The organism is Gammaproteobacteria bacterium (assembly GCA_015709615.1).
Classification (GTDB): Bacteria; Pseudomonadota; Gammaproteobacteria; order Burkholderiales; family Nitrosomonadaceae; genus Nitrosomonas.
Genome location: CP054179.1, coordinates 345,030 through 806,402, shown reverse-complemented (window position 1 = coordinate 806,402; position 461,373 = coordinate 345,030). Strand labels below are relative to the sequence as shown.

Annotated in this window: 413 protein-coding genes, 5 tRNA genes, 1 other RNA gene, 12 pseudogenes, 1 riboswitch and 1 other annotated feature (2 of these 433 running past the window's edge); of the genes and pseudogenes, 239 read left to right on the top strand and 192 right to left on the bottom strand. The window is 49.9% G+C overall.

Annotated elements, in window-relative coordinates; translation table 11 throughout:
- The 6 genes from HRU77_03890 to HRU77_03865 form a co-directional block, all read left to right on the top strand.
- Positions 1-931, top strand: partial view of a restriction endonuclease subunit S gene (locus tag HRU77_03890; GenBank protein ID QOJ19911.1) — the 3' portion only. 77 nt of this gene lie to the left of the window's left edge; only the last 931 of its 1,008 coding nucleotides appear in the window; the start codon falls outside the window, past its left edge; the stop codon is at positions 929-931.
- A gap of 116 nt (positions 932-1,047) precedes the next feature.
- On the top strand, positions 1,048-2,574 hold the full coding sequence (locus HRU77_03885) for an IS21 family transposase (GenBank protein ID QOJ19910.1): 1,527 nt from the start codon (positions 1,048-1,050) through the stop codon (positions 2,572-2,574).
- Entirely contained in the window at positions 2,567-3,388 is an 822-nt protein-coding gene (locus HRU77_03880) for an ATP-binding protein (GenBank protein ID QOJ19909.1), read from the top strand. The genes HRU77_03885 and HRU77_03880 overlap by 8 nt, the downstream gene beginning before the upstream one ends.
- 276 nt (positions 3,389-3,664) lie before the next feature.
- A complete protein-coding gene (locus HRU77_03875) occupies positions 3,665-5,191 on the top strand; it encodes an IS21 family transposase (GenBank protein QOJ19908.1) in 1,527 nt (508 codons plus the stop codon).
- On the top strand, positions 5,184-6,005 hold the full coding sequence (locus tag HRU77_03870) for an ATP-binding protein (protein QOJ19907.1): 822 nt from the start codon (positions 5,184-5,186) through the stop codon (positions 6,003-6,005). Before HRU77_03875 ends, HRU77_03870 begins: the two co-directional genes overlap by 8 nt.
- A gap of 154 nt (positions 6,006-6,159) precedes the next feature.
- Positions 6,160-8,760: a hypothetical protein gene (locus HRU77_03865; GenBank protein ID QOJ19906.1), complete on the top strand. Its 2,601-nt coding sequence runs from the start codon at positions 6,160-6,162 to the stop codon at positions 8,758-8,760.
- 573 nt (positions 8,761-9,333) lie between these two features.
- Here the strand turns inward: HRU77_03865 and HRU77_03860 are convergent.
- The 4 genes from HRU77_03860 to lpxK form a co-directional block, all read right to left on the bottom strand.
- A complete protein-coding gene (locus HRU77_03860; GenBank protein ID QOJ19905.1) occupies positions 9,334-10,497 on the bottom strand; it encodes an integrase arm-type DNA-binding domain-containing protein in 1,164 nt (387 codons plus the stop codon).
- Between the two features lie 135 nt (positions 10,498-10,632).
- Positions 10,633-10,725: transfer RNA gene (locus tag HRU77_03855), tRNA-Ser, on the bottom strand.
- 49 nt (positions 10,726-10,774) lie between these two features.
- Positions 10,775-12,004 carry an aspartate kinase gene (locus HRU77_03850; GenBank protein QOJ19904.1) on the bottom strand — a complete coding sequence of 410 codons (1,230 nt, stop codon included), beginning with the start codon at positions 12,002-12,004 and terminating at the stop codon, positions 10,775-10,777.
- Positions 12,005-12,414: 410 nt separating this feature from the next.
- Positions 12,415-13,434, bottom strand: a complete 1,020-nt coding sequence (gene lpxK / locus HRU77_03845) for a tetraacyldisaccharide 4'-kinase (protein ID QOJ19903.1) — start codon at positions 13,432-13,434, stop codon at positions 12,415-12,417.
- 221 nt (positions 13,435-13,655) lie between these two features.
- Between lpxK and HRU77_03840 the strand changes: the two genes are divergently transcribed.
- The gene (locus tag HRU77_03840; GenBank protein QOJ19902.1) at positions 13,656-14,564 is read left to right on the top strand and encodes an alpha/beta hydrolase; all 909 of its coding nucleotides are present in this window, start codon (positions 13,656-13,658) and stop codon (positions 14,562-14,564) included.
- Here the strand turns inward: HRU77_03840 and HRU77_03835 are convergent.
- Positions 14,533-14,757 carry a hypothetical protein gene (locus HRU77_03835; GenBank protein ID QOJ19901.1) on the bottom strand — a complete coding sequence of 75 codons (225 nt, stop codon included), beginning with the start codon at positions 14,755-14,757 and terminating at the stop codon, positions 14,533-14,535. The genes HRU77_03840 and HRU77_03835 overlap by 32 nt on opposite strands.
- Positions 14,758-15,060: 303 nt before the next feature.
- Between HRU77_03835 and moeB the strand changes: the two genes are divergently transcribed.
- The 7 genes from moeB to HRU77_03800 all read left to right on the top strand — a co-directional run bounded on the left by moeB (position 15,061) and on the right by HRU77_03800 (position 23,148).
- Positions 15,061-16,233, top strand: a complete 1,173-nt coding sequence (moeB, locus tag HRU77_03830; GenBank protein QOJ19900.1) for a molybdopterin-synthase adenylyltransferase MoeB — start codon at positions 15,061-15,063, stop codon at positions 16,231-16,233.
- A 62-nt stretch (positions 16,234-16,295) separates the two neighbouring features.
- On the top strand, positions 16,296-16,739 hold the full coding sequence (locus HRU77_03825; protein QOJ19899.1) for a M67 family metallopeptidase: 444 nt from the start codon (positions 16,296-16,298) through the stop codon (positions 16,737-16,739).
- Between the two features lie 72 nt (positions 16,740-16,811).
- Positions 16,812-17,084: a MoaD family protein gene (locus HRU77_03820; protein ID QOJ19898.1), complete on the top strand. Its 273-nt coding sequence runs from the start codon at positions 16,812-16,814 to the stop codon at positions 17,082-17,084.
- Between the two features lie 39 nt (positions 17,085-17,123).
- Positions 17,124-19,007, top strand: coding sequence for a CoA transferase (locus HRU77_03815; protein QOJ19897.1), 1,884 nt, complete (start codon positions 17,124-17,126; stop codon positions 19,005-19,007).
- Positions 19,004-20,686, top strand: coding sequence for an acyl--CoA ligase (locus HRU77_03810; protein ID QOJ19896.1), 1,683 nt, complete (start codon positions 19,004-19,006; stop codon positions 20,684-20,686). The genes HRU77_03815 and HRU77_03810 overlap by 4 nt, the downstream gene beginning before the upstream one ends.
- The gene (locus HRU77_03805) at positions 20,686-21,888 is read left to right on the top strand and encodes an acyl-CoA dehydrogenase family protein (protein QOJ19895.1); all 1,203 of its coding nucleotides are present in this window, start codon (positions 20,686-20,688) and stop codon (positions 21,886-21,888) included. Before HRU77_03810 ends, HRU77_03805 begins: the two co-directional genes overlap by 1 nt.
- A 57-nt stretch (positions 21,889-21,945) precedes the next feature.
- On the top strand, positions 21,946-23,148 hold the full coding sequence (locus HRU77_03800; GenBank protein ID QOJ19894.1) for an MFS transporter: 1,203 nt from the start codon (positions 21,946-21,948) through the stop codon (positions 23,146-23,148).
- A gap of 26 nt (positions 23,149-23,174) precedes the next feature.
- Here the strand turns inward: HRU77_03800 and HRU77_03795 are convergent, their stop codons facing one another.
- The gene (locus HRU77_03795) at positions 23,175-23,957 is read right to left on the bottom strand and encodes an alpha/beta hydrolase (protein QOJ19893.1); all 783 of its coding nucleotides are present in this window, start codon (positions 23,955-23,957) and stop codon (positions 23,175-23,177) included.
- Positions 23,958-24,011: 54 nt separating this feature from the next.
- Here HRU77_03795 and HRU77_03790 point away from each other — a divergent pair, with 54 nt between their 5' ends.
- The 5 genes from HRU77_03790 to HRU77_03770 all read left to right on the top strand — a co-directional run bounded on the left by HRU77_03790 (position 24,012) and on the right by HRU77_03770 (position 30,736).
- Complete coding sequence (locus tag HRU77_03790; protein ID QOJ19892.1) at positions 24,012-25,601, top strand: alginate export family protein; 1,590 nt, start codon at positions 24,012-24,014, stop codon at positions 25,599-25,601.
- 11 nt (positions 25,602-25,612) lie between these two features.
- The gene (locus tag HRU77_03785) at positions 25,613-26,734 is read left to right on the top strand and encodes a glucuronyl hydrolase (protein QOJ19891.1); all 1,122 of its coding nucleotides are present in this window, start codon (positions 25,613-25,615) and stop codon (positions 26,732-26,734) included.
- 32 nt (positions 26,735-26,766) lie between these two features.
- Positions 26,767-28,041, top strand: coding sequence for an amidohydrolase family protein (locus tag HRU77_03780; GenBank protein QOJ19890.1), 1,275 nt, complete (start codon positions 26,767-26,769; stop codon positions 28,039-28,041).
- Between the two features lie 250 nt (positions 28,042-28,291).
- On the top strand, positions 28,292-29,077 hold the full coding sequence (locus HRU77_03775) for a PEP-CTERM sorting domain-containing protein (protein QOJ19889.1): 786 nt from the start codon (positions 28,292-28,294) through the stop codon (positions 29,075-29,077).
- 129 nt (positions 29,078-29,206) lie between these two features.
- Entirely contained in the window at positions 29,207-30,736 is a 1,530-nt protein-coding gene (locus HRU77_03770) for an amidohydrolase family protein (GenBank protein ID QOJ19888.1), read from the top strand.
- Positions 30,737-30,885: 149 nt separating this feature from the next.
- Here HRU77_03770 and HRU77_03765 read toward each other — a convergent pair whose 3' ends face one another.
- Together HRU77_03765 and HRU77_03760 are read right to left on the bottom strand one after the other, a co-directional pair.
- On the bottom strand, positions 30,886-32,586 hold the full coding sequence (locus HRU77_03765) for an alginate export family protein (GenBank protein QOJ19887.1): 1,701 nt from the start codon (positions 32,584-32,586) through the stop codon (positions 30,886-30,888).
- Positions 32,587-32,952: 366 nt separating this feature from the next.
- Positions 32,953-33,813 carry a radical SAM protein gene (locus tag HRU77_03760; GenBank protein QOJ19886.1) on the bottom strand — a complete coding sequence of 287 codons (861 nt, stop codon included), beginning with the start codon at positions 33,811-33,813 and terminating at the stop codon, positions 32,953-32,955.
- Between the two features lie 44 nt (positions 33,814-33,857).
- Here HRU77_03760 and queD point away from each other — a divergent pair, with 44 nt between their 5' ends.
- Genes queD through ald form a run of 5 tightly spaced genes read left to right on the top strand, consistent with a single transcriptional unit; the run spans position 33,858 to position 37,661 of the window.
- Positions 33,858-34,307 carry a 6-carboxytetrahydropterin synthase QueD gene (queD, locus tag HRU77_03755; protein ID QOJ19885.1) on the top strand — a complete coding sequence of 150 codons (450 nt, stop codon included), beginning with the start codon at positions 33,858-33,860 and terminating at the stop codon, positions 34,305-34,307.
- Between the two features lie 20 nt (positions 34,308-34,327).
- Positions 34,328-35,110, top strand: a complete 783-nt coding sequence (locus HRU77_03750; GenBank protein ID QOJ19884.1) for a TatD family hydrolase — start codon at positions 34,328-34,330, stop codon at positions 35,108-35,110.
- Entirely contained in the window at positions 35,094-35,747 is a 654-nt protein-coding gene (locus HRU77_03745; protein QOJ19883.1) for an ankyrin repeat domain-containing protein, read from the top strand. The genes HRU77_03750 and HRU77_03745 overlap by 17 nt, the downstream gene beginning before the upstream one ends.
- A 36-nt stretch (positions 35,748-35,783) precedes the next feature.
- Positions 35,784-36,524: an SDR family oxidoreductase gene (locus HRU77_03740; GenBank protein ID QOJ19882.1), complete on the top strand. Its 741-nt coding sequence runs from the start codon at positions 35,784-35,786 to the stop codon at positions 36,522-36,524.
- A 21-nt stretch (positions 36,525-36,545) separates the two neighbouring features.
- Positions 36,546-37,661 carry an alanine dehydrogenase gene (ald, locus tag HRU77_03735; protein QOJ19881.1) on the top strand — a complete coding sequence of 372 codons (1,116 nt, stop codon included), beginning with the start codon at positions 36,546-36,548 and terminating at the stop codon, positions 37,659-37,661.
- 5 nt (positions 37,662-37,666) lie between these two features.
- Here the strand turns inward: ald and HRU77_03730 are convergent, their stop codons facing one another.
- The 10 genes and pseudogenes from HRU77_03730 to HRU77_03685 all read right to left on the bottom strand — a co-directional run bounded on the left by HRU77_03730 (position 37,667) and on the right by HRU77_03685 (position 49,900).
- Positions 37,667-38,020 carry a type II toxin-antitoxin system PemK/MazF family toxin gene (locus HRU77_03730; protein ID QOJ19880.1) on the bottom strand — a complete coding sequence of 118 codons (354 nt, stop codon included), beginning with the start codon at positions 38,018-38,020 and terminating at the stop codon, positions 37,667-37,669.
- Positions 37,995-38,228 (bottom strand): AbrB/MazE/SpoVT family DNA-binding domain-containing protein, encoded by a 234-nt coding sequence (locus HRU77_03725; GenBank protein QOJ19879.1) that lies wholly within the window; start codon positions 38,226-38,228, stop codon positions 37,995-37,997. The genes HRU77_03730 and HRU77_03725 overlap by 26 nt, the downstream gene beginning before the upstream one ends.
- A gap of 38 nt (positions 38,229-38,266) precedes the next feature.
- Positions 38,267-39,484: a CHAT domain-containing protein gene (locus HRU77_03720; GenBank protein ID QOJ19878.1), complete on the bottom strand. Its 1,218-nt coding sequence runs from the start codon at positions 39,482-39,484 to the stop codon at positions 38,267-38,269.
- A 105-nt stretch (positions 39,485-39,589) separates the two neighbouring features.
- Positions 39,590-40,456 (bottom strand): YicC family protein, encoded by an 867-nt coding sequence (locus HRU77_03715; GenBank protein QOJ19877.1) that lies wholly within the window; start codon positions 40,454-40,456, stop codon positions 39,590-39,592.
- A pseudogene (locus HRU77_03710) lies at positions 40,453-41,448 on the bottom strand (hypothetical protein). Before HRU77_03710 ends, HRU77_03715 begins: the two are co-directional and overlap by 4 nt.
- 77 nt (positions 41,449-41,525) lie before the next feature.
- Complete coding sequence (locus tag HRU77_03705; GenBank protein ID QOJ19876.1) at positions 41,526-43,136, bottom strand: peptide chain release factor 3; 1,611 nt, start codon at positions 43,134-43,136, stop codon at positions 41,526-41,528.
- A complete protein-coding gene (locus tag HRU77_03700) occupies positions 43,126-45,198 on the bottom strand; it encodes an ABC transporter ATP-binding protein (protein QOJ19875.1) in 2,073 nt (690 codons plus the stop codon). Before HRU77_03700 ends, HRU77_03705 begins: the two co-directional genes overlap by 11 nt.
- The gene (locus HRU77_03695) at positions 45,195-46,706 is read right to left on the bottom strand and encodes an ABC transporter permease (GenBank protein QOJ19874.1); all 1,512 of its coding nucleotides are present in this window, start codon (positions 46,704-46,706) and stop codon (positions 45,195-45,197) included. The genes HRU77_03700 and HRU77_03695 overlap by 4 nt, the downstream gene beginning before the upstream one ends.
- Before the next feature lie 255 nt (positions 46,707-46,961).
- Positions 46,962-47,981 (bottom strand): PstS family phosphate ABC transporter substrate-binding protein, encoded by a 1,020-nt coding sequence (locus HRU77_03690; protein ID QOJ19873.1) that lies wholly within the window; start codon positions 47,979-47,981, stop codon positions 46,962-46,964.
- A gap of 197 nt (positions 47,982-48,178) precedes the next feature.
- Positions 48,179-49,900 carry a porin gene (locus tag HRU77_03685; GenBank protein QOJ19872.1) on the bottom strand — a complete coding sequence of 574 codons (1,722 nt, stop codon included), beginning with the start codon at positions 49,898-49,900 and terminating at the stop codon, positions 48,179-48,181.
- Positions 49,901-50,268: 368 nt separating this feature from the next.
- Here HRU77_03685 and HRU77_03680 point away from each other — a divergent pair, with 368 nt between their 5' ends.
- From HRU77_03680 to hslU, 8 genes are all read left to right on the top strand, one after another.
- Positions 50,269-51,078, top strand: a complete 810-nt coding sequence (locus HRU77_03680; protein ID QOJ19871.1) for a methane monooxygenase/ammonia monooxygenase subunit C — start codon at positions 50,269-50,271, stop codon at positions 51,076-51,078.
- 150 nt (positions 51,079-51,228) lie between these two features.
- Positions 51,229-51,684, top strand: coding sequence for a hypothetical protein (locus HRU77_03675; protein ID QOJ19870.1), 456 nt, complete (start codon positions 51,229-51,231; stop codon positions 51,682-51,684).
- Between the two features lie 294 nt (positions 51,685-51,978).
- A complete protein-coding gene (locus HRU77_03670) occupies positions 51,979-52,500 on the top strand; it encodes a GNAT family N-acetyltransferase (protein ID QOJ19869.1) in 522 nt (173 codons plus the stop codon).
- Between the two features lie 3 nt (positions 52,501-52,503).
- On the top strand, positions 52,504-53,331 hold the full coding sequence (dapF, locus tag HRU77_03665) for a diaminopimelate epimerase (protein QOJ19868.1): 828 nt from the start codon (positions 52,504-52,506) through the stop codon (positions 53,329-53,331).
- Between the two features lie 17 nt (positions 53,332-53,348).
- On the top strand, positions 53,349-54,056 hold the full coding sequence (locus HRU77_03660) for a DUF484 family protein (GenBank protein QOJ19867.1): 708 nt from the start codon (positions 53,349-53,351) through the stop codon (positions 54,054-54,056).
- The gene (xerC, locus tag HRU77_03655; protein QOJ19866.1) at positions 54,040-54,933 is read left to right on the top strand and encodes a tyrosine recombinase XerC; all 894 of its coding nucleotides are present in this window, start codon (positions 54,040-54,042) and stop codon (positions 54,931-54,933) included. The genes HRU77_03660 and xerC overlap by 17 nt, the downstream gene beginning before the upstream one ends.
- Before the next feature lie 68 nt (positions 54,934-55,001).
- Positions 55,002-55,523 (top strand): ATP-dependent protease subunit HslV, encoded by a 522-nt coding sequence (gene hslV / locus HRU77_03650; protein QOJ19865.1) that lies wholly within the window; start codon positions 55,002-55,004, stop codon positions 55,521-55,523.
- Positions 55,524-55,614: 91 nt separating this feature from the next.
- Entirely contained in the window at positions 55,615-56,946 is a 1,332-nt protein-coding gene (gene hslU / locus HRU77_03645) for an ATP-dependent protease ATPase subunit HslU (GenBank protein QOJ19864.1), read from the top strand.
- A gap of 9 nt (positions 56,947-56,955) precedes the next feature.
- On the opposite strand, the gene HRU77_03640 is transcribed toward hslU, so the two are convergent.
- Positions 56,956-57,084, bottom strand: coding sequence for a PEP-CTERM sorting domain-containing protein (locus tag HRU77_03640; protein QOJ22056.1), 129 nt, complete (start codon positions 57,082-57,084; stop codon positions 56,956-56,958).
- 800 nt (positions 57,085-57,884) lie between these two features.
- Here HRU77_03640 and HRU77_03635 point away from each other — a divergent pair.
- The 3 genes from HRU77_03635 to nudB all read left to right on the top strand — a co-directional run bounded on the left by HRU77_03635 (position 57,885) and on the right by nudB (position 60,540).
- Entirely contained in the window at positions 57,885-58,190 is a 306-nt protein-coding gene (locus tag HRU77_03635) for a zinc ribbon domain-containing protein (GenBank protein QOJ19863.1), read from the top strand.
- Positions 58,191-58,290: 100 nt separating this feature from the next.
- Entirely contained in the window at positions 58,291-60,072 is a 1,782-nt protein-coding gene (gene aspS / locus HRU77_03630; GenBank protein QOJ19862.1) for an aspartate--tRNA ligase, read from the top strand.
- A gap of 24 nt (positions 60,073-60,096) precedes the next feature.
- On the top strand, positions 60,097-60,540 hold the full coding sequence (gene nudB / locus HRU77_03625; protein QOJ19861.1) for a dihydroneopterin triphosphate diphosphatase: 444 nt from the start codon (positions 60,097-60,099) through the stop codon (positions 60,538-60,540).
- A 9-nt stretch (positions 60,541-60,549) separates the two neighbouring features.
- Here the strand turns inward: nudB and HRU77_03620 are convergent, their stop codons facing one another.
- The 8 genes from HRU77_03620 to HRU77_03585 form a co-directional block, all read right to left on the bottom strand.
- Positions 60,550-61,818 carry a SulP family inorganic anion transporter gene (locus HRU77_03620; protein QOJ19860.1) on the bottom strand — a complete coding sequence of 423 codons (1,269 nt, stop codon included), beginning with the start codon at positions 61,816-61,818 and terminating at the stop codon, positions 60,550-60,552.
- 302 nt (positions 61,819-62,120) lie between these two features.
- A complete protein-coding gene (locus tag HRU77_03615; GenBank protein ID QOJ19859.1) occupies positions 62,121-62,354 on the bottom strand; it encodes a hypothetical protein in 234 nt (77 codons plus the stop codon).
- A gap of 314 nt (positions 62,355-62,668) precedes the next feature.
- Positions 62,669-63,721 carry a hypothetical protein gene (locus HRU77_03610; GenBank protein ID QOJ19858.1) on the bottom strand — a complete coding sequence of 351 codons (1,053 nt, stop codon included), beginning with the start codon at positions 63,719-63,721 and terminating at the stop codon, positions 62,669-62,671.
- A gap of 43 nt (positions 63,722-63,764) precedes the next feature.
- On the bottom strand, positions 63,765-65,270 hold the full coding sequence (locus HRU77_03605) for an NADH-quinone oxidoreductase subunit M (protein QOJ19857.1): 1,506 nt from the start codon (positions 65,268-65,270) through the stop codon (positions 63,765-63,767).
- A gap of 1 nt (position 65,271) precedes the next feature.
- Positions 65,272-66,861 (bottom strand): NADH:quinone oxidoreductase, encoded by a 1,590-nt coding sequence (locus HRU77_03600; protein ID QOJ19856.1) that lies wholly within the window; start codon positions 66,859-66,861, stop codon positions 65,272-65,274.
- A 7-nt stretch (positions 66,862-66,868) separates the two neighbouring features.
- On the bottom strand, positions 66,869-68,437 hold the full coding sequence (locus HRU77_03595; protein ID QOJ19855.1) for a hypothetical protein: 1,569 nt from the start codon (positions 68,435-68,437) through the stop codon (positions 66,869-66,871).
- A 1-nt stretch (position 68,438) separates the two neighbouring features.
- A complete protein-coding gene (locus HRU77_03590) occupies positions 68,439-71,711 on the bottom strand; it encodes a DUF2309 domain-containing protein (protein QOJ19854.1) in 3,273 nt (1,090 codons plus the stop codon).
- A 10-nt stretch (positions 71,712-71,721) separates the two neighbouring features.
- The gene (locus HRU77_03585) at positions 71,722-73,194 is read right to left on the bottom strand and encodes an NADH-quinone oxidoreductase subunit M (protein QOJ19853.1); all 1,473 of its coding nucleotides are present in this window, start codon (positions 73,192-73,194) and stop codon (positions 71,722-71,724) included.
- A gap of 685 nt (positions 73,195-73,879) precedes the next feature.
- On the opposite strand from HRU77_03585, the gene HRU77_03580 reads away from it, so the two are divergent.
- Positions 73,880-74,146, top strand: coding sequence for a hypothetical protein (locus HRU77_03580; protein QOJ19852.1), 267 nt, complete (start codon positions 73,880-73,882; stop codon positions 74,144-74,146).
- A gap of 237 nt (positions 74,147-74,383) precedes the next feature.
- Here HRU77_03580 and HRU77_03575 read toward each other — a convergent pair whose 3' ends face one another.
- Positions 74,384-75,544 (bottom strand): class I SAM-dependent RNA methyltransferase, encoded by a 1,161-nt coding sequence (locus HRU77_03575; protein ID QOJ19851.1) that lies wholly within the window; start codon positions 75,542-75,544, stop codon positions 74,384-74,386.
- 33 nt (positions 75,545-75,577) lie between these two features.
- On the opposite strand from HRU77_03575, the gene HRU77_03570 reads away from it, so the two are divergent.
- The 9 genes and pseudogenes from HRU77_03570 (at position 75,578) to HRU77_03530 (ending at position 82,472) form a co-directional block, all read left to right on the top strand.
- Positions 75,578-75,778, top strand: coding sequence for a hypothetical protein (locus HRU77_03570; protein QOJ19850.1), 201 nt, complete (start codon positions 75,578-75,580; stop codon positions 75,776-75,778).
- Entirely contained in the window at positions 75,771-77,201 is a 1,431-nt protein-coding gene (gene nhaC, locus HRU77_03565; protein QOJ19849.1) for a Na+/H+ antiporter NhaC, read from the top strand. The genes HRU77_03570 and nhaC overlap by 8 nt, the downstream gene beginning before the upstream one ends.
- 9 nt (positions 77,202-77,210) lie before the next feature.
- Complete coding sequence (locus HRU77_03560) at positions 77,211-77,585, top strand: lysophosphatidic acid receptor (GenBank protein QOJ19848.1); 375 nt, start codon at positions 77,211-77,213, stop codon at positions 77,583-77,585.
- Positions 77,586-78,074: 489 nt separating this feature from the next.
- The gene (locus tag HRU77_03555; protein ID QOJ19847.1) at positions 78,075-78,695 is read left to right on the top strand and encodes a PEP-CTERM sorting domain-containing protein; all 621 of its coding nucleotides are present in this window, start codon (positions 78,075-78,077) and stop codon (positions 78,693-78,695) included.
- 225 nt (positions 78,696-78,920) lie between these two features.
- Entirely contained in the window at positions 78,921-79,868 is a 948-nt protein-coding gene (locus HRU77_03550) for a response regulator transcription factor (GenBank protein QOJ19846.1), read from the top strand.
- Positions 79,858-80,019 carry a hypothetical protein gene (locus HRU77_03545; protein ID QOJ19845.1) on the top strand — a complete coding sequence of 54 codons (162 nt, stop codon included), beginning with the start codon at positions 79,858-79,860 and terminating at the stop codon, positions 80,017-80,019. The genes HRU77_03550 and HRU77_03545 overlap by 11 nt, the downstream gene beginning before the upstream one ends.
- Positions 80,020-80,776: 757 nt before the next feature.
- Positions 80,777-80,872: pseudogene (locus HRU77_03540) on the top strand (PEP-CTERM sorting domain-containing protein).
- 754 nt (positions 80,873-81,626) lie between these two features.
- On the top strand, positions 81,627-82,193 hold the full coding sequence (locus HRU77_03535; protein ID QOJ19844.1) for a DUF2780 domain-containing protein: 567 nt from the start codon (positions 81,627-81,629) through the stop codon (positions 82,191-82,193).
- Positions 82,194-82,310: 117 nt separating this feature from the next.
- A complete protein-coding gene (locus HRU77_03530) occupies positions 82,311-82,472 on the top strand; it encodes a hypothetical protein (GenBank protein ID QOJ19843.1) in 162 nt (53 codons plus the stop codon).
- A gap of 35 nt (positions 82,473-82,507) precedes the next feature.
- Here HRU77_03530 and HRU77_03525 read toward each other — a convergent pair whose 3' ends face one another.
- The 7 genes from HRU77_03525 to smc all read right to left on the bottom strand — a co-directional run bounded on the left by HRU77_03525 (position 82,508) and on the right by smc (position 89,361).
- On the bottom strand, positions 82,508-83,149 hold the full coding sequence (locus HRU77_03525; protein ID QOJ19842.1) for an HAD-IA family hydrolase: 642 nt from the start codon (positions 83,147-83,149) through the stop codon (positions 82,508-82,510).
- An 81-nt stretch (positions 83,150-83,230) separates the two neighbouring features.
- Positions 83,231-83,407: non-coding RNA, 6S RNA (gene ssrS / locus HRU77_03520), on the bottom strand.
- Between the two features lie 18 nt (positions 83,408-83,425).
- Positions 83,426-83,734 (bottom strand): cell division protein ZapA, encoded by a 309-nt coding sequence (locus tag HRU77_03515; protein ID QOJ19841.1) that lies wholly within the window; start codon positions 83,732-83,734, stop codon positions 83,426-83,428.
- The gene (locus HRU77_03510; GenBank protein ID QOJ19840.1) at positions 83,727-83,924 is read right to left on the bottom strand and encodes a hypothetical protein; all 198 of its coding nucleotides are present in this window, start codon (positions 83,922-83,924) and stop codon (positions 83,727-83,729) included. Before HRU77_03510 ends, HRU77_03515 begins: the two co-directional genes overlap by 8 nt.
- A gap of 135 nt (positions 83,925-84,059) precedes the next feature.
- The gene (locus HRU77_03505; protein ID QOJ19839.1) at positions 84,060-84,305 is read right to left on the bottom strand and encodes a CDGSH iron-sulfur domain-containing protein; all 246 of its coding nucleotides are present in this window, start codon (positions 84,303-84,305) and stop codon (positions 84,060-84,062) included.
- 236 nt (positions 84,306-84,541) lie between these two features.
- Complete coding sequence (locus HRU77_03500; GenBank protein QOJ19838.1) at positions 84,542-85,729, bottom strand: cell division protein ZipA C-terminal FtsZ-binding domain-containing protein; 1,188 nt, start codon at positions 85,727-85,729, stop codon at positions 84,542-84,544.
- An 86-nt stretch (positions 85,730-85,815) separates the two neighbouring features.
- On the bottom strand, positions 85,816-89,361 hold the full coding sequence (gene smc / locus HRU77_03495) for a chromosome segregation protein SMC (protein ID QOJ19837.1): 3,546 nt from the start codon (positions 89,359-89,361) through the stop codon (positions 85,816-85,818).
- Positions 89,362-89,459: 98 nt separating this feature from the next.
- Between smc and queF the strand changes: the two genes are divergently transcribed.
- Both queF and HRU77_03485 read left to right on the top strand, forming a co-directional pair.
- Entirely contained in the window at positions 89,460-89,879 is a 420-nt protein-coding gene (gene queF / locus HRU77_03490; GenBank protein QOJ19836.1) for an NADPH-dependent 7-cyano-7-deazaguanine reductase QueF, read from the top strand.
- A 154-nt stretch (positions 89,880-90,033) separates the two neighbouring features.
- Entirely contained in the window at positions 90,034-91,323 is a 1,290-nt protein-coding gene (locus HRU77_03485; GenBank protein QOJ19835.1) for a transglycosylase SLT domain-containing protein, read from the top strand.
- An 86-nt stretch (positions 91,324-91,409) separates the two neighbouring features.
- On the opposite strand, the gene HRU77_03480 is transcribed toward HRU77_03485, so the two are convergent.
- Positions 91,410-92,867 (bottom strand): leucyl aminopeptidase family protein, encoded by a 1,458-nt coding sequence (locus HRU77_03480; GenBank protein ID QOJ19834.1) that lies wholly within the window; start codon positions 92,865-92,867, stop codon positions 91,410-91,412.
- Positions 92,868-93,035: 168 nt separating this feature from the next.
- On the opposite strand from HRU77_03480, the gene HRU77_03475 reads away from it, so the two are divergent.
- Together HRU77_03475 and HRU77_03470 are read left to right on the top strand one after the other, a co-directional pair.
- Complete coding sequence (locus tag HRU77_03475) at positions 93,036-93,830, top strand: thymidylate synthase (protein ID QOJ19833.1); 795 nt, start codon at positions 93,036-93,038, stop codon at positions 93,828-93,830.
- Positions 93,827-94,345 carry a dihydrofolate reductase gene (locus HRU77_03470; GenBank protein ID QOJ19832.1) on the top strand — a complete coding sequence of 173 codons (519 nt, stop codon included), beginning with the start codon at positions 93,827-93,829 and terminating at the stop codon, positions 94,343-94,345. Before HRU77_03475 ends, HRU77_03470 begins: the two co-directional genes overlap by 4 nt.
- A 110-nt stretch (positions 94,346-94,455) precedes the next feature.
- Here HRU77_03470 and HRU77_03465 read toward each other — a convergent pair whose 3' ends face one another.
- The 4 genes from HRU77_03465 to apbC all read right to left on the bottom strand — a co-directional run bounded on the left by HRU77_03465 (position 94,456) and on the right by apbC (position 98,944).
- Positions 94,456-95,631, bottom strand: coding sequence for a type III PLP-dependent enzyme (locus tag HRU77_03465; GenBank protein ID QOJ19831.1), 1,176 nt, complete (start codon positions 95,629-95,631; stop codon positions 94,456-94,458).
- 352 nt (positions 95,632-95,983) lie between these two features.
- The gene (locus tag HRU77_03460; protein QOJ19830.1) at positions 95,984-97,240 is read right to left on the bottom strand and encodes a TIGR03790 family protein; all 1,257 of its coding nucleotides are present in this window, start codon (positions 97,238-97,240) and stop codon (positions 95,984-95,986) included.
- Positions 97,241-97,275: 35 nt separating this feature from the next.
- Entirely contained in the window at positions 97,276-97,842 is a 567-nt protein-coding gene (locus HRU77_03455) for a dCTP deaminase (GenBank protein QOJ19829.1), read from the bottom strand.
- Positions 97,843-97,855: 13 nt separating this feature from the next.
- Positions 97,856-98,944 (bottom strand): iron-sulfur cluster carrier protein ApbC, encoded by a 1,089-nt coding sequence (gene apbC / locus HRU77_03450; GenBank protein QOJ19828.1) that lies wholly within the window; start codon positions 98,942-98,944, stop codon positions 97,856-97,858.
- A gap of 124 nt (positions 98,945-99,068) precedes the next feature.
- On the opposite strand from apbC, the gene metG reads away from it, so the two are divergent.
- From metG to HRU77_03430, 4 genes are all read left to right on the top strand, one after another.
- Positions 99,069-101,174: a methionine--tRNA ligase gene (gene metG, locus HRU77_03445; protein QOJ19827.1), complete on the top strand. Its 2,106-nt coding sequence runs from the start codon at positions 99,069-99,071 to the stop codon at positions 101,172-101,174.
- A gap of 7 nt (positions 101,175-101,181) precedes the next feature.
- The gene (locus tag HRU77_03440) at positions 101,182-101,562 is read left to right on the top strand and encodes a DUF4440 domain-containing protein (GenBank protein QOJ19826.1); all 381 of its coding nucleotides are present in this window, start codon (positions 101,182-101,184) and stop codon (positions 101,560-101,562) included.
- Positions 101,559-102,326 (top strand): YggS family pyridoxal phosphate-dependent enzyme, encoded by a 768-nt coding sequence (locus HRU77_03435; GenBank protein QOJ19825.1) that lies wholly within the window; start codon positions 101,559-101,561, stop codon positions 102,324-102,326. The genes HRU77_03440 and HRU77_03435 overlap by 4 nt, the downstream gene beginning before the upstream one ends.
- A 371-nt stretch (positions 102,327-102,697) precedes the next feature.
- A complete protein-coding gene (locus HRU77_03430; protein ID QOJ19824.1) occupies positions 102,698-103,309 on the top strand; it encodes an FRG domain-containing protein in 612 nt (203 codons plus the stop codon).
- A 156-nt stretch (positions 103,310-103,465) separates the two neighbouring features.
- Here HRU77_03430 and HRU77_03425 read toward each other — a convergent pair whose 3' ends face one another.
- Complete coding sequence (locus tag HRU77_03425) at positions 103,466-103,738, bottom strand: hypothetical protein (protein QOJ19823.1); 273 nt, start codon at positions 103,736-103,738, stop codon at positions 103,466-103,468.
- A gap of 722 nt (positions 103,739-104,460) precedes the next feature.
- Between HRU77_03425 and HRU77_03420 the strand changes: the two genes are divergently transcribed.
- Positions 104,461-105,075 (top strand): PEP-CTERM sorting domain-containing protein, encoded by a 615-nt coding sequence (locus HRU77_03420; protein QOJ19822.1) that lies wholly within the window; start codon positions 104,461-104,463, stop codon positions 105,073-105,075.
- Between the two features lie 80 nt (positions 105,076-105,155).
- Here HRU77_03420 and HRU77_03415 read toward each other — a convergent pair whose 3' ends face one another.
- Positions 105,156-105,677 (bottom strand): DUF3617 domain-containing protein, encoded by a 522-nt coding sequence (locus HRU77_03415; protein QOJ19821.1) that lies wholly within the window; start codon positions 105,675-105,677, stop codon positions 105,156-105,158.
- Between the two features lie 746 nt (positions 105,678-106,423).
- Here HRU77_03415 and HRU77_03410 point away from each other — a divergent pair.
- From HRU77_03410 to HRU77_03400, 3 genes are all read left to right on the top strand, one after another.
- The gene (locus HRU77_03410) at positions 106,424-107,590 is read left to right on the top strand and encodes a PEP-CTERM sorting domain-containing protein (GenBank protein QOJ19820.1); all 1,167 of its coding nucleotides are present in this window, start codon (positions 106,424-106,426) and stop codon (positions 107,588-107,590) included.
- A 540-nt stretch (positions 107,591-108,130) separates the two neighbouring features.
- Positions 108,131-108,568 (top strand): hypothetical protein, encoded by a 438-nt coding sequence (locus HRU77_03405; GenBank protein QOJ19819.1) that lies wholly within the window; start codon positions 108,131-108,133, stop codon positions 108,566-108,568.
- 9 nt (positions 108,569-108,577) lie between these two features.
- A complete protein-coding gene (locus HRU77_03400) occupies positions 108,578-115,912 on the top strand; it encodes a putative Ig domain-containing protein (GenBank protein QOJ19818.1) in 7,335 nt (2,444 codons plus the stop codon).
- Positions 115,913-115,932: 20 nt separating this feature from the next.
- Here HRU77_03400 and HRU77_03395 read toward each other — a convergent pair whose 3' ends face one another.
- Complete coding sequence (locus HRU77_03395; GenBank protein ID QOJ19817.1) at positions 115,933-116,865, bottom strand: LysR family transcriptional regulator; 933 nt, start codon at positions 116,863-116,865, stop codon at positions 115,933-115,935.
- A gap of 130 nt (positions 116,866-116,995) precedes the next feature.
- Here HRU77_03395 and HRU77_03390 point away from each other — a divergent pair, with 130 nt between their 5' ends.
- The 5 genes from HRU77_03390 to HRU77_03370 all read left to right on the top strand — a co-directional run bounded on the left by HRU77_03390 (position 116,996) and on the right by HRU77_03370 (position 120,933).
- Positions 116,996-117,871 carry a pirin family protein gene (locus tag HRU77_03390; protein ID QOJ19816.1) on the top strand — a complete coding sequence of 292 codons (876 nt, stop codon included), beginning with the start codon at positions 116,996-116,998 and terminating at the stop codon, positions 117,869-117,871.
- Positions 117,872-117,891: 20 nt separating this feature from the next.
- Positions 117,892-118,269 carry a DoxX family protein gene (locus tag HRU77_03385; GenBank protein ID QOJ19815.1) on the top strand — a complete coding sequence of 126 codons (378 nt, stop codon included), beginning with the start codon at positions 117,892-117,894 and terminating at the stop codon, positions 118,267-118,269.
- A 174-nt stretch (positions 118,270-118,443) separates the two neighbouring features.
- Positions 118,444-118,821, top strand: coding sequence for a succinate dehydrogenase, cytochrome b556 subunit (gene sdhC / locus HRU77_03380; GenBank protein QOJ19814.1), 378 nt, complete (start codon positions 118,444-118,446; stop codon positions 118,819-118,821).
- Positions 118,815-119,168, top strand: a complete 354-nt coding sequence (gene sdhD / locus HRU77_03375) for a succinate dehydrogenase, hydrophobic membrane anchor protein (GenBank protein ID QOJ19813.1) — start codon at positions 118,815-118,817, stop codon at positions 119,166-119,168. Before sdhC ends, sdhD begins: the two co-directional genes overlap by 7 nt.
- Position 119,169: 1 nt before the next feature.
- Positions 119,170-120,933 carry a succinate dehydrogenase flavoprotein subunit gene (locus tag HRU77_03370; GenBank protein ID QOJ19812.1) on the top strand — a complete coding sequence of 588 codons (1,764 nt, stop codon included), beginning with the start codon at positions 119,170-119,172 and terminating at the stop codon, positions 120,931-120,933.
- A gap of 16 nt (positions 120,934-120,949) precedes the next feature.
- On the opposite strand, the gene HRU77_03365 is transcribed toward HRU77_03370, so the two are convergent.
- Positions 120,950-121,786 (bottom strand): thermonuclease family protein, encoded by an 837-nt coding sequence (locus HRU77_03365; GenBank protein QOJ22055.1) that lies wholly within the window; start codon positions 121,784-121,786, stop codon positions 120,950-120,952.
- Between the two features lie 362 nt (positions 121,787-122,148).
- On the opposite strand from HRU77_03365, the gene HRU77_03360 reads away from it, so the two are divergent.
- From HRU77_03360 to djlA, 9 genes are all read left to right on the top strand, one after another.
- A complete protein-coding gene (locus HRU77_03360) occupies positions 122,149-122,961 on the top strand; it encodes an ABC transporter ATP-binding protein (GenBank protein ID QOJ19811.1) in 813 nt (270 codons plus the stop codon).
- Positions 122,954-123,751 carry a lipid asymmetry maintenance ABC transporter permease subunit MlaE gene (gene mlaE, locus HRU77_03355; GenBank protein QOJ19810.1) on the top strand — a complete coding sequence of 266 codons (798 nt, stop codon included), beginning with the start codon at positions 122,954-122,956 and terminating at the stop codon, positions 123,749-123,751. Before HRU77_03360 ends, mlaE begins: the two co-directional genes overlap by 8 nt.
- Positions 123,751-124,221, top strand: coding sequence for an outer membrane lipid asymmetry maintenance protein MlaD (mlaD, locus tag HRU77_03350; protein QOJ19809.1), 471 nt, complete (start codon positions 123,751-123,753; stop codon positions 124,219-124,221). The genes mlaE and mlaD overlap by 1 nt, the downstream gene beginning before the upstream one ends.
- 77 nt (positions 124,222-124,298) lie before the next feature.
- Entirely contained in the window at positions 124,299-124,919 is a 621-nt protein-coding gene (locus tag HRU77_03345) for an ABC transporter substrate-binding protein (protein ID QOJ19808.1), read from the top strand.
- Positions 124,920-124,925: 6 nt separating this feature from the next.
- Positions 124,926-125,264, top strand: a complete 339-nt coding sequence (locus HRU77_03340) for an STAS domain-containing protein (protein ID QOJ19807.1) — start codon at positions 124,926-124,928, stop codon at positions 125,262-125,264.
- A 44-nt stretch (positions 125,265-125,308) separates the two neighbouring features.
- Positions 125,309-126,226, top strand: coding sequence for an ABC transporter ATP-binding protein (locus tag HRU77_03335; GenBank protein QOJ19806.1), 918 nt, complete (start codon positions 125,309-125,311; stop codon positions 126,224-126,226).
- Positions 126,223-126,978 (top strand): ABC transporter permease, encoded by a 756-nt coding sequence (locus HRU77_03330; GenBank protein ID QOJ19805.1) that lies wholly within the window; start codon positions 126,223-126,225, stop codon positions 126,976-126,978. The genes HRU77_03335 and HRU77_03330 overlap by 4 nt, the downstream gene beginning before the upstream one ends.
- Before the next feature lie 46 nt (positions 126,979-127,024).
- Positions 127,025-127,267 (top strand): BolA/IbaG family iron-sulfur metabolism protein, encoded by a 243-nt coding sequence (locus tag HRU77_03325; GenBank protein ID QOJ19804.1) that lies wholly within the window; start codon positions 127,025-127,027, stop codon positions 127,265-127,267.
- Between the two features lie 44 nt (positions 127,268-127,311).
- Positions 127,312-128,088 (top strand): co-chaperone DjlA, encoded by a 777-nt coding sequence (gene djlA / locus HRU77_03320; protein QOJ19803.1) that lies wholly within the window; start codon positions 127,312-127,314, stop codon positions 128,086-128,088.
- Positions 128,089-128,739: 651 nt separating this feature from the next.
- On the opposite strand, the gene HRU77_03315 is transcribed toward djlA, so the two are convergent.
- The 5 genes and pseudogenes from HRU77_03315 to HRU77_03295 form a co-directional block, all read right to left on the bottom strand.
- Positions 128,740-129,189 carry a hypothetical protein gene (locus tag HRU77_03315; GenBank protein QOJ19802.1) on the bottom strand — a complete coding sequence of 150 codons (450 nt, stop codon included), beginning with the start codon at positions 129,187-129,189 and terminating at the stop codon, positions 128,740-128,742.
- 149 nt (positions 129,190-129,338) lie between these two features.
- Positions 129,339-129,587: a DUF2442 domain-containing protein gene (locus tag HRU77_03310; GenBank protein QOJ19801.1), complete on the bottom strand. Its 249-nt coding sequence runs from the start codon at positions 129,585-129,587 to the stop codon at positions 129,339-129,341.
- Positions 129,588-129,591: 4 nt separating this feature from the next.
- Positions 129,592-129,841, bottom strand: a pseudogene (locus tag HRU77_03305) (DUF4160 domain-containing protein).
- A 127-nt stretch (positions 129,842-129,968) separates the two neighbouring features.
- A complete protein-coding gene (locus HRU77_03300; protein QOJ19800.1) occupies positions 129,969-130,400 on the bottom strand; it encodes a hypothetical protein in 432 nt (143 codons plus the stop codon).
- A gap of 89 nt (positions 130,401-130,489) precedes the next feature.
- Positions 130,490-130,969, bottom strand: a complete 480-nt coding sequence (locus HRU77_03295) for a GNAT family N-acetyltransferase (GenBank protein ID QOJ19799.1) — start codon at positions 130,967-130,969, stop codon at positions 130,490-130,492.
- Between the two features lie 222 nt (positions 130,970-131,191).
- Between HRU77_03295 and hrpA the strand changes: the two genes are divergently transcribed.
- The gene (gene hrpA, locus HRU77_03290) at positions 131,192-134,953 is read left to right on the top strand and encodes an ATP-dependent RNA helicase HrpA (GenBank protein QOJ19798.1); all 3,762 of its coding nucleotides are present in this window, start codon (positions 131,192-131,194) and stop codon (positions 134,951-134,953) included.
- A 48-nt stretch (positions 134,954-135,001) separates the two neighbouring features.
- Here the strand turns inward: hrpA and HRU77_03285 are convergent.
- A pseudogene (locus tag HRU77_03285) lies at positions 135,002-135,100 on the bottom strand (PEP-CTERM sorting domain-containing protein).
- 796 nt (positions 135,101-135,896) lie between these two features.
- Entirely contained in the window at positions 135,897-136,619 is a 723-nt protein-coding gene (locus HRU77_03280; protein QOJ19797.1) for a glutathione S-transferase family protein, read from the bottom strand.
- 136 nt (positions 136,620-136,755) lie between these two features.
- On the opposite strand from HRU77_03280, the gene HRU77_03275 reads away from it, so the two are divergent.
- On the top strand, positions 136,756-137,145 hold the full coding sequence (locus tag HRU77_03275) for a helix-turn-helix transcriptional regulator (protein ID QOJ19796.1): 390 nt from the start codon (positions 136,756-136,758) through the stop codon (positions 137,143-137,145).
- 66 nt (positions 137,146-137,211) lie between these two features.
- Here the strand turns inward: HRU77_03275 and HRU77_03270 are convergent, their stop codons facing one another.
- The 4 genes from HRU77_03270 to HRU77_03255 all read right to left on the bottom strand — a co-directional run bounded on the left by HRU77_03270 (position 137,212) and on the right by HRU77_03255 (position 142,026).
- Positions 137,212-138,588: an ammonium transporter gene (locus tag HRU77_03270; protein ID QOJ19795.1), complete on the bottom strand. Its 1,377-nt coding sequence runs from the start codon at positions 138,586-138,588 to the stop codon at positions 137,212-137,214.
- Positions 138,589-138,976: 388 nt separating this feature from the next.
- Positions 138,977-139,495: a CNP1-like family protein gene (locus tag HRU77_03265; GenBank protein ID QOJ19794.1), complete on the bottom strand. Its 519-nt coding sequence runs from the start codon at positions 139,493-139,495 to the stop codon at positions 138,977-138,979.
- Positions 139,492-141,492 carry a DUF3501 family protein gene (locus HRU77_03260; GenBank protein QOJ19793.1) on the bottom strand — a complete coding sequence of 667 codons (2,001 nt, stop codon included), beginning with the start codon at positions 141,490-141,492 and terminating at the stop codon, positions 139,492-139,494. Before HRU77_03260 ends, HRU77_03265 begins: the two co-directional genes overlap by 4 nt.
- A 114-nt stretch (positions 141,493-141,606) precedes the next feature.
- Positions 141,607-142,026: a rubrerythrin gene (locus HRU77_03255; GenBank protein ID QOJ19792.1), complete on the bottom strand. Its 420-nt coding sequence runs from the start codon at positions 142,024-142,026 to the stop codon at positions 141,607-141,609.
- 348 nt (positions 142,027-142,374) lie between these two features.
- Here HRU77_03255 and HRU77_03250 point away from each other — a divergent pair, with 348 nt between their 5' ends.
- The 16 genes from HRU77_03250 (at position 142,375) to HRU77_03175 (ending at position 160,740) form a co-directional block, all read left to right on the top strand.
- Complete coding sequence (locus HRU77_03250) at positions 142,375-143,520, top strand: MFS transporter (GenBank protein QOJ19791.1); 1,146 nt, start codon at positions 142,375-142,377, stop codon at positions 143,518-143,520.
- Between the two features lie 82 nt (positions 143,521-143,602).
- Positions 143,603-145,015 (top strand): 3-isopropylmalate dehydratase large subunit, encoded by a 1,413-nt coding sequence (leuC, locus tag HRU77_03245; protein ID QOJ19790.1) that lies wholly within the window; start codon positions 143,603-143,605, stop codon positions 145,013-145,015.
- Between the two features lie 33 nt (positions 145,016-145,048).
- On the top strand, positions 145,049-145,687 hold the full coding sequence (gene leuD, locus HRU77_03240; GenBank protein ID QOJ19789.1) for a 3-isopropylmalate dehydratase small subunit: 639 nt from the start codon (positions 145,049-145,051) through the stop codon (positions 145,685-145,687).
- A 23-nt stretch (positions 145,688-145,710) separates the two neighbouring features.
- Positions 145,711-146,772: a 3-isopropylmalate dehydrogenase gene (gene leuB / locus HRU77_03235; protein ID QOJ22054.1), complete on the top strand. Its 1,062-nt coding sequence runs from the start codon at positions 145,711-145,713 to the stop codon at positions 146,770-146,772.
- A 65-nt stretch (positions 146,773-146,837) separates the two neighbouring features.
- Positions 146,838-147,950 carry an aspartate-semialdehyde dehydrogenase gene (asd, locus tag HRU77_03230; protein QOJ19788.1) on the top strand — a complete coding sequence of 371 codons (1,113 nt, stop codon included), beginning with the start codon at positions 146,838-146,840 and terminating at the stop codon, positions 147,948-147,950.
- A gap of 202 nt (positions 147,951-148,152) precedes the next feature.
- Positions 148,153-150,630: a LysM peptidoglycan-binding domain-containing protein gene (locus tag HRU77_03225; protein ID QOJ22053.1), complete on the top strand. Its 2,478-nt coding sequence runs from the start codon at positions 148,153-148,155 to the stop codon at positions 150,628-150,630.
- A 60-nt stretch (positions 150,631-150,690) separates the two neighbouring features.
- Positions 150,691-151,488 carry a tRNA pseudouridine(38-40) synthase TruA gene (truA, locus tag HRU77_03220; GenBank protein ID QOJ22052.1) on the top strand — a complete coding sequence of 266 codons (798 nt, stop codon included), beginning with the start codon at positions 150,691-150,693 and terminating at the stop codon, positions 151,486-151,488.
- A 29-nt stretch (positions 151,489-151,517) separates the two neighbouring features.
- Positions 151,518-152,135: a phosphoribosylanthranilate isomerase gene (locus HRU77_03215; GenBank protein QOJ19787.1), complete on the top strand. Its 618-nt coding sequence runs from the start codon at positions 151,518-151,520 to the stop codon at positions 152,133-152,135.
- Positions 152,132-153,331 carry a tryptophan synthase subunit beta gene (gene trpB, locus HRU77_03210; protein ID QOJ19786.1) on the top strand — a complete coding sequence of 400 codons (1,200 nt, stop codon included), beginning with the start codon at positions 152,132-152,134 and terminating at the stop codon, positions 153,329-153,331. Before HRU77_03215 ends, trpB begins: the two co-directional genes overlap by 4 nt.
- Positions 153,332-153,449: 118 nt before the next feature.
- Positions 153,450-154,262 (top strand): tryptophan synthase subunit alpha, encoded by an 813-nt coding sequence (locus tag HRU77_03205; protein ID QOJ22051.1) that lies wholly within the window; start codon positions 153,450-153,452, stop codon positions 154,260-154,262.
- Between the two features lie 33 nt (positions 154,263-154,295).
- Positions 154,296-155,165 (top strand): acetyl-CoA carboxylase carboxyltransferase subunit beta, encoded by an 870-nt coding sequence (locus HRU77_03200; GenBank protein QOJ19785.1) that lies wholly within the window; start codon positions 154,296-154,298, stop codon positions 155,163-155,165.
- 27 nt (positions 155,166-155,192) lie between these two features.
- Complete coding sequence (gene folC, locus HRU77_03195; protein ID QOJ19784.1) at positions 155,193-156,485, top strand: bifunctional tetrahydrofolate synthase/dihydrofolate synthase; 1,293 nt, start codon at positions 155,193-155,195, stop codon at positions 156,483-156,485.
- Between the two features lie 16 nt (positions 156,486-156,501).
- Positions 156,502-157,242, top strand: a complete 741-nt coding sequence (locus HRU77_03190) for an SPOR domain-containing protein (GenBank protein QOJ19783.1) — start codon at positions 156,502-156,504, stop codon at positions 157,240-157,242.
- A 65-nt stretch (positions 157,243-157,307) separates the two neighbouring features.
- A complete protein-coding gene (locus tag HRU77_03185; protein ID QOJ19782.1) occupies positions 157,308-157,814 on the top strand; it encodes a CvpA family protein in 507 nt (168 codons plus the stop codon).
- Positions 157,815-157,925: 111 nt separating this feature from the next.
- A complete protein-coding gene (gene purF, locus HRU77_03180; GenBank protein QOJ19781.1) occupies positions 157,926-159,446 on the top strand; it encodes an amidophosphoribosyltransferase in 1,521 nt (506 codons plus the stop codon).
- 118 nt (positions 159,447-159,564) lie between these two features.
- Entirely contained in the window at positions 159,565-160,740 is a 1,176-nt protein-coding gene (locus HRU77_03175; GenBank protein ID QOJ19780.1) for an O-succinylhomoserine sulfhydrylase, read from the top strand.
- 49 nt (positions 160,741-160,789) lie between these two features.
- Here the strand turns inward: HRU77_03175 and HRU77_03170 are convergent, their stop codons facing one another.
- Positions 160,790-161,281 carry a peptidyl-prolyl cis-trans isomerase gene (locus HRU77_03170; GenBank protein QOJ19779.1) on the bottom strand — a complete coding sequence of 164 codons (492 nt, stop codon included), beginning with the start codon at positions 161,279-161,281 and terminating at the stop codon, positions 160,790-160,792.
- Positions 161,282-161,325: 44 nt separating this feature from the next.
- Positions 161,326-161,895, bottom strand: coding sequence for a peptidyl-prolyl cis-trans isomerase (locus HRU77_03165; protein QOJ19778.1), 570 nt, complete (start codon positions 161,893-161,895; stop codon positions 161,326-161,328).
- 144 nt (positions 161,896-162,039) lie between these two features.
- Between HRU77_03165 and HRU77_03160 the strand changes: the two genes are divergently transcribed.
- Positions 162,040-163,425: a cysteine--tRNA ligase gene (locus HRU77_03160; protein QOJ19777.1), complete on the top strand. Its 1,386-nt coding sequence runs from the start codon at positions 162,040-162,042 to the stop codon at positions 163,423-163,425.
- 18 nt (positions 163,426-163,443) lie between these two features.
- Here the strand turns inward: HRU77_03160 and HRU77_03155 are convergent, their stop codons facing one another.
- The 4 genes from HRU77_03155 to HRU77_03140 all read right to left on the bottom strand — a co-directional run bounded on the left by HRU77_03155 (position 163,444) and on the right by HRU77_03140 (position 168,075).
- The gene (locus HRU77_03155) at positions 163,444-164,196 is read right to left on the bottom strand and encodes a class I SAM-dependent methyltransferase (protein ID QOJ19776.1); all 753 of its coding nucleotides are present in this window, start codon (positions 164,194-164,196) and stop codon (positions 163,444-163,446) included.
- A gap of 18 nt (positions 164,197-164,214) precedes the next feature.
- The gene (gene motB / locus HRU77_03150) at positions 164,215-165,126 is read right to left on the bottom strand and encodes a flagellar motor protein MotB (protein QOJ19775.1); all 912 of its coding nucleotides are present in this window, start codon (positions 165,124-165,126) and stop codon (positions 164,215-164,217) included.
- Positions 165,127-165,167: 41 nt separating this feature from the next.
- Positions 165,168-166,028, bottom strand: a complete 861-nt coding sequence (gene motA / locus HRU77_03145; GenBank protein ID QOJ19774.1) for a flagellar motor stator protein MotA — start codon at positions 166,026-166,028, stop codon at positions 165,168-165,170.
- Between the two features lie 235 nt (positions 166,029-166,263).
- The gene (locus HRU77_03140; protein ID QOJ19773.1) at positions 166,264-168,075 is read right to left on the bottom strand and encodes an ABC transporter ATP-binding protein/permease; all 1,812 of its coding nucleotides are present in this window, start codon (positions 168,073-168,075) and stop codon (positions 166,264-166,266) included.
- Between the two features lie 180 nt (positions 168,076-168,255).
- On the opposite strand from HRU77_03140, the gene HRU77_03135 reads away from it, so the two are divergent.
- Positions 168,256-168,660 carry a hypothetical protein gene (locus HRU77_03135; GenBank protein ID QOJ19772.1) on the top strand — a complete coding sequence of 135 codons (405 nt, stop codon included), beginning with the start codon at positions 168,256-168,258 and terminating at the stop codon, positions 168,658-168,660.
- Here HRU77_03135 and HRU77_03130 read toward each other — a convergent pair.
- From HRU77_03130 to HRU77_03120, 3 genes are read right to left on the bottom strand one after another with little or no spacing between them, the layout of a single operon-like run.
- Positions 168,657-168,962: a hypothetical protein gene (locus tag HRU77_03130; protein QOJ19771.1), complete on the bottom strand. Its 306-nt coding sequence runs from the start codon at positions 168,960-168,962 to the stop codon at positions 168,657-168,659. The two genes, HRU77_03135 and HRU77_03130, sit on opposite strands and share 4 nt — an antisense overlap.
- A 52-nt stretch (positions 168,963-169,014) precedes the next feature.
- On the bottom strand, positions 169,015-170,727 hold the full coding sequence (locus tag HRU77_03125) for a Kef family K(+) transporter (GenBank protein QOJ19770.1): 1,713 nt from the start codon (positions 170,725-170,727) through the stop codon (positions 169,015-169,017).
- A gap of 35 nt (positions 170,728-170,762) precedes the next feature.
- Positions 170,763-172,661, bottom strand: a complete 1,899-nt coding sequence (locus tag HRU77_03120) for a hypothetical protein (GenBank protein QOJ19769.1) — start codon at positions 172,659-172,661, stop codon at positions 170,763-170,765.
- 234 nt (positions 172,662-172,895) lie between these two features.
- Between HRU77_03120 and HRU77_03115 the strand changes: the two genes are divergently transcribed.
- The 7 genes from HRU77_03115 (at position 172,896) to HRU77_03085 (ending at position 178,521) form a co-directional block, all read left to right on the top strand.
- Positions 172,896-173,081, top strand: a complete 186-nt coding sequence (locus HRU77_03115) for a hypothetical protein (GenBank protein QOJ19768.1) — start codon at positions 172,896-172,898, stop codon at positions 173,079-173,081.
- Positions 173,078-173,653 carry a nucleoside deaminase gene (locus HRU77_03110; protein ID QOJ19767.1) on the top strand — a complete coding sequence of 192 codons (576 nt, stop codon included), beginning with the start codon at positions 173,078-173,080 and terminating at the stop codon, positions 173,651-173,653. Before HRU77_03115 ends, HRU77_03110 begins: the two co-directional genes overlap by 4 nt.
- A gap of 520 nt (positions 173,654-174,173) precedes the next feature.
- The gene (locus tag HRU77_03105; protein ID QOJ19766.1) at positions 174,174-175,271 is read left to right on the top strand and encodes a hypothetical protein; all 1,098 of its coding nucleotides are present in this window, start codon (positions 174,174-174,176) and stop codon (positions 175,269-175,271) included.
- Positions 175,272-175,276: 5 nt separating this feature from the next.
- The gene (locus tag HRU77_03100; GenBank protein ID QOJ19765.1) at positions 175,277-175,729 is read left to right on the top strand and encodes a GNAT family N-acetyltransferase; all 453 of its coding nucleotides are present in this window, start codon (positions 175,277-175,279) and stop codon (positions 175,727-175,729) included.
- Between the two features lie 72 nt (positions 175,730-175,801).
- Positions 175,802-176,641: a diaminopimelate epimerase gene (gene dapF / locus HRU77_03095; protein ID QOJ19764.1), complete on the top strand. Its 840-nt coding sequence runs from the start codon at positions 175,802-175,804 to the stop codon at positions 176,639-176,641.
- Between the two features lie 33 nt (positions 176,642-176,674).
- Entirely contained in the window at positions 176,675-176,974 is a 300-nt protein-coding gene (locus HRU77_03090) for a hypothetical protein (protein ID QOJ19763.1), read from the top strand.
- A 425-nt stretch (positions 176,975-177,399) separates the two neighbouring features.
- Positions 177,400-178,521, top strand: a complete 1,122-nt coding sequence (locus HRU77_03085; protein ID QOJ19762.1) for a TIGR03118 family protein — start codon at positions 177,400-177,402, stop codon at positions 178,519-178,521.
- A gap of 900 nt (positions 178,522-179,421) precedes the next feature.
- Here HRU77_03085 and HRU77_03080 read toward each other — a convergent pair.
- Positions 179,422-180,015, bottom strand: a complete 594-nt coding sequence (locus HRU77_03080) for a CDP-alcohol phosphatidyltransferase family protein (protein QOJ19761.1) — start codon at positions 180,013-180,015, stop codon at positions 179,422-179,424.
- A 22-nt stretch (positions 180,016-180,037) separates the two neighbouring features.
- Positions 180,038-180,526 (bottom strand): CDP-archaeol synthase, encoded by a 489-nt coding sequence (locus tag HRU77_03075; protein QOJ19760.1) that lies wholly within the window; start codon positions 180,524-180,526, stop codon positions 180,038-180,040.
- 82 nt (positions 180,527-180,608) lie between these two features.
- On the opposite strand from HRU77_03075, the gene HRU77_03070 reads away from it, so the two are divergent.
- Positions 180,609-181,370, top strand: coding sequence for an endonuclease/exonuclease/phosphatase family protein (locus HRU77_03070; protein ID QOJ22050.1), 762 nt, complete (start codon positions 180,609-180,611; stop codon positions 181,368-181,370).
- Positions 181,371-181,566: 196 nt separating this feature from the next.
- On the opposite strand, the gene lon is transcribed toward HRU77_03070, so the two are convergent.
- The 10 genes from lon to HRU77_03020 all read right to left on the bottom strand — a co-directional run bounded on the left by lon (position 181,567) and on the right by HRU77_03020 (position 193,573).
- Entirely contained in the window at positions 181,567-183,978 is a 2,412-nt protein-coding gene (gene lon, locus HRU77_03065) for an endopeptidase La (protein QOJ19759.1), read from the bottom strand.
- Positions 183,979-184,153: 175 nt separating this feature from the next.
- On the bottom strand, positions 184,154-185,431 hold the full coding sequence (gene clpX, locus HRU77_03060; protein QOJ19758.1) for an ATP-dependent Clp protease ATP-binding subunit ClpX: 1,278 nt from the start codon (positions 185,429-185,431) through the stop codon (positions 184,154-184,156).
- Between the two features lie 62 nt (positions 185,432-185,493).
- A complete protein-coding gene (gene clpP / locus HRU77_03055; GenBank protein ID QOJ19757.1) occupies positions 185,494-186,135 on the bottom strand; it encodes an ATP-dependent Clp endopeptidase proteolytic subunit ClpP in 642 nt (213 codons plus the stop codon).
- Position 186,136: 1 nt separating this feature from the next.
- Complete coding sequence (locus tag HRU77_03050) at positions 186,137-187,441, bottom strand: trigger factor (GenBank protein ID QOJ19756.1); 1,305 nt, start codon at positions 187,439-187,441, stop codon at positions 186,137-186,139.
- 99 nt (positions 187,442-187,540) lie between these two features.
- Positions 187,541-187,625: transfer RNA gene (locus tag HRU77_03045), tRNA-Leu, on the bottom strand.
- A gap of 72 nt (positions 187,626-187,697) precedes the next feature.
- Positions 187,698-188,444 (bottom strand): YciK family oxidoreductase, encoded by a 747-nt coding sequence (locus HRU77_03040; GenBank protein QOJ19755.1) that lies wholly within the window; start codon positions 188,442-188,444, stop codon positions 187,698-187,700.
- 161 nt (positions 188,445-188,605) lie between these two features.
- Positions 188,606-190,255, bottom strand: a complete 1,650-nt coding sequence (gene groL / locus HRU77_03035; protein QOJ19754.1) for a chaperonin GroEL — start codon at positions 190,253-190,255, stop codon at positions 188,606-188,608.
- Between the two features lie 64 nt (positions 190,256-190,319).
- Entirely contained in the window at positions 190,320-190,610 is a 291-nt protein-coding gene (gene groES, locus HRU77_03030) for a co-chaperone GroES (GenBank protein ID QOJ19753.1), read from the bottom strand.
- A gap of 852 nt (positions 190,611-191,462) precedes the next feature.
- Positions 191,463-192,080 (bottom strand): response regulator transcription factor, encoded by a 618-nt coding sequence (locus tag HRU77_03025; GenBank protein QOJ19752.1) that lies wholly within the window; start codon positions 192,078-192,080, stop codon positions 191,463-191,465.
- Positions 192,077-193,573: a PAS domain S-box protein gene (locus HRU77_03020; GenBank protein ID QOJ19751.1), complete on the bottom strand. Its 1,497-nt coding sequence runs from the start codon at positions 193,571-193,573 to the stop codon at positions 192,077-192,079. The genes HRU77_03025 and HRU77_03020 overlap by 4 nt, the downstream gene beginning before the upstream one ends.
- A gap of 589 nt (positions 193,574-194,162) precedes the next feature.
- Between HRU77_03020 and HRU77_03015 the strand changes: the two genes are divergently transcribed.
- The 3 genes from HRU77_03015 (at position 194,163) to HRU77_03005 (ending at position 197,456) form a co-directional block, all read left to right on the top strand.
- Positions 194,163-195,158, top strand: coding sequence for a sodium-dependent bicarbonate transport family permease (locus HRU77_03015; protein ID QOJ19750.1), 996 nt, complete (start codon positions 194,163-194,165; stop codon positions 195,156-195,158).
- Between the two features lie 74 nt (positions 195,159-195,232).
- Positions 195,233-195,532, top strand: coding sequence for a transcriptional regulator (locus HRU77_03010; GenBank protein QOJ22049.1), 300 nt, complete (start codon positions 195,233-195,235; stop codon positions 195,530-195,532).
- Between the two features lie 430 nt (positions 195,533-195,962).
- Entirely contained in the window at positions 195,963-197,456 is a 1,494-nt protein-coding gene (locus HRU77_03005; GenBank protein ID QOJ19749.1) for an alginate export family protein, read from the top strand.
- 146 nt (positions 197,457-197,602) lie between these two features.
- Here the strand turns inward: HRU77_03005 and HRU77_03000 are convergent, their stop codons facing one another.
- A complete protein-coding gene (locus HRU77_03000) occupies positions 197,603-197,887 on the bottom strand; it encodes a protease inhibitor I42 family protein (GenBank protein QOJ19748.1) in 285 nt (94 codons plus the stop codon).
- Positions 197,888-198,065: 178 nt separating this feature from the next.
- A complete protein-coding gene (locus tag HRU77_02995; protein ID QOJ19747.1) occupies positions 198,066-198,878 on the bottom strand; it encodes a C1 family peptidase in 813 nt (270 codons plus the stop codon).
- Between the two features lie 414 nt (positions 198,879-199,292).
- On the opposite strand from HRU77_02995, the gene HRU77_02990 reads away from it, so the two are divergent.
- Positions 199,293-199,565 (top strand): TMEM165/GDT1 family protein, encoded by a 273-nt coding sequence (locus HRU77_02990; GenBank protein QOJ19746.1) that lies wholly within the window; start codon positions 199,293-199,295, stop codon positions 199,563-199,565.
- Positions 199,566-199,747: 182 nt separating this feature from the next.
- Here HRU77_02990 and HRU77_02985 read toward each other — a convergent pair whose 3' ends face one another.
- The 10 genes from HRU77_02985 to rplU form a co-directional block, all read right to left on the bottom strand.
- On the bottom strand, positions 199,748-201,088 hold the full coding sequence (locus HRU77_02985) for a GHKL domain-containing protein (GenBank protein ID QOJ22048.1): 1,341 nt from the start codon (positions 201,086-201,088) through the stop codon (positions 199,748-199,750).
- Positions 201,085-201,771 (bottom strand): response regulator transcription factor, encoded by a 687-nt coding sequence (locus HRU77_02980; GenBank protein ID QOJ19745.1) that lies wholly within the window; start codon positions 201,769-201,771, stop codon positions 201,085-201,087. The genes HRU77_02985 and HRU77_02980 overlap by 4 nt, the downstream gene beginning before the upstream one ends.
- A 57-nt stretch (positions 201,772-201,828) precedes the next feature.
- The gene (locus HRU77_02975) at positions 201,829-202,131 is read right to left on the bottom strand and encodes a PepSY domain-containing protein (protein ID QOJ19744.1); all 303 of its coding nucleotides are present in this window, start codon (positions 202,129-202,131) and stop codon (positions 201,829-201,831) included.
- 81 nt (positions 202,132-202,212) lie between these two features.
- Entirely contained in the window at positions 202,213-202,542 is a 330-nt protein-coding gene (locus HRU77_02970) for a hypothetical protein (protein ID QOJ19743.1), read from the bottom strand.
- Positions 202,543-202,704: 162 nt separating this feature from the next.
- A complete protein-coding gene (locus HRU77_02965; GenBank protein ID QOJ19742.1) occupies positions 202,705-204,060 on the bottom strand; it encodes a porin in 1,356 nt (451 codons plus the stop codon).
- A 188-nt stretch (positions 204,061-204,248) separates the two neighbouring features.
- Positions 204,249-205,358, bottom strand: a complete 1,110-nt coding sequence (locus HRU77_02960) for a DUF1624 domain-containing protein (GenBank protein QOJ19741.1) — start codon at positions 205,356-205,358, stop codon at positions 204,249-204,251.
- A 20-nt stretch (positions 205,359-205,378) separates the two neighbouring features.
- Positions 205,379-206,497, bottom strand: a complete 1,119-nt coding sequence (locus HRU77_02955; GenBank protein QOJ22047.1) for a glutamate 5-kinase — start codon at positions 206,495-206,497, stop codon at positions 205,379-205,381.
- Positions 206,482-207,546, bottom strand: coding sequence for a GTPase ObgE (gene obgE, locus HRU77_02950; GenBank protein QOJ19740.1), 1,065 nt, complete (start codon positions 207,544-207,546; stop codon positions 206,482-206,484). The genes HRU77_02955 and obgE overlap by 16 nt, the downstream gene beginning before the upstream one ends.
- A 111-nt stretch (positions 207,547-207,657) precedes the next feature.
- The gene (rpmA, locus tag HRU77_02945) at positions 207,658-207,915 is read right to left on the bottom strand and encodes a 50S ribosomal protein L27 (protein QOJ19739.1); all 258 of its coding nucleotides are present in this window, start codon (positions 207,913-207,915) and stop codon (positions 207,658-207,660) included.
- A 10-nt stretch (positions 207,916-207,925) separates the two neighbouring features.
- Positions 207,926-208,237: a 50S ribosomal protein L21 gene (rplU, locus tag HRU77_02940; GenBank protein QOJ19738.1), complete on the bottom strand. Its 312-nt coding sequence runs from the start codon at positions 208,235-208,237 to the stop codon at positions 207,926-207,928.
- Between the two features lie 148 nt (positions 208,238-208,385).
- On the opposite strand from rplU, the gene ispB reads away from it, so the two are divergent.
- The 4 genes from ispB (at position 208,386) to HRU77_02920 (ending at position 214,141) form a co-directional block, all read left to right on the top strand.
- Positions 208,386-209,354, top strand: coding sequence for an octaprenyl diphosphate synthase (gene ispB, locus HRU77_02935; GenBank protein QOJ19737.1), 969 nt, complete (start codon positions 208,386-208,388; stop codon positions 209,352-209,354).
- A 622-nt stretch (positions 209,355-209,976) separates the two neighbouring features.
- Positions 209,977-211,629: a two-component sensor histidine kinase gene (locus HRU77_02930; protein QOJ19736.1), complete on the top strand. Its 1,653-nt coding sequence runs from the start codon at positions 209,977-209,979 to the stop codon at positions 211,627-211,629.
- Positions 211,620-213,032 carry a sigma-54-dependent Fis family transcriptional regulator gene (locus HRU77_02925; GenBank protein QOJ19735.1) on the top strand — a complete coding sequence of 471 codons (1,413 nt, stop codon included), beginning with the start codon at positions 211,620-211,622 and terminating at the stop codon, positions 213,030-213,032. Before HRU77_02930 ends, HRU77_02925 begins: the two co-directional genes overlap by 10 nt.
- Before the next feature lie 632 nt (positions 213,033-213,664).
- Positions 213,665-214,141, top strand: coding sequence for a hypothetical protein (locus tag HRU77_02920; protein ID QOJ19734.1), 477 nt, complete (start codon positions 213,665-213,667; stop codon positions 214,139-214,141).
- A 98-nt stretch (positions 214,142-214,239) separates the two neighbouring features.
- Here HRU77_02920 and HRU77_02915 read toward each other — a convergent pair whose 3' ends face one another.
- The 3 genes from HRU77_02915 to HRU77_02905 all read right to left on the bottom strand — a co-directional run bounded on the left by HRU77_02915 (position 214,240) and on the right by HRU77_02905 (position 221,462).
- A complete protein-coding gene (locus HRU77_02915) occupies positions 214,240-215,622 on the bottom strand; it encodes a porin (protein QOJ19733.1) in 1,383 nt (460 codons plus the stop codon).
- Positions 215,623-215,856: 234 nt separating this feature from the next.
- Complete coding sequence (locus HRU77_02910; GenBank protein ID QOJ19732.1) at positions 215,857-219,702, bottom strand: translocation/assembly module TamB domain-containing protein; 3,846 nt, start codon at positions 219,700-219,702, stop codon at positions 215,857-215,859.
- A gap of 17 nt (positions 219,703-219,719) precedes the next feature.
- Positions 219,720-221,462 carry an outer membrane protein assembly factor gene (locus HRU77_02905; protein ID QOJ22046.1) on the bottom strand — a complete coding sequence of 581 codons (1,743 nt, stop codon included), beginning with the start codon at positions 221,460-221,462 and terminating at the stop codon, positions 219,720-219,722.
- A gap of 405 nt (positions 221,463-221,867) precedes the next feature.
- On the opposite strand from HRU77_02905, the gene HRU77_02900 reads away from it, so the two are divergent.
- The 3 genes and pseudogenes from HRU77_02900 (at position 221,868) to HRU77_02890 (ending at position 224,738) form a co-directional block, all read left to right on the top strand.
- Positions 221,868-222,536, top strand: a complete 669-nt coding sequence (locus HRU77_02900; GenBank protein QOJ19731.1) for a PEP-CTERM sorting domain-containing protein — start codon at positions 221,868-221,870, stop codon at positions 222,534-222,536.
- 489 nt (positions 222,537-223,025) lie between these two features.
- Positions 223,026-223,862 carry a hypothetical protein gene (locus HRU77_02895; protein QOJ19730.1) on the top strand — a complete coding sequence of 279 codons (837 nt, stop codon included), beginning with the start codon at positions 223,026-223,028 and terminating at the stop codon, positions 223,860-223,862.
- Positions 223,863-223,893: 31 nt separating this feature from the next.
- Positions 223,894-224,738: pseudogene (locus tag HRU77_02890) on the top strand (restriction endonuclease).
- Between the two features lie 219 nt (positions 224,739-224,957).
- On the opposite strand, the gene HRU77_02885 reads toward HRU77_02890, so the two are convergent.
- A complete protein-coding gene (locus tag HRU77_02885) occupies positions 224,958-225,404 on the bottom strand; it encodes a phosphate-starvation-inducible PsiE family protein (protein QOJ19729.1) in 447 nt (148 codons plus the stop codon).
- Positions 225,405-225,633: 229 nt separating this feature from the next.
- Between HRU77_02885 and HRU77_02880 the strand changes: the two genes are divergently transcribed.
- The 9 genes from HRU77_02880 (at position 225,634) to HRU77_02840 (ending at position 236,304) form a co-directional block, all read left to right on the top strand.
- Positions 225,634-226,428: a DUF3450 family protein gene (locus HRU77_02880; GenBank protein QOJ22045.1), complete on the top strand. Its 795-nt coding sequence runs from the start codon at positions 225,634-225,636 to the stop codon at positions 226,426-226,428.
- Positions 226,425-227,915, top strand: coding sequence for a MotA/TolQ/ExbB proton channel family protein (locus HRU77_02875; protein ID QOJ19728.1), 1,491 nt, complete (start codon positions 226,425-226,427; stop codon positions 227,913-227,915). Before HRU77_02880 ends, HRU77_02875 begins: the two co-directional genes overlap by 4 nt.
- Before the next feature lies 1 nt (position 227,916).
- On the top strand, positions 227,917-228,549 hold the full coding sequence (locus HRU77_02870) for a MotA/TolQ/ExbB proton channel family protein (protein ID QOJ22044.1): 633 nt from the start codon (positions 227,917-227,919) through the stop codon (positions 228,547-228,549).
- A complete protein-coding gene (locus HRU77_02865; GenBank protein QOJ22043.1) occupies positions 228,539-228,943 on the top strand; it encodes a biopolymer transporter ExbD in 405 nt (134 codons plus the stop codon). The genes HRU77_02870 and HRU77_02865 overlap by 11 nt, the downstream gene beginning before the upstream one ends.
- A 20-nt stretch (positions 228,944-228,963) precedes the next feature.
- Entirely contained in the window at positions 228,964-229,584 is a 621-nt protein-coding gene (locus HRU77_02860; GenBank protein QOJ22042.1) for an energy transducer TonB, read from the top strand.
- 8 nt (positions 229,585-229,592) lie between these two features.
- Complete coding sequence (locus HRU77_02855; protein QOJ19727.1) at positions 229,593-230,765, top strand: hypothetical protein; 1,173 nt, start codon at positions 229,593-229,595, stop codon at positions 230,763-230,765.
- 151 nt (positions 230,766-230,916) lie between these two features.
- A complete protein-coding gene (locus HRU77_02850; GenBank protein ID QOJ19726.1) occupies positions 230,917-234,117 on the top strand; it encodes a TonB-dependent receptor in 3,201 nt (1,066 codons plus the stop codon).
- Positions 234,118-234,263: 146 nt separating this feature from the next.
- Positions 234,264-234,551 (top strand): hypothetical protein, encoded by a 288-nt coding sequence (locus HRU77_02845; GenBank protein QOJ19725.1) that lies wholly within the window; start codon positions 234,264-234,266, stop codon positions 234,549-234,551.
- A gap of 154 nt (positions 234,552-234,705) precedes the next feature.
- Complete coding sequence (locus tag HRU77_02840; protein ID QOJ22041.1) at positions 234,706-236,304, top strand: hypothetical protein; 1,599 nt, start codon at positions 234,706-234,708, stop codon at positions 236,302-236,304.
- Between the two features lie 57 nt (positions 236,305-236,361).
- Here HRU77_02840 and HRU77_02835 read toward each other — a convergent pair whose 3' ends face one another.
- On the bottom strand, positions 236,362-237,174 hold the full coding sequence (locus HRU77_02835) for a transposase family protein (protein ID QOJ19724.1): 813 nt from the start codon (positions 237,172-237,174) through the stop codon (positions 236,362-236,364).
- Positions 237,175-237,273: 99 nt separating this feature from the next.
- Between HRU77_02835 and pstC the strand changes: the two genes are divergently transcribed.
- The 6 genes and pseudogenes from pstC (at position 237,274) to HRU77_02805 (ending at position 242,045) form a co-directional block, all read left to right on the top strand.
- Positions 237,274-238,236 (top strand): phosphate ABC transporter permease subunit PstC, encoded by a 963-nt coding sequence (pstC, locus tag HRU77_02830; protein ID QOJ19723.1) that lies wholly within the window; start codon positions 237,274-237,276, stop codon positions 238,234-238,236.
- 9 nt (positions 238,237-238,245) lie between these two features.
- A complete protein-coding gene (pstA, locus tag HRU77_02825; protein ID QOJ19722.1) occupies positions 238,246-238,926 on the top strand; it encodes a phosphate ABC transporter permease PstA in 681 nt (226 codons plus the stop codon).
- A gap of 42 nt (positions 238,927-238,968) precedes the next feature.
- The gene (locus HRU77_02820; protein QOJ19721.1) at positions 238,969-239,781 is read left to right on the top strand and encodes a transposase family protein; all 813 of its coding nucleotides are present in this window, start codon (positions 238,969-238,971) and stop codon (positions 239,779-239,781) included.
- Positions 239,781-239,963 (top strand): annotated as a pseudogene (locus tag HRU77_02815) (phosphate ABC transporter permease PtsA). Before HRU77_02820 ends, HRU77_02815 begins: the two are co-directional and overlap by 1 nt.
- 13 nt (positions 239,964-239,976) lie before the next feature.
- Positions 239,977-240,756 (top strand): phosphate ABC transporter ATP-binding protein PstB, encoded by a 780-nt coding sequence (pstB, locus tag HRU77_02810; protein ID QOJ19720.1) that lies wholly within the window; start codon positions 239,977-239,979, stop codon positions 240,754-240,756.
- A gap of 58 nt (positions 240,757-240,814) precedes the next feature.
- Positions 240,815-242,045: pseudogene (locus tag HRU77_02805) on the top strand (IS3 family transposase).
- Positions 241,094-241,210: a sequence feature (AL1L pseudoknot), on the top strand. It overlaps the preceding pseudogene by 117 nt.
- 212 nt (positions 242,046-242,257) lie before the next feature.
- Here the strand turns inward: HRU77_02805 and HRU77_02800 are convergent.
- Positions 242,258-242,581, bottom strand: a complete 324-nt coding sequence (locus tag HRU77_02800; protein QOJ19719.1) for a hypothetical protein — start codon at positions 242,579-242,581, stop codon at positions 242,258-242,260.
- A gap of 318 nt (positions 242,582-242,899) precedes the next feature.
- Here HRU77_02800 and HRU77_02795 point away from each other — a divergent pair, with 318 nt between their 5' ends.
- The 13 genes from HRU77_02795 (at position 242,900) to HRU77_02735 (ending at position 251,112) form a co-directional block, all read left to right on the top strand.
- Positions 242,900-244,201 carry an integrase family protein gene (locus HRU77_02795; GenBank protein QOJ19718.1) on the top strand — a complete coding sequence of 434 codons (1,302 nt, stop codon included), beginning with the start codon at positions 242,900-242,902 and terminating at the stop codon, positions 244,199-244,201.
- A gap of 53 nt (positions 244,202-244,254) precedes the next feature.
- Positions 244,255-244,527 carry a BrnT family toxin gene (locus HRU77_02790; protein QOJ19717.1) on the top strand — a complete coding sequence of 91 codons (273 nt, stop codon included), beginning with the start codon at positions 244,255-244,257 and terminating at the stop codon, positions 244,525-244,527.
- Positions 244,508-244,771, top strand: a complete 264-nt coding sequence (locus HRU77_02785; GenBank protein QOJ19716.1) for a BrnA antitoxin family protein — start codon at positions 244,508-244,510, stop codon at positions 244,769-244,771. Before HRU77_02790 ends, HRU77_02785 begins: the two co-directional genes overlap by 20 nt.
- A 105-nt stretch (positions 244,772-244,876) precedes the next feature.
- Positions 244,877-245,128 carry a hypothetical protein gene (locus tag HRU77_02780; GenBank protein ID QOJ19715.1) on the top strand — a complete coding sequence of 84 codons (252 nt, stop codon included), beginning with the start codon at positions 244,877-244,879 and terminating at the stop codon, positions 245,126-245,128.
- Between the two features lie 85 nt (positions 245,129-245,213).
- Positions 245,214-246,101: a DUF2285 domain-containing protein gene (locus HRU77_02775; GenBank protein ID QOJ19714.1), complete on the top strand. Its 888-nt coding sequence runs from the start codon at positions 245,214-245,216 to the stop codon at positions 246,099-246,101.
- A gap of 93 nt (positions 246,102-246,194) precedes the next feature.
- Positions 246,195-246,410 (top strand): DNA-binding protein, encoded by a 216-nt coding sequence (locus HRU77_02770; protein ID QOJ19713.1) that lies wholly within the window; start codon positions 246,195-246,197, stop codon positions 246,408-246,410.
- A 218-nt stretch (positions 246,411-246,628) separates the two neighbouring features.
- Entirely contained in the window at positions 246,629-246,844 is a 216-nt protein-coding gene (locus HRU77_02765; GenBank protein ID QOJ19712.1) for a hypothetical protein, read from the top strand.
- Positions 246,841-247,404, top strand: coding sequence for a hypothetical protein (locus HRU77_02760; GenBank protein ID QOJ19711.1), 564 nt, complete (start codon positions 246,841-246,843; stop codon positions 247,402-247,404). The genes HRU77_02765 and HRU77_02760 overlap by 4 nt, the downstream gene beginning before the upstream one ends.
- A gap of 70 nt (positions 247,405-247,474) precedes the next feature.
- Entirely contained in the window at positions 247,475-247,939 is a 465-nt protein-coding gene (locus HRU77_02755; GenBank protein QOJ19710.1) for a hypothetical protein, read from the top strand.
- The gene (locus HRU77_02750) at positions 247,936-249,399 is read left to right on the top strand and encodes a DUF3987 domain-containing protein (protein QOJ19709.1); all 1,464 of its coding nucleotides are present in this window, start codon (positions 247,936-247,938) and stop codon (positions 249,397-249,399) included. Before HRU77_02755 ends, HRU77_02750 begins: the two co-directional genes overlap by 4 nt.
- A gap of 48 nt (positions 249,400-249,447) precedes the next feature.
- Positions 249,448-249,831: a hypothetical protein gene (locus HRU77_02745; GenBank protein QOJ19708.1), complete on the top strand. Its 384-nt coding sequence runs from the start codon at positions 249,448-249,450 to the stop codon at positions 249,829-249,831.
- Between the two features lie 23 nt (positions 249,832-249,854).
- Positions 249,855-250,322, top strand: a complete 468-nt coding sequence (locus HRU77_02740; GenBank protein QOJ19707.1) for a hypothetical protein — start codon at positions 249,855-249,857, stop codon at positions 250,320-250,322.
- Between the two features lie 205 nt (positions 250,323-250,527).
- Positions 250,528-251,112, top strand: a complete 585-nt coding sequence (locus tag HRU77_02735) for a hypothetical protein (protein QOJ19706.1) — start codon at positions 250,528-250,530, stop codon at positions 251,110-251,112.
- A gap of 154 nt (positions 251,113-251,266) precedes the next feature.
- Here HRU77_02735 and HRU77_02730 read toward each other — a convergent pair.
- The 3 genes from HRU77_02730 to aroC all read right to left on the bottom strand — a co-directional run bounded on the left by HRU77_02730 (position 251,267) and on the right by aroC (position 252,892).
- Positions 251,267-251,342, bottom strand: a tRNA-Phe gene (locus tag HRU77_02730).
- Positions 251,343-251,411: 69 nt separating this feature from the next.
- Positions 251,412-251,488, bottom strand: a tRNA-Arg gene (locus tag HRU77_02725).
- 234 nt (positions 251,489-251,722) lie between these two features.
- On the bottom strand, positions 251,723-252,892 hold the full coding sequence (gene aroC, locus HRU77_02720) for a chorismate synthase (GenBank protein QOJ19705.1): 1,170 nt from the start codon (positions 252,890-252,892) through the stop codon (positions 251,723-251,725).
- Positions 252,893-253,117: 225 nt separating this feature from the next.
- Here aroC and hemF point away from each other — a divergent pair, with 225 nt between their 5' ends.
- Both hemF and HRU77_02710 read left to right on the top strand, forming a co-directional pair.
- Positions 253,118-254,014 carry an oxygen-dependent coproporphyrinogen oxidase gene (hemF, locus tag HRU77_02715; GenBank protein ID QOJ19704.1) on the top strand — a complete coding sequence of 299 codons (897 nt, stop codon included), beginning with the start codon at positions 253,118-253,120 and terminating at the stop codon, positions 254,012-254,014.
- Between the two features lie 13 nt (positions 254,015-254,027).
- Positions 254,028-255,263, top strand: a complete 1,236-nt coding sequence (locus HRU77_02710) for a dicarboxylate/amino acid:cation symporter (GenBank protein ID QOJ22040.1) — start codon at positions 254,028-254,030, stop codon at positions 255,261-255,263.
- Between the two features lie 22 nt (positions 255,264-255,285).
- Here HRU77_02710 and HRU77_02705 read toward each other — a convergent pair whose 3' ends face one another.
- Entirely contained in the window at positions 255,286-256,434 is a 1,149-nt protein-coding gene (locus tag HRU77_02705) for an HD domain-containing protein (GenBank protein ID QOJ19703.1), read from the bottom strand.
- A 364-nt stretch (positions 256,435-256,798) separates the two neighbouring features.
- On the opposite strand from HRU77_02705, the gene HRU77_02700 reads away from it, so the two are divergent.
- The 4 genes from HRU77_02700 to HRU77_02685 all read left to right on the top strand — a co-directional run bounded on the left by HRU77_02700 (position 256,799) and on the right by HRU77_02685 (position 258,760).
- Complete coding sequence (locus tag HRU77_02700) at positions 256,799-257,659, top strand: serine protein kinase RIO (protein QOJ19702.1); 861 nt, start codon at positions 256,799-256,801, stop codon at positions 257,657-257,659.
- A gap of 90 nt (positions 257,660-257,749) precedes the next feature.
- A tRNA-Met gene (locus tag HRU77_02695) sits at positions 257,750-257,826 on the top strand.
- 129 nt (positions 257,827-257,955) lie between these two features.
- A complete protein-coding gene (locus tag HRU77_02690) occupies positions 257,956-258,351 on the top strand; it encodes a glutamyl-tRNA amidotransferase (protein ID QOJ19701.1) in 396 nt (131 codons plus the stop codon).
- Between the two features lie 295 nt (positions 258,352-258,646).
- Entirely contained in the window at positions 258,647-258,760 is a 114-nt protein-coding gene (locus tag HRU77_02685; protein ID QOJ19700.1) for a transposase, read from the top strand.
- A 424-nt stretch (positions 258,761-259,184) separates the two neighbouring features.
- Here the strand turns inward: HRU77_02685 and HRU77_02680 are convergent.
- The 3 genes and pseudogenes from HRU77_02680 to HRU77_02670 all read right to left on the bottom strand — a co-directional run bounded on the left by HRU77_02680 (position 259,185) and on the right by HRU77_02670 (position 261,061).
- Positions 259,185-259,997, bottom strand: a pseudogene (locus HRU77_02680) (transposase family protein).
- Positions 259,998-260,029: 32 nt separating this feature from the next.
- On the bottom strand, positions 260,030-260,608 hold the full coding sequence (locus tag HRU77_02675) for a hypothetical protein (protein ID QOJ19699.1): 579 nt from the start codon (positions 260,606-260,608) through the stop codon (positions 260,030-260,032).
- A 369-nt stretch (positions 260,609-260,977) separates the two neighbouring features.
- Positions 260,978-261,061: pseudogene (locus tag HRU77_02670) on the bottom strand (PEP-CTERM sorting domain-containing protein).
- 84 nt (positions 261,062-261,145) lie between these two features.
- Here HRU77_02670 and HRU77_02665 point away from each other — a divergent pair.
- A pseudogene (locus HRU77_02665) lies at positions 261,146-262,210 on the top strand (IS3 family transposase).
- A gap of 39 nt (positions 262,211-262,249) precedes the next feature.
- Here the strand turns inward: HRU77_02665 and HRU77_02660 are convergent.
- A pseudogene (locus HRU77_02660) lies at positions 262,250-262,754 on the bottom strand (IS5 family transposase).
- Positions 262,755-263,238: 484 nt separating this feature from the next.
- Here HRU77_02660 and HRU77_02655 point away from each other — a divergent pair.
- A complete protein-coding gene (locus tag HRU77_02655; protein QOJ19698.1) occupies positions 263,239-263,619 on the top strand; it encodes a hypothetical protein in 381 nt (126 codons plus the stop codon).
- A 150-nt stretch (positions 263,620-263,769) separates the two neighbouring features.
- Positions 263,770-264,345: a PEP-CTERM sorting domain-containing protein gene (locus tag HRU77_02650; protein QOJ19697.1), complete on the top strand. Its 576-nt coding sequence runs from the start codon at positions 263,770-263,772 to the stop codon at positions 264,343-264,345.
- A 203-nt stretch (positions 264,346-264,548) separates the two neighbouring features.
- Here the strand turns inward: HRU77_02650 and HRU77_02645 are convergent, their stop codons facing one another.
- The 4 genes from HRU77_02645 to HRU77_02630 form a co-directional block, all read right to left on the bottom strand.
- The gene (locus HRU77_02645; protein QOJ19696.1) at positions 264,549-267,320 is read right to left on the bottom strand and encodes a valine--tRNA ligase; all 2,772 of its coding nucleotides are present in this window, start codon (positions 267,318-267,320) and stop codon (positions 264,549-264,551) included.
- An 81-nt stretch (positions 267,321-267,401) separates the two neighbouring features.
- Complete coding sequence (locus tag HRU77_02640; GenBank protein QOJ19695.1) at positions 267,402-267,749, bottom strand: hypothetical protein; 348 nt, start codon at positions 267,747-267,749, stop codon at positions 267,402-267,404.
- Between the two features lie 32 nt (positions 267,750-267,781).
- Positions 267,782-268,207 (bottom strand): DNA polymerase III subunit chi, encoded by a 426-nt coding sequence (locus HRU77_02635; protein QOJ19694.1) that lies wholly within the window; start codon positions 268,205-268,207, stop codon positions 267,782-267,784.
- Between the two features lie 121 nt (positions 268,208-268,328).
- On the bottom strand, positions 268,329-269,825 hold the full coding sequence (locus tag HRU77_02630) for a leucyl aminopeptidase (GenBank protein QOJ19693.1): 1,497 nt from the start codon (positions 269,823-269,825) through the stop codon (positions 268,329-268,331).
- Between the two features lie 316 nt (positions 269,826-270,141).
- On the opposite strand from HRU77_02630, the gene HRU77_02625 reads away from it, so the two are divergent.
- Entirely contained in the window at positions 270,142-271,608 is a 1,467-nt protein-coding gene (locus HRU77_02625; GenBank protein ID QOJ19692.1) for a GGDEF domain-containing protein, read from the top strand.
- 48 nt (positions 271,609-271,656) lie between these two features.
- Positions 271,657-272,487 (top strand): phosphoserine phosphatase SerB, encoded by an 831-nt coding sequence (serB, locus tag HRU77_02620; GenBank protein QOJ19691.1) that lies wholly within the window; start codon positions 271,657-271,659, stop codon positions 272,485-272,487.
- 25 nt (positions 272,488-272,512) lie between these two features.
- Here the strand turns inward: serB and HRU77_02615 are convergent, their stop codons facing one another.
- On the bottom strand, positions 272,513-274,123 hold the full coding sequence (locus tag HRU77_02615) for an NAD-dependent malic enzyme (GenBank protein ID QOJ19690.1): 1,611 nt from the start codon (positions 274,121-274,123) through the stop codon (positions 272,513-272,515).
- 223 nt (positions 274,124-274,346) lie between these two features.
- Here HRU77_02615 and HRU77_02610 point away from each other — a divergent pair, with 223 nt between their 5' ends.
- Entirely contained in the window at positions 274,347-274,772 is a 426-nt protein-coding gene (locus HRU77_02610) for a group III truncated hemoglobin (protein ID QOJ19689.1), read from the top strand.
- A 62-nt stretch (positions 274,773-274,834) separates the two neighbouring features.
- A complete protein-coding gene (locus tag HRU77_02605; protein ID QOJ22039.1) occupies positions 274,835-276,457 on the top strand; it encodes a diguanylate cyclase in 1,623 nt (540 codons plus the stop codon).
- Between the two features lie 152 nt (positions 276,458-276,609).
- Here HRU77_02605 and HRU77_02600 read toward each other — a convergent pair whose 3' ends face one another.
- Entirely contained in the window at positions 276,610-277,437 is an 828-nt protein-coding gene (locus HRU77_02600) for an SH3 domain-containing protein (protein ID QOJ19688.1), read from the bottom strand.
- Between the two features lie 333 nt (positions 277,438-277,770).
- On the opposite strand from HRU77_02600, the gene HRU77_02595 reads away from it, so the two are divergent.
- From HRU77_02595 to HRU77_02580, 4 genes are all read left to right on the top strand, one after another.
- Positions 277,771-278,211, top strand: coding sequence for a universal stress protein (locus tag HRU77_02595; protein ID QOJ19687.1), 441 nt, complete (start codon positions 277,771-277,773; stop codon positions 278,209-278,211).
- Between the two features lie 64 nt (positions 278,212-278,275).
- On the top strand, positions 278,276-279,046 hold the full coding sequence (locus tag HRU77_02590) for a DUF4126 family protein (GenBank protein QOJ19686.1): 771 nt from the start codon (positions 278,276-278,278) through the stop codon (positions 279,044-279,046).
- Positions 279,047-279,101: 55 nt separating this feature from the next.
- Positions 279,102-280,238 (top strand): elongation factor P maturation arginine rhamnosyltransferase EarP, encoded by a 1,137-nt coding sequence (gene earP, locus HRU77_02585; GenBank protein ID QOJ19685.1) that lies wholly within the window; start codon positions 279,102-279,104, stop codon positions 280,236-280,238.
- An 81-nt stretch (positions 280,239-280,319) separates the two neighbouring features.
- The gene (locus tag HRU77_02580) at positions 280,320-280,883 is read left to right on the top strand and encodes an elongation factor P (protein QOJ19684.1); all 564 of its coding nucleotides are present in this window, start codon (positions 280,320-280,322) and stop codon (positions 280,881-280,883) included.
- Between the two features lie 191 nt (positions 280,884-281,074).
- Here the strand turns inward: HRU77_02580 and HRU77_02575 are convergent, their stop codons facing one another.
- From HRU77_02575 to iscR, 8 genes are all read right to left on the bottom strand, one after another.
- Positions 281,075-281,635 (bottom strand): NifU family protein, encoded by a 561-nt coding sequence (locus tag HRU77_02575; GenBank protein QOJ19683.1) that lies wholly within the window; start codon positions 281,633-281,635, stop codon positions 281,075-281,077.
- A 115-nt stretch (positions 281,636-281,750) separates the two neighbouring features.
- Positions 281,751-282,230 carry an SUF system NifU family Fe-S cluster assembly protein gene (locus tag HRU77_02570; protein QOJ19682.1) on the bottom strand — a complete coding sequence of 160 codons (480 nt, stop codon included), beginning with the start codon at positions 282,228-282,230 and terminating at the stop codon, positions 281,751-281,753.
- A complete protein-coding gene (locus HRU77_02565; protein ID QOJ19681.1) occupies positions 282,230-283,489 on the bottom strand; it encodes a cysteine desulfurase in 1,260 nt (419 codons plus the stop codon). Before HRU77_02565 ends, HRU77_02570 begins: the two co-directional genes overlap by 1 nt.
- Before the next feature lie 2 nt (positions 283,490-283,491).
- Positions 283,492-284,790: a Fe-S cluster assembly protein SufD gene (gene sufD / locus HRU77_02560; GenBank protein QOJ22038.1), complete on the bottom strand. Its 1,299-nt coding sequence runs from the start codon at positions 284,788-284,790 to the stop codon at positions 283,492-283,494.
- Entirely contained in the window at positions 284,790-285,584 is a 795-nt protein-coding gene (sufC, locus tag HRU77_02555; GenBank protein ID QOJ19680.1) for a Fe-S cluster assembly ATPase SufC, read from the bottom strand. The genes sufD and sufC overlap by 1 nt, the downstream gene beginning before the upstream one ends.
- Positions 285,581-287,017: a Fe-S cluster assembly protein SufB gene (gene sufB, locus HRU77_02550; GenBank protein ID QOJ19679.1), complete on the bottom strand. Its 1,437-nt coding sequence runs from the start codon at positions 287,015-287,017 to the stop codon at positions 285,581-285,583. The genes sufC and sufB overlap by 4 nt, the downstream gene beginning before the upstream one ends.
- 115 nt (positions 287,018-287,132) lie before the next feature.
- Positions 287,133-287,477 carry an iron-sulfur cluster assembly accessory protein gene (locus HRU77_02545; GenBank protein QOJ19678.1) on the bottom strand — a complete coding sequence of 115 codons (345 nt, stop codon included), beginning with the start codon at positions 287,475-287,477 and terminating at the stop codon, positions 287,133-287,135.
- A gap of 193 nt (positions 287,478-287,670) precedes the next feature.
- Positions 287,671-288,132 (bottom strand): Fe-S cluster assembly transcriptional regulator IscR, encoded by a 462-nt coding sequence (gene iscR / locus HRU77_02540; protein QOJ19677.1) that lies wholly within the window; start codon positions 288,130-288,132, stop codon positions 287,671-287,673.
- A gap of 386 nt (positions 288,133-288,518) precedes the next feature.
- On the opposite strand from iscR, the gene HRU77_02535 reads away from it, so the two are divergent.
- The gene (locus tag HRU77_02535; GenBank protein QOJ19676.1) at positions 288,519-288,911 is read left to right on the top strand and encodes a hypothetical protein; all 393 of its coding nucleotides are present in this window, start codon (positions 288,519-288,521) and stop codon (positions 288,909-288,911) included.
- A gap of 114 nt (positions 288,912-289,025) precedes the next feature.
- Here HRU77_02535 and HRU77_02530 read toward each other — a convergent pair whose 3' ends face one another.
- Positions 289,026-290,465, bottom strand: coding sequence for an undecaprenyl-phosphate glucose phosphotransferase (locus tag HRU77_02530; GenBank protein QOJ19675.1), 1,440 nt, complete (start codon positions 290,463-290,465; stop codon positions 289,026-289,028).
- Positions 290,462-291,760 carry a hypothetical protein gene (locus HRU77_02525; GenBank protein ID QOJ19674.1) on the bottom strand — a complete coding sequence of 433 codons (1,299 nt, stop codon included), beginning with the start codon at positions 291,758-291,760 and terminating at the stop codon, positions 290,462-290,464. The genes HRU77_02530 and HRU77_02525 overlap by 4 nt, the downstream gene beginning before the upstream one ends.
- Positions 291,761-292,160: 400 nt before the next feature.
- On the opposite strand from HRU77_02525, the gene HRU77_02520 reads away from it, so the two are divergent.
- Complete coding sequence (locus HRU77_02520; protein ID QOJ19673.1) at positions 292,161-295,916, top strand: response regulator; 3,756 nt, start codon at positions 292,161-292,163, stop codon at positions 295,914-295,916.
- 12 nt (positions 295,917-295,928) lie between these two features.
- Here the strand turns inward: HRU77_02520 and HRU77_02515 are convergent, their stop codons facing one another.
- From HRU77_02515 to HRU77_02505, 3 genes are all read right to left on the bottom strand, one after another.
- Positions 295,929-297,161: an EAL domain-containing protein gene (locus HRU77_02515; protein ID QOJ19672.1), complete on the bottom strand. Its 1,233-nt coding sequence runs from the start codon at positions 297,159-297,161 to the stop codon at positions 295,929-295,931.
- A 132-nt stretch (positions 297,162-297,293) separates the two neighbouring features.
- Positions 297,294-297,863: a hypothetical protein gene (locus tag HRU77_02510; protein ID QOJ19671.1), complete on the bottom strand. Its 570-nt coding sequence runs from the start codon at positions 297,861-297,863 to the stop codon at positions 297,294-297,296.
- Between the two features lie 9 nt (positions 297,864-297,872).
- Complete coding sequence (locus HRU77_02505) at positions 297,873-298,217, bottom strand: hypothetical protein (GenBank protein QOJ19670.1); 345 nt, start codon at positions 298,215-298,217, stop codon at positions 297,873-297,875.
- A gap of 181 nt (positions 298,218-298,398) precedes the next feature.
- On the opposite strand from HRU77_02505, the gene HRU77_02500 reads away from it, so the two are divergent.
- Positions 298,399-298,848 (top strand): DUF1810 domain-containing protein, encoded by a 450-nt coding sequence (locus HRU77_02500; protein QOJ22037.1) that lies wholly within the window; start codon positions 298,399-298,401, stop codon positions 298,846-298,848.
- Between the two features lie 51 nt (positions 298,849-298,899).
- Here the strand turns inward: HRU77_02500 and HRU77_02495 are convergent, their stop codons facing one another.
- The gene (locus HRU77_02495; protein ID QOJ19669.1) at positions 298,900-300,447 is read right to left on the bottom strand and encodes an NAD(P)H-hydrate dehydratase; all 1,548 of its coding nucleotides are present in this window, start codon (positions 300,445-300,447) and stop codon (positions 298,900-298,902) included.
- A gap of 88 nt (positions 300,448-300,535) precedes the next feature.
- Here HRU77_02495 and purL point away from each other — a divergent pair, with 88 nt between their 5' ends.
- The 3 genes from purL to HRU77_02480 are packed head-to-tail and all read left to right on the top strand — an operon-like array spanning position 300,536 to position 307,851.
- Positions 300,536-304,519, top strand: a complete 3,984-nt coding sequence (gene purL, locus HRU77_02490) for a phosphoribosylformylglycinamidine synthase (protein QOJ19668.1) — start codon at positions 300,536-300,538, stop codon at positions 304,517-304,519.
- Between the two features lie 41 nt (positions 304,520-304,560).
- Entirely contained in the window at positions 304,561-305,790 is a 1,230-nt protein-coding gene (locus tag HRU77_02485; protein QOJ19667.1) for a ChaN family lipoprotein, read from the top strand.
- 21 nt (positions 305,791-305,811) lie between these two features.
- On the top strand, positions 305,812-307,851 hold the full coding sequence (locus HRU77_02480) for a M1 family peptidase (GenBank protein ID QOJ19666.1): 2,040 nt from the start codon (positions 305,812-305,814) through the stop codon (positions 307,849-307,851).
- A 108-nt stretch (positions 307,852-307,959) separates the two neighbouring features.
- Here HRU77_02480 and HRU77_02475 read toward each other — a convergent pair whose 3' ends face one another.
- The 3 genes from HRU77_02475 to HRU77_02465 form a co-directional block, all read right to left on the bottom strand.
- Positions 307,960-308,382 (bottom strand): PIN domain-containing protein, encoded by a 423-nt coding sequence (locus tag HRU77_02475; protein ID QOJ19665.1) that lies wholly within the window; start codon positions 308,380-308,382, stop codon positions 307,960-307,962.
- Complete coding sequence (locus tag HRU77_02470; protein ID QOJ19664.1) at positions 308,372-308,596, bottom strand: hypothetical protein; 225 nt, start codon at positions 308,594-308,596, stop codon at positions 308,372-308,374. The genes HRU77_02475 and HRU77_02470 overlap by 11 nt, the downstream gene beginning before the upstream one ends.
- A gap of 174 nt (positions 308,597-308,770) precedes the next feature.
- Positions 308,771-310,375, bottom strand: a complete 1,605-nt coding sequence (locus HRU77_02465) for an ABC-F family ATPase (protein ID QOJ19663.1) — start codon at positions 310,373-310,375, stop codon at positions 308,771-308,773.
- Positions 310,376-310,713: 338 nt separating this feature from the next.
- Here HRU77_02465 and HRU77_02460 point away from each other — a divergent pair, with 338 nt between their 5' ends.
- The 3 genes from HRU77_02460 (at position 310,714) to HRU77_02450 (ending at position 311,981) form a co-directional block, all read left to right on the top strand.
- Entirely contained in the window at positions 310,714-311,205 is a 492-nt protein-coding gene (locus tag HRU77_02460) for a hypothetical protein (protein QOJ19662.1), read from the top strand.
- Positions 311,181-311,366 carry a hypothetical protein gene (locus HRU77_02455; GenBank protein ID QOJ19661.1) on the top strand — a complete coding sequence of 62 codons (186 nt, stop codon included), beginning with the start codon at positions 311,181-311,183 and terminating at the stop codon, positions 311,364-311,366. The genes HRU77_02460 and HRU77_02455 overlap by 25 nt, the downstream gene beginning before the upstream one ends.
- A 129-nt stretch (positions 311,367-311,495) precedes the next feature.
- Positions 311,496-311,981 carry a VOC family protein gene (locus HRU77_02450; GenBank protein ID QOJ19660.1) on the top strand — a complete coding sequence of 162 codons (486 nt, stop codon included), beginning with the start codon at positions 311,496-311,498 and terminating at the stop codon, positions 311,979-311,981.
- Between the two features lie 131 nt (positions 311,982-312,112).
- Here the strand turns inward: HRU77_02450 and HRU77_02445 are convergent, their stop codons facing one another.
- The 5 genes from HRU77_02445 to HRU77_02425 all read right to left on the bottom strand — a co-directional run bounded on the left by HRU77_02445 (position 312,113) and on the right by HRU77_02425 (position 318,141).
- On the bottom strand, positions 312,113-312,730 hold the full coding sequence (locus HRU77_02445; GenBank protein ID QOJ19659.1) for a glutathione S-transferase family protein: 618 nt from the start codon (positions 312,728-312,730) through the stop codon (positions 312,113-312,115).
- A gap of 196 nt (positions 312,731-312,926) precedes the next feature.
- A complete protein-coding gene (locus HRU77_02440; protein ID QOJ19658.1) occupies positions 312,927-313,739 on the bottom strand; it encodes a transposase family protein in 813 nt (270 codons plus the stop codon).
- A gap of 210 nt (positions 313,740-313,949) precedes the next feature.
- Positions 313,950-316,148 carry an endonuclease/exonuclease/phosphatase family protein gene (locus HRU77_02435; protein ID QOJ19657.1) on the bottom strand — a complete coding sequence of 733 codons (2,199 nt, stop codon included), beginning with the start codon at positions 316,146-316,148 and terminating at the stop codon, positions 313,950-313,952.
- 52 nt (positions 316,149-316,200) lie between these two features.
- Positions 316,201-316,947: a hypothetical protein gene (locus HRU77_02430; protein QOJ19656.1), complete on the bottom strand. Its 747-nt coding sequence runs from the start codon at positions 316,945-316,947 to the stop codon at positions 316,201-316,203.
- A 228-nt stretch (positions 316,948-317,175) separates the two neighbouring features.
- A complete protein-coding gene (locus HRU77_02425) occupies positions 317,176-318,141 on the bottom strand; it encodes a methyltransferase domain-containing protein (protein ID QOJ19655.1) in 966 nt (321 codons plus the stop codon).
- A gap of 618 nt (positions 318,142-318,759) precedes the next feature.
- On the opposite strand from HRU77_02425, the gene flhD reads away from it, so the two are divergent.
- Entirely contained in the window at positions 318,760-319,077 is a 318-nt protein-coding gene (flhD, locus tag HRU77_02420) for a flagellar transcriptional regulator FlhD (protein ID QOJ19654.1), read from the top strand.
- Positions 319,078-319,109: 32 nt separating this feature from the next.
- Positions 319,110-319,646 (top strand): flagellar transcriptional regulator FlhC, encoded by a 537-nt coding sequence (gene flhC, locus HRU77_02415; protein QOJ19653.1) that lies wholly within the window; start codon positions 319,110-319,112, stop codon positions 319,644-319,646.
- A gap of 40 nt (positions 319,647-319,686) precedes the next feature.
- Here the strand turns inward: flhC and HRU77_02410 are convergent, their stop codons facing one another.
- Positions 319,687-320,880 (bottom strand): pyridoxal phosphate-dependent aminotransferase, encoded by a 1,194-nt coding sequence (locus HRU77_02410; GenBank protein ID QOJ19652.1) that lies wholly within the window; start codon positions 320,878-320,880, stop codon positions 319,687-319,689.
- Positions 320,881-320,958: 78 nt separating this feature from the next.
- On the opposite strand from HRU77_02410, the gene uvrB reads away from it, so the two are divergent.
- Entirely contained in the window at positions 320,959-322,989 is a 2,031-nt protein-coding gene (uvrB, locus tag HRU77_02405) for an excinuclease ABC subunit UvrB (protein ID QOJ19651.1), read from the top strand.
- Positions 322,990-322,993: 4 nt separating this feature from the next.
- Here the strand turns inward: uvrB and HRU77_02400 are convergent, their stop codons facing one another.
- From HRU77_02400 to HRU77_02375, 6 genes are all read right to left on the bottom strand, one after another.
- Positions 322,994-323,353 carry a hypothetical protein gene (locus tag HRU77_02400; protein ID QOJ19650.1) on the bottom strand — a complete coding sequence of 120 codons (360 nt, stop codon included), beginning with the start codon at positions 323,351-323,353 and terminating at the stop codon, positions 322,994-322,996.
- Between the two features lie 50 nt (positions 323,354-323,403).
- A complete protein-coding gene (locus tag HRU77_02395) occupies positions 323,404-324,225 on the bottom strand; it encodes an RNA methyltransferase (GenBank protein QOJ19649.1) in 822 nt (273 codons plus the stop codon).
- Positions 324,226-324,274: 49 nt separating this feature from the next.
- Entirely contained in the window at positions 324,275-325,576 is a 1,302-nt protein-coding gene (gene hisD / locus HRU77_02390; GenBank protein ID QOJ22036.1) for a histidinol dehydrogenase, read from the bottom strand.
- 43 nt (positions 325,577-325,619) lie between these two features.
- The gene (locus HRU77_02385) at positions 325,620-326,264 is read right to left on the bottom strand and encodes an ATP phosphoribosyltransferase (protein ID QOJ19648.1); all 645 of its coding nucleotides are present in this window, start codon (positions 326,262-326,264) and stop codon (positions 325,620-325,622) included.
- Between the two features lie 10 nt (positions 326,265-326,274).
- Positions 326,275-326,916 (bottom strand): superoxide dismutase, encoded by a 642-nt coding sequence (locus tag HRU77_02380; GenBank protein ID QOJ19647.1) that lies wholly within the window; start codon positions 326,914-326,916, stop codon positions 326,275-326,277.
- A 66-nt stretch (positions 326,917-326,982) separates the two neighbouring features.
- Positions 326,983-327,414, bottom strand: coding sequence for a biopolymer transporter ExbD (locus HRU77_02375; protein ID QOJ19646.1), 432 nt, complete (start codon positions 327,412-327,414; stop codon positions 326,983-326,985).
- Positions 327,415-327,648: 234 nt separating this feature from the next.
- On the opposite strand from HRU77_02375, the gene purE reads away from it, so the two are divergent.
- The 11 genes from purE (at position 327,649) to HRU77_02320 (ending at position 335,542) form a co-directional block, all read left to right on the top strand.
- Positions 327,649-328,137, top strand: a complete 489-nt coding sequence (gene purE / locus HRU77_02370; GenBank protein QOJ19645.1) for a 5-(carboxyamino)imidazole ribonucleotide mutase — start codon at positions 327,649-327,651, stop codon at positions 328,135-328,137.
- Entirely contained in the window at positions 328,137-329,270 is a 1,134-nt protein-coding gene (locus HRU77_02365) for a 5-(carboxyamino)imidazole ribonucleotide synthase (GenBank protein ID QOJ19644.1), read from the top strand. Before purE ends, HRU77_02365 begins: the two co-directional genes overlap by 1 nt.
- A gap of 10 nt (positions 329,271-329,280) precedes the next feature.
- Positions 329,281-330,168 carry a phosphoribosylaminoimidazolesuccinocarboxamide synthase gene (locus HRU77_02360; GenBank protein QOJ19643.1) on the top strand — a complete coding sequence of 296 codons (888 nt, stop codon included), beginning with the start codon at positions 329,281-329,283 and terminating at the stop codon, positions 330,166-330,168.
- A gap of 117 nt (positions 330,169-330,285) precedes the next feature.
- Positions 330,286-331,041: a hypothetical protein gene (locus HRU77_02355; protein ID QOJ19642.1), complete on the top strand. Its 756-nt coding sequence runs from the start codon at positions 330,286-330,288 to the stop codon at positions 331,039-331,041.
- A 73-nt stretch (positions 331,042-331,114) separates the two neighbouring features.
- Complete coding sequence (locus tag HRU77_02350; GenBank protein QOJ19641.1) at positions 331,115-331,798, top strand: hypothetical protein; 684 nt, start codon at positions 331,115-331,117, stop codon at positions 331,796-331,798.
- 18 nt (positions 331,799-331,816) lie between these two features.
- Positions 331,817-332,191: a hypothetical protein gene (locus tag HRU77_02345; GenBank protein ID QOJ19640.1), complete on the top strand. Its 375-nt coding sequence runs from the start codon at positions 331,817-331,819 to the stop codon at positions 332,189-332,191.
- A 54-nt stretch (positions 332,192-332,245) separates the two neighbouring features.
- Entirely contained in the window at positions 332,246-332,716 is a 471-nt protein-coding gene (locus HRU77_02340; protein QOJ19639.1) for a hypothetical protein, read from the top strand.
- A 389-nt stretch (positions 332,717-333,105) separates the two neighbouring features.
- Complete coding sequence (locus HRU77_02335; GenBank protein ID QOJ19638.1) at positions 333,106-333,951, top strand: carotenoid biosynthesis protein; 846 nt, start codon at positions 333,106-333,108, stop codon at positions 333,949-333,951.
- A gap of 116 nt (positions 333,952-334,067) precedes the next feature.
- Positions 334,068-334,601, top strand: a complete 534-nt coding sequence (gene ppa, locus HRU77_02330) for an inorganic diphosphatase (GenBank protein ID QOJ19637.1) — start codon at positions 334,068-334,070, stop codon at positions 334,599-334,601.
- 110 nt (positions 334,602-334,711) lie between these two features.
- Entirely contained in the window at positions 334,712-335,173 is a 462-nt protein-coding gene (locus tag HRU77_02325) for a hypothetical protein (GenBank protein QOJ19636.1), read from the top strand.
- A 39-nt stretch (positions 335,174-335,212) separates the two neighbouring features.
- Entirely contained in the window at positions 335,213-335,542 is a 330-nt protein-coding gene (locus HRU77_02320; protein ID QOJ22035.1) for a hypothetical protein, read from the top strand.
- 155 nt (positions 335,543-335,697) lie between these two features.
- Here HRU77_02320 and HRU77_02315 read toward each other — a convergent pair whose 3' ends face one another.
- On the bottom strand, positions 335,698-337,101 hold the full coding sequence (locus HRU77_02315; GenBank protein ID QOJ19635.1) for a DUF839 domain-containing protein: 1,404 nt from the start codon (positions 337,099-337,101) through the stop codon (positions 335,698-335,700).
- 48 nt (positions 337,102-337,149) lie between these two features.
- A riboswitch (cyclic di-GMP riboswitch) is annotated at positions 337,150-337,250 on the bottom strand.
- Positions 337,251-337,398: 148 nt separating this feature from the next.
- Between HRU77_02315 and HRU77_02310 the strand changes: the two genes are divergently transcribed.
- Positions 337,399-338,076 (top strand): IS1595 family transposase, encoded by a 678-nt coding sequence (locus HRU77_02310; GenBank protein ID QOJ19634.1) that lies wholly within the window; start codon positions 337,399-337,401, stop codon positions 338,074-338,076.
- A gap of 33 nt (positions 338,077-338,109) precedes the next feature.
- Positions 338,110-338,559, top strand: coding sequence for a hypothetical protein (locus HRU77_02305; protein ID QOJ19633.1), 450 nt, complete (start codon positions 338,110-338,112; stop codon positions 338,557-338,559).
- 71 nt (positions 338,560-338,630) lie between these two features.
- Here the strand turns inward: HRU77_02305 and HRU77_02300 are convergent, their stop codons facing one another.
- The 3 genes from HRU77_02300 to HRU77_02290 all read right to left on the bottom strand — a co-directional run bounded on the left by HRU77_02300 (position 338,631) and on the right by HRU77_02290 (position 340,390).
- The gene (locus HRU77_02300; GenBank protein ID QOJ19632.1) at positions 338,631-338,993 is read right to left on the bottom strand and encodes an exosortase system-associated protein, TIGR04073 family; all 363 of its coding nucleotides are present in this window, start codon (positions 338,991-338,993) and stop codon (positions 338,631-338,633) included.
- A 58-nt stretch (positions 338,994-339,051) separates the two neighbouring features.
- On the bottom strand, positions 339,052-339,570 hold the full coding sequence (locus HRU77_02295; GenBank protein ID QOJ19631.1) for a hypothetical protein: 519 nt from the start codon (positions 339,568-339,570) through the stop codon (positions 339,052-339,054).
- Between the two features lie 280 nt (positions 339,571-339,850).
- A complete protein-coding gene (locus HRU77_02290) occupies positions 339,851-340,390 on the bottom strand; it encodes a hypothetical protein (protein QOJ22034.1) in 540 nt (179 codons plus the stop codon).
- Positions 340,391-340,588: 198 nt separating this feature from the next.
- On the opposite strand from HRU77_02290, the gene HRU77_02285 reads away from it, so the two are divergent.
- Both HRU77_02285 and HRU77_02280 read left to right on the top strand, forming a co-directional pair.
- Entirely contained in the window at positions 340,589-341,458 is an 870-nt protein-coding gene (locus HRU77_02285) for a phosphoribulokinase (GenBank protein ID QOJ19630.1), read from the top strand.
- Positions 341,459-341,606: 148 nt separating this feature from the next.
- Positions 341,607-343,802 (top strand): UvrD-helicase domain-containing protein, encoded by a 2,196-nt coding sequence (locus HRU77_02280; GenBank protein QOJ19629.1) that lies wholly within the window; start codon positions 341,607-341,609, stop codon positions 343,800-343,802.
- 26 nt (positions 343,803-343,828) lie between these two features.
- Here HRU77_02280 and HRU77_02275 read toward each other — a convergent pair whose 3' ends face one another.
- From HRU77_02275 to HRU77_02260, 4 genes are all read right to left on the bottom strand, one after another.
- A complete protein-coding gene (locus HRU77_02275; protein QOJ19628.1) occupies positions 343,829-344,803 on the bottom strand; it encodes a hypothetical protein in 975 nt (324 codons plus the stop codon).
- Between the two features lie 45 nt (positions 344,804-344,848).
- Positions 344,849-345,799 (bottom strand): homoserine kinase, encoded by a 951-nt coding sequence (locus HRU77_02270; protein QOJ19627.1) that lies wholly within the window; start codon positions 345,797-345,799, stop codon positions 344,849-344,851.
- Positions 345,800-345,877: 78 nt separating this feature from the next.
- Positions 345,878-346,285 (bottom strand): DUF2782 domain-containing protein, encoded by a 408-nt coding sequence (locus HRU77_02265; GenBank protein ID QOJ19626.1) that lies wholly within the window; start codon positions 346,283-346,285, stop codon positions 345,878-345,880.
- 56 nt (positions 346,286-346,341) lie between these two features.
- The gene (locus HRU77_02260) at positions 346,342-347,061 is read right to left on the bottom strand and encodes a TIGR00730 family Rossman fold protein (protein ID QOJ19625.1); all 720 of its coding nucleotides are present in this window, start codon (positions 347,059-347,061) and stop codon (positions 346,342-346,344) included.
- Between the two features lie 15 nt (positions 347,062-347,076).
- Here HRU77_02260 and polA point away from each other — a divergent pair, with 15 nt between their 5' ends.
- Positions 347,077-349,818 (top strand): DNA polymerase I, encoded by a 2,742-nt coding sequence (gene polA / locus HRU77_02255; protein ID QOJ19624.1) that lies wholly within the window; start codon positions 347,077-347,079, stop codon positions 349,816-349,818.
- A 29-nt stretch (positions 349,819-349,847) separates the two neighbouring features.
- Here the strand turns inward: polA and HRU77_02250 are convergent, their stop codons facing one another.
- The gene (locus HRU77_02250; protein ID QOJ19623.1) at positions 349,848-352,382 is read right to left on the bottom strand and encodes an Rne/Rng family ribonuclease; all 2,535 of its coding nucleotides are present in this window, start codon (positions 352,380-352,382) and stop codon (positions 349,848-349,850) included.
- A 464-nt stretch (positions 352,383-352,846) separates the two neighbouring features.
- On the opposite strand from HRU77_02250, the gene HRU77_02245 reads away from it, so the two are divergent.
- Positions 352,847-353,827 (top strand): RluA family pseudouridine synthase, encoded by a 981-nt coding sequence (locus HRU77_02245; GenBank protein QOJ19622.1) that lies wholly within the window; start codon positions 352,847-352,849, stop codon positions 353,825-353,827.
- Positions 353,828-353,845: 18 nt separating this feature from the next.
- Here the strand turns inward: HRU77_02245 and HRU77_02240 are convergent, their stop codons facing one another.
- Positions 353,846-354,484 carry an arylesterase gene (locus HRU77_02240; protein ID QOJ19621.1) on the bottom strand — a complete coding sequence of 213 codons (639 nt, stop codon included), beginning with the start codon at positions 354,482-354,484 and terminating at the stop codon, positions 353,846-353,848.
- Between HRU77_02240 and HRU77_02235 the strand changes: the two genes are divergently transcribed.
- The 5 genes from HRU77_02235 to HRU77_02215 all read left to right on the top strand — a co-directional run bounded on the left by HRU77_02235 (position 354,483) and on the right by HRU77_02215 (position 360,228).
- Entirely contained in the window at positions 354,483-355,169 is a 687-nt protein-coding gene (locus tag HRU77_02235) for an ABC transporter ATP-binding protein (protein ID QOJ19620.1), read from the top strand. The genes HRU77_02240 and HRU77_02235 overlap by 2 nt on opposite strands.
- A 60-nt stretch (positions 355,170-355,229) precedes the next feature.
- Positions 355,230-357,740, top strand: coding sequence for an ABC transporter permease (locus tag HRU77_02230; protein ID QOJ19619.1), 2,511 nt, complete (start codon positions 355,230-355,232; stop codon positions 357,738-357,740).
- 4 nt (positions 357,741-357,744) lie between these two features.
- Positions 357,745-358,935: an oxygen-independent coproporphyrinogen III oxidase-like protein gene (locus HRU77_02225; GenBank protein QOJ19618.1), complete on the top strand. Its 1,191-nt coding sequence runs from the start codon at positions 357,745-357,747 to the stop codon at positions 358,933-358,935.
- Positions 358,936-359,008: 73 nt separating this feature from the next.
- Positions 359,009-359,806 (top strand): formate/nitrite transporter family protein, encoded by a 798-nt coding sequence (locus HRU77_02220; GenBank protein QOJ19617.1) that lies wholly within the window; start codon positions 359,009-359,011, stop codon positions 359,804-359,806.
- A 32-nt stretch (positions 359,807-359,838) separates the two neighbouring features.
- Positions 359,839-360,228 (top strand): hemerythrin domain-containing protein, encoded by a 390-nt coding sequence (locus HRU77_02215; protein ID QOJ19616.1) that lies wholly within the window; start codon positions 359,839-359,841, stop codon positions 360,226-360,228.
- 130 nt (positions 360,229-360,358) lie between these two features.
- On the opposite strand, the pseudogene HRU77_02210 reads toward HRU77_02215, so the two are convergent.
- Together HRU77_02210 and HRU77_02205 are read right to left on the bottom strand one after the other, a co-directional pair.
- Positions 360,359-360,454, bottom strand: a pseudogene (locus HRU77_02210) (PEP-CTERM sorting domain-containing protein).
- A gap of 741 nt (positions 360,455-361,195) precedes the next feature.
- Positions 361,196-362,008: a transposase family protein gene (locus tag HRU77_02205; GenBank protein QOJ19615.1), complete on the bottom strand. Its 813-nt coding sequence runs from the start codon at positions 362,006-362,008 to the stop codon at positions 361,196-361,198.
- A gap of 508 nt (positions 362,009-362,516) precedes the next feature.
- On the opposite strand from HRU77_02205, the gene HRU77_02200 reads away from it, so the two are divergent.
- Entirely contained in the window at positions 362,517-362,849 is a 333-nt protein-coding gene (locus HRU77_02200; protein ID QOJ19614.1) for a hypothetical protein, read from the top strand.
- A 17-nt stretch (positions 362,850-362,866) separates the two neighbouring features.
- Here HRU77_02200 and HRU77_02195 read toward each other — a convergent pair whose 3' ends face one another.
- Positions 362,867-364,390, bottom strand: coding sequence for a peptide MFS transporter (locus tag HRU77_02195; protein QOJ19613.1), 1,524 nt, complete (start codon positions 364,388-364,390; stop codon positions 362,867-362,869).
- A 153-nt stretch (positions 364,391-364,543) separates the two neighbouring features.
- Here HRU77_02195 and HRU77_02190 point away from each other — a divergent pair, with 153 nt between their 5' ends.
- Positions 364,544-365,356 (top strand): transposase family protein, encoded by an 813-nt coding sequence (locus tag HRU77_02190; GenBank protein QOJ19612.1) that lies wholly within the window; start codon positions 364,544-364,546, stop codon positions 365,354-365,356.
- Between the two features lie 162 nt (positions 365,357-365,518).
- Here HRU77_02190 and HRU77_02185 read toward each other — a convergent pair whose 3' ends face one another.
- Positions 365,519-368,038, bottom strand: coding sequence for an EAL domain-containing protein (locus tag HRU77_02185; GenBank protein QOJ19611.1), 2,520 nt, complete (start codon positions 368,036-368,038; stop codon positions 365,519-365,521).
- Positions 368,039-368,446: 408 nt separating this feature from the next.
- Here HRU77_02185 and HRU77_02180 point away from each other — a divergent pair, with 408 nt between their 5' ends.
- On the top strand, positions 368,447-369,733 hold the full coding sequence (locus HRU77_02180) for an outer membrane protein transport protein (GenBank protein ID QOJ19610.1): 1,287 nt from the start codon (positions 368,447-368,449) through the stop codon (positions 369,731-369,733).
- Positions 369,734-369,850: 117 nt separating this feature from the next.
- Positions 369,851-371,686 (top strand): ATP-dependent metallopeptidase FtsH/Yme1/Tma family protein, encoded by a 1,836-nt coding sequence (locus HRU77_02175; protein ID QOJ19609.1) that lies wholly within the window; start codon positions 369,851-369,853, stop codon positions 371,684-371,686.
- 56 nt (positions 371,687-371,742) lie between these two features.
- On the opposite strand, the gene HRU77_02170 is transcribed toward HRU77_02175, so the two are convergent.
- The 3 genes from HRU77_02170 to HRU77_02160 form a co-directional block, all read right to left on the bottom strand.
- Complete coding sequence (locus HRU77_02170) at positions 371,743-372,747, bottom strand: NAD(+)/NADH kinase (GenBank protein QOJ19608.1); 1,005 nt, start codon at positions 372,745-372,747, stop codon at positions 371,743-371,745.
- A 27-nt stretch (positions 372,748-372,774) separates the two neighbouring features.
- On the bottom strand, positions 372,775-373,818 hold the full coding sequence (locus HRU77_02165; protein ID QOJ19607.1) for a glycosyltransferase: 1,044 nt from the start codon (positions 373,816-373,818) through the stop codon (positions 372,775-372,777).
- A gap of 167 nt (positions 373,819-373,985) precedes the next feature.
- A complete protein-coding gene (locus HRU77_02160) occupies positions 373,986-375,257 on the bottom strand; it encodes a GNAT family N-acetyltransferase (protein QOJ19606.1) in 1,272 nt (423 codons plus the stop codon).
- A 160-nt stretch (positions 375,258-375,417) separates the two neighbouring features.
- Between HRU77_02160 and HRU77_02155 the strand changes: the two genes are divergently transcribed.
- Positions 375,418-376,230: a transposase family protein gene (locus HRU77_02155; protein ID QOJ19605.1), complete on the top strand. Its 813-nt coding sequence runs from the start codon at positions 375,418-375,420 to the stop codon at positions 376,228-376,230.
- A gap of 84 nt (positions 376,231-376,314) precedes the next feature.
- Here the strand turns inward: HRU77_02155 and HRU77_02150 are convergent, their stop codons facing one another.
- Together HRU77_02150 and HRU77_02145 are read right to left on the bottom strand one after the other, a co-directional pair.
- The gene (locus HRU77_02150; protein QOJ22033.1) at positions 376,315-377,181 is read right to left on the bottom strand and encodes a patatin-like phospholipase family protein; all 867 of its coding nucleotides are present in this window, start codon (positions 377,179-377,181) and stop codon (positions 376,315-376,317) included.
- A gap of 66 nt (positions 377,182-377,247) precedes the next feature.
- Positions 377,248-378,057, bottom strand: coding sequence for a UDP-2,3-diacylglucosamine diphosphatase (locus tag HRU77_02145; GenBank protein ID QOJ19604.1), 810 nt, complete (start codon positions 378,055-378,057; stop codon positions 377,248-377,250).
- 202 nt (positions 378,058-378,259) lie between these two features.
- Here HRU77_02145 and HRU77_02140 point away from each other — a divergent pair, with 202 nt between their 5' ends.
- The 5 genes from HRU77_02140 (at position 378,260) to HRU77_02120 (ending at position 382,647) form a co-directional block, all read left to right on the top strand.
- Positions 378,260-379,288, top strand: a complete 1,029-nt coding sequence (locus tag HRU77_02140) for a zinc carboxypeptidase (GenBank protein QOJ19603.1) — start codon at positions 378,260-378,262, stop codon at positions 379,286-379,288.
- Positions 379,285-380,028, top strand: coding sequence for an alpha/beta hydrolase (locus HRU77_02135; protein QOJ19602.1), 744 nt, complete (start codon positions 379,285-379,287; stop codon positions 380,026-380,028). Before HRU77_02140 ends, HRU77_02135 begins: the two co-directional genes overlap by 4 nt.
- A gap of 87 nt (positions 380,029-380,115) precedes the next feature.
- The gene (locus HRU77_02130; GenBank protein QOJ19601.1) at positions 380,116-380,307 is read left to right on the top strand and encodes a type II toxin-antitoxin system VapB family antitoxin; all 192 of its coding nucleotides are present in this window, start codon (positions 380,116-380,118) and stop codon (positions 380,305-380,307) included.
- Positions 380,307-380,696, top strand: coding sequence for a PIN domain nuclease (locus HRU77_02125; protein QOJ22032.1), 390 nt, complete (start codon positions 380,307-380,309; stop codon positions 380,694-380,696). Before HRU77_02130 ends, HRU77_02125 begins: the two co-directional genes overlap by 1 nt.
- A 193-nt stretch (positions 380,697-380,889) precedes the next feature.
- The gene (locus HRU77_02120) at positions 380,890-382,647 is read left to right on the top strand and encodes a lysophospholipid acyltransferase family protein (GenBank protein QOJ19600.1); all 1,758 of its coding nucleotides are present in this window, start codon (positions 380,890-380,892) and stop codon (positions 382,645-382,647) included.
- A gap of 20 nt (positions 382,648-382,667) precedes the next feature.
- Here HRU77_02120 and HRU77_02115 read toward each other — a convergent pair whose 3' ends face one another.
- Entirely contained in the window at positions 382,668-383,948 is a 1,281-nt protein-coding gene (locus HRU77_02115) for a diguanylate cyclase (protein ID QOJ19599.1), read from the bottom strand.
- Positions 383,949-384,231: 283 nt separating this feature from the next.
- Between HRU77_02115 and HRU77_02110 the strand changes: the two genes are divergently transcribed.
- The gene (locus tag HRU77_02110; GenBank protein ID QOJ19598.1) at positions 384,232-384,576 is read left to right on the top strand and encodes an exosortase system-associated protein, TIGR04073 family; all 345 of its coding nucleotides are present in this window, start codon (positions 384,232-384,234) and stop codon (positions 384,574-384,576) included.
- A 111-nt stretch (positions 384,577-384,687) separates the two neighbouring features.
- Here HRU77_02110 and htpX read toward each other — a convergent pair whose 3' ends face one another.
- The 5 genes from htpX to HRU77_02085 all read right to left on the bottom strand — a co-directional run bounded on the left by htpX (position 384,688) and on the right by HRU77_02085 (position 390,025).
- Positions 384,688-385,569: a protease HtpX gene (htpX, locus tag HRU77_02105; protein ID QOJ19597.1), complete on the bottom strand. Its 882-nt coding sequence runs from the start codon at positions 385,567-385,569 to the stop codon at positions 384,688-384,690.
- A gap of 181 nt (positions 385,570-385,750) precedes the next feature.
- Complete coding sequence (gene ftsB, locus HRU77_02100; GenBank protein QOJ19596.1) at positions 385,751-386,044, bottom strand: cell division protein FtsB; 294 nt, start codon at positions 386,042-386,044, stop codon at positions 385,751-385,753.
- Positions 386,044-387,327, bottom strand: a complete 1,284-nt coding sequence (gene eno, locus HRU77_02095; GenBank protein QOJ19595.1) for a phosphopyruvate hydratase — start codon at positions 387,325-387,327, stop codon at positions 386,044-386,046. Before eno ends, ftsB begins: the two co-directional genes overlap by 1 nt.
- A gap of 67 nt (positions 387,328-387,394) precedes the next feature.
- Complete coding sequence (locus HRU77_02090) at positions 387,395-389,074, bottom strand: CTP synthase (protein ID QOJ19594.1); 1,680 nt, start codon at positions 389,072-389,074, stop codon at positions 387,395-387,397.
- Between the two features lie 66 nt (positions 389,075-389,140).
- Positions 389,141-390,025, bottom strand: coding sequence for a fructosamine kinase family protein (locus HRU77_02085; protein ID QOJ19593.1), 885 nt, complete (start codon positions 390,023-390,025; stop codon positions 389,141-389,143).
- A gap of 509 nt (positions 390,026-390,534) precedes the next feature.
- Between HRU77_02085 and HRU77_02080 the strand changes: the two genes are divergently transcribed.
- Positions 390,535-391,734: a DUF4157 domain-containing protein gene (locus HRU77_02080; protein ID QOJ22031.1), complete on the top strand. Its 1,200-nt coding sequence runs from the start codon at positions 390,535-390,537 to the stop codon at positions 391,732-391,734.
- 239 nt (positions 391,735-391,973) lie between these two features.
- Here the strand turns inward: HRU77_02080 and argH are convergent, their stop codons facing one another.
- A complete protein-coding gene (gene argH, locus HRU77_02075) occupies positions 391,974-393,377 on the bottom strand; it encodes an argininosuccinate lyase (GenBank protein ID QOJ19592.1) in 1,404 nt (467 codons plus the stop codon).
- Positions 393,378-393,601: 224 nt separating this feature from the next.
- On the opposite strand from argH, the gene HRU77_02070 reads away from it, so the two are divergent.
- A complete protein-coding gene (locus tag HRU77_02070; protein ID QOJ19591.1) occupies positions 393,602-394,216 on the top strand; it encodes a hypothetical protein in 615 nt (204 codons plus the stop codon).
- 68 nt (positions 394,217-394,284) lie between these two features.
- Here HRU77_02070 and murA read toward each other — a convergent pair whose 3' ends face one another.
- Positions 394,285-395,538: a UDP-N-acetylglucosamine 1-carboxyvinyltransferase gene (murA, locus tag HRU77_02065; protein QOJ19590.1), complete on the bottom strand. Its 1,254-nt coding sequence runs from the start codon at positions 395,536-395,538 to the stop codon at positions 394,285-394,287.
- A gap of 210 nt (positions 395,539-395,748) precedes the next feature.
- Between murA and HRU77_02060 the strand changes: the two genes are divergently transcribed.
- The 11 genes from HRU77_02060 (at position 395,749) to rsmA (ending at position 408,056) form a co-directional block, all read left to right on the top strand.
- Positions 395,749-396,141, top strand: coding sequence for a RidA family protein (locus HRU77_02060; protein QOJ19589.1), 393 nt, complete (start codon positions 395,749-395,751; stop codon positions 396,139-396,141).
- A 36-nt stretch (positions 396,142-396,177) separates the two neighbouring features.
- The gene (gene recG, locus HRU77_02055; protein ID QOJ19588.1) at positions 396,178-398,211 is read left to right on the top strand and encodes an ATP-dependent DNA helicase RecG; all 2,034 of its coding nucleotides are present in this window, start codon (positions 396,178-396,180) and stop codon (positions 398,209-398,211) included.
- 56 nt (positions 398,212-398,267) lie between these two features.
- Complete coding sequence (locus HRU77_02050; protein ID QOJ19587.1) at positions 398,268-399,173, top strand: hypothetical protein; 906 nt, start codon at positions 398,268-398,270, stop codon at positions 399,171-399,173.
- 145 nt (positions 399,174-399,318) lie between these two features.
- Positions 399,319-399,861 (top strand): chorismate lyase, encoded by a 543-nt coding sequence (locus tag HRU77_02045; protein QOJ19586.1) that lies wholly within the window; start codon positions 399,319-399,321, stop codon positions 399,859-399,861.
- Complete coding sequence (gene ubiA / locus HRU77_02040) at positions 399,858-400,727, top strand: 4-hydroxybenzoate octaprenyltransferase (protein ID QOJ19585.1); 870 nt, start codon at positions 399,858-399,860, stop codon at positions 400,725-400,727. The genes HRU77_02045 and ubiA overlap by 4 nt, the downstream gene beginning before the upstream one ends.
- 9 nt (positions 400,728-400,736) lie before the next feature.
- Positions 400,737-402,200, top strand: coding sequence for a 4-hydroxy-3-polyprenylbenzoate decarboxylase (gene ubiD, locus HRU77_02035; GenBank protein ID QOJ19584.1), 1,464 nt, complete (start codon positions 400,737-400,739; stop codon positions 402,198-402,200).
- A 4-nt stretch (positions 402,201-402,204) separates the two neighbouring features.
- Positions 402,205-402,552 (top strand): DMT family protein, encoded by a 348-nt coding sequence (locus HRU77_02030; protein ID QOJ19583.1) that lies wholly within the window; start codon positions 402,205-402,207, stop codon positions 402,550-402,552.
- 141 nt (positions 402,553-402,693) lie between these two features.
- On the top strand, positions 402,694-404,901 hold the full coding sequence (locus tag HRU77_02025) for an LPS-assembly protein LptD (GenBank protein QOJ22030.1): 2,208 nt from the start codon (positions 402,694-402,696) through the stop codon (positions 404,899-404,901).
- A 45-nt stretch (positions 404,902-404,946) separates the two neighbouring features.
- Positions 404,947-406,278, top strand: a complete 1,332-nt coding sequence (locus HRU77_02020; protein QOJ19582.1) for a peptidylprolyl isomerase — start codon at positions 404,947-404,949, stop codon at positions 406,276-406,278.
- Positions 406,268-407,278: a 4-hydroxythreonine-4-phosphate dehydrogenase PdxA gene (pdxA, locus tag HRU77_02015; GenBank protein QOJ19581.1), complete on the top strand. Its 1,011-nt coding sequence runs from the start codon at positions 406,268-406,270 to the stop codon at positions 407,276-407,278. The genes HRU77_02020 and pdxA overlap by 11 nt, the downstream gene beginning before the upstream one ends.
- The gene (gene rsmA / locus HRU77_02010; GenBank protein QOJ19580.1) at positions 407,268-408,056 is read left to right on the top strand and encodes a 16S rRNA (adenine(1518)-N(6)/adenine(1519)-N(6))-dimethyltransferase RsmA; all 789 of its coding nucleotides are present in this window, start codon (positions 407,268-407,270) and stop codon (positions 408,054-408,056) included. The genes pdxA and rsmA overlap by 11 nt, the downstream gene beginning before the upstream one ends.
- 31 nt (positions 408,057-408,087) lie before the next feature.
- Here rsmA and HRU77_02005 read toward each other — a convergent pair whose 3' ends face one another.
- The 3 genes from HRU77_02005 to HRU77_01995 are packed head-to-tail and all read right to left on the bottom strand — an operon-like array spanning position 408,088 to position 410,112.
- Positions 408,088-408,588, bottom strand: coding sequence for a TPM domain-containing protein (locus tag HRU77_02005; protein QOJ19579.1), 501 nt, complete (start codon positions 408,586-408,588; stop codon positions 408,088-408,090).
- Positions 408,589-409,497, bottom strand: coding sequence for a YgcG family protein (locus HRU77_02000; protein ID QOJ19578.1), 909 nt, complete (start codon positions 409,495-409,497; stop codon positions 408,589-408,591).
- Between the two features lie 6 nt (positions 409,498-409,503).
- Positions 409,504-410,112: a LemA family protein gene (locus HRU77_01995; GenBank protein QOJ19577.1), complete on the bottom strand. Its 609-nt coding sequence runs from the start codon at positions 410,110-410,112 to the stop codon at positions 409,504-409,506.
- 206 nt (positions 410,113-410,318) lie between these two features.
- On the opposite strand from HRU77_01995, the gene HRU77_01990 reads away from it, so the two are divergent.
- Entirely contained in the window at positions 410,319-410,708 is a 390-nt protein-coding gene (locus tag HRU77_01990) for a PEP-CTERM sorting domain-containing protein (GenBank protein ID QOJ19576.1), read from the top strand.
- 83 nt (positions 410,709-410,791) lie between these two features.
- On the opposite strand, the gene HRU77_01985 is transcribed toward HRU77_01990, so the two are convergent.
- On the bottom strand, positions 410,792-412,021 hold the full coding sequence (locus tag HRU77_01985; protein ID QOJ19575.1) for an AAA family ATPase: 1,230 nt from the start codon (positions 412,019-412,021) through the stop codon (positions 410,792-410,794).
- Positions 412,021-412,725 (bottom strand): OmpA family protein, encoded by a 705-nt coding sequence (locus HRU77_01980; GenBank protein QOJ19574.1) that lies wholly within the window; start codon positions 412,723-412,725, stop codon positions 412,021-412,023. The genes HRU77_01985 and HRU77_01980 overlap by 1 nt, the downstream gene beginning before the upstream one ends.
- 440 nt (positions 412,726-413,165) lie before the next feature.
- On the opposite strand from HRU77_01980, the gene HRU77_01975 reads away from it, so the two are divergent.
- The 5 genes from HRU77_01975 to dapD all read left to right on the top strand — a co-directional run bounded on the left by HRU77_01975 (position 413,166) and on the right by dapD (position 420,639).
- Positions 413,166-415,415, top strand: coding sequence for a hypothetical protein (locus tag HRU77_01975; protein ID QOJ19573.1), 2,250 nt, complete (start codon positions 413,166-413,168; stop codon positions 415,413-415,415).
- A 160-nt stretch (positions 415,416-415,575) separates the two neighbouring features.
- Complete coding sequence (locus tag HRU77_01970; protein ID QOJ19572.1) at positions 415,576-416,475, top strand: SPFH domain-containing protein; 900 nt, start codon at positions 415,576-415,578, stop codon at positions 416,473-416,475.
- A 273-nt stretch (positions 416,476-416,748) separates the two neighbouring features.
- Positions 416,749-418,032, top strand: coding sequence for a hypothetical protein (locus HRU77_01965; GenBank protein ID QOJ19571.1), 1,284 nt, complete (start codon positions 416,749-416,751; stop codon positions 418,030-418,032).
- Between the two features lie 547 nt (positions 418,033-418,579).
- Complete coding sequence (locus HRU77_01960) at positions 418,580-419,776, top strand: succinyldiaminopimelate transaminase (GenBank protein ID QOJ19570.1); 1,197 nt, start codon at positions 418,580-418,582, stop codon at positions 419,774-419,776.
- A 38-nt stretch (positions 419,777-419,814) separates the two neighbouring features.
- Entirely contained in the window at positions 419,815-420,639 is an 825-nt protein-coding gene (gene dapD / locus HRU77_01955) for a 2,3,4,5-tetrahydropyridine-2,6-dicarboxylate N-succinyltransferase (protein ID QOJ19569.1), read from the top strand.
- A gap of 60 nt (positions 420,640-420,699) precedes the next feature.
- On the opposite strand, the gene HRU77_01950 is transcribed toward dapD, so the two are convergent.
- Together HRU77_01950 and miaA are read right to left on the bottom strand one after the other, a co-directional pair.
- Positions 420,700-421,029 carry a BON domain-containing protein gene (locus HRU77_01950; protein ID QOJ19568.1) on the bottom strand — a complete coding sequence of 110 codons (330 nt, stop codon included), beginning with the start codon at positions 421,027-421,029 and terminating at the stop codon, positions 420,700-420,702.
- A gap of 177 nt (positions 421,030-421,206) precedes the next feature.
- Positions 421,207-422,166, bottom strand: a complete 960-nt coding sequence (miaA, locus tag HRU77_01945) for a tRNA (adenosine(37)-N6)-dimethylallyltransferase MiaA (GenBank protein ID QOJ19567.1) — start codon at positions 422,164-422,166, stop codon at positions 421,207-421,209.
- 171 nt (positions 422,167-422,337) lie between these two features.
- On the opposite strand from miaA, the gene HRU77_01940 reads away from it, so the two are divergent.
- The 6 genes from HRU77_01940 to HRU77_01915 all read left to right on the top strand — a co-directional run bounded on the left by HRU77_01940 (position 422,338) and on the right by HRU77_01915 (position 427,767).
- Positions 422,338-422,532: a twin transmembrane helix small protein gene (locus tag HRU77_01940; protein QOJ22029.1), complete on the top strand. Its 195-nt coding sequence runs from the start codon at positions 422,338-422,340 to the stop codon at positions 422,530-422,532.
- Between the two features lie 45 nt (positions 422,533-422,577).
- Positions 422,578-423,789, top strand: a complete 1,212-nt coding sequence (locus HRU77_01935; protein ID QOJ22028.1) for an NAD(P)/FAD-dependent oxidoreductase — start codon at positions 422,578-422,580, stop codon at positions 423,787-423,789.
- Between the two features lie 429 nt (positions 423,790-424,218).
- Positions 424,219-425,025: a methane monooxygenase/ammonia monooxygenase subunit C gene (locus HRU77_01930; protein QOJ19566.1), complete on the top strand. Its 807-nt coding sequence runs from the start codon at positions 424,219-424,221 to the stop codon at positions 425,023-425,025.
- Between the two features lie 167 nt (positions 425,026-425,192).
- On the top strand, positions 425,193-426,017 hold the full coding sequence (locus HRU77_01925) for a methane monooxygenase/ammonia monooxygenase subunit A (protein QOJ19565.1): 825 nt from the start codon (positions 425,193-425,195) through the stop codon (positions 426,015-426,017).
- Positions 426,017-427,279 carry a methane monooxygenase/ammonia monooxygenase subunit B gene (locus tag HRU77_01920; GenBank protein ID QOJ19564.1) on the top strand — a complete coding sequence of 421 codons (1,263 nt, stop codon included), beginning with the start codon at positions 426,017-426,019 and terminating at the stop codon, positions 427,277-427,279. The genes HRU77_01925 and HRU77_01920 overlap by 1 nt, the downstream gene beginning before the upstream one ends.
- A 107-nt stretch (positions 427,280-427,386) precedes the next feature.
- Positions 427,387-427,767 carry a sulfurtransferase gene (locus HRU77_01915; GenBank protein ID QOJ19563.1) on the top strand — a complete coding sequence of 127 codons (381 nt, stop codon included), beginning with the start codon at positions 427,387-427,389 and terminating at the stop codon, positions 427,765-427,767.
- Between the two features lie 113 nt (positions 427,768-427,880).
- Here HRU77_01915 and HRU77_01910 read toward each other — a convergent pair whose 3' ends face one another.
- From HRU77_01910 to HRU77_01900, 3 genes are all read right to left on the bottom strand, one after another.
- Positions 427,881-429,443, bottom strand: coding sequence for an APC family permease (locus HRU77_01910; protein QOJ19562.1), 1,563 nt, complete (start codon positions 429,441-429,443; stop codon positions 427,881-427,883).
- Between the two features lie 216 nt (positions 429,444-429,659).
- Entirely contained in the window at positions 429,660-431,477 is a 1,818-nt protein-coding gene (locus HRU77_01905; protein ID QOJ19561.1) for an Ig-like domain-containing protein, read from the bottom strand.
- Positions 431,478-431,708: 231 nt separating this feature from the next.
- Positions 431,709-433,247 (bottom strand): M10 family metallopeptidase C-terminal domain-containing protein, encoded by a 1,539-nt coding sequence (locus tag HRU77_01900; protein QOJ19560.1) that lies wholly within the window; start codon positions 433,245-433,247, stop codon positions 431,709-431,711.
- Positions 433,248-433,529: 282 nt separating this feature from the next.
- On the opposite strand from HRU77_01900, the gene HRU77_01895 reads away from it, so the two are divergent.
- Positions 433,530-434,885, top strand: a complete 1,356-nt coding sequence (locus HRU77_01895; GenBank protein ID QOJ19559.1) for a cytochrome C — start codon at positions 433,530-433,532, stop codon at positions 434,883-434,885.
- A gap of 140 nt (positions 434,886-435,025) precedes the next feature.
- Here the strand turns inward: HRU77_01895 and HRU77_01890 are convergent, their stop codons facing one another.
- The 10 genes from HRU77_01890 to tsaE form a co-directional block, all read right to left on the bottom strand.
- Entirely contained in the window at positions 435,026-436,018 is a 993-nt protein-coding gene (locus HRU77_01890; protein QOJ19558.1) for an NAD-dependent epimerase/dehydratase family protein, read from the bottom strand.
- A 63-nt stretch (positions 436,019-436,081) separates the two neighbouring features.
- The gene (locus HRU77_01885) at positions 436,082-437,140 is read right to left on the bottom strand and encodes a phytoene/squalene synthase family protein (protein ID QOJ19557.1); all 1,059 of its coding nucleotides are present in this window, start codon (positions 437,138-437,140) and stop codon (positions 436,082-436,084) included.
- Between the two features lie 63 nt (positions 437,141-437,203).
- Positions 437,204-438,460: a diaminopimelate decarboxylase gene (gene lysA / locus HRU77_01880; GenBank protein QOJ19556.1), complete on the bottom strand. Its 1,257-nt coding sequence runs from the start codon at positions 438,458-438,460 to the stop codon at positions 437,204-437,206.
- Entirely contained in the window at positions 438,457-438,582 is a 126-nt protein-coding gene (locus HRU77_01875; protein QOJ19555.1) for a lipoprotein, read from the bottom strand. Before HRU77_01875 ends, lysA begins: the two co-directional genes overlap by 4 nt.
- Before the next feature lie 85 nt (positions 438,583-438,667).
- Positions 438,668-439,297: a membrane integrity-associated transporter subunit PqiC gene (locus HRU77_01870; protein QOJ19554.1), complete on the bottom strand. Its 630-nt coding sequence runs from the start codon at positions 439,295-439,297 to the stop codon at positions 438,668-438,670.
- The gene (locus tag HRU77_01865) at positions 439,294-440,193 is read right to left on the bottom strand and encodes an MCE family protein (protein QOJ19553.1); all 900 of its coding nucleotides are present in this window, start codon (positions 440,191-440,193) and stop codon (positions 439,294-439,296) included. Before HRU77_01865 ends, HRU77_01870 begins: the two co-directional genes overlap by 4 nt.
- Positions 440,166-440,975 (bottom strand): ATP-binding cassette domain-containing protein, encoded by an 810-nt coding sequence (locus tag HRU77_01860; GenBank protein QOJ19552.1) that lies wholly within the window; start codon positions 440,973-440,975, stop codon positions 440,166-440,168. Before HRU77_01860 ends, HRU77_01865 begins: the two co-directional genes overlap by 28 nt.
- Before the next feature lie 2 nt (positions 440,976-440,977).
- Complete coding sequence (locus HRU77_01855; protein ID QOJ22027.1) at positions 440,978-442,090, bottom strand: ABC transporter permease; 1,113 nt, start codon at positions 442,088-442,090, stop codon at positions 440,978-440,980.
- A gap of 241 nt (positions 442,091-442,331) precedes the next feature.
- The gene (locus HRU77_01850) at positions 442,332-443,804 is read right to left on the bottom strand and encodes an N-acetylmuramoyl-L-alanine amidase (protein QOJ19551.1); all 1,473 of its coding nucleotides are present in this window, start codon (positions 443,802-443,804) and stop codon (positions 442,332-442,334) included.
- Positions 443,771-444,265: a tRNA (adenosine(37)-N6)-threonylcarbamoyltransferase complex ATPase subunit type 1 TsaE gene (gene tsaE, locus HRU77_01845; GenBank protein ID QOJ22026.1), complete on the bottom strand. Its 495-nt coding sequence runs from the start codon at positions 444,263-444,265 to the stop codon at positions 443,771-443,773. Before tsaE ends, HRU77_01850 begins: the two co-directional genes overlap by 34 nt.
- A gap of 3 nt (positions 444,266-444,268) precedes the next feature.
- Here tsaE and queG point away from each other — a divergent pair, with 3 nt between their 5' ends.
- Together queG and purT are read left to right on the top strand one after the other, a co-directional pair.
- On the top strand, positions 444,269-445,381 hold the full coding sequence (gene queG, locus HRU77_01840; GenBank protein QOJ19550.1) for a tRNA epoxyqueuosine(34) reductase QueG: 1,113 nt from the start codon (positions 444,269-444,271) through the stop codon (positions 445,379-445,381).
- Complete coding sequence (gene purT / locus HRU77_01835; GenBank protein ID QOJ19549.1) at positions 445,378-446,589, top strand: formate-dependent phosphoribosylglycinamide formyltransferase; 1,212 nt, start codon at positions 445,378-445,380, stop codon at positions 446,587-446,589. The genes queG and purT overlap by 4 nt, the downstream gene beginning before the upstream one ends.
- Before the next feature lie 12 nt (positions 446,590-446,601).
- On the opposite strand, the gene HRU77_01830 is transcribed toward purT, so the two are convergent.
- On the bottom strand, positions 446,602-447,279 hold the full coding sequence (locus HRU77_01830; protein QOJ19548.1) for an IS1595 family transposase: 678 nt from the start codon (positions 447,277-447,279) through the stop codon (positions 446,602-446,604).
- A gap of 141 nt (positions 447,280-447,420) precedes the next feature.
- On the opposite strand from HRU77_01830, the gene HRU77_01825 reads away from it, so the two are divergent.
- From HRU77_01825 to HRU77_01810, 4 genes are all read left to right on the top strand, one after another.
- Positions 447,421-447,903, top strand: a complete 483-nt coding sequence (locus tag HRU77_01825) for a hypothetical protein (protein ID QOJ19547.1) — start codon at positions 447,421-447,423, stop codon at positions 447,901-447,903.
- 87 nt (positions 447,904-447,990) lie between these two features.
- Positions 447,991-448,899, top strand: a complete 909-nt coding sequence (locus tag HRU77_01820) for a D-hexose-6-phosphate mutarotase (protein ID QOJ19546.1) — start codon at positions 447,991-447,993, stop codon at positions 448,897-448,899.
- A 74-nt stretch (positions 448,900-448,973) separates the two neighbouring features.
- Positions 448,974-449,858, top strand: a complete 885-nt coding sequence (locus tag HRU77_01815; protein ID QOJ19545.1) for a GIY-YIG nuclease family protein — start codon at positions 448,974-448,976, stop codon at positions 449,856-449,858.
- A gap of 377 nt (positions 449,859-450,235) precedes the next feature.
- Complete coding sequence (locus tag HRU77_01810) at positions 450,236-451,606, top strand: SLC13/DASS family transporter (protein QOJ19544.1); 1,371 nt, start codon at positions 450,236-450,238, stop codon at positions 451,604-451,606.
- On the opposite strand, the gene ampD is transcribed toward HRU77_01810, so the two are convergent.
- The gene (gene ampD / locus HRU77_01805; protein QOJ19543.1) at positions 451,575-452,150 is read right to left on the bottom strand and encodes a 1,6-anhydro-N-acetylmuramyl-L-alanine amidase AmpD; all 576 of its coding nucleotides are present in this window, start codon (positions 452,148-452,150) and stop codon (positions 451,575-451,577) included. The two genes, HRU77_01810 and ampD, sit on opposite strands and share 32 nt — an antisense overlap.
- 69 nt (positions 452,151-452,219) lie before the next feature.
- On the opposite strand from ampD, the gene HRU77_01800 reads away from it, so the two are divergent.
- Together HRU77_01800 and holB are read left to right on the top strand one after the other, a co-directional pair.
- A complete protein-coding gene (locus HRU77_01800) occupies positions 452,220-452,846 on the top strand; it encodes a dTMP kinase (GenBank protein ID QOJ19542.1) in 627 nt (208 codons plus the stop codon).
- On the top strand, positions 452,839-453,876 hold the full coding sequence (gene holB / locus HRU77_01795) for a DNA polymerase III subunit delta' (protein QOJ19541.1): 1,038 nt from the start codon (positions 452,839-452,841) through the stop codon (positions 453,874-453,876). The genes HRU77_01800 and holB overlap by 8 nt, the downstream gene beginning before the upstream one ends.
- Here the strand turns inward: holB and HRU77_01790 are convergent, their stop codons facing one another.
- The gene (locus HRU77_01790) at positions 453,877-454,398 is read right to left on the bottom strand and encodes a heme-binding protein (GenBank protein ID QOJ19540.1); all 522 of its coding nucleotides are present in this window, start codon (positions 454,396-454,398) and stop codon (positions 453,877-453,879) included.
- Between the two features lie 80 nt (positions 454,399-454,478).
- On the opposite strand from HRU77_01790, the gene HRU77_01785 reads away from it, so the two are divergent.
- The gene (locus tag HRU77_01785; GenBank protein QOJ19539.1) at positions 454,479-455,195 is read left to right on the top strand and encodes a dienelactone hydrolase family protein; all 717 of its coding nucleotides are present in this window, start codon (positions 454,479-454,481) and stop codon (positions 455,193-455,195) included.
- Positions 455,196-455,232: 37 nt separating this feature from the next.
- Here the strand turns inward: HRU77_01785 and HRU77_01780 are convergent, their stop codons facing one another.
- The 3 genes from HRU77_01780 to HRU77_01770 all read right to left on the bottom strand — a co-directional run bounded on the left by HRU77_01780 (position 455,233) and on the right by HRU77_01770 (position 458,127).
- Positions 455,233-456,417: an iron-containing alcohol dehydrogenase gene (locus HRU77_01780; GenBank protein ID QOJ19538.1), complete on the bottom strand. Its 1,185-nt coding sequence runs from the start codon at positions 456,415-456,417 to the stop codon at positions 455,233-455,235.
- The gene (locus HRU77_01775; protein QOJ19537.1) at positions 456,414-456,719 is read right to left on the bottom strand and encodes an antibiotic biosynthesis monooxygenase; all 306 of its coding nucleotides are present in this window, start codon (positions 456,717-456,719) and stop codon (positions 456,414-456,416) included. The genes HRU77_01780 and HRU77_01775 overlap by 4 nt, the downstream gene beginning before the upstream one ends.
- 139 nt (positions 456,720-456,858) lie before the next feature.
- Positions 456,859-458,127 (bottom strand): folate/biopterin family MFS transporter, encoded by a 1,269-nt coding sequence (locus HRU77_01770; protein QOJ19536.1) that lies wholly within the window; start codon positions 458,125-458,127, stop codon positions 456,859-456,861.
- Positions 458,128-458,334: 207 nt separating this feature from the next.
- Between HRU77_01770 and HRU77_01765 the strand changes: the two genes are divergently transcribed.
- The 4 genes from HRU77_01765 (at position 458,335) to HRU77_01750 (ending at position 460,049) form a co-directional block, all read left to right on the top strand.
- Positions 458,335-458,718, top strand: coding sequence for an exosortase system-associated protein, TIGR04073 family (locus HRU77_01765; GenBank protein ID QOJ19535.1), 384 nt, complete (start codon positions 458,335-458,337; stop codon positions 458,716-458,718).
- A gap of 107 nt (positions 458,719-458,825) precedes the next feature.
- Complete coding sequence (locus HRU77_01760) at positions 458,826-459,245, top strand: hypothetical protein (protein ID QOJ19534.1); 420 nt, start codon at positions 458,826-458,828, stop codon at positions 459,243-459,245.
- Between the two features lie 16 nt (positions 459,246-459,261).
- Positions 459,262-459,807 (top strand): hypothetical protein, encoded by a 546-nt coding sequence (locus tag HRU77_01755; protein ID QOJ19533.1) that lies wholly within the window; start codon positions 459,262-459,264, stop codon positions 459,805-459,807.
- A gap of 56 nt (positions 459,808-459,863) precedes the next feature.
- A complete protein-coding gene (locus HRU77_01750; protein ID QOJ19532.1) occupies positions 459,864-460,049 on the top strand; it encodes a DUF3330 domain-containing protein in 186 nt (61 codons plus the stop codon).
- Positions 460,050-460,381: 332 nt separating this feature from the next.
- Here the strand turns inward: HRU77_01750 and HRU77_01745 are convergent, their stop codons facing one another.
- Positions 460,382-460,765, bottom strand: coding sequence for a VOC family protein (locus tag HRU77_01745; GenBank protein ID QOJ19531.1), 384 nt, complete (start codon positions 460,763-460,765; stop codon positions 460,382-460,384).
- Between the two features lie 35 nt (positions 460,766-460,800).
- Positions 460,801-461,373, bottom strand: partial view of a YdiU family protein gene (locus tag HRU77_01740; GenBank protein ID QOJ19530.1) — the end only. Its footprint extends 924 nt past the window's final position; only the last 573 of its 1,497 coding nucleotides appear in the window; its start codon lies off the right edge, out of view; its stop codon occupies positions 460,801-460,803.

Genomic DNA, 461,373 nt, shown 5'->3' with positions numbered 1-461,373 from the left:
TGCTCCTCATCTATATGGGGGAAAATACCCGTTTGTCCAAACTGCAGACATAAAGGCCGCTAACTTATATCTTACTAGCTACACTCAGACTTATAGCGAAGCAGGCTTGGCACAAAGCAAGTTATGGGAGCCTGGGACACTATGCATTACGATCGCTGCAAACATTGCCGATACAGCTATCTTGGGAATTCCTGCATGTTTCCCAGACAGTGTAATAGGTTTTACCCCCTACGAGGGTAAATCAGATGCACGTTATATTAAATATTACTTTGATATTTTTCAGAAAACGTTCCAGCAAATTTCTCAGGGCGCGACTCAGGATAATCTAAGTGCAGAAAAACTGTTGAGCATGAAAATTCCTGCTCCTCCTCTGCCAACTCAACAAAAAATCGCAAGTATTTTATCCGCATACGACGATCTAATCGAAAACAACCTAAAACGGATCAAGCTACTCGAAGAAATGACGCAGATTACCTATGAAGAGTGGTTTGTGCGTATGCGTTTTCCTGGTTATGAATCAGTTTCAATCAATCTAAGCAATGGTCTCCCTGAAGGATGGGAATTATTGCCATTTGAAGATTTAGTAGATTTCAAAGAAGGGCCAGGATTGCGTAATTGGCAATATCGAAATGAGGGTATCCCTTTTTTAAATATCAGAGTTATTAAGGATGGGGATGTTGATTTACAAAAAGTACAATACCTTCATCCTGAAGAAGTTCATGCCAAGTATCAACACTTTCTTTTGCAGGAAAATGATCATGTAATATCCACATCTGGAACTTTGGGTAGGTTAACGACTATTCGAAAATGCCACTTACCTTTATGTTTGAATACTTCTCTTATAAGAATGAGGAAGAAAAATGAGAGATATGGTACTTGGCTAATCAAGCACATGCTATCTAGCGGTTTTTTTCAAAATAAATGTAAATAGCGGAGTAAAAATGTACCACTGAGGCGCACTGAATTTCGCGGGAATCTCGGAATAAAAGTGTACCAGTCTGAAGCCTGTAAGCTGATGCGATTAGCATCAAGTGAAAGGCGATGAGGATGTATACAGTGGAACTATATGTAAAGATTCGACGTGCGGTGATGGTAGAAGGCAGAAGCGAGCGCGAAGTTGCGCGTTATTTTGGAATTCACCGCAAGACTGTGAAGAAGATGTGTCAATACGCTGCACCGCCGGGTTATCGGCGCAAGCGCGAACCCGTATCTCCCAAGCTTGCTCCTTTCACTGGCATCATTGATGCTATTTTGGAAGCTGACAAACAAGTGCATGTTAAGCAGCGCCATACTGCGATACGGATATTGGAGCGGTTGCGTGAAGAACACGGCTTTACTGGTGGTTATACCATCGTACGTAACTATGTTAACAAGGCTGCAATTCGGCAGAAGGAAATGTTCATGCCGTTAGTGCACTTGCCTGGCCATGCCCAGGTAGACTTTGGTGAAGCCGATGGCTATATTGGTGGCAAACTGGTTCGATTCCATTATTTCTGCCTTGATATGCCGCATTCGGATGGTTGCTTTGTCAAAGCCTATCCAACTGAAGATACCGAATCCTTTCTGGATGGGCATGTTGCTGCCTTTGCATTTTTGGGTGGGATACCGCAATCGATCCTGTACGACAACACCAAGATTGCGGTGGCCAAGATACTGGGCGATGGCAAACGCCAGCGTACCAAGGCATTCAGCGAGCTGCAGAGCCACTATCTGTTTGAAGACAAGTTTGGGCGACCGGCCAAAGGCAACGACAAGGGGAAAGTTGAGGGCATGGTTGGTTACAGTCGCCGCCACTTCATGGTGCCGCTACCCATTGCTGCTGATTTTAATGCCCTGAATGCAAAATTGTTGGATGGGTGCATCAAGCGCCAACAGGCCAAGTTGCGGGGTCAAACTGAAACCATCGCTGAGCGCATGAAACGCGATACGGCTGCATTGATGGCTTTACCTGCAGTTGCTTTTGATGCCTGCCATAAGATTTCCACGCGTGTATCTTCATTATCGCTCGTGCGTTATCGAAGCAACGATTACTCGGTGCCTACTCAATACGGTCACTGGGAGGTACTGGTGAAGGGCTATGTGGATCGCGTAGAGATTTGCCTGGGCACAGATACGATTGCACGTCATGCGCGCAGCTACGGTCGGGAAGAATTCATATACAACCCCTTGCACTACCTGGCATTGTTAGAGCAGAAACCGCGTGCGCTCGATCAAGCGGCACCCTTGCAAGATTGGGTACTACCTGAAGTATTCGATCGGCTGCGTCGCGTGTTGGAAGTCCGCATGGAACGCCGTGGCCGCAAGGAATATATCCAGATTTTGCGGTTGCTGGAGAATTTTAGCCTAGCGCAAGTTGAGCAGGCAATCAAACAAGCGATGGGGTTCGGTACAATTGGTTTTGATGCCATCAAGCATTTGATTCTGTGCGCGATAGAGCAACGACCTGCCAAGCTCGATTTGATGCTCTATCCCTATTTACCCCGTGCCAGCGTGAAATCCACTGAACCACGATCGTATTTAAGCTTGCTGCAAGGATTCAAGTCAAGCCAATCTACGGAGGTGCGTTATGACTGATACCTCTATTCCCACCACGGTCGCGCCGCAAGTCTTGCTGATCAATCACTTCAAGACCCTAAAGTTACCAACCTTTGCACGTGAATATGAAAAGGTGGGACTCGAATGCGCACGTGAGGATGTTGATTATGCACGCTATTTATTGCGACTATGCGAACTGGAATGCATTGATCGTGAACGGCGGAATACCGAGCGGCGCATACGTCAGGCGAAATTCCCAGTAATTAAAAGCCTGGATACGTTCGACTTTGCTGCAATACCTGGACTGAATAAATCATTGATACTGGAGTTGATGCGCTGTGAATGGATCGATAAGCGCGAGAACATCATTGCGTTGGGCCCATCAGGCGTTGGCAAGACTCATATCGCATTGGCTTTAGGGCTGGCTGCCTGCCAAAAAGGCATGAGCGTTTTATTCACGACAGCTGCAGCGCTGGTGCATGAGTTAATGGAGGCGCGCGATGAAAAGCGATTACGTACCTTGCAAAAGCAATTGACCAACGTCAAATTGCTGATCATCGACGAACTGGGTTATGTGCCATTTACTGCAATTGGTTCAGAGCTCTTATTCGAAGTATTCAGCCGTCGATATGAACATGGATCCACTTTAGTCACATCGAATTTACCATTTGATGAGTGGACCAGTGTGTTGGGATCAGAACGATTGACCGGTGCGCTGTTGGATCGCTTAACCCATCATGTTCATATTCTGGAAATGAATGGAGAATCGTATCGCCTGGCCGCAAGCAAGAAACGGCAAAAGCAGACAGTACAAACCAAGCCTATAGAAAAGGAGGATGCCAGACCAATATAAAAGATTTTAGGGGAAACACTGCGCCTTTACTGAAACCCAAGAAATAAAAAATCAGAGGCGCAAAACCAGAGGTTAAATCCCTCTTTTTATTAACCTAACTGGTACACTCTTCGCGCGCTATTTGGTACCCTTTTACTCCGCCATTGACATATGTAAATAGCGGAGTAAAAATGTACCACTGAGGCGCACTGAATTTCGCGGGAATCTCGGAATAAAAGTGTACCAGTCTGAAGCCTGTAAGCTGATGCGATTAGCATCAAGTGAAAGGCGATGAGGATGTATACAGTGGAACTATATGTAAAGATTCGACGTGCGGTGATGGTAGAAGGCAGAAGCGAGCGCGAAGTTGCGCGTTATTTTGGAATTCACCGCAAGACTGTGAAGAAGATGTGTCAATACGCTGCACCGCCGGGTTATCGGCGCAAGCGCGAACCCGTATCTCCCAAGCTTGCTCCTTTCACTGGCATCATTGATGCTATTTTGGAAGCTGACAAACAAGTGCATGTTAAGCAGCGCCATACTGCGATACGGATATTGGAGCGGTTGCGTGAAGAACACGGCTTTACTGGTGGTTATACCATCGTACGTAACTATGTTAACAAGGCTGCAATTCGGCAGAAGGAAATGTTCATGCCGTTAGTGCACTTGCCTGGCCATGCCCAGGTAGACTTTGGTGAAGCCGATGGCTATATTGGTGGCAAACTGGTTCGATTCCATTATTTCTGCCTTGATATGCCGCATTCGGATGGTTGCTTTGTCAAAGCCTATCCAACTGAAGATACCGAATCCTTTCTGGATGGGCATGTTGCTGCCTTTGCATTTTTGGGTGGGATACCGCAATCGATCCTGTACGACAACACCAAGATTGCGGTGGCCAAGATACTGGGCGATGGCAAACGCCAGCGTACCAAGGCATTCAGCGAGCTGCAGAGCCACTATCTGTTTGAAGACAAGTTTGGGCGACCGGCCAAAGGCAACGACAAGGGGAAAGTTGAGGGCATGGTTGGTTACAGTCGCCGCCACTTCATGGTGCCGCTACCCATTGCTGCTGATTTTAATGCCCTGAATGCAAAATTGTTGGATGGGTGCATCAAGCGCCAACAGGCCAAGTTGCGGGGTCAAACTGAAACCATCGCTGAGCGCATGAAACGCGATACGGCTGCATTGATGGCTTTACCTGCAGTTGCTTTTGATGCCTGCCATAAGATTTCCACGCGTGTATCTTCATTATCGCTCGTGCGTTATCGAAGCAACGATTACTCGGTGCCTACTCAATACGGTCACTGGGAGGTACTGGTGAAGGGCTATGTGGATCGCGTAGAGATTTGCCTGGGCACAGATACGATTGCACGTCATGCGCGCAGCTACGGTCGGGAAGAATTCATATACAACCCCTTGCACTACCTGGCATTGTTAGAGCAGAAACCGCGTGCGCTCGATCAAGCGGCACCCTTGCAAGATTGGGTACTACCTGAAGTATTCGATCGGCTGCGTCGCGTGTTGGAAGTCCGCATGGAACGCCGTGGCCGCAAGGAATATATCCAGATTTTGCGGTTGCTGGAGAATTTTAGCCTAGCGCAAGTTGAGCAGGCAATCAAACAAGCGATGGGGTTCGGTACAATTGGTTTTGATGCCATCAAGCATTTGATTCTGTGCGCGATAGAGCAACGACCTGCCAAGCTCGATTTGATGCTCTATCCCTATTTACCCCGTGCCAGCGTGAAATCCACTGAACCACGATCGTATTTAAGCTTGCTGCAAGGATTCAAGTCAAGCCAATCTACGGAGGTGCGTTATGACTGATACCTCTATTCCCACCACGGTCGCGCCGCAAGTCTTGCTGATCAATCACTTCAAGACCCTAAAGTTACCAACCTTTGCACGTGAATATGAAAAGGTGGGACTCGAATGCGCACGTGAGGATGTTGATTATGCACGCTATTTATTGCGACTATGCGAACTGGAATGCATTGATCGTGAACGGCGGAATACCGAGCGGCGCATACGTCAGGCGAAATTCCCAGTAATTAAAAGCCTGGATACGTTCGACTTTGCTGCAATACCTGGACTGAATAAATCATTGATACTGGAGTTGATGCGCTGTGAATGGATCGATAAGCGCGAGAACATCATTGCGTTGGGCCCATCAGGCGTTGGCAAGACTCATATCGCATTGGCTTTAGGGCTGGCTGCCTGCCAAAAAGGCATGAGCGTTTTATTCACGACAGCTGCAGCGCTGGTGCATGAGTTAATGGAGGCGCGCGATGAAAAGCGATTACGTACCTTGCAAAAGCAATTGACCAACGTCAAATTGCTGATCATCGACGAACTGGGTTATGTGCCATTTACTGCAATTGGTTCAGAGCTCTTATTCGAAGTATTCAGCCGTCGATATGAACATGGATCCACTTTAGTCACATCGAATTTACCATTTGATGAGTGGACCAGTGTGTTGGGATCAGAACGATTGACCGGTGCGCTGTTGGATCGCTTAACCCATCATGTTCATATTCTGGAAATGAATGGAGAATCGTATCGCCTGGCCGCAAGCAAGAAACGGCAAAAGCAGACAGTACAAACCAAGCCTATAGAAAAGGAGGATGCCAGACCAATATAAAAGATTTTAGGGGAAACACTGCGCCTTTACTGAAACCCAAGAAATAAAAAATCAGAGGCGCAAAACCAGAGGTTAAATCCCTCTTTTTATTAACCTAACTGGTACACTCTTCGCGCGCTATTTGGTACCCTTTTACTCCGCCATTGACATATTTTTGGATTACTTCGGACAGCTGAAACAACTTGCAAAAAATCCAACAGCAGATAATTGTAAGGTGGTTCTGCAAGAGATACCAAATAATCGTCACTTAAGAGATCATTTTTTTAAGGAGATCGAAAACTTTTCTGCTTGGTTGCCCATGCTAAAAAGTAAAAATGTTTTTGAAGATGTACCATACAAATATGCTAGCGATGACGGTTACGTGATTACTCAACCATGGCCACCGTTAGATTTTTTGATCCGCATTGTTGAAGAAAGTAATGATTATAAAACCTTAAAGCAAGTTGCTGATATTGCATTCTGTATTCCAGAAACTAAGAATGCGCGAGTAAATATTGATTTATTGGATCTTGCTGCAAAGTTACCAGCTCAACTATCTTCAGAATTGATGCCTCGCATTATGTCTGCCTTAAATAGCGAAGGACTATACCTAATGGGGGATATGATTTCTGGTTTACTCATAAAATTCAATGAGGCTGGCTTTAAGGAAAATCTATTAGAAATCTCTGAAAAAGTGATATTTGATGAAAAATTTAATCCTTATTTTAAAGATACATATATTGGAAACAATACAGATTTTTACTTTTATGACAGCCTATTAACTGTATTAAGTGGTTTTAACCATAAAGATATTCTTCGATTATTACATGATAGAGCGCTTGAGGGACTTTCGCTTACATACGAAGATAATCATCACGAGAAATATAATACTATGTATTGGACACATGTTTTTGACGATGAAGTCGAAAATGATGGCCTTGCTCTAATGTATGTTTCTAAACTCTTCCTTTCGATCAAAAATTTAATGTCATCGAGTAATGCAACATTAGAAGAGATTGTGATAATGCTTTCTGAAGGTAACAAGGAGAAAAACTGGCATATCATTGATGCGTTAATACTTAAAATCTTAGAAACATATGATGAACAGCAAACTTATGATAGTTACAGAATTGATTTACATAACAAGTTAGCTGATTATGAAGAAAATAGACGCAATAGAGGAGAGTCACAAGCAATAAGATCTAACCATGTTAGTCCCTACTCAGAAGAAGAGCTTTCTTCTTTGACTGCTATTGATGTTTTAGAAAGACTTCGGAAATATGAAGGTCCTGTCGTCGATGATTATTTTAATGAATCGCCATCCAGGATAGGTTTAAGGCAATGTGTAGAGCGTCAAATCAAGCAAAGACCTAAAGAGTTTGTTGAATGTTTAGAAGTTTTCATGAAGCTAGAAAATGATGATTGCGCAAATCTTATATGCTCTTTTACCCAAGCAGATTTTGTTTCAGATACTGTGTTTGAAAAAGCTTATTTAGCTTTAATAAATGAGTTTATTGAAAACAGGTATGATTTTTCTTCAGAACAAAACCGACGCAATTTTTCACAGAGTGTTTGTAGAATATTCAGAAAAATATATAGTTCTCCTGATTGTTATTTAAGATTAAATGGCTTTGCTTTCAAAGCGCTAGATAAAATTATTAACGATAAATCAATTAGTTCTGCAATACTTTCCTCAACAAGAGTAAACAGATTCCACGAATTAGCTCTGCATGCTCTTAATACTCCATTTGTAGAGGCTTTTGGCTGTTTTTTAGACTGTTATTTAACCCCGGATACAAAATGGAAAGATATTCGGTCGCGTGAAGATATAGATGCTTTCAAGTCGTATATCCTGAGTTCTGTACGTGTGAATGCAAGTGCCTCATTTTGTTTTAAACTTGGACAGAAAATATACCTTCTCCATGCACTGGATGAAAAATGGTTCGTTTGCAATCTTAAAAATATTGTGCTGAATAATTATCCTAATGAACTTTGGGAAGCCTTTATAGCTGGCGTGATGGAACAACGTTTTATTTGCAACGATTTTCTTGATGATATATATCGAAATGCAATTCGGCATGTCAGCACTGAGGAATATTTATCCAATCCTTACGAACGAGATGATTTTTCAATTGAAAAAGGAATAGCAAAACATATTAGTTTCTTTTACTGCCAGTTAGATGAGCAAAATTGCAAAGCGGATAGTCTTACTAATTTTATTTTTGTTCATGGATCCTTACCATTGAAACGCGCGTTCTTAAGCAAAGCGGATTATCAGCTTAAAAAAGACGATTGTCCTGTTAATGCGTTTTATAAAATTAAGGAGCTGATAGATTGGAGATACGAGGAGCTTGGAAAAACAAATTTTGCTTCCGATAGAACCTCTGAGCTTACTGGTTTCTTTGTTCTTTTCCCTTCTTTAGTAAAATTCGATCCTGAATGGTCTCTAAGGTATCTGTGCGAATTCATGACGTTATTTGAGCTAAACGATCAATCCTCTTATCAATTTTCAATTATAGATAGTCTTGTCGGACAAGCGGAAAGATTTCCATTTTTAACTGCGCAATCCTTATTATCTTTGGTAAAGCATAGCAAGAAGAATTTGCATTATTTTAGTAGGTTAAAAATGCTAATTGAGGCTCTTCATCATCATGGCAGAGACGATACTCATAGCATTTTGAAAGAAGTTGTATCGCGACTTTCATCAAAAGGTATCTGCCCCGAATTAACAGAGTTGTTTTCCGGGGCTCGGCTGACCATCTCTGGTCAGCCATAATGAAGTAATTTTTTTTAAAAAACGCCTACAAAATAGAAACCCTAAATATTTTAGGGTAAATTAAATTCATTATTACTGCATGATAAGAGATTACTTTCGATAATTTTGTTTTATTTGTTATGTTAGCAAAACTCAATAATCTTTATTGGCACATTCGATACACGCGTAATAAATCCATTAAGCGATGAAGTTCTCATTGATATTACGCAAGATACTGCTGACAAAAAAATAAAAAGCTTGAAAGGGCGCGCTAACCGATTCCTAACGCGAATTTCTTTGTCCTGGTTGCTTCATATTGTTGAACGTTATTTCCTGCCGACCCATAAACCACTTTCATCAAAGCATAGTGATTTTGAGTATCCAGCTGCATTCCACAGCGCATCAAACGCTGGCCGTACTGCTTTATGGTATTGATTAATATCCCCATATTCTTCTAAAATACATACCTGTATCCCAGAAAAGAAATATTGAGCGCACAAAATTATCTGAAATACTTTAGGCACATGCCCCAATTTTTTCTACATAAACCAGCCTTGACATAGAACCAGCTTTTTCAACAGGTCGTCTGAATTACTACAGTTTATCGATATATTCTCCCCACTTCGTCATTAACTCACGTCGTTTTTCAAATAAATCACTTCTTCGGTAAGCAGCTTCTGTTTGGTTCTCGATCACATGAGCTAATGCCGCTTCGCAAACTTCCCGTGAAAAATTGGTTTTGTCGCCACACCAATCACGAAATGAACTTCGTAGGCCATGTATGGTAGCTTCAGGGTAAGAAACGCTTTTGAGCATTTTACTAATGGCCACGTCGCTGAGTTTCCGGCCAAACACATGATCATCATTCCCTGATTTATATTTTTCCAATAAAGTCACTATTTCCAGGCACTCACGGCTTAACGGCACACGGTGCATTCGACCCGATTTCATTCGGTTGGCTGGAATTGTCCATGTTTTTGTGGTCTTATCGATTTCACCCCAAGTCATGCCGCGTGCTTCTGAACTTCTGCAAGCAGTCAGAGCTATCCATCTAACGCAATAAGCGCTCATGCTGGTTTCGTCTTTTGCACGCAATGCTTCCATGACTTCAATCAACTTGCCATAGGGAATCGCATTAAAATGAACGACAGGAGTTACTTTCTTCGGTGCTGGAAATATGTGGTCTAAACAACCTTTCCATCGAGCGGGGTTGCTCTTATCTATATTTTCATGAAGAAAAGCGTAATCCAGCACTACTTCTATTCGCTGTCTTACCCTTGATGCGGTTTCCGTCTTATCTTTCCAGATTGGGTTAAGCACGGCTTTAACATCATCCACGCCAATATTTATGATGGATTTATCGCCAATGAATGGAAACGCATATTGCATAAGCGTGTTTCTCCATTGGGCCTCGTGCTTGCTGTTCCGCCATCCAGTTTTTTTATGTTCTATGCATTCGAGCGCATAGTCAGCGAAGGTCTTGCTAGGCTTTTCTATTCGCAATACTTCTTTAGGAGATTGGCCATTTGCGATTGCGCGCCGCATGTTACCGGCGATTTCACGGGCCTCAGCTAGCGTTCTATCCGTTGTTGAGCCTAATCCAAGCTCGATAGCTCGGCCATTTTGCTTATATCGGAATACCCAACTGCGAGAACCGGAATCTCTTACCCGTAAAAGCAGATTATCACCGTCCGAGTGAGTGCCGGGTGGGAGAGAATTGATTTGTACTGCTTTTAGTCTTTTGACTTCCTTTGCCATCTCGTCTTGCCATCCGTCTTTCCCGAAAAGTTGGATGACATTATATTCCGCGAGCTTCCTTTGGACAAACTTCTAAGTGAATCTATTGATTTATTGTATTATTTGTACTGTTTTGGATTTCTTTGGACTATTGATTGGCGGAGAGAGAGGGATTCGAACCCTCGATAAGCTTTTTGAGCCTATACTCCCTTAGCAGGGGAGCGCCTTCGACCACTCGGCCATCTCTCCGTAAATTACTGCAATATGACTGTTTTATTGAAAGTTGATGCTATCTTTTTTAGAGTGCTTGCTCAAGGTCAAACGCTTTATGAAGCACTCTGACCGCTAATTCCATATATTTTTCATCGACGACAACCGACACCTTGATTTCGGAGGTGGCAATCATTTGGATGTTAATACCTTCTTCGGCCAATACGCGGAACATTTTACTGGCGATGCCTGCGTGCGAGCGCATGCCGACACCCACAACCGATACTTTTGCGATTCTATCACCTCCAAGCACATCGCGTGCGCCAATGTGGGGTTGGATCTTCTCTTTCAGAATGTTCATCGTATTTTTGAATTCATTGCGATGAACGGTAAATGAAAAATCTGTTAAGCCGTCGTGTCCTACATTCTGAATGATCATATCCACATCGATATTGGCATCGGCTACTGGGCCAAGGATTTGATAGGCAATACCAGGATGATCGGGAACACCCAGCACGGTAATTTTCGCTTCATCACGGTTGAATGCGATACCGGAAATAACGGCTTGTTCCATATTTTCATCTTCCTCAAAAGTAATTAAGGTGCCTTGACCTTCTTCTTCAAAGCTCGATAAGACTCTCAGCTTAACTTTGTATTTCCCGGCAAATTCCACCGACCGCAATTGCAATACCTTTGAGCCCAAGCTGGCCATCTCCAGCATTTCCTCAAAGGTAATTGTGTTTAACCTTCTGGCTTCGGCGACAACGCGAGGATCCGTAGTATAAATTCCATCCACATCCGTATAGATCTGACATTCATCCGCTTTTAGGGCTGCTGCCAATGCAACACCCGTAGTATCCGATCCGCCGCGGCCGAGCGTTGTGATGTTTCCCTTTTCGTCGGCGCCTTGAAATCCGGCGACAACAACGACATAACCGGCATCCAGATCTGCACGGATTTTCGCTTCGTCTATACTGAGGATACGGGCTTTGGTATGCGTGCTGTCAGTCAGAATTCTAACTTGCGGCCCGGTATAGCTTTTTGCTTTGACATTTAATTCCATCAAGGCCATCGCCAATAGTGCGATGGATACTTGTTCGCCGGTCGAAATCATGACATCCAATTCGCGAGGATTGGGGTTCTCTTGAACCTCGTGAGCCAGAGCAATCAATCGGTTCGTTTCGCCACTCATAGCTGAAACGACAACGACAATCTGATGTCCTTGCGAATGAAATTTCGCTACCCGGCGTGCAACGTTTTTTATCCGCTCAGTGCTGCCAACCGATGTGCCGCCATATTTTTGTACGTAAAAAGCCACGAATTAATGACCCGCTAAATTTCAGAATTGGAAAACCGCGTAATTCTACACACTTCGTTTATAGAAAACCAGATTAAGCCGTTTCAGAAAATCGTAAACTGCCTCCCATTTCTAGTTGCGTGCTTGCATGACTACTCTCATTCACAAGAATTTTTACGATTTCTGAGTGTGGATTGATTTTTTGATAATCCTTCCAGAATGTTAAGGATTCCGGAAAGATAAATGGAATAGCTAAAACACGCTCAACTATGATTCAGGCTTGTTAGCTGGATTGCAAAGGAGAACCCGCCTCACGAGTTGATAGCACTGAAATTTACTGATTGATTCAGCTCATTTCAACGAGCGCGCATTGTAAATGAAAATGACATTTTGTCAAGATTAATCAGTATTTTCCGGTGCGATGCGTGATTTTACATCGCCGGGTTATTTTTCAGTCTGTTTAATAAAATCGCTTGCAATTCGCTATTGATCCAAGCTTTGTTCGGTATAGCCCAGAGCCTGCTGTGCGCGAACGCTCTACACTGTAGCGCATTTTCTTCTGGCATGAGGACGATGGCAGTTTCGGCAAAATCAATTTCTTTCTGCACGAAGCGATGATTTTCCGCATACGAGTGCAGTTCGGCATCAAGGCCAATTTTTTGCATAAGATCAAAGAGCCATTGGGCATTATCGGAATCGGTAACGATATGGATCGGCTTATTTCTAAAATCGGAAACGGTTTTATGCGTTTCCGGATGAAGCAGATTATAGGCCGTTTCGTTGATCAACTTCATATTATAAGTTTTGCCTAATTTGCTTGGATTAACATAATGATTCTGCGTGTTACTCGTTACGATAATGCGGTTTTCTGATAAATCGCTCAGAGCTGCGCGCAAAGGACCGGCAGGTAGCAGTAGTCCATTACCGAAGCTTTGCTCGCTACAATCGACCACAATGAGTTCGATATCACGTTCCAGGCGGAAATATTGCAGACCGTCATTGCAGATGATGATATTGCAGTCAGGATGCGCAGTCAGAAGCGCTTGAGCAACGGCGGCTCTGTCGTTTCCAATCCAGACGGGGCATGATTCTCCGCATGAATGCGCCAGCAAAATTGCTCTGCTGTCGCTAACTTGATCCTTGCCGCCGCTCAGAGTCACCGCTACCGGCGGTCCGGAATTTTCCGCATGACCGCGTGTGATGATTCCGGGGCGAAAACCTTGCGTCAGTAACAAATCGACCAGCCAGAGCAGCAGCGGAGTTTTGCCTCCGTCGCTGATACTGACACTGTCGACAACGATCAGAGGCACCGGCAGTTTGATCGAAGGAAAAATATCCAGCCAGTAACATAATTTTTTTAATAAAGTGAAAAAGCGATACAAAACGCTCAACGGCCACAACAGAATGTGCAGCGGGGTAATGCGATGCCAATAAAGCTCTGACAGTTTCATATTTTGCTTTTGTGCGGAATTTCGATAGGGTGGAAATAGTACATGCGATTACAATTGCTATCCAGAGGCTGCCGGAGGAAATGAAATTTATGCCTGATTCATATTCGCTCCTTATGATTTGTGCGAGTATCCGGCATAATCTCAATATTCTCAATTTATTTAATCTTCCGTATTCATCGCGCCACGGCTGCACGCATAATTGAAAAAGAGCAAGAAGAATCATGAAAATACCTGTAAATCGATTGCTTGTTCCCACGCTGTCGGGAGACGGCGAGCCTAAAAAGCCGCATCAAATCGCTTATACCGATTGGGGGGATCCGCAAAATCCGCATGTCGTGGTCTGTGTTCACGGCTTGACGCGTAATTGCCGCGATTTTGATTATCTGGCGCAAACGCTACAAGCGGATTGCCGGGTGATTTGCGTCGATGTCGTCGGGCGCGGTCAAAGCGATTGGCTCGAGCACGCGCACGATTACGACTATTACCCGTTATATCTGTCCGATGCGATATCGCTGGTGGCACATATCCAATCGCAATACGAAAAAAAAATCACCTTGGATTGGGTCGGTATTTCCATGGGGGGATTGATCGGTATGATCCTGGCGATACAACCCAATCAGCCGGTAGCGATCAATAAACTGGTTTTGAGCGATATCGGCCCGCTCATTCCAGCCGTGGCGTTGCGCAGAATCGCCGATTATGTCGGCAAAGATCCGCGTTTCGGCAGTTTTGAAGAATTCAAGCAGTATATGAAAGCGATTTCCATATCATTCGGCCCGTTGTCGGAAGCGCAATGGCATCACATGGCAATTCATACCGCCCGGGAATATCCCGACGGTACTTACGGTTTCCGCTACGACCCGAGGATTGCCGTCAGCTTCCAAGAGCATGAAATCACCGATATCGATTTGTGGGCGCAGTGGGATCAGTTGAAAGTGCCGACTTTGGTTCTGCGCGGCACGGAATCGGATATTTTGTCAGCGGAAACGGCTACGCAAATGCAATTGCGCGGCGCAAAAGCCCAAGTCGTCGAATTGCCTGGCATCGGCCATGCGCCTATGTTAATGGATGACCATCAAATAAAAATTGTGCGCGATTTTATCTTGGGTGAGCGCAACAATTTGTCTTGAGCACGCGGCTTGCGAGCATTTCGAACCAAATTTCCACGCAGCATGACTGCACATAGAAGTTTTTCACGGCTTTCTTAAGTTTTTTGCCGCATGTTTTACGAACCCGCGGTTTATAGTCCGGTACTTTCTCCCTCTTCTCCCTCTTCTCCCTCTTCTCCCTCTTCTCCCTCTTCTCCCTCTTCTCACTATTCATAAGCTTATTCTCAGCGAGTAATAAGCTTCTATTTACTAAAAATAAATTCCGTTTCCACTGCGCATGAATTACGTCCGGGCGTGAGCGAATCAAGCCTGCGGCAAATTGCCGCGCGGCGTTTTGTCACATTCCCAACGGCATAGGTTTACTTTAAATTCCGCGAAAACCGATTGCTGTGAATGATTCCGGAGCGATTGGCGTGCAACTGTAAGGCGCCGGCTTTTCGGGTTGAGTACCGGGAGAGTGAATCAGCCATACGATCAATCGGAATAAACCAACACCAAATGAGAACAGGGAGTTTGCATGCGTTTACCACCGTTAGTTAATCCCGTGGAAGAATTGAGTAAAGATGAAATCTCACGCTACAGCCGTCATTTACTGATACCTGAAGTCGGTTTGGAAGGTCAACGCCGGCTCAAAAGCAGCAAAGTTCTGGTGATCGGCGCCGGCGGTTTGGGGTCTCCGGTGCTGCTGTATCTAGCTGCGGCCGGCGTCGGCACGCTGGGCATCATCGATTTCGATGTGGTCGACGAATCCAATCTGCAGCGCCAAATCATTCATGGCCAATCCGATATCGGCAGGCCAAAACCGGAAAGCGCGCGCGATGCGATCAATGAACTGAATCCGTACATCAAAGTCCGCCTGCATCGCGAACGGCTTGAAGTTGCCAATGCGCCCGGCATTATTTCGACGTACGACTTAATTGTCGACGGCACCGACAATTTCGCGACGCGCTATCTGGTCAACGATGCCTGCGTGCTGGCGGGAAAACCTTACGTATGGGGCTCCATTTTCCGCTTCGAAGGGCAGGTTTCCGTGTTCTGGGAAAATGCACCCGGCGGCAAGGGGCTGAATTACCGCGATTTGTATCCCGAACCGCCGCCGGCGGAAATGGCACCGTCATGCGCCGAAGGCGGCGTGCTGGGAATTCTGTGCGCATCCATCGGCGCGATGATGGCGACCGAGGCGATCAAACTCATCACCGGCATCGGCGAAACCATGCTCGGGCGGCTGGCCGTTTACGATGCGCTGGATATGAGCTACCGCTTCATTCCTCTGCGCCGCGCGCCAAGCAGGACTTTGATCAACGGATTGATCGATTATCAACAATTTTGCAGTCCGAATCGCCCGGCAGCCGCGCCTGCAAATGCGGTACCGGTGATCAGCGCGCGCGAACTGAAGGAAATCAAAGAAAACGGCGCGGATGTGCAGCTTATCGATGTGCGCGGCATCGAAGAGTGGAACATCGTGCACATCGAGGGCGCCAAGCATATTCCGAAAAACCAAATGATGTCGGAAGAAGTTCTGGCAGCAATGAACAAAGAGGATTTCATTGTGCTGCATTGCAAAATGGGGATGCGCTCGCGCGATGTGTTGATTGAGATGCAAAAACACGGCTTCACCAACGTCAAAAGCCTGGACGGCGGGATTCTCGCGTGGATCAAGGAAGTCGATCAATCGCTGCCGACTTACTAGGTTCCGGACCAGTAATGACTGGTAACAATCGATAGATTTTAAATTTTCAGGAGACAGGAATTATGCTGACAATCCATTCCAAGCTGGTTAGTGCCATGATCACGCAAGCACTCAATGATCACCCCATTGAAACCTGCGGCATTATTGCGGGCCCTGCGGGATCCAATTTGCCGTTGCGTTTGATTCCGATGCGCAATGCCGCGCAAGAGGAGAATTTTTTTATGTTCGATCCGCAGCAGCAGCTGCAAGTCTGGAAAGAGATGAGCGCGCGGCGCGAAGAACCGGTCGTCATTTATCACTCGCATACCAACAGCCAAGCATACCCAAGCCGCAGCGACGTTGAACTGGCCACCGAACCGCAAGCGCATTACGTCATTATTCCGACCTACCACTTGTACAACGAAGAAATCCGCAGCTTCCGCATCGTCGATCAGATGGTTATTGAGGAAAGGGTGCGAATCGTCCAGCAATATCAACCCGAACTCGAATTGCAAATGGTGGCTTGACGCTTGGTTGTTTTTAGAAAGCCCCTCTGATTTTTTACCGCAACCATAATTTTCCAGGAAGGTTCAGCTCGTATGCCTATTACAGTCGTTATCCCAACCATATTAAGACCGCTCACGAATCAGCAGAAACACATCAGCCTGGAGGGCAGCCAAGTTTCCGAGATCATCGATCATATGGAACAGCAATATCCGGGGATCAAGGAAAAACTCGTGACTGGCGGCAACGCTCACCGTTTCATCAACATTTATGTCAACGACAACGACATCCGCTTTCAGGATGGCTTGGCAACCAGCTTGCGCGACGGCGATGTTTTGACGATTCTGCCAGCGGTCGCGGGAGGTTAAACGGATTGGACTTCACCTGTACCTACGCGAACGATAATCATGAATAACGCATTGCGCGATTGCACCATCGCGGGACCGTTCGAGAATGCCGCCGCGCCTTTCGCCGCAACGGCATTCTCGCTGTTTTACCAAGCCAGCGCATTAGGGTTGAAGGTTACGGATAGCGGTGATCAAATTGCCGGTGAGGGGCTTTCCTTCGCCTTCAAGACACCGCATAGCAAGCCGGTTAATTGTGTAATAACCGGCTGGAGCGATTGCATGCAACCGGATGCGGTATCTGAAAACATCATCCAAGCGGCTTGCGGTTTGATGTCGGTGCACGGGCGCTCGGGCGGAACAATCCAATCGCTCGGACTGCACTATGTTTCAACTGTTACAGCGGCGCTGGCATTGCAGGGCGGTATCGCCGCAACCCTCGGCCAGTTGCGCGGCCTGGCGCTATCGGATAGCCATATTTCCATGGCGGCAGCGGCTTTGCTCAGTACCTCACAATATATTGCAGACGCGACAGTCGCCGCCGCATCGGAAAATTTACCGCCGGTTGCGGGTTATTTCACAGCACCGCCGTTCGTGTCCGCCGATGGTGTGGTATTTGAACTCGAAACACTGAACGCGGATCCGTGGTTAAGGTTCTGGATGCAACTGGGTATCGGCGCCGCCTTGGCGGGCAAGGGCTGGACGGCATTCTTGCTGCGTTACGCCAAGGCCGTGGCGCCTATTCCGGCCGAGCTCGTCAGCGCGCTTGCTAAATTAACTTATCTGGAGATTACAGAATTATGCGCCGACACCGGCATGTCGATATGTCGCGTGCGTATGCTGGCGGAACGGGTGGATGACGAACATTTCAAATCCGAGTGGTTGAAAGGTCCGTGGACATTCGATTTCGCCACGCCTCACCCGGCTAGGCCGTTAAAACCGGCCAGCGATTCACTGCCGTTGAGCGGACTCACCGTGATCGAATCCTGCCGCCGCATTCAAGGCCCGCTAGCCGGGCATTTGCTGGCGTTACTGGGGGCTGACGTTATTCGTATCGAACCGCCGGGCGGCGATCCGCTGCGCGGCATGCCGCCGGTATCGGAAGGTTGCTCGGTGCGATTCGACGCGCTCAACCGGCTTAAAATTATCCGCGAAATCGATATCAAATCTCCCGGCGGACAAGAAGAAATCACCGAATTGGCAAGGCATGCCGATGTGTTTCTGCACAATTGGGCGCCCAACAAAGCGGCGCAGCTGAATCTGAATTATGACGACTTGATCCGTGTGAACCCGGCGCTGGTGTATGCCTACGCAGCCGGTTGGTCGGCATATGACGGAGGCGCGTACGCACAATCACCCGCGATGCCGGGAACGGATTTTATGGTGCAAGCCTATTCCGGTGTTGCGCAAAAAATTTCCCGGGCTTGCGGCACGCGCGGCGGAACGTTGTTTACCGTCCTGGATGTGCTGGGCGGCATCATCGCAGCGCAGGGCATTACCGCCGCTTTGCTCAATCGTCAGTTGAACTGCGCCGGAGCGCGAGTGACTTCGTCGTTATTGAGCGCGGCGACATTGCTATGCAGCGATGATTTTCAAAACCGACATCGGTTCTTCGAAGCTACGGTGCCTGCCAAAAGCCTGCTGAATCAAGTTTTCGAGACGGGACAAGGAAAAATTGCGATTGAATGCTGCGACAACGATACCCTGCAACGCCTGGTGCAGACATTGGGCCTGCCCGCTGACAGCCGCCATAAATATTTGCAGCAGCTGGGCGGACTCTTGCTGAGCAAGACGGCAACCGAATGGGTGGCGATTTTGCAGCAAGCCGCTGTTCCGGCAGCAGTGGTTGCCGAGAAACTAAACATCCTGCAACGCGATTCCCGCCTGAAGCCGCATTTGCAACCGGGATCGTATACCAAAGTTACTTCGCCCTGGAGCTTTCAATGAATCAAGCCGGCATTATCGATTTGGTACCTGCTGAGGTGCGCGCGCAATGGATACGGAACGGAGCCTATCCAAACAAATCCTTGTTCACCCTGTTTTGTGAGCAAGCCCGGAAAAATCCGGACAAAGCGGCAGTCGTTTCGCTCGATCACACGATAACGTATGGTGAATTGCAGCACAAAATCGCCTGTCTGGCTGCCAGCTTGCGGGATTTGGGCGTTGTCGCCGGGGACGTTATCGCCTATCAATTGACCAATAGCTGGTATCACTGCGCGATCGATTTGGCCGCAGCGGCCCTGGGCGCGGTCGTTGCGCCTTTCCCTCCCGGCCGCGGCCGCCTGGATATTCAATCGTTACTGCGCCGCTGCGATGCGCGCGTCATCATGGTCGAACCTAAATTCGTGCAACAGGATTTGTGCGAGTTGATCGAGTCGCTCAGGCCTTCGTTATTGTCGCTGCGGATTCTGGTGGTCGACGGCGAAGCACGCGCAGGCTGGCACACGCTGGATGCTTTGTGGCGATCCCGGCCGGTTGCCTTGGACCGGCTGCCGGCGGTCGATCCCGATTCACCGGTACGGTTTCTGATTTCCTCGGGCACCGAATCTGATCCCAAATGGATTGCGTATTCCCACAATGCCTTGGCAGGCGGGCGCGGACGCTTTTTGCAGCGTATCCATGCGCCGGGTAGAGACTTTCGCGGGCTTTACCTGATGCCGCTGGGAACGGCTTTCGGATCGACCGCGACATTCGGTGTTCTGTCCTGGCTGGGGGGAACCGTGCTGATGCTGCCGCAATTCGATGTCGCCGCCGCTATCCGTGCGATGGCACAACTCAAACCGACGCATATTTTCGGCGTGCCGACCATGTTTCAGCGCATCGCGGCGGATCCGGCGTTAATCGCTACCGATACTTCCAGCTTGATTGCCATCGTCAGCGGCGGAGCGAAAATCGATGAAGCATCGATCCGCCGTTGCACCGAAACGTTCCGGTGCGGTTTTATCAGCTTGTACGGCTCGGCGGACGGGGTGAATTGCCACACCATGCTGGACGACAGCGTGGAGACGATTCTGCGCAAAACAGGCCGGCCCAATCCCGATGTCTGTTCGATCAGAATCGTCGACGATCAGAAACGCGAAGTCGCGCAAGGCCGTATCGGAGAAATCGCTGCGCGCGGACCGATCACGCCGATGCAGTACGTCAATAACCCCGAGCTGGATGCGTTGTACCGCGACGCGGACGGCTGGGTATACACCGGCGACCTTGGATTTATCGATGATCAAGGCTATCTGGTGCTGACCGGACGGAAAAAGGAAATCATCATCCGCGGTGGCGTCAACATCAGTCCGGCGCAGATCGAGGAAATCGCCGCATCGCATCCGGCGGTGGTCAGCGCGGCTTGCATACCGGTCGCGGATGAAGATTTAGGACATCGCATTTGCCTGTGCCTGGTTATGCACCAAGGCGCCGAACGGCCGTCGTTAGCGCAATTTACCCGTTTCTTGCTTGATCAAGGACTGGAAAAAAACAAATTGCCCGAGTATTTGCGTTATTTAAGGCAACTGCCGCTCAGTCCTGCGGGAAAAGTCGATAAAAAACGCCTGATCACCGAGCTGGAAAATACGCAGTTCAAGAGCAATGCCGCTGTGATCAGCAAGGCGGATTTTTCGCAGAGGGCGCACTGATGTTACCGGCGTTCAGCACAACAACCCATACGGAAACAGCCAAGCGATTGGCGCGTGAAGTCAACACCTTTGTCGATGCGGAGATCATCCCGAACGAGCTGTTGCTGGCGCAGCAAGGGGAGCAATCGCTGCGGCTGCAATCCGGTTTGGCGCATAAAGCCCGTCAGGCCGGCTTGTGCGGTTTGTTTTATCCGTTATCGCACGGCGGTAAAATCGCCTCGCTGGAAGATTATTTGCTGGTGGCCGAACAGGAAGGACGGACCGAGTTTTCACAAGCCATTTTTGCCAGCCACACCGCGCTTGACGCGCACATGCTGTTGAAGTTCGGCAACGAAGCGATCCATGAACAATTTCTGCAACCGCTGGTGAGCGGGGATGCGCTGCCCTGTTACGGCATGACCGAGCCCGGTCATAGCGGTTCGATCCCGAGCCTGATCACCACCACGGCGTATTTGTCCAACGGCCACTGGCATATCGACGGCAGGAAATGGTTTATTTCCAATGCCAACCGCGCCACTTTCATGACCGTTCTGGCGCGCACGGCCGGTAAAGAAACCGCGCTTAATCAGGCGCTGTCGATGATCATCGTGCCGACCGGTACACCGGGTTTTAAGATCGAGCGTCAACTCACGATGATGGGGCACTCGTACGGTCAAGGGGAAGTTTCCTTGACCGCGGTGCAAGTACCCGAACATTATCTGATCGGCACGTGTGGCGGCGGGCTGGATTTGATGAATAAACGGCTCGGCCTAGGCCGGTTGTTGCGCGCCATGAACTGGATAGGTCTGGCGCAGCGCTGCATGGATTTAATGGGCGCGCGCATTCATTCCAGCCGCGGAAAATTCAGCCGCCTGGCGGAGAAACAACTGGTGCGCCAGCATATCTTTAATACCTATCAGGCCATTGCCGGTGCGCGCGAACTGATTCGCATCGCAGCGCGCGGCGTAGACGCGCAAAATCCCGACGAAATCGCGATTAATGTCGCCAAAATGGCCGCTTCGCATGCGCTGTGCATCGCTTCCGATTGCGCGATGCAGCTTTATGGCGCCGAAGGTCTCAGTGACCTGACGCCACTTTATGGCATTAATCGTATCGCGCGCACTTCACGCATTCTGGACGGCAATGACGAATCGTTGATCAGTTCGGTCGGGCGGCGTCTGATCAGTCATTATCAGCACCACGCGGTGTACTCGTTCGATTGATGATTTCCTGTCCCAATGCACTTAGCGCAATGAAAAACATTCCGCGGGATTTCTCTCATGTCAGTTGATTCCAGCCGGTTACCGCGCGCGATGATGACCAACGGCTTGTTGCAAGTGGTTCTGATTTTCGCCATGACATTGCCGATGCTCATTTTGTATGCCACCAGCACACTGGGGCCGTTGCTGAGTGAGGATTTGCATTTCGAACCGACCGCCATCGGTTATCTGGTCATGAGTTCGTTCGGCTTGGCGGCTGTTTTATCGCTGTGGGCGGGCGCGATCGTCGATTACGTCGGTGCGCGCAACGCCTTATTGGTGCTGTTTGGCGCGATTGCAGCGGCCTTTACGCTGATTGCGGCGGCGCAAGTATTTTGGAGTCTGATTGCAGCCACCGCGATTTGCGGTATCGCGCAAGCATTGGCGAATCCGGCAACTAATTTACTGATTGCGCAACAAATCCGGCCTGAGCAGAGGGCCAGGGTAGTGGGATTGAAGCAATCCGGCGTGCAGTTGGCCGCGTTGTTTGCCGGATTGGTATTACCGGCTGTCGCATTCCAATACGGTTGGCGTACCGCATTCGGTGTTATTGCGCCGGCCGCGATGGTATTCGGTCTTGCGGCGCTGTTCGTCACCCCCGGGCAACATGTCAGAAGCAACAAACAACTTACTTACGCGCGCCCGAATGCATTGCTGTCGTGGTTGATGGCGGTGCAATTCAGCGTCGGCTTGGCGCTTTCCGCGTTTGTCACATTTTTGCCAACTTTTGCCACGCAGCAAGACATGCCGCTGGCGCAGGCGGATATGCTCATCGCTTTGTTCGGCATTACCGGGATGTTGTCCCGAATCGTCCTGACGCCGCTGGGTGCGAAACTCAGCGATGAATCGTATTTGCTGCTTGCCCTCATTGCCGTTGCCGCTGCCGCAATCGTACTGACGATGCAAGCCGGTCCCGAGAGCCACTGGCGGCTATGGGCCGGAGTTGCCGGGATGGGATTGTCCGCGGTGGCAACCAACGCCATTGCGATGAGCATGTTGATCAGGGATTCCGCTTTCGGGCTGGTGACGACGGCATCCAGCTATGTTTCGTTTGCTTTCTTTTCCGGTTTTGCGCTCGGTCCGCCGCTCTTCGGTTTGTTATCCAGTCAATCGGGCAGCTCATCGCTCGGTTGGAGCGCACTGATCGGTTTATTGTGCCTGGCTTGCGTCATGACGCTGCGGCTGGCGTCGGCACGTAAGCGCCGTGCGCAAGCATCGATCTAGAAACAAAGGTGAGGCTCAATTACCGGTTATTGCGTAAGAAATTCCAAGACATGCTGAACAAACAAATCAGGCGCGGTTCTCATCGCGCTGTGCTGCTGACCGGGAAGAATGCCGATCCGGTTATCGGGCAGACTCTGCTGCAATTTCTCCGCGGTTGCATAGCGGCGCGGGTGGCTATTGCCGCCGACCATCAGCAACACCGGGTTTTGCAACGCTTGAAAGCGCTGCGCGGCGAAAGCGTACCGGTCGATGCTTTGCAGCTCGCGCAAGATGGTGTGCGCGGCGGCGAGCCGGATGGGCCAGCTCGATCCGGTCCGCAATGCGGCCAGCTCATGATCCGGTGTTTTCAGCAGATCGCGAAAAAACAGCAGCAGGGATTCCTCGCGATCGCCTTGGTCGAGCAGAGTTTGCAGGCGTGTTTCCAGTTCCGCCGACCAGCCGCTGCCGGCGAGCGAAATCGAGGGTTCGTACAAAATGAGTTTATTGATGTTGGTAGTCAGAAGCGAAGCTTCCAACGCACAAAGGCCGCCAAACGAATGACCGAGAAGATGGACGTTGCTGCCGAGGGCATTCACTACCGCGGCGATATCCTCGCTTTCCCGTTCCAGCGCGTAGCGGGCGGTATCGCCGCTATGGCCGCGGCCGCGCCGGTCCATGGTCCACACGGTGAAGTGCTGTTGCAGTCCGGCAAGCACCGGTGTCCAGGTGGAGTGGTCGCCGCTCGTGCCGTGCACTAGCAACAGCGGCGTTCCACTACCGTGCCGCCAGCATGCGATCGGCGCGCCGTCGCGGGAAGTAATGAATTCCATGTGTATTGAATTTTGAAATTAAAAAGTAGTGTAGAGAATAATTTAAGCGGGACTATGTTATTAAAGCAAGCGATTTTCCAGCAGCAGTCAAACTGCGCATTGTTTACAGCTGCGCTATGGCAGCGTCATGATTCGTGCGGTGCAATGGCGCGCATTATGGCAGCCGGCCTGAAGGTTTTGTTTTTTTATTGCATCGTGGCGGCATTGTTATCCGCGGATAGCCTCTTTGCGGCCAGCGCGGAGAAACCGCTCGGTCAGATCAATCAATACTTGCGCATCAATGGCGAATTTCTGAGCAGTTATGAATCCTGGAATTATTTCCGCCCGGAATCTGCAGTTAACAATACCTACGATTTGTGGATATTGCGCTCGCGGCTCGGTTTAATGCTTTCCAGCGCTTTTGCGGACGGTTTTGCGCAAGCGCAATACAGCGGTTTGTATGGACTCCCCGATGACGCGGTTTCATCTTCGAACGGCGCGTTAGGACTTGGTGCGGCATATTTTCTGGCGAATCAAACCACCGACGCGAGCAACATTTTTCTGAAACAGGGCTACATTAATTTCAAGTTCGGCGCATGGGGGTTGCCGGGGGCTTCGATAAAAACCGGCCGTTTCGAGCTGATCGAAGGCATGGAATACAGCTCGGGTGTGGAGAAATTCGATGCGATCAAAAGAAGGCGTATCGCCGAGCGGCTCGTCGGCGGGTTTAACGCCATTTATGTCGGGCGCAGCTTCGATGGTTTCTCGGCGGGCTATGATCAGCCTGGCTACAACCTGACCGTCAGCGGCGTTCGCCCGACGCAGGGTAATCTCACCGTGCAAGGGCAAAAAGAAATCGGCGACATCAATATGTTGTACGCCGCGTTGACCAGTAAAAAAGACAGCGTGCTGCCCGGCACCGAGGGTCGTTTGTTTTATTTGTATTACGACGATCAGCGCGATGCGCGGGTGATCGACAACCGCCCGTTATCCGCCCGGCCGCTGTTGAATGATGAGAAACTCAGCATTCATACCATCGGCGCGCATGTGTTGTCGTTGCAACAATTCGAATCCGGCAGTCTCGATGCCTTATTGATGGGTGCGTATCAGTTCGGCGATTGGACCAATCTAACGCACCAAGCCTGGTCTATTGGTGCGGAAGCCGGCTATCAGTGGCACAAGCTGCCGCTCAAACCGTGGTTGCGCGCTGTGTATTACCGCAGCTCGGGCGACGATAATGCGCGCGACGGCCGCCATCAGACATTTTTCTCGGCGGTGCCGAGCGGGCGTTTGTACGCCAAGTTTCCATTCTTCAATCAGATGAACATTCAGGATATGTTTCTTGAAATCATCGTATCGCCCGCAGCCAAGACACAAGTCAACATTAATCTGCATCAGTTATCGCTGGCCAATGCCAACGATCTGCTCTACGGCGGGCTTGGCGCGGCGTTGAAATCGGGCGCCTTCGGTTATTCGGGAAATTCCGCTCACGGTCATGGCGATATCGGTCAATTGGTCGATATCGCCTTCACGCATCACTACAGCAAACACTTGACCTGGCGGCTTTATTTCGGCCATGCCTTCGGCGGTAGCGCGATGAAAAGCATTTTTCCGGGCAAAAGCGACGCCAGCAGTTTTTTGATCGATTTTAATCTGGTTTTTTGAGAGAGATAGATATGTCCCTAACGCTAACCGCTGATGATCAGCTATTAAGTACCAGCGAAATGATCGGTGCGCTGGAATCGATGTTCCGCCGCATGGAAATGATCGATAATTTTTGCGCGCATGATTTTCCACTTTATTCTTTAAGGGATACCAATACCTGGATGATTTCCTCCGGCGGCTCCTGGACAGGGGGATTCTGGGGAGCGTGCTGGTGGTTGCGGGCAAAAATGACCGAATCGGCCGACGATCAACGCAAAGCGGCCGCGATCTGCCGGCGGCTGGCGGCAAAAATTCCTGCCGATTCCGGCTACCGCAGTTTGATTTTCTGGTATGGCGCAGCCTTAGGGGACATCTGGTTTCATGACACGCAAGCGCATGCACTGGCACAGGAATCGATTGCCGCGCTGGCGTGTAGTTTTAACCCCAAGTTGAACTGTATCCCGCTCGGTACGGCAATGGGCGGTCTTGCCAAAGGCGATCAATCGGTTTCTGTCGATAATTTTGCCGCTTTGATCCAATTACTGTGCAGTAGCGAACAGAATCTTCATCACTACATCGCGCAGCATCACGCGGAAACGACATTGACCGCATGCCGCCGCAGCAACGGCGCATTTCATGCGAGCGCGTATTTCGATGAGCGTGGATTTTTACCGGAAGATCAAGCCGGCATATGGTCACGCGGCCAGGCTTGGGCAATGCTGGGACTAAGTCGGGCAGCGCTGCGCTGGGGAGAACCTTATTTAAGTCATGCGAAAGCCGCGTGCGAGTACTGGCAAAGCTCCCGTCCGGATTATTTGCCGCTCAACCGCTTGGATCAGTTGGAACAGCTCGAAGATCCGTCGGCGGCGGTGATTGCATCGCTGGCGATGCTGTCTCTGGCGCGTTTGCTGCCCGATGAAAATGAATGGCGCATGCATGCGCACCGCCAGATTAGCGCGGTCATCCGCAGCTGCTATTTCACCGGATTCATGACAGATTCGGATCATAAAAACGGATCCGCCAGCGTGTTTTGGGGGTGCTGCTATAAAACCGGACAAAACCGGGAAGAATTGGTCGAGTCGGTATGGGGTAATTTCTTTTTGATGGCTGCGCTTGCCGCGCTGACTGGTTTTGTCGATCCCCTTCATTGTTAACCGGAATACTATCGAATTATTAAGGAAAGTAAATGTGGTCACGAATCTCTGCCGGTAAATATTTTGATTGCTTACATTACACGCGTTATCTTTTTGCTGTAGTGCTGATGTTTTTTCTTTCCCTTGTACACGCGCTGGCGCAAGAACCGGTTTCTTCAGCGTTACTGCTGCATGCCGCGCGAGTTTTCGACGGGAATGAGATGCGCAACGGACTGTCGGTGCTGGTAAAAAACGGGCGGATTGCTGAGATTAAGCCGCGTGCGTCCTTTAAGGCTGATGATGAAATGAAAATTATCGATCTGGGCGATGCCACGTTGTTGCCGGGTTTTATCGAGTTGCATGCGCATTTGTCTTATCAGAAAGTGCCGGCGGATACTGTCTTGAAGCACGGGATTACCACCATCCGCGATTTGGGCGGACCGGTGCATCAGCCCTATGGCGGAGAAGGCGGTTTGCGCGTGCTGACTTCAGGCCCGATTATTACCGCGCCGCACGGTTATCCGATTGTTAATCTGGGTGCCGAGAATATTGCAATCGCTGTTACCGGTGAGGAAGAAGCGCGCGCGGCTGTGCGCCGTCTGATCGATCAAGGCGCAGTTGTTATCAAGATCGCACTCGAACCCGGCGGCGAAACAGGGGCGCCTTGGTCGTCGCACCATGGTCATGCGCACCACGGTTCGGCGCACGCCGATCCACACCCTGCTCATACAGCTTCCCATTCACCGGCGGCATGGCCGATGTTGCCGGAAGCTACCGTTAAAGCCATCGTCGATGAAGCGCACCGGCATCGGCGCAAGGTATCCGCGCATGTGGCCGAGACGGCCGGTGTGCGTATTGCATTGAACGCCGGAGTCGACGAATGGGCGCATATGCCGTGCGACTTGATTCCCGAATCGTTGTTGAAACAGGCTAAAGCGCAGAATATAACCATCGTCGGCACACTCGATACATTGTCGAAATGCGCCGGGATTGCGCGCAATGCCGCTATCTGGGCGGAACTTGGCGGCGAACTGTTATACGGCGCGGAAATTGCCCATCCCGACATACCCTGGGGGATCGATGCTCAGGAGCTGATGCATCTGATGCACATGGCGAAAATGAAACTGCCGGATGCTTTGCGCGCTGCGACAGCAAAAGCCGGTCAGCATTTGGGGTTGCCGCTGCTCGGCACAATCCAGCCCGGTGCGCCAGCCGATTTGATCGCCATACAAGGCAACCCGGCACAGCACTTGAAACGTTTGGAGTATCCCGGTCTCGTGATTTCCGGCGGCCGGATTATCGTCAACCATTTTATTTTTCCAGATTAGTACAGTGTTTTAGCTTAACGCGTGTAAGTTTTTTACATATTCCGTTTTTTATCATCAACAGTGTTTTTTTCCGTTCTCGCGGAGGAGCCTTTTTGTCTCCAAAATTCAACATAACTCATTGTAGATGCGACAATTTACCGCATTGACCCATCACCGCGATTGATCAATACTGCCGATACGTTGGCCGACGTCGGGGGCGCGAAATTCTCGCCTATTAATAATTGAATACTTAATACTCATAGGGTCGTTTATGAAAAAAACAGTAATAAAAAATACGCTGAAATATGCATTGTTGCTTGCCGGTATGGCATCGCTGCCGGCAATGGCGCACATCGGTTACGGCGGTCGTGATTTCGGATCTTTTGCCGGAATTGCCGGAGAATCGCAAACCCGCTCGGGTCAATCGGTTACCGGTAACTTCGGCTGGGTCGATGGTACCGATGCGGATTGGGGTGATTCCCACAGATTGCGCGCATACCGATTCCATCTGGACAATGATGCCGACGTGAAAATTTCATTCCATGATCAAGTTTTTGGTACCGCGCTGGGCGGCATTAATCCCGGTTTTTCACTTTACAGCGGATTAGCGCATCTAGCGCCATTCAAAGCCGATCATGATGGTGCAGCTGGTTCTATCGCCATTCGCGATGCGGTGGGTGGTGTCGGTTTGACGGAAGGTTCTTTTCGCACGTTGACCAATTGGAGTATCACCAACGACGACAATGATCCAGCCAGTGTCTTCACGTATATCGGTTCTGCTTACGACGGCAGCGTCGACTACGGTAGCGGTGTCATTCCCGGCGGTGATGGTTTGGCGGATCACCAGGTTGCCAAAGTCTTTCATTTAACCGCAGGCGACTACTCGATATTTGTCGGCGGCACCGATTACGCCAGTCAGAGCGTGCTGCCATTACCTTTGTACGGTGTGGAAGGCATGGTGTCAGTGGTGCCGGAGCCGGAGACTTATGCCATGTTGCTGGCAGGTTTAGGGCTACTGGGCGCTAGCACAATGCGCCGTCGCGGCCGTCATTTGTAAGCAGCCGGTTTTATAGCCAGCTTGCTCCCGGCTATTCGTACCGCACAGCCTTGTATCATGCCAATTCTACCTCCTGGCCTGATACAAGGCTGTTGTGTGTTCTGAATCAACTTCATCCATTCCAAAAAAATGATAAATATAAATTCCAGTTTTAACAGTAAGAGCTTAATTGCGCTGATTCTTTGCCAAATCGTCAGTTTCAACGCATTCAGTCATGACGGAGAAGATCACGGCGGCCCGGAGACGCTGGTGCCCGGTCTGCCGGAATGCCAAATACTGGCGGCCGCCCGGCTGTTCGATGGCATCAATTTTCCGCAAGACAATATGGCGGTACTGATCGAAGGCGATAAAATCAAGCAAGTGGGCGCTTTGACCGAACTCAGCGGATCGTGCGCCAATCAGATCAATTTGGGCGATGCGACCATTTTGCCCGGATTTATTGAGTCGCATGCGCACATTAACTTTCAGAGTGTTAGCAAAAATGCCGTGCTGGAACACGGTATAACGACCGTGCAAGATACCGGTGGTGTATTGCAGGCTCAGGAAGGCGGTCAAGGGACGCTGCGGTTGATGACCGTTGGTCCCATTATCCAAGCAGTCGGGGGTTATCCGCTGAATGTATTTGGCGGGGGCGATGGCGGTTATGACAAAATCGGCATTCAGGTCGCTTCAACAACTGAGGCTGAGAAGGTTGTCACCGATCTGGTTGCCGGCGGAGCAACTGCAATCAAAATGGCGCTGGAGCCGGGCGGCGAAACCGGCGCACCTTGGATGCAACCGCACGATGGCCTGGTACCGGTTACTCCCTGGCCGATGTTGTCGCAAGACATAGCCAATGCCATTGTGGCCAAGGCGCATGCTTTGGGTAAGCGTGTGCTGGTACATGCGGGTGAGAATACCGGTTTTGAACGAGCGCTGAATGCCGGCATCGATGAATTCGCGCATATTCCTTGCAGCGAAATTAGTGAAGAGTTATTACAACGCGCCGTGGATCAAGGCATTACTTTTGTGACCACCATCGATACGCTGGCATCTTGTGTGAATACTGCTACCGGCAAAGGTATTCACTCCAATACCATGAGCTTGGCAAGTAAGGGAGCGAAATTTATTTATGGTTCCGAAATCGGCCATGACAATGTGCCTTGGGGAATTAACGGCGAAGAGTTACATATGATATTGCATCTGACCAGCGGGGAATCGATCGATTTTAGCGATGTGGTCAATGTCATCAAAGCCGCGACATCAAAAGCGGGCGAACATCTGGGCTTGGCGCCATTGGGCACGCTGATGCCGGGCGCTCCGGCCGATGTGATTGCAGTCAAAGGTAATCCATTCCAGAAATTCAAGCTTCTGGAATATCCGCAATTGGTCATTTCCGGCGGACGCACGATCGTCAATAAATTTATCAATCAATCATCAGCCGCCAGTATTGATTGTTTTCTTACTTGGGCGGAAGGGAAGTATCCCGAGTTGTTGTCGCCGGCAGGTGCTGCAACTGTAGTTTCCGGTCTTTACAGCTATCGCTATTATTCGAAAAACCAAATTTATGTGGGTGTTGCCGCAACGGATAATCATGTTTATTTCATGAAGCAAGCCGATGGATTATTGCAGGATGAAGGTCCGTTGGCGAATTGGTTACCGGTTTCTGGGTGTCAATAAACTATGATATTTACCGGGCGCTAAGAAAGTTCTGAAGCATATTGCGCCTGGCCGTCGTTCGTTACCTGCTCCCTTATAAATCTGGATCTCAAAACAAAAACGGCAACCCGAAGGTTGCCGTTTTTGTTTGTTCTTTATGCTAAGAAAACTTAGAAGCGGAAATTATATTGAACATAGAAAAGATCGGCATTGATTCCCGGTCTTTGTTTTTGCAGAAATTCGCCGCTGAATAATTTCGAGTATCCAATCAAGACGTCTTGGTGACGATCTAAGTGGAAGTTGGCACGGAAATCCATCTCATCGCCAACGTGACTGCCGGATTGACCGGTGATGTCGCGCATGGTCGCTACGCCACCCGCGTTGTATAAGTAGTCGCGCGTATTTGCCAAATAGAACCGGTGGTACTGAGAAATAAATGTGAACCACGGCATCGGATGCAGCGTGAACTGAGCGTTGAAATCGTGAATATTTTGCCGTCCTACACGATCGATGAACCCCATGTAGTAGTGACCGAACGGAAATAATTGATTGAAGGTATTGCTTCTGCCGTCTTTAGAATTACTGTCGCCCGATGCGAAGTCATAGCGTATCCAGCCTTGCGGATTCATCGGCAGCGGCAGACGATAGCCCACCCCGGTTGCCACGGCAAAAGCGGAAACATCCTGGTTAGAGCGCTGACCGAACTGATACATACCTTCAAATTCATACAGCAAGTTATCAAAATTCCCGGCCAGGCGGCCACCGAGCGTATGCGTATCGGCGTTACCTTGCAGAATATTTCCAGCCAATAAATTTGCAGCGGAAACTGAGCGATCATTAATTAAACTTAGGAAATAGAGATCAATAATGTGCCCGGGTTTTGGTTTGTTCGTAGCCCACAAGCCGAAAAAGTTTTGCTGGGTATCCCAGTTATCAAACTTATTAACCTCGGTAATCATCGGACGAACCCAGAATGCATCCAAATCCCATTCTGCAGTACGCCAGAAAGTTTTGACACCTTGGAATGTTCTGCGCGTGTTGACCCAATCCAGCGTGGAAATCAATCTTTGCGACCCGTACATTAACTCTTGACGGCCGAAACGGATATAAACGGGGCCGTTATTTACGCTAGCCAACTTGACATCGGCAAACAAATTGAGCATGTCAGTGTGATTCTGATCTGTTACGAGTGGCGGCAAATCGGACCCTTGAATGCGTGAATCCAAGAATTCAGCGAACAACCGCACATTATCGCGATACCACAAATCGGCATGAAATCTCGTACGGAACAAGTGGAAGCTATTATCGGTACCAGCGGCATTCAAACGGCTATCCGTTTCTTTCACATAGCGATACCAGAAACTGCCACCGAACGATAATAACCAATCGTCCGCGAAACGGATTCTTTTTACCGGATCGAAAATATTTTTTTCGTGCCCCGGCGTATCCAGATAACGAAAATCGATGTCAAATGAAGGCGTCGTCAAAAGCGCAAAGGGGGCGTATGGAGCTACTGGGGGTTTTTCCCGCTTGTTATTGGTTACCAGATCCAGCAATGAATAATAGCCCGATCCGGTTGGCGGCAGCAGGAATAAACCTGGGCGCGACGCTGCGGTAACTGGCGGCACCTTGGATTTATCAAATTTGCCATCAGCAGCTTTGGGCGCTTCGGCGGTTTTAGGCGCCTCAGCAGCTTTCGGTGCAGGTGCATTCGCCGCCGCAGGAGGGTTTGCATGAACCTGCAACGCCATTCCCGTTCCCAACAAGCCGACGCAGAGTTTTACCAACCACCGCCGCCCTTTTCCCGGTTGAACGGGTTTACGCTCACTCGGGGAGAACGCTGAGAAAATGAAGGATCTCGAGTTATTCATTAATAAGCTCCGTCGTTAATAATCCAGGTTTGTGATCAACCGGAATCGGTTGATTGATATCAGAAAATTGCGGGCATTATACCCTATACCATGGGTTTTTTTAGCGCAACCGTATCGGCAATGGTACAAATTTAGAGTCGCATTATAAATTGTGATGGTTCATCCGAAAGTGTGAAAAAGCGCGTTAAAACAAGGTTTTTCAGCGCTTAATCAGCAAATCTATCTTCTTTTCTTAATTTTTTGGTGAAATTAAGATTAAATAACTAATTGATTTTATAATGATTTATGGGGTTCGATTGTGTTGTAAATCAACAACGTAGATACAATGCAACACCTATAACAGGTGTCCGGGATAATTCGGCGGTGTTATGAGCTTATTCTGACGGCATACCCGGCGCGTTTGATTTGCTCGCCAAAATTGGTTAACCAAGCAGTATCGATTTTTGCAAGCCGTTCCGCTTCCGGTTGCAACGATGGCCGCGCGATGCCATATAACAAAACACCTTGGATTCGAATCTGTTCGCTGCTTAATTGTTGCAGAAAATTCAAATACGCGCTGACTTCTTCCGGAGACGGCGGCTCGTTATCCAGTTGAAAAATGCACGTCTGTAGCCAAGTGGGGCAAAGTGCCGATGCAATCGCTAAATGCTCGCGTATTTTCTTCAAACTGATCGACGTATTATTAATCCGCTGCCTTTCCTTTGTTGAAGCGCGGTCGAATTTGAACCAGATCTCACCATTCAATTCACCCATCCGTTTCAGACCGGCTTGCACGGCAGGCCGATGAATTAAGCTGCCGTTGGTGATAAGCACGATTTTTAAATCCGCTGGTAATGCGAAGTCTTTCTTGATCTGGCCGATCAGTTCGATCACTTGATCGAACTCTTTTGCGCTGGTGGGTTCGCCGTTACCGGATAAAGCGATATCGTGAATTTTCCGCATCTCCGGCGGCACATGCTGTTGCAGGTAATCGCCTGCGGTCAGTTGGTGCAGAAAAGAGCGCAGCTCGGTTTCCAGCCGGTTCAGATCGATGCGCGGCGCGGAGCCGCGTTTCAGTTCCGGCACCTGGCAATAAACGCAGCGCCAGTTGCAAGCATTGTTCGGATTCAGATTAATGCCGATCGACACGCCCCCGGCGCGGCGCGAAATGACCGGATACACATATGTAAGTCCGGCGCTGTCGCGGCTGTGATCCGTCGTTTTCAATAGTTTAGAATTTGCTCGCAATGTTACAATTCCCTATATTCATTTCGCGCTTTTAAATTGTACGTATGTTCATCACTCGCAGGCTGGAATTCGATGCCGGTCACCGCATTTCAACGCATAACAGTCAATGCCGCCATTTACACGGTCATCGCTACTGTATCGAAATTACATTGTCCGGCCGCATTATCGCTGACGAAGGCGTAGCGCAGCAAGGCATGGTTATGGATTACTCCGAAGTCAAACGCATCGCCAAATCGGTACTGGTCGATCAGTGGGATCACGCATTCTTAGTGTATTCCGGCGATACGAAAGTTTTGCAATTTTTGCAATCGATCGCAGACCATAAAACGGTTGTGCTGGATGTGCAGCCGACAGCGGAAAATCTGGCGCAGATTGCATTTGAAATTCTGGATGACGCTTATCAGGATAGTTATGGCAATCATCTGCAACTTGAGCAGGTGCGTTTATACGAGACACCGAATTGTTGGGCCGATGCGGTGCGCGGCTCGTTATAATTTTTAGAGAAAACTGATTTATGTTCATCGACTCCCATTGTCACCTCGACTTTCCCGATCTGGCCAAGGATCTGGATCAATTATTACTGAACATGCAGCACAATCAGGTCACGCACGCGCTCTGCGTCAGCGTCGATTTGCCGCATTTTCCCCGGGTGCGGGCCTTGGCGGAAGCGCATGACAATTTGTTTGCTTCCGTCGGTGTTCATCCGGATTATGAAGATCAGATCGAACCGCAAGCCGAACAAATCGCCGCGCTGGCCGATCATCCCAAGGTCATCGCCATCGGTGAAACCGGCCTGGATTATTTCCGCCTGCAAGGCGACTTGGAATGGCAGCGCGATCGCTTCCGCCAGCATATCCGCGCTGCGCGGAAAGCGAACAAACCGTTGATCATCCACACCCGTTCGGCCGCTGAGGATACGCTGCGGATCATGCGGGAAGAGGGTGCCGACCGGGTGGGTGGCGTGATGCATTGTTTTACCGAGAGCTGGGAAGTAGCGCAGCAAGCGATCGCCATGAATTTTTATATTTCCTTTTCCGGTATCGTAACCTTCAAGAACGCCGTGGCGTTAAAAGAAGTTGCCAAGAATATTCAGTTGGATAGAATGCTGATAGAAACCGATTCGCCTTATCTGGCGCCGGTGCCGTTTCGCGGCAAGCAAAATCAGCCGGCGTTCGTGCGGCATGTGGCGGAAGAAATCGCGCGTCTGCGCGATGCGAGTCTGGAAGACATCGCCGTTGCAACCACGGATAATTTTTTTAATTTATTTAAACTATCGCGCCATGGTGTACTTGCTTAAATCATACCGGTTATCGTTTTGCGCTACAGCGCTTTTGGCGTGCCTATCGTTTCAAGTTTCCGCCGGTGTTCAGGAAGATTTTATCTGGGCGGTGGAAAAAGGCAATTTATCCGATGTTTCCGGATTGCTGCAGAAAGGTGCTAACCCGGATACGCCGAACCGGGAGGGCTATACACCGCTGATGATCGCCGCCAAGGAAAAAAATCTGAAAATGGCGCAATTGCTGATCGAAGCCGGTGCGCAATTGGATAACCGCAACCGCTATGGCGAGACAGCGATCATGCTGGCCAGCTACCACGGATTTACCGATCTGGTGCGGCTGCTCTACATCAAAGGCGCCGAAATCAATCACAAGGGCTGGAATCCGCTGATTTACGCCGCATTCGGCGGACATCTGGATACCCTGCAAATGCTGCTCTCCGGTGGCGCTGACATCAATTCACTGACCGACAACGGTTCGACCGCGCTGATGATGGCGGTCAGGGGAAACCATCTGGATGCGGTTTCTTTGTTAATCAACAATGGTGCCGATCCGTCGATCAAAAATGAGCACGGCGACAATGCCCTGACTTGGGCGGAAAAATACAATCATCCGGACATCGCGCAGTTTCTTAAAAATCGTGGAACAGCGAAATAAATTGAACGTTAGTATAGCCCGGCTGGAAATTTGACCATGCAGCCGCTGCAAGGAAAAGTGGCTCTGGTAACCGGATCGGCGCGAGGAATCGGCGCCGAGATCGCGCTGACGTTAGCCAAAGCGGGCGCTAAAGTCGTTGTCAATTATGTGAAAGACAAGGCGGCTGCGGACAAAATCAGTGCGGCGATTATCGAATCAGGCGGCGAATGCCTAGCGGTGCAAGCCGATGTCAGCGATCCGATTGCGGTGCGACAGCTCTTCATAGCGGCAATCGAACATTTCCAGCACATCGACATTCTCGTCAATAACGCCGGAGTCCTGGTATTTAAGGAAATCGCCGAAATCAGCGACGACGAATTCGATCGCATCGTCGATATCAATTTCAAGAGCATTTTTTATACATTGCGCGAAGCCGCGGTAAAACTGGCGGATCATGGCCGTATCGTAACTATATCCAGCACGGTGACGCGTCTGATGTTGCCGAAGTACGGCGCATACGCCGCGACCAAAGCAGCCGTTGAACAATTGACGCGGATTTTTGCGCGCGAAGCGGGAAAGCGCGGCATCACCGCGAATATCGTTTCGCCCGGTCCGGTCGATACGGAGTTGTTCCGCAGCGGTAAAACGGCGGCGGATATCGAACGTATGGCGGCAATGGCCGCATTGGGACGGATCGGTGAAGCGGACGACATCGCGCAAGTGGTATTGTTTTTGGTCAGCGACGAAGCGCGCTGGATTACGGGGCAGAATATTGGTGTCAACGGTGGAATTATTTAACGAATCAGGAAAGGAAAACAAATGCGTATCGGCGTGCCTAAGGAAATCAAAACTCATGAATCCCGTGTCGGACTGACGCCGGCGGCGGTACGCGAACTGGCTGCCAGCGGCCATCATGTCATGGTGCAGAAGAACGCCGGACTGCAAATCGGTTTGAGCGATGAAAAATACCGCAACGCGGGTGCTGAAATCGTGGAGACGCCGCAGGAGATTTACGCCAAGGCCGATCTGATCGTCAAGGTCAAGGAGCCGCAAGCATCCGAATTGCCGTTGCTGCGCGAAGGTCAGGTGCTGTTCACCTATCTGCACCTCGCGCCCGATCCGGTGCAAACCAAAGGCCTACTCGATTCCGGCTGCATTGCCATTGCTTATGAAACGGTCACCGACAGTTTCGGCGGCTTGCCGCTGCTCGCACCGATGAGCGAAGTGGCTGGCCGCATGGCGATTCAGGCGGGCGCGCATGCGCTGGAACTCGATCAAGGCGGGCGTGGCGTACTGCTCGGTGGTGTTTCCGGCGTCCCCGCGGCGCGTGTCGTGATTTTAGGCGGTGGCGTGGTCGGCACCAATGCCGCTCGCATCGCGATGGGCGTGGAAGCGCATGTCACCGTGCTCGACAAATCGATCCATCGCTTGCAGCAACTCGATTTTCAGTATGGTTCGAGAATCAATACGGTGTTTTCCACGGTGGATGTCGTCGAAGAATATGTTTCAGCCGCCGACTTGGTTATCGGCGCAGTGCTGGTGCCGGGTGGCGCAGCACCCAAACTGGTCAGCCGTGAATTGGTCAGCCGCATGAACCGCGGCGCGGTGCTGGTCGACGTCGCCATCGACCAAGGCGGCTGTTTCGAAACCTCCGAACCGACCACGCTGGCCAATCCCATTTTCACCGTCGATGGCGTGGTGCATTACTGCGTTTCCAACATGCCCGGCGCAGTCGCACGAACCTCTACTTTCGCACTCAATAACGCGACGCTGCCGTTCGTCTTGGCGCTGGCCAATAAGGGCCATCGCAAAGCACTGACGGACGACGTGCATTTACGCAACGGGCTGAATGTTTATCAGGGGCGATTGACGTATGAAGCGGTGGCGCGGGATTTGGGGTTGAGTTATACGCCTGCGGTGGACGTGCTGGCGTAATTCAATTAATCAGCAGTGAGTGCGGTGAAGTTTTTGTTAAAAATGGTTTTGTCTCGATCTGACAAATGACCTAATGTGCAAATGATCAGGCGGTGATCCAAGGTAAAAAGCTTTAACCGGATGATCGATGCCACCGGTAAACCTGCGCTATTCAAATCAGCGATGGATGTATCTAACGGCCAAGGAGCGTGCTGAGCTGAAGTGATCATGGCCATCACACTATGGCCAATACAGTCATTGAATGATGTTGCTGAAGAGATAATCAGCGCAGGTCGGCTCTTGCTGGCCTGCTGATCGGTGAATGGAAAAGGAACTTTGACAACATCGTAGCGATTATAGATTACGGTAGGCTTCGTCATCTTCGGTACTGTTCCATTCCGATAAAACATCGTTTAATGCAGCCAAGTAACTCACATCTAGTGACTCTTCCACTCGATGTACCGATATTTTGCCGTTTTCCAGCACCTCCCACGCAAGCGTATCTCCTGCTTTGAGCTGTAATCGTTTACGCACTTCGGCAGGTACCGTGATTTGGCCTTTTGGACTTAGTTTAGCAAGTTGAGACATTCGCAGTTCCCTTCTTAAAGAAATTCTTATAACTTAGGTCATGGATTATCGCTTGAGTTTTCATCAGATGGAAAGTAAATCCATGTTTGTGACAAAATTTTTGTAATTAATGGCATGTCTGTTTGTTTTGTAACCTGTCTTATTTCAAGTGTAATTTTGTGATTATTACCATCAGAAAGAGTATCAATTAGCTCCTTACCAACTTCAGATTGTCGTTCCACATATCCGTGGAGTGATTGACGATCTTGAGTGCAAAGGCTGATTGATTGAAAGTACTGCTCTTGGTTGCGAAAATCAAAATTGTAGTAGGTATCAAGCTCAGCCTCGACTCGTGCTATCACTGGTTTTTTTGAACCTAAAGCAAGGTATGTTTTTATGGGAATACTCCAAAGACCAACACTGGCTTCCCATTCAATCAATATACTTCTACCTCTGATACGGATATACATAAATCGGATTTCTGTGTTTGCTACTTCGATACACCAAATTTCATTAGAAATTTGTTTCATGTTTATAACATGTACTTTTTCAATATTCCGATGCATTCGCTCACCATAATATTTTTCGATAATGGGGCGTAAACGTTCACCTGTTGTTGTAAAGATGGCACGATCATAAAATGGTGTATTGAAGTACGAATAGAGAATTCTTTCAATTTCTGGGATGTGAGCGGAATAAGAAAGCACTTTAGGTGCAAAATGTGAACCGGTCATAAAAACAGGAACATCAGCATCGGGCATTTTGTTGAGATCAAGAGCTGTGCAACCCAAATCAAAAGCTGTGCGAAAGTCAGTGCCAGCAAATACTGCATCATAAAAAGCTACAGCAAATTTGGAAGCGGAGTCGTCATCTACTGCAGCACTCATTCCAACAACATAATCAATCTCTTTTTGGATTTCTTCAGCTTGGATTTTCGAATAGCATGCATTGAGAACTACACACTTTAATTCATCTTTAAAATGATGAAATAACTTTGCTAATGGTGAAGCATCTATAGAATTGGTGTAGCCATTGAGATCTTCGAAGCACAAACCACCGGATCCTCCACCATGCCCGGAAAAATGCACCACTGTAGGGTGAAAATCTAGTAAGGCCCTTCGAAAATCGTCAACAGTGACCGCTTCGTTACTTTCAATAATCCAGTTTTCACGGTTGCGTGATCGTTGTAATGCTTGGCGAATATCACGGAATTCTGCACCAAGCCTAAGTCGATCCTGATCAAGCGGACTAGCAGAAACAATTAGAAGAGTGGGCATATGAAAAGGCAGGGAGATTGATTAATAAAATAATGCCTTACTAACTAAGATAGTGGTGGTAAATATCTGATCCATAACTCGTACGCTTCTTAAAACGAAATTTCATCACTCAATATTCTGCACCTGCTCACGCATCTGCTCGATAATCACCTTCAACTCCATCGAAATCCGCGTAATTTCCAAATCGACGGATTTTGAGCCGATGGTGTTGGCTTCGCGGTGCAGTTCCTGCATCATGAAATCGAGTTGTTTGCCGACGGCGCCACCTTTGTTGATGATGCGTTCGACTTCGTCGATGTGCGCTTGCAAGCGCGAGAGTTCTTCATCGACGTCGATTTTGCTGGCGAATAGGGTGATTTCCTGGTGGATGCGTTCGTTTTCTTGTGTGCCAAGAATTTCTTCTAAACGAGTGCGCAGTTTTTCCTCGAAGGCGGCGATCAATGCCGGGATGCGCGGGGCAGCGGATTGCAGTAATTGGCGCATTTGCTTGATGCGTTCCAGCAAAACGGATTTCAGTTTGTCGCCTTCGCGTATTCGTGCAGCTTTTAAGTCATTCAATGCGGTTTGTAGCAAGGTCATGCCGATTTCATCGGATTCCTCGCCGGGTGCCACGTCACTTCCCAGCATGCCGGGCCATTTCAGGATTTCCGCCACTGTTAACGAAGGTGCGGCGGGGTGGCATGTTTTGACGGCTTGTTCGAGTTGCAGCAATTTATCCAGCAAAGCCTGATCGAGCTGCTGAGAATTTTCCGTGTTCGCCGATGGGGAAAAATTCAGGCGGCATTCGACTTTGCCGCGGCTGAGTTGCTTTGTCAGCAGTTCGCGCATAGCTGGTTCCAGCTTGCGAAAATCATCCGGCAGACGGAACTGGATGTCGAGATAGCGGTTATTGACCGAACGGATTTCCAGGTTAAACGATCCGTAGGGCATTTCCTGCGTAGCAGCGGCGTAGCCGGTCATACTGAAAATCATGATGTCTTTGTTTTTAGAGAGTAAAATGGAAAATAACGGGATAAGCTGAGCAAGTTGTCGTCGCAGACCGCTGGCGCAGGTTTGCGGTCGAGCAAGCCGGTGACGGTAAAAGGTATGTCTTTATTTTCCGGATCAAACACGATTTGACTGGCGTCGATGTATTTGTAGTCGCCCGGTGCATTCAAGCGCCATAAATTGGGGATATTGGGGTAGGGTTGGTGCAGGCAATAGGCTGCGGTGTCGCCGTGAACGACCAGAACCGGTTTTTTGAATTGCCCGGCCTTGTCTTTGATCAGATCGCGCAGCAAGCGGAACCCATCGCAATCGGTGCGGTTGCTTGTGTTGCAAGCGGGTTTGTCGTAATCGAAATCGAACATATCCGCCTGGAAAGCGATCACCACCGCTTGTGCCGATTCTGCCGTAACGAAGCGTTGTTGCAGCCATTCGGCGTTCATTTGATCGCGACGATCGGCTTCGTTTAAGGCATCGTCGACATTGCTGCGCAGAATTTCCTTGCGGCCGTTATTCGTGCCGGGGATGTGCAACGTGGCGAAAGCGACGGAGCCGATATCCCATCGCGCATTCTCGATAAAGCCTTGCTGCCGGATAAGACCCGGGATATCGCGCGTCAGTTGCTGCCGGTCCTGCCGAAAAAACAGTTGGCGCAGATAATCGAGGCGTTCCAGCTCGTCATATCGCGTTGAAGTATTAAACCGATCGCAATCCGTCCAGTCGTTGTCGCCGGGGGTGTAGACTGTTTTGTGCGGATTGAGGCGCGCAATTTGGCGGTACTGATCTTGAAAAAGATCGTCGTTGCATGCTAACCGGCCTCTCTTGAAATCACCCAGATGGATCAGCACCGGCGGATTCAAGTCGTGAATGGCTTGGGCGATTGCACCGTGGGGTTGCTCCAGCAACGCATATTCGGCATCGCTGTATGGCATGTCACCCAGCACCACAAACCGGACGGTTTTTTCAGCGGCGGAAGATGTCGTCCCGTCCGCCGGTGCGGACGCGGCAAAAATCAGCATGAAGAGGAAAAAGCATGCCTTCGCCGTCATGCTGCGGATCATGCCGTCATGTGGTTCTGAAAAACCAAACCGGCGTGTTCGCGCAGTTTATGGAAGCGGATGGCGGGCCAGTTTTCTTGCGCGACACTCAACTCCGCACCGAACGAGGCCAGAAAAGTCGGCGCGTCGACAGCATCATACGCAATGCGGTGCGCATTGGCTTCGATAAAGCGCTGCAATTCACGTGGATCATCGCTGGTAATCCAGCGTGCCAATTGGTATTTGGCCGAGGTAATGCGTGCCGCTACACCGTATTCATGTTGCAAGCGGTGCGCGACCACTTCAAATTGCAGCGTGCCGACAGCGCCGAGCAACAGCATATTGCCCAAATGCGGACGGAATACTTGAATCGCGCCTTCCTCACCGAGTTGCGCCAGTCCCAACTTCAATTGCTTGCTGCGCAGCGGGTCGGCGATTTCCACGGTGCGGAAAATTTCCGGTGCGAAAAAAGGCAATCCGGTGAATTGCAGCACCTCGCCTTCGGTCAGGGTGTCGCCCAGTTGCAGGGTGCCATGATTCGGTATGCCGATGATGTCTCCGGGGTAGGCTTCTTCCAGAATGTCGCGGCGTTGCGATAAAAAAGACACGACCGTGCTGGTGCGGATGTCCTTGCCGTTGCGCGCCACTTTCAGGTTCATGCCGCGCTTGAATTGTCCGGAACAAACGCGCACGAACGCAATGCGGTCGCGGTGCGCCAGATTCATATTGGCCTGGATTTTGAATACCATGCCGGAAAATTTCTTCTCATCCGGCTGCACTTCGCGTTGAATGGCGTTGCGCGATTCGGGCGGCGGCGCCAGATCGACCAGCGCGTCGAGAATTTCCCGCACGCCGAAATTATTGATCGCCGAGCCGAAGAAAACCGGGGTTTGTTGGCCGGCCAAGAATGCTTCATGGTCGAAAGCCGGTGATGCGCCCCGGATCAAGTCGATTTCCTGCAACGCGGTGGTCAGTTCCGCGCCGAAACGTTGCTGCAACTGTGCATCGTCGAAACGCGCGATCACTTCGTTTTCAGTGTCGACGCGATCCGATCCCGGCTGGAAGACGCGCATGCCGTTGTTTTGCAGGTCGCATACGCCGTGGAAATGCTTTCCCATGCCGACCGGCCAGGTGAATGGAATAGTCGTCATGCCGAGCGTGCGTTCGATTTCGTCGATCAAATCCAGCGGTTCGCGCACTTCACGATCCATTTTATTGACGAAAGTGACGATCGGTGTGTTACGCGCGCGGCACACTTCCAACAGACGCAGCGTTTGCGCTTCGACACCGTTGGCCGCGTCGATCACCATCAATGCGGCATCGACGGCGGTCAGTACGCGGTAGGTATCTTCGGAAAAATCCTGGTGACCCGGCGTGTCGAGCAAATTGATGACGCAATCGCGGTATTCCATTTGCATGACCGAGCTGGCAACCGAAATGCCGCGCTGCTTTTCGATCTCCATCCAATCGGAGGTGGCATGGCGGCTGGCTTTACGCGCTTTGACGCTACCGGCGATATGAATCGCACCGGCGTACATCAACAGTTTTTCGGTCAGCGTTGTTTTACCCGCATCCGGGTGGGAAATAATGGCGAATGTGCGGCGCCGCGCCACTTCTTGGTTAATGCTCATAATCGGTATGACGGTGTTCCTGTGAGTGAAGATAACAATGGGTGGTGTGAGTCGTGCTGAATCGGCTGACCGGCGGATACGATGTGCGGCATACCGGCATGGCATGCGCGCAACGCGGATGGAAATGACAGCCTGCGGGCGGTGTCGCCGGTGACGGCAGATCGCCTGTCAATGGAATGATAGGCCGCCCGGGATCCGCTTCAATCCGCGGCACCGACGACAATAACGCTTGCGTATACGGGTGCTTGGGGTTGTTCATCACTTCATCAATGCGCCCCTGTTCGACAATGCGCCCCAGATACATCACCGCCACTTCATCCGCCAGATATTCAACAACCGCGATATTGTGGGTAATAAACAAAAATGCAAGTCCTAAATTATTTTGCAGCGATTTGAGCAGATTCAGAATCTGTGCTTGCACCGATACATCCAGCGCGCTGGTCGGTTCATCGCAAATCAGCAATTCGGGGTTGACCGCCAAGGCACGGGCAATCGCGATGCGCTGCCGCTGTCCGCCGGAGAATTCGTGCGGAAAGCGCCATTTTACTTCAGTTGGCAGACCGACGCGCTGTAATAATGCATCGATTGCCTGCTCGCGCTCGTTTGCGGATAGCGGTGTGTTAACACCATGCCCGTGCGTGTTGCCGGTATTCAATGCATTCATCCCTTCTTGCAGGATTTCAACGATGCGCATGCGTGGGTTCAAAGAGGAGTAGGGGTCCTGGAAAATGATTTGAAACTGTGAACGTAACGGTTGCAATTGGTTCCGCTTTAATCCGGTCAATTCCTGTTCCTTAAAACGCACACTGCCGTGCGTCGGTTGAATCAATTGCAAAATACTTTTTCCGATCGTGGTTTTGCCGCAACCGGATTCGCCTACCAGTGCCAACGTTTTGCCTGCATAAATCTTCAACGATACGCCATCGACCGCTTTGACATGACCAATAGTGCGTTGGAACAAACCCTTACGAATCGGGAAATGCACTTTCAGGTCAGACACCTGCAACAGTGGATTATCCGTTGCCGCCGGGACCGGTTGCGCAACTTGGGCAGTTTCCTGCGCTGCGGTGCCGGTACCAACGGCTGTTTGGTTTGCATGATCGCTGAATAAATGGCAACGAACCTGATGCCGATCGGAAACCACGCGCCATTGCGGAGCGGTATGACGGCACTGTTCGATGGCCTGGTTGCAGCGCTCGACGAAACGGCAGCCGCTAAACTGTTGCGCAAGTGACGGCACGTTGCCTTGAATGACAGTTAGGGCTTGGTTGCGTTTTTGTTTTCCCGGCAATGCGGCGAACAATTGCTGTGAATAAGGGTGTTGCGGGCCTTGAAAGAACTTATCCCGTGGCGCCAGCTCGATGATTTCCCCCGCGTACATGACAGCGACCTGTTGTGCCATTTCGGCCACTACACCCAGATCGTGCGTGATGAGCAGGATCGCCATGCCTTTCTGTTGCTGGATACACCGCATCAGATCGAGCACTTGTGCCTGGATGGTAACGTCCAATGCGGTGGTCGGCTCATCGGCAATCAGCAATTGCGGTTCAGCGGCGAGTGCCATTGCGATCATGACGCGCTGTTTCATGCCGCCGGAGAACTGAAACGGGTATTCGTGCATGCGGCGCGGCGCATCGGGTATGCCGACTTGCTCTAGCAGCCCTTGAATGCGTCCTTGTACAGCTTCGCGCGGCAAATTCAGGTGCTGCTTCAGCACTTCTTCGATTTGTTGCGCGATGGTCATAACCGGATTAAGACTCAGCATCGGTTCTTGAAAAATCATGCCGATGTGCTTGCCGCGGATTTTGCGCATTTCGCTTTCGGATAATTGCAACAAATCGGCACCGTCGAGCCGGATTTGACCGGCAACGATTTCACCGGCATCCGGCAGCAGGCGCATGATCGACAGCGCAGTCATCGACTTGCCGCAGCCGGATTCACCCAGCAAGGCAAATGTTTCCCCGGGCGAGATCGTCAGCGTCAAGCCGTCGACGGCGCGCACTGGGGTAGCGCCGGTGTGCAGCACGGTTTCGAGATTTTCGATTTCAAGCAGTGCTTTCATGTGCGGGGAGAGGATTTTGCCGGTGCAGTTGTTTCAGACGTATTGTCTTGCGCAGCGTGCGTTTTTTTGCCAAAACGCGGAAAAACGGTTTGCTGGCGCAATGTCCGGGTGCGCGGATCGAGGGCATTCTGCACCGCATCGGCAAACAAGTTGGCGCTCAACACCAGCGTGAACATAAAAACGAACGCTGCCAGCAAAGCCCACCAAACCATCGGTTCGCGCGCCATTTCCAGCCGCGCCGCGTTGATCATGGTACCGAAGCTGATCATGGAAGGATCGACACCGACGCCGACGTACGACAACACTGCTTCGGCCAGAACCAAGCCGCTGAAGTCCATCACTGTGGCGATCAGCACAATATGCATCACGTTCGGCAGAATATGGCGGCTGATGATGCGCCAGTGCGAAACGCCGAATGCATGCGCCGCCTGGATATATTCCAGTTCACGCAATTTCATTGCTTCCCCGCGCAGCAACCGGCATAAGCTGGTCCAGCTGGTAATACCGAGAATTATGCAGAGAAACAGCAAACGCAAATCCGCGCGCGACGCCACAGTATCGAACATATCCGGATGGGTTTCGATGTAAACCTGCATCATCAGTACCGCAGCGGCGATCAACAGGACGCTTGGAATGGAATTCAACGTGGTGTAGATATACTGAATGACATCGTCGACCCAGCTGCGGAAGTAGCCGGCCGTGATGCCCAGCAGCAAGGCGAACGGCAGCATGATCAGCGTGGTCAGGGTGCCGATGACCAGCGCAACGCGGATGCTTTTCAACGATTGATACAGAATATCCTGGCCTACTTTGTCGGTGCCAAGCACATGATAGTGTCCCGCCAGGGCAGTGATGCCGCCGATGATCAGCAGCAGAATGAGCAGTGTGATCAGGATGGCATGCCACGGTATTTCGGTGTTGCGGCGCCAAACGGCCGTCAGGCACTGCATAAAATTCTGTTGCTTGCGGCGGGATAACAGCAAGATTAAACCAAGGGACAATGCGCACCAGATGGAAAAACCGTAAAGCAAGCCCTTGATTGCACGTTCTGCGATGTCCGTCATGCGGTCATTTTCCGGATCCTGCAAGTGCGCGCCGCCAAATGCTAGCCGGGCAAAGGTGCGTATTTGACTACCGTCCGGTTGCTCGATGGTTTCCTTGGCATACAAATGCGCGGCCAGCGGCGCGGAGTACGTTTTCTCAACTTGCGTGCGCAACGGTGTTGCCAGCAGATCGAACATGCTCAGCACTTCAACGCTGTAAACCGTTTCACCCTGATTGTTCTTGTGATCCAGCGCCGGGCGGAAATGCACCGTATCCAATAGCCCGACAACCAGAAAGAACAGCAGCACGGTGAGCGCCGCCATGCCGCTGGCACTGTGACCTACGCGCTGCCATTGCGCAAGCAGATGTTCGCGGCGGCGTATATAGCCGATGATGAGAAGTACAATCGCAACGAGTAAATAAATAAGCGCATCGGTCCACAGAATGATTGGATTGAAAGGCATGATCGGGTATGGCTGATTCTGTGGGATCGATGGCGGAGGGGTTACATAGGATGTTTCATATCATAAATGAATGTGGTGGCTTTTTGAAAATTTATCGCTCAGCAATGTATAAGATTTTGCGGTAGAGAAGTGCGCATTGTGCCGGTACTGGTAACGGAACGCTGCCCTGACCACGGATTAAAACTGAAAGAAGCGGTAGTTCCAAACGTCTTCGTGAGAGACGCTTGGAACTTCAATAGAATCGGAATTGCTTCCTTAAAAATGTTCGAATTCCGTGCGCCCCTCGCTGCGCAGCAATTCATCGATCGTAAGACCCACGGCAGGCTTGCCGCTGAAAACCGAACCCACGCGTTTTTTATTGAAATGATCGAGCATGATGGAATAGGCTCTCGGCGGCAGCGGGAAGAATTTGGCTTCTTTAACCAGAAGAATCGCGTTCTTCATATAGAATTCCACGAATCCATTGATTTCCGGTCTTTCAGCCGCTTTGGCATTGACATAGATGAATATCGGACGCGATAGCGGCTGATAGCTGCCGTTTTCCACCGTTTCGACGGAAGGAAACACTGCGCCATTGCCATTATCGATGGCAACAGCAGTAATTCTGCTTTGATTTTCGTTGTAGTAACCGAAGCCGAGGAACGCTAGGCTGTTTTTGCTGCCTGCCACGCTGTCGATCAATGTGGCGTTGTTTTCCAGTTGTGTAAAGTCTTGCCGGCTGGATTTGGATTTGCCGACGATGGCTTCGGTAAAGTAATCGTAAGTGCCCGAATCGGCGTGACTACCCAAGAGTTGGATGGCTTCATCAGGCCATGCCGGATTGATTTGATTCCAGCGGGTGATTCTGCCTTGCGCTGCCGGTTCCCAGATTTTCTTCAATTGCGTTACCGTCATCTTCGTGCTCCAGGTGTTTTCTGGATTGACCGCCACCGTCAAGGCATCGAATGCGACCGGTATCTCGACAAATTGCACATGGGCTTTTTTGCAATCCTTCATTTCACTTTTAAAGATCGGACGGGAAGCATTGACGATATCGATTTCGCCGCGGCAAAACTTCTTGAATCCGCCCCCACTGCCGGAAACATCGACCGTGATATTAACCGCGTTCTTTCTCGCTGCTTGAAACTGGCTGGCTGCACTGTGTGTGATCGGGTACACCGTGCTGGAACCGTCAATTTTAATGACCGCTTGCGCATTTGCGATAGCGCTGGTGAAAACCGATGCGCTCAATATTATTGTTGCACCGAGTAATTTAAAGCTCTGTGATTGCGACATTTCAACCTCCAAAAATGGTTTGAGACGGCTGCGGCATGTGTTGTGGAAACAATCGATCTGCTGTGTATCGAATCATACGATATGTTTTTTATGCATGACAGTGCCGCGTCAAGGAAAGATTCGATCGCCGGGAATTCCTGAAATCATGCGGAATTCCCGGCTAACGCACACCGCTATTTGCGGATTTTTTCGTCACATTAGAAATCAACGGTGAGTTGAGTCAGGAATGCGCTGATACTGCCATTATCCCATCCATGCGTACGTGCGCCAGCGCTGCCCGAGTAACCATTGGTATTAGTGGTTGGTGTTTGTGCTGTATCGATATTGAGCATATGAACGATGTTCGTTTGGAATTTAACATTCGAGTGGGGATACCAGTTCAGACCCATTCTGACCATATCAGCCTGACCGCCCTTGATAACACCGGAATTCATATCGATGTAATCATAACCGAATGCAACTTCCCAAGCACCCCAGCCTGATCCGTTCCATTGATACGGTTTTTTAGGTTTGATGCGGTTTGCTGCGCCGTTCCGGACGTGATAGGCCTTGGATTCGCCGGTCAGGAAATAACTGATAAAGCCATAGTAACCGGTCAGATGCTCGCCGTTATAACCGACACCATTGATGTTGGTACGCAAAAACTCGGCTTGTGCGGAGAAAGGGCCATAGACGAACCAGCCTTCCGCGCCATATCGATCATAACTGGTGACTTGACGGCGATTCGGGTCCGTAAGCGTGCCGTTACTTAAATTGCCGGTGTTTAGTACGTTCGAGCGATCTACGTTGGTGCCGGGAAATGCAACGAATGACATTCCGCCGCCGCCGCCATTGCTTCCTTCACCAACCATCGTGCCATCAGCCCGATACTGGGTATTGACCGTTGTGTGTCCGGCGGAGATACCGACATGCAGGAACTTGGTTTCATCTTCCATCCACGGTCTGCCGGATATACGCCCAATGCCTTGCCAGCCGGTATCGCCGGAGCCGTTATTACGACTCTGATTGCCGTTGGCGTTAACGGAAGTGGCAGCAGCCGACCAAGCGCCGATAGGTTCCGTTTGAAATGCCAATCCGGTCTGGAAGCGCGGCACGGCATAATTGACACCGATACCGGTTTTATAGGTGTTTGGATTATCGACAAAGGAGTTGACCGACATATGGCGCTCGATAAACGTCAGAAAGCGGTTACTGGCGGCTTCTTCCAAGCTGAACGGCTCCTTGAAAGAACCGATTTTGTAGGACAATGCATTGGTATGATTCAACCGTACGAAAGCATCGGTAATTCCGGAACCAACCGTGCCGTTGCCGCGGCTGAAGTCGTATTCGAATTTGTAATCCCAGATTTTGAAAAATGTACCTTCGACACCAAGACGTGCGCGGCGGATATTTGCGCCACTATTTAGCTCATTAGGTAGATTTGTGCCAGTGGCAGGGGCTGCATCATTGATAAAATTGTATTCCGCGGCAGGTTGTATACGACCATTTATCGACATTGAAAAATTACCGTCTTTAGTTGACCAATGCAATCCACGATCATCAAATGTACCATGTATTTTTTCCACTTCCTTGACACGTTCTTCAAGTACTGAAACTTGATTCTTGAGCTGTTCTTTATCAGCTTTTTCCCGCAGTCTTACCAGACGATCGCCTGTTGGTTTATGTTCCGCTTCCGCTGTCCGGTCCTCTTGGGCCGGCGTTGGTGCAGGAGCAGCCAATACTTTTTTGGAAGCTTCTGTTTTCGCCGATGTTTTCTCTGATTTCTCGTAAGTTCCCATATGAACCCGTCCAGGACCGGGTTCGGCAAAAATTTGCTTGGTTTTTGTATCGACATATAAATCGAGCGCATAGGCATTGGATAAGAGGCCTAAATTGATTAACGCTGTGGTTGCCAGGGTGAGTCTGAATAATTTTTTCATCTGTCGTTGATCCAGGGTTGAAAAAGTGAGTCATATAAGGTGGCAACCGTTATATAGAAACAATGTTACAGTTTTGTGACAGTTACATTTTTCTTACATCCGTGTGACAGAATCAATGATTCGAGATGGCAGTATCGATGAATTAACTACTTGAAAGTAAGATTGTTAGTTCTTAAAATAGGAATTGCATTGAACGTATATAAGAAAAATTAAGTTACGCAATGCAAGTTTTGAGCTTCATGATCGGATGGGAACTTTGATTGAAGAGGAACCTGTCTAATGGAGGTGTTTAATGGAAAGATGATTTTTCATGTTAAACACCAAATTCTATTAACTAACTCATTATTATTTAATAGGAGGAAAATAAAATGGCAACAACTTATGGCACTACGAGTAGTGCATCAAGTGCTGACTATGATATGTCGCTGTGGTATGACTCGAAATACTACAAACTGGGCATGTTGACCATGCTGCTGGTTGCGATATTTTGGATCTGGTACCAAAGAACCTTTGCTTATTCACATGGCATGGACTCGATGGAACCGGAATTTGACAAGGTATGGATGGGACTGTGGCGCGTTCACATGACCCTGATGCCGCTGTTTGCGTTGGTAACCTGGGGCTGGATTTTGAAAACCCGTGACACCAAGGAACAACTGGACAATCTCGATCCGAAACTGGAAGTGAAACGTTACTTCTACTGGATGATGTGGCTGGGTGTTTATTTGTTTGGTGTTTACTGGGGCGGTAGCTTCTTCACCGAGCAAGACGCATCTTGGCACCAAGTGATCATTCGTGACACCAGTTTCACGCCAAGTCACGTGGTGGTGTTCTACGGCTCATTCCCGATGTACATCGTGTGTGGCGTAGCATCCTACCTGTACGCGATGACCCGTTTGCCACTGTACAGCCGCGGCACATCGTTTCCGCTGGTTATGGCGATTGCCGGCCCGCTGATGATTCTGCCGAACGTTGGTTTGAACGAATGGGGTCACGCATTCTGGTTCATGGAAGAACTGTTTAGCGCGCCACTGCACTGGGGCTTTGTAATTCTGGGCTGGGCAGGTTTATTCTCGGGCGGTATTGCAGCACAAATCATCACCCGTTACTCGAACCTGACCGACGTGATCTGGAATGGTCAAAGCAAAGAGATTCTGAACAACAGAATCGTACCTTGATCCTTTCTTTGTAGCGTATCACTATGGCCTGCCGTCTGTGTTAAGCAAACGGCAGGCTGTCTACAAAACCTGCCAGTTCATTTTTCACCATCAAACGGTTATTCGCACAAGTTTGAATAACTTTATCCCATATATCCGGTTTCATTCGCCATGGAAGATCTCGTTACAACTATCCAGCAATGGATACCGGTCGATGTACTGGTCCGATTGACGGTGATTTCGATCATCAGCTTTATCGGTTCATTGATCGCGATCCCGTGGATCCTGATTCGCTTACCGGATGATTATTTTGATGTGCGCGTTCCGCGTCACTGGATGAAAGATCATCATCCCGTTTTGCGTATCGCCGGTCATATTGTCAAAAACGTAATCGGTGCTGTATTTCTGATTGTCGGTTTTTTAATGCTTTTTTTGCCGGGGCAGGGATTATTGACCATGCTGATCGGCATTTCCTTCATGGATTTTCCTCATAAACGCAGGCTGGAAGCCAGAATTGTCGGGCAACCTGCATTGCTTAACGTTATCAATGCGATGCGCCGTAAATTCGACCGGCTTCCGCTGAAGCTCGCACCAAACCCGGATGAAAATAACTCAATTGCAAGCTGAAGTTATCTGATTCAAGGAATCGCTTCATCCCAAAGCGCCGGTGGTTTATGGTTTTGGCTGATCTTGTTTATTTTCGCCTGATCCAGCGTGCTCGTTTCATTGTGGAGAACGTGGCGCGTTTTACTTTACACAAAATTACGCGGCGGTTTTGCATTCGCGTAATACAATGAGTGCTTCGTGCGCTTTATAAAGTGATGGCTGGAATCGGACAAAGGGATTCAATGATCGAAAGAAATAGTGCCAGTAATTTGCGCCGGTATATGCCGCCATTATCACCCTGCGGCGCCGGTTGATATGCGCCCCAGCATTTTGCCTGTGGCGCCTGCTGATGCGCACATCGTCGCAACATTGGCCGAGACGATCTGGCGGCGTCACTATATGGACATTATTTCGGCAGCACAGATCGAATATATGCTGCGGCAGCGTTACCGGCCGGAATTGATCGGACAGCAGTTGCTGAATCCGGATGTTTGGTGGCGCAAGCTGGTTTTGAATGACGCGATCATCGGTTTCTCATGTTGCATGCGCACACCCAATCCGGCTGAGCTTAAAATAGATAAGCTCTATATTCACCCGGACCATCAGCGCAGAGGGTACGGCGCTCTGCTGGTTGCGGATGCGATTCGGATCCTGCGGGAGAATAACCTGCAATCACTGATTTTGACCGTCAACAAAAATAACCGCTGCGCGATTTCGGCTTACCGGCATTATGGATTTGCCATTACAGGTGATAGTATTGCCGACATCGGCAATGGTTTTGTTATGGACGATTATTTGATGACGCTGGAAAAATTAAACCGCTTGGTGGCGGATTGATCTATGAAACTGAAATTCACCAAAATGCAGGGCTTGGGTAACGATTTTGTCGTGCTGGACGGTATCCATCAAGCCATAACGCTGGATCGTCAGCAGCTCCGTAAACTGGCCGACCGCCATTTCGGTATCGGGTGCGATCAGATTTTGCTGGTTGAAAAAGCCGAGGGTCAGGCCGATTTCCGTTACCGCATTTTCAATGCCGATGGCGGGGAAGTCGAACAATGCGGCAACGGTGCACGTTGTTTTGTGCGCTATGTGCACGATCACGGATTGACGCAAAAAAATGAAATCCGCATCGAAACGCTCAGCGGCGTAATATCGCCAAAATTGGAAGTCAATGGAAATGTGACGGTCAACATGGGAAAACCCATTTTTGAACCGGGCGAAATTCCTTTTGTTGCTGAAAAACGCGAGCTGACTTACCAGCTAGAATTACCAGATCAGCCGGTGACCATCAGTGCTTTATCGATGGGTAATCCGCATGCCGTGCGGGTCGTGCCGGATGTAGACAATGCACCTGTCGAAACGGAGGGTGCGTTGATCGAATCTCATCCGCGCTTTCCCAAAAGGGTGAACGTCGGTTATTTGCAGGTGATCGATCGCGCTCATATCAAATTGCGCGTTTTTGAGCGCGGCGCCGGTGAGACGCTGGCGTGCGGCACGGGTGCCTGTGCGGCGGTGGTTGCGGGCATCAGCCTGGGATTATTGGATCATCAAGTCAAAGTCAGCACGCGCGGCGGCGAATTGACGATCAGCTGGCAAGGGAACGATGAACCGGTTTGGATGACCGGCCCTGCGGTGACGGTATTTGAAGGTGAAATTAATTTGTAACCAATTGAGGAATCACGATGAAACCGGAAGAAGTCGCGCAATTTTTACAGCAGCATCCGCAATTCTTCAATGAATATGCTGATTTGCTGGCGGATATTCAAATTTCCCATCCGCAGGATGATAAGGTCATTTCGCTGAATGAGCGGCAAGTCATTTCATTGCGGGAACGAAATCGCGTGTTGCAGGATAAATTGCTGGAGTTGATCAGCTTTGGTGAAGAAAACGATGCCATCGGCGAGAAAATGCACCGGCTGGCAATCGCGCTACTTGCCGTTTCCAGTCTGGATGAGCTTTTTAATGCGTTGTACTTCAGTTTGAAGGAAGATTTCGCTGTTCCGCTGGTGGCGCTGCGTCTTTGGAATATTGCCGGCAGTGCCGGGTCGCATGCGGAATTTACGCCGATCAGCGACGATGTGCGCACAATTGCGGAAAGCTTACCGCAGCCGTATTGCGGTAATCATGTCGCGGATGAAATCAAGCAATGGTTCGGCGAAGGCGCCGAGCATCTGCACTCATTCGCAATGATTCCGTTGAATGCCGCGCAAACCATCGGTTTGCTCGTTCTCGGCAGTCCCGATGCCGAACGGTTTTACCCGGAAATGGGTACATTGCATTTGAAAAGGCTGGGAGAATTGGTATGCACGACGATAACCCGTTACGACCAAGCAGAAGCCGTTAGCGCGCTGGAACGCCAAGATCATGCACCCCATGAGCAGCAAACCTGAGTCGCTGGCTGCCGCATTTATCCGTCATCTCACGCATGAGCGGTGCCTGTCGCCGCTGACCGCCAAAAGTTACACTCGGGATATTCACATCCTGTTGCAGTTACTTCGTAAAGACGATTTGCAATTGGTGCAGCCGCTGCATATTCGCCAGGTCATGGCGCAACTGCATGGCAAAGGGTTGCTGGGCAGAAGCATCGCGCGCATGTTATCGGCCTGGCGCAGCTTCTACCGCTATTTGATCCGTGATCACGGCTACCGGCACAATCCCTGCAATGGATTGCGGGTTCCCAGATCACCGAAAAAACTGCCCGACGCGCTTTCTCCGGATGCAACCGTACAGCTGCTGACATTCCCGGCGGATCATATCTTGACGGTACGCGATAGCGCAATGTTCGAGTTATTCTACTCCTCCGGCCTGAGACTGGCGGAATTGGCGCAACTTAATCCGGCCTCCATAGATTTTGCCGAAGGAACGGTTAAAGTGCGCGGTAAAGGTGGCAAGGAACGGATTGTGCCTGTTGGCGGTTGTGCGTTGCAGGCGTTAAACGCATGGCTTGTGCGGCGCGCTCAGATCGTCAAATCGGGGGTGACCGCGCTTTTCTTGTCGCAGCACGGTGATGCAATCAGTGTGCGCACCATCGCTCATCGTTTGAAAGGCAGAGCCCGGCAGCAAGGCATTCATCAAAATGTGCATCCGCATATCTTGCGGCACTCCTTTGCTTCCCATTTGCTGCAATCCAGCGGCGATTTGCGCGCTGTGCAGGAAATGCTGGGGCACGCGCATATTATGTCCACGCAAGTGTATACCCATTTGGATTTTCAGCATCTGACCAAGATTTACGATGCCGCGCATCCGCGCGCAAAAAAGCGGGATTGATCTTTCTGCCGGAATCGGTGTTGTCTTATACGTTATAATGCAATTTTGTAACGGATTGAACGAATTTCATGACCACAATAGTTTCAGTAAGGCGCGGTAGTCTGGTGGCGCTGGGCGGAGATGGACAGGTAACGTTAGGCGCGGTAGTCGCCAAATCCAGCGCGCGTAAAGTGCGCAGGCTTTATCATGACAAAATTCTGGCCGGATTTGCCGGTGGCACTGCAGATGCCTTTACGTTGTTTGAGCGATTCGAGGGCAAACTGGAAGCGCATCATGGCCATATCATGCGCGCCGCGGTCGAGTTGGCGAAGGATTGGCGCACCGATCGGATTTTACGCCGGTTAGAGGCCATGCTGGTTGTTGCCAACGAAGATGCCACGTTGATCATCACCGGTGCAGGCGATATTATCGAACCGGAATTGGGTATCGCTGCGATTGGCAGCGGCGGCTCGTATGCGTTGGCGGCGGCGCGCGCGCTGTTGGAAAATACCGATTTGCCGCCGCAGGATATCGTGAAGAAAGCGCTTACCATCGCGGGCGATATCTGCATCTATACCAACCAGGATCACATTATCGAAACCATCGGCTGAGGATTTACGATTGCCTAGATTGCTCGGAATCCATGTTTGACCGGTAAGTAAAAACTCTACTGAATCATATTTATCACAGAATCTAAAAACCATGTCGCAAATGACTCCGCAGGAAATTGTCCATGAGCTGGACAAACACATTATTGGTCAGGATGCAGCCAAGCGCGCTGTGGCCATCGCCCTGAGAAACCGCTGGCGCCGGCAGCAGATTGCCGAGCCGTTGCGCCAGGAAATCACGCCGAAAAACATTCTCATGATCGGCCCGACGGGGGTCGGTAAAACCGAGATCGCGCGGCGTCTGGCAAAGCTTGCGAATGCACCCTTCATCAAGATTGAGGCGACCAAATTTACCGAGGTAGGGTACGTCGGGCGCGATGTCGATTCGATCATCCGAGATCTGGCGGAAACCGCAATCAAAGAATCGCGCGAAAATGAAACCCGGAAAAAACAGCCATTGGCGGAAGACCGGGCGGAAGATCGCATTCTCGACGCTTTATTGCCGGTCGCCAGGGATTTTGGTGTTCATTCAGGCATGGAAGACCAGGACAACGCGACACGGCAAAAATTTCGCAAGAAATTGCGCGAAGGTGAGTTGGACGACAAAGAAATTGAAATCGAAGTGGCCGCATCGCGCACCAGTATGGAGATTTTCGCGCCGCCGGGGATGGAAGACCTGACGTCGCAAATTCAAGGCATGTTTCAAAATATGACTGGAGAGCGCAAGAAAACCCGCAAGCTGACAATACGCGAGGCGAGAAAAATCCTGCTCGAAGAAGAAGCGGCGAAAATGGTGAACGACGAAGAATTGAAGCTGACGGCGATCCAAAATGTGGAGCAGAACGGTATTGTATTTCTCGATGAAATAGACAAAATCGCCAGCCGCTCGGGACACGCCGGCGGAGACGTTTCACGCCAGGGGGTGCAGCGCGATCTGCTGCCACTGGTTGAAGGCACGACGGTTTCAACCAAATACGGCATGATCAAAACCGACCATATTCTGTTTGTCGCCAGCGGCGCCTTTCATATGTCCAAGCCTTCTGACCTGATTCCCGAATTGCAAGGACGTTTTCCCATCCGCGTTGAACTGGCCAGTCTGAGCGTCAGTGATTTTGAGCAGATATTGACGAATACCGATGCCTGCCTGACCCGGCAATACGAAGCACTGCTGGCGACGGAAGGGGTTACATTGCAGTTTGGTGGCGATGCGATCAAACGCTTGGCCGAAATTGCCTATTCCGTGAACAGCAAGACGGAAAATATCGGCGCCCGGCGGTTGCATACGGTGATGGAAAAATTGCTGGAAGATGTTTCGTACGATGCGCCGAAACACAGCGGCAAGACGCTCGTGATCGATGCGGTGTATGTGGACGAGCGTCTTAAAGACCTGTCGCAAAGCGAAGATCTGGCGCGTTACGTACTGTAATCGCTATCCTTATCGCGTTTTTCTGCGGCGGCGGGTAATCAAACCGAACATTCCAAGTCCGGCCAGCAGCATGGCGTAGTTCTCGGGTTCGGGAACCGCTGCCAGGAGATTGACATTATCCAGTGCGATGACTTCCATGACCGGTGTAAAGTGCTCGGCGTTGATCCAAAGCGCATTCAGGTTGGAGAGAACGGCGAGTAATTGCGCATCGGTCGCGAACGCCCCGGAAAAAGTATCCGTAACCCGCCAACCACCGGCAACGAGTGCGGCATCGAAATGCGTCCAGGTGGCCGGCAAACTGTTGGTGATTTCGTAAACCAGCGTCAATCCGGCGCCTTTCAATACAATTTCGGCTTCATTGGCGTAACTTGTGCCGGCTACCACGTAGCGGCTATCGAATTGCAGGTTGCCGCCAAAAGCAGCGCTTTGATCGCCGAGGAATTTGCCCGGAGCGCTGAAATATGTCCATTGCGAATCAGGATCGGTGAGTGTAATGGAGCCCGCAGGCACACCATCCGCACTGTGCGTGGGCGCTAAACCGCTGGCGATCACCGACCAGGAGGGTGAGCCGTCCGTTGTCAGTCCAGTCCAACCATCGGCATCACTGTCAAACGTGCTGGATGCGAGTGAGCTGGCGGCAGTCGCGGAATCACTCAGAATGGCCAAGCAGCAGACAATAAATAGGGAAGTGCGCATCATGAATATTCTCCTTGGCTAGGATTGAAACGGTTAGTGTCGTAATTTGTTGTGACTATAGTTTGGATTCTCTTGTTTTGTCAAATAGATAAAACCGAAATTGCAGAATTAACCTGAAAAGCTGTTTCCGTGCTGCTTGATATTCCCGGAGTATGGAAGCAGAGACGGCATGGATGCCTATCCAACAAGGGCGGTTAAGGTATAATACCCGGTTTCTCAATACTGGATTGTTGGAGGTCTCAATGCCTATCTATGAATATCTTTGCAATTCATGCGGCGCCGAGAAAGAGCATTTGCAAAAAATCAGCGATGCGCCCATCGCGGCTTGCCCGGTTTGCGGCAGCAGCAACTATGTGAAGCGCATTTCCGCGGCTGGGTTTCAATTAAAAGGCAGCGGTTGGTATGTCACTGACTTTAAGAATAACAAGACACAGCGCACGGAAACCAAAACGAGCACAAAAGAAAATGCGCAACCTGCGGCATCCGCCGCTACGGAATCACCGGCAACGAAGGAAAGCAATTCCGCGCCTGCTGCGGCCGTCGATTAATCAACTTGCGGTTGAGCAAATGTAAATACTCGATTTGCGCCGGTTACCGGTAATAGCGAAGCAACATCATCCATTTCACCACTGACTACTGAATAGAATTATGCGTACAAACTACTGTGGCGCCATTAATGCCGGATATCTCGATCAAACGGTTACACTTTTTGGCTGGGTGCATCGGCGCAGGGATCATGGCGGGGTGATTTTCATCGATTTGCGTGATCGCGAGGGCCTGGTGCAGATCGTCTGCGATCCCGACAATGTTGCGACATTTCAGATCGCGGAAAAAATTCGCAATGAATATGTGCTGAAAATTACCGGTAAGGTGAGAAAGCGCCCCGAAGGAACGGTCAATACATCATTGGTCAGCGGTGAAATTGAGATTCTGGTGGCGACTATCGAAGTATTGAATCCGTCGCTGACGCCGCCGTTCCTGATGGACGATGACAATATCAGCGAAGCGGTGCGGTTGGAACATCGCTATCTGGACTTACGCCGGCCGGTGATGCAATCGAATCTACGCCTGCGCCACAAAGTGGCGATGGCGGTGCGCGTGTTTCTCGATCAGCACGGTTTTCTCGATATTGAAACGCCGATGCTAACCAAATCCACACCGGAAGGCGCGCGGGATTATCTGGTGCCGTCGCGGGTCAATGCCGGTCATTTTTTTGCGTTGCCGCAATCGCCGCAATTATTCAAGCAGCTTCTGATGGTGTCCGGATTCGACCGCTACTATCAAATCACACGCTGTTTTCGCGATGAGGATTTACGCGCCGACCGGCAACCGGAATTCACGCAAATCGACATTGAAACGTCTTTTCTGTCCGCCGATGAGATCATGTCGCTGATGGAGGAAATGATCCGTGGTTTGTTTAAATCCGTGAGCAATGTGGATTTGCCCGATCCGTTTCCGCGCCTGACTTATGCCGATGCCATGCACAAATACGGTTCGGATAAACCCGATTTGAGGGTACCGCTGGAATTCACCGAATTGACCGATCTGATGAAAGACGTGCCGTTCAAGGTTTTTCGTGAAGCAGCGGAAAAACCGGATGGCCGTGTGGCGGCGTTATGCATACCGAAGGGTGGTGAATTGACGCGCAAGGAAATCGATGATTACACCAGTTTTGTCGCCATTTACGGCGCTAAGGGCTTGGCATATATCAAAGTCAATAATCTGGCTGATGGTGTGGAAGGGTTGCAATCACCGATTCTGAAATTCCTGCCGGAAGAAACGATTAAAACGATTCTTGCCCGCACCAACGCGAAGAACGGGGATTTGATTTTCTTTGGTGCGGACAAAGCGAAAATTGTCAACGAATCGCTCGGTGCGTTGCGTATCAAAATTGGGCATCAGCACGGGCATGCTGAATCCGGCTGGAAACCGTTATGGGTGGTGGACTTCCCGATGTTTGAACGGGATGAGGAAGAAAATCGCTGGCAAGCACTGCATCATCCATTTACATCCCCGGCCGACGGGCACGAAGATTTGCTCGAAACCGACCCGGGTAAGGCGCTTTCCAAGGCCTACGACATGGTGCTGAATGGCTCAGAAATCGGCGGCGGATCGGTGCGGATTCATCGTCAGGATGTGCAATCGAAGGTTTTTCGCGCGTTGAATATTTCCGAACAAGAAGCGCAGGAAAAATTCGGCTTCTTGCTGGAAGCGCTGCAATACGGTGCGCCGCCGCACGGCGGTATTGCATTCGGCTTGGATCGTATTTTGACGATGATGACCGGCTCGGAATCGATTCGCGACGTGATCGCGTTTCCTAAAACACAGCGCGCGCAATGCTTGCTTACGCATGCGCCCAGCACCGTGGACGAAAAACAGTTAAGGGAACTCAGCATCCGCCTGCGGCAGATCGAAACCAAGCCCAATTAACCGGTGTAACCGGTGGATGTTCTAATGTACAAAATACCGGTTTCTGTATTGGTGGTCATTTACACCGCGGATTTGCAGGTTTTGTTGTTGGAACGCGCCGATCACCCAGGCTACTGGCAATCGGTCACGGGCAGTCAGGATCCTGGAGAAACATTGCAGCAAACCGCCGTGCGCGAGGTTGCCGAAGAAACCGGTTTGGATGCCGCCGACTATGAGTTGACCGACTGGTGCATTGAAAACCGCTATGAAATTTACGAAGAATGGCGCTGGCGCTACGGGCCCGATGTCCGGTTCAATACCGAGCATGTCTTCGGTTTATGCCTGCCTGAGAAAGTCCCTATCAGAATTGCCGCCAGAGAGCATCTGAGCTCTATTTGGTTGCCGTGGCGGCAAGCGGCTGAAAAGGTTTTTTCCAGCAGCAATGCGGAAGCCATTCTTAAATTACCTATCTATAATCAATCCGAATAACGATAATCTCTAGTTCACGCCGCCTTTATCGGTGAAGCGCTCAAGGTATTTTTTGATGACTTCTTTGATTCTGGTGTCATGAGCCCGGTGCAGCACGGCCAGATGAATCATGCTATGCAGTAACAAGGCCAGCAGCAGGCCCTCAAAAATACCGAGCCGGTAAACCAATAGCGCGCAGATGACCGCCAATAACAGCGGATATTGTCCCCGGTGCGCGACATGTAATAATCCCAAGATCATTTTCCAGCCAGTGAACATCATAATGACCGCCAAGGAAAATTTAGGTATATATTCAAGATATTGGGTATTAAATACAAAGAACAGAACAACCAGTCCGATCACCAGCACCGAGAATTTAGTATAAGCCCCGGCGAGTTTATTGGTGGTGCTTTTGGCCAGACCATCCAGATTGGTCATGCCGCCAAATAGGCTGGATGCCATATTGGCGATCCAGATTGCCAACAAACTGTTATTGGTATTGCACTTACGTTGCAACGGGTCGATTTTCTGGATGGCCGCATTGCTCATGACTTGCTCAATGACATCAATAATAGCCAGCATGGCGGCAAAGCCAAATACGTATAACCAAGTTAACGGGTGATCAAAGTGCGGTAATGGCAGCGATAGCACGATCGGCACATCCTCGACATGCAGCATCGGCATCGTAACGAATTGCGCCAGCAATATGCCGGCAATCATCAGAAAGAAATAGGGAATTGCGGGTTGCGTGGTCTGGAATTTTGCGAATAAGTACAGGAAGGCGGCAAGCCCTGCGAGTGAGAGCAGAGCCATCTGAATCCGGGCGCCGTTCCAAAATGCTTCTGTTACCATGCTTTCCGGAATTTCGTACGTCATGGTGAGAAAATTGAGGACGATTTTCAGACCGACGCCCGCCAGCAATCCTTCGACCAAATATTCGGGAACAGCCAATAATATGTATTTCTGCAGATCGAATTTCCAGACGACGGCTTGCATAAAGGCGGTTAGAAAAATGACAAACGCCATGTTCTCCATGCCGAAGTTTGCCACACCCAGGGCAAGTACAGGTGCAAGTCCTGCGGCAACTCCGGGGGCGCCGATGTAATTTCCTGGCCGGAACCAGGCATTGATCCAACCGATGAAACAAGCGCAAGCTACCGTGGCCAACGCAACCTTGATCGGATATTCGGACATCAGCGCAATTCCGGCGGACAATGGAATCGCCATTGCGCCGGTAATTACCCCGGCTTGCAGATCACGTGTGAGAAATTTTGCTTGAAAAGCTGCGGAATTGTGCATGTATTATTAGATCGGATAATAATTAATCTTGGAATTATAGTCTCGTATCGGCTTCTGCCAATCGATATGCCAGTATCAGTACGATATGCCGAGGTGTTCTATCAGTGTTTGGATGATAAATGTTTGATTGACCGGGAATGCTGTCAGGCAGCAATCATTTTCATCTAATTGGGGTATAAGTGAAAATACTGCAGGAATTTTCTCCTGCAGTATTTTTGCTTGGAAATTTTGCTGCTGTGTCGTGAATTTTCATGATCTTACAATGTTATACGAGATATTTTTTATGCAATTCATAAGCTGCTTTAGACTTGTCTTTGCGCTTCGTCGTCATTGCACAGTGTATCTGCCTCTCCGCTTGCTTGTGCTGATACCTCGGACTCAATCCTTTCTGGTTCTATTTCATGTGCATCATGTATTGCTGAGTCACTATCGACCTGATCATTATCATCATCTCTTCCTATGTCGTTTTCGCTTGCTTTATGCTCTTCATCGTTTTTAGAACTGAAAAGACTTGTAAACCAATCAAATAAACCCATAGCACTTCTCCTTATTTTGGAATAGCGATAAATAGATAAATCTAAGGGATACATCTACACAATGCCGATTCCCATTATCGATGCGATTGCGTCATCGTGGTGAAAGTAATTGCCTCCTGAAATTGATTAGTGACCGGATTGGAGCCGCTACATAAAAGAAATGGTCAATACGGTATTAGTGATAGAGCTAATATGTAATGACCATTTTGCTATAAAAGTGCTCATATTTTTTGTTGTGCAAAAAAACAGCAAGCCGATTGAAAATGATGGCATTCAAAAAGCATGCGCTGAGAATTATCCATTTATCTGCTAGTTTATCCCACTCTCTCAATCACCTCGAGTTTTCTGGTATTCAAGTTATTACAGGCTGTCAGTATTTGCAAATGAGGTGCTAGATCCGGAACCTTATCTTTGATGATGTTGAGTGCGAATTTGCTGAGAAACATCGCTTTTTCTTTCGCCAAGAGATATTCTGGGCCGGCCTCATCGCGATACACACCGGAAGTCAACAGTACCACTCCATCAGCATCAATCCGGCCTTCATCAATATTATTCTTGAGAAGCTTAGCTGCGGTTTCAATCGCAACGGAAAGATTCGGATCAAAAGGACCTACGATAAATGCGGTATTAATCACATGCAACCAATCAAACCCGCGTCCCACACCGATGACCCACTCTTTGTGCTCAGATTCCTCAATAGGGCGATTCATTGCCCGAATCTCGGCGATGTGTTTAATATTTCCTCGCACCAACGGCATCAAGTCCCGGATAATGCGTTCGGGCATCGTGGGATAAAGCGACCGGAGCATTTCTTCAAGTTCGAGTTGGGACGATTCTTTTGCATTGGCTAAGTCGATTGAGCGGCCGTCTTCACCATGAAGAATCAAAGCATCCAAATCGGTTTCGATACCGCAGACGATGGGCACTACCGCGCCATTTTTACCATATACCGATTGAAATTGATTTTTTAGTTTAATGGCCGCAGCTTTTGCAGCTTCCGTATCATAATGAAATCCACGGCAACCGCGATGCGTATCGCCACGTGCAAAATGATAGGTGACAAAAATTAGACAATGTCTGCCGCGGCTGATGGAATAATCAACCCAATTATCGATAGCTGCTTGAAAGAATGGCCAACCCAAATCAAAAATACCGCCCAGATTGCGGAATGGTTGAATAATTCCAAGAGCGGTTTGTGTCATAACTGGTAAGTGCAATCGGCCATCCATACATTTTAGTGCGGCTATCTCGGTTGGATGTTCTCCTCGGTATCTGCGACGTTCTGTGGCCAAATCCATGAAAGCTTGCGAATGTTTTGTATTTAAATCGAGTAAATAGTCGATTCCTGTATTCGAATTTTTCATCATTCCCCTAAAAAAATTTAGCATATTATGAAATATGAGTTTAAAACTAATGAGTTGTTAAGGTTAATCGAGAAAGCCATTCTTCCGAAGCAACTTGATTTATATTGAGAATGTAATCTGGATAAAAACCTAGAGCTAATATTAGCAGCGCCGGAATGAGTAGTAAAATCATTTCGCGCGATTGTAGATCAACTACTTGTTTCACATCATCATGAATGATTGGCCCCAAGAAAGTCCGGCGCGTATAGGAAAGCATATAGGCAGCGCTAAGTATTGCACCGGACAATGCGGCAACACCCAAAACGGAATGCGCGCTGATGGCGCCGAGGATCATCAGTAACTCAGCCGGGAAGCCGCTGGTGCCGGGTACCCCGATACTGGCTAAGGCAAATAGAAAATAGAAAGTCGTCAATTTTGGCATCACTTTAGCTAATCCGCCTAAGTGAATCGCTTCGGTACTGCCCAATCTATGCTGTATAAAACCGGCAATCAACATCAGAGAGCTGGCCACGAGTGTAAAGTTCAGCAGTTGAAAAATCGCACCTTGGAATCCTTGTATGTTAAGCGAGGCAACGCCAACCATGACCAGCCCGACGTGACTGACGCTGGCATATGCAAGCAAGCGCCGTAAGTTGGTTTGCTGCAGCGCGATCAAAGCACCATAGATTAGCGTAAAAGCGCCAATCACACTCAAAATCCAGCTGTAGTCCATTGCAGCGATAGGGGCTAACGGCATCGCAAACCGTAAAATGCCATAAATACCCAATTTCAACCCCACGAGAATAGCGACGACGTGTGTTGGACCTTCGGCTGCGACTGTGGGTAACCAGGTGTGCAACGGAACAAGTGGCGATTTCACGGCGAAACCGAATAGCAACAAGAGAAAGACGAGCTCCTGCAACTCGCGTGGTAATGCGGTCTCAAGTAAAACGGGTAAACTGAAGGATAAATCCGTAGGGATTTGCCCGCCGGATTGTATCGCATGATTTGTCGCTAATACGATGATCGCCAACAACAAGGTGACGCCGCCGGACAACATGAACAATGTATATTTCATTGCTGCGCTGCGCCGCTGCGAACCGATACCCCACAAACCGATCAAGAAAAAGAACGGGGGTAACGTAAGCTCCCAGAACAGGAAAAATAACACCGTATCCAATGCGCAGAATATGCCGATACTGACGCCTTCGAGCGCCAGTAACAAAGAAAAATGAAAACGCGAGGTATGGGAGATCGTATTCCACGATGCCAGCATCGTGATGATGGTCAACAGTGCTGTCAGCGGAAGAAATAAGACTGAAATGCCATCGACGCCAATCAGATATTCAATATTCAAAATCGGAATCCACGCGCGACGTTCAACAAGCTGAAATTCGCTCTTACTGGCGTCAAATAAAATAACGACGCAAATAGTCAGAAGGAGCGATAGTACGGCAATAAAAAAAGCAACCTGTTTCGAGACATCGATGTTTCGTATCGATCCGGCCAATGCTGCGCCTAAAAGCGGAACAATGATCGTAAGGCTCAGCAGCGGGAAGTCAGCTTCAATCATTCTAATTATCCTTTGTAATCATAGAGTGCGGTGCCAGCAGTTTATCGGTGTGAAGCGCATCTGTATTGTTATGGGAGTTGTTGTCGGTAGAGTGAAGATTTTGATCGATGATAAGCAACCATGGCGAAGTATTAATTCCAGTTGCAAGGAGCAAGCCGCAAATGGCGATGGTAATAATCCACTCATTCCGGGGGGATGGCGAAGAACTGGCTTGATGTGTATTTACAAAAGGCCCTTGGAAGCGTTTTGGTGACGCAATGAATATTTGCTGAAAGGCGCGTAACAGCAATCCAACCGTCAAAACGTTACCAAATAAAAGGGCAATGGCGATGAGCCATCCCTGACCTTGGATGGTGCCATCGATTAATAGATGAATGCCGTCAAAACCTGGGGTTCCGGGCATACCCATTGTGCTCAGGGCGCAAATCACAAATAGCACCGCAATTGCTGCATTGGTGTCAAACATGCCACCTAAACGCGGAATGAATGCCGTATGCGTGCGTTTGTATATCATACCGAGACTCAGCAATATACCGGCTGTCGCCATACCAAACGATATGGCCAAGACGATGCCGCCTTCCATGCCGTGCGTGCTGAAATCAAATAAGCCAACGGTAATTAAGCCGGTTTGACTGATAATGGCAAAGGCGATTAACCGGCGGAAATTGATTTGCATAAACGCCAGCAATGCGCCATAGAAAATTCCGATCAACCCCAGCATCGTTACAAACCATGACCATTCCGCAGCGACTTCGGGAAGTAGGGGGATTAAATAACGAATAATGGCATAAACACCAAGTTTCAGACTAACCAGAAAAATTCCGACACTTGCGATGGTTCCATGTTCAGCCACTACCGGCAACCAGGCGTGAAACGGGAATAATGGCATACGGATGGCGAAACCGAATAACAGCAGGAAAAAAATCAAGGTAGCATATTCATTGCTGACATTGCTTTCTTTCAGCACGAGCCAATCGAACGATAAAACGTCGGTCGTCAACATAATGCCAAAGCCGAGCATCAAGAAACCGGCTAATACCATTAACAATCCGCTGCTAAAGTGCTGCAGTACCAATGCAACAACCCATCGCCGATTCTGACTCGATCCGGACCGTAATGTCATTAAGACAATCGGAATCATCTCGAGAAAACACCATAACCAGAATTGCATGGCATTCAGTGCCGAGAATGCGCCGATCAGAATGGCTTCGTATCCGAGTAAAGAAGCGATATGAGTACGGTCCGATACATGCCGCGCAGTGAGGGTGTAGATAAGCGTGAGCAGCGCTAACGTGGCCGTCAGCAGTATGAACAAAATATTCGTACCATCTACACCTACAGTATAGGTCACACCTAGACCTTGATAGCGCTCATAGAGCTGTATGCCTGCGAGATCGGTATTAAACGCGGATAATAAATATACGCTGAGCAGGAATGTCGATATCGTTCCGGCGAAACCGAGACGCAAGGCGGCAGCCGGTGAAGATGTCAAGATTACCGCGATCATCACCGTCAGGGGAATGAGCGTCAGTATCGATAAAATTGGAAAAGAAGCTGTTTCCGACCAATAAGTAATATGTGTAATATCCATCGAAACCTCAAATTGAAGCAGCAATCATTAAGACAATGAATACAAACAGGACCAGGTATCGCGGTTTGAGAATGTGTTGCTCAAAAGTATTCGCGATCTGTCCAAGCTTTCTTCCGATATCAACGGTATCCATACCAATACCGCGCAAAACCAGACGATCTTCAAACCAGCTCATGATGTTCGCGATCCATTCAAAAAATTTACCGACCACGCCGCTGCCTCTGACAAATTCAATGTGAATGCCGTCACGAATATTCTTATCCATGTTCTTTTCCAGTTGTGTCAGCGACGAGATGGTGTAGTTTGAGGAGACAGGAGCGCCCATCGCACGATCGATGATATTTTTATCAAACCGGTCCAAATCATGCCCGAGACCGTAGATAGGTTTTACCAAAGTTCTATCCGCTATGGGATCAAGCCAGAAACGTTGCAGTGATGCGATATACAGCCAGCGCTTATTGGCGATTCCGGATGCCACTGGTTTCATCGGATTGCCATAGGCATAACGTAATAGGGAAGGGGCTGTTAATACTTGATAATTTCGCACAATGGCATGCGCGCACAAATGCCAGCTCGCCAATTCCCAAAACCCCAGGCCGCATTCCAGGAACATCAGGCCAAGCTGCCCCGATATGGCAAAGCATAGCGAGCTTTTAGTATCCGTTTGCGTCAATCCGACGATAAAGCTGTAAACTGCCGTGAAAAAACCGATGGCTACCAATACAGCCATCGTCAGCGGCGCAAGCTCAATAATCGGCCGCAACAAAATGACCAAAAAGATACCTGCATGGATCATCACAGCACCATAGAATACCGAACTTGACGGTGTGGGTCCTTCCATTGCTCTTGCCAGCCACGGGGTAAAGGGCAATTGCGCTGACTTGGCGACAGCCGCGACAACAAAACATAAGCTGATCACCGTGGCGGTCGGGGTGGATAGACTTGCGGCGATTTCATTCAACGAGATCCAACTGGTGGTTCCGGCATAGTAAAAAGAAAGCGCTATGCCTAAAATAAAACCGGCATCTCCAATCCGGTTAGTGACGAAAACCCGGGTGGCGTTAATGGTCGCAGTCGGCCGGTCATAAGCAAAAGCTATCAATAAATAAGAGCACAATCCGGCAATTTCCCAGCCGATAAATGTGCTGATTGCATTGCCCGAGAGTATCAGCAACAGCATTGCTGAAGAGAATAAGCACAAAACAAAGAAAAACCGGTGGAAGCCGGGTTCTGCGTGAATATAATTCGTTGAGAAGCGTGTGATGATGACCAAAATAATCGAAAATAGAGCGGCTGCAATGACGCTGAAACCTGAGGTGATGAAATTAAACTCGACAACCAGATTCCCGCTATTCAGCCATTTTCCCAGTGCGGTATGACTGGAGTTGATTCCCAATAAATCGCAAGCGAGTAAACCGAGCGCGATCAAGCATGACAAGGTAATGGCACTTTTCGCCGCTTTTGCACTGACAGGCTCGTCTTTCTTCCCGTTGATGCGATTAAACAAAACACCGAAACCGATGAATGCAGCCGCAAGGAATGGCAATAATGGTATTAAAAAAACCAACTGATCCATATTAAGCTCCTGTCACATGAGGTTGCTTGATTAGAACAGGCGGTAAAGGCACATTGATGTTCTGATAATAGGCAGTGGATGATTCATATTCAGGCACCTGTTTCTTTTCCGCTTGCCAAGGAACAAACCCTACGCCGCGTTCAAATACCGAGATTTCAGCCGTATCAGGATCGATCGCGCTGAGTAGGATCCAGCCACCGCCTACAAGCTCGCGGATACTGGCTTGACGTTCATAAATCTGGCCCAGGATTTCGGTTTTTGCTTCAACCAGAACCTGCAATCGCAGCGGTTCATGAATTTCGATCATCTGCTTGGTCAAACCGGTTCGCAGATCGCTGCTGGTTCCTTCCAGCACACCGAACATGCCGGTGATGTTATGCGTGACTTTTGAACCGGAGCCGAAATGATCGTTGTTCACCGTGGAAAAGTAGTATTCGAGATTGATACCGGCTCCTACCGGACCGACGGCCAGCAATAGGTTTTCCAGCAGCTTGCCATCGGCGTCCTGTGTCGGGTCGTAAGAAATGAGGAAGACACGCCGGTCCAAAAACGTTCCTTGCGAAATGGAGCGCCGTCCAATGATGGCCGCAGCTATCGTCGCATGGTTGAATTCCGGGAATGCTTGAGAAAAATCGTTTGCGCGCAGAGTTACATGTTCTTTCCCGGCTTCAAGCGTGCGCGGATTATTAGCCGAGACGAATCGCCGGCAGCGCTCGTGTGCCGAAGCTTTACTTGCTTTGATCAAATCATTTCTGAATGCTTCGAAAGCAGGCAGTGCGCTTTGTGGAATATCCTCGAGGTCATACCAATAGTATTCGTCGCTGCAGGTGTCGTGTTCAGCACCGACAAACCAGGTATCGTCGGGAACGTGAACACCCCGTTCCGCGAGTAATTTTCTGACTTCCGGGCGATTCGCCATGGCGGCAAAAAGACGGGCATTCGGTCCGCCGCGTTTGCCGCTGCAAGCGCCGCAGTTGTAACCAAATTCATGCGGATTATTGAGATTGGTCGAGCCGTGCCCGGCCAAGCAAACAATCGGGGCGAAGCCGTACGATAAACCGGTTGTGCGCATGAAAACCGCTAACCGGTCAGCTTGTTCGGTATCGGTAAAACCCAGCCGCGGCTGGTCCGGTGTCGCGGGTACATCCGAAGCAGGCGCTTTGAACATCAATTCGGTGGGGACTTTTTTCTCGATGTTTTGACGCAGCGAAGTATTGAGTGCGAGGAAGTATTTAGGTAAAAATACTCTGCCCAATAAACCGGCAAACACGATCGGTGCTAACGCATCAATGATCGCATGCGAAAAAATAAGGCTGCGCCGCAGCGACTGATTCATCAAATAAGCAAGCTTTCTATGGAAGCGATACCCTTTGGCGTGTTCTTGCAGTATCGGTTCCGCGCCTTTTCTCGGTACTTCATTGACATCATTGGCCGGTCGCACGACCACAGGGCATTGCATATTAGTTTCAATGTCGTCAATCCCTTTATAATTCATGGGTACACCAAAGAATCCTGCTGCACCGATCGTTTCGATGGCAGGATTGATTTCTTCCAGTTGACGGCGCAGGCTTTCTTCGCGGTCATCCATGCAGGTAACGATCTGCGCTTGCGGCCGCTGCGCGCGTTTGGCCCAGCGTCCCCGGTTGATATTGGCGCGTAAAACTTGAAAGAAATCTTCGCGATAGTGATATTCGTAAGCGTATAGCCAAATTTTGCTTCGTTCCGGTGCGGTAAAGTCGTCGAGTACATTGAGCAACTGCAACAAATCGCTTTTTTGCATGCTCTGAATATCCGCAGCGGTCAGTCCCAAATGCTGGCATAAGCGGAAAAGCCGCCAACCGCTATTAAAAGCAGCATGCTCAAAATCTTTTTTTACTAAGGGACTGAATTGCCAGGTCCATGTCAGATCGGCCAAAGACTGCCACTCCTCCCGTCTTTCACGTTCGGAGCCGGTGCGCATAATCAGGTCTTTGGCGATAGTGGCCAGATATTCCGGTAAATCTCCGCCATAGAGTTGTTTCCGGACCATAAACTCGGACAAGTTTCTGCGAAAATAATATTCGATCGTTCCCAGCTTGGCTTCTATTTTCCACGTATCTTTACAAGCCTGATTGAGCCACAATCTGTCCAGTGTCAGGCGGATAGCCAGATAATCGGCCATATGCAGTGCTGCATCATTTTCCGTATGGTAGTCAGGATTATGCTGGCGCCAGTTGATCATTCCCGACCAACCCGGCAACTCAAGCGCCAGCTGCTGAATATAACCTTCCCATTTATCTTGTGGAATCTCCATGTTGGTTAATTGCAGAATAATGCAATCGACCGGATCTTCCGGTGTTTCATCGACGATGTTTTGCCAGTCAGGTAAATCGTGCAGAAAAGGATTCACGTCGAAATGCGCTGTCGAACGCCAAGCTGCATAAAGTCCCAATTTGCTGCGGCCGGGCAATTGCCATGCCGCAACGCCTTCATCGAGTACCGATGCGCAGACTCGTATAATCTGCGGCCTAATGGAATAAAGAATATCGATACCGCTTAACGCCATGACAAAACTGCGCAATGTAATTTTGTTGCCGATTTGCGCAAGCATTTCATCAAGTTCGGTTTCGGCATCCATTCTCATTTTCTGATGTACTGGAATGCCTTTGCCATTGGCTAGGTTCTTTTTGATTTTTTCCAGCCATTCTTTGGCTTGTTCCTCTGAGAGATCCAGCATGTTTTCCGGATGCAAATCGGTCAACTCAATGTTGAGTTTATTGAGAATACTTTCCCAAAGTTGTTTAACGACAACGCTTTGGTCGGCAATACAAGCGAGCATCCGTGCACGGGCTTCTTTTGAAACATCCGGCTGGATGGTATGGAGGACATTCAATTCCTCTATCTGCCAGTTCAATTGGCTGATCGACAAAGGCGGCAATTCATGCAGTAGTGCAATTTGATAGATATCAAGGCGCTTGATGGTCAGATCGTTTGCTTGAAATACAGTCTGCCCGGATTGCAAGTGTTTGGCATGCTCGAGTGCGGCTGAGAGATCCGCATCCGTAATCCTGCCTTGCTGATATAACTCCCGGTTCCTTGAGTCCGGCAAATAACCGTAAACACCGGTCAATTCCTCGTAAGCCGCTAAACCTTCTTCGAACGGCAAGTGCTGAAAGCCATGAATGGTGTTGTGGTGCACAAACTTATGCAGCGGGCGTTGTCCTGGAAGGATATGATCCAAGTGATCAATGGTTTCAAGAATGTGGTGACGCAAATCGTGAGATTCAGAAGTCATTTTAGTTATCCTATTGAATACTTTGCATGATGGTGCCGTTCATTTGATTCATGGTCGCTATTGAGAGATCAATCAACGGTGCCGGCCATAAACCAAACAGCACGATTAATACAACCAGAAATCCGGCCGCGATGAGTTCGTATATCTTCAAATCTTCGATGTTACGCATCTGGGGTTTCACCGGACCGGTAAACAGCATACCGATAGTCCGCATGGCATAGGCTGTTCCGATCATAATGCTCACACCCAGCAGAATCATGAGATTGCCCCATTGCTGGAAGCCGCCGACGATCGCATGCAGTTCTGCGATAAATCCGACAGTGCCGGGTAATCCCATGGCGGCAAACAAAGTAATGGTCATAAAGAAGGCAAAACGCGGCATGACTCTGACCAGGGAGCTGTAATCCAGAATATTCCGGGTATGCGTACGTTCATACAACAAACCGACCAACAGGAACATCGCACCGGCAACCAAACCGTGCGCTGTCATTTGCAAGACCGCGCCGATCAAACCGGTTTTATTCATCGTGGCAATATCCAGAAGGATAATGCCCATATGGCTGACCGATGAGTAAGCAACCATGGCTTTCATGTCGGTTTGCCGCCAAGCCAGAACACCGCCATAGATCATTCCGATCAATGCCAGCGCGATTAATAGCGTCTGTAACATTTGCGTGGCTTCCGGCAGCATGACAATCACGCGAATCATGCCGTAGGCGCCCATTTTGAGAAGAATGCCGGATAGCAATATACTGACCGGGCTTGGTGCTTGCACATGCGCTAATGGAAGCCAACCATGCAGTGGAAAAATCGGCATCTTGACACCGAAGCCGATGAGAAAACCGATGAGAACCCAGATTTGTTCGTCTCTTGGCATGTTCTGTGCGGCAATAGACATCGCAGACATCAAAGTACCGCCATGCTCTGGCATATATTGACTAATGGCGATCAAGCTGATGAGCATGAAAATCGAACCGCCCATCGTATAGAGCACGAAATTCAAACTGGCTACATGACGGCGTGTGCCTCCCCAGCGATCGATGAGTAGGAACAACGGCGCCAAGGTCAATTCCCAGAAAATATAGAACAATGACCAGTCTTGTGATAGAAAGACGCCCAGCATCCCTAATTCCAACAGCAGGATACTGACATAATAACTTTTGATGTTGTGCGCTATGTTGAACGAAGCAAGCAAAGCGATCAAAGTTAACAAGGCCGCCAATACCACCATGGGTAGTGACAATCCATCAACCCCCAGGGCGAGAGCAGTATTGAGTTTAGGATTAAAAACAAAATACTCATAGAACTGTATTTGGCCATTGGACCGATCGTAACTAAAAATCAGCCAAAGACTTAGAAGAAACACTAAGATTGCGATCAGATTAGCGGTGAAGCGGATTTGGCTTGTGTTCTTGCTTGGAATTAATGCGAGTATCAGAATACCTAATACTGGTGTTAGAAGTAATGTACTGAGTATCCCCATCGAATCATTTATCCTTTATGTTCTTATTGAAAATAATTTCTACATTATTTTGAAGATTTTAGCTTCAAATCCACATGTGCGCCAATATTCGGTCAAAAAGTAGAAAACTGTTTTCACATTACGAATTCTGATATGCCATGATCAGAAACTACTAAATCCCTTCTGCTGTAAGGGTAAATTAACATAATGAATGTGAATAAAAAGTGAAATGGGTGTGAATTAAAAGTGAAGGCCGCGAAGGATTAAAAATTCCTCCAGATCGCTCATTTAGTTTGCTGCTGTTAGGATTGACGCCGATTGAGTAGGTCTTGGGTCGAATAGAATTTTTCTGTCTTTTTCTTTGATTCAGAAATGAATATCCGGGATATTCTTCATAAAAAGTGCAGACAAAAATAGAAAAAACCAAATGCTGCTGATGTTCTCCGTGCTTATATTTTAATGATTGATGCCTTAATCCGAAATTGATGAGATAGCATCGATCGGGTGTTTGGCTATTATCTGAATTACGACTAAGCAAGTTATTGTGTATAAAATTTAATTGGTGAAAAAATTTTAGTTGGAAATGAAAATAATTTGTGAATATTTTGTGATCTTGGTATAAAATTTATGTGAAGTTTGTCGATTTTAAGGTTCTGAATCTTTCAGAATAATCAAATTTCAATAAATTCTTCTTAGAGGAGGCTTTATGAAAACAAGCCAATTTCTTTTAGTAATTACAATAAAAATTTGTTTTATTTTATTTGGCATTATTCCTTTAATCAGCATCGCCTTATTCGGTACTATGCCAACTTTGTCGCAAATTGATTCGGTTATAAATTGGATTGGATTGAGTGTAGTTAATGTCGCCGTTCTTTTAGGTGCTATTACTTTTTTGGGTTATCTTGTTGTCGCAAGATCGCATGTAATGTCCAAAAACAAAGCGCGATTTTCTTCGGTAAAAATTACTGCTTGAATCTGCTTTAAGTCATAAAAGAGGAGTCAATGTAAGTAAGCATTGATTCCTTTATTTATAATCAGTGTTCTCTTCAATTACTATTTTCGGTTAAGGAAACGCTGATTATTTGACAGCACGAGCGAATCACTTCGTTGCACGGTACTCGCTCCCTCGCCTATCTTGTTGATATGTCTCGGTTGCTGTGTTCCATGCGCCTCGTGCTTCATCTCGTTCGCCGAATTAATCAGCGCCTCCTTAAGTAGTCTTTTTAAATTCTGCTAATACTTCAATATGTGGTGTGTGCGGAAACAGATCAACCAGTTGAATGTCGTTGATCGTCCAGCCGTTTTGGTGAAAAAACCAGGAATCGCGAGCGAATGTCTCCGGATTACAGGAAATATAGAGAATCGTCCGCAAAGCGGCGAAGCTGGAAAAAAATCCCTGATGCTTTTTTAACCCGGCGCGCGGCGGATCGAGCACCAAGGTTTCTGCATCGTGCGCATGTTTTTGTAGCTTTTTCCAAACCAGCGGATTGAAGAGATCGGTGGCATGCACGGTCACTTTATCCAGATTCTTGGCTTGCAACGTTTGAACCGCTTGATCATCGGATTCGTAAGCGATCACTTCGGTGCAGTTCGATGCCGCGATGATGGGGGTGAAATTTCCCGAACCGCTGAATAATTCCACCACTTTGCCCAACTGCGGATTGTGTGCCAGTTTTTCTTTCAACCACGCGCGCATCCGGTCGTTTTGTTGCGGATTGCCTTGTTTGAAAGGACGTTTCCGGTTCGCGCGGATTTCCTCGGGTTGCGTATCGTCATCCAGTTCTATCGATGACCATTTATCATCGGCTGAAGCTTGCCATGCTGGGTTAGGCAACTGCTGCATAGCGATTTTTAACAGCTTCCGGCAGGCGTCATTGAGTACGATGCAATCGCTAATCGGTGTGATTTGATATGAATTTTCCGATACGAAGCCAAGCCGCTCGCCGTCCGTTTTCAGCTGGCAGCGATTGCGGTAGCCGTAGAGTTGCGGAGAAGGGTGGACAGGGCCGATGTCGAGCCGATTCGTGTCAAATCCGGCTCTTTGCAGGGCATAAACAAAGCGCTTTCGTTTTTGTTCAAGCTGACTTGTATAATCGGCAATCATCCACGGACAACCGGTGCAGGCTTGTTCCGCCAAACTAATATCGGCATGAGGACAGGGCGGTGTTTGCCGCTGTATCGAGGGTTGTATCAGGCGAATCAGTTTTGCAAAGGCGAATTTTTTGTTATTGAGCGGTTTGTCGATGACTTCGAATTCTCCCGCATCGCCGGGCCAGGTACCGTAGACAAAATAAGACAGGTTATTCTGCGCGTTTTTGACAACGCCCAGACCTTTTTGCGATAAATGCGTAATAGTGCCGGTAAATTTCATTATCAATAATCTTGAGCAATAAAGGAAAATCGGATGACTAAACCGTATGAAAATTTCAAAAAAGGCCTCGAGTTTCTGAAAAGGGAATTGACGCCGTCGCAATATCGGGCGATGCAGTACATCGGTATCAGGCCGCCCTCAAGTTTATCAGAAGAAAAGCTAGGCAAGCCGCTGACTATGGTGAGCTGCTCCTCTTGTTTTTACCTGAAGCAGGAGCGGGTCAATAATGACTGACAACGCTTCATCGGTGGAAGAACTGCACACGACGCAGCGACCGCCATCTCTATGGCAAGCGTCGATTTGTTTTTCCGGGGTTTTTTTGCTGATTGCGCTGGGTATGTTTGCATTCGCAGTCAGTATTCACGCCGTTATCTTTCTGGCATTAATCTGGATTTGTCTGCAAGCGCGCTGGTTGGGTTATTCCTTTACCGACATCCGGCGCATGATGGATGATGGAATTATCAAGGCGCTGCCGGCGATTTATATTTTTCTGCTGATTGGTATGGTCATTGCCAGTTTCATGCAGAGCGGTACGATTGCCAGCTTGTTGTATTACGGCCTGGATTGGCTCAGTCCGGGCGCCTTTCTGGCGGCTGGATTGCTGCTGTGCAGTTTCATGTCGGTTGCTACTGGTACTTCCTGGGGTACGGTAGGGACGATCGGTGTGGTTCTGATCGGTATCGGTGATGCGATGGGTATTCCGCTACCGCTGGTAGCCGGGATGATCGTCTCGGGCGCTACTTTCGGCGATAAATTGTCACCGATTTCCGACACCACCAATTTGGCGGCCATGAGCGCCGGAACGAGTCTGTACCGGCATATCGGTTCCATGCTGTACACCACTATTCCCACCTTGCTGATTGTCCTGGCGATTTTTGTCGTCTGGGGAATACATTATGGCGACAATGCCTTGCCGAGAGCGCATATCGATGAAATCCGCATAGCCCTGGCGGGCGCTTACCACTTGAATCTATGGATAACTTTGTTGCCGTTGCTGCTGATGTTTGGGTTAAGTATCAAACGCTATGACGCGGAAGTCAGCATGACGTGCAGTATCGTGCTGGCCATGCTGATTGCCGTTCTATATCAAGAAAAGAGCAGCATCGATGTTATTAATACGCTGTGGCTGAATTCGCCCGGTACTACGGGAATTGCCAATATCGACGATTTGCTCGGACGCGGCGGACTTTACAGTATGGCATGGACGCTGCTGCTATCCATTATGGCATTGGCGCTGGGTGGCATCATGCACCACGCCGGATTTCTGCAAGTACTTCTGGCGCATGTCATTGCGCGCATCCGGCGAGTGAGTATGCTGATCGCCACCACCATTTTGTCCGGCTTGATCGGTAATATCGCAATGGGTGAGGCATATATCTCGATTATTCTGAATTGCCAACTTTTCAAAGGCGCTTATCAGGAGAGAAGAGTGGATCGCGCAGTACTGTCGCGCTCGGTGGAAGAGGGTTCCACTTTGACCACGGGGCTTATTCCATGGACAACGGCTGGCACTTTTTATGTCGCAACCTTGGGCATTCCGACATTGGATTATGCGCCTTATGCGTTGTTGAACTTGTTGAATCCTTTAGTTTCTATTGCCATGGCCGTACTTGGAATCGGACTACTGCAAGAGAACAAGGCAGCACAAACTCACTGAGGAGTAGCAATGAAAACAGAGTCGAATCAACGCAGTAACTGGAAAGAAATGCTCATTATTCTGCTCGCCTTGGTAGGAGGCTTTTTATTGTCATTTCTGGGGTTCGGGTTGCTCTGGAGCGGTATTTCTTGGCCCATGCAGCTGATCATGACTTTGCCCTTTTTCCTTTTGTCGTATGGTTTGTATCGTTGGAGCGGCAACGCAACCCTATCCTGCGTTTTTATAACCATTGGTGCTGCGCCGCTGGGTCTGTTGATCACGCGGTTCCGCGATACCAACGATTCGCACTTGCTGCCGATTTTGATCGTGAGCGGTTGGATAATCGGCATACTTGCCGGTTTCTATTTTGGAAAGCTATCGCAAAAGCCGCAAAGGAAGATCTGAAGAGGGTAGCGAGCGACGGTCAGGCAAGGGGAAATCAGGCGAGAAAGCGCAGTTTACTAGGTGTAAATGAACATTTTGAGTCTGATTTCAACACAGCATGACCGAGCATAGTAGTTTTTCAGAGCTTCCCTAACCGATTCATCGGAAAATACCGCTTCCTCCTGAAAATACAATTTCTCACAGTATTATTCAAAAAACTTACGATCGCATCACAGCACTCTAGTTTTCCTCTATTTATCCGAGTGAAATCCTATCCTTGCACGAAATTGGCCACTTTTTGTTCTTCAGATTAAATCAATCAAATCCATGACATTCCCGGGATAGGCTGCCTAGCGATACTAGTCAAAAGCAACTAGCAACCTATTATTAAATAAGGATTAACTTCCTATGGTTAAAAATCTGCCCGCCGTCTAACATGCAATCGTTGTGAATTCACTAGTGGAAATGATGTGAATTAATTCTATTCGATCAATAATTCTGGGGGTAAAAATGAATATCCGGTTTTATATCCAACACACCGTGATTGCGGCAATGCTCATGATCATGGGCGGTACTACGCATGCGGGTCTTACATTTGTCGTTACCGATGCGGCAACCCGAACCGAAGCTTTTAACATCGCCGGTTTTCCTGTGCTGCCGGTTGGTTCGGCAGTAAGTCTTGGGCATCTGGACTTCACGGGCCCGGGATCGCAAAAGGTTACTTACACTTATCTTGGCCAGGAATCCGGATTCATCGATAAATTCTATAACACTTTGAATGGCACCAAGCTGCTTGAATCCGATCCTGTCGGAACCTCGATCAGCTCGGTCGTCAGTACGGTTGGACCGCTGAGCTTTAAGTTTGAAGGTGATGTCGGTAAGTTTGCCGTCAACGGCGGTCATTGGGATAAAGGCACATCGATTGGATTAATTGGAACGCATATGCTGATCGGATCGACCACATATGCGTATGTGCTGGGATATAACGATAGCGCGGGAGCGAAGCATCTAGGCGATTGGGATGATTTTGTAATCGGCGTGAGCGCGGTGCCGGAGCCTGAAACCTATGCCATGTTACTCATAGGATTTGGCTTGATTGGCTTTTCAATCAGTAAGCAAAAGCAACGATAAATATTACTTTTCGATTTCAATAATCGATTGATAACTGAGCATTCCTGTCTTTATAGAGGGGATTATAGTTAGTCGATTTTGACTAAATTGATTTGCTATAGCCGCCGGCGGGATAAAATGAATGAAACTCCGAAAGAAAAAGTTATTGGATTTGATGCGAAGAAGCTGCAAGAAACGCAGTGCCAAATGGAATGATTATTTTAAGACAATAACGGAAATACGAAATTGAAATCACCTATCGATATTCAATACTTAGCGAATTCGGAGCCGCAAGCGCAAGATTATGCCGATTCTGTTTCTTCCGAACGGCGCTTGCATGATCGGCGGCAGCGCCAGTACGATCGGCGCGATTCACCGGTTTTACGTGGACGAGCGCGCTACGATCGGCGCCGGAATGACCGGCGTAATTTACCGATGCTACAAGGTCAATTGCCCTATCTTCGTGCGGAGCTGGCAAAAACGCGGTTAACCCTTGAGTCTTCAATCGCAGAGCATGATAGCGGCATGCTGCATCTGTGGGTTATTACAGAGCATGCGGACTTAAATAATCAATTTTGCCATTATCCGGATATATTGCCTCATATCCGTATCAATCAATCCAATTTCAAAGAAATAGCGGTCAGCGACGATAAATTCGATGAAATATGTCCGGATCTCATATTGATCGATATGAGACTATCGGTGGATCGTGTCATCGAACAGCTGCGCATTATCCGGAAGAAGATGCCGGCAGTTAAAATAATTTTGCTCTATGAGCGGGATTTGCCGGAACTTATCAGCGAAATTATCGAATACCGCATATCCGGTTTTTTGCAGATTGGAGTCGATTACAAGATATTTGAAAAAGCGATCCATGTGGTTGCGCTCAGGGGCGAGCTGTGGTTTCCGCATCGCTTAATCCGTAAGATATTTGACACGCTGTCCAGCTGGCAGAATCCTTCGCATGCTTTTCCTCCACGCGATGTCGTACTTACCAGGTGCGAACAGGAAATTATAAAGCTGGTAACAAAAGGATTGACCAACAAACAGATCGCGCAACAGCTCGCTGTCAGTCCGGAAACGGTCAAAAAGCACTTAAAATCAATTTTCATAAAAACCGGGGTCCGCAATCGCAGCCAATTGGTATTTGGTTATTTCTCTGGGAGAAATGATTTTAAACAGAATGACCTGTGATTTTGTTGATGATGGTACCCGTTCAGGGAATATGAATTTTGCTGAAAATGTAGGATTATTAAAATGTGAGGGAAGTGCTCCTGAAGATAATACTAATAATAATTTAGGAGCATTATTCAAATTTCTGAAATTGCTCTCACCGGCGTTATAAATTTAATTTTTATCTGATAAAAGTTTGATAAAGTGTAACAAATTTATTAGATAAGTGCTTTGTGTAGAATTCAGACAAGATAAAGTGAATCAGTTCAATCGAGACTCGTTTTTTCCGTTTCGATGTTATTTTTGATGTTATCAATAAAAGGGAGTATAGAATGAAAAAGAAATTAGCAATTATGACGGCCTCGTTACTGGGTATCGTTACAGCGCCTGCATTCGCAAATGTTGGTGATACTGCAACGTTTAAATTCGATTTACCCGCGACTTCTTCTTTCAGTTCGGGCTACCCAGTTGTTGCTGATCTTAAAATAACAGAAACTGCACTTGGTGTTGTCACTTTTGAATTAACACCGAATTGGTCATCTCCTGGTTTTCACCCTGACTCAAGAGTAGAACGTCTTGACTTTGTTTACCAAGGCCCGGCACTCACTTCCATAAATTTTTCACAACCTGTTATACATGGCGCTGATATTAAAACATATAGCTATCAGACTAATCCAAATAATATGGACGCCGCTTACAAATCGGATGATCAGCACATAGTGATAGATTGGTATGACAAGAATGACACTAACAGGTTCGATAATGATTATACAAATTCGATTTGGACAATATCGGGTACAGGTGTTGATATAACGGACTTTACTGGAACAAAAGCTACAGCTTCTTCTGGCATGCCAACACCGATTTTCGGCATTATATCGGTGGCTCCCTATTCATTAACCGATCCGCATCCAACCCCTTCAAACTGGGTTTCAGCTGTTCCAGAACCAGAAACCTATGCGATGCTATTGATCGGACTCGGTTTGATCGGTTTCACATTGCGGAATCAAAAGAGTCAAGCATAACCAATAAAGATAAGAAACCTGTTTCTTTTTTTCTCGCACTTGCGGGAAGAAGAAACACCTGAGAGAGATTTAATTATTCCGGAATTAAATCTCTCTTTTTTATTTGTCGCACACTGCTTTTACCCGCTGCACAGTGATATTTCAGCTTCGGTGCTATTCCAGTGCATATCGATTTATCCGGCGCACTTAGATTGACAAGCATTGAGTTCCCGGTTTTGGCGAACTCAATAGAAACGATCCCGGTTGATCAAGATTGGTTAGGAAATGCTCTGTTTGGATAAGTCTGATCTACCCGGATTTCCGATTTGGCAGGTAATTCTGTCATTCTGCAGGGAACACCAATCATGCCACACTTTTCGGGCTTCTTCGACATTACTGAATGTCCAAAGCACGACACCATCTTCCGTCATCAAAGTTGCCATTTTGTTCGGCCATTCTTTTATCAAGCAATACATTGTTTTCCTCTTCTTTTGTACTTATCGTAAGGAAGAATAATCAAACAATATGAAATTTTAATGACTAAATGATGAAAAATTTGTGACAGCATATAGTCATGCACACAAAAGGCACCCGCTGTATCAGCATGACTCGGTACATGATTTACTTTAAATGCATGAGGTCGGAATTTGATCAAAATTAATTCATCGTTAAGGTTGGCGGCTATCATGCGATTATCTGATGTTGAATAAGTATACACATCATGTATCATGAAAATTGCTAACGATAGCGTGTAGGTATTCAATAAGGAGTGACCATGAAAAATAGCAACTACTTTCAATTAAGTGCTTTAGTAATTTTGACGGCAATCACCGGTTGTGCAACTAATTCGGGTGGTAGTAACCCCATTGCTGCGGTTAACCAAGGTTTATCAACAGTTGAGGGAGCGGCGCAAAGCAGCAAGCAAATTCTTAATGCGGGTACAGCCGCCGCCGCTAATCCGGAAGGGGTTGCTCAGATCGGTTTGGTGGATATTTTGAGTCATCGGCTTGGCGTATCCCAGCAACAAGCTCTAGGGGGGGCCGGAGCGATATTTCAAATGGCGCAAGGCAGTATGAATCCGCAAGCCTTCTCGACATTATCCCGGTCTGTTCCGGGGATGAGCACCATGCTCGGCGCGGCACCGTCAATGTCTAATTTATCCTCCTTAGCGGGTGGTAATAGCACACTCAGTAATGCGGCTGCACTTGCGGCATCATTTAAACAATTGAATCTTTCCCCCGATATGGTCGGGCAGTTTATTCCTATTATCACAAATTATGTGAGTAAAACTAGCGGACAAGCAACCGCTAATTTATTTCAGTCGGCATTGACCTCACGCTAGATAGGATTTTTCGCCGGATTCAAAAAATCAATGAGCGCAAGCCAATAGTAGCGGTTGGTTTGTGCTCTGTCTGTGTTAAAACTACAGTAGGTGTTGTGAGGCTCAAAGTTTTGGAGAATGCCTTGGACAGAATATCATTATCCACCGGCGATGCAAAACTTGTCGCTTACCGTGAGGTTAAAAGCAATTGCAATCGCTAATGCTTTGCTTGCCAAGGGTATGGACGAGGGCCGGGCTATCCGCATTGCAATTGCACAAGCTAAAAAATGGGCTCATTAAGTAATGATGAGCTTGTTAGTTTATATTATTAGCAATTATTGCTGATCGGTGGTAAGGATTCTTGCAAGCCAGGCCTCGAAAGCCTGATGATGATTCAAGTCGTATTGCCAGCATTGAAATCCGAATTCTTGACCGGCGGTGATATTTTGCGGCTGATCATCAATATAAATCGTTGCGGTTGGATCGAGCAGATATTTGTCAATTGTGTATTGATAGATAGCTGGTTCCGGTTTCAGGATACCGATCTCAAATGACAATATTTTGTGCTTAAAATAAGAAAATTCGGGATAGTTTGTAAATATCCAGGGGCAGTGAATTGCATTAATATTCGATATCAGAATTAAAGGGTGATTATTGTTGGCAAGCTTACGAACACATCGCCACATCAGCTCATTCACGGTAAAAATTTGCCGCCAGGTTTGATAAAACTGCTCTGGTGTGGCTTCACTCTCCAAGGTTCTCAGTGCCCAGTCGGCAAAGTTAGCGGGGCTGGTTTGTCCGCATTCCAGTACATCTTTGTATTGCAACACCTGTTTAATTCGTTCGTTCGGTTTGTCAATCTCTCTGGGAATTAATCGCATAAGCGATGATTCAAAATCAAAATCCAGTAAAACACGACCAATATCGAATAAAAATGTTTTTGTGGGGGATGATGAAACTGGGCTTTCTTGTTGCATGCAGAATTTGTGCGACTATGAGAAACAGGGAAGCAAAACTAAAAAGGACAAGAATGTGCTGTAACAATTCTTGTCCTGGAATAGCTCCCCACATATGCCGTCAGACCATCATCTTGAACCATAAGGTCCAAGGCGGTTGTTTCATGGATACATCAGGCACATCCTAGAAGGCGTGCACAACAGTATCACTTAAATCCACAACCATTTTCTAACAATTGGTTCAAAGAATATAAGTCTTAACAAACACCGCAGGGATTAACCTTATTTTCAGCACTTCTAATTTCCTTCATGAACGAGTGCTTCATCAACTTTCTTTCTTAATGAGACAATTCTACGCCGAAATTCATTGATGTCAAAGCCAGCTCCATCTCGTAACGCTCGCAACACCAGTAATTCATGCGCAATTCGTAGTGCCGCAATTAATGCAATGCGGTCAGAATCAACAACTTTTCCTTCCACTCTAATTTCTTGAATTTTTTTATCAAGATAAGCTGCGGCCAGCAGAATTTCTTCACGCTCGTCATCTGGACAGGCAATACAAAAGTCTCGCCCCATGATACTGATATTTAGCGGCTCGTTATTCATGATCGGGAATATTTAGCAGAAGCGATTCAAGCCGATCCGCAGCAACATGTATTTTCTCATTCAACTTTTCGCAACATGCATGTGAATCTGCAAGTTCTTTGCGCAATTTTTTATTTTCAGTATTTGTATCCTGATACAGGCGTACAAGCAGAAAAACTTTTTTTTCTAGGGATTTCAGTTCTGTTTCCATGGAAGCACTAATTTATAAAATCTATCAAAAGGTTAATAGGTAACCAAATCTTAAATTCTTCTATTCGTGCCCCAGTATCTGCTACTGAAATAATGATTATTGTTATTTTATAAGGTTGGATGCTGTGAGAGGTACTTACAGTTTGAGGTGAGTGCCATCGCAAAAGGGTGTATTTCCGGTTTTCTTGCAAGTACATAACCAGGCTGTTTTACTCTCATCCACACTAAATTTTTTGGGTGTAAATTCTGTATTTTTGTGCGAACCATCACAAAAAGGCTGTGATTTGCTACGGCCGCATGTGCACCAATAATAGTCTTTTCCCGATTCAAGTTTAACTTCAATGGGTTTAAACGATTGTTTTATTTCCGAGGAATTATTCATTGTTATCTCTTTATAAATAGTTATTTGATGATCATCTGATTGTTTCTTTATGCAGCAAAGAAGTTTTTGTTTATCAAATCAATTTTTGATCATCATTATAGCTAGTATCTTACAATTCTTGCTTAACAATATCTGCTAACCGCTTATTGTAAATGCTATTTATTGGAATGACCGGCGGCATTGATAGCGATTACGGATGCTCAATCAGGTAACTTTAATTTTTTATTAAAATTTATTTACACAAACAAACGTAAAGCGCTCGGACTGCCGGCATTAATATGATTTTTTTTCATCGAAGCTTGAATTTCGAGAAGTTGTTGCTTGCTTCTTTGAATTCCGCTATCGCTGAGCGGAACGCGATTATCGTCGACCATGATTCCTCCAAGCGTATTGGAGAAGATCTTTGCCAGATGCGTCATCTGATCGAACACTCTTTCACCATGTGCGACTCTTGGCACATCGAGTAAGAAAGTTACGCCATGCGTTGTCAACGATTTTATGTTCTCGGGTAAGAACGGAGACGATTCATAATTGCCCAGCGTGAACAATACGTTATTGTTATCGTCGCGATACTTGAACAAACCTTCCGGTTCCAGCTTAAATCCGGAAGCTTCAGCTAATGCGCGGATTTTGGTGCCGACAAAAGCGCCATTGTCTTTGCTGATGATGTTGATACCAATCATGACATCCACTTCAGCGCAGAATTTATCGAGCATGACCGCTTTTTCATGGGTGCTGACAATATCGGGACACTCCGCTGTTGCGTGAGTTTGTGAAGCAAAATCAAGCACCAAGTCGCGGAATTTGGATAAATTGACTTCACTGATGGCGCCAGCTCGATCGGCAAGCTGCAAACAGCCTTTTAAATGACTGTAGCCATCGCTATCCACGTTGGATTCATTGGTAATTTCTTCCCACGGTTCATTTTTATCTTGCTGACCAAGCCAGTAAACCGGCTTGCCGAAATCAAATTTTCTTTGCAGCAACTTGGCAATATGAGTATTGGGAATAACGGATTCGGAGCGGATATTGACGATGTAGTTGGTATTGCTGTCGTAATCCAATAATGGTGAAGCGGCTGATGACGTCGACACGGTGCTTGCGGGAATATTGACGGCAGCTTGAACAGGAGGGGGCGCTGCCGGCGCTCTTTTCGGCTCGTTAACAGGCGTGTCGGCTGCGGTAAAAGCATCAAAAGGCATATCGGCCGATGCTTTATTGAATTTTGGCTCAATGCGCTGAAAAGGTTCTTCGGAGATCGGGTCATCCAGCAGAATATCATCATGTTTATGATCAAATGCTGCTTGTACTTTGCGCCGGTAGCGCAATTGTTGCACCCAGTTGAAGACAACGACACCGGCAATCACGATGATGCCGATGATGATCAAGCTTATCTGCAAGTCACTCATACTCAATATCTCCATATTATCTCCTTGCTATTTCGCGAAATTGCCAGTGCACACGCCGCAGAAATCAAATTATGTCAGTTTTATTCAGCTAATCACAGCCATCAAATCGCGGACTGTTTTTCACGTTTCCCCATTTTAATAGCAGCCGCGAGGTCGACGGCCACTATTCTTGATACTCCTTGTTCCTGCATTGTAACTCCAATTAATCGCTGCGCCATTTCCATCGTAATTTTATTATGGCTGATGAATAGAAATTGGGTTTGTTTTGACATACTTTTCACCAGCTCGCAGAAGCGGTTGGTATTACTGTCATCGAGCGGTGCATCGACTTCATCCAGCAAACAGAAAGGTGCCGGATTGAGCCGGAAGAGCGAGAAAATTAATGCCAAAGCCGTCAGCGCTTTTTCCCCGCCGGATAGCAGTTGAATGGAGCTATTTTTTTTTCCGGGCGGCTGCGCTGTCAGTAATAAACCGGCATCGGTGATGTTATCGTCGCAAAATTCGAGTCGGGCTTTTCCGCCGGCGAATATGACCGGAAAAATCTCGCTCAAATAAATATTCACTTGCGTAAATGTTTCTTGCAGGCGTATTTCCGTTTCCCGGTCGATTTGTTGGATGGCGCTCTCGAGTGTCGCGATTGCGGCATTTAAATCCTGTAATTGCGCCAGCAAACCGGATTCTCTGTCACGAGCGGCGTCAAGTTCTTGCAATGCTGCAAGATTGACGGATCCTAGCGCAGTAATTTCCGCATTTAGTTTTTGCATCTCCGATTGCAATGCGCTGGCGCTCTTTTTTGCCGGGTGACGCAATAGCGTTTCCACATCGACATTCGCTTCACTGATCAATGCATCAAGCTGCGCAATTGTCATACTCGCCGCTTGCTCTTTGAGCCTGGCTTGGTTGATTGCTTCGCGCAAGAAATGCGATTGCTGCTCTGCCGCCAGCCGGGTGCTTTCAATTTCCCGCAAGTTGCGCGCAGTATCAGCAACCGCCTGCCGTGCTTGCAGTGCTGTTTGTTCAACCGATTTGCGTTGTACCCGGGCGACTTCCAATCGTTCAATCACCGGCGCGGTATTTAAGCTGCATATTTCACTGAGTAAATGGGTATGGTTTTGTGTCAAATCTTGCAGCTCTTCGTCTATCGATTGAATTCTCAGTTCAATCTCACTGATTTTATGCTGGCAGGTTTGCGCATGAAAAGCGGCTTCCTGCATGGCCTTAGCTGCTTGCTGTATGTTTTGCCGCTGCTTGGCAAGAAGTTGATCGGCGGTTTCCCAAGCAAACTGTATGTGCTGGGTTTGTTCCTTGACTGCGGCAATTTTCTGCTGGTTTTCTTCTAAGTTTGCATGCGCGGATGCTTGCGAGGATTTTTCATGATCCAACGCTTGCCGGATTTCGGCCAGCTCAGCACTGATCTGAAAATTGCGTTGCGTTGCTCGTTCGTTGGCTTGTGACAGTTTTACCGTTTCCAATTGCAGTGCATGCCGCTGTTGTTGCAGTTGCTTGCTGTTTTCGCTGACGATGCCGATGGCATGCTTTAGTTCGGCGCACTGTTGTTCGGCTTTTGCCAGTAATTCACGTTGTGTCAGCACTGAAGATTCAAGCTGACCGGCTTCTTTCCGCAGTTGAGTAAGTTCTTGCTGTCTTGACAGAACACCGTGCAATTGCGAGTCTGGCGCATAAAAAGTGATGCTTGCGGAGGTTATGATATGTCCTTCGCGGGTGACGAGCATGCCGCCGGAATTCAACAGGGCTCTGTTATCGAGACCTTCAGCAATATCGTGCACGATGTAGACATTGTTTAACCAGTGGTTGAGCACGGATTGAATTCCAGATTGATCGACCGTGACATGGGCTAGTAATTTTTCACAGGTAATGTGATCCTCCACGGAGGCTGGTTGATCGTTGGAAAGTATCGATCCAGATTGTTCGAAAATAGCCCATTTTCCCGGTGGCGCTTCGTCAATCCAATCGCGGATACTATCCAATTGCGCCAGTTCGATGCTGTTGAGCCGTTCGCGCAGAATCGCTTCCAATGCATTTTCCCATTCCGGACGGATTTGGATTTTCTGCCACAAACGCGGCAGTGCGTCTAATTGGCGCGCGCGCAGCCAGGTATTTAAATGTTGATTGGTTTCCAATTTTTGCTGCAGATTTTGCAACGCGGCGTAGCGTGCAGTCGTCTGGGACAATGCATGCTGCAATTCTTGCAACTTGCTCGCAGTTTGTTGCCTCGTGGCGGTTACTGCCGATAATTGGTTCTCGAGGATTTGTTGTTTTTGCTGCGCTTCTTGCAGAGTATGTTCAGTCCGACTTGTCTTGTGTTGCAATTCGGCCATCTGATCTGGATCGATAATTATGAATTCTTTTTGTTCTTGCATTAAACGTGCAGAGCGCGCTTCGAGCTGCTGAATATTTTTGGTGGCATGCAACAAATGATTATCTTCAAGCCGGCTGGCTTGTTCGATGATCAGCAAATCACGCCTGGATTGGTTTAATTCTTCCTGGCATGCAAGAAAATTGGCTTCGATGGTCGGAAGTTTATTATTCTCTTCATGGTGTTTCTGAATACTTTCTTGTTGCGCCGAGTCTGCTTGTGTTTTTTCCCGGTGCCAATGCGCCAGATTCTCCAGTTTAATTTCTTTTAACTGCTGGCTTTTTTGTTGTTGATTCTCGATTTGCTGGATTTGCTGCTGCAAACGCTCCCGTGTGTTTTTCAGATGACTGATTTCTTGTTCCAAGTGTCCAATTTCGGCGTCGGCGGTATAGAGCTGCCCTTGTATCTGAAGCAGCTGGTCATTAACGGCATATTCTTTTGTGCGGGCTTCTTCATAATCTTTTTCCGCCTGATGCAAGGTAGCCAGTGAGATTTCCAGCTCGTTTTCACGGGTCTGAATTTCTTGATTCGTCTGTTCCTGTTGCTTCAAGGCTTCGGCTCTACGCAACAGCCATAACTGGGATTGCGCATGGTGCAGATTCTCTTGCAAGTGATTAAATTGCTGCGCGGTTTTTGCCTGAATCTCCAAATGTTGCAATTGCGTTGCCAATTCCTGGCGAATATCTTCCAAGCGGGTGAGATTTTTCCGTGATTCTGCGAGCCGTGAGGAAGTTTCCTGTCTTCTCTCGCGATATTGGGAAATACCTGCCGCTTCCTCCAGGAAGCTTCTCAATTCATGCGGCTTGGCTTCAATGATCCGGGAAATCATGCCTTGCTCGATAATGGCGTAACCACGTCCGCCGACACCCGTTCCCAGGAAAAGATCGGCGATATCGCGCCGCCGCACTTGCAGATTGTTGATGTAATAACTCGACACGCCGTCGCGCCGAAGCACGCGTTTAATGGCAATCTCAGCGTAACTGGCCCATTGCCCAGTTATTTTTTTTAAGTGATTGTCAAAAACGATTTCGACACTGGCGCGTCCGACAGCTTTGCGGTTATCCGATCCGGAAAAAATAACATCCTGCATCGAATCGCCTCGAAGCGCGGAGGCCTTCGACTCTCCCAGAACCCAGCGGACGGCGTCGATGATGTTTGATTTGCCGCAACCGTTCGGACCGACGATGCCGACCAGATCTTGGGAAATGGGAACTGCGGTGGGATCGACAAATGATTTGAAGCCGGCAAGCTTGATGTGAGCTAAGCGCAATTTTTTGTTTATCGGGTAAGGCAGTTATAATAACGAGACAAGCGCGTGTAGCGCTTTTTACCATTGTAACCGAATTACTTTATACATGAGCATGAAGAATGGCCAGTAAACCAGAAAAGACACTTGAAACTTTCCCGAATCCAATGACCAGCCGGGATTACCATATCCACATGGAAATTCCCGAATTCACTTGTTTGTGCCCGAAAACAGGACAACCGGATTTCGCCACTTTGATTCTGGATTATGTACCGGATAAGAAATGTATTGAACTGAAAAGCTTGAAACTTTATATCTGGTCGTATCGTGATGAGGGCGTATTTCATGAGGCGGTAACCAACAAAATTCTCGATGACCTCGTTGCCGTTTTGAAGCCTCGATATCTTCGGATAATCGCGCGGTTTTACGTGCGTGGCGGCATTTTCACCAATGTAATCGTTGATCACCGGAAAAAAGGGTGGCAGCCAAAACCAATGGTTTTGCTCCAGGAATTCAATACACAATCGAATATTCGAGGATAATATTTTCTAATTTTTTTAAATACTGTATTTAGTGTATTAATAATAAAGAATATTTATCAATATGGAGTGTGTTTTCATGTAAAAAACAGTTTGCAAATGCCAAAAATTTATATATCCTGTTAGCCGATATGGATATAAAAAATAATATATGTAAATGATTATAAAAAGAAATGGCCTTTTTATTTTACTAATATCACTATTTTTCGGGACTTGTTCATTAATATCGCTGAATGCATTTGCAGACAAATTAGTTCAAGACAGAATACAGTCTCATGCAAATTTATGGAGCCGTTTACAAAGCGGCTTTGCCTTAGCGCTGCCACCCGATAGTAAAATAATTCGCAAAATAGGGACGTCTTATACGCATAATCCGCAATTGTTTGAGCGCATTATCGCAAACAGTGAGCGGTACTTGTTTCATGTCGTGGAGGAAGTCGAGCGCCGCGGCATGCCGATGGAAATCGCATTGATGCCCGTCATTGAAAGCGCATACAATCCGCTAATCAAATCCAACAGCCAAGCAGCAGGATTGTGGCAATTTCAACCGGAAACAGCTAGAACATTTGGGTTGGCGCAAAATGTATGGCACGATGACCGGCGCGATATTATCGCTTCTACTCAAGCCGCGCTGGATTACCTGCAATATCTGCATCAGAAGTTCGATAATTGGAAGCTGGCGATTGCAGCTTATAATTTAGGCGAGGGTGCTGTCAGCAAAGCGCTATCCAGGAACATGCATAAAGGCCGGTCCGGTAATTTTTACGATTTGAATCTTCCCAGTGACGCTAAGCACTATGTGTATAAGCTATTGGCAGTCAAAGATATCATCGTTAATACTAAAAAATATGGCATTCAAATTCGACCGATAGCGAACCGGCCGTATTTTGATACGATCAAGATACACGAGCACATCGATATCCCTCTCGTCACCCGCCTAGCCAATATCTCTGAAACCGAATTCAATGCATTAAATCCCGCCTACAATCGTTACGTGATAAAAGTACTGGATGAGCCTCGTACTTTGTTGCTACCGAAGAAGAATAAAGATATTTTTCTGAAGAATCTTGAGACCTATCAAGATCCTAGAATCTCATGGCAAATTTATCACGTGAAGAAAGGGGAAAATATTAATGAAATTGCAACACGTCATCACACCACAGTAAAACAACTGCAAACCATCAATGGTATTGGTCGCAATAAAAATCTTACCCTCGGACAGAAAATATTGGTTCCCCACATTGTATCGGAGCGTCAGGAAGATAGTATTGCACTAGAGAAAAAACAATTGCAGAACTACCATTCGAATGTTTATATCGTAAAAAAAGGGGATACTCTTTATGAAATTGCAAAACGGTATGGTACGACAATCAATCAAATCAAGCTTTGGAATAATAACGACGAGAATCTATCCATTGGTCAAAAGCTGGTTATTATGAAAAGCTGATCACGCAGAGCAATTTCAACTTGCGGTTTCTCGTGGTGTTGCCGCGAGGTTGCTTGTTAAATCAATTTTTTCTCTGGATGAAACAATCAAATTTTCTTCAAAAACTCAATCGCCCAACCGATTCCGAATCCGGTGATCTCGCTGTCCACAGCACCCAAACCGTCTTTATGGCTGCTGGCGGATAAATCCATGTGCAGCCATGGCGTGTCATTTACAAAGCGCTGCAGAAAAAGGGCCGCCAATATATGATCGAATTCCCCGCCTAATTCGCACTGTTTAATATCGGCAATCGAGCTTTCGAGGCTTTCCTCGTAATCGGAATCCATCGGGAAGGCACAGACGCGCTCACCGCTCTCTTTTCCTGCAGAAATGGCTTTTTGCAATAGTTCATCACGGTTGCTGAATATCCCGCTATAGCGCGACCCGAGAGCGGTTTTCATGCTGCCTGTCAAGGTGGCGAAATCGATGATCAAGTCGGGTTTCGATTTACTCGCCAACGTCAGCGTGTCGGCCAAAACCATGCGTCCTTCGGCATCGGTATGGACAATCTCAATAGACAAACCGCTAAGTGCGATAATGATGTCGTTCTGTTTATAGGCGCTCGGACTGATATGGTTTTGCGCGATTGCAAGCCAGCAGTCAATATTAATTGGAATCTCGGCGCGTGTTGCTGCCAGCAAAATGCCCAATGCGACGGCGGAGCCGTTCATATCCTCATGCATTCCCTGCATATATCGGGCGGGTTTTAAATTATGACCGCCGGTGTCGAAGCAAATGCCTTTTCCTACAATCGCGATGGCTTTGCTTTGAGAGCTTTGCTTGCGCTGATACTGCAGATGAACGATGGCGGCATCTTCCGTATCGCTGCCTTGCGCAACCGCCACAAAAGCACCCGCGCCGATTTCTCTCAGCGTGTTCAAATCGTATTCTTGATACTTCCAGCCCTCGCTATCGGCTAGTTTCTTGATTTGCTGGCGGTAGGTAGCGGGCGTCAACTCGTTGGCCGGCAATGCCGTCAGACCGCGTGCGAGTAAATTACCTTCCGCGCAGGCACGCTGCAAGGTGAAGTTGCCGGCATCTTTGTAGCCATATAAAAAAATTTTTGCCAATGGCTTTCTGACCGGTTTATTTTTGCGAACCGGCAGCACTGCGCCATTGACCAAGCAGATATAAACAGCTAGTTCGGAAAAACTTTTTCTTTGTTGCGTCGAGCCATACACGGCGATATGTAATTCAGCCGGTCCTTCTGTGAGAAGTAGTTTGACGGCTTTGCGCAGAGCGGTTTGCTGCTCGAATACTGTACGGTCCGTGTCGATCATTACCCAGGCGCACAATTCTCCATCCGGCAGGTTAGCATTGACTGGCGTGGCGATCAGATCGGTCAATGCCATTTCGCGCCGCACAAGCAGTTTGTTCAGTGATTCCTCACCGGGAATTTCAAATTTTTTGGGGAGCTTTTCTAACTTCGGGAGAACTACAAGAATGTGCGATGCTTTAACGGATTGATCGATAGATGATGTGTTTTGCAAAAGGGATGCCAGCATTGAAAGCTTTCCTGTTGAATAGTATTGCTTGAATGACAATATCGTGTGTCATTGCATACAGAATGATTGTTGTAATATTGTTATTATATACGTCTTATATGCTTTATGGCTGGTAAAGCCTTTCAATAAACGGATTTATTCTGATTTTACCGGGGAGCTTAAATAGAGATGCGCCAATATCTCGAATTAATGCAGCATGTCATGGAGCACGGTCATCGCAAACCGGACCGGACGGGTACAGGCACGCTATCGGTGTTCGGTTATCAAATGCGTTTTAATCTGGTGGATGGTTTTCCTTTGGTGACAACGAAAAAATGCCATTTGAAGTCGATCATTCATGAACTGCTGTGGTTTTTGCGCGGTGATACCAATATCGAGTATTTGCATCATCAGGGCGTAACGATCTGGGACGAATGGGCGGATGCGCAGGGTGATCTTGGTCCGATATACGGTCATCAATGGCGCTCGTGGGCAACTGCGGACGGTCATCATATTGATCAGCTACAGCAAGTGATCGAACAGATAAAACACACCCCCGATTCGCGGCGCATGATTGTTTCTTCTTGGAATGTCGGCGATTTGCATAAAATGCGGTTGCCGCCGTGCCATGCTTTTTTTCAGTTTTATGTCGCGGATAACCGGTTGTCGTGCCAGCTCTATCAGCGCAGCGCGGATATTTTTCTCGGTGTACCGTTCAATATCGCATCGTATGCCTTGCTTACCCTGATGGTTGCGCAAGTGTGCAACCTGGAAGCGGGGGATTTTGTGCATACCTTGGGTGACGCGCATCTCTATCTGAATCATTTGGAGCAAGCTCGGGAACAACTGTCGCGCATACCCAGGCCGCTGCCCGTGATGAAATTGAATCCCGGTATCGGGGAGATCCTGGATTTTAAATATGAAGATTTTATTCTGGAAAATTATGATCCGTATCCCGCGATTAAGGCGCCGGTAGCCGTATGACACCCTTACATTTATCCATTCTCGTGGCAATGGCGAAAAACCGAGTGATCGGCCGTAACAACCGTTTGCCGTGGCATTTACCGGCTGATTTGAAGCATTTCAAATTCCTGACGATGGGGCAAACCATTGTGATGGGCAGAAAAACTTATGAATCCATCGGCAAACCGCTGCCCGGAAGAGCCAATGTCATCATTACCCGCCAGGCGGATTACGAAGTGCCCGGGGCGATGGTTGTTCATTCGCTTGAAGATGCGCTGCTGATATGCGAGGAAACCAGTACCGGTCATAGCGAGAATTTCATCATTGGCGGTGAGAAATTGTACCGGCAAGCGCTTAAGATATGTCAACGCATGTATATTACCGAGATTCAGCGGAATTTTGACGGCGATGTTTTTTTCCCGGAATTTGATCGCAGCGAATGGGAAGAAACGCAGCGCGACAAGCATATTGGGGAAAGCGAGGACAGCTTTGAATATCACTTTGTCGTGCTGGAGCGTAAATCAAGCACGGTATGACTATAATTTCGCGGATTGCGGGGTGTTAAAAACAGAAATGGTGAAGTGATTGCAACCACTTCACCATTTTTCCGGTTGGTAATTATTCAAAGCATGCTCATGCTGAGAACTCAAATCACTTTCACATCGGGTAATGGGAAACCGTTGAAATTGCTGGCGTAAGCCGTCGTATAGGCACCTGCGTTAGGTATGTAAATGAAATCGCCTTCCTGAATATCGTTAGGCAGCATCAAGTCGTGCGTCAGAATGTCGACCGAATCACAGGTTGGACCGGCAACCGACCAAGGGATGTTGTTACCTTTCCGGTCAGTGAGAATTTCGTAACGCAATCCCTCGGTCATTTCGATAACGCCGCCAAACATACCGGCATCCCAGTACATCCACCGTTTGCCATTGCGCGTTGCCGTACCCACCACGCGGCAAACGAAATAAGCAGAATCCGATACCAGGTAACGGCCGGGTTCCGCCATAATGCGGATACTGTCCGGCAAATCGGCGATGGCTTCGTTGATCACCTCGGCGATGATTTCGATGGAAGGGATCGGTTTGACGTGACGAACCGGATAACCGCCGCCGATATTCAGTAAACGGGGCGTCAAGCCGACCAGTTGCATTTCTGCGAAGACCTTTTTTGCACGCTCAATGCCTACACGCCAATTCTGCGGGTTACGGCATTGCGAACCAACGTGGAAAGTAACGCCGGCCAGATCCGCTTTGAGTTTTGCGGCTTCCTGAATGATTTCATTGATGTCGGCAAGGTGGGTGCCGAATTTGCCGGCCAGTGGCCAGTCGCTGCCGATATTAGGAGTGTCGATGCGCAGATACATCTTCGCATCCGGCTTTACGCTGAAGATTTTGCGCATTTCTTCAACGCTATCCATCACGTACCATTCAACGCCTTTGGCGGCGGCATACTCCAGATACGCTCTGGATTTCATCGGATTGCTGTAGAAAATTTCAGCGGCAGGTACGCCTAACTCGAGTAACACATCAAGTTCGGCAATCGAAGCAATTTCAAAACCAGCGCCTTCTTCGATTAGAGTTTTTAGCACACGCACATCAGGATTGGCTTTAACTGCGTAATGCGGATGAACTCGCGGCATCGCAGCCTTAAAGCGGCGCGTTTTATTTCGGATGATATTGCTATCAACCAGCAAAAAAGGTCGTCGATAGCCTTCTTTTAAGGCATTTCGAACGTGTTCAAAATTCAGACTGATTTCAGGATGGGTATCAAACAGAACTTCAGATTGATCGACTTTCTGAAGTGTGGATGAGAGTTTGGACATGCGTTTGCTCCTTTAAGAATCGCTACGTTTCAGGAATGTGGATATTGACTAAATCGGCTGGAGCAAAAAAGTTCTTGGCGCTTCTCATGATGACCTCCTTATCGGTAAGTTGGCTGGTTTAAATTTGCACGCATTATAGTCTGCATTCCGGGTAAATCAAGTATTTTTTCTTTCTGAATATTTATATTAATAAACAATAATTTGTGTGTGTATGATTCCTGTTGCATTTGACGGGTATTTCTTTAAAAAGTTTAGGGAATTTTCGTGATTTGTTGCACGGTGCTGCACAACATCAGAGCATGCAGAAACAGTGTATGCGCAAATGCCCAGTTGACGGATTAGGATTAATCGGTCAATGCCACTGTAATTTCAAATAACCATCTGTTTTTTCATTAAACCGGAAGTGAAACCGATTCAGTCCGCGGCGAATTGCTTGCGGTTGTGAGGCCAGTTTGAACGGTCCGGCGGCGGAAACTGATTTTTCTATTCGTAATCGCCCGGAGCGGGGTGAGAAAATCTTTAATTCAAATCGTCCTGGGCTAACTTCCCGTAACAATGGCGCAAATGGTTTGGCCAGCGGTTCGCCGATGAATATTCCCTGTCCCGGCCAGGCGACACTTTTCCAATAAGCTTCAATCGCACTGGCCCCTACTGCGTAGTGAAACATGGCGACCGCAGGCGTTGGAAATTTTTGCGGAAAACTGCAAGGTTCGACCACAGTGCCGTAACTCGCGGTAGCGCCTGCTTCCAGCCAACGCAAACTGCTCATTTGTGAAGAATCGGTCAGCATGCCACCTGCCGAAGTCAAGTGGTCCGCCAGAGCGCCTGGGGCGAATCTGAGTGTTTCCAGCTTGGGCACATTAACTAACCCGGTAAAATAAAAAAGCACATCCCGTCGTTCCGAGATGAAGTCGGCTTCCAGTATCTGCACAGGGAAAACACCGGAAAATTCTTTTGCGGTCTTTGCAAAAACCGCTGCGCGCGTGTTGCGCGCTTTGTCCGAGGTACTCAACAGATAAGCCTGATCTTTGGGAAAAGTGTGATCGGATGCAATACCTCGATCTATCAAGTTCTTGACTTGTGCAAACGTTGTGCCGGCCAGCATCATCGCAGGGCGTGCCTTGTAGTCGTCAAAAGGATGAGGGCCGGATGCGTTGAAATAAGGACTGGGTGCTGTCGGTTCGCATTTGTCGGAACAGTATTTTTTGTCGAAACCGAATGCCAATGCGGAAGTCAGCGACATGCAATCCACCCGGTACGGTGCCGTCCATGCGACGGCGAAAGCCTGTACATGCTCTGGCGTCAGTTGATCGATTTTAGCCTTTAACTCAATGAACTCGTCAGAGCTCAGGGTGCTGCGGTTGGGAGGGAACTTCAGGTGGATGACATTGGCTTTGGGTATTTGCCGCGCGCGTTGATAGTAATCGCCTATCTGCCGGGACAGGGGATCATCGTCATTGACGATGACGGCGATATCTTCCGGCATCAGACCCGTTTGCGGCAGAGAAATGTGCGGGTGTATGCCTGCCGGCAGCGCCGCGGAAAATAGCATCAGCGCCACAGCAGCAGACAACCATTTCAGTAACTTCGAACATATTGGAATCGGCATTACCCACTCTCCACATCGTTATTTTTCCTGCAACTTCAAATTTTCGGCAAGGTTACGCCATGCTGACCCTGATATTTTCCGCCCCGGTCTTTGTACGATGTTTCGCAAACTTCATCCGATTCGAAGAAAATTACTTGCGCCACGCCTTCGTTGGCATAAATTTTGGCGGGTAGCGGTGTTGTATTGGAAAACTCTAGTGTGACAAAACCTTCCCATTCCGGTTCAAACGGCGTGACGTTGACGATGATGCCGCAGCGCGCGTAGGTCGATTTGCCCAGGCAAATCGTCAGCACGTTGCGCGGAATGCGGAAATACTCGACGGTGCGCGCCAGCGCGAACGAATTGGGCGGGATGATGCACACGTCGCTTTTAACATCGATGAACGAATTGGAGTCAAAATTTTTCGGATCGACGATGGTGGAGTTGATATTGGTGAATAACTTGAATTCATCCGAACAGCGGATATCGTAACCGTAACTCGACGTGCCGTACGATACGATACGCTGATTATCCTTGCGGCGGATCTGGTCGGGCTCGAATGGTTCGATCATGCCGTGTTCCAGCGCCATGCGGCGTATCCATTTATCTGATTTAATCGACATCCTTCAGGTTTTCCTAGTCATTGTCCATTACGATTTTGGCGAACAGCTCGGAGTGATCTTCGGCGGATTCCGCAATCTTGACGGCCACCCGCCGCGCGATCAGTTTATAAATTTCCGCGATTTTACCGTCCGGTTCCGCAACCACGCTGGGTTTTCCGGCGTCGGTATGTTCGCGGATTTTGATATCGAGCGGCAGCGCCCCCAGCAATTCGACGTTATAGTCCTTGCACATTTTTTCACCGCCGCCGGTACCGAAAATCGGCTCGGTATGGCCGCAGTTGGAGCACGTATGGGTGCTCATGTTTTCCACGATGCCCAGAATCGGGATGCCGACTTTCTCAAACATTTTGAGACCTTTGCGCGCATCGAGCAGGGCGATGTCTTGCGGCGTGGTGACAATGACGGCACCAGTGACCGGAATCTTTTGCGCCAATGTCAATTGAATGTCGCCGGTACCGGGGGGTAAATCCACTACCAGATAATCCAGATCCTTCCAATTGGTGTCGTTCAGCAATTGTTGCAAGGCCTGCGTCACCATCGGACCGCGCCACACCATTGGCGTTTCAACGTCAACCAGCATGCCGATCGATATTGCTTGAATACCGTGCGCGCGCATCGGTTCCATCGATTTGCCGTCGAGCGACTCGGGGTGACCGGTGATGCCGAGCATTTGCGGTTGCGACGGGCCGTAAATATCGGCGTCCAGAATACCGACGGCAGCGCCTTCCGCCGCCAATGCCAGCGCCAGATTGACCGCGGTCGCCGATTTGCCGACGCCGCCCTTGCCGGATGCTACGGCGATGATGTTTTTAACGCCGGGAATCAGCTTGACGCCGCGCTGTACGCCGTGCGGAATGATTTTGCTGCTAACCGTCACTTGAACAGTGCCGATACCGGGTATCGATTTCAGCGCATCTTTCACTTGTTTTTGCACATTATCCTTGACGCTATTGGCCGGATAACCGAGTTCGATACCGACTGTTACATCGTTACCGGTAATTTGAATCGCGCCGACCGATTTTTCGGTTACATAGTCTTTGTTGGTGGTCGGGTCGATGGTTTGTTTCAATGCGGATTGAATCTGTTGTTCGAAAATGGTCACTACGAGGCTCCTTTTTACTACCGCCGGGCGGCTCACAATTGAATTCGGAAATGGTAACAAATATCGGGAATGCACACACAGTTTGTTACAATTAGGGTTTATTTAATCCGGTGCATTAGAGCCCATGAGCAAGCGAAAAATTCTGGTGACTTCCGCACTGCCTTACGCCAACGGCAGTATCCATTTAGGTCATTTGGTGGAATATATTCAGACGGACATCTGGGTGCGTTTCCAGAAAATGCGCGGACATACGGTGCATTATGTGTGCGCCGACGATACTCATGGTACGCCGATCATGCTGCGCGCGGAGAAAGAGGGCATCACACCGGAAGCGCTGATTGCGCGTGTGCATGCGGAACACTTCGGCGATTTTACCGGCTTTCACATTCAGTTCGATAATTATTACAGCACGCACTCCCCGGAAACGCGGCATTTCTCGGAAGATATCTACGGTAAACTCAAAAGTGCGGGATTGATCGCGGTACGCGGCATCGAACAATTGTACGATCCGGTCAAGAACATGTTCTTGCCGGATCGTTTCGTCAAAGGCGAATGCCCGAAATGCGGCGCCAAGGATCAATACGGCGATTCCTGCGAAATGTGTGGTGCGGCATACGCGCCGACCGAATTGAAGAATCCGTATTCGGCGGTATCCGGCGCGAAACCAATCAGCAAATCGTCCGAGCATTATTTCTTCAGCCTATCCGATGCGCGTTGCGCCGATTTTTTGCGGCAATGGGCGTGCGACGGCGATCACTTGCAACCGGAAGCCGCCAACAAAATGCGCGAATGGGTCGGCGAAGCCGGGGAAAACAAATTGTCCGACTGGGATATTTCGCGCGATGCGCCGTATTTCGGCTTCGAGATTCCCGGTGCGCCGGGGAAATATTTCTACGTCTGGCTCGACGCGCCGATCGGCTACATGGGCAGCTTCAAGAATCTGTGCGAGCGCGAAAAAATCCAATTCGACGACTACTGGCAGCCTCAATCCGACGCAGAACTGTATCACTTCATAGGCAAGGATATTTTGTACTTCCATGCGCTGTTCTGGCCGGCGATGCTGAAAAACGCCGGGTACCGCATGCCGACCAAGATTTTCGCGCATGGTTTTCTGACTGTGAACGGCGAAAAAATGAGCAAATCGCGCGGCACGTTCATTACCGCTGAGAGCTATTTGAAGCAAGGCTTGAATCCCGAATGGCTGCGCTATTACTACGCCGCCAAGCTGAACAGCACACTGGAAGACATCGACTTGAACCTGGACGACTTTGTCGCGCGCGTCAATTCCGATCTGGTCGGTAAATTCATCAACATCGCCAGCCGCTGCGCCGGTTTCATCACTAAGCGTTTTGACGGTAAGCTGGTGGCAGGTGATCAATACCGGGCATTGCAAACGATGGTCGACGAGCATTTCGCGAGCTGGCGCCCCGATGGCATTGAGCAAGCGTTTGAAGCGCGCGAATTTTCCACTGCAATCCGCCAGATCATGAAATTCGCCGACGAAGCCAACGAAATGATCCACAGCCTGGCGCCGTGGGAAATCGCCAAGAGCCCGGATCGCAGTGACGATTTGCACCGCGCTTGCAGTCTTGGCATTCAATTGTTTTATCTGCTGGCGTGCTATTTGAAACCGATTCTGCCTGGAACGGTGCAACAGATCGAAGCGTTTCTTAATTGCGAACCGTTGACATGGCCGCAATTGCGCGCCGATCAGCCGGTTTCCGGTTTGCTGCTGCCCGGTGGGCATGCCATCAACGCGTACCAGCATCTGATGACGCGCATCGACAACAAACAAATCGACGCGCTGATCGCTGCCAACACGCATAGCCTGACCGCTCCGCCGTCGCAATCACCGGCCCGGCACGCGGAAAAACAGCAGCACGCCGTTGCACCGATTGCCGAAACCATTTCCATCGACGATTTCAGCAAAATCGACCTGCGCATCGCCAAAATCGTCAACGCCGAGCATGTACCAGGCGCGGAGAAACTGTTGAAACTGACACTCGACATCGGTAGCGAGCAGCGCACGGTATTTGCCGGCATCAAATCCGCGTACGACCCGGAGCAACTGAAAGGGCGCTTGACCGTGATGGTCGCCAACCTCGCGCCGCGGCAAATGAAATTCGGCTTGTCGGAAGGCATGGTACTCGCTGCCGGTGGCGGCAACCCGGGCGAATTGTTCATTTTGTCGCCGGATTCTGGTGCGCAGCCGGGCATGCGGGTCAAATAATCCAAAAATGGAAGTCAATGCACTGACCGGAATCATCCAGCGCTTGGAACTCGACTTGCTGCAAAGCGATCTGACTGCGCATCCCGGGTTGATCGATGAATTGCTGGCGCAAGATTTTGAGGAAATCGACAATCAGGGACAACTGCATAGCCGAAGCGATGTAATCGAATGGCTCAAACGCAAAGACCCGGATCTGCATTGGGCATTCCGGGATTTTCGCGTCAAGATATTGACCAACGATTGCGTGCTGGCGATTTACTCGCTGCAAAAACCGCAGCAATCCAGCGCACCGGGATCGATCCGCACGTCGCTGTGGCAGCGCCAGGATAACCACTGGAAAATGGTATTTCATCAAGCAACGAAAATAACAGGAACATCCGCATCATGAACCAGGAGACCGCCGTGGAACTCAACGCCGAACAACAACTGAACGACATCAAAAACAACCTCGCCACCGTCAAGCAGCGCATCATCGATGCGTGCAAGAAAGCCGGGCGCGACCCCGCCAGCGTGCGGCTGTTGCCCGTAACCAAAACCGTATCCGCGGAGCGGCTGCGCATCGCCTATGCTGCTGGTGTTCATGAAATGGGCGAAAACAAAATCCAGGAAGCACGTGAAAAATCCGAAGTGCTGGCCGATTTGGGCATCAAATGGGCGATCATCGGCCACCTGCAAACCAACAAAGCCAAATACCTGGCGCGTTTCGCCAACGAATTCCAGGCGCTCGACAGCCTCAAAGTCGCCGAGGAACTCGACAAACGCCTGCAAAACGAAGGCCGCGCCATCGACGTGTTCGTGCAAGTCAACAGCTCCGGCGAAGAAAGCAAATTCGGCCTGCCACCCGAAGCCGTGCGCGATTTCGTACAACACTTGCCGCAATTCTCGTCGCTACGCATCAAAGGTTTAATGACCCTCGCTATCTTCTCCCCCGACCACGACCGCGTGCGCGAATGCTTCGTCAGAATGCGCAATATCCAAGCCATGCTGCGCCAGGAAGCTCCCGCCGGATTATCGTTCGACGAACTGTCGATGGGCATGTCGGGTGATTACGAACTGGCGATCGAAGAAGGCGCCACCGTCGTGCGCGTCGGCCAGGCGATCTTCGGCAAACGGCCGCTGCCGGATAGTCATTATTGGCCGGGATTGGGGTGATGAGGTTGTTAGATTCTTGATGATTGGGTGTTAGCCCTAGTGATTTATGGATTTAACAAGATTTCTGATATTGAAAACTAAATTGACATAGTATCTTAGAGACAAGGATATAACATGACACTTCCTGGTTTGTATTTCATTGCAGACGTATTATTTTGCTTCTTTCCAGAAGTTCAATTTAATTAGATCAATACAAGACACGGCATGACACGTTCTGCTAGATGGTCAACATCAGATGTTGTCGACGGAACAATGGAGGTCACACTCACTTCATGGAAATACTTTTATGATTACGTACGACAAGAGATGCTCGATTTCTCGCACTACATCTGGCGTGGACAGCGCGTTCTGAGTGGAAACTTGAATCAAGCTTGGATCGTCAGTTGCGCGGGAAAAGCGGTAAGAAAGCAAAAGCTCTGAATCATCTGGATCGTTTCAAACAGTCTGTTCGCGGCCGACGTGGCCCAAGTCCGGCCAAATTGGATAACGATAACGAATGGTGGGCTCTCGGTCAACATCATGGGCTTGCCACTCCTCTTCTTGATTGGACTGAATCTCCCTTTGCCGCTCTCTATTTTGCGTTCGAGAAACCGACAAGGCCGCCTGGCGGAAAGCGTTGCGTGTGGGCGCTAGGATCGGTAACAAAGAAAAATAGTGAGATCCAAAAGACCCACGATCTCAGTGAATTTGTGCCAATCCTTGAGTATATTAGACCATTGCAGGACGAAAACGCCAGACTGGTTGCACAGGCGGGCCTATTTACTCGTGCTCCGCTCGGGGAATCTGTAGATTCCTGGGTTAAGAAAAGCTATGCAGGCGAAAAGAGTGGAGCAACACTTATCAAGATCATGATTCCTGAGCGTGGCAGGACCGAGTGTCTTCGTACCTTGAATACAATGAACATCAATCACCTTAGCCTTTTTCCAGATATTTATGGCGCCAGCCTTCATTGCAACAAAAGCTTACAGATCGACAAGTATTGACTTAATCTATCTTCTGGAACCCAAGGGACGTAACCTTGGATCGCACGAAATAAAACCAATAATTCTATGGCTCTAGACTAGCACGGTAGATTGGGCTGCCAAAGAAAGCCCAACATTAACCGGTGATCATCGGGATTGGTTGGATAAAAAATCAATTCATCCAGTATTCCCCGCGCGAGCGAAGTGGAAAAATGCGCCGACCGTCAGGGAATTGATCGCGATGGCGATGATGTTCCAGACAATGACCGGCATGGAATCGATCAAGACGCCGTAATAAACCCAGACAATCTGGAACACGCCCATGATGCCGGCCATGGTTGGATTCATGCCTTGAGCGCTTTTCCGTTTGAGCATTGCATACAAATCCGGGGCGGCGGCGAAAGTGGTACCGAACCCGGCGATGAATCCGATGATTTCATGTCCTTCCATCCAAATCTCCTGGTATTTTTTGTTCGTATCTCGCGAATCGGAAGCGCGGCAGGTTACGAGGTTGGGCTGCCGGAGAAAGGCCAACGTCACTCTGAATGAAGTTTCGTTTATAGCGAACGGCATCGATAAACGTTGGGCTTCCTTTGTCAGCCCAACCCGCAATGAATTCTCATCGCCTATCAATAGCCGCCTGATTTGATCATATCGTCGAGAATCCATATGAATAATTTGAAAAAGATATTTAAAACGATAATAAACAGTACGAGTTCGAGGATGATTTTCATGGGGCTAGTGATGGGTGAGTTGTTCAAATATTGCATCTAGTTTAGGTTGTCACCGCATATTTCAAGCATTTCTATCAGTTTAATTGAGTGGAAAAGATTACTTTGATTTCAATTTCGTTTCTGGAAAATTATTTCAAATGAAATCGCAAAGCTACCTCGAATTTCTACCAAGTATAGCGTTCATCCGGATATTCCGGAAATAGGGGGAAAACCCCCTTTTATTTTCATAATTGAACGCATATATTAGGTTAATAATCTTAACTATGAGCTTGAGAAATCATTACAAATGTACCAAGTAAAATGATAGGAATGTCCTAGCGAAAAGGGAATGATTGCTCATGGTTTTGGCAGAATGGCCGGCCTATACTGTATTTCGAGGAAAAATCGTGTAATACGATGTTTCAGCGCGTGGCAAGCGTTAATTTTGGGAGTTGGAGAATGAAACAAATTCTGGTGGTTGCATTACTGTTGATCAGCTCGCATGCATCCGCGCTGTCCACGAAGTGGATACCGTTGGTGACCACGGAGAAAAACGGCAATCCGGTGAATGTCGAGGGTCATGCCGTTCTTGAATACCGGAATGCCGGGAAAGGCGGAATCGACTGGACTGTTACTGGCGATGGGCCGACGGGAGGGCGAGGAATCAAGGAACTGTGGTTGTTTGATGATTCAGCCGCAGGCATACCCGGAACGAGTCAAGCCACTACTTCATTTTCGGTGACGAGCAATAGCGTCGGTTTTGTCATGGCCGGAGACCACAACGACGGTTTCGCGCAGTTTTTTGTCGACAACATTGATGTCGGCACCTACGATATGTATCGTGGAGGTAATAGAATTCTGGTGGTGGAGGGATTGGATCCCATCGCACATTCTTTAAAAATTGTGCAACTCGGTTTGCATAATTCCCATTCGACCAAAGGTGACGTCGCTGTTTTTGGCGGTGCGGCGTTTAATGTGCTCGTGAGTCCGGTTCCGGAACCGGAAGCCTATGCGATGTTGCTGGTCGGTTTGGCGTTACTGGGTTTTACTGGGCGTCGAAAAGTAAACGTTTAACCAGCATCCAATTTGGGATTTGTCAGCTAATCCCAACTTACGCTACAAAAAGTTTCTCGCTCCGTTTTTTTCTCCACACTTCATGGCATAGGATTTACCGCGGTACAGCGCTCTCCGATCCAACGGGCATCGGTTTGTGCCGCCGCATGAACCGGTGTGCCGCTAACCGTGCTATCGAATTCGGTGCTTCCAGAGAAGTTTTCCGGATCGGTAAAAGTCCCCTGTGCAAAACCGGTTCCTTCAAAATGCTGATTTGAGCATACGAGATCCAGTTGGTAGCTGTTGCCTTTGCGGATGGCATTTTGCACTGTGCAGCCGGAGCGGTTTTCATAAAAATACGCAGGAATTTCTTGTTTCGCCATTTCCGCGGTAATGCAGATTTTCGATGTGGCCGCCCCATTTTCTATTTTGGGCAGTTTAAGACCATAACGGCGCGCGAGATCGCTGAGTTGTTGCATATGTTCCGAAGGAATGTGCGGCACCAACGCCAGCAGATCGGAGCGCGTGGTGATTTCCCATAATCCAGGACGGATATGCTGGTGCGCCATGCCGGAGGGGATAAGCAACAGAGTAAGCAGAATTGATATGAGAATTTTATGCATGGAATTTTTATAGGACATTTCGCATTCAGGCTCGACATTCAACTGTAAAGTAAAAGCAGCAAATTTAGCCCTTTTACTAGTGTAGCGGATTAGCGGAAAAATCACTGGGAATTTCTTTGCGCGAATCTGCGGGCAAATACAGACGTTGTTCGGCGTTTCCCCAGCGTAATTAACACGCGGCAGAAATAAGGAGAATGCTTATTTTCCCGTTCTGCGGCATCCAGTAAGATTGTGCATCCCGGTTAAATAGTGTTAGGACACTCTGAAAAAGGTAGCGAGCAGCAGTCAGGCAAGGTGAAACAGGGTGAAAAAGCGCAGTTCAGTTTACAAAGAGGTAAATGAGCATTCTGAACCTGATTTCAACACTGCATGACCGAGCATAGTAATTTCTCGAGATTTTCTAAGGAATTTCATATTGGATGATTTGTATGTAAGAAAGCAAGCATAATCAAATGTTATTTATTCTGAGTAATGAAGATTGAAGTTTTATCCAATTGAATTGATCAAAAAAGTTGCGAAGTAATCTGAGGAATAGTGGGTGAAATCGGGTGCTATTCTGTTTTGCTATTCGGGGCCGCAGACATTACTATTCCTGAGGACTGTAGTCCTCAAAGTTAATGGGAATGATCATTAAAAGGATCATCTGCGATCTCGATATGGATTGTAGGAAAAAGTTGACTTGCCAATTGATTTTGATGCCGCAATCTAGTTGCGGATCAATACATCCACTCTAAAGGGGAACAATAATGAGCAATAATTTTTCGCGATTTAAACACACTGCAGTTTTTCTCATGGGAACCGCAGTAATTTCGCTCCCATCAATTGCAACCGCAAGCTGGTCAATTATCGGTTTAGGGACTCTCGGCGGAACTTACAGTACCGCGCAAGCTATTAACGACTCCGGGCAAGTGGTAGGTAACGGCAACGGAGTCGATCGCGCCTTCATAACCGGCCCCAATGGGATCGGTATGAGCTATCTGGATACCTTGGGCGGAAACAGGAGTTATGCCTCCGATATCAACAATGCCGGGCGTGTGGCGGGCTACTCTGTTACCGCCGATGGCTTCATGCATGCTTTCATTACCGGTGCAAACGGTGCGGGAATGACGGATTTAGGCACTTTGGGCGGAAATTACAGCATTGCATACGGCATTAACAATGCGGGACAGGTAGTGGGAGTTTCTTCGACAGCGGGGAATGCCGCTTATCATGCATTCATTACCGGTGCAAATGGCGTGGGAATGACCGATTTAGGTGTCCTGGGGGGAGATTACAGTACTGCTTATAGTATTAACGATGCCGGGCAAGTAGCTGGAGTTTCTTCCATTCCCGGTTCTGCCAGCCAGCATGCCTTCATCACCGGTCCAAACGGCCTGGGAATGACCGATTTGGGTACCTTGAGCAGCACGACTCACAGTATCGCCAGAGACATCAACAATTCAGGGCAGGTTGCGGGATTTTCCGGATTTTATGACGACTTTATTGGTTTTTATTCAGCGCAAGCATTTGCCACGGGTGCGAATGGCGCGGGCATGACCGGTCTAAGCGCGCTTATCGACAGCCGCGCCGACGGCATCAATGATCTTGGTCAGATGATAGGGGGAATCAATAATTTCTGTGACTTCTGCGATCACAGTTCTTTTCTCTATAGCGATGGCGTAATAACCGACCTCTCATTACTTGAGCCGGTCGTTGCAGCCGGCTGGAGTGAACTTTCGGCCGTTGGTATCAATAATCATGGACAAATCGTCGGCTGGGGGCATCTGGAAAGTTCACCTGGCGGAGGATCGCGGGCATTCTTGCTTTCCCCTATCGTTGCAGTTCCTGAACCCACGACCTACGGCATGTTGCTGGCTGGTTTAGGGTTGTTATTTACCGTTTTGCCGCATAAGAAACTGGTAAATCCCGCCTGAGTTTGCGCCTGCAATGATGCAACCCGGTTTCAGTGCCAGGACTTCGGGTTGTCTGAAAAAATAACCTCCAAACTGGAAATGAGATGCCGCGCATCGTCAGCATAACTGCCAAACCTGAAACCGGAATGCGCAGCGGGCTGCGTGCAGTTTGTCCTTATCCGTTCCAAGCATAACTATCAACCAACCAAACCTGGGTTGCCGGTATCGGCTATGTGCCGATGAAGAAAGGGTTTGGTTATCTCGTTGCCAGCACCAAGCAGTGGATTGATATTCACGCAGAGTGTTCAACTGACGTCCTTACAATGTCATGAATGCGGCGATACAAACCCACGATTGCTCGGAATCGTGGATACCGGCCAAGGTGCTCAATCAACCAGCACTGATCGAAGTGGTAACGGTATTGCTTATGTTTCGCATTATCGAAAAACACTCGTCTGCAATAAAGACTCTGTGAGAAATGACCGTTATTTCCCAAAATTCACTGCGGTATGGGTGGATCTTTGCGGTAGCGCTTAACGCATACCAATGGAGGCTTGCTATATGAAAAAAGTCGTTTTGCTCCTGATTGCTGCATTGATCGTTTATGCCGCTTTTTTTACGGAAAAAGACCGGCTGGATAGAGAAGTTAAACGGCTTTGCGCGATTGATGGGGGTATCAGGGTGTATGAGACGGTGAAGTTGCCGGCTGAGAGATTTGATCGGTATGGGCAGATATCAATCCCGTACAAGAAGAATGTGAAAGCTGGAGATGAGTATTACTACGAATCATCCACGATTTATCTGATCAGAGGAAATCCAGAAATGTGGCGGAGCCACTATGGAGTGTATCGAGTATACGACAGCAAATTCCTCGGTGAATCGGTCGGCTATGCAAGAGTTGGTGGTGATATGCCAGGTCCGTGGCATTCATCATCTTACAGTTGTCCTGACAAAGTAGATATTACTGATTTACAGAAACAAATCTTTATAGAAAACTGATAGGAAAAGATGATGAGTCAATTTGCCGAGTATTTCAAACAAGCTGAATTAGCACTTGCATCATATGCACAGAATTTAATTTCCGGCGATCCATCTGAATTCGAATTAAAAAAAGCGGAATTATCTGCTAATCAAGCTCGCGCTTTTACCGAAACTTATCATGTCGTTGCTCAACATACCGATGTCACCGGCCTTTCTGCAACGGTATTTAGCGATAAAATTTCTGGAGAAACATTTCTCGCCATACGTGGTACAGAAGGAGGTGATTTAAGGGATCTATTGACGGATCTGATTAATATCACCTGGTTAGGCGATACAACGCTGCAACCGCAATATGTCAGTCTCAAGTTTAAAGTTGCCGAATGGATTGAGAATGGAATACTTCCGCAAAGTTTTACCGTCACAGGCCACAGTTTGGGTGGTTTTCTGGCGGCGGGGCTGGTTGCGGAGCCCGTGTTTGCCGATCATATTTCGCATGCGTACCTATTTAACGCTCCGGGCGTGGGTGGTTTTACCGGTTCCCATGCAGCGGCTTATGCGATTCTGGATTTTCTTGGCGTTGCATCCACATACGACCAATCCAAGATTAGTAATATAGAAGCGGCAACCGGTATTAGTCCGATTTCAGGCTTAGGTTTCGATGTTGCTCCCGCAATTGACGTCATCGTTGAAGATCAAATGGCTTCGGATATCAGCGATCCTCCCGGTGCGCGAAATCACAGCCAGCAAGTGCTGACCGATGCTTTAGCCGTCTATTCCGTGTATTCCGAATTGGCGTCCGATTTGAACCAGGAACAGCTCAACAAACTGATCGACGCCTTCGGCTCGACCAAGGACATTGGAGGATCGAACAGTAAAACGCTGGAATGCGCTCTCGATGCCTTGCGGATCATTTTACTGAATCCCGAGAATGGAAAAATTGCGCTTAGTGAAAGCCAGAAGACTGAAACGGGTAATCGCGACAAGTTTTATGAAAATCTCTATGGATTGCAAAATAGTGAGCAATTCAAGGATTCGGCGGGCAAAACTCAGTTGACGCTGTTATCCGATTTGTCCCCCGGTGCGATTATCGGAAAAATCGAAAGCACTGATCAGGACGGCCTGGCAACCCGCTTTGCATTGCTTGCGCTGAATCCTTTTGTACTGGAAGGAGAAAAGATTGATTACGGTGCTTTCAACGCCAACGGTGAACTGGATCTCTTCAACCCGGATGGCGGCGCGGGCACGCTGACTTCTTCGTATCTGGTCGATCGCATGACGATGTTGACACGAAAAAATTGGTTCAATATCGAAGACAAGAATCCGCTGGATTCCACCGCTTCATTCAGTTCTAGCAATCATAGCTATCAAAATATCAATGATTATTTTGAAGATGCAGCCTCGGGGTACAAGATTTCGCAAGGCGCACTGTCAGGCAACACGCCGCGTTATTTTTTCGGCGGTGAGAACCCGGATAATCCTGCCGCTTCCGCTGTTGAAGATCATTTATACGGCGGCGGGGGAGATGACATGCTGAAAGGGCTGGAAGGCAATGATTACTTGGAAGGCGGCGCGGGTTCGGATACTTATATCGTCAATCCTGGAGACGGTATGGATACGGTACTGGATATCGATGGGATCGGGGCCATTCAATTCGGCGCTGTGATCGCACAAGGTAGAAGCGGTGTGACCGACGGTAAGGATTGGATAAAAATCGGCGATACCTGGATGGATCAGAGAAACGATTTGGTTTATCTCCTTGCCGCTCAGGATAATGGCAGCAATGACTTGTTCGTCAGTTTTACCGGGGCTGCCGGTAGCGCCAGGGTGCGGATAAAAAATTGGAGCGATGGCAAGCTGGGGATTACCCTGGGCGATAATGCGCCTACCGATGCGCCGGTATTGGATCGAATCATCGTAGGTGATTTGAAACCGGAAAAGCCCATTGATTATGACGAGCTAGGTAATATTGTCGTCGGCGCGGAACAAGAAGCGGACCGTGAGGATTTTTTGTATGGCAGCGATGAGAACGATCATATTCGCAGTCTCGGTGGTAATGACGAGGTTGACGGCAAGGACGGCAGGGATCGTATCGAGGGTGGAGCGGATGAGGATATTTTGTCCGGTGGTAAGGGTGACGACGTGATACTGGGCGGCGCCGATAGCGACATTATCCAAGGGCAATTGAACAACGACAGGATTTACGCTGACACTGAGTATACCCTGGATGCCGCATATACGCTGAGCAACACGCAAACCGGAAGCGGCGAAAGAGGCGATCTGCTCGATGGCGGCGCAGGTGATGATACGCTCATCGGCAATGATGGTAATGACATCCTGATGGGCGGTACGGGCAAAGATATTTTGCTCGGGCTGGGTGGAGACGACATGATTGAGGGCGATCTCAACGTCGAGTCTTTTGATAGAGATTGGAAAGTCGATCGTTCAACCAGCAGCAAGGATAATGTTAACACCTACAACCGTAAGTTTAACTTCGGTGCATCATCCTCGGAGGCCGCCATGACAGTTGGCGGCGATGATGTTATCGCGAGCGGTTCCGGTAAAGACTGGATCTTTGCGGGAGGCGGTAACGATTCTGTTGATGGCGGCGCCGATAGCGACGTGGTTTTTGGCGAAGCGGGCAGCGATACTATCCTTGGGCAGGATGGTGATGACGTGTTGGTAGGAGATAATAATCAGTCAAGATTGGATGCATCTTTGCATGGCAACGATTATTTAAGCGGCGGTAACGGCAATGATGAGCTGACAGGGGGTGGAGGTTCCGATTATCTTGCCGGCGGCGCGGGCATCGATGTGCTTGTCGGCGACGACAAAGGAATCTCGTTGCCCTATCAGGGCGACGACTTTCTGGATGGCGGCGCGGACGCTGATCGGCTTATTGGCGGAGGCGGCAAGGATACGTTGACCGGTGGAGCTGGAAACGATGAGTTGTACGGCGGAGCAGGTGACGATACCTATCTCGACGTAGAAGAAGGCGATTCGATCAACGATCTGGAAGGAAACAATATCATTATGCTGGCCGATGCCGGTAGTAGCGGTATGCCAATGGGCGCAGTGGCCAAGTTGACCGGTGAATCGCAAGGCTCAACGGCAAATTCTAGCGCACCGACATCGAATACACCGTTAGGTGCGACATGGCTGGGTGATTCCGGTGTTTTGCGCGTTTTCCTGGCAAATGGCGGAGCGCTGGATCTACGGAATGCGCTTTATGGCATGGCTGCACAAATTCAATTTGATCACGGCAACAATTCAATCAACCTGGAGACTTGGGTCAGCGAGAACTTACACAAGGCGGTTGTGCTGAATTTGTCGTCCATTACGGTTGATTCCGGACAACCGATCGTACAAGCCTATGGCGGTGCGGGCGCGGATTTCATCCAGGGCGGCATCAACAACGATACTCTCAAAGGTTACGGCGGTGACGATTTCCTGTTAGGCGACGCCGGCGATGATCTGATTGCCGGTGGAACGGGGAATGATGCGCTATTCGGCCAGGTTGGCAAGGATACGTTGCAAGGCGGCGCCGGTGCCGATCGCTATACCGGAGGTGGTGGCGCCGATATTTATACTTTCAATCGCGGCGACGGTGCCGACACGATTACAGCGGCGGCCAGCGAAGACGCAGCCGGTGATGAAGTTCAACTAGGTGCCGGTATCGCCCCAAGCGATCTGCGTTTCTTTGCATTGGCGGACGGCAGCTTGCTGATGCGTATTGGAGATACGCAAGACAGCATGCTTTTTGAAGACTGGTTTAACCAAGGACCGAATATTTCAGCGCTGCGGTTCAATGATCATTCGTTGCTGAATGCCGGTGAGATCACTGGGCTTGCCGAGAGCATTCTTGGCGGAACATCGGGCGATGATAGCTTGCTGGGCACGATCGCTGATGATCGCATGGAAGGTAATGCAGGCAACGATACTCTCGACGGTAGCGCAGGTGACGACATACTCATCGGTGGCGAGGGCACCGATACTTATCTTTTCGGTTGGATGTCGGCGGGAAACGACGTGGCGGTGGAAGTGGCGGACGGCATGAGCATCATAGCGCTGACGGAAGGTGCGGCACTGACCGATCTGCGGCACGATCGGACAGGTAATGATTTGATCCTGACATTACATGGCGGCGGCCCCATGTTGACGTTGCAGGATTATTTCGTGTCGCCGCATATTTGGACGATCCGTCAGGAAAACGGCGCGGCAATCAATGTTGCCGACTGGCTTGCGACATCTGATTCCGATACCGATATTGCGCAATTGCAAGCGGATTTTCTAGGTACTGCACGTGCAGAATGGATCAATGATTTACTGGGTAACCGCTACGGTGCGAATTTTGGTTCTTATACGCGGATAGACGATGCAACTTACCGAACGGAATCGGTGACTGCTTCTGAAACAGAAATCGTGCTGCAACATTTTGTATTGGTGGATACCGCCGCCGATACCGCCATCATCCGGCGGCAATTCGATAGTTCTGAGGGTTCCAGAACGACGGTTGATCTGATCGATGCAGTGCTTCCTGACACCCCGGAGACGAGTTCGTCATCCGAGCGGCACTTTATTCCGATTGCCGAATGGCTGCGGCTGCTCGAAGAGCTGGATGCGACAGGTATGAGCACCGATGATCTGTTACCTGTCTATGAAAACGGTGCAATTATCGGTTTTATCACCGGTGGTCAAGTTTTAACGTCACCATTTCCCAGCGGGCTTCAGAACTATTGGCAAACCACCACGACCATCAATATGCAGGTCGAGCGCATTCAAGGCGGCGACGGCGATAATGTCATCGTAGGGTACAAACACGGTAACGGTTATCAATACAACGATGGGCATGGGCAAAGCGATGTTGCCTCAGCCAGTGAGATTTCGCTGATTGACGGTGGCGGCGGGGATGATACGCTTTATGCATCAGGAAAAATCGCACTGAATAATGAAGTGTATTACTTCACCGATATCGCACCGAATATCGGCGGATTTCTTTATGGAAACACGGGGAATGATGCGCTGTCCGGTAACCATGCCCGGGATATATTGATCGGCGGTGACGGAAATGATTTTCTCGATGGTAAGTTCAGTCAGGATACCTATGTCATGCTGGCCGGAGAAACCGGTTTCGATACGATTTGGGATACAGGAACGCAGCTGTGGCAGATTGAAAGCAATGGCGGCAGAGAAGGTGTAGGCTTACATTTGAATTACACCCTGGAAGCAAAACCGGTTGCACAGGATGTATTACGCTTGGCAGGGATCGATCCGGGCGAAATCACCATCATATCGGGGCAACGGGCGGTTGAGGGGGTGCGTGCCGTCCGCTACGGCGGTGATGATCCGAGCGCTGTTGAGGTGCTCTACAGCCAAACCATGCACGCTACGATCGCTTTGTCATGGGCGGGCGGCGGTGTTGAAATCGTACTGCCGAATTCGACCGATCTACCCGGCATGGGATTGGAACGCATACAGTTTGGCGATGGGTCGGTATTACCCGTGGCGGATCTGATCGCGCTGACTGGTCCCGCGTTCTCGATTGATCCGCAGGAAATGGACAACCACATCGTGGGCAACGACGAGAATGACGTAATTTATGGCGAAGGCGGCAACGATACGTTGGCAGGTGGTGATGGTGACGATATTCTCAATGGTGGCGCAGGTAACGATCTTCTCTCGGGTGGAGCAGGTAATGACACCTATTTGTTCGGCAGAGGTTCCGGTCAGGATACGATCGACAGTGGTGACACGACTGCCGGCAAGATCGATACGGTGTTGTTTGCTAATGGTATTACACCGGATCAAGTGCGCGTCAGTCGTTCCGGCGATGACTTGATACTGGCTCTGATAGGCACTGCGGATACCCTTGCAATCCATAATTACCTGGAAAATGAAGGCATTAATCCATTTGCTGTCGAGCAGATCCTGTTTAATGAAGATGGTGTCGTTTGGGATCCGGCAACGATTAAAACAAAACTGGAAAGCAACCGAGCACCCGAATTATCAATTGCGCTTCCCGATCAGAAAGCAATTAAGGGAAATGTTTTCAGTTACACCGTGGCTCCGGATGCCTTTGCCGATCCGGACGACGGCGACTTGCTCACTTTCAGCGCGGTGTTGGCTGATGGCAATCCTTTGCCGTCATGGCTCGATTTTGATCCGGAGACACTGACATTCAGCGGTACGCCGGATTCTACCGGTTTATTGAGCGTGCAGATAAACGCAAAAGATACCGGTAATCTGATCGCTGCGGATATTTTTACTATCGATATCGGTGACTTGGGTATGACGAGCAACGGCACATCAGGTGCCGACACGTTGATTGGGGGTAGCGGCAACGAAATCCTCAACGGTTTGGGCGGTAACGATAGTTTGATTGGCGGTGCCGGTAATGACCGTCTTAATGGCGGTGCGGGTAACGACAGTATGACGGGTGGAGCGGGCGACGATGTCTATACCGTCAATAGCGTATTGGATGCCGTGCTGGAAAACTTCGATGAAGGCATTGATACCGTTCGACCTTCCATTACCTATACGCTGAGCGCCAATGTGGAAAATCTTCGCCTTATCGGTACCGGTGTGATCGACGGAACGGGTAATGAACTCGATAATGAATTGACCGGTAATAGCACCGGCAATAGGCTTATCGGTATGTCGGGTAACGACAAGCTGGATGGCAAAGAAGGGAACGACGTGCTGATCGGCGGCAGCGGCGACGATGTGTATGTAGTCGACAACGTGGGCGATTCGGTTATCGAATTCAGCGCTGAAGGAACCGATAGAGTGAGATCGAGCGTCACTTTCTCGTTAAGTGCAAACGTCGAAAATCTTGTTTTAACCGGTAGTGTGGCGATCGATGGCACCGGTAACGAACTGAACAATCAGCTAACCGGTAACAGTGCCGGGAACATACTGCAAGGTGGAGCTGGTAATGACCGCCTCAATGGCAAAGAAGGCAATGATACGTTGATAGGCGGGAGCGGTAACGATGTTTATATTTTTGGCCGGAATTATGGTGCCGATACGCTGATCGACAGTGATGCGACGCTGGGAAATACCGATACCGTACGATTCCTGCCCGGTATCAACGCTGCTCAGCTATGGTTTCAGCGTGCTGGCGATGACCTGGAAGTCAGTATCATAGGAACCATGGATAAAGTCGTGATCAACGGCTGGTATCTCGGATCGGCCAATCACATCGAGCGGTTCAGGACTTCCGATGGTTTGACGTTGCATGATCGGCAGGTGGATGATCTGGTCAATGCGACGGCCGGTTATGCGCCGCCTGGAGTTGGTGAATTCCTGCTGCCGCCCGATTACGCAGCGATTCTGGATCCGATTATTACCTCCCACTGGGCTTGATGTATTCAAGCCGCCGCCAATTAAGAAATACGTTGTGCGTTTTGCAAACACGAATCCCAATAGGGCACTCCTTCAAACCGCTGGCTCAGAAAATCGACAAATGCCCGGACACGTTGCGAGAGGTGGCGGGTTTGCGGGTAAATGGCGTAAGCGGCCAGTTGTGTGTAGCGGTATCCGGTTAATACCGGTACCAATGCGCCGCGTTCGATTTCCCGGTAAACGATGAAGGCAGGCAACAATACGATGCCCAAGCCGTCGGCGGCGGCGTCACGAAGAAATTCACCGTTGCTGGCTTTAAGATAGGGAACGATCCGGGTTTTGATCAATTGCCCCGTGGCGTCATGGACATTCCAGCTGTCGCTGTTACTGATCAGATTGTAGACCAGGCAGTGATGCCGAACGAGTTGTTCCGGTGCTTGCGGCGTGCCCATGCGTTCGAGATAGGCCGGGCTGGCGCACATGATGGCCTGAATCGGTGCGAGACGGCGCGCGATCAGGCTGGAATCGGGCAAGCTGGCGATGCGGATGGCGAGATCGAAACCTTCCGCCAGCAAGTCGACTTGCCGGTCGTTGAAATCCAGATCGAATTCGATATCCGGGTGGGTTTGCAGAAATGCGGTGATGGCGGGGCCCAGATGCATCAAGCCGAAACTGAGCGGCACCGCCACTTTCAAATTACCTTTTAAAGCGCCATGAAATTGCGATGTGGCGTGTTCGGCTTCGAGGATATCGGCAAGGATGCGCACCGATTGCTGATAAAAAGCGCGCCCGCTATCGGTGAGATTCATTTGCCGCGTGGTGCGGTGAAATAATTCCACGCCCAGGTGTTCTTCGAGTTCCTTCAAACGCCGGCTGACGACGGATTTGGCCACGCCCATGCGATCCGCAGCCGCGCTGATGCTGCCTGCTTCCACGACGCGCACAAATGCATTCATATTTTCAAATCGATCCATAGAATCCTCTCATTGTTGCGTATATCGGAACAGTTATTTCTATAAAATGCTGTTTATTCTGATTATAACAACGATGATAATGCTTCCGGTAAGCAGAACCTATCGACGCAATACTGAAAAGGAGAAGACGATGGATACCTTAACGAACACTGTACGAATAATTCCCGCCACGGCTGTGCCCGAAGGCGCCGGCGTGATTGTGCATCGCACGATCGGCACACCGGTGCTGCGCAATTACGATCCTTTCCTAATGTTGGATCATATCGGCAGCGATAATCCGGATGATTATATTGCCGGTTTTCCGCCGCACCCGCACCGCGGGTTCATCACCTTCACGCACATGCTGGACGGCCATATGCAGCACCGGGACAGTATGGGCAACACCGGTGATCTCGGACCGGGTTCGGCGCAGTGGATGAAAGCGGCTAGCGGAGTCATTCATTCCGAAATGCCGAAACAGGAAAATGGTCTGTTGCGCGGATTTCAATTGTGGATCAACCTGCCGGCGGTCAACAAAATGGATCATCCGGAATATCAGGAATTTCCCGCAGAAGCTTTTCCGCAGGTGGAGACCGCGGACTACCGGTTGAAGGTATTGATCGGCCGTTTTGGCGAGGCCGTTGCGCCGATCCAGGATGACTTGACGCAGGTGACGTATTTCGATGTGCAGTTGCAGCCCGGGCGGCGATTTCAGCACCGGCTGCCGGCTCAGAACACGAGCTTCGTTTATGTGTTCGAAGGAAACGGACAGTTCAACGGCCAAGACGTCGCGCGTCATTCCTTAGTTGCGGTTGATGCTGACGGTGATGCTTTCGATTTTATCGCGGGAAAAGAGGGGGCGCGTTTTATCGTGGTCAGCGGTAAACCGCTGCACGAACCGATCGTGCAGCATGGCCCGTTTGTCATGAATACCCGGGAACAAATCGATCAGGCGCTGAAGGATTTTCAGTCCAATCAATTTGTGCGCGACCGGGCGTGGATCAAACGGAATCAACCCAGTCATTAATTCATTCTAAGGAGACTCAAATGGAAAAAATCAGTCAATTCGTGGCGCGGCTATTTCTGGCGCAAATGTTCTTGCTCTCGGGCATTTTTAAAATCGGCGGTTATGCAGGCACGCAAGGTTATATGGAAGCAATGGGCGTACCGGGCATGCTGCTGCCATTGGTGATCGCACTGGAGATCGGCGGTGGTCTGGCGATCATTGCCGGATGGCAAACCCGGCTGGTATCCATTGTGCTTGCGGCGTTCACGCTGGCCGCGGCGGCAATTTTTCATAACAATCTTGCCGATCAGACGCAAATGATCATGTTCATGAAGAATATTGCTATTGCGGGCGGTTTCATTCTGCTGGCGGTGCATGGTGCGGGCGGTTACAGCTGGGATAATCGTACCAAGTCTTGATGACATCACGGATTATCCGCGGCGCTTGTCAGCCCGGCTGCATGCAGCCGGGTTTTTCATGGGTTATTACTTGTATCGTGCCGCATAACCGACTAAACTTGGCTGCGATGAGCGGTTCAGCCGGATTTTGGCGACAGAATTTTCTATTTTAGAATCTCCCGCAGGGAAGCGAAATTGCACAGTAAACGCCCCAAGCATCTGAATCTTTTAAAAATCACGCAACCGCTACCGGCGGTGGTGTCTATCCTGCACCGCATCAGCGGCGCCCTTTTGTTTTTCCCCGGTATTCCCTTATTGCTCTACAGTCTGCATATGCTGCTGCAATCGCCACAGGATTTTGAGGCGCTGCAAAATTGTTTGCGCGATCCGCTGGCTAAAGCCGCATTGCTGCTGGCATTGTGGTTCTTTTTGCACCATCTATGCGCCGGTATCCGTCATCTTTTTCTGGATTTGCACATCGGCGTGATGTTGCCGCAAGCGCGCGCCAGCAGCAAATTGGTGCTGGCTGTTGGATTTTTATTGACTGTTTTGGCGGGGGCGTTGCTATGGTGAGACCTGCAAAATTGGCGGTGACTGGTGCGCATTACGGTTTGAAAGATTGGCTGGTGCAGCGCGTCACCGCAGTGCTGATGGTGGTTTATCTGATCGTTATGGCGTGTGTTTTATGCGTCGCGGCGCCGCAGGATTACGCTGCGTGGAAAACCTTATTCGGGCAGCATTGGTTGCGCATTGCGACGCTGGTGTTTTTCATTTGTCTGTTCTGGCACGCTTGGGTCGGTATGCGCAATATTCTGATGGATTACGTGCATCCGGTGGCGTTGCGGCTAACAGCGCAAATCGCGGTGATTACCGCGCTGCTGTTTTATCTGGTATGGACTGCGGATATTTTATGGGGCTGATGTGGCGATAACCAAAAGAAAATTCGATGTGGTCATCGTCGGCGCGGGCGGCGCCGGCATGCGTGCGGCGTTGCAACTGTCCGAGGCGGGTCTGAAAGTGGCCGTGCTGTCCAAGGTTTTCCCCACGCGCTCGCACACGGTATCGGCGCAGGGTGGTATCGCTGCGGCGCTCGGAAATGTGACCGAAGACAATTGGCACTGGCACATGTACGACACCGTCAAAGGCTCGGATTACCTCGGTGATCAGGATGCCATCGAATTCATGTGCCGGCACGCCAACGAAGTGGTGTACGAATTGGAACATTTCGGCATGCCGTTCGACCGACTGGAAAATGGCAAGATTTACCAGCGCCCGTTCGGCGGGCAATCGCAAAATTTCGGCGGCGCGCAAGCCACACGCTCGTGCGCAGCGGCGGATCGCACCGGTCATGCACTGCTGCATACGCTGTATCAACGCAATGTCAGCGCCAATACGCAGTTTTTCGTTGAATGGATGGCGCTGGATCTGCTGCGTGACGAGCAAGGCGATGTACTCGGCGTCACCGCGCTGGAAATGGAAACCGGCGAGGTTTCGATCCTGCAAGCGCGCGCGACATTATTCGCCACCGGTGGCGGCGGACGGATTTTTCAAGCCAGCACTAATGCTTTGATCAACACCGGCGACGGGCTGGGTATGGCGGCGCGCGCCGGAATTCCGCTGGAGGACATGGAATTCTGGCAATTCCACCCGACCGGCGTGTACGGTGTCGGCGTCTTGATCAGCGAAGCGGTGCGCGGCGAGGGTGGTTATTTGCTCAACCGCAACGGCGAGCGCTTCATGGAACGGTACGCACCGAACGCCAAGGATCTGGCCAGCCGCGACGTGGTGTCGCGGGCGATGACGACGGAGATGAAGGATGGGCGCGGTTGCGGTGACGAAAGAGATCATTTACTGCTGAAATTGGATCATTTGGGCGCGGAAATCATCAAAACCCGCCTGCCGGGGATTCGTGAACTCGCAATGAAATTCGCGCATGTCGACCCGATCAGTGAACCAATCCCGGTCGTGCCGACGGTGCATTACATGATGGGCGGCATCCCGACCAATTATTTCGGTCAAGTGGTTGCGCCGTATAAAACCGGCCCAGAAGAAGTCGTATCCGGTTTCTACGCTGTCGGCGAGTGCGCCTGCGTGTCGGTGCACGGCGCCAACCGTCTGGGCACCAATTCGCTGCTTGATCTCGTTGTTTTCGGGCGAGCCGCTGCCAATCAAATCATTGAGGATTTGAAAGCTCATCCACACCATAAGCCACTGCCGGAAAATGCCGCCGACAAAACATTGGCGCGACTGGCGCGTCTGGAAAATCAGAATGATGGTGAGAATGTCGCGCAAGTCCACACAGCCCTGGCGAAAACCATGCAAACTTACTGCGGCGTGTTCCGTTTCGAGGACATGCTGATGAAAGGCGTGGAAAAAATCCTGGAAGTGAGCAAGCGCGTGGAACAAACGGAAATCAAAGACAAAAGCAAAGTATTCAATACGGCGCGAATCGAAGCGCTGGAATTAGACAATCTGAAAGAAGTCGCCATCGCCACCATGATTTCCGCCGAAGCCCGCCGCGAAAGCCGTGGCGCGCATGCTCGCGACGATTTTCCCGAACGCGACGACGTCAAATGGCTAAAACACACACTGTTTTTCAGCGAAGGCAACCGGCTGGATTACAAACCGGTGCGCTTGAAACCGTTGACCGTCGAATCGTTTCCGCCGAAGGCCAGAACCTATTGAGTTAGAACACAAAACATTACTGCACGATGATTGAGCTAGGATGCTGAATCAGTAAAGTGTAATAGTCTCTGTTGCGCGTCACCCAGCCGCGGATTTCCAGTTTTTTTCCTACGTAGGTTGCAAGATCGGGGAATAGCCTAATGTTGCTGTTGGCGATGCGGATGTCGATTTTGTCGTTGAAGAGCAAGCGGGTATATTTGCGGCTTTTTCTGATTGCCACCGGGGTTCCGGTGAATCGCTGCCAGCCTTTGGTGTGATTGGCGATTTGGGCGATTGGATGGGTTTGGTATTCCGGCATGGACCAGATGCCCAATCCCGATTGCTCGGCTTGTTGCTGCGCCTGGATGAGTTTGTCGCTATAGCGGCCATTCGGCGGAATGATGCTGACTGCGGCCAAGCCGTTTTGCAGCAGCGACAAGTTGACATGCTCGCCATTCGATAAAAATACATGCGCCAGAAGGCGGCTATATTTGTCGCGTTTGACTTGATCGAATTCCAGATAAACCGGCTTATCCTGCAATTTCTTTTGCAGCCATTGTTTTGCAGCGGCGCCACCGGGTTCTTCCGAACGTAAACGGCTTTCGATTTCCGGCGTATTGACTCCCAGCAGCCGAATACGCTTGCCGTTTTCCAAAATGATGGTATCTCCATCGTACACGTGAGCGACTGGTTGTAATTGACGACCGGGCTGGCCGGTGATCGGAATCTGCCGGGAACCGGCTTGCGGGGTGTCGGAATACGTGACGCGACCGCGTTCATCGACACTGCGATAAATCTCACCTGCCGACGATGCAGAAGCAATCAAACCAAGAATCGAGCAATAAATCAGAAAAAATAATTTTCTGCGAAACATGGTACTAACGTTGTTTGATGAGGTTTTTAGCCGGGCAAATAGCATGCCGGTTACCGCGAATAGCTGCATTGAGAGGGACTGGTGCCAGAAAAATTGATCATTGCGTTTTGCAGTATCCGGTGATTGTGAAGGTTTAAAAATTTAAATACTACTTGCCATGGGAAATTTAAAAAACACAAAAAAACCTCCGAAAACCCAATATAGCGCAATATTCATGGAGAAAGTGGATTAAAATCGGCGCTGGTAAAATTGAGTGAAAATTTACCGGCTGCGTCGCAGCATGTTTCAGAATCAGTATCCGATCCAATTGCTTCAATGACAGCTTTTTCCGGAATTACCTTTACCTCGTTGGACTGCACACCATGACATCCGAGAATTTGATTGAAATCAGCGGATTGAATTTTTCCTATAATACGCGCGCAATATTGAAGGGCATCGACATGACGATGCAGCGTGGTAAGGTGATTGCCATCATGGGCGGCAGCGGATCGGGGAAAACCACGCTGCTGCGCTTGATTGGCGGGGTAATCGAACCGACATCGGGCTATGTTAAATTTGCCGGACAAGTGGTGCATGAACTGGAGCGCGATGCACTGTTCAAGCTGCGCCGCAAGATGGGGATGCTGTTTCAGTTCGGCGCGTTGTTCACCGATTTGTCGGTGTTCGACAATGTAGCGTTTCAGATGCGTGAGCATACTGATTTGCCGGAATCGATGATCCGTGATCTGGTGCTGATGAAATTGCACGCGGTCGGTTTGCGCGGCGCGCACCATTTAATGCCCAATCAATTATCCGGCGGCATGGCGCGGCGCGTGGCCTTGGCGCGTTCGATCGCGCTCGATCCGATGCTGATTATGTACGATGAGCCGTTCACCGGGCTGGATCCGATTTCCTTGAGCGTGATCGGGAACCTGATCCGCCGTTTGACCGATGCGCTCGGTATGACCTCGATCGTGGTTACCCATGACGTGCAGGAGTCGCTGAAAATTGTGGATTATGTTTATTTTATTGCCGACGGTGTGATTGCTGCCGAAGGCACGCCGCAAGAGGTGCAGCAATCGGTCGCCCCTTTTGTGCATCAGTTTTTGCATGGCGAAGAAGACGGGCCGGTGCCATTTCATTATCCGGCGCAGAGCTATCAAAAAGATTTAAATCTGGAGAGTACGCGTGCCTAAGCGGATCATAACCGGAATTCAGAATATCGGGCATCGCGTGATCGATGGTGTCTGGCGTTTGGGCGTGGCCAGCCGCTTTTTCCTGCTGGTGCTGTTTAAGTCCGGCACCAGTCTGCGCCGCTTCAATCTGGTCATTCGGGAACTGTATTTCACTGGTGTTCTGTCACTGATCATTATTGTCGTATCGGGGCTTTTTGTCGGCATGGTACTAGGGCTGCAGGGTTATGAGACGTTGCAAAAGTATGGCTCGGAATCCGCGGTCGGCACGCTGGTGGCGTTGTCGCTGGTGCGTGAATTGGGACCGGTCGTGGCGGCGCTGTTGTTTGCCAGCCGCGCAGGGTCGGCAATTACCGCCGAGATCGGTTTGATGAAGGCAACCGAGCAATTGTCCGCGATGAGCATGATGGCAGTTGATCCAGTAGCACGCGTGGTCGCGCCGCGCTTCTGGTCGGGAGTAATTTCGATGCCGTTGCTGGCGGCGATATTTTCCGTGATGGGCGTGTTCGGCGGTTATCTCGTGACGGTGGTCTTCATCGGTGTGGATGAAGGGTCTTTCTGGTCGCAGATGCAAGATTCGGTCGATTTCAGGTTTGACATCATGAACGGTTTTATTAAAAGTTGCTATTTCGGCGTTGCGGTTACCGCTATTGCTGTGTTTGAAGGCTATGATGCGCCGCCGACCGCGGAAGGTGTATCGGGAGCCACGACGCGCACGGTGGTGTCGTCGTCATTGGCGATTCTAGGACTTGATTTTATTCTGACCGCTTTCATGTTTAGAGGAGTGAGTTGATGCAGCGGACAACGATGGATTTGTGGGTGGGATTGTTTGTGGTCATGGGGGTTGCCGCGCTCATGATCTTGAGTCTCAAAGTGGGTAATCTCAATGTCTATAATCCTTCCCACAGCTATGTCATCACCGGTAATTTTGAAAATATCGGCGGCCTGAAAGTGCGCGCGCCGGTCAAAAGCGCGGGTGTCGTCGTCGGACGCGTTACCGATATTCAGTTCAGCACGCAGACCTACGATGCGGTTGTGACGATGAGCATGGATAGCCGTTTTCCGTTTCCTAAAGATACCTTTGCCAGTATCTTGACGTCCGGCTTGCTGGGCGAGCAATACATCGGATTGGCTGCGGGCGGGGATGAGGTGAAACTGAAGGATGGCGATAAAATCATGAAGACCAATTCCGCTATGGTGCTGGAGGAATTGATCGGCCGCTTTTTGTTTAACAAAGCTTCGGAAGACGATTCTTCTTTGTGACGTCACGGGATATTGTTAATTTGGCGATTGTTGGTTTAGTATTGCAGACTGTGAAATAAAATGAGTGTGAGGAAACAATGAAAAAAATTCTTGGAATAATGATATTAACGATCTCGAGCTTGCTAGCGTTCCCCGCGTGGTCAGTAGAGATGGCGCCCGACCGGCTGGTCGATAAAACCGTCAAGGAAGTGATCGAGATCATCCAGAAAGACGAAGAATTGAAAAATGGCAATAAAGATAAAATGCTCGATCTGATCGAGACCAAGATACTGCCGCACTTCAATTTTACCCGCATGACACAGCTTGCGATGGGGCAACATTGGTCGAAAGCCGAGCCGGGACAGCAAACCAAACTGGTCGACGAATTCCGTACCTTGCTGGTGCGCACTTATTCCAATGCATTGACGACTTATAATCACGAAACGATCAAAGTCAATCCGATCAAGCAACTGGGCGACAGCGTCGAAACTACAGTGCGCACAGTGGTTGTGCAAGGAAAAGGAAGGGAACCGGTGCCGATCGATTACAGCATGGAGAAAAAGCCGGACGGCTGGAAAGTTTACGATGTGACCGTCGCCGGTGTCAGTCTGGTCACCAATTACCGCGGATCGTTTAACAGCCAGGTACGTAAAGGCGGCGTTGAAGGACTGCTGAAAGCGCTGGCGGACAAGAATAAATCCCTGGAAGGTAAGAAATAACAGCGGTTGAATGTAGTGAATTCTCTGGTGCAAATGATCTTTCGTGAAGGTGACAGCGTCGTTGTACAAGGTGCTGTCACGATCGATAACGTTGTCATACTGACGCAACGAGGGATTGCATTGTTCGGCGATCAACCGCTTACCATCGATTTGAATAAAGTGACCGAAGTCGATTCCACGATCGTCAGTATGCTGCTGGAATGGATGCGTGCAATGCAAAAAAACAATCAGGTATTGCACGTAATCAATATGCCCGATAGTCTTAAAAGCTTGATTCAATTATACGGGGTGACGGAACTCATTCCGCTCCCGGCATCCGAAGCCACGCTGCACAGCGCTTCCTGAGCGGGCGCTGTGTGACAGTTTCCAGGTACTGAGTTATTCATCCGATGTTGCCCGCTATCGCTGTCAAGCAAGTATCCAAGCGTTTTGGCGACGTGCATGCCTTGGCCGGTATCGATCTCGAAATTCATACCGGCGAGTTTTTTGCGCTGCTGGGGCCGAATGGCGCCGGTAAAACGACGCTGATCAATATCATTGCCGGTTTGTCGCTGGCCGATAGCGGTTCGGTAAGTGTGATGGGGCACGATGTCATCGCGCAATACCAACAAGCGCGCAGCAATCTGGGTGTGGTGCCGCAGGAATTGGTTTTCGATCCTTTCTTCACGGTGCGCGAAGTTCTGCTGATTCAATCGGGTTATTACGGTATCAAGCACAATGCGCGCTGGGTGGACGAAGTCATCGAGTATCTCGATTTGACGGATAAGGCAAACGCCAACATGCGGGCGTTATCCGGCGGTATGAAACGCCGCGTGCTGGTTGCGCAGGCGCTGGTACACAAACCGCCGGTGATCATTCTGGATGAACCGACCGCCGGAGTCGATGTGGAATTGCGCCAAACGTTGTGGGATTTTATCCAGCAGCTGAACCGCAAAGGCCACACCATCGTGCTGACCACGCATTATCTGGAAGAAGCGGAAACCCTGTGCAATCGCGTGGCGATGCTGAAAGAAGGAAAAATTGTCGCGCTGGATAGCACGCAGAATCTGATCGGTGGCATGAGCACGGGCAAATCGTTGCAGTTACGCTTGCAGCCGGATGCCTTGCCGGCGGAGCTGCAATCGTTGCAGATCCGTCATGACAGCGGCATAGCCGAATTGAGAATCGATAGTTACGCGCACGTCGAATCCATCCTGTCGGCTTTGCGATCGGCGCAAATCCAAATCCTGGAAATGCACTTGCAGCAACCCGATCTGGAAGATGTTTTTGTCAGTATGATGAAAAATAGCGGCAATCGAACAAAATGACCGGATTTTTTACGCTACTGTATAAAGAATTGCTGCGCTTCTGGAAAGTCGGTTTCCAGACGATTATCGCGCCGATGGTTTCCACATTACTGTACTTGCTGATTTTCTTTCATGTGCTGGAAGCGCATGTGGAAGTGTATCCGGGCGTGGCGTACACCACGTTTCTGATCCCGGGCTTGGTGATGATGGCGATCATTCAAAATGCCTTTGCCAACGCTTCGTCCAGCATGATTCAATCGAAGATCAGCGGCAATATCGTGTTTATTCTGCTGTCCCCGTTGTCGTATCACGCCATATTCTTCGCGTACATCATTGCGTCCATCGTGCGCGGGTTGTTGGTTGGCTTGGGGGTTTATCTGGTGACGCTGGTGTTTTTCGATATTCCGCTGATGCTGCCGGTCTGGTCGATACTATTTGTCGTATTGGGCAGCGCGATATTGGGAGCGTTGGGATTGATTGCCGGTATCTGGGCGGATAAATTCGACCAACTGGCGGCTTTCCAGAACTTTATCATTTTGCCGCTGACATTCTTATCCGGCGTGTTTTATACCATTCACTCGCTACCCGTCGGCTGGCAGTTTTTTTCTCACCTCAATCCGTTTTTTTATATGATCGACGGATTCCGCTACGGCTTCTTTGGCGTATCGGATATTTCGCCTTATCTTAGCCTGTCGATTGTGGCAATATGCCTGGTGGTCATTTCCATGTTGACCATACGGATGCTTAAAAACGGCTATAAATTGCGCCATTAACACTACATTTGTTTTGCATGACCATCATGCGTGAAGGAGAATTGAAATGCTTACAGCAGAAAACGTAAAAACCTATATTGAAGCGGCATTGCCGTGTGAGCACGTGCAAGTCGAAGGCGACGACGGACGTCATTTTCAGGCGTTGATCGTCAGTGCGCAATTTCAAGGCAAAAATACCGTGCAACAGCATCAGATGGTGTACAAATCGCTCGGCGACAAAATGAAACAGGAAATTCACGCGCTGTCGATGAAGACGCTGACGCCGGAGCAATGGACAAAACAAGCGTGATGACCGGCGCTGCTTTTTTGCCTGATTGCTGACGGGAAATTACCGTGTTCAAGATAATCGGTGCGATTTCCGGTTTTTTGCTGCTGGGTTTTATCGGCCTTATCCTCGGCCTGATCGGCGGCAGTCTGATCGACCGGCTGGTGGCTTACGGTCCGGGGGGCGTCAATCCGTTCAATGCCGCGCGCCGTCAGGCGGTTTTTCTGGAAACCGTTTTTGTCCTGATGGGAAAGCTGGCCAAGGCGGACGGCCGCGTATCCGAAAGCGAAGTGTCGCACGTCGAGCAGTTCATGCAAAAACTGCGCATGACGCGCGAACACCGCTTGAAAGCCATCGCGCTGTTCAAACAAGGCGCCTCCCCGGATTACGATATCCATCCGCAACTCAACGAATTTCTTGCTGTGTGCGGTCATTCCCGCAATTTGCGTCAGGTGCTGCTGGTGTATCTCATTATCATGGGATTATCCGACGGTGATTTGAATTCCGCCGAAGATGATCTGTTGCGCAGCATTGCCGGACGTCTGGACTATTCCCCGGCGGCGTTCGGGCAATTGCTCGATATGGTGATGAACCAAATGCACTTCGCCGCGGGCGGCGCCAGCTCGGTCAATGCTCTCGACGATGCCTACAAAGCGCTGGGCGTCAGTAAAGACAGTACCGACGAGGAAATCAAACGCGCTTACCGCAAATTGATGAGCCAATACCATCCGGACAAACTGATGGGGCAGGGCGTGCCGGAAGACATGATCGCGGTAGCGACCGAACAAGCCCAGGAAGTACAAACCGCTTACGATTTAATCAAGAAAAGCCGGAATCTGAAGTGACCGGCGGTTTAATTCATTACGGTTCCACATCGTCCACGGGCAGAATTCACTTTGCCTAGCAGGTTTTCTGCGTTCTTGCAGCCACTTCATTAAAGAAAGAACACGCGAGTTTCTCGTGACAGATTGGTTCACTTGATGCCGGTGAATTTATGCTGCATTTGATGTAATCAACTAGGGTGTCTCTTGAGGTAACCATTGGAAAGAACTTAATATTTATTGATCTATATCAATAAATTCAGCTCTGCTTCGATTCAGAATTCAAGCTCCATTAAAACCAAGTCATGGAGATAATCATGAATATGCTAGAAGAAGTGGATGTTGTGGCATTCAAAAAGCTGGGCATTAATTTAGCAGTTATTGGTGGAGTAGCGGTAGCTTTGATTTATTTATCGATGTACTTATCATAAGCAATCGGGGCAAACGTTAATTCTGTTCACAATGATTCCTTTGGTATGCCTCGCTCTTTGTAGCGAGGCATAAATCTCTTCAAGTTGTAATTTTCAGCATCGGTAGCGCAAAGTTTCACCGTTTCATAATTTCCTTCACTCCCGGATTTTTGATTCCAACATTAATGGTTTATTTTGCGGATCGTGATTCACCTCGTGGTGCAAATTTGAATGTTGGAATTCCTGACGTCACTCCAATCGGTCTCTACCAGCTATGGAAGAAAAAACGGAATCCACCAAACGGCGAAAGATGCAGCTCGCCTCCTTCGGTCTTCTCCGGTTTTATTGCCACAACCCAGCCGCCAGCGATGTACCAGCGCGGCGGACGGCCGATGATCTCAATGCGCCCGAAGTCAGCCGAGGTTACCTTCGCCCAACGAATATCGTTACGAACGTTCCTCAGAATGAACACGGTTCTCGGATCCGGCTCTCGTGTCGCACGGGTTTCGAGCACGAACAACGTGATGCCAGACAGGCTGAGATCGATAGACGACACTGGTGACAAAACGCCAAGGTCGGCAGCAAAGGGTTCGGCAAAAAACGGCCCGTCGTCAAAGGAGAATTTTGACCAGAGAAAGTAAGCGGCAGCCCAGATGATCACAAAGAGGTTTAAACCGGCCAGGAAAATCCTGCGTTTTGTGATCGCAGTAGTCATTCAAATACCTCAAAGTAAAGCTAAGCCGACTGTTTGTAGTGGAAGTGGATTGGCTTGAGCTGGTGGGGCAAAAGCCTGATAAGACGTTCCGCCAAACGCTAAAAACGATCAAGCATAACGGCTATATATAGTGGGCTTCTCCTTGCAGATTACGGCACTGCTTGACCGTGCTGCCACAATTCATATTCGCTGATATCGATGGCGCTATCCCAAACGACCGCGTACCCGCCTTGCTCTACCTGCACCGACTTAAAGAAAGCCGGATTTCTCAGCGGGGAGAACATATCTGTTTTCAGCAGCGGTGTGACATCGTATTTTCTCTTTTCGTCATTATCGAACTCAACCAGCAAAGTATGATCATCGATGGCAAGCGCTGATTTTACTTTTGGATATTGCATCGTTTTACTCCAAAGGAGGCAGCTTGTGAAATTCCTGTTTCTCCCACATCTTTTTCATTTCTTCCTTGTTAATTGCAGCCCATTCGATAACCAGATTCTTCGCTCTGCTTGGTAAGATGTCCATCGATCATTTCAAGGGTATCGATATTGAATAAACCGGCATGCTCCCCGTACACCGCAAGAAAATGCGGAGGTGGATGATCGCCGAAGAAGAGCTTTATTACGATCCCATAAAATCTTGCAATTTCTGGCATAGCTATTTCTTGTTTAGTTTTTAATAGTTTTAACTGTCATAACACGCGGCGGAGCATTCTAAAGGGCTTCCGCTTAACGGGGTAGCTGTTCTGCGGACCTTGGAGCAAAATGTTGGAGTTCCTAACGTCACTCCAACCTACCGCGCTCAGTCTCGTCTTTTTGCCTGCGTTCTTCTTCTAGGCGCAAGACTTTGCGCATGGTGGTTTTATAGAGAAGTACGGAAAGACCACCAGCAACAAGACAGGTGGGAACAAGAACAGCAAAAACGATGGCAGACCAGGCATGAAGCCACGAAGGAAGGGATGCGGGAGTGGTTGAGGATGCGAGGGCTGCCGCAACTTGAAGAAGAAAAGCAAATACGAGAAGCAGTGCACCAATTACGTACTGTGCTCTCTGAGCAGCTAATGAAGATGCTACGGGTACACTGAAATCCCAGTACGGTGTTGACTGAAGCAAAATCTTATTTGATGTATTAAGGAAACCGCCAATGCAAAAGAGCACAGCAGAAACAAAACCGACTGTTGCGGCAACAATTGTAAGAACAAGTTGCTCGGTCATAATGATTCCTAACGTGAAGCTAATGGACGTACTTTTTTTGCCTGTTCCACTTGAGTGCAGGGCTAGATGTGCCTTTACTGATCGTGGATTCAGGTGCGACTAAGTTCATAGACATGCCTTTCCGCCGTGATTGCACTGGTGTGGATGAAGTTCAATTTTTTAAATAAGGCGATGCTTGCAAGATTCTGAGGGTGAATTACAGCAACAACCCCTTCGGTCCACGGGGCACCGAAAATACATGAAATAAAAAATCGAGTAGCCTCGGTTGCGAAGCCACGAGTTCGGTATTCCTTGGCCAAGAGGATTCTGAGTTCTAGTTTCTTAGGGTTGAGTTCAAACTTATTAATGTCAATCGCGCCAGCAACGATATTCCCCTGATTAGCTACAATGGCCCAACCGCGAGGTTGAAAGCGATCGATAAACTCATTCTTGGAGATTGTGGGTAGCTTTAGGTGTTGTTTTACTTCCGGGTCAAACTCAATATCAGCAAGTTGTTGGGCATCTTCCGCAATCCAGTTGCGAATAAAGAATTTGTCGAAGTGCTTCGGCAGTGGGATCTCGATGGTCATAAAGCTAATGCCTAGCTAAAATCAGCTAAATTGTAATTTAATTATGAGGATTTACCAAGTTAACAGATAATATTTATTGTTCCCTCAAATTATACTGATAGAGTCTAATAATTTGCATGTTTTGAATAGGAACTGGAAAGGTGTTATCAATCCTCTGAATGATTTGTGAAGAACATTCGAAATGGTATTAAGTGACAAATGATGTGATTCTCAATTATTTCTATGAAAAAACTCCCTCCCGAAGCCATCGCCAAACGGCTTGCCCATCTTCCTCGCCCAACATATGCGGAAGATTTGCCAGTCAATGTTCGCCGCGAGGAAATCAAAGAAGCGATTGAGAACCACCAGGTGGTGATCATTTGCGGGGAGACCGGGTCGGGCAAGACTACGCAGATCCCGAAAATCTGCCTGGAGCTTCAGCGTGGCGTGCATGGCTTGATCGGGCATACGCAGCCGCGCAGGATTGCGGCGCGGACGGTGGCGGGGCGGATTGCGGCGGAGTTGAACAGTCCGCTGGGGCAGGCGGTCGGTTACAAGGTGCGGTTTACCGACAAGATCGGCGCGGACAGTTACATCAAATTGATGACCGACGGTATTCTTCTGGCGGAGACGCAGGGCGATCCGCTGTTGCAGGCGTACGATACACTGATTATCGACGAGGCGCACGAGCGCAGTCTGAATATCGATTTCCTGCTCGGTTACCTCAAGCAATTGCTGCCGAAGCGGCCGGATCTGAAGCTGATCGTCACTTCCGCAACCATCGATGCGCAGCGTTTTTCCCGGCATTTTAACGACGCGCCGGTGATCGAGGTCAGCGGGCGGTTGTATCCGGTCGAGATTCATTACCGTCCGCTGCTGACCGATGAGGACGACGACAGCGACGGCGACGTGCAGCAGGCCATCGTCAAAGCGGTTGAAGAGCTACATGCCGTGGGTTCCGGCGATATTCTGGTGTTTCTGCCGGGCGAGCGCGAAATTCGCGAGACCGCCGAAACCTTGCGCAAGCACTCGTTTCACCGGCTTCACGCCGCTATCGAAATCCTGCCGTTGTTTGCCCGGTTGTCGGTGGCTGAGCAGGAGCGGGTATTTCAGCCGGGCGGCGCGCGCCGCATCGTGTTGGCGACCAATGTCGCGGAAACGTCGCTGACCGTGCCCGGAATTCATTATGTGATCGACACCGGCCTGGCGCGCATCAACCGCTACAGTTACCGGAACAAGGTCGAGCAGTTGCTGGTAGAGAAAATCTCGCAAGCGTCGGCCAACCAGCGCGCCGGGCGCTGCGGCCGGGTGGCGAATGGGGTGTGTATCCGGTTGTATTCCGAGCAGGATTTTAACGGCAGACCGGCGTTCACCGATCCGGAAATCCTGCGTTCGTCGCTGGCGTCGGTGATTCTACGCATGAAGTCGCTAAAAATCGGCGATGTCGAGGATTTTCCGTTTCTCGAGCCGCCGTCGCCGCGCATGATCGCCGATGGTTATCAGTTGCTGGCGGAACTCGGCGCGGTCGACGACAACCGCAATCTGACCGCCACCGGCTGGCGCTTGGCGAAGTTTCCGCTTGATCCTAAAATCGCCCGCATGATTCTGGCGGCGAAACAGGAAAATTGCCTGCACGAAATTTTGATCATCGCGTCGGCATTGAGCGTGCAAGATCCGCGCGACCGGCCGTTCGAACACCAAACCGCCGCCGATGAGGCGCACCGGCGTTTTCAGGACGAACGTTCGGACTTTTTGGCGTATCTGAAATTGTGGGATTTCTACGACGAACTGCTGAAGCACAAGAAATCCAATAAGAAACTGATGGCACAGTGCCGCGAGTTGTTTTTGTCATACCGGCGCTTGCGCGAATGGCGCGAGATTCACGGGCAATTGCATACGCTGATGGCGGAACTGGGTTTCAGGCCGAACGAAATTCCGGCGGGTTACGATGAGATTCATCGCGCGTTGTTGCCCGGTTTGCTCGGTAATATCGGTTTCAAAACCGAGAAAGAGGGGGAATATCTGGGCGCGCGCGGCATCAAGTTCGCCATTTTTCCCGGCTCGGTATTGAAAAAAGGCAAGGCTAAGTGGGTGGTGGCGGCGGAATTGGTCGAAACCGCCAAGCTGTACGCGCGCTGCGCGGCGAAAATCGATCCGGTCTGGCTGGAACGGATCGCCGGGAATTTGTGCAAGCGGCATTATTTCGATCCACATTGGGAAAAAAAGCGCGCGCAAGTCGTCGCGTTTGAGCAAGTCACGCTGTACGGTTTGATCATCGTGTCGAAACGGCCGATCAATTACGGGCCGATCCATCCCAAAGAAGCGCGCGAGATTTTTATCCGCTCGGCGCTGGTTGCGAGGGAATACGTCACGCCAGCGCCATTCTTGGCGCATAACCAAGCATTAATTCAGGAAATCGAAGAGCTGGAACACAAAACGCGGCGGCAGGATGTGTTGGTCGACGAGCAGGAGATTTTTGCTTTCTTCGACGCGATCATTCCGCAAGACATCAGCAACGGCGCCGCTTTTGAAAAATGGCGCAAGCAAGCGGAACAACAGAATCCGCGCTTGCTGTATTTGCAGCGCGAGCTACTGATGCGCCACGAAGCCGGACACGTTACCGAAGTGCAATTCCCGGAACAGATGACGTTGCCAGACGGCAGTGAACTGGCGCTTACGTATCGGTTTGAGCCCGGCCATCCGCTCGACGGTGTGACGGTGGCCGTGCCGTTGCCATTGCTGAACCGGCTGGAGGCGAAGCAGTTGGATTACCTGGTGCCGGGATTGATCCGCGAGAAGATCACCTGGTATCTGAAAGCGCTGCCGAAACAAATCCGCCGCATGCTGGTGCCTTTGCCTGAAACCGTGACGGAATTTCTAGTGAGCCATTCGAATACCGTGCATCCGTTACCGCTGGCTGATGCGCTGGCACAATTCATCCTCAGAAAAACCACGCTGACGGTGCCGCCGGATACTTGGCAAACTGGCGAGGTGCCACTGCATTTGCTGATGAATATCCGCGTAATCGATGATACCGGTGAGGAATTGGTGATGAGCCGCGATTTAGCCGGATTGCAGCGGCAACTCGGCCAAGCCGCGCAGCAGTCGTTTGTGCAGCGCGGCTCCGCTAGCGAAAAAATTGCCATTGAGCGCGATCAAATCACGTGCTGGGATTTCGGCGATTTGCCGGTGGAAATCGGCTTCATGCGTAACGGTCAGCCATTGACCGGATATCCGGCGCTGATCGACCAAACCGAGAGTGTCGCGATCCGTCTGTTCGATACCCGCGAAGCGGCGGATCATGCAATGCGCTCGGGTGTGCGGCGATTGTTGTGCCTGATGCTGAAAGATCAAATCAAGCAACTGGACAAGAATCTGCCCGGATTGAAGCAGGCCAGCATGCAACTGGCAAGCCGGATGAATCCGGGTGATTTGAAGCAAGACATGCTGAATGCGATTATCGACCGGGCACTGCTCAATGACGATCCCCTGCCGCGCAGCGAAACCGAGTTTGCCGCGCAGTGCCAGCGCGCCAGAAAACGCCTGCCGGAAGTATCCGCAGCGTTGGCGAAACTCCTGCAGCAGACCGGTACCGATTATCAAACGCTGATTACGCGCTTACCGGCGGTGCGCAACGAGCGGGTGAAAGCGGAACTGAATGAACAGCTCGATCATTTGCTGTACTCAGGTTTTCTCGGCAATACCGGATGGTCACGTTTGCAACAATTGCCGCGCTATTTGAAAGGCATGGCGTTGCGCCTGGAAAAACTCGCGGCGAACCCTGAGCGGGATCAACGCAACAGCACTGAAGTGATGCCATTCTGGCAGCAATATTTGCAGCGGCTGGAAAAACACCGGAAAGCCGGTTTGTGTGATGAGAATCTAGAAGAATTCCGCTGGCAGATCGAGGAATTGCGCGTTTCGCTGTTCGCGCAGGAGCTGAAAACGCCGTTTCCGGTATCGCCCAAGCGCTTGCAGAAATTGTGGGAAAGCGTGCAACCATAAAAAACGGGAGCCGCAGCTCCCGTTGGTATGAAAATGATCGTAGCGCGATTAAGCGGTTGCCACTTTCCGGCGGTTTGCGGTAAAACCGAGCAAGCCAAGACCGGCCAGCAACATCGCGTAAGTTTCAGGTTCCGGAACTGCTGCTACGCCTTCAACCGTCACGCTATTCAATCCCCAGCCTTCATCGCCAAGGCCTTGGAAGCTACCTGAATAATCAAAGGTTAAGACATGGTTGCCGACGGTGAAGTTGACGGGGATTGAAACATTCAATAAGCCGCCGTTGTTGAAACCGAAATCGACAACGGAGTACGTCGCACCGTTCGGATCCGCATAAATCGCGTTCGAACCGCCACCGCCCATGTTAAAAGCACCTTGGAACAACAAATTACCGTCGTTGTAAAAACTGAAAGTATCGGTACAGCAGTTCACACCGTCCAAGGTCAAATAACCTTGAATTTCAAAAGTGATGCTACCTGCGCCGCTGCCTGAAGCAAAGTTGCGTGTAATACTACTCGGGCTTGGCAGTATGCCTGTCGGGGTGAGATCTTGATAGATGACGGACGCGGCATGGGTTGATTGCAGCGGTGTCAGTCCGATCAAAGCGACAGCTGCAACAGCGATAAAATGTCCAGCTGAAAGATTTTTTGTCATGATATTCTCCGGTTTTGTTGGTATAAGCAGCCAAATCTCTTTCTAATCAATATCAATCCAATCGGTTCCTGGTTGCTTCATTGGATTGCTCGATTGGAATTCCTGCCTTACTGCTGGATTGAGATTTGATCGCGTTGTCGAAATTGCACAGTGATATTTTATAATCCACTGATTTCCGGACTATAACTTGCTGATCTTGGTTGACTCTATAGTTCATCACTCCTGTTTTACTACTGATAATGGGTAATTTGTATTATCAATTCAAAAACAGCCGGCCAAAATCACTAGAAAGCTACCCTTCACTTCGCGAATCATGCAGATCCGGATAGAAGCCGTGCATAATCCGCTCGATATAGGCCGTGAGATTTTCTTTGGTTAATGCATATTCCTTGAGCGGAGATTCGATGGGGCAACCGCTGATGTTGATCAGTAATCCGAAAGCCGATGCATCCACTGCGGTCGGGCGATCACCCAAGAAATACGGCTTGTGGCCGAGATATGCCGCCAATGCATCGATATCCTGCTTGCCCAATGCGAATATTTCTTCCGCTTGATGTCTGCCCATGCCATGGCCATAAATCTGCCGTTGAATTTTTTTGCGCCAACGGTTGGCGACAATATCCCGGATTATTGGCGGCAATGGACTAAAGATGGCTTTTTTATTGGTTTGCCAATTTTCATCGGTATATTGCCAGCGGGAATACAGCGCGACCCAAAATAAATGCTCTTCCAGCAAACGCTGCAAAGCGGTGGACAGAGCCAATTCCTCCTGGGTCAATCCGCTATCCAAATCGTGATAAGCGGATTTTAGATATTCGATGATGAAGCGCGAGTCGCCGAGCGTTTTGCCTTGATCGCTGATATAAGGCAATTTGCCCTTGGGCGCACGCATGGGCAGCGCGGGCTTAATGTCGTGTCCGATACCGGCCATGCGCAAATAGGTTTCAACTTTGCAGCAGAACGGGCTTAAATTGGGGATACCCCAGGTACGTTCAAATTGATATAGCTTCAGCATGTTGCTTGTTCTCCTCTGATGGATTGGAATCATCACTTGCAATTCACAAGTTACTCTATCTCATAAGCTTGTGAATTGCAAGTTACTGCGATACATTAGGGCCGTGTTGCGATTCTTAAGATGGGGATGCTAATCAATGACGGAAGATTCGAAGAAAACGGACTTTGAGCGATCGTGCTGTCCGGTCGCCTGCGCGCTGGACCTCTTGGGCGATAAATGGACGCTGCTGATTATCCGGGATTTGCTGTTGGGTAAGAAACGCTACCAGGAATTTCTCGCATCTCCGGAACAAATTGCCACCAATATATTGGCGGACCGGTTAAAGAAATTGGATGCTGTCGGAATTGTCGTGCAGCATTCCTACCAGCAAAAGCCGATGCGTTATGAATACGCATTGACTCAAAAAGGGCAAGATTTGCGGCCGGTATTGGAAGGTTTGGTTAAATGGGGAATGACCTATTACCCGGGTGCGAGAGTTTTCAAATCGCACGAACGCCATTCTGCCGCTGGCAGAGAGCAAACTTAGCTCGATTGATTTTGATCAATCGATAAAGAACCCCGCCAGGTGTGACGGGGTCGTAATGGAAGCTGATTAAATCTGAGGTTCTGGTTTATCCGCGGTACTTTGAGTTTGTGCTGCTGCAATTTTACTCTCTAGAATTTGAATACGTGATTCCAGTCTTGCAACCAGTATTTTTGTCTCGGATGACTCGGTGGGCATTTGCGGTTTAGCAGCTAAGGCATGGCTTTCCAAAGTCTCTACCCGGATCTCGAGTTGTTCCGGTAAATTTTCAGTTTCAGGTCCGGCTAGATGGGTAAATTCGACACTATCTTCGTATGGCTCGCGCGTGGTTCCGGTTGCTTTAATGATGGCGCCGGCCAGCAGTCCGCCAGAAATTGCGATGATCAATGTGATTGCAATGCCGTTAAATTGCGCGATGGCAACCTCCGGTACGACAAAAAAAGCGCTTAATCCGCCCAGTAACCCCGGCATTCCGTGCAGGTTATGCACCCCGCAGGTATCGACCAGTTTAAACCGGGATTCGAGAACCGGTTGCAGGAAGACATAGCCCAGAACGGAAACAGTACCGGCCAGTAAACCGATCCCGAAAGCGCCCACCGGCGAGGCGATATTACATACCGAACCGATGGCGACACCGCCCGCCAGCGCGGCATTCGCCATATCCACCATGGATGTTTTTCCGTTATGCAGTTTGGTGCTGAGAAAATACGTGGCAATGGTTGCGCCGCAAAGTGCCAGTAATGTATTGGCGACGGTTTGCGGCATGTTTTCCAAGGGTACCAAAGCGGTGGCAAAACTCGGCCAGAACAACCAGAGCACCATCGATCCCAGCATAGCGAAGCGGTCCGATGTGTGATCCGATTCAATCGGTTGGCTGCGCTGATAGGCCGTGGTCAGTACCAGTGACATACTCAATCCGAAATAAGCGCCAAATGCATGAATCACGATGGATCCGGCCGTATCCTGAAAGCCGGTGGTGTAGCCGATGGCATCATCGAGCACCAGCCATTCATTGATTAAATAAAGCGGTACAACCAATAAAGCCAGTAAGGCATATTGAAAAAGGCGCAAACGTCCTAACACGGCGCCCATTGCAATTAATGCGGTTGCCACCGATAACTCGGCGTACAACAATGCATCTAATGTGTGCGGTGAAAGTTGATGACCAAAAATACCATTGGCGCGGAATAAAATATATAAAGGCAAGCCGATGGCGACAACCAAATAAGTGCCGGTTACAGCACCAAATCCATAACGGCGTACAAAAACCATTAAAAAGCCGAAACCGACCAGCAACATGGCGAGGATGTGGATGATGTAATTATATTGCGCGACCGTGCGTGCTTCGCTTAAGACTGGCGCGGCTTCCGCGCTGACCCAACTACTGAAACTTAGGAGAAACAGACTAATTGCTCCCGGCAATACCGTGCTAAAGCTTTTTTTCATGTGATTCTTCCTTATTTTAGTGATTTCTCGGGTTAATCCTCGTCGAGACCAAGAGGAAGGGGTATGAATTAGGGAATGCTGATTAATTGACTACAAGCGTGAATCGTTTCGTAGCGCGGCGCTCGCTTCTTCACCCATCCTGTTGGCATGCTTTGGTCGCTGTTTTCCGTATGCCACACGCTTCATCTTTTTTGCCAAATTAATCAGAGCAGAGTTTCCTTAGAAAAAATTACCCCTGCACGGAGTGTGATCTTTAATCACCTTAAAAACAATAGGGGATAATTAAATTGCCGGTTTTTATTGTTTATCGATTTATAAACAACCGATAAAAATAGTGAAGCTGGGTGTTATGCTGGATTGATTTTGGCAACTGCAATCCATTCTCCGGTTAGCGGATAATGCTGCGATGCATGCCTTTTTTTAGTGCCTGAACGGCTTCATCAGTAGTGCTGACGATTTGCTGATGGGGGCAGAAAATATTTTTAGCGAGTTCACGTTGCGCATAGAATTGCCGCACCAAATCAAGCTTTTGCCATTCCGATACGCGGGGTTTTGCCCAAGTTCTGTCGTCGCGCCCGAGCGCATAGAGTTTTCTCTCGCTGGTGGCGCAGCGCAAGCCTTCGTAACTGACATTCATCGCGTTTGACGATGATTTGATGACCAGGGTAAAGCGGATAACGCCGTCCTGGCCGATTTTGATGGAAGTGGTGTCGACTAAATATTGGTTGCTGGTCACGGCACCAGCATCAAACGCCACCAGATTCTTCGCTTCCGGATAAGCGGGGAGCTGCGTCATTTGCTCGATCCAGGGTTTGTCGCTTTCGAATTCATCCTTGAATGGCGGTTTGGCGCAGGCAAGCAAAAGCACTGCGCAAATCAAAAGGATCAACAAGCGGTAGAGTTTCATGCCGAGGTCAAATCGTTCAATAACGAAGCGCGAACATCGGCGGCAACCAGATCGACGGTGGCCTGATACGCCGGATGATCAATTCCCATGCTCAATACCGAACCCTGATGCAGTGCCCGGATCATTTCCACCGTGAGTTCAAAACGCAGGAAGTGCACGGACGAAGTTTTTTCGCTGTTTTCCCGCTCCAGATCTTCATCGGCAATAGCGAAGACCGGCGGGTGACCGGAAATTTTGACCCATACTTTGTCTTCGACGCCGACTAAGGTGGTCAGTTTCTCAGCGCGCACAGCAGGATCGGGATATTCGATCATCATCGTCGCTTTCCAATTGTGCCCGTCCGGAATCAACGGGGAATACGTTTCAAGTTCATGCGCGATTTCCTCTTCCTGGAAAATGCGCTCTACATGCAGCATTTCCTGAACCTGGTAGCGAATGGTCACAGCATCCTCAAATATCAATGTGACATTTTCACCGAGGGGAACTTTACGTGTTTTTTTGTGCGCCATGACTTGCGCGCGGAAGTCTTTGCGGATTTTGGCGTAAGCTTCCAGCGTTAATAGGCTTTCACGGGTAAGTGGAGGTGTCATAAGTTTTTCGCCGGATGAAATAGTTGTGCTAGCCGATTGAGCGAGGTTGATTTCAGGATTTTGACCGCTATCCGTACCATCCGTACCGTACGCCATGCGCAGCAGCGTCAGCGGATGCAATTTCTGCGCTTTGCTCTCGCCGATGCCTTGTTCGATATGGCGTGCGGCGATGGCGCAATCGGAGCTGATATAGTCCGGGTTTGAAGCGGCCATTTGCTTGAAAACCGGGCGGCCGATTTTCATCGAATCGGCGAAATGCTCGCTTTTCACACCCCAGGTGCCGTCATGGCCGGAGCAACGCTCCACGGTATTGATCTTGGTATCCGGTATCAGTTGCAGGATGTCCCGGGTTTTCTTGCCAACATTCTGCACGCGCTGATGACAAGGGATATGGTAAGCCACATTGCCAAGCGGTTGCTTGAAGTCGGTTTTGAGCAAATTATCCTGATTTCTCAACACCAGATATTCAAACGGGTCAAACATCGCGGCGGCGACAGCCTGTACCGCCTCATCATCCGGAAACATCAGCGGTAATTCCTGTTTGTACATCAGCGTGCAGGAAGGCACTGCGGACAGAATGGCGTAACCTTCTTGCGCCATTTTCAATAAATGCGGAATGTTTTCATTCTTCAGTTTCTCCACCGCTTCGAGATCGCCCAATTCCAGTTTCGGCATACCGCAGCAGGCTTCCTTTTCCACCAAACGGGCGGGAATTTCGTTGTGTTCCAGTATTTTCAGCAAATCATGGCCGATGCCGGGTTCGTTGTAATTGATATAACAGGTCGCATAAATGGCCACCTTGCCGGGTGTGCGCGCGCCGTTTTTTACCGGGAAGGTATCATTGGGTTTCGCATTTGATCGGAATTTGTTTGCTGCGTATTCGGGCAGTTTGCGCTCGGCATGGATCCCCAGCGCGCTATCCATGATTTTACGGACAGCCGGGGTATTGTTCATGGCATTGACGGTTTGCACCACCACGGGAATCGTCGCCAGTTTGCCCATCAAATCGGTGCTGGAGAGCAGTTTGTCGCGAAAACCGGCTCCCTGGTTTTTATATTTAACCGCTTTGGCGCGCAGCATCAAGTGCGGAAAGTCGATATTCCATTCGTGCGGCGGTACATACGGACATTTGGTCATGAAACACATGTCGCACAGATAGCAGCGGTCGACGACTTCCCAAAACTGCTGCTTGTTGACGCCGTCCAATTCACCGGTCGCGCTGTCATCAATCAAATCGAACAAGCGCGGAAAAGCTGTGCAGAGGTTTACGCAGCGGCGGCAACCGTGGCAAATGTCGAAAACGCGTTCCATTTCCTGATTTAAACTGGCTTCGTTGTAAAAATCGGGATTCTTCCAGTCGATAGGATGACGTTGCGGTGCTTCGAGACTGCCTTCACGAGTTGCCATAGCGGAATATCTGCATAGTGAAATTTTTAGAGTAGTTGCTGCGAGATTTTGCCTGACCGGCAAATAAACCCCGCAGTAACTTTGGAATCAGCGCAATAATCGCGCTGCGATGAATTAATCGGCCAAGCTGTCCAATGCGCGTTGGAAACGATTGGCGTGTGAGCGTTCCGCTTTGGCCAGTGTTTCAAACCAATCGGCAATTTCGTCGAAACCTTCGTCGCGCGCCGTTTTTGCCATGCCTGGGTACATATCGGTGTATTCGTGCGTTTCACCCGCGATCGCGGTTTTCAGGTTATCGCGGGAAGCGCCGAACGGTAAGCCGGTCGCCGGGTCACCACAGTTTTCCAGATATTCCAGATGGCCGTGCGCATGACCGGTTTCACCCTCGGCGGTGGAACGGAATACTGCAGCTACATCGTTTTGTCCTTCTACGTCGGCTTTTGCCGCAAAGTATAAATAGCGGCGATTGGCTTGCGATTCACCGGCAAAAGCGGCCTTCAGATTTCCTTCGGTTTTAGATCCTTTGAGTTCCATTGTGCTCTCCTTTTTAGTTTGAGGGTTTTTATCGTTACTATAGATGAAAAAAATGTATTTTGTATCGCACAAAATCGAGATCGGCTGAGAAACGAGGCATGGAATGATGGTTGTGCATCTTGCCAACGTTTCCTTCAGCATAATCAGTGCATGGCGAGTGCGTAAAAATACAAAATCCATTCCGTGCGTGGAGACTATCGAAGGGCTTATGGATTGTCAACTATCTGCGAGGGAGTGAGCGCAAAGCAGTGGTATTTCCAGCTTTCCGGCAAAAGATTTGCGGAGTGAATTCCAGTAGAATAAGCAATCGCTATCCCTCAGTTCAATTACCGCATCGATTCGCACGCTATGCCGTCACTCCCTTACTGGCGTCTGTCCGGATTTTATTTCTTTTACTTTGCCTTCATTGGCGCCTTCTCGCCGTATTGGAGCTTGTATTTGCAGTCGTTGTCGTTCACTGCGTTGCAAATCGGCGTGTTGATGTCGTTGCTGCTGGTCGCGCGGATTTTCTCGCCGGCTGTCTGGGGTTGGCTGGCGGATCATACCGGCAAGCGTGCACGCGTCGTTCAAGTCGCCGCAGTCAGTGGTTTCGTGAGTTTTTGCGGTTTTTTCGCCGGTGAATCCTTTGTCTGGATATTCTGTGTCATGCTGCTGATGAGTTTCTTTTGGAGCGCTTCGCTGCCGCTGATGGAGGCGATTACGTTATCGCACTTGGAAAATGCTACCGACAAGTATGGCCGGATCCGCTCTTGGGGATCGGTTGGATTCGTTTTGGCGGTGGTGGGTATCGGTTACCTGCTGGAAAAAGTCGAAATTGCTTGGTTGCTATGGGTTGTGCTGGGATTAAAACTGGGCATTGTGATTTTTTCTTATCACATTCCGGAAAAAGAAATCATGCGCCACACCGCCGGCTTGCATTCGGTGCGGCAGATTTGCTTGCGCCCGGAAGTCATGGCGTTTTTGCTTTCCAGTTTGCTGATGCTGTTCGCACACGGCGCTTACTATACGTTTTTCTCTATCTATCTGGTCGAGCATGGGTACGACAAAGGATTCGTCGGCTGGCTATGGGCAACCGGGGTGATTTGTGAGATCGGTATTTTCTTCATCATGCCGTGGTTGATGCGGCATTTCCGCTTAAAGCATATTCTGATTTTTAGTTTCGCTTGCGCCATGCTTCGCTTTGTTCTGATCGGACAATACGCCGACTGGCCGGTTGTCATTGTTTTTGCGCAGATTCTGCATGCAGCGACTTACGGCGCGCATCATATTGCCGCCATGATGGTCATCCATCAATTTTTTCAAGGCCGCCATCAAGCCAAAGGCCAGGCCATCTATACCAGTACGGCATATGGCGTGGGTGGTGCTTTGGGCGCGGTATGCAGCGGTTATACCTGGGATTGGCTGGGGGCGGAGATCACTTTTCTGATCAGTGCTGCGGCAGCATTGGCCGGCTTGGTTTTAATCGCGTGGAAAATGGAATCATTTAAGCATTGATGCGGGAAAGTGCGCTTGGTTTGTTGAATTTGTAAACTTTGTGGGATAATCGCGCGTTAATCGAATTTTTAAATTTCACCCGATGCAAACGCTATACGACAAACTGTGGGGTCAACATGTTGTACATACCGAATCCGGCGATCCGGACAGTATGACGTTGATCTATATCGACCGCCATTTAGTACACGAAGTTACCAGTCCGCAAGCATTTGAAAGCTTGAAGCTGGCCGGCAGAAAACCTTGGCGCCTGAATTCCATTCTCGCAGTGGCGGATCATAACGTGCCGACTACGGATCGCAGTCATGGTATTCATGACCCTATCTCACGCCTGCAAGTGGATACACTGGATCAAAATTGCGACGAGCTGGGCATTACCGAGTTCAAAATGAACGACTTGCGGCAAGGGATCGTGCATGTCATCGGTCCGGAACAGGGTGCTACGTTGCCGGGTATGACGGTCGTGTGCGGCGATTCGCATACCAGCACGCATGGCGCGTTCGGTTGTCTGGCGTTCGGTATCGGCACGTCGGAAGTCGAGCATGTGCTTGCGACGCAGTGCCTGGTGATGAAAAAATCCAAAACCATGCGCATTGCCGTGGAAGGTCAATTAGGGTTCGGCGTCACTGCCAAGGATATCGCGTTGGCGATTATCGGTGAAATCGGTACTGCCGGCGGCACCGGTTATGCGATTGAATTCAGCGGCAGCGCTATTCGCGCATTGTCGATGGAAGGCCGCATGACGCTGTGCAATATGGCGATTGAGGCCGGTGCGCGCGCCGGCATGGTTGCGGTTGACGATACTACGATCAATTACATTAAAGGACGGCCTTTTGCGCCGCAGGGCGAGTTGTGGGATCGCGCGGTTGCTTACTGGCGCACGCTGCACAGTGACGATGGCGCGGTTTTTGACCGCAGGGTCACTCTGGATGCGGCGCAGATCAAACCGCAAGTGACATGGGGCACTTCGCCTGAAATGGTGGCGACGATCGATGGTGCTGTGCCTGATCCCGCGCAGATTAGCGATGAAGTCAAACGCCACGATATGCAACAAGCGTTGAATTATATGGGATTGCATGCTAATACACCGATTACGCAGATTACGCTCGATAAAATCTTCATCGGTTCCTGTACCAACTCGCGTATTGAAGATTTGCGTGCGGCGGCGCAAGTGATCAAAGGGAAACATATTGCTGCCAATATCAAACAGGCGCTAGTGGTTCCGGGTTCCGGATTGGTCAAGAAGCAAGCCGAGCAAGAAGGATTGGATAAAATCTTTGTTTCGGCCGGATTCGAATGGCGTGAACCGGGTTGCTCCATGTGTTTGGCGATGAACGACGATCGCCTGACAGCAGGGGAGCGATGCGCTTCGACTTCCAATCGCAATTTCGAAGGGCGGCAGGGTCCCGGCGGCAGGACGCATTTGGTCAGTCCGGTCATGGCTGCCGCGGCTGCGATTGCGGGACATTTTGTCGATGTGCGCGAATTCAATCAATAATTACAGGCTGTAAGCAACTACCGCTACCCATCAATGGAAAAATTTCATACTTTTACCGGCCTGGTGGTGCCGCTGGATCGAGCCAATGTCGATACCGATGCCATCATTCCGAAGCAATTTCTCAAATCGATCAAGCGTTCCGGTTTTGGTCAAAATTTGTTTGATGAATGGCGTTATCTTGATCACGGAGAGCCGGGTATGGACCCGGCGCAGCGCCAGCCGAATCCGGAGTTCGTATTGAACCAGCCGCGCTATCAAGGTGCGCAGATATTACTGGCGCGCGCCAATTTCGGCTGCGGGTCGAGCCGTGAGCACGCGCCTTGGTCGCTCCAGGATTATGGTTTCCGCGTCATCATTGCCCCCAGTTTTGCCGATATTTTCTTTAATAATTGCTTCAAGATCGGTTTATTGCCGGTTGTGCTGGATGCGGCGATTCTGGATCGCTTATTTGAAGAAGTCAAAGCAGTGGAAGGATACTGCTTGACGGTGGATCTCGAGCATCAAACCGTGACGACACCTCAGAATAAAGTCTATCCGTTTGCCGTGGATGCTTTTCGCAGACATTGCCTGCTTAACGGTTTGGACGAAATCGGCCTGACTTTGCAGCAAACCGAAAAGATTAAACAATTTGAACAGAAGCGGCGCACTGAGCAGCCTTGGCTGTTCTCCTGAGTTATTTACGAAATTAACCTATGATGAAAATTGCTGTTTTATCCGGCGATGGGATCGGCCCGGAAATCGTTGCGCAAGCTGTGCGGGTATTGGATGCATTGAGAAAAGACGGTTTAGCGGCCGAGCTGGAATACGGCTTGATCGGCGGCTGCGCCGTGGATGCCACGGGAGAGCCATACCCGGAAGCCACACACCGGTTGGCCAGTCAGGCGGATGCGGTTTTACTCGGAGCCGTCGGCGGTCCGCGCTACGATACGCTGCCACGCCATCAGCGTCCCGAAAGAGGCTTGCTGGCCATCCGCAAGGAATTGAATTTGTTTGCCAACCTGCGGCCGGCGATACTCTATCCCGAGTTGGCCAATGCTTCCAGTTTGAAATACGACGTGGTCGCGGGTCTCGATATCATGATTGTACGTGAACTGACCGGTGATATTTATTTCGGCGAGCCGCGCGGGATTGAAATGCGTGACGGCCAGCGTGTGGGCTATAACACGATGATTTACAGTGAATCCGAAATACGGCGTATTGCGCATGTCGCTTTTCAAGCGGCGGCTAAGCGGCAAGGTAAGCTATGTTCCGTGGATAAAATGAACGTGCTGGAATGCACGCAATTATGGCGCGATGTGGTAATTGAAGTGGCTAAAGAATATCCGCAAGTTACGTTGTCGCATATGCTGGTCGATAATGCCGCGATGCAATTGGTGCGTAATCCGAAACAATTCGATGTCATTGTCACCGGAAACATGTTCGGCGATATTTTGTCTGACGAAGCGTCGATGTTGACGGGATCCATCGGTATGTTGCCTTCGGCTTCGCTGGATGAGAATAACAAAGGTTTGTACGAGCCGATTCACGGTTCGGCGCCGGATATTGCCGGTAAGGATCTGGCGAATCCGTTGGCGACGATATTGTCGGCTGCCATGATGCTGCGCTATACATTCAACCAGGAAGATGCGGCGCAACGCATAGAAAATGCCGTCAAGAAGGTTTTGGCGCAGGGCTTCCGTACAAAAGATATTGATGAACCCGGAATGAAGCCGGTTGGCACTAAGGCGATGGGTGATGCGGTATTGGCGGCAATGTAAGCGTGTCTAAATAATGAAGATATATTTGATTAACGGATTGTCAATTTTAGGGTAAGAGATAAGCAATGAAACAAGTGGGTTTTGTTGGTTGGCGTGGCATGGTGGGTTCCGTATTGATGCAAAGAATGCGCGAAGAAGAAGATTTTTCTCTGATTGATCCTGTGTTCTTTACAACTTCGCAAAAAGGCGGCGCAGGCCCTGAAATTGGCAAGGAAACACCGCCGTTACAAGATGCTTTCGATCTTGATCAGCTGAGTGCGATGGATATCATTATTTCTTGCCAAGGCGGGGATTACACCAATCAGATTTTTAAACAATTGCGCCAATCCGGCTGGCAAGGCTATTGGATCGATGCAGCATCCGCGTTGCGCATGGAAAAAGACGCCGTGATCATATTGGATCCGGTCAATATGCCGGTGATCGAACAAGCGCTGCATGACGGGGTGAAAAATTATATCGGTGGTAACTGCACCGTCAGTCTGATGTTAATGGCGGTCGGCGGGCTATTTGAGAAGGGCATGGTGGAGTGGATGAGCGCCATGACGTATCAAGCGGCATCCGGCGCCGGCGCCAAAAATATGCGCGAGCTACTGCAACAAATGGGCGAGGCGCATCGCGTAGCCAAGGACTTACTCGATAATCCCGCTTCCAGTATTCTGGAAATCGATCGCGAAGTCGCCGGCACATTGCGCGATAAAAAATTCCCCACGGAGAATTTCGGCGTGCCGCTCGCTGGAAGCCTGATTCCCTGGATCGATAAAGAAGTGGCCAACGGACAGAGCCGCGAAGAATGGAAAGGGCAGGCGGAAACCAACAAGATCCTGGGAAGCAGCGACCGGCAAATTCCAGTCGACGGCATCTGTGTACGTGTCGGCGCGATGCGTTGCCACAGTCAGGCCCTCACCATCAAGCTAAAGCAAGATGTGCCTCTGGATGAAATCGAAGACATTATTGCCAATTCCAATGATTGGGTGCAGGTTGTGCCTAATGAAAGAGAAGCGACAACTTCACGATTGACGCCTACGGCCGTCACAGGCTCGTTATCGATACCCGTAGGTCGCCTGCGTAAGCTGGCGATGGGTAATGAATATTTGTCTGTATTTACCGTCGGCGACCAATTATTGTGGGGCGCAGCGGAACCACTACGCAGAATGTTGCGTATCCTCATTCAACATTGAAATTTTCGTTTCTTGATACTTTAGTTACATTCCCACAATTATCGGTTTGTTTTATATGAATTAGCCCGTAATTTAAGGCATAATCGCAGCTTACGTGATTGCGTCACAGTGTTAGCCTTTCGAAATCTTTTTTCAAAAAAACTGAGAGGGTACTTCGGTGTATAAAACATCCTTTAGAGTAAGCTTGCTTGTAATCTTCTTGATGTTGCCATGGTTTGCCGTTCAAGCTGCAGGACTTGGCAAGTTGACGCTCAATTCCGCTCTGGGACAACCGCTGGCTGCTGAAATCGATATTGTCACGACCAGTAGCGATGATGTGTCGTCTCTGCAAGCCAGTGTTGCGGCCCGGGAAGCATATACACAAGCGGGGATCAATTACGAGCCGGTTTTATCCACCATTAAAGCTTCGATAGCGTCGCGCGCAAACGGTAATCCGTACGTCAAACTGTCCTCATCGCAGGCCGTCAATGATCCTTTTTTGATGGTATTGCTGGAATTGAACTGGTCTTCAGGGCGTATACTGCGCGAATATACCGTTCTGCTGGATCCTGTTGAAACCAATACACGGAATCTCGCGGCGGCAAATGTCAATTCCGCACCTGTCATAGCGGCAACTCAATTGGATGAGGAGAGGACACCAGGTATTGAGCAAGAAAACCGGAACGCGAAATCATCCAAAACGAAAAATAATTCAACAGGGCAAACGAAAAAATCCTACGGGCCGGTAAAACGGGGCGATACGCTATCGTCCATTGCACGCCAGGTATTGCCGGCCGGTGTCGATCTTAATCAGATGCTCGTGGCGCTTTATCACGCCAATCGCGATGCCTTTATTGCGGACAATATGAATTTGCTCAAAACCGGTACTGTTCTGAAAATACCGGAAAAAAATGAAATAGCGTCGATTGATGCATCCACAGCAAGAGTCGAAATTAAAGTGCAAACTGCCGATTGGCGCAGCTATCGAAGCAAACTTGCGGATATCAGCCGGGAATCTCCGGCGCGGCATACGATCAGTCAATCCGATCAAGGTCAGATTACCACCACGCTGGATAAGAAATCCGCGGCGGCACCGAGCGCTCCCAAAGAGGTTCTTAAGTTGTCGAGCGGCGGGCAATTGCTCGATAAGGACGGTAAGATTCCGGATTCAGCTCTGGTTGATCGTCTGCGCATGATGGAAGAAGATGCCATTGCGCGAAATCTTGCTTTGAAAGAAGCGAACGAGCGTGTGGCGATGCTGGAAAAAAGTATTGATAATTTGAAACAGCTGCTGGAATTGAAAGATTCCGTTCTGGCTCAGGCACAACTTAAAGCCGAGCCCGCTGCCAAGACCGCCGCTAAACCGGAAGCGCAGCCGATGGTTGCAACAGAATCATTACCTGAAAAAGATACCAAGCCGGAATTGAATGCTATACCGGTGCCAGCACCAGAAACACCCATTACACCGCCGGTAGCACAAGCAACCACCAAGAGTGCGCCGATCGTTCCGCCGCCCTTGCCGCCAGAAACCGAAGGGAGTTCATGGATTGATTTATTATTGGGTCATATCGAATATATCGGTGCTGCGTTAATCTCAGGATTGCTATTGATTCTGCTAATGATCAAAAGACGCCGCAAGCAACAAGAGGCGGTTGAAGAGGAAGAAGAAACAAGGAAAGATAATTTCTCTTCAGCCATACGAGATCGCATGGCGACTATGACGGCTGCCGATGTAGCAGCGGAAGCTGCCGCCAGCTCAATGTCGTCCGAAAATGTAGACGATGACTTAACTTATCAGAATATTAATTCATCTTCTGAAGGTGAAGAATTCGATAAAGACGCGCAATATTACGAAGAAAATTTTGCGAAATTTGATTCCGCAGCGGAATCGCAAGCCGATGACGAGTCGTTGAATGCCGATTTGCAACAGGCTGAGCCGCCCGCTGACCCGGAAGCGCCTGGTAATTTTGCAGAAGATTACGGTCAATCCGCCGATTCCGGCGATGATACGGCGATCTCGGCGAATCAAATCGACTTTGATTTAAGCGATGATGTCGATGAGATTAAGCATCATGTGGCAATGAACCCATCGCTTGCCGATGATGAAACGGAATTAGCGAATGCCGGGGAGGATTCGAAAGCACCTGAGAACAATTCCGATTATGGCTTGGAAATCAATTTCGACGATTCGGAAAAATCGCTTGATGTTGCTACTGTTAACGACGATCACGTTTTCGATAATGAAAAAGTGGATCTGGATTTTGATCTGGGTGATTCCGGTATTGATCTAGCGAAAAATAAGCCTGCAAGTGAAATCGAAGTGCCGGCGCTCGATGATGAATCTGTCGCTGATCAGAGCGAGAAGATATCGAGCTTGGGCGATGAGCCGCTGGAGTTTGATCTGACCCTGGATAGTGAACATGAAGCGCCGGAATCAGAGCAGCCATCCATGCCTGGGCTTGAATTGGCTAAAATCGACTTGGATCTCGGGGATTCCGGGCAAGAAATTGAACAGGAAGAAAATCCGGATTTGAGTGAAAAGAGCGAGCAATGGCAAGAGGTTGAAACCAAACTTGACCTGGCAAAAGCTTATCAGGAGATGGATGACAAGGAAGGTGCTAAAGAAATGCTGGAAGAAGTGATTCGAGACGGCGATGAAAAGCAGAAAAAAGCTGCTAAACAAATGCTGAAAAGCTTGTAGGAATCGCTGCTTGATACATTCCTGCAAGCACGTATCAATCAGTAGAATGATTTTTTGTTTGTGCGGATAGCGCTGGTTCTGGAATATGATGGCAGCCGTTACTGCGGATGGCAAAGCCAACCGGAAGGCTGCTCGATTCAGGATGTGTTGGAAACAGCCTTATCCCGTATTGCGCAAGAAGAAATCCGTATTATCACCGCCGGACGCACCGATTCTGGTGTGCATGCGTTGTATCAGGTCGTGCATTTCGATACAGCGGCGCGGCGCCCGGTCAGCGCCTGGATACGCGGTGTCAACGCTTTATTGCCGGATGACATCGCGATACTATGGGCAGCCGAAGTGTCCGGCGAGTTTCATGCAAGGTATAGCGCGCTGGAGCGGCGCTACTTATATTTGTTACTGAATCAGCCCGTCCGGCCAGGTATCAACCATAACAAAGTGGGGTGGTACCATCACCCGCTAGAGCTGGAAAAAATGCAAACCGCAGGCGATATTCTCGTCGGTGAGCATGATTTCTCTTCATTCCGGGCAGCCGAATGCCAAGCAAAATCTCCAGTACGGACAATCACCCGGCTAACCATCACTCGCCAGGGGAATCTATTGGTTTTTGATATACGCGCTAATGCATTTCTCCATCACATGGTGCGCAATATCATTGGTTGCCTTGTTTATATCGGGAAAGGGAAGTATTCTGTTGAATGGATGCATGGGCTATTGGCAAGTTGCGACCGGACCTATGCTGCACCGACATTCTCACCGGCAGGTTTGTATCTGGCTAGTGTGAAGTATGATACTTGCTGGGGGCTGCCGGAATCTTCTTCGAAGCCAATCATTCCTGGTTTGTCGTTACATGATTAAGTCATTTAAAAAAAGAGCATGAAGATCCCATGTCTGCGCGCGTAAAAGTATGCGGAATTACCCGTCGTGAAGACGCGGAAGCGGCGGTGCAATGCGGTGCTGACGCCATCGGTTTTGTTTTTTGGTTGCATAGCGCGCGCTATATCGATGCCGATTCCGCACGTCGCATTGCTGACGTCATACCGCCTTTCGTTTGTACGGTGGGTGTTTACGTTGACCCGGATGCTGCCTGGGTGGAAGAAACCGCGCGAGCTGCCAAGCTCAATCTGTTGCAGTTTCATGGCGATGAATCGCCGGAGTTTTGTAACCAATTTTCACAGCCTTATATTAAGGCGATTCGCGTCAAACCGGATACAGATTTGCTACAATATGCAGAACGTTACAGGACAGCAAAAGGATTATTACTCGATACCTATGCTGCCAACATGCCCGGCGGAACCGGCCATGTTTTTGATTGGCGGCTTATTCCGCAGCAACTGCCGTTACCGCTTATTCTGTCCGGTGGTTTGAATCCGGATAATGTGGCGTATGCAATCAAGCAAACAAACCCGTGGGCAGTAGATGTTTCAAGCGGCGTGGAAGCCTCAAAAGGTATTAAAGATAAGAAAAAAATTATTGCTTTCATGCAAGGAGTTAAACAATCGTGAATGCTTATGACCTGCCGAATAAAGAAGGCCATTTCGGTCCCTATGGAGGCATATTTGTCGCTGAAACATTGATTTCAGCGCTGGAAGATTTACGCAAACAGTATGAATTTTATCGCGACGACCCGGACTTCAAAGCGGAATTTGCGTACGAATTGAAACATTACGTAGGACGTCCCAGCCCCATTTATCATGCAAAAAGATGGTCTGAGCACTTAGGCGGCGCGCAGATCCTGCTGAAGCGCGAAGATCTGAACCATACCGGCGCGCACAAAATCAACAATACCATCGGGCAGGCGCTGCTTGCCCGGCGTATGGGGAAAAAGCGCGTTATTGCGGAAACCGGCGCGGGGCAGCATGGTGTGGCGAGTGCCACGGTAGCTGCGCGCTATGGTATGGAATGCGTGGTCTACATGGGTTCCGAAGATGTAAAACGCCAAGCTACCAATGTGTATCGTATGAAACTGCTGGGCGCAACCGTGGTGCCGGTGGAATCCGGATCTCGCACCTTAAAAGATGCATTGAACGAAGCCATGCGGGATTGGGTCACCAACGTCGAGAATACGTTTTATATCATAGGCACAGTTGCCGGGCCGCATCCTTATCCGATGATGGTCAGGGATTTTCAGGCGGTTATCGGCAATGAAGCCAAAGTGCAGATGCTGGAGGATTTCAATCGCCAGCCGGATGCGCTGATTGCCTGTGTCGGCGGCGGATCGAACGCGATCGGTTTATTCTATCCGTATATTGACAATGCCAATGTGCGCTTGATCGGTGTGGAAGCAGCGGGAAAAGGCATCGACACCAATCAGCATGCGGCGACGCTATCAACGGGTAAACCCGGGGTGTTGCATGGTAACCGTACTTATCTTATCCAAGACGAGAATGGCCAGATTATAGAAACCCATTCCATCTCGGCCGGTCTCGATTATCCCGGCGTGGGACCGGAACATGCCTGGTTGAAAGATTGCGGGCGCGCGGAATACGTTGCGATTACCGACGATGAAGCATTGGAAGCATTTCACACGCTATGCCGTTTCGAAGGCATCATGCCGGCGCTGGAATCCAGTCATGCATTGGCTTATGCCGCCAAATATGCGCCTACTTTACCGAAGGACAAATTGCTGCTGGTGAATTTATCCGGACGGGGTGATAAGGATATGGCAACGGTTGCGCAAATGTCCGGTTTAACGCTGTAATCAATGGTGAATTCTATTGCGTTTGCAGTTTTCTGAGAAGAATTGAGAGCGGATTGAGCACATGAGCTTTATAAAAAGTTTAATGAATATTTTCGGCAGCCAGGGCGACGCTGAAAAAATAAATCGTATCGCCACAGTTTTTGCGGCGTTAAAAAAACAAAACCGGAAAGCGTTGATTCCCTTCATTACCGCCGGTGATCCCGATCCGCAGATAACGGTGCAATTGATGCATCAATTGGTTCAATCGGGCGCCGACATCATCGAGTTGGGCGTGCCTTTTTCCGACCCTATGGCGGATGGGCCGACCATTCAAAGATCGTCGGAGCGGGCGCTGAAGCATCATGTGAGCCTGAATGGCGTTTTGGACATGGTGAGTGAGTTTAGAAAAACGGATACGAATACGCCGGTGGTTTTAATGGGCTATGCCAATCCGGTTGAAGCGATGGGTTTTGCGGTATTTGCCGCTAAAGCGAAAGATTGCGGCGTCGACGGTGTTCTCATCGTCGATTATCCTCCTGAAGAATCCGCCGAATGGGTGCAATGCCTGGAAAAACAGGAAATCGATGCGATCTTCTTGCTGTCTCCTACGACGCCTCAAGAGCGCATCGCGCAAGTAGCTAAAATGGCCAGAGGCTATGTGTATTATGTTTCCTTAAAAGGAGTGACCGGCGCATCGCATCTGAATCTTCAGGATGTCGGTGCGATGTTGACGCAATTACGTCAGTATATAGCATTACCCATCGGTGTCGGGTTCGGCATACGCGATGGTGCGACAGCCAAGGCCGTAGCCGGTTTGGCCGATGCCGTGGTGGTCGGCAGCCGGATCATCGAGGAAATCGAGAAATCTTCAGAAGCGGAATTGTTGAGTAATGTAGGAAGCTTGATCAGCGCTCTGCGCAAAGCCATCGATGAGAATGAAGGCAATGGTTAAAACACGCAAAATACGTTTGAGGAAATGCAACACATGAGCTGGTTTCAAAACATTATTCCGCCAAAGATCAAAAGAAAAGAAGCTGGTGAAAAGAAGATAGTACCCGAAGGCCTGTGGAGTAAATGCCGTACCTGCGAAGCGGTTTTGTATTACACGGATCTGGCCAAAAATCTGAATGTCTGCCCTAAATGCGATTTCCATAATCGCATTTCCGCAAGAAACCGTCTCGATCAATTGCTGGATCCGGAAGGGCGCTATGAAATCGGCGCTGAAGTGATTGCTACCGATGCGCTGAAATTTAAAGACAGCAAGCGCTATGCAGATCGCCTGACGCAAGCGAAAGAAAGCACGGACGAACAAGACTCTCTGGTAGTGATGCAAGGAACCATCAAAACGATGCCGGTCGTGGTTGCGGTATTTGAATTTGGTTTTATGGGCGGTTCGATGGGGTCCGTCGTGGGCGAGCGTTTTGTACGCGGCGTCAAAGTCAGTATTGATCAGCATGTACCTTTCATATGTTTCAGCGCCAGCGGCGGCGCGCGTATGCAGGAAGGCTTGTTTTCCTTAATGCAAATGGCGAAAACAACCGCTGCGCTGACCAAGTTGAGTCATCATAAATTACCGTTCCTATCGGTGCTGACCGATCCGACGATGGGGGGCGTATCGGCCAGTTTCGCCTTTCTGGGCGACGTGGTGATCGCCGAACCCGGCGCGCTGATCGGTTTTGCCGGTCCCCGCGTCATTGAACAAACCGTGCGCCAAACCCTGCCGGATGGTTTTCAACGGGCCGAATTCCTATTGCAGCACGGTGCGATTGATATGATTGTCGATCGCAGGCAAATGCGAGATAAAATTGTGACGCTGTGCACGCAACTGATGCGTGTTCCGGAACCCCTATCTTAGCCGTTGCTGCCGCCTGACCCCTGTTCAATGCCTGCCCCCAGCGCGCTCGCGGATTGGTTAACTTACCTTGAATCACTCCATCCCAAGACGATTGAGATGGGATTGGAGCGTATCGAACGGGTCCGATCCAAACTGGAACTGATACCGCAATTTCCCATTATCGTGGTGGGCGGTACGAACGGCAAAGGATCCGTTTGTGCAATGCTGGAATCCATACTGGTCTGCGCCGGATATAGAACGGGTTGTTATACCTCACCACATTTGCTGCGTTATAACGAACGCGTTCGCATCAATAAGAATGAAGTGGATGATAAAAGTCTTTGTGACGCCTTCGCGCAGATTGATATCGCCCGTAAGGATTGTCATACCTCGCTGACTTTTTTTGAATTTGGCACGTTGGCGGCGCTGCATGTATTTGTTCAAGCCCATGTTGATGTAGCAATTCTCGAGGTTGGCCTAGGTGGGCGCTTGGATGCGGTTAATCTATTTGATGCGGATTGCGCGATTCTAACCAGTATCGACCTCGATCATATGGATTATCTGGGGGATACGCGGGAGAAAATCGGATTCGAGAAAGCCGCTATTTTTAGAAAAAATAAACCGGCGATTTGCGCGGAAGCCGATATACCGCATTCCGTCTATCAGCAAGCAGAAAAAATGGGGGCAAAATTTTTCCGCCTTAATCAGGAATTCGGTTTTTCTAATAAACATACGCAATGGGATTATTGGGGCCCTAACGGCAAACGCCATTCTTTACCTTTTCCCGCACTCCGCGGAGTTAAGCAACTGCAAAATGCAAGCGCTTGTCTGGCCGCATTGGATACGCTGCACGAATTGCTGCCGGTCAGCATGCAAGAAATCCGCCTGGGATTGGGTGAGGCAGTGATACCGGGCAGATTTCAAGTGGTTTCGACACAGCCGATGATCATCCTGGATGTCGCACACAATCCCGCCGCGGCGGCCGTGTTATCGCAAAACCTAGCGTCAACCAAACCGAGCGGCCATACGTATGCCGTTTTTTCCATGCTGCAAGACAAAGATATTCAAGGCGTCGTCCAGACCTTAAAAGACCATATTGATTTCTGGCTGGTATGTGCGGTTGATTCTGCTCGTGCTGCACCGATTGATTACCTGGTCAACGAAATTCATAAAGCGGGTGTTGCAGGCAATGGAGATGCCATTCGTCAGTTTGCCGATTGCGTTGCGGCTTATGTTTTTGCCTGTGAACATGCCGGTAAAAATGATAGAATTTGCGCATTCGGGTCTTTCTATACAGTAAGCGGTGTGTTGCAGTATTTGAATGCACAACAGAGTAGGTAATAATTGGCTATTTCAAATGAACAAAAATATCAGTGAAGAAGAATTATTACTCAGAAAGCGCGCAAGACGGCGTTTAGTTGGCGCAATCGTACTGGTTTTGGCTGCCGTTATTGTATTGCCGGCAATATTCGATGAACCCAAAGGCGAGGGTGAGAAACAGGAAATTGCCATCAATTTGCCACCGGGCAGAATCACTAAAATAGACCCGACGCCAAAAGAAGAACCGGTAAACCGCGAATTGCCGGATGAAGAAGGCGCATCGTCTGAATTACCAAGTAAATCTAGAATGAGCGCACCGTTCGGAGATGAATTCGGAGGATCGTCAAGCGAGCAAAAACGTATTCCTATCCCCGGTATTAAACCAAAAATTGACCGGCGTTTAGTAGCGGCTGCTCCAGAAACAAAAAATACAGCAGCGGCAAAACCTGTAGGCACTGCACAAACTGCAGCGGTTGCACCGGCTGCTACAGCTGCCACAGCGGCACCCCCAGTACCGGATACTCCCGCAGCGGCACCAGCAGACACGGCAAAAAGCTTCATCGTGCAGCTGGGAGCGTTTTCCGATCCGGCAAAAGCCAAGCAGCAACAAGCCAATCTATTGTCAAACGGCTTCAAAGCTTATACCGAAACACTGAAGATTGATCAAAATGAGGTGACAAGGGTAAGGATCGGTCCCTTCGTGACACGAAGCGCCGCTGAAACCGAATTAAAGAAATTAAAAAAGCTTGGATTGGACGGCGTAGTGGCTCCCAAATAAGTTGATAACTGGGTAATTTTGATTTTTTGTTTACTCAACAATTAGAACTGGACTGATTTTCACCGATGACCGCATTTGATTATGTCGTTTCCGGCATTTTTCTAGTTTCCGTAATTTTGAGTATTTTCCGGGGATTTGTCCGGGAAGCATTATCCATTGCCGGTTGGGTAGTTGCCTTTATTGTGGCTAGCGCATACGCATCGTTTTTTGAACAGTTTTTGCCCGCCGAAATAACCGGTGAAACACTACGAATCTCGATTGCATTCGCTCTGACATTTTTGTCGGTATTGCTGATAACTGCGTTGGCGACTATGCTGTTGACTACCTTGATTAAAGGTATTGGATTGGGATTTATCGATCGATTATTCGGTTCGATTTTTGGTTTTTTGCGAGCGCTGGTAATTGTAACGCTACTGACCTTGATCGCAGGATTGACGACGATTCCTAATCAGGTATTCTGGCAACATGCGGTTTTGAGCCGTCCTTTAGAAGTAATTGCGCTACAGATTTTGCCTTGGCTTCCGAACGATTTGTCGAAACGTATTAGCTTTGAAAGAAAAGAGAATTCTTAAGATGATTGACGAGTCGCATAATTTAAGTTGCTATTTTGCTGATTATCTTATAAAGAGCAATTTAAATTCGGACCCTGAAGCTGATTAGAGCAGCGTATACGGAGCGTTTATATGTGTGGAATTCTCGGCATTGTTGCAAAATCACCTGTCAATCAATTGCTTTATGACGGTTTGCTGATGTTGCAGCATCGCGGGCAGGATGCAAGCGGCATTGTTACTGCACAAGGAAGTACTTTTCATATGCACAAGGGCCTCGGTCTAGTGCGGGATGTATTCCGCACCCGGAACATGCGCGCATTGGCCGGCAATATCGGCATCGGTCACGTGCGTTACCCGACAGCCGGATCAGCCAATTCACCCGCGGAAGCGCAGCCTTTTTATGTCAACTCGCCGTTTGGAATTGTACTGGGTCACAACGGCAATTTAACCAACGCGGCGGAACTGAATCAAGAATTGTTCAGAACCGATTTGCGGCATGTGAACACCAATTCGGATTCGGAAGTTTTACTCAATGTGCTGGCGCATGAATTGCAGGAAAGCACGCGCAATTGCCAATTGGATCCGGCAACAATTTTTGCCGCAGTCGCGGGCGTTCATAAACGCTGCAAAGGTGCTTATGCGGTCGTGGCAATGATTGCAGGGTATGGATTGCTGGCTTTTCGTGATCCCTATGGCATACGGCCGCTGGTTTTTGGTACCGCCGAACATGAACTGGGCGATGAATATTTGATCGCATCGGAAAGTGTGGCATTGGATACGCTGGGTTTTAAATTGATCCGCGATATACAACCCGGGGAAGCCATTTTTATCGACGAAGACGGCAATTTCTATAACAAGCAATGCGCAGCACAGGCTTCGCTGAATCCCTGCATTTTTGAATATGTTTATCTGGCGCGTCCCGACTCGGTCATCGACGGTATCTCGGTTTATGAAACGCGGCTCAACATGGGAGAGCATCTGGCTGAGAAAATCAGAAAAACAATACCGCATTTGGATATCGATGTCGTCATTCCGATACCGGATTCCAGCCGTCCCAGCGCCTTGCAACTTGCCAACAGCTTAGGCGTTGATTTTCGTGAAGGGTTTGTCAAGAACCGTTACGTCGGCCGTACCTTTATCATGCCGGGTCAGCAGCAACGGCGTAAATCCGTGCGGCAGAAATTAAATGCGATGAGCATAGAATTTCGCGGTAAAAATGTGATGTTAGTGGATGATTCCATCGTCCGTGGAACAACAAGCCGCGAGATTGTTCAGATGGCGCGCGAGGCCGGCGCAAATAAAATTTACTTTGCTTCCGCGGCGCCACCGGTACGCTATCCAAATGTCTATGGCATCGATATGCCGACCCGTCAGGAGTTAATCGCGACTGATCGCACGGCGGAAGAAATTTGTAATGAAATCGGCGCGGATTATTTGATTTTCCAGGATTTGGATGCGCTTAGCCATGCGGTTTCAAAAGTATCGCCTGCCGTTAACAGTTTTGAAACTTCGTGCTTCAATGGTCATTACATAACCGGCGATATTACACCGGAATATTTGCAAACTATTGAATCGCAACGTAATTCCAATCATTCGGTATTGCAGGCCAAACCCAACTCACAATTGGATTTGAGTTTGGTTTTTTCCGAATAGCGGACGGTGCTGAAAATTAAGCAGGTATCCTATCGGTTTGAATCGCGCTGTTCATTTTTTGCTCATAATAAACTTTCCTGATCTCTAAAACGATCGTTTTCGCTTAAGGTTTCATCCTATGTCTGATCATTTGCAACCAGAAACACTCGCGCTTCATACGGGAATTCATCGCAGCCAGTTCAACGAGCATTCTGAGGCGATGTATCTGACTTCAAGTTTTGTCTTTGATAGTGCCGCTCAGGCGGCTGCGCGCTTTTCCGGCAACGAGCCGGGCAATATCTACTCGCGATTTACCAACCCCACCGTCACGGCATTTGAAGAACGGCTGGCGGTATTGGAAGGTGCGGAGACTTGCATCGCAACTTCTTCCGGTATGTCGGCGATATTGGCGTGCGTGATGGGATTGCTTTCCGCTGGCGATCATATCGTGGCATCGCGCAGCTTATTCGGGGCAACGGTGAATCTATTCAACAACATTCTGAAACGCTTCAATGTCGATACAACGTTTGTGTCGGCGACAGATGCGCATTCATGGCAAGCCGCGATACAACCCAATACCAAGCTGTTTTTTTTGGAAACGCCGTCCAATCCGCTAACGGAAATCTCAGATATTGCGGAACTCGGCAAAATTGCCAAGAAAGCAGGCATTTGGCTGGTTGTCGATAATTGTTTCTGCACACCTATTTTGCAGAAGCCCCTTGAATTGGGCGCGGATATCGTTATTCATTCCGCGACCAAATATTTGGATGGGCAAGGCAGAGTATTGGGCGGTGCCGTGCTCGGTAAGCGGGAATTATTGATGGATGGCGGGATTTTCGGGTTTCTGCGTACCGCCGGACCGACACTCAGCGCCTTCAATGCCTGGGTGATCCTGAAAGGTTTGGAAACGCTCAAAGTACGCATTGAAGCGCACTCGGCCAATGCGCTGCAAATGGCACAATGGCTTGAATCGCAACCGAATGTCGTGCGCGTGTTTTATCCCGGTCTGGCATCGCATCCGCAGCATGCATTGGCAAGACAACAGCAAAAATCCGGTGGCGGAATTGTCACGTTTGAGGTAAAGGGCGGCAAGGAAGCGGCATGGCGTGTCATCGATTCGACGCGCTTGATCTCGATTACCGCTAATCTCGGCGATGCCAAAAGCACATTGACCCATCCGGCGACCACAACGCATGCGCGCATCAGTCAAGAAGCCCGGGATGCCGCGGGTATTTCCGACGGGTTGCTGCGCATTGCGGTCGGATTGGAGTCGGTGCAAGATCTGCAAGCCGATTTGCAGCGCGGATTAGCATAAAACCCAGCTGAGACTATTTTGTGGCGGTTGTGACTAACACGATCATGCGCTAAATGATCTCGGCCTTCAGTATGACGACATCTTCCAGCGGCACGTTTTGGTGACCTGCAAAATCGCCGGTTTTTACTTTCTTGATTTTATCGATCACATCCTGACCTTCGATGACTTTACCGAATACGCAATAACCGTAGCCTTGTGGTGATGCGGATTTGTAATTCAAAAAGCCGTTGTTGGCCACGTTAATGAAAAACTGCGCGGTTGCTGAATGAACATCGGCGGTGCGTGCCATCGCGATGGTATAGGTTTCATTCTTGAGCCCGTTGGCAGCTTCGTTACGAATCGGCGGCTGCGTTTTTTTCTGTTTCATGCCTGGTTCAAATCCGCCGCCTTGAATCATAAAATCGTCAATAACGCGATGAAATAATGTGTTGTCGTAAAATCCGCTGGACACGTAATTTAAGAAATTCTGCACGGTTTCAGGCGCTTTCTCGCTATCCAGTTCAAGCGTGATAACGCCATGATTGGTTTCTAGTTTTACCATATCGATCCTTTATTGATTATTGGTTTTTTGGGGTTGCGTATTTGTTAGGGCAGTTTCACGACATCTTCAATGACAACGCTGCTTTTCGGTACGTCACCGGAAAACGGACCGCCTGATCCGGTCGGCAGTGCGGCGATCTTGTTGACCACATCCATGCCGGAAACCACCTTACCGAATACCGCATAGCCGTAACCGCTTTGTGACGGCGCTTTGTAATTGAGAAACGCATTGTTGGCGACATTAATAAAAAATTGTGCCGACGCCGAATGCGGATCCGAAGTGCGTGCCATTGCAATCGTTCCGGTCTCGTTTTTTAAGCCATTGTCAGCCTCATTCTGAATTGGCGATCGTGTCGGTTTCTGCTTCAATGCCGCGTCAAACCCGCCGCCTTGAATCATGAATCCGGCGATGACGCGGTGAAAAACGGTATTTTTGTAAAATCCATCTTCGACGTATTGCAAGAAATTCTTCACGGTCTCGGGTGCTTTATCCGGATACAGTTCGAGCACGATACTGCCGAGATTGGTTTTCATTTCAACCCGAGGCTCTGCGGCATGAACATTCAAACTAATTACGACTAACACTATAAAAATCAGAATTCGGCGGAGATACATGATTGCGTGTCCTAATTGTTGGCTGGTGGCGGGAAGAGGCTTGGTGCCTTGGTTATGTTATACTCGCGGACTATTCGAATAGCGCGAGGATAACCGGATTCTATCAAGAAGAACGTTAATTCCACAATTTTATCTGTTGATCTTATGCTCAAAATTTATAACTCAATTGCCCGGGAAAAACAAGATTTTGTTCCGATAACGCCAGGGAAGGTAAAAATTTATGTTTGCGGCATGACCGTTTACGATTATTGCCACTTAGGACATGCGCGGGTTCTGGTGGTTTTCGATACGATTGTGCGTTGGTTCAGAGCCAATGATTTTGAAGTGCATTACGTGCGTAACGTAACCGACATCGACGACAAGATTATCAAGCGCGCGCAAGAGAATAACGAACCGATCGAAGCGCTGACGCAGCGCTTCATTCAGGCGATGAACGAGGATTCCGCGGCACTGGGTGTTGCGTTGCCGGGCCACGAGCCGCGCGCAACCGAGTATATCGAGCATATGATTGCCATGATCGGCGCGTTGGTGAAAAAAGGCTTGGCTTATCCTGCAAAAAATGGCGATGTGTATTATTCCGTGCATGACTTTCCCAGCTATGGAAAACTGTCCGGCAAGTCCTTGAGCGACCTGCGTGCCGGTGAGCGTGTGGAAATCGATTCGAATAAAAAAGATCCGCTGGATTTTGTACTGTGGAAATCGGCGAAACCCGGTGAGCCGTTTTGGGAATCGCCTTGGGGCAGGGGGCGTCCGGGCTGGCATATCGAATGTTCGGCCATGAGCGAACAATTATTGGGTATTCATTTCGATATTCATGGCGGTGGGCAGGATTTGCAGTTTCCCCATCACGAGAATGAAATCGCGCAGAGTGAAGGCGCGCATGACCACCCTTTTGTCAATTACTGGATGCATAACGGTTTTGTGCGTGTCGACAACGAAAAAATGTCGAAATCGCTGGGCAATTTCTTCACTGTGCGCGAGATTTTGAAACTCTATCAACCGGAAGTCGTGCGCTTTTTTATTTTGCGCGCGCATTATCGCAGCCCGTTGAACTATTCCGATCAGCATCTCAAAGACACCAAGCTTGCGCTGGATCGTTTATACATCGCGTTAAAGGAAGTTGAGCCGAACCCGGCTACCGCTACCGTTATCGACTGGCAGAACCCTCATGCGTGCAAATTTAAAGACGCTATGAACGATGACTTCAACACACCGGAAGCCATCGCTGTCTTGTTTGAGCTGGCGAGCGACATCAATAAAACGGGCTCGAAGGAGAACGCCGGTTTACTTAAAGCATTGGGCGGTTTACTCGGTCTTTTGCAGCAAAATCCGCAAGCGTATTTGCAAAATACACCGGCCGCCGCACCGGAAGCGTTGACTGCTGATGATATTGAGCAGTTGATTCAGCAGCGCATCAACGCGCGTAAAGAAGGCCGCTATTCGGATGCCGACGCGATTCGCAAGAACCTTCAGCAGCAGGGCATCATTTTGGAAGACAGCGCGCAGGGAACGGCTTGGCGACGCGCTTAGCCCACTGGTCCCATTAAGCTAGATTTTCCACAGATAAAGCGTGGAATTGGAGAAATCGTCGAGTTGGATGCTTTTATCCGCGGCAACGCCGGGAATGATGAACGTATTGCTGATCAACAGACTGCCCGGGCGCATTTCCTTGCTGGCTTTCTCCCACAGCGCGGTCATCGGAACTGGCGACAGGTAGGCATAAACGACGTCGTACTGCGAAAAATCCTGTTGCCAGAAATCTCCCCAGGTTACTGCGCAGTTTTTAGCGCCAAACAAACTTCTTAATCTGCTGATCAGGAAGGGCAGGGGCGCCGCTTCGATGCCATGAAACACACCGTTGCGGTTTTTCTCTGCCAGATGACTGAGCAAACCGCCGCAGCCGCTACCCAGATCGACAAAGGAAAACCGGCGACTTTCCGGTAATAGCGATTGCAGCGCTTGCGTCACGCGGTGACTGGATAGATACAGCGGCACCTGGGTTTTATAGGTTTTGCCATAAATCAGCAACAGTCCGAGAAAAAGTGCCAGGCATACTGTTGAAGACATATTTAACGCCAGTGCAACGACAATGAGCGGGATAAAGCCGAGATGGATCGATATCCACCACACCGGCATGCGCAACGCAAAACTGAGCAATCCCGCCGCTAGTCCTTGCAGCAGGCTCCATTCGAATAAGCTCAATTCAATAGCTGGTTGCGATACGATGACCGAAGCGATCAACGCAAGCGTGGCGATCTGAACAAATAACGCGATAATGCCGGGATGGAGTCGTTTTAACATCGTCAGTCAATCCGTGAGTTAAGGGGTTTGCAATAGTTCGGTGGTCGGTTCCGCCTGCATATCGATATCGATCGTTTGTTCATCCATCGTAACCGCTTTCTCGGCTCTTTCGTTCATGACCACGATACTGATGCGGCGGTTGATCGGATTGAGCGGCTCGTTCTTGTCGAACAGCACGGCGGAAGACAAACCGATGACTTGCAACACTTTGTTGGTATCCATGCCGCCAATGATCAGCTCACGGCGCGAAGCGTTCGCGCGATCCGCCGACAGTTCCCAATTGCTGTAACCCTTGTCGCCGGACGGGAACGGCTTAGCGTCGGTATGGCCGGAAAGACTGATTTTGTTTTCGACGTCATTGAGCATTTTGCCGATCTCGCGCAGAATGGTTTTCGTATACGGTTGCAATTCCGCTTTACCCAACGCGAACATCGGGCGGTTTTGCTCATCGACAATTTGAATGCGCAATCCATCCGAAGTGATGTCGAGTAAAAGCTGATTGGAGAACTTCTTCAACGAAGGATTGTTTTCGATTGCTTCTTCGATCTTTTTCTTCAACCCTTCCAGCTTGATACGTTCGATACGCTCCTTGATGATTTTCTTGGCTTTTATGTCGTCCTTAATCTCGCCTTTCTTGACCTCGCCGTGCTGGCGCGTCAGGTCGGTGCCGCCGCCTTTCAACACGCTGCTGGTTTCACCGATGGACGATCCGCCCATCATGGCGACTTTAAGTGGTGTTTTGAAATACTCCGAGATGCCTTCCAACTGACTCTTGGTCGACGATCCCAGCAGCCACATGAGCAAAAAGAACGCCATCATGGCGGTCACGAAGTCAGCGTAAGCAATTTTCCAGGCCCCGCCATGATGTCCGCCCGCGACCTTTTTGATTCGCTTGATGACGATGGGGCGTTGGGAAAGATCATCGGCCATAGTGGTTCTCGCAGTTCAATTGAAGGATGACTGTGCAACGGTTATTTCGATTTGCTTTGCTTAACATGCTCTTCCAGTTCCAGGAAAGACGGCCGTTCGGTGGTGAATAGCACTTTGCGGCCGAATTCAACTGCCAGAACCGGCGAATATCCATTCAAATTGGCCAGTAACGTGATTTTGATACACTCGAACATCTTGCTGGATTCATGCAGGTTATGTTCCAGTTTGTTGGCCAGCGGACCGACGAATCCATATGCCAGCAAGATTCCCAAGAACGTACCGACCAATGCGGCGGCAATCAGAATACCCAATTCCGCCGGTGGAAGATGCACCGATTCCATGGTATGCACCACGCCCATCACCGCCGCGACGATACCGAAAGCCGGCAATCCGTCGCCGAGTTTGGCCACTACATGAATCGGCACTTCGCCTTCCTGATGATGCGTTTCCAATTCGCTGTCCATCAAACTCTCGATCTCAAGCGAATTGAGGTTGCCACCGACCATCAAACGTAGATAATCGGTGATGAATTCGGTGATATGGTGATCGGCCAGGATATCCGGGTACTTGGTGAAAATCGGACTGTTGGCGGGATCGTCGACATCGCCTTCGATCGACATCAATCCTTCCTTGCGGATTTTGCTGAGCACTTCGTACAGCAACGTCATCAAATCCATGTACAACGCTTTGGTATATTTGGAGCCTTTGAAAACAGTCGGTAAAGCTTTCATCGTGGCTTTGAGCGCTTTGTTCGAGTTGCCGACGACAAATGCGCCCACCGCGGCGCCACCGATCATAAGCAATTCGACCGGTTGCCACAGCGAAGCGAGATGCCCGCCCGCCAGTGCAAAACCGCCGAAAACAGAAATGATGATGATGAGATAACCAACTAATACAAGCATTGCGATGACTCCCTCGAATGTAATGACGCAATTTTTTGAAGGCAAATTCTGGAGTGAGAAATTAACACACCCGGGCGGAATTCATTCTTGGGGATAAGGTCGGTTTTTTCCCGGTATTTTCGGGTTTTTTTATTGCGTGTGGATTTTCTTCATGAAAATAAGATAACGATTGTTCATGAAGATGTGATCATCTGTTCATTGGAAAGATAACCTTTCCATGAATATCGATTGATAATTAAGTGGAAATGGTGTTTTGCCGCTTGTGCTGATCGCTTTCTTCCTGCTGTTGTAATTCCCACATCTGCGCGTACGCGCCGTCGGCTATCAGCAATTGCTGGTGCGTGCCGCGCTCGATGATACGGCCGTGATCCATGACCAGGATCTGATCGGCATCGGCGATTGTCGACAGGCGGTGCGCAATGGTCAATGTCGTGCGGTTGCGCGCGATGCGTTTCAGCTCCGCTTGAATGCGTTTCTCGGAATTGGAGTCGAGCGCCGAAGTTGCTTCGTCGAAAATCAGAATGGCTGGATTTTTCAGAATGGTGCGGGCAATCGCAACGCGTTGCTTTTCGCCGCCGGATAGCTTCAAGCCGCGCTCCCCGACGATCGTGGCATATTTTTCCGGCAGGCTTGCGATAAAATTATGAATATGCGCGGCGCGAGCGGCGGCAAACACTTCTTCCTGTGTAGCATCCGGCCGGCCGTAGGCGATGTTGTAATAAATGCTGTCGTTGAACAGCACGGTGTCTTGCGGCACGATACCCATCGCGGCGCGCAGGCTTTGCTGCGTGACGGCGCGGATATCCTGGTCATTGATCAGAATGCTGCCCGATTGCACATCGTAAAAACGGAATAGCAAGCGTGCCAGCGTCGATTTGCCGGAACCGCTGTGACCGACTACGGCGATATTCTGCCCGGCGGGAATGTCGAAACTGACGTCGAACAGGATCTGGCGATTCGGTTCATAACTAAAATCGACATGACTGAACCGGATCGTCGCTTGAGCGGCATCGAGCGCTGTGGCATCCGGTTTGTCTTCGATTTCCTTATGCTCGTCCAGCAGTGTGAACATGCGCTCCATATCGGCCAGCGAGTGCTTGATCTCGCGGTAAACAAAGCCGAGAAAATGCAGCGGCATGTACAGTTGCAGCATAAAGGCATTGATCAGCACCAAATCGCCCAATGTCATGCGGCCGTCGATGACTTGCTCGGCCGCCAGCAGCATCAGTAAAGTGACGCCGATCGCGATGATCGCGCTTTGTCCGGCGTTCAATGTCGCCAGCGAAGTTTGGTTGCGCACCGCAGCTTTTTCCCACGATTGCAAGTGCTCGTCGTAGCGCCGTGCTTCCCAGGCTTCGTTGCCGAAGTATTTCACCGTTTCGTAATTCAGCAAGCTATCGATCGCTTGTGTGTTGGCTTTTGAATCCATGTTGTTCATGGTGCGGCGGAAAATCATGCGCCATTCGGTAACGATCAGCGTGAGCGCGATATACGCCAGCAGGGTCAGGAAAATGATGATGGAAAACCGGATGTCGTATTGATTGATCAGGATGACCAGCACCAGACCGATTTCCAGCAGCGTCGGCAGAATGTTGAACAGCATGAAATTCAGCAAAAAGGAGATGCCGCGCGTGCCGCGCTCGATGTCGCGCGACACGCCGCCAGTTTGGCGTTCCAGATGAAAACGCAGCGACAGCGAATGCAGGTGGCTGAATACTTTATTCGCGGCGCGGCGGATCGCGCGTTGCGTCACTTTGGCAAAAATCGCATCGCGCAATTCACCAAATAATGTGCTGCCTAGCCGCAAAACGCCATAACCGATCACCAGGAAAACCGGCAACACCAGCTCGGCGCGCGGTTGATCCAACGCATCGACAATTTCCTTCAATACCAGCGGCACCGAAACATTGGCGAGTTTCGCCAGTACCAACAGACTAAGCGCCACAATCACGCGGACTTTGAATTCCCACAAATAGGGTAGCAGCGTGGCGATGGTTTTCAGATTGTTGCGTGTGGCGGCGGGTTTCTCAAGACGGGTAGGGCGCATTAAAAGTGATCGATGGTGTGACTGAAAATGTAAAGATTGTTGAGAGATGAACCGGTTAGTTAAATTGAGTTTCTTTGCATCGCGGCATTAGGTAACATAAAGCCGGTGGTGCTTTCACCGCCGCATTGCAAGCCGATAAATCATCAGGCCGTAATTTTAAAATGTTTTGCCGGGGGAATCATGGAAATTACCTGTTACCGAGATCCTGAAATCAGCCGGGAAGCGCGCCATTTGCCGGCCAGCACGTACAATCTGGCGATAACCTTGTTATCGCGTTGCCCCACCCGGCATTTGTTCGTGCCTATCCGCAGCATGCAGTACATGGCGATCATCGATCACGAAGAATTTGTATTCATCGACGGCGAGCGCAAATGCTGGATCGATATCGCGTGGCGCAATTTCAAACGGCAAGACCGCGATGCGCTGGATCAGCCGGTTGCTTATGACGCCGTTTATTACCGCGAAGGCATGGCGGCCGTGATGAAACGTTTGCAAAGCGAGCTTCCCGCGGCGCTGCAGATGCTGGTTAGTAAATCCAAGCTCGAAGGCGCTGCGCGCATTATTCATTTTCCAGCCAAAAATTAATCGTCGTCATCTTCCATCTGCGCATCCCAGCCTTTTGCCTTGGCGCTGGTGATGGCTTCGTCGTACAGCCGGGTGTGCCGCTCGCGTAATTCATCCGGCAACCGGCTGGGCAAATGCGCATACGGTTCCCAGGCGGCGTAAACTTTCTCGTATAAAACCTGCATTTGCGACGTACTCCAGCCCGCGCAGGTTTCCGTTTCCGGCAAAATGCCGAATACCCAAGCATCGCGTACGATGCGGCCTAGATGCGTGAGCCCTTCATTTTCATCGTGGTCGATGCCAGCATAAAATTGTTCAGTCATTGCAAAAATCTCATAAAAATTTCATAGGGTGGGAAAACAGTTTAAAAGGTTGTTATTCAGTCACCGATTGGGATTTGATGTCGAACCGGCTCAGGATGTGGTGCGACATGCTCTTGGCAAGTTCTTCGTCGGCAAAGAAGACCGTTCCCATAGCTTCCTTGCGCAGCAACATCGTTTCATCCTCGCTGCGGCTGCGCAAAACGATTTCGATATCGGGATTCAGCGTGCGCGCGGTGTCGATCATTTGCCGCACATTCAGCAAATCCGGCGTGGCGATCACCAGCATCGCGGCATCTTTGATATGCGCTTGTATCAGCACCGACGGTTCGGTGGCGTCGCCGGATACCGCAGTGGTACCTTGCTTGCGCAAGTCTTGTACGATTTCGCGATTTTGTTCCGCGACGATGTACGGAATATTTTTTTCGTTAAGCGCCTGAGCGACCCGCTGGCCGACATGTCCGTAACCGACCAGCACCACCTGGCCTTCGAGGAACTTGCGTTCGGTGCTCATCGGCAGTTCCGCGTACGGATCGTCGCGGTTCTCGTATTTACGCGCCAAAGCGGAATGTTTGAGGATCAAATTCTTGAACGGCGTAATGGCGGCAAAAGCGATCGGGTTGAAAGCGATCGAAATCAACGCGCCGGCGAGCACCAAGCTCATCCCCTCAGGCGGCATCAATCCAAGCGACAACCCCAGTCCCGCCAATATGAAGGAAAATTCGCCGATTTGCCCCAAACTGGCGGCAACGGTCAACGAGGTCGTAAGCGGATAACGCAGGATCAAAACCAGCAGCATCGCCGCCATCGACTTGCCGACGATGATAATGGCAACCACGGCGAGCACGCGCACCGGTTCATCGATCAGCACGGCCGGATCAAACAGCATACCGACGGAGACGAAAAACAGTACGGCAAAGGCATCGCGCAACGGCAGCGATTCCTCGGCGGCGCGTTGACTGAATTTGGATTCGCGCATCACCATACCGGCAAAAAAAGCGCCCAAGGCGAACGACACATTAAACAATATGGCAGCACCGTAAGCGATACAAATGGCGACTGCGACGACCGCCAAGGTGAACATTTCGCGCGAACCGGTGCGGGCCACTTGCCACAGCAACCAGGGCAGGACGCGGCGGCCGACGATCAGCATCAAGGCGATGAAAGCGGAAACCAGCAATAACGTGACACCGATCGTGCGCCATAACGGATCGGCAGGATTGCCGTTCTCGTTCGTGCCACCCAGCATGGTCGCGAATGTCGGCAACAACACCAGAATCAGCACCGTCACCAGATCCTCGACAATCAGCCAGCCGACCGCGATGCGGCCGTTCATGGTTTCCAGCAGGCCACGGGATTCCAGCGCTTTCAACAGCACCACCGTGCTGGCGCAAGATAACGACAGGCCCAATACCAATCCTTCACCGAAGCTCCATTCCCACCACGAGGCTACGGCCATGCCCAGAACGGTTGCAACGGCCATTTGAACGATAGCGCCGGGTACCGCGACACGTTTGACCGACAGCAAATCGTCCAACGAAAAATGTAATCCGACGCCGAACATCAGCAGCATCACACCGATTTCCGATAGTTGTGAAGCGATGCCGACATCCGCGACGAATCCCGGTGTGGTTGGACTGATGGCGATTCCGGCCAGCAGATAACCGACCAGCGCAGGCGTTTTAAGCCTTTCCGCGATGAAACCAAAAATCAAGGCCAGGCCGAAACCGGCTGCGATCGTCGTGATCAGGGCAACGTTATGTTCCATTCAAATTCCAAGGTTAAGGTTTATTGGCTCGAACTTCAGGGCGCCGCTGCCGCATCGGTGCTGCCGGAGGTTTTGTCCGATAAAGCGGGCGTATTCAAAAATTTCTCAAACTCGATGCGTTCCTCTTCGATCGCATTCAGAATCTGAAGTTTAAATTCTTCGCGTGAAAATGCTTCTTCCAGCATTAACAAGAGTTTCTCGACGGTCAAACCGATCGTGATGCCGCCAATGATACCACCGATGGCCGCGCCGATGGCCGTGCCGATACCGGGAATGAACGACCCCAATGCCGCCCCTGACGCAGCGCCCGCCGCGGCGCCGCCCAACGCGCTGACTGCCTTGCCGGCGGTGACTTTGATCAGGGCTTGAGCGCCCAGTTTGATGATGCCTTTGCCCGCCACTTTGGCGGTGATCTTACCGGCGATAGCGCCGGTGATCGCACCGGCGGTGCCGATGCCGCCGGAGATCAGCACGCGGTTCTCCAGATTGACGATCACGCTGTGCGCGGGCGGTTCTTTGAGCGAGTTTAACGATGCATGCCGGACGATTTCAAGCTGGGAATCGCCGGCGGGTTCGACACGGTTTTCCGCCAGAATCCGTTCCACTTTTTGCATATGTTCGGTGCGTAACTGCTGGTTATTTTGCAGTACGTCTTCGATGGATTTCTGTACCGGACCGAAAACATTGCCTTGCATCAGATAATTCTGCAGTTTCTCGGCCATCCAGGTTTCCAGCGCGCCGGTCGCGAGCGCCACAATGCGCTCATATTCCCCCGGTAGACTGTAATACCAATCGAGATAAGCATCGACATTGTCGGCCATTTGCTGGAAACCGGTGCCGGTGGTTTCGCGCAATTTTCCCAACGACGCTTCCATCTTGCTGAGACTGTCGAGGTAAGCTTGTTCGATCTGCGCCGCCGTTCCCGGTTTGTAGTATTCATCGCCGATCATCTCCACGGTTTGCACGGCGCTTTGCCGCGCGGCGCGGATTTCTGCAACGGTTTCCGGATTGGAACGCAACCAGGTGTCGACATAAACCGTCGATGGCACATAAATGAAAAAAACGAAAAAAGTGGCGAACGCCGAGGTAATCGCCCATGCCCACGGCGATACCGCGGGCGGCTCGTCGCTGTCTTGCACCGGCGCAAAGACCCGGCGGTACTCGGCGAGCGGCACCATGAAACTGGAAATTCCCAGCGCCACGTTATAAAAAAACAGCACGCTGCCGAGAAAAATAACCGCTACGTACAGCAGATCGTCAAATGAATGCAGACCGCCCAACGCATAGCGCTTCATGCCCTCGATGAAACCGAGCAACCGGTTGGTTTCAAGAATCAGGATACTGTTGGTCACGCCTTCCAGTTTCTGGCTTTCCGCCGCGACCGCTTCGGTCAGCGAAGCATATTGCCGGTTAGTGTCGGTATGATCGGCGAAAAAAACGAAAAACACCGCCATCGCCAATGCCGTAACCCAGCGCGTCCAGACCAGCGATTTGTGCACGGCGATGTACGGCTTGTATTCGCGCGCCGCGATCGGGAAAAGAATCGCATAAACGATGCCAAATGCCGGAATGGCGGCAAAACAAACGATCCATTCCTGCTTATCCGCGGAACCGAGATAGAACAGCAGCAGAAACGAAAATACCACCGACCACAGCAACCACCCGGCATACGCCAGAATCCGCCGCGTGAACAGCCAGTGCAAAATACCGAGTTTCATGAACTGGCTGGCGCGATGGATTCTTTGAATCGTCACCGCATACATTGCCGCACCATACATCGGCATGCCGAACAGCAGCGTAATCAACAGCGCAAACCACAGTTGCCGATCCGGAATCAAACGCCCCAGAAAAAACGCAAACGCCAGCCAGCTCGCGGCAAACACCAAAAAACCGAGCGATCGGGCGAAACTGAAGTTTTTAGGGAGTGAAAACACAACGATGATTCCTTCGTGATGAACAACAGGACGTGACCAAAGTCAGCAGACCGGCTAAATGAGTCAAGGCCGCTTACCGGTGGGGGATTTTATCAGACTGCGGATAGTCACGATATTGCTTCATGCGCTGGTCGCTCTTTCCGGGTGGTATTTTTTCTTGAGCCGGAAATCATTTGTTAGCGCACTGTTGTATAGTGAGTGCTGACTGACATTTATAAGCTATCGGATAGAGGTATGCGAAAGCAAGAATCTGAAATCAAATCACTCAAGCATGATGAAGAATTAACTCAACGGCTGGAAGCGCTTGCTGAACGCAATCCCGAAGCAATGGCTGCCTTACAGCTTGTACTGCCGGCTTTGTCAGCATCGGCTAATAATATCCGGACTCAATCCTTCTCGGAGGATATGGCAAACAAATGAAACACTGGAAAAACATCGTACTCCCCATCCCGGAGTGGCTGAATACTTGGGCGGCTGAAATTCCATCAACGCTGCTTGAAACAAACCAAAGAATGGCTGCGGTCATCGATTTGGCGCGGGCCAATGTGCTGCATGGGGGAGGGCCGTTCGCTGCTGCGGTGTTTGATCAAACTAGCGGTGAATTGATTGCGCCGGGTGTTAATTGGGTTGTGCCGGGAAAATCCTCGTTGCTGCACGCGGAAGTGATGGCGTTGGCATTAGCGGAGCAAACGTTGGGCAGTTATGAGCTGGCAAGTTATGGGCCGTTTGAACTGGTCACCAGTGCGGAGCCTTGCTGCCAGTGTCTGGGGGTATTGCAATGGACTGGTATCGTTGCTCTTGTTTGCGGTGCGCGATCGGAGGATGTGGAGGCGATCGGTTTCGATGAAGGCCAGCGCGCGGCGGATTGGGTGCAGGGGTTGCAACATAGAGGAATCAGCGTAACGCGGGAAGTGATGCGCGCGCAAGCCATCGATGTACTGCAAAGCTACCGCGGAGAAATTTATAACAGCCGTTTCCTGAAGAAAACCTGAGTAAGCGATGAGACCGAGGTGTGGAACATATCGCCCGCGGGTTTAGGGAAACGCTGATTAATTGACTAGACAGGCGAATCACTTCGTTGCGCGGTACTCGCTCACTCGCCTATCTTGTTGATATGTCTCGTTTGATGTGTTCCGAGCGCCTCGTGCTTCATCTCGTCCGCCGAATTAATCAGGGTTTCCTTAGTATTTTTCTGCGGTTGATTATCAATCCGACAGCTGCTTGCTCAAGGTTTCCGCGGTTACAGCCAAAGCTTTCCAAGCCAAGCAGGCATTCAAATAGCCGCTATGTTATTGACATCATTATCAAATAAATCCACATCAAACACTACCATTTCATCGGTTACCCCTGAATACACCCTTCCAAAAAATATTTCAATTTAACCATTCGCGCTTGTCAACGAATAGAAAGCTGCTTCGTTAATTGCTCTCGATACGGGACCGCCCGGTTTGTTTGGAACCGGAATGGCGGCCCTAAAACGTAAAATTATTGGATTTGCGATCCGCTTGCTCTATGAGAAAACTCAATGTTGCCTACACCTGCAATGTAAGAAAGCCATGGATGGAGGATGAGCGCTATGGTGAATTTGAAGGCCCGGATACGATTGCAGCGGTAACGGCGGCGCTGGAGCGCATCGGCGCGAATGTGGAATTGATCGATGTCGGGCCCGATATTTACACACAACTGCAAAAACGCCAGCAGCAGATCGATCTGGTGTTCAATAACAGCGAAGGTCTCGATGAGAAAGAGTTGCGCGAGGCCATCGTTCCTTTTTTCTGCGAACACTTGCATATTCCTTATACCGGCAGCAGCCCCAAGACTTTCATTAACAAAATGGATAAAGCGACGGCCAAAAAGATCGTTGCGTATGACGGCGTGCCGACCGCGCAATTTCAACTCATGGTGCCCGGCGATCGCCTGGGTAATCTGTCTTTCCCTTTGATGGTCAAGCCTTACAGCGAAGGAACCAGTATCGGCATCAGCCAAAAAAGCAAAGTGCACACGATTGCCGAGCTGAATGAAGCCATAGACGCAATTTATGCGCAATTCAACCAGCCGGCGCTGGTTGAGGAATTTTTACCCGGTACTGAATATACCATCGGCTTAATCGGAAATTATGTGCTGCCGATCCTGGAAATCGATTTCGCCAAAATTCCCGGGCAGCCGCATGTGCGTGATCCGCATGTGAAAGACATCGAGAATCCCTACATATCGCATCTGAGTTGGACAGAGAAAGTGAAGGACTACGCAAAAATCGCTATCGCAGCTCATGAGGCACTGGAAGTGCGCGACTATAACCGTATCGATTTTCGCACCCGGGACGGTCAGCTTTATTTCCTGGAAGCCAATGTGATCCCCGGCCTTCATCCGACCGAAGCGGATCTAACTACCATGTGCCGGCATGCCAACGTGGCGCATAACGATATGATCGCGCTGATCGTTCATGCCGCCGTACAGCGGCTCTCTTTATCGCGCCCGGAGCAATTTGCCGGAAAAACGGAATTGCTCGCGGAATTCGCCAATCAGGCGATCGGTAAAGCAGCGCAAGCAGGCACGGTTACTTTCCGCGACCAGATTTATACCCTATTAGGAAAACAAGCAACAGAGTAAACATCATGATCGTACCCATTGCAAATGAGCTATTTCCCAGCCTGGTAAAAATTGCGCTGCAGGATATCGGTTCGATGTATCAATCAGCCATCCATGACGAATTGGAAGATATCCTGCGCGGCAAGAATTTCGGTGTATGCGCCATGGATAACGGCGAGCCGGTTGGTTATGCAGTCGCCAGAAAGTCGGTTGACACGTATCACTTGCTGACATTGGCAGTGGATGAGCGGTATCGCGGCAAAGGATACGGTTCTTTGATGCTAGATAGCATTTTTGCCGAGATTGAGCGGCAGGGGGGGAAAATCCTCAATGTCGTAACCGACGCCGATGCCAATGAAAGCTTACGGTTTTATCTGAAAAATGGCTTTGCCTTGACCGGCATTGTGCAAGATGAGTTTATTCCGGGCGTGGCCCAGGCGCACCTCACCAGGCGAGCCGGCTACAGACCTGCCTTATAGCTTAATGCAGGAAATAATCCCCCGTGTTTTTTGCCATTTCATAACGATGTATTCAACGAGGCGTACAAGACCATGAGAATTAAAGCGATCAAAATGGATGGATGTGGTAATTCTTTTCTGGTAGTGGATGAACTAAAAACGCCCCTGGCAGGATATAACCGGTCATTGATTTCAAGTGCGCTGGCAACGCAGCACGACACCGACGGCATTCTTTTTGTCGATGTGGATCGGCTGCAAGGCACGCCGACAATGAAAATTTTCGATCGCGACGGCACCGAAGAAACCATGTGCGGCAATGGTCTGCGCTGCGCAACCCGCTATCTGCATGACATGTACGTGCGCAAGGGTGACTTTTCGATCATTACCGGCGACGGTAAAAAAGAAGTGCGCATCATTGACGATCTGACCGAAGTAAATTTAGGCGAGGCGCGCGATTACCGGCAAATCAGCGATCAACTGCATTACGTTTTTACCGGTGTTCCGCACGTTGTGGTGATCGGTTCGGAAATAAGTCTGGAAAATGCCAGAATATTCGGTAAATCATTGCGCGAAGAAAAATCGCTGTGCGAGTTCGTCGGCCATCCGGAAGGTGTCAATGTGGATTTTATCTGGCGCGATGCGGAAGGTATTTCGGTACGCACGTTTGAAATGGGTGTTGAGGACGTCACGCTCAGTTGCGGAACCGGAAGTGCGGCAAGCGCGTATGTTGCGTCAAAAGTCTTCGGCACCGCACTGCCGATTGTGACCCATTCATTGGGCGGCAGCCTGAAAATTACGGAAACCGGTGGATGCTTATCCATTTGCGGGCAAACACGCTATCAAGGCAAAGTCACCGGATTTGTAAATAATATTCACCCTAAGCCCACCAGTCCGATCGATTATCACCATCACTACCCGCAGTACCACTGGTAATTCAAAACAGGGCAGGGGGTTAAAGGCTATTTCATGGAATTTTCAATTGTTACATTTTTATTGATTATGGCTGCCATGGCGCTGGCCGATGTATGCTGGACGCTTTATTTCATCGATGTGGAAGAAAGAAGAGCGCATCCTGCCGCATTTTGGTCCGCGATGATCATTCTGGTAACCGCATTTACTGTTACCAATTACGTTGAGAACAAAGTTTATATTGCAGCTGCATTCATGGGTGCGTATTTGGGCACCTATGTAACGATCAAATGGAAACTGAAAAAAGAAAATGAAATGAAAAATGCAGCGGCTGAACCTAATAAAGCAGAACAGTAATGAACCGGCAGAGTTCCTGCCGTTACCGTTCAGCGATATATTCCACCTTTCCTATCCTTTAAGCCGCTAGACTTGAAAATATTGCTGCCGTCTTGTCTTATTTGCCTTAGAACACGAAATCGCCAGTACGGTTTTGCTAAGCCGGTATTCCGATTTTGCTGGAGATTGCCCGGTCAGCCATCAAATAATTCAATCACCTTCTGTAATGAGGGTCTAACAAGAAATTTCCATCATCACGACATGATTTGTTTCAATAAAATATTTTTTGACAAACTATTCGTTCTAATGTAAACGGGGATTGTATTAATTCGAGAAAGGAGATTCATTCCGTTAATTGCACATAAATCAATCCACGCGATCGCTGCGGATTGAAACTTCATTGACGCCAATTCAATGCATCGGCCAATTATCTAAGGAGCTTTATCATGCATAAAATTCGACTCCATCGTACAGCACTCTTTACCGGCCTATTCTTGGCCACTTTCGCGCTTCCCTCTCATGCGGTTTTATTCAATATCGATAACCTCGTCACGGATGACCAAAGCGCGCATGCCGCACAAATCACGGATGCTGGCTTGATAAATGCCTGGGGATTGTCGTATGCGCCAACGGGACCGTTCTGGGTATCGGCCAACGGTACCGCAACATCCCCGTTATATAGCGTTGATCCAGCGACTCAAACGACCAGCAAATTAGCATTGACCGTTACGATCCCCGGTGCCGGCAATGTCACGGGCCAGGTTTTTAACGGTACGGGCGACTTTAATGGCGACCGGTTTCTGTTCGTCAGCGAAGACGGTACTGTTTCCGGTTGGCGTCCCGCTTTAGGCACAACCGCTGAAACGTTAGCTGTCGCATCGCCCGCTTCGCTCTATAAAGGTGCAGCGTTCGGTACGATTACGGGAAATAGCTATCTTTATGCAGCCAACTTCCATACCGGTGCAGTCGATGTCTACAAAGGTTCGGCGCTGACTCCCTCGCTTTCCGGCACATTCACCGATCCTGCGCTGCCATCCGGTTATGCGCCGTTCAACATACAAAATTTGGGCGATACGCTGTACGTCACCTATGCGCAACAGGATCCTCTGTCGCCCGATGAAGTGGCCGGGCCGGGGCTGGGGTTAGTGGATGCATACGACCTGCAAGGGAATTTCCTTGCTCGCATTGCTACCGGCGGCAGTTTGAATGCGCCTTGGGGATTGGCGATCGCACCGTCTTCCTTCGGCTCAATGGCTGGCGCGTTGCTTGTCGGTAATTTTGGCGATGGCCACATCAATGCTTTCGATCCCGCAACGCACGCATTTCTGGGGCAGGTTCTTGGCAATGACGGTAACCCGCTTGCCATTGACGGACTCTGGGCGATTGCACCCGGTAATGATGGGTTGGCCGGAAGCAGCCATCTGTTGTATTTCACTGCAGGGCCGGACGATGAAAGTCATGGGTTGTTCGGTGTATTGACACCGGTACCTGAGCCATCGGCCTACGTCATGCTGCTTATCGGTTTGGCCGTGATCGGTAATCTAGCGGTACGCCGTAATCCAAGCTAAGTTAAACTCTGCAAAAAGTGGCGAGTGGTGGCCAAGCAAGGCGAAATCAGGCGGGAAGGTGCGCAGTTTACGAGTAAACAGTGAGCATTTCGAGCCTGATTTCAATTTAGCATAGCCAAATGCGGCCGTTTTTCAGCGCTTTTCTAAGGAAGCGCTAATTAATTGACTGCACGAACGAATCGCTTCGTTGCGCGGTACTCACTCCCTCGCCTATCTGATTGATATGTCTCGGTTGTTGCATTCCGTGCGCCTCGCCCTTCATCACGTTCGTCGAATTAATCAGCGCTTCCCCAACTGATCATCTTATAACGACTCCACCGTTGATATAACCATAAGGCACAAAACGCAATTTGCTGTTGCCGCCCAAGACTATAAACGCGCGCAGTTTCATGAGAGCTTCGCTTGGCACACTCGCTTTACCGGAAGCGGGGGAGTAAACTTGCAGCAGCTCTGTTCGCGAATATGATGCATATTGAATCATTCCCGGTATTTCCGCTGTCGTTAGTGTGGATGATCGCTAACCATCTTTCCGGAACGGAAATTCATGCCGAAGATTCTGGCAGACTTTGATTAATTTTTAGAAAGGGTATTAGTGTTATGAAGGGATTTCTTATGATCGGCTCACTGGTGTCTTCCTTGATTCTTTATGGAATATTCATGATGACTGGTAATGATTCGTTATTGGCCTTTGTATTGTTGGGACTGTTGATCTCATTTGTCTGCGCTATGTTATTTCTGTCGAGTAAATAGCGGTCAAATCCAAAATTGCCATCGAACGACAAACATCACGATAAAAGTGCGTGAAGCAATCCGGAAACTTCACGTCGCCCCGTATTCACATTGAATCAATTCGATTCCGACACCTTCAGAAACGCGGTCGCGGTCCGGTAATGTCAGGAATTATCTAGCTTTCCGACTGTTTCTTCTGTATTTTAGGGCCTGCCAAACTGTTCTGACATCGACTAATTCACGTTGTATCAATAACGTAATTGCGATTTCTTCGATAGCTGCATAGAGACAAAATAAAGCCGCTATTCTAAACGGCCAGATCAGAGTTTCAGTAAAAAGCAGGATATAGCTTACTATGGTTACAGCCACCGCAAGTTTTACGCTCCATGTGTGATAACTGATGATCGTATGAAATTTAACGATGCCCGCGATTACCGGTAAAGTAAAACTCAAAACAATGATAATAAAATAAAACTGTTCTCGCTGTATGATGTCAGGCCATAGCATCCAGGTACAAATTGCCATGGTTGAGTAGATGATAAAATCCCCCCAACTGTCGAGACGAGAACCCATCGCCGTTATTTGATTCAGCAATCTGGCTAGGAAACCATCCAGAACATCGGTAAATACTGCAAGAATTAATATTCCAATGTACCAGTCAGGCTGCTTGGTAAAAGCAAAATAAAACAGAGCCGGCGCCAGCAATATCCGCACTAAGCTGACTAGATTGGGAAGATTAATGACTTGGTCTTTTTTATGTTCCATCGCAGTAACCGTTTCTAAACAACTAACCGGACGATTTCTTAAGCACCTTCCAATGATAAAGTATATAGGTCATTGCCATGTCTATGATCAGGAAAACAAAAGACAGCCAAAGCGCTGACGATAATTCCAGATGAAAAGTGTGCATCATCATTAATGCAGGAAATAGCGATTCGGGTACTTGATCCAGTATGGGTGCCTTGCTGCTTGGCTTCATCGAGAAGCGACGCTTGATAAAACTGGATGACAAATCTCCAATCACGGCGTAACTTGCTATTAAAAATCCTATGACAAAAGGATAATTCATTAATAAAGCAGCTAAGGGCGTCATCAACAGAGCTGCAAGAATCCCGCGCCATGTTTTAGAGGAACCGAACATTGGGTTGTTGTCGGGTAATGTAATACCAAAATCAACCGGCGAGTTTAAATTATCGCCGCAGATTATCCGTACGAATACCGGTGCGCCGTTTGCGATTATAATGAGCAGCAACAATTGTATAAATTCGACAGTCATTTGGGATGGTGGAAATAATCAGTCTTTGCGGAATTCAATTGCTTTTTTGACTGATGACAAGCAGGAAAATTTCAAGAATCGTATGTCCAATACTTCACTTAAAGTTCTAACGTATAACATTCATAAGGGATTTAGTGCGACTAACCAGCGTTTTGTTTTGCACGAAATCAAAAACTTATTGCGGCATATCAATGCGGATATCGTTTTTTTGCAAGAAGTGCTGGGTGAACGCAATAAATCGAACCATCGTTTCACGGGCTGGCCCAATAACCGGCAATTTGAATTTCTTGCCGATCAGGTTTGGCATCACTGTGCTTATGGTAAGAATGCCATTTACAAATCAGGACACCACGGCAATGCAATTTTAAGTAAATATCCCTTCATCGAATGGGAAAATATTAATGTTTCGTTTTTAAAATCGGCTAGCCGGAGTCTTTTGCACGGAACAATCCAAGTTCCCGGAATCTATCATAAAATTCATATTATCTGCGTGCATCTGGGATTATTTGGACAAGAGAGAGAACGTCAACTCTCAACGCTGACGGAGCGGATTAACTCACATATCCCGGCAAACGAGCCGCTCATCGTTGCTGGAGATTTTAATGACTGGCGCGGCCGTGCAGAGCATTTTCTGCATCATGGTCTGGGTGTTAGGGAAGTTTTCAAAATCACTCATGGCACTTATGCCCGGACATTTCCTTCCTGGCTGCCGGTATTATCAATGGATCGAATTTACTACCGTGGGCTGGATATTGTGAATTGCAATCACTTGCACGGCCAGCCGTGGCGGCATTTGTCGGATCACATCCCTTTGCTTGCCGAGTTCCGTTTACTTAAACTCTGAGGATGCTTTGGAAAACTATTCCGTTCGGGGGTGGGGGGCGGTCATGCGGCGTTGAAATCAGGTTAAAAATGCTCATTTAATACTCGTAAGCTGGCTTTTTCACCTGATTTTTTCTTGTTGGTTGCCGCTCGCCGCTTTTTTAGAATTTCCCTAAATACCTGCCGGTAAGAAAAAAGTAGGTCAGCAGAAAAACAACTCAATGCTTAATCACAGACTCTATTAAATTTTCTTCAGTACTGGATTGTAGAACTGGCTGTGCAACCGGGGCAGGGAACAGTTCTGGTTTGTGTTCCAGTGCAATATCAAGCACCTGATCTATCCATTTAACCGGATAAATTGTCAGTTGACTTTTTATATTGGCTGGAATTTCAGTCAGATCTTTCACATTTTTGTCCGGAATAATGACTGCTTTAATACCGCCGCGATGCGCTGCTAATAATTTCTCTTTCAGACCGCCGATTGGAAGCACCTCGCCTCTCAGTGTAATTTCGCCGGTCATAGCGACATCCGCTCTGACAGCAATATTCGTGAGAACTGACACCATTGCGACGCAAATACCAATCCCTGCACTTGGGCCATCCTTCGGTGTTGCTCCTTCCGGAAGATGGATATGAATATCATTCTTTTGGTAAAAATCTTCCGCTATTCCGAGCAGATGGGAACGGCTCCGGACTACTGAAAGTGCCGCTTGGATGGATTCTTGCATCACCTCGCCAAGTTGCCCGGTGGTGATGGTTTTTCCTTTGCCTGGCAATACCACAGCTTCAATAGTCAACAATTCGCCGCCAACTTCCGTCCACGCCAAACCAGTAACTTGTCCAACTTGGTTTTTTTCTTCTGCAACGCCGTATGTGAAACGTCTTACGCCTAAGAATTTGTCAAGATTGCGAGAGGTGACGGTAATTTTGTTTTGACCTTTTTTCAGCAACATTGCTTTCACTGCTTTGCGGCAAATCTTTGAGATTTCCCGCTCCATTGAGCGCACCCCCGCTTCTCTCGTATAGTAACGAGCGATATCGCGCAACGCGGATTCTGAAACTGTCAGTTCGTTCTCTTTAAGGCCATGATTCTGCATTTGTTTCGTCAACAAATACCGTGTAGCTATATTCAATTTCTCGTCTTCTGTATATCCGGAAAGCTGAATCACTTCCATGCGATCCAGCAATGCCGGTGGAATATTCAGTGTATTTGCCGTAGCTACAAACATCACATCTGACAGATCGTACTCCACTTCGATATAGTGATCGACAAAAGTACTATTTTGTTCTGGATCAAGAACTTCTAGCAAAGCGGAGGATGGGTCTCCACGAAAATCCATACCCATCTTATCGACTTCATCAAGTAAAAATAACGGATTCTTGACCCCCACCTTGCTCATATTGTGCAATATTTTTCCAGGCATTGATCCAATATAAGTTCGCCGATGACCTCGAATCTCGGCCTCGTCGCGCACACCACCCAACGACATACGTATAAACTTCCGGTTCGTTGCATGCGCGATTGATTGTCCCAATGAAGTTTTACCTACACCTGGTGGACCTACCAAACAAAGGATCGGCGCTTTCAGCTTATTTACCCGTTGTTGAACTGCAAGGTATTCAACGATCCGTTCCTTTACTTTTTCTAGACCGTAATGATCTTGCTCCAGTCTTGCTTCGGCTGCTTTAAGATCCTGATTGATCTTGCTTTTCTTTTTCCAAGGTAAGGTCACAAGCGCATCGATATAGTTGCGTACTACGGTAGCTTCGGCAGACATTGGCGACATCAGGCGCAGTTTTTTTAATTCCGATTCGGCCTTGGCCAGCACTTCTTTCGGCATTTGAGCCGATTTGATTTTTTTCTCGATTTCATCGATATCGGCGCCGTCTTCGCCTTCACCCAGCTCTTTCTGGATGGCTTTCACTTGCTCATTGAGATAATAGTCGCGCTGACTCTTTTCCATTTGACGCTTGACTCTACCGCGAATGCGTTTTTCCACTTGCAGGATATCCAATTCGGTTTCCAATAGCCCGAGTAAGTGCTCCAGGCGTTTGAACACATCGAATATTTCTAAGACTTCCTGTTTTTGCTCAAGTTTTAATGGAAGATAGGCGGCAATGGTATCAGCCAGCCGGCCGGCGTCATCTATACCTCCTAGCGAAGTAATGATTTCCGGTGGAATCTTTTTGTTGAGTTTTACGTACTGATCAAACTGATTCAGGATGGCGCGACGCATCGCTTCGACTTCAGGATTTTCCGTTGTGCTGGATCGGACTTGTGTCGCTCTGCCGGAATAATGAGTGTCAGAGTCGATTAACTCTTGGATCCGTGCGCGATGATTGCCTTCCACCAGAACCTTGACGGTGCCGTCAGGCAATTTCAACATTTGCAACAAACTGGCAATACTGCATACATCATAGAGATCTTCGGGTGCAGGATCATCTTTAGATGCTATCTTCTGTGCGACCAATAGAATATTTTTATTCGATTCCATTGCCAGTTCGAGCGCCTTGATAGATTTTTGCCTGCCGACGAATAATGGGATAACCATATGCGGAAAAACCACCACATCCCGCAAAGGCAAAAGCGGCAATACCAACTGTTCAGAATCTTCAGCCAATGAAGTCATATTAATCCACTAAAAAATTTGTAATTGTTTGATGAAATATAGGCAAAAATTAAAAATACAAGATGACAATGAGGAACATACACTAACACGCGATGCCATCTATAGATCGTTCAAACAAGAACATTAAATGCGCATATTTTCTTTTCGAATAACAAAACCGGTTAGATCTATTCAATTACTTAGAACGCTTAGCAACTTTAGGTTGATCTGAGTAAATTAAAATTGGTTTGATATCATCATTGGTTGAATTAAAATCAATCACCACCTTTGTGACATTCTCTAATGAAGGAAGATCGTACATGATATCCAATAGTATTTCTTCCAGAATGGAACGCAGTCCGCGTGCACCTGTTTTACGAGTTAGCGCTCTCTTTGCAATTGCTTTTAGGGCCGCTTCGCGAAACTCCAGTTCAACTCCGCCTTCCATGTTGAACATTTTCCAGTACTGTTTAACAAGTGCATTTTTTGGTTCCGTCAATATCTGAATTAATGCCGCTTCATTGAGCTCTTCCAGTGTCGCCACGACTGGCAGCCGTCCAACAAATTCCGGAATCAAGCCAAATTTTACTAAATCTTCCGGTTCTACCTGCTGTAGAGTTTTATTTACATCCTTTCGGGAATGGCTTTTTACATCAACACCAAAACCAATTCCGCCTTTCTCGGTACGTGCTCTGATCACTTTATCAAGACCGTCGAAAGCACCGCCGCATATAAACAAAATATTGGTCGTATCAACTTGGATAAATTCTTGGTTAGGATGTTTCCGTCCGCCTTGTGGGGGAACCATGGCAATGGTTCCCTCGATTAATTTCAATAAAGCTTGCTGCACTCCTTCGCCTGAAACGTCGCGTGTGATAGAGGGGTTATCCGATTTGCGTGAAATTTTATCGATTTCATCAATGTATACGATGCCACGTTGCGCTTTCTCGGCATCATAATTGCATTTTTGCAGTAATTTCTGAATAATATTCTCCACGTCTTCACCGACGTAACCAGCTTCGGTCAATGCTGTCGCATCAGCCATGATAAAGGGAACATCGAGTAATCGAGCCAGGGTCTGAGCCAGTAGCGTTTTACCCGAGCCTGTCGGGCCAACTAGCAGGATATTGCTCTTTGAAAGTTCAATATCATCGGTTTCATCTGATTTTGTTACGTTTCTCAGTCGCTTATAATGATTGTAAACAGCTACGGAAAGAATTTTCTTTGCGGATTCCTGCCCGATTACATATTGATCGAGTATTTGGCAGATTTCACGAGGCACAGGTAAATTCGATTTGACCAGCTTAGTCGCCTCATCACCTTGCATTTCTTCGCGAATGATGTCATTGCACAAATCAATACATTCATCGCAAATAAAAACCGAAGGGCCCGCAATAAGTTTTCTCACTTCATGCTGACTCTTGCCGCAAAAAGAACAATACAGAAGTTTCTCGCTACTAGCTTTGTCTGGCATATCTTTATCCCACCGTAATCGAGTTTAGGTACCCGTGTTTATATAAATGCACAAGCATTCCCTTAATTTGCGCTTTCTTCCCTTTGTGCCAATACTGCATCAACTAAACCATAATTTACAGATTCTGTTGCACTCATAAAGTTATCACGATCGGTGTCTTTTTCTACCTCTGACACCGGACGTCCTGTATGTTTTGCCATAATCTCATTTAACCGAGCCTTAAGATATAATATCTCACGCGCATGGATCTCGATATCCGAAGCCTGTCCTTGAAAGCCTCCCAGCGGTTGATGAATCATGACGCGTGAATTCGGCAAACAGTATCGTTTACCCTTCGCACCTGCAGTTAAAAGGAGAGCCCCCATACTGGCTGCTTGACCAATACATAAAGTGCTTACATCCGGTTTTATATACTGCATGGTGTCATAAATAGCCAAACCGGCGGATACCATTCCTCCCGGTGAGTTTATATAAAAATGAATATCTTTTTCTGAATTTTCCGATTCAAGAAACAAAAATTGCGCAACCACCAAATTCGCACTGGCTTCTGTGACAGGGCCAACCAGAAATACCACCCTTTCTTTTAATAATCGTGAGTAAATATCATAAGCACGTTCACCCCGCCCGCTGGTTTCTATCACCATGGGTATTAATCCCAGGTTTTTAGGCTCCAGATCACGCATATTTTCAAACAATTGATTCATTTTAGGATATCCCCATCAGCTCGTCGAAAGTCACAGTTTTATCAATCAATTTTATTTTTTCGAGCGCCCAATTAACTACATTTTCTTCCAATGCCAGTGATTCTGCTTCCTGCAAACGCTCTGATGAAGCATAGTGCCATTTGACAACCTGTTCTGGGTTTTCATAACTTTGCGCCGCATCTTCTATGATATTACGCACTTGTTCCGGTGTGGCTTTGAGTGCGTGTACCTTTACCAATTCAGCTAAAATCAAACCCAACTTAATGCGATATTCCGCTTTTTCTTTAAAGCGATCCGATGTCAGCGATAATTCCTTAGTATTCACTCCACGCGCTTCAAGATCGCTTTTCGCATTTTGCAGTAATCGCTCTTTTTCTTGATTAACTAATATACTGGGTGCTTCGATCTGTGTGGTATTCAGCAGCAATTGCATCACTTGCTCTTTAAGTTTCGATCTCACTCGCTTGGAAACTTCACGTTCAAGATCTTGCTGTATGCCTTCACGTAATTTTTTGACATCCCCGTCAGGAATACCCAGCGATTGAGCAAATTCTGTATCTACTTGTGGCAATACTGGCTCTTCCAGCTGACTCAGTTTAGCTTCGAATGTAACGGTTTTTCCAGCAATATCTTTACCATGATAATCTTCCGGAAAAACAACATCAAATGATTTACTGCTGCCAGCTTGCATACCGATCAGTGATGCTTCAAAGTCTTTGAGAAATTTCCCATCCCCTAGTATCAAATACACATCCTCGGCTTTTCCACCCGCAAAATCATTACCATCCATTGTGCCGTGATAATCTATTTTAACCCGGTCGCCTTTTTGAGCTGCGCGATCAACCGGCTTATAGGTCACGCGCTGTTTACATATCATGTCAAGTGTCTTATCGATGTCTGCTTCACTCACTTGCGCATTGGGCCGTTCGATACTCTGACTACTTAAATCGTCTAATACGATTTCAGGGTACACTTCAAACGTTGCACTTACGGTATAAAGTGAATCGTTATTATTACCTGGTTTCGCTTCAAAATGCGGATAACCGGCCACTTGGAGATTCTGTTGCTGTACAGTGTCTTTGAACTCTTTATGCACCGCATCGTTCAATACATCTTGTTGAACCTGCGCGCCATACATTTGGGTCACAATTTTTAACGGGACTTTTCCGGGACGGAAACCATGCAACTTGACCGTTTTCGCTAGCCGATTTAAACGTTTGTCAATTTCATCCTGTAATTTCTCCAAAGAAATTGTAATATCTAAACGACGTTCCAGTGCACCGAGGTTTTCTACATTTGATCCCATTCAAGTTCCCGACTGATTAAATTATTTTTCAATATATTACGATATCATCCGATCATTCTTCGCTATTACCGGACAAAAAGATTTTCGATAAATACAATTTGGTGCGAAAGGGGGGACTCGAACCCCCACACCTCTCGGCGTCAGAACCTAAATCTGGTGCGTCTACCAATTCCGCCACTTTCGCTCATCAATTCATTGTAACGATTATACCTTTTAATTACCCTAACCGCAGCCGGATCGTTTAATTCCGGACTGATTAGCAGAATACGGTTTGTCCTCGGATATTCTTACTATCCGGCCCCATCAAATAAAGATAAGTATCCATTAAATCCTCGGGACGCCGCATCGTTTGCTTGATTTCGCCCGGATGGGTAATAATGCGTTGAGGCGAATTTACGATCCCCGGCACGATAGAATTCATGCGTAAGTTGGGCAATATTTCCCATTCATCGGCTTGTATTTTCATCAGCGTTTGAATTCCTGCGCTGGCTACAGCAAATCCTCCCCAATATGCAGCAGGATTCAGTCCATGCGAACTCGAAGTCATGATCACGCTTGCATCAGGGGAAGCTTTCAATAACGGCAGACACACTTTTGTGATTGCAAAAGGGGCGATTAAATTTACTTGCAGCAGCGACCGGAACTGGGCGACCGATTGGTGCTCAAGAGGGCTCAGGCCGGTCAGCAAAGCCGCGTTGTGCAAAATTCCATCGAGCCGCCCCAGCTGCTCTGCAATTGCTTGCGCTAGTATGGCGAAATCCTTGTCCTCGGCTTTCTCGAAATCGAGAGGATAAATGAGGGCCTGCGCTTTGCCGAGGGCTTCAATCTCATCATAAACAGCCTCCAGCTTTTTAACCTTACGGCCATGCAAAATTACGGTAGCGCCGTGATTTGCATAGGCTAAGGCTGCTGCACGCCCCAATCCTTGTCCTGCGCCGGTCACCAGAATAACGCGATCTTGCAAGAGATCCGCGGCTGGTGAGTAATTTTCTATTTTGTTCATATCGTAGAATTTATCACGAGAATATATTTTCAGATAAAAATATAACGCCGGATAAATATCTCTATTCTTTTAATCGGAATTCAACAAACATAAAAAAACAGACTCCAAAATTATGGAGTCTGTTTGTCATCAAAATACTGCGTGTAATGAGTTGGCTGACTTTACATATCCATGCCGCCCATGCCACCCATACCGCCCATGCCACCCATGCCGCCTCCAGCAGGTGCTTCTTCCTTCGGCAACTCGGCTACCATAGCATCGGTGGTGAGCATTAAACCTGCCACGGATGCAGCGTTTTGCAACGCGGAACGGGTTACCTTGGTTGGATCCAGAACACCCATTGCAACCAAATCGCCATATTCGCCAGTTGCCGCATTGTAGCCGAAGTTGCCTTTACCTTCGGTGACTTTATTGACGACTACTGATGGCTCATCACCGCAGTTCGTGACGATCTGACGCAAAGGTTCTTCCAATGCGCGCAGTACAATCTTGATGCCGGCATCCTGATCGTGATTGTCGCCTTTGGTGCTTCTCACAACCGGCGAGGTTCTCAGCAATGCTACACCGCCGCCCGGAATTACCCCTTCTTCTACAGCCGCACGCGTTGCATGCAAGGCATCTTCAACGCGCGCTTTTTTCTCTTTCATTTCAACTTCGGTCGCCGCGCCAACTTTGATCAATGCAACACCACCCGCCAGTTTAGCCACACGTTCTTGCAGTTTTTCCTTGTCGTAATCGCTGGTCGCTTCTTCGATTTGCGTGCGGATTTGTTTAACACGCGCTTCAATTGCTTTGGCATCGCCGGCGCCGTCAATGATCGTGGTATTTTCTTTACCCACTTCGATACGTTTAGCTTGCCCTAAATCGTTGAGCGTTGCTTTTTCGAGTGTCAGACCAACTTCTTCTGCAATCACGGTGCCACCGGTCAAGATCGCGATGTCTTCCAACATGGCTTTGCGGCGGTCACCGAAACCAGGTGCTTTAACCGCGCAGGTTTTAAGAATGCCGCGGATATTGTTAACCACCAGCGTAGCCAATGCTTCGCCGTCGACATCTTCCGCAATAATCAACAGTGGCTTGCCAGCTTTGGCAACTTGTTCCAATACCGGTAACAAATCCCGGATGTTGGAGATTTTTTTGTCGTGCAGTAGAACGAATGGGCTATCAAGCAATGCAATTTGTTTTTCCGCGCTGCTGACAAAATAAGGCGACAGGTAACCACGATCAAACTGCATACCTTCGACGACTTCCAGCTCATTCTGTAACCCGGAGCCGTCTTCTACGGTGATTACACCTTCTTTACCTACTTTGTCCATCGCATCTGCAATGATCTTGCCGATTTCGGTATCGGAGTTTGCAGAAATGCTGCCCACCTGAGCGATCTCTTTTGCTGTTGCACAAGGCTTCGATAGTTTTTTCAGTTCTTCAACAGCTGAAACCACTGCTTTGTCGATGCCACGTTTAAGATCCATCGGGTTCATGCCCGCCGCAACATACTTCATGCCTTCCTTGACGATCGCTTGCGCCAATACCGTCGCGGTGGTTGTACCGTCACCGGCGACATCGGAGGTTTTGCTGGCTACCTCTTTCAACATCTGCGCGCCCATATTCTCGAATTTGTCTTTTAATTCGATCTCTTTGGCAACTGAAACACCGTCCTTAGTAATAGTCGGCGCGCCATACGAGCGGTCCAACACGACATTGCGGCCTTTCGGGCCCAGCGTCACTTTCACCGCATCCGCCAGAATATTGACACCAGCCACCATTCTATGACGTGCTGAATCACCAAATTTCACTTCTTTTGCTGACATAACTTTTCTCCTAATCTCTTAACAACACATTATCTTCAGTGAGTAATCTAACCGGCGCACAGCGTTAGTCTTCAATCACACCCATAATATCTTCCTCACGCATTACCAATAACTCTTCACCCTGAACCTTAACCGACTGTCCGGCGTATTTTCCAAACAATACTCTATCGCCAACTTTGACTTCCAATGGACGCACTTTTCCATCATCGCCAGTCTTTCCTTTACCGACTGCCAGCACTTCACCTTGATCAGGTTTCTCTGCTGCGCTGTCTGGAATCACAATACCTGAAGCGGTTTTACGCTCATCTTCCAATCGCTTGACAACCACACGATCATGCAAAGGACGAATTTTCATACTATTTTCTCCCATAAAAGTTAAAAAATCAGAATTTATGAAATGCTTTGCATTTCATTGATGCACTTTTTGAAAATCTGAATGTAGAATAAAAGAAATTATTAGCACTCATCAGTTACGAGTGCCAATGATAGGGATTATGACCATGAATTTCAAGATCAGAATATAAGAATTATTTGTAACATATTGTAAAAATTGATATAAATTTAAAGATTCTTGGTGGGGATTATTACATTGATGATCAAAACGAAATTTGAATTCAAATCGAAAACAGTATTGGCAGCAATTCAAGAGAAGAGACTGTTGTATTTAAAGCCGGTATCGCGGCACGGATTCATCCACCAAAGATCAATAGTCGGCCGCAATTGACCAAACAGGCAAACAAATACTTGGAATCACAGTGACGCAATCCGGTTTCAGTGCCAAGGCATTCGATTTGATCGAGAAAAATCAGCTTCCGTGACGGAGACGCTGAGCATCGCCAGCATTATCCTTAAACCCGAAGCCGGTACTCCAGTCAAGCAGCATCTGGTCTATCTCTATCTGTCAAGATGTGACCACCCGTTGGCTCAACCAACTGAGCAGCCGATATCACAACAGAGCTTAAGGAAGCTCTGAAAAACTACTGCACTCGGTCATGCTATGTTGAAATCAGTCTCAAAATGCTCATTTACTAATAGTAAGCTGCGCTTTCTCGTCTGACTCCGCCTTGCCTGATCATCGCTCGCTATCTTTTTCAGAGCTTCCTTAATTTTCTCTCAGGTTGCTCAGTTCAGGGAGGCCACCTCAGCCAGCAGTGACAACAGAATTCGTGCGTAACGTAGAATTTGAAAAAACGTGAATGAGCACAAGTTATTCGCCCAGTTCGCTTTCGCGGGCGATGCGGGCGAGGTCGAGCAGATTGCAGGCCCCTGTTTTTTGCATGATTTTGGATTTGTGGATTTCCACGGTGCGGAAGCTGATACCCAGACAAGATCCGATTTCTTTATTCGAGCGCCCTTGCACGGCCAATAGCATGACTTCGCGCTCACGCCGGGTGAGTTTGGTCAGACAGGTGGCGATTTCCTGATTCTGTGTGAAATCGCTGATTCTCTTTTTAGCTTCGGCGAATGCGGCGCGCACGCAAATCAGCAATTTTTCCCGGATTACCGGTTTGGTCAGAAAATCGATTGCGCCGCCTTTGATGGCTTTGACACTCATGGGAATATCGCCGTGGCCGGTGAGGAAAATGATCGGTAGTAAAATCTTGCGCCACGATAATTCATCTTGCAGTTGCAGACCGTCCATTCCGGGCATTTGCACGTCGATGATGACACAACCGAAGAAATTCGGTTGATAGGCGTTCAGAAAGGCTTTCGCATTTTCGAATGACTGCACGCGCATGCCGGCCTGCTCGATCATCAACGTTAACGAATCCCGCACGGCAGCGTCGTCATCCACAATAAAAACGGTCGGTTCATACATAATCATGTCACAAATGGTAGAGTAAACAAGAATTTAGCTCCCGGTTTTGCATCAAAATCCACCCATAATTGACCGCCATTGGCTTCGATCAAGGCACGGCTGATCACGAGTCCCATGCCGATGCCTGAAGGTTTGGTGGTAAAAAAAGGCTCAAATATGCGCTTAATGGCGATCTGATCAAGGCCCGGCCCGTTATCCTGTACGATCACGATGGCAACATTTTTTTCGTTAACCGTCTGAACTTGAGTGGTGATCGACAGAGTCGGCGAATCGACGGTGCGCATGGCTTCCACCGCATTCCTGAAGAGATTCACCAGGACTTTCCGAACCTGCGTGCGATTACATTGCACAGCGGGAAGATCGTGTTGCAAATGCAGCACCGGATGAAATCCTCCATAGCCGTCGTCATAGACGATGTTCAGCGCTTCATGGATGACTTCGGCAAGATTGGAATGTTCGGTTACCAGCTCGCCTTTCTGCAGAAAAGCCAGCAATTCGTGCAAACTGCGTCCGGCGCGTTGCGCTTGTTCCACGCAACCTTGCAGCGCTCTGCGCAAATTGCCGGCGCTAAAACTATTGGTGTTCAGCGCGTGCAGCACGACCTCGCTATACGCGGAAATTGCCGCTAGCGGCTGATTGAGTTCATGTGCGATTGCCGATGCCGTGCGTGCCGCCACTTGCTGTTTGAGAATATTTTCCGTTTCATCACGTTGTAATTGCAGCTTTTTTTGGATAGTCTTCTGTTCAGTAACATCCCGGGTGACGCCGATCATCCGGTGCGGATTCCCACCCTCGAAATATACCCGTCCGCGTGCCGATATCCAGCGCTCGGCACCGTTAACGGGATTGATGACGCGGTATTGCAACTTGAATTCGCCGTTACTGGCGGGATCCATCGCCTTATTGATAGCCGTCTGCCGCGCTTCCCGGTCGTCCGGGTGTATGGCGGCCACGAATTCTTCATAGCTTACGGTTTTTTCGGAATATTTCCCCCAGAACTTACGCATCTGTTTGTCCCAATAAACGATGTTGTGCTTGAAGTCGTAGTCGAAAATACCCAAGCCTGCCGCTTGCTTGGCCAAACGTAACCGTTCTTCGCTGGCACGCAACGCTTCCTCGGTATCCAGCCGCCGGTTGGCGATATTGAATATGATGAGGGTATATAGCTTTTGCCTCACTTCCATAGGCGTGAGACTGATATCCAATAACAATTCCTTGCCTTCGCGATTCAATGCGACAAGCTCATTGCCGGCACTCATGGGGCGCTTGACCGGTTTGCTTAAGAATAGTTTTTGGTAGTAGCGGTATTGTTTGCGGTAGCGGGGAGAGATCAGCATTTCGATCGCCAGACCTTTCAGCTCAGCCTCGGTATAACCTAGCAATCGTTGCGCGATGGGGTTTGCCGACACGATGTGCCCGGAGTGTTCAACCAATAGCATCGCATCCGCCGCCGCATCAAATACTGTCGAGAAACTTAAGCTTTTAACTGAAGCAATCACGTTATTTTCCTGCTGTTGAATTCAGATACGAAACGCGCAAAGCTTACGATAAAAAATGATTATTTTCTATAAATTGTTTGTATATAAGGGTTTATACCTACGTATTTACCCTTACGTGTTAGCACGAATATTACCACTCGTAGTTCTTCTGTAGGATTTTGACAGCAGGGGATATGACACAAACTTAGTCACCACTTAATTTTTGATCACTGATTTTGCCTAAGTGCTGCTGAGTATTTTGTGATACGGGTATGCCGAAGAACATCATCTGCTTGAATTATCTACCCCATGAGATAAGAAAACAGTTTGATTTTTGTATGCCGGTTGTATCCGTTGAGGTGTTGTTTTCCCTGCATGCCATAAAACCTTTCAATAGTTTGGAGAAATAGGATGAATAGAAAAATAACAGCTTACGGATTCACTCGATTTGCCCGGTCAATTGTTCCGGGCAAAATATTTGCCGCGGATCCGGTCCGGGTGATGGTCAAGGCGCACCCGGTTGCAGTTAAAAACGGTCTTAATACGACGCTCCACGATAGCACACACAGAGTTCCACGTTTAACTAATTTAGCATAAGAGGAGTGTAATCATGTCTCTGTCCAGTCTTCTCGTACCGGCAATATTGTTCTTTGCGCTGGGTATGTTTGCTTGCCTCATCAAATCGGATCTGAAATTCCCTCCCGATATGCACAAGATGATTGTCATTTATTTGCTGATCGGTATCGGACTTCATGGCGGTAAAGCGCTTGCCGGATCCGATATGGCATCCGCTATTCCGGCGGTATGGGCGGCGCTCGCATTCGGTATCGGCTTACCCATCGTCGCGTATATTATTCTACGGGCGCTTGGAAAAATCGACCCGCTCAATGCTGCCGCCATTTCCGCGCATTACGGCTCGGTCAGCGCGGGAACTTATATGACGGCGGTTGCTTTCCTGGGGGGGATCGGTGTCACGTATGAAGCTTATCCCGTCATCATGCTGGCAATCATGGAATCGCCCGCAATCATGATCGGCCTGGTGCTGGCCGGCTATTCGCGGAAAATCATGGGCGGCGCCACCAAAGCCGACAAAGGGATGTACAAGCATCTGATAATCGAAGCCTTCACCAACGGCAGTATTTTGCTGCTGTTCGGTTCAATGGCGATTGGCTGGGTAGTCTCGGATCCCAGCTACAAGAAAATTGAACCTTTCTTTGAACTTATCTTCATGGGCGCTCTGTGCATATTCTTGTGCGATATGGGCATGGAAGCCGGAAAAAGATTGTCGGAGTTTAAGAGTGTCGGTGTTTTCCTGGTTGGTTTCGGTATTGCGATGCCGCTGATTGGCGCGGCATGCGGTTTGTTTGTGGGCCACTTCTTGCTGGGCTACTCGGTAGGCGGCATCACACTGGTGACGGTATTGGCAGCCAGTTGCTCCTATATCGCGGTGCCGCCGGCGATGCGCCTTGCGATACCGGAAGCCAATCCGTCGTTCTATCTGACTTTGTCTCTCGGCTGTACTTTCCCATTTAACGTAGTGGTCGGTATTCCCATGTATTATGCGGCTGCTCAGTACTTACACGAGACTTATTACCCGCTGGTATGAGTATTCATCGCTCATAACGGTATAAATATTTTGGGAGAAAAATCATGGTAATACCATCGGAAATTTTAATATCGATGAAGCGGATCGAGATCGTCATCAATGAAGATTCGTTAGGTGCGTTGCGCGAACTGCTTGAGGAGGCTAATGTGCGCGGCTTCACTGTTATAAAGAGGGTGGGGGGGTTGGGTGCAACCGGTGAACGTAATCCGGAGGATTACGCGTTGGCGGAGAATAATGCCTTGATAGTACTCGCCTGTGAAGAAAAACAGGCGGAGAAGGTCATCACGACACTTCACCCCAGATTAAAAGAGTTCGGCGGCATGTGTCTGATTTCCGATTGCAAATGGACAATCGGGCCGGCCGCCTCATACTAAGCCGGACCTGATCGAAGCACCGCAGGTAAAACCGCTTTACTTGTAGGAATCAAACGGAATCCCGGCTGCTATCAGCCGGGATTTTCCGGAGCTCTTTAAGCGCATGCGATTCTTTATCGCTTTGCAAGCTGTCGGTATGCAAGGCAATGATTATGCTATTTTTTCCTTGATATAAGACCGGCTTTTCCCATCCAATCCCTGATCATCAATTCTCCTATTATTGCTGCAGAATTCCGGCGTTGATCGGATTTTGCACTGTTATTGCGTTTTTCAGCATGCTCTACGCATTTTTGCCCCTAGGCGCATAAGGGTTTACGCTTAGGTGCTTGCACGGATTTTTTAGCTTGTTATCTCCAAGTAATATTTTAAAAAAGTTGAATCGGTTATGTCAGATTTTTACTTGAGAATCACTAAAAGAGGGGGTGTCAAAATGACGTGGAGAAATATTCAATTTACCTGTTGGACGGTTTTTTTCATCATTGGGTGCTTTTTATGGAGTCCGCATTTGTTTGCGGCGGAAGTGGAAAAAACGGAACCGGACAAGGCCAAAAAGCCGTCCGTTGTCGCTCAGAATAAAACTGCGCCAGCTAACGGAAAGAATGGCGCACCCTTCAGTGCACTGGGAACACCGGGAAGCACGCGTTTCGACTTTGACAGCTTGACCAAGCTGATGGAAGAGCACAAAACGCCGCTTGCCGCGATGGCGCCGGATTGGCTTAATGTCGCAATCGAGCATCGTACCCGATACGACGTATACGATCACGGTTTCACCAAAGCTATTCCGGGATTCAACGATCAGGTTCATCAACGCACCCGTTTCTTGTTTGAAGTCAAGAATATTATCGATCCGCTCAAATTCACGCTGGAATTGACCGATTTCCGCGCCCCGCTGGCCAATTTCGGTCAAGATCATAACCCGACCATGGCCGATCATTTCGACTTCACCCAACTGCACCTCGGTGTACACGACAAGAATTTTCTCGGCACAGGCTACGCGGCGAAATTCGAAGTTGGCCGTTTCGTAATGGACCTGGGTGAAGCCCGTCTGGTCGGGGGACATCGCTGGGGGCCATTCACGCCTGCGTTCGACGGTTTGCACTTCATGATGGGCAATACCGATGAAAAATGGAGTTTGCGCGTGTTCGGTTCCCGGCCGGTGCAACGGGATCCGACATCGTTGAACTGGAACACCCCTGAGACTTATTTTTCCGGCGCTTACGTCACCAATCGTGATCTACGCTGGGCCAATTTTGACGGTTATTTCCTGCAATTGAACGAAGGTGATAATCTTAGACGGCGCAACTTGTCGACCACCGGTTTCAGATTGTTCGCCAAGCCCACGAAAGGCAGCATGGATTATGAAATTGAATCCATGTACCAATTCGGCGATACCCGGGATAAAAGCCTGTTCGCCCATCGCCATCACGGCGAAATTGGATATAGTTTCAATACGGCGATGCCGCTACGCGCCGTTTACCTGTTCGACTTCGCGTCGGGAGACCGCGATCCGGACAAAAATTTCGACATCCTGTACGCAAAACGCCGGGTCGAGTATGGTCCGACCGGTATGTTCGGCCCGTTCTTCCCGTCCAACCTGCTGTCGCCCGTCGGTTTCCGCGCCACACTCGTGCCCACGCCTTCCGTGCGTTTGATGATGTCGCATCGCGCGTATTGGCTGGCGGATAAACGCGGTGCATTCGTCGGCAGCGGCTTGCAAGACCCGACCGGCCGCGCCGGCGGCTTTCTGGGCAACATGCTGGATATCAGCTTAGGATGGGATCCGCAGTGGAGTTATTTGAAACGGATGAGTTTCGACTTTGGCTACAGCCATCTGTTCAAGGGCGATTACTTCGACAAGGTGCCATTCAGCCCCGGTATGAAGGACACCAATTACGGTTACACCATGGTGACGTTTAAGTTTTAACCTGGTGAAACACGATCAGTAACCCGGCTTCAATACGAAAAGGGAATCGTGGGTGATTACATGCGACGTTTGCAGCATATAACAATGTAATCAATAGTCGATTCCCATTTCCGAGCATGTCGAAGGAATGAATCGGAGCGATGGGATTATGATCGCACATTGAAGTGCAGCAGGAAGCGCTGTGTGATCGATGAATCTCCCTCCCAGTGGCGCCAATGTTTTAGCGCAATTTCTCCAGAGCCGATTTTCTTGCTCTGGAAAATGAATTCGACTTCTCCCCCTGAACCTACAGCGTTCGATGGATAGTGGGGCTCGGTTGTGATCGTTTCGATAAGTGTTTGGTCGACATGATCGATTGCCCAGCGGTAACCAGTCGTCGCATTTTCCGGCAAGCGGATTCGAATTCTCTCGCCGAGACAGATATCGATCATTCGTGCATTATCCTCGTCAGTGATCAATAGCATGGGGGAAGAAACCTTTTCCAGGGGTGGTTCGCAAACTGCACCGGTCGCGTACGTGAGACCTGCGGCTACCGGTGCAGTTGCCAATGCCCGCTACAAGAATGGCTGCGTTTCTGTCACGGACTGCTTGATGCTCCAGGCGCATCGGTTAGACGGTGACGCCGTAGCTTTCGTTGTAAAAGCCGGCGTTGATATAAGCCTCGCTGGCATAAGCGAAACCATGATCTCCCCATGCCGTTCCCCAGCTGTTGCGAATGATGAAGCGTTTATCCGCCGTGTAGCCGACAATACACACAGCGTGGCCGCCGCGAACGGTGCCGGGTTGAAAGCCGTCAAGCTTGCCATGGGTTGCCGTGGCATTATCCCAGGTTGCGTCGACATTCAATCCGGCCATGATAGGGCCATGGGTGGCCAGCCAATTGCGCCAGCTGTTCATGTCCTTGCCGAGATTGAAGTAGGCCGCGATGCGCCGAGTTGCCGCAGTGGCATACAATGTGTTCTCGTCGCCCAGATACATCGCAGTCGAAATATGGAAAGGCAGTATGGCTTCAGGGACCGCACCGTATTTACGCAGAATATCCATGGCTGCTTTCAGCGTAGTACCGGCTCCTTCGATAAAGGTTTCCGGGCGGCTTGTGAATTCGTCGGTTTCTTTCGACGCCATCCACGTATAGCGCGGCGACAAAAAACCAGGCTGAATAATTTTGCCGGCTTTGACCATGTGATAACGGGTTACGCCGTCAGTGGATGCCCAACCGACACAGGATCCCGTGCTTTCCTGGTTGCCGATATTCCACCAGGTTGCGCGCAAATCGACACTGGCGGGCAAGGCTGCGGGTGCTGCGGCAACGGCACCGGCTGCGACAGCGTGCTTGATGCCCCAGTCGCGCTCGGTATCGCGCGAGGGGAGGAGGTTACATATCCGGTTTGCTTCAGGTCTGGCGTTTGGTGTTGAATTCATGGTGATTCTCCTTGAATAAAATGCGAGAACGCGGGCGAAAGATTCGTGCCCTCTGCATGGTTATTGAAATCAAGCTTAATACCCTTTATGAATTGACCCTGTTACGATTTTCTCCTGGCAATTTACTCACAGCGGATTTTGCGCAATCCATCGTATTTCGTGTGGAAAAAACTGCGCAGCAGTTGCGTGCATGCGGTAAATCCTGTGAAATTCACACTCAAAGCCAACCAAATCGATGTGGAGAAAACCACCATCAGATTGTGCGTTGAGCAACCCGGCAAGCCACTGAGAAACCACATGCATTATCATGCTATCACGTCGCATGTCATGACACTGTGATCTTTACCACAGCATTGCAATGATAGGATTCAAGCGATACGCATTTCACCCAAATCTAATTTTCGGACGATCACAATGGATTACAAAATTTTACTGACAGTATTTGCCACCGTGTTTATCGCAGAACTGGGCGATAAAACACAATTGGCGACGATGTTGTTTGCTGCGGATAAAGAAGTCAGCAAGCTGACGGTATTTATCGGCGCCTCGCTGGCGTTGATTGCGACTTCGGCGATCGGGGTGCTGGCGGGCAGTTTTATTTCCGGCTATATCAGCGAAAAACAGCTGCATTATATTGCAGGAGCGGGATTTATCCTGATCGGTGCATGGACGCTGATCAAAGCTTAAGGAAGCTCTGAAAACTACTGGGCTTGGTCATGCTGGATTGAAATCAGACTCAAAATGCTCATTGTCTATTTGTAAGTTGCGCTTTTTCGTCTGATTTCACCTTGCCTGACTGTTGCTCGCTACCTTTTCAGAGCTTCCTGAGGAGGAGGTAAAACGTGCGGTATGTAAGCTGATCGTGAATGTTATTTGCTTTTCTTTAAACGCAAAGTGACGCAGAGACCGCCATCAGGATTGTTTTCGATCGATAGCTCGCCGCCATAGACCTGCATGATATCGCGCACAATCGCTAAGCCGATGCCGTGACCGGGCGTGGATTGGTCGGCGCGCACGCCGCGTTCCAGGATCCGGGCGATTTCATGCAACTGGATACCGGGGCCGTCGTCCTTGACTTGAATCACCACCTGATTGTCTTGGTAATCGGCGGATAAATGGATGCTGTGGCGGCACCACTTGAATGCGTTGTCGATCAAATTACCGAGTAATTCCATCAAGTCGCCTTCGTCAATGCGTAAACTGATGGTGTCATCGATTACCACGGCGATGTGAGGATGTTTGTCGCGATAAGCTTTAGTGACCGTGTTGACGATCCGGTCGGCCATCGGGCGCAACAAGATCAATCCCATACCGGGCGAGCTACCGGCGGTTGCGGCGCGGCGTAATTGATACTGGATGGTGTTATCCATACGGTCGATTTGTTCTTGAATCGTTTTGCGCCGCATAGCTTCGTCGTTTTCGCTATGGATCGCGCCTTGCAGCACGGCGAGCGGCGTTTTCAGGCTGTGCGCCAAATCGGCCAAACCGTTGCGGTAGCGTTTCTGCTGTTTGTGTTCGTGTGTGATCAAAGAATTGATACTATCGGTCAACAGCTGGAGTTCGCTAGGGTAGGTGCCTTTGAGGCTTTCCTGCTGACCGGATTCGATCGCGGCAAGCTCTACGGAAACTTTGCGCAGCGGCAACAAGCCCCAGCGCAATGCCAACATTTGCGTAGCAAGCAGAAAAACAGCCATCACGCTCAGCCAGCCCCACAAATCCTCGCGATAACGTTCGATTTGCGCTTCGAACAGCACCGTGTCGGTAATGACGTGGAAAGTCAACGGGTAATCGCCGGACGGTGTTTCCCAGGCAACACCGTAGCGGTAAATAAAATACGGTTCATCGTTGAGCAGGATTTGCTCGAATTCTTTTTTGCCCTTTTCCAGTAGTGTAATGGCCGGAATGGGTTTGTTCAGCGCTGAAGTGGAACGCCACATGATGGTGTTGGCAGGGCCGACGATGAAGGCGTAGGTATCCGAATTGACGTGACCGAGTTCAGCGTCCAGCAGGTTGGTGGGCACATCCAGTTCACCGGATTCTTCCACTTCGGCGTCACCCATCAGCATCAATAGTTTCGCAAACAACCGATCTTTCACGCCGATGCGCGCACTGTCGTAGAAAGCGCGATCCAGTGTCAAGGTAATTCCGGCGATAAAAACCAGCAAGACCAGCGTCGCGCTGAGCAAGACGCGCTGATTGAGCGACATCATGACGATTTGTTGCATTCCAATGTGAAGCGGTAACCGCGTCCGCGTATGGTTTCGATCGGGTTCAACGTGCCGCCGGGATCGAGTTTGCGCCGCAACCTGCCGATCATGACTTCGAGTACGTTGCTGTCGCGATCCTCGTCGTGCGGATACAGATAGTCGGCGAGCGTATGCTTGGAAAGCACTTCGCCGTGGTGGCGCACCAGTTCTTCCAGCAAACGATATTCAAACGAGGTCAATTCGATGATTGCGCCGTTCACGCTGACCGATTGCGCCGTGACATCCAGCGTGATCGGGCCGCATTTCAATAACGTTTGCGGGATGCCGGTGGCGCGGCGCAGCAATGCTTTGACCCGGGCTTGCAGCTCTTCCATTTGAAACGGTTTGGTCAGGTAATCGTCCGCGCCCATTTCCAACCCTTGTACCTTGTCTTGCCAGCTGCTGCGTGCGGTCAGGATCAGAATCGGCAACAGACTGCCGCGTTCGCGCAATGCCTTGATGATTTCCAAACCGGATTTGCCGGGTAAGCCGATATCGATGATGGCGGCGTCGAGCGGGTATTCGCTGGCGAGAAACAACCCTTCGTCACCGTTGCTGCACGTATCGACCATATAACCCGCCGCTTCCAGTTGCTGGCGGATCTGGTTTTGCAGCCGGAATTCGTCTTCAATGACCAGGATGCGCATGGCTGTTTCCTGTGCGGTATGGTATCAAATGATTAAAATCGAGTGCAGGCATATGTTTCAATTCGGGTGATGATGCATGGACACCACGCTGCCATCTCGCGCATTGATCAAAACCATGTGAACCGAACCTTGATCGCTCAGTATTTTGACGCGGTAGAGATGACCGGTCTGATTGATCGCCAGCACACGGCCTTTAAAATGCTGCTGGGCGATGGCAATCGCGCGCTGTTCCGAAATACCGCCGGCCGCATCGTTTGCTTTGCCGGACTCACTAACTGCATGTTGCCGCCCGGCCGTTGCATCCACCATTGCAACGCCCATTATCAATGCAATCAGTAACGCTTGCCGCCATCTGTTCATAACACAGCATCCTTGCATACCGGGGAAGAAATTAAGCGGGGAAGAATAGTTTTAATCCGTATCCAATCCCCGCTTTTCGCATCAGAAGCGTAACATAAAGTCCACATTTCCGGTATTGATGCCCATCATCATTTGAGGCGGAGCGGCATAGACCGGAGCAGGAGGGTAATAGCTGTAATTATAGTTATACTGCGGCTGCGGATAGTATGGCTGATAATAACCGCGTGGCTGACTATAGACATAGCCATTGAAATGACTGTGATGCTTGTGATGGTGATGGCCGTGATGGTGACCGCGATGACCATGACCGTGATGGCCTCTGCCTGCTTGCGCCAAAGAAGGAATCGCCAAACTGATGGTTAATGATGTGATCAATACGAGACCGGCCAGTTTTTTTGTTTGAGTGCTCATGATATTTCTCCTTTGCGTTATTCGTTTCAGGTGAATTCCTGATGGAGCCAATCTACGCCGGTTTGTCTGAATGAAAACTGAATGGAGAAAGCGGTTTGCTAAGGAAACGCTGATTAATTCGGCAGCAGCCGATCGCCGCTCGTTGCTTTTTTCTAAGCTTCCTTAAAACGGCAAGACGAAATCCAGTGAAAATAAAATCTGATCCTTATTGCCGGAGAACGGGCGGTAAGCGGCTGTTTTATAGGCATCGACCCGGTCGTAGCGGATGTTTGAGCGGATATTCAATTTTTTGATGAAATCCCATTGGGTTTTAAATGTTCTGGCTATTTTCCAGTTGAAACCGACGGTGAAGTTATAGTAGTCAGCGGGTGCGATGGTGACGTTGTTAAGGTTGCCGGCGTAACTGACAGGTGCGCCGTTGACGTTGTTGGTGGCGGCTGCCACCCGGAACGGCGATGGATTCCGGAAACCGTCCTGGTCGCGAAACCATTCGCCGCGCATGCCGATTGCGACGTTATCGGTGAGGTCGTGGTATAGATGCGCTATGGCACTGAACCATTCGGCATCTTTGACTACGTTGGCGTATTTGAGATTATTTAGCAAAACACCGCCGGCATGACCATAAACATGGTGCAGGGCTATCTGTGTCCGTGGCGTGATCTTATGTTGCAGCACGACATTATAAAACCCCCAGATTTCACTGCTTTGCTCCGAAGTTTTACCATACGTGCCGGACAGGTGGAACGAAGTCGCCTTGTCGTCGCTGCTCCAAGTGAACCCGGTAATGCCATTCCAATTTCCCAATTGTTTATCCCAACCGGCATCCCAACCACCGTTAGCGCTGCCGGTGAGCGGGCCGCCCAGAATCAACCAATTGGAATTGACTTTGTAATTGAACAGTAAGCCGGTGTGTGTGAACGGTTCGCCGATATTCAAGGTGTACGCACGCGTATAAAAGAAATTATCGGGCGCCGGGACAGTCTCGTAACCGGTCGGTGTATAAAAATGGCCGAGCTTGATGTTGAGACCGTTACCGATCGGCACATAAGCTTCTAAGTACGCTTGCGGCAGGGCAATACCGTATGTGCGCGTGGAAGCGCAGCATAAATTAAGATCCCAACTGCTTCTTTTCAAGGGTTCACCGGTATTGACATCGAATGCCGGTACGCCGAAGGCTTGGGTAAAAATGGCGTCAGTACCGAACATGAAATCAAAGCGGCCGCCGAAATCCCATCGCTTGCCCGCCGACACCACGGGGCGGCGCATGAACAAGTTGAATTGATTCAGTTGAAAACGGTTGGCTTGATCGGCAAAAATGACCGGGCCGTTAAATCCACTCGATTGACTCGGGTTGAACGTGGCGCCGCCATGAATCCAACCGCCGAATTCCAGTTTTTTATGTGCCAGGAATTTTCTCAGCTCATTGGCGTAGAGATTCTCGGAATCCGTGAGAAAAAAGAAAAAACAACAGGTAATGGCTAACCATAACCATTTTGAATATACCGGATGGCCTTGCATGGGGAGGGGTGTATGTTTAAAAACAATTTAATTGACGTTGTGCGATTCAAGGGTTAATGAGGAGCGGTTTTCTTTCCTGACGCAGCGTATCTCTTTTTCCGGGCGGCAGGAGTGTGCAATTGCTCCAATTCAACAGGGCGCTCATTATAGCCACAAAGCGCGCATCGATAAATCAAGAACCGTTATATTTAAAGAAAGCGCAGCCCGCTTTGCGGATGCCGCCATTTCAATGTGCGGTAGGCGCGGCAGATGGGGTAGAGGATGATCAGCACCAGCAGCGTGACCCCGTAAGTTTGTTCCAGGCTGCCGCGTTCGAACAGGGGTTTCAGTGCTGTTAGCACGGCGAAGTGCGCGAGGTAGAAGAACAGGGCGGTTTGGCCGAACACCAGCACCGGATTGTTAGAGTTGATGGTTTTGTTGAATGATTCCAATCGCATTAGCAGCGACAGCAGAATCGCCATCAGACCCAGTTCCAGCAATGTGTAGGCCAGGCTGGGCGGGTATTTGCTGACGTGCAACCAATCGATCAGGGTATTGCCTTCGAGATGCATGAACAGATTGCCGTAATCGTCGTGACCGCGAATGATGACGAACAGCGTCAACGCAAACCAGCCGGCAGTCATCAGCACGCGCTGCGGTTGCCAGGAAGCGGGGGGATGGACGATGAAGCGTTCGCCGAACGCCCAGCCGAGCATCATCATGGCGAGCCACGGCAGGGCAGGGTAGAGCACGGTATAAGTCTCGCCGAAATCCGGCGCAAACGTGAGCGCGAGCCAAAGCGGCACGTCGCCGCCCGGTTGCCACAGCGCCGTCAGCAGGAATTCGCCGCCTGCGATGATCAGAACCGCCAGCCAGAAAACCGCGCCCGCACCGAGACGCTGCAGGTAGACCATCAGCATCATGCTGATGCCGATGGCGTACAGCACTTGCAACACCGGTTTACCGCCGATCAGCGAGAACAGCCCGATGTCGAGCAGCGCGATGAATGCGCCGCGCAGCAATAATTCGCGCTCGATGAAGGCGTCACTCATGCCTTGCCGCAACCGTTGGGAGTTGCTGATGGCGATCGAGGTGCCAGCGAGAAACAGAAACGTCGGCGCGCAGATATGCGTGATCCAACGCGTGAAGAATTGATCCGCGGCGAAGCGGGTACCGGGCTCAAACAGTAACACCGAATCGGCGAAGATACGCTGGGCATTGAAAAACCACGAAGCGTGGTCGAGCGCCATCAGGATCATGACGATGCCGCGCAGCCAGTCGATGGCAGCGATGCGTGGCGCGAGGGAATCGAGTGGCATGACGGCGGAGGGTGCGGTGATTACAGCAGAACCAGATTGTTCCTATGAATCAGTTCCGGTTCGTCGACGTAGCCCAGAATCGCTTCGATGTCGCTGCTGGGTTGTTTCAGGATTTTTTGCGTTTCGATCGCGCTGTAGTTGATCAAGCCGCGTGCGATTTCGCGTCCGTCCGGGGCGAGACAGGAAACCGTCTCGCCGCGTTCGAATTCACCGTTGACGGCGACTACGCCGATCGGCAGCAGGCTTTTACCGTCATCGGTCAGGGCTTTGACCGCGCCTGGGTCGAGCGTGACGTAACCGCGCACTTGCAGATAGTCGGCCAGCCATTGCTTGCGCGCCGCCAGCACCGGCAATTTGGCGACAAAACGGGTACCAATCGCTTCGTCCTGACTCAAACGTACCAGCACGTTATCTTCATGTCCCGAAGCAACGATCGTATCCGCGCCGCTGCGCGCCGCGCGTTTGGCCGCGATCACCTTGGTTTGCATGCCGCCGCGGCTGATGCTGCTGCCGACGCCACCGGCCATTTTTTCCAGCGCCGGATCACCGGCGTGGACTTCGGGTAACAATTTCGCGCTCGGATCCTTGCGCGGATCGCTGGTGTATAAACCGGCCTGATCGGTCAGAATTACCAGCGCATCGGCTTCGACCAGGTTGGTGACCAATGCCGCCAGCGTGTCGTTGTCGCCGAAACGGATTTCATCGGTGGCAACGGTGTCGTTTTCGTTGATGATCGGAATAATGTTCAGTTTGAGCAGCGTGGTGAGGGTCGAGCGGGCGTTTAGATAGCGTTTGCGGTTCGACAAATCTTCGTGCGTCAGCAGCACTTGGGCGGTTTGCAGACCGTATTGTGAGAAGCTGGATGCATAGGCTTGCGCCAGTCCCATCTGGCCGACGGCTGCTGCTGCCTGCAATTCGTACAGCGCGGTCGGGCGGCTTTCCCAGTTCAGCCGCTGCATGCCTTCGGCGATTGCACCGGAGGAAACTAGGATGATGTCCTTGCCCATTTGCTTGAGTGCGGCGATTTGCGCCGCCCAGCCGGCTAATGCGGCATGGTCGAGTCCTTTGCCTTGATTGGTGACCAGGCTGCTGCCTACTTTGATGATGATACGGCGTGCTTGCTTTAACATGGATTCGATAGTTCGTTTTCCGGAATCGGGTTTTCGGGTTGCGGCGGCAAATGCTGATCCAGATAATCCATGATGGCATACGTCAGGAGCTGACAACCTTCACCGGTCAGCGCCGAGATGATGAAGTATTTGTCTTGCCAGCCCATTTTTTTGACAAACTCTTGGCAAATCTCGTCGCGTTTGTCCTGCGGCATCATGTCGGTTTTGTTCATGACCAGCCAGCGCGGTTTTTGATACAACGCTTCGTCGTATTTCCGCAATTCCGCTTCCAGTGCATGTGCTTCGTGCACCAGATCGGTTTCCTCATTCGGCGGCATCATGTCGATGACATGCAACAGCAGCCGGGTGCGCGCCAAGTGTTTTAAAAAGCGGTGACCCAATCCCACGCCTTCAGCTGCGCCTTCGATCAACCCCGGAATATCGGCCATGACGAAACTGCGGTTCTGGTCGACACGCACCATGCCGAGGTTGGGGTGCAAGGTGGTGAACGGGTAATCGGCCACTTTCGGACGTGCCGCGGATACCGCGCGGATCAGTGTCGATTTTCCGGCATTCGGCATGCCGAGCAAACCCACATCGGCGAGCACCTTGAGTTCCAGTTTCAACTCAAATTCCTGGCCGGGTTCGCCGAAGGTAAATTGCCGCGGCGCGCGGTTGGTGCTGGACTTGAAGTGCAAATTGCCGAGCCCACCGGTGCCGCCTTTGGCCAGCAGAACTTTTTGCTGATCGTGCACCAGGTCGGCGACGATCTCGCCGGTATTGAGATCCTTGATCAGTGTACCAACCGGCATGCGCAATATGATGTCCTCGGCGCTTTTGCCATAGCGATCCGAGCCTTGACCGTTCTGGCCGTTCTTGGCGCGATGGATACGGGCGAAGCGGTAGTCGATCAGGGTGTTGATGTTGCGGTCGGCTATGGCGAAGATGCTGCCGCCCCGGCCGCCGTCGCCGCCGTCGGGTCCACCGCGCGGAATATATTTTTCCCGCCGGAAGCTGGCGACGCCGTTACCGCCTTTTCCGGCCAATACCTGGATAACCGCTTCGTCGATAAACTTCATAGCTAACTGATTATTATTGTATGACTGTTTTTACGTCTTTACCACAGCCTGCAAACAAAAAAGCCCCATCGTTTTAGACGGGGCTTTCAAAGTGGTCAAGTGATGTATTTTTTATGCAGGTATCACGCTTGCTACTTTACGTTTCAATGCGCCTTTGATACTGAAATTCACTTTTCCCGCCACTTTGGCGAATAAGGTATGGTCTTTGCCAATACCGACATTTTCCCCTGGGTGGACTTGTGTGCCGCGTTGTCTGATGATAATCGATCCGGCTGGGATTAATTCACCGCCGTAGCATTTAACGCCGAGCCGTTTTGAATGCGAATCGCGTCCGTTTCTGGAACTTCCGCCTGCTTTCTTATGTGCCATTTTCTACTCCTTAAGCTGAAATACCGGTAATTTGTATTTCAGTGTAATTCTGCCGGTGACCTTGATGCTTCTGATAGTGCTTGCGGCGGCGCATCTTGAATATGCGAATTTTGTCGTGACGCCCTTGACCGAGAACCGTTGCACTGACTTTGGCACCACTGACGAGCGGCGTCCCAACCGACACTTTGTCGCCATCGGCTACCATTAATACTTGATCGATGACAAGCTCACTGCCGTTTTCCACTTGCAATTGCTCAATCTTCAGCTTTTCACCTACTTGAATTCGATATTGTTTACCGCCGGTTTTTATGACCGCATACATATATTAAGCTCCATGCTTCCCTTTTACAGAACGGCGAATTATACATAAATAAGCCTTGATTGTGGTGGAAAAATTAGCGCATTTTATCTTTGTGCTTGACACTTAGGCATCGTCATTTCTAACATAGCGTTTTCTTCAAGGTATTATTGTGTCAATCGAACATATTAGAAGCTTCATCGCGCACGATATGAGCATCGTCGACGATGTCATCCGCGCAAAACTGCATTCCCATGTCGTTCTGATTCGCCAAGTCAGTGAATATATCATCAATAGCGGAGGCAAGCGTTTGCGTCCTGCGCTGGTGATTTTATCGGCTGGCGCTTTTGGCTACAAAGGCAGCTTTCACTACAATCTGGCTGCGGTTGTTGAATTCATCCACACCGCCACATTGTTGCACGATGATGTCGTCGATGAATCACAATTGCGGCGCAATAGAGAAACTGCCAATGCGCTGTTTGGCAATGCCGCCAGTGTTCTGGTAGGGGATTTTCTCTATTCCAGAGCATTCCAGATGATGGTGGAAGTGGACAACATGCGCGTGATGCAGGTATTGGCCGATGCCACCAATACCATTGCCGAAGGCGAGGTCCTGCAGCTGCTGAATTGCCGCGATCCGGGTGTGACTGAAGAAAATTACTTGCAAGTAATCCGTTATAAAACCGCCAAGCTGTTCGAAGCGGCAAGCCGACTGGGCGCGATTCTCGGCAATGCCACGCCGGAAGAGGAAAACGCCCTATCGGTTTACGGTATGCATTTGGGCACCGCGTTTCAGCTCATTGATGACATGCTCGACTATACCGGCAATAATCAGGATATCGGCAAGAATCTGGGTGACGATCTGGCGGAAGGAAAACCCACATTACCGCTTATTTACGCCATGCGAGTCGGTACACCGGAGCAAGCCGCCGTTATCCGCAGAGCGATCGAAAATGGCGGGGAAGACGGTTTCCAGCCTGTTCTGGATGTTATTCAAAAAACTGCTGCGCTGGATTACGCAAGGAAATGCGCGCAAGCTGAGATTGTCACCGCAACCGCTGCGATAGCCGCCTTACCGGAGTCGGAAAATAAACAATGCCTGATGCAATTGGCGGACTTTGCGGTAACGCGCAATCATTAATGCCGCTAAAATCTTGCACTGATTGTTGCCGCCGGTGACCGCCATTTCATAGAAAAATTTCTCTTCTCTATATATTTACCGATCGGTGTTTTTGCAAACTCAGCACTTGCTTGGTAAAGCTTGCGCTACCGGCTTCTTTGTAATTTCCGTTTGAAATTTCTCAGATATTTTATTCAATAGTATTGATCTGATGAAAATATCATTCTATATTTTATCGATAAACCATAAAAAACCCGGTTAATCGATCATTTGCCAAGACAAAAGATTGTTATCCTGAATCAGCCGCGGCAAGTGTGATGTGGTTTGTTATGCCCCTGATTTGCAACAGACAAATAAGCGTATATTTAATCAATCAGATTGATGCCATAGCAGGTATTAGAACTTAATATGGGAAAGTTAATTTTTTACACACTGATAGCGCTGCTGATTTACTGGGTAATCAAAATTCGCGTACCTAAGCAAAGAAATGATACATCCTCGCCGGAATCCGCTGAAGATATGGTGAATTGTGCGCACTGTGGTGTTTATCTGCCGAAAAGTGAAGCGGTCAGCAATCAGCAAAAGTATTTTTGTAGTCACGAGCATTGTAATTTGTATATAAGATCTTCTTGAGCTGATTATTGTGCCTGCTCCAACACATCCATCATCAAATAAACACTCAATATTCTGGCCGCTGGATTCCGATGCGGCGACGATCGATTACACCGATCAGCATTGGTGCTCGCTTTATTATTTCAATTGCTTTCGCTTAGCCATCGGCGGCAGTTTGCTCATCGTGTTTTGGAAATCTGAATTTATCAGTCTCGGATCCCATAACCCCTCGCTGTTTTTATACGCTGGTGCAGGCCATGTGCTTTTTAGCATGCTATCCATGGCGTTTGTCCGGTTGCGTTTTCCCGGCTTCGATCAGCAATTGGCGATTCAGGTAATCAGCGATATCGTTTTTTTCTCGGTGATGCTGTATGCCAGTGGCGGTTTGCCAAGCGGTCTGGGGGTTTTGTTGTTGGTGTCACTGGCGGGGGCGGGATTGATCGGCCGCGGCCGCCTAGTGTTATTTTTTGCTTCTGTCGCAACGATTAGCCTATTGCTGCAAGAAACCTATTCCTTATGGACCATTGATTTCTACTCCGCGCAATACTCGCAAGCGGGGTTATTGAGCATGGCGTATTTTGCCGTTGCCTGGCTGGCATATCGCTTAGCCAAACATACTTTGGCCAGTGAGCAGCTGGCCGCGGAACGCGGTATCGATCTGGCGAACATGGCGCAAGTCAATAAACTGGTCATTCAGGATTTACAAGAAGGTGTTCTGGTGGTGGATAAACTTGGTTACATTCGACAGCGCAATAGCTATGCGGAGTGGTTACTCAATTTAAATCCGTCTGCGGAGAAAACGTCGTTGCTCAAGTTATCTGCTTGCATGCCGGAATTAGCTGGCCGGCTTACCACTTGGCAGGGCGATAGCAGCATCAACTTCGATTTGCTGCGTCTGGCGCATAGTAACACCCTGGTTCGAACACGTTTTCTTCCGATACAGGCAAATTCTCGTAACGGCGTGGTTATTTTTCTCGAGGATATGGGGCGTATACAAGCACAATTGCAGCAATTAAAGCTGGCAGCCCTAGGGCGCCTGACTGCCAATATTGCGCATGAAATCCGTAATCCGCTGTCCGCGATCAATCATGCGGCTGAACTTTTGGAAGAGGAGCAGCTTGAAAATGACATGGACCCGCGATTAGTGCGCATCATTTGCGACAATACCCGGCGTTTAAACAAGATCGTTCAGGATGTTCTGCAGCTTAACCGGCGTAATATTTCAAGGCCGGAACTGTTCGATCTTCATGAATTCGTGCAAAAATTTCTTGAGGAGTTTTGCCATGCGGAAAGAATCGATGGAGGTGCGTTTGTGTTAAAAAACGCTAACAATCATTTAATCAGCTTTGATCGCGATCATTTACATCAAATACTCTGGAATTTATGCCGCAATGCATGGCGGCATTGCCGCCAGCAAAACGGCAGCATACATATCGAATTATCCGCATCGGCGAATGAAAATAATGTTTATTTGGATATCATAGATGATGGTGAGGGTATTGATCCGCAACAGGTAAAACAGATTTTTGAACCATTCTTTACCACGGCCGCCGGCGGAACCGGTTTAGGTTTATACATTGCGCGCGAGTTGTGCGAAACCAATCAGGCTTCATTGGATTACATTGAAGGTTCCGGCGGCGGGCATTTCCGGATAGTTTGCAAAAGTGGTCGGCCATGTCTGTAGATAATGGGCGGATTGCCAATCCCGATCGAAAAACTGCTTCTCCCCATATTCTGATTGTGGATGACGAGCCCGATATCATTGAACTGCTTGAATTGACGATCGCCCGGATGGGAATGGATGTATCCAGTGCAAAGTGTGTTCGTGACGCCAAGCAGCTATTGCAATCCCGGCGGTTTCAGTTATGCCTTACCGATATGCGGTTGCCGGATGGTGAAGGGCTGGAGCTAGTTAAATATATTGCAGAGCATTGCGCTGATTTGCCGGTTGCCGTCATCACGGCGCATGGTACGACGGAAAATGCCGTGGCTGCCCTCAAAGCCGGGGCATTCGATTATCTGCCTAAGCCGGTTTCGTTAAAACAATTGCGTGATTTGGTCAAATCGGCTTTAAGCTTGCCACCGATAGCATCCGAGTCCATATCGCAAGTGCAACAGCAGCGCGTACTGCTGGGTGAGTCCCAGCCGATGCGCCAATTGCGCGCGACCATCGATAAGCTTTCCCGCAGTCAGGCGTCGGTGTATATCAGCGGTGAATCCGGCAGCGGTAAAGAGCTCGCGGCGAGAATGATTCATGAAAGAAGCGCGCGCCATCAACAACCTTTTGTTGCCGTGAACTGTGGCGCTATCCCCGAGAATCTAATGGAAAGCGAGTTTTTCGGCTATAAAAAAGGCGCTTTTACCGGCGCCGACAAAGATCATGACGGTTTTTTTCTGGCGGCGAATGGCGGTACTTTGTTTTTGGATGAAGTCGCCGATTTGCCGCTGACGATGCAGGTTAAATTGTTGCGAGTGATTCAGGAGAAACAAGTCAGAAGAATCGGTGAAACGCACGAGAAAAGTGTTGACGTGCGTATCATCAGTGCGACACACAAGAAACTCAGTCACTGTGTTGAAACCGGGCAATTTAGGCAGGATTTATACTATCGCCTCAATGTAATCGAACTCAATATGCCGGCATTGCGTGAAATGCGTGAAGATATTCCGTTAATTGCGCAAGCTGTTCTTGCAAAACTATGCCGCGAAGTAGGGCGGCCGGCATGCAATCTGAAGAATGATGCGCTAAAAATGCTGATGAACTACGATTATCCCGGTAACGTACGTGAGCTCGAAAACATACTGGAGCGTACATTGGCGCTCTGTTTTGACAGCGAGATCGGTAAAGACGAATTGCAGTTACCCCATAAGGCAAGAGTGATTCAGGAAACTTCTTTTACTATGCTTCCTGTCGACTCGGGGTTGACTCTGCCGCTGCAGGACTATCTCGACAAACTGGAAAAGGATTCTATTGTCAAAGCGTTGAATGAAAGCCGGTACAATCGTACCAAAGCGGCCAAAACATTGGGGATTACCGTACGTTCGCTGCGCTACCGGATGGAACGATTAGGGTTAAACGAAAGAGCATAGTTTTAAACCTGATAATAATATTGGATTCGGATCACCAGAATTCATTTGATTGCTGCATCGTCGTTCTGCTGAACATGCCCCAGTTTCAATAAACTGGCGGTTGTATTCCTCTCTCAACTATTTCATCTCTTTACTCGAGATTTTTCGATCGCGTAGCAGGTCCGAGTTATTGAGTCTCTGCCCGTCATTGCGCGGCGATCGTGTCAGCGGATGAAAACAAATACGCACCAATTTTCATTGCAATTGAAGTGCTTTGGGAAAAATCTGAGTGTGGTAATTAGCACACTGAACTATTCCTGAGTAAAAAAGTCGGATATATTGTTGGAATTAATTTTTGTTTGTGGTAGACTGCAATCTGGTTGAGAAAAGTCTTATATTTCTTGACCTTAAGTGCAAAAGGGTTAATGATTCTGTCAAGCATGAACGATGGTTTTCATTAGCGAATAACAATGTTTATTTTTATAAACGCTTAATCTGGTAATAGGAGAAATTGATATGAATGTAATTGCGAAGTTTTTTTCGCTCAATATGCGACCGGGGCGAGGAGGTAAGATGAGATCAACCGGAATGATTTTCCCGACCTATACAAAAGCTTTCCCAACCTATACTGAACGCATCTTGGAGGAATAAAAATGACTACATTTATTTATGACTGGAGAGTACCCATCAATAAAGTACTCAAATTATCTTCCTTACTATTAGCACTCACTGTGTTAGCTTCTTGCGCACAGATGGGTTCATCAGTGGCTAAACCCACTGGAATTTCAAGTAACGATCATGGCGCTTTAGTGAAATATTACGAAGGCGTTGCCAAAGATGCAAAATTAAGGTTGCAAGAGAACAAAAAAATACTTCAGGAGTATGAAGCGCGTCCTTATTACTTTGGCCGACAAGGTCTGGATGCTCAATCGCATGCTGCAGCAAATGTTCGAGCATACGAGAAAGCGATACGTGAAAGTCTGATATTTGCTGATTTCCATAGAAAAATGGCGATCGAGCAGGTAGGGCAAAAAAGTAATCAAACTAAGAAAGTAGAAACAAATCAAGATCGTGACTTTACATCGGAGATCTCGGAATACTCAGAGTATTCTGGCAATAAAGGTCTTTGATTAAGTGACGAACAACCACCGAAATTATTCGGTGGTTGGTCTTTAACCCTCCCCCCTCTCAAAAAGTCTCCCAAATCCCTTGCAATTTGTTCTTAATCTCAAAAAGGGAGTGTGAAATCCAACGAAAATAAAATTTGGTCTTTATTGCCTGCAAACGGTCTGTAAGCAGCAGCGCGGTAAGCATCCACTCTGTCATAACGTATATTAGGACGAATATTCAGCTTTTTTATCGAATCCCAGCGAAGCTTTAAAGTTTTAGCTACCTTCCAGTTGATGCCGAAAGTTGCGGAATAGTAATCCGCAGGTGTGATAGTTACGCTGTTGATGTCGCCGGCATAACTGACCAGAGCGCCATTGACGAGATTGGAGGCTGCTGCAATGCGGAACGGTGACGGATTACGGAAACCATCCCGGTCGCGAAACCACTCTGCGCGTGCACCGAGCGATACATTCTCGGTCAAATCATAATACAAGTGCGTAACAACACCCATCCATTGAACATCCTTCACTTCATTGGAGTACTTTAAATTGTTCAGCAGAATACCGTTTGCAAACCCGTGAACATGATGTAATACGAACAGAGTCTTGGGATTGATTTTGTGCTGCAGCACAGTATTGTACATTGCCCAGGACGTACTGCTGTGCGAGGATGTCTCTCCATAAGTGCCGGTAAGATTGAGTGAAGTTGCCGCATTATCGCTCGTCCATGTGATACCGCCAATACCGCTCCAATTGCCTAGCTGTTTGTTCCATCCGCCGTCCCACCCGCCGGTGGCGCTTCCGGTGACGGCGCTCCCGGTGACGGTCCAATTGTTATTAATAACATAAGTGGCTTGTAAACCCGTATGAGTAAAGGGTTCACCTGCATTGAAGGAATAGGCGCGTGTGTAGAAAAAGTTATCCGGTGCGGGAATCGTTTCAAAGCCGGTCGGCGAGTAAAAATGTCCGATTTTCAGATTAAGGCCGTTTTGCCAGATTGGCACATGCACTTCAAGAAAAGCTTGCGGCAGGGCAATGCCATACGTTTTGGTGGAAGCGCAGCATAAATGCAGATCCCAAGTATTTCTTTTTAATGGTTCACCGGAATTGACATCAAAGGTTGGCACGCCGAAAGCTTGCGTATAAATGGCATCCGTTCCGAACATAAAATCAACTCGCCCGCCGATATCCCATCGATTGGTTTCAGAGATCACCGGGCGTTTTATGAATAAATTAAATTGATTCAATTGGAAGCGGTTGGCCTGGTCGGCAAAAGCGACAGGGCCGTTGAAACCGCCGTTTTGGCTCGGATTGAAAGTTGCACCGCCATGAATCCAACCGCCCAGTTCCACTCGTTTATCTTTAAGAAACTTCGCTAAATTTGTCGGTTGAAAAGTATCCGGGATGGCTGAATTACCGGCCTGTATGGTGCTGGAATGAATGACGGTAAAAGAAAGTAAGCAGCTCGTTACGGCAAATAATAGCTTTGTTGAATATGTCATCGGTGAGTGAAGATGCGGATCGATTGTCAAGTTTGAAAAATTCACATTAAGCCATAAAACAGACTCTAATCGGTAAGCGATGAAGATAATGTAGTACAGCTAAAAAATTTTTACTACGCAAAGCCCGCTATTATCTCACAAGATAATAGCGCTATTTCTCGATTGGATTGAAATATGGCGCATATTAACGCTTGAAAGGCGGGTATTTTCGCATCGCAGGTTGCTGGAGCGCGCTCAATCAAATTGAATCGTATAAAACAAATCGATTGCGCTGTCCTCACCGGCTTGGGTGACGACCGTGACTTTGGGTGTCAGATTGTAGGTCAGTTTGGTGATACCCATGGTCGTGGCGGTCAGGCTGCGTTCGTAGCTCAAGTAAGCGCGCGATGAAATGCGTTTGCCGATCACACCGATTTGCCCGGTCAATGAACTGCCCGCGCTTGCCTGTTTGAATGTGATTTCATCGACACCGAGCGCTTTGGTTATTTGATCGGTGATACCGCTGCCGGATTGACCGCCGAGTATCGATCCGGCGGCTGACAGTAATACCGAGGTATCCAGCCCGCTGGTATCGGGTTTTCTGCCCAGCACGATCCAAGACAATTTTTCCGTATCGGGGACATCCGGCGTCGATACCAGCTTCACGCGCGGGTGGCGTACCGATCCGGCAATTTCGACACCGGCCTCGACCGCCAAGCCTTCCCGCACAGCCAGCACATTCAAGTTGGGGTCGTCGAGCGGACCTTGAAAGCTGACGATGCCCCGCCGGACTGCCAAGTTCTGGCCATACGCCTTGAATGCGGCGTCTTGCGCGGCGATGGTGCCGGTCATCTTGAGCTGTTGGTTATTATCGTTGCGCATTTGCAGTTTCCCGGTCAAACGGCCCTCCAGGCCGGACGCACGGATATAGAATTTCTCGCCCAGATCAAGCGCCATATCCAGATGCAGCGGCAGCTTCCGCGCACGCTGTGACGCCGGGGTGTTCACTAGAACGACATCGTCCGGCAGCTCCGGACGGCCTTCCGGCGGTTGCATGATCAATCCGGCATCGGTGCGTAAATCGCCGGTGATGCTGAGACGGTCTTTCTGCCAGCGGGTTGTGCCGGTTCCGGATGCGACGATCCAGTAATCGGTCTTGTGCGCGAGCGGCAACTGGTCGATGGTGAAATCGAGCTGGCTCGGATTACCGGTCAATCCGGCCTTGCCGGTAATGGTCAACGAACCGGCCGGGTCTTTCAGCGCCAAATTGCGGAACAAGCGGTTATCCGGCGGCGGCGCGTGCGGACTGGTGAAGTGCAGCCGGTCGATGTGCAGATCCGTTTGCTGAAAATGCGCATCCAGAGTGCCTTGCTGCAAGTGTATTCCTTGTTCCAGCAGAACCAGGCTCAAGCCAGTGCCGGACACCTTGCCGCTGATATCGGGCTGTTGCAGCGTGCCATGAATACCGGCTTCAATCCGCAGTTCGCCGTCGCTGCGCACGTTGCCGCCAAGCAGGGGATTGAGCGATTTCAGGCTGGTGAGAGCGGCGCGCATGCTGCCTTGCAGTGGAGATTCGCGCGAGATGGACCAGTGCGATTGCGTTTGCTGCAACGGCAGCGTCACAGCCGCTGTTGCGCTGCCGAGCATTTGGCTGGCTAGTTCGAATTGTCCGGATAATTTTCCTTGTGTCGCGGTTGCTTGCAGTTGCAGTTGTTGCAACCCCAGCGGTTGCGGCAGATCGCCGGGTAAATACCAGTCGCCGCGTTCGCGGTGGATGCGCAATTCACCGGTCAGATGCGCGGCGGAATCGAAATGCCAGCGGCCGCCCAATTGCAGCGGAATACCTTGCGCGCGCTCCGCTACGCCGGGCAGCAACGCGATACCGGAGAAATCGCCATGAGTCTTCCAGCTTTGCGGTGTCCAGTGCAATTGTCCGATACGGACCGATCCGCTGGAAACCGACAACCCGGCGTGTTCCAATGACACCGCAGCGGCGCTGACGGCTAACGGCGCTGGCGCCAGTAGGCGTACCGGCATGTCCCCGGTGGCGGTCAGGTCAGTCAACTGCCCCTGCCAGCGCAACGGTTGCCCGGATTTTACCCGGCTCAAGCCGCCGTTGGCTGTCAGCCGAAAGGCGATGTCCTGGTTGAGACCGGCTTTAACCGTCAAGTGATGGCGGCCGGTTGTGCCGTCGAGGATGGCGGTGAGCTGTTTGATCGTTGCTTGTTCATGCGTCTGAACAGTATCGGCTGCGATATTCAGCGTGACAGCGTCTTTGTGCCACTGCGCGCTGGCCGATACACCGGAAAGTTGTTGCTTGTCCGGCAAATTCAGTTGCCGGCTGGTGAGTTGCCAATCCAGGCGAGGCGCATCGATGCTGCCGCGAAACGTGAGCTGGGTGTGCAGATCGCCTGACAACCCGAGTCCCAATTGCGCCAGCGCCGGTGCATTTACCGTCAGTTGCATGTCGTGTTGCGAACCCTCCTTGCGGCCGTGTGCGAGCAACCGATTCGATCCCGCCAGCAATTCGGCTTTGCCACTGAGATGCTCAAGACCGGCAACAGCAATTTCGCCTGTGCCGCTGACCGGAGATTTCGCCAACCGGCTTTTCCCGATGGCATATTTCAACGTGCCGGTGATTTCCGGGGTCAGATGGCCGGATAATTGCAAGGTGGCATTCAGATCGGAACCGGCGGTTTGTATGAAATCCGCGCTGTTGAAGCGAACCAACTGCCCCGACAATTCAAACGATTGCTCCCCGGTCAGCCGCAACCGGCCTTGGCCGGTCAAGCGCGATTGATTACGCTGTAAATTGAAGCGCTCCAGCGCGAGCTGATCGCCGCTGCGCGCAAGATCGGCAGTCAGCCGCAACGACCGGTCGCGCAGATCGATGCGCGCGGATTGCGTTTCCGCATTACCGGACAGATCGATGCTGCCGGAGATCGCCGCGGTTTGCAGGCGGCTATCGATTTGCCGTGGATCCAGCCGGTCGATTGCCAAGTCTGCGGTGAGAGCATGCTGCTTCCTATCCCAAGCCAATTTGCCGCGCACGGCGCCATTTTTACCCAATTGCATATGAACATCCGGCAGCGTCAGTAATTCCGGCGTGATTACGGTGTGTGCACGAATGGAGGAGGCTGGAACGCCGTTTTGATCAAGCGGCGCGGCGGCGTGATTTTCGATGTTGATGCTGCCTGCCAACTGCCCGGCCTCGTTTTGCGCCAGCTGCGCCGACAACGACAGCTTGGCTTGCGGCGCATTGGCCGCAAAATCGGCCGGATTCCACTGTGCCAAGATGGCATTCAAATGTGTCAGCGGATTGGCAGCAAACGGCTGCAACTGCGCTTGTAGCGCCATGTTAGCCGCGGGCGGCTGGCTGGCGGCTTGAATCGTGAGTTGATGCAGATTACCGGTGACAGCCGCTTCGATGTTTTCCCGGGAATCGGCAGCCGCTATGCTGACCTGGGCGGATAATGCAAACGGCGCATCACCGGCAAGCTCCGCGTGCGATCGGATAACCGCCCACGGTGTCGTAACATCCAACTGCGTCAAGCGGTGATACCGGCCGTCGCTATCCAATGCCAACGTCAGGCCGGATATCGGCGGCGCGGCATTTTCATTTTCCTGCGCCGCCGGATTGAGATAGATCGAATCGACGGTCATGGCTGCAATCGTCAATCCGAAGGGCAGGTGCAAACTTTCCGGCGGCGAGCGCGGCGGGGATTCAGTCTCAGCCGCCTGCTGCTCGATACGGATTGCCGCTAGTGCCAGCCGGTTGATGCTGACCCGCCGCTGCAACAATTGCGCGGGACTCCAATCGAGGCGGAGATCGCGCAGCGTGAGTTCCAATTCATCACTTTTGAAATGGATGTTTTCAATATGCAGATCTTGCAGCGTGCCGTGCACACCGGTCAGTTGAATCGTATTGCCGTTCCAGCGATTCACGGCGGCGGCAATCCAGTACAAACCGGATGGGCTGTGCAGCAGCCAATAACCGGCGATCGCTGCAAATGCCAATGAAAGCAACAAGCAGCCGGTCAGCGTGCGGTATCGCCGCGCGTGTTTTCCCGGGAATGAGCTTTCGGTCTGCTGATCGTTCATGAGCGTTTTTTATCGTATCAAAAGGCCACAGCCATGGAAAAATGCACGCGTAGCGTGCCGGTTTCGTGCGCGCGCGCCAGATCGAGCGCCAGCGGGCCTGCCGGACTGCGCCAGCGTATCCCCGCGCCATAGCCGAGAAATAGGTGCATGTCTTGCCAGCGGTCGGCCGCGCTGCCGATATCGGCAAACGCCGCCGCGCCCCATTGCTGCGTCAGCCAATGCGTATATTCGGCGGTGCCGGTCGCCATCACCCGGCCGCCGACTACGGCGCTGCCTTCGTGCACGCCGATGCTTTTAAAATTATAGCCGCGCAGCGACTGAATACCCCCGGCGCGAAACAAATATTCCTGCGGAATACCGAAGCGCGACGACGCCAACGTATAACCGGCCTCAGCCCGCAGAAAAAATGTATCGCGCGATCCCACCGGCCACCAGCTTTGATGGCTGACATACGTGCGGATGAAATCCTGATCCGATAGCAATTCCCGGATACCGCCACCGATGCGCACTTCGGTGATATCGCCGCGCCGCACATTGACGGGATCGTCGACGACCAGCCGCCGCCAGCGCCAATCCAATACCAGTGCTCGATTGATCTGATCGTTCGCGCCATCGGGTTTTTTATGCTCGCGTTGCCAATTCAAACCGAATTGCATCAGCGTCGTCGGTGTGCGGTAATTGCGCGTAATACCGGCTTTTTGCACATCGGTTTTCAGACCCGCGATGTCCGTCATTTGCAGACTGGCGCTGAGTGAATGGTTGATGTTGTTCTGATCGGGCAGGGTGTCGATCCCGGCCAGAAAAGTTTGCCGCTTTTGCTCCAGGCGCAGCAAACTGGTGAGATTCCAGGCGCGGTCGAGAAAATTATAATTGCGGTAATTGATTTCGCCGCGCGCGCCATTGTTGGAGCTGTAACCGGCACCGAAGGCGAAGCGCTGCGCTTGCGCTTCCGTCAGCGCCACTTGAACCGGCGCTGTAAGGTGCTGCGCGGTGTCCTGCGCAATGCTGATCGTCACCGTGCTGAATTGCGGCGCTTTTTGCAGCGCGATTTGATATTGATGCAGCAAATCGCGCCGGTACACATCGCCCGTCTTGAACGGCGCGAGCTGTGTCACCAGCGCGGTTTCGTAGCGCTGCAAACCGCTGATGCGGATGTCGCCGAAATAAAACACCGGCCCGGAATCGATGGTGACTACCAGATCCGCGCGCGCTTTGTCCGGATCGACACTGGCTTGGCTGTTGGTGATCGTGGCGGCGGCAAATGCCTGATCTGTGAGGTCTTCAATCAATGCAGACTTTGCCCGCTCCCAATCGGCGGAACGGAAAGTCTGCCCGGCCGTTAACGGCCATGCGGCGCGCAATTGCTCGATGCGCTTGCGGTGTTCTTCATCGCCATTGGTGATGGCGCCGGTAAACTCGATCGCTACCGAACCGACGCGCGTCAATTCGCCGGGCTGGATTTTGATTTCGGCAGTTCCATCCGGAGTTCGCGGTTGCTGCACAACGGTTATGGCGGGATTGAAGTAGCCTTCGGTTGCCAGGAAATCACGAATTTCCTTTTGCATCCGGTGCAGAAAAAACAGCTCATCGTAGTCACTGGCAAAAGGTTCCACCGGCAACCGGATATATTTCTCCAGCATTTCTTTGACCGGTTCCGGTGCTGACAGCGTGACGACCGGCTGCTTGCCGGATGAGCGCAATATTTCTAACGCCGCCGCCGCGGATGGAAAGGTACCGGCTAATACCAGCAGCACGATCATATAAACCTGGATATTGCGATAAATTGTGAGCAATTGAGAATTAAGGCAAATTACTTTCCGTCGCTGAAGAAAGCTTGCTGCCGCTGTTCATATTAAAGGTATTGAGACTGGGAGCCGGGGAAGGGTTCCTTGCAACCGGCAAATAGCCAAAACGGACAAAATGGTGTGCATTTTATTCGGATCACAGTATGTTTGACACTTCATTTACTTTCCAGTAAATTCGTTTAACAGGAGAAAGTGAAAATATTTCTTCTTTTTTTACAAATAGTTAGTGGCATTATATTATTAGATAAGCGGTGGAGTACCTGGTGAGCCGGCATTATTTTGCGGTAACCGTTCTTATTCTAAAAGGTTGCTCACTTTATATAGTTTCATATTGATAAATTCCTTTTAAAGGAGAAAAAAATGTCTTATCGCCTCATGTATACGCTTGCTGGTGCAAGCATCGGTTTATTGTTTGGATCATCGATTCATGCCGCGGCATTGGCGCCTGGCGGATTTATTACCCCATTGCCCGGCAGTTCCGTAGCCTTGGAGCCGCAGTTGGCCGGGCCGATTGTAGAGGATGTCGTACGCACCGTAGAGGGGACTTTTACGTCCAGCGGAAACCCCTTTAAGGTCGAGATTGAAGATCGAGTGGTGCATTCGGTGGATGGCACCTACGATTTCTACTATCGCATTACTTTGATTACCAAACCGGATGTCTATCCCTTAGTGGTGTCGCGAGATGGTTTTTCGGGCTTCACAACCAACGTCGGCTGGCGTACGGACGGTTTGGGTGTTGTAGAGCCTGCTGACGCATTTCGTACAGCTGATGGAGACGTTGTAAGCTTCTCCTGGGGATTCGGCGATGTTCCGCAGGGCTCGCAAACTCGTTTCTTTTACGTCGATACCAATGCAACTGCTTATGCCGAAATAGCAACTGGTCGAATCGATCTTTCACCGTCGTTCAGTGAAAATGGCTACGCTACATTTTCTACCTTTGCTCCTGCTATACCAGAGCCAGAAACCTACGCTATGTTACTGACTGGATTATTCTTTATTTGTTTCGTGGCGCACCGTAGAAAAGGATGAATGCACAATTTTGACTATGACCCAGTGAATCTGCAGTCTTCTTGGATTTCCGATCTACTCAAAAGGGTTATTGAGATTTTACCCTCATGAATTGGAAAAATGGAAGTCGACTAAGCGGTTCACAGGGTTGTTCATGATTGGCGCTATTGCCACTGTTCGGGGTTATGTGTCGTACTCATGAAGTGTTTCAAAAACGTAGCAATCCGGCACCTCGATGCGATAAGCGCGATTTAAGTATATGAATGCACACTCAGCATGCGCTGCCTTGAGTATGGCCTTTCGTTTGAAGCTCTTTCAAACTTCTGGGTTGCGACACATTCATGCACCGTAAGCGGATTTTCATTGGTTGTACACCGCAATTTTTTTTGATTTTTCGCATACCTGCTCATCGATCGATTAATTAATTGGATATTGCGGGTAGTCTCTAACTCATTTCATAGGAATTGGCGCCGTTACAGGTGAAATGTCTTAACAACAGAACATTCCCTGATGGATCGAGAACAACACAGTTCACCACCAAGCCTGAAAGATGAAGTGTTCCGTAAAATTGGCAGAAACTTGTTGATATTTCAGCAAATCGAGGGATTGCTGAAAATGATTCTGGGAAACTCAAAAGTGCAAGGCTATGCCCGTGAATTAGCGATAAACCGGGAACAGCGTATCGACGGAATGCAGAAAGACATGATGGGACAACTCATCAAGCAGTATTTTGACGAAATATTATCTTCATCTGATGAAGAACCGCAAGGACCAAGGGATTTGACGGAACCGTGGTTATCTTCCTCATTTAAAATTGCCGCTGATGCAGATTTTGCTAAAAACCAACTCGAAGCCTTTGAAATGATGCGTGAGGAACGCAATCGGCTGGTTCATCATTTCTTACCTGATTGGCACCCCGATTCCCCTGAAAGTCTAATTTTAGCCAGTGACGATCTCGATAAGCAAAGGGAGAAGGTCTTGCTTGTTTGGGAGCATTTGAAATCCGTAGCCGGGACCATGCAGCAAGCTAGGCAAATGCAAGCCAGGTATATGGCTTCTGATGACTTTATTCAGCAATTCGAGTTATTGTGGCTTCAGCAAAGCCCGTTGATACAGTTGTTTTGTGACATTGCGATGCAGATTGGCCGTGCTGACGGGTGGGCCTGCCTTGCACATGCGGGGAAACTGGTGCATATGCAGTTGGCCGATGATGTCGCTCAGATGAAAGCAACTTATGGTCATCATTCCTTCAAAAAGCTATTGATTGCATCCAACCTGTTTGAAATATGGGATAAAGCATTACCGCATGGAGGATCCCGGACATTCTATCGAATCCGTAAGCCTTGATCACAATTAACATCCAATAATGGAGAAAATAATGGCTAGAAGAAATGGCATTGCTGAAGACTTACTCAAAATAACTGCAACATTGCCTTGGTGGGTGGGAATCGCTCTTGCTGTTGCGGTTTACGTTCTTTTACAACCTTACGCTATCCTTGAAACACCAATCCAGGCAGTTCCTGGACAAATTGGCCACCAGGTTGCCGGACAGATGATCAGAATGTTTGCGTATTACGGACAATACATTTTACCGCTGCTGTTTTTATCCGGTGCACTGGCATCTTTTCTTAAACAACGCAAACGTAAGAATCTTGTCTGGGTTGCTCGCAATGAAAAATCGAATGATCCGCTGCACGATATTAGTTGGAAAGATTTTGAATTGCTCGTAGGCGAGGTTTTCCGGTTATTGAGAATGGCGGTGGAGGAGCCGATGAGGGAATTGATCTGGTACTCAAGAAAGGTGGTGAAGTATTCCTCGTTCAGTGTAAGCAGTGGCGCGCTTATAAAGTGTCGGTCAATGTTGTGCGTGAATTGCTTGGTGTGATGATTACAAAAGGAGCCGTGGGTGGATTTGTTGTCACTTCAGGTATTTTCACTTCGGAAGCACAGTCTTTTGCCAAAGGACAAAATATTGAATTGGTCGATGGATCCATGCTGACTGCAATGATTGTGGGAGTTCATAAGAATAAATTAAATCAGTCAGCTACCGCAAAGAGGAATGATCAGGAATCGATATCTTTAATAGCCGCTGCTGAGCCGAATTGTCCTCAGTGCGGCAATGTAATGGTCAAGCGTATAGCAAGAAAGGGAACGAATTCTGGAAAAACATTCTGGGGTTGTGTTGAATTTCCAAGGTGTCGCGGTATTAGGACTCTTGGTTAAAGTAGCGATAAGTTGTTTCCACCACAGGCAAGGGATACGCCTTTCTCTTCATGGCAACATGAACTTACCACCAAATTCAAAAATATCAAGCGTTTAGTGCTGCCGCTCCAATCTCGATGCCATCCTCAGCTGTAATTAATATTATGATTCCATAGATACCTAGGGCTTGGGTTCACATAGCCATGCTCCGCTGCCGGGTTTAATCGGCTCATTTCTCAGTCAATCAATCGTATTCGGCGAAAACCGGATCGATACGATGCGTAGTAAGATCAGCATGGTGATGGCAGCGATGTGCAGACCGACTTCGACCGATGTGTATTCCTTATACCAAAGCCCGATCAATTCGCCGATCAGTACTACCAGCGCCACGTCTAGGATGAATGTAACCTTGACGCGCCCGACCGACAGGTAGGATTGCAAAATACGGATCAACTCGAGAATCGCCAGGATCAGTACGATGTCGACGATGATGTGCTCGGCGATCTGCGCCCAACCGTTCTTCAGAATCTCTGGCAAATTGAACAGTAAATTCAGCACACCCGCGGCAATCCACACGTACAGCGCCAGCATCAAAATACCCACGATGAACTGAATCGTGCGCGTATGCCAATCGCTATCGGTCAATAAAAATACGCTTTTCTCTTTGGCAATCGATTGATTGGTCATCTGTTTTCTCCTCTGTGACTTCGCATGGACTGCCATCTTAGCGGCGCAATATAAAAGTTTCATGACAGGTCAGATGTTTCCGGTGCGTTTGGAAAATCTGCGCTGCAAATCATAATCTTCAGTGCCCTGTGACACATATTTACAACCTGTCATGAATCCATCTCACCCTTGCCAGCGCTACATGAAATGACATCGAATTGTCATGAAAGTGAAATATCCGGCTTGTAGTATGCATGGCATCTTTAATGAGGGATGTATGCGTATTCGGTTATCAAAACAAATCATGGCGCTGAGCGGTTCGCTGCTGCTGGCGGCAGCGCTACCGGCGACGGCCAGTAGCATAGAAAATCTAGCGAAATCGCTGGCCAAAATCCGCGGCGAGGTCGAGACCTTGCAGTCGCAGTTGGATATTGAAAAGGAAAAGCACGGCAGCAAAATGGCGGCGCTCAATTTGCAATTGGTGGATTTGAGCGTCGAAGAACGCCGCCAGAAGCTGAGCATCGAGAAATTACAGCATTCCATCGAAAAATCAGGTGTCACGGCTAAGCAAGCGGAACAATCCGGCGCGCATCTGAAACCGGTGCTGCTGACTGCTCTGGCCGAGTACAAGCGCCACATTCAAAACGGATTTCCGTTCAAAGTCGACGACCGCGTCAAGGCGATCAACGATCTGGAACACAACCTGGCTCATCAGCAAATCGATCCGAGCAAAGCGGTCAACCAAGCCTGGTCGCTGATCGAGGATGAAGTGCGGTTGAGCAAGGAAAATGGGATTTACCAGCAAACGATCCCGCTGAACGGGGAAAAAGTGCTGGCCGATATCGCCAAGCTCGGCACGGTCTTCATGTTCTTCCAAACCAAGGATAACCAGAGCGGTATGGCAAGACGATCCGCCGACGGTGGTTGGGTTTTTGAAACGGCTAGAGATAGTCCCGACCGCGAGCGCATCCGCACGCTGTTCGATTCGCTGAAAAAACAAATCCGCCAAGGTTATTTCGAATTACCCAATCCATTAAGAAAATGAAAACATTGTTATTTGCTCTGTTACTGCTAATGACGGCCTGGGCCAATCCCGGTTATGCGCAGCAATCCAAGGATGCGGCAGTCGGTGAGAACGTTACGGTATCCGCGCCGGAAGGAAAACCGGAAACCGCCAAAAAACAGCCGGCGGCGAAACAGGAAGCTGTCAGCCTGGAAACTGCTTACAAGCGCGAGTACGCTTTTTTGGAAGCGCAGAAACGCGAGTTGAGCGAACGCCTGAAAAATTATCAAGCAAGCGCGCAACGCGAAGAACAGACATTGGGCGCCAAGATCAACTCCTTGGAGCGCGGTACGGTCGAGCGTTCGGCCAAAATCGATCAACTCAATGCGCAACTAGCCGAATCGGAACGCAAGGAAGCATCCGTTTCCGAACGGCACGATGCGCTCGAATCGACTTATCTGCAAGCGGAAATGACGCTGAAGAATCACGGCATCGAAATGCCGCCAGCGATGAAAGATGCCAAAGGCAACGATCCGGAGAAGGTCGGCTTTTTATTCACACAAGCGCTGCCGTTGCTGCAAAAACTCGGCGGCATTCAAACCAAACCGGGGCATTTCTTCCTCGCGAACGGCAAGCAAGCGGAAGGGGTGCTGATTCATTTGGGCAGTATCGCGGCTTACGGCATCAGCGCGGAAGGCGGCGGCAGCCTGGTGCCCGCGGGCGGCGGCGACTTCAAAGTATGGAAAAACGCCGGTGCGGAAAACGCCGCGGCGTTGAGCAAAAACGAGCAACCGGCGGTACTGCAGCTGTATTTATTCGAATCGCGATCCACGGCTATCGACGAAGCGCCGGAAAAAACCGTGCTCGGCATTATCGATTCGGGCGGTCCGATCGGCTGGGTGATTGTGATACTGGGCGGTTTTGCCGGTGTGCTGGTGCTGATCCGCGCGTATTTACTGCGCGCCAACAGCGCCGGTACCGCGCACTTGAGCGCTCAAATCACGCGGCAACTGGCGGACGGTGATCTCGAAGCCGCCAAGAAAAGCTGCGAAGACCATACCACCGCAATCGGGCGGGTGTTGCACTACACCTTGCGCCACTTGAAAGACGACCGCGATCACATGGAAGGCATCGTTTATGAAGCCATTCTGCAGGAATCGGGACCGCTTGACCGGTTCGGTCCGGCGATTCTGGTAGTCGCCTCGGTGGCGCCGCTGCTCGGATTGCTCGGTACGGTGACGGGGATGATTGAAACCTTCGACATGATCACCGAATTCGGCACCGGCGATCCCAAACTGCTATCGGAAGGAATTTCGATTGCGCTGGTGACGACCGAACTCGGTTTGATCGTTGCCATTCCGGCGTTGCTACTGGGGTCGCTATTGTCGGCCTGGGCCCGGAATATCAAACGCGACATGGAGTATGCCGCGTTGCGGATTGTCAATGTCTTTTTGGGTGGTGGCGTCGATGTCGACGGACTGAGTGCGGCTGATGCCGGTGAGCTGCCATTGGCCTTGGGTAATGCCTGAGATGGACACCATCGAACTCTGGATTCTTATTAAGGAAATGTTCGCCGCAGGCGGCATTGTCATGCCGCCGCTGGTGCTGTGCACATTACTGCTGTGGTACGGCCTCGGTTACCGGTTCTGGGTGATGAAGGAACCGAAACGCATGGGCGTGCGCGATTTGTTGAAGTATTACCAGCAGGACGATGACCGGCCCGCGGCTGATATCGTTGCCCGCGCGATTAAACAAGGCGTGCGGCTGCAAAGAAAAGGCGTCAATAATCTGCGCCGTCATCTCGATGCGGTTTTTTATCAATACGAACGGGAAATTGCCAAGTTTGCCGTGCTGGTGCGCGTCGTCATTCTCATTGCGCCGTTGCTTGGCTTGCTGGGTACGGTGATCGGCATGATCGAAACCTTCGATTCGTTGGCGACCATGACCTTGCACTCGCAATCCGGCGGTATCGCCGGTGGCATTTCGCAAGCCCTGTTCACCACGCAAATGGGATTGACCGTGGCGATTCCGGGACTGCTGGCGCATAGCCTCCTCACACGCAAGCAGCAGCAAATCGAGCTCGATCTGGCACAGGTGAAAGATCTGCTGTGCCATCAAGTCCAGCCTCAACCTTCTAGCGGAGTCATGCATGATAAGAAATAACGAACCGGCCGAAGCCGAAACAGCCATCGACATGGCGCCATTGATCGATATCGTGTTCATTCTGCTGATCTTCTTTATGGTGACCACGACGTTCGTCAAGGATATGAAACTGGATTTGGAACGGCCCAAGGCGAATAGCGCGGTGGCGGCGTCGAGCAAAGCGATCCGGCTGTTCATCGACCGCAACGGCGACACCTATCTCGACGGCGAGCCGGTACGGTTGTGGCTGATTCAAAGCAAACTGCGGGATTTATTGAGCACGGCTTCCAACAAAATCGTGCTGGTCGTGACCGATGAAGGTGTCGCGGCGGGACGGCTGGTGGAAGTCGTGGATCAGGCGCGCTTGGCGGGTGCCGAGAGCGTCGGTGTGGCAACGAAAAAAGAAGCGGGGTAATGACTATGAGTAAGACAACAATGAACCGGCATATGGCCGGTGCGGTATCGATGCTGGCCGGTGTGACAATGGTGTTCGCGCTGATCGTGATTATGAATCACTACATGGGAAAGATCGAACGCACGCCGCCGCAGGAAGTGACGGAAATCGCCATGACGCGGGAAATCAAGCAAGAACCGAAAAAAGAAATCAAGAAAGTGGAGCCGAAAAAGCCGGTTTCGCGGCCGCAAGCACCAGCGCCTTTCAAAGGATTGGATACCGCGCTATCCGGCATCGATTTGGGATCGCTCGGACTGGATGGCGGTTCGCGGGAGATCGACGACGGTTTACTCGGCAAGACCGGTCATGCGGTGATGACCGCCGATCTGGTCGATGTGCCGCCCAAACCGGTGGCGCGGGGATCGTTCAAATATCCGCCGGCAGCGAAAAAGAATGGCATCAAAGGTTATGTGCTGCTGTCGGTGTTGGTTGAAACCGACGGCTCGATCAACCAAGTGCAAGTATTGGAATCGAGTCCGTCGGGCATCTTCGATGCGTCGGCGTTACAGGGTATTCGCAACTGGCATTTCGAACCGGCCAAGTATAAGGGCGAAACCGTGCGGGTTTGGGCGAAACAAAAAATTCGTTTCGATCTGTCTTGATGGCTGATATGAACAACCGATCGAACTGGGCGTTTCATTTTTTGGTTTACTCCGCCATCGCGCTGAGTTGTTACGTACACGGCGTTCAGGCGGCCGCGAACAAGGTGCAATCGACCGACTTTATCGAACTGGCGGCGGTGATGCTGAAAGACGGTCACCACGACCGTGCGTTGCTGGCGTTGCAAAGCGTCGATCTCGGCAACAAGAAAACCGATCTGGCGCGGTTTTATACGCTGCAGGGGCTAGCCTATTTGGGGTTGAACGATCTCGAAGCCGCCCGGGACAGCTTGCAACAATCGGTTAAGAACGGCCAGCAAGACCGCTCGATTTTCATTTATCTGGCGCAAGCGTATTTCGGGTTGAAAGATTACCGTAATACCGTCAATGCCATCGGCAAAGCCGGTGATCTGATCAACAGAGATGCCAGCTTGATCAGCTTGAAAGCGGAATCGTATTGGCATTTGAAAGATACGGAAGCAGCGATCAATGCATTGAACGACGGCCAGAGAGCCTTCCCAGCCGATTTACGTTTTCTCAAACGCAAAGTTTTTTATTTGGTTGAGTTGGGGCTTTATCAGGAAGCCGTCAAGCTGGGCCGGGATTATCTGCACCGATCCAACGCCAGCGCCGCCGATTATGTCGCATTCGGCAATGCGCTGCGCTTGAGCCGCGAATATCAGGAGGCATCGAATATTCTGGAAGTCGCACGTTTGAAATTTCCGCAAGATGAGATGGTGGCCAAGTTGCTGGCGCATACCTATCTCGATCAAGGGCAATTGAATTCCGCGGCGTTCATTCTGGAGCAAGCAGCGTTACTGAATCCGGCTTTGCAAGCGGAAGCGGCGGAAATTTACCGCCGCGCCGGGCGGTTGCACAAAGCGTTGACGTTGAACGAGGGTGTCGGCGACCAGAAAATTAAGCTGAAGCAGCGGTTATCCATACTTCTGGCGTTAAAGCAGTTTGAGCGCGCGGCCAATATGGAATCCAGCTTGTACCGCACCGGTTTGCTGGAGGATCAGGATGTGCGCTATGCGCTGGCCTATGCGTTGTTTTCCAGCCGCCGCTTTGCCGATGCCAATAAGCATCTCGATCATCTGAAAAATGCCGAATTGTTCAGAAAAGGCACCGAATTGCGCCGCCTGATGGAAGTTTGTAAAACCGAGCCATGGCAATGCACGTAATGCAATCACCGGCGGCGCCGGAGCCGTTTCCCGCCGTCAACCTGTCTATGCCGCCTTAACACCCGCCCGCGAAATTTTCCTTTTTGATTAACCAAGAATTGACCTGCGCGCGCAACCGGTTTGCCCGTGGGGAAGGGGCTTGTTACGCCAAATGAATACAAAACTAACAAAAATTTTCTGGACCTGCTGTTTACTTGCGGCTGTTTTGACTGGCGCCCCAGCCTGGGGAAGCGAGGAGCAAGCCGAGTTCTCGATTCATTTGTTTCAGAATGGTCTACCGGTCGCGGATGCTGAGTTGTCCATCAGCAGCGAATCGTACGGCAAATCCAGCGCAGTTCTGATTTTCGAGGCGACACCGGCGACTTACACCTGGCGGCCGGGCGGTGATGTGCCGCTGAGAACCAATGCCAACGGCAGCTTGGCCGGAAAACTGCCGCCCGGTGTTTATCAGTTCACTGTAAAAACGAAAGATCAGGAATTTACCTTCGATCTGCCGCTGCGTTCCGCGGAAAATGCGCAAATTCTGGTCACGTTTTATTCCGGTAGAAAAAAGCCGCTGCTGAACATTGAAAGTTCGGTGGCGGGCACGATGGCGGGCGCTGTTGCCGGTGAGCCAAAACGCGATCAAGGCGAAGGCACGATTACGGTGCAAGTGCTATCGGCGGAAACACAAAAACCGGTTAAAGACGTACAGGTATTTTTGAGCGGGTTGAAAGAAAGATTTCGCACCGATGAGCAAGGCCGGATCAGCGCCACGGTTCCCGCTGGCAGTTACAGCGTTTCGTTGTTGCACAACGCTTATAGCAGCCAGACGCTGGATGAAGTGAAAATTGCCAAAGATCAGGATACGCCGGTCAGTTTTAAATTAACGCCCGCGGGCGTTGAGCTGGCCGAATATGTGGTGCTGGAACCTCATTTGGCGGGAACCGTGGCGTCGGTGATCGAAGAGCAAAAAACAGCCACATCGGTTGCCACGGTCTTGGGCGCCGAACAATTCAGCCGGGCAGGGGATAGCGATGCCGCTAGCGCCTTGCGTCGTGCTTCCGGGTTAACGCTGGTGGGTGGTCAATTCATCTTCATACGCGGATTGGGCGAGCGTTTTTCCTCGACCTTGGTCAACGGCGCGGCGATTCCCAGTCCGGATGCGACCCGGCGTGTGGTGCCGCTGGATTTGTTCCCGACCAATATTCTGGAAAGCGTCATGGTGCAGAAAACCTATTCGCCCGATCGTCCCGCGGAATTCGCCGGCGGTACGATAGAATTGCGCACGCGCGGCATTCCCGACGCCTTTTTCTTCAATCTGAATTTGCAAACCGGTATGAACGACAATACGACGTTTCAGGATGGTTTGACATACAAAGGCGGCGGGGCTGATTTTACGAGCTACGACGATGGCGCGCGTGCGTTGCCGGATTCTCTTGCCGATGCGACCAAGGATGGCGGCACGATAAAACCGGCGTCTATTTTTAATCCGAACGGATTTACACCGGGGCAGATTGAAAAATTCGGCGAGGATTTATCCGGGGTGTGGAACGTGGACAGGAAGAAACGCGCACCCGATACCGGTATTCAGGCATCGATGGGCGATAGCTTCACCTTCGGTGATTTCCGCCTGGGTTATATCGGTGCGGCGGGCTGGAAGCGCGAATTCAGAAAGCAAAATGAAATCAATCGCGAATTTGTCGCTGCCGATACGAGCGACGGCAGTTTAAGAAAAATTCAGGATTTTTATATGCAGCGTTCGTTGAGCGAAGTGCAATTGACCGGCTATGCAGGGACGGAACTGCAATACAAGGATCAGCACAAGCTATTCGCGCGTACGATGTTTCTGCGTCAGGCGATTGACGAAGCCAGAATTTCCCAAGGATTTACCGATGCGGAAACCAACGATATCCGCAGAACGCGGCTGAAGTTTTTTACCAATCAATTATTGATGACGCAAGTGGGCGGTGAGCATCAATTCGACTGGCTGAGGGATTTGTCGATCAACTGGCTGTATACCAACGCCACTGCCAACCGGGAGGAGCCTAAAACACGCGATTACCGTTTTGACGCCGATAGGCAGGGCAACTACTTTTTTGCCCAGCGCGCGGATAACAATCAGGTCATGTACGCGGATTTAGTGGATAAGGATCAGAGCTGGCGGGTGGATGGAAAGTTGCCGGTGCAACCGTCGTTCAACCATAAGATTACGCTGGGTAGCGGTTTTATCGCGCAAAGCAAAAGCCGGGATTCCAGTATCCAGCGCTTCAACTATTTTCCGGTCGGCCCGGATGGCTTTAATCCGGCGGTTTTCGCGCAATCGTCGCTGGAAAGCATATTGCGGCCGCAATATATCGGCACTAACGGATTCCAGTTGCGCGAAGTGACGCGTCCCAGCGATAAATATACCGCTTCCCAGGATCTGTTTTCCTATTATGGAAAAATGGACTGGCTGCTGTACGACCGGCTCAACATCACTGGCGGATTGCGCTGGGAAGACAATGACCAGAAAGTCAATACTTTTACCCTGACGAACACGCCTACGATGGCCAGACTGAATCGCGTGGACATGCTGCCGTCCGTGGTGGCCACGCTATTCCTGACCGATAAGCAGCAGCTGCGCGCCGGTTTCAGTCAAACGTTGTCGCGCCCGGATTTCCGGGAATTATCGTCGGCGCCTTTTACCGATATCAATACCAATCAGGAGACCGTCGGTAATCCCAATCTGAAACAGACGGCGATTACCAATTGGGACTTGCGCTGGGAATATTATCTGTCGCCGACAGAAAATATCTTTGCCGGTTTTTTCTGGAAAGATTTAACCAAGCCGATTGAATTGGTTGCAGTGCCGGGGACCGCCGGGCTCAACACGTATCAAAATACCGATAAAGCCAATATCTATGGATTTGAGTTGGAGTTGCTGAAGAAGCTGGATTTTGTGCATCCCGTATTGCAGAATTTTTACGTTGGCGGCAACTACACCTGGTCGGCATCGAATGTGCAATTGAATGCCGACAATCTGAAAGCGCAAACGACGAACGAGCGGCCGCTGCAAGGCCATTCCGCGCAAATCGTCAATTTCCAGATCGGCTACGACAATCCGCAGTGGAAAACGCAGGCTACGTTACTGTACAACGTCTCCAGCCAACGCATTATGGCCGCCGGAGTGCTGGGTGCGCCGGATAAATACGAGCAACCCGTGCATCAACTGGATTTCGTGTTCAGCCAGAATTTGTACAAAGGGTTATCGATGCAAGCCTCAATGCAAAACTTGCTCGATTCCGAAGTCCGCATCACGCAAGGCGATGAAGTTACCCGGGCGTTTCGCCGCGGACGCTTTTTTAACCTCAGTGTGCGTTTGGCGTATTAATCAAATTTTTCTGAACCGGTATCTCTTGCGCGGCGGATAAAATGCATGCACCGGTTCAGTCTGCATTAATTTTCCTCGGGTTAGAGTGGTATCCGGCAGCGGGAAGTTTTCCGCGCGGATAAACCACTTTTACCGAGGATTACTTCATGAAAAAATTCTTTCTTTTGTGCGTTGCGGTTGCGTTGGTTGTGTTGTTGAGCGGTTTTCGCGCACCCAACGGCAATATCATTTCCAAAGGCGATTTGGCGGACAAGTTGCTGCTCAATATGGGTGAGCCGCATATCCGGACCGATCTGGGCGCTGTGCAAACCCGGGCTTTCGGCGGAATTGTCTATATCAAGCGGGAAGTCTGGACTTACCGCATCGATGACTATAACTACCGCTTCGTCATTGAAAACGGGCGAATCGTTGCGGATCATTGGACCCGGTTTTAATCATCCGGTATTGATTAAACTATTTTTCAAACGAATGGCTTTCTTCGGCTAGTCTGCTGGATGACAATATATATTTTCATGTTAACGTAATACCTCTGTCATGTTGGCTTGATAGATTTGCTTACCCTAAATAAAACGTTGAGGTAAGTAAATGATGTTCAAATCAGGTCCTATGAAAAGATTAATCGCGGTGTCTGTTGCGCTACTGGGTAGTACGGCGCTGAACGGGCACGCAGCAACCGCAACTTTCGATGCGGCAAGCGGTATCGTCAATTTGCCGGTCGTGGAAGTACTGAGCGGCAGCACTTCTTCCTTTTACAGCGCGCAATTGCAGTTGCGCGGGAGCGACTTGCAATTGATCGCGGCGAGTCCTATCGCGGCGGCAACCGGGCAACGTAACGTGTTCGATTCCGACACCAGCGCGGTGCATATCGCTTCGGTTACCGTCGGCGCGGATGATTTCTACGCCAAATTAAAATTGGTGCCTGGGTCCAATCCATTGCGTTTTACCGTGGATCAACTGGTCAATAACGCATTCCAGGGTTGTCCAAGTTTCGCAGCCGCGGGGCCTACTGCCGGTTCCTGCGTCTTAAGCGGTGAAATTAAAACCAATGTCACACTGACTAAAAACATCAACTGGATTTTGTCGGGCGGTGTTTATGTCGGCGGTGATAACGCGCAGAGTGCAACGCTCACCATTAATCCCGGTACCAAAATTTTCGGTGAATCGGGTGCGGATTATCTGTTTGTAAGACGCGGTTCCAAGATCATGGCGGAAGGAACGCCGGATAATCCGATCGTAATGTCCGGTCCGTTGCAGCAGTCACCCGGTGAGTGGGGCGGTTTGCTGATCGCCGGCAATGCGCCGATCAACGGTTGTAATGCCGGTGTGGCACTGTGTGAAGCGCCATTTGAAGCGATTACCTCGGAGTTTTTTGGCGGTAACAATCCAACGGATGACAGCGGTGTCGTTAAGTACACGCAAATTCTTTTCGCCGGATTTGCCGTCCGCCCGGATGAAGAGCTCAACGGCTTGACGCTGATGGGTGTCGGTTCAGGGACGAAGATTGATTATGTGCAAGTTCATGCCGGTTTGGACGACGGTGTGGAAATGTTCGGCGGTACGGTCAACATGAAGCACTTGGTGCTGACTGAAAATCGTGATGATGCTTTCGATTGGACCAGCGGTTTCAAGGGCCGGGCGCAATTTGTTCTGGTCAAACAATCGTCAGGTGTGGGTGATCGCGGTATCGAAGCGGACAATAACGAGAAAAATCACGACAGCTTGCCGCGCGCACACCCTGTTTTATCCAATTTCACCATCATCGGCCGTAACGATACCGGCGCTACGGAAGGTATTTTGCTGCGCCGCGGTACAGCCGGCAATATTTGGAATTCGGTGATTACCGGATCGCCGGTTTGCGTGCGGATCGATAGCGCATCGACTTATGCCAACGCCGGATCTCCGGGCAGCTTGACGGGCGAATTGACGATGCAGAACTCGTTTGTTCAATGCGCCAATAATTTCAAGGATGGCGACGGTCATACATTCTCCGTGTCGGATTGGTTCTTATCGCAATCCGGCAACAAAACGGAAGATCCTCTGCTGGCTGGTTACTTACCAAAAACCGGTTCGCCATTGACATTGGGCGGTGTGGCGGTGGGCGATGCCTTCTTCGATGCTGTCGATTATGCCGGTGCATTCAAGGATGCGGATCATGATTGGACCAAGGAGTGGACGTTCCGGTTTTAAATCATACCGATTGCAGTAGTCATCTACGCTCCCCTCGAGTTTATGTTGTAAGAAATCTCAGGGTTGTTTACAGAGAGGTTGATTGAAATAAGCGAAGAGTATTTCATAAGGGGTTGCGTTATACAAACTCTTATGGGGTTTGACGGTGTTGTAGAAGTTAATGAAACGGAGAAGCTGAATGCGTCGATCGGCGCTGTCTTTAAAGTGAATCTTACTGTGCCACATGTCCATCAGGGTACGGATGACCCGCTCAGCTTTGCCGTTGGTTTGAGGACGATTGACACGAGTAAACTTCTGACCGATACCGTGTTGCCTGCAAGCTTTGACAAAAGCATGATCGTCAGTTCCTTTAAATTCCGTGCCGTTATCGGAATAAGTGCAATCGATTTGATAAGGACATTGGGCAACAGTAGCGATGAGAAAGCAAGCGGCGCTGTATTGAGTTTTATCGGGGAAGATATCGGCATACAATTCCCTGGAGAAATCATCGATGGCCACAAACAGGTACTCGCGAGGTTCATTGGCAGACTGTCCTTTCAATAATGGAAGCCGCTTGGTATCGAGGTGAACGAGCTCGCCCGGATAAGATTTATTATAGCGCTTCGCTTCACGCTTGAGACGTTCCTGGATGGTTTGCTCTACTTTAGCCAAACGTTTGAGGCCATACTGCAGTGTTTTGAAGCGCTGATTGGTACTGCTACGCGGAGTAAATTCCTGGAGTCTGGCTCGTTTCAGTACGTCATAAATCGTTGGCCGGCTGACGTGAAAGTATTCTGCCAGCTGAACCACCTTCCACAGCCGGGTTTGATACAGCCGCCAGATTTCCTGACGATCCAATAATGTTAAGCGAGTGCGTTTGTGTATGTTCATCTACAGTATTCTCCTGAATACTGTAAACAACGCTAGAAATTCTTACAGGTTATCACTAAAATAAGCCTTACGCGCTTGCAATCCGGCGCGCCAACAACGATGCCGGTAACATATCCCGCAACGAAATTGAAGAGGCAACGGCAGCTTGATTCGGTATTTCGCCGGGTGACGTGGTTTTTTACTGCGCTTGTTTTCATATTGCTGGTTGCGCTGATCGGCTCCTTGATTATCGGCAGCTGGCCGGCGATACAGGCGTTAGGTTTCGATTTTTTGTTCAGCGCCCAGTGGAACCCGGTTACTGAGAAGTTCGGCGCGCTGGTGCCTATCATCGGCACATTGATTACATCGCTGATTGCATTATCGATCGGTATTCCGGTCAGTTTTGGCATCGCATTATTTCTCACCGAGTTGTCTCCGCCTTGGTTGCGCCGCCCGCTGGGAACGGCAATCGAACTGCTGGCGGGTATTCCCAGCATTATTTACGGCATGTGGGGATTGTTCGTCTTTGCGCCCTTTTTTGCGCATCATATACAGCCGGGGATTCAAAGCACATTGGGAGAAGTGGCCGGAATCGGTTTTTTGTTCGAGGGCGCCGTCATGGGGATTGGTATGCTGACAGCCGGTATTATTCTGGCGATCATGGTAATTCCTTTTATTGCTTTCGTGATGCGCGATGTATTCGAGGTTGTGCCGCCGTTGCTCAAGGAATCCGCTTATGCGCTCGGCGCCACCACCTGGGAAGTGATTTGGCACGTGGTGCTTCCCTATACCAAGAGCGGTGTGGTCGGCGGGATTATGCTGGGGTTTGGCCGCGCCTTGGGGGAGACGATGGCGGTTACTTTTGTCATCGGTAACGCGCACCAGTTGCACGCCTCGCTTTTCATGCCGGGGAACAGCATCGCTTCGGCTTTGGCCAATGAATTTACCGAAGCCGACGGCGATTTGTATACCGCGGCATTGATCGAACTGGGTTTGATTTTGTTCCTGATCACGTTTGTCGTGCTGGCTTGCTGCAAGATTCTGTTGTTGCAACTGAAAAAACGCGAAGGCACCGTCGCTTAGCGCCGCACCATGATCCCTATTTATACCCGCCGCCGTATCATTAACGCGATCAACCTGATGGGTTCGGTGCTGGCGATGGTGTTCGGCTTGTTCTGGTTGTTCTGGATTTTGCTGACGTTGTTCGATAAAGGGTTGGGCGGTATTAGTCCCGCAATCTTTACACAAATGACGCCATCACCGGGCGATAGCGGCGGATTGTTGAATGCCATTGCCGGTAGCTTAGTCATGGTGATGCTGGCGACATTGATCGGTACGCCGGTCGGGATCATGGCCGGCACTTATTTGGCGGAATTTGACCAACGCGGCTGGCTGGCGCCGGCTACACGCTTTGTGAACGATATTTTGCTGTCCGCACCATCCATTGTCATCGGTCTTTTTGTCTATACGGTGTATGTCGCCAAAGTGGGGCATTTTTCCGGCTGGGCCGGCGCGCTGGCGTTGTCATTGATCGTGATTCCGGTGGTCGTGCGTACGACCGAGGATATGTTACGGCTGGTTCCCAACAGTTTGCGCGAGGCCGCGATCGCGTTGGGCGCGCCGCAATGGAAAGTGATTACACTCGTAACCTGGCGCGCTTCCAAAGTGGGCATCATGACCGGCATTTTATTGGCGGTTGCGCGTATCAGCGGCGAAACCGCGCCGTTATTGTTTACCGCGCTCAACAATCAATTCTGGAACGATGATATGTAAGAATTTCTAGCGTTGTTTACAGTATTCAGGAGAATACTGTAGATGAACATACACAAACGCACTCGTTTAACATTATTGGATCGTCAGGAAATCTGGCGGCTGTATCAAACCCGGCTGTGGAAGGTAGTTCAGCTGGCAGAATACTTTCACGTCAGCCGGCCAACGATTTATGACGTACTGAAACGAGCCAGACTCCAGGAATTTACTCCGCGTAGCAGTACCAATCAGCGCTTCAAGACACTGCAGTATGGCCTCAAACGTTTGGCTAAAGTAGAGCAAACCATCCAGGAACGTCTCAAGCGTGAAGCGAAGCGCTATAACAAATCTTATCCGGGCGAGCTCGTTCACCTCGATACCAAGCGGCTTCCATTATTGAAAGGACAGTCTGCCAATGAACCTCGCGAGTACCTGTTTGTGGCCATCGATGATTTCTCCAGGGAATTATATGCCGATATCTTCCCCGATAAAACTCAATACAGCGCCGCTTGCTTTCTCATCGCTACTGTTGCCCAATGTCCTTATCAAATCGATTGCACTTATTCCGATAACGGCACGGAATTTAAAGGAACTGACGATCATGCTTTTGTCAAAGCTTGCAGGCAACACGGTATCGGTCAGAAGTTTACTCGTGTCAATCGTCCTCAAACCAACGGGAAAGCTGAGCGCGTGATCCGCACGCTCATGGACATGTGGCACAACAAATTCTGTTTTAAAGACACTGCTGACCGACGTATTCAACTTGTCCGTTTCATTAACTTCTACAACACCGTCAAACCCCATAAGAGTTTGTATAACGCAACCCCTTATGAAATACTCAACGCTTATTTCAATCAACCTCTCTGTAAACAACCCTGAGATTTCTTACAGATGATATGAGCCGCCCGATGGCTAACTTACCGGTGGTTATTTTCCAATTTGCCATGAGCCCTTACGAGTACTGGCAAGAATTGGCTTGGACAGGCGCGCTGTTGATCACGCTGAGCGTTCTCGGATTGAACATTGCCGCGCGCATTTTCTTACGCAAGCGCGATTTTTAAAGTTAAAACTGAAATGACAATCAATTTTTCACCATCCGATATTGCCAAAGTCTCCATTAACGATTTGAATTTTTATTACGACACCTTTCATGCGCTGAAGTCGATCAGCATGCAGATCCGGAAAAACAAGATTACCGCCTTCATCGGCCCTTCCGGTTGCGGCAAATCGACGCTGCTGCGTACGTTGAATCGCATGTATCAGTTGTACCCGAGCCAAACCGCCCAAGGGGAAATCCTGGTGGACGGTTTCAATATTCTCGACAAATCGCAGGATTTGAATAGCTTGCGCGCCAAAATGGGGATGGTATTTCAGAAGCCGACACCGTTTCCGATGTCGATTTTCGATAACGTGGCGTTTGGCGTAAAACTCTATGAATCATTAAATCGCTGCGATTTGGCCGAACGGGTGGAATGGGCATTGCAAAAAGCCGCACTGTGGGAAGAAGTTAAGGATAAATTGGATCAGAGCGGTACCAGCCTTTCCGGCGGGCAGCAGCAGCGCTTGTGCATTGCCCGTACGATCGCGGTGAAACCTGAAGTGGTGTTGTTTGACGAACCGACCTCCGCACTCGATCCGATTTCCACCGCGCGCATCGAAGATTTGATCTTCCAACTGAAGCAGGACTACACCATTGCAATTGTCACGCATAACATGCAACAGGCCGCACGTGTTTCCGACTATACCGCTTATCTGTACCTGGGAGAGCTGATCGAGTTTGACGATACCGCTACGATTTTTACCAAACCCAAGCAGAGAGCGACAGAAGATTATATTACTGGCAAATTCGGCTAATCCTTCTGTGAATCGCCCCGGGATTTTCGGAGATAAAATGATTTGAGAGGAGGAGAAGATGAAGAATCAAATCAGTTATTCACCGGAAGTACGGGAACGAGCGGTAAGATTGGTATTCGAGCAGCAAAAGGAGCATGAATCGCAATGGTCGGCGCTCAAATCGATAGCATCGAAGATTGGCTGCACGGCGGAAACGTTGCGGACATGGGTAAGAAGAGCGGAGAGGGATCAGGGAATTCGAGGCGGACTGTCGACGATCGGATCGTGAGCGGCTCAAGGAATTGGAACGGGAAAATCGGGAATTAAAGCGTGCCAACGAAATATTGCGTAAGGCATCGGCATATTTCGCACAGGCGGAGCTCGACCGCCGGTCGAAATGACAATGGTATTTGTCGATAGAAATAAAGCGGCATACGGAGTCGAGCCAATCTGTAGACAAATCCGGATTGCTCCGTCGAATTATTATGAATACAAAAGGCGCAAGCGGGATCCGGATCGATTGCCCGAACGTATCAAGCGGGACATGAAGCTGGCGACCGAAATATAACGGATTTGGGAAAGCAACTTCCGGGTTGATGGTGCTCGTAAAGTATGGCGGCAATTGTTGCGAGAAGGCATTGGCATTGCCCGTTGCATCGTTGAGCGGTTGATGAAGAAGCTTGGGATGCAAGGTATCCGGCGCGGTAAGAGGTGCCGGACAACCGTTGCAGATGACTTACTTGCCTGTCCAGCCGACAAAGTCAATCGGCAATTTGTAGCCACTCGTCCGAATCAGCTGTGGTTCGCGGATATTACCTTTGTTGCAACGTGGACGGGGTTTGTTTATGTGGCTTTTATAACTGATGTTTTTGCCCGGTACATTGTTGGCTGGCGGGTCAGCCGGTCATTGCACACCGATTTAGTACTGGATGCATTGGAACAGGCACTGTGGGCGCGGCGGAAAATCGAGGGATTAATTCATCATAGCGACCACGGTTGTCAATATTTGTCGATTCGCTATACGGAACGCCTGATTGAGGCCAATATTGAAGCTTCTGTTGGCAGTGTCGGGGGTTCTTATGATAATGCGCTGGCTGAAACAGTTAACGGACTATACAAGACCGAGGTTATCCGGCATCGCGGCCCTTGGCGCAATATCGACGATGTGGAGTTTGCGACCTTGGAATGGGGCGATTGGTTTAACAATCACAATCGCCGGCTACTGGAGCCGATCGGAAATATACCGCCGGCAGAATTTGAAATGGCGATATTATTATCGCCGACTAAGGGAGCCAACCAATACGGTTTGACTCAAGACAAATAGTCTCCGGAAATACCGGGGCGATTCAGTAATTGAAACGCAGCATATTCTGAGTGACGAAATAAATCTCTTGCTGACTCAATTTTGTGGCGATCTGGAAGCCAAGAACTTGATATGAATCGAAGAAGGATTGTTTCCATTTAACGCAGACCCGGATTTATTCCGGGTTTTTTATTGTTTTGCGTTCTTTGATTATTCTATTCATTCAGCCGAATCTATCCCGGCTTCATCGTACAAATCCTTTGCAAGCCAGCCATGACCGAAGAAATCGATTACTTCATCATTATTGGCGCATACCTTCGCAGAGTGTGAATCCCTTTCACCTTGCCAGCGCGCGCGGTCGATCCGTTCGCAGATAAGTTTTCCGCCTTCAGTTTTATATAACGCCAATACCTGCCAGCGGCCCGTTTGTCCTGAATACGATGAACCCGAGGCGTTATTATCAGAGCTTGATACTTTGGCGATTAATTCACCGCTAAAAGATATAGATGCGCCGTTGTCGCGTTCTATTTTAAAATTTTCCATTTTTAAACCTCCGTTGTAAGTTGATTCCATTTGCCTACATGGTGCCTACACGGACTCATAAAATGAAAAAAGCACTTGGGTAATTATACCGTAAGTTCTTGATTTTATTGGTGGACAAGGGCGGAATCGAACCACCGACACAAGGATTTTCAGTCCTCAACAAATAATATTTCTTGGTGTTGATTGGTATTTATAAAAACACATAAATATCATAAAAACAATATAGTTACAAAAATACTCTTTTTATTTGTGTTGATTGATATTCCGCTATTTTGATAATATTTCCTTACACCAGCCTTACACGGGAAATAATCAAAAATGAAATGGGATAACTTCACTTCTGAACGTGTTGCATCATTCAAGTGCAAACCAGGTGCAAAGCAAAGTATATTTTGGGATGGGAAAACACCCGGCTTAGGGTTGCGAGTCACTGCCAGCGGCGCAAAATCTTACATATTCCAAACCGAGTTACACGGCAAAACCCTACGCCTTACTATTGGCGATCAGCGCGCATGGAGTATTTCAGAAGCGCAAGAGGAGGCAAACCGGCTTAAAGTTAAGACCGATCAAGGCATAGACCCACGTCAAGAAGCAGCCGACAAAAAAGCAGCAGATCAAGCCGCCGCAGCAGCCAAGAAAGCGCAGGAAGCGCGTGAAACTGTAACAGTAGCCCAAGCATGGGAAGAATATGTGGCCGCCCGTAAGCCGCTATGGTCAGAGCTGCATATCCGTGACCATGAAAAAGTTATGCAGGCCGGTGGCGATCCGCGCAAACGAAGTAAGAAACTGACGGAACCGGGTTCGCTGGCATCGCTTGCAAAAATTCGACTGGTAGATTTAACGCCGGAATTAGTAACCGAGTGGGCACAGGCCGAAGCTGTGATTAGACCGACACGCGCCCGGCTTGCCTTACGATTATTAAGAGCGTTTCTGAATTGGTGCAGCAGGCATTCAACATATAAAACTATTGTGACAAGTAATCCCGCGCAAAACAATGATGCTAAAGAAAGACTGGGGAAGGCCAAAGTAAAGCATGACGTATTACAGCGGGAACAATTGCCCGCATGGCTTAACGCGATCAAGAAAATTCAGAATCCGGTTATCAGCGCATACTTGCAAACGCTGTTACTGACCGGCGCAAGGCGTGAGGAAATAGCTTCGCTGCGCTGGGAAGATATAGACTTTCAATGGAACAGCATGACCATAAAGGATAAGGTTGAAGATTTTAGAATCATTCCGCTAACGCCCTATGTATCGCATTTGCTGTCAATGCTACCGCGCCGCAATCAATGGGTATTCAGCAGCGTATCCGCCGCCAATGGCCGCTTAACCGATCCTTCTATAGCCCACCGTAAAGCCTGTGCTATTGCTGGTTTAGACCTGACTTTGCACGGCTTAAGGCGATCATTTGCCAGTCTTTGCGAATGGATAGAAATGCCTGCCGGTATCGCTGCGCAGATTCAAGGCCATGCGCCCCAAGGTGTGCGAGAGCAAAACTATATCCGCCGCCCGCTTGATTTGCTGCGCATGTGGCACGTCAAAATAGAAGCCTGGATATTGGAACAAGCCGGGATTGAATTTATACCTGCACATGCAGGGTTGCACGTTGTAAAGAAATAAGCGTAACTGCAAATAATTCTTGACTCCCAGAATAAACGTAACTACATTAATATATGAAAGTGATTTGCGATACTGTCAAGAATGCAATAAACAAGAAAAAGCATGGTGTATCACTGACCGATGCAGTGCTTATTGATTGGGAAGCTGCGTTGATATGGCAAGACACACGGCGGGATTATGGGGAACTCCGCATGATTGCCTTGGCACCTATTAATGAAAGGCTTTATTGCGTGGTTTATGTTGACCGTGGAGATGACCGGCGAATAATCAGCTTACGCAAGGCTAACCAGAGAGAATTTGATTTTTATGAACAAGAAATTAATTAAACCAACCGATGCGGAAGATGCGCAAATTACAGCCGCCGCGCTTACCGATCCTGATAACTTACCTTTAACGGATGAAGAGTTGCAGCAATTCAGGAAAGCGCGCGGAAGGCCGCAAGGAAGCGGGAAAAAGGAGCAGGTAACGCTTCGACTAGATACGGACATATTGAAGCAATTCAAGGCAACCGGTAATGGCTGGCAAACACGCATTAATGATGCGCTACGGGACTGGATAAAGCAGCATTAAAGAGCAACACCGCCGCCTGACGGATTCGGGCAAAAAGCGGGGTTATCAAGTGTAGAAGCACCTGAAACCCCTAACCACAACACAAACTAATAAGGAGTTTGAGCCATGGCTAACAGCAAAAATACCACACCCAATAACCTAAGCGAAGCGATAAGTTACACCATGTTTGATCTGTACCGCATGGAATCGCTGTTTAATGCAATTCATATAATTTCAAACGAACTGAATGACAGTGGCCTGGATCAGGATGGAATCTTTAAAGCCGTAGAATCAATCTCAGCAATATCCAGTCATGGCGTTGAATATTGTTCAAAAACGTCGCAGAGATTAGACAAGGCAACAATGAAACGAGATTAGAAAATAACGACAGCCACCTCGGGCGAAAGCGGAGACCTTCACCGCCTGGGGTGGTTTCAAATAAGGCATACGTTAAAGGTGCGTAATGAGCGTATTTAATCCACCAGATTGGCGCGATGCTTCTGCCTATCCATTGACAGCAGATGATTTGTCACTGAGCCAATGGGCGTGGGAATTTCTTAGAAGAAATCCAGAATATCAGAATGATTATGGATACTGCGCTCAATCCCCAGATTTCGGCAGGAAATACACCCGCCACCAGCTGGCAGATGCGTCTGATGATACAAAATTTCGATATTGTAAATACCAAGCACTTGCTGGTGAAACAGTAGGAGAATATTTCAACAGAACAGGTGATGAAACTCCATTCGATTACTCAGTAGAGGATCAATTAATCGATGAAAAATGGGAAATCCTATACTTAGCCGACCCGGCAAACGATGATGGTTACAATTGCATACCGCACCTCATAGATTTGCCAAGAGAAATTCAGCAGGATTTTAGCAACCCATCAAATAACAAAGGCTATATACCAACTAGAACTGGCTGGGAAGAGGTAGAAATTGAGTCTAAACCAATAGAACCAGAGCCCGAAGATTGGTTCGAAATGACATTAAGATTCGATCTACGTTATTCATTAGACAAACAATTGGATAACGCGAAAATTCTTTTGCAAGAAAGAGTATCTATATTGGATTATTTGCAGCCAGATTACCCATATCACGAATGGGAGAAAAAACGGGGAGCAATCGGTATTCAAATAAGAAATCTGCCAATGTATTTAAGGGCATACGATGGCAGAAAAGCGGGAGACAAGTTTGATCAAATTGGAGAAGAACTATATCGAAATGAAATTGAGAACCCAGACCCAGATTTAGCATTAGACCAAAAGAATGCAGAAAAACGAGCAAGGGATGCTTATAAAAATGCAATTAAACTTATTGAAGGAGGTTACAAAGAGTTAATGAAATAAATATAACAAAACCAGCACCCTGCAAGTTTCGTTACATACATACACAAGTTATTCAGCAATCATTTACACCTCAACATAAACACGAGGTGAAAAATGCAGACAGCATCAGACAAGTTTCAATCAATCGAAAAAATCACACTGGCCACAGTACCAACCGAACAGGCCGCTTTTTACCTTAACCGCAGACCGCAAACACTAAGAATTTGGGCAATGAAAGAAAGTGGTTTGATTCGTCCGATCCGCATCAATAAGCGTTTGGCATGGCCAGTTAAGGAAATCAAGAAAGTTTTGGGTATCGAGTGCCAATAAAAAGGGAGCCCGGCCATGACTTCCTGCCAAAAATCAATCGCAATAAAAAATTCTCATTACTGGGTTAAATGCTACAAGCCATTCAACTAATCTGCCGCCGAATAACCCCGAATCAATAAAGTTACATTTTTGCCTTATATGTTACAGGCCATTCCATTATTCTGCCGCCAAAGCAGCACGAATCAACCAAATTTCTTTATCAACCACCTGGAGAAAAAATGAATATACCAGCACAACTTGCAGAAATTTCAAAAGGCCGCGATCACATCAAAACGGACGAATTTACGCGCGCAATTGGCAAAATGCCACAGACCGCCCGAAAATCATACTGCCTGACCGGTGAGTGTCACGGAATTAAACCAATAAAAATTGGCAATCGTTTACTTTGGCCGGTTGCTGACATTGCGAAATTGCTAAACGGAGGTGCGCAATGAGCAACCAAGCAGTGACAGCCGCCCTATCCGCCGAAGCCGAATTGCAGGCCAAATGCGCAAAGTTTCAAGAAAAAAAACGTTCATGTGACAACATAACCGCGGAAACCCGCGCGAAGCTTGCCAACCTTGAACATGCTCACACCCTTTTGGAGCGGCGCTACATTTGCGATGAGGCAACTATGCAGCAGGTGCAAGCTTCACGCGCAGAGATTGAATCAGAACGCGCAAAACTTGCTGAAGCTGAAAGGTTGAAAACGCTTGCGCAGGACGCAGTCAGGGAAATTGATCAGCAGATTCTACAAGCGGAACAGGCAACGGCAGCAGCGCGGCGCGAATTCTGTGCGGAACAGCGAAACCAAGCAATTGCGAAAATCAAGACTGATACAACGCTGCGAAAAAATCTGATTGCAGCAATGGCAGCACACACCGGCGCTGGAGGCACATACACATTCAGTGCATCGGTATTCGCAACACAATTCGTTGCCCAGATACTTCCCGAAATTAGCGAGGCCGAAGTACGTGAAGCAGTCGAAAAATTTAAAAGGGACAACGGGCTCTGAGGTAACAAAAAAGCCGCCGGGAGAGTATTCCCGGACGGCTTTCCCATGACTACTTTTGGAGTTTTGCGAGATGAATTATTATACCTCAAAATCGCAGCATGATAATCGCAATTTGCATGAACTTATCGGCAGATTATCGAAAGTTAGACGAATTGGTGAAGGGCGTTACATTGCTTGCTGCGCTGTTCACCAGGATCGGACACCGAGTCTTGCCGTAACGCAAAAACCTGACGGAGTGATTTTGCTTCACTGTCATGGTTGCGGAGCCGGTGGCGTTGATATTTGTAATGCACTGGGTATCGATCCGGCCAGCCTATTCCCACCGAGCGACAATCCAAAATACGAAAAACGAAGCCGCGGCGGTTTTTCAGCATGGCAACTGCTTCATGCCTTGCGTGGCGATTTGATCCGGCTACTGGTGGTTGCGAACGATCTGAAAAAGCTGAATGCGCTATCGAGTGATGACAGGGATTTTATCGCTGAAATTATTTTGCGGCTCAACGATGGTTTGACGTATTTGGAGGGCGCAAAATGAGTTTGCGAGAAAAAGCCGAAGCCGCGATTGCCCCCATTGAGCCTAATGCACTAACACCCGAACCGTTACCCGAATTGCCGGAAGTGAAATCGTTCGATTACTGTTTCTTACCGGCAAGCATTCGCGGTTACGTTGAAGATATTTCAGAGCGGATGCAATGCCCGCCCGATTTTGCGGCTGTGAATACCTACTTAATGTTTAGTTCTATAATCGGCTGCAAAATTGGGATAAGACCGAAGAGGCGTGATAACTGGGTAATTGTTCCAAATCTTTGGGGCGCGGTAATCGGCGGTTCCGGTGTTATGAAATCGCCAAATCGTAGCGAAGTTATGAAACCACTAAAGCAATTGCAAATCGAGATTGCGCAAGAAATCCATCAACGTAACACCCAATTGATAAATTCAGGGGAAGAATCGAAGCTTCGACAAGCTGCCAAGAAGTCACAAGCAAAGAGGATGCTGAAAAATGATCCGGCGGCGGATATTTCAGAGTATTTGAAAAATGACTCAGATAACTCGCAAGAAGTAGAAACAGCGCCCCGGTTCATCACCAATGACGCAACGGCGGAAGCACTTGGTCAATTAATGATTGAGAATCCCAACGGGATTTTATTCGAAGCCGATGAGCTTATTGGATTGCTTAAAAGCCTTGATAAGCAAGGGCAGGAAGGCGCGCGAGCTTTTTATTTAACGGCAGCGGATGGCAATCAATCCTACACAATCGACAGGATAATGCGTGGTACTAATTTGCATATCGAATCCGCTTGTTTATCGATTGTTGGCGGAATACAGCCGGGCGTATTGGGTGAATACGTGAGAGAAGCACTATCCGGCGGCGCGGGCGCTGATGGCTTGCTTCAACGCTTTGGGCTGATGGTTTACCCGGATATATCACCAAAGTATGAATACATTGACAGATTCCCGGATAAGCTGGCAAGGGATACCGTTAATGATCTTGTTAGAAAGCTTCACAACCTTGATGTTCAGGCAATAGCCACCATTGGCGAATACTGCAAGACACCATACCTTCATTTTGATGATAGCGCACAAGAAGTATTTATTGAGTGGCTGTGCAATCTTGAAAAGCGGTTACGATCCGATGAGGATCATCCGGCCATAGTGTCGCACCTGTCAAAGTATCGAAAGCTGGTTCCCGCATTGGCGTTAATCAATCACTTGTGTGACAGCGAGGAAAAGAGCGTATCAGAATCGTCATTGCTACGCGCCTTAGCCTATTGCGAGTATCTGGAATCACACGCGCGGCGGGTATACAGCTACGGAACTCAGCCCGGCATTGATGCTGCAAAATCAGTTTTAACGAAACTGAAGAAAGGCAAACTAAATAGCCCGTTCACGGTTCGAGATATTTACCGGAAGTGCTGGGCTGGCATCGACACACCAAAGAAAGCTGAAGCCGCCATTAATGTTTTATTGGATTACAACCACCTAGAAAAAAGTTGAGACTTTCACCGAGGGCAGACCAACAACATTATTACATTGGGTGCAATCATGAGCGGTTATCTTTCCAGATTGAAACAAATCGAAAATGAAAAAAATTTTCATAATTCCCCCGAAAGTGAACTGACAAAACCGCCAAAAGGTGCTTCTGTCAGCTTTGTCAGTTCAAATTCAAGAAAAAGTGAAAAAAAATTTAATGATCCGCCAGATTCATCAAAAGAATCGGGGTTACCTTCTGTCAGTTTTGTCAGTTCTATTTCAGAAGAAAGCAAAAAAAATTCTGATATTCAATTACTGCAAATCGAAATTGTCCGGGCATGGCTTCACCGCATCGGAGAATCGGTAGAAGAGCATTTTGTAGTGATTGATAAATGCAAAGCTGATCCTGAAGCATTGGAATATTTCCTGAAACACGCACGCGGGGAATTTGAATAATTACCATCAGAGGAAAATCAAGCATGAAACCTACCGAACAACAGGCGATCATTGACCGAAACAGGAAAGCAGCAGTAGAGCAAGAGAAGCAAATAGTAAGCTGGCATTTGAGTCAGCAAGGCGTTTGCATCATCGATCAAATGTTTTTCTTGAACAATGACCGGGCACGCGGCGCACTATTCCCAGAAGCTAAACATGCATGGCGGGAACATCACGCAGAAAAGAATCAAGATCATTACCGGCGATTATTGCAGGAGTATCGAAATGACAAAGCACCAAGTAATCAATCTTCTTTTAACGTTAAAACAGGAGCCAATATGGGAGTAATCAATTTGAAAAATGAAGAGAAAGAAATAAGCAAATACTTAAGTTCACTAGGTATTGCCGAACACGATCACGAAGTATTGCTGCGAAAGATGCGCAGCGATCCAACCGGGTACATGAACTATTTGAACAATGCACGGAAGGCACAGGAAGCGCGTAATAGTTAAGCTGAGTCACTGGGATGAAGTTACAGTGTAACGATTATATTTAGTTATGCTGTAACCTTTATCTGATGATTATTTTGGTAATATACTTATTAATCAATGACTTAAGGTACTTCCAGCACATAGGCTGGCCAGGGCAATTCGAGCCCCAATCAAATTCTAGCCACCCACAGTCAAGGATGGGTTTCTTAAATGGAGCAAACGAACAATGAAAACTAAAGACCTTGCAGAGCTTCTAGGCATCAGTCAGCAAATGTGCAACCGGTTGAAAAAGCGCGGAATGCCTACAGATTCACTTGATAGCGCGATTGAATGGCGCAAGCGGAACCTTGACCCTACCCAAACGAAACAGATGCGGATTGATGGCAATTCGGGCGGCAGAGCGGTTTCAACGGTTTCTATTTCAACGGTTTCAAATGAAACGGTAGAAGATAATCGAACACTGGAAGAATTACAGGCAGTTGTAAATAGTGCCGACCAGCTTAATCTTGATGGCAGCGACGCTGATGAGCTTTACAAAAACAGCCGGGCACTGAAAGAAAAGGCACTAGCGATGCAGGCAAAGCTTGAATACGATATGGCAATGGGTAATCTTGTTATTCGTGATGATGTTCACAAGGCCGCATTCGAGGCAAGCCGTATGCTTAGGGATAAATTGCAAGGCTTGCCGCAGCAGACAGCACCAAATCTTCACGGCAAAACTGTAATTGAAATGCAGCATATTCTGAGTGACGAAATAAATCGCTTGCTGACTCAATTTTGTGGCGATCTGGAAGCCAAGAATTTGATATGAATCGAAGATGGATTACTTCCATTTAACGCAGACCCGGATTCATTCCGGGTTTTTTATTGCTTGGTGTTGACCGGATTTCCTTACATCAACCTTACACAGAAGCCATAAAGCAAAAAAGCACTTAGGCAATTATGCTTTAAGTGCTTGATTTATTTGGTGGCCAAGGGCGGAATCGAACCACCGACACAAGGATTTTCAGTCCTCTGCTCTACCGACTGAGCTACTTGGCCATTTGGAAAGCAACAGTAAACGAAATAGCCTGTTTACCGGCAGTTGTAATAGATATTCAATGAAATGAATGGCGCGCCCGGCAGGATTCGAACCCACGACCCCTTGGTTCGTAGCCAAGTACTCTATCCAACTGAGCTACGGGCGCTTGGTGCAATCTAATTACTTCCAGCTTGTTGTTTAAGCAACCGGGAGATTATATCAGATTGAAGCACTTGCGGGATTCGAACTTACGCTTTTGCTTATATTCGATGCCTTCAAACTGTAATCGACTAAGCCGATTGTTTCTCTGCAAATCATCACAATCTCTTTTGCGGGGGCGATGATCGTGTATTTGGCCGGTCTTGTCAAGACTAAACTGCGTTTATGGGTGGTTTGCTGTCTACATGTCTTCTTCCGGTTCCGGGTCTTCTTTCAAGGGCGCTTGCGCGGATTGCGTGAAAGACACCGAACTATCCACGCTGCCGGGAATTTTCGGTGTTTTACAATGCACATCCGCATTTTGCGCGCGATGCCGCAAAGCGTGATCCATTAATACCAGCGCCAGCATGGCCTCGACAATCGGCGTGGCGCGGATGCCGACGCAGGGATCGTGGCGGCCGTGGGTTTCAACGATCGCCGGGTTGCCGTCCTTATCGATCGAGCGCCGCCCGAGGCGAATACTGGAAGTCGGTTTGATTGCGACATGCACGACGATATCTTGTCCAGTGGATATGCCGCCTAAGATACCGCCTGCGTTGTTGCTCAGAAAACCGGCCGGTGTCATTTCGTCGGAATGCTCGGTGCCTTTTTGCGTCACGCTGGCAAATCCGGCGCCGATTTCGACGCCTTTTACCGCGTTGATATTCATCATGGCGTAAGCAATTTCAGCATCGAGCCGGTCGTAAACCGGTTCTCCCCAACCTACCGGCACGCCTTGCGCGACTGCGCTGATCTTGGCGCCGACCGAATCGCCGGATTTACGCAATTGATCCATGAATTTTTCCAATTGCTCGGAATAGCTGTTGTCAGCGGCGAAAAACGGATTCTGATCGATGTCTTCCCAGCGCTTGAACGGAATGGGTACCGTACCCAGTTGCGCCATATAGCCACGGATGACAATGCCGTATTTTTCCTGTAACCATTTCTTGGCAATCGCTCCGGCCGCAACCCGGACGGCCGTTTCCCGTGCCGATGCGCGCCCGCCGCCACGGTAATCGCGGATACCGTATTTTTGCCAGTAGGTGTAATCGGCGTGACCAGGTCGGAACACATCCATAATTTTGCTGTAATCCTTGCTGCGTTGATCTTCGTTGCGAATCAGCAAAGCGATCGGCGTTCCGGTGGTGCGGCCTTCAAACACACCGGACAAAATTTCCACGGTATCGGACTCGCGCCGTTGCGTGACATGCCGGGATGTTCCCGGTTTGCGCCGGTCCAGTTCGAGTTGAATCTCTTCAGTGCTAATGGCTAAACCCGGCGGGCAGCCATCGACGATACAGCCGATCGCCGGGCCGTGCGACTCGCCGAATGAAGTGACGGTAAAAAGTGTGCCAAGTGTATTGCCAGACATACGATTGCTACTCGGGTATTAAAAAAGATTGTGCGAGTCTATCATACGCGCCCTTGTTTTTTGGCAATTTGCCGATCATCTTGCACTGACGGCAATCCGGTGCAAATTTGAGGCGTGTCAACAATGAAATGCAGTCGGCATGCTATACCTGCGTTAAAATGTGGTTAATTGCCCGGCATATGCGCGTTTTAAATCATTTTCATAAAATTGGAACCAGGAGTTTGCATGAACACACCTCAAGTCAAGGAATTTCTTATCAATTTGCAGAACAGCATCGTCACGGGACTGGAACAGGTCGATGGCAAAACATTCAAACGCGACCAATGGGATCGCCCGGAAGGCGGCGGCGGCATGAGCAGCGTTATTGAAGAAGGTAATGTGCTGGAGCGCGGCGGTGTCAATTTCTCGCATGTGTACGGTGCGGGATTGCCGGCATCGGCAACCGCTGCCCGTCCCGAATTGGCGGGGCGTTCGTTTGAAGCGATGGGGGTATCGCTAGTGCTGCATCCGCGCAATCCGTACGCACCAACGGTGCATATGAACGTGCGCTTCTTCGAGGCGCGCAAGGAAGGTGCGGAACCTGTCTGGTGGTTCGGCGGCGGCATGGATCTGACGCCCTATTACGGCTACGCGGAAGACGCGATTCATTTTCATCAAACGTGCAAAGACGCATTGCAACCGTTCGGAGACAATACCTATCCACGCCTGAAAAAATGGTGTGATGACTATTTTTACTTAAAGCATCGCAAAGAACCGCGCGGCATCGGTGGCGTTTTCTTTGACGACTTGAATCAACCCGATTTCGCTACCTGCTTCAAACTCACGCGTAATGTTGGCGAGAATTTTCTCAACGCGTACCGTCCGATCCTGGAACGCCGCAAGGATACACCGTACGGTGAACGCGAACGCGATTTTCAGGCCTACCGGCGCGGGCGTTATGTGGAATTCAATCTGGTGTGGGATCGCGGCACGTTGTTCGGCTTGCAAACGGGCGGACGCACCGAATCGATCCTGATGTCGTTACCGCCCATCGTGAAATGGCGCTATGACTGGAAGCCGGCAGCCGGTACGGCGGAAGACAAACTGTACACGGATTTTCTGATCGGCAAGGATTGGGTGTGATTTGCCGATGACAATGAGCAAATTGTCACTGAACAATCAAATTCTGCTGGGAGCGATTAGCGGCGCGCTGCTTGGATTGTGGTTAGCACAGTTGGGGCGGGAGTCCGCGATCAGCCAGAATGGCATGTACGCTGCAAAACTGGCCGGCACATTGTTCACCGATTTGTTAAAAATGGTGCTGATACCGCTGGTCTTTACATCGATCGTCGTCGGTGTCGCGAATCTGCGCGCGCATCAGCAAATGAACCGTGTCTGGCAAGTTACGTTAATTTTCTTCATGTCCACGATGGCGCTGGCGGTTGTGCTGGGATTGGCGGCTGCCAATCTATTCCAGCCCGGGCGTGAATTGCCGGTCGCGATGTTCCAAGATGCTATGCAGAATTTCCAGGCAACGCAGATGTCATTGCCAGAATTCTTCGCGCATTTTCTGCATTCGCTGTTTCAGAACCCAGTCGCGGCGCTGGCGCAAGGAAACGTGTTGGCGGTGGTGATTTTTGCTTTGTTGCTCGGCATTGCGCTGGTGGTGGGTGGCGAACGCTACCGCAATATTCTGACTTTGATGCAGGAATTTCTGGAGTTGATATTGATGCTGGTCGGCTGGATCATGCGCCTGGCTCCGCTCGGCATAATGGCGCTGGTATTGCAACTGGTGGCGACGCAGGACACCGGCTTGTTGACCGTCATGATCAAATTTGTGGCGGTGGTATTAAGCACCACGCTGCTGCATGGCGTGGTTGTACTTCCGTTGATTCTATATCTGATGACCGGCGTGACGCCGTATAAATTCTGGCAGGGCGCGCGTGAAGCGCTGATCACCGCGATGGCCACCAGTTCGAGCGCCGCGACGTTACCCGTCACGCTACGCTGCGCCGAGCAACATTTGCATGTCAAACGCGATGTCGCTGGATTTGTCATTCCTTTGGGCGCGACCGTGAACATGGATGGCACAGCGCTTTATGAAGCGGTAGCTGCTTTGTTTGTCGCCAATCTGGTCGGCGTCGAACTCACTGTAATGCAACAAATGATCGTCTTTGTCACCGCGATGCTTGCAGCTATGGGCGCACCGGGTATTCCCAGCGCCGGTATGGTCACGATGGTGATGGTACTGCAATCGGTTGGATTACCGGCCGAGGCCATCGCCGTTTTACTGCCGATCGACCGCATCCTCGATACGGTTCGCACGATGGTGAATGTCGAAGGCGACTTGGTGGGTAGTTTGGTGGTGCAGCACTGGATCAAACACAACTGATTCTGCGAATTTCGTTTTATTGCTAAATCAAATCGATATCGCGAAAACGCTGTTGTATTTCCAGCACTTTATCGCCATTGTTGATCAAGGCCTCGACGCAATCGCGATCCAGTTTGGAATTGGACATTTGCCGCAACATGGCAAACGCTTGCTCGTTGCTCCACGGCGCTTTGTACGAGCGCCGTGACGTCAGTGCATCGAATACGTCGGCCACCGCGCTGATCCGCGCTTCGATCGGAATTTCCTCACCCTTCAAACCATTCGGGTAACCGCTACCGTCGACCGCTTCATGATGAAATTCGGCAATATTACGCAGAATATTGGTGTGGCCGAATGCGCCCAAACCGAAATCTTCCAGCACGGAATCGATAATTTCCCGACCTTTCACCGGATGTGTCTTCATGACATCGAACTCCGCCGGATCGAGCTTGCTCGGTTTACGCAGGATATTGTCCGGAATACCGATTTTTCCGACGTCGTGCATCGGTGAAAAGAGAAAAATATGCTCGATCTGTTCGTCGCTGATACCATAGCTGGCAGCAAGTTGGCGCGCGATCAGACGGGCGTAGTGCGCGGTGCGGTCGATATGTGAACCGGTCTCGAGATCACGGTAATGCGTCATACTGCGCGCCGCGCGCACTGCGGCAAGCAAAGTGCGAATGGAGGTAAGCTCGTTGATGACCATCAACGCGATCAAATGACCATAGATGTCGATCTGGCGCAGTGCCGGTGCTTCAAATGGATGTTCCTGCTGCGAATTAAAGAATAAAAAACCGACAAAAGCGCCGCTTTGATACAGCGGCATGGTGTAGCTGGACTTATAGCCTTTTGCGGCTATCCGCTTGGTGTGCTCGTGCGTACCTTTGGCAAAAATATTCAAATCCTGCACCAAGCGCGGACGGCGGTGTTCGATGATGGCGCGCAACGAAGGGGCGGCGCTGAGCGGCGCCTCGTACGTGGTTACCGGATTATCATTACCTTCCGTACTGTGCGTATAGGTTTTGAGCATCTCGGTTTTTTCGTCAAACAGTGCAATCGCCAGACGATCGATAAAAGGAAAATCCTGACGAATGATCTGATGTAAGAAACGCAACTTTTCGGTCAGTGGTAAATTTTCATGCAATTTCGCCAGGGTATCCTGGTGGGTAAAAAAATTTTCTTCCGATTGCATACAGTTCCTTCCGGCGAATGATGATGAAGGTGACAACCCGCGAGTAGTGACATGGCCGCTTGGCAATGAATTACCGCAGTATTTTAAACGATTTATCGTAAATTCGTGATGTTGGTTTTTTCCTTGATTTAGCGAGGAAGAAAAAAACGGCTCTCCCATACCCGATTTTCAGGATGTGATGTGGCAAATTGTCACGCGGCAATATGCCACATTCCAAAAAGAAACCTTTCTTCCTACAATTTGTTCAACGCGGTTATTTCAAATCTAACAGATATCGATAACCGCATCGTGGACAGCCTATTTTTGACTTTAACCGGCAGGAGGATGACAAGTGTGACGCAACAGCGCACACCGCATAAACTCTATGAGAACACCCAAACGACTGGAACCATTGATTGAAGAAGGATTGATCGATAGTGTGATTTGCCAGCTCATGAGCGGCAAGGAAGCGATGATTTATATGGTGCGCAGCGGCGAACAAGTTCGTTGCGCGAAAGTTTACAAAGAAAGTAATAAATGCAATTTTCATCAGCGCGCCTGCTATATCGAGGGCCGCAAAATCAAAAACAGCCGCCGCACCCGCGCGATGGAAAGCGGCAGCCATTATGGCCGCAGCGCACGCGAGGAAGCCTGGCAAAGTACGGAAGTGGATATGCTGTGCCGTTTGGGAATGGCTGGTATCCGCGTGCCGAAATTCTATAATTTTTTTGCCGGTGTGCTTTTAATGGAATTGATTACCGATGCGGAAGGTAATGTGGCGCCACGGCTCAATGATATGATCCTGACACCCAAACAAGCGCGCAGCTACCACAAAATTTTAATTCAGCAAATTGTGACTATGCTGAGCGCGGGAATTGTGCATGGTGATTTATCGCCTTATAACGTGCTGATCGATAGCCAAGGTCCGGTGATCATCGATCTGCCCCAGGCCGTTAATGCAGCCAGTAATCACCAAGCGCGCTATATGATCAAGCGTGATATTGATAATCTGACGGCATTCCTAAGCCGCTTTGCGCCGGAATTAGCGCAATCCGATTATGCGAATGAGATATGGTCCTATTATCAGCACGGAAAGCTTCCTTTGGCGCGCTTAACAGGGCAGGTCAAACAAGCGATCAAGCCCGTTAATGTTGCCGATGTGCTGCAAATTATCAATACGGCCATAAAAAAAGAAATTGCTTGGCAACGACATAAACAGACACGATGGAATAACTCTCTGTCATAGTGCCAAATGAAATTATTCCAGCAGGAAAGTTGCAGTAAATGCTCATTGACCTTCATACGCCAGCTTGTGTTATAATGCCCCCACTTCTGACGCGGGGTGGAGCAGTCTGGCAGCTCGTCGGGCTCATAACCCGAAGGTCGTAGGTTCAAATCCTGCCCCCGCAACCAAATAAAACAAGCACTTAGAGAGTAAAATCCTAAGTGCTTTTTTGTTTTATAGATACCATGTAAGGCTGGCGTAAGAAAATCCGGTCAACGCCAAGCAAAAAGCCGTCACTGGAATAAACTGGGAATCAAATGATCATGAAAATTGAGCTTGCCGTGAATGGTACGTTAATGAGAGGTTTGGAGTTAAACCACAATCTTCTTGAATTGGGCGGCGTATTTGTGGAAGAAACTTTAACCGCGCCTCTGTACCGGCTTTGGTCGATTAACGATCAGCATCCTGCAATGCAACGTTGCTCAAGCGGTGAGCAAATATCCTTGGAAATATGGAACATAGACTCATCCAATATCGGCGAACTGTTAAGCCGTGAACCAGCCGGTCTCTCTGTTGGGAAAATTCTCTTGGCCGATCATCGGGAAGTATTAGGAATCCTCGGGGAATCGTATCTGTGTGAAGGAAAGCAGGAAATAACTCATTTCGGAGGGTGGCGCAAATATACTGAATATCTTCCCAGAGCAGCTAATTAAACGGGAGATAAATGGTTAAACAGGAAACTGCTTATATATTTTAGGAGTAAAGACGCCCCCTCCCTCCTACCGACCGACTCAATCGATATCCTGCTGTCTGATTACAAAAAACCAGAAGTTAAACGGTGAGCGTGGTCTATTCAATCAGCTCATCAAAGCACTTATTGAGCGTGCCCTGCAAGCAGAGATGATCGAACATCTTGGTCGCGATATAAGTACAAAACCGTGAGCAATCTCACTGGCAATACCGGAAATGGCTAAAGTAAAAGATTCTGAAAGGCAAGTTCGATGAGTTTTGTCCATCGAGATTCCCCGTGACAAGGATGGCAGTTTCGAGCCGCAGATCACTCCCAAGCATCAAACCCACTGGATTGACTTCAATGAGAAAATCATCTCATTGTACGTGTAGTCGCTCTGAAAATTCGGTCCACTTTGCAGTAGCATTTTCTTAAACAGAAAATACTTTATGATGAATAAATCGGAGAAATCATTTTCCTACTCAAGAAAGTTGAGCGAGACACAGAAGTCCGTGCTGTAACGAATTTATTTTATTGCAACTTACTCATTTTGCCGCACTGGCGCAAAAAGCAGCTACCAGAAAGCTAAATTCCCTTAAAAGGCATGTCCTTCTCAATCAAACCCGGCCTGCCGATTTTAGAGAAGCAATCTATGAAAAAATGCAGATTCCGCATCCTGAGTACCCTTGATGGCTATAGTCGGCGAGTGCCATACGGTTGCATCCATATTTTGCCCGGCACAGCAAGAATCATGGCAATCTCTTAATAAAATATTCAGTTTATCTGTGCCACGTTACGATTAAAATGTAAGAAATCTCAGGGTTGTTTACAGAGAGGTTGATTGAAATAAGCGAAGAGTATTTCATAAGGGGTAGCATTATTCAAACTCTTATGAGGCTTAACGGTATTGTAGAAGTTAATGAAACGGAGAAGCTGAATGCGTCGATCGGCGCTGTCTTTAAAGTGAATCTTACTGTGCCACATGTCCATCAGGGTACGGATGACCCGCTCAGCTTTCCCGTTGGTTTGAGGATGATTGACACGAGTAAACTTCTGACACGATACCGTGTTGCCTGCAAGCTTTGACAAAAGCATGGCCGTCAGTTCCTTTAAATTCTTTGCCGTTGTCAGAATAAGCATAGTCGATCTGGTAAGGACATTGAGCAACAGTGCTTGTGAGAAAGCAAGCTGCACTATGCTGGGTTTTATCGGGAAGATATCGGCATACAATTCCCTGGAGAAATCATCGATGGCCACAAACAGGTACTCGCGAGGTTTATTGGCAGACTGTCCTTTCAATAATGGAAGCCGCTTGGTATCGAGGTGAACGAGCTCGCCCGGATAAGATTTGTTATAGCGCTTCGCTTCGCGCTTGAGACGTTCCTGGATGGTTTGCTCTACTTTAGCCAAACGTTTGAGGCCATACTGCAGTGTCTTGAAGCGCTGATTGGTACTGCTACGCGGAGTAAATTCCTGGAGTCTGGCTCGTTTCAGTACGTCATAAATCGTTGGCCGGCTGACGTGAAAGTATTCTGCCAGCTGAACTACCTTCCACAGCCGGGTTTGATACAGCCGCCAGATTTCCTGACGATCCAATAATGTTAAACGAGTGCGTTTGTGTATGTTCATCTACAGTATTCTCCTGAATACTGTAAACAACGCTAGAAATTCTTACAACCGTCCAGACTTGTAGCCGTTACTGAAGAAAGATTTCCTAATGCATTAATTACGTTAGTAGTACCAAACCCAAGTCCCGCAGGAATGCCTTGATCAGGATCAACACCAACACCCCACTGCACATGATTTGCAGTAGCACCCGTATTATTTGTCAATTGAACTTGTACCGCGACATGGCCATCAGTAGGAATACTCACCGTTTCGACTATATTCCATCCACCACCGACCCCAAGATTGGTAACAATGGCGACATTACTTATTACCGTGAAGGCCGTAGAACTCAATGGATTGTTCTCGACAGTTTCATCGGCAACAGCAACAGCCGCGCCATTAGCATTTAACCACCAGTTAGATGCTAAGGTACCATGATTGACATATTCCCTCCCCGAGAAGCTTAAACCCAGCGAGCCAGTAGGAGAAAAATAACCGGCATCGTCAATCGTGGCGGACGTACTAAAACCGCTAACTACAGTTGGTACAGCATGTGCTGTAACAGTAAACATGCTGCACAGCGCAACTGTGGCAACTTGTCCTAGATAACTCTTTTTCCACTCGAGTTTCATAATGACTGCTCCTTTAATTAAGGATCGTACCTAAGCGATAATTACATTTAGATCTCAAATCACTTATTCGATTTATAATATTCTGAATGATATTTTTTTCTGAAATTAATAATTAATTTCAGCATTTTTAATTATAAGTATGCGAATCCTTAAGCACATAGGACACCCCTCCTTTAAATACCTAGTACATTACCCCCATATTTCTAGTACATATGTACTAAATCTCTGATACCTTACAGTGCAACCAAAAACTCTTGCGATTTCAAAAAAGCGCTATTTAAGTCAATATCTTTGTAGAAATCAAAAACAAAAAAGCCACAGAGAAACACGATTCCTTTGTGGCTGTTAATATTGAGCAATTAATATTGATTACATCACTCTACGGCGGCGTGCGGAAAAACCAATTAAACCAAGACCTGTGATAAGCATGGCGTAGGTTTCAGGTTCAGGAACAGTCATAATGTATTCGTAACCAAAACTAACAGAATGAATCGCCCCGGGATTTCCGGAGATAAAATGATTTGAGAGGAGGAGAAGATGAAGAATCAAATCAGTTATTCACCGGAAGTACGGGAACGAGCGGTAAGATTGGTATTCGAGCAGCAAAAGAAGCATGAATCGCAATGGCCGGCGATCAAAACAATAGCATCGAAGATTGGCTGCACGGCGGAAACGTTGCGGACATGGGTAAGAAGAGCGGAGAGGGATCAGGGAATTCGAGGCGGTATGTCGACATCGGCATATTTCGCACAGGCGGAGCTCGACCGCCGGTCGAAATGACGATGGTATTTGTCGATAGAGACAAAGCGGCATCAGGATCGATTGCCCGAACGTATCAAGCGGGATATAAAGCTGGCGACTGAAATACAACGGATTTGGGAAAGCAACTTCCGGGTTTATGGTGCTCGTAAAGTATGGCGGCAATTGTTGCGAGAAGGCATTGGCGTTGCCCGTTGCACCGTTGAGCGGTTGATGAAGAAGCTTGGGATGCAAGGTATCCGGCGCGGTAAGAGGTGCCGGACAACCGTTGCAGATGACTTACTTGCCTGTCCAGCCGACAAAGTCAATCGGCAATTTGTAGCCACTCGTCCGAATCAGCTGTGGTTCGCGGATATTACCTTTGTTGCAACGTGGACGGGGTTTGTTTATGTGGCTTTTATAACTGATGTTTCTGCCCGGTACATTGTTGGCTGGCGGGTCAGCCGGTCATTGCGCACCGATTTAGTACTGGATGCATTGGAACAGGCACTGTGGGCGCGGCGGAAAATCGAGGGATTAATTCATCATAGCGACCACGGTTGTCAATATTTGTCGATTCGCTATACGGAACGCCTGATTGAGGCCAATATTGAAGCTTCTGTTGGTAGTGTCGGGGATTCTTATGACAATGCACTGGCTGAAACAGTTAACGGACTATATAAGACCGAGGTTATCCGGCATCGCGGCCCTTGGCGCAATATCGACGATGTGGAGTTTGCGACCTTGGAATGGGTCGATTGGTTTAACAATCGCCGGTTACTGGAGCCGATCGAAAATATCCCGCCGGCAGAATTTGAAATGGCATATTATCGTCAACTAAGGGAGCCAACCAATACGGTTTGACTCAAGACAAATAGTCTCCGGAAATACCGGGGCGATCCAAATCAAGTGCTGAGCCGGGATGCCGGCAATGAGTCCCTGGGCTTGGGTGCAATCCGCACAGGTAGCTTCTGTAGCAATGATTCTGACCGGCATACCATGCGCATCCACAGCCAGATGTACCTTGGTGTTGAGCCCCCTTTTGTGCGGCTCATCCCCTGATTGCCTCCACGCGCTCCGGCAGCATGCGGGTGCACCTTGCAATGGCTTGTATCGATCATCAGCCACTCAAAATCAGGGTCATCAATGAGCTCTGCTCGAGCAGCGCCTCCCAAACACCACGGTCGCGCCAACGACAAAATCTGCGGTGCGTATTCTTCCAGTCGCCGTAGCTCGCAGGCAAATCGCGCCAGGGTGCTCCCGTGCGCAAAATCCAAAACACTGCGTTGATGAACTGTCGATTGTCTTTGGCGATACCGCCCCATTGCCTGCTTTGACCAGGCAAATGCGCTTCAAGAAGCGCCCAAACCGAATCCGATAGATCGTGCCGCCGTGTACTCTCTGTCATAAATCAACACAGTCTTAATTAAATTACAATTTAATCACATCTTGTGACGACACTGTCTAATAATTTCAAAGACTAATTATTACCGCTCCTCATTGGTTAAACGAATTGAGAATGAGGAGAAGGGGGGCATCGAGTTTATCCTTAGGACTTGCCATCTCACGTACCATCCAGAAATGACCACCAGAGCAAAATTAATTAGAGTCTCCTGATTTTTATGAACTGCATGGTAACATGCAGTGCTGAAAGGCCGATTACGGAAAACAGCAGGTTAAGATGGTTGTGCACTTCCGTAACCATTTTGCTCTTGCAAGAGGGCGAAATTACCTGCTTCAAGGGTGAGGCCAGATCTAGATAACGAAAATAATAAATCAGTTACGTATAGGGCAATTGAGTCAGTGATTTTTTATTTGTGGCAAGGATGACAAAAGAATCTCTGCGCAATAACAAGCAATTAAAATCGCTCAAGAGTCAATAAAGGTCTACAATGGATAAATTTTTTAAGAGTAAGAAATTAATTATTGCATTGGCGGCAGTCATTTTTTTGCTTATTGGTTGTGGTGTAGTCAAGGAAAACCGAATCAGGCAAGACGTTTTGTCAGATGCCGGCTTACCGGAGGAGATACGCAGAGCAATTGATCTAAAAGAACTCGCGGTGGGTATGACAAAAGAGCAAGTTATCGCTTCGTGGGGTTTGCCGTGCAAATGGTGCTATGGAACCCGTAAAAATCCGGGTGGGGATACTTGGGAATACCATATTCCCGGAGCCGATTCCCCAATTGTCGGATCTGATTTCATCGGTATTGGAACCGGAACCTATCTGTATTTTGATAAGGATGGGAAGCTTAAATACTGGTCCAATCAGTAAACAATCAATAGGACATGTGTACTAGAAAAAAGATACATACATACTATTTATTGTTGAATATGAATTAACTATATTCCAAGAAGATTAGATTGCTTTATAGCTTCCTAATCAAATAGCTTCGATCAAAAATAAAATTGGGAGGTTGTAAAAATGAATAAGATAGAACGCAGTACAGTAAATAAGCTTGCAACTATTGCTTCAGCAAGTTTAATACTGGCTTCAACAACGGTATCGGCGGATACGCTTGATTTTAGTGGGCTTCCGTTTGGTCCTCAAGGTACTACCGTATTGGTGCTGCCCAATGCGACCATCACTTCTTTTGGTAGTAATCTTTATGTAGGTGCCTCAGGTATCGATCATGAAATCTGCGCGCTAACGGGAGGTGGCAACTGTGAAGCGGACTTGAAGGTTGATTTTTCAACTGCGGTTAATAGTCTGAGTTTTGTCGCATTCGGATATAATCCAGGTGATCACGTTGATGTCAATATATTCGACGGAGCGGCATTGCTTGGCACGGTGGGGTTATCCTCAAACGGCCTTGTCGATCTGAGCGCATTTTCACACGTAACCAGTCTGTACATGGATGATTCTTCTACGGGAGCCGGCTTTGCATATGATCACTTTATTTTTGCTCCAGTTCCAGAACCTGAAACCTATGCCATGCTATTAGCGGGTCTTGGTTTACTTGGTTTTGTGGCGCGCCGCAGAAAAGAATCAGCAATGTAATTTTTAAACGTCGATTCAATTCGGAACGGGAGCTGAGGCTCCCGTTTTTTGTGATTTTGGCTTATGGCTTGGCCGGGTCTGTCAGATTTAAATTCAAAAAGTGGTCATGCTTATGCTATCAATCAACACAAGCGATACTCCGGATCAGGTAGTGCTGCGACTCGGAGTGTTGTCCCCCGTATTTTTTATGAACTCTTCCTCAGTTAATTCAATTTTCTCAATTGCTCGGTCAAGCTGCTCAGTTTGGCGTTAAATGCCGTCAGGCGATCTTTTTCCTGCTCGACGACATTGGCTGGCGCGCGTTCAACAAAGCTTGGGTTGGATAATTTTGCTTGCGCCTTGCCGATTTCCCCTTCGATGCGGGCAATTTCCTTGGTTAGGCGTTCGCGTTCGGCGGCTACATCAATCTCGATTTTAAGCATCAGCTTAAAATCTTTGACGATGGATACCGGCGCATCGGCATCGGGCAATCCTTCAGACAGGATTTCCATGCCGGATAATTTGGCCAGGGCCAGCAGGTATGGTTGATATTTCTCCAGAATTTGCACATCTCCGCTTGCCAGCAATGGTACTTTCAATGCGGGCGATAGGTTCATTTCGCCGCGCAAGGTGCGGCAGGCATTGACCAGCTCTTTCAACATCAAGATATTGTCCAGCGCATGTTGATCGATTTTTTGGAGATCAGCGATCGGATAGTGCTGACGCATGATGCTGGCACCGGATTTTCCCGCCAGCGGCGCAACCGTTTGCCACAATTCTTCGGTAATGAACGGAACGACGGGATGCGCCAGCCGCAGCATGGCTTCCAATACACGCACCAAGGTGCGGCGGGTAGCTCGTTGCGCTGCTTCTTGATCCGAGTTTAGTTGTATCTTGGCAAGTTCAACGTACCAGTCGCAATATTCGTCCCACACCAGTTCGTAAATTTCGCGTGCAACCAAGTCGAAGCGGTAATTGGCAAACGCCTGTGCAATCGCTTGTTCCGCTTGCTGCAACCGGCCGATGATCCATAGATCCGCGGCGGAGTAGGCGAGGGGCAGTGTCTCATCCAGCCCGGTATCTTTGCCCTCGCAATTCATCAGCACGTAGCGCGTGGCATTCCATAACTTGTTACAGAAGTTCCGGTACCCCTCGCAACGCTGCATGTCGAACTTGATATCGCGGCCATGCGAAGCCAAGCTGGCGAACGTGAAACGCAGGGCGTCGGTGCCGAAGGCCGGAATGCCATCGGGGAAATGCTTGCGGGTATTTTTCTCGATGGATTCGGCTTGTTTCGGATTCATCAATCCGGTGGTGCGCTTAGCGATCAAATCGGGTAATGCGATACCGTCGATCAAGTCGAGTGGATCGAGCACATTGCCTTTGGATTTGCTCATCTTCTGGCCTTCGGCGTCGCGGATCAGGCCAGTGATATAAACTTCACGGAACGGTACCTTACCGGTGAAATGCAATGACATCATGACCATGCGCGCAACCCAGAAGAAAATGATGTCAAAGCCGGTGATCAGCACCGAGGTTGGCAGGAAAGTTTTCAATTCCGGCGCTTCATCCGGCCAGCCGAGGGTGGAAAACGGCCACAGCGCGGATGAGAACCAGGTATCCAGCACATCGTCATCTTGTTTCAGATTGCTCTTGCCGGAAAGCTGTTGCGCTTCTTCCAAACTGTGCGCTACCGTGACATTGCCGTCTTCGTCGTACCATGCCGGAATGCGGTGACCCCACCATAATTGGCGCGAAATACACCAATCCTGGATATTTTCCAGCCATTGGTTATACACGTGCGTCCAGTTGTCCGGCGTGAATTTGACTTCGCTTTGCGCGACTACATCCAAGCCGCGTTTAGCCAGACCTTCCATGGCTACATACCATTGGTCGGTTAGCATCGGTTCGATGATGGTGTTGGTGCGGTCGCCGCGCGGCGCCATTAGTTTGTGCGGTTTGACTTCAACCAGATAACCTTGCGCTTCCAGGTCGGCAACGATTTTTTTGCGTGCGTCGAAACGATCCATGCCTTGATAGTCAAGCGGCGCCAGATCATTGATTTTTCCATCCAGCGTGAGAATATTGATCGGCGCCAGATGATGCCGCTGGCCGACTTGATAATCGTTGAAATCGTGCGCCGGCGTGATTTTTACGCAACCCGTGCCGAATTCTTTATCGACGTAAGTATCCGCGATGATTGGAATGGTACGTTCGCATAACGGCAATCGCACATGACGGCCGATCAGATGCTGATAGCGCGGATCGTCAGGGTGTACAGCCACGGCGACGTCACCGAGCATGGTTTCCGGGCGGGTAGTGGCGACGATTAGGGCTTCGCTGGGTTCGATATGCATGCCGTCCGCCTGCTCCAGCGGGTAGCGGATATGCCACAACGAGCCGTTTTCCTCGGTCGAAACCACTTCCAAGTCGGAAACCGCGGTTTGCAGTACCGGATCCCAATTCACCAGCCGCTTTCCGCGGTAAATAAGTCCTTCGCGATACAGGCGCACAAATACTTCGGTCACGGCGCGCGATAATTCGGCATCCATGGTGAATCGTTCGCGCGTCCAATCGCACGAAGTACCTAGACGGCGCATTTGCCGCGTGATGGTGGAGCCGGATTCTTCCTTCCATTGCCATACCCGTTCTAAGAACGCTTCTCGCCCCATGGTGCGGCGGTCGAGTTTTTGCTGATCGAGCTGGCGTTCGACCACGATTTGTGTGGCAATACCGGCATGATCGGTACCCGGCTGCCACAGGGTGTTATCGCCCAGCATGCGGTGATAGCGCGTCAATGCATCCATCAAAGTATGTTGAAACGCATGCCCCATGTGCAGCGTGCCGGTGACATTGGGCGGCGGCAGCATGATGCAATAAGCGGATTGACCGGTTTGATCGGCCGCCGCGTACGGTTTGAAATAGCCGGCCGATTCCCAGATGGAATACCAGCGGTCTTCAATGCGTTTAGGGTCAAAGCTTTTCTCGAGTTCCATGGATTTAATCGTTGTATTGAATGGCGCAAAAGATCGCCATTATAGCGGATGGGGTATGGCTGCGGATAACAAGAAAAACGGCTATTTGATTTGTTTTGCCAGGCGGGTTTCCAGCGCGCGCGCCAGCGCCTTGCGGCTTTGCGCATCCATTTCGATCTGCGCTTCTTCCAGCGCGGCGTCGAGAATCTGCCGTATCGGTGTCAAGCGGGCGGGTTGGCGGTGTATCACCGCGGGATGCAACGTTACGATTTCCGTCAGCAACGGTATCGGGTTGGTTTCATGGGATATTGTATTGCCGGTTGCAGACACGTTGTTAGACGGCATCGAGCCGGTGATTTTGCCTTGATTCTGGTACTTGCCCAGCAAATTACGGAATTTATCCAAGACTTCAGCATCATCGGGATCTGCTGCGGTTTTATCGTCGCTCATGACTAAAGAATCCGTATTATTCGGTTTTTTGTTTAATCGTCCAGATTAAAATGCTGTATCGGATAATGGGCATCTTTATAAAAACGGTAGCGCGCGCGCGCCGCTTGCTTGCCTTCCGGCGAAGTATCCGCAATCTCGATCAACCGGTCGAACCGATCAAACGAAGGCGGTTGCTGCGGATACAGGTTCAGCAACACGTCAAACTGCCTGTCGGCCGGGATGCGGTTACTCAGAATAACCGGCGTTGTGTTGACCAGTTCGCTGTCTTCGCGGATATCGCAATGCGGGATAAAACTGGTGGGCGAGAAAGTCCACAGCAGTTGATCCAATTGTTCCAGCACAGCCATATCGGGTGCATAAATCAGCACGGTCATATTTTGCTGCACAGCCTTGGCGCAAAGCCGGCAAGCCGTTTGCAGCTTGTCGTTCGATCCCGAATAAAAATAAATCTGCGTCATCGAATCATAGTCCGGCCAAGTTTACGGCCTGGGCATTCCTGCGGCTGGTTAATTCACGGCCGCGGTTTGAGATGCCACAGTCATTCCGGATCATAAATTAATCAGCAATTTATGAATCAATTCAGCTCATGGCTTTGACTTGCGCAATCAGAAATTGCGTCAAAAGCGGCACCGGGCGGCCGGTTGAACCTTTATCCTTGCCGGATTTCCACGCCGTGCCTGCGATATCCAGGTGAGCCCAGCGGTATTTCTTGGTGAAGCGTGACAAAAAGCACGCGGCGGTGATGGTTCCGGCAGCCCGCCCGCCGATATTGGCGATGTCGGCAAAATTGCTTTTTAATAAATCTTGGTATTCATCCCATAACGGCAACTGCCAAGCACGGTCGGCGGCGAGTTCTCCGGCAGCGAGAAGCTCTTGTGCCAGCTTGTCGTCGTTGCTCATCAGGCCGGTGGTGAAATTTCCCAATGCGATGACACAAGCGCCGGTCAATGTGGCGATGTCGATCACCGCTTTCGGGTTATAGCGTTCCGCATACGTGAGTGCATCGCACAGAATTAAGCGACCTTCCGCGTCGGTGTTGAGAATCTCGATGGTTTGCCCGGACAGGCTGGTGACGACATCGCCCGGTTTTGTTGCTTTGCCGCTGGGCATATTTTCCGTGGCCGGAATAATACCGACGACGTTGACCGGCAATTTCATTTCGGCCACCGCCAGCAATGTGCCTAAAACGCTACCGGCACCGCTCATGTCGAATTTCATCTCATCCATTTCAGCGGCGGGTTTGAGCGAAATGCCGCCAGTATCGAAGGTGACGCCTTTACCGACCAGAACTACCGGCTGGTCTTTTTTGGCCGCGCCGTGATATTCCAGCGCGATCAATTTCGCCGGTTGCTCGCTACCGCGTGCGACGGATAACAACGATCCCATGCCGAGTTTTTCCATATCTTTTTCTTCCAATACGGTGACTTTAAGCTTATGAGATTTGGCAAGATCTTTGGCTTGTTTGGCGAGATACGTCGGGGTGCAGATGTTGGGAGCGAGATTACCCAAATCCTTGGCCAGATTCATGCCGTGCGCGACCGCTATACCGTGTTGCATGGCTTCTTCGCAAGCAGCCAGATGGTCGCGATTATCGATGCACAATACCATTTTGCGTAAACTGCTTTGATTGTTGTCCGGCTTACTTTTCAGTTGATCGAAGCGGTAATTGCTGCCGGCTGCGGTAATCACGGTTTGATGAACCTTCCACGCGATCGTGCGGTCTGCAACGGGGAAATCGGATAAAAACAGCGTGGCATCGGTAACCGCGGTTTTCTGCAGCGCGCCTAAAACTGCGCCGAGCACCGCTAGGAATGATTTTTCCTTGAATTCCTGTTCTTTGCCCAATCCTACCAGCAGCACCCGCTTGAACAGTGTATCCGGCACATTGTGCAAAAGGAGGGTGGTATTCGCCTTGCCGTCCATATCGCCCGATGCGAGGATATTTTTGATATAGCCGTGCGTGATTTTGTCCAGAACTTTGGCTGAATCCGCCAGTTTTCTCGATTCAAAGATACCGATGACTGCACAAGCACCGCGTTGTTTTTCCGCTGATCCTACTTTTATTCCAAATTCCACATTGAACTCCTTGTTAAGAATGCTCTTCCGAGTCATTCGCTAATGTAATGTAATTGATTGTTATAGCCGGTTATCGTGTACTTGCTTTGTTCAAAATAAGCATAGTAATGCAACTGCATGTTATGCAACATCATAGCATCAGCCCGGTTGAAAAAATGAATACTTGTATTGCTCTATCGGAAATAAGCCGGAAATGCCTGCGAATTATTACGGATAGCGCTAAAAAAATAAGTTAATATACGGTTTTTTTATAATAATGAACAATCAGCATATTATTCAACAATATATGAATATCATCTAAGATAAAGGGTAATAAGTGATTGATGATGCATTGAAAAGACGGCTGTATCAATGTACAGCGCTGCCGAGTTTACCGGCCGTGGCGGTCAAGATAATTGAAATGGCGAATGATCCGGATGCCGATATCGGAACTGTTTGTCAGTATATTTCCTTGGATCCGGTGCTATCGGCGAAATTGTTGCGCACTGCAAATACCCCGCTGTATAAGTCCCGCCGGGTGGCGACCAATATCCGGCAGGCGGTCAGTATTCTCGGAACGCACACCGTTCTTGTCATCGCCTTATCTTTTTCGCTGACGCATTCGATGATGAAAAGCAAGCTGCCGGACTCCAGCGCGGCTTTCGACAACACGATTTTCTGGCGCCGCTCCATTGCATCAGCGCTCGCCGCGCGTGCTCTGGGGGAAAAGCTTGAGCTGAATTATCTGGATGATCTATTCCTGGCCGGATTAATCCAGGAAATCGGCATCCTGGCTTTCTGGGTCATCATGCCGGAAGAATATGGCAAAGTGTTCACATCGACCTCGGATCACGATGTATTGCTCGCCACCGAACGAGAAACATTCGGTGCGGGACATGATGAGCTGGGTTACATGCTGCTGAAAAAATGGCATATTCCCGATTACATCGCATTATCCTGCATTAATAGCCATTCTCAGCCGGAACCCAAGAATCTGGGGCCGACGCTGCAATCGTGTCTGGCGGTTTCCCGTTACCTGGCCGATTATTTTCTTTTTCCGCAAGAAACGGAAAAAATGACCGCGTTGAACGAGGCGGCGCAGAAATGGCTCGGATTCGATGCGCACGTGTTGATCGACGTGATCAAAATCATGGAAGTCGGCTTGAAAGCGGTTGAAGATTTGTTCGAAATGAGCATTCACGATTCATCGGAAGCCGATGGTATCCTGTCGGAAGCCAAAGAATTATTGATGATTCACGATCTGTCCAGAATGCGGGAACTGGAAGATAAATCGCAACGCGATGGCTTGACCGGTGCCTATAACCGCACTTACTTCGATGAAACGCTGCGGCGTGAATTCAATCTTGCGCTGCAATACGATTTGCCGCTGACGATTGCGATTATCGATCTCGATCATTTCAAAAATGTCAACGACACCTACGGTCATATCGCGGGAGATTCATTGTTGGCCATGGTGGTAAAAACCGTATTCGATCAAATCCGCCAGGATGATACCTTGAGCCGCTACGGCGGCGAAGAATTTGCCTTGATTCTTCCGGGCACTTCGCTGGCGGCATCGAGAAATCTCATTGCCCGTTTAAAAGATTCGATCGCGGATATCGCGTATAAATTCGATGGCCGCAACACAATCCGCATCACCGCTTCCATCGGTGTTGCCGGTTATCAGGAAAATGCGGCGTATTTTCGGGAACCGAAAGATCTGATCAAAGCGGCCGATGCCGCACTCTATGCCGCCAAGCATGCCGGCCGGAATCGCGTTATGGAATGGAGCGAGAAAGCTTGATATTCTTTTCAGCGCTGCAACCGTTACGTTAAGACGATTGACTATCTTATGAACTTAATCATCCAAGGATTGGAAATAAACAACAGCGATCTGCGCGAGCTGGCAAAGCTAGCTCATGCCGATGGCATTGAACGGATTACCGGGCAAGCCTTCCGTTTGACCAATGCCACTCACTCTGATGCTGTCCCCGGTTATTGCGCAGAAGCCGAATTGGATTTTGCTTTTGTCGGTGCCGACAGAAAACTTGCCGATTTCCGGCTGATTGCGATGGACATGGATTCAACGCTGCTGGCCATTGAGTCGATTGACGAAATCGCCGACATGCAGCAGATCAAGCCGCAAGTCGCGGCCATCACTTTGCAAACCATGCGCGGCGAGATCAGTTTTGAAGAAAGCCTGACGCAGCGCACAGCGTTATTACGGGGTTTGCACCAAGATGCTTTGCAGCAAGTTTACGATGAAAGGGTCAAACTCAGCCCGGGCGCGGAAAGAATGCTGCAACTCGCGAAACGGTCGGGTTTGAAAACAATGGTGATTTCCGGCGGTTTTACTTTTTTTACCGAGCGTATCAAAACGAAGCTCGGATTCGATTATGCTGCGGCAAATGTGCTCGAGATTGAAGATAACCGCTTAACCGGAAAAGTCGTCGGCGACATCATCGGCCGGCAAGGTAAGGCGCACGTGCTGAGACAGGTTTGCGATGAATTGGGATTGCGGCGCGAGCAGGTCATCGCCATCGGTGACGGCGCCAACGATCTGGATATGTTGACCGCAGCCGGTGTCGGCATCGCGTATCATGCCAAACCGATCGTCAAGCAGCAGGCGACGTATTCGATCGATTATGTCGGCTTGGACGGCGTTACCAATTTATTCGCCTGAACAACAAACCGGTAAAGTATTCGATTCAATAATCCGGTTCGTACATCAACGATCGGATATAGCCGCTCAAATCTTGCGGCAACGCTTTTTCCGCCAACCCTTCAGTCATTGCCACCTGGCAAACGACGGTTGCGATCGCCAGCGAAACATCGCGCACCCGGGGTAATGCCGGATAAACCGCGCCTGTTTGAATTTCCTGTTCCGTGACCGTGCTTGCCAGCACTTCGGCGGCTGCCAGGAACATGCTTTGTGTCACCAGCCGCGCAGCGCTGGCGAAAACGCCCAGACCGATTCCCGGAAAAATATAGGCATTGTTGCCTTGCGCCGGGTTGAATACCGTATCGCCATAGCGCACGGCGTCAAACGGACTGCCGCTGGCGAAAATCACCCGTCCATCGCTCCATTGATAGGCTTGTTCCGCAGTGCATTCGGTATGCGAGGTTGGATTCGATAAGGCGATGATCACCGGGCGCTCATTGACCGCGGCCATGCGGCGCACGATGGCTTCGGTAAAGGTGCCGGCCACCCCGGTTGCGCCGATCAGCACATCGGGTTTGATCGCGCCGATCGCATCCACGAAGCTGCACGCAGTATGGTCCTGCGCAAAGGGTTTGATGCGTGCTTTGACGTTGTCAGTGGCTGTGGTGACCAATCCATTCCGGCCGATAAACCATAACCGTTTTTGCGCTTGCGGTTTACTCAATCCCGCCTGGCAAAACGCTTCCACTACCAATTCCGCAGTCCCGCTGGCCGCCGATCCGGTGCCGAGAAACATGATATTCAGATCGGCGAATTTCTTTCCGGTGATGCGGCATGAGGTGTAAATGCCCGCTAAAGTCACGGCGGCGGTGCCTTGAATATCGTCGTTAAAACAGCGTACCCGGTGACCATAACGCTCTAAAAATTCAAAGGCGTGCGGCGTCAGGAAGTCTTCAAACTGTATCACGGCGTTAGGGAAGCGCACTTGCACCGCTTGCACGAATTCATCGACCAATGCGCGATAAGCGTCGCCGCCGATGCGTGGATAGGGATAACCCAAATACAGCGGATCTTCGCGCAGTGGCACATTATTCGTGCCGACATCGAGCATGATTGGCATGCAGTGGGCTGGATGAATACCGGCGCAGGCGACATATAAAGCGACCTTGCCGATCGGAATTCCCATGCCGTTGGCGCCCAAATCGCCCAGGCCTAAGATGCGCTCGCCATCGGTTACGACGATGACGCGAATATCCTGTTCCGGCCAGTTTTTCAGAATGTCGGCAATTGCCCCGCGGTCTTCGGGCGTGATGTAGAATCCCTGCGGTTTTCTAAAGATGTGTGCGAACTCCTTGCAGGCTTCACCGACGGTCGGAGTGTAAACCAGCGGCATGATTTCTTCGATATGGTCGATCATGGTGCGGTAAAAAAGCCGCTGATTGCGCTCCAGCAATGCGTTTAAAAAAATATATTTTTCTATCGCGCTGCTTTTGCAGCGCATGTTGTCGAGCACGCGCGCTATCTGCTTTTGCATCGTGGCGACATCGTAAGGCAGTAATCCGCGCAGACCGTAACGCTGCCGTTCTGCGCGTGTAAATGCCGTCGATTTGGTGAAGACCGGGTCAACCAGCAATGCTTTACCGAATAAATTTTTCATGTTGCTCACTCCCTGTCACATAATCCCGTGGATTTTGCTGTTATCGTACGATACAAAGAAAGCCGCCTGATTTGATGTAAAGTTGGACAATCCGGATGTCCGAAGATAAACTAGTTTCTATCATAAGGTAACGGTTTTCAGCCCTGTCTGCAAAACACCGTTATAGTCCAGTTTTGTTATCATACAAATTCTTTTTTAACCAGTACTGAGGTAATTTCTATTTATGAGTCAATCACTGTTTCCAATGCCCGATCCCAATTTATACACCGAAGAAGAAATCGCAAATCTGGTTCACACATTTTACGCAAAAGCCCGGAAGGATCCGGGGCTCGGTCCGATTTTCGAAGCGCATGTCATCGATTGGGATGCGCATTTTGTACAGATGATCAATTTCTGGTCGGCGCAGCTGCGCGGCACCAGCCGGTTCCGCGGCGCACCGATGCCGAAACATATCGCTTTGCCCGATCTCAACGCGGCATTGTTTGAGCGCTGGCTGCAACTTTTCAAAGAGACAACCGAAGAACTGGGCAATCCGAACCTGCAGCAGCAAGCCAATGCCATTGCAACGTTTATTGCGGGGCGGTTGTGGCAAGGTTATCAAATGAGTAATTATCCGGATAAACAACCTGTCGCGCTTCATACTGTATAGCGTTTTATTACTTCACGGGATCGATATTGAGAAGCATCAAAAGCAAGATCATCGTTTTCTCCATTTTGGCTACGCTGATTCCTTCATTGGCGCTTGGCATACTGTCGTTTCAGCAAAACGAAACGATGATCAACGAGAATGTCACCCGTGAGTTGCGCGCTCTGGCCAATTATGCCAGCCGGGAATTGGATTTATGGATCAAAGAACAAATCCTTGCGGTCCGTGAACTGGCGACTTCTAAAATTTTGATTGAAGGACTATCGCTGGAAAATCAGTCGAAAAAGAACAAGCTCATCGCCCAACGGAAATCGTTGGAGCTGTACTTGAAGTCCGTGCATAAACGGTTGGATGCCGTGCTGGAATTAACCGTCGTCGATGTCGACGGGAAAGTGATCGCCAGTAATACGGAAACGCCTTTTCCGGTCAAGCTCTCACAAAATTGGCCGCAAGACGCATCGACGCAAGGCGAGGTGGTCGCGCCGCCGCAGTGGAGTGCCGGCTATGCAACCGCCATACTGAGTATCGCGGTTCCCATATTATCGGTGGATGACTTCATTTTGGGCGCGTTGATCGTCACTTTTGATTTGCGCGATATTCAGCCAAATTTGAAGAATAAAGTTAAATCCCCGCCCGGCGATGTTTTGTTGCTGGACACCAACGACTACATCATGCTGGCCAGCGATGTTTCAATTGTCAATCCGGATAATCCGGTCACGCTTGATCCGGCAGTATTGAAACACTTGCGCGATCACCCGGGGGAGTATGAAATATTTCAAGGGCCACGGCAGGAAAAAGTAGCGGGTTTGGCTTATGTATCGGATAAGCCGCTGATCACCATCATCGCGACCAGAAGCCATCAATTGATCTATGCTTTTTGGGAGCAGCAGCGGAATTTTTTTGTCAGCCTGATCAGTGTCATCATTCTGATCGTGGCTACGATTGCTTTTCAGATGAGTCATGCCATTGTCGTACCGTTGAGAAAATTGATTGATGCGACAGAGCGGATTGTGAAAGGCGATCTCAACGTTGAATTAGTGAACACGCAACGCAATGAGCTGGGGCAGCTGACGCAAATGTTCAATCAGATGACGGACCAGTTGCGCCGGGATCAAGCCGAGATCGAACAAGCCAGCGCCGCCATGCAGCAAAAGAACGCGTTATTGGAAACATTATCGGTAACGGACAGCCTGACGGGGTTGTATAACCGTAATAAGCTGAATGCCATCATTAATGACCAGTTGGCGCGTTATGAGCGGAACAAGCGTCCGTTTTCCGTGCTGATGATCGACGTCGATCATTTTAAAACACTGAACGATAGCCTCGGGCATGTTGCTGGCGATGAAATCATCGCCGGCGTTGCGAAAAAGATCTCGCAATCGATTCGCAACGTTGACTTTGCCGCACGTTACGGCGGCGACGAATTCATTATTATTTTGGCCGACACCGCAATCAGTGAAGCGCTGAAAACAGCGGAGCGTATTAGGGTGCATGCAGCCAGTGTGCATTGCAGCACGATCAACAAAACGCTCAAGGTAACGCTCAGTATCGGGGTCATACAAAGTGAACCGGAAGATAGCTCGCTCACCATACTGTTATCCCGGGTCGATGGCGCTTTATACGAAGCCAAGCGGGCCGGACGCGATCAGGTTTACAGCGTATCGCCAAAATCCGCAACATCAGAATAGCTTAGACCAAGGAACCCTGAAGAAGGCGGCGATCGTAAGCGATCTATGATAGATAGTGCTCGAAAATTCACCTCTCACGAGAGGTTATTTTTCATACGCTTTAACTTCAGCCGCCTTGCCTGGCCATCGCTTGCTTCCTTTTTCAGAGCTTCCTAAGGATTGTGATTTTTACCTACCTCAAGACCGGTATTGAGAACCCAGCCTTGTTTTTCATTGACTTGAACACGCAACCATGAACCTTGGCTGGCATTGGCGATGACAGCGGTATTTTTTTTCAGCGTGGTCAGTAATTGTGCATGAGCGCTGGGCATTTTGCGTAAATTGACATTCGCTTTGGTGTGTAATTTGATCGGTGTATGAAATTCCAGCAGCGCACTATTCTCATCTATCGTTTTCTTGTGATTGGGAGTGGTTATCAAACTGATTAACTGCTTGGCCTGGGTAATATAATTCATAGCTGAAGCATATTGATCTTTTGCAAACAGCACCGAGGCTGCATCGATCAAATGCTTAGCCTGAATTTGCAGAACCTGATCTGCCGGAGAAACTTTTGTTTGTTTCAGGTTTGCCAGCGCTACTTCGGTTTCCGCAATGGCGGAAGCGGTGCCGGGTTTGGTTGCAAGCCGGTGTAATTTTACTTGCGTCCGAGTGGCTTCCTTATTCACTTCCTTAAGTGCGAGTGCTTGATTTTTCTGGCGTATTTGTTGATTCTTGATCAGCTCGTCTTTTTCCGCGAGCAATTTCTCCAAACGGGCGATTTCTTTGCGTAAATTTTCTTCCTGCGAAGAAGTGACGGGTGCTGTTTCAATAACCGGAGCGGGAACTTGCTCCTGGGATGCGCATCCGGCAAAAAACAGGGCAATAATGCCGGGAATCAGCAGATTTGATGATGAACGAACATTTTTACCAGGGTGACATGATGGCGTATCAAATCGAAACTTTACCGTTTTATTGTTCTGCAATCCTGATTGATTCAGCATACTCTCTTCCCGGTAGATTTACCGCTGTGTCCGTATCGGACTGATCATACGTATATTGTGATGCGATCGGTTTCAATTGATAGAAAAATAGGATCCACAATCAATTATTTTATAATCCGGTCAATTAAGCGCGTACATGAAACAAATCGCATCAAAATCAAGTTTACTGAAGAATCGAGCGGTTTTCCAGGTATTCAGCATACCGGAATGACGGAATTCGCAGTATGCATTTTTATTGTTTCAAAATACAATGCCGCTGTGTCGGTATAAAGACAATGGGTCAAGCTTTCTATTCTACAGAGTTTCCAAGCGCATTTTTTGTACGGAGATGATATGTATCAGCAAATATTGGTGCCGATCGACGGTAGCGCAATATCCGAGCGTGCATTGGACGAGGCGATTAAATTTGCCCGGCAGCAAAACGCGCGTGTGGAAGTCGTGCATGTTTTGGAAGATATTTGGTATTTCGATAGCGAAAATTATCTGAATTATGCTGAGCTGGTTCATGCGATGAGAGGCAGCGGTGAGAAAATGCTCGCACAAGCGCAAACAAAATTGCAGCAAGCCGGGGTAGCGGTCGAGGCAAAATTGCTCGAAACGCATGGTGAGCGAGTGGCCAATATCATTACGGCCGAAGCAAAAAATAATAAGGCGGATCTAATCATGATCGGTACGCATGGCCGCTCCGGTTTTAGTCATATGCTGCTGGGTAGCGTGGCGGAAGGGGTGGTGCGCACCGCGCATATTCCCGTGCTGCTGATTCGCGGCGGCTGATATTGGCTGCACGGTCATAGCCGGAAATCAGATCGTAGAATCTCTCATTTCAAGAAGTCGCATTATGGAAAATTATGAAGCTTTGTTAACAACGATCGCCCTGATGATGGGGGTTTCCTGGGCGAGCGGCATCAATCTGTACGCGGTTCTGCTGGTGCTGGGCTGGGGTGGTTCGACCGGTCATATCGATTTGCCCGCGGAGTTGACGGTTTTGGAAGATCCCTTGGTGATCGGCGCTGCCGCAGTGATGTATTTCATCGAATTTTTCATCGACAAAATACCGGGAATGGATTCCGTTTGGGATTCCATCCAAACCTTCGTGCGCATTCCGGCTGGGGCTATGCTAGCGGCTGGCGCGGTGGGCGATGTGACGCCGGCATTGGAAATTGCGGCGGGTATTTTGGGCGGCGGCATGGCGGCGACAAGCCATATGACTAAAGCGGGGACACGGCTGTTGATCAATACATCGCCCGAGCCTTTTACCAATTGGTCGGCGTCGCTGACAGGAGATTTTCTGGTATTTTCCGGCATGTGGGCCGCACTCAAGCACCCGGAAATCTTTCTTATATTGCTGATCGTTTTCATCGGCATTGCCATCTGGCTGTTGCCCAAGTTGTGGCGCCTGATCAAAGTGATGTTCAGTAAAATAGGAAAGTTTCTTGGCTTGGTGAAAGCAAAGCCGGTTACGCCCGATGAACCAGGTACGCCCCTTATGCAGAAACATTATCACTTATCGGCCTTGGAGCGATTGCAACAATTGCGGGACACAGGCGCGCTGACGGAACAGGAATTTGAGCAGCAAAAAGAGAGAATCCTGCAAGAAAGCAATCATTGACCGGCCTGATCGATTGGTAAACTCACGATACGTAATTTTACTCATTTAAATCCTTATGCCGCGCCGCTGGGATATTTTTTGCATGGTTGTCGATAATTTCGGTGACATCGGGGTTTGCTGGCGACTGGCAAAACAGTTGACACAGGATTATCGTCAAATTGTGCGGTTATGGATCGATGACTTGTTGTCTTTTTCCCGTATTGCGCCCGATGTAAATCCCGGCATGCAGCGGCAAAGCGTGCAGGGGATTGAAATCTGTCAGTGGCAACCGGTGTTTGCGGAAGTTGAGCCGGCCGACGTGGTGATTGAAGCATTTGCCTGCAAATTGCCGGATGCTTACATCGCGGCCATGCTGCGCAAGAGAAAGCAACCGGTTTGGATCAATCTAGAATACCTCAGCGCCGAGCCTTGGGTGGTGCACTATCACGGCCTACCTTCGCCAAATCCGCGTTTTCCCCTAGCCAAAACATTTTTCTTCCCGGGTTTTGTGCCAGGCACCGGCGGGTTGTTGCGGGAAAAGCATTTGATGGCACAACGGGAAGCGTTTGATGTTGCGGCGGAGCAAGCATTTTTGCAGCAACACAAGATACTTGAACGCCGCGCCCATCAAGTCCGTATTTTATTGTTTTGTTACGACACTGCGCCAATCGAAGGGTTAGTTCACATATTATCCGAGTCTCCGGTTCCGGTTTTGTTGATCGTGCCGCAAGGAAAAGCCGCGGAGCGTATTGTGGCTTTATCGGGGCGTGCAGCGGTGCGGACCGAGGGATTGATCGAACAGAAACAATTAACGGTGCAAATCATTCCATTCATGGCGCAAGCCGATTATGACCGGTTGCTGTGGAGTTGCGACATTAATTTTGTGCGAGGGGAAGATTCCTTCGTGCGCGCGCAATGGGCGCTTAATCCGTTTATTTGGAATATTTATCCGCAAGCGGAAGGCGCGCACTGGAAAAAATTGTATGCGTTTCTTGATCTCTATACCGTGGACATGCCGCCGGAAACGGCATCTGCGGTGCGTGAAATGTGGCTTTACTGGAATGGCGGGAATGGAATAAATAATGCTGTCTGGATGAACTTCCTGAGCTTGCGCGAGTCTCTGACGCAGTGTAATAAAAAATGGGTGCAGCGGTTAGACGAACAAGCCGATCTTGTATCCAATCTGGTGCAATTTACTGAAAATCAGCTATAATTCGCCCCTTTTGGTTTGCTGCTGGCAAGCGCAGAAAACACATCAACTATGCTTTAACTTCATTTGGGAATTGATAAAGATATGAAAACCGCAATGGAACTCCGCTCAGGTAACGTCGTGATGGTAGGGAATGACCCCATGGTCGTGCAACGGGCAGAATTTACCAAATCCGGCCGCAATGCATCGGTGGTTAAAATGAAACTGAAAAATTTGTTTTCCAGTACCACGACGGAAACAGTTTACAAGGCGGATGAAAAATTCGATTTGGTCGTTCTCGATAAAAAAGATTGTACCTATAGTTACTATGCCGATCCGCTCTATGTTTTCATGGATGCTGACTATAATCAGGTGGAAGTGGAAGCGGACAATATGCAGGATGTCCTGAATTACCTGATAGACGGCATGGAAGATGTTTGTCAGGTAACATTTTACGATGGTAAAGCGATTTCCGTTGAATTACCTAATACGATCGTGCGCGAAGTGGAATATACCGAACCTGCGGTGCGAGGCGATACCACCGGAAAAATTATGAAGCCGGCCAAACTGGTGGGAAGCGGTTTTGAAATCCAAGTTGCCGCCTTCGTGGAAATCGGCGACAAAATTGAAATTGATCCGCACAACAACGAATTCAGAAAGCGTGTTTGATCGCCGGATTGGATTGGTAGGGAAGCTCTGAAAAAGGTAATGAGCGACGTGGGTCAGGCAAGGCGAAATCAGGCGAAAAAGCGGAGTTTACGATGGGTAAATGAGCATTTTGAGCCTGGTTTCAACGCAGCATGAGTTTTTCAGAGCTTCCGTAGGTAAAAAGGTGGCTATGCCACCTTTTTTATTGGGAATTAAACAGCGACAACCCGAATGTCGGGTTCGATGGTTTTCAGCATGTTTTCAATCCCACGCAATGTACCGGATATCGAACTCGGGCATGTGCCGCACGCGCCTTGATAATGGATGCGCAGAATATTGCCTTCCAATCCTAAGATATGCAAATCGCCACCGTCACTTTGCAAATACGGGCGAATTTCTTCATCCAGCAAAACATTAATTTTATCCAGGCGTAATTGATCTTCCGAGCTGAGATTAGCCAGCTCGTTATTGGCAGCAGCGACAGTCTCGGCGGACTGGGCGGTGGCGGCCGGAGCTGCGCGGATAGGATCGGCAATTTCACGCGCCAGATCCTGCCAATTGGCTTCACCATCTTGCGTGACGGTGATCCAATGGTCGATATAAAAAACATTGGTAACGTGATCGATATCGAACAGCGCGGAAGCCAGCGGATCGTCTTTGGCGGCTTCGGCGTTATCGTATGAGCGTGCAATTCCCCATGTCAGCGGTTCCTTGAGGATGAATTTCAAGGCATTCTTATTCGGCGTACCTTCAATATCAGCAATTTTTGGCATTTTGATTTTTCGTAATATTGAATCCTGCGGTTAATCGGTAAAACAATTTTGAGTGGTAATAGGGGATTGACTCAACATAGTTACGGCGGATCGAATGTTGGATGCATTTGCCAAACTAAGCATTATCCGGCATCGCAGGAGCGGATTCGTCGCTTTCAGTCGATGCGCTGGTGATTGAATTTAACGCGGCGTGCAAGGTGTGCCACGGTAAAATGGCGCATTTAACGCGCGTGGGCAGATCCCGTATGCCGGAAAAAACCGTCAACCGGCCCAGGTGATGCGGTTGATTGATATCCAGCTTTCCTGTGGCTAATTCGCGAAACTCATGAATCAGTGTTTCCGCATCGGTACGGGATTTTCCCTTGACTGCAGCCGTCATCATCGAAGCGGATGCTTTACAGATGGCGCAGGATTCGCCCTGAAACGCAATGTTATTAATCTGATCATTGTCCAGTTGCAGCGTAATATCCAAGCGGTCGCCGCACAACGGATTATGTCCGGTGGCATGATGATTGGCATGATCCAGCTTACCGTAGTTGCGCGGCTTGCGGTTATGGTCAAGGATGACTTCTTGATACAGTGAATTGGTATGCATTATAAAAAAATCTTTTGTACGGTTTTAATGCCGGCAGCCAAGGCGTCGATTTCTGCTTTTTTATTGTAAAAAGCAAATGAAGCGCGCGAAGTGGCCGGCACATTAAAGCGTTGCATAATGGGTTGCGCGCAATGATGCCCGGTGCGGACGGCGATGCCATCCTGATTCAAAATGGTACCGACATCATGCGGATGAACGCCATCGATGGTGAAGGAAATTACCGCGGTTTTTTCTGCCGCAGTACCTATGATTTTGACACCGGGCATGGCACTGAGACATCCGGTTGCATATTCAAGCAAACTGGATTCATAAGCAGCGATGTGCTCGATTCCGATGACCGTCAAATATTCAATCGCGGCGCCAAAGCCGATCGCAGCGGCTATAGGCGGTGTGCCGGCTTCGAATTTGTGCGGAATCGTATTGTAGATCGTCTCCTCAAAAGTGACAGAGGCAATCATGTCGCCGCCGCCCTTGAAAGGTTGCATTGCTTCAAGCAAAGCTGCTTTGCCATAGAGTATGCCGACCCCGGTCGGGCCGCAGAGTTTATGTGCGGAAAAAGCATAGAAATCGCAATCGAGTGCTTGTACATCGATAGGGATATGCGGCGCCGCCTGCGCGCCGTCGATCAGCACCGGCACACCGTGACGATGCGCGAAATCGATCATGCCCTTGATCGGATTGATCGTACCCAGCGCATTGGATACGTGGATGAGACCGACAAATTTGGTGCGTTCATTGAAGAGTTTTTCATAGTCATCAATTTCAAGCTCACCGTTATCATTGATCGGGACCACGCGGATTTTTGCGCCTTTCTCGTTGGCCAGCATTTGCCAGGGCACGATGTTGGAATGATGTTCCATCATCGTCAGAATGATTTCATCACCTGCCTTGATAAATTTCCGTCCATAACCATGCATCACCAGATTGATGGAATCGGTTGTTCCGCTGGTGAAGATCACTTCCCGGTCTTCGCGCGCATTGATGAATTGCTGCAACTTGCAGCGCGCATTGTGATATTCCATCGTGGCGACTTCGGACAGATAATGGACAGCGCGGTTGATATTGGCGTGTTGCGTCGTTTGATAACGCACCAATCGATCGATAACCTGCTGCGGCATTTGGCTCGAGGCTGCATTATCCAGGTAAATGAGGGGCTTGTCGTCAATCTTGAGTTGCAGAATCGGGAAATCGGCACGAATTTTTTCCCAATCAAAGCCGGAAGAGATCTTAGGTTTCAAAGAGGTAGTGACTGGATTCATGTTCAGTTGCTTTGCGTTTGTTCGAGCACCGCTTGTGCGAGTTGCTGCCTGAGCGATGTTACCGGGATGCGGTCGATAATTTCAGCGCCAAACGCATAGGTTAATAAATTGCGCGCAGCTTTTTCCGACAAACCGCGGCTACGCAAATAAAAGATTTCTTCCGGATCGAGTTGCCCAACCGTTGCGCCATGCGCGCATTTGACATCATCGGCGAAAATTTCCAATTGCGGTTTGGTGTCTACTTGCGCGGTCTTACTCAGCAGTAAGTTGCGGCTGGATTGTGACGAATTGGTGCGCTGCGCATGCGGGCGCACGATGATTTTTCCATTGAAAACCGCATGCGCCGTATCATCGGCGATGCATTTGTGTTGTTGACGACTCGTGCCATTCGGTTTGCTGTGATCAATGCAAGTATGTGTATCCGCCAGTTGACGATCCGAGATCAAGGTCAGTCCGTCAATAACGCATTCGGCTGCTTCATCGGTTAAGCGGACATCCAGGTTATAACGTGAAATCCTCGATCCCAGCGAGATGCTGACCGATTGATAATGGCTGGCATGCGCCAGTGCGACAGCGCAGTTTGCAAAATGGAAAGCTTGCGCGCTTTCTCGTTGAATCCGAATATGCTGCGCGTGAGCGTTGCCAGCCAGGCTGATTTCCGTGGTGGCATTGGTAATGTAAGCGGCTTCTTGCAGCGCTACATAATCTTCGATCAATGTGATTTGACTGCTGCATTCTCCGATTAATAAACAGCGCGGATAACTGGTAACTTCACGCTGCGTTGCGATGAACAACACGTGAATGGGATCGGCGATGACGGTATTTCGAGGTGCGATAATTACTGCGCTATCGCGCAAAAAAGCAGTGTTCAATGCGGTGAACACATTCTGATCAAAGCGTGCGTACTGACCCAGATGAGATTCCAAGGCTGATGCATGCGTGGATAAAAGTGCAGGCAAGTTGCCGATCACGAGAGCAGGATTGGTGATGACCGATAATTGCGGCGAAAAATAACCATCAATGAATACCAAGCGGCTTTTTACTTCATCCAAGAACAAATGCTGAATATCTTGAATTTGTAAGCTTACGTCCGGTTGAGACGGCCGGTAGGGGAGAGTGGTCAGCGGTGAAATATCGGTGAAGCGCCATTCTTCATCACGCTTGGTCGGTAATTTCTGTGTACTGACACGATCAATGGCTTGCGCTCGCAATTGGTTCAGCCAAGATAGTGATTCGGCAGGTTTTGCCTGCCAGGATTTCAGCAGGCACTCGAGGTAATCCGTACGGGTTGCTTCGCTCATCATGCATTCGCTCCGGCCATCGCTTGTGCGTCAGTACCGATCCAGTCGTAACCGCGTGTTTCCAATTCCAGTGCGAGTTCCTTGCCGCCGGTCATTACAATCCGTCCCGCCTGCATGACATGCACAAAATCGGGTACGATATAATCCAACAGCCGCTGATAATGGGTAACCAGAATTGTGGCATTGTCTTTATGGGTGAGCCGGTTGACGCCACTGGCAACGATTTTCAGCGCATCAATATCGAGACCCGAGTCGGTTTCGTCGAGTATACTCAGTTTAGGCTCCAGTAACGCCATTTGCAGGATTTCATTACGCTTTTTCTCGCCGCCGGAAAAACCTTCATTGACACTGCGATCGAGAAAATCAGGCTTCATTTCCAGCAACTTCATTTTTGCGCGCACATAATCGTCGAATTCCAGCGGATCCAATTCCTCTTTGCCGCGTTGTGCTTGCACGGTATTGTAAGCAAGGCGCAGAAACTGTGTGTTGGCGACTCCCGGAATTTCGATGGGATACTGGAAAGCGAGAAATAAACCAGCGCGAGCGCGCTCTTCGGGCGGCAATTCCAGCAAATCTTTACCTTCAAATTGAATGGTTCCGCCGGTTACTTCATAGGATGGATGTCCTGCAAGCACTTTTGAAAAAGTACTTTTACCCGAGCCGTTTAAGCCCATGATGGCGTGAATCTCTCCACTTTTGACCGTCAGATCGATACCTTTGAGAATTTCAGTGCCATTGATGCTGGCGCGTAACCCTTGAACTGAAAGAATAGTTGAACTGTTTTCAATAATCATCCGACACTTCCCTCCAGTTTGAAGCTCAGCAGCTTCGTGGCTTCAACAGCGAATTCCATCGGCAATTGCTGGAATACGTCTTTACAAAAACCGTTGATAATCATCGAAACAGCTTCTTCCGCGCCGATGCCGCGTTGCGAGAAATAGAAAAGCTGGTCTTCACCGATCTTTGACGTGGATGCCTCGTGTTCAACTGTGGCGCTGTTATTGTGTACTTGAATGTACGGAAATGTATGTGCGCCGCATTGATCGCCGATCAGCATGGAATCGCATTGCGAATAATTACGAGCGCCTTCGGCAGTCGGAGCGATGCGCACAAGCCCGCGATAGCTGCTGTTTGAGTGACCTGCGGTGATGCCTTTGCTGACGATAGTGCTGCGGGTATTTTTTCCGATGTGAATCATTTTTGTACCGGTATCCGCCTGTTGATAATTGTTGGTGACGGCTACGGAATAAAACTCACCGACGGAGTTGTCGCCGCGCAAAATGCACGACGGGTATTTCCATGTAATGGCCGAGCCGGTTTCCACTTGTGTCCAGGAAATGCGGGAATTATTACCTTTTGCCAATCCTCGTTTGGTGACAAAGTTGTAGATGCCGCCGACGCCTTTCTCATCACCGGCATACCAGTTTTGCACCGTTGAATATTTAATATCCGCATTATCCAATGCAATCAGCTCAACCACGGCCGCGTGCAATTGATTGGTATCAAAGCGCGGAGCGGTGCAGCCTTCGAGATAGGAGACAGAGGCACCCTCCTCAGCGATGATTAAGGTTCTTTCAAATTGCCCGGATCCTTCGGTATTAATGCGGAAATACGTGGACAAATCCATCGGGCATTTGACACCCTTGGGAATGAAACAGAAAGAACCATCGGTGAATACTGCGGAATTCAGGGCTGCAAAATAATTATCGCCAACCGGAACGACAGTTCCCAAGTATTTTTGCACGAGTTCGGGATGCGTATGCACCGCTTCCGAAATAGAGCAGAAAATGATGCCAACTTCCGCCAGTTTTTGCTTGTAAGTGGTGGCGACTGAAACGCTGTCGAAAATGACATCGACAGCCACTCCGGCCAGGGCCGCGCGTTCGTGCATCGGGACACCGAGTTTTTCAAACGTGCGCAACAATTCGGGATCGACTTCATCCATGCTGGCCAGTTTTTTCTTTGGCTTCGGCGCTGAATAATAGCTGATATCCTGAAAATCAATTTTGGAATAGTGAACATTCTGCCATTCAGGTTCGGCCATGGTCAGCCACTTTTCGTAGGCTTTCAGACGGAATGACAAAAGCCATTCGGGTTCATTTTTTTTCGCCGATATTAACCGGATAATGTCCTCATTTAATCCCTTGGGTGCAATATCGGATTCGATATCTGTAACGAAACCATGCTTATACGGTTGATTAACCAGACTTTGCAATACTGCGTTCATTTGGTTTATTCCTTTTTTAGTATCTTTTGTTTGAAACTGACAACTTAAAATCTTGAACTGCCAAACGTCTGGCTAGATTAATTCTTCAACGAAAAGTCATTGAAATTTTCAATAATTAAAACTTGCTGGCGATCTCTTTTACGCTAAAACTGTCACCGCAGCCGCAGGTATTATCAATATTGGGATTGATAAACTTGAAATAGCAATTGAGACCTTCTTTGGTGAAATCAATTTGAGAACCATCGAGATAAGGTAAGTTGCTTGTGTCAACAACGATCTTAGCTTCATGGGACTCAAATAATTGATCATTTGATGTCATCTCATCTGCATAATCAAAAGTATAAGAAAATCCTGAACATCCGGACTTCTTGATTCCGACACGCAACGCAAAGCCTTTCCCACGTTTCGTAAGCTGCTGCCGGATATGCTTTGCGGCATTTTCAGTTAAGGTAATCGACATAACAGTTCAACCTTCTCAATTTGAGATAAAAAATCAATATACAACACTTCTGTTTTATATATTCTGTGGCGCCGGATAGGCTTTAGATACAAACAAAACCGGCAAAAATTCGACACAGATTAAAATAAAATGTTCTATAAAGTTATCGTGATCTCATGGCAAATTGAGCTATTTTAACCAACATGCACCCAATTTACGCAGCAGTTGTTTCACGCATATCAATAAGTGGAACGATGGTTTGGTTTTGCTGATTCATTTGATTGTCAACCAATTCTTTTAATGTAACCGCGCCAAGATATTCAAAAATAAGTTCGTTTAATTTCGCCCACAAATCATGGGTCATGCATTTGCTATCATTATGGCAATTCTCCTTACCGCCACATTGTGTGGCGTCAATAGGTTCGTCGACAGCAAGAATAATATCCGCTATTGATACTTTGTCTAAATCTTTTGCAAGACAGTAACCGCCCCCAGGACCGCGCACACTGTCCACAAGTTCAGATTGACGCAATTTAGCGAATAATTGCTCTAAATACGATAGTGAAATTTTTTGCCGCTGACTGATGTCCGCAAGCGTGACGGGGTGATTGCTTTTTTGCAATGCAAGATCTAATAGTGCGGTTACTGCAAACCTTCCTTTCGTTGTTAGTCTCATGATTGACTCCTTTTAAGAATCGAGTGGGTTATTCTTATCAGTGTAGTATTCGTGCGAATAATACCTGATCAATATAGTCAACTATACAATACCCGATTGATTTGGTCAACTATAAATCTGTTGATTGTAAGTTTTTACTGACTTATTTAAGTTTAAACCGAATAATCAGTGAGATAATAAAAACATTCGAGAGAATTAGATGAAAAAATTTAATTATTTGAAAAGACTACAAACAGAACTAATTTGGCTATAATCATCAAGCTCTAAATTAGCCAGAGGGTAAGAAAAGAGTGATCAGTTGTGCTAAATGGTCAGCTTTTAATAGTTTTTTGATGGCGGAATAATTTATATTTCTATTTTAATTGTGCGTTACTAGGGAGAAAAATATGAGTATGGAAAGTGAGTTTAGAGTGAGATTCGGAGGTTTTTGGAACTCCCTCATTTTGCTCTTTGTGATTATTGTTTGTCTTCGCTTTTCAAGTCTTGAGTTTGCAGATGAAAACTTAACCAAGAGAGTATTTAGTGCCCTGCATTTATTCTTAGGGTGTATTGCTACCGGTGTTTTACTGGGCATATTAAAAATATTTTTGGCGTTTTCCAATCAAACTTATACACGTGCACCCGCATCGGCAAATTTTGCGCGCGGCCTTAAATATGGAATAGTTGCCGGCGGCTTATTAATATTGATTGTTGGCATCTTGCAACTAAATAATTTTTTGGGAGTATTCCAACCCATGGTCAACGGATTACTGGCAAAATTAACGGCTATTTTTGTATAGGTACAAAAACTGTAAGCAGAGGGTCAGATAACTGACTGACCCTCATTCATTTGATCTCGCCGCTCCAAAAAAATTTTTTAGCGTAATTAAGTAGCATTCTTTGAAACTAAATACCTAATAAGCATTATCTTTTTTGAAGACGATCCAAACGGTTTTGAAGATGATCCAGAGGTCGAGCCAGATGGACCAGTTTTTGAGGTAGTAGAGGTCGTGCTCGATGCGTGCTTTCATTTTTTCCAGCACTTCGGTTTCGCCGCGCCAGCCGTTGACCTGTGCCCAGCCGGTGATGCCGGGTTTGGCCATATGGCGCAGCATGTAACCCTTGATCAGTTTGCGGTAGAGCTCGTTATGCGCCACTGCATGCGGACGGGGGCCGACGATGCTCATTTTGCCCTCCAGCACATTGAAGAACTGCGGCAATTCATCCAGTGACGTGCGGCGCAGGAAGCCGCCGATTTTGGTCAGGCGCTGATCGTTTTGCCTGGCTTGCTGAATATTGGCGCCGTCTTCGGTGACTGTCATGGAGCGGAACTTGTACACGATGATTTCCTCACCGTTGAGACCGTAGCGGCGCTGCTTGAAGATCACCGGGCCGGGCGAGGTGAGTTTTACCGCCAAGGCGATGCACGCCATCACCGGCGACAGCAAGATGATGATCAGCAAAGCCAGCACAAAATCGCTGATACTCTTCACCACGCCGTCGACGCCGATGAAAGGCGACTCGTTCATGGCTACCACCGGCGTATCGCCGATGTATTCGAAACGTGCTTGCATCAAATCGAAGATATAAATATCCGGCAGGAAATAGATCGAAGACGTGGTATCCGGCAACTCATCCATCAATTTCTGGATGCGCGGCTGCGACGACATCGGCAGACTGATGAAGACCATCTCGATATTATGTTTCTGGATGTACGGCACGACATCGTCCAATCCGCCCAAGCGCGAACCGAAGTCATCCGGTCTGACGACAGCCGCGGCAAGATCAACCGGCTCTTCCGCTTGCGAACCGAAATGGCCGGCAATGCGCGAACTGCTGCGCTCATCAAAGAACCCCTGATAACTGATCAGCAAAAAGGGCAGCTCGGCGATATGCCGGATGAACGATAAACTGTTTTCATTGGCGCCGATCACGATCGCCAAACGCAATTTGCCTTTATTGTATAAACCGGCGACGATGCTGCGCACTATGAGATGGCTGGCAATCAGCATGAGCGGTGTGACGATGAACCAAGTCAGCAAGACTTGCTTGGAGAATTGATTGTGAAATTTAGTGGCGTAACCGAGAAATACCAAAATGGCGATAATCACCAGCCAGCCCATCACCGTATCGCGCACATAAGCGAGCAAACGCCCCTTGCGCCAATTGCGGTAAATGAGAATGCGCTCGTAAATATAGGTGGAAATGAAAAAGGTGATGATAACCAGCACCAGGTAATAACTAGTGAAATCTTCATCGTACAACCAGGCGGTCAGAATCAGCATGCTCCAGATGATGAAAGGATCGAGCAAGTGCTTGAAAAAGGCTACGATGGGTAAATCGTTGACTGTCATTGTTTTCCGTACGTGTACTGCAGATTGATATTGGCGCCGTTGGCGTTGAATCCGCCGAGAAAGTAATCGGTCTGCAAATCGTTATGATAGGCGGAAGCCATCACTTGCAAGCCGGGATAGGGCGTATAGACGAGTTTTACAGTGGCATTGCGGACCGTATTGCTGACACCCAACGGCAAAGCGGTGTCGGTCAGCGCCGAGAAACGGTCGAATTTCATATGCTGGTAAGAGAAATCCCCCTCAAGTCTTACTTTTCTTGTGATATTCCATGAAGGCGCAACACTGACTCCGGTATTCAGACTGAAGCTGGCGGTCAGCATCAGCATGGCCGCAGTCTCACGCCATCCGGTAACCGTCAAGCCGATCTTGTCGGTAGGTTGCCATTGATAGATCATACGGGCATTGAAACCGCTGAAATTACGCGCTGTAAAACTTGCATTGGTGCGTTCCACCCATCCACCCGTACCGTAGAGGCGCGATTTTCCGGATACCACCCAGTTGATCTTGGCCAATGCTTCCTTTTGATTATAGCTGTTGTCGGTGAGCGAACCGTCCGGTGCGCGCACCAGAATCGGGAAATCGCCGAAAGTGTCGCGAAAGACCAACCCCACGGTATTTCTGATCGATGTGACATAATCGATTCCGCCTTCAAAGCGATCTTCTATCCGGTTAAGAAAACGCAAGGTGGCACTGTTCGTATTCAGATCATAGCGGGTATAGCCGCCGTTCAGGCGCCAACTGGGATGCAGGCTCCAGCTGGCATTAAAAAACTCGGTTTGCTCGGTCCTGATATTTTTTAAACCCGGCTGAAACATAAAAGGCGTGAGCGATTGCACATAGCTTGCCCCCATATTGCCGTCCAGGCGGTTGCCGAGAAACCAACGCCAACTGCCGTTGAAGTTTTTCAGATTGTTGTTCATTTGATCGAATCTTTCAAAGCGCGTATGCGTCCAGTTTAAATTCGCATTGAATTGCTGCCGTCCGATTTCTTTATTCAGCAACACGCCGCCGGTAAAACGATGCGACATATCAAAAAGGTTATTCGTTCCCAGCGCCGTCGTAGGCATTTTGTCGCGGATGCGCAAGATGTTGTCATCGGCGGTGAAGCTGTAACTGCCGTAAGGTTGCACGAGCTTGCCAAAAACCGCAGCAGACGCCGTGGAGCCGAAAAGCAGCAGTAAAACACCCGTGGAAATCAATGCCTGCAGCCGGACAAGTTGTGAAGGGCGGATTGCGATGCATGTAATAGACTGAGTGGAGCGAGTAAATGTAACTTCCATGAATTGATGTTTCATTAACTTGAGATTCTCAGAGTTTTCCGTAGACAAAGATCAAGCGGTTGGACAGAACCTGTGTTTTCCATAACATGTTCTCATAAAATGATTTTGAACAACACTTTTTCCACTCTAAAAAACACTCTTTTACCTCTCCCCCTTCCCTTATTCGATATTTTTAACATTTGATTTATGAACCGAAAAGGAAACCGAAGTGAAGTATCGATCGTGTACTGCAAAAATAATTCCGATTGGGACTACGGCATCCGGGTGCAATAAGATTAGCCGGAATGCTATAAGCAAAGAAAAGTTGATACTTAATTAATGCAAAGCTGTTTTTGTTTCATTTTGTTTGATTTTCTAATCAAATACAGGAAAATAAGCCAAGAAGACCATTTGCAGTCATTGCATGGAGGAACTGATGAAATTCACTTCATTGACACAGCGTTTCGCTGTCTGGTTTACGTTGGTTTCCCTGCTGCCGATATTGGTGATTGGCAACAGCCTGCTGCATACCTTTGAAAAGGAAATCAAAAAATCGGCCATTCGTAATGTCTCCGCCATCGCCGACAAAAAATTCGAACAAATCGACAGTTATTTGCAAGAGCGCTTGCTCGACGCCAGCTTGATCCGTGACGCCAGCACGACGCATGGCGCCATCATCGGATTTTCCAGAATTTTTGAGGAAAATGGGGTAGATTCCGATGAATACCGTCGTTTGGATGCCAGTTATCGTGAGAATTTCAAGCGATTTGTTGAAGATGCGAAATATTACGATTTATTTTTGATCTCTACCCAAGGCACGATTATTTATTCGCAAACGCACGAATCCGATTTTGCCACGAACCTGCTCACCGGTCCTTATCGCGACACCGGCTTAGGTAAAGTTACCCGCTATGCATTGAATAACCAAGTCAGCAGTATTTCGGATTTTGAACGCTACGAACCATCCAGAGGTGCTATCGCTGCGTTTGTCGCCACTCCGATTATATTGGAGGGAGAAATTAAAGGTGTCTTAGCGCTGCAAATTTATAGCCAACGCGTGTTCACGGTGTTGTTGAACAATGTCGGATTGGGGGATAGCGGTGAAACGGTCGTGGCGCGCCTGGAAGATGACCGGACCGCGCTCGTCATGGCGCCGCTCAAATACGATCCCGATGCGGCGCTGAAGCGCCGGATACCGCTGAATACGCCGCCGTCTTCCGAAGCCATACAGAATGCTTTGAACGGTCAATCGGGCGGTGCATTGACTACCGATTACCGCGGTAAGGAGGTGGTTGCGGCATGGCGCTATTTGCCGCGCATGAAATGGGGCATCGTGGTGCAAATTGATGTCGAAGAAGCCTTTGCTTCTATCAACAAAGTACATTTCATCAGTTTGGTTATCCTGGTTTTGATCCTGTTTGCCGCTTTATTGGGAGCGGTATTGTTCCACCGCCGCGTCGTTAATCCCTTAAAGCATTTGAATCAGAGCGCAATGGAAATTTCTACGGGGAACTTGCATCAACTGGTTGCGATTGAAGGCTGGGATGAAATGCGGCAACTGGCGCATACGTTTAACGCGATGGTCGAAAAACTGTGCGCCAGCGATCAGAATCGCAATAAGGCTGAAGAAAATCTGGTGCAGCTCAATCAGGAATTGGAGCATCGCGTGGCGGCCAGGACCGACGATTTGCAGCGCGCTAATGAAGTCTTGGCGATCAAGGAAGAGGAAATGCGTTCGGTGGTTGAGCACATGGTGGATTGCGTTGTGACTACCGATGAGATCGGTATCATCCTGTCCGTCAATCCCGTCATGGAAAAATTATTCGGCTACAATCACGACGAGATGATCGGTCAAAATATATCCATCATCGTGCCCGAGCCGGATCGTAGCCGACATATCGGTTATATGGAAAATTACTGCCGCACCGGGCATGGTCAGGAGTATATCGGTCGCCCTTATTTGTCCGGTTCGCATGGCATCGGCCGCGGCCGCGAAGTGGAAGGCGTGCGCAAAAATGGCGAGCGGATTGAATTATATCTGGCGGTCAGTGAATATTTTGTCGCGGGGAAACGGCATTTTACCGGTGTGATACGCGATATCCGGGAACATGTGCAAATCATGAAAGAGTTAAAACAAGCCCGGATCGAAGCGGAGCAAGCCAATAAAGCCAAATCGGCGTTCCTGGCCGCCATGAGCCATGAAATCCGCACACCGATGAACGGCGTGATCGGCATGATCGATGTCATGCGGCAAACCAGTTTGAGCGGTTACCAAATGGAAATGGCCAACCTGATCCGCGATTCCGCTTATGCCTTGCTGTCCATTATCGAAGACATTCTCGATTTTTCCAAGATCGAAGCGGGCAAACTGGAAATCGAGAAAATTCCCATGCCGCTCGCCAGTATCATCGAAAATGCATGCGGCATGCTGGCGCATCTGGCGCTCAGCAAAAAAGTCGAACTCACCTTGTTCATCGATCCCGCGATTCCGGAAAATGTCGTCGGTGATCCCCTGCGTCTGCGACAGGTGCTGGTCAATATCATCAATAATGCGATCAAATTTTCCAGTAAGCAGGAAAAACAAGGGAAAGTGTCGGTGCGGGTATTGCTTACGGAATCCAATCCCGATCAGATCGTCGTGACCTTCCAGATCACCGATAACGGCATCGGTATGGATAAGGAAACACAGGAAAAACTCTTCAGATCCTTTTCGCAAGGCGATCCCTCCACCACGCGCCGCTTCGGCGGTACCGGTCTCGGCTTGGCGATTTCACACCATTTGGCCGAGTTGATGGATGCGGAAATTACCGTGCAAAGCGAACCGCAGCATGGATCCACTTTTATCATCCAAATGCCGTTCAAACCGCTGCCGGAGAGCGCCGCTGTCAATCACAAGATCGAAGATCTCGACGGCATGAATTGCTTGATACTCGGTGACAACGATAGTTTGAGCAATGACTTGGCGGTTTATTTGCGCAGCGCGGGAGCTGAAGTTAAACAAATATCCGATTTTGCTGCGATTGACCAAGTCATCCGGAATCTGTCGCCCGGATTATGGTTGGTGGTGATCGACGCAGGTCAGGAGGTATTTTCCATCGAAGCGCTGCGCGTCGCATTTAATGCGCGCGGCGAGGCGATAAAAAAACAAACCGATCAAGTCGGAACGGAAGCGGCCCAACCTTTCATCGAACCGCGTTTTGTCGTGATCAAGCGCGGCCGGCGCCGCCAAGCGCGCATTGAAGACATCGATATCATCACAATCGATGGCGATGTAATGTACCGCCAATCGTTGCTGCGCGCGATGGCGATCGCCGCCGGTAAAGTGGAAGCGAGCACGGAGAGCGTGCCGCCCGCCGGCAACTTCAAGTCCCAGCCGGCATCCGTTTCGCGCGAGGATGCGCTGCGTCAAGGTAGGCTTATTCTGGTGGCGGAGGATAACGACATCAATCAGAAAGTCATCCGCCAGCAATTGACTTTGCTCGGCTATGCCGCGGATATTGCCAACGACGGCCGGGAAGCGCTGAAACGCAAGCAGAACTGTGAATATGGATTGTTGCTGACCGATTTGCACATGCCGGAAATGGACGGTTTTGAACTGACAAGGGCGATTCGCACAGCGGAATCCGGCGGTAAACACATGCCGATTGTCGCGCTAACGGCCAATGCATTGAAAGGCGAGCGGGAACATTGTCTCGATGCCGGTATGGATGATTACCTGAGTAAACCGGTGCAGCTAGAGGATTTACGCCGGATTCTGGAAAAATACCTGCCCGGCGGCGAAGCGGCGGCAGCGGCTGAGCCGGTACGGGTGATGCTGGCGGGCGCAACGGAAGCAGTTGCTGTGCCGGTCAATGTTCACGTGCTGGAAGAATTGGTCGGCGATGATGCGGAAATGATCCGGGAGATGCTGTTGGATTTTCGCGCCAGTGCGGAAAAAATAGCTGCAGAACTGCATACTGCGTATCAGACAGGACAATTGACTACGGCCGGTGCGCTGGCGCACAAACTGAAATCATCCGCCCGGTCCGTGGGGGCGCTGGCGTTAGGTGAATTGTGCGCGGCAATGGAGCAAGCGGGCAAAAAGAGCGATGCGGCAGAGCTGGCGGTGTTGTTGCCGCAGTTTGACGTGCAGTTGATTGCAGTCAAGGCTTATCTGGACACTTTAACTGCAAAATCCGGGGGAAATTTGTAAAACCGGTTGTGGTTAAGAGGCCGGGGAAGCGATCAGCGCTTCAGCACGGACTCTACTGCGCCATTCTTCCATCCAGCGCGGTAGATCGGCGGGCAGCAGCGGATGCGAGATGAAGTTCCCCTGCGCCATATCGCATCCTGTTTGACGCAGCAGTTCCCAGTCGGCGCTATCCTCAACCCCTTCCGCGACGATATCCATGCCCAGTTGTTTGCCCATTGCTAAGCTGGCGTCGTAGATGGCGCGCAGCGTATCGTCCTGCCAGGCGCGATGGACAAATCCCTGATCGATTTTCAGCTCGTTAAATGGAATGTCGCGTAGCTGCGCCAGGGATGAATGGCCGGTGCCGAAATCGTCAATGGACAAATGAAATCGCTTGAGACGCAAACGGGTCAGAATTTCCAGCGGAATGCGCGCATCCGGTCCCATCACTTGGCTTTCGGTGATTTCAATGACGATTTTCTGCGGCGGCAGGTTGTTTTCAGTGACCAGATTGACCACCATATCTTGAAAATCCAAGGAAGCCAGATTTTCCATCGTAACATTGACCGACACGCGTAGTGTTTGACCGTCGCGATGCCATTTTCCCGCTTGAATGATCGCCTGTTTCAGCACGAAGCGGGTCAAATCGTCGATCAGATTGTTATCCTCCGCGACGTGAATAAAGCGGTCCGGCATGATTACGCCATCTTGCGGATGATGCCAGCGCACCAGCGTTTCCACGCCAATGACGTCGCCGGTTTCCACCGAAACTTTGGGTTGATAATAATTCACCAGCTCTTGATGGTCGATAGCCGAGCGGATATCGGCCGCGCTGTAGGTTTTGCCGCTAGATTGCGGGTGGGTGGACGCTTCAATGTCCAACCGTTGCAAGATTTCCGACAATTTATTGGGATCCACGGGCTTATGCACATAACCGGGCATCGGAATTTTGTGCGCATGAACCAGTTTCTCCGCGGTTTTGAGCATACGCTCGTCTTCGCCGCTGACCAATATCAATTGACCGTGATACTGGCGATCCACCAGGTAGCGCACAAACTCGATGCCGTCCATATCCGGCATGTTCAGATCGAGCAGAATCAAATCGGGGCGGGTATCGGCATGATCGATTTTCTGCAATGCATCCGAACCGTTGTCGCAGGTAGTGACAGCGGTGTAGCCCAGTTTCGCCAGCATGCGCGACAGCAACTTGAGCATAAAAGTATCGTCATCGAGGATCAGTATCTTAATTTTCGACGCGCTATCCATAGCTTGTTTTTATCATTGAAAGAGAGGCCTGCCGGTGATACCCAAAACATCAGCGCATGATCATACACTGTGTACCGGCACAGCGGATAACAATCGTTTTTCCGCTATCCAGGTATGGTCAGGAACAAAAAATCAATCGTCGATCAGTACGTGACCGAACAATGCGAAGACTCCTATCGCTATACCGGTGACAAACTGCGCATGCACCAGGTAAGAAAATTTTTTCAGTTCGACCGGCGAATAGCGCAACGTGAGGAACATGCCGAAAACACCCTGCCAGACGACCAAACCCAGTAAAGCAGGGAAAAATAGAATATGGCGATAACGGGAGAAATCCATCATCCCGATATGCAGCAGAATAACGGCAACCGCGGCGATGCCGAAATAAATATGCGTGCGGTTCATCCAAGCCAGCAAGCGGTTCAACGCCGATGATTCGAGCGCGGGCATATAATCCGGGAGTAAGCGCTGCGCCAGTTTTCCTTGACCCAGCAACAATTTGAGCAAGGTGCGAGCATAGATAAAGATCAACAGCGCCAAGCCGGTTTTTCCGAATCCTTCGCCGATTTCGGTGAGAAACGTTTCACGTTCCTCGGGAATCGGATGAACCGTGTAAGCATAAATAAAATAGATCGACGAAATCAGCGCAACGGCAGCTGTATAGATCAGGATGCCGCGAATATTTTTTAATGATTGCTGCATAGGAAGTGATTAGTTAACGTGATAGCCCGTGACTTTCAAAATTTCCCACTTGAAGTCATGCACGTCGGCGACATCGTTGGGCAGTGCCATCGATAGCGCGCCTTTGGACGATGGTGGTAGATCCAGGTCGATTTGATGCACTTTGGCATCGTGCGACATGTTCGGATGCATGTGCATATGATGATGGTCGTGAATCGGCGTCATGCTGACGACGAGTTGCGTGATGTGGTAACGTTCGTTGCCGTTGTAGATCGTGCCGCTGAAAATCCCCCAACCGAAGCCGGCGTCGATTTTCAGTTTTTGGATGGCGTCTTGGGGTAATTCAATCAGGTCGCCGGCTATGGCAAGCGGCATCGACACAAGCCATCCTGCTAATATTGTTGCGCAAAAAAAATTTTTAAACGTCGCGGTAGTTCTCATCCGGTATCCTTCACAGTAACAATTGAAATCGGGAAATAGGTAAATTATAAATTGAGTTGCTGTGCCGGAATGCGTTTAGTCGGATAAATAATTTCCGGCAAAGGAGAGGGAAGTGATAATCAATGGTAATGATCCATACGACCTTGACCGTTTCGTACAAGTGCAAACGCATAATTTCGATATCGCTTTGGTTCAGATCGCCAGTGGCCGCAAGCGCTCGCATTGGATGTGGTATATCTTTCCGCAATTCGCCGGACTCGGATTCAGCGCAATGTCGCAGCGTTACGCGATCAGGAGCGCTGTGGAAGCGCAAGCCTATTTGAACCATCCCATACTCGGGCCGAGACTGATGCAATGCTGCAAAGCGCTGCTGGCTATTAACGGCCGTTCTGCCCATGAAATCTTTGGTTCACCGGACGATATGAAACTGCAATCCTGTGCTACGCTGTTTGCCAGCATAACACCTGTGGATTCGGTGTTTGCGCGTGTGCTAAAACAATATTTTTCCGGTCAACGAGATCAAAAGACGCTGAATATGCTGAATGTTGCTACGGAAGAAAAATAGCATGCGCAATGATAGCGGCAATGTTTACAAGATGCGCGGCAGAATCATCAGTCACTGTGACTTATTGTACTGATCGGCGTTTTTTTGATAAATCCAGCTATTTAACAAGCTGCGCGCAGCCGCGATAACTTCCGACGCCACCATCCCCAGCATTCCCCGATTCTGACGCACCCAGCGATCCGCTGCGGCACCGTGCAGATAAACCGCCAGCAGTAACGCACGATCCGGGCTTAAGCCTTGGGCGATCAGCGCGCCGATGATCCCGGCCAGCACGTCACCGGTTCCGGCGGTGCTCAGCGCGGGGTTGCCGCTGGTGTTGAGGTAGCGTTTGCCATCGGGAAGACAGCAGATGCTGCCCGCGCCCTTGAGGACGACGTAGCAATTGAAATGCTGCGCGATTTGCAACGCCGCGTTCATGCGGTTGTTTTGCACGGCGGTGCTGTCGGTATTCAGCAAACGCGCGGCTTCGGCGGGGTGGGGTGTCAAGATGGTCGCAGCTTTGCGCTGGCTGAGGTTTTCCGCCAGATCGGGGTGTTGCGCGATCAGGTTGAGCGCGTCGGCATCGAGCACCAGTGCGCAGTCGCTATCCAAAGCCATGCCCAGCCACGACCGGGCTTGCGCCGATTGCCCCAAACCGGGACCTGCGATCAAACAATTCAGCGGTTTTACACCGAATAATTCCGACGGCGGGCGCAGCATCAGTTCCGGCTGTGAGAAATCGACTGCCGGTGCGTTCTCCGCCAGCATGCCGATGTAAACACGGCCTGCGCCCAGATGCAGGGCCGCCCGGCCGGCCAGCAACGCAGCGCCTGCCATGCCGGTCGATCCGCCGATGATGGCGACGTTGCCGAACGAGCCTTTGTGGCTGTTGGCGCAGCGGAGCGGGGGCAGCAGTGTTTGTGCGTGTGCGTTATTCAGCAGCCAGGCTTGCGGTTCGGGCGGCGCGGGCATGTGGATATCGAGATCGCGCAGCACCACCTCACCGCAACATTCCGGGCCGAAGTTGGTGAACAGCCCCGGTTTTAATCCGATAAACGTGACCGTAACGGCGGCGCGGATGGCGATGCCGTAAATGCAACCGTCGTCGCTGCCCAAGCCGGACGGAATATCCAATGCGACAATCGGTGCCGCCATTCGTTTGACGTTTTCGATCCAGTCGCGGTATTGTCCCTCAATCGGGCGATGATGTGACTGATCCAGGCCGATGCCGAACAGACCGTCGATCACCGTATCCCAATTGCCCTCGCCATCGGGCAGATCGGGACAGATATCGCCGCCGCAATCCAACCAGACTTGCAACGCTTGCCGGGCATCGGCTGGCAAGCGGTCGCGCTTACCGGCGAAAACCACCGTCACCGCGTTACCCCATTCCTTCAGATAACGTGCCACGACAAAGGCGTCTCCACCGTTGTTGCCCGGTCCGGCGAGTACCAGCACATTGTGGTTAGGGTTCTTCAGCACCTGGTCGCGAACCACCTGCGCTGCGGCCAAGCCGGCTTTTTCCATCAACTGCGGCGGTTTAGGCAACTGCAGCGCTTGCTGCTCCATGGCACGGATTTGCGCGGTAAAAAAAACGGCATCGGGGTTGGTATTCGGCATAATTTTCAGCTGCGCGGGATGATCAGCGATAAGTACATCTTCTCGTGTAAAATTGCAATCTTTTAATCTTCGCACTGCACAACCTACGATGCTTCAATTTTGTGGTGGACACGCGCTTTCGCCGTTTCGTCTGGAAAAATTACGCAAGGAAATTAACGCACTGAACCTGCCGGTCACGGCGATTGAAACGGAATACTGGCATTTCTGCCAGGTGACCCGCACTCTACAAGACGAAGAGTTTAATGCGCTGCGCAGACTGCTCAATCACGATCCCGCGCAGGAAAATGCGCAGCATCTCGGTGAGTTCTTTTTGGTGTTGCCGCGCCCCGGCACCATTTCGCCGTGGTCCAGCAAAGCCACCGATATTGCGCAGCACTGCGGCCTGGCGGCGGTCGAGCGCATCGAACGCGGTATCGCGTTTTACATTCAATGCGCATCACCCTTATCCGTCGAAGATAAAACGCGGTTAAGGCCGTTGCTGCACGATCGCATGACCGAAGCGGTGTTTGCATCGTTTGCCGATGCCGAGAAGCTGTTTCAGCATTTTCCGCCGCAACCGCTTAGTACTGTCGATGTGCTCGGCGGCGGCATCGATGCATTGCGGCAAGCCAATCAAAGCATGGGACTGGCGCTGTCGGCGGATGAAATCGAATATTTGGCGCAACACTTCCAGAAAATGGCGCGCAATCCGACTGACGTTGAGCTGATGATGTTCGCACAAGCCAATTCCGAGCATTGCCGCCATAAAATTTTCAACGCCGATTGGATCATCGACGGCAAACCGCAGGACAAGTCGCTGTTTGCCATGATCCGCAACACGCATCAAACGCATCCGCAAGGCACGCTGGTGGCGTATGCCGATAACGCCAGCGTCATCGAAGGCGCGGAAATCAACCGCTTTTATCCGGGCAACGGGCAAGAGTATGGTTACGCTCTGGAAAAAACGCACATGTTGATGAAAGTTGAAACACACAATCATCCGACCGCGATCTCGCCGTTTCCAGGAGCGGCGACCGGTGTCGGCGGCGAGATTCGCGATGAAGGTGCAACCGGTCGCGGTGCGAAGCCGAAAGCCGGGTTGTGCGGTTTTTCCGTGTCCAATTTGAATATTCCGGATTTCGCGCAACCGTGGGAAGCCGAGCACGACGGTCAAGCCCGTTACGGCAAACCCGGACGCATCGCATCGGCGTTGCAAATCATGCTCGAAGGTCCGATCGGCGGCGCGGCGTTCAACAACGAATTCGGCCGCCCTAACTTGGCGGGTTATTTTCGTACCTTTGAAGAGCGTGTTGGCGGGGAAATGCGCGGATATCACAAACCGGTCATGCTGGCGGGCGGTGTCGGGCAGATTTCGGATGCGCATGTGCGCAAGGAAAAATTCCCGCCGGGTGCGTTGCTGGTCCAATTGGGCGGCCCCGGTCTGTTGATCGGTCTGGGCGGCGGCGCGGCTTCCAGCATGGATACCGGTGCCAATACCGAAGCGCTGGATTTCGATTCGGTGCAGCGCGGCAATCCGGAAATGCAGCGGCGCGCGCAGGAAGTGATCGACCGCTGCTGGCAGTTGCAGCGCAGCGGCGAGGATAATCCGATTTTGTTCATTCATGACGTTGGCGCGGGCGGTTTGTCGAATGCGTTTCCGGAGCTGGTGCACGACTCCGGCCGCGGCGGGCGCTTTGATTTACGCGCGGTGCCGTCCGAGGAAACCAGCATGTCGCCGATGCAGATCTGGAGCAACGAAGCACAGGAACGTTACGTGCTGGCGATCAGACCGGAATCGCTGGCGTTGTTCCGCAGCATTTGCGAGCGCGAACGTTGTCCTTTCGCTGTCGTCGGCGAAGCGACAAATGACGAGCAACTGCAAGTAACCGATGCGCAATCGCCGCTGCCGCCGGTCGATATGCCTTTACCGGTGCTGCTCGGCAAGCCGCCGAAAATGACACGCGACGTGGCGCATGGAAACCGGATATTGCCGCCGCTCGATTGGGACGACATCGATTTAGCGGACGCGGTTTACCGCGTTTTGCGCTTACCCGCAGTGGCTGACAAGACTTTCCTGATTGCCATCGGTGATCGTAGCGTCGGTGGTTTGTCGGCGCGCGATCAAATGGTTGGGCCGTGGCAGATTCCGGTCGCCGATGTCGCGGTGACTTGCATGGGGTACCAGACGGTGCTGGGTGAAGCGTTTGCCATTGGCGAGCGCACGCCGCTGGCGTTGATCGATCCAAAAGCCGCGGCGCGCATGGCGGTGGGTGAGGCGATCACCAATATCGCCGCGGCGGCGATCGGCAGCATTGAAAAAATCAAATTATCCGCCAACTGGATGGCGGCGGCCGGTCATCCGGGCGAAGACGCCGGTTTGTACGACGCAGTGCATGCCGTCGGCATGGAATTATGTCCGCAACTGGGCATCAGCATCCCGGTCGGCAAGGATTCGATGTCGATGAAAACAGCATGGGAAGAAGCGGGCACGCGCAAGGAAGTGTCCGCGCCGCTGTCGCTGATTATTTCGTCGTTCGCCACCGTGACCAATGTGCGCAAAACCTTGACACCGCAGTTGCGCACCGGTTGCGGCGATACTGAGTTGATCCTGATCGACCTGGGCCAAGGATGCAACCGGTTGGGCGGTTCGGCGCTGGCGCAGGTATACAAACAAGTCGGCAATACCGCACCGGACATCGGCGGTCAAACCGGTGCACAACAATTACGCAATTTCTTCGACGCGATTCAGCAGCTCAACGCGACGAATCGATTGCTCGCGTATCACGACCGTTCCGACGGCGGCCTGCTGGCGACGCTATGCGAAATGGCGTTTGCCGGGCATACCGGCTTGACGATTAATCTGGATCAATTGTGTTTCGATGCGCAATACAGCGATATCGACGGATCGGAATTGCAACCCGAGCGGCTGGGCGGACATTTTCTCGAACGCATCCTCGCCGTGCTGTTTAACGAGGAATTGGGCGCGGTCATTCAAATTGCCGCCGCGCAGCGCCGGGAAGTCATGCAAGTACTGGCGGACGCGGGATTGCGCGATTGCAGTTTTATCATCGGTTACCCGAATTCATCCGATGAAATCCGCGTGATGCGCAACAATAAGCCGATCCTGGCGGAAAAACGCGCCGATTTGCAGCGCGCCTGGTCGGAAACTACGTATCACATGCAGAAGCTGCGTGACAATCCGGCGTGCGCGCAGCAGGAATTCGATCGGCTGCTCGACAGCGCCGATCCCGGTTTGCAGATTGCATTGAGTTACGACGCCGGCGACGACGTTGCCGCGCCGTTCATCCAAACCGGTGTGCATCCGCGCCTGGCGGTGTTGCGCGAGCAAGGTGTCAACGGCCATGTCGAGATGGCGGCGGCATTCGATCGCGCCGGTTTTAGCGCGGTTGACGTGCACATGAGCGACATCATCGCCGGACGGTTGTCACTGAGAGATTTCACCGGGTTTGTCGCGTGCGGCGGTTTTTCTTACGGCGACGTGCTCGGCGCCGGCGAAGGCTGGGCCAAATCGATTCTGTTCAATCCGCGCGCACGCGATGAGTTTGCAGCGTTTTTTGAGCGCGGCGATACCTTTGCGCTGGGCGTGTGCAACGGTTGCCAGATGATGAGCAATCTGCATGAGATTATTCCGGGAGCCGAACATTGGCCGCGATTTAAACGCAATGTGTCGGAACAATTCGAGGCGCGTTTTGTCATGGTGGAAGTGCAGTCAAGTCCGTCGCTGTTGTTCGACGGTATGGCGGGCAGCCGGATGCCGATCACGGTGGCGCACGGCGAGGGCAAAGTGGAGTTTTCTCCCGGTCATGCGGAAAGAGCCGGCAGCCTGGTAACGCTGCGTTATGTCGACAATCACGGCCGGATCACTGAAAACTATCCGTATAACCCGAACGGTTCGATTCGGGGGATAACCGGATTGACGACACCGGACGGGCGTTTCAACGTGTTGATGCCGCATCCGGAACGGGTATTTCGTGTGGCGCAACACTCGTGGCACCCGGACACACGCTCGGACAAGGCGGAAGACGGCCCGTGGATGCGGCTTTTCCGCAACGCACGCAAGTGGGTAGGGTAACGTTCGTTGTAATCAATTTCACACTGAGAAGAATGAAAAATATGACAAATTGCAAAATAACCCGGCGTAATAGCTTGATGTGTGTGGTTGCTGTGCTCATGAGTCTGGCGATGAATCCCGCTGGTGCGGTGATTACTCCGGCGAAAAAACCGGCTCCGGCTAATTGCGTGCCACTGGGGGACTGGATCGTTCCCGGTTCCGGCAAGGCCTCGCAGCAGGAAGTGATCGCGCGCGCCGCCAAGGCGTCGGTGGTGCTGCTCGGTGAAACGCACATCAATGCCGATCATCACCGCTGGCAATTGCAGACGCTGGCGGCTTTGCACGCGCAGCGCCCGAACATGGTGATCGGTTTTGAAATGTTTCCGCGTCGCGTGCAACCTGCACTGGATAAGTGGATTGCCGGTGAATTGAGCGAAAAGGAATTTTTGCGTGCGGCGGAGTGGGATCACGTATGGAATACCGACGCCAATTTGTATTTGCCGTTGTTTCATTTCGCCCGCATGAATCGCATTCCGATGCTGGCGTTGAATATCGAAGCGAACCTGCGCCGCCAGGTGGCGGAGAAGGGATTTTACGGCGTGCCGGTAGAGGAACGCGAAGGCTTGACGCGCCCAGCGGAACCCAGTCAGGCGTATGTCGATTATTTGCTGCCGATTTATAAACAACACGACCGCAAACATAAAAAAGACAATGAAACCACGCAGGACGATCCGGATTTCCGCCGCTTTATTGGCGGACAGCAATTGTGGGATCGCGCCATGGCGCAAATTCTGCAGCAAGCGCTAACGCGTTCAACGGCTGCGGAAAAACCACTGGTGGTCGGTGTCATGGGCACGGGCCATGTGCTGCACGGTTTTGGCGTGACGCATCAATTGCACGATTTGGGCATCAAGTCTGTCGCCGCATTACTGCCTTGGGATAGCGATAAATCCTGCAAAAATCTGGTTGCCGGTGTGGCCGACGCGGTGTTCGGCGTGTTGCCGCATGTTTCCGAATCTTACCGTCCGCAATTCCAGCGTCTCGGTATCCGCTACGAGATGGGCAGGGGTGGCGCGGTCATTTTGCAAGTGGAAAAAAACAGTATCGCCGAGGCCGCCAAGTTGCAGGATTCCGATGTGATTCTGGAAATGGCCGGTGTGCCGGTTAAAACACTGGAAGATGTGACCACCATCGTGAAACGCCAAGCGCCGGGAACCTGGTTGCCGATGAAAGTTAAGCGTGACGACCAGGAAATGCAGGTTATCGCCAAATTTCCGGCAGCAAAGCATTAATTGATATTTTGTGATGAAATCATGATTCCCGCTACGTTTATCCGCAATTGTTTTTTTGTTTTTTTCGTCTGTTTTATTGCAGCACCCGCAATATCCGCGCCCGTGCCGTTCAAGATGAACGATGTCGAATACGACATCACGGTCAAAATCGACCCGGCGAATCGCACATTGGAAGGAAAAAGCCTCGTTACCGTGCATAGGCCGCGCGAACTGCAATTGCTGCTGGGAGCCGGGTATGAAGTGACGCAAGCGGAATTCAATGACGGCCCGCTGGGCATCGGACGCGAACAAAGCAATCAGCCGCATATTTGGAACATTCCGTTTCATTTCCGCCAGCAAATCCAGTTTCTGATTCAGTGGAAAGGTGTACTGGCACCGCTGGATACCGCGCTCGACCATCGCCAGACATTGGCCAGACCGGTGGCGGTGAGCGGCGTGGGAGGCACGTTCCTGCCAGATAGCTCGGATTGGTATCCGCGCATTGCCGGACAAATGGCGCGCTATAAAGTCAGCATCGAGCTGCCGACCGGGCAGAAAGGTTTGGTGGCGGGCCGGCTCATCGAAGAAAGCGATTCGGAACAAGGTTACCGGGCGACGTTTGAATTTTCTCAACCGGCCGAAGGCATCGATTTAATGGCCGGGCCGTATGCGATCGACACGTTGATGCATCACAATATCAAGCAGAAGCCAGTGCAATTGCGCACCTATTTTCATCCGCAAATCAGCCAATTGTCGAAGGATTATCTCGATGCCGTGAAAGGTTATCTGGACCGGTACGAATCCGAAATCGGCGAATATCCATACAGCGAATTCAGCGTGGTATCCAGCCCCACGCCGACCGGCTTCGGCATGCCGACGCTGACTTATCTCGGTGTCGATGTTTTGCAACTGCCGTTTATCCGCAGCACATCGCTCGGACATGAAGTGCTGCACAATTGGTGGGGCAACGGCGTGTATCCGGATTACAAAAGCGGCAACTGGTCCGAAGGGCTGACCACGTTCATGGCCGATTACGCCTATAAGGAACAGGAAAGCGAAACGGCCGCGCGTGAAATGCGCCTCGGCTGGCTGCGTGACTTTGCCGCGTTGCAACCGGGTCAGGATGCGCCGCTGACGGCGTTTACCTCGCGCACGCACGGCGCATCGAAAATCGTCGGTTACAACAAAGCCGCGATGTTTTTCTTCATGCTGCGCGATCATCTGGGTGAAGCGATTTTTCAACGCGCTTTGCAGGGGCTGTGGGCCACCCGGCGTTTCCAGATTACCTCATGGAAAGAAGTGCAAAAAATTTTTGAATTGGTTTCCGGCCAATCGCTGGAGCCTTTTTTTGCGCAATGGCTAACTCGCAGTGGCGCGCCCGCGATTGAAATTGCCGAGGTGAAAAATAGCGCGGCGGATTCCGGCTATCAATTATCGATTACGCTGAAACAAGCCGAACCGGCGTATCAACTGCAAGTGCCGGTCGCAATCGAAACGCAGCAGGGTAGCGCCGTTCACCGGCTGGATTTGCAGCAAGCGCAGCAAACGTTCACGCTGAAGCTGGCGCACAAACCGCTGGCCGTTTCGCTTGATCCCGATCTGCGCCTATTCCGGCAATTGGCGTCCGGCGAAGCGCCGCCGATTCTGCGCGAAGTGATGGTCAACGCCGCCACGCAAACGGTTTTATTGTCCGCTCAAGCCGAGGCCCGCAAAATTGCCGAAACCCTCGCTGCCAAACTACAAGACCGCAAACTTGAAACAATCGCACCGGACGATCCGCTTCCCGCCGCACCGACTCTGGTGATCGGTCTGCAAGCGGAAGTCGATGCCTGGCTTGCTGCTAAGCAGCTCCCGGCCCGGCCGGATGAAACCGGCAAAAAGGGCAGTGCGCAAGTCTGGACAGTGACACGTAGTGAGGGCGTATCGCTCGCCATCATTTCCGCGCAAGACGCCGCTTCGCTCGAAGCACTGATCCGCCCGCTGCCGCATTACGGACGGCAAAGTTATCTGATATTTGACGGCCGGCAGGCGATTGACAAAGGGGTTTGGCCGATGCAGGTACAGAAGGTGGCTGTTGAGTGATAGAACTAAGTTCCTATCATTGTATGCCGGTTATTCTCGCTGCCCACGGTGGTGTGTAACCGGTTTCAAAAAATTCAGTAAGATTCTTCGCAATAATTTCTTTCTGACTCAGTCGACAAAAGGATTCTCAATCAACAGCCCGTCGATTTGCTGGCCGTGCTGCAAATCTTCCGTGTACAAACGTGTGCTGCCGGATTCAAAGGCTGCGGCAACAATCAAAGCATCGTAAAAACTGAAGCTATAGCGTGCTTGCAGGTCAAGGCCGCGTTGGTAAAGCGCCGGACTGGGCATGACGCGCCATAAGGGCGTCAGAATTTGTTGCAGAAAACGCTGAGCATTTTCCGGGCTCATGGGGAAAGGTAGTTTTCGCGTTACAACGTTGAGCGTTTCTTGAACAACTTGATGGCTGATACAGGCACTGCGTGTTTCCAGCGCATTCCGGACCAATCGCTCCGCAATTCCGCGTTTGCGCGCATCGGTTTCGTCGAACAGGTAGATAAAAACGTTCGTATCGATAAATTCACCGCTCATTCATGTCATCCCGCGTGAATTTGCGGCCGCCCGTGCGCACTTGTCCACGTAATTCCTCGATCAATGTCATGGCGGATTCGGTTTGCTGTTCTTGCCGTACATAATCCGCCAGCCAGCGGCGGAATTGTTCGTTCAGTGTGGTTTGCTCGGCACGTGCGCGCTCACGGGCGGCTTCGATCAATTTATCATCGGCGCTTAATGTAATATTTTTCATTGGTTGCGTCCTCTGTCGGTATTGTGTACACGGTCGTAGTGTACACTAATTATCTCGCGAAGAGAGGAGTCCGATCATCAAGTGTGGCGGTTTAGATGGAACACTATTTTCCCGCAGCAACCGGAGTGAAGCGGCGAGTCAAGAAAACTCAGTATTGCTGATGATTACCTTCCCTCACTCAATTCCCTGCGAACGCAAATAATCCTCGTAATTCCCTTTGAAGTCGTTGATGCCGTCCGGCGTCATTTCCAGAATGCGCGTGGCCAGTGAGGAGACAAATTCGCGGTCGTGGGAGATGAAAATCAGCGTGCCGGTATACCGTTCCAGCGCGCTGTTCAGCGATTCGATCGATTCCATATCGAGGTGATTGGTCGGTTCGTCCATCAGCAGCACGTTCGGTTTTTGCAGGATCAGCTTGCCGAACAGCATGCGGCCTTGTTCTCCGCCGGAAATGACTTTCGTGGATTTTTTGGTGTCGTCACCAGAGAATAATAATCGGCCCAGCGTACCGCGAATCGTTTGATCGTCATCGCTGCCTCGCCGCCACTGATCCATCCATTCCATCAATGACAGTTCTTGCGCAAAATCGGCTGCGTGGTCTTGCGGGAAGTAACCGGGGTTGGCCTTGTCGGTCCATTTGATTTCGCCGGAATCCGGCGCGAGATCGCCCGCCAGGCAGCGCAGCAGCGTGGTCTTGCCGATGCCGTTCGGGCCGATGATGGCGACTTTCTCGCCCGCTTCGATGTTCAAACTCAAATCCTTGAACAACGGTCTGTCCATGCCGGGGAAAGTCTTGCCAATGGCCTGAAGGGAAACGGCCAGGCGATGCAATTTTTCCTTATCGTGAAATTCAAAGCGGATGAACGGATACTGGCGGCTGGACGGTTTGACGTCTTCCAGCTTGATTTTCTCGATTTGCCGTGCGCGGCTGGTAGCTTGCCGGGCTTTCGACGCATTCGCGGAAAAACGGCTGACAAACGACTGCAAGTCGGCGATCTGCGCTTTTTTCTTCGCATTGTCGGCCAGCATGCGTTCGCGCGCCTGGGTCGAAGCGGTCATGTAATCGTCGTAATTGCCAGGATAAATACGTAGTTCGCCGTAATCCAGATCGGCCATGTGCGTGCACACGCTGTTCAAAAAGTGCCGGTCGTGCGAAATGATGATAATGGTGTTCTTGCTGGCGTTGATCACATCCTCCAGCCAGCGGATGGTATTGATGTCGAGGTTATTGGTAGGCTCGTCCAGCAGCAGGATGTCGGGATTGGAAAACAACGCCTGCGCCAGTAACACGCGCAATTTATAACCCGGCGCGATGGCGCTCATCAATCCCTGATGCTGGGAAGACGGAATGCCGACGCCGAGCAGCAATTCCCCGGCGCGCGCTTCCGCCGAATAACCATCCAGCTCGGCGAATTGCGACTCCAACTCCGCTGCGTGCATATAATCGTCCTCAGTAGCCTCCGGGTTGGCGTAAATGGCGTCGCGTTCCTGCTTGATGCGCCATAAATCCGCGTGCCCCATCATCACCGTATCGATCACCAGACAATCTTCAAACGCGAATTGATCCTGGCGCAACTTGCCCACCCGCTCGCCGCTGTCGACCGAAACATTACCGGCGGTCGGCTCCAGATCCCCGCCGAGAATTTTCATGAACGTCGACTTGCCGCAACCATTCGCGCCGATCAACCCATAGCGGTTACCCCCGCCGAATTTAACCGAAACGTTCTCAAACAGCGGCTTGGCGCCGAATTGCATGGTGATATTGGCGGTTGTAATCAAAACGGGTACCTGCGGATGATGGTTACTAGAAAGGGGCGCACATTCTAAACGTTTTTGAGTGGAATTGCTGGGTTATGGTGGGGGTGATCAACAGATTTGGCGATCCATTGTACGAAATGGCGATTGGAGGTTATGCATTGCAGGTATGGAATTTTTGTGTGTGAATCTAATACCTTCCAGCGCTATTTTGCTGTGAAACTTAAAGCAATGGAAATTACATAAGAAATAATGAGATAAAATGGATTTTGCATGTTTAACTATTATACTTGACGTAATATATCACATCATTTTGGATGCCTAATTGTAGTTAGGCAACACAACAGACATAGGGGGATCGTATGGATTATCAAGCGCTTTGGATCATCGCAGTCTTGGGTACCGGGACGCTCATTGGTGTCTTTTGGAAGATGAAGGACGGTTTTGGCCCTCTCAACTTGAGAGCTGTTGGCTTGGTGCTAATCGCAGTCCTAGCAACACTGTTAGCAATTGCAAAATCAGATAATCTAACAGCAGCGATGGGCATTCTTGGCACTATTGCTGGATATCTTTTTGGTGCAAAGACCGATTCAGGCAATACACAATCCAGCGACTCTCATGTAGACGCTTTAGGAGCAAATTTTGGAGATAACGCGCGCGTGGCTGGACGTGATCTAAACGAAACAGTGAACAACATAAATGCTCACGTCCAAGAGCTGGGAAAAATCTTATCGCAGGAAGGGGCTAAGATTGATCGATTAGTTGCCTCACAAGAAACTGCGCGACCTAGCTCTATGAACTCCTCATCAATACAGTGTATGAGCGTGGGATGGAGCAAACACGAGAAGCGATGACAACGGTTGTCGCTCACTGGGAATCAGAAGGTTGGAAGCTGATGAGCATGTCGTCCGACTATCAAGGGATGGACGGAGTTTTCTTGCTTTTCGAGCGCTCCAGCAATCCAGGAGAACCTAAGATTCAGGTTTATCACAGCTCGAATATGACTAGGCAATAGGGTGCCGCTTAACAATTCATTCAAGCCGACGCCGCTTTGCGGTGCGGCTTAATTCAGGTGTTGACCGCAATGCGAAACACATTGAAGCGTGTGGAACCTTGTAATCTCTATACGCAAAGGAGATACAACATGACCCAGATTGCAAAGAACACGATCTGCCTCTGGTACGACAACGATGCCGAGAATGCTGCGCGATTTTATGCCGAGACATTTCCCGATTCGTCAGTCGGTACAGTGCATCGCGCACCCGGGGATTATCCGTCGGGCAAAGAAGGCGATGTATTGACGGTCGAGTTCACCGTCATGGGCATCCCATGCCTTGGACTCAATGGCGGGCCTGCGTTCACGCACAACGAAGCATTTTCGTTTCAGGTAGCGACCGAAGATCAAAGTGAAACGGATCGCTATTGGAACGCTATCGTCGGTAACGGCGGGCAGGAGAGCGATTGCGGTTGGTGCAAGGACAAGTGGGGTATTTCCTGGCAGATTACGCCGGTTGCCCTGACGAAAGCATTCACTAATCCTGACCGCGTAGCTGCCAAACGGGCATTCGACGCGATGATGACGATGAAGAAAATCGACATTGCCGCAATCGAAGCGGCATTTCGCGGTTGAGAGGTGAGCGATCTGACAATTCAATTAAGCCGCGTAAGGCGGAAGCTGTAAGCGTTCCGCCCGCAACCAAGAGGTACCAAGTCATGAATTAACACATGTCATCAGAACCAGCAAGGTAGGTTAGGATGGCATTAGGTGTGGGGGATAATTCCTGCTTTTTTGTACGCCGGTCTCGATAAAATCGCGTCCAAATACCGCGCCACCTCGTGATAGGGCGAAAAATCAAATCCGCCACCCAGCGCATAGGACAAAACACCGGCCATATTGATATCCGCGACGGTAAATTTATTGGCCGCCAGAAAATCTTTACCGGCGAGATGGTTGTTCAATACTTCAAGCGGTTTCATCAGTTTCTTTTCAGCCGCCTGGACGATGTCCGGATTTCTAACTTTCGCATCGAGAACTTTCCGGTGCAGAATAAGATCCACACAGGCAGTTTCCATTTGAGTGACCGCAAACAGGCTCCATTTGTAGATCTGCGCTTCGTCTTCCAGCCGATCCGCCCATAGCTTCCCCGCGCCGTACTTTCTCGACAGATAAAAATTGATCGCGATGGCTTCGGTCAGCACCAGATCGCCATCGACCAGCGTGGGGACCTGCGCCAGCGGATTCAGCTTTAAATACTCGGGCGCGTATTTCTCTTTCTCGAATGGATTGATCCGGACATGCTGGAAATCCAGGCCCAGTTCCGCCAGCGTGAACAAGGCATATTTCGCGCGTGACCATTCAATGCCATATAAAGTAATCATCTTTTCATCTTATTGCATAACGGAAGCATTATTGCATTTTAGTGGGGTTGTTATGGTGGGTGTTGATCCATTGGTTCGAGGTTTGATTACACGAAACGGTAGTTGAGCGGTATGCTTTGCGAGTGAAGAATTTTGGTGAATCAATCTAATACCTGCTTGTGATGACAGTTCTATAAAGAATAAGGTGTAAGAAATCTCAGGGTTGTTTACAGAGAGGTTGATTGAAATAAGCGTTGAGTATTTCATAAGGGGTTGCGTTATACAAACTCTTATGGGGTTTGACGGTGTTGTAGAAGTTAATGAAACGGACAAGTTGAATACGTCGGTCAGCAGTGTCTTTAAAACAGAATTTGTTGTGCCACATGTCCATGAGCGTGCGGATCACGCGCTCAGCTTTCCCGTTGGTTTGAGGACGATTGACACGAGTAAACTTCTGACCGATACCGTGTTGCCTGCAAGCTTTGACAAAAGCATGATCGTCAGTTCCTTTAAATTCCGTGCCGTTATCGGAATAAGTGCAATCGATTTGATAAGGACATTGGGCAACAGTAGCGATGAGAAAGCAAGCGGCGCTGTATTGAGTTTTATCGGGGAAGATATCGGCATATAATTCCCTGGAGAAATCATCGATGGCCACAAACAGGTACTCGCGAGGTTCATTGGCAGACTGTCCTTTCAATAATGGAAGCCGCTTGGTATCGAGGTGAACGAGCTCGCCCGGATAAGATTTGTTATAGCGCTTCGCTTCACGCTTGAGACGTTCCTGGATGGTTTGCTCTACTTTAGCCAAACGTTTGAGGCCATACTGCAGTGTCTTGAAGCGCTGATTGGTACTGCTACGCGGAGTAAATTCCTGGAGTCTGGCTCGTTTCAGTACGTCATAAATCGTTGGCCGGCTGACGTGAAAGTATTCTGCCAGCTGAACTACCTTCCACAGCCGGGTTTGATACAGCCGCCAGATTTCCTGACGATCCAATAATGTTAAACGAGTGCGTTTGTGTATGTTCATCTACAGTATTCTCCTGAATACTGTAAACAACGCTAGAAATTCTTACAGCTTAGGGCAGAAGCTGAAAGCGTTCCGGAATGAAAGTGTACCCCCAGAATGATAATGTCATTGGATGACATGGAGCGCTAGTTTTGATTCGGCAGATCACCCTTCAGGTATCCGTCCTACAAGCTGAAAACAAGCCGCCAAAAAGATAATCGCATTCTACCTTCACCTGTTCGGATTCCGGCTCAGTTTGTAACTGATCTGATACTCCGCACCTTCCGCTTCGATGATGAGCGACGATTCCCGGGTATTTTCACCTTTTTTCAACGCCGGAATCGTGGCGGTGAACGGGCCGTCGTCGTCATCGCCACTATCCAGTTCAAACACGGTGATGTTGAGCCGGTTGCTAAATGCGGTGTTTTTCGGGTAATAAGAGTTGAGCATCCGTCGTTCGTCATCGTCGAAATCTTCGTCGGTGAAGTCGAGGAAGTTGGTGGCCATGTCGTCGGCGGTCATGGTGAGGTGGATTTCGTCCGCGCCGAGGCCGCTTTGGTCTTCAATGCTGTAGATTTCCAGGTGATTCAGGTAGGAAATGCTGTAGCGGTAACCGGCGAGGAATTCGAAATCCGTTGTCTGGCTGCGTTCCAGCAACATGTAAACATCCTGGATATCGGCGGCGCGGTCGTAGCCGATCAAGGTGAGCTTGTCTTCATTGGTGACTTGCTCAAACGGCGCGGGGGCGGCGATGCCTTCGAACAGACTGAGGCGGATTTTACGTGCAAAATCGTTTTGAATGTAAAACTCCACCCGGTAAGGATTGCCGCTCAATAGTTGCTCGGCCAGCGGTGCGCGGAACCAGCATTCGTCATTTTTGCCGTTTTTCTGGCCGACCGGTAGCCGCGGGTCTTTGGGAATGTCGTTCGGTTGCAGGCCGATGGCCAAAAAGCGGTTCTCGCCGGTGTGCTTGATGAAGGAAAAAGCAATATTGCCGGTGAATTGATCCTCTCTTTCAACGGCTTTCAGGCGGATGAACATTGGCCGGTGCACGTCGACCTGATCGCCTGTTTCGGAAAGCTGGAATTCATGTTGCAGACTGTTCAGCCAGTCGTTGTCGAGTCCCAATTCTGTCCATTTGACTCGATTGTACGGATCGATCTTGGTCGACATAGCGTTCTCAAAATAAAACGCAGCTTCGAGATTGGGTGAGTAAGTGAACGTGTAGGTGCCCGGTTCGCGGATGTAGATCCATTGAAACACGCCGGGGGAAGGAATCTTCAGGTCGTTGGCGATATTGACTTTGACCAGTGAATCCGGTGCTTGGAAATGCACAAAATCGCCTTGCAGTTTGGCTTGGTTGGGGGTGTTGTACTTAAATTGCCAATGTACTTGCGCCAAAATGCCGCGATGGTCGCTTTGGATTCTTTCAAACGTCAAATCCAGCGCTGAGAAATTGGACGGTAGAATCCGCATGTGCTGCGCAACCAGGCGGCGCGGCGTTTCTCCGATTGCATCGGTACGTTGTTTCGGAAAGCAGATGTAATCCAGCCGTTCTTTCAATCCCGCCGGCAAATGCTCGCCTGCTTTCAGATTGGTGTTGGTCAAGCCTGGATCGGCTTCCATGAAAGCGCCCGGCGGCGTCATGAAGGTGCGCCAGCCGTCGACCAGTTGTCCGGTGAAAATCAGTTGGTTTTGCCGGAAGGGAATGCCTTGCGAGGCGTTGTTGTACGGGCCGCCGTTGTTGATAAACACGTTGGTCCACTCGCCGTGGCCATCGGTAGAGTAGGGCGGCGTATCGCCACGGATGTTCAAATCACCCAGCACGATGACTTTATCCCAATTGGCGTTGTCTTCCGGCGCGCCGATGAGTTCGATCAACGCGCCTTCGATGACTTTCAGTTGCCGCAAGCGGATGGTGTGGTGTTCGCCGACTTCGTCGTAAAACGCCTGTAAGTGCGTCAAGGCAATGGTCACGACCTCAAAGTGCAAGCCGGTGCTGATCTGCACAATGGCTACGCCTTTTTCCGCCAAGCCATCATCGCTCGCGCTCATCGGGTAAAAAAGACCGCTGATATAAGGATAAAACCGGCTGCGATTATTGGAAAAGTTATTGTCCGATGGCGGCAATTCGCGAAACTCGAATTTGCTGAATATCGCCAGCCCGCCGTCGTTCAAATCACCGCTGCCGCCGTTGAACGACACGATGAAATGTGGATACATGTCCTTGAGTCCCGTCTCCAGAATCTCTTTCGCATCTTCGTTATCCGCTTCGTTGAACACCACCACGTCGGGGTGCTCGTCAAACGCGAAATTACCGGGATCGAGCGCTTTGACCGCCGCTTTCGCGCGCCACTCGGCGTCGCTATGGGGACCTGCGGGCCAGGCTTGCGCTTGGATGTTCATGGTCAGGATTCTGATATTTCGCATGATGGGAGCCTTTTAGTTGGATGATTGATAGAGTAGCGCAACGATTAGCGGATCACAAATAATGAAAAATTCCTATCAGCGATGCGCCTCCGCTGGCATAAATGAGCGGACTGTCCCAGGTGTGCGGGGAAAAAGCTTCGGCTAGCGTAATCAGGGTTGGCATGAGAAGCAGCGCGGCGATGAGTTGGGTGGTGCTGAAATAGTGTTGAAATGCCAGTATGGCGATGACCGTCGTGACCCATACGCATGCGCTGCCGGCATAGCTGCGCACGTATTTTTGCCGGGTGAAAAGCGCATAGGTGGTGTATTTTCTTGTGCCGAACCGGATGCCAACAGGTTCCGCCAGGCCGTCGCCGACACCGTTGGCGATGATGATGATCATGATGAGCGGCAGCATTTCGCGGCTTTCGAAGTACGCTAGCAGGGGAATGAGCACCAGGTAGCTGGCGATAAACTGGGTGTAAAGCCAGGTTAGCGTCCACGGCCGGTCTTCCGGCCGGTCAAACGAACTGAACATGACGAACAGCGTTCTGAATTTATTGCGTAGCGGTGCGATGAAAAATGTCAGAAATACGAAGGCGCAGAGGAGATCGATGAAAAATGTCGCCGGGCTGTAGGGATATTCAATGATCAATGACAATAAAGTTGGAAGAAAAAAGAAGGCGAAATGATTGATCTTGCGCGTGTAGTTGACTTTCAGGTTGCGGTGAATGACACATAATCCGCACACATAATGGATTAAAAACAGCAGTGCGTAGAAAATCGCGTGATGCAACCAAAATTCGTAGGGGATTTGCATATGCGGATCGGCAATGACTTTATCGGCTCAGTACGATATGTTTTCCGGCATTGTAGCCGGTTTGGCGGTGCTTGACCGCAATTAATCCGGCGCGGGGATCAATTGCGATGCATGCGATTTTCAGGCTTTAGAATCGCTTTTTGTATTCCAATAACCCCATGAAACGGGAGAAAGAATAAGCCGCTCGAGGCGGCTTATGAGTTGATGGCGTTGCAGGTTGCTTGTCGTTTATAGAACGCTGGCTTGGTCAGAGGTTTGAGGTTGAAATTGCATGGAGAGATTCATCATGTCGAGCGCGAATTGGGAAATCGAAACCTGCTGGCTGACATGGCGCACTTCCAGCGAATCCGATAGCGCTTTGAGCGGGGCTCCGCCCTGGTAACTGAAACGTATCGCGATCTGATCACCTTTGTAAACCTGGAGTGGCGTGGTGAGCGGGAAAACAATATATTGCGTGTGCCAATCGATGGTGCTGCCTGCCGTCATATTGATCGCCAGGATATTTTTTGTAATCAGACGCAACGCATTGAGCTGGCCGTCTTCGGTGATGAGAATTTCTCCATCGTAAGCGCATGTCTGGCTGAACGGTTCTTCATACGACAGCAGTTGAAATACTTCCGGGTCGCCGAGGCTTTTACTTCTTTCTTGCGTGCTGTAGGGATGCTGAAACAGAATTGTCGGTGCGTAGAAATCCTCGAAATGGAAATTTTGTTGCAGCGGTTGAATCGCCTGAATACTTGCTTCCGGCACAAAAACCGGCAACGGGCCGCCGAATTTTTCCAGATAGCGTTGTTTGAACGAATCGATCACCGGCAGTTGTTTTTCACGCAACAAGCCGGTGTGCAGCATTTCACAGATCACCACATCAACGGGTTCCGGTGGCAGGTAGTGCATGGCATCCGCCTGAATGACCTCGACTTTGTCACCGTTGACGTTCTTTGCGAGCAAGTCGCGTGCGGCTTCTACCAATTCCGGATTGCGCTCCACACAATAAACCTTGTCTGCTTTTTGCGCGGCAAAAAAAGATTGCACACCGGTACCGCCGCCGAGTTCCAAAACTTTGGCGCCGGGTTTGACGACCCAATCAATCGCTTCTTTAAAGCTATTCATGCGGGCGCTGTCATTCAGCATGTTGTGGTGGTAATGCAGCGGAATGAATTGTCCTAGTTCCAAGCTATCGAATTTGTTTTTCATAGGGGTTCCTAAAATGTTTAATGCCGCAGGTTGATAATGAGTTAGCGTGAGCACTAACAGCAACGATCGTGCCAGTCAGCGGAAAGCTTTATACTGGCCGTGTTGGCGCTTTTTCTTCAGTGGTGTTTGATCGATGGATCAAAGGCAGGAGCGGCAAATATTGCCGCAGGCAGGGATCGAATAGCCGGTCAGTCAGCCGGATCGCCGGGAGTGGATTGGGGTGTACGAATGCCGGTCAATTTCGCCGGATCGGATAAGCGAAGCATTCTCAATTGCAATATTTAAAGTCTTTTTCCCGCAGTATTCGTAAGACCGATTGCTTCTTGCCGCATGCTATGATGGCTGACAATGAGTGAATAAATCGGCAAAATAATTTTTATTTCTCGCTAAAGTTGCTCAAAATCTGGCCGCTAACACAGCAGCTCCCCCCGTCATTTCATCTCCAATCCCCATAAAATAAGGCGCTTCCCGTGTAGGCGAAATTCCTACATTGCGATAAGAAGATTACCTAACTGCATTTAAGCTCAACTTCCATTTACTTCCACTGCCCCATAATTGAAAATTTCACCTGTGCGTTACGGTGTTTAAATTCAAATTTTTACTGAAAGGGGTGATGAAATGGAAACCAATCAACTGCTAGATGAAATCAGAGACATCAACTTAAGTTATTTGTTACTGGCAAAACAGATGCTGCGCGACGACAGGGTAGCGGCTATGTACCGGTTGGGGATTAATCAGGACATAGCGGATATTCTGGATAGATTGAGTTCTGCGCAACTCATTAAAATGGCGGCTTCCAATATGCTGCTTTGCCGATTTCGCTTTGACGATCGATTGATTGCGGATATGCTGTCGAATGATAGTCGCGATCAATCCGTTACCAAATCGCACGCGGCTATTTTAATGGCGGGAAAACCTGCGGAAGCCATCGCCTGAGCTTTAATTAAACGTCAGTAGGAGAAAATATCATGCGTAATCGAAGCATTATCACTGAAGCGAAGCAGATTCATCTGGCAACGGAATTAATCGAATTGGGCGCCCGGTTGCAAGTTCTGGAAATGAATACCGATTTGAGCCGCGAGCGGTTGGTAAAACTGTATAAGGAAATCCGCGGCGTATCGCCTCCCAAAGGCATGCTGCCTTATTCGGAAGACTGGTTTATGAGCTGGCAACCGAATATGCACTCATCATTGTTTATCAATATCTACAATTACGTAACGAAAAATACCGGTGTTGACGGCATCGATGCGCTGATTAAGAGCTACCGGCTTTATGTCGAGCACATTCAAGTCTATCAACTGGAGAAAGTGTTGAGCCTGACTCGCGCTTGGACCTTGGTGCGCTTTGTGGAAAGCGGTGTATTGTGCATAGCGCCTTGCGTGAATTGCCATGGCAACTTTGTGGTACATTCGCTGGAAATCCATTCCAACCACGTCTGCGGTTTATGCAATATTCCGTCACGCGCTGGAAAAACCAAGAAAGCAGCGTTGGCAAATTTTCATTGAAAGGGCATCAGCGTCGTTAATCTGCTGATGCCGGGCGGAATTATTTCAGCAGATTTTTGATACGGCTCAATGCCTGCTTCAAGTTGTCCATCGAAGTTGCGAAGGATAAACGCATATACCCTTCACAACCGAATGCGGAGCCGGGAACCACGGCCACACCCGCATTTTCCAGCAGATATTCGCTGAACGCGATATCGGTTGGTGTACTGAGCAAACTGCTTTTATGCAAATCGCGAATCGATTGGCGAACATCGGCGAATGCATAAAACGCGCCTTCCGAAGATAAACAATGCACGCCGTTGATCTGATTTAATTGTTCGGTGACAAAGCGATTGCGCTCCTTGAACGCCGCAATCATCGGCTCCATGCAAGATTGATCGCCGTTTAGTGCCGTTTCTGCCGCCGCTTGTGAAATCGAACTAGGGTTGGATGTGCTTTGCGATTGTATGTTTTCCATCGCAGTAATGATATGGACAGGCCCCCCGCAGTAGCCGATGCGCCAGCCGGTCATCGAATACGCTTTGGAAACACCGTTCAGAACGACCGCTTGCGGAAATAATTCCGGGCAAGCGTTGACGATATTGTTAAATTTCTGGCCTGATAACAAGATGTGTTCGTACATGTCATCGGTTGCTATCAAAATATGCGGATATTTGCGTAACACCGCTCCAAGCGCTTTCAGCTCATCCAGCGTATACACCGCCCCCGACGGATTGCTCGGGCTGTTGATAACGAACATTTTGGTTTTCGGTGTGATCGCGGCTTCCAGTTGTTGCGGGGAGATTTTGAAATTCTGTTCGATACCGGTATCGATAAAAACTGGCTTGCCTTCCGCGATCAACACGATATCCGGGTAAGAAACCCAATAAGGCGCGGGGATGATGACTTCATCACCCGGATTGATCACCGATAACACCAAGTTAAAAAAGCTCTGTTTGCCGCCGCAGGAAACCAGAATTTGCTTGGCGTCAAAATCGAAATTATTTTCCCGTTTGAATTTAGCCACGATGGCATTTTTCAGCCCCGGCGTGCCGCCGACCGCGGTGTATTTGGTCAATCCCTTGTTAATCGCGGCGATGGCGGCATCTTTAATGTGCTGAGGGGTATCGAAATCGGGTTCGCCCGCTCCTAAGCCGATGATGTCTTTGCCTTCCGCCTTGAGTTTGGCAGCCCGGGCGGTTACCGCAAGGGTTGGAGATGGTTTGATGGTTTGAACGCGACTAGAGAGTTCCACAAAAATCCTCACACTAAAATAGATAGACCGGCATGTTAAAATGACACGAAGAAACAATTCAATATTGGAATTATACCTGTGATCGTAACCTTCCCCAATAGTCCGTATAAATTACAGCAAGCTTTTGAACCGGCGGGTGACCAGCCGGCGGCTATCGCGCAATTAGTCGAGGGCATTAGCGACGGTCTGGCGTTTCAGACATTGCTGGGGGTAACCGGTTCCGGTAAAACCTATACCATCGCCAATATGATCGCGCGCCTTGGTCGTCCGGCCATTTTGATCGCGCCTAATAAGACGCTGGCGGCGCAATTGTATGCCGAGATGCGTGAATTTTTCCCGGAAAATGCCATCGAGTATTTTGTTTCTTATTACGATTATTATCAGCCCGAAGCCTATGTTCCAGCGCGCGATCTGTTCATTGAAAAAGATTCCAGCATCAACGAGCATATCGAACAGATGCGTTTGTCCGCGACCAAATCCTTGCTGGAGCGCGATGACGCCATTATCGTCGCGACCGTGTCGTGCATCTACGGTATCGGCGATCCGGTCGATTATCACGGCATGATTCTGCATTTGCGCAACGGTGAGAAAATGTCGCAACGCGACGTCATCAAGCGGTTGACCGAGATGCAATACGATCGTAACGAACTGGAATTCAAGCGCGGTGTTTTCCGCGTGCGCGGCGATGTGGTCGATGTGTTTCCGGCGGAAAACTCCGAGGCGGCGCTGCGCATCTCCCTATTCGATGACGAAGTAGACAGCTTGGCGCTGTTCGATCCGTTGACCGGACACATGCTGCAAAAGCTGTCGCGCTTTACCGTCTACCCTTCCAGTCATTACGTCACGCCACGCAGCACGACGTTGCGCGCGATGGAAACGATCAAAACCGAATTGCGCGAACGGCTGGAGTATTTCTATCAGGAAAACCGCCTGGTCGAAGCGCAGCGTCTGGAACAACGCACCCGGTTCGATCTGGAAATGTTGAATGAACTGGGTTTTTGCAAGGGTATCGAAAATTATTCGCGTCATCTATCCGGCAAGAAACCCGGCGAGCCGCCGCCGACGCTGCTCGATTATTTGCCGCCGAATGCATTGATGATCATCGACGAGAGTCATGTCACGGTGCCGCAAATCGGTGGTATGTATAAAGGCGACCGTTCGCGCAAGGAAAATCTGGTGAATTACGGCTTCCGCCTGCCGTCGGCGCTGGATAACCGCCCGCTGCGGTTCGAGGAATTCGAGAACAGAATGCCGCAAACCATTTTCGTCTCGGCTACGCCCGCCGATTACGAAAAACAGCATAGCGGCCAGGTGGTGGAGCAAGTGGTCAGGCCGACCGGACTGGTCGATCCGGTTATTGAAGTGCGCCCGGTCGCTACGCAAGTAGATGATCTAATGTCGGAAGTCAATTTGCGCACCGCCAAAAACGAACGCGTGCTGGTGACAACGCTGACCAAACGCATGGCGGAGGATTTGACCGATTATTTTTCCGATCATCAAATCAAGGTGCGTTATCTGCATTCGGATATCGACACTGTCGAGCGTGTCGAAATTATCCGCGACTTGCGCCTGGGGCAGTTCGACGTACTGGTCGGGATTAACTTGCTGCGCGAAGGTCTGGATATTCCGGAAGTGTCGCTGGTGGCGATATTAGACGCCGACAAGGAAGGTTTTTTGCGTTCGGAGCGTTCACTGATTCAAACCATCGGCCGCGCCGCGCGGCATATCAACGGTACGGCAATTCTGTACGCGGACAACATGACCAAATCCATGCGCGTCGCCATTGATGAAACCAACCGGCGGCGCGAAAAGCAGCTACAGCATAATCTGCGCAATCACATTACGCCGCGCTCGGTGCATAAGCGCATCAAGGATCTGATCGACGGCGTCTATAACCACGAATCGGCGCAGCAGAACCTCAAGGCCGCGCAAGTGCAAGCGCGCTACGACGCCATGAACGAAACGCAACTGACCAAGGAAATTCAGCGGGTCGAGAAGAAAATGCTGAACGCCGCCAAGAATCTGGAATTCGAACAAGCGGCGCAATACCGCGATGAACTGAAAAGCCTGAAGAACAAGTTGCTGATCGGTTTTAGCGATGTAGCCTAGGCAATTATTTCTTTACTTGCGTGGAAGAAACGAAAATAAGCGTACCAAACGTACGATTCAGCGTTTTGCTGGTAAAGTTCGTCATCACCATTTCTTGAACGAAACGAATGCGATCGCCTTTGTTGACTTTGGTCGTTGGCGCTGCGATCCAGAAACGGTTGCCGCCGTTTTCCAATTCCATATAGGTATAACCGGTGGTGTCGATGACGTCGACAACGGTTCCTTCGTTGTCCGCCGTTTTTCCATTCGAAGCTTGTTGCGGCGCTTGCGAATCTTGCGGTTCATGGTGAATCGCCAGTACCTGGGAAGCGTTGAATAGTAAGCATCCCATCAGAACGATGAGGGATAGGGAAGAAATTTTCATAGAAACTCCAAAGTGACGGTTTTGATGGGTGCGGTATCATACACCGCCTGTTATTTTGTTCCAAGATTGGTGGCCGCGAATACTTTGTCCTGGCGGACTTTTTCAAAAAAACAGATGGCGGCCGCGGCGGCTGCGTTCAATGATTCGGTTTTTCCGGGCATGGGAATGGAGATGTTTTCGTCCACCGCCTGAATCAATTCCTTGGATAATCCTGCGCCTTCGTTACCGAATACAAAAGCGGTGGGGCCGGCGAGCGGGATTTCAAAAAGGTTCCGGCTGGCTTGTATCGATGTGGCAATGACCGTGCCGGGAAATTGCTGTGCCACCTGCTGCAAATCGCTGTTTTCATGGATGCGCAAAAAGAAGTGCGCGCCCATCGCCGCCCTGAGTGTTTTGGGCGACCAGGCGTCGGCGCATTGCGGTGACAGATACACGTCGCGAATGTTCGCTGCCGCGGCGGAGCGCAGGATAGAACCCAAGTTGCCGGGATCTTGAATCGCTTCCAGCAGAACACTGAAAATCTCCTTGCCGTTAGCGGCGTCCTTTTTCAATTCCGGGATTGTAATCAGCGCCAGCACCCCTGAAGGCGTTTTGACCGGAGAAAACGCGCGAAATAGCGCATTGCTGGTGATCGTGATTTTGGGGAGCGTATGACCGAAGAGAATGGTGAGAAAATGCTCATTCTCAGCGTCTTCAATATACGATTGGCTGACGATCAGGTTCTCGGGCATGCCCAGCACCGAGCAGTAGATTTGGATCAGATGAATGCCGTCGAGCAGCGTCAGACCGGTTTTCTTGCGATGTTGCGGCGACCCTTCCAGCTTGATCAGTTGTTTGATGAGCGGGTGGTCGCGTGACGTAATGATCGGCATGCTGGATTCCCGCACTCACCAATAAGCCATCGCGGCGATGTTGCCGGGATTAACGGTTTTTATAACGGTATTCCGCGGACAAGGCATGCGCCTGCAATCCTTCCCCATAAGCCAGTGTGGCTGCGATTTCTCCCAATTTTGCCGCACCTTGTTGGGAAACCTGAATGAGGCTGCTGCGTTTTTGAAAATCGTAAACACCCAGCGGAGAAGAAAAACGCGCAGTTCGTGAGGTCGGTAGCACGTGATTGGGGCCGGCGCAATAATCGCCTAAAGCTTCGCAAGCGTAGCGGCCGAGGAAAATGGCGCCGGCATGACGGATTTTGTCGACCCAGATTTCTGCGTGCTCAATCGATAATTCCAGGTGCTCGGGGGCGATTTTGTTGGCGATGGCGCACGCTTCATCCAGATTTTGCACTTGAATCAGCGCGCCGCGATTTTCCAGCGAAGCGCGGATGACACCCTGACGCGGCATGGTGGTTAATAAGCGCTCGATGCTGCTGTGCACCCGGTCGAGAAACGCCGCATCCGGCGACAACAGGATCGACTGCGCCAATTCGTCGTGTTCCGCTTGGGAAAACAAATCCATGGCAATCCAATCGGGATCGGTTTTGCCGTCGCAAATGACCAGGATTTCGGAAGGTCCGGCCACCATGTCGATACCGACGATGCCGAACACGCGGCGCTTGGCGGCGGCGACGTAAGCATTGCCGGGGCCGACGATCTTGTCTACCTGCGGCACCGTTTCCGTACCGTACGCCAACGCACCGACCGCTTGCGCGCCGCCAATGGTGAACACCCGGTCGACCTTACTGATCGCTGCGGCTGCCAGCACGATACCGTTTCTTTCCCCATCCGGTGTCGGCACGACCATGATCAGTTCTTTCACCCCGGCTACTTTGGCGGGAATCGCGTTCATTAACACCGACGAAGGGTACGACGCCTTGCCGCCGGGTACATATAAACCGACGCGATCCAGCGGAGTAATTTTCTGACCGAGTATCGTATCGTCGGCATCGGCGTACTGCCAAGATTGCAACGGTTGTTTTTCATGGTAACTGCGCACCCGCTCAGCCGCTTGTTGCAATGCGGTGCGCTCGGCTGACGGTAGTGCCGCCAGCGCTTGCTGCAAATCATCCTGTGTCAATTCGAGCGCTTTGCCGGAAGTCACGGAAAGCCGGTCGAAGCGGTTGGTGTACTCGATCAATGCGGCGTCTCCGCGGTTCCTGATATCCGCTAGGATTTTGGCTACGGTCGAGTCGACCGCATCATCTTGCGCATTTTCGAACGCCAGCAGCTTGCCGAGATTGGCATTGAAATCGGAATCGGTTGAATTGAATCGTTTGATTTGAATCATGGTGTCGATGAATTGCGGATGAGTGTGTTTGCGAATGGATTTAGGGTTTGACCGCCGCGGAAAATGCATCCAGCACGGGTTGAATGGTTTCTCGTTTCAGCTTCAATGCCGCCTGGTTGATGATCAACCGGGATGAGATCGGCATGATTTCTTCCACGGCTTTCAGATTGTTGGCTTTTAACGTGTTGCCGCTCGATACCAGATCGACGATGGCATCGGCCAATCCTACCAGCGGCGCCAATTCCATCGAACCGTACAGTTTGATCAAATCGACGTGCACACCCTTCGCGGCGAAGTGTTCCCTAGCGGTTTGCACGTATTTGGTGGCGATGCGCAGCCGCGCGCCTTGCCGCACCGCGGAATCGTAATCGAAACCATCGGGCACCGCGACCATCATGCGGCAGCGCGCAATATTCAAATCCAGCGGTTGATACAAACCGGCGCCACCGTGCTCCAGCAGCACGTCCTTACCGGCAATGCCCAGGTCGGCGGCGCCGTATTGCACGTAAGTCGGCACATCCGATGCGCGCACGATAACCAGACGGACATTGGCGCGGTTCGTCGACAGAATTAATTTGCGCGATGATTCCGGATCATCCAGCGCTTCGATGCCGGCTGCTTTGAGCAGCGGTGCGGTGTCTTCAAAAATTCGCCCTTTTGACAGGGCGATCGTGATATCAGTCATAAATCCGGGATTATCCGAGGTTAGCAGCGGCAAAATCCCAATTGATCAGTTTGTCCAGAATGGTATTGACGTAATCTGCGCGGCGATTTTGGTAATCCAGATAATAAGCGTGTTCCCATACGTCGATGGTCAATAGCGGCCGGACATTTTTCGTTAGCGGGGTTTCGGCGTTGCCGGTTTTAACCACGGAGATCTTGCCGCCGTCCAGCACCAGCCAAGCCCAGCCGCTGCCGAATTGCGTCAATGCCGTTTGCGCGAATTCCTTTTTGCATGCATCCAAACTGCCGAATGCCGATTCGATTTTTTGCTTGAGCGCTGCCGCAGGTTCGCCGCCGCCGTTCGGTTTCAGGCTATGCCAGTAAAACATGTGATTCCACACTTGCGCGGCGTTATTGAAAATCGCCGCTTTGTCCGCTTGACCGGCGGTTGCTTTAATAATCTGCTCGAGTGATTGCCCCGCCAGCGGATTGTTCGCTAACAGATTGTTCAAGTTATCGACGTAGGTTTTGTGGTGCTTGCCGTAATGAAAGCTCAACGTGTTAGCGGTGATTACCGGCTCCAGCGCATTGTTGGCATAGGGCAGGGGCGCCAGAACGTATTGCGAACCCGATTGCGCGGCTTGGGAAAAATTATCGACATTGACTTCAGACATCGTGGCCTCCTTGGTAAGTTTATTGTAGTAATTTTTGAACAGTTCAAACATGTGAACCCCCATTATTTATTGGGTATTGCTCGTTTCCGTGGTGAATGTGATTTTATTGTAACCTGCCAGACGCGCTGCTTCCATGACCGTAATCACGGACTGATGCGTCGCCTTGGCATCGGCATTGATAATGATGAACGGATCTTCATGACCTTTGGCCGCCGCCAGCAAAGCATCGCGCAGGCTTTCGATACTGGCCGATTTGACCGGGGCGAGATTGATGGTGTATTCGCCCAACGCGTTGACGGTGATGTCGATGCTATTCGGTTTGTCGACGTTTTTGTCGACTTTTTCCGCATTGGTTTCCGGCAAACTGATTTCAAGTTCGGCGAATTTCGAATAGGTCGTGGTCACCACCAGAAAAATCAGGATGACCAGCAACACATCAATCATCGGGATTAGATTGATTTCCGGTTCGTTATTCTGTTTTCCGCGTTGAAAATTCATTCAAATACCGGCTATATCAATGTCAATGAATATTGAGTTGGTAAAACACACATCAGTGAAAAGCGCGCTGTTAAAGCAGGCGGGTATAATACCAGCAGTCCATCGATTGCAGCGTTCAAATAAATAACACGATTATTGCACAGGCTTATAAAATAGCCAGCCGTGTTTTCAGGGTGTGATAGTACAACATTATGAGTGGAATTTTATCGTTAATTTTTTACCGGTTGCCGTGAAATGATTAAGCCATTGGTGAGTATCGTGATGGGAAGTACCAGCGATTGGGACGTGATGCAGCACGCCGTCGCTGTTCTGGATGAATTTCATATTGCGCATGAAGCCAAAGTGGTTTCGGCGCACCGCACACCCGATTTGATGTTTCAATTTGCCGAGGAAGCCAAAGCGCGCGGTATCAAATGCATTATCGCCGGTGCCGGCGGCGCGGCGCATTTGCCCGGCATGATCGCAGCCAAAACCACGCTGCCGGTGCTGGGCGTGCCGGTCAATTCCAAACATTTGCAAGGATTGGATTCATTGTTGTCGATCGTGCAAATGCCGAAAGGCGTTCCGGTCGCGACGTTTGCCATCGGCCAGGCCGGCGCGGCCAACGCCGGATTGTTCGCCGTGGCGTTGCTGGCGGTCACTAACAGCGAACTCAGCACGCAATTGAACGAATACCGGCGCGAACAAACCGAATCCGTTCTCAACGCCGAGTTGCCGCAATAATGCCGGTGATGCCAGGCGCGATGCTCGGTGTGCTCGGCGGCGGGCAGCTCGGGCGCATGTTCGTGCAAGCCGCGCAGCAAATGGGCTACCGGGTCACGGTATTGGATCCCGATAGCGCCAGTCCGGCCGGGCGCGTTGCCGATGCATGCATTTGCGCGAATTATGACGATCCGGACGCCTTGCAGCAATTGGGCGAGCAATGCGCCGCCGTCACCACCGAATTTGAGAATATTCCCGCGAATTCGCTACGAATGCTGGCCAAAACTTGTGCCGTCAGCCCGGATGCCTATAGTGTTTCGGTCGCGCAAAACAGGATTGCGGAAAAACAATTTCTCGGCATCAACGGCTTTACCGTTGCACCGTTTGCTGTCATCCAGCAGCCGGATGACTTTGCCGAACAAGATGCCGCGGACTTGCTTCCCGGCATTCTGAAAGTCAGCCAATTCGGTTACGACGGCAAAGGCCAAGTCAAAGTGGCCGGCGCGGCGGACTTTCCAGCGGCCTATGCACAATTGAACCGTGCGGTGTGCGTGCTGGAAAAATTCATGCCGCTGAAAAGCGAAATTTCGGTCGTGGTCGCGCGCGGTCGCGACGGCCAAGTAGCGACATTTCCGGTGTCCGAAAACCAGCATGTCAACGGCATCCTCGACGTCAGTATCGTACCTGCCCGGATTTCTCTGCTGTTAGCTGAAAAAGCGCAGGAAATCGCCTGCCAAGTTGCGAAGAGTCTCAATTATCAAGGCGTGTTGTGCGTCGAATTTTTTGTGTTGGATGACGATACGTTATTGATCAACGAAATCGCGCCGCGTCCGCACAACAGCGGGCATTATTCGATCGATGCCTGCGTTACGTCGCAATTCGAGCAGCAAGTGCGCACATTGTGCGGTTTACCACTCGGCTCGACTGCACAACTCAACCCTGCGGTGATGATCAACTTGCTCGGCGACGTTTGGCGCAACGGTGATCCCGACTGGAATATCGTGCTGCAACACCCCTCGGCCAAATTGCATCTGTATGGAAAAGCCGAAGCGCGCCCCGGTCGCAAAATGGGGCATTTCACCGTATTGAACAGCGATATCGAAACCGCATTGAGCGAAGCGCTGCGCATCAAACAACAACTCGACCAAAGTTAAAGCGAACACCATGACCGAAACCGCATTATTTGAAACCACCATCAAAAGCCTGCCATTTTTGCACCGTGGCAAAGTCCGCGATATTTACGCCGTCGGCGATGACAAATTGCTGATCGTGCAGACCGACCGTTTGTCGGCGTTCGACGTGATCCTGCCGACCGCCGTGCCCGGCAAAGGCAAAATCCTCACCGCGTTGTCGCAGTTCTGGTTCGATAAACTGGCGCATATCCTGCCGAATCACCTGACCGGTATTGCGCCGGAATCAGTCGTGGCCTCTGATGAACGCGATCAAGTGGCAGGGCGCGCATTCGTGATCCGCCGCCTGAAACCGCTGCCCATCGAAGCCATCGTGCGCGGCTACGTGGTCGGCTCCGGCTGGAAGGATTACCAGCAAACCGGCGCAATCTGCGGCATTCCATTGCCTACGGGCTTGAAACTCGCGGATAAATTGCCTGGTGGTGCGATTTTCACGCCATCGACCAAAGCCGCCGCCGGGGCGCACGACGAAAACATTGCCGTCACCGAAGTGGAGAAACTGCTCGGCCGGGAATTAACTGCCAAAGTCAGCGCCAAAGCCATCCAGCTCTATTCCGAAGCCGCCGAATACGCGCTAGCGCGCGGCATCATCATCGCCGACACCAAATTCGAGTTCGGCCTGGACGAGCAAGGCGAACTCTACTTGATCGACGAAGTACTCACCCCCGACTCATCCCGCTTCTGGCCCGCCGATCAATATCAACCCGGCCAAAACCCGCCCAGCTTCGACAAACAATTCGTGCGCGACTGGTTGGAAACGCAAGATTGGAATAAAAAAGCGCCTGCGCCGGTATTACCGGAGCATATTTTACTAAAGACGGTGGAGAAGTATCGGGAGGCGGTTCGGTTGTTGACGGGATAATTGAAACGCAATCAAAAATGGATATTTTCAGCAAACTGATGACGATGTGGCTATTAGTAAAAATGAGAATTCTTGATTCTAGACCTGGCCCCGGCCTGCGCGATGGTGTGGTGCTTTATGGATGATCGAACTCTGATCGATAGGTTCGTCGAGCACCTCGCTGACGGAAAGTATCCGGGTCTGAAGATTGATCGCCGACCGGACGAGGAGAATCGCACTGGTCCTGACATCGACGCCATTGCGGGGCACCTCGCCATCGAGCACACCAGCATTGACTCTATTCCGGACCAGCGGCGCAACAGCGAGTGGTTCAATCAAGCGGTCGGTGGCCTAGAAGATGACAAACATGGTCTCCGCTTTCGCCTGAACATCACTTTGCAGTATGAGGCTGTGACGCGTGGGCAAGACTGGCGCGCTATCCGACGTGTTATGAAGGATTGGATCAAAAAAGAATCCGCCAAGCTAGAGGATGGTCCGCACCTCATCAAAGCCGCACCCGGCATTCCTTTCGAGTTCATGGTGCGGAAGTCGAGTACCCGCGAGCCCGGCTTGTTCTTTGCTCGTATTGTACCGAAGGAGTCGAAGCTAGGCGCACGGGTGCGTTCCCAGGTCGACCGGAAGGCTGAGAAGCTCCAATCCTATAAGGAGCAGGGCTTCACTACACTCCTCCTTATCGAGAATGAGGACATCGCACTCATGAACGAGATTGTCATGCGAGGGGCCGTAGAGGAGGCGTACCCTGAGGGTCTTTCCAAAGCGGTCGACGAGCTTTGGTATGCCGATACCTCTCTCCAGTCCGATATCGCGTTCTACGAGTTTACGCCCTACCTCGTTCGGGTGTGGCCATGGCGACGCCCAACCTCCGTATGCTGACCCCGGCTACAGCGAGTTTCGCCCGCCTACGTTGGCAGGTAATGCAGGTCGTTAGTAACTACATGGGAGTACTATGTATTTTAGACAGTTATTGGTAGCCGTTATTGCTCTTCTCGTCAGCGCAACCCCTTCCTATGCAGATCAATATTTTGGTGTATTCCCTGGAGCTGCAGTTTCAGACGTTCGCAACCTGTTTCCCAACGCCAAGTTTGAAGAACTAAAGCCTGCTTGGCTAAAGCCATACCAGCGCCTCGTACAAATACGGGGCGAAGGAATCGACGGGGTGATCGCGTTTCTGTTTGAAGATGAATTGTCTGTGGCCAAGCGCGAATCTGCTCGACTAACCGAGAAGAAAGATCGTGGCGAACGACTTTCCGAAGAAGAAAAATACATCCTACGTTCCTATGAAGAAACAATAGGTAAATATTTGTCCGAACCCAATACAGAACCATGGAAAGTTGATGATATACGCTGGCAACCAAACACACCGATTGTTTTGTCAAAGCTAATTACACGTTATGGAAAGCCAGATAAAGAGGAAATTCGTGAGGATATGCAGCGTGTCAAAATATGGAAAACCCGAGGCATTACGGCTTTTATTGAGGATAACGATATTGTGGGGTTGATTGTTTATCGATTTACCTTTAGAGATTGGGTTTGCGCATCGCGATGGAAACGTGGTGACATGTGTGACCCCCAAGACCCTTTCCCAGAACTTCGGAAATATGAAAACCAAGATGGGTCAAAAACAAGGTAATCCGGAAAAAGGAGCGGGATGCAAAATCGAAAAGCTATTCTAACAACCGGAGCTTATGCTGGTTTCATCGGTGCGGCGGTGTATATTGTGCATGCTGTTTTTACCTCGGATAGCTCAACAGCGGCTATCGGTTTGATATTTATCCCCGTTTATGGTTTTCCGGCTGCGGGCGCTGGATGGGCTTTGGTTTACACTATTTTTGCTTTGCTTGACCTGAGTTCCGGCAGGTCTTCATGGAAAAGTAAAAATGTACGCATCGCCACAGTGTTCGTGGGTGTTTTCTCATTCGCCGGGTTCAGCTTTTTCGTGCAGCACAGTGCGCTATCGGTTGCGAAGCATCCGGATTCTACACCGCAAGCGCTTGAGGAAATCAGCCAGCGCTGGATTCCTTAGGGGCGCAGGGAAGTAGATATCGCGCTGGCGCAGCATCCGTCAACGCCTTCGACTATGCTCGAAACGCTGGTGGAGTCCGGTGATGATGCGATAGTGCAGCAAGTTGGCGCCAACGCCAGTACGCCGCTGGCGATTTTGGAGAAAATCGCGGCAGGGCCGCTGATTTATGAGCGAGTTGCGGGATTGGCCGGTAATCGCAACATTTCGCGAACGATCATGGAAAAATTGATTGCGGCTACGATGAGCGACGCCAACGTTGCCGATCCTGTCCGTCATGGATTATACAAAACCTATGTTCTGGCGGCTCTTGCTGCCAATTCAGCGTTACCGCAAGATCTTTTCGACCGCTTGGCTGCCATCGATTCGCCAACACATTTCCTGGTGCTCGCATTGATCAATGCACCCAATGCCAACTGCGCCCAAATGATGCATTTACTGGTTTCCGAGCCTTCAATGGAAAATGCCAGCTTGTACAATACTGTCCTGAATAAAATGACCGGGAAGGATTGTTCATTCGAGGAATAGCGTCCAGAAACAATATGAGAATGAATAGACTGTCGAGGTTGATATGCGTGTATGAATGCCCGTTGGGATAGAATTATCAATATCGAAGGACTGAAAGGGGTGAAATAATGATGGATAAAATTATATCCGGCGCTGCGGTAATATTGATGATCGCCGCCATTGCCTACGGCGGATCGTGGTTATATCAGTTTTTGCTGGAACTGTTTAAGAAAACAGCGTAGCCAGTAGCCTGGATAAGCCAGCGTCATCCAGGGTGAAAATTACCCTAATCAAACACATTAAATCTTGCATCACAAAAATCGGCTTATCTTCTATAGAGATTACCGAGTACTTAACCCATTTATCCTCACCATCGCGCTGAAGTTTGTTCATCAGCCAAGGAGTCATTCATGTTTGATGTCCTCATTGACACGCTTGTCATGCGGCCGTATGTATTCAGTTTTTTTGCGGCCTTTCTGCTGGCTTGCGTGCCGCATGTGGGCTGGCGCAAGACGCTGATTTTTGCTGTCGCCGGTTACCTCATCGCATTTACCTCGGAGAAACTTTCGATTACCACCGGGTTTCCTTACGGTTGGTATTATTACATCGACGACACCAGCCAACGCGAGTTGTGGGTGTGGGGGGTGCCTTTTTTCGATTCGCTGTCGTATGTCTTTCTGACGTATTGCAGCTACACGACGGCCTTATTCATCCTGTCGCCCCTAGCGGTCAAAGGCGCGGATTTAATCACGCTGGAAACGCGCGCTATCCGGCAGTCGTGGGCTGCGCTGGTGCTGGGCGCTTTTCTGCAAACGTTTCTGGACATCATCATCGATCCGGTGGCGTTACAAGGTAATCGCTGGTTTCTCGGGCAGATCTACGGCTACTATGAAGATGGATTGCACTTCGGCGTGCCGGTTTCAAACTATGCCGGTTGGTTGTTGACCAGTTTCGTGCTGGTAGCCGCTTTTCAACGGATCGACCGCAAACGCGACGACACGGCGCCGCGCGGGGTATTTGCGATGCCGTTCCGCTCGTTGCTCGGGCCGGTTCTTTATTTGTCGGTGTTGATTTTTAATTGGATTGTCACGGTGTGGATCGGTGAGTATCTGATTGCGCTGACCGGATTGCTGATATTCACGCTGCCGATCGTGATGGTGACCGTTCTGGCCGTGCTGCGAGTTAATCGTTATCGTGACGAGGAATTGCGGGCGCATGTGCGGGATTATCCCTGGTCGCCTTTGAACAAGCGCTAAAGAATGATTATGCACCGGACGCGGCGGTTTGACAGTGCGGGGAGTCACCAGTACACTCAAAGCCGATCAAAAAGACCGATTCTATTTCCTTCCCAATCAGCGAGAAATTAAATTCCATGGATATCAGCGCCATTCCCGTCGGTGCCAATGTGCCCGACAACGTCAACGTCATTATTGAAGTTCCAACCGGCGGCGAGCCCGTCAAGTATGAATTCGATAAACGATCCGGCGCTTTGTTTGTCGACCGGATCTTGCATACACCAATGCGCTATCCGGCCAATTATGGTTTTGTTCCGCACACGCTGTGCGATGACGGCGATCCGCTCGATGCGCTGGTGATTGCCCGTTCGCCGTTTCTCGCCGGTTGTGTGGTGCGCGCCCGGCCGATTGCGCTGCTGCACCTCGAAGATGAGCACGGCGGGGATGAAAAGCTGATCTGCGTGCCGGATAACAAAACGTTTCCTTACTACGCGCATGTGGTCGAACGCGACGATCTGCCGGATATCGTGTTTCAGCAGATCGAGCATTTCTTTACGCATTACAAGGATCTCGAACCGGAGAAATGGGTGCGCGTCGGCCGCTGGGGCGATTCCGCCGAAGCGCGTGACATGGTGATGCGGGCAATCGAGATGGCAAAAGCCGCCGGTTGAACTGACAATGGGCGCAACCGATTGATAATTTTCTTACAATGACGGGTGCATGATGTTTAGGTGAGGCTTTCCCGTTGATTTGCCAGGCAGTAGCCAACAGGAGGTGACATATGATGAAAATGGATCGAAGAACACCGCAATTCACTGTATTTTTAATTTCCGTTTGTCTTGCAGTATCACTCGCAGTATCCGGTTGCACGGTAAAACTCATCAGCAGTTATGACGAGATGACCGACAGGGCAGTGACCGATTTACAGCGGAAAACCGAAGCCCACCTGGTGGCACTGGAATCGGTGGAAGGCTTGCCGGAGTGCACCTACGAAAACCACAAGCCATTTTACGATGAAGCCAAGGTTGATATCAGCGCAATCACGGTACGCGCCGCCGCGATTCCAAAAAATGACATCACCACGCAAGAGACGCAGCTGCTGGCTGGGAATTTGGATAATCTCGAGAAACTTCATAAGATTGCGTGCTTATCCAAGGATCAAATCACGCTCGTGCGCTCGCATTTCAATACCAGCTTCACGGCGATTCTGAAACTGGAGTTGGCCAAGCGTCGCGGCGAATAATTGCTGGCCAACGATTGATATCTATCTGAGGAGAACATGATGAGCCTTGATGTGGTTAAATTGGGAAAGGATATACTTGCTGCATTGAACGGCAGCCTTGCGGATAAATGGCCCGATGTCAAAGATTATGGCGAGGCGGAAGCGAAAAAACTTGCACAGACCTTGGTGATGATCGGAACACTGCAAGCCACTGGCAAGATCAATAAGGAACAAGCCGCGCTGCATCTGGAAATGCAAAAAAATGCCACGCGCATGGTGCTGATGACGATTGAAGGGCTCGGCATTCTTGCTGCGGAAGCGGCAATCAACTCGGCGCTTAATGCGGTGAAGGATACTGTCAATAAGGAAATCGGCTTCACGTTACTTTAATGGCCCAACCAAGCAAAATCGGTCATCGCGTTACTATCGGTAAGATTTACTTTGTCCGAGCAAATACCGCCGGTTTTGCCAGCGGTATTTGCTATGGAGCATTTATCGATAGTTGAGTTGCCCGGGAAGAAGATTTTCCCGGAGCGAGAACTGACTCAACCGGCGTGAGAAAAGTTTTTTCTGCGATCTGCGAAAGCGCCAATCAAACCGAGACCTATCAGCAACATGGCGTAAGTTTCGGGCTCCGGAACGGCGATCATGATGGTACGGTCGTCGCCGCTGAAAGGGTGCTGCACATTGACATAAGCCACATTGGGATTGAATTTGTCGAAATAAAGCCCGGTCGGCTCGGCTCCCAAAGTAGACATGGAAGCCCAGCGGCCGATCGATTCGGCGACGCCATCATGATTGGTGTCCGTGGCGAACCAAATGTCAGCTTCGCCGCCAGGTTGATCTTCAATGATGTAAATATTGCCCTTGGCATCGATCGCCAGATTATCCGGATTGTGAAATGTGCTACCTACACTCAGACCTGTTGCTTGATCTAACGTCGTTGTATTGACAAATAAGCTGGCGTTGTTGCTATCAAGATTAAACGAATAAACTTCATCCGTGGTTGTGGTCGCAACATACAAAATCTGATCACCATTGGCCAGTGTCTTTATTTCGAGATCTTCCGGGCGCTGATAGTCGGTGCCCAAAGCATTATTTGCGGATAAACGGCCATCAATGCTGCCGTCGGCATTTAGCACCGAAACACCGGCTAACGCACCGCCATTGGCATCGGTGATCGGCGCCCAAGTAATGGCGCCGGTTGCATTGGCATTGCCGCCGCCGTTCACTTGCATCACGAAAGTTTGACCGGCGGCGAAATAATCATCACCGTTGGTTGCATCCGGTTGGGTGGAAACAAACTTGTAGATGCCGCCACCGTTGACTTCGTCGATAAAGTAAAAGTTATTGTTTTTGTCGAATGCCAGGCCTTCGTGCGATACGTGCGGAATGACAGAGCGTTGCACGAAATGGGAATCGCCCGTACCGGTTGCGGTGATTGAGTTGGTCAGTTCAAACAAGCGGCCTTTGGTGCTGCCGGCGCCCCATGATTCTTCCGCGGTCAGATAAGAACCCCACGGTGTCCAGCGCGAGGCGTCGCCAGAAACGAATCCTTGCGTACCGGGTGCAACGAGGGTTACGGTGCGGGTATTGTAATCGGGGTTGAGCAAGTCAATGCGCTGAACACCGGCGCTGCCCGTTTCAAATGGCATAAACAAGTAACGCCCTGCATTAACTCCGGTTTCGTTAGCTGTGATCATGTCCCAATTACCGCTATTGGCCTGACCCTGCGCCAGCTGGTTGCTGCGGTTGGCAATGGAAAGCTGAATCCAGCTTGGGTTGGCGAGTAGAAACGGACTGGATTCCGCTAACGACCCGGCAGCAACGCTGCCAGGCAATGCGGTAAAATCGTCAAAAGCGGTGCTGGCGGCAACGGTTTGCGATGCTCCGGAAAGCATAATGAGCGTCCCGGAAACGACAGTAGCGAGTATTTTTTGTTTGTACATTGTATTCTCCCGAAAAAATCTAAAAAATTCTTTAATACGATGATAAGTACAGGCAATCCGGCTATCTGCGTTGTGGGGTGTTCGAACCGTTCCTTGCAGATCCTGGATTTTCCGGTTCCCGGCTCACACCGGGTATGGCTTTACAGTACGCGATGGATTATAAGAATGGGATGTGACGTGCCCATTGCAGGACTATTACTGGATCCGGTGAGAATCGCCCGGTACCGCATGTTTCGATGTATTTGCGATAGGGTCTTAGGAAGTTAAGCACTTACTAAAGTGTGCTAACTTTCTGAGATGAATGCTAAAAACAGATACTATTTTCGTTCTCGAATCAGAGAAGCAAAATTCAGGCAACTTATTCGATGTTTTTCGATGGATTTTACTGCTACTGACACAGCCCAATTGACCGGCATTTCTATCCGATCCGTCAATACCATTTATCTTAAAATACGACAGCGAATTGCCCAGAATTGCGAACTTGAATCCCCTCTGCAAGGTTCTGTAGAAGTTGATGAGTCTTACTTTGGTGCCCAGCGAGTCAGGGGTAAAAGGGGGCGGGGCGCTTATGGCAAAACAATAGTCTTTGGTGTGCTTAAACGCCAAGGAAAAGTTTATACAGAGATTGTTCCAGATTGCTCTAAAGCGACATTGCAAGCCATTATCCGTGGGCATGTAGCGCCCGATACCGTAATCCATTCCGATGGATGGCGTGGTTATGACGGATTGGTCGATATCGGCTTTGATAAGCACTTCAGGGTTCACCATGGTGACAATGAGTTTGCCAGTGGCGAGCGGCATATTAATGGTATCGAGTCTTTCTGGAGTTTTGCTAAAAGACGTTTGGCCAAGTTCAATGGTGTGCCCGAACATACTTTCTACCTGCACTTGAAAGAAACCGAATTTCGTTTTAATCATCGCCGTGATAATCTCTATCATGAAATTCTTAAATTGTTACGTTTAAACCCGCTTTAACTTCCTAAGACCCTGCGATAAAAAGGAAAATGAATGAAGTGGTTATTTTTGCCATGCTTGACGCTTGTCTTGCTGGGGTGCCAAATGATTTCAGACGGTAAGCAACGCCCCTCGTTCGATGTCAAATTGATCGGTGTGTGGACGGGTGAATATCTGGAAGAGGGCGGTACATTGAAGCGCTGGAAGCAAACACGCAATGCCGACGGCACCTATATCATCGAATTCAGTTTCACGGAAAAGGATGAAACGGCAAGAGATTTCACCGAATCCGGCCGCTGGTGGATCATGGACGGTTTGTTCCACGAAATTGCCTTGCCTGAAAAGGGTCAGCCGGATAAATACCGCTACTTCTTCAAAAACAAGGATTGTGTCAGCTTTACATTGGTGGAAAGTGAAGGATTCGCCGAGGAGGAAAATAGTTACGTTTTCAGCGAGTGTTTGGAGACGGACTCACCACCGGCTAATTTCAGTAACTCCATTTAATTTCTGAAGCGCGATTATTCTCTGTCAAGGCTTTTCCGCAAGGTATGTGCAGTGGCAGAGAAAATAAGCCATCAGCGCATATGTGCTTCGACGAAAGTGGTTTCCCGGTTGAAATCATCCCAGATGTTAGCCGGTTTGACGAAAGGCGTCGTCGGCACCAAGAATGTCGCAATATCAAAAGCTCCGCTCAGTGTGCGTCCCACGGCATTGGCAATTCCGGTCAATAAACCGACAGTCATGCCGTGAATGACGCCATCCCGGTTGCCGACAATGGTGATCGTTTTAGGTATTTCGACCACACCGGTCACTGCATTCGCAATGCCATTGCCCAATTTCTCAACCACTTTGTCCGGATACTGATCAGCCAATACAAGATTTGGCGCTGCCAGAAACAACACGAACGCGATGAATAAAGCTTGAATCGATTTTTTCATGGTAAATCCCAAAAAATGAATAGAATCGAGCATTTTACCGAAATGCCGGATTATTTTCTTACTTGCCGTCTTGTTTGGCCGGTTGTTTCAGAATGGCAAGAACTCTCTCAACTTCGCGCTCAATGCGGCTTTCCGGGATTTCCCGTTTTTCCAGTTCCATCCTGACCCTATAGGCCATTTCCAAAGCCAGCAGATCCATTGTGTTTTTGTCGCCTTTTTGCGATGCCATCTGATATTCAATCTGGAACCGGTTGATGGCGGCCTTCATGGCATCGTTATTGAGATTCAGGCTGGATAGCGTGGATTCCAATTCATATTTCAGATTTTCGGGTAGAACGGATACCGTCTGGGGAGCTTGTTCCGGCTGATAAGGTATATATTTCGGGATCAAAACCGAGATCATGAACAGCGTAGTGCCTAATCCCGCTGTGACTGCTACAAACTGCCAGAGCTTATATTCCTTTCCGCGCAGTTTGATGGTGTTGATACGTTTTACGCCAAACCAAGCTTGAATGCCTATTCCTATGAGGAACAAAATGGCGCCAAGTGACATAATGACAGGTACTATCGGATGCACAGTTATACTCCTATGTTCTTATCGTAAAGTTCAGTTGCAGTTTGCAGAAAAATTAAATTTTACTGCCACTTTGAACCGCTGGTTGCTGGTGAATCAGTCGGTCAATTTGCTGCGTTAATTTTAGCGCAATATGATACTGAGTTATTAACCGTTTGGTAAGCCGGGAAATCGTATTACCTGAGTATTTGTTCATACTGCTGACAGTTCGTTTTCTGAATGCTGACGATAAAGCTTTGCATGTTTGCCGCCAGATACCGCTTTGCCGTCTAGTCATGACAGGTTACCGTGCGGGGGGTGGCGGAGGGGGATTTCCCGGAGGTGGCGGTGGCGGATTAAAGCCGGATGGTGCCGAAACAGCGCCGCTGCTAGTAGCCGTCGGTGCGCCGCCGGTTATTCTGCCGGATACCGGGACGCGATGTCCTTTAGCATACATGCATTGAATATAACTCATGTCATAGCGGTGCTGATTGACGTACGCCGATGTACTGGCCGCGCCTGAGCCCGCCAACCCGCCTGCGAGCAAGCCGGTGCCGGCGCCGATTGCCGCCCCGCCGTCCGCAATGGCGGTACCGGCCGCTGCCCCCAGTCCGGCGCCAACCGCCGCGCTTTGCACGCCGCTGGATTGCGCCGATTGCCGCGGCGTCAAACCTCCGATTTGTTCATATGCATAGCGGCGGCAATCGTAATCATCATGCCGGAATTGCTCGAAGCTTTTACCGGAACCCGGCAAAGTCATCACGCTGGGACCGGACGGTAAACTGACGCAAGCCGCGAGCATACAGGTTATTGACGACATCAACCATTGTCTGGTTATTTTCATGGTGTTTACTCCATCTTGTGCTTTAGCGCTCAAGGTCAATTGCAGCCGGATACCGGGACAAGCCGATTCATGCGGATCGGTATGTTTCTTTTTACCCGGCATGGCATTCAACAATTACCCCTGTCAAAGAGTAGTAGAAAAAAGGTATCATATAGGATGCAAAATTTTAATAGTGATATATTTTAGGAGAAAATAAGAATGTCGCAAAAACACCCGGTTATCGCCGTTACCGGATCATCAGGCGCAGGTACCTCAACGGTTAAAAACAGCTTTGAACATATTTTCCGCCGCGAGAAATTGAAAGCTGCGATCGTTGAAGGCGATAGCTTTCATCGCTACGATCGCGAATCGATGAAACAAGCCGTGGCCGAATCGGAAAAAAACGGCGGCCGCGCGATCAGCCATTTTGGCCCGGAAGCCAACGAATTTGAGAAACTGGAAGCGCTCTTCAAGGAATATGGCGCGAGCGGCAGCGGCCAAACCCGTTTGTATTTGCACAACGATGAAGAAGCCAAGCCTTGGCAGCAAAAAGCGGGAACATTTACCCCTTGGTCGCCGATTCCTCACGGATCGGATCTGCTGTTTTATGAAGGTCTGCACGGCGGTGCGAAAAGCGACACGGCTGATGTTGCCCAATATGTCGATTTGCTGGTTGGCGTTGTGCCGATCGTGAATCTCGAGTGGATTCAAAAAATATACCGCGACACCAGTGCGCGCGGTTATTCGGCGGAAGCCGTTACACACACCATTTTGCGCCGTATGCACGATTACGTGCATTACATCACGCCGCAATTTTCGCGCACACATATCAATTTCCAGCGTGTGCCCACGGTCGACACTTCCAATCCGTTTATCGCCCGGGAAATTCCGACATTGGACGAGAGTATGGTCGTGATTCGTTTTAGACATCCTGAGACGGCGGATTTTCCATTCCTGCTGCGCATGATCCATGACTCATTCATGTCTCGTCCCAATACCATCGTTGTTCCTGGCGGCAAAATGGGTATGGCGATTGAATTGATATTGACGCCGCTGATTCTGGACATCGTGGCCAAAAGCAGGGCATAGCGGCAGCCGATCAACGATCGATTAATTCATGAATCACGATATCATGAATCAATTCATTTATCGGATTCTGAATTAATCAGCGCATTGACTATGGCTTTCTCACGGTTGGTTTCATGTATAGCCAAGCTTCCGCGGGCTATATGGCTTCATGACTTCTTTATTATCCGATCTTAATCCGCAACAACTCGAAGCCATCACGCTGCCGCATCAATCGGTATTGGTGCTGGCTGGCGCCGGTAGCGGCAAAACACGCGTTCTGACAACACGCATCGCGTATCTGATCCAATCAGGCCAAGTAAGTCCGTACGGTATTCTCGCCGTGACGTTTACCAACAAGGCAGCGAAAGAAATGCTGACGCGTATCACCGCAATGCTGCCGGTCAATCCGCGCGGTATGTGGGTCGGCACGTTTCATGGTTTGTGCCATCGCATGCTGCGAACCCATTATCAAGACGCCGGTTTGCCGCAAGCGTTTCAGATTCTCGACTCCACCGATCAACTGGCTTTAATCAAACGGATTCTGAAAGATTTATCGGCTGACGAGAAGAAATTTCCGCCGCGCCAGGTGCAATGGTTCATTAATAACGCCAAGGAAGCCGGGTTGCGTGCGGCTTATGTTGCAGTGGAAGATGCTTACTCGCGCCGCTTGCAGGAAATGTATCAAGCTTATGAATTGCAATGTCAGAAGGAAGGCGCGGTGGATTTCGCCGAATTGCTGCTGCGCTGTTATGAGTTGCTAAACCGCAATGAAATCCTGTGTCGGCATTACCGCGAGCGTTTTCAACACATTCTGGTAGATGAATTCCAGGATACCAATCCGTTGCAATACAAATGGCTGAAACTGCTCGCCGGCGCGGGAAGCCAAAATGCCGCGGCGGTCTTTGCCGTCGGCGATGACGACCAAAGTATCTATGCGTTCCGTGGCGCTTACAGCGGTAACATGCGCGACTTTGAACATGATTTCGGCATCACCCGGATTATCAAACTGGAACAGAATTACCGTTCGCACGGCAATATCCTGGATGCGGCCAACGCCCTGATTGAAAACAACAGCGAGCGGCTGGGGAAAAATCTCTGGACGGCGGAAGGCAAGGGGGAATTGTTGCGCGTTTATAATGCGCCGAACGATTTCGATGAAGCCGCTTTTATCGTCGATGAGATCAAAACCTTGCACGCGGAAGGTATTGCATTGTCGGAAATAGCGCTGCTGTACCGTTCCAATGCGCAATCGCGCGTGCTGGAACATAGCCTGTTCAATGCCGCGCTGCCGTATCGCGTGTACGGCGGCATGCGATTCTTCGATCGCCAGGAAATCAAGCATGCGCTGGCTTATTTGCGCCTGATTGCCAACCCCGACGATGACAGCGCGCTGCTGCGCGTGATTAATTTCCCAGCGCGCGGCATCGGCGCCCGCAGCCTGGAACAACTGCAGGAAGACGCCAAAGTACACGGCGGCAGTTTGTGGATTGCCGCCGTGCATAAGTGTGGTGGTGAATCGGCAGTGCTGCAGAAATCGCCGGAAACGTTAAAAGGCATTGCGGCGTTCGTGCATTTGATCCTGGCTTTGCAGCAACGCTGTAAAACATTGCCGCTCCCGCAGATCGTCGAACATATGTTGATAGACAGCGGCTTGCTGGCACATTACGGCAAGGAGCGCGAGAGCGCGGAACGGTTGGAAAATTTAAACGAACTGATCAACGCCGCGACCAGTTTTGTGCATGAAGCAGAGAACGACAGTCTGGCGGAGTTTCTCGCGCATGCTTCGCTGGAAGCGGGCGAGCATCAAGCCGGTAGCGGCCAGGATGCATTGCAGTTGATGACGGTGCATGCCGCCAAGGGACTGGAATTTCACAGCGTTTTCTTGAGTGGCCTGGAGGAAGGGTTATTTCCGCACGAAAACAGTCTGAACGAAGTCAACGGCATCGCCGAGGAAAGACGGTTGATGTATGTGGCTATGACACGCGCCCGCCGCCGTTTGTATTTGAGTTTTGCACAAAGCCGCATGCTGCATGGCCAGACTCGCTATCACATCGCATCGCGTTTTCTCGACGAAATCCCGCCACAGTGTTTGAAGTGGTTGCAAGCAACGCCGCGAACGTCTATGAATGCTTATTTTTCCAATGCCGGTAGCGAATCTGCCAGTATTTCAAGAACTTCCTACAATCAGGCAAAATCTTCCGGCGGCGAATGGCGGATTGGGCAGACGGTAACGCATGCCAAATTCGGCACCGGCGTCATCATTAACTACGAAGGCAGCGGCAGCGATGCGCGTGTTCAAGTCAATTTCGATCACGCTGGTACAAAGTGGCTGTTGCTCGAATACGCCAAGCTGACCACAACTTAACAAATTGCGGTTACGCAAAGTTTGATTCACTTTTCAGAATTGTGCGTGGCATCATACTGCCGGCGATGCTCTTCGCTACAGAAGAATTGTTCTTTATCGGCGATGGCTTGATTACGCGGCATATGCACATGACATTGCGCGCATTCCACCCGTTCTTCCGGTACTTCATTTACCGTTGTTTCCGGGGAAGAGGCTTCCCGTTTGATTTCACTGTCGCGCTGATCCGGTTCTTGATTGGAATCGCTCCAGTTGGCTTGCTGAAAATCCGGTTGATAATTTTTGAAGCGGATCGGTTCTCCCAGAAAAATATCTTTGTAGCTGACATAAATGGACGCGAAAATGGTGGGAATCAGAATGACCAGGCCGACGCCATAAGGCATTACGCAAATAATAGTCAGAATAATAAGTGCGAGACCGTACAGTTGGAACGGGATGAAGTTTCTCAGGCAAGCAAAGAAACTCTTTTGCATCGCGATAACCGGCGGCATGTTATGAAATACCACCAATAAAGGTGAGAACCAGGAAGCCATCATCAACGGAATGGACAGCGTCAACGCAATCAGTGACGCCGTGAGAAAGCTGCTCATGACGCCCATCAACACGCTCTCGTCGACCCGCTTGCCGTAGAGCATCATGTCGGTCATTTGCGTGCCGCCGATCAGCATGACCAGGCCGATGATGAGAATCTGCCCGATCAGGTAAATGCCGCCGAGGGTAATGAGCGGTACGGCATTGGTTTTGAAGGCAGCAAACAAATGCGCCATTTCGAGCGATTTGCCTTGTTCCATGTCTTTACATCCGAGCATGATACCAGCCAGAAATACGGGGGAAATCATGGTGAAAAAAAACTGCCCCACCAGCGGGATCAACGATATCGACATTCCGATCAGCAGAAGCGTGAAGCATACAAAAAACCAGGCCAGCGGCGCTCTGCGGAATAAGTAGAATCCGCTTAAGATCCATTGCAATCCTTGTTTTGCGTAGACTTGATGAATTTCCATTAATATTTTCTCCAATTAATCTCGGTAATCAGCTTCAGCAATGCGTCATATCCAGAGCTGCTGCAATTTTGCTGAATTATTTCTATGGTTGATTAATATTTCCCTGAAATGCGCCGGATCCTTGGCGTGCGTCAACTCTCCCGGGCGCGGCAAGTGATAGTCGTACAAACGGGAGATCCAGAAACGCAGTGCGCCGGCACGCAACATGGCGGGCCAAGCTTGGTGCTCGGTTGCGGTGAGCGGCCGCACGGCATGATAAGCTGTGATCAGCATAAGTGTGCGTGTTGCGTCCAGAACTTTATTTTCAGCCATGCACCAATCGTTCACGGTAATTGCCAAGTCATAGAGCAAAGCATCGTTGCAGGCGAAATAAAAATCGATGACGCCGCCGATGGCGGTGCCGGTAAACAGGATATTGTCGCGGAACAGGTCGGCATGGATCACACCGCAGGGTAAGGCGCTGGCTTGCTGCGATTGTTGAAAATCCAGTTCCGTATCGAGCAAGGATTTTTCATCCGCAGAGAGAAAAGGTTTGATTTCAGGCGCTCTGGCTTGCCACCAGGCAAGTCCGCGCGGGTTGGCCATGTTTGCGTAATACGATTTGCCTGCTACATGCATGCGCGCCAACACTGCGCCAACTTCCGCGCAATGCTCCGCCTCCGGATGCATGACGGATTGTCCCGGCAAGCAAGTGACGATCGTCGCCGGTTTGCCGTTCAATTCGCCCAGCAATTTCTGATCCAGCATGGGAACTGGTGCCGGGCAGGGAATATGATGCCGGGATAGATGCGCCATCAGATTCAAATAATACGGTAGCTCATCGCGGGTCAATTTCTCAAACAATGTCAGAACAAATTTGCCTTGCGTGGTCGTGACAAAATAATTGGTATTTTCGATTCCCGATAGGATGCCTTGCAGCTGAATTAATTGACCGAGTGCGTAATTTTTTAACCAAACTGTGAGCTGGCTATCGGTAACGGGTGTAAAAACTGACATGAGTTAGCAGGATAAAAAAGCGAAAATGATGAGACAATACAATTCCATTACGTTACATTCTTGCGCTTTTTAACGGCATCAGAATCTCATGAATTGCCACATCGGCGGACTGACATCGATACCGGCGTCGCCTGGATGCGTGTGAGTGCCCCCCCGGCTGATATTTTTTTTCAAATAATACGGCGGACCGATACGCGGAATCACTTTGATCATCATCAATTCGCCGTTGATGCGATGCTCTTCGATGGTGTCTTCGCCACGCTTGATAATGGTCACTTGTGTTTCCAGTTCGGGATCCGATTGAATGTCCGGCGGCAGCGGCGGAGGATCGGCCAATTCCTTCGGTAACTCGGGAATCTCCGGTAACGGTATCAGATTATCCGGGTGTGCGGGTTTTTTCGCCTGCTTCGGTTGCTCCGGTTGCGCCATGACCGGCAGTGCGGGGCTGAGCAGTAGAATAAAAATAAGCGGGTATAGGTACGTCATGTCGGTCCCGGAGGATCAGGATAATGGGGTATTCTACCTAAAATCATTGCCGCCGGTTAAAGATTGAGCTGAATTTCACGCTCAGCGGCGGTAGGTTCAAATCCGCTGCTTTCATAATATTTGAAAATTGCGCTGACAATTTGATCCGGTTCATCGATGATCTGAATTAGCTGCATGTCGTCTGCCGAAATGCACCCTTCGGCGATCAAGGTATTTTGGAACCACTCCAGTAAGCCGCGCCAGAATGACGAATAAACCAGAATGATCGGCATCTTACGGGTTTTGCCGGTTTGCACCAGTGTTAGCGCTTCCATCAGCTCATCCAAAGTACCGAACCCGCCGGGGAGCACGACGTATGCCGTGGCGAATTTGACGAACATATATTTGCGTGCGAAAAAATGCCGGAAAGTCTGGCTGACATCCTGATAAGCGTTGCGATGTTGTTCGTGCGGCAATTGAATATTCAAGCCGATGCTGGGCGATTTGCCGTAATAGGCGCCTTTATTGGCAGCCTCCATGATACCCGGACCGCCGCCGGAAATAACCGCAAAACCGGCGTCAGACAGTTGTTGGGCAATTTGCTCGGCCAATCGGTAGTGCGGGCTATCGGGGCCGGTGCGCGCGCTGCCGAAAATACTGACAGCGGGCTGGATGGCTTCAAGACGTTCCGTTCCTTCGACAAACTCTGCCATAATTCCAAACAGACGCCACGATTCTTTTGCCGACCAGGGTTTTTCCACGGACGGATGACTGGCCGATTTATCTTGCAGGTTCATAGGAATATTGTATAAATGAAAACATTGCTGCTGGTTGACGGTTCATCCTATTTATATCGCGCTTTCCATGCATTGCCGGATTTGCGTAATCGCAATAACGAACCGACCGGTGCGATTCATGGTGTGCTCAATATGCTGCGGCGCCTGCACAAGGATTACCACGCGGATTATAGCGCGTGCGTGTTTGATGCAAAAGGTAAAACTTTCCGCGACGATTTGTATCCCGACTATAAAGCGCATCGGCCGCCGATGCCGCACGATCTGGCGGCGCAGATCGCACCGCTGCATGCCTGCATCCGCGCCATGGGCTGGCCGATGCTGATCATCGACGGCGTGGAGGCCGATGACGTCATCGGCACTTTGGCGAAACAGGCGGTCGAGACCGGTATGCGCTGCATCATTTCAACCGGTGACAAGGATATCGCGCAATTGGTGAATCCACATGTCACGTTGGTGAACACCATGAGCAATGAAATATTGGATGAAGCCAACGTGCTGGCCAAGTTTGGCGTGCCGCCGCAGCGCATGCTGGATTATCTGATGCTGGTCGGCGATGCGTCCGACAACGTTCCCGGCGTGCAGAAAGTGGGCCCCAAAACGGCAGTCAAATGGCTGACACAATACGGATCGCTGGAAAATCTTGTAGCTCATGCCGGTGAAATCAAAGGCGCGATCGGCGACAATCTGCGCCAGGCGCTGGCTTGGTTCGAGACATCCCGTCAATTGATCACGATCAAGTGCGACGTCGATTTACCGGTCAAAATCACCGATCTTGCAGCGCAGCCGCAAGATACCGGACAACTGATCCAACTCTACGAACAGTTGGACATGAAAGCATCGCTGCGCGAATTGCGCCAGCAAATGACCGCGGATCAATCCGATTCGATTTCAGCAAATGAAAACGGAGCAACGGCAAACGGTAGCGGCAACTGTGATGCTGCGTTGGACGGTCCGGTAACGTATCAAACGATTCTGAACGACAGTGAATTGGATGATTGGTTAATCCGATTGGATGCCGCGCCGTTGGTGTCGGTCGATAGTGAAACGACGAGCCTTAATCCGATGCAAGCAAAATTAGTGGGCATTTCGTTTTGCATTGAGAGCCATCATGCAGCCTATGTTCCGCTGATGCATCACTACACCGGTGTGCCGCCACAACTTGATCTTGACCGGGTGTTGAATAAGCTGAAACCGTGGCTGGAGGACGCGGCAAAGCCCAAGCTGGGGCAAAATCTGAAATACGATAAACATGTGTTTGCCAATCATGGCATCCAACTGAACGGCATTGCGCATGACACGTTGTTGCAATCGTATGTGCTCGAATCGCACCGGCCGCATAACATGGATAGTCTGGCGCTGCGTCATCTGGAAGTGAAAACCGTCAGCTACGACGACGTCACCGGTAAAGGCGCCAATCGCATCGGATTTGATGAGGTGGCGCTTGATATTGCCACGCAGTATGCCGCGGAAGACGCAGATATCACGTTACGCTTGCACCAAACGCTCTATCCCGGTATTCAGAAGGATGAACGGTTGGATTACATTTATCGCGCAATCGAGATGCCGGTTCTGGACGTGTTGTTTGCAATAGAACGCAACGGCGTTTTACTCGATTATCAGCTGTTGCACAAGCAGAGCCGCGAACTGGGTGAGAAATTACAGGCATTGGAGCAACAGGCGCACACCATCGCGGGACAACCCTTCAATCTGAATTCGCCGAAGCAGATTCAGGAGATTTTATTCAATCAACTGAAATTGCCGGTTATTAAAAAAACACCGACCGGTGTGCCTTCCACCGATGAAGATGTACTGCAGCAACTGGCGCTGGATTATCCGTTGCCGAAGCTACTGCTCGATTACCGCAGCCTAGCGAAACTGAAGTCGACGTATACCGACAAATTGCCGCAGATGATGGATCGCGCTACCGGCCGCGTGCATACCAATTATGCGCAGGCGGTTGCCGTAACCGGGCGTCTGGCGAGTTCCGATCCGAATTTGCAGAATATTCCGGTGCGCAGCAGCGAGGGACGCAGAATCCGCGAAGCCTTCATTGCGCCGCCAGGGCACAAAATCATTTCGGCGGATTATTCGCAAATCGAATTGCGCATCATGGCGCACATCTCCCAGGATCAGCGATTGCTCGAAGCTTTCGCCGCCGGAGAGGATATTCACCGCGCAACGGCGGCGGAAATTCTAGGGATTCCGCTGGATCAAGTCGATCCTGAACAGCGCCGTTACGCCAAGGTGATTAATTTCGGTTTGATCTACGGCATGTCGGAATTCGGCCTGGCGGCACAATTGAACATCGAACGCAGCGCCGCGCGCGCGTATATGGAGCGGTATTTTGCCCGTTACCCGGGCGTGGAAAACTATATGCGGTTAACCCGGGAAAAAGCCAGGCAATTCGGTTATGTTGAAACCGTGCTGGGACGCAGGCTGTGGTTACCCGAAATCAATCATAGCAACGGCAATCGCCGCCAAGGCGCGGAGCGGGCGGCTATCAATGCGCCGATGCAAGGCACCGCGGCGGATATCATCAAGCTGGCGATGATTGCGGTGCATCATTGGCTGCAGCAGGCGCAATTGCGCAGCAAATTGATCATGCAGGTGCATGACGAGCTGGTTCTGGAAGTTCCGGATGATGAAGTGGCGTTAGTGAAAAATGCTTTGCCGGATTATATGGGCAATGTGTTGCGGCTGGATGTACCGTTATTGATCGAAGTAGGGGTTGGCGATAATTGGGAGCAGGCACATTAAAATCCTTGTGCCTGCATGGGGCGCGGTACCTATTCGCGCGTTTCGATTTGCATCAGTGGTTCGCTGGGTGCAGTTGTGACTTTCTTAACTCTTCTGCGCGTCCTTTTGGGGATGATGATTTCTTCCGCTACGATTTCAACCTTCTCGGGCGGAGTTTCCACCATCACCAAACCGCTTTTGCTGAAATCCGGAAGTTCTTTGACCGCACTGATTTCCGGTATTGGAGTTATCGCAGCCGGAGATTCCGGTTGTGCAATGTTATCTTGTGCTGCTTGATCAATAGACGGTGTTTCCACTGCCGCTTTCTTGGCAGATTGCTTCTTGACAACGGGAACGGGCAAATCTTCATCGGCCGGTATCGTTTTCTCAATACTCGGCTGCAAGCTGAGTGAATACTCGTCAGCATGAACCGTTTCACTCACAGACTCATCCGGTATCGCTTCGGGATTCTCGGCAACAACTCGGGTTCGGGCGGTCTGGTCACGATGCTTATTGCTGCGATGACGGCGCGTGCGTCTGCGATCGCCGTTTTTTGCGCTAACATCTTCAGGATTTTCAGTGGTGATGATCGAGGCATCGGTTACGGGCAATGCGGATTCTGTCAGAAATGCGGCAGAATCCGGAGCAATGTCATTGCTCTTTTGATGCTCCGCGGTATAGGAGTGAATTTGTTCGGATTGCAGACTGCCGAAATCCTGCGGTGCCACATGGCTTAAGTCAGCTGTTTCACTGTGCTTGTTTTGTTTATGCGCGGATGCGTCCTTATTGCGATCATTCCGACTGCGCCCGCGACGTCCGCGCGACCGTCCCCGTTCCTGCGTTTGCCTGGTTTTATCCATATCAACCGGTTTTTCTTCAAGATCAATTCTCGTCTCTTCGTTAGGCGCAGGCTTAAACCAGCTGAAGAACTTGTCCAGAAGTGAAGTATCGCGTACTTTTTCCTCACGAATCGGCGCCGGTTGGGCTGGTGTGATACCTTGAACGGCAGCTTGCGGGCGGGTTGGTTTGCTTCTCTGTCCGGAAATGGTTTCCGAAACGCTTTCATCCGTTTGTTTCTCTACCAGCTTGTAACTTGCCACCGACTCATTTGCTTTGCTGTCTTCGTGGCGGATGCGAGTGATATTGTAAGCGGGGGTTTCGATGTGAATATTCGGTATGAGAACGATGTTGATGCGTTGTCGAACTTCAATATCGTAAATTTCCGCTCGCTTCTCATTCAGAAGATAAGTCGCCACATCCACCGGAAGCTGAACATGCAGTGCGTTGGTATTTTCTTTCATGGCTTCTTCCTGGATGATCCTGAGCACATGCAGCGCCGATGAATCGGTTCCACGGATAAATCCGGTGCCATGGCAGCGCGTGCATGCAATATAGTTGCTCTCGCCTAAGGAAGGCCGCAGGCGCTGGCGTGATAATTCCAGTAAGCCGAAACGTGATATTTTCCCGACTTGGATGCGTGCGCGATCCTGCCGTAATGCCTCGTGCAATCGAGCCTCGACTTCACGTTGATTGCGCTGGACATCCATATCGATAAAGTCGATCACGATCAAACCGCCCAAATCCCGCAGGCGCAATTGCCGTGCAATTTCATCGGCGGCTTCCAGGTTGGTGCTCAGCGCGGTATGTTCGATGTCCAGACCGCGGATGGCGCGCGCCGAGTTGACGTCGACAGATACCAGCGCTTCGGTGTGATCGATCACAATGGCACCGCCGGAAGGCAGCGTCACCTGTCTGGAATAAGCGGTTTCAATCTGATGTTCTATCTGAAAACGTGAAAATAGCGGCACATCATCGTGATAAAACTTCAGGCGGTCGACATTCGCGGGCATTACATGCGCCATGAATTGACTGGCTTGCTCATAGATGTCGCGGCTGTCGATCAGAATCTCACCGATTTCCTGACTGAAGTAATCGCGAATCGCACGAATGACCAGGCTGCTTTCCTGATAAATCAGAAAAACACCGTCCTGATTATTGGCGGCTTCTTCAATCGCATACCAGAGTTGCGTCAGGTAGTTCAAATCCCATTGCAGCTCTTCCGTGCTGCGCCCGATACCGGCCGTTCTGGCAATGATGCTCATTCCTTCGGGTACTTCGAGCTGTGCAATGACTTCGCGCAAGTCGTTGCGCTCTTCACCGATGATACGGCGAGACACACCGCCGCTGTTGGGATTGTTCGGTATCAAAACCAGATACCGGCCGGCCAGCGAGATATAGGTCGTCAGCGCAGCGCCCTTGGTGCCGCGCTCATCTTTGTCAACTTGGACGATGAGTTCCTGACCTTCTTGCAGCAAATCCTGGATACGACCGCTAGCGGCGCCATTTTCGGCAAAACAGGAGGGGGCGATTTCCTTGAAGGGTAAAAAACCGTGCCGCTCACAACCATAATCCACAAATGCAGCTTCCAGACTAGGTTCTATTCGTGTGATGACAGCTTTGTAGATATTGCTTTTGCGTTGTTCTTTACTGATTGATTCTATGTCGAGATCGATCAACGTTTGACCGTTGACGATGGCAACCCGCAATTCTTCCGGTTGGGTTGCGTTAAATAACATTCGTTTCATTTACAAGCCTTACGTGTTCTATTTATGAATACACTATCCGAAATTTCTCCGGTTAGATTTTTTGGGTATACGTAGTTGTAGTTGTAATGACGAGGTTTGGGTTTAATGATTTTATTGTAATTTCTCTTTGTCAATTCAATTATAAATTTATTCTTGTTTTTATATTTCAATAAGTTAATTGTTTATGGATAATGTTTTATTTTATTTGCAATAAAATAAAACCTCATTATATGTTGCCATGGCGGCTTTATTGCCCCTGGTAAGGTAACAGATTTTACATAAAGTTCCAAACAGAACTTTGTTTTATGTCAATTATTACTATGGATGCCGTTCGGTAGAAATGATTGTTAACTGCAGGTAGATTTTACAGCAACGATTTTAAAAAGAAATAAGCAAAACCTTTATAATTCGCAAAGAAATTATGCTTTTTCTTGAAAATGGTTTGAATGCTCAGAAGCATCTTAATGAATACACAACCTCTTGCACTCGTTACCAAGGAATGCGTCGGCGAAGAAGAAAACGATCAACGGATTGATAATTTTTTATTCAGACGCTTCCGGAATGTACCTAAAAGTCATTTGTATCAACTACTAAGAAGCGGCCAGGTGCGTGTCAATGGCAAGCGGACTGTGGCCAGCTATCGCGTGCAGGCGGGTGACATTATACGGATTCCGCCGGTTAAAGTGGCGGAAAAAAATCCTGCCAGGCAGATTACGAATATTCCGAGCAATTTTTTTGTTTTTACTGTTTTGTACGAAGATGACGCCATGCTGGTGATCGATAAGCCGGGCGGTATGGCGGTGCACGGCGGCAGCGGTATCAGTTTCGGTGTCATCGAACAACTGCGGGCGCAAAATCCTACCTGGAGGTTTCTCGAATTGGTGCATCGCTTGGATAGAGAAACATCCGGCGTGCTGTTGCTGGCGAAAAAACGCAGTGCATTGGTCGAATTGCATCGGCAAATTCGCGAAGGACTGATGGAAAAGCATTACCTGACGATGGTTAAAGGAAAATGGCGCAACGCTAAGCAGCACGTCAAACTGGCGCTCGATAAATACGTTACGGCAGCCGGTGAACGCCGTGTGATGGTGGCCGCAGGTACTCGCAAAGACAGCAAACCGATGCAATCACATACAATTTTTACACTGCAAAAATCCTGGCAAAATTTCAGTTTGCTGGACGCGGAAATCAAAACCGGCCGTACGCACCAGATTCGCGTTCATCTGGCGCACCTTGAATTTCCCATCGTCGGCGACGACAAATATGGTGATTTCGAGGTTAACAAACGACTGGCGAGAAGCGGCGGACCAGATAAACTGACCCGCATGTTTTTGCACGCACATACCGTGGAAATTACCCATCCGGTGTCAGGCATGCGCATGCAGCTGCGAGCGCTTTTGCCAGATGATTTGCAAAGATTTGTCGACGGTTTGGAGAAAGTTTGACGATTCTGCAGTGAAAATTTATGGTTTGACGGCAACTTTCCCGGAAGTGAACATGGTATGCAAAACTTCCCAGACATTTTCCACAATTTTTTTCTGTGCAGCTTCGTTCGGATGTATCCCGTCCGCTTGAAAAAAATCGTGCTTGTCACCAAAACCGGCTAACAAAAAAGGTATTAACTTGATTTCATATTTTTCAGCCAATTGTGGAAAAATCGCCTGGAACTTTTGCGTGTACGTCATGCCATAATTGGGCGGTAATTGCATACCGGCGAGTAAAACCAGTGCATTGTTTTGCTGGCATGTTTCAATGATGGTAGCCAAGTTATCGTAGATGGATTTAATCGTTGCGCCGCGCAGGCCGTCGTTGGCGCCGAGTTCAAGAATAACAATCTCGGGGCGATGCTTTTCCAGTGTTTGCCGGATCCGGTTGCGGCCGCCAAGCGTAGTTTCACCGCTGATGCTGGTGTTGACCACTTGATAACCGGCAAATTCGGTTTGTAACCGCTGTTTGAGCAACGCAACCCAACCGGCTTCCGCCGATATGCCATAATTAGCGGACAAGCTGTCGCCGAAAACCAACACCGTTTTGCCGGATGCTGCGGCGGGCACGGCGAAAATAAAAACCAGAACCAGAATAATCAGGAAATTTCTTTTCATGTCAGATAGTCGTGTTAATCAACCCATTCTTTGGACGCAAGCGCTTAGCAAACAAGTCAGTACCGGCGAACAGCAATTGACCATTCTGCAAAATATCGAGCTGCAGGTGAATCCGGGTGAAGCCGTCGCCATTATAGGCGCATCGGGCTCCGGCAAATCCACTTTGTTAGGCTTGCTGGCGGGATTGGATTTGCCGACTGCCGGGAAAGTTCATCTGGATGGGATCGATATCTTCGCGCTGGATGAAGATAGCCGGGCGGCTTTGCGCGGCCGGGTGCTCGGTTTTGTATTTCAGTCATTCCAACTGCTGCCGGCGTTGACCGCGCTTGAAAATGTCATGCTGCCGCTGGAACTTGCCGCAACCGGCGATGCCGAGCCAACCGCACGCCGGTTGCTGGAGCGCGTCGGACTGGGCAAGCGGCTGCATCATTATCCCAAACAGTTATCCGGCGGTGAGCAGCAACGGGTCGCCATCGCACGTGCGTTTGCGACAGCGCCCAAATTATTGCTGGCCGATGAACCCACCGGCAATCTCGATTCGGCCACCGGTGTTCAGATCATCGAACTGATGTTCGAGCTGAATCGTGAACATGGCACGACCCTGGTGCTGGTCACGCATGACGAAGCGCTGTCGCGGCGTTGCTCGCGTCAAATCCGCCTGGCAGACGGCAAGCTGGTGCAATAATCCGGTAAAAATGTGCGCAATGAATTTTATTCGATACTTTCCGACAGGTAATCTTTCCTCATGAATCATTTCAAGCTGTCGCTGCGTATGCTGCATCGCGATTGGCGCGCGGGCGAGTTGAACGTTTTATTACTGGCGCTGATCATCGCCGTGAGCGGTATTGCCACCGTCGGCTTTTTTGCCGATCGCGTCGAGCTGGCGCTGGCGCGCGAGAGCAATCAACTGCTGGGCGCCGATTTGCTGGTCATTTCCAGTAAGCCATTACCGGAACAATATGCCGATGAGGCTAAGCGCCTGGGTTTGGCGGTTTCATCGCTGATCAAATTCCCCAGCATGATTTCCAACGGCGACAGCAATCTGCTGACCGAGATCAAAGCCGTTACGGCAAGCTATCCGTTACGCGGGCGGATCCATTTGGCGAATCAACCGGCGGGAAATCAGGTCACCCGGGAGGAAATTCGCGAAGCCGAAGGAATTCCGCAACCGGGAACCCTTTGGGTCGATGAAAAAGTCGTGATGCGATTGGATCTGAATAGCGGCGACATGGTTGATGTCGGGACGACTCAGTTGACGGTAACCGAGTTGGTCGTGCGCGAGCCGGATCACTCGGTGGGATTTATCAACATGGGGCCGCGCGCCATCATCAATGCCGCAGATCTGGAAAAAACCGGCCTGATCCAGGAAGGCAGCCGCGTGTCTTATCAATTACTGGTGGCGGGCGAAGCCGAAACGGTGCAGCAATTTCGCGATTGGGCGAAGCCGCAACTGACCAAAGCGCAACGCATGGAAGGTATTCGCGACGCGCGACCGGAAATCAAAGCTGCACTGGAGCGTTCGGAAAAATTCCTCAGCCTGGCGGCGTTAGCCAGCGTAGTTTTGGCAGCGGCGGCAATTGCATTGGCGGTGCGCCGCTTTACTCAACGCCACTTGGACGGTTGCGCGGTGATGCGCAGCCTGGGCGCCAGTCAGCGCCAATTGTTGTATTTGTATCTGTACTATTTCATTGCTTTGGGTGTGATCGCCAGCAGCATCGGCTGTTTGGCCGGTTTCGCCGCGCAACAGGTTTTGACGCAATGGTTGAGCGGCATTATCGAAACGGAGCTGCCTTGGCCCAATGCGCTGCCCGCTGTGCAAGGTCTTTTGGTGGGGTTGGTATTGTTGCTGGGATTTGCGTTGCCGCCGGTGCTCAATTTGCGCAGCGTGCCGGCGTTGCGCGTGCTGCGCCGGGATATCGGATTATCCAACACCCATAGCATCGCTGGTTACTTGCTGGGATTGGCGGCTTTATCGCTGCTGTTTATCTGGAAAGCGCAGGATCTAAAACTGGGGCTGTACATCGTCGCCGGATTTATCGCGGCTATCGTCGTTTTCGGTTGTCTGGGCTGGTTGCTGATCCGTTTGCTGTCCAGTTTGCGGCATCAAGCCGGCGGGGCGTGGCGTTATGGACTCGCCAGTATCCGCCGCCGCTCGGTTTCCAGTATTCTGCAGGCCGTAGCGCTGGGGTTGGGGTTGATGGCGATGTTGATGCTCACGCTGATCCAGGATGATCTGATCGACGATTGGCATACCAGCCTGCCGCCGGACGCGCCGAATCATTTTTTGGTCAATATTCAAGCGGATCAAATACAGCCGCTGCAAGATTTTTTTCAACAGAACGAAATAGAACAGCCGCGTATGCACCCGATGGTCAGGGGCCGGTTGATCAAAATCAACGGCAAGGATGTTGCGGCGGAGGATTACGCTGACGATTTGCACGCGGAACGACACATCCGGCGCGAATTCAACCTGACCTGGAGCGATGAGCTGGCAGCGGATAACGAAGTGGTGCAGGGACGCTGGTGGAGTCCCTGCACTCAGGAGGCGGAATTGTCGATCGAAGAAGGCATCGCCAAAACGATTCGCGTCAAATTGGGCGATGTGGTGACTTACGATATCGCGGGCAGTCATTTTTCCGCGAAAATCACCAATGTGCGGAAAGTCGATTGGGATACCTTCCGCGTCAATTTCTTTGTCATCGTGCCGCCCGGTTTACTGGAAAATTACCCGGCCAGCTATATCACCAGTTTTTTTGTGCCGCCAGGAGAGATCCACCGGGTGCATGAGCTGGTCAAAACATTTCCGAATATTCTGGTGGTCGATGTGGCCACGGTCATCGGTCAGGTGCAGCAAATGATTCAGCAAGTTTCGCAGGCGATCGAGTTTGTTTTTTTGTTCACGCTGCTCGCCGGTTTTGCCGTGCTGTACGCGGCGATGGCCGCGACGCAGGATGAGCGTATTTACGAAGCAGCCATTTTCCGTGCATTGGGCGCGCGGAGAGAGCAATTATCGCGCGCCTGGGCGGCGGAATTCGCAATTCTGGGTGGATTATCCGGTTTGTTCGCGTCGGCCGGCGCCAGCGCGCTCGGCTATGTCGTCGGTAAACATGTGCTGCATCTCGATTACACGTTTGATCCCTGGATTTGGGTGGTGGGCGTATCGACCGGTGTGATCGGCATATTGGCCGCCGGCTTGCTGGGCACGCGCTCGGCATTATCAAGTCCGCCGTTATTGACGTTGCGCAAGATCGGATAGCGCAATGGACGATTTGCCGGTACCGAAGCTCAAAGCGCTGCCGCCGCTGAGTTTGTATGTTCACATTCCGTGGTGTTTGAAGAAATGCCCTTACTGTGATTTCAATTCGCACGAAATGCGCGGACAAGAGAGTCAGGTATCCGAGGATGCTTATGTTGCGGCATTGATCCGCGACCTGGAATCGGCTTTGCAGGATGTTTGGGGGCGGCGGTTGAGCAGCGTGTTTTTCGGCGGCGGCACGCCGAGTTTGTTCAGTGCGCGCGCCATCGATAAGATCCTGACGGCGGTGCGCACGCTGCTGCCGCTGGAGCATTTCGCTGAAGTGGCGCTGGAAGCCAATCCCGGTACGTTTGAAGCGCAGAAATTCGCCGATTTCCGCGCAGCCGGCATCAACCGCTTGTCGATCGGTATTCAAAGCTTTAATCCGCAGCATCTACAAGCATTGGGGCGAGTGCACGACGACCGGGAAGCGCGCCGCGCGGTCGAAATTGCGCAGCAGAATTTCGACAACATCAATCTCGACTTGATGTATGCGTTGCCAGGACAGACATTGCGGGATGCGCAGCAGGATATCGAAACCGCGTGCGCTATGAATGTGACGCATATTTCCGCTTATCATTTGACGCTGGAACCGAATACGTTGTTTCATCGTTTTCCGCCGCCTCTGCCCGACGATGAGCAAGCAGCGGCGATGCAGGAGTTGATTGAGCAGATTACCGCGAATCATCAGTACCGCAATTATGAGACTTCCGCATTTGCGCGCCCCGGTAAGGAGTCGCGGCATAATCTGAATTATTGGTTATTTGGCGACTATCTTGGCATCGGCGCGGGCGCACACAGCAAAATCAGTTTCGCCGGAAAAATTGTGCGGCAAATGCGTTTCAAACAACCGAAGGAATACCTGGCCAAAGCGCAAACAGGCGAATCGTTGATTCAGACACAGCACGAATTGACGCCTGCGGATCGCGGTTTTGAGTTTATGATGAACGCATTGCGGCTTACCGGCGGATTTGACACCGCGCTGTTTCAGGAACGTACCGGTTTGCCCATCCGCGCCGTGCAACAACAATTGGACGAAGCCGAGCAACGCGGTTTGCTGGTGCACGATCATCTGCGTATTAAGCCGACCATACTCGGCAGGCGCTTTCTCAACGATCTGCTACAAATCTTTTTGCCGGAAGCGAACGTGAAATAACACGCTTTTCCGGTTGCGTCTGAAGATGCGCTAAAATTCTGACCACTTAATTCATTCATGGAGAGCACGAACGATGGCGTATGTAAAACCGGAAGAAGTCGTCGAAAATATGTTGCTGGCGGGCGCCAAGAAAGCAAGCTTGCCAACCCAGCAATTGCTGATCCGCGGCTTTTTGTCCGGCGCTTTTCTCGGCTATGCCACCACATTGGCGATTCTGGCAGCGGCGCAAACAGGCTGGGGGATCGCCGGTGCATTGGTGTTTCCGGTGGGATTTGTCATGATCGTGCTGCTCGGGCTGGAACTTGCCACCGGCAATTTCGCACTGATCCCGATCGCCGTTAAAGACGGCCGGGTATCGTTCAGCTGCTTGCTGAAAAACTGGACCTGGGTGTTGACCGGCAACCTGATCGGCAGCGTCACGTATGCATATTTGTATTGTATCGTGGCGACTAAAATGGGTTCCATCGACCCGGCTACGATTCCCGCATTGCAACGCACCCTTACCATCGCCGAAACCAAAACGCTGGAATACGCCAAACTCGGTTTCGACGGCACCATCGCCGCATTCACCAGCGCGATGCTGTGCAACTGGATGGTCACCCTGGGTGCCGTCATGGCATTCACTTCGACCAGCACCATCGGCAAAATCGCCGCAATGTGGTTGCCGATCATGACGTTCTTCGGCTTGGGCTATGAACACGCCATCGTCAACATGTTCGTCATTCCCGCCGGCATCTGGCTCGGCGCGGATATTACCATCGCGGATTGGTGGCTGTGGAACGGATTGCCGGTGATCGCGGGGAATTTGTTTGGTGGAATGATATTTACCGGGTTTATGTTGTATTGGAGTTATGGTAAACCGGCAAGTTAATCGTAGCACACTCATTCTTTCATTGTGACTATATGCCTAGAACCGGCGCTTTACTCTCACTGTCCCGTGAACACCATTCGTCGCTGGTGTTAGCGCGTGCTATCCGTCAAGCAGCGGAGAGCGGCGATAGTGCGACTCTTCCAGCGATGATGCAACGCATTGAAGAACATTGGCGAACCGTATTGTGTGGGCATTTTGCGCGCGAAGAACAATTGCTGCGCTTGGCGGCGGATGCGGTGGATGCCGAATCCGCCGGACGAATCCTAGCTGAGCATGCAGAATTGCGTCTGCTGGCTTGTGGGCCTTGTGAATTGGAGCCTGCTGTGCGGTTGAAACGCTTTGGTGAATTATTGGCTGCGCATGTGCGTTATGAGGAGCGCGTGCTTTTCCCGCAATTGCAATCGCACCCGAGCATTGGTTAGTGCGGCCGTGGAATCGGTTTGTTGCATACCAAATAGGGGAAATCTTGGATGCTTCCGGATATCTCTTCCCGTTAAAAAACAAATCCCGCTGCTGGAGCGGGATTTGCCGGTATTGCTGCAAAATATACGATTATGCGTTTGCTTTGTTGCGGCGCGCTGCGAAACCCAACAGTCCGAGACCTGCCAATAACATGGCGTAAGTTTCGGGTTCCGGAACCGGTGCAATCCCGGCAACACCCACTGTGAAACCGTGCCAACCCTCAGAGGTATGCGAAAACGTGATGGAATCAAACGACCCTGGTAGTCTGATGACGCCATGAACTTCACCGGATCCGAAAAATCCTGTGCCCGTGCTGTTCAGAACCGGTGTGCCGCTACCCCAGAATCCCGGACCGAAACTGTCGATGACGATAGGTGTGCCGAAATCCACGGTGTTGCCGTTCCAACTAACCAATCCGATATACGGATCTACTACGGTTTGTGAAAATGTGATCGTGACGGTACCGCCTGTACTGAGCGCGATGATGTCGGAAGCTGGCGGTGCATTGTCTACGGTACCACCGGTATAGGCTGAGCCTGTCCAGTAATTTGTTCCTCCTGCTGTCTGCACAAAGGCGTGTGCACCGGTTCCGGAGTATCCGACACCGACTGTGGTTGATCCAACCAAAAGATCGCCGGATGCCGAAAACGAATCCGGTGAAGAAGTCCAATCCGTCCATGAGACGTTTATTGCAAATGCGGATGCGGAAAAGAGCGTTGTAATCAGAGATCCGGCTGCGAGTTGTATGATACGTTTCATGATTTTCACCTTCTGTCCGTGTGAGTAAAAGAATTATTTTTTGCTGAAAGTATATCTATATTATTAGCACGTTATGCTAACCGCTATGATAATTCAATGCTGTAATTAGATGTTCCTTATTTTGCTGGTGCAATTGTCCCGATAATGGGGCATAAGATGTAAGAAATCTCAGGGTTGTTTACAGAGAGGTTGATTGAAATAAGCGTTGAGTATTTCATAAGGGGTTGCGTTATACAAACTCTTATGGGGTTTGACGGTGTTGTAGAAGTTAATGAAACGGACAAGTTGAATACGTCGGTCAGCAGTGTCTTTAAAACAGAATTTGTTGTGCCACATGTCCATGAGCGTGCGGATCACGCGCTCAGCTTTCCCGTTGGTTTGAGGACGATTGACACGAGTAAACTTCTGACCGATACCGTGTTGCCTGCAAGCTTTGACAAAAGCATGATCGTCAGTTCCTTTAAATTCCGTGCCGTTATCGGAATAAGTGCAATCGATTTGATAAGGACATTGGGCAACAGTAGCGATGAGAAAGCAAGCGGCGCTGTATTGAGTTTTATCGGGGAAGATATCGGCATATAATTCCCTGGAGAAATCATCGATGGCCACAAACAGGTACTCGCGAGGTTCATTGGCAGACTGTCCTTTCAATAATGGAAGCCGCTTGGTATCGAGGTGAACGAGCTCGCCCGGATAAGATTTGTTATAGCGCTTCGCTTCACGCTTGAGACGTTCCTGGATGGTTTGCTCTACTTTAGCCAAACGTTTGAGGCCATACTGCAGTGTCTTGAAGCGCTGATTGGTACTGCTACGCGGAGTAAATTCCTGGAGTCTGGCTCGTTTCAGTACGTCATAAATCGTTGGCCGGCTGACGTGAAAGTATTCTGCCAGCTGAACTACCTTCCACAGCCGGGTTTGATACAGCCGCCAGATTTCCTGACGATCCAATAATGTTAAACGAGTGCGTTTGTGTATGTTCATCTACAGTATTCTCCTGAATACTGTAAACAACGCTAGAAATTCTTACATAGCCGAAAAATTCATTGCGTTATTGATGTCGCGCGCAGTTGTCAATCGTGTGGTCTCTTACGGTTGAATGATCCGGGGAATTATAAATCATTCCGGTTCCAAACCGGGGCAGCGGACAAAAAAGCACTGTGCAGGAAGAATTGCTATCGCCGCTGCCATCGTTGCGTCAGCGTGACTGTAGAATTTTTATTGATTAGATAGTTCATTCTACCGGTGGAATGACGCCGCATGTAGCGCGATAGGGGAAGCATTTTGTATTCAGCTGCTATTCAGCGCGAAGATCACACAATGACACACGAAATACCGCGATCGATTGCGGTATTGGACTGCTGAAGAGAGCAAGCTTAATAACCGGCCATTGCAATGGCTTGCTCCGGTAATTGATCCTGGAGAAATATCATGTGTACAAAAAAAATGCTGATCCCCCTTGTCATCGCCATCATTATTTTTTTAGCGGGCTGTGTGGCTACACCTTATTACGGCGGAACAGGCTATTACCGCGGCGCGGTATATAGTGGTTACGGCTATCAAGCACCGTATTATGCCGGTCAAAGCTATTTGGGCGGATTCGGATATTACAATGGCGGTCACCGGCACTCGCATCGGCACGGTGGTCATCGCCCTCACGCAGGGCAACAGGGTCATCACGGCCATGTCGGCGGCGGACATCATCATTCCGGACGCGGGCATTGGGGCGGCGGCCATCAGGGTGGTCATCGCGGTGGACATCACCACCGGAGATGAAAAAAACAATTCGGGATTGCGCTGGAAATCTGCAATGAGCAGAATTTAAACGATGGCAAAACGACTTTACTGCGTACCGTGCATCATTTTCTGCAGTGTTTTGGTCAGCGCGAACAAAAGGATCGCTGCAAATCCGGACAGGATTACAAAGATCATGAAAAAATCGTATAGGTCGACGATCTCGAAGCCTGCAAAGACCGGTGCCGCAGGGAGTGCCGGATCGGGGTACAAAGCGCTGAGTGTACCGGCAAATTTGCTCGCTGCGGCCATGGATGAAAACCAAATGCCCATCAATAACGAAGCGAATTTCGCCGGCGACAGTTTGACCACCATCGCTAAGCCGATGGGCGACAAGCACAATTCGCCGATGGTATGCAGCAAATACAAACTGAACAGCCACATCATGCTGACTTTAGTTGCAGGATCCACGCCTTTGACACCGAAGGCGATTACCCAATAGCCGATCGCCAGGAACAGCAACCCCCACGCTTGCTTGGCGGGCGATGAAGGTTCCCGGTTATGCCGGTCGAGGAATGCCCAAATAAAAGCGAACAGCGGCGCTAACACAATAATCAGTACTGCATTGATCGATTGAAAGAAGCTGGCGGGAATTTCCGTTCCGAACAGGTTTCTGTCGACTTGCTCTGCGGCGAAGAAGGTTAGCGATGCACCGGCCTGTTCGAACGCCGCCCAGAAGAAGATGACGAAAAAGGCAAGAATGTAAATCACGGCTATCCGCTGCTTTTCAATCGCGGTTAATGTCTTATCGGTAATGATAGCGGCGGGGCCGATAATCGAGATGGAAAAAATGGCCGATCCGATCACACCCAGTTCCATAAAACCATAAAATGCAGCAAATAATACAGCCGCAGCGGCGATCCAGCCGAACAGCTGAGCAAACGGCAGAGCGGACGCTTCGGTCTCGTTACCTTGCAGCACTTTTTTCTCCGGGACCAGTCCGATACCTTCGCCCGCCGGGGTGACAATCAGTTTATTTTTGAGCAATTCAAATGACAGAGTACTGATGATCATGCCGATACCAGCGGCAAGAAATCCCCATTTGAAATCGGCAGGGTTTCCCGTATCGCCCAGACCACCGCACACCAGCGGCGCGAGGAAGGCGCCGAGGTTGATGCCCATATAAAAAATCGTGAATGCAGCATCGATGCGTTGATCGCCTTGCGGGTAGAGTTGGCCCACCATGGTGGAAATATTCGGTTTGAAAAAACCATTGCCGAAAATGAGAAACCCCAAACCTAAAAATAACATCGGTTGCGCGAAAGCAATATCGCTGTAATTCGCCGCGGACAGAAACATGCAAAAATGCCCGATCGCCATCAAAATGCCACCTGCCAGTATGGCCCGCCTGTTACCCCAGTAACGATCCGCGACATAACCGCCGATGAGTGGCGTGAGATAAACCAAACCGGTGTAACTGCCATAAATCTCAGATGCCAATGCTTTGTCGAACAGCAGCGCTTTGATCATAAACAAGGTGAAAATGGCGCGCATGCCATAGTAACTAAAGCGTTCCCACATTTCTGTAAAGAACAGGAGGTATAAACCTTTGGGGTGTCCGGCCGGGTTCATGGTTTCTGAATCGTTACAAATCCAGGAAAAACTTTAAAAAAGATAGCGAACAATGGTCAGGTAATGCGAAGTCAAATGAGAAAGCACAGTTTACGATTAAATAATGTGTAAGAATTTCTAGCGTTGTTTACAGTATTCAGGAGAATACTGTAGATGAACATACACAAACGCACTCGTTTAACATTATTGGATCGTCAGGAAATCTGGCGGCTGTATCAAACCCGGCTGTGGAAGGTAGTTCAGCTGGCAGAATACTTTCACGTCAGCCGGCCAACGATTTATGACGTACTGAAACGAGCCAGACTCCAGGAATTTACTCCGCGTAGCAGTACCAATCAGCGCTTCAAGACACTGCAGTATGGCCTCAAACGTTTGGCTAAAGTAGAGCAAACCATCCAGGAACGTCTCAAGCGTGAAGCGAAGCGCTATAACAAATCTTATCCGGGCGAGCTCGTTCACCTCGATACCAAGCGGCTTCCATTATTGAAAGGACAGTCTGCCAATGAACCTCGCGAGTACCTGTTTGTGGCCATCGATGATTTCTCCAGGGAATTATATGCCGATATCTTCCCCGATAAAACTCAATACAGCGCCGCTTGCTTTCTCATCGCTACTGTTGCCCAATGTCCTTATCAAATCGATTGCACTTATTCCGATAACGGCACGGAATTTAAAGGAACTGACGATCATGCTTTTGTCAAAGCTTGCAGGCAACACGGTATCGGTCAGAAGTTTACTCGTGTCAATCGTCCTCAAACCAACGGGAAAGCTGAGCGCGTGATCCGCACGCTCATGGACATGTGGCACAACAAATTCTGTTTTAAAGACACTGCTGACCGACGTATTCAACTTGTCCGTTTCATTAACTTCTACAACACCGTCAAACCCCATAAGAGTTTGTATAACGCAACCCCTTATGAAATACTCAACGCTTATTTCAATCAACCTCTCTGTAAACAACCCTGAGATTTCTTACAAATAATGCGATATGAGTCTGGCCTCAAGGCACGTGGCCGAGTGTAGTAGTTTTCATCGCAATTGCGCAAAGTTATTTACTTGAGCCGGCGAGTGCAACAGGACTAAGTATCGGCAGATTCGTGTATGGAATGGGTGCGCTGAAATCCGTGATCATTTTGCAGAACTGCTCATCTTCGAGAGCTGTATCGCGGTTGAATCAACCGGATACGGTTTGGCGATCCAGTAACCTTGCGCATAGTCGACAGCAATCTTTTCGAGAAACTGCAAGGTTTGATCGTCTTCAACCCATTCCGCGATAGTTTTGAGCTGCATGGCATGACCGATGTTGTTGATGGACTCAACCATCGCTTGGTCGACCGGATCGGAAAGCATGTTCCGGATCAATCGGCCGTCGATTTTCAGGTAATCGAGCGGGATGTTTTTCAGATAACCAAACGACGACAAGCCGCCGCTGAAGTCATCCAGCGAGAAACGGCATCCAAGCGCTTTCAATGCGGTTAAAAACCGCATCGCATGGTGTAAATCGGTTAACGCGATTTGTTCGGTAAACTCAAAACAAAGACTGGCGGGATTTAGCTTGCTGGCTTTGATTATGTTCACGGTGAAATCGAGAAAATCCGCATTTTCGAGTACTTGAGTGGACAAATTGACGGTATAAACCGCGTTGGAGCGGTGTTGTGCTTGCGCTTTGATCAACTGGATCGATTGTTCGAGCACCCAGCGATCTATCATCAACATGTGGTCGTGCCGTTCCGCGGCAGGTAGAAATGCGCTCGGCGTTATTAAGCGGCCGTGATCGTCTTGCAGGCGCAACAAAATCTCGCCGTGTTCTTCCAATCCGTTGTTACTGGAGAGCGACCGGATCGGTTGAAAATACAAACACAAACGCTGCTCGGCCATCGCTTGCTGCAGGCGTGATAGCCAATGAGTTTGTTCCGGTTTTTGCTGTGACGAATCCGCTCGAAATACCTGCACCCGGTTGCGTCCTTGTTCTTTGGCGGCGTAACAAGCGCTATCCGCCGCATTCAGCGCATAAGCAAGGCCTCTGTTTTCGTGTGCGATGGGAAATAATCCGATGCTGACGCCGATGGTGAAAGCTTTATCCTGCCAGTAAAAGCGGAAGTTTTGCACCAGTTCGCGCAATGCCCGCGCCACTTGCAGTGCTTCATTCTGCGGGCAGTGTTCCAGGATAATGCCGAATTCATCGCCACCCAGCCGTGCCAGCGTATCGCGCGTCCGCAGTTTGGCATGCAGCAGCGTTGTAACTTGCCGCAATAATTCATCGCCGGCGCTATGCCCGCAGGTATCGTTGATGATTTTGAATTGATCCAAATCGAGGAACAACAGCGCATGCGTATCGTTTTTGCGTGTTGACGACAGAATTTTGTTCAGGCGGGCTTCGAATTCCTTGCGGTTCAGTAAGCCGGTCAAGGAATCGTGCGTTGCTTGATAGGCCAGTTTTTGCGTCAGTTTGCGCTGTTCCGTCACATCACGGAACGTGATGACGGTACCGATCACTTTTTTTTGCTCATTTTGAATCGGTGCTACGGCATAATCAATGATCCATTCCTGCTTGTCTTTGCGAATGAGCAAACATTCGCGATGGCCTTGTAAATTTCCGGGCGGAGCTTGATTGGCCAGTGGATCGGGTACGGCTGTCCGGCTGACGGTATCGAGAATATTAAATGCTTTCAGCAGCGGTAAGCCGCTGGCATCCTGATTGCTCCAGCCGGTAAATATCTCCGCGATCGGGTTCAGATAGGTGATGTTTCCATCGGCGCCGGTAGTGATGACAGCGTCGCCGATACTCGCCAGGGTGACTTGAAATAATTCTTTTTCCTGATGCAACACATCATTGGCCAGAGCTAGCGCCTCGGTGCGTTCCGTAACACGCTGCTCCAACTGTTCTTTGATAGTGCGCAATGCTTGTTGTGTGCGGTCTTTTTCGGCGATTTGTGCTTGCAATGTTTGGTTGATTGTTTGTTGATGATTTCTTGCTTGCACTAAATGCTTTAACAAATCGAAGTTATCAAAGCGGGATTGGAGAGATTCCGCGACTGTTTTGTACAACCGGTGAGAAATGCTGCCCATGGCAAAAACGAAGAGCAAGTATGTCAATGCAATCGCCAAGTGTGTGTCGCTTTCGTGTGTAATGACCTGGTAAGTAAAGGGAATGACAACCGGTATCGAGAAGGCTAGAAAAGCGCCGCGATAAGACGATAAAGTCGCCATGGCGCCGGCAATCATACCGGCTAGCAGATAAGCGAGAAATAACTGATGCGTGGCGCTGCCGTCGATAAAGAAAATGCTTCCGGCTACACCCCAAAATACGCCGGAAAATAATATGCCGATGAAAAAACGGCGTCCCCAGATTGCCGATTCCGAGGCTGCTGGGTTATTACGGAAATAGGATCGGATCAACAGAAATCTGGCGAATGTTAATAAATAAATGGCGGCCAACCATCCTATGATCCATTCTTCGGCAACATGACTCCAGAAAATAAAAGCAAGCGCCGCGGCTATGACAAGCGTTACGGCCAGCGCTTTGGGGGCTTGCTGATAAAGCAGTTTGACTTGTTCCGCCAGTAATGCAGCGGAGTGATTGTTTTGATAAAAATGGGGATCCGTGTCGTGGTTTTCGAGGTTGGATTTCCGGTGATCATTTTTCATTGCGAACATCTTGTGAAAATTGTTCGCAGTTTGTCGGAAAATTTTCCAAAGAATTTAGCATTATTCGCCAAATACGAGAACAACCACAATTTAAAACAAACAAAATGATACATGAGAATTTGTATGTATTTTATTACAATGACATAATGTTATCTCGATGCCGGATGAGAATTGCTTATTTCTCTGTATGCGTCGGAATATTCTGATAAATATTCAGAAAATTATACTTTAAAATTTCTTTAAGTAAAGTAAACCATTATGGTATTGCGGATACTGAAATGATAGTGACGGATCTTTAATTATTCAAAAAAATTAAGGGGTGAATCTATTAAAACACAATGTGTGGTTAATTGTTTTTTTTATCGAATTGCTCTCCGCTTTACCGGTTTGTTTTTGTTGCTGGCTTCAATGCCGATATGGAGTGCTGGTATTGCTGTGATGGAGCAAAGTGTCAAGGAGTTGGGGCAAGCATTCTCAGGCGCGCCGTCCAACATTGATGACGGCAGTATGGTGTTTTTCAATCCGGGCGCGATGAGCCAGGTGCGCGGCAGGTTGGTTTCGGTGGCAGGCTATGCCATTGCGCCTTCTGCGACGTTCCACGACAATGCTTCACATTTAAGCCCGTTGCTCGGAGGCGCGCCGCTGAAAGGCGGCAACGGCGGCGATTCACCCAATCTGGTTTCTGTCCCCAATGTATATTTCGTGCAAGAGCTGACAAACCGCATAGCGTTCGGATTCGGATTCAATACGCCGTTCGGTATGCGCAATAGCTATCAGCAGGATTGGAAAGGGCGTTATCAGGCGCTCGATTCGGAAATATCGACTTTTAACTTCAATCCATCGTTATCGTTTAAGGTGACCGAAAAATTTTCCTTCGGTGCCGGTTTTAATGTGCAGTATATGCAAGCCAAATTAACCAACGCGATAGACCTCGGCCCGGCGTGTTTTTTGACGTTAGGCCCCGTGCCTTGCGCCAGCCGTGGAATTTTGCCGCAAGCTGCGGACGGGCATGTTTCTATGAAGGGAGATAGTGTTGGGTTTGGCTATAACTTCGGTGCTTTTTATGCACTGAATCAGGATACCCGTTTGGGTGTCAGCTACCGTTCCCGGGTGGTGCACGATATCCACGGCAATGCCGACTTTTCCGTGCCGGACAAAGCCATCGCATTGACGCGCGCTAATATACTGGTCGATGCTGATACGCGCACTTCGGTTACTTTACCGGATTCTGTGCTGTTCGGTTTTACGCATCGTATCAATCCGCGTTGGACAGTTTCCGCGGATGCGCTGTGGACGCACTGGAGCTTGGTGCGGGAATTGCGCACGGATTTTTCATCGGCGCAACCGGATGACGTGCAGAATATGAACTGGCGCGATACCTGGCGCTATGCCATAGGCGCCAATTATTTTTCTGAGAACAACAAATGGACATGGCGCATGGGATTTGCCTACGATGAAACCCCGGTTCCCAATGGGCAAAACCGCTCAGCGCGAATTCCCGATTCCAGTCGCTACTGGCTGACGGCGGGGGTGACTTACGCCGTCATGAAGAATGTCAATATTCACGCCGCGTATGCGCACTTGTTCATGAACGATGCCGCCATCAACCGCAGAGGTTCGACCGGGGACATTCTCGTAGGCCAATATTCCGAGCAAATCAATATCGGCGGTTTACAGATGGACTGGCGTTTTTAATCGAAATAGCAGCACTCATTGCTTGTGCAACTTATGCGGGTTTGCGGTATCTTATGACGGCGGTTGACACCGGTGTTATTCACGATACTTATTGCCAACAAACATTGAGGCCAAGTAATGGACAAGCAAACTCATTTCAGCGTCTGGTATGTCATAGTGGCGTTGTTAAGCATACTGTTGATACAAAATCTGTATTCGCAATACACACAAGTAAAACCCATTCCTTACAGTCAGTTTCATCACTTGCTGGAGCAAGGCAGCATCGCTGAAATTGCGATAACGCAAAATCAGATTTTCGGCACGCTGAAAGAAAGAAATGCGGATGGCATGAAGGATTTTGTCACCACGCGCGTCGAACCCGGATTGGCGGAGATACTGGATAAGCATAACGTTGTATATACCGGCGTAGTGCAAAGCACTTGGTTGCGCGATTTACTGTCCTGGATAGTGCCCACGGCGATTTTCATCGCGATCTGGCTGTTTGTCATTCGCCGCATGAGCAGCGGCATGGGCGGCGGCTTGATGTCGATCGGTAAAAGCCGCGCCAAGGTTTTTGTCGAGAAAGAAACCAAGGTTACTTTCGACGATGTCGCTGGGGTGGATGAAGCCAAAGAGGAATTGGTCGAGATCATCAATTTCCTGAAAAATCCCGCGGATTACGGCCGTTTGGGCGGGCGCGCGCCCAAGGGCATTTTGCTGGTCGGGCCGCCGGGAACGGGAAAAACCTTACTCGCGCGCGCAGTTGCCGGAGAGGCCGGCGTGCCATTTTTTTCCATTTCCGGCTCGGAATTCGTGGAAATGTTTGTCGGTGTCGGCGCGGCGCGCGTGCGCGACTTGTTCGAACAAGCGCGGCAAATGGCGCCCGCGATTATTTTTATCGATGAATTGGACGCGCTGGGTCGTGCGCGTGGCGCTTATGGCGGTTTCGGCGGCGGTCATGACGAGAAAGAGCAAACCTTAAATCAATTGCTGTCCGAGCTGGATGGCTTTGATCCGAGCAGCGGCATCGTGCTGCTGGCAGCGACCAACCGGCCGGAGATTCTCGATCCGGCATTGCTTCGGGCCGGGCGGTTTGACCGGCAAGTGCTGGTGGATCGTCCGGATAAGCTGGGGCGTGAACAAATCCTGGCAGTGCATGTAAAAAAAGTGAAATTGCATAACGATGTAAAACTGGACCAGGTTGCCGCGCTCACCCCCGGATTCAGTGGCGCGGATCTGGCGAATCTGATCAATGAAGCGGCCTTACTGGCGACACGCCGCGCCGGCGAGGCGGTGACGATGGCGGATGTAACCAATGCCATCGAGCGCATCGTGGCAGGGCTGGAGAAACGCAATCGCTTATTGAACCAGGACGAGCGGCGGGTCGTGGCCTTTCACGAACTGGGTCATGCCATGGTGGCGTTGGCCTTGCCCGGTACCGATGAAGTGCACAAAGTATCGATCATTCCGCGAGGTGTCGGTGCGTTGGGTTACACCATCCAGCGTCCGACCGAAGACCGCTTCTTGATGACGCGTGTGGAACTGCTCAACAAAATGGCGATACTGCTCGGCGGGCGGGCGGCCGAGCAAGTGGTATTCAACGAAGTATCCACCGGCGCGGCGGACGATCTGGTGCGCGCCACCGATATCGCGCGCGCTATGGTATTGCGGTATGGCATGAGCGAAGCGCTGGGTAATGTCGCGTACGACCGGGAACAATCGGCTTTCCTGCAACCCAATATGATGCTGCCGCAAAACCGCAATTACAGTGAAGAAACCGCGAACAAGATCGATACCGCTGTGCGAGTGCTGGTTGATCAAGCGTTAGAGCGCGCCGTTAACATTCTGCAAAATAATCGGATGCTGCTGGATAAAACAGCGGAAGAACTGCTTAAAACCGAGACGCTGAATCAGCCGGAAATAGCCCAATTGAAGCAGGCGATCGTTGCCGGTACGCATCACCCTCAGAAATAATGAGGAAAGCAGGTGAGGGTCGCTGCCGCTTTGATTCTCAATTTTGACTGGTTTTTTTATAAATTGCTGGCAGTCTGCAGCGCATCAATATTCAATGCCGGTGGAACCAGTATGCGAATCGGCTGTTGACTCACCGTGAATTCTACGATGCTGTCAGCTTCGATGTCGCGATTACGGAAATAATCACCGTCGACTTGCAGCGGATAAGCTTTGTCATGCAAAGTACAAGCGATATGTTTGCCGGAAAAATAGTGCATCGGCAAGTTGGCGGGTTTGCGTTGCAGAATGCGCACGGCTTTAACCAATTCATGCCAAGGTTGCGCGCCCGGTAAAAAGCCGACCACCAATTCACTTTTTGACGGATTGGCGCTGGGAACGAGTTGCAGGTTTTTCGCATATGCTGAGGTATTGGCTACGATGATATAGCCGGATCCATGATCGATGACTTGCTGGCCGTCAACGCTCACCGATATGGTCGGATGATGCAGTGCGCACAACGCTTTTAAGCCGTGCCACAGGTAAATCGAATCGTTCAGCGGGCCTTTTCTTTTACCGATGTTTTTGACGGTTAATGAATCCAATCCCATCGACGCCATATGAAAAAAAGGTTTTTCTCCCCGGATTCCCTTGCCGCTGATCAAACCGTAAAATTGCTGCACGCAGATTCCGGCCGCGATGGCCTGCAGCAAGTCATCAGCGTCCGCACTCATGGCATAGGAGCGGGCAAATAACGACTCGTTTCCGCCCGGGATGGCGTACACCGGTGTGCCGGTTTTATCGATGAGTCCCAATAATTTTCTGACCGTACCATCACCGCCTACCACAACGACGAGCTCACTGGCTGCAATCTTGTCTTCAATGCGCGTGTAGCCTTTCATTTTTTTCTCGGAAGGAGACACTTCAACATTTTTGCCGTGACCGGCGAGCACCTTTTGCAGTTTGCCGGCGAGCGATTCCGTATTGCCTGCGCTGGATATTGGGTTATAAATGATGAGGATTTTTTCCGGTGCAGGTATTTTGATGATTAAGTGGCTGGATTGGGACACAAGACTGTCATTCATGGATGAAATTAAATTTCCTATTCAAACTTAAGATAATTCAACCGGGATAACCTTAACTTCGGACCAAATTTGATTGCACCAGGATTGTTCAATGGGCGGCATGCCGTTTTTTATCCACGCGACGAGGTGCTTGGCGGTATTTGGAAAAGTAACGCGAATGGCTTTGGTTTCGTACAGCCATTGCTCGATGCGTGTGGCATTGACCGTCTGCATCATGTATCCGTAGCCCAATGTGCTTAACGCGATGGCATTGGAGGCTTGCTCCATTTGCGCGTGTACCGGTTTTACCAGAATTTTCTTGCCTAACTGCAACGCTTCACTGGCCAGTTCAAAGCCGGCATTGCAGATAATGCCGGCGCAATCCGACAAATCTTGCTGGAATCCAAGCAGTGACAATGGTTTGCAGTGGATATGAGAAAAAGCTGATACCGTTGTTTCCGGTGAATAAATGTAAAACTCAAAACCGCGGAACGGTGAAAGCAACTGGATAATGTGTTGTTGATTTTCGAACGGCAGATAAACGACGATTTTATTTTTTTGTATTTGCCTGGAAACAAAAGGCGTTTCGATCACGGGTGGCAAAATAGGCTGATCGAAATGATGCCAGTGCAAGCCGATACTGATGTCGACCGGGGCGAAATTCTTCAATACCGCTTCCGATATGGGATCGCCACCGGCGCGCGGTATCTTATGACGGAAAGCACACTGATGATTAATGCCGACGGTCTTTTTCTTTTGCCGCCGCGCCGCCCAGGCGGTAACCGGTTCAAAGTCGCAAATCACCAAATCGTAACGGCTTAAATCCAATTGCCGGATGTCTTTTAGAAAACGCAGCGGCTTTGATTGCATTACCGTTTTGATGTGATTGATTTTGCCGTTCCGGGTGCTGAACGTCAGCCCCTCCCGCCATTGATGGCCGTTGAACACTTCCATGTCGAAAAATTTGTCGTGCGGCCTGCCGGTAAACTGATAGGTGACTTCCAGATCCGCGGCGTGCAGCTCCCGTGCCATGATACGGCCGCGCGTGATATGGCCGTTGCCGGTTCCTTGTATGCCGTAAAATATTTTCATCGTGCTTGTAGTTGTGTTGTCTGAACTTGAAGAAATTGAGCAAAGTCTAGCAAGCCGGTATGACAGAAAAATGACAATCCGATGAATTAAGCTGGATGCACGTTAAGATCGGAAAAGCACCATGACAGATGGCAGTAAGACCATATGCAGACTGAACCGGAAGCAGGTTATGCCGTGGTAATGTCGCGCCCCAGCAGGCGGCTGGATAGTTTGGAAATTCTTGTGTTGGAACGAAAATCGTGCATGATCATGCCGTTGCCATAGACATCAAGAAAATTTCCATGAGGACCCACCAGGTGTTGACGTAAAAAACTCTCTTGTGTAAATCCAAGTGCTAATGTGTTCTGTTGCGAAAAGCAATTGCCAGCATACACGTTGGCCGTGAGTTTGTTTAATTTGACCCGGTTAAACACAAAATCGAGAACCAGCAGGGTTGCTTCGAGTGCAATACCGCGCGTGCGATCTTCAGAATCCGGCAATCCAATCAGAAATTCCGCGCGGCGATGCGATAAATTGATGTCGACGAGATTGGCGATACCCACCGGTTGACCAGTATTTTTCCAGATGATGATCCAATCGACGGATTTCGTTTGGCAAGGATGCAACGCTTGCGTCTGCCGCAATTTTGCGGTTAATTCATCGACCGGTTGATGGCGGGGAATGTATTGATTGTACAGTGCCATGAAATCATTGTTTTGGTGGCAGTGGCACAAGTAGGCAGCGTCTTGCGCTTGGTAGCGGCGCAGGTAAAACTTTTTTCCCTCCAACGGTTCCAGCCAGCAGGAATCGACCTCGGCAAGATTATGGCGAGCTTGATTGAAGCCCGGGGTTAACTGTAACGCTTTACGAAACTGATCTCTGGCTTCATCAATTTTGCCCAGAGCTTTTAAAGCTTGCCCCAGATTGTTGCAGGCTTCGGGATAATCGCTCTGTAATTCAAGCGCACGTTGATAGCATTGGATCGCTTCCGCGTTCTTATTCATTTTTTGCAGCGCATTGCCCAAGTTATTCAGTGCATGCGGGTACTGCGGGCGCAATTGCAATGATTGGCGGAAACATTCGGCGGCTTTTTCATGGCAATGCTGCGCTAAATAAGCATTGCCCAATATATTCAGTACTTCGGCTTGATTCGCGTTGATAGCAAGCGAGCGCTCGCAATGACCGATCGTTTCTTCGATCAAGCCTTGTTCCCATAGCGCATTGGCATAATTGCCGATAAAGTCGGCTCGCGCGGGCGCTTGAGCAATCGCTTTGCGGAAATAGTCGTTAGCCAGCAGATAACGCTTGGTTTGGGCATAAATAATGGCGAGCAGGTGAAGGGTGTCCGGTTGATCCGGTATTGCCGTAAGAATTTCGAGATAAATTACTTCCGCTTCGGAAAATTGTCCGGATTGTTGACAGCGGATCGCACTTTGCAGCTTCTCGGAAATTTTTTGCATATCGATACATGGAATCAGTATTTCATGATTTTACAACGATAGTTCAGTCTATCGCTTCTGATTCATAAGCCGGCAGTAAGCGGTGTAATCGAATCGCGCTAACACCGCTTACTTGTAAGAATTTCTAGCGTTGTTTACAGTATTCAGGAGAATACTGTAGATGAACATACACAAACGCACTCGTTTAACATTATTGGATCGTCAGGAAATCTGGCGGCTGTATCAAACCCGGCTGTGGAAGGTAGTTCAGCTGGCAGAATACTTTCACGTCAGCCGGCCAACGATTTATGACGTACTGAAACGAGCCAGACTCCAGGAATTTACTCCGCGTAGCAGTACCAATCAGCGCTTCAAGACACTGCAGTATGGCCTCAAACGTTTGGCTAAAGTAGAGCAAACCATCCAGGAACGTCTCAAGCGTGAAGCGAAGCGCTATAACAAATCTTATCCGGGCGAGCTCGTTCACCTCGATACCAAGCGGCTTCCATTATTGAAAGGACAGTCTGCCAATGAACCTCGCGAGTACCTGTTTGTGGCCATCGATGATTTCTCCAGGGAATTATATGCCGATATCTTCCCCGATAAAACTCAATACAGCGCCGCTTGCTTTCTCATCGCTACTGTTGCCCAATGTCCTTATCAAATCGATTGCACTTATTCCGATAACGGCACGGAATTTAAAGGAACTGACGATCATGCTTTTGTCAAAGCTTGCAGGCAACACGGTATCGGTCAGAAGTTTACTCGTGTCAATCGTCCTCAAACCAACGGGAAAGCTGAGCGCGTGATCCGCACGCTCATGGACATGTGGCACAACAAATTCTGTTTTAAAGACACTGCTGACCGACGTATTCAACTTGTCCGTTTCATTAACTTCTACAACACCGTCAAACCCCATAAGAGTTTGTATAACGCAACCCCTTATGAAATACTCAACGCTTATTTCAATCAACCTCTCTGTAAACAACCCTGAGATTTCTTACAGCTTACTGATGATGCTGTAGTGTTTAATGCAGCAAAAAGAGGAACTTGCAGCCAGGAGAATATGGCGCTGCTGTTAGCGGGATTGCAGCAAAGCGAGGATTTGTTCGCGCTGCTGGGTATACCAACGCTTGCCGATCTCCAGCGCTTTTTGTTGCACGATTGCATTATTGGCCGAATCCATGTGATCCGGCATGTCAAAGTCTTTCAAGTAATGATTGATATACAGCACTTGGTCGCCTAAGACTTCCGCAGTGGTTTTCACATTGCTCAGCATTTTTTCCCGCAGTATGATCGAAGCAATACCTTGCGCCGACCATTGCAAGCCGCCGTAGCGGCTGGCTTTGGCGCCGTTGATGGCAAAACTGCGCCAGCCGGAGCCGATCGACAGCAGTTTAATGTCATACTGATGCCAACAGCGTTGCGCATGGAGATAAGCGCTGAAACCAGGGTTGTTCATGCCGACGCCGCCGTCGATGCGCCAATCGCCATCCTGCATTTGCACCGGTGGAAAATAGGAGGGCGCAGCTGTGCAGGCATCGGCGATTTCGCTGAGTAAAAAATCCGGTTGACTGCCGTTGGTGAAAATTTCCAATTGATCCTGACTGAGATTGAAACAGGGAATAAAAATCCGCTTGGCGAGGGAAGACAATTTTACATCACCTAATTCCCGTTGTAATACCAACCTCTTCGGGATTCCTTGATATTTTGGTCGTATTTGCAGTGTGCGCAGCCAACGGCCGAAGCGCTGCTCCGCCATGATTTCTTGCAGCAATTTCTCCTGCAAGATTTTTTCGATGATACGGTTTGCACTGAATTGCCGTCCGAGAATCAAGCAGGTGATCAACCCGCCGGATGAAGAACCAGCAATCAGATCGAACAAATCGTAAGTGGAAGCACCGGTATCGTCTTCCAGGCAAGCCAGCACGCCCAATTGAATCATCAGATGGCTGCCGCCGCCATCCAGGCTTAAAACGGTTTTGGCTGACGATGCGGGTTTCAAATGAATTTAAGCCGCTTTCTTACTGGCTAGCAATTCTGCTTGCACGAGATTTTTGTGCTGCTCAAACCGCTCAGCCCAAAAAACCAGTTCCAGCGAACCGTCGAGGTGTTCCAGCAAAGTGGAACAGCTTTCCACCCAGTCGCCGTCGTTGCAGTAGAGTACGGAATTGATTTCCCGCAGCTCGGCGTGATGAATATGGCCGCAGACAACACCGTCGACGCCGCGATCCTTGGCCAGATGCGCCAGTGCTTCTTCAAAACTGCTGATGTAGCTGACTGCATTCTTAACTTTCAGCTTCAAGTAAGCGGACAGCGACCAGTACGAGTAGCCGAAGAATTTGCGCAAGCCGTTGAGGTAATGATTCAGATCGAGCAGCGTGTCGTACGCGATATTGCCAAGCTTGGCGAGCCAGCGGCTGTTTTTGACGATCATGTCGAACTCGTCGCCGTGCATGATCAGCAGTTTCTTGCCCTCGGCGGTGGTGTGCACGTAATCCTGGTGAATCTCGACGTTGCCGAATACGTGACCGATACAGTCCCGTAACGCTTCATCGTGATTGCCTGGCACATAAATCACTTTGGTGCCGTGTTTGGCCTTGCCGAGGATGGAGCGGATGACATTGGTATGGTGCTGCGGCCAGTAAGGGGTCTTTTTAATGCTCCAAAAATCGACGATATCGCCGACCAGGAAGAGATAATCGGTTTCCACCGAATGCAGAAAATGCAGCAAGGCTTCCGCCTGACAACCGCGAAATCCGAGATGCACATCCGAGATCCAAACGCTTCTTACTTTGATGGACGCTTTGTTGTTAACCATATTTACCTTTTTAAATGAATAAAAGATGGTTTCGCAGCATAAAGGCCGTTTGTTAAGCCTGTTTGAAGCATTTGTTAAATATTGATGACATCTTGATGAAAAATAAGCGCTAGCGCTGTTTTCTTTGATGCCGGTGAAAGGATTCGAGTAACATTCGCCTTTTACTGCAACCGGGATTCCGGTCACACTGAATTCAGCAACCATGCGCGCGCTGTCAACGAGCAAACAACCCTTTCCCGAGCTGGAACAAATCGAAGCCATTCTGCAGGAAGGCGATGCAACTCGCTTGCAGAGCCGGGTACTGTGCCGGGTGCCGTGCGGCGATGACCTGTTACCGGTGTATGCGCTGACACTCGGCAGCCGCGATCCGGACGTGCCGTGCGTGACGTATGTCGCCGGAGTTCATGGCTTGGAGCGCATCGGCACGCAAGTAGTAATTGCCTTTCTCGAAGGGTTGCTGGAGCGGCTGAAATGGGATCGCGTGCTGGTGGATATATTGCAGCGGGTGCGCATTCACTTCCTGCCGATCGTCAATCCCGCCGGAATGTTGAATAAAACCCGCGCCAACGCACAAGGCATCGATTTGATGCGTAATGCGCCGCTTGATAGCCATGAGAAAACAATTTTGCTGGCTGGCGGACACCGGATTTCGCCGCTTTTACCGTGGTACCGCGGCAAGAGCCACGAGCCGATGCAGCCGGAAGCGCAAGCGTTGTGCGATTTCATCACGCAGGAAGTGTTTCCCGCGCCGTTCAGTCTGGTGCTCGACTGCCATTCCGGTTTCGGATTCCGCAATCAAATCTGGTTTCCGTATGCCCGAAGCCGGTTGGAACCGATCAAGCATTTGAAGGAAGTGTGCTATTTACGCAACCTGTTCATGCAAACCTACCCGCATCAGGATTATCTGTTCGAGCCGCAGTCGCAGCATTATCTGGTGCATGGCGATTTGTGGGATTTTCTGTATTTGCAGTCGTTGCAACAAAGCAATATTTTTCTGCCGCTGACGCTGGAGATGGGTTCGTGGCGCTGGATCCGCAAGAATCCACTGCAATTGCGGCAACTGCTCGGTTTGTACCATCCGATCAAGCCGCACCGGCTTAACCGGGTATTGCGAAGCCATTTGATCCTGATGGAATTTCTGCTGCACGCCACGCTGTCGTATCAAAACTGGCTCGACCGCAGCGACGCGCAGCAACTGGAACAACAAGCGCTGGCGCTGTGGTACCCATGAATCATCCGGCGCATTTCGTGTTACTGCGCGGGCTGTGGCGTGAAGCGCGGCATTGGGGCGAATTTCCCGGACATTTGCAGCAACGATTCCCCGGCGCGTTGATCAGCACACCGGACGTTGCCGGCAACGGCGTGCGCAATCATGAGATCAGCCCGGATACCATCGCCGGAATGACCGATGCGCTGCGCCAGCAAGTTAACCGGAGTCAACCGGTCCGGCTGATTGCTTTGTCGATGGGCGGTATGATCGCGATCGACTGGATGACGCGCTATCCCGCCGAAATCGAAGCGGCCGTCCTGATCAACACCAGCGCCAGGCCATTGTCGCCGTTTTATCGCCGCTTGCGCTGGACGGCGTATGCGCATTTGTTGCGCCTGCTTTTCCATTCCCGCGCAGAACGGGAAGCCGATATTCTGCGCCTGACTTCCAACCGCCACTCGCAGGACGGCAAACTGCTTGAATCCTGGCAGCAATGGCAACAGCAAAACCCGGTAGCGCCCGCCAGCGCCAGAAACCAATTGCTCGCCGCCATGCAATTTTCAATCACCGCAAAACCGCAGCAACCGTTATTGGTTGTCACCAGCCGGGGAGATCGATTGGTCGATTATCGTTGCAGCTGGAAACTGGCGCAAACCTGGAAAACCGATTATGTCGAACATGAATTCGCCGGACATGATTTACCGCTGGATGAACCGGAATGGGTGGTTCAGCGTATCAAGCAGTGGTTTGATAAACGGTAAATCGACTTCCAGTCAGTACGCGTGAACTATGTGTTAATTCTGCATTCTATGTGTAGAATAAAGCGTAACGATACACATGGAGGCGTGATGAGAACAAATATTGTTATTGACGACGAATTGATGGATGAAGTAATCAAACTCACGGGAGTAAAGACCAAAAAAGAAGCAGTAGAACTTGGCTTGTTAACCTTGATAAGAATAAAAAAACAGGAAAAGATCAGGCAGTTTCGGGGTAAGTTGAGTTGGGACGGCAATCTCGATGAAATGAGAATGGATTGATGGTATTGGTCGACACCAGTGTGTGGGTGGATTTTTTCAACGGTAAAATCACCGATCAGACTGAAAAACTCGATCATTATCTGTCCAGTACGGTAATCGTTGTTGGAGACTTGATCCTGGCGGAAGTGCTGCAAGGATTTAGGAGTGACAAGGATTACCGGATTGCTAAATCACTGCTGACCGAGCTTGAACAGGTGCAGCTGTGCAACACCGATCTGGCGATTCAGTCTGCTCAAAATTATCGCGCGCTTAGAAAACAAGGTATTACCATCCGAAAAACCATCGATTGTCTTATCGCCACGTACTGCATCGAAACCAAAACGCCTTTGCTTTTTTCCGACCGTGATTTCGATCCATGTGTTGCGCATCTCAAATTGATGGCTGCATAGAGTTTGTAAAAGGGACCAGAAATAGAGAGGTTATTGCAACTCTAATGTATTGACTATTTCATTTTTGCTCATTGCAGAATTGCCTATCTTACAAAAATTTATTCTATAGCTCATCAAAAAGGCTAATTGTCATCATTCTGTCACAAAACATCACTATCGTATCTCGCATTCAATTTTATGATGGAGTCAGTGCATGCTGGATGTCGATGCGATGTTGAAGGATTATTTTCCGGGATCGGATGCGCAGGGCGATAAACCGCTGATGAAAGCAGCGTCTTCGTTGTTGAAGAAGGTGTTGCATCAGGATGAGATCAATCGCTTTATCGAGACGCACCGGCATTTGGAAGGATTGGAATTCAACGATGCGGTGCTGGAGCATTTCAACTTTTCGTTTCAGGTTTCGAGTAAGGATCGGGCACGCATTCCGGATCAGCGGCGAGTGCTGATCGTGGCCAACCATCCGCTCGGTTCGTTGGATGGCTTGGCTTTGCTGAAATTGGTGTCGGAGATTCGTACCGATGTGAAAATTGTGACAACGAGCTTATTGGATTGCATCGACCCGCTGAGAAGTTTGCTTCTGTCAGTGGATAATTTTTCCAAAGTTGCGCAGCATCGCGACAGCATGAATCAGATTGTCGCTGCGCTGGAAGCGGAGCAAGCGGTGATTGTTTTCCCTACCGGCGAGGTGTCGCGTATTTCACCGCTCGGCGTGCGCGACGGTAAATGGAAATCCGGTTTTATTTCGCTGGCGAAGAAAACCAAAGCGCCGATTGTACCAGTGCATATCGGCGGCAAAAATTCCGCGGTATTTTACGGCTTATCGAGTATTTACAAGCCGCTCGGTACAATGATGCTGGTCAACGAAATGTTCAACCAGCAGGGCGGCGAGATTTCGTTCCGTATCGGCAAGCCGATTCCGTGGGAATCGATCGCGGCGATGGATTTGTCCAAAAAAGATGTGGCGAAGCTGATGCGCAAGCAAGTGTATCTGCTCGGCAAGAAGAAAAAGAAGGAGCTGTTCAAGCCGATCGAAAACATCATCCATCCCGTGCGCACCAAACAGATTCGCAAGGAATTGAAAGCGTCGCAGTTGATCGGCAAAACGCAGGATGGCAAACATATTTATCTGTTCGATTACCAGCCGAATTCCAGCATGATGCGGGAAATCGGCCGGTTACGCGAATTGTCGTTCCGCCAGGTGCAAGAAGGCACCGGTAATGCGCTGGATATCGACAGTTACGACCGCTACTACCGCCACCTGATTTTGTGGGACGAGGACGAGCTGGAGATTATCGGTTCGTACCGCATCGGCGAAGCGGCAAAAATTATCAAAACACGTGGCGCGGAAGGACTGTATACGCATAGTTTATTTGCATTCAATCCGACATTTTTACCGTATCTGGAGCAATCGATCGAACTGGGGCGCAGTTTCATTCAACCCCGTTATCAGAACAAACGCAGCCTGGATTATTTGTGGTACGGCATCGGCGCTTATTTGCACCGGCATCCGGAAATACGCTACCTGACCGGGCCGGTGTCGATGAGCACATCACTGCCCAAACCGGCGCAGCAGGTAATTGCAAGTTTTTATCACACGCTGTTCGGTCACAAAGAAAAGTTCGCGGAATCGAGATTACAATTTGAATTCGACACTGTAGCGGATTTTGAGAAATACCATCGCGTTACCGATGAAACGGACTATAAGCACGCGGTCGCGTTGTTGAAAGAGAAACTCGACGCATCCGGTGTCAAGGTGCCGGTGCTGTATAAACAATATGTCGAATTGTGCGAGCCGGGCGGTTGCGAGTTTCTGGGATTCAATATCGATCCGCAATTTTCAAACTGTGTCGATGCGTTGATTCTGGTGCATATCGATGCCATCAAGGAAAAGAAACAGCAGCGCTATATCGAGAGCCATGCAGCCGCCATGCTGGAGCGGAATTCCGCTTAATGACTGCGCACGGAATTGTGTTACGGATGGTGTACGGAAACCTGATTGCATCCGGCGGATTTAGCTCGGTGAACTGCTTCCGTAGCGGTTCTCAGCAGATCGGTGAAGTCGTTATATGAAGTGGATTGTAATTCAGCGACGCCCAGGCTTGCAGTGACATCGATGCCGGATGGTTGCAGATTCTCGATCGATTGGCGTATTTTTCCGGCGATCATCACCGCGCCGGAAATGTCGCAATGGAGCAGCAGCAGCGCGAATTCTTCCTCGCCATAACGGGCAGCGATATCTTCTCTACGAATAGAACCGGTGAGTATCTCGGCAACTTCTTTCAATACTCTATCTCCACTAGCAAGACCGAATTTGTCATTGATGGACTTGAACTGATCGATATCGATCATAATCAGGCTGCAAGGAATGCTGTGCCGGGCAGCCTCGCTCAGTTTCGATGGTGCCGTTTCCAGCAGGAAATGGCGATTATATAAACCGGTAAGCGGATCTTTCATTGCCAGCTCGTGCATTTGAGCCAGTTGCGAGATTGCCTTGCTTGACAGTTTCTTATTGCTGATCAGTGTGTTGATTCGCACCAGTAATTCTTCTTGAATCAGTGGTTTGCTGACGTAATCATTGACACCGGAACGCAACAATTCCACTTTACGCGTAGTATCGTCAAGAACCGAGAAGACCAGCAACGGCACATCTTTTTGTTCGCTCTCAAGACTGCGGATCGCTTTTACGATTGCCTGGCCATTGAATCTTCCTTTCAACAAAGTATCTGCGAGCACCAAATCGTAGTCATTACATTGAAGTGTGTGCAATCCTTCCTCGCCGTTACTGAAATGATCGACCGTGTAGCCGCAATCCGTGAGCAACGCAATCACCGTGCCGGTTGTGGGCGAGTTGTCTTCAAGATACAAGATGCGGCCGCTCATCGCTTTGCAGCATCTTTTTCTGGAGAACTGTACGGTATAACTGGTAATTTTATCCAACTCGTGCTTGGAAAAAATTTCTGTCACGCCGGCGGAAAATGCTTCGTCCTGGAATTGCTTATCGTCGTTGGCGGTAATCATGACCAGCGGGATTTGCCGGGTACGGGAATCGGCGCGTAATTGCGACGAAAACATGGGGCCATCCATATCCTGCAAGTGCGTGGCAATGAAGACCAGATCAAAAGGCTGTTTTTTCAGCAGCGATAGCGCTTCACTGCCGGTTGAAACCTGCTTGGTTCCCAATCCGCCCGATTCTATCGCGGTTGAAAGCAATTTTTGGTAAGTTCTGGATGGTTCAACGATAAGTCCTTCCATGCTGTGATACTCCTCCAATGACGTCAATCGGATTACGATCGGTAGAATTCCACGGATTGCCTGTCTGCCGGGAGCATGGTTATCGACATTTCCGTCGGGTTTTTGAGGAGATTTCTTTTTTTGCGCTTTTTAATGCCGATAATCCGCCCGTTCATGCACAATCCCTTTCATGAGCATGGATTTGTCTGATGCGTTGTGAAGAGGTAAACTGCTGGGGAATTTTTGCTTATTTTCTTGGTTGAGCAGAAATCAATTTCTAAAACTGTATAAAGGAGATTTTTTGATGAGGAGCATTGTTAAACTGTCTTTGGTGCTTTCAATATTGTTCCTTTTCTCATCCCAAGCTGTCGCTTCCGACAGTTATGTGAATAACTCGGCTGAGAAACTGGCGAGTGGCGTAGCCAATACACTAACTGGCTGGTTGGAGTTACCCAAGAATATTATTTTAACCAGCCAGAAAGAAGGGCCGGTTTACGGTATTACTATCGGATTGGGTATGGGCGTGATGCACTCGGTCGGCCGTACCTTGGTGGGAGCATTGGATGCTGTCACTTTTCTGGTTCCTACAAAACCATCGGTTAATCCGCCTTATATCTGGCAAGATTTTTCGCGGGAAACTTCCTATTGATCAAGTTGCCGCAGAAGTTTTCTGCCGGTTTTGGCAAGCGGTAGCTGATGCAAAATTAAAACGCCGTACGAAGTCATCGTACGGCGTTTTTTATACCGATTAACGAGATGTTTATCGTTGCATTTCTAAAGCCGTGATTCTTTCTTCCAATGGCGGATGCGACATGAATAAGCGTGAAAATCCGTTACTGCCGCCGGAAATACCGAAAGCAGCCAGTTGATCGGGCAAATGCGCCGGCTCGTGAATTATTTGCAAGCGCCGCAGGGCGGCAATCATTTTTTCCCTTCCCGCTAAACTCGCCCCGCCAGCGTCGGCGCGAAACTCGCGCTGACGGCTGAACCACATGACGATGATGCTGGCCAGCACGCCAAGCACGATTTCGGCGATGATGTTGGTGACCCAGAAAGCGGGGCCGTGACCTTCTTCCGTTTTAAAGATGACGCGATCCACGGTATGGCCGATGACGCGCGACAGGAAAATGACGAAGGTGTTGACAACGCCTTGGATCAGCGCCAGCGTGACCATATCACCGTTGGCGATATGACTGACTTCGTGCGCCAGCACGGCCTCTGCTTCATCCTGACTCATGGTATTCAGAAGGCCGGTGCTAACCGCAACAAGCGCATCGTTTCGCGACATGCCGGTGGCGAAAGCATTGACGTCCGGCGCATCGTAAATCGCCACTTCCGGCATGCCGATTCCGGCAAGTTCAGCTTGCCGTTGCACGGTGGTCACCAGCCAATGCTCTTGCGCGTTGCGCGGCATTTCGATGACTTGCGCGCCGGTAAAGCGCTTGGCAGTCCATTTGGAAAGCGCGAGCGACATCAGAGAACCGCCGAATCCGAATACTGTCGCGAATACGAGCAGGGAATTGAGATTCAAGCCGGTTCCTTGTGCGTCCAATATTTTTTCAACGCCGAGCAATCGTAAGGTAATGCTTAATACGACGACGATCGCCAAGTTAGTTGCTAAAAAAAGAAGAATTCTTTTCATTTTCTTACTCCTGGTTTTTCGAATTCAAAATGAAACGGCTATTGATATATGAATGATTGATCGCTTTTCAAGCGGATTATATTTGAAACTGCCGGATTAAACCGGATGATCATATGTCATCCGGTTCATGATTATCCAGTCTGATTTTAGGTGTTTAATTTCCGGAAGAGTTCGCGGAAATTCAGGGTGCGGATTTCTGTGGCGTATTCCTGACGATCTGAAAGAGTATTTCGCCTTCCTTGATCATGCCTAAATCGCTGCGAGCACGTTCTTCGATCGCTTCGAGGCCTTGCTTTAAGTCGTTGACTTCGGCCTCGAGCTTATTGTTGCGGTTTTGCAGTTGCACATTTTCTTCCCGCGCCGCAATTACTTCCTGATCGACTTGCCAGACTCTCAGCCAGCTGGCTTTACCAAACCACAAGGGGTATTGCATTGCGGCAACGAATAGCAACAGGGTGAAACTCAACAGTTTCATTATTTGAGCTGGTAAAACGCTCTCCGCCCGGCGTAGCTGGCCGAGTCTCCCAAATCTTCCTCGATGCGCAGCAATTGATTGTATTTCGCCAGACGGTCGGAGCGGGACATTGAACCGGTTTTAATTTGCAGGGCATTGGTGGCGACTGCGATGTCCGCAATGGTGGTATCTTCGGTTTCGCCGGAGCGATGCGAAATGACGGCGGTATAACCGGCACATTTCGCCATTTCAATGGCAGCGAATGTTTCGGTCAACGTGCCGATTTGATTGACCTTGATCAGAATGGAATTGGCAATATTGCGCTTAATCCCTTCCTGCAGGATTTTTGTGTTGGTGACAAAAACATCATCACCGACCAATTGAATCGATTTGCCCAGCTTGGCGGTCAGCAATTCCCAGCCGTTCCAGTCCAGTTCGCTCATACCGTCTTCGATGCTGATGATCGGGTACTTATCCACCCACGACGCCAAATAATCGGCGAATTGTTCCGACGTCAGATGCAAGCCGTCGGATGCTAGGTGGTATTTGCCGTCTTGGTAGAATTCCGAGCTGGCGCAGTCGATACCGATGGCGACATCTCTGCCGGGCTGGTAGCCGGCTTGATCGATGGCTTGCACGATCAATTGCAACGCGGCTTCATTGTTTTCCAGATTGGGCGCGAATCCACCCTCGTCACCGACGGTGGTCGGCATGCCTTTGCCGTTGATGAGTTTCTTCAATGTGTTGAAAACTTCCGCGCCGCAACGGATGGCATCGCGAAAATCGGCAATCCCCAACGGCACAATCATGAATTCCTGCATGTTGATGTTGTTGTTGGCGTGTGCACCGCCATTGATCAAATTCATCAAGGGCACCGGCATCGACATCGAAGCCGCGCCACCGAGATAACGATACAACGGCAGGCCGGATTCCTCCGCGGCCGCTTTCGCGGTGGCAAGCGACACCGCGAGAATGGCGTTGGCGCCGAGCCTGGATTTGTTTTCGCTGCCGTCGAGATTGATCAATTCGCGGTCGATGAAGCTTTGCTCGAAAGCATCCAATCCGATCAACGTTTCGCAAATTTCGGTATTCACATTGTTCACGGCTTTGAGCACGCCCTTACCGGAGTAGCGTTGCGCATCATCATCGCGTAATTCCATTGCTTCCCGGGTGCCGACGGATGCACCGGAAGGAACTGAGGCGCGGCCCAGTACACCGGATTCCAATAAAACATCCGCTTCTATGGTCGGATTACCGCGAGAATCAAGAATCTCGCGCGCGATGACATCTACTATTGCACTCATGCTACATTTTCCCTGTGTTGACTGTGATTTTTAAGCTTGTTAGTTTTGCGATTAGAATTTGAATGATTTAGTTGTTGCGTACTGCGTGTATTTTTTCATCTGCGGCATGCTGACGGTGTTCACCGGCAAAGCGGATAGCGGCCTGAACATAGGATTTGAACAGCGGATGACCCAGCCGCGGCGTGGAAGTGAATTCCGGGTGAAATTGGCAGCCGAGAAACCACGGGTGATCGGTTTCAGGAAGTTCGATCATTTCACACAGATTTTCTTCTTTGGAAAAACCGCTGATGCAGAGTCCTGCTTTTTCCAATTTAGGAATATAAAAGCTGTTGACTTCATAACGATGGCGATGGCGTTCGACGATGGTATCCGCGCCGTAGGTTTTCCACGCGAGCGAATCTTTTTGCAAAATACATTCCTGCCCGCCCAGCCGCATACTGCCACCGATATCGGAATTTTCATCGCGTGTTTCGACTTGTCCGTCGCGCGTGCGCCATTCCGTGATCAAACCGATCACCGGATAGGGCGTATCCGGATTAAATTCCGTGCTATGCGCGCCTTTCATGCCGGTTTTATTGCGCGCAAATTCGATCACGGCCAATTGCATACCGAGGCAAATTCCCAAATACGGGATACGGTGAGTGCGAGCGAAATTGATCGCCATGATCTTCCCTTCGACGCCGCGCTTACCGAAACCGCCGGGAACCAGGATGGCATCCATATCGGTCAAGCTATCCGTGCCTTCTTTTTCGATATTTTCCGAATCGATGTAGACGATATTAATCCGGCTGTTAGTGTGAATGCCGGCATGGATCAAGGCTTCCGACAGGGATTTGTAGGATTCGGTCAGGTCGACGTATTTGCCGACAATGGCGATAGTGACGGTATGTTTCGGGTGCTCCAGCGCGTACACCAGTTTCTTCCATACACTTAAGTCCGCCGGTTTGGCCAGAATATTCAATTTATGACAGATGATTTCGTCGAGCATCTGCTCGTGCAACAGCCCCGGAATCTTGTAGATACTGTCGACATCGATGGCGGAAATCACCGCTTCTTCCTGCACGTTGGTGAAAAGCGCTATTTTTCTGCGCTCTTCCTTGGGAACTTCGCGATCCGAGCGGCATAACAGCACATCGGGTTGAATACCGATTTCGCGTAATTCCTTGACCGAATGCTGGGTCGGTTTGGTTTTTAATTCACCGGCCGAACCGATATAAGGCAACAAGGTGAGGTGGATGAAACAGGTATCCGTACGCGGATTTTGCACTGCCATCTGCCGGATAGCTTCCAGAAACGGTAATGATTCGATATCGCCGACCGTGCCGCCGATTTCGATAATCGCAACTTGTGCATCACCGACGCCCATTTGAATGTAGCGCTTGATTTCATCGGTGATATGTGGAATCACTTGCACCGTACCGCCGAGATAATCGCCGCGCCGTTCTTTACGGATCACGCTTTCGTAAATCTGCCCGGTGGTGAAATTATTGTGCCGCGTCATGCGCGTGCTGATGAAACGTTCGTAATGACCCAAATCCAGATCGGTCTCAGCACCGTCTTCGGTGACAAATACTTCGCCATGCTGGAACGGACTCATGGTGCCGGGATCCACATTGATATAAGGATCCAGTTTGAGCATGGTAACTTTAAGGCCGCGCGATTCCAGCAAAGCACCCAGAGACGCGGCGGCAATCCCTTTACCCAAGGAAGAAACAACACCACCAGTCACAAAGACATATTTGGTCATGAGCGGTTATCGTAACAAGAAAGATTCATGAGATCAGTGAGATTGAGCGAATGACGTATCAATAAATTAATGAATTTCAGCCAGCAACGTATTTATCGTATGTTCAGCTTGATGACGATAACTGCCGCCAAAAAGATTCAAATGATTCAGAATATGATAGAGGTTATAAACGTGTTTACGGATATTATAACCGGAATCCAGCGGATAATTATAGCGGTAAGCGGAATAAAAATCGGCTGGGAAGCCGCCGAAAAGTTCGGTCATGGCGATATCCGTCTCGCGATCGCCGTAATAGACCGCAGGATCGAATAATGTCGGATCCCCGCTGGCGTCGTAGGCATAATTGCCGCTCCATAGGTCGCCGTGCAATAGCGACGGGGAGGGGGGCGCATCGCAAAAAAATTTATCCAGATCGCTTAATAATTGCGCACCCAGATTTTGCAGCTTCCCGGCGAATCCGTTTCGTTGTGCCAGATTGAATTGATATTCCAGGCGTTGCGTGCGCCAGAATTCGATCCAATCCGAAGAAAATGAATTTATTTGCGGTGTTTGCCCGATGGTATTGTCGCGATACCAGCCGTACTGCGGAGAAGTCACACGATGCATGGCGGCCAACTGCTCACCCAAGCTGGATGCCTTACCGCACGTGCCGCTATTGAGATCGAGGTACTCCAGCGCTAGCCATGCCATCTCATCGTTGTTTCCGTAGCAAATGGGCTGCGGCACGCGTATCGTCCCCGATTGCCGGATTTCCTCGAGACCGGCGGATTCCGCTGCGAACATATCGAGACTGCCGAAGGCATTCAGTTTAACAAAGAAATGCTGCGAACCGTCGCTGATACGATAGGCTTGATTGATACAACCGCCGCCGATGGGATCAAATTCTTTTACGCTAAAGCTCCGGTTGGTAGTGGCTGAAATTTGTATGCCGATTTCAGGCCATGGATGCATGTTTTAAGTTTTTTAGAAAATTTATTGTGGATTGTTTGCGACGGCTGCGGATGTTCGGTGAATGATTTTTCCTTACCTGGTTTATCCTTGTTTTTGTTCAGTAGTCGCTGTGGCTTCTTGTGCAACATAACAAAAACGGCTGATTCGCCAAACTAATCATTTCATTTTAGCATTTTGAACTAGTTATTACGATTTATTTATGTATAAGCAACTGATTGCGTAGATTTATCCGTGCTTATTGACCGAATACCTTGCTTAATGCACCATTAATCATGATCAGGAGGAATGGCTATGGAAACGGTTGTAGCGAGACAAAACGTGATGCGATAAGGAAGGAGAACACCATGGAAAAAGCTCGAGTGAAACATAATAGTCAATCGCAAAACCAATCGACGACGCAACAAAATATTGGGAAAGCGATTGAATCCTCTCAAGGCGAGCAGATGATTCAATTGGAAAGCATGACAAAGAGCAGTGCGCAAGCGAGGGAATTGGCGCAATTGAAGACGATGATTGATAACAGTCCAAAGATCACAGCTCAGCGCCAACTGCGTAGTTTGATCAATAACAGTCCTCGAATAATCGCACAGCATACTGCTAGAAACAGAATCCATGACAGCTCGCGCCAAGCGGCGCAGCGCAGATTCTCCAAGAATATCAACAACGATGCTATCGTTACTACACAACAGGTGAAAGAATCGGTGAAACCGAATAACACCGGATTGCCGGATAATCTCAAGACGGGAATCGAATCGCTTTCAAATATGTCTCTGGACAACGTCAAGGTACATTACAACTCATCACAACCAGCGCAATTAAACGCATTGGCTTATGCTCAGGGAACGGATATTTATGTCGCACCGGGGCAGGAACAGCATCTACCCCATGAAGCCTGGCATGTCGTGCAGCAGGCGCAAGGACGGGTCCGGTCTACGATACAGATGAAAGATGGGATTCCGGTCAATGATGATCACGGGTTGGAGCATGAAGCGGATGTGATGGGGAAGAAAGCCGCAGAGCGCGGAACAAACCTTCAAAGCGAAAGTGGTCAGACAATCGTTCAGCCGGATATTGCTCAACTATCCCCAAACGCTCAACGTGTCGTCCAACGTAATACTGCTATTCAATATGATAACAATGCTGTTCCGGCAACCACGCAAATCAATAATGTTCAGCATCAGCGCGCCAGCGTTAATGGCGCTGCAACGAACTGGGTTTTATCAAATAGTGAGATCAGTGCTGTTCCGCCAAATACTGTCTGCAATCATAGCCGTTCCTATCAAACGATCTGGCAAAATTTGCATGGACAGTTGGCAAACAAAAATGTCGCTACAGCTTCAGCGGTTTTGCTTACACGGTATGCCAACCTCGGAATTGGCGGAGCACCGGGGAATAATCAAGCTATTTTGAAAAACGCGGTTGAGGGGAATGCGAACACACCTGGAAATCTGAATGCCGCTTTTAACTACTATATTTATAAGATTGGTGATTATCCAAGTAATCTCTTTTATTGGCCAAGTCGAACAGGCGGTGATCCTGATTCACCGCAAACTGTTTATTCAAATCAGAATCCTTTACCGATAAATACTACAAAACTACCACATGGTTGGACCTTTGCAAACCCTGCAACGGCCGATGGTCAACGATTGACCAATGAACAACATAGGGTCGCTGGAGCACAGTTAGTTCTCACAGGGCAGGGACTGTAGTCTGAGTTCGTTATCATTAACTTAATGTGCGATAGATATGCAAAAAGAATCTCATCATTACCGCTGAGCCGCTGAATGTTCGCAGCATGCTGTCAGCGAACTTTGGGTCAGATTTTGTAAAGCAGGGAATGCGAAATTACAGGCACGTAGCGATTTCAGCCTAAAACCAAGCTTCACTATCTTAGAAAGCTCTAAAAAAGGTAGCTAGCGACAATAAAATTTGAAGCATTTTCAACGGTTCAAAATAACCATTGCTTCGCCTGATTAATTGCCGCTTGCACCTGTCCCGGTGCTGTTCCGCCGGTGTGATTGCGGCTTTGCATCGAGCCTTCCAAAGTCAAGACGGTAAAAATATCGGCCTCAATCTGCGTGGAGAAGGTTTGTAATTCGTCCAATTCCAGTTTGCTGAGATCGCAGCTTTTTTGTTCAGCGTACTGTACCGCCCGGGCGACGATTTCATGTGCATCGCGAAACGGAATACCTTTTTTAACCAGATAATCTGCCAAGTCCGTTGCAGTGGAGTAGCCGCGCAGTGCCGCTTGGCGCATCTGGTCGTGATTGACGCGCACGCCGCCGAGCATGTCGGCATAAATCCGCAGCGTATCCGCCAGCGTGTCGACGGTATCGAACAGCGGTTCTTTATCTTCCTGGTTATCCTTGTTGTACGCCAGCGGCTGCGCTTTCATCAGCGTCAATAGCGCCACCAGATGACCGTTGACGCGCCCGGTTTTGCCGCGCACCAATTCCGGCACATCCGGATTTTTTTTCTGCGGCATGATCGACGAGCCGGTACAGAACCGGTCGGCCAGTTGAATAAAACCGAATGACGGATTCATCCATAAAATGAATTCTTCCGACATGCGCGATAAATGCGTCATGATTAGTGCAGCGCAGGCGCCGAATTCGATGGCGAAATCGCGATCCGATACGGCATCCAGCGAGTTCTGGCAAACACCGTCAAAATTGAGCAACTGCGCCACCCGCTCGCGGTTGATCGGATAACTGGTGCCAGCCAGCGCGGCGGCGCCCAGCGGTAATTGATTGACTCGTTTGCGGCAATCGATCAGACGCTCAACGTCGCGCTTCAACATTTCGAAATAGGCCATCAAATGATGACCGAATGAAACCGGTTGCGCCACTTGCAAATGGGTAAAACCCGGCATTACGGTGTGAACATGCTGTTCCGCCAGATTGAGAAGCGCCTGTTGCATGGCTTTTATCAGATTAATGGTTTCATCGATTGCGGCACGTAAAAACAAACGAATATCGGTTGCCACCTGGTCGTTGCGCGAGCGGCCGGTATGCAACCGCTTACCGGCGTCGCCGACTAATGCGGTGAGACGTTTCTCGATGTTGAGATGAACGTCCTCCAGCTGTTGCGACCAGATGAATTGATGATTGCGGATTTCTTCCCGGATTTGTTGCAGGCCACGCTGAATATCGAGCAGATCCTGGTGACTGATGATGTATTGCTCCGCCAGCATTTGCGCGTGCGCCAGCGATCCTTGGATATCATACTCAGCCAAGCGTTGATCAAAACTGATCGAAGCGGTATAGCGCTCTACCAGTGCCGACACCGGTTCATTGAAGCGTCCTGACCAGGTTTTGGGGGTGTTATCTTGTTTCGATGCGGAGTCATTCATGACGTGATTATAATCCTCAGTTTTTCGATCAAAGCGCTAACAAGCGGCAATTATAAAACATAAATACTAGGCCGGTAATTTTGCACATTGGCGATTCACTTTAATTTTTCTGATGCGCAAATGCTGAATCAATGTATTTAATTGCCGCGCGCTACTTTTCCTTCTGAGAGGATTCGTGGATAATTCGCGTTTTCCTCTGCCATTCATACTACAAGGAGTTATCCATGACGGATTACAACAAACAAAACCCGAATCAACAATCCAAAGCTGAAAATTTGCTCTCATCATTCAATGCCAAGTTTGAATGGATAGAGAAAATTCCGACCACGCAATTGCCCGCCAAATATTTTGCGATATTAGTTGGACTCATCCTTGTCGTCATTGCGTGGAAGTTTATTGCTGTCGGTAAAGTGGAATCCGATATGGCGAAAAAACTTGAAAACGAGCGCACACTGATTACGCAACAGGCTCGGGAATACGCCGATCAGCAATATGTAAAAGAAGAAGAACGTTTCGGGCAGGTTTTGTCTTGGGCGGTGCGCGGTGAGTTGATTCGCAACAATATTGATCAAATCGATCAATACTTGAGTGAAATTGTGAGAATGAAAGATACCGAACGCGTGGTGTTGATCGGTGAAGACGGTCAATTACTGGTTTCCACTGATAAACGCCTGGAAGAAACAAAAGGCACGGAAATATTTCCGAAAGAAATTCTGAATCTGCAAAAAATCTCGGTCAAATCGGACGTAGACGGTAAAAAAATTCTGGTTGTTCCTGTCATGGGATTGAACAAGAAAATCGCTACTCTCGTTGTTAGTTACAAACAAGCTAAATTCTAGAATAGATTCACCGCAAATTTAGCTGCCGTGAATGAAAAGGCTTTTGCATTGGCAAAAGCCTTTTTTATTTATTCAATGCGGCGGATTTGTGCACCTAGCGCGGATAATTTACCTTCGATATTTTCATAGCCGCGATCCAGGTGATAAATGCGATCAATCACCGTTTCACCTTGTGCAACCAGCCCGGCAATCACGAGACTGGCCGAAGCGCGCAGATCGGTCGCCATCACGTTGGTGCCGTCGAGTTGTGCGATGCCGGTGACAATGGCGGCATTGCCTTCCACTTCGATATTGGCGTTCATGCGCTTCAATTCCTGCACATGCATCAGGCGGTTTTCAAAAATGGTTTCGGTCATGATGGCGGTACCGGCGGCAATGCAATTGAGCGACATGAATTGCGCCTGCATATCGGTCGGAAAGGCCGGGTAGGGCGCGGTCCGCACATTCACCGATTTCGGTTTTGCGTGCATTCTCAGATTGATCCAGTTTGCTTCGGAATCAATCCGCGCGCCCGCTTCGGTGAGTTTATCCAGAACCGCGTCGAGCAAATGCGCATCGGTATTTTTTAAATGAATTTCACCGCCGGCGGCGGTGGCGGCGACCAGAAAAGTACCGGTTTCGATGCGATCCGGCATGACCGTGTGCTCCGCGCCATGCAACGACGAAACGCCTTCGATCGTGATGATATCTGTGCCGGCGCCGTAAATTTTTGCACCCATGGCATTCAGGCAGTTGGCAAGATCGATAATTTCCGGTTCCCGCGCGGCGTTCTCAAGAATTGTCGTTCCCTCCGCCAAGGTTGCCGCCATCATCAGATTCTCCGTGCCGGTGACGGTGACGATATCGAACACAATGCGCGCGCCGTGTAATTTTTTCGCCACGGCATGAATGTAGCCGTGCCGGATAGCGATTTCCGCGCCCATCGCTTGCAAGCCTTTGATATGCTGATCAACCGGACGCAAACCGATGGCGCAACCACCGGGCAATGAAATTTCCGCTTCTCCGGCGCGTGCAAGCAAAGGTCCAAGCACCAAGATGGCGGCGCGCATGGTCTTGACCATTTCGTAAGGTGCAATCAGGTGAGTCAAGGTTGCGGCAGACAGCACAATTTCGCCGTTGCCGTGCTCAGTCACATGGGTGCCCATTTGCTTGAGCAGCGACACCATGGTGATGATGTCGTGCAATGCCGGAACATTCTTGATTTTTAGGGATTCTTCAGTCAACAGTGAGGCACAGAGCAGCGGAAGTGCGGCATTTTTTGCACCTGAGATGGAGATCTCACCGTGCAGCGGCAAGCCTCCCTGGATAATCAGTTTTTGCATGAAATGGAAAATTCAAAAGGAGATTCGATTAAAATTCCGGCTTGGTTGAAATGCGCCAAAGTTCGCTGCATCATACCGCAATCGTGCGATTAAGGAAGCTCTGAAAAAGGTAGCATGACCGAATGCGGTAGTTCTTAAGAGCTTCCTTAAGGTTGTTCGCAGAGGCCAACTATAACAAAAAAGATCGAATCAATTTCATCAGGAGAAAAAATGACCAAGCAAATTATCCATACCCCGGACGCGCCGCAGGCTATCGGCACCTATTCGCAGGCCGTGCGGGTGAAGGGGGGAGGGTACACTGTTTATCTGTCGGGGCAGATCGGATTGGATCCGGTCAGCATGCAAATGCCGGACGATATCGAAGCGCAGATTCAGCAGGTTTTTGCCAATCTGAAAGCAGTGGCGGCAGCCAGCGGCGGCAGTTTCAGCGATGTCGTGAAACTCAATATCTTTCTGACCGATTTGGCGAATTTCGCATTGGTCAACGACATCATGGCCAGCCATTTTTCTCAGCCTTATCCGGCGCGTGCAGCCGTTGGCGTTAAAGCTTTACCACGCGGCGCACTGGTGGAAATGGACGCCATCATGGTGTTGCCAAATTAAGCGCGGCGGGACAGCGGTAAGCTCACAAACAACACGATGACTGCCCATTCTGCTGTGCAGGAAAAGCTGTCGCGCTTAGGCATTCGCAACGATCTGGATCTGATTCTGCACTTGCCGATCCGGTACGAAGATGAAACGCGGCTGTTTGCCATTGCCGATGCGCCCCAGGGGCAGACGGTGCAAGTCGAAGGCGTCATCGTACATAGCGAAGTAGTAGTCCGGCCCAGGCGGCAACTGGTTTGTCAGGTTGAAGACAGCAGCGGCGTGCTGGTCATGCGTTTTCTGAATTTCTACGGCAGTCAGATCAAAAGCTACGCTGCGGGGAAGCGTGTGCGGTTGTTAGGTGAAGTGCGCAGCGGTTTTTTCGGCGCGGAAATGGTGCACCCCAAATGCCGCATTGTCCATGCCGGAGAATCTCTGGCGGATACGATGACACCGGTTTATCCGGTGACAGCGGGTTTAACGCAGAAAATGATCGGCAAACTGATCGGACAAGCGTTGCAGAATAACCGGCAAATGCTGACCGAATCGATACCGGATGACATCATCCGGAAATACCGGCTGGCAAGTTTCCGCGACAGCGTGGTGTGCTTGCACAATCCGCCGCCCGAGGTATCGCTGGCAGCACTGCAAGCGCGCACGCATCCGGCCTGGCGGCGGATCAAATTCGACGAATTGCTGGCGCAGCAGTTATCGATGCGTTTGCATTACCGGCAGCGGCGCAGCCATGCCGCACCGGTCTTGGCGCAAAAGGGCGCATTGCAGCAATCGTTTCTCGCGCGGCTTAGTTTTCAACTGACCGCTGCGCAAATGAGAGTCGTCGCAGAAATCAGCCGTGATTTGACTTCGCCTTATCCGATGCAACGCTTGTTGCAAGGCGATGTTGGCAGTGGCAAAACGATCGTGGCTGCCTTGGCCGCGCTACAGGCGATTGAAAACGGTTTTCAAGCCGCCATCATGGCGCCGACCGAGATTCTCGCCGAGCAACATTTTCAGAAGCTGGCAAGCTGGTTTGAACCGTTGGGAATCAATGTGGCTTGGCTATCCGGCAGTCAGAAAAAGAAGCAAAAGCAAGCCGTATCGGAAGAAATTGCCAGCGGCGCCGCGCAGCTTGCTGTCGGTACGCACGCTTTGTTTCAAGATCAAGTGATATTTCACCAGTTGGGTTTGGCGATTATCGACGAGCAGCACCGTTTCGGCGTACACCAACGTCTGGCGTTGCGCATGAAGGGCGCGCAATCAGGTCAAGTGCCGCACCAGTTGATGATGAGCGCGACGCCGATACCGCGCACGTTGTCGATGAGTTATTTCGCCGATCTGGATGTGTCGGTCATCGATGAATTGCCGCCCGGCCGGTCGCCGGTTGTGACCAAATTGATCGCCGATAACCGCCGCGAGGAGATCGTTGCACGGATTCAACAGGCTTGCGAACAAGGCAAGCAAGTCTACTGGGTCTGTCCGTTGATCGAGGAATCAGAAACCTTACAACTGCAGACAGCGATAGAGACTTGCGAAAATTTAACCCGAGTGTTTCCGCATTTGCGTATCGGCTTGGTGCATGGGCGTTTACCGCCGCAGGAAAAAGCGGCCGTTATGACAGCGTTCAAACAAGGAGACATCCAGTTGCTGGTGGCGACGACGGTCATTGAAGTCGGCGTGGATGTGCCGAATGCGTCGCTGATGGTGATCGAAAATGCCGAGCGCATGGGGTTGTCGCAACTGCACCAATTGCGCGGTCGCGTCGGGCGCGGCACGGCAGCCAGTATTTGTATCCTGATGTTTCAACAGCCATTATCTGAAATCGCTCGCAAACGGCTCAAAATCATTTTTGAGCATAGCGACGGTTTTGAAATCGCCCGGCAGGATTTGCAATTGCGCGGTCCCGGCGAGTTTCTCGGCGCCCGGCAGAGCGGCGTACCGCTGCTACGTTTTGCCGATCTCGAACAGGATGGCGATTTACTGAAAGCGGCTCAAGCCACGGCGGATGAGTTGCTCAACAATCATCCGCAATTGGCGGAACAGCACATTGCGCGCTGGCTCGGTGAAAAAGCCGGTTATTTGCGGGTTTGATAAAAAATTAAAGAAAGGTTAAGAGTGAAGTGATTGTAAAAGAGAAAATCTCATGGATGCGGTTACTGTTCAGTTTTCGCGGCAGCAGTTTTGTGGAGACCTGGCCGCGCATTCTGACGGTCACCGTGGTGGCAATCGTGGTGACATATGTCGAGCTGTATTACAACATCCAGAAATACACGCTGACCACCACGCCGTTTGCCTTGATCGGCGTGGCGGTCGGTATCTTCCTGGGCTTCCGTAATAACGCGTCGTACGATAAGTTCTGGGAAGGCCGCAAGCTCTGGGGCGCATTGGTCAATACCACGCGCAGCCTGACGCGGCAGACTTGCCACATGATCGATTCGCGGCAGGATAGCGAGGAAGTGCAGCGTTTCCGTGCCGTGTTTGTCAAGCGGATCATTGCGTTCGTGCATGCGCTGCGTTGCCATTTGCGCGATCAGGATCCGTCCGATGAAATAAAGAAATTTTTGCCAGCGGAAGATTTTGACCAGATGACCGCCGCGAAGCATCGTCCCTTGGCAATTTTGCAGCAACTGGGCCGGGATCTGGCGATAGCACGCAAGCGCCGATGGCTGGGCGGTTTCAATTATCCTTTCATGGAGCAGCAGCTTAACGAATTCTCGAATATCCTGGGTGCGTGCGAGCGTATCAAGAATACCCCGATTCCATTTAGCTATTCGGTACTGATTCACCGCATCGTTGCGGCGTATTGCTTGTTTTTGCCGTTTGGCCTGGTGGAAACGACCGGTGTCCTGACGCCGGTTGTGGTACTGATGATTTCTTATGCGTTTTTCGAATTGGACGCAATTGGCGATGAGATCGAAAATCCCTTCGGCACACATCCGAACGACCTGCCGCTAGCGGCGATTTCGAGGAATATCGAGATCAATCTGCTGGAATTGATCAACGATCCCGACCGTCCGGATGTGCTCAAACCGGTGGATGAAATACTGGCATGACCGCTTTATCCTGGCGCTCCGGTTTTTACAATTGCCTCTTTTGAGACTGTTGTATAATCCCGATCCATTAATTTTCGCTACGGCTTAGCTTGATTCCGGTCGCCGATTTTTACATGCAACCCATCCAATTAACCGCTTTGTCTCAATGAATAATACGCATCCGCTGGCATGGTATCCGGCATTGACGGCGGTTTCCTATCATCAGCGGGTTTGGTTGCAGGACCGCGGATCGTTGACCCGGCGCATTCAAGTCCGCTGCAATGAATTTCGCGTGCAGCCGGTGTTTCAATCATTGAGCCGGGTGTACGGCGATGAACCGGATGTCATGGGGTTGCGTTCCGGTGAATGGGCATTGGTGCGGGAAGTGTATCTGTATTGCGATCAAACGCCGGTGGTGTTCGCGCATTCCGTGGTGGCGCGCAGGAATTTGCGCGGCGCATGGCGGGGATTGAGCGGCTTGGGCAATAAGTCTTTAGGGACGGTGTTGTTTACCAATCCGAAAATTAAACGCACGCCGCTGCAATTTAAGAAAGTCGGCAGCGGGCATTTTTTGTACGATCGCGCTTGCAGCCGTTTGCCGGAGAAACCGGCTGATCTGTGGGCGCGGCGCTCGTTATTTACCTTGCACGGCCAATCGATTTTAGTGACCGAAGTGTTTTTACCCGCTATCTTGAATTTACCGTTATGAACTTGGCAGACCGAATCAAAACCTACGCGCAATTGATGCGGCTCGACAAACCGATCGGTATTTTACTGTTGCTGTGGCCCATGCTGTGGGGGCTGTGGTTTGCGGCGCAAGGATTGCCCGATGGGCAGATCCTGGTCATTTTTGTGCTGGGCACCGTATTGATGCGCTCCGCGGGCTGCGTCATCAACGATTTTGCCGACCGTAAAATCGATCCGCATGTCGAACGCACCAAGAACCGGCCGATGGCGGCGGGGCGGGTGAGTTCCAAAGAAGCTTTGCTGCTGGCAGCAGGATTGAGTCTGATTGCGTTCCTGCTGATCCTGCCGTTGAATCAATTGACAATTTTGTTATCGGTGCCCGCACTTTTTTTGGCTGCTTCGTATCCTTTTACCAAACGGTTTTTTGCCATGCCGCAAGCTTATCTGGGCATTGCGTTCAGTTTCGGCATTCCGATGGCTTTTGCCGCGCAAACCGGCAGCTTGCCGCCGATCATTTGGATTTTGATGCTGGCCAATCTGTTCTGGGTGATCGCGTACGATACCGCTTACGCCATCGTCGACAAGCCGGATGACCTGAAAATCGGCATCAAAACCTCGGCGATTACTTTCGGCCGGTTTGATGTGCTGGGTGTCATGGCGTGCCACACCTGCTTCATTGCGATCATGCTGGCGATCGGACAGATGCAGCAGATGAATCTGGCGTATTACGCCGGATTGACAGTAGCCAGCGGCCTGATGGCCTATCAATATACGCTGATCCGCAATCGCGACCGGGTGTTATGCTTTAAGGCCTTTTTGCACAACAACTGGGTTGGGATGACAGTGTTTGCCGGCATCGCGCTCGATTTTCTCCTTTTTCCGCACTAAGGATTTTCCATGCAATATAAAGACCTGCGTGATTTTCTGGCGCAATTGGAAGCGCTGGGCGAGCTCAAACGTATTCAAATTGAAGTCGATCCCAAACTGGAAATGACGGAAATTTGCGATCGCATCCTGAAAGCGCAAGGTCCGGCGGTGTTATTTGAAAACCCTAAAGGACACACCATGCCGGTGCTGGGTAATTTGTTCGGTACGCCCAAGCGCGTGGCGCTCGGCATGGGGCAGGAATCGGTCGAAGCGTTGCGTGAAGTCGGCAAACTGCTGGCTTATTTGAAAGAGCCCGATCCGCCGAAGGGATTGAAGGACGCTTGGGATAAATTGCCGATGTTGAAGCAAGTATTGAACATGGCGCCGAAGGAATTGAGCAGCGCGCCGTGTCAGGAAATCGTGTGGGAAGGCAGCGATGTGGATTTGAGCCGGATACCGGTGCAAACCTGCTGGCCGGGCGATGCCGCACCGCTGATCACGTGGGGTTTGACGGTGACCCGGGGACCGAACAAAACCCGGCAGAACTTGGGCATTTACCGCCAGCAAGTGATCGGTCCCAACAAAGTGATCATGCGCTGGCTGGCGCATCGCGGCGGGGCGCTGGATTTCCGTGAATTCTGTCTGCAAAATCCCGGTCAGCCTTATCCGCTCGCGGTGGCTTTGGGCGCCGATCCGGCCACTATCCTCGGTGCTGTGACGCCGGTGCCGGATAGTTTGAGCGAATACCAGTTCGCGGGATTATTGCGCGGCGCCAAGACCGAGGTGGTGAAGTGCATCGGCAACGATTTGCAAGTGCCGGCGAGCGCCGAAATTGTACTGGAGGGCGCGATTCATCCCGGCGAAACCGCATTGGAAGGACCTTACGGCGATCATACCGGCTACTACAACGAACAGGAAACCTTTCCGGTATTTACCATCGACCGCATCACCATGCGCCGCAACCCGATTTATCACTCCACGTACACCGGCAAACCGCCGGATGAACCCGCCATTCTCGGCGTGGCATTGAACGAAGTATTCGTTCCGCTGCTGCAAAAACAATTCCCGGAAATTACCGACTTTTACCTGCCGCCGGAAGGCTGCTCGTACCGCATGGCGGTGGTCAGTATGAAAAAGCAGTATGCCGGGCACAGCAAGCGTGTGATGTTCGGCATCTGGAGTTTCTTGCGTCAATTCATGTACACCAAGTTCATCATCGTCACCGATGACGACATCAACGTGCGCGATTGGAAGGAAGTGATCTGGGCGATTACCACCCGGGTCGATCCGGTGCGCGACACGTTGCTGGTGGAAAACACGCCGATCGATTATCTCGATTTCGCAAGTCCGATTTCCGGATTGGGCGGCAAAATGGGTTTGGATGCGACCAATAAATTCCCCGGTGAAACGAACCGCGAGTGGGGCACGCCGATTGTGATGGACGGCGCGATTAAGCAGCGGATCGATGCGATTTGGCAGGGTCTCGGGATTTAGTACCATGCGCGAGATTGGGCAAACTATCCTATTGTTGATCATGAGCAACGTCTTCATGACGTTTGCCTGGTACGCGCATCTGAAGGAATTGAACCACAAACCGTGGATCATTGCCGCTTTGGTCAGCTGGGGTATCGCTTTTTTCGAATACATGCTGCAAGTTCCGGCCAACCGGATCGGTTATTCGGTGCTTTCGGTCGCGCAACTGAAAATTTTGCAGGAAGTCGTGACATTGACAGTATTTGTGCCGTTCGCACTCTTTTATTTGAAGGAGCCGTTGAAGCTTGATTATCTCTGGGCGGCGTTGTGCATGGTGGGGGCGGTTTATTTCATGTTCCGCACACCCGCATGAGGTTTTGTTTTTTTATCCTGCAAAATCCTTATTTTTCGATAGATCATCAAATGCGAGAAAGGGTACAATACGAAGCTACTCAAAAGGATACAAATAATTGAATCAGATGGATAGGCATTGCGCAATAAACCTGGAATGAAGATGCACGTCACCCAGCGGTTACTCATTCTGGTTTTATTACTTACTTTACCATTGACCGGATGGAGCAGCTGCGTCGCTCCCAGAACAAAAGGCGAAGGTGAAGGTGAGAACGAACATAAACCTGTCGTCAAGCCGCAAAAAAAACCCGTTTTTATTGAAGCTGACAGCATTACCGGTTATTACAAGCAAGAAGTCGAGGCAACTGGAAATGCTGTTTTGAAGCAGGGCGACAATACACTCAGCGCCGACCGTATGAAATATTACGAACAGACCGAAGATGCCGAAGTGGAAGGGAATGTGCGCCTGGAAAGACCCAAGGATATTCTGAAAGGCAAAAAACTCGAACTGAATGTCGAAACCGAAGTCGGTCAATTAACCGAGCCGCGCTATTCGATGAAAAAGGGCAGAGGCCGCGGCGCTGGCGATGTCTTGTATCTTGAGGGTAAGGATCATTATCGCGTAACGGAGACCAGCTATACGACATGTCCTGACAGAAGGCATGATTGGTACCTGCGTGCCAAAGAGCTCGAAGTCGATAATGCGAAAGAAGTCGGTACCGCAAAGCATGTCAGCGTCGTGTTCAAAGACGTGCCGATTCTGTATTCGCCGTGGTTAAACTTTTCCTATAGTGGCAAGCGGAAAACCGGATTGCTGTCGCCGGTACTGGGCTATAACGCTAAAACCGGTTTTGATGTGGGATTGCCCATCTATTTGAATATCGCGCCCAATATCGATGCCACGATAACACCGCGGCTGATGACAATGCGTGGTTTCTTGTTGAGCAACGAGCTGCGCTATATCGGCAATAACAATATGAACGGTCATTTGCTGTTCGATATTCTGCCGGTGGATATCAATACCGACCGGACCCGCTGGGGGGTTTTATATACCCATACGCAGGATTTCGGCAGGGGCTGGCAAGGTTTTCTCAATTACAATCAAGTGTCCGACGATTTGTACTTTCGTCAATTGACTCCCAATCTGGCGCAAACCAGCTTAACCAACTTGTCGCAACAAGGCGGCGTGGCCTATAACGGCCGCTGGGGCAGGGATGGCGCGCTGCAATTCACCGGGTTTGCGCAACGCTTCCAGACCATACAGGATCCGCTGGCGTTGTTTGTATCTCCCTACGAGCGTTTGCCGCATTTTTCTCTGAATGCGGTGAAATATAACGTGGGGAAAATGGATTTCGAGTTGAAAAGCAGCTGGACCAATTTTTATCACCCGACCCTCACGGACGGCAACCGTCTGATACTTTATCCAAACATCAGCCTGCCATTACGCAACGAATTCGGCTACATCATGCCGAAATTCGGTTTGCATTACACGCACTACAATCTGGACAAACCAGCCGGTGACAAAGGCGAAAGCATCGATCGCACCGTGCCGATTTTCAGTTGGGATAGCGGCATTGCATTTGACCGGCAAGTTGAAATCGGCGGTAAGAGTTTTGTCCAAACATTGGAACCGCGTTTATTTTATGTTTATGCACCCTACCGTAACCAGGATTATCTGCCTAACTTCGATTCCGCGGTCAATGACTTCAGTTTCGCCCAAATACTGACGGAAAACCGCTTCAGCGGAGGTGATCGTATCAATGACGCCAATCGTGCCGTGACCGCTTTGACAACGCGATTTGTTGAACAGGGAACAGGAATCGAATATTTACGGCTTGCGGTTGGACAGCAAATTAGTTTTACCGATCCCCAAGTGCGGTTGCCCCTTCCCCAAGTGACTAGCGGCCGGTCGGATTTTATTGCGGCGATATCGGGGAGACTGTCGCGGAGTGTCAGCACCGATTCCAATATTCAGATGGATGAATCCAATCTCTGGATTGAAAAAGTCCGTACCGGTATCAGTTACCAGCCGGAAACCGGCAAAGTGCTCAATTTGGGTTACCGCTTCACCCGGGGTGTGCTGGAGCAAGTCGATACTTCGATGCAATGGCCGCTCGGCGGCAATTGGCATGGCGTTACCCGGGTCAATTATTCGTTGCTGGACGATAAAATTCTGGCCGGATTGGCGGGTCTTGAATATAACTCGTGCTGCTGGGCTTTGCGCTTAGTACTGCAACGGTTGACGACCGCAACGCATACCACGACCACCGCGTTTTTTGTGCAGCTCGAGTTGAAAGGATTGATGGGGCTCGGCAACAATCCGCTGCAAGTGTTGCAGCAAAGTATCCCCGGCTATACCAGTATTCATTGAGCGTTGATTTCTCCTATTGCACCTATCATCAAGCTTTATCATTCTATGCATAGAAGCAACAGTTTTTGCATTTTCTTTCCGCTGCTCGTATTACTACTAACGAATCCTCTGGCGGCGCAAGAGCTGCAATTTGTTCCGGCCGCAAAAGCAATCGATCATATCGTGGCGGTTGTCAACGAAGATGTCATCACGCGCCAGGAGCTTGACGATGCGGTCAAATTGGCGGTCAGCCGCTTGCAGCAGCAAGGTGTTCAATTGCCGGATCAACACACGCTGGAGAAACAGGTGCTGGAATCGGTCGTCATGAAGCACATACAATTACAGCATGCCAAGGAAGTTGGTTTAGCCGTCAGTCAAAGCGAATTGGACGAGACCATACAGCGGATTGCAGCGGATAATAAATTGTCGCTGCCGGAATTCCACGCGGTATTGGAAAAAGACGGAATTCAGTATAGCAAATTCCGTGATGAAATTCGTGAAGAAATGATTATGGCACGGCTTAAGGAGCGTGAAGTCAAGCATCAAGTTAATGTGACCGAAGGAGAAGTCGATAATTACCTGCAAACGCAGAAAACGACTTCCGAGGGACAGGACGAATACCGCCTTGCACATGTGCTGATACTGGTGCCGGAAAATACCGCCCCCAGCCAAATTCAGCAAAGAGCCGAGCGGGCAAAACTGGCATACGAAAAAATCAAGCAAGGCGTCGAATTTTCCCAGGTTGTGGCGGAGTTTTCCGATGCACCCGATGCCAAGACCGGCGGCATCATCGAATGGCGTCCGATCACCCAAATGGGGCCGACCTTCGCGGAGCTACTGCAACCGATGCAACCTGGTGACGTGACGCCGGTGGTGCAGAGTCCAAGCGGTTTTCATATTTTCAAGCTGCTTGGCAGGCGTGCTCAGGAAACACAAACCGTCATCATCGATCAGACGCACGCGCGCCATATTCTAATCAAAATTAACGAACTGACTTCGGAAAACGACGGCAAGCAGAAGATTCTTCAAGTTAAGGAGCGGTTGGATCGAGGAGAAAATTTTGAAGAAGTCGCGAAACTGTATTCCGAAGATACCAGCGCATCGTCCGGCGGCGATCTTGGCTGGCTCTCACCGGGCGATACCGTACCCGATTTTGAGCGGGCCATGAACGCATTGCTGCCGGGTCAGATCAGTGATCCTGTCCGAACGCAATTCGGCTGGCATTTGATTCAAGTGCTGGAGCGTCGCTCGCAGGATATCAGCCAAGACCGGCGGCGCCAGGCGGCACGACAAGCGATACGGTCACGCAAGGCCGATGTGGTGGTGCAGGAATGGTTGCGGCAATTGCGCGATCAGGCATATGTGGAATACCGATTGGACGATGAACATGAGCACTAGATTTTTTCCGGCACTGGCATTGACCCCCGGCGAGCCTGCCGGTATCGGCCCCGATTTATGCGTGCAGATTGCGCAGCATCCGCTGTCGTGCCAATTGATCGTCATCGCGGATGGTGAGTTATTGCTGGCGCGAGCGCGGCAACTCAAGCTGCCGCTGAAACTAATCGATGTTTCGGTTGCTACGCCCGAGCTGCACAAGCCGGGCAGTTTGCAATTCATCCATGTGCCGTTGGCGGAACCGGCTGTTCCGGGAACGCTTAATCCGGCGAATGCGCAGTATGTGCTGGAAACTTTGCGTTTCGCGGTTACGGCCTGCCAATCCGGCCGCTTCCACGGCATGGTGACGGCCCCGGTGCACAAAGGCGTGATCAATGACGCCGGGATTCCTTTTACCGGCCATACCGAGTATTTGTCGGAGTTGCTGCATAGTCCGGTGGTCATGATGCTGACCGGCGGTAACATGCGGGTAACGCTGGCGACTACGCATTTGCCGCTGAAAGATGTGGCTGCGGCGATCACGGCGGACAGAATCGAAAGCAAATTACGCATCATTAAGCGCGATCTGATTACACGCTTCCTGCTGGAAGAGCCGCGCATCGCCGTTGCCGGGCTTAATCCGCATGCCGGCGAATCCGGTCATCTGGGGCGGGAGGAAATCGACATCATTATTCCCGTGCTGAATAAATTGCGCGCGGAAGGCATGCAACTGATCGGCCCGATCCCGGCGGATACTTTGTTCAATCCGGCGCAGCTCAAGCAATACGACTGTATTTTTACCATGTACCACGACCAAGGATTGCCGGTTCTGAAACACGCCAGTTTCGGCGGTGGCGTGAATATCACATTAGGGCTTCCGATCATCCGCACCTCGGTTGATCACGGTACCGCGCTGGAGTTGGCCGCAACAGGCCGTGCGAACCCGGGCAGTTTATTGACGGCTATTGAAATGGCCGTGCAGTTGACCAAGAATCAAGCGCAATTTTTCCGCCATGCGTCATAATCCGCGCAAGCGCTTCGGTCAGAATTTTCTGGTCGACCAGCACATCATTGCGCAAATCGCCGCTGAAATTCGTCCGCAAGAAGGCGATCGGTTAATTGAAATCGGCCCGGGCTTGGGCGCATTGACGCGTCCTTTGCGCCAAGCCGCCGGTCATTTGCATGTCATCGAGATCGATCGCGATATCGTGGCGCGGCTGAATAAGGAATTCACACCGGATCAATTGACCGTTCACGCCACCGATGCATTGAAATTCGATTTTTCCGCACTAGGCAAGCAGCTACGTATCGTCGGCAATCTGCCTTACAACATTTCGACACCCTTGCTGTTTCATCTGAGCCAATTCTCAGCGCATATTCTCGATATGCATTTCATGTTGCAGAAGGAAGTCGTGGATCGTATGGTTGGTGTGCCCGCTACGTCCGATTACGGGCGGCTTTCCGTCATGCTGCAATACCGTTTCGATATGGAATATGTGTTCAGCGTTCCGGCGCAATCGTTCCGCCCCATGCCGAAAGTCGAATCGGCCATTGTTCGTATGATTCCGCGCGATTCGTCAACGCGAATCGTCAAGGATGAAGCGCTATTCTCGCAAATTGTCACGGCGGCATTCTCGCAGCGCCGCAAAACGCTGCGCAATACCTTGCAGCAGCATTTGACGAGCGATGATTTCAGCGCGTTGGGCATTGATCCGGGGCTGCGCGCGGAAAATTTATCGGTGAATGAGTTTGCCGCGATCGCGAATTTCTTGTCCTGTGGATTTGTACCGCGCTCCGGCTGATTCCAAATAGCGGTCTAGGTTTTTCGCTGATTTATAGCATCACGGGTTTGTTGGGAAGCTCGTTGGTATCTTTCCCTGGATCGACTGGAAAATATTTCTGCAAATGCCCGCCGACGGCATCAATTCCAGCGATGACACCGGCTTCGAACCGTTGCTGCTGAAATGCCGATTCCATTGTGCGGCAGATAACCTGCCATTCAGCCTCCGGAACTTTGGCATGAATGCCACGATCGGCGATGATTTCCACCGTGCGATCGGCTAATAACAAGTAAATGAGCACACCGTTATTGTGTTCGGTATCCCAGACCCGCAATTGTGAAAATACGTCAAGAGCGCGCTCGCGGGTGGTCTGGTTTCTGAGCAATGGAAGCGTATTCAATGCCGCTTCCACAACGAAACAAATTTCACCGCCGTGTTTCATTTCCGATTGCACAATCGCTTGCTCGATAGCGGCAAGCGATACCGCCGGGAATGTTCGGCGCTGCACCCATTGGCCGGTTAATAGATGACGCAAAATACGTGCGAGATTCATTTACCACTTCCCTGACGCGCCACCGCCACCGAAACCGCCACCGCCGCCACCGAATCCTCCACCAAAACCGCCGCCGCGATCAAATCCGCCTGAGCGGTAGTAACCGTGACCCGGCCAGCCGCTGCGGCCGCTTCGATAGTAGCCGCTACCGCCGTTCAGAAAAAGATTGATCACGAATACCACGATGGCGATTAGAACGGCAGCCGCTATCGACGAAAACGACAACCAGCCGATGAGTCCGACACCGAGGCCGGTCATCGTTGCGCCGATCAGGCGGCCAAAAAATACTTGCAAAACTCTTCCCAGTACAATCGATCCGATCAGGATGGAGATGAAACTTTCCACAGGTGAATGCGCTTCTGCAGTGCTAGCGCCGTTTCGCGTGTTTTTTGGCAGCGGCAGCGATTCGCCTTGAATCAGTTTGATGATCGCCTCAATGCCGGCATCGATACCTTCGGCAAAATGCCCTTGCTTGAATCGCGGCGTGATGATTTCCGCGATAATCCGTTTCGCCATCGCATCCGGTAGCGCGCCTTCCAGGCCATAGCCTACTTCGAAGCGCAATGCCCGGTCATTTTTTGCGATGAGCAGCAAAATACCGTCGTCAACACCTTTGCGTCCCAGTTGCCAGGCTTCCGCAACACGTATCGAATACTGTTCGATGGTTTCAGGCTGCGTCGTCGGAACGATCAGCACTGCAATCTGACTGCCTTTAGCTTTTTCAAATGCAGCTAATTTTTGCTCCAGACGCATGGATTCGCTGGCGGAAAGGGTTGCGGTCAAATCGGTGACATGCGCTTTCAGCGGCGGAATGGCGGCATCGGCCATCGCCGCAGTCGGGATGACAAGCAGTATGGCCGCTAGCAGCCATGTCGAAATATTCAACCGGATCGTTTTGGTGAGCGTCATGATGATTTATTTTACCGCCGGTATAGGCGCGCCAAAATCCACTTTGGGTGCGGCGGAGATTTCTTGCTCATTTTCCACGGTGAAGCTGGGCTTGGTTTGATATCCGAATAGCATCGCCGTCAGATTGCTGGGGAAAGAACGTACCACGATGTTGTATTCCTGCACGGCTTTAATGTAGCGATTGCGCGCTACGGTGATACGGTTTTCAGTGCCTTCCAGCTGCGCCTGCAAGTCGCGGAAATTTGCATCGGATTTCAATTCGGGATAATTCTCGGTGACGACCAGCAATCTGGCAAGCGCGCTCGATAATTCGCCTTGCGCATTCTGGAATTTGGCGAACGTTTCCGGGTTATTGATCAACTCCGGGGTTGCCTGAATACCGCCAACTCTGGAGCGAGCATTGGTGACACCCAACAACACATCTTTTTCCTGTGCGGCAAATCCTTTGACTGTATTGACCAGATTCGGCACCAAATCAGCGCGGCGTTTATATTGGTTCAGCACCTCCGCCCAACTGGCCTTGATTTGTTCATCGGTGGATTGCAATGTGTTGTAGCCGCAACCGCTCAGGAACAGCGCACAAAGAATGAGTGTGAGTGTTCGTAAATTGCGCATAAGTTTTTTCCCAAAGTTATCAAAATTGCTTAATACATGGAGATTAAAGTAGCCATTACCATAATACTCGTCGGTTGTCATACTTCGGTTCCGTCTATGATAAAAGTCGCAATAAGCTATCAATCCTATCGATCAAATTCCGTTGATAAGCTTCTGTTTATTGAAAATAGAAATGAATTATGCCCAGTTTACCAAAGCTTGTTGCATTGCTGTCGATTACCGGTACATTGTGCTTAAGCAGCGTGGCGTATGCAACTTCTGACAATTCTGTGAAAGAGGTGCATAACGCAGGCGATCATGAATTATCGGACGACACTATACTTTCACCGCCGGCCCACAGTAAATTTTCCGGCGATGACAATATAAAATCAAAAGATCACCCGATCATCAATGAGAATTCGGCATGGAATGAAAAAGCAATCGATCGAAAAGTGACTTCGAATGAGCAAGATTCTCATCCTAAACCTGTACCTGCCAGTGTTTATTTAAACGATCACTCAGCCTCTTTGGTGCCGGAACCCGAGATTTATGCCATGCTGGTGGCCGGGGTGAGTTTGTTGGGTTATATTGTGCGCCGGAAGAAAAACGATACTTAATTGAATTCAACGGTGCATAAAATAAACCCGCTCATGCAGCGGGTTTATTTTTGACTGAACAAGGCAGATACACGAGCGGCGAATCAGAAGCTCAACAAGCTTCGCAGGCAATCGAGTATTCCCGACGAATCAGAGCGATGGCAAAAGAAAAAAACGCTACCGATAAATGCGATGAACGACAGTAGAAACATTCCGATAGAGATTTTTAAACCTTTCTGATCGTATTTTGCTTTAATTGCTTGCGCAATGTCGGCATAGGATTGTCCGGAGGTATCGATTTTCTCTCGCGGAATATCGGGAATTTCGTAGAAAACTTCCCGAACTGCGTTTTGCTCCGGTTCGTTGACACGCGGTGGAACTATCCGGTTTTTTTCAGGCATTGATGAGGTCGGCGGAGCCGATGGCGCGGATTCTTGAACCGGACTATCGGTTGCCGGATCTGATTCCTGGCTTTTTCTTTCCTGATTGTTAAGCAGAATAATGTAATGGAATACATCGGTAATCATACCCATTCGCTGCGTGGCTTCATACACATCTTTGGCATCAACAATCGATTTGTCGCGTTCATACGCCACATTGAACGACCGGTCACACAGTGAATTGATTGTTCTGGGTGTTCCACCCGAACCAAATGCAATCGAAAGCGCTTCCCATCCGGTATCCGAAATGAGTTTGGGCGAGCCGCCAGCTACCTGGAGGCGATGCGTGATGTATTTCATCACCCGGTCGACATTCATTTTCCCCAATGTTTCCAGCGCGGCGATGCGTTGCTTGAATGGCGCCATTTCCGGCCGGTTGATTTTTTCCATCAATTCTTCCTGACCGAGCAGTAATAACTGAATGAGTTTGGTCGATCCCTCTTCAAGATTGTTCAGCAAGCGGATGCCGTTTATAACATCTTCTGTCATTAAATGAGATTCATCGATGATGACTAAACACTTTTTTCCTTCCGCATTGATTCTCAGCAGCGCATTGCGGATATCCCGCATGACGAAGGTTTTTTCCGCCGAAGTCGGCTGAACGCCGAGTTCCTGCGCCAGAAATAAATAAAGGTCGGCGCTATTGGCAGGCGGTTCCGCCATCCAAATCAGTTTGATGTTTTCGGGAAAATCGGATTTGATCATCTGACTCAGCGTGGTTTTGCCGGATCCGATCGGACCAGTGACCACGATCAAACCTCGACCGCTAAGCAGGGAGCCGGATATTTGCTTGCGTATCCGGGCATGATCACCATGATCATAAAAGAATAACGGATCCGGAACATTTTCAAATGGAAGTAGATTGAGGCTGAAGTGCTGCGCGTACATGTGCATTAATGGACTCCCTCTGGCGGCAAAAGTTTTACTTCGACTCGACGGTTCTTGGCTCTACCTTCTTCGGTATTGTTGGAATTTATTGGTTGTGTATCGCCATGGCCGGTTACCGATATGCGGTCTTTCGCTATACCGTGTAAAACCAGTATATTGGCGATCGCTTTTGCACGGCGCAGGGATAAATCCATATTATCACTACCGGATTTTCCGGTTGGCACATTGTCGGTATGACCTTCGATAAGTATGCGGCTGTTTGGGGAAGCGGCTATTTCTTTCACTAATTTTTCAATGGCCGAATAAGCGACATCCTGGATGACGTCTTGCCCGGAGCGGAAAGTTTTGCCGTCGAATACTGTCAGGGTTTGCGGCTGAGTGCTCGCGCTAGCCGCTGCGATACTGGTCATCGTCTCTTCCGTTGTCGCCAGCTTATTTTCAAGTTGCGTGATGGTTTTTTTCATATCATCAGCAAAAGCCTTATCGGCATCGGATTCACCGGCCGGTTGATTTGAGACATCAGTTGCCTCAGGTGCTGGCGGAATTGCAGGTGCCGCCGGCATAGGTGCGGGTGCGAGCGTTATTTCCGGGCGATTATCCCAATAAGAAGCAGACGTCGCATAAACGGGAGGAGGATTAAGAGCCTTATACGTAACAAGCGCGGATAAGGAGAAAAAAATCACAGACAATCCAATGAAAATTGAACGCATAACAAGATTCTCGATTAATTTAATATGTTTCGGGTTTAGGCGAATATTAACGGACTCAAGCGGAAATATTTTAGTGCATTGAAGGTATCTTCGCTTGCATGCAGGGATTTGATCAATATATGCGCATTTCCTCAGGTCTCAATAGATTACTGTTAATTTCATTGGATTGCATGAATTTTTTGTTACTTAGTATGATGTTTCTGACATAACTATTTACAAAATCATGTTATGTTAGCAGATATCAATAGCCAGCAATGTTTTTGGTTTGACGGTAAGAATTCATCGATACCAGCGGCATTGATCAAGCGATTGATATAGTGAGGATAATAATCAGCCAACGGAATACGAAAAAAGGATCAAGCAACCGCCCTTGGGAATAAGCTGGTTTTGACTTGCTGTTTTGTCGGTCAACCTTAGTCAAAAACTAATAGGAGGCACGTATGTTACTCAAGTTTACGAGCGGGTTTGAAGGCAAACCCGAAACGGAATTAACAGTTGTTGCATATGTTTTTGATCAACGCGGCGCGCTGATTGCCAGTGCGCCGGTCAAGAAAAACCAAGTTCAAATCGAGATAAAAGACGACGGGCCGCGTCCTGCACGTCTGTTCTTTGCATCGCCGCCGCCGTCACCTTCATCATCCCCGGTCAGCCGCGATAAATCCATCACGCTCGACGATATGGAGCGGTTGCGCGCTTATGAGCCGATGTGGAGTTTCGATCCGAAACGTAGCGATTACGAGTTATTACCGATTCCGGAAATCAATTGGAAATGGTGGCTGTGGTGTTTATGTCGGGTGCGCGGCACGGTAGTCCGTCCGGTTGTCATCGGAGGAGAGCATCATGAGATGCCGGTTTGCCATGCCCGTGTGCATGTGTGCGAAGTGGACCGGCTGTATTTGCTGATTCCCCGCTTACCCGATGACATCATCCGCCGTATCCGTGATGAATTACTCGAGCTGATTGAGATTCCGATTCCGCGTCCGCCCGAGCCTGATCCGCCGCCTTTCCGCTTTAATACCGCAATCCGTGATCTTTCAGCGCGCAATGTGGCTAAGATGCAAACGGCCGCGGTTGCCTCGCAGGCTATATCACTGAAAGCGGGTGCGCAAGTGATGCTGAATCCGCAGCCGTTGCCGCCTAAAGCAATGCTTACGGATGTTCCTTTTGCATTGAAATCCGGTTTGGCGTCCGCTTCGGTCAATATCATCCGCCAGACGCTGCTTGATAACCTCGTTTTGATCCGGCCGTTTTTGTGTTACTGGCCTTGGCTTTGGCCCTATTTTTACCGCTGCGATGAAGTGGCGGTGATCGATACCGACAGCCAAGGGCGATTCGATACCACCATCTGGTATCTGTGTGCGGGCGATCATCCCGATCTTTATTTCTGGGTGGAATACAGCATTGGTGGAGTGTGGACCACCGTGTACCATCCGCCGATCCGGTGCAATACGCACTGGGATTACGCCTGCGGCAGCGAAGTGACGATCCGCGTGACCGATCCGCGCGTGCCTTGGTGTGGCGATCCCAATCCGTTACCAGGTAAGCAAGTCGCTGTGATGCTGATCGGTAACGGTGTCAGCATGCCGGAAATTCAACGCGCCAGCGCCGGTGTTAATGAAGGTTTAACGGCGGCGGGTGAGCCATTCGGCGGCAGTTTGGAGCCGCACGTGTGGTTCGGTGACGCGCTGATTGCCAGCGGCATTACGCACTACCGCTGGTCGTACCGGCGCTTGACGCTGGCGGATGGCGTGACCGCTTCCGTTGGTGCTTGGCATGCGATGGATAAGGATGTGGTACGTCACTATGCGGAAGTGCTTGCGGACAGCACGTTAGCTTTTAAACCTTACCCGTTGGGCCCTGATCCAGCTTTCGCCGGGCAAAACCTGTTCAAAATCCGCCCGGTCAATCCACCGTTAAACCCTGGTGCAGTTTCCTCGTCGTGGGCACCGGAAGTCGATGCGCGTGAAAATACCGCGAGCGCTTTTTTCCTGTCGCATCTGCTCGACGGCGGAAATCCCGCTACCGGTGCGGGTAAATACGAGCTCAAGCTGGAGCTGTTCAAAAGCGATGGTTCGCCGGTGAATTTGAGCACGGAAGGCGTACTGCTCAAAGTACCGACCAGCGCCGGACCGTTCGGTCCCGGTACGGTTAGCACGGAGCTGGTTGCGCATAGCCCTGCATTGCCGGGTGACATGGAAGATCGCGTGATTCGCGATGGCGCCGGAAAGATCGTCGCATTCCGTCTGGTGCTGCGTGTCGATAACAACCACTGCGAAGCGGAAATCTACCGGGTCAGTGTCGATGGGCATACAGCGGACGATTGCGGTTTTACCCAATATCACGATAAAACATCTTCGAATGCTTACGTGAGTTTCAAGGCGCGTCATCCCAACAACTTTGCCACGTTCAGCTTCACCATTGCGCGTGGCAGCGTGGGTGTGGTGGAAACCGCGAGCGGATCGGTCAGCAGTAATCCCAGCACGGTCGGCGGTTATGCACGGGATGTCGGCAGCGTATACAGCAACAATGTGCCGGTAGCGGATCTGCTGGGTACTTGTAGCAAGGCGGCATTTGCAGAAAATCTGCACATCGATGCGCTTGCCACGGATGGCTGGAGCACGCTGGATTATCTGGATGCCGATGCCGTGCCGGTCGCTTTCGCGTTGGAGCCGGAACCGCCAGTGAAGTAAGCGCGTTTTAACAGTAAATGTTTTTTCCGATCAGTGGATATTCTGGAAACTTTTCCGATCGATTGTTCTGGGATTTCGCTGATCGCACGTATTCGTAATCGTGGTGATTCACTTTTGAATCATCGCTACATATTGCTTGCAACCGATCAATTGAAAGGGGATGAAAGTGAACCAGAAATCAGGCAGCAGTGCGATCGGTACCGACGAGAACATCATTTCCGGCACTAACGGATGGTTGATGTTGATGGTCTTGTTGCCGGCCTTATTGTTTGCGGCTTTTTTGGTGGCGACGCCGGGTGGTCCTGTCAAATTAATGGCCGGCGCAGCGCTGCTGGTGATTACGCTGTTCTGCTGTAAAGGATTGTTTACGCTCGAACCCAACCAGGCAGCGGTGATGATTTTTTTCGGTAGCTATGCCGGAACGGTCAATACAAGCGGTTTTTTCTGGGTAAATCCGTTTTATAACCGCACCCGGGTGTCGCTGCGGATCAATAACTGGAATACGCCGGTTCTCAAAGTCAACGATGAACGTGGCAGTCCGATTGAAATCGCCGCCGTGATCGCCTGGCGTGTGCAAGATACCGCCCGGGCGGTATTTGACGTAGAAAGCACGCTGAATTATCTGCAAATTCAAAGCGAATCGGCCGTGCGCCAAGTCGCCAGCAGTCATGCTTATGACGCCGCAGAAGGCGGACAGAAGAAAAGTCTGCGTACCGATTTGGATGCCATCGCCGGATTGCTACGCGATTCCATCCAGCAGCACGTCGAGGTCGCCGGCATCGTCATCGAGGAAGCCAAAATCGCCCATCTGGCTTATGCGCCGGAAATCGCCAATGCCATGTTGCGGCGGCAGCAAGCCGAAGCGGTGGTAATGGCGCGGCAGAAGCTGGTTGACGGTGCGGTCGGGATGGTCGAAGCGGCCTTGAAAAATCTCGAGGATAAGCAGATTGTCTCATTGACGCCCGATCAGCGGGCAGTCTTGGTTACCAACCTAATGACCGTATTGGTGTCGGAATCAGGTGCGCAACCGGTGATTCAGATGGCGCAATCGCCGCAGTGAAATCGATTTGCACCCCGGGAATACTGGCTACCATGCCGATTGGTGTTGCGGATTAATATGATTGTTTAGATAAGATAAAGAATTAGGGTGCGCAATTCATGTTTGACTTTAATTTGCGATACCTTTATATAGGCAACGGTAGTACTGATTCAAAGCGGTAATAATGCGAGTTTACCTACGGAAGCGCTGATTATTTCGGCGAACGAGACAAAGCGATTCGCTCGTGCAGTCAATTAATCAATGTTTCCTTACAATACTAAGGAGATTAACAGCATGTCAGCAACCACAACTTCATCGTTTCACTGCGTTAAAACGAATCATCGAATCCGCAAATTATTGCTATGGGGCATGCTAATTGCACCGCTTCTGATTTCGGGGTGCAGCATCGGCGATAAAATCGACAAAGCGACTGATAAAGTGAGCGATATCGCCGGAGATACCGTCGCTACATTGGATGGCGCAATTGATGCGCTCGACCGGAATTCCTCATCATGGCAAGCGGTGTTGCAAGACACTACGTCTAAACTCACCAAAGATGCGCAATCCACAGTACGTAACGAAGTATCCGATCTGCTCAATCGCAGTGTCGCCGCGACCGGTGACGAATTGCGCTGTAACATGGACTTTATCGGTACCCGTGTACGTCAAGCGCTGGCGAGAATCCGTGCGCGCTTGATGCATCAAGCGGTGCCGCCCGTTGAACCGGCACTGTGTCATGTGGTACCGGCCGCTGTCGATATGGCATTGGATCCGAGCCGCCGTAACAAATTGGAATTTTTTGGTTATGATTTCGATACCACGCCGATTAAGGTGACACTGCACGATACGTCGCGCACTCAGGATGTTTCCGCCGAACTGGACCGTTTAACGCACTATCACATGACGCTCAATCTCGGCGCGAATGGTGTTCCACTATCGAAAGCGAGCGACAAGCTTACTTTGGAATGGCAGAGTCGCCCCATTTCCAGCATCGCGGTTATTCAACCCGCGACTCCGGTATGCAGAGAGAAAACCGAAACTTACGCGCGCGATACCTATTTATCGTTTACACCGCCACATACCCGGGGCGATAAGGAGTTTGCCGGTCATGGTCCGGAAGTATGGGCCAAAGCGAATTGGAGCAGCGACGGCACGCATGTCAAACTGCGGCTTTGGATGAAAGCGCGAGAAACGCGCAGTGATTGGACCACCGCCGAAGGCGAGCGTAATGAAACTTACTATACGGCACCGCCAGGCTGGCGCATCGACAGCATCGTCAGCGGTTTGGAGAGCTCAGCCCATTATATCGACACGGATCACAATGACGATCGCCAAGGCGGCGGTCCGAATGGGCCGGTTAAGGAATTTAAATTCCGCGGCGATCATGATGGCGATGATGCCGGTAGCTACACAGGTGTCGATGTGACCTTCAATCCGCTGGTAGTTAAATTGGTGGAAGTCGCCAACTGCGCTCCGGCATCGGCAGTGAAATCTTTGCAAGTCAAGGACCTGATTGCTCCCACCACAATCAAACGCTTGCAACCGATGATGCTGAAGCTGCAATCTCCGAAACCGTAACGGTTGCGAAATAAAAAAGGTCAAATGGATAACAGTATCCATTTGACCTGGAGGTATCTTCAGCTTTGTAGGCGGAAAGTTGAAGGACATGGCAGAAGAAGAAGGAGGAAGGAGATTTAAGTTCTGCGAATGTCAGCCACAGTATCTGCTAATTGTGTTGCCGAGTATGTGACTTTAGTCACAATAAAATACGATAAAGTGTAGTTTCGCAAGACTATCGCGTTCGATTATGCAACATTGAAACCGCACTCAGGACGCTTTTAATAAACCGCGTTTGTTCGCTTGATTTCGCCTTATTTGATCACTGCTCGCCATCTTTCTCAAAAACCTTGTTCAGGGAACACTCCATAGGGATTGGCAACCGATGGATCAATGAATGTTGCTGTCATACTAGGTAGGAGATAGGCGGTGAGAGTTGGCTGAAGAATTTGGCAATGTTTCAGTTGGTCATTCATCCCCGCTCGTTTTATAATCCGCGCATCATGATTAATCCAATTTCCGCAATGGCCGGTGTTACAGTCGTGACTTCACACTCTGCTCAATCAATATGAATCCAAATCTGAATCAACTGCAACCGTACCCGTTCCAGAAATTGCGGCAACTGTTTCAAGGCGTGGCTCGCAACACTGCGCTGAAACCCATTGAGCTACAAATTGGTGAACCCAAGCACGCGACACCGGCATTTATCCGTCAAACCATGGCGGACAACTTGACCGGTTTGTCGACTTATCCGACGACGCTGGGCACGCCAGCGCTGCGCAACAGTATCGCGGATTGGATCAAGCGGCGCTATAACTTGTCCGGAATCGATCCGAATACCGAGGTCATCCCGGTCAACGGCAGCCGCGAGGCGCTGTTTTCTTTTGCGCAAACCGTGATCGATAGCAGCAACGCCAAACAACCGGCGGTGGTTTGTCCTAATCCGTTTTATCAGATTTACGAGGGCGCTGCGTTTCTGGCGGGAGCTGAACCACATTTTATTAACACCTTGCCGGAAAATCATTTCAAGCTGGATTTCTCGCAGTTGAAAGATGAAGTATGGTTACGCGCACAATTGATTTATGTCTGTTCACCCAACAATCCGACCGGTAGCGTGATGACGCTGGACGATTGGCGGGCGTTATTTGCGCTGTCGGACCGGTACGGTTTTGTGTTGGCTTCGGATGAGTGTTATTCGGAGATTTATTGCGATGAGAATAACCCGCCGCTGGGTGCGCTGGATGCTGCGCAACAGCTGGGACGTAGCGGTTTTCCGCGTTTGGTGGTGTTCAATAGCTTGTCAAAACGTTCGAATGTGCCGGGATTGCGCTCCGGTTTTTCGGCCGGGAATGCGCAATTATTGGAGAAATTCCTGTTATACCGCACGTATCACGGTTCAGCGATGAATCCTGCGGCGCAAGCGGCGAGTGCGGCTGCCTGGAGCGATGAAGCGCATGTGGTGGAAAATCGCCGCTTGTATGCGCGCAAGTTCGCCGATGCCATCGCAGTGTTATCGGGCACAACCGAGGTGCAGATGCCCGATGCCGGTTTTTATTTATGGATCAAAACACCGATCAGCGATACCGAATTCACCAAACGGTTGTATCAAGATTATAATGTGACGGTACTGCCGGGCAGTTATCTGGCGCGCGATGCGCACGGCGTCAATCCCGGGAAGGATTTTGTGCGAATTGCGCTGGTTGCATCACCGGAAGAATGCATTGAGGCTATGGAAAGAATCAAACGTTTATTGCAAACAATATGATTCAGCAAAGTTGAGAATAAATTACCAGGAAAAATTAAATGACAAATGAATTGCAAACCACCATTGAAGAAGCTTTTGACCGCCGCGCCGAAATTACACCGCGCAATGTGGATGCCAAATTGAAAGAAGCGGTTGCCCAAGCTTTGGCGATGCTCGATAGCGGTAAATTGCGTGTGGCGGAAAAAGTCGATGGTGAGTGGGTTACCCATCAGTGGTTAAAAAAAGCGGTATTGCTGTCATTTCGCATCGAAGACAACAGTTTTATCAAAGGCGGTTTTTCCAATTATTTTGACAAAGTGCCATCGAAATTCGCGGATTACAGCTCGCGAGATTTCCGTGACGGCGGCTTCCGTGTCGTGCCGCCCGCAGCGGTGCGCAAAGGTTCATTCATTGCCAGCAATGTCGTACTGATGCCGTCATACGTCAATATTGGCGCGTATGTCGACGAAGGCACGATGGTCGATACCTGGGCTACGGTCGGTTCGTGTGCGCAAATCGGCAAGAATGTGCATTTATCCGGCGGTGTCGGTATCGGCGGTGTGCTGGAACCGGTGCAGGCCAATCCGACGATCATTGAGGATAATTGTTTTATCGGGGCGCGTTCCGAGGTGGTCGAGGGTGTGATTGTCGGAGAGAACTCGGTAATTTCGATGGGGGTGTATATCGGCCAGAGCACCAAAATTTATAACCGTGAAACCGGCGAAGTCACATATGGCCGTATTCCACCCGGATCGGTTGTGGTATCCGGCAATTTGCCTGCAGAGAACGGAAAATACAGTTTGTATTGCGCTGTGATCGTGAAGCAGGTGGACGCTAAAACTCGATCAAAAACAGGAATAAACGAGTTGTTGCGCGGGATTTGATTAGAGTTTTAACATGACATGATAAAAAAATCCCCTGAACGGGGATTTTTTTATGGCTATTTATCGGACAGTCACTTGGTTATCGACTTTCTTCACGCCATCGACAATCCAAGCGTGCATATTAATGCGCGTCATCTGATCTTCATTAATGACAGCACCTTTCAAAGCAACATTGCCGTCTTGTACTTTAATTTCGATGTTGGCGCCTTGTAACACGGGATCGGACTGCACCGCTTGTGTGATGCGGGCAAAAATGGTCGAGTCGTCATAAACCGGTCCGGAAGGTGGTGTCACCCAAGATTGATGGGTTTTTTCCGCATAGTTTTCACAGCCGATCAGTATGAATAAACTCATGAAGAGTAAAGTTAATAAATGAATACGCGTTTGCATGATATTTCTGTCCTATCGATAATTTTCTGAAATTAAATTTGTATACTGTTAAGTATGACCTAAGTTTTGTGTTTTGTTATTTTTCCCTCAGCTCAGTATGGAATCATAACGCCACTGACGGACGATAGACAAGCCGGTTCATGAAATTACGGCGCTAGAAGCGTTTTGCACTCTTCATTAGTTTCTTGCAATCGTGGTTTGCAAAAAGTGTTGTATCTGTATATTCAGATCGTCTGTCAAACAATCAAATTCCTGCACTGTACCGGCTCGCATGCCGCGCAACCAAGTGAGTTGCCGCTTAGCTAGCTGGCGGGTAGCGGCTATTCCCATGTCGTGCAATTCAGTATTGCTTATTTGATTATCAAGATAAAGACAGGCTTGACGGTAGCCGACACAGCGCATCGACGGTGATTCGAGGTTGAGTGAAGGAAATTTACCGCGAATGGCTTGAACTTCATCGATGAGACCGTTTTTCAACATTGCTTCGAAGCGCCGCGCAATGCGCAGGTGCAATTGGCTACGTTCACTGGGAATGAGTGTGATGTTAATGATATGAAAAGGAAAATCAATTTGCCGTGGTATTTTCAGAATTTCGGACATCGGTTGTTGCGTCAGATAGCACACTTCCAGTGCACGCTGAATCCGTTGACTGTCGGTGGGTTTGATGCGCGTCGCAATTTCTTGATCCAGCTCGGCGAGCTTTTGGTGCATGGCCGGCCACCCCAGCTTGTTAGCCATGTTTTCAAGGGTCAAACGGAGATTCTGGTCCGCCGAAGGGAGCGGCGATAAGCCTTCTTGCAACGCGCGGAAGTAGAGCATCGTGCCTCCCGTTAATAGCGGAATCTTGCCACGCTGGATAATTTCTTGCATGACGCGCAGTGCATCGTGCCGGAATTGCGCTGCAGAATAGTGCTGATCCGGATCAATGAGATCGATCAGGTGATGCGGTATTTTGTTTAGCGTTGCCTGATCAGGTTTGGCGGTTCCGATATTCATATGACGATACACTTGCGCGGAATCCACGCTGACGATTTCAACCGGAAAATTTTCCGCAATCTCCAGCGCAACTTTGCTTTTTCCGCTGGCAGTCGGGCCCATCAAGAAAATTGCGAGTGGCAAGTGGATTAAATTTTGCATAGCATAATTTGGCAATGGATCGGGAAAAGGACACTTATAAGTTGAACAGACAATCGCTTTCCGCCTCTGGAATTATTGCCTTTTTATGGTTAAATAAGCATTGGACAATCGATAAAACTCGGCTACACTTCGGCAGATTTAACTTTTTACAGGAATACTTAATTGTCTGCATTGCAAATTTTCGCCATCGTAACGTTTCTCTTCATAATATATAGCTTGGGATCCGCGCTATATTACATGTTTAAAGATAAAGGCAATTCGACGCGGATGGTCAAATCGCTGAGCATCCGCATCGGTTTGTCGCTTTTTCTATTTATCGTCATGATGATAGCGTACCGCTTGAATATGCCTGACGATCCGTGGTAACCGAGGAGTATTGATGCGTTTATCGCGTCAGTGGTCTTGAAAAAAATATCCAGAAATGTCGTTATCATCGGTGCGGGCGCCGCCGGTATGATGTGTGCGATTGAAGCCGGTAAGCGCAACCGTAGCGTGATTCTGTTGGATCACGCGCATAAATTGGCGGAGAAAATCCGCATCTCCGGTGGTGGTCGTTGCAATTTTACTAATCGTTATGTCAAACCGGAAAACTATCTTTCCGAAAATCCGCATTTTTGCCGTTCCGCACTTGCCCGTTTTACGTCGCAGGATTTTATCGCATTGATTGAGAAACATGGCATTCGTTATCATGAGAAAAAATCCGGACAATTGTTTTGTGACGATAGCTCACAGCAGATTATCGATATGCTGCAGCGCGAGTGTGCATCTGCCGATGTGGATTGGCAAATGCCTTCCCACGTGCAAAAAATTGAGTGCATTGCAGACAATAATATTGTAGAGCATAGCAACAATAGATTCCTAATAACAACAGAGCGCGGCATCATTGCAACCGACTCATTAGTCATTGCCACGGGTGGAATATCCATTCCGCAAATTGGTGCAAGCGCATTTGGTTACCAAGTAGCCAACCAATTTGGCATCCGAGTGACACCTCTGCGCCCGGGTTTGGTCGGTTTGACTTTTGCTGCGGGCGACTTTGCGGGCTTTAAAGATATTTCCGGCATATCGATCGATGCTGTCGTCAGCTGCGATGATACGTCATTTCGCGAAAATATCTTGTTCACCCATCGAGGATTAAGCGGTCCCGCAATTTTGCAAATTTCTTCCTATTGGCAGCCGGGTAAACCGTTGCATATTAATCTCTTGCCGCAGTTTGATGTCGGTCAGATTTTCTCAGAACACAGACAAAGCTCGATAATGCTGCCAAATTTACTGATGCGCTATTTGCCTAAACGATTTGTGCAAATTTGGTGTTCAGCGATTTTTGCAGAGCTATCCAGTACATCAAAACCAATGAAACAATATCGCGACAATGAATTGCGCCGGATTGCAGATAGGATTCATGACTGGCAGGTAGTTCCTGGCGGCACAAGCGGCTATAAAAAAGCGGAAGTAACGCTCGGAGGGGTTGATACCCATGAATTATCGTCCAAAACAATGGAATCCAGACGCTGTCCTGGGTTATATTTTGTTGGGGAAGTGGTTGATGTGACAGGTCATTTAGGTGGATATAATTTTCAGTGGGCTTGGTCGTCAGGATATGTAGCAGGACAAGTTGTTTGAAAGATAATGTATTTTAATGATTATTGATGCAACCAATTGATTAATAATAAAAATTATTAAGTTATTTTTGGACTCATGGCACAGCGCCAAGAAATCAATTTTGAAAAAAATTAAAGTTTGGGTTTGAGAATGGTAATGAAATTTTGCCAAATTTATCTGGATGAGAGTTATTAATAATTAATCCTTGTAGATAAAGGGGAAATAGTGGGGTATGGTGATAGAAGCCCCTGAGGGATGGAGGGGATTTTATGACAAATGACTTGACTTTGGACCCCAAGGTCGACTAGCCTGAGAGGTGTGGTTAAATTAGGTTGCAGGAGAGGCTAATTTAGCTGCCGAGATCTAGCAGTACTAATTAATTAGTATTAGGAAGTAGAACGAGAAAGAAGAACGAGAAGTAGTTTTGATTAACAGTTAGGAGGTAGAAACATGGCAACAACCTATGGCACGTCAAGTGCATCAAGCGCAAGCTATGACATGTCGCTGTGGTACGACTCGAAGTACTACAAGCTGGGCATGTTAACAATGCTGTTGGTAGCGATATTCTGGATCTGGTACCAAAGGACGTTTGCATACTCACACGGTATGGACTCGATGGAACCGGAATTTGACAAGGTATGGATGGGACTGTGGCGCGTTCACATGACCCTGATGCCGCTGTTTGCGTTGGTAACCTGGGGCTGGATACTGAAGACCCGCGACACCAAAGAACAACTGGACAATCTGGACACCAAACTGGAAATTAAACGTTATTTCTACTGGATGATGTGGCTGGGTGTGTATCTGTTTGGTGTTTACTGGGGCGGTAGCTTCTTCACCGAGCAAGACGCATCGTGGCACCAAGTGATTATTCGTGACACCAGCTTCACACCAAGTCACGTAGTGGTGTTCTACGGCTCATTCCCGATGTACATCGTGTGTGGCGTAGCATCCTACCTGTACGCGATGACCCGTCTGCCGTTATACAGCCGCGGTACATCATTCCCGCTGGTTATGGCGATTGCCGGCCCGCTGATGATTCTGCCGAACGTTGGTTTGAACGAATGGGGTCACGCATTCTGGTTCATGGAAGAACTGTTTAGCGCGCCACTGCACTGGGGCTTTGTAATTCTGGGCTGGGCAGGTTTATTCTCGGGCGGTATTGCAGCACAAATCATCACCCGTTACTCGAACCTGACCGACGTAACCTGGAATGGTCAAAGCAGAGAGATTCTGAACAACAGAATCGTACCTTAATTCTTGAGGTTAATTCTTCCTGCCCGGCTGGGCGGGAAGGATAGAAGAATTTAAGAAAGATTAGCAGCAGTCATGAAAACGGCCGATAGGCTGACGACAAAAAGAAGCAAGGGAATCGTCAAGTTTTCATAATTTAATATCACACGAAATGAAGAAGGGAGGGTCTAGTGAGTAGAACAGACGAAATTTTAGCAGCGGCGAAGATGGTGCCGGAAGCGGTCAAGATGTCCAGATACATAGATGCGGTATATTTTCCGATTCTGTGTATATTGCTGGTAGGAACCTATCACATGCACTTCATGCTGTTAGCAGGAGACTGGGATTTCTGGTTGGATTGGAAAGACCGTCAATGGTGGCCGGTAGTGACACCGATTGTAGGTATCATGTACTGTGCAGCACTGATGTATTACCTGTGGGTAAACTATCGCCTGCCATTTGGCGCGACACTCTGTATCGTATGCCTGTTAGTAGGTGAATGGCTGACCCGTTACTGGGGCTTCTACTGGTGGTCACACTATCCGCTCAACTTTGTACTGCCATCGACCATGATTCCAGGTGCGTTGATGATGGATACGATTTTACTGTTGACGGGTAACTGGCTGATCACAGCCCTGTTAGGCGGCGGCTTCTTTGGTTTATTCTTCTACCCGGGCAACTGGCCGATTTTTGGCCCAACCCACTTACCGGTGGTTGTTGAAGGCGTATTGCTGTCAGTAGCTGACTACACAGGTTTTCTGTACGTACGTACGGGTACACCTGAATACGTTCGCCTGATTGAGCAAGGCTCACTGCGTACCTTTGGTGGTCACACCACAGTGATTGCAGCGTTCTTCGCAGCATTCGTATCCATGCTGATGTTCTGCGTATGGTGGTACTTCGGTAAACTGTACTGCACCGCTTTCTACTATGTTAAAGGCGAAAGAGGACGCATATCAATGAAGAACGACGTAACCGCGTTTGGTGAAAAAGGCTTTGCACAGGGGATTAGATAATGAACATAAGAAGCATATTTAAACTGGGCGTATTAGGCCTGTATGGAGCAGCGATTGGAGCGGCATCGCTGGCGATGACGCTGACGCTAGATGTTAAGACAGCAGCGGCACACGGTGAACGTTCACAAGAACCGTTCCTGCGTATGCGTAGTATTCAATGGTACGATTTGAAATGGCAACCGAAAGTCACCAAAGTCAACGACATTGCGACGATGACTGGTTTCTTTCACTTAGCGGAAGATTGGCCACGTGCGGTAGGTAAACCAACACGCGCCTTCTTTAACGTAGGTAGCCCAAGCCCGGTGTTTGTACGTTTAAGCACCAAACTGAACGGCGAACCGACGTTTATTTCAGGTCCTTTGGAAATTGGCCGTGACTATGCATTTGAAGTCAGACTGAAAGCCCGCATTCCAGGACGTCATCACATGCACGCGATGGTAAACATCAAAGACGCAGGTCCTATTGCAGGTCCAGCCTCATGGATGAACATCTCTGGCAGCTGGGATGACTTTACCAACCCAGTGACCACACTGACCGGTAAAACCATCGACCTGGAAACGTTCAACTTCAGCAACGGCTTATTCTGGCACATCGTATGGCTAGGCTTAGGCTGCTTCTGGATTGGCTACTTTGTAGCGAAACCGATGTTCCTGCCACGTAGCCGTGTACTGCTGGCGTATGGTGACGAATTATTGACCTCACCAACGGACAGAAAAGTAGGCCTTGCAGTAGCGATACTGACCTGCGCGATCGTCTGGGGCGGCTATCGTTACACCGAAAGCGTACACCCCTACACAGTACCGATCCAAGCGGGCGAATCGAAAGTGGCGCCGTTGCCGATTGCACCGAACCCTGTTGCAATCAAAGTAACGCATGCTAACTACGACGTACCAGGTCGTGCACTGCGTGTAACGATGGAAATCACCAACAACGGTGACTCAGCGGTCAACATTGGTGAATTCACGACAGCGGGCGTACGCTTTGTGAACGAACTGGGCCGCAAGCACCTGGATCCTGACTATCCAAGAGAACTGGTAGCGACCGGTTTGACGATGGATGATGACAAAGGCGTCCAACCTGGCGAAACCCGCGAAGTTAAGATGGAAGCTAAAGACGCGCTGTGGGAAGTACAACGTCTGATGGCACTGTTGGGTGACCCTGAAAGCCGTTTTGGCGGGTTGCTGATGACCTGGGATGAAGCAGGCAATCGTTATATCAACAGTATTGCAGGCGCGGTAATTCCAGTCTTTACCAAGCTGTAAGAGAAGTTAAGGTAACAACACCGGTACACCACTGTCGCAAGACAGCCGGTGTACCGGTTTTTTTATCGGTCAAAGAAATAGACGTTGTAAGTAAAAATGGAGAACGCATGCAGCATAATCCGGGATTCTTACGATTAGTGGAACAAGCCAGACAACGAGTGACGGAATGTACAGTAGCCAATATCCAAGCACGATTAGCGCGCGGAGAGCATTTCCATTTCATCGATGTGCGGGAAGATCATGAGTTCTGGATCGACCATGCAGCGGGTGCTCGTCATTTGGGGAAAGGTATTATCGAGCGTGATATTGAAACCGTGATTCCCGACAAACAGGCACCGATTGTGTTGTATTGTGGCGGCGGTTATCGCTCGGTATTGGTTGCAGATGCATTACAGCAAATGGGTTATACCAATGTGATTTCGCTGGAGGGTGGGATTAGAGCCTTGCGAGATGCGGGTTTTCCGCTTGAGAAAGATAAATCAATTTAGCAAAAATACACTACAGTAATTCTCGATACACTGAAACAAATGATTGATTGAATCGATTATTGGTTTTTTTACACAACTCTCATACAAATCCTATCATCATTATAGTTACACCATTAAACTGATTTATTTGCCGCATGGTGTGAGCGGTCGCGATTAACAACCGCACCATTTTTTCCATTATCAGGCATCATATGCGCGCGTTCGAGCGGTAAGGTTTCTCCTCGGAAGAATCTGGGTTCGCGTAAATTCCATAGCATCATCAGCAATACGCCGAACAATAATGTAACAACGCCGATTAAGAATACGATGCCCACGCCTGCGATTGATCCACTCGATCCGTAACCGGGGTCCATCATATTCCATGCTTGAATGATCGCGACGGCGATCAGAATGACGGCGGCGATTCCCGGCAGAATGACTTGCGATAGCGTAGTATGCCAATGATTAAATGCAGTACGATGGAAATACAATACGCAGGCCAGTGCGGCTACCGTGTAGTAAGTACAAACTGCGATACTGACGCTGTGAATCGTATCCTTGACGATCGATTCACTGATCAGACTCAATGTCACATAGATAATCAGCGTCATTAAGCCGATTGTCCAAGTCGCAAATTGCGGGGTTTGCGTTGTATTATTGACCGAGGAAAATCGGCGTGGAATGGCGCGGTACGTCGCCATAGCCAGCGCGGCGCGCGCCGCCGGCATGATCGTCGACATGGTGGCGGAAAATGCCGAGATTGCGATGATTAGCGCAGCGATATAGGTACCGTTGACTCCGATCATATGGGTTGCCAGTACCGTAATAATTGAATCGATATTATCCTGGAACGTCAAACTGGAATTATCGTGCGCATCAATGCCGGCATATGCCAGCGCCGCAGTTGCAAAGGTCACATAAGTAACCACCGTGATGAACATCGCGATGATGCCGCTTCGTCCGGCTTGTTCAGCACTGCCGCTGGTTTCCTCGGACATCGCCAGCGCTGCGTCAAATCCCCAGAAAATGAATAACGCCACTAGAAATCCATTCAGAAATGAATGAAACGAAGAAATGGCAAAAGGATTGAACCATTCAAGCGATAAAGGCTCAGCGGTGCGTACGGTATCGCCTTGCAGGACTTGCAGAAACAGAATTATCGCCAGTGCGATCAGTCCGCCGTATTGCATAATCGTCAGAATCAAAGTAGTGCGCGAAGACTCTTCCGCGCCGAGCGCGGTCAGATAGGTTGTACTAAGAATAAATAACGTAGCGGTACCAAAGTGGAACCAAAGCGGCGTTTCCGTCATACTCAGCAAAATCGCCAGCGCATCCACGATAATTTGCGTTGCCGCCACGCCTGCCAGTATGCTAGCCAGCAGTAGCGCCCAGCCGCCCAACCAGCCGAATCGCGGCCCGATGGCTTTGGTCCCCCAAGTAAAAACCGTGCCGGAATCGGGGGCGGAAGTGGTTAAGTGCTTATAGGACAATGCCACGAAGAACATCGGAATTACCGATAAAATAAACACGATCGGCAATTGATAACCGCTTTGCGCGGCGCCATGCCCCAATGCACCGGTTAACGAATAGGCTGGCGCGGTTGCTGCAAGGCCGATAGTAACGGCGGCGGATTTGGATATTGATCCTTTCTTTAATCCTTTGGCTTTCAGGCCGTGCATTACAGTTTCTTCGTGCATGTCATTCCTTATGGTTTACCGGAGAATTGAAAGCAAGACCCCGAGTTTGCGCTGGAAAGTAACAAAGATTTGTAATGAAGTCAAAAATAGCGCCTGATCATCAAAATGCGCGATTTCAATTAGTTCTCATGCGATATATATGCGAACTGGAAAATTCGAATCGCTGAAAGCGATAAATCAAGCTTCGATATTTTTAGGACGCTACGCTTGCGTGATTTATGGCACCATAATGTCCGGGTAGTAATCGACACCCGTCATCGCAATGAAGTAGGGGGCGATTGTAGTGAATTCCAAGTCGTTGGCGTCGTGGAATCCCGCATATGGATTACCGGTGGTATCGGTAATGACTCCGTTTGCAATCTCGATGTGATACAGGGCATGCGGCAGCAAATTTTCTAGCGGATTGATGAATACATCGCCATAATCATCGAACATCACCTGATTTGAATCCCGGATATCGATGATGCGAGTATCCGTATCACTGCTAATCATAATTTTGCCGTTGCCGGCCATCATTTGTTCGTCAAAATGGAGTTGGATGCCGGTATCTGGTCGGAGGGTCAGTTGCTTCTGCCAAAGATTGTCAGTTGTTAAGAAAGGCTGATCGTTATTTGTCATGAAATTTGTCCATTCCAATAGAGGGTTGGATTCAATTGGGGTAAAACTGAATCCGGACTGATCGGCAGTGCCTGTAAAAGCATTGCCGCTGCTATCCGTGACAACCCCGTCTGCTATCCGCACAGTATAAGGCGTGTTGAGAATCCAATTGTGCGATGGCTTGATGAACACTTCGCCGTAATCGTCGAATGTTACTTGACTGCTATCGTGAATATCAATGATACGTGTATCAGTGCCATTGCTGATGACGATCTCGCCGTTTCCGGGTAGTACCTTTTCATCAAATTGCAGCATGAAGGCATCATCGGCCTTGACGGTAACTTTATCTTGCGGCCCATACTGATCAACTGAATTAATGGCGTACAGTTGCGGATTGGATGCAATCGTTGTGAAACTCATGGTCTCCGGTTCTATCCCGCGGTACGCATGGCCGGTGTCATCCGTGATCACACCCGCTGCCATCTGAATTGAATACGAAGTGCCGGGAATAAGATTAATCGACGGTTTGATGACGACGTCGACGGAGGTAAGAAAATTTTTAAATGTCACCTGACTGGCATCGGTAATATCAATCGTGCGAGTATCCGAACCGTTGCTGATAATGATGGTGCCGCTACCTGCTTTAACCGCTTCGCCAAAACACAAAAGAATATCGCCATCAACTTTCAGCGTTGATTCATTCCACAGACTGCTCCACAAAAGCTCCGGATCAGCGGGAGTAACCGCGAAACTCAGTGTATCCGGATCGCTGATGCCGGCGTAAGCATTTCCCGTGGTGTCGGTGATTGCGCCGCTAGCAATTTGGATATGATAATTCGTGTTGGCAATCAAGTCGGTAGCCGGGTTGATGCGGACAGAATTGCCAACTTCGTTATCAAAGGTCACCTGACTGGCATCTTGTATATCGACGATCCGCGTATCCGAGCCGTTGCTTAAAATAAAGCTACCACTGCCCGGGATCACGTTCTCGTCAAAATTAAGCCATATATTGTCATCAGCAGCCAGTTCAGCGGGTAAGCCTGAATCCGACGAGCTGCTGTCGATATTGCTGTAAGCGAGTAATGGCACGGAATTAGCAGTATTAAAACTTAATGTTTCAGGATCAGTAATGGCGGCATTGACATGTCCGGCTCTATCCATGACTATGCCGTTCGCCATCTGAATGCTGTAATGAGTATTGGGAATCAAGTCTTGAGTTGGATTGATGCTGACAAAATTGCCGAATTTGCTGCTGCTGAATGTGATCTGACTGGTGTCGGTAATCGAGATTCTGCGGGTATCCGAACCGTTACTGAGAATAATATCGCCGGTTCCGGCAATGACTTCGTTTTTAAAGCTCAAATCGATAGTGTCATCGGCTTTTATAACGGGTACATCGCTGTACGTTACGGATCGGTTTGCTGGAATCGGCGGCATCGTCTGTCCTTTTTGCAAAAGAAGGTTGAATAGTGTCTGCGAGCTGAATGATGGCGCATCGCCTATCTTCGCTGCCAACCATTATCTTGCAAGTCGGATTCGGACAAATTGCCGATTAGCCGTAAAAAAGGGTGTGTTATTGGGATAAATCCCTTAAATGTGCGAACAGTTAATTCAAACCGATTCGATAGCAGCCAAAAATGAAATCAGACGGATTGAATCAACCCGCCATCACCCGATGTACGCCAGTCCGCTTTGTGCAAGTTCCGTCAGATGAATATTTTCCGCGTTGATGCCGGTATCCGCAGCCAGTATAACGAGCGCACCGGTTGAGATTTCGCCGCTGTCGAGCATGTTGACGTAGGGAGATTTTTCGCCGGGCGTGGGTGCGGAGCCGAACAAGTTTTGCCACAAAAGCGAGACGATAGCATCGTGACTGGTAAGTTTGGTTGCGTCGATGGCGAAGGTGGCCAGTTGTTCGTAACTCAATCCTTCGTCGGCCTTGGTCAAACCGATACCGGCATAATCTTGATTGGTTACAGCGGCAGCGCCGAAAACCGCGCCGAGCAGTTTAGCGACTTCGCCGGCATGACCGCCGAGATCGAGCGCCACATGCGCGCTGGAAAATTGCACCCGTTCGATATTCGTCAACGTGTCTTGATTGCCCGGATTGGTGTTGTCGCTGAGGGTGTAGCCGCCGGGTACCAAGTTCAAGGTGAATTGATTGCGGGGCGCATCGATTTTTACGGTATCGATTCCTGCACCGCCGTCCAAATTGTTGCGACTGCTGTTACCGATCAGGATATCGTTGCCTTGCCCGGCGGCGGCGTTTTCGATCGTAACATTATCGGCGATCCATACGTTTGGAACCGGATCGCCGACATTAATACCGTTGGATTGAACGTAAACCGGCTGGCCGATAAACGATCCATCGCCCGGATTCAAATCGATCAAACCGGACATAGCGCCGTCGTAGCGGATAGTGTCGTTGCCGCCCGCATCCCAGAGCGTTTCGTGGTAAGTGTTTGCATCGTTAAAAGTATAGGTGTCGTCACCGGCATGGTAATGCATGTTGGTGCCGTATAAATATTGCACCGCGGCAATATCGAGCACCATCGGCGTGACCGGATGGAAGGAAAATTCGTTACCCGTTTCGCCTTGTAGATTGGCGTAGGTATAGCTCATGACGGTGTGAATGGTGCTATCCAAATTCGCCGGCAGCGCCGGTTTGGATGGCATATCGGGATCGGCGAACGGGTGGGCGAGGCCGAGCGCATGTCCGAGCTCATGCAGAAGGGTTTCGAAAGAAATGTTACCGGGGTTCCATTCCTGCGAATTGAGCAAACTATTGGTGTTGATCCACACATCTCCAGCCAAGGGGCTGTTGTTGGGTAAGTAAGACCAAGCCAATGTCGATTCATCGGGATCGCTGGTGTAGGCTGCCCGGATGTCGCCTACGCTGCCGGGTGTTTCCGTGACTCGCACGAAGTTGATATTGGCGACATTCGCCCACTGCTGCAACGCCTTGGTAAAAGCAGTTTGATCGGCACTTGTCAGCGGCGTAAAAGCGCTGCGCCAGGGTTCCCCATCTCCGAATTGGGAACCGTATCCGCCGGACAGCGGTGACCAGTAGGTGACGCTATTGCTGAACGGGAAACTGTATGAAATGGTGGTATTCACCCAGTGCGAGCCGCCGATGAGCGAGTCGATCGAATTGTCATGAGCCGGTAGAGTACGAGCGATGCTGCTGGAAACAAAAGGCGTCGGCATAATGGACTTTGGCAACCGGTAAATGAAGGGGCGGTTTTGTAAAGGTGTTACGATAAATCAACTTAATATTTTTAGCCTATCTTTTTGATCTCTTCACAATTTTTCTCTGCTAACTTCACAAAAATTTTATTTAGTGAAGAGAATAATGCTGCAAAAATTAAATTCCCTGATTTTAGAATGGTGTTTCAGTAGCGAATATTGGAACGGGGTTGGCATTAAATAGTTTTTATTCATGTGGATTCTTGTTTAATTTTTTTTCATAAAGATAGGGACTGAATGATCATGGCGTCTAAGAATGCGATGCTATTTTTTGTTTGTTTGTCGATATTTTTCCTATTAAGTTCTCACGCGAATGCGCTTCCGAGCTTCGCGCGTCAGACCGGCTATGCATGCAGCGCATGCCATGTTCAGTCGTTCGGGCCCAACCTGACTTCCGTCGGCAGAAATTTCAAGCTCAACGGTTATACGCAAACGGATGGCAGGAATAACAATCTCATTCCACTGAGCGGCATGATCCGCGGTTCGTATACGCATACCCAGCACGATCAGCCGGACGGCGCAGCACCACGCTTTGGCAAGAACGACAACGGTACGATCGATGAAGCCTCCGTTTTTCTGGGAGGGCGCTTGACATCCAAGATCGGCACATTTGTCCAAGGGACTTACGATGGAGTGGAAAATATCGGTGTGCTGGATAACACCGATATCCGTTTTGCCGATCATGCCGATGTCGCCGGTCAGAAAGTAGTGTTTGGTTTGACGGCGAATAACAATCCGACGGTTACCGACCTGTGGAATACCACGCCGACCTGGGGATTTCCATGGAGCTCGTCGCCTTTGGCGCCGGCGCAATCCGCCGCGAATCTGATCGAATCGCTCGGCTCGCAAGTAATCGGCGCGACGGCGTATATGATGCTGAACGATTTGTTGTATGTGGAGGCCGGCGGTTATACCAGTTTGGCGAAAAATGCGCAGAAAGGAATCAGCGTATTCGATGCGGAACAACCCAGGATTAACGGCGGCGCGCCGTACTGGCGGATCGCGTTACAAAAGGACTGGAGCGGCCATTACGGCGCGGTGGGCGCGTACGGCATGCACGCCGATATCAATCCGCAACGGATCATAGGTGCGGGCACGGACCGCTACGACGACTTCGGCTTTGATTTGACCTATCAGTATCTCGCCAACCCGGTGCATATTTATGAATTCACCGCGACTTATCTGCGCGAAAACCGTAACCTGAATGCCAGCACGGCGCTGGGATTGGCTGACAGGGTAAAAGGCAATCTCGACACGGTGCGGATAAGAGCCGGGTATACGTTCCAGCAAACATACGGCTTAAACCTGTTTTACAATCAAACCACCGGAACGTCCGATACCGTCATCTTCAGTTCCGGCGATCCGATCAGCGGCAGCCGCACGGGTAATCCGTTGAGTCAGGCGTTTATCGCCGAAGCCAGTTTTACCCCTTTCGGCAAAACCAATAATTCCGTAATGAGCACGTTCATTAACCTGCGCATTGCGGCCCAATACGTACACAATTTCAAGTTCAACGGCAGCGTGCACAACTATGACGGCTTGGGCCGCAATGCTGTGAACAACGATACGTTTTACCTGAACGGTTGGCTGGCTTTTTGATGGATCGCTTGGAAATCTGGCGGCTATAGCGCGCCAGATTTCTGGAATTTATGCTTGTGAGAATAACATCAGCACGCGGATTAAAACCTTACGGTGCGATTCCATGTGCGCAGCAGAGCTGCGCTAACAAATCAAAGATACTAATTGCAATAATCGTTATCTTTGAACCATTTGACGGCGTCTTCAAGCGCTGCAACCGCAGGCCGGTGCTGATAGCCTAATTCCCGTTTGGCTTTCGCACTGGAGAAAAACATCAGTTTTTTGGCCATATGAATGCTATCGAGCGTTGCACGCGGTTCTGTGCGCGTGATGGTTGCAGTTTTTTCCATCAGCCATGCCATCGGCAGCATGATGCTAATCGGTATATTGATGCGATTTCTGCGCGTGCCGTTGATTTTATCGATCACTTGCAGGATCTCCAGCAGCGTCATGTTGTCTCCGCCCAGGATGTAGCGCTCGCCGGGTTTTCCATGCTGGAAAGCCAGTAAGTGGCCGTGCGCAATATCATCGACATGCGCAATATTGAGACCGGTATTGACATAGGCAGGCATGCGGCCCATCAAGGTGTCCAGCACGATGCGCCCGGTTGGGGTGGGGCGTACGTCGTTGGGGCCGATAGGTGTTGAAGGATTGACAATGACCAGCGGTAAATGGTGATCATCGGTTAATTGCTTGACCAATTCCTCCGCCTGATACTTGGAACGCTTGTAGTGTCCCAGAATGCGCGCAAAATCGGCCGGCGTGTCTTCATTGGCTGGTGAGCCGTCCGCGTTCAACCCGAGTGTCGCCACACTGCTGGTATACACAATGCGTTGAATACCGCCTTCATGGGCGGCTAAGATCAGGTCACGCGTGCCGTTAACGTTGATTTCGTACATGGTTGCGGGATCCGGAACCCAAAGCCGGTAGTCCGCGGCAACGTGGAACAGGTTGTTGCAACCGCGGACTGCATTCTTGAGTGATCGATGGCTGCGTAAATCGCCCTCGAAGACTTCGACGGAAAAATTCTCAAGATTGCGCCGGTCACTCTCCGGCCTGACCAGCACGCGAACTTCATGCCCGGCTGCAAGCAGGCATCGCATAACCGCGGAGCCTAGAAATCCCGTTGCACCTGTGACCAATGATTTTGTCATGCGTTGAAGTGTTTAATCGAGAACTAGCGGGGAATAGAGTGAATACAACACATTATTGATTCTCTATTTCACTTGCGAGAATGCGATTTTGTCTATATCGATTTCAGGAAGATTCCGGGATGTCAGCTTAAACAAGAACTCCAATATCCAATCCTGACTTGCGAACAAGCTGGTTGTGATTATGGTGGCTTTGACACTGCGGCGGCTGATTTTAACTTGGGAACCTGCGGAGAAATCGCGGTGTTGATTGATTTTGTTCAATGTCAGGATGGCCATGCCGATCGCCCATAGACAAAACCGGCGGATTCCCTTTTCTTGCGGCGGAATCAAGCTGGTGTAAATCAGCGCATTCTGCAAATGGCACTTGGCGACTGCTAATAATTCCGCTAATCCGGCTTGAAATTTTTCATTGGATGAGCCGGGCTGCAAGTCACGCAGATTGAATCCATTTTTAACAAAGATATCCTGCGGCAACCAGCAAGCGCCGCGCTTGCGATCATCCCAAATATCTTTGAGAATGTTCGTCATCTGCAATCCCTGGCCGAATGAGACCGACAGCTTCATCAAGGTGGATTTGTGCGCATCGATATCCTTCGAATAATCGCAGAATAGTTCGGTCAGCATTTCACCGACGACACCGGCGACGTAGTAGCAGTATTGGTTCATCTCGGATAAATCTTTCAATCCGTCCAGGGACTCGGTTTCCTGATAATCTGCCATGCCCTTAGCCATGATGCGCACACAGCGCTCCAACGCGCGGCGTTGCACCGGATTAAAACCATGCGTGATGCGAATGACGGCCGGCGTATTTTTGATGAGATCATGTTCCGCCGGAATCGTGTGATTGGAAAGCAGCGGATAGAGCTTGCGCGCGAATTCTTCCGCCGATGCGTTTCCGCAGACGACCTCGGCGAACATATCGGATAACGCCCGGGTCTGCTCGTTGGTCAATGCGCTATCATCCTCAATCGTATCGGTAATGCGGCACAGCAGATACGCATTGCCGATCACACGGCGTAATGCCTCGGGTAATTGCGGAATGGTCAGTGCGAAGGTGCGCGAGACACCTTGCAGGATATGATCTTGATATTGTTCATCGGCGATACGGGACGGGTTTGTCATTACGGGTTTTTTATAAAGCGATACGGCATGTTACTACAATTAAACACATCTCCAAATGGCGATTTATTGCGGCAGAATTTGTTCGGTTGCAATCAGCTCATCGATTGTCTCACGTTGCCGGATGACGTGGACGGTATCGCGGTCGACCATGATTTCCGCAGCGCGCGGCCGGGTGTTGTAATTCGAACTCATGCTCATGCCATAAGCACCGGCCGACATGACAGCGAGCAAATCGCCGTCATTCAAGCTGAGTTTACGGTCGTGGCCGAGAAAATCACCGGTTTCGCACACAGGACCGACAACCTGATAGCTTTTGATTTCACCGCCATTTTTATGCACCGGGAGAATGTCGTGATACGCATCGTACAAGGCCGGGCGCATCAGATCGTTCATCGCGGCATCGACAATCGCGAAGTTACGCGCCGGAGTGTGTTTAAGATACTCAATCCGCGTCAGCAGAATGCCGGAATTTCCCACCAGCGAGCGGCCCGGTTCGATTAGCAGGCGCTGATTGATGTGCTGTGTGCTGGTGCACAGTGCGGAAACGTAATCCTTGATGCTCGGCGGCGCTTCATCAGTGTAACGGATGCCGAGTCCGCCGCCCAAATCCAAGTGCTCAATCCGCAAGTCTTGTGATTGCAAGGTTTCGAGCAGCTTGAGCATTTTGCTGCTGGCTTGCAAGAAAGGTTCGAGCTCGGTCAGCTGGGAACCGATGTGACAATCCAATCCGGTAAAGCGGATGTGCGGGAATAAATGCGCCGATTGATAGATCCGTTCAGCCTCTTTGGCCGGGACGCCGAATTTATTTTCCTTCAGACCGGTGGAGATATAAGGATGCGTTTTGGCGTCTACATCCGGGTTGACGCGCAGGCTGACCGGCGCAATCTTGCCCATGTCTTTGGCAATTTGATTGAGCATGATTAACTCGGCTTCGGATTCGACATTGAAACACAGAATATTGGCATTCAGCGCCAATCGCATTTCCCCGGCATTTTTGCCGACACCGGAAAAAACAATTTTGCCCGGATTGCCGCCTGCTTTGATGACGCGCTGCAATTCACCGCCCGATACGATATCGAAGCCGCTGCCAAGCCGTGCGAACAGATTGAGTATGGCGATATTCGAATTGGCTTTTACTGCATAGCAGATCAGGTGATCCCGCTTGGCAAAAGCGGAGTCAAACGCTAGATAAGCCTGAGTCAGAGCGGCCCGGGAGTAGACATAACAGGGTGTGCCGAATTCATGGGCAATTTGTTTCAGAGATACCGATTCAACAAAGAGCTCGCCGTTGCGGTAATCAAATTCGGGAAAACCACTCATTTTTTCTGAGCTTCTTTGGATGATGCCGAGGCTTCCTCGACCTTGGGAAGATAAAGCGGGCCTTTAAGGCCGCAAGCACTCAACAGGTATGCCGAGAGCAATCCGATTAGAAATAAACGCATGAGAACCCCCTGGAACAATAATGACCGGATACTAACATAAGCGCATGCCGAATCAATCAAACTTGAAATTAATTTGGCTGTGAAGTTAAGGTTGGTTAGGAAGTAATGCTGCCGATAGCCAATCGACCAATTCATCCAATAACTGGTTGTTTGCCGCGCTCAAAGCGGAAACAGCGCCTGCCGCGTCCGCTGTGGGTGTTTTTTTCGTGATACTGAAGTCTTTTTGCGCCAGTACCTTGCGTGAATTGCGTTCAACCAGGCTGGCGCGCAGGCCGATCACGATATGGCTGTCCGAAGCGGTATCAAACAATTGCGAGAATTCTTGCAATTCCGTATGCAGCACATGATCGGCAGCCGCCATGCTGTTGTCTTTGATGACCCGCTCCTGCGTCGTGGCGGCGATCCGGTTGCGCAACTGCTGGGTCAATAAGGCGGCGGGCGCGGCGATCCAGCGGCTATTGGCATAACCATACGATTGCGCGGGATTGTGATAGAGCAGACGGTAATGAATGGTCGTATTATCGAGCCATGTGGGCGCGGCTGTTTCGGCCACTAACAAGCTTTTTCCCCGCAATTGAGTTTGCTGCGATGATTGCTGGGCATGAGCTGCTGATTGCATTCCCAAGTCATAAACGGCCGGCGGCGGTGATTTATGCAAAAAAGCGCAACCCGCAAGCAGGCAGATGATCAGCAACGATAAGGATATTTTTGTCATTGGATTCTCCCGTCAGGTGGAGCAAAACCCGCTTCTCCAGGCCCGGGTAAGGCGGGAGAACGGCCAAATAAGACGCTTTGCGGGTTTTCTTCCAATTGATGCAGCACTTTATCGAGATTATTCGAATTGCGTACGATGCCGTCGCTGACCTTGCGCAACTCCGGGATTGTCGCCGCCAGTTCTTGCGTGCTTTGCGACAGGCTGTCGAAAATACCGTCTTTCTGATTAATTTTGCCCACGCTAATGTTGATCTCACTTAAAAGATGATCCAGGCGCTTCACCAAAGTGGCGGACTCGGTGGTCAGGCCGGTAAAGGACTCCATTACCGGTTGCAGATGATTGACGATGCCATCAAAATTGCGTGTAGCCTTCTGAATATTATGTAGAATCTGAGAAACTTGGGTTTGGTTCTCATCATTCAGTAAGTGATGCATTTTTATGACCAGTTGATTGACGTTGCTGAGCAAATCCTGTCCCGACCCGGCGACTTCATCGAGTAACGAGCGGCGCATCGGAATGCGCGCATCGCTTGTCAGTTCTTCAGTACCGATGCCGTCGTCGTTCAGCTGTATGTATGCCAGTCCGGTAACGCCTTGATAGCCTAATTGCGCGTAAACACTGTTTCTCAGTATCACATTCTCGTTTACTGCGATATATATGAGAATTTGTTGCGGATTGTCGGGGTCGAATTCGATATCTTCAACCTTGCCGATATTAACACCGCGATAATGGACCGCCGATTGCGGGTTGAGTCCGCTGACGGATTCCTTGGTTACGACGAGGTACAGGGTGCGCTGGATATTGCTGCCGCTAAACCATGTCGCGACCAAAGCGACCGTGATGCTGAGAAAAATGACAAAGATACCTGCTACGAGAGCATGGGCGCGGTTTTCCATGTTGGCTCCGAGTTGTTTTTTTGCTCAATTTTGTGTCGTATGCTTTTAAAGAAACTGGTAATGAAAGGATGCGGATAGCGGTAAATTTCATCCAAGGTGCCGATGACTACAATCTGCTGATCGGCCAGCACGGCAATCCGGTCCGATAGTGCCACGAGTGTATCCAGATCGTGCGTGACCATGACAATGGTCAGATCCATTTCGTTGCGCAATGCCAGCACCAGTTCCACGAAACCTTCGCTCAGTTCGGGATCCAATCCGGCAGTGGGCTCATCCAGAAACAGCACTTCGGGATCCAATGCCAGCGCGCGCGCCAGCGCCACGCGCTTGATCATGCCGCCGGATAAAGCGGCGGGCATTTTGTTCGCGTGTTCCGGCCCGATGGCTACCATATCGAGTTTGATCATAACGAGTTCACGAATCATCGCTTCGCTTAAGGTATGCAATTCGCGCAAAGGCAATGCTACATTATCGAATACCGACAATGCGCTAAATAAGGCGCCTTGTTGAAAAAGCACGCCCGAACGGCCACGGACACATTTTTTTTGCTGATCGAAACTGGAATCAGTGCGGTCACTGCCAAAAATTCTGACGCTGCCTTGCGCCGGCTCCTCCAATCCGAGCATTTGACGCAGCAGTGTCGTTTTTCCGCTACCCGATCCGCCGATCAGAGTTAAAATCTCACCGCGATACACACATAAATTGATATCGCGATGGACGGTGTGATTGCCGAATCGTGTGTACAGCGATTCGATCTCGATAATACATTCCGGATTGCTCATGATCAGGTGAGCCCTACATCGGAAAATAGTACAGCAAAAATCGCATCGATGATAATGACCATGGTGATCGCCGTGACCACCGAAGATGTGGTGCCTTCACCAAGACTCTCCGTATTGGGTTTGATTCTTAAACCAAAATGACAAGCGATCAGCGCGATCACCATGCCGCACACAATCCCTTTGCCGAGTCCGAGCCACAGGTTGGCGATGGGCACCGCATCGGGCAATGCGGTTAAAAAGTATTGATGGTTCAAGCCAAGCTGCCATTCGGCTGCGACCATTCCGCCCAGCAATGCGATGGCACTGGTCCACATGACCAGCAATGGCATGGCGATACCGAGCCCCAGCACTTTTGGTAATATCAGGCGCTGACTATGCGAAATGCCCATGACCGTCAAAGCATCCAGTTCCTGAGTTACGCGCATGACACCGAGTTGCGCCGTCATGGATGAGCCGGAGCGGCCGGCGACCAGAATCGATGCCAGCATGGGGCCCAATTCGCGGATGATGCTGATTCCCAGGATGTTGATAATAAAAATATCGGCGCCGAACAACTGTAACTGTTTCGATGACAGATAACTTAAAACGATTCCGATTAGAAATCCTACCAGCGCAGTAATGCCGAGCGCTTGCGCACCGGTGCGGTACAAATTCGCGGAAATTTCGCGCCAGGGAATATAAACGGGGTTACGCGATAAGTAAATCAAATCCAGCAGCAAGCGGCCGATCAACATGACCAATCCCACGGCATGCTGCCACAGGAGCAGCGCTAATCTTCCCAGTGCCGTCAGGGGCCACAGTAAATCGCGCTGTTCGACTTCCGCTTTTACAATGGGTAAACGTTCCAAGCGCGCAAACATTCTTTCGTGCTCGGGGCGCAATTGCAGGTGCCGAGGCCGCCGCGCTTGCCATATGCGCCACAGCATGGCGGTACCGGCCGTATCCATTTGTCCGATGCCGGTCAGATCCCAGTATAAATCCGGATTTTTCGCCTGCTTGCTGAGCTCATCGGTCAATGGTTTCAAGACCGGCTTTAAAGCCGTCAGGGTATAGCTGCCGGTTAAAACAATCGATGCGCAGCCTTCTTGAGAGTAAAGCTGATACCACTGCCGCATTGCGTGATGAGAGTGATCAGTGTGCATCAATTCTGGCTTGGGTTCATTCATAGGGATGCCAAGGTGCCGGTATAACTAACCTTTAAGCAATCGGGATTATGTTTACTGTTCCATAATTCGAGCACCCTACGTTCAGAGTACTCAGCATTGACGGATTTGTATGGGCTTATTGTAACGCGTTATAGCACAGCAGTTGGGCGGATTAATGAAAACGCTGGAAGAAAATCGCTAACTGGCCGGTTTATTCGGCTTGAGCCACTGCCGAACGCGCCAGCGCCGGATTGTCGGCGAAGTATTTTTTGATGCCTAAGTACATCGCATCCGCCATTTTGTCTTGGTAGCCTTTACTGCGCAGTTTTTCTTCTTCTCTGGGATTGCTGAGAAAAGCGGTTTCCACCAGGATGGAAGGAATGTCGGGTGATTTCAGCACAGCGAAACCGGCTTGTTCGACATTTCTTTTATGCAAATGATTAATACCGCCGAGCTGCTTTAGAACGTATTCCGCGAGCTTGACGCTGTCATTGATGGTGGCATTCAGGGACAGATCCAGCAGCAGTTCCTTAATGTCTTTCGATTTCGATGTGATATCGATGCCGCCCATCAAATCGTTATCGACGCTATTTTCCTTGTTGGCAAGCCAGCTCGCGGTGGTCGAAGTCGCGCCGTGCTCGGATAACGTAAAGACCGAAGAGCCGTGGGCGTGCGCTCTGGGGTTGGCATCCGCATGGATCGACACGAACAAGTCGGCATTGGCGCGGCGCGCGTTAATGCGGCGTTGCGGCAAGGAAATATAATAATCGCCGTCGCGCGTCAGAACTGCGCGCATGTTCGGTTCCTTGTCGATGCGCTCCTTCAGTTTCTTGGCAATTGCCAAAGTGACATCTTTTTCATGGGTGCCTTGATTTCCCACCGCACCGGGGTCTTTGCCGCCATGGCCGGGATCGATCGCGATCACGAGAATCCGGGGAGCCAGACTTTTTTGCGGCGCTTTGCCGGGTTTCCGGCTAGGTGCTGCGGAAGATACGGAAGTATTGTTGATTTGCTTGGCTTGGCTCGCTGAATTCAATTGCGGTTTGGGCGCATGCGGCCAAATGAGTTTTGCTGGTTCTGTTTTTTGCTTGGCACCACCTTGTACCAATGTGGCAACCAATTCATCCAGAACATCCGCTTCAAAATCCGTATTCACCGCTGCACCGGCACGAGCGCTGGATTCCACTTTGCCGGCTTTGTTCGGATGATAAATATCCAGAATCAAGCGATGGGCAAAGTTCTCCTTGGGTTCGATAACCGATGTGCGCGGCACGACATTGGCTTTCAGATCGAACACCAACCGGATGACATGCGGTTTATATTGGCCGACGCGGATTTTCTGCACAAAAGGATCAATGGCGTCGACCTTTTGCGGCAATGTCGCAAGCGCCTGCGAGATCTGCGTATTGTTTAAATCGACGACTACCCGGTGCGGGTTTTCCAGCATGCTTAATTCATATTCGAGCGGCTGATTGGATTCCAGTGTGATGCGCGTAAAATCCGGCGTTAACCCGATGCGCACCGATTTCACCGTGATGCCGGCTGCCAATGCGGTTTGATTTACACCGATGCAACAGAAAAAAATCAGGATGAGGCACGACAGCAAGAAATTGCCGGCAACGGTAGCGCTGTCGTCATTGGGATACGTAGTTACTCTTTTTGATTGCCCCACTGTTTCAAGCATTGTTTTCCCGCCTCTGTGCAAGCCTGAAGTTCGATTTTACGGCCGTTATCGAGAATGCTGAGCACAAGTCGCAGATCAGGTTCGGGTAATAAATCGCCTGCTTTTTCGGGCCACTCCACCACGCAGATGGAATCTGAATTAAAATACTCGCGAAAACCGGCTTCTTCCCATTCAAGATAATCATTGAATCGATAAAAATCAAAGTGATAGAAGTATACCCCAGAGATTTTGTAGATTTCAACTAAATTGTAGGTCGGACTTTTGACGGCATGTGTGTATCCGAGCCCGTGTAGAATACCGCGCGTCACTGTGGTTTTGCCGGCACCGAGATTGCCGATCAAGTGAATGGTTAAACCGGCATGTAAATAAGTAGATAATTTTTCACCGAATTTCAGGGTTACTGAATCGTCGGCAAGATAACAGGAAAAATTGCGCGCTGATTCAGCCGCTGTCGAATGCATGTTATGCAAGAAAATACCTCACCAAAAAATATTTCCGATTTTGCGGTTTTAGCAACAACGATCAAGACATGGGGCAAGGAATTGGGCTTCCATGAAGTTCGTATTGCCGATGCGCAGGCGGATATGTCCGCGGTCGAATCCGGTCTGTTCCAATGGCTGGCACAAGAATACCACGGCACGATGGATTATATGGCGAAACACGGCACCAAGCGCACCCGGCCAGCTGAATTGGAACCCGGCACGCAGCGGGTCATTTCCGTGTGTATGAACTACGCGCCGCCGGCCGTAAAAAATAGCTGGGAAGTCATTCATTCCGGCGAACAGGCGTTTATTTCTCGTTACGCGCTGGGGCGTGATTACCACAAGGTGATCCGCGCGCGGCTGCAAAAGCTCGCCGACAAAATCACCGAAGCGGTCGGTCCGTTCAATTACCGCGTATTTTCCGACAGCGCGCCGGTCATGGAAGTGGCCTGGGCGCAGAAATCCGGGCTGGGGTGGCGCGGCAAGCATACATTATTGCTGAACCGCCAAGCTGGTTCGATGTTTTTCCTCGGCGAAATGTACGTCGATCTGCCGCTACCGGTGGACGAAGAAACCGGCAATTACTGCGGCAGCTGCACCCGCTGCATCGACATTTGTCCGACACAAGCAATCATCGGGCCTTACCAAGTCGATGCCCGCCGTTGCATTTCCTATCTGACCATCGAACTCAAAGACAGCATTCCCGAGCCAATGCGGCCGCTGATCGGCAACCGCATTTACGGCTGCGACGATTGTCAGCTGGTCTGTCCGTGGAATAAGTACGCCCAAATTACCCAAGAGAACGACTTTCACGTGCGCAACGGTCTGGACGATGTTTCGCTCGTCGAATTGTTCGGCTGGGATCAGGCTACATTCGAGACCAAACTGGCCGGCAGCGCAATTCGCCGCATCGGTTATCAGCAATGGTTACGCAACATCGCGGTCGGTTTGGGCAATGCACCATATTCGGACGAAATCGTGCAAGCCTTGCAAGCGCGTGCGGACGACCCGTCGGACATGGTGCGCGAGCATGTGCAATGGGCCTTGCAGCAGCAGGATCAAAAAAGAACCGCTAATCAGGAGCCATCACTATGAAAACACCATCAATCATCGGCACACCGCTGAGTTCCTCGGCGACCAAAGTCATGCTGCTCGGCAGCGGCGAACTCGGCAAGGAAGTCATCATCGCATTGCAGCGCCTTGGCGTTGAAACCATCGCGGTCGACCGCTACGCCAACGCGCCGGGGCATCAAGTCGCGCATCGCGCGCATGTCATCAACATGGCGGATGGTCAGGTTTTGCGAGCATTGGTCGAACAGGAAAAGCCCGATATCATCGTGCCGGAAATCGAAGCGATCGCTACCGACATGCTGGTCGAAATCGAGCAAGCCGGTATTGCCACCGTGATTCCGACCGCGCGAGCCGCTCGATTGACGATGAACCGCGAAGGTATTCGTTGCCTGGCGGCGGAAACCCTCGGGTTGCCGACGTCGCCGTATACCTTTGCCAACAGCCTGGCGGAATTGCAGTCTGCGATTGACGAAAAAATCGGTTATCCCTGTATCGTCAAACCGGTGATGTCGTCGTCCGGCAAAGGGCAATCGCGTATCGATCATACCGGGGAAGTGAAAGCAGCGTGGCATTATGCCGCCAGCGGCAGCCGGGTCGATCAGGGGCGGGTCATCGTCGAAGGTGTGATTCATTTCGATTATGAAATCACGCAACTGACCGTGCGCGCGCTGGATGGGGACGGCAATGTTAAAACGCATTTCTGCGAACCGATTGGACATGTGCAGGTACACGGTGATTACGTCGAAAGCTGGCAACCGCAGGCCATGTCCCCGGCGGCGCTGCAACGTGCGCGCGAAATCGCCAAGATCATCACCGATGATTTAGGCGGGTTGGGCATTTTTGGCGTGGAATTGTTCGTCAAGGGCGACGATGTCTGGTTCAGCGAAGTCAGCCCGCGGCCGCACGACACCGGTATGGTGACGATGTGCAGCCAGAAGCAAAGCGAATTCGATTTGCACGCGCGCGCGATTCTGGGATTGCCGGTCGATACTTCGTTGCTCGCGCCCGGTGCCAGCGCGGTGATTTACGGCCAACTCGAAGCCAAAGGCATCGCCTTTTCCGGCGTGACCGAGGCGCTGCAAGTACCGCAAAGCGACATCCGCCTGTTCGGCAAGCCGGAATCGTTCAAACGGCGGCGCATGGGCGTTGCATTGGCGAATGGTGCGGATACGAACCAAGCACGCGAGCGAGCCAAGCTTGTAGCGAATTTTGTTTTGCCTGTTAAAGAATAGGGTCTTAGGAAGTTAAAGCGGGTTTAAACGTAACAATTTAAGAATTTCATGATAGAGATTATCACGGCGATGATTAAAACGAAATTCGGTTTCTTTCAAGTGCAGGTAGAAAGTATGTTCGGGCACACCATTGAACTTGGCCAAACGTCTTTTAGCAAAACTCCAGAAAGACTCGATACCATTAATATGCCGCTCGCCACTGGCAAACTCATTGTCACCATGGTGAACCCTGAAGTGCTTATCAAAGCCGATATCGACCAATCCGTCATAACCACGCCATCCATCGGAATGGATTACGGTATCGGGCGCTACATGCCCACGGATAATGGCTTGCAATGTCGCTTTAGAGCAATCTGGAACAATCTCTGTATAAACTTTTCCTTGGCGTTTAAGCACACCAAAGACTATTGTTTTGCCATAAGCGCCCCGCCCCCTTTTACCCCTGACTCGCTGGGCACCAAAGTAAGACTCATCAACTTCTACAGAACCTTGCAGAGGGGATTCAAGTTCGCAATTCTGGGCAATTCGCTGTCGTATTTTAAGATAAATGGTATTGACGGATCGGATAGAAATGCCGGTCAATTGGGCTGTGTCAGTAGCAGTAAAATCCATCGAAAAACATCGAATAAGTTGCCTGAATTTTGCTTCTCTGATTCGAGAACGAAAATAGTATCTGTTTTTAGCATTCATCTCAGAAAGTTAGCACACTTTAGTAAGTGCTTAACTTCCTAAGACCCAAGAATAATATTAGCTATAGCAATTGCGAATACTAAGTTAGGTAGTAATTTTTAATTATTGAGGGAGGCTTTCATATATGGATTTTTTATGTCGATGAGTTCATTGCTAGGTATTATTCTCGGTTCACTCGGAACAATTTTTTTAAGCTTATTTAAGGATTGGATAAAAGATAAATATACATACCTATCTGATAATTATATTGATATTGTAGGTACGTGGAATGTCCAAACTGCTAGTTTCTCTTTAGAAAAAGGAATTATTCATAACACCAAAAATTATAATGAAGAGCTCACAATTCAGCAGCAATTCATGGGCAAATTTCGTGGAAAACTTGTAGCTCCAAGTGGAAAAGAAGAACGTGAACCGATTGAGTATGTTATTCGTGGTAAATTTATAGATAAATATAATGCTGTATATACGTATAAGCACGACAGAATGCTAACTGATATAGGTTCTGGAACTATTAAAATAGATTACAAAGATCATGGGATTGCTAATGGTGCTTCAGTTGATTATGGTTTCTCTACTGAAAATGCACCTATGTTTTTTAAATTCAGAATGAATAAAAAAACATAATGAAGTTGATTAAACCATTTTTTTGCTCTTTTAGTATTTTTGCCTTTTTGTCTTAAATCAATTTGAATTAATTGGATAAGGAACGTTATGACTATTGAACAACTCAACGCCAATTTTGGCATCGCAGGTCAACTCGAATTTATCACCGGCAAAGGCGGATTACCGATGATTCAAGTCAATATCGCCAAGGCCAAAGCGCTGATCTCGATCCATGCCGGTCAAGTGCTGTCGTATCAACCCGCCGGTGAACCGGAAGATGTGATGTTTTTGAGCGCGAAAGCGTATTACCAGGATGGCAAGGCCATTAAAGGCGGCGCGCCAATCTGCTGGCCGTGGTTTGGCGCCGATCCGGAAGGCAAAGGCCGCCCTGGACACGGCTTCGTGCGCAATCGCGGCTGGAATGTGGTGGCCACCGAAGCGCTAAGCAATGGCGACATCAAAGTCACCGTTGGCTTGGACGATACGGCGGAAACGCAAGCCATCTGGCCGCATGCCTTCAGCCTGCGGCAGGAAATCGTCATCGGCGACAGCTTGAATCTGTCATTGATCACGCGTAACACCGGCAAGGAAAAATTCACCATCACTCAGGCATTCCACACCTATTTCAGGGTCGGCGACATCACGCAAACCAAAGTACTCGGCCTGAACGGCTGCGACTACCTCGACAAAGCCGGTGGCGGCAACACGCAAAAACATCAAACAGGTGACGTGACCATCGACGCCGAAGTCGACCGCATCTATCTGAATGTTGGCAATACCTTGACCATCAACGACGCAGCCTTGAGTCGCCGTATCCAGATCACCTCGCAGAACAGTAAAACCGCTGTGGTATGGAACCCGTGGGAAAAAATCGCCAAAGACATGGCGGATTTGGAAGATCACGATTACCAGCGCTTATTGTGCGTGGAAACGACCAATGCGGCGGATGATGTCGTGGAAGTTGCGCCAAGTGGGGAGTGCCGGTTAGTGGCTAATTACCGGGTGGTGCGCGGTTGATTGATTGGTTGTAAATCAGCGATGTCGAGATGTGATCCCTCGAGCTTATTTTTACGTTAATCGGATTCAATAATATGTTTGTAGGCTCAACTTTCTCTGGAGATCAAGATCGAGACTTGATGTGGGTGCAGCATGATCTGTGGTTCAAGATCAACGGCGCATGGTTCGAAGAAGACGGCCTTGCGATGGGAACATCTTTTTATATGTTTTCGTGTGCTCGCAAGGCGGTAATGTTTTTCACGGAGACGAATCCGTTGTTTTTTCCTGAACGGGAAGGACTGTCAACAATTTCAAACTTTGATCATCGTGTGCTCCAAGTACCTCATGAACTTTTGGCATCCTTCTATCGCTGGCGGATTCAGACGGTTAGATTGCCCGCATTCTCGGCTGCACTTGCTGACTATCGTGCCTACCTGCTTGATTCTTGGAAGATGTACCTGCGGTATGAAGTAGCTCATATCACCTTTGGACGACTTGATATCGCTGAACAAATTGTGCGTGCAGTTATTTTCCAGAATACTGAGAAAGGATATGTAGCAGAAGATCGTATTATCGCGGAATTAGACCAAAGATATGGCCAATCCTTCCGATCGGATCGAGAAAGGTTTTCGAAGTGCACGGGCGTCTCTTCTGAAAACGAAGGCTTCGTTTACGTCATGGTCAGCCCGGCATTGAAAGAAGATTTTCTTAAAATTGGCAAAACAATTCGTAGCCCGCAGAAGCGCGCTCAAGAGATTAGTACAGGAACCGGTGTGCCATTGCGGTTTTATGTGGTTTTTCAGGTGATGGTTTCAGATTGCCATCAAGTTGAGAAGCTGGTTCACACTGAGTTGGCATCTCATCGTTCTACGTCGTCTCGTGAATTTTTCGAGATACCCCTGGACAAAGCCGTTGAAGCAATTAGAGCAATCGCCTTGTACTATCCGCCTAACAATCGCTCCCAAGGTATCAGATCTTGATATCACACATTTATGAAAATGAATGGTTTTTCGTTCCACCTGGCGGTTATGAACGATACTCCCGTAGCCACTCCATGAGCGCGGTAGATTTGGCTGCCGAAGAAAGTCCAACATCAAACCTGCGGTGTTGAGAATAGGCAACAAAATGCTTGTTACCTATAAACTGCGTCTTTTTGTTTCCTCGAAAATGTTTTTCATTCGTTTGCCAGTCGCTGCCGATAGCGCGGAACGTATCGGCCACTTCGCGCGATAAGCGGATGGTGTTCGTTCTTTGATAGAAAATTCTACTGTATTGCTCCTGTTACTCAGGAAGGCATCTGTGAATAATTGCCATTGTTAACTGTACAAGTCGAAATATAAGGAATTACAAAGAAACTATGATCCGGTATTGGTCGCTTATTCTCGGTCCCTGCTTCGCCATAGTTATGGCCATAAGCATGAACGCCTCCGGCTGGGACGCCAAAGCCTGTTGGGCTGGTGCCATCGTCACTCTGTGCGTCGTCTGGTGGATTTTTGAGCCGATTCCGATTCCGGTGACGTCGATCATTCCGTTGGCGGTGTTTCCGTTGGCGGGGGTGTTGACCAAGGAGGACATCGCGCGAGCGTACGGCGACGATATGGTGTTGCTGATGCTCGGCGGTTTTATGATCTCGGCGGCGCTGGCGCATTCCGGCGCGCATCACCGGCTGGCGCTCGGGTTGATTCGTATCGTCGGCGGGCATAGCAGCCGGCGTATCGTGTTCGGTTTTTTGTGCGCCTGCGCGTTTATCAGCATGTGGATTTCCAATACCGCGACCACGCTGATGATGTTGCCGCTGGCATTGGCGGTGATCGATCAGAGCAACGATAAAAAGCTCGCTATCCCGTTGCTGCTGTCAATCGCTTACGGCAGCAGTATCGGCGGATTGGGTTCGCCGATCGGCACACCGCCGAATCTGGTGTTCATGCGCGAATATGAAAGCTTCACGGGAATCACGGTCAGTTTTACGCAGTGGATGAGCTGGGGTGTGCCGGTGGTGCTGTTGATGACGCCGCTGGCGGGTTTGTGGCTGACCCGGCATTTGCATTTCAAGGGTGATTTGGCGATGCCTCCGGCAGGGCCATGGCGCGCGGAAGAACGGCGCATGCTGTTGATTTTCGGGCTGACCGTGCTGGCGTGGATCACGCGCAACGAACCGTTCGGCGGTTGGAGCGTCTGGCTCGGTCTGAAAGGAGCGAGCGATGCGACGGTGGCATTGATCGCCGTGGTGGCGATGTTTCTGATCCCGAACGGCCGTGGCGGCCAATTGCTGAACTGGGATACCGCCGTCAAGGTGCCGTGGGGTATTTTGATTTTGTTTGCCGGAGGGATTGCGATTGCGCAGGCGTTCATCGAAACCGGATTGTCGCAAGCGGTGGGCGAGCAGTTATCCGTTCTGTCCGGTTTGCATCCGTTGATCATCATTGTATGCGTCGCATTATTGGTTACTTTTCTTACTGAAGTTACGAGTAATACGGCCATCACCGTTTTGTTGATGCCGATTCTTGGTCCGGCTGCACTAGCCGCCAATGTCGATCCCGCGCTGCTGATGCTGCCGGCCGCGATGGCCGCCAGCTATGGTTTCATGATGCCGGTCGGCACGCCGCCGAATGCCATCGTGTTCGGCACCGGCGCGGTGCCGATCAGCAGCATGGTGCGCGAAGGGTTAGTGCTTAATTTCATCGGCGCAGCGGTGATTACGACGGTGTGTTATTGGCTGGTCGGTTAATTAAATTGCTGCTCAAACTGCTGTCATATCTTTTCCAATCAAACCAAGGCCCCGGGTCGGTTTTGCGCCCGGGGGCGATGTCCGAATGCCCGGCGATACTCTGAATCGGATATCGTTCGCACAAACATTGTGTCAAACCGATCAGTACTTCATATTGCGCGTCGGTAAACGGCGTGGTGTCGCTGCCTTCGAGCTCGATGCCGATCGAGAAATCGTTGCAGCGTTCGCGGCCTTGCCAGTTCGAGACACCCGCATGCCAGGCGCGCTGGATGCACGGTACGAATTGAATTAGAGCGCCATCGCGGCGGATGAAAAAGTGTGCCGATACCTTCAAACCCTGTAGCGCTTGATAATAGGGGTGTGCAGCCGGATCGATGCAGTTGGTGAACAGTTCGATCACACCATCGCCGCCGAATTCATTGGGCGGCAGGCTGATGTTGTGGATCACCAATAGATTGATGTCCGTGCCCGGCGGGCGTTCGTCATAATTCGGCGAGGCGATGAATTTAGCGGAATCGAGCAATCCGGTGGCGTCCAGACGCATGTTAAAATCAAAAAAATGAACAATCGCACATGGTAACTGACTGCAACTGCACTTGAAAACTGAAAAGACATGAAGCAAGGTAAATTCATCACACTCGAAGGCATTGACGGCGCCGGAAAATCGACGCAGCTGGCGTGGATTGTCGAGTTGTTGCAGCGTGCGGGGTTGCAGACCGTCGTCACACGTGAGCCGGGTGGCACCGAACTGGGTGAGCGATTGCGCGCTGTGTTGCTGGATAAATCGATGACCATGCACGCGGAGACCGAAGCTTTGCTGATGTTCGCGGCGCGGCGCGAGCATCTGGATAAAGTGATTCTGCCTGCGCTGCAACTAGGCCAATGGGTGATCTCCGATCGCTTCACCGATGCCAGTTTTGCCTATCAAGGCGGCGGGCGGGGACTGGATAACGCCAAGCTTGGCATTCTGGAGCAATGGGTGCAGGGTGCTTTGCAGCCGGATTTGACGTTGTATTTCGATGTACCGGTGGAGATCGGCCAGCAGCGCGTCAGTCAAATCAAAGATGCCGATCGTTTCGAGCAAGAGCAGGCGGGTTTCTTTCAACGCGTGCGAAACGCTTACCTCGACCGGGCGCGGCAATTTCCCGGTCGTATTCACATCATCGACAGCAGCCGCCCACTCGCGGAAGTCAAAGCGGCGGTCGAGCAAACCGTTCAGCGGCTGTTACACTATGCGTGAAATTTTTCCCTGGCAGCAGGCATTCTGGCAGAAGTTGCTGCACAGCCGCCGATTCTGGGGGCATGCGCTGCTGCTCAAGGGAAAACAAGGCACCGGCAAATACGATTTCGCCCGGCGGTTGGCGCAATCGCTACTGTGCACCGAACCGGCAACGGGCCAGCAGGCATGCGGCCGGTGTGCGAGTTGCGGCTGGTTCGAGCAGGAAAGTCACCCGAATTTTTATCAAGTGGTGCCGGAAGCATTCGCCGCTGCAGCGAATGAGCCTGCGGAGAAAGAAGAAAGCGACGAGAAATCCAGCGCAACATCTAAGAAAAGTGCCAGCCAGAAAATCGGCATCGAGCAAATCCGTAAACTGAACGATTTTGTTTATCTCACCGGGCATCAAGGCGGTTACAAGATCGTTCTGATCTATCCAGCGGAGGCGATGAATACCGCCGCTGCCAATGCACTGCTGAAAAAACTCGAAGAACCGCCGCCGGATGTGCTGTTCATTTTGGTGACACATCAGGCGCAGCATTTGCTGCCGACCATTCGCAGCCGCTGCCAGCAACTGGCGATGCCGCTGCCGGATATCGCCGCGTCGGTGGCTTGGTTGCGCCAGCAAGGGGTTAACGATCCCGAAGAGTGCCTTGCCGCTGCCGGTTATGCGCCGCTATCGGCATTGCTGATTTCGCAAGGCGGCGATGCGGCAAGTTTCGAGCAATTCGTGCGTCATGTCGCCGATCCCAAGCGGCTTGATCCGCTGCTGCTGGCTGATGCATTGCAGCAAAGCAGCTTACCGGTGATCGTCAATTGGCTGCAAAAATGGTGTTATGACTTGATCAGTTACCGCACCACCGGCAAGGTGCGCTATTTTTTGAAACAACTGCCCACGATCCAAACGTTAAGCAACCAACTGAACCCGCTCGCGTGCGGGGCATTCGCCCGGGAACTGAACAATAAGCAGAAACTGGCGCACCATCCGTTGAATCCGCGCCTGTTTTTGGAAGATTTGTTCATCGCCTACGCGGCGATGATGCAGCAGCGGTAATCATTTCCGCTCGAAGGTATCGTCCGCTTTCAGGATTTTCAACGCCGCGCTGGCGCAAACTTCGTCAAACTCGATGCCCGGCGCTCCGCCGACGCCGATACCGCCGACCACTTCACCGCCTATTTTGATCGGGAAGCCGCCACCCAGTAACAGAATGTTGTCGTTTAAGCGCGTCAGGCTTTGTAATTCCGGCTTTTGCGCGACCAGCACGGCGTATTTGTGCGTCGAATCACGCAAACTGTTGGCGGTGTAAGCTTTGCGGCGGCTACTGTCCAACGTGTGCGGCCCGGCGCCGTCGGCTTTCAATTGCACCTTGAGCAAACCGGATTGGTCGACAATGGCGACGCTGACTTTGAAGCCGTCGTCATGGCATTTTTTGATTGCCGCCATCGCCGCCTGGGTTGATAATTCCAGCGGCAGCACTTTTTGCGTCGGAAAATTCTGCGCGGAAACGTGACCGGACAATGCCCATAGCGATAGCGCCGTAACTGCGGCGGCAACAGATTTGCGAGTGTTGTTCATGGTTAACTCCTTTGGGTTCATTGGATCGAAATAGCATCTACACCGTGAGATTATCACTACTTTCAAGGAAAGGTGGCAACATGATTACGAAAACAATCGATTATCAGGATGGCAATACGCAACTCGAAGGCTATCTCGCTTACCACGATACCGGCACGCCAAAACCCGCCGTGCTGGTGTCGCACGACTGGAGCGGGCGGCGCGAGCTGGCGTGCAAAGGCGCAGAACGCTTAGCGGACATGGGTTATGTCGGTTTTGCGCTGGATATGTACGGCAAAGGCATATTCGGCGCCGACGGTGACGCGGATAGAAATGGCGCATTGATGGCGCCGTTCGCGCAAGACCGCGCGCTGCTGCGCCGCCGCATTAACGCCGCTTTGCACGCCGTACGGCAACTGCCGCAAGTCGATGCGACCAAAATCGCGGCAATGGGTTATTGTTTCGGCGGCCTATGCGTGCTGGAACTGGCGCGCTCCGGCGCGGATGTCAAAGGCGTGGTCAGCATCCACGGCATCTTCGCACCGGGCAATGTGCCCAACGAAACCATCACCGCCAAAGTGCTCTGCCTGCATGGCCACGACGACCCGATGGTGCCACCCGAACAAGTGCTCGCGTTCGAAACCGAAATGACGCGCGCCAACGTCGATTGGCAAGTACACGTTTACGGCGGCACCATGCACGCCTTCACCAACCCGAAAGCCAATAATCCCAGTTTCGGCACGGTTTACAAGGAAGTGGCGGCGAACCGCGCGTACCGGTCGATTGAGAATTTTCTGAGCGAGGTGTTTTCTTCTTAAGTAAGGTGTCAATTACTTTTCTCAGTACTTTGGGTGGCTACAGTCTTTCCAGCAAAATTTGCCGGACTTCCTCATCCATAAGCACAATCGGATTGGTTTTCATGCTATTACCGCGGCAATTGGCGATGACTTTGTCGAGTCCTGTTTCCTGTAGCCCGTAATGCGACAATCGGGGCAGGGCGAGTTCGTTGGTCCATTGTGCCAGCAGATCGGTTAGAGCACTAAATGCCGTTTCCGGGTCGATAAAGCGTTTTTCGCACAGGATTTCGGCGACGTGCAGGTATTTTACCAGCGCCAGGTTGTTCGGCTCGCGCGTTTGCATGCTGCGAATGTTGATTCGCGTGGCGGCTGCGACCAGGGTACCGCAGACGGCGCCGTGCGGGATCGGGTAGAAAGCGCCGAGCGGGGAAGCCAAGCCGTGCACCGAGCCCAAACCCACTTGCGCCAGCGTGATGCCGGAGAGCAGTGCGGCGTAGGCCATTTTTTCGCGGTGTTGCGCCATATCGCCTTGCTGGCGGTAAAGCGGGATCAGTGCGTCGCGGGCGGCCTGCAAGCCACTGACCGCCAGCGCATCGGTGAAGGCGTTGGCTTTGATCGACACGTACGATTCCAGCAGTTGTGTTAGCGCGTCCATGCCGTTAGCGGCGATCACGCCGGCCGGGCAGCTTGCGAGTAAATCCGGATCGATGATGGCATATTCGGCGACCAGTTTGTCGTGGCGGAAAGATTTCTTGAAACCGTTTTCACCTTGCACGCTGAGCACGGCGTTTTTGGTCGCCTCGCTGCCGGTACCGGCAGTCGTGGGCACGGCGATGAACGGCACGGCGGGGCCCTGATACGGCAATTCCGGACCGACGCCTTCGAGGTAATCCATCACCGAACGCTGTACTTGTAATAATCCCGCAACCGCTTTGGCGGCATCGAGTGCGCTGCCGCCGCCGATGCCGGCGATTGCGGTGAAATGATCACCGGCGTGAGCTTTGACGAGCTCGTCGATCAAAGCGGGGGAGGGTTCTTCCGCTACGGTGCAGTGCTGCCAGGTGATTCCGCGCCGTTCGAGTTGATCGATCAGGAATTGCCAATGCGGCGTATTGATAAAAGAATGCGCGCCGGTAACCAGCAGAATGCGCGCGCCATAACTCGCGATAATATCCGGCAGTTTCTTCAAGCTGCCCGCGCCGAATTCGATGCGTGGTAGGCGGGCAATCGAAAATGGCGTCATGAGTTGCTCACAACCGGATACAAACCGTCATATACCACGCCCTTGCGCGGTTCGGCCATCCAATCCGCGACGGTATCGCGCCACGTCAGATAATGCGCGGTTTCTTTATGCGCAGCGGCATCTTGTTTGGTTTTGTAAGCTTCATAGAATACGAACCGGGTTGGATCATCGGCGGACTGCAGAATGTCAAAACGCACGTTGCCGGGTTCGCAAATCGATTGTTCATGATTCATGCGGGTAGCTTCCTTGAACGCTTCCACTTTGTCCGCTTTGACGGCTGCATAAACGATAGTGACGTACATGATGTGAGTCCTCAGTTCTTGGGTTTTGAATAAGAGCGCCGCGATTAGGAGCCGGCGCAATAAATGTGCGGGGTATTTTACTACCAAACCGGATCGCTGCCGGGTTCGGCTTAGCCGCGATGAAAATTGCGGGTAATGTTCAGGACTTTCCGGGTTGATTTTCCCGGGCGTGCGCTTCGATGCGTTCGATATGAATCATCGGCACGAGCAGCCAGATAGCGGCCGTCGTGCAGGTCGAAACAACCACCAGCCAGGTGTATGCAAACGATCCTTCGCCGAGCGCTGTGTATAACTGCGCGCCGATGTTTTGCGAGGCCAGCGTGCCGAAATTGAAAATCGACATCAGCAGCGCGAAAAAAGTAGCTTCCGCCCGTTTCGGGCAGGCGCGCGCGGCAAGATCGAGGAATGCCAGGGTGGTGATCATGTTAGTCACACCCCAGATCATATGAATGAATAGCGCGGATGTTTCCCCGCGATACGCCAAGTAGGTCAGCAAGGTGATCACCGACAGGCCGATCGCAATGTTGATCAGGCGGCGCAGCGGCGCCGTGCGCGACATCGATGCGTAGATCATCGCGCCAATGATACTGGTAGAGGAATCGATTGAGCTCAGAATGCCGATGTATTGCTGGCTGAAACCCAGCGTATCGGTTTTGTAATAAAAAAATGCCGGACCGAAAGAAGGGCTGAAATTGAATAGAAAAATAAACGCCGCGACCAGCCATACCGAACGTTCGCCAAATCCTTGCCGCAGCGCTTGCCAAGTTTCCTGAAACGCGGCCGGTCCCGAATGCACGTATTTCTTCTCGCGCACGAAGAATGCCGCCGTAAGCAGCACGGTAAAAGGAAAAATGGCGGCGACGGCAAAAGACACTTGCAGATTGCGATGTTCGGCAAAGTATCCGCCGAGCAGTCCGACCAGAATGGAAGCTGCCGTGATCGCAATCCATTGCACCGACTGAAAGGCGCCGGTAAGGTCATACAGTTTGCCGTTCTCCACCATCAAGGCATCGCTGAGCACATCGTTGTACGCCAGGCCGAAGCCCATTAGCGTATAGAGGATGGCTAATTCCCAGTAACTGTACTGCATGATAAAAGCGGCAATCAATCCGGCGCCGCAGGCCAGCGATGAAGTCAGCAACATGTAACTCTTGCGCCGTTGGCCGAACAGGGGTAGAAAATCCGAGATCAGGCCGTATAGCGGTTTGATAAACCAGGGAACCGAGGCGAGCAGGAAGAAAGCGGCGACATCGTCGGCTTCGAAGCCTTGATCCTTGAAGGTGATCGATATGGTTTGATCGGGCAATGCGGACATGCCCTGCGCGAAGTAAATGATGGCGAACAGTATGGCGAAGCGTCTGGCTTCGGCGGTCTTGAACAGATGCAGGTATTTTTCCCAGACATTCATATCCGCTTAATGTGCATTTATTTTATGAGTGGTGCAGGACTTCAGGCTTTCTCAGTTCACTGTAAAGAAGCGATAGAAAAATACGCAACAGACCGGTTGGTGCGTATTATAGCGTGACCGTTTCGTTCTAAAATTGAAATTTAAGCTGTAATGATGGGTTAATCCGATGCTGCACGGTGATTTGAAATTTTGACAGGAGTTTAAACGATGAGAGTAACTACCAAACTGCCCCTACTATTGATTCTATTGTCTCTTTTCTCGCCGCAAATACGGGCCAGCGAAGACATTACCGCCGAAATTTATTTCAGCAGGGCGGGTATGAAAATTCTCAGCGGCGTGGCCAATGTGGCGACCGGCTGGATGGAATTACCGAAAAATATTTCGATCTGGAGCCAAAGGGATAGCAATCCATTAATCGGTGTGACGGAAGGAACGCTATGGGGGATTTACCATACCGTGGGACGCACTGCGAATGGAGCAGTCGATTTCCTCACTTTCTGGCTGCCGACGTATCCGATTCCCAATCCGGTCTTTGTGTGGGATGATTTTTCCAAGGAATCGGACTATTTGGGATGGCGGATGGGCAGATAATGCGCTTTCTGCCAGTTTGGTGTCCGTACTTTCCAAACCGATGGAATTATGCGGTAATGTTTCAGTCTAAATTGCGTTTTACATCACAACGCTTCAGTGGAGTTTCTATGCGAACGATTAAACTGACGTATCCGGCAATCGCACTAGCGTTAATCCTGGCAAGCAATGGTGTTTGGGCTCGGAGTGGCGGGCATGGTGGCCATAGTCATGGCCACAGTCACTTGAGTATCGGTTTGGGCTACTACGGGCCGGGGTTTTACGGTGGCTACGGCTATGGCGGTTACGGTTTTGGCGGTTATGGATTCGGCTACCCGTTTTATTATCCGCCTTATTACTCGTATCCGCAGACGGTGATCGTGCCGACAACACCACCTGTTTATATCCAGCAGCAAGCTCAGCCAACACAGCAGGCTCAGCCGCAAACCAATTATTGGTACTATTGCCGCGATCCTGATGGTTATTATCCGTACATAAAAACTTGCCCCGGCGGCTGGTTACAGGTAGCGCCGCAACCGCCCGGACAATAAGAGGAAGAGGTTCAGCATGTTCACATCTAAAAAATTATCCGTTTTACTGACGGCGGGCTTGTTGTCTGCGTGCGTCACCATGCCGTCGGGACCGAGCGTTCTGACATTACCGGGTTCCGGTAAAAGCTTCGATCAGTTCCGGGCCGATGACTATGAATGTAGAGCTTATGCCTACCAACAAGTCGGCGGTACTACACCGCAGCAGTCGGCGCAAACCAGTGGTGTGACAAGCGCGGCGGTCGGAACCGGGCTTGGCGCTGCTGCGGGAGCGGCTATAGGTGGTGCATCGGGTGCGGCGATAGGCGCGGGAACGGGTTTGTTGCTGGGTGGAGCAACCGGTGCCGGTGCTGCCACAACATCGGCTTACGCACTGCAAGATCGCTATGACATCGGCTATATCCAGTGCATGTATGCCAAAGGTCATCGTGTTCCTGTATCGGGTAATGTCACCAGCGATCAACCGGTGAATACCAATACCGGCCCGAGAATTTCAGCGCCGCCGGCAAATTTTACACCGCCCCCTCCGCCGCCGGGCAATCCGCCGCCCCCGCCGCCGCGCTGAGCAACAATGCCGGATGAATGAATTAAAACCGATTCGTGCTGATTGGAGGCTTTGACATGATGGAACAGAAGAAAATTATCGAACCGGAGAAAGTGGCGTGCGAAGTGTGTTTTAAAGAAATTCCGCTCTCCGAAGCCACGAGTGTGAAGGCAACCGACTATATCGTCTACTACTGTGGTCTTGAATGCTACGACCAATGGAAGAAACAGAAGGCGCAATCCGCGCCGGCGGAGAAAAGCTGAGCGGCGTATTGCAACCGTTATGTTTTTGCAAGCATTATTAAATCCAGCGGAAGCTTTTCCCCAAACCATTGGGCGGCGGTATGTGCTTCCAGTTCATTTTCCTGCGCCGGATGGATGAGCTGCCAGTCTCATCGGCACCGCCGGATAACCGCTTTTCCATGCTCTCTCGGTATCTTGCCACCTGACCGGCCAATTGCGGCAACGGATAATTGCGTCGAACACCGGTTCAAGCGCTGCGTCAATCTGCCATTCGGTGACGAAACAGAATTCGGTTGTTATGAACTCTGTTAATAGTGCTGTTTTTCTTTGCGATTAGGTTGTAGAAATTGCAGTTATTGCGGCGGGATAACGTAATCCGCGGTCAGCATTTCCAGCAAATGCCCGTTCGGGTCGCGAAAATAAACGCCGCGTCCGCCGTAATTGTGGTTGATGGCCATGTCGTCCGCATGGCCGGGGCCGCTGCCGTAAGGGATTTGCCCGGCATGCAAGCGTGCAAAAATTTCGTCGAATTCCTGTTCGGATACTTTGAATGCGTAATGCAGCGACTCAAATTTCTCCTTGTTATCGAAATCGAGACTCAGCGTATCGTTGACGCGTACCACGATGAAATGCGAGAACGCACCGACGTACTCAAAACCGAATAGTTGGCTGTAAAACTTTGCCGACCGGGTTTTATCGAAACAGGGCACAATAGTGTGGTTCAGGGTGATGGTCATGCTGTTCTCCTCTCTAGGCTGTTGCAAAAAACTGTTTAGGTTCCGCAGAAAGTCTGATACACACGTTCGGAGGGTGCCGGCGGGGTACGGTAATCGTAATATTCCGGTGCATCGGTATACGGATCGGCCAACGCGGCAAGCAGTCGTTCCATCGGCACATAGTCGCCGTGCTCCGCAGCGGCGGACAAGGCTTCTTCGACGCGGTGGTTGCGTGGAATAATCGCGGGGTTAAGCGCTTGCATCAAACGTAACACGTTATCTTTTGATTCGGATTGACGTGCCAGCCTGGCCTGCCACTGTGCATACCACGCGATAAACTCCGGAGCGTGGAACACTGCATCGCCGGGTAAAGCTTCCGATGCCAGCGCGCGGAAGGTATTGGTGTAATCGGCCCGGTTGCTGTACATCCAGTTCAATAATGCGGCGATAAGTTGGGTATCCTCGGCTTCTTCGCTGAATAATCCCAATTTTTTGCGCATGCCGCTGATCCATTGGCTCTGGTAAATTTGCGGGAAAGCGTGCACGGCTTCTTCCGCCAGTCTTACTGCTTTTTCCTGCACCGGATCGATGAGCGGCAGCAAGGTTTCGGCCAGGCGTGCAAGATTCCA

Excerpts from the sequence above, each read along its gene's own strand:
- HRU77_03885 (QOJ19910.1), top strand. The coding sequence starts at position 1,048 with ATGTATACAGTGGAACTATATGTAAAGATTCGACGTGCGGTGATGGTA.
- HRU77_03880 (QOJ19909.1), top strand. The coding sequence starts at position 2,567 with ATGACTGATACCTCTATTCCCACCACGGTCGCGCCGCAAGTCTTGCTG.
- HRU77_03875 (QOJ19908.1), top strand. The coding sequence starts at position 3,665 with ATGTATACAGTGGAACTATATGTAAAGATTCGACGTGCGGTGATGGTA.
- HRU77_03870 (QOJ19907.1), top strand. The coding sequence starts at position 5,184 with ATGACTGATACCTCTATTCCCACCACGGTCGCGCCGCAAGTCTTGCTG.
- HRU77_03860 (QOJ19905.1), bottom strand. The coding sequence starts at position 10,497 with ATGGCAAAGGAAGTCAAAAGACTAAAAGCAGTACAAATCAATTCTCTC.
- lpxK (QOJ19903.1), bottom strand. The coding sequence starts at position 13,434 with ATGAAACTGTCAGAGCTTTATTGGCATCGCATTACCCCGCTGCACATT.
- HRU77_03840 (QOJ19902.1), top strand. The coding sequence starts at position 13,656 with ATGAAAATACCTGTAAATCGATTGCTTGTTCCCACGCTGTCGGGAGAC.
- HRU77_03835 (QOJ19901.1), bottom strand. The coding sequence starts at position 14,757 with ATGAATAGTGAGAAGAGGGAGAAGAGGGAGAAGAGGGAGAAGAGGGAG.
- moeB (QOJ19900.1), top strand. The coding sequence starts at position 15,061 with ATGCGTTTACCACCGTTAGTTAATCCCGTGGAAGAATTGAGTAAAGAT.
- HRU77_03825 (QOJ19899.1), top strand. The coding sequence starts at position 16,296 with ATGCTGACAATCCATTCCAAGCTGGTTAGTGCCATGATCACGCAAGCA.
- HRU77_03820 (QOJ19898.1), top strand. The coding sequence starts at position 16,812 with ATGCCTATTACAGTCGTTATCCCAACCATATTAAGACCGCTCACGAAT.
- HRU77_03815 (QOJ19897.1), top strand. The coding sequence starts at position 17,124 with ATGAATAACGCATTGCGCGATTGCACCATCGCGGGACCGTTCGAGAAT.
- HRU77_03810 (QOJ19896.1), top strand. The coding sequence starts at position 19,004 with ATGAATCAAGCCGGCATTATCGATTTGGTACCTGCTGAGGTGCGCGCG.
- HRU77_03805 (QOJ19895.1), top strand. The coding sequence starts at position 20,686 with ATGTTACCGGCGTTCAGCACAACAACCCATACGGAAACAGCCAAGCGA.
- HRU77_03800 (QOJ19894.1), top strand. The coding sequence starts at position 21,946 with ATGTCAGTTGATTCCAGCCGGTTACCGCGCGCGATGATGACCAACGGC.
- HRU77_03795 (QOJ19893.1), bottom strand. The coding sequence starts at position 23,957 with ATGGAATTCATTACTTCCCGCGACGGCGCGCCGATCGCATGCTGGCGG.
- HRU77_03790 (QOJ19892.1), top strand. The coding sequence starts at position 24,012 with ATGTTATTAAAGCAAGCGATTTTCCAGCAGCAGTCAAACTGCGCATTG.
- HRU77_03785 (QOJ19891.1), top strand. The coding sequence starts at position 25,613 with ATGTCCCTAACGCTAACCGCTGATGATCAGCTATTAAGTACCAGCGAA.
- HRU77_03780 (QOJ19890.1), top strand. The coding sequence starts at position 26,767 with ATGTGGTCACGAATCTCTGCCGGTAAATATTTTGATTGCTTACATTAC.
- HRU77_03775 (QOJ19889.1), top strand. The coding sequence starts at position 28,292 with ATGAAAAAAACAGTAATAAAAAATACGCTGAAATATGCATTGTTGCTT.
- HRU77_03770 (QOJ19888.1), top strand. The coding sequence starts at position 29,207 with ATGATAAATATAAATTCCAGTTTTAACAGTAAGAGCTTAATTGCGCTG.
- HRU77_03765 (QOJ19887.1), bottom strand. The coding sequence starts at position 32,586 with ATGAATAACTCGAGATCCTTCATTTTCTCAGCGTTCTCCCCGAGTGAG.
- queD (QOJ19885.1), top strand. The coding sequence starts at position 33,858 with ATGTTCATCACTCGCAGGCTGGAATTCGATGCCGGTCACCGCATTTCA.
- HRU77_03750 (QOJ19884.1), top strand. The coding sequence starts at position 34,328 with ATGTTCATCGACTCCCATTGTCACCTCGACTTTCCCGATCTGGCCAAG.
- HRU77_03745 (QOJ19883.1), top strand. The coding sequence starts at position 35,094 with ATGGTGTACTTGCTTAAATCATACCGGTTATCGTTTTGCGCTACAGCG.
- HRU77_03740 (QOJ19882.1), top strand. The coding sequence starts at position 35,784 with ATGCAGCCGCTGCAAGGAAAAGTGGCTCTGGTAACCGGATCGGCGCGA.
- ald (QOJ19881.1), top strand. The coding sequence starts at position 36,546 with ATGCGTATCGGCGTGCCTAAGGAAATCAAAACTCATGAATCCCGTGTC.
- HRU77_03730 (QOJ19880.1), bottom strand. The coding sequence starts at position 38,020 with ATGACGAAGCCTACCGTAATCTATAATCGCTACGATGTTGTCAAAGTT.
- HRU77_03725 (QOJ19879.1), bottom strand. The coding sequence starts at position 38,228 with ATGTCTCAACTTGCTAAACTAAGTCCAAAAGGCCAAATCACGGTACCT.
- HRU77_03720 (QOJ19878.1), bottom strand. The coding sequence starts at position 39,484 with ATGCCCACTCTTCTAATTGTTTCTGCTAGTCCGCTTGATCAGGATCGA.
- HRU77_03715 (QOJ19877.1), bottom strand. The coding sequence starts at position 40,456 with ATGATTTTCAGTATGACCGGCTACGCCGCTGCTACGCAGGAAATGCCC.
- HRU77_03705 (QOJ19876.1), bottom strand. The coding sequence starts at position 43,136 with ATGAGCATTAACCAAGAAGTGGCGCGGCGCCGCACATTCGCCATTATT.
- HRU77_03700 (QOJ19875.1), bottom strand. The coding sequence starts at position 45,198 with ATGAAAGCACTGCTTGAAATCGAAAATCTCGAAACCGTGCTGCACACC.
- HRU77_03695 (QOJ19874.1), bottom strand. The coding sequence starts at position 46,706 with ATGCCTTTCAATCCAATCATTCTGTGGACCGATGCGCTTATTTATTTA.
- HRU77_03690 (QOJ19873.1), bottom strand. The coding sequence starts at position 47,981 with ATGTCGCAATCACAGAGCTTTAAATTACTCGGTGCAACAATAATATTG.
- HRU77_03685 (QOJ19872.1), bottom strand. The coding sequence starts at position 49,900 with ATGAAAAAATTATTCAGACTCACCCTGGCAACCACAGCGTTAATCAAT.
- HRU77_03680 (QOJ19871.1), top strand. The coding sequence starts at position 50,269 with ATGGCAACAACTTATGGCACTACGAGTAGTGCATCAAGTGCTGACTAT.
- HRU77_03675 (QOJ19870.1), top strand. The coding sequence starts at position 51,229 with ATGGAAGATCTCGTTACAACTATCCAGCAATGGATACCGGTCGATGTA.
- HRU77_03670 (QOJ19869.1), top strand. The coding sequence starts at position 51,979 with ATGCGCCCCAGCATTTTGCCTGTGGCGCCTGCTGATGCGCACATCGTC.
- dapF (QOJ19868.1), top strand. The coding sequence starts at position 52,504 with ATGAAACTGAAATTCACCAAAATGCAGGGCTTGGGTAACGATTTTGTC.
- HRU77_03660 (QOJ19867.1), top strand. The coding sequence starts at position 53,349 with ATGAAACCGGAAGAAGTCGCGCAATTTTTACAGCAGCATCCGCAATTC.
- xerC (QOJ19866.1), top strand. The coding sequence starts at position 54,040 with ATGAGCAGCAAACCTGAGTCGCTGGCTGCCGCATTTATCCGTCATCTC.
- hslV (QOJ19865.1), top strand. The coding sequence starts at position 55,002 with ATGACCACAATAGTTTCAGTAAGGCGCGGTAGTCTGGTGGCGCTGGGC.
- hslU (QOJ19864.1), top strand. The coding sequence starts at position 55,615 with ATGTCGCAAATGACTCCGCAGGAAATTGTCCATGAGCTGGACAAACAC.
- HRU77_03640 (QOJ22056.1), bottom strand. The coding sequence starts at position 57,084 with ATGGAAGTCATCGCACTGGATAATGTCAATCTCCTGGCAGCGGTTCCC.
- HRU77_03635 (QOJ19863.1), top strand. The coding sequence starts at position 57,885 with ATGCCTATCTATGAATATCTTTGCAATTCATGCGGCGCCGAGAAAGAG.
- aspS (QOJ19862.1), top strand. The coding sequence starts at position 58,291 with ATGCGTACAAACTACTGTGGCGCCATTAATGCCGGATATCTCGATCAA.
- nudB (QOJ19861.1), top strand. The coding sequence starts at position 60,097 with ATGTACAAAATACCGGTTTCTGTATTGGTGGTCATTTACACCGCGGAT.
- HRU77_03620 (QOJ19860.1), bottom strand. The coding sequence starts at position 61,818 with ATGCACAATTCCGCAGCTTTTCAAGCAAAATTTCTCACACGTGATCTG.
- HRU77_03615 (QOJ19859.1), bottom strand. The coding sequence starts at position 62,354 with ATGGGTTTATTTGATTGGTTTACAAGTCTTTTCAGTTCTAAAAACGAT.
- HRU77_03610 (QOJ19858.1), bottom strand. The coding sequence starts at position 63,721 with ATGATGAAAAATTCGAATACAGGAATCGACTATTTACTCGATTTAAAT.
- HRU77_03605 (QOJ19857.1), bottom strand. The coding sequence starts at position 65,270 with ATGATTGAAGCTGACTTCCCGCTGCTGAGCCTTACGATCATTGTTCCG.
- HRU77_03600 (QOJ19856.1), bottom strand. The coding sequence starts at position 66,861 with ATGGATATTACACATATTACTTATTGGTCGGAAACAGCTTCTTTTCCA.
- HRU77_03595 (QOJ19855.1), bottom strand. The coding sequence starts at position 68,437 with ATGGATCAGTTGGTTTTTTTAATACCATTATTGCCATTCCTTGCGGCT.
- HRU77_03590 (QOJ19854.1), bottom strand. The coding sequence starts at position 71,711 with ATGACTTCTGAATCTCACGATTTGCGTCACCACATTCTTGAAACCATT.
- HRU77_03585 (QOJ19853.1), bottom strand. The coding sequence starts at position 73,194 with ATGGGGATACTCAGTACATTACTTCTAACACCAGTATTAGGTATTCTG.
- HRU77_03580 (QOJ19852.1), top strand. The coding sequence starts at position 73,880 with ATGAAAACAAGCCAATTTCTTTTAGTAATTACAATAAAAATTTGTTTT.
- HRU77_03575 (QOJ19851.1), bottom strand. The coding sequence starts at position 75,544 with ATGAAATTTACCGGCACTATTACGCATTTATCGCAAAAAGGTCTGGGC.
- HRU77_03570 (QOJ19850.1), top strand. The coding sequence starts at position 75,578 with ATGACTAAACCGTATGAAAATTTCAAAAAAGGCCTCGAGTTTCTGAAA.
- nhaC (QOJ19849.1), top strand. The coding sequence starts at position 75,771 with ATGACTGACAACGCTTCATCGGTGGAAGAACTGCACACGACGCAGCGA.
- HRU77_03560 (QOJ19848.1), top strand. The coding sequence starts at position 77,211 with ATGAAAACAGAGTCGAATCAACGCAGTAACTGGAAAGAAATGCTCATT.
- HRU77_03555 (QOJ19847.1), top strand. The coding sequence starts at position 78,075 with ATGAATATCCGGTTTTATATCCAACACACCGTGATTGCGGCAATGCTC.
- HRU77_03545 (QOJ19845.1), top strand. The coding sequence starts at position 79,858 with ATGACCTGTGATTTTGTTGATGATGGTACCCGTTCAGGGAATATGAAT.
- HRU77_03535 (QOJ19844.1), top strand. The coding sequence starts at position 81,627 with ATGAAAAATAGCAACTACTTTCAATTAAGTGCTTTAGTAATTTTGACG.
- HRU77_03530 (QOJ19843.1), top strand. The coding sequence starts at position 82,311 with ATGCCTTGGACAGAATATCATTATCCACCGGCGATGCAAAACTTGTCG.
- HRU77_03525 (QOJ19842.1), bottom strand. The coding sequence starts at position 83,149 with ATGCAACAAGAAAGCCCAGTTTCATCATCCCCCACAAAAACATTTTTA.
- HRU77_03515 (QOJ19841.1), bottom strand. The coding sequence starts at position 83,734 with ATGAATAACGAGCCGCTAAATATCAGTATCATGGGGCGAGACTTTTGT.
- HRU77_03510 (QOJ19840.1), bottom strand. The coding sequence starts at position 83,924 with ATGGAAACAGAACTGAAATCCCTAGAAAAAAAAGTTTTTCTGCTTGTA.
- HRU77_03505 (QOJ19839.1), bottom strand. The coding sequence starts at position 84,305 with ATGAATAATTCCTCGGAAATAAAACAATCGTTTAAACCCATTGAAGTT.
- HRU77_03500 (QOJ19838.1), bottom strand. The coding sequence starts at position 85,729 with ATGGAGATATTGAGTATGAGTGACTTGCAGATAAGCTTGATCATCATC.
- queF (QOJ19836.1), top strand. The coding sequence starts at position 89,460 with ATGGCCAGTAAACCAGAAAAGACACTTGAAACTTTCCCGAATCCAATG.
- HRU77_03485 (QOJ19835.1), top strand. The coding sequence starts at position 90,034 with ATGATTATAAAAAGAAATGGCCTTTTTATTTTACTAATATCACTATTT.
- HRU77_03480 (QOJ19834.1), bottom strand. The coding sequence starts at position 92,867 with ATGCTGGCATCCCTTTTGCAAAACACATCATCTATCGATCAATCCGTT.
- HRU77_03475 (QOJ19833.1), top strand. The coding sequence starts at position 93,036 with ATGCGCCAATATCTCGAATTAATGCAGCATGTCATGGAGCACGGTCAT.
- HRU77_03470 (QOJ19832.1), top strand. The coding sequence starts at position 93,827 with ATGACACCCTTACATTTATCCATTCTCGTGGCAATGGCGAAAAACCGA.
- HRU77_03465 (QOJ19831.1), bottom strand. The coding sequence starts at position 95,631 with ATGTCCAAACTCTCATCCACACTTCAGAAAGTCGATCAATCTGAAGTT.
- HRU77_03460 (QOJ19830.1), bottom strand. The coding sequence starts at position 97,240 with ATGCCGATTCCAATATGTTCGAAGTTACTGAAATGGTTGTCTGCTGCT.
- HRU77_03455 (QOJ19829.1), bottom strand. The coding sequence starts at position 97,842 with ATGTCGATTAAATCAGATAAATGGATACGCCGCATGGCGCTGGAACAC.
- metG (QOJ19827.1), top strand. The coding sequence starts at position 99,069 with ATGAGCAAGCGAAAAATTCTGGTGACTTCCGCACTGCCTTACGCCAAC.
- HRU77_03440 (QOJ19826.1), top strand. The coding sequence starts at position 101,182 with ATGGAAGTCAATGCACTGACCGGAATCATCCAGCGCTTGGAACTCGAC.
- HRU77_03435 (QOJ19825.1), top strand. The coding sequence starts at position 101,559 with ATGAACCAGGAGACCGCCGTGGAACTCAACGCCGAACAACAACTGAAC.
- HRU77_03425 (QOJ19823.1), bottom strand. The coding sequence starts at position 103,738 with ATGGAAGGACATGAAATCATCGGATTCATCGCCGGGTTCGGTACCACT.
- HRU77_03420 (QOJ19822.1), top strand. The coding sequence starts at position 104,461 with ATGAAACAAATTCTGGTGGTTGCATTACTGTTGATCAGCTCGCATGCA.
- HRU77_03415 (QOJ19821.1), bottom strand. The coding sequence starts at position 105,677 with ATGCATAAAATTCTCATATCAATTCTGCTTACTCTGTTGCTTATCCCC.
- HRU77_03410 (QOJ19820.1), top strand. The coding sequence starts at position 106,424 with ATGAGCAATAATTTTTCGCGATTTAAACACACTGCAGTTTTTCTCATG.
- HRU77_03405 (QOJ19819.1), top strand. The coding sequence starts at position 108,131 with ATGAAAAAAGTCGTTTTGCTCCTGATTGCTGCATTGATCGTTTATGCC.
- HRU77_03400 (QOJ19818.1), top strand. The coding sequence starts at position 108,578 with ATGATGAGTCAATTTGCCGAGTATTTCAAACAAGCTGAATTAGCACTT.
- HRU77_03395 (QOJ19817.1), bottom strand. The coding sequence starts at position 116,865 with ATGGATCGATTTGAAAATATGAATGCATTTGTGCGCGTCGTGGAAGCA.
- HRU77_03390 (QOJ19816.1), top strand. The coding sequence starts at position 116,996 with ATGGATACCTTAACGAACACTGTACGAATAATTCCCGCCACGGCTGTG.
- HRU77_03385 (QOJ19815.1), top strand. The coding sequence starts at position 117,892 with ATGGAAAAAATCAGTCAATTCGTGGCGCGGCTATTTCTGGCGCAAATG.
- sdhD (QOJ19813.1), top strand. The coding sequence starts at position 118,815 with ATGGTGAGACCTGCAAAATTGGCGGTGACTGGTGCGCATTACGGTTTG.
- HRU77_03365 (QOJ22055.1), bottom strand. The coding sequence starts at position 121,786 with ATGTTTCGCAGAAAATTATTTTTTCTGATTTATTGCTCGATTCTTGGT.
- HRU77_03360 (QOJ19811.1), top strand. The coding sequence starts at position 122,149 with ATGACATCCGAGAATTTGATTGAAATCAGCGGATTGAATTTTTCCTAT.
- mlaD (QOJ19809.1), top strand. The coding sequence starts at position 123,751 with ATGCAGCGGACAACGATGGATTTGTGGGTGGGATTGTTTGTGGTCATG.
- HRU77_03345 (QOJ19808.1), top strand. The coding sequence starts at position 124,299 with ATGAAAAAAATTCTTGGAATAATGATATTAACGATCTCGAGCTTGCTA.
- HRU77_03335 (QOJ19806.1), top strand. The coding sequence starts at position 125,309 with ATGTTGCCCGCTATCGCTGTCAAGCAAGTATCCAAGCGTTTTGGCGAC.
- HRU77_03330 (QOJ19805.1), top strand. The coding sequence starts at position 126,223 with ATGACCGGATTTTTTACGCTACTGTATAAAGAATTGCTGCGCTTCTGG.
- HRU77_03325 (QOJ19804.1), top strand. The coding sequence starts at position 127,025 with ATGCTTACAGCAGAAAACGTAAAAACCTATATTGAAGCGGCATTGCCG.
- HRU77_03315 (QOJ19802.1), bottom strand. The coding sequence starts at position 129,189 with ATGACTACTGCGATCACAAAACGCAGGATTTTCCTGGCCGGTTTAAAC.
- HRU77_03310 (QOJ19801.1), bottom strand. The coding sequence starts at position 129,587 with ATGCAATATCCAAAAGTAAAATCAGCGCTTGCCATCGATGATCATACT.
- HRU77_03300 (QOJ19800.1), bottom strand. The coding sequence starts at position 130,400 with ATGACCGAGCAACTTGTTCTTACAATTGTTGCCGCAACAGTCGGTTTT.
- HRU77_03295 (QOJ19799.1), bottom strand. The coding sequence starts at position 130,969 with ATGACCATCGAGATCCCACTGCCGAAGCACTTCGACAAATTCTTTATT.
- hrpA (QOJ19798.1), top strand. The coding sequence starts at position 131,192 with ATGAAAAAACTCCCTCCCGAAGCCATCGCCAAACGGCTTGCCCATCTT.
- HRU77_03280 (QOJ19797.1), bottom strand. The coding sequence starts at position 136,619 with ATGCTGAAGCTATATCAATTTGAACGTACCTGGGGTATCCCCAATTTA.
- HRU77_03275 (QOJ19796.1), top strand. The coding sequence starts at position 136,756 with ATGACGGAAGATTCGAAGAAAACGGACTTTGAGCGATCGTGCTGTCCG.
- HRU77_03270 (QOJ19795.1), bottom strand. The coding sequence starts at position 138,588 with ATGAAAAAAAGCTTTAGCACGGTATTGCCGGGAGCAATTAGTCTGTTT.
- HRU77_03265 (QOJ19794.1), bottom strand. The coding sequence starts at position 139,495 with ATGAAACTCTACCGCTTGTTGATCCTTTTGATTTGCGCAGTGCTTTTG.
- HRU77_03260 (QOJ19793.1), bottom strand. The coding sequence starts at position 141,492 with ATGGCAACTCGTGAAGGCAGTCTCGAAGCACCGCAACGTCATCCTATC.
- HRU77_03255 (QOJ19792.1), bottom strand. The coding sequence starts at position 142,026 with ATGGAACTCAAAGGATCTAAAACCGAAGGAAATCTGAAGGCCGCTTTT.
- HRU77_03250 (QOJ19791.1), top strand. The coding sequence starts at position 142,375 with ATGCCGTCACTCCCTTACTGGCGTCTGTCCGGATTTTATTTCTTTTAC.
- leuC (QOJ19790.1), top strand. The coding sequence starts at position 143,603 with ATGCAAACGCTATACGACAAACTGTGGGGTCAACATGTTGTACATACC.
- leuD (QOJ19789.1), top strand. The coding sequence starts at position 145,049 with ATGGAAAAATTTCATACTTTTACCGGCCTGGTGGTGCCGCTGGATCGA.
- leuB (QOJ22054.1), top strand. The coding sequence starts at position 145,711 with ATGAAAATTGCTGTTTTATCCGGCGATGGGATCGGCCCGGAAATCGTT.
- asd (QOJ19788.1), top strand. The coding sequence starts at position 146,838 with ATGAAACAAGTGGGTTTTGTTGGTTGGCGTGGCATGGTGGGTTCCGTA.
- HRU77_03225 (QOJ22053.1), top strand. The coding sequence starts at position 148,153 with ATGTTGCCATGGTTTGCCGTTCAAGCTGCAGGACTTGGCAAGTTGACG.
- HRU77_03215 (QOJ19787.1), top strand. The coding sequence starts at position 151,518 with ATGTCTGCGCGCGTAAAAGTATGCGGAATTACCCGTCGTGAAGACGCG.
- HRU77_03200 (QOJ19785.1), top strand. The coding sequence starts at position 154,296 with ATGAGCTGGTTTCAAAACATTATTCCGCCAAAGATCAAAAGAAAAGAA.
- folC (QOJ19784.1), top strand. The coding sequence starts at position 155,193 with ATGCCTGCCCCCAGCGCGCTCGCGGATTGGTTAACTTACCTTGAATCA.
- HRU77_03190 (QOJ19783.1), top strand. The coding sequence starts at position 156,502 with ATGAACAAAAATATCAGTGAAGAAGAATTATTACTCAGAAAGCGCGCA.
- HRU77_03185 (QOJ19782.1), top strand. The coding sequence starts at position 157,308 with ATGACCGCATTTGATTATGTCGTTTCCGGCATTTTTCTAGTTTCCGTA.
- purF (QOJ19781.1), top strand. The coding sequence starts at position 157,926 with ATGTGTGGAATTCTCGGCATTGTTGCAAAATCACCTGTCAATCAATTG.
- HRU77_03175 (QOJ19780.1), top strand. The coding sequence starts at position 159,565 with ATGTCTGATCATTTGCAACCAGAAACACTCGCGCTTCATACGGGAATT.
- HRU77_03170 (QOJ19779.1), bottom strand. The coding sequence starts at position 161,281 with ATGGTAAAACTAGAAACCAATCATGGCGTTATCACGCTTGAACTGGAT.
- HRU77_03165 (QOJ19778.1), bottom strand. The coding sequence starts at position 161,895 with ATGTATCTCCGCCGAATTCTGATTTTTATAGTGTTAGTCGTAATTAGT.
- HRU77_03160 (QOJ19777.1), top strand. The coding sequence starts at position 162,040 with ATGCTCAAAATTTATAACTCAATTGCCCGGGAAAAACAAGATTTTGTT.
- HRU77_03155 (QOJ19776.1), bottom strand. The coding sequence starts at position 164,196 with ATGTTAAAACGACTCCATCCCGGCATTATCGCGTTATTTGTTCAGATC.
- motB (QOJ19775.1), bottom strand. The coding sequence starts at position 165,126 with ATGGCCGATGATCTTTCCCAACGCCCCATCGTCATCAAGCGAATCAAA.
- motA (QOJ19774.1), bottom strand. The coding sequence starts at position 166,028 with ATGCTTGTATTAGTTGGTTATCTCATCATCATCATTTCTGTTTTCGGC.
- HRU77_03140 (QOJ19773.1), bottom strand. The coding sequence starts at position 168,075 with ATGCGCCCTACCCGTCTTGAGAAACCCGCCGCCACACGCAACAATCTG.
- HRU77_03135 (QOJ19772.1), top strand. The coding sequence starts at position 168,256 with ATGGAAATTACCTGTTACCGAGATCCTGAAATCAGCCGGGAAGCGCGC.
- HRU77_03130 (QOJ19771.1), bottom strand. The coding sequence starts at position 168,962 with ATGACTGAACAATTTTATGCTGGCATCGACCACGATGAAAATGAAGGG.
- HRU77_03125 (QOJ19770.1), bottom strand. The coding sequence starts at position 170,727 with ATGGAACATAACGTTGCCCTGATCACGACGATCGCAGCCGGTTTCGGC.
- HRU77_03115 (QOJ19768.1), top strand. The coding sequence starts at position 172,896 with ATGCGAAAGCAAGAATCTGAAATCAAATCACTCAAGCATGATGAAGAA.
- HRU77_03110 (QOJ19767.1), top strand. The coding sequence starts at position 173,078 with ATGAAACACTGGAAAAACATCGTACTCCCCATCCCGGAGTGGCTGAAT.
- HRU77_03105 (QOJ19766.1), top strand. The coding sequence starts at position 174,174 with ATGAGAAAACTCAATGTTGCCTACACCTGCAATGTAAGAAAGCCATGG.
- HRU77_03100 (QOJ19765.1), top strand. The coding sequence starts at position 175,277 with ATGATCGTACCCATTGCAAATGAGCTATTTCCCAGCCTGGTAAAAATT.
- dapF (QOJ19764.1), top strand. The coding sequence starts at position 175,802 with ATGAGAATTAAAGCGATCAAAATGGATGGATGTGGTAATTCTTTTCTG.
- HRU77_03090 (QOJ19763.1), top strand. The coding sequence starts at position 176,675 with ATGGAATTTTCAATTGTTACATTTTTATTGATTATGGCTGCCATGGCG.
- HRU77_03085 (QOJ19762.1), top strand. The coding sequence starts at position 177,400 with ATGCATAAAATTCGACTCCATCGTACAGCACTCTTTACCGGCCTATTC.
- HRU77_03080 (QOJ19761.1), bottom strand. The coding sequence starts at position 180,015 with ATGGAACATAAAAAAGACCAAGTCATTAATCTTCCCAATCTAGTCAGC.
- HRU77_03075 (QOJ19760.1), bottom strand. The coding sequence starts at position 180,526 with ATGACTGTCGAATTTATACAATTGTTGCTGCTCATTATAATCGCAAAC.
- HRU77_03070 (QOJ22050.1), top strand. The coding sequence starts at position 180,609 with ATGTCCAATACTTCACTTAAAGTTCTAACGTATAACATTCATAAGGGA.
- lon (QOJ19759.1), bottom strand. The coding sequence starts at position 183,978 with ATGACTTCATTGGCTGAAGATTCTGAACAGTTGGTATTGCCGCTTTTG.
- clpX (QOJ19758.1), bottom strand. The coding sequence starts at position 185,431 with ATGCCAGACAAAGCTAGTAGCGAGAAACTTCTGTATTGTTCTTTTTGC.
- clpP (QOJ19757.1), bottom strand. The coding sequence starts at position 186,135 with ATGAATCAATTGTTTGAAAATATGCGTGATCTGGAGCCTAAAAACCTG.
- HRU77_03050 (QOJ19756.1), bottom strand. The coding sequence starts at position 187,441 with ATGGGATCAAATGTAGAAAACCTCGGTGCACTGGAACGTCGTTTAGAT.
- HRU77_03040 (QOJ19755.1), bottom strand. The coding sequence starts at position 188,444 with ATGAACAAAATAGAAAATTACTCACCAGCCGCGGATCTCTTGCAAGAT.
- groL (QOJ19754.1), bottom strand. The coding sequence starts at position 190,255 with ATGTCAGCAAAAGAAGTGAAATTTGGTGATTCAGCACGTCATAGAATG.
- groES (QOJ19753.1), bottom strand. The coding sequence starts at position 190,610 with ATGAAAATTCGTCCTTTGCATGATCGTGTGGTTGTCAAGCGATTGGAA.
- HRU77_03025 (QOJ19752.1), bottom strand. The coding sequence starts at position 192,080 with ATGATTATGTATGAACCGACCGTTTTTATTGTGGATGACGACGCTGCC.
- HRU77_03015 (QOJ19750.1), top strand. The coding sequence starts at position 194,163 with ATGTCTCTGTCCAGTCTTCTCGTACCGGCAATATTGTTCTTTGCGCTG.
- HRU77_03010 (QOJ22049.1), top strand. The coding sequence starts at position 195,233 with ATGAAGCGGATCGAGATCGTCATCAATGAAGATTCGTTAGGTGCGTTG.
- HRU77_03005 (QOJ19749.1), top strand. The coding sequence starts at position 195,963 with ATGACGTGGAGAAATATTCAATTTACCTGTTGGACGGTTTTTTTCATC.
- HRU77_03000 (QOJ19748.1), bottom strand. The coding sequence starts at position 197,887 with ATGATCGATATCTGTCTCGGCGAGAGAATTCGAATCCGCTTGCCGGAA.
- HRU77_02995 (QOJ19747.1), bottom strand. The coding sequence starts at position 198,878 with ATGAATTCAACACCAAACGCCAGACCTGAAGCAAACCGGATATGTAAC.
- HRU77_02990 (QOJ19746.1), top strand. The coding sequence starts at position 199,293 with ATGGATTACAAAATTTTACTGACAGTATTTGCCACCGTGTTTATCGCA.
- HRU77_02985 (QOJ22048.1), bottom strand. The coding sequence starts at position 201,088 with ATGATGTCGCTCAATCAGCGCGTCTTGCTCAGCGCGACGCTGGTCTTG.
- HRU77_02980 (QOJ19745.1), bottom strand. The coding sequence starts at position 201,771 with ATGCGCATCCTGGTCATTGAAGACGAATTCCGGCTGCAAAACCAGATC.
- HRU77_02975 (QOJ19744.1), bottom strand. The coding sequence starts at position 202,131 with ATGAACAGATGGCGGCAAGCGTTACTGATTGCATTGATAATGGGCGTT.
- HRU77_02970 (QOJ19743.1), bottom strand. The coding sequence starts at position 202,542 with ATGAGCACTCAAACAAAAAAACTGGCCGGTCTCGTATTGATCACATCA.
- HRU77_02965 (QOJ19742.1), bottom strand. The coding sequence starts at position 204,060 with ATGCAAGGCCATCCGGTATATTCAAAATGGTTATGGTTAGCCATTACC.
- HRU77_02960 (QOJ19741.1), bottom strand. The coding sequence starts at position 205,358 with ATGCCACTCGATTCCCTCGCGCCACGCATCGCTGCCATCGACTGGCTG.
- obgE (QOJ19740.1), bottom strand. The coding sequence starts at position 207,546 with ATGAAGTTTATCGACGAAGCGGTTATCCAGGTATTGGCCGGAAAAGGC.
- rpmA (QOJ19739.1), bottom strand. The coding sequence starts at position 207,915 with ATGGCACATAAGAAAGCAGGCGGAAGTTCCAGAAACGGACGCGATTCG.
- rplU (QOJ19738.1), bottom strand. The coding sequence starts at position 208,237 with ATGTATGCGGTCATAAAAACCGGCGGTAAACAATATCGAATTCAAGTA.
- HRU77_02925 (QOJ19735.1), top strand. The coding sequence starts at position 211,620 with ATGTCTGTAGATAATGGGCGGATTGCCAATCCCGATCGAAAAACTGCT.
- HRU77_02920 (QOJ19734.1), top strand. The coding sequence starts at position 213,665 with ATGACTACATTTATTTATGACTGGAGAGTACCCATCAATAAAGTACTC.
- HRU77_02915 (QOJ19733.1), bottom strand. The coding sequence starts at position 215,622 with ATGACATATTCAACAAAGCTATTATTTGCCGTAACGAGCTGCTTACTT.
- HRU77_02910 (QOJ19732.1), bottom strand. The coding sequence starts at position 219,702 with ATGAACGATCAGCAGACCGAAAGCTCATTCCCGGGAAAACACGCGCGG.
- HRU77_02905 (QOJ22046.1), bottom strand. The coding sequence starts at position 221,462 with ATGATCGTGCTGCTGGTATTAGCCGGTACCTTTCCATCCGCGGCGGCG.
- HRU77_02900 (QOJ19731.1), top strand. The coding sequence starts at position 221,868 with ATGTCTTATCGCCTCATGTATACGCTTGCTGGTGCAAGCATCGGTTTA.
- HRU77_02895 (QOJ19730.1), top strand. The coding sequence starts at position 223,026 with ATGGATCGAGAACAACACAGTTCACCACCAAGCCTGAAAGATGAAGTG.
- HRU77_02885 (QOJ19729.1), bottom strand. The coding sequence starts at position 225,404 with ATGACCAATCAATCGATTGCCAAAGAGAAAAGCGTATTTTTATTGACC.
- HRU77_02880 (QOJ22045.1), top strand. The coding sequence starts at position 225,634 with ATGCATGGCATCTTTAATGAGGGATGTATGCGTATTCGGTTATCAAAA.
- HRU77_02875 (QOJ19728.1), top strand. The coding sequence starts at position 226,425 with ATGAAAACATTGTTATTTGCTCTGTTACTGCTAATGACGGCCTGGGCC.
- HRU77_02870 (QOJ22044.1), top strand. The coding sequence starts at position 227,917 with ATGGACACCATCGAACTCTGGATTCTTATTAAGGAAATGTTCGCCGCA.
- HRU77_02860 (QOJ22042.1), top strand. The coding sequence starts at position 228,964 with ATGAACCGGCATATGGCCGGTGCGGTATCGATGCTGGCCGGTGTGACA.
- HRU77_02855 (QOJ19727.1), top strand. The coding sequence starts at position 229,593 with ATGAACAACCGATCGAACTGGGCGTTTCATTTTTTGGTTTACTCCGCC.
- HRU77_02850 (QOJ19726.1), top strand. The coding sequence starts at position 230,917 with ATGAATACAAAACTAACAAAAATTTTCTGGACCTGCTGTTTACTTGCG.
- HRU77_02845 (QOJ19725.1), top strand. The coding sequence starts at position 234,264 with ATGAAAAAATTCTTTCTTTTGTGCGTTGCGGTTGCGTTGGTTGTGTTG.
- HRU77_02840 (QOJ22041.1), top strand. The coding sequence starts at position 234,706 with ATGTTCAAATCAGGTCCTATGAAAAGATTAATCGCGGTGTCTGTTGCG.
- HRU77_02835 (QOJ19724.1), bottom strand. The coding sequence starts at position 237,174 with ATGAACATACACAAACGCACTCGCTTAACATTATTGGATCGTCAGGAA.
- pstC (QOJ19723.1), top strand. The coding sequence starts at position 237,274 with ATGCCGGTAACATATCCCGCAACGAAATTGAAGAGGCAACGGCAGCTT.
- pstA (QOJ19722.1), top strand. The coding sequence starts at position 238,246 with ATGATCCCTATTTATACCCGCCGCCGTATCATTAACGCGATCAACCTG.
- HRU77_02820 (QOJ19721.1), top strand. The coding sequence starts at position 238,969 with ATGAACATACACAAACGCACTCGTTTAACATTATTGGATCGTCAGGAA.
- pstB (QOJ19720.1), top strand. The coding sequence starts at position 239,977 with ATGACAATCAATTTTTCACCATCCGATATTGCCAAAGTCTCCATTAAC.
- HRU77_02800 (QOJ19719.1), bottom strand. The coding sequence starts at position 242,581 with ATGGAAAATTTTAAAATAGAACGCGACAACGGCGCATCTATATCTTTT.
- HRU77_02795 (QOJ19718.1), top strand. The coding sequence starts at position 242,900 with ATGAAATGGGATAACTTCACTTCTGAACGTGTTGCATCATTCAAGTGC.
- HRU77_02790 (QOJ19717.1), top strand. The coding sequence starts at position 244,255 with ATGAAAGTGATTTGCGATACTGTCAAGAATGCAATAAACAAGAAAAAG.
- HRU77_02785 (QOJ19716.1), top strand. The coding sequence starts at position 244,508 with ATGAACAAGAAATTAATTAAACCAACCGATGCGGAAGATGCGCAAATT.
- HRU77_02780 (QOJ19715.1), top strand. The coding sequence starts at position 244,877 with ATGGCTAACAGCAAAAATACCACACCCAATAACCTAAGCGAAGCGATA.
- HRU77_02775 (QOJ19714.1), top strand. The coding sequence starts at position 245,214 with ATGAGCGTATTTAATCCACCAGATTGGCGCGATGCTTCTGCCTATCCA.
- HRU77_02770 (QOJ19713.1), top strand. The coding sequence starts at position 246,195 with ATGCAGACAGCATCAGACAAGTTTCAATCAATCGAAAAAATCACACTG.
- HRU77_02765 (QOJ19712.1), top strand. The coding sequence starts at position 246,629 with ATGAATATACCAGCACAACTTGCAGAAATTTCAAAAGGCCGCGATCAC.
- HRU77_02760 (QOJ19711.1), top strand. The coding sequence starts at position 246,841 with ATGAGCAACCAAGCAGTGACAGCCGCCCTATCCGCCGAAGCCGAATTG.
- HRU77_02755 (QOJ19710.1), top strand. The coding sequence starts at position 247,475 with ATGAATTATTATACCTCAAAATCGCAGCATGATAATCGCAATTTGCAT.
- HRU77_02750 (QOJ19709.1), top strand. The coding sequence starts at position 247,936 with ATGAGTTTGCGAGAAAAAGCCGAAGCCGCGATTGCCCCCATTGAGCCT.
- HRU77_02745 (QOJ19708.1), top strand. The coding sequence starts at position 249,448 with ATGAGCGGTTATCTTTCCAGATTGAAACAAATCGAAAATGAAAAAAAT.
- HRU77_02740 (QOJ19707.1), top strand. The coding sequence starts at position 249,855 with ATGAAACCTACCGAACAACAGGCGATCATTGACCGAAACAGGAAAGCA.
- HRU77_02735 (QOJ19706.1), top strand. The coding sequence starts at position 250,528 with ATGAAAACTAAAGACCTTGCAGAGCTTCTAGGCATCAGTCAGCAAATG.
- aroC (QOJ19705.1), bottom strand. The coding sequence starts at position 252,892 with ATGTCTGGCAATACACTTGGCACACTTTTTACCGTCACTTCATTCGGC.
- hemF (QOJ19704.1), top strand. The coding sequence starts at position 253,118 with ATGAACACACCTCAAGTCAAGGAATTTCTTATCAATTTGCAGAACAGC.
- HRU77_02710 (QOJ22040.1), top strand. The coding sequence starts at position 254,028 with ATGAGCAAATTGTCACTGAACAATCAAATTCTGCTGGGAGCGATTAGC.
- HRU77_02705 (QOJ19703.1), bottom strand. The coding sequence starts at position 256,434 with ATGCAATCGGAAGAAAATTTTTTTACCCACCAGGATACCCTGGCGAAA.
- HRU77_02700 (QOJ19702.1), top strand. The coding sequence starts at position 256,799 with ATGAGAACACCCAAACGACTGGAACCATTGATTGAAGAAGGATTGATC.
- HRU77_02690 (QOJ19701.1), top strand. The coding sequence starts at position 257,956 with ATGATCATGAAAATTGAGCTTGCCGTGAATGGTACGTTAATGAGAGGT.
- HRU77_02675 (QOJ19699.1), bottom strand. The coding sequence starts at position 260,608 with ATGAAACTCGAGTGGAAAAAGAGTTATCTAGGACAAGTTGCCACAGTT.
- HRU77_02655 (QOJ19698.1), top strand. The coding sequence starts at position 263,239 with ATGGATAAATTTTTTAAGAGTAAGAAATTAATTATTGCATTGGCGGCA.
- HRU77_02650 (QOJ19697.1), top strand. The coding sequence starts at position 263,770 with ATGAATAAGATAGAACGCAGTACAGTAAATAAGCTTGCAACTATTGCT.
- HRU77_02645 (QOJ19696.1), bottom strand. The coding sequence starts at position 267,320 with ATGGAACTCGAGAAAAGCTTTGACCCTAAACGCATTGAAGACCGCTGG.
- HRU77_02640 (QOJ19695.1), bottom strand. The coding sequence starts at position 267,749 with ATGAGCGACGATAAAACCGCAGCAGATCCCGATGATGCTGAAGTCTTG.
- HRU77_02635 (QOJ19694.1), bottom strand. The coding sequence starts at position 268,207 with ATGACGCAGATTTATTTTTATTCGGGATCGAACGACAAGCTGCAAACG.
- serB (QOJ19691.1), top strand. The coding sequence starts at position 271,657 with ATGAACTTAATCATCCAAGGATTGGAAATAAACAACAGCGATCTGCGC.
- HRU77_02615 (QOJ19690.1), bottom strand. The coding sequence starts at position 274,123 with ATGAAAAATTTATTCGGTAAAGCATTGCTGGTTGACCCGGTCTTCACC.
- HRU77_02610 (QOJ19689.1), top strand. The coding sequence starts at position 274,347 with ATGAGTCAATCACTGTTTCCAATGCCCGATCCCAATTTATACACCGAA.
- HRU77_02600 (QOJ19688.1), bottom strand. The coding sequence starts at position 277,437 with ATGCTGAATCAATCAGGATTGCAGAACAATAAAACGGTAAAGTTTCGA.
- HRU77_02595 (QOJ19687.1), top strand. The coding sequence starts at position 277,771 with ATGTATCAGCAAATATTGGTGCCGATCGACGGTAGCGCAATATCCGAG.
- HRU77_02590 (QOJ19686.1), top strand. The coding sequence starts at position 278,276 with ATGGAAAATTATGAAGCTTTGTTAACAACGATCGCCCTGATGATGGGG.
- earP (QOJ19685.1), top strand. The coding sequence starts at position 279,102 with ATGCCGCGCCGCTGGGATATTTTTTGCATGGTTGTCGATAATTTCGGT.
- HRU77_02580 (QOJ19684.1), top strand. The coding sequence starts at position 280,320 with ATGAAAACCGCAATGGAACTCCGCTCAGGTAACGTCGTGATGGTAGGG.
- HRU77_02575 (QOJ19683.1), bottom strand. The coding sequence starts at position 281,635 with ATGCCAAAAATTGCTGATATTGAAGGTACGCCGAATAAGAATGCCTTG.
- HRU77_02570 (QOJ19682.1), bottom strand. The coding sequence starts at position 282,230 with ATGCATACCAATTCACTGTATCAAGAAGTCATCCTTGACCATAACCGC.
- HRU77_02565 (QOJ19681.1), bottom strand. The coding sequence starts at position 283,489 with ATGAATCCAGTCACTACCTCTTTGAAACCTAAGATCTCTTCCGGCTTT.
- sufD (QOJ22038.1), bottom strand. The coding sequence starts at position 284,790 with ATGAGCGAAGCAACCCGTACGGATTACCTCGAGTGCCTGCTGAAATCC.
- sufC (QOJ19680.1), bottom strand. The coding sequence starts at position 285,584 with ATGATTATTGAAAACAGTTCAACTATTCTTTCAGTTCAAGGGTTACGC.
- sufB (QOJ19679.1), bottom strand. The coding sequence starts at position 287,017 with ATGAACGCAGTATTGCAAAGTCTGGTTAATCAACCGTATAAGCATGGT.
- HRU77_02545 (QOJ19678.1), bottom strand. The coding sequence starts at position 287,477 with ATGTCGATTACCTTAACTGAAAATGCCGCAAAGCATATCCGGCAGCAG.
- iscR (QOJ19677.1), bottom strand. The coding sequence starts at position 288,132 with ATGAGACTAACAACGAAAGGAAGGTTTGCAGTAACCGCACTATTAGAT.
- HRU77_02535 (QOJ19676.1), top strand. The coding sequence starts at position 288,519 with ATGAGTATGGAAAGTGAGTTTAGAGTGAGATTCGGAGGTTTTTGGAAC.
- HRU77_02530 (QOJ19675.1), bottom strand. The coding sequence starts at position 290,465 with ATGACAGTCAACGATTTACCCATCGTAGCCTTTTTCAAGCACTTGCTC.
- HRU77_02525 (QOJ19674.1), bottom strand. The coding sequence starts at position 291,760 with ATGAAACATCAATTCATGGAAGTTACATTTACTCGCTCCACTCAGTCT.
- HRU77_02520 (QOJ19673.1), top strand. The coding sequence starts at position 292,161 with ATGAAATTCACTTCATTGACACAGCGTTTCGCTGTCTGGTTTACGTTG.
- HRU77_02515 (QOJ19672.1), bottom strand. The coding sequence starts at position 297,161 with ATGGATAGCGCGTCGAAAATTAAGATACTGATCCTCGATGACGATACT.
- HRU77_02510 (QOJ19671.1), bottom strand. The coding sequence starts at position 297,863 with ATGCAGCAATCATTAAAAAATATTCGCGGCATCCTGATCTATACAGCT.
- HRU77_02505 (QOJ19670.1), bottom strand. The coding sequence starts at position 298,217 with ATGCCGCTTGCCATAGCCGGCGACCTGATTGAATTACCCCAAGACGCC.
- HRU77_02495 (QOJ19669.1), bottom strand. The coding sequence starts at position 300,447 with ATGCCGAATACCAACCCCGATGCCGTTTTTTTTACCGCGCAAATCCGT.
- purL (QOJ19668.1), top strand. The coding sequence starts at position 300,536 with ATGCTTCAATTTTGTGGTGGACACGCGCTTTCGCCGTTTCGTCTGGAA.
- HRU77_02485 (QOJ19667.1), top strand. The coding sequence starts at position 304,561 with ATGACAAATTGCAAAATAACCCGGCGTAATAGCTTGATGTGTGTGGTT.
- HRU77_02480 (QOJ19666.1), top strand. The coding sequence starts at position 305,812 with ATGATTCCCGCTACGTTTATCCGCAATTGTTTTTTTGTTTTTTTCGTC.
- HRU77_02475 (QOJ19665.1), bottom strand. The coding sequence starts at position 308,382 with ATGAGCGGTGAATTTATCGATACGAACGTTTTTATCTACCTGTTCGAC.
- HRU77_02470 (QOJ19664.1), bottom strand. The coding sequence starts at position 308,596 with ATGAAAAATATTACATTAAGCGCCGATGATAAATTGATCGAAGCCGCC.
- HRU77_02460 (QOJ19662.1), top strand. The coding sequence starts at position 310,714 with ATGGATTATCAAGCGCTTTGGATCATCGCAGTCTTGGGTACCGGGACG.
- HRU77_02455 (QOJ19661.1), top strand. The coding sequence starts at position 311,181 with ATGGAGCAAACACGAGAAGCGATGACAACGGTTGTCGCTCACTGGGAA.
- HRU77_02450 (QOJ19660.1), top strand. The coding sequence starts at position 311,496 with ATGACCCAGATTGCAAAGAACACGATCTGCCTCTGGTACGACAACGAT.
- HRU77_02445 (QOJ19659.1), bottom strand. The coding sequence starts at position 312,730 with ATGATTACTTTATATGGCATTGAATGGTCACGCGCGAAATATGCCTTG.
- HRU77_02440 (QOJ19658.1), bottom strand. The coding sequence starts at position 313,739 with ATGAACATACACAAACGCACTCGTTTAACATTATTGGATCGTCAGGAA.
- HRU77_02435 (QOJ19657.1), bottom strand. The coding sequence starts at position 316,148 with ATGCGAAATATCAGAATCCTGACCATGAACATCCAAGCGCAAGCCTGG.
- HRU77_02430 (QOJ19656.1), bottom strand. The coding sequence starts at position 316,947 with ATGCAAATCCCCTACGAATTTTGGTTGCATCACGCGATTTTCTACGCA.
- HRU77_02425 (QOJ19655.1), bottom strand. The coding sequence starts at position 318,141 with ATGAAAAACAAATTCGATAGCTTGGAACTAGGACAATTCATTCCGCTG.
- flhD (QOJ19654.1), top strand. The coding sequence starts at position 318,760 with ATGGAAACCAATCAACTGCTAGATGAAATCAGAGACATCAACTTAAGT.
- flhC (QOJ19653.1), top strand. The coding sequence starts at position 319,110 with ATGCGTAATCGAAGCATTATCACTGAAGCGAAGCAGATTCATCTGGCA.
- HRU77_02400 (QOJ19650.1), bottom strand. The coding sequence starts at position 323,353 with ATGAAAATTTCTTCCCTATCCCTCATCGTTCTGATGGGATGCTTACTA.
- HRU77_02395 (QOJ19649.1), bottom strand. The coding sequence starts at position 324,225 with ATGCCGATCATTACGTCACGCGACCACCCGCTCATCAAACAACTGATC.
- HRU77_02385 (QOJ19648.1), bottom strand. The coding sequence starts at position 326,264 with ATGACTGATATCACGATCGCCCTGTCAAAAGGGCGAATTTTTGAAGAC.
- HRU77_02380 (QOJ19647.1), bottom strand. The coding sequence starts at position 326,916 with ATGTCTGAAGTCAATGTCGATAATTTTTCCCAAGCCGCGCAATCGGGT.
- HRU77_02375 (QOJ19646.1), bottom strand. The coding sequence starts at position 327,414 with ATGAATTTTCAACGCGGAAAACAGAATAACGAACCGGAAATCAATCTA.
- purE (QOJ19645.1), top strand. The coding sequence starts at position 327,649 with ATGATTAAGCCATTGGTGAGTATCGTGATGGGAAGTACCAGCGATTGG.
- HRU77_02365 (QOJ19644.1), top strand. The coding sequence starts at position 328,137 with ATGCCGGTGATGCCAGGCGCGATGCTCGGTGTGCTCGGCGGCGGGCAG.
- HRU77_02360 (QOJ19643.1), top strand. The coding sequence starts at position 329,281 with ATGACCGAAACCGCATTATTTGAAACCACCATCAAAAGCCTGCCATTT.
- HRU77_02355 (QOJ19642.1), top strand. The coding sequence starts at position 330,286 with ATGGATGATCGAACTCTGATCGATAGGTTCGTCGAGCACCTCGCTGAC.
- HRU77_02350 (QOJ19641.1), top strand. The coding sequence starts at position 331,115 with ATGTATTTTAGACAGTTATTGGTAGCCGTTATTGCTCTTCTCGTCAGC.
- HRU77_02345 (QOJ19640.1), top strand. The coding sequence starts at position 331,817 with ATGCAAAATCGAAAAGCTATTCTAACAACCGGAGCTTATGCTGGTTTC.
- HRU77_02340 (QOJ19639.1), top strand. The coding sequence starts at position 332,246 with ATGCTCGAAACGCTGGTGGAGTCCGGTGATGATGCGATAGTGCAGCAA.
- HRU77_02335 (QOJ19638.1), top strand. The coding sequence starts at position 333,106 with ATGTTTGATGTCCTCATTGACACGCTTGTCATGCGGCCGTATGTATTC.
- ppa (QOJ19637.1), top strand. The coding sequence starts at position 334,068 with ATGGATATCAGCGCCATTCCCGTCGGTGCCAATGTGCCCGACAACGTC.
- HRU77_02325 (QOJ19636.1), top strand. The coding sequence starts at position 334,712 with ATGATGAAAATGGATCGAAGAACACCGCAATTCACTGTATTTTTAATT.
- HRU77_02320 (QOJ22035.1), top strand. The coding sequence starts at position 335,213 with ATGAGCCTTGATGTGGTTAAATTGGGAAAGGATATACTTGCTGCATTG.
- HRU77_02315 (QOJ19635.1), bottom strand. The coding sequence starts at position 337,101 with ATGTACAAACAAAAAATACTCGCTACTGTCGTTTCCGGGACGCTCATT.
- HRU77_02310 (QOJ19634.1), top strand. The coding sequence starts at position 337,399 with ATGAATGCTAAAAACAGATACTATTTTCGTTCTCGAATCAGAGAAGCA.
- HRU77_02305 (QOJ19633.1), top strand. The coding sequence starts at position 338,110 with ATGAAGTGGTTATTTTTGCCATGCTTGACGCTTGTCTTGCTGGGGTGC.
- HRU77_02300 (QOJ19632.1), bottom strand. The coding sequence starts at position 338,993 with ATGAAAAAATCGATTCAAGCTTTATTCATCGCGTTCGTGTTGTTTCTG.
- HRU77_02290 (QOJ22034.1), bottom strand. The coding sequence starts at position 340,390 with ATGAAAATAACCAGACAATGGTTGATGTCGTCAATAACCTGTATGCTC.
- HRU77_02285 (QOJ19630.1), top strand. The coding sequence starts at position 340,589 with ATGTCGCAAAAACACCCGGTTATCGCCGTTACCGGATCATCAGGCGCA.
- HRU77_02280 (QOJ19629.1), top strand. The coding sequence starts at position 341,607 with ATGACTTCTTTATTATCCGATCTTAATCCGCAACAACTCGAAGCCATC.
- HRU77_02275 (QOJ19628.1), bottom strand. The coding sequence starts at position 344,803 with ATGGAAATTCATCAAGTCTACGCAAAACAAGGATTGCAATGGATCTTA.
- HRU77_02270 (QOJ19627.1), bottom strand. The coding sequence starts at position 345,799 with ATGTCAGTTTTTACACCCGTTACCGATAGCCAGCTCACAGTTTGGTTA.
- HRU77_02265 (QOJ19626.1), bottom strand. The coding sequence starts at position 346,285 with ATGACGTACCTATACCCGCTTATTTTTATTCTACTGCTCAGCCCCGCA.
- HRU77_02260 (QOJ19625.1), bottom strand. The coding sequence starts at position 347,061 with ATGAACCTGCAAGATAAATCGGCCAGTCATCCGTCCGTGGAAAAACCC.
- polA (QOJ19624.1), top strand. The coding sequence starts at position 347,077 with ATGAAAACATTGCTGCTGGTTGACGGTTCATCCTATTTATATCGCGCT.
- HRU77_02250 (QOJ19623.1), bottom strand. The coding sequence starts at position 352,382 with ATGAAACGAATGTTATTTAACGCAACCCAACCGGAAGAATTGCGGGTT.
- HRU77_02245 (QOJ19622.1), top strand. The coding sequence starts at position 352,847 with ATGAATACACAACCTCTTGCACTCGTTACCAAGGAATGCGTCGGCGAA.
- HRU77_02235 (QOJ19620.1), top strand. The coding sequence starts at position 354,483 with ATGTCAGATAGTCGTGTTAATCAACCCATTCTTTGGACGCAAGCGCTT.
- HRU77_02240 (QOJ19621.1), bottom strand. The coding sequence starts at position 354,484 with ATGAAAAGAAATTTCCTGATTATTCTGGTTCTGGTTTTTATTTTCGCC.
- HRU77_02230 (QOJ19619.1), top strand. The coding sequence starts at position 355,230 with ATGAATCATTTCAAGCTGTCGCTGCGTATGCTGCATCGCGATTGGCGC.
- HRU77_02225 (QOJ19618.1), top strand. The coding sequence starts at position 357,745 with ATGGACGATTTGCCGGTACCGAAGCTCAAAGCGCTGCCGCCGCTGAGT.
- HRU77_02220 (QOJ19617.1), top strand. The coding sequence starts at position 359,009 with ATGGCGTATGTAAAACCGGAAGAAGTCGTCGAAAATATGTTGCTGGCG.
- HRU77_02215 (QOJ19616.1), top strand. The coding sequence starts at position 359,839 with ATGCCTAGAACCGGCGCTTTACTCTCACTGTCCCGTGAACACCATTCG.
- HRU77_02205 (QOJ19615.1), bottom strand. The coding sequence starts at position 362,008 with ATGAACATACACAAACGCACTCGTTTAACATTATTGGATCGTCAGGAA.
- HRU77_02195 (QOJ19613.1), bottom strand. The coding sequence starts at position 364,390 with ATGAACCCGGCCGGACACCCCAAAGGTTTATACCTCCTGTTCTTTACA.
- HRU77_02190 (QOJ19612.1), top strand. The coding sequence starts at position 364,544 with ATGAACATACACAAACGCACTCGTTTAACATTATTGGATCGTCAGGAA.
- HRU77_02185 (QOJ19611.1), bottom strand. The coding sequence starts at position 368,038 with ATGAAAAATGATCACCGGAAATCCAACCTCGAAAACCACGACACGGAT.
- HRU77_02180 (QOJ19610.1), top strand. The coding sequence starts at position 368,447 with ATGCCGATATGGAGTGCTGGTATTGCTGTGATGGAGCAAAGTGTCAAG.
- HRU77_02175 (QOJ19609.1), top strand. The coding sequence starts at position 369,851 with ATGGACAAGCAAACTCATTTCAGCGTCTGGTATGTCATAGTGGCGTTG.
- HRU77_02170 (QOJ19608.1), bottom strand. The coding sequence starts at position 372,747 with ATGAATGACAGTCTTGTGTCCCAATCCAGCCACTTAATCATCAAAATA.
- HRU77_02165 (QOJ19607.1), bottom strand. The coding sequence starts at position 373,818 with ATGAAAATATTTTACGGCATACAAGGAACCGGCAACGGCCATATCACG.
- HRU77_02160 (QOJ19606.1), bottom strand. The coding sequence starts at position 375,257 with ATGCAAAAAATTTCCGAGAAGCTGCAAAGTGCGATCCGCTGTCAACAA.
- HRU77_02155 (QOJ19605.1), top strand. The coding sequence starts at position 375,418 with ATGAACATACACAAACGCACTCGTTTAACATTATTGGATCGTCAGGAA.
- HRU77_02150 (QOJ22033.1), bottom strand. The coding sequence starts at position 377,181 with ATGATTCAATTGGGCGTGCTGGCTTGCCTGGAAGACGATACCGGTGCT.
- HRU77_02145 (QOJ19604.1), bottom strand. The coding sequence starts at position 378,057 with ATGGTTAACAACAAAGCGTCCATCAAAGTAAGAAGCGTTTGGATCTCG.
- HRU77_02140 (QOJ19603.1), top strand. The coding sequence starts at position 378,260 with ATGCGCGCGCTGTCAACGAGCAAACAACCCTTTCCCGAGCTGGAACAA.
- HRU77_02135 (QOJ19602.1), top strand. The coding sequence starts at position 379,285 with ATGAATCATCCGGCGCATTTCGTGTTACTGCGCGGGCTGTGGCGTGAA.
- HRU77_02130 (QOJ19601.1), top strand. The coding sequence starts at position 380,116 with ATGAGAACAAATATTGTTATTGACGACGAATTGATGGATGAAGTAATC.
- HRU77_02125 (QOJ22032.1), top strand. The coding sequence starts at position 380,307 with ATGGTATTGGTCGACACCAGTGTGTGGGTGGATTTTTTCAACGGTAAA.
- HRU77_02120 (QOJ19600.1), top strand. The coding sequence starts at position 380,890 with ATGCTGGATGTCGATGCGATGTTGAAGGATTATTTTCCGGGATCGGAT.
- HRU77_02115 (QOJ19599.1), bottom strand. The coding sequence starts at position 383,948 with ATGGAAGGACTTATCGTTGAACCATCCAGAACTTACCAAAAATTGCTT.
- HRU77_02110 (QOJ19598.1), top strand. The coding sequence starts at position 384,232 with ATGAGGAGCATTGTTAAACTGTCTTTGGTGCTTTCAATATTGTTCCTT.
- htpX (QOJ19597.1), bottom strand. The coding sequence starts at position 385,569 with ATGAAAAGAATTCTTCTTTTTTTAGCAACTAACTTGGCGATCGTCGTC.
- ftsB (QOJ19596.1), bottom strand. The coding sequence starts at position 386,044 with ATGAAACTGTTGAGTTTCACCCTGTTGCTATTCGTTGCCGCAATGCAA.
- eno (QOJ19595.1), bottom strand. The coding sequence starts at position 387,327 with ATGAGTGCAATAGTAGATGTCATCGCGCGCGAGATTCTTGATTCTCGC.
- HRU77_02090 (QOJ19594.1), bottom strand. The coding sequence starts at position 389,074 with ATGACCAAATATGTCTTTGTGACTGGTGGTGTTGTTTCTTCCTTGGGT.
- HRU77_02085 (QOJ19593.1), bottom strand. The coding sequence starts at position 390,025 with ATGCATCCATGGCCTGAAATCGGCATACAAATTTCAGCCACTACCAAC.
- HRU77_02080 (QOJ22031.1), top strand. The coding sequence starts at position 390,535 with ATGATTGATAACAGTCCAAAGATCACAGCTCAGCGCCAACTGCGTAGT.
- argH (QOJ19592.1), bottom strand. The coding sequence starts at position 393,377 with ATGAATGACTCCGCATCGAAACAAGATAACACCCCCAAAACCTGGTCA.
- HRU77_02070 (QOJ19591.1), top strand. The coding sequence starts at position 393,602 with ATGACGGATTACAACAAACAAAACCCGAATCAACAATCCAAAGCTGAA.
- murA (QOJ19590.1), bottom strand. The coding sequence starts at position 395,538 with ATGCAAAAACTGATTATCCAGGGAGGCTTGCCGCTGCACGGTGAGATC.
- HRU77_02060 (QOJ19589.1), top strand. The coding sequence starts at position 395,749 with ATGACCAAGCAAATTATCCATACCCCGGACGCGCCGCAGGCTATCGGC.
- recG (QOJ19588.1), top strand. The coding sequence starts at position 396,178 with ATGACTGCCCATTCTGCTGTGCAGGAAAAGCTGTCGCGCTTAGGCATT.
- HRU77_02050 (QOJ19587.1), top strand. The coding sequence starts at position 398,268 with ATGCGGTTACTGTTCAGTTTTCGCGGCAGCAGTTTTGTGGAGACCTGG.
- HRU77_02045 (QOJ19586.1), top strand. The coding sequence starts at position 399,319 with ATGAATAATACGCATCCGCTGGCATGGTATCCGGCATTGACGGCGGTT.
- ubiA (QOJ19585.1), top strand. The coding sequence starts at position 399,858 with ATGAACTTGGCAGACCGAATCAAAACCTACGCGCAATTGATGCGGCTC.
- ubiD (QOJ19584.1), top strand. The coding sequence starts at position 400,737 with ATGCAATATAAAGACCTGCGTGATTTTCTGGCGCAATTGGAAGCGCTG.
- HRU77_02030 (QOJ19583.1), top strand. The coding sequence starts at position 402,205 with ATGCGCGAGATTGGGCAAACTATCCTATTGTTGATCATGAGCAACGTC.
- HRU77_02025 (QOJ22030.1), top strand. The coding sequence starts at position 402,694 with ATGCACGTCACCCAGCGGTTACTCATTCTGGTTTTATTACTTACTTTA.
- HRU77_02020 (QOJ19582.1), top strand. The coding sequence starts at position 404,947 with ATGCATAGAAGCAACAGTTTTTGCATTTTCTTTCCGCTGCTCGTATTA.
- pdxA (QOJ19581.1), top strand. The coding sequence starts at position 406,268 with ATGAGCACTAGATTTTTTCCGGCACTGGCATTGACCCCCGGCGAGCCT.
- rsmA (QOJ19580.1), top strand. The coding sequence starts at position 407,268 with ATGCGTCATAATCCGCGCAAGCGCTTCGGTCAGAATTTTCTGGTCGAC.
- HRU77_02005 (QOJ19579.1), bottom strand. The coding sequence starts at position 408,588 with ATGAATCTCGCACGTATTTTGCGTCATCTATTAACCGGCCAATGGGTG.
- HRU77_02000 (QOJ19578.1), bottom strand. The coding sequence starts at position 409,497 with ATGACGCTCACCAAAACGATCCGGTTGAATATTTCGACATGGCTGCTA.
- HRU77_01995 (QOJ19577.1), bottom strand. The coding sequence starts at position 410,112 with ATGCGCAATTTACGAACACTCACACTCATTCTTTGTGCGCTGTTCCTG.
- HRU77_01985 (QOJ19575.1), bottom strand. The coding sequence starts at position 412,021 with ATGCACATGTACGCGCAGCACTTCAGCCTCAATCTACTTCCATTTGAA.
- HRU77_01980 (QOJ19574.1), bottom strand. The coding sequence starts at position 412,725 with ATGCGTTCAATTTTCATTGGATTGTCTGTGATTTTTTTCTCCTTATCC.
- HRU77_01975 (QOJ19573.1), top strand. The coding sequence starts at position 413,166 with ATGTTACTCAAGTTTACGAGCGGGTTTGAAGGCAAACCCGAAACGGAA.
- HRU77_01970 (QOJ19572.1), top strand. The coding sequence starts at position 415,576 with ATGAAAGTGAACCAGAAATCAGGCAGCAGTGCGATCGGTACCGACGAG.
- HRU77_01965 (QOJ19571.1), top strand. The coding sequence starts at position 416,749 with ATGTCAGCAACCACAACTTCATCGTTTCACTGCGTTAAAACGAATCAT.
- HRU77_01960 (QOJ19570.1), top strand. The coding sequence starts at position 418,580 with ATGAATCCAAATCTGAATCAACTGCAACCGTACCCGTTCCAGAAATTG.
- dapD (QOJ19569.1), top strand. The coding sequence starts at position 419,815 with ATGACAAATGAATTGCAAACCACCATTGAAGAAGCTTTTGACCGCCGC.
- HRU77_01950 (QOJ19568.1), bottom strand. The coding sequence starts at position 421,029 with ATGCAAACGCGTATTCATTTATTAACTTTACTCTTCATGAGTTTATTC.
- miaA (QOJ19567.1), bottom strand. The coding sequence starts at position 422,166 with ATGCAAAATTTAATCCACTTGCCACTCGCAATTTTCTTGATGGGCCCG.
- HRU77_01930 (QOJ19566.1), top strand. The coding sequence starts at position 424,219 with ATGGCAACAACCTATGGCACGTCAAGTGCATCAAGCGCAAGCTATGAC.
- HRU77_01920 (QOJ19564.1), top strand. The coding sequence starts at position 426,017 with ATGAACATAAGAAGCATATTTAAACTGGGCGTATTAGGCCTGTATGGA.
- HRU77_01915 (QOJ19563.1), top strand. The coding sequence starts at position 427,387 with ATGCAGCATAATCCGGGATTCTTACGATTAGTGGAACAAGCCAGACAA.
- HRU77_01910 (QOJ19562.1), bottom strand. The coding sequence starts at position 429,443 with ATGCACGAAGAAACTGTAATGCACGGCCTGAAAGCCAAAGGATTAAAG.
- HRU77_01905 (QOJ19561.1), bottom strand. The coding sequence starts at position 431,477 with ATGCCGCCGATTCCAGCAAACCGATCCGTAACGTACAGCGATGTACCC.
- HRU77_01900 (QOJ19560.1), bottom strand. The coding sequence starts at position 433,247 with ATGCCGACGCCTTTTGTTTCCAGCAGCATCGCTCGTACTCTACCGGCT.
- HRU77_01895 (QOJ19559.1), top strand. The coding sequence starts at position 433,530 with ATGGCGTCTAAGAATGCGATGCTATTTTTTGTTTGTTTGTCGATATTT.
- HRU77_01890 (QOJ19558.1), bottom strand. The coding sequence starts at position 436,018 with ATGACAAAATCATTGGTCACAGGTGCAACGGGATTTCTAGGCTCCGCG.
- HRU77_01885 (QOJ19557.1), bottom strand. The coding sequence starts at position 437,140 with ATGACAAACCCGTCCCGTATCGCCGATGAACAATATCAAGATCATATC.
- lysA (QOJ19556.1), bottom strand. The coding sequence starts at position 438,460 with ATGAGTGGTTTTCCCGAATTTGATTACCGCAACGGCGAGCTCTTTGTT.
- HRU77_01875 (QOJ19555.1), bottom strand. The coding sequence starts at position 438,582 with ATGCGTTTATTTCTAATCGGATTGCTCTCGGCATACCTGTTGAGTGCT.
- HRU77_01870 (QOJ19554.1), bottom strand. The coding sequence starts at position 439,297 with ATGACAAAAATATCCTTATCGTTGCTGATCATCTGCCTGCTTGCGGGT.
- HRU77_01865 (QOJ19553.1), bottom strand. The coding sequence starts at position 440,193 with ATGGAAAACCGCGCCCATGCTCTCGTAGCAGGTATCTTTGTCATTTTT.
- HRU77_01860 (QOJ19552.1), bottom strand. The coding sequence starts at position 440,975 with ATGAGCAATCCGGAATGTATTATCGAGATCGAATCGCTGTACACACGA.
- HRU77_01855 (QOJ22027.1), bottom strand. The coding sequence starts at position 442,090 with ATGCGGCAGTGGTATCAGCTTTACTCTCAAGAAGGCTGCGCATCGATT.
- HRU77_01850 (QOJ19551.1), bottom strand. The coding sequence starts at position 443,804 with ATGCTTGAAACAGTGGGGCAATCAAAAAGAGTAACTACGTATCCCAAT.
- tsaE (QOJ22026.1), bottom strand. The coding sequence starts at position 444,265 with ATGCATTCGACAGCGGCTGAATCAGCGCGCAATTTTTCCTGTTATCTT.
- queG (QOJ19550.1), top strand. The coding sequence starts at position 444,269 with ATGCAAGAAAATACCTCACCAAAAAATATTTCCGATTTTGCGGTTTTA.
- purT (QOJ19549.1), top strand. The coding sequence starts at position 445,378 with ATGAAAACACCATCAATCATCGGCACACCGCTGAGTTCCTCGGCGACC.
- HRU77_01830 (QOJ19548.1), bottom strand. The coding sequence starts at position 447,279 with ATGAATGCTAAAAACAGATACTATTTTCGTTCTCGAATCAGAGAAGCA.
- HRU77_01825 (QOJ19547.1), top strand. The coding sequence starts at position 447,421 with ATGAGTTCATTGCTAGGTATTATTCTCGGTTCACTCGGAACAATTTTT.
- HRU77_01820 (QOJ19546.1), top strand. The coding sequence starts at position 447,991 with ATGACTATTGAACAACTCAACGCCAATTTTGGCATCGCAGGTCAACTC.
- HRU77_01815 (QOJ19545.1), top strand. The coding sequence starts at position 448,974 with ATGTTTGTAGGCTCAACTTTCTCTGGAGATCAAGATCGAGACTTGATG.
- HRU77_01810 (QOJ19544.1), top strand. The coding sequence starts at position 450,236 with ATGATCCGGTATTGGTCGCTTATTCTCGGTCCCTGCTTCGCCATAGTT.
- ampD (QOJ19543.1), bottom strand. The coding sequence starts at position 452,150 with ATGCGTCTGGACGCCACCGGATTGCTCGATTCCGCTAAATTCATCGCC.
- HRU77_01800 (QOJ19542.1), top strand. The coding sequence starts at position 452,220 with ATGAAGCAAGGTAAATTCATCACACTCGAAGGCATTGACGGCGCCGGA.
- holB (QOJ19541.1), top strand. The coding sequence starts at position 452,839 with ATGCGTGAAATTTTTCCCTGGCAGCAGGCATTCTGGCAGAAGTTGCTG.
- HRU77_01790 (QOJ19540.1), bottom strand. The coding sequence starts at position 454,398 with ATGAACAACACTCGCAAATCTGTTGCCGCCGCAGTTACGGCGCTATCG.
- HRU77_01785 (QOJ19539.1), top strand. The coding sequence starts at position 454,479 with ATGATTACGAAAACAATCGATTATCAGGATGGCAATACGCAACTCGAA.
- HRU77_01780 (QOJ19538.1), bottom strand. The coding sequence starts at position 456,417 with ATGACGCCATTTTCGATTGCCCGCCTACCACGCATCGAATTCGGCGCG.
- HRU77_01775 (QOJ19537.1), bottom strand. The coding sequence starts at position 456,719 with ATGTACGTCACTATCGTTTATGCAGCCGTCAAAGCGGACAAAGTGGAA.
- HRU77_01770 (QOJ19536.1), bottom strand. The coding sequence starts at position 458,127 with ATGAATGTCTGGGAAAAATACCTGCATCTGTTCAAGACCGCCGAAGCC.
- HRU77_01765 (QOJ19535.1), top strand. The coding sequence starts at position 458,335 with ATGAGAGTAACTACCAAACTGCCCCTACTATTGATTCTATTGTCTCTT.
- HRU77_01760 (QOJ19534.1), top strand. The coding sequence starts at position 458,826 with ATGCGAACGATTAAACTGACGTATCCGGCAATCGCACTAGCGTTAATC.
- HRU77_01755 (QOJ19533.1), top strand. The coding sequence starts at position 459,262 with ATGTTCACATCTAAAAAATTATCCGTTTTACTGACGGCGGGCTTGTTG.
- HRU77_01750 (QOJ19532.1), top strand. The coding sequence starts at position 459,864 with ATGATGGAACAGAAGAAAATTATCGAACCGGAGAAAGTGGCGTGCGAA.
- HRU77_01745 (QOJ19531.1), bottom strand. The coding sequence starts at position 460,765 with ATGACCATCACCCTGAACCACACTATTGTGCCCTGTTTCGATAAAACC.